The 461,373-nt window shown below is 37.9% G+C and carries 401 protein-coding genes, 1 tRNA gene, 10 pseudogenes and 1 riboswitch (2 of these 413 running past the window's edge); of the genes and pseudogenes, 220 read left to right on the plus strand and 192 right to left on the minus strand.

From position 1 onward, the window contains the following. Positions 1 to 327 carry the end of a group II intron reverse transcriptase/maturase gene (gene ltrA, locus AC2IP4_RS05275; protein ID WP_486310308.1) on the plus strand. The gene continues 909 nt to the left of window position 1, outside the view, so the window shows 327 of its 1,236 coding nt (coding positions 910-1,236); its start codon lies off the left edge, out of view; the stop codon is at positions 325 to 327. A gap of 123 nt (positions 328 to 450) precedes the next feature. On the opposite strand, the gene nrfA is transcribed toward ltrA (AC2IP4_RS05275), so the two are convergent. Next, positions 451 to 1,890, minus strand: a complete 1,440-nt coding sequence (gene nrfA / locus AC2IP4_RS05280) for an ammonia-forming nitrite reductase cytochrome c552 subunit (RefSeq protein WP_375322637.1) — start codon at positions 1,888 to 1,890, stop codon at positions 451 to 453. Between the two features lie 490 nt (positions 1,891 to 2,380). Here nrfA and nrfB point away from each other — a divergent pair, with 490 nt between their 5' ends. The 6 genes from nrfB (at position 2,381) to nrfF (ending at position 7,583) form a co-directional block, all read left to right on the plus strand. Further along, complete coding sequence (gene nrfB, locus AC2IP4_RS05285) at positions 2,381 to 2,974, plus strand: cytochrome c nitrite reductase pentaheme subunit (RefSeq protein ID WP_486310630.1); 594 nt, start codon at positions 2,381 to 2,383, stop codon at positions 2,972 to 2,974. Between the two features lies 1 nt (position 2,975). Then, positions 2,976 to 3,662, plus strand: a complete 687-nt coding sequence (gene nrfC, locus AC2IP4_RS05290) for a cytochrome c nitrite reductase Fe-S protein (protein ID WP_017023609.1) — start codon at positions 2,976 to 2,978, stop codon at positions 3,660 to 3,662. Position 3,663: 1 nt separating this feature from the next. Beyond that, positions 3,664 to 4,620 (plus strand): cytochrome c nitrite reductase subunit NrfD, encoded by a 957-nt coding sequence (gene nrfD / locus AC2IP4_RS05295; RefSeq protein WP_375322635.1) that lies wholly within the window; start codon positions 3,664 to 3,666, stop codon positions 4,618 to 4,620. Positions 4,621 to 4,717: 97 nt separating this feature from the next. Then, positions 4,718 to 6,604: a heme lyase CcmF/NrfE family subunit gene (locus AC2IP4_RS05300; RefSeq protein WP_375322634.1), complete on the plus strand. Its 1,887-nt coding sequence runs from the start codon at positions 4,718 to 4,720 to the stop codon at positions 6,602 to 6,604. Beyond that, the gene (locus tag AC2IP4_RS05305) at positions 6,601 to 7,128 is read left to right on the plus strand and encodes a DsbE family thiol:disulfide interchange protein (protein ID WP_105054962.1); all 528 of its coding nucleotides are present in this window, start codon (positions 6,601 to 6,603) and stop codon (positions 7,126 to 7,128) included. Before AC2IP4_RS05300 ends, AC2IP4_RS05305 begins: the two co-directional genes overlap by 4 nt. Next, complete coding sequence (gene nrfF / locus AC2IP4_RS05310; protein WP_375322633.1) at positions 7,128 to 7,583, plus strand: heme lyase NrfEFG subunit NrfF; 456 nt, start codon at positions 7,128 to 7,130, stop codon at positions 7,581 to 7,583. The genes AC2IP4_RS05305 and nrfF overlap by 1 nt, the downstream gene beginning before the upstream one ends. 2 nt (positions 7,584 to 7,585) lie before the next feature. On the opposite strand, the gene cuyB is transcribed toward nrfF, so the two are convergent. Beyond that, positions 7,586 to 8,299 (minus strand): cysteate racemase, encoded by a 714-nt coding sequence (cuyB, locus tag AC2IP4_RS05315; RefSeq protein ID WP_486306567.1) that lies wholly within the window; start codon positions 8,297 to 8,299, stop codon positions 7,586 to 7,588. A 364-nt stretch (positions 8,300 to 8,663) separates the two neighbouring features. Here cuyB and AC2IP4_RS05320 point away from each other — a divergent pair, with 364 nt between their 5' ends. After that, entirely contained in the window at positions 8,664 to 9,545 is an 882-nt protein-coding gene (locus tag AC2IP4_RS05320; protein WP_375322631.1) for a LysR substrate-binding domain-containing protein, read from the plus strand. Here the strand turns inward: AC2IP4_RS05320 and AC2IP4_RS05325 are convergent. Beyond that, on the minus strand, positions 9,542 to 10,273 hold the full coding sequence (locus AC2IP4_RS05325) for a phosphatase PAP2 family protein (RefSeq protein ID WP_375322630.1): 732 nt from the start codon (positions 10,271 to 10,273) through the stop codon (positions 9,542 to 9,544). The genes AC2IP4_RS05320 and AC2IP4_RS05325 overlap by 4 nt on opposite strands. Positions 10,274 to 10,614: 341 nt before the next feature. Between AC2IP4_RS05325 and AC2IP4_RS05330 the strand changes: the two genes are divergently transcribed. The 3 genes from AC2IP4_RS05330 to AC2IP4_RS05340 all read left to right on the plus strand — a co-directional run bounded on the left by AC2IP4_RS05330 (position 10,615) and on the right by AC2IP4_RS05340 (position 13,998). After that, positions 10,615 to 11,940, plus strand: coding sequence for an outer membrane protein transport protein (locus tag AC2IP4_RS05330; RefSeq protein ID WP_375322801.1), 1,326 nt, complete (start codon positions 10,615 to 10,617; stop codon positions 11,938 to 11,940). 115 nt (positions 11,941 to 12,055) lie between these two features. Further along, positions 12,056 to 12,541, plus strand: coding sequence for a GNAT family N-acetyltransferase (locus AC2IP4_RS05335; protein ID WP_375322800.1), 486 nt, complete (start codon positions 12,056 to 12,058; stop codon positions 12,539 to 12,541). Then, positions 12,538 to 13,998: a bifunctional NUDIX hydrolase/phosphatase PAP2 family protein gene (locus AC2IP4_RS05340; RefSeq protein ID WP_486306566.1), complete on the plus strand. Its 1,461-nt coding sequence runs from the start codon at positions 12,538 to 12,540 to the stop codon at positions 13,996 to 13,998. Before AC2IP4_RS05335 ends, AC2IP4_RS05340 begins: the two co-directional genes overlap by 4 nt. Positions 13,999 to 14,174: 176 nt before the next feature. On the opposite strand, the gene AC2IP4_RS05345 is transcribed toward AC2IP4_RS05340, so the two are convergent. The 3 genes from AC2IP4_RS05345 to AC2IP4_RS05355 all read right to left on the minus strand — a co-directional run bounded on the left by AC2IP4_RS05345 (position 14,175) and on the right by AC2IP4_RS05355 (position 18,458). Further along, complete coding sequence (locus AC2IP4_RS05345; RefSeq protein ID WP_375322628.1) at positions 14,175 to 14,777, minus strand: riboflavin synthase; 603 nt, start codon at positions 14,775 to 14,777, stop codon at positions 14,175 to 14,177. Positions 14,778 to 15,208: 431 nt separating this feature from the next. Further along, entirely contained in the window at positions 15,209 to 16,084 is an 876-nt protein-coding gene (locus AC2IP4_RS05350) for a mechanosensitive ion channel family protein (RefSeq protein WP_375322627.1), read from the minus strand. 1 nt (position 16,085) lies between these two features. Next, positions 16,086 to 18,458: an ATP-binding protein gene (locus tag AC2IP4_RS05355; RefSeq protein WP_375322626.1), complete on the minus strand. Its 2,373-nt coding sequence runs from the start codon at positions 18,456 to 18,458 to the stop codon at positions 16,086 to 16,088. Positions 18,459 to 18,639: 181 nt separating this feature from the next. Between AC2IP4_RS05355 and AC2IP4_RS05360 the strand changes: the two genes are divergently transcribed. Next, complete coding sequence (locus AC2IP4_RS05360) at positions 18,640 to 19,722, plus strand: tetratricopeptide repeat protein (protein ID WP_375322799.1); 1,083 nt, start codon at positions 18,640 to 18,642, stop codon at positions 19,720 to 19,722. 82 nt (positions 19,723 to 19,804) lie between these two features. Here the strand turns inward: AC2IP4_RS05360 and AC2IP4_RS05365 are convergent, their stop codons facing one another. The 5 genes from AC2IP4_RS05365 to AC2IP4_RS05385 form a co-directional block, all read right to left on the minus strand. Next, on the minus strand, positions 19,805 to 20,467 hold the full coding sequence (locus AC2IP4_RS05365; RefSeq protein ID WP_486310744.1) for a Bax inhibitor-1 family protein: 663 nt from the start codon (positions 20,465 to 20,467) through the stop codon (positions 19,805 to 19,807). A 238-nt stretch (positions 20,468 to 20,705) separates the two neighbouring features. Continuing rightward, the gene (locus AC2IP4_RS05370; protein ID WP_105054950.1) at positions 20,706 to 21,455 is read right to left on the minus strand and encodes an amino acid ABC transporter ATP-binding protein; all 750 of its coding nucleotides are present in this window, start codon (positions 21,453 to 21,455) and stop codon (positions 20,706 to 20,708) included. Between the two features lie 24 nt (positions 21,456 to 21,479). Next, positions 21,480 to 22,577, minus strand: a complete 1,098-nt coding sequence (locus AC2IP4_RS05375; protein ID WP_375322625.1) for an amino acid ABC transporter permease — start codon at positions 22,575 to 22,577, stop codon at positions 21,480 to 21,482. Between the two features lie 2 nt (positions 22,578 to 22,579). Further along, the gene (locus AC2IP4_RS05380) at positions 22,580 to 23,746 is read right to left on the minus strand and encodes an amino acid ABC transporter permease (RefSeq protein WP_375322624.1); all 1,167 of its coding nucleotides are present in this window, start codon (positions 23,744 to 23,746) and stop codon (positions 22,580 to 22,582) included. A gap of 92 nt (positions 23,747 to 23,838) precedes the next feature. After that, the gene (locus AC2IP4_RS05385; protein WP_375322623.1) at positions 23,839 to 24,867 is read right to left on the minus strand and encodes an amino acid ABC transporter substrate-binding protein; all 1,029 of its coding nucleotides are present in this window, start codon (positions 24,865 to 24,867) and stop codon (positions 23,839 to 23,841) included. A 381-nt stretch (positions 24,868 to 25,248) separates the two neighbouring features. Between AC2IP4_RS05385 and AC2IP4_RS05390 the strand changes: the two genes are divergently transcribed. Further along, complete coding sequence (locus tag AC2IP4_RS05390; RefSeq protein WP_375322622.1) at positions 25,249 to 26,190, plus strand: precorrin-2 dehydrogenase/sirohydrochlorin ferrochelatase family protein; 942 nt, start codon at positions 25,249 to 25,251, stop codon at positions 26,188 to 26,190. A 9-nt stretch (positions 26,191 to 26,199) separates the two neighbouring features. After that, a complete protein-coding gene (locus AC2IP4_RS05395; RefSeq protein WP_375322621.1) occupies positions 26,200 to 26,889 on the plus strand; it encodes a UTRA domain-containing protein in 690 nt (229 codons plus the stop codon). Between the two features lie 5 nt (positions 26,890 to 26,894). Here the strand turns inward: AC2IP4_RS05395 and AC2IP4_RS05400 are convergent, their stop codons facing one another. Continuing rightward, positions 26,895 to 27,083, minus strand: coding sequence for a hypothetical protein (locus AC2IP4_RS05400; RefSeq protein ID WP_486306565.1), 189 nt, complete (start codon positions 27,081 to 27,083; stop codon positions 26,895 to 26,897). A gap of 114 nt (positions 27,084 to 27,197) precedes the next feature. Then, positions 27,198 to 27,887 carry a DUF2786 domain-containing protein gene (locus AC2IP4_RS05405; RefSeq protein WP_105054945.1) on the minus strand — a complete coding sequence of 230 codons (690 nt, stop codon included), beginning with the start codon at positions 27,885 to 27,887 and terminating at the stop codon, positions 27,198 to 27,200. Positions 27,888 to 28,227: 340 nt separating this feature from the next. Between AC2IP4_RS05405 and ansB the strand changes: the two genes are divergently transcribed. Continuing rightward, the gene (ansB, locus tag AC2IP4_RS05410; RefSeq protein WP_375322619.1) at positions 28,228 to 29,289 is read left to right on the plus strand and encodes an L-asparaginase 2; all 1,062 of its coding nucleotides are present in this window, start codon (positions 28,228 to 28,230) and stop codon (positions 29,287 to 29,289) included. Positions 29,290 to 29,361: 72 nt separating this feature from the next. Here ansB and AC2IP4_RS05415 read toward each other — a convergent pair whose 3' ends face one another. After that, entirely contained in the window at positions 29,362 to 30,063 is a 702-nt protein-coding gene (locus tag AC2IP4_RS05415) for a DUF3334 family protein (RefSeq protein WP_375322618.1), read from the minus strand. Between the two features lie 283 nt (positions 30,064 to 30,346). Between AC2IP4_RS05415 and ydiJ the strand changes: the two genes are divergently transcribed. From ydiJ to udp, 5 genes are all read left to right on the plus strand, one after another. After that, a complete protein-coding gene (ydiJ, locus tag AC2IP4_RS05420) occupies positions 30,347 to 33,379 on the plus strand; it encodes a D-2-hydroxyglutarate dehydrogenase YdiJ (RefSeq protein ID WP_486306564.1) in 3,033 nt (1,010 codons plus the stop codon). A 156-nt stretch (positions 33,380 to 33,535) separates the two neighbouring features. Beyond that, positions 33,536 to 35,128: a hypothetical protein gene (locus AC2IP4_RS05425; RefSeq protein ID WP_375322616.1), complete on the plus strand. Its 1,593-nt coding sequence runs from the start codon at positions 33,536 to 33,538 to the stop codon at positions 35,126 to 35,128. Positions 35,129 to 35,256: 128 nt separating this feature from the next. Beyond that, the gene (locus AC2IP4_RS05430; RefSeq protein ID WP_105054940.1) at positions 35,257 to 35,673 is read left to right on the plus strand and encodes a CBS domain-containing protein; all 417 of its coding nucleotides are present in this window, start codon (positions 35,257 to 35,259) and stop codon (positions 35,671 to 35,673) included. Positions 35,674 to 35,822: 149 nt separating this feature from the next. Next, positions 35,823 to 38,135 carry a zinc/cadmium/mercury/lead-transporting ATPase gene (locus tag AC2IP4_RS05435; RefSeq protein ID WP_486306563.1) on the plus strand — a complete coding sequence of 771 codons (2,313 nt, stop codon included), beginning with the start codon at positions 35,823 to 35,825 and terminating at the stop codon, positions 38,133 to 38,135. A 232-nt stretch (positions 38,136 to 38,367) separates the two neighbouring features. Further along, positions 38,368 to 39,126 (plus strand): uridine phosphorylase, encoded by a 759-nt coding sequence (gene udp / locus AC2IP4_RS05440; RefSeq protein ID WP_130045612.1) that lies wholly within the window; start codon positions 38,368 to 38,370, stop codon positions 39,124 to 39,126. Positions 39,127 to 39,255: 129 nt separating this feature from the next. Here the strand turns inward: udp and AC2IP4_RS05445 are convergent, their stop codons facing one another. After that, positions 39,256 to 40,407: a DUF1887 family protein gene (locus AC2IP4_RS05445; protein ID WP_375322614.1), complete on the minus strand. Its 1,152-nt coding sequence runs from the start codon at positions 40,405 to 40,407 to the stop codon at positions 39,256 to 39,258. Positions 40,408 to 40,652: 245 nt separating this feature from the next. Here AC2IP4_RS05445 and AC2IP4_RS05450 point away from each other — a divergent pair, with 245 nt between their 5' ends. Next, a complete protein-coding gene (locus tag AC2IP4_RS05450) occupies positions 40,653 to 41,126 on the plus strand; it encodes a DUF2947 domain-containing protein (protein WP_375322613.1) in 474 nt (157 codons plus the stop codon). Positions 41,127 to 41,201: 75 nt separating this feature from the next. Here the strand turns inward: AC2IP4_RS05450 and AC2IP4_RS05455 are convergent, their stop codons facing one another. The 4 genes from AC2IP4_RS05455 to AC2IP4_RS05470 all read right to left on the minus strand — a co-directional run bounded on the left by AC2IP4_RS05455 (position 41,202) and on the right by AC2IP4_RS05470 (position 47,046). Next, complete coding sequence (locus tag AC2IP4_RS05455; RefSeq protein ID WP_486306562.1) at positions 41,202 to 41,504, minus strand: hypothetical protein; 303 nt, start codon at positions 41,502 to 41,504, stop codon at positions 41,202 to 41,204. A gap of 138 nt (positions 41,505 to 41,642) precedes the next feature. Further along, the gene (locus tag AC2IP4_RS05460; protein WP_486310631.1) at positions 41,643 to 44,459 is read right to left on the minus strand and encodes an Hsp70 family protein; all 2,817 of its coding nucleotides are present in this window, start codon (positions 44,457 to 44,459) and stop codon (positions 41,643 to 41,645) included. Positions 44,460 to 44,593: 134 nt separating this feature from the next. Next, positions 44,594 to 46,414 (minus strand): Hsp70 family protein, encoded by a 1,821-nt coding sequence (locus AC2IP4_RS05465; RefSeq protein WP_486306560.1) that lies wholly within the window; start codon positions 46,412 to 46,414, stop codon positions 44,594 to 44,596. Next, positions 46,414 to 47,046, minus strand: a complete 633-nt coding sequence (locus tag AC2IP4_RS05470) for a DUF2760 domain-containing protein (RefSeq protein ID WP_486306559.1) — start codon at positions 47,044 to 47,046, stop codon at positions 46,414 to 46,416. The genes AC2IP4_RS05465 and AC2IP4_RS05470 overlap by 1 nt, the downstream gene beginning before the upstream one ends. 315 nt (positions 47,047 to 47,361) lie before the next feature. Here AC2IP4_RS05470 and AC2IP4_RS05475 point away from each other — a divergent pair, with 315 nt between their 5' ends. Together AC2IP4_RS05475 and AC2IP4_RS05480 are read left to right on the plus strand one after the other, a co-directional pair. Beyond that, positions 47,362 to 48,813, plus strand: coding sequence for a sensor domain-containing diguanylate cyclase (locus AC2IP4_RS05475; RefSeq protein ID WP_486306558.1), 1,452 nt, complete (start codon positions 47,362 to 47,364; stop codon positions 48,811 to 48,813). 90 nt (positions 48,814 to 48,903) lie between these two features. Then, a complete protein-coding gene (locus AC2IP4_RS05480; protein WP_105054931.1) occupies positions 48,904 to 49,434 on the plus strand; it encodes a 3'-5' exonuclease in 531 nt (176 codons plus the stop codon). Positions 49,435 to 49,822: 388 nt separating this feature from the next. Here the strand turns inward: AC2IP4_RS05480 and AC2IP4_RS05485 are convergent, their stop codons facing one another. Next, positions 49,823 to 51,193 (minus strand): L-cystine transporter, encoded by a 1,371-nt coding sequence (locus tag AC2IP4_RS05485; RefSeq protein WP_375322609.1) that lies wholly within the window; start codon positions 51,191 to 51,193, stop codon positions 49,823 to 49,825. Positions 51,194 to 51,450: 257 nt separating this feature from the next. Between AC2IP4_RS05485 and AC2IP4_RS05490 the strand changes: the two genes are divergently transcribed. Then, on the plus strand, positions 51,451 to 52,092 hold the full coding sequence (locus AC2IP4_RS05490) for a thiopurine S-methyltransferase (protein WP_375322608.1): 642 nt from the start codon (positions 51,451 to 51,453) through the stop codon (positions 52,090 to 52,092). A 77-nt stretch (positions 52,093 to 52,169) separates the two neighbouring features. Here the strand turns inward: AC2IP4_RS05490 and AC2IP4_RS05495 are convergent, their stop codons facing one another. Further along, the gene (locus AC2IP4_RS05495; protein WP_375322607.1) at positions 52,170 to 53,264 is read right to left on the minus strand and encodes an ElyC/SanA/YdcF family protein; all 1,095 of its coding nucleotides are present in this window, start codon (positions 53,262 to 53,264) and stop codon (positions 52,170 to 52,172) included. 371 nt (positions 53,265 to 53,635) lie between these two features. Between AC2IP4_RS05495 and glpT the strand changes: the two are divergent. Beyond that, positions 53,636 to 54,031: pseudogene (glpT, locus tag AC2IP4_RS05500) on the plus strand (glycerol-3-phosphate transporter); the annotation flags it as partial. Positions 54,032 to 54,165: 134 nt separating this feature from the next. After that, positions 54,166 to 55,224: pseudogene (glpQ, locus tag AC2IP4_RS05505) on the plus strand (glycerophosphodiester phosphodiesterase). A gap of 65 nt (positions 55,225 to 55,289) precedes the next feature. On the opposite strand, the gene AC2IP4_RS05510 reads toward glpQ, so the two are convergent. Beyond that, positions 55,290 to 55,640, minus strand: coding sequence for a DUF2750 domain-containing protein (locus AC2IP4_RS05510; protein WP_375322606.1), 351 nt, complete (start codon positions 55,638 to 55,640; stop codon positions 55,290 to 55,292). A 220-nt stretch (positions 55,641 to 55,860) separates the two neighbouring features. On the opposite strand from AC2IP4_RS05510, the gene AC2IP4_RS05515 reads away from it, so the two are divergent. After that, complete coding sequence (locus tag AC2IP4_RS05515) at positions 55,861 to 68,481, plus strand: retention module-containing protein (RefSeq protein ID WP_486310632.1); 12,621 nt, start codon at positions 55,861 to 55,863, stop codon at positions 68,479 to 68,481. 94 nt (positions 68,482 to 68,575) lie between these two features. On the opposite strand, the gene AC2IP4_RS05520 is transcribed toward AC2IP4_RS05515, so the two are convergent. Next, the gene (locus tag AC2IP4_RS05520) at positions 68,576 to 69,766 is read right to left on the minus strand and encodes a class I SAM-dependent methyltransferase (protein WP_486310633.1); all 1,191 of its coding nucleotides are present in this window, start codon (positions 69,764 to 69,766) and stop codon (positions 68,576 to 68,578) included. A gap of 677 nt (positions 69,767 to 70,443) precedes the next feature. Here AC2IP4_RS05520 and AC2IP4_RS05525 point away from each other — a divergent pair. The 12 genes from AC2IP4_RS05525 to AC2IP4_RS05580 all read left to right on the plus strand — a co-directional run bounded on the left by AC2IP4_RS05525 (position 70,444) and on the right by AC2IP4_RS05580 (position 86,872). After that, positions 70,444 to 70,983 (plus strand): hypothetical protein, encoded by a 540-nt coding sequence (locus AC2IP4_RS05525; protein ID WP_486310634.1) that lies wholly within the window; start codon positions 70,444 to 70,446, stop codon positions 70,981 to 70,983. Between the two features lie 265 nt (positions 70,984 to 71,248). Further along, positions 71,249 to 71,575: a hypothetical protein gene (locus tag AC2IP4_RS05530; protein WP_486317128.1), complete on the plus strand. Its 327-nt coding sequence runs from the start codon at positions 71,249 to 71,251 to the stop codon at positions 71,573 to 71,575. Further along, positions 71,575 to 74,334: a TcfC E-set like domain-containing protein gene (locus tag AC2IP4_RS05535; RefSeq protein ID WP_486310636.1), complete on the plus strand. Its 2,760-nt coding sequence runs from the start codon at positions 71,575 to 71,577 to the stop codon at positions 74,332 to 74,334. The genes AC2IP4_RS05530 and AC2IP4_RS05535 overlap by 1 nt, the downstream gene beginning before the upstream one ends. A 1-nt stretch (position 74,335) precedes the next feature. Then, positions 74,336 to 75,052: a hypothetical protein gene (locus tag AC2IP4_RS05540; protein ID WP_486310637.1), complete on the plus strand. Its 717-nt coding sequence runs from the start codon at positions 74,336 to 74,338 to the stop codon at positions 75,050 to 75,052. Between the two features lies 1 nt (position 75,053). Next, positions 75,054 to 76,100, plus strand: coding sequence for a hypothetical protein (locus AC2IP4_RS05545; protein WP_486310638.1), 1,047 nt, complete (start codon positions 75,054 to 75,056; stop codon positions 76,098 to 76,100). Between the two features lie 154 nt (positions 76,101 to 76,254). After that, complete coding sequence (locus AC2IP4_RS05550; protein ID WP_486310639.1) at positions 76,255 to 76,827, plus strand: hypothetical protein; 573 nt, start codon at positions 76,255 to 76,257, stop codon at positions 76,825 to 76,827. A gap of 386 nt (positions 76,828 to 77,213) precedes the next feature. Next, complete coding sequence (locus tag AC2IP4_RS05555) at positions 77,214 to 79,847, plus strand: hypothetical protein (protein ID WP_486310640.1); 2,634 nt, start codon at positions 77,214 to 77,216, stop codon at positions 79,845 to 79,847. A 485-nt stretch (positions 79,848 to 80,332) separates the two neighbouring features. Beyond that, positions 80,333 to 82,963 (plus strand): Ig-like domain-containing protein, encoded by a 2,631-nt coding sequence (locus tag AC2IP4_RS05560; RefSeq protein WP_486310641.1) that lies wholly within the window; start codon positions 80,333 to 80,335, stop codon positions 82,961 to 82,963. Positions 82,964 to 83,441: 478 nt separating this feature from the next. Then, a complete protein-coding gene (locus tag AC2IP4_RS05565; RefSeq protein ID WP_375320385.1) occupies positions 83,442 to 84,635 on the plus strand; it encodes an ISL3 family transposase in 1,194 nt (397 codons plus the stop codon). Positions 84,636 to 85,091: 456 nt separating this feature from the next. Beyond that, on the plus strand, positions 85,092 to 86,048 hold the full coding sequence (locus AC2IP4_RS05570; RefSeq protein WP_486310642.1) for an IS30 family transposase: 957 nt from the start codon (positions 85,092 to 85,094) through the stop codon (positions 86,046 to 86,048). A 63-nt stretch (positions 86,049 to 86,111) separates the two neighbouring features. Next, positions 86,112 to 86,306: a hypothetical protein gene (locus tag AC2IP4_RS05575; protein WP_486310643.1), complete on the plus strand. Its 195-nt coding sequence runs from the start codon at positions 86,112 to 86,114 to the stop codon at positions 86,304 to 86,306. Positions 86,307 to 86,578: 272 nt separating this feature from the next. Continuing rightward, positions 86,579 to 86,872 carry a hypothetical protein gene (locus tag AC2IP4_RS05580; RefSeq protein WP_486310644.1) on the plus strand — a complete coding sequence of 98 codons (294 nt, stop codon included), beginning with the start codon at positions 86,579 to 86,581 and terminating at the stop codon, positions 86,870 to 86,872. 657 nt (positions 86,873 to 87,529) lie between these two features. On the opposite strand, the gene AC2IP4_RS05585 is transcribed toward AC2IP4_RS05580, so the two are convergent. Continuing rightward, on the minus strand, positions 87,530 to 88,009 hold the full coding sequence (locus AC2IP4_RS05585) for a winged helix-turn-helix domain-containing protein (RefSeq protein WP_486310645.1): 480 nt from the start codon (positions 88,007 to 88,009) through the stop codon (positions 87,530 to 87,532). Between the two features lie 382 nt (positions 88,010 to 88,391). Between AC2IP4_RS05585 and AC2IP4_RS05590 the strand changes: the two genes are divergently transcribed. The 3 genes from AC2IP4_RS05590 (at position 88,392) to AC2IP4_RS05600 (ending at position 89,628) form a co-directional block, all read left to right on the plus strand. Then, the gene (locus AC2IP4_RS05590; RefSeq protein WP_486310646.1) at positions 88,392 to 89,153 is read left to right on the plus strand and encodes an outer membrane beta-barrel protein; all 762 of its coding nucleotides are present in this window, start codon (positions 88,392 to 88,394) and stop codon (positions 89,151 to 89,153) included. Between the two features lie 86 nt (positions 89,154 to 89,239). Beyond that, positions 89,240 to 89,458, plus strand: coding sequence for a hypothetical protein (locus tag AC2IP4_RS05595; protein WP_486310647.1), 219 nt, complete (start codon positions 89,240 to 89,242; stop codon positions 89,456 to 89,458). Then, positions 89,455 to 89,628: a hypothetical protein gene (locus AC2IP4_RS05600; protein ID WP_486310648.1), complete on the plus strand. Its 174-nt coding sequence runs from the start codon at positions 89,455 to 89,457 to the stop codon at positions 89,626 to 89,628. Before AC2IP4_RS05595 ends, AC2IP4_RS05600 begins: the two co-directional genes overlap by 4 nt. A gap of 232 nt (positions 89,629 to 89,860) precedes the next feature. Here the strand turns inward: AC2IP4_RS05600 and AC2IP4_RS05605 are convergent, their stop codons facing one another. Beyond that, the gene (locus tag AC2IP4_RS05605) at positions 89,861 to 90,982 is read right to left on the minus strand and encodes an ISAs1 family transposase (RefSeq protein ID WP_486310649.1); all 1,122 of its coding nucleotides are present in this window, start codon (positions 90,980 to 90,982) and stop codon (positions 89,861 to 89,863) included. A 136-nt stretch (positions 90,983 to 91,118) separates the two neighbouring features. Here AC2IP4_RS05605 and AC2IP4_RS05610 point away from each other — a divergent pair, with 136 nt between their 5' ends. Further along, positions 91,119 to 92,570 carry an EAL domain-containing protein gene (locus tag AC2IP4_RS05610; protein WP_486310650.1) on the plus strand — a complete coding sequence of 484 codons (1,452 nt, stop codon included), beginning with the start codon at positions 91,119 to 91,121 and terminating at the stop codon, positions 92,568 to 92,570. A gap of 103 nt (positions 92,571 to 92,673) precedes the next feature. Here the strand turns inward: AC2IP4_RS05610 and AC2IP4_RS05615 are convergent, their stop codons facing one another. After that, the gene (locus AC2IP4_RS05615; protein ID WP_486310651.1) at positions 92,674 to 94,077 is read right to left on the minus strand and encodes a methyl-accepting chemotaxis protein; all 1,404 of its coding nucleotides are present in this window, start codon (positions 94,075 to 94,077) and stop codon (positions 92,674 to 92,676) included. 84 nt (positions 94,078 to 94,161) lie between these two features. Between AC2IP4_RS05615 and yccX the strand changes: the two genes are divergently transcribed. Further along, positions 94,162 to 94,434 carry an acylphosphatase gene (gene yccX, locus AC2IP4_RS05620; RefSeq protein WP_375322602.1) on the plus strand — a complete coding sequence of 91 codons (273 nt, stop codon included), beginning with the start codon at positions 94,162 to 94,164 and terminating at the stop codon, positions 94,432 to 94,434. A 27-nt stretch (positions 94,435 to 94,461) separates the two neighbouring features. Here yccX and AC2IP4_RS05625 read toward each other — a convergent pair whose 3' ends face one another. Continuing rightward, on the minus strand, positions 94,462 to 94,788 hold the full coding sequence (locus AC2IP4_RS05625; protein ID WP_130047922.1) for a TusE/DsrC/DsvC family sulfur relay protein: 327 nt from the start codon (positions 94,786 to 94,788) through the stop codon (positions 94,462 to 94,464). A gap of 236 nt (positions 94,789 to 95,024) precedes the next feature. Here AC2IP4_RS05625 and hrpA point away from each other — a divergent pair, with 236 nt between their 5' ends. Beyond that, positions 95,025 to 98,861 (plus strand): ATP-dependent RNA helicase HrpA, encoded by a 3,837-nt coding sequence (gene hrpA / locus AC2IP4_RS05630; RefSeq protein WP_486307314.1) that lies wholly within the window; start codon positions 95,025 to 95,027, stop codon positions 98,859 to 98,861. Between the two features lie 108 nt (positions 98,862 to 98,969). Further along, positions 98,970 to 99,443, plus strand: coding sequence for an outer membrane beta-barrel protein (locus AC2IP4_RS05635; RefSeq protein ID WP_375322601.1), 474 nt, complete (start codon positions 98,970 to 98,972; stop codon positions 99,441 to 99,443). 72 nt (positions 99,444 to 99,515) lie between these two features. Here AC2IP4_RS05635 and AC2IP4_RS05640 read toward each other — a convergent pair whose 3' ends face one another. Next, positions 99,516 to 100,619, minus strand: a complete 1,104-nt coding sequence (locus tag AC2IP4_RS05640) for a phosphoribosylaminoimidazolesuccinocarboxamide synthase (RefSeq protein WP_375322600.1) — start codon at positions 100,617 to 100,619, stop codon at positions 99,516 to 99,518. Positions 100,620 to 100,794: 175 nt separating this feature from the next. On the opposite strand from AC2IP4_RS05640, the gene AC2IP4_RS05645 reads away from it, so the two are divergent. The 4 genes from AC2IP4_RS05645 (at position 100,795) to AC2IP4_RS05660 (ending at position 104,227) form a co-directional block, all read left to right on the plus strand. Continuing rightward, entirely contained in the window at positions 100,795 to 101,541 is a 747-nt protein-coding gene (locus tag AC2IP4_RS05645; protein ID WP_375322599.1) for a YggN family protein, read from the plus strand. Positions 101,542 to 101,565: 24 nt separating this feature from the next. Further along, positions 101,566 to 101,853, plus strand: coding sequence for a glutaredoxin domain-containing protein (locus AC2IP4_RS05650; protein ID WP_375322598.1), 288 nt, complete (start codon positions 101,566 to 101,568; stop codon positions 101,851 to 101,853). A 68-nt stretch (positions 101,854 to 101,921) separates the two neighbouring features. After that, positions 101,922 to 103,601: a DUF342 domain-containing protein gene (locus AC2IP4_RS05655; RefSeq protein WP_486306555.1), complete on the plus strand. Its 1,680-nt coding sequence runs from the start codon at positions 101,922 to 101,924 to the stop codon at positions 103,599 to 103,601. Positions 103,602 to 103,846: 245 nt separating this feature from the next. Then, positions 103,847 to 104,227, plus strand: coding sequence for a transporter (locus AC2IP4_RS05660; RefSeq protein WP_105054915.1), 381 nt, complete (start codon positions 103,847 to 103,849; stop codon positions 104,225 to 104,227). A 33-nt stretch (positions 104,228 to 104,260) separates the two neighbouring features. On the opposite strand, the gene AC2IP4_RS05665 is transcribed toward AC2IP4_RS05660, so the two are convergent. Next, on the minus strand, positions 104,261 to 104,644 hold the full coding sequence (locus tag AC2IP4_RS05665) for a hypothetical protein (protein ID WP_105054914.1): 384 nt from the start codon (positions 104,642 to 104,644) through the stop codon (positions 104,261 to 104,263). Between the two features lie 226 nt (positions 104,645 to 104,870). Here AC2IP4_RS05665 and miaE point away from each other — a divergent pair, with 226 nt between their 5' ends. Continuing rightward, entirely contained in the window at positions 104,871 to 105,656 is a 786-nt protein-coding gene (miaE, locus tag AC2IP4_RS05670) for a tRNA isopentenyl-2-thiomethyl-A-37 hydroxylase MiaE (protein WP_486306554.1), read from the plus strand. 62 nt (positions 105,657 to 105,718) lie between these two features. Here miaE and AC2IP4_RS05675 read toward each other — a convergent pair whose 3' ends face one another. Continuing rightward, positions 105,719 to 106,483, minus strand: a complete 765-nt coding sequence (locus AC2IP4_RS05675; RefSeq protein ID WP_375322595.1) for a DNA repair protein — start codon at positions 106,481 to 106,483, stop codon at positions 105,719 to 105,721. A gap of 286 nt (positions 106,484 to 106,769) precedes the next feature. Between AC2IP4_RS05675 and cysB the strand changes: the two genes are divergently transcribed. Both cysB and AC2IP4_RS05685 read left to right on the plus strand, forming a co-directional pair. Continuing rightward, positions 106,770 to 107,744: an HTH-type transcriptional regulator CysB gene (gene cysB, locus AC2IP4_RS05680; protein ID WP_375322594.1), complete on the plus strand. Its 975-nt coding sequence runs from the start codon at positions 106,770 to 106,772 to the stop codon at positions 107,742 to 107,744. Positions 107,745 to 107,777: 33 nt separating this feature from the next. Continuing rightward, the gene (locus AC2IP4_RS05685) at positions 107,778 to 108,974 is read left to right on the plus strand and encodes a methyltransferase (protein ID WP_375322593.1); all 1,197 of its coding nucleotides are present in this window, start codon (positions 107,778 to 107,780) and stop codon (positions 108,972 to 108,974) included. Between the two features lie 70 nt (positions 108,975 to 109,044). Here the strand turns inward: AC2IP4_RS05685 and AC2IP4_RS05690 are convergent, their stop codons facing one another. Together AC2IP4_RS05690 and purT are read right to left on the minus strand one after the other, a co-directional pair. After that, positions 109,045 to 110,235 (minus strand): amino acid aminotransferase, encoded by a 1,191-nt coding sequence (locus AC2IP4_RS05690; protein WP_486306553.1) that lies wholly within the window; start codon positions 110,233 to 110,235, stop codon positions 109,045 to 109,047. Positions 110,236 to 110,434: 199 nt separating this feature from the next. Further along, positions 110,435 to 111,610, minus strand: coding sequence for a formate-dependent phosphoribosylglycinamide formyltransferase (gene purT, locus AC2IP4_RS05695; RefSeq protein ID WP_375322591.1), 1,176 nt, complete (start codon positions 111,608 to 111,610; stop codon positions 110,435 to 110,437). A 217-nt stretch (positions 111,611 to 111,827) separates the two neighbouring features. On the opposite strand from purT, the gene AC2IP4_RS05700 reads away from it, so the two are divergent. Beyond that, positions 111,828 to 112,991, plus strand: a complete 1,164-nt coding sequence (locus tag AC2IP4_RS05700; protein WP_375322590.1) for an amidase family protein — start codon at positions 111,828 to 111,830, stop codon at positions 112,989 to 112,991. Between the two features lie 71 nt (positions 112,992 to 113,062). Here the strand turns inward: AC2IP4_RS05700 and cdd are convergent, their stop codons facing one another. The 5 genes from cdd to mrdA all read right to left on the minus strand — a co-directional run bounded on the left by cdd (position 113,063) and on the right by mrdA (position 118,583). After that, complete coding sequence (gene cdd, locus AC2IP4_RS05705) at positions 113,063 to 113,971, minus strand: cytidine deaminase (protein ID WP_375322589.1); 909 nt, start codon at positions 113,969 to 113,971, stop codon at positions 113,063 to 113,065. A gap of 150 nt (positions 113,972 to 114,121) precedes the next feature. After that, complete coding sequence (locus AC2IP4_RS05710; protein ID WP_486306552.1) at positions 114,122 to 114,796, minus strand: CidB/LrgB family autolysis modulator; 675 nt, start codon at positions 114,794 to 114,796, stop codon at positions 114,122 to 114,124. After that, on the minus strand, positions 114,796 to 115,146 hold the full coding sequence (locus tag AC2IP4_RS05715; RefSeq protein ID WP_486306551.1) for a CidA/LrgA family protein: 351 nt from the start codon (positions 115,144 to 115,146) through the stop codon (positions 114,796 to 114,798). Before AC2IP4_RS05715 ends, AC2IP4_RS05710 begins: the two co-directional genes overlap by 1 nt. Further along, the gene (gene sbcB / locus AC2IP4_RS05720) at positions 115,143 to 116,567 is read right to left on the minus strand and encodes an exodeoxyribonuclease I (protein ID WP_375322587.1); all 1,425 of its coding nucleotides are present in this window, start codon (positions 116,565 to 116,567) and stop codon (positions 115,143 to 115,145) included. The genes AC2IP4_RS05715 and sbcB overlap by 4 nt, the downstream gene beginning before the upstream one ends. Positions 116,568 to 116,672: 105 nt before the next feature. After that, positions 116,673 to 118,583 (minus strand): penicillin-binding protein 2, encoded by a 1,911-nt coding sequence (gene mrdA / locus AC2IP4_RS05725; protein ID WP_486310652.1) that lies wholly within the window; start codon positions 118,581 to 118,583, stop codon positions 116,673 to 116,675. A gap of 434 nt (positions 118,584 to 119,017) precedes the next feature. Here mrdA and aqpZ point away from each other — a divergent pair, with 434 nt between their 5' ends. Next, a complete protein-coding gene (aqpZ, locus tag AC2IP4_RS05730; RefSeq protein WP_105054900.1) occupies positions 119,018 to 119,707 on the plus strand; it encodes an aquaporin Z in 690 nt (229 codons plus the stop codon). Between the two features lie 470 nt (positions 119,708 to 120,177). Here the strand turns inward: aqpZ and AC2IP4_RS05735 are convergent, their stop codons facing one another. Beyond that, a complete protein-coding gene (locus tag AC2IP4_RS05735) occupies positions 120,178 to 121,203 on the minus strand; it encodes a DnaJ domain-containing protein (RefSeq protein ID WP_375322585.1) in 1,026 nt (341 codons plus the stop codon). Between the two features lie 227 nt (positions 121,204 to 121,430). Here AC2IP4_RS05735 and AC2IP4_RS05740 point away from each other — a divergent pair, with 227 nt between their 5' ends. The 7 genes from AC2IP4_RS05740 to AC2IP4_RS05770 all read left to right on the plus strand — a co-directional run bounded on the left by AC2IP4_RS05740 (position 121,431) and on the right by AC2IP4_RS05770 (position 131,690). Beyond that, positions 121,431 to 123,107 carry a hypothetical protein gene (locus tag AC2IP4_RS05740; protein ID WP_486306550.1) on the plus strand — a complete coding sequence of 559 codons (1,677 nt, stop codon included), beginning with the start codon at positions 121,431 to 121,433 and terminating at the stop codon, positions 123,105 to 123,107. Between the two features lie 19 nt (positions 123,108 to 123,126). Continuing rightward, complete coding sequence (locus AC2IP4_RS05745) at positions 123,127 to 126,681, plus strand: hypothetical protein (protein WP_486310653.1); 3,555 nt, start codon at positions 123,127 to 123,129, stop codon at positions 126,679 to 126,681. Beyond that, positions 126,678 to 128,033, plus strand: coding sequence for a leucine-rich repeat domain-containing protein (locus AC2IP4_RS05750; protein WP_486310654.1), 1,356 nt, complete (start codon positions 126,678 to 126,680; stop codon positions 128,031 to 128,033). Before AC2IP4_RS05745 ends, AC2IP4_RS05750 begins: the two co-directional genes overlap by 4 nt. Before the next feature lies 1 nt (position 128,034). Further along, positions 128,035 to 129,408, plus strand: a complete 1,374-nt coding sequence (locus AC2IP4_RS05755; protein ID WP_375322581.1) for a leucine-rich repeat domain-containing protein — start codon at positions 128,035 to 128,037, stop codon at positions 129,406 to 129,408. Position 129,409: 1 nt separating this feature from the next. Next, positions 129,410 to 130,780 carry a leucine-rich repeat domain-containing protein gene (locus tag AC2IP4_RS05760; RefSeq protein WP_486306547.1) on the plus strand — a complete coding sequence of 457 codons (1,371 nt, stop codon included), beginning with the start codon at positions 129,410 to 129,412 and terminating at the stop codon, positions 130,778 to 130,780. A gap of 300 nt (positions 130,781 to 131,080) precedes the next feature. After that, the gene (locus AC2IP4_RS05765) at positions 131,081 to 131,317 is read left to right on the plus strand and encodes a DNA glycosylase family protein (RefSeq protein ID WP_375322579.1); all 237 of its coding nucleotides are present in this window, start codon (positions 131,081 to 131,083) and stop codon (positions 131,315 to 131,317) included. After that, complete coding sequence (locus tag AC2IP4_RS05770; RefSeq protein ID WP_486306546.1) at positions 131,259 to 131,690, plus strand: DNA-3-methyladenine glycosylase family protein; 432 nt, start codon at positions 131,259 to 131,261, stop codon at positions 131,688 to 131,690. Before AC2IP4_RS05765 ends, AC2IP4_RS05770 begins: the two co-directional genes overlap by 59 nt. Positions 131,691 to 131,788: 98 nt before the next feature. On the opposite strand, the gene dnaK is transcribed toward AC2IP4_RS05770, so the two are convergent. The 4 genes from dnaK to AC2IP4_RS05790 all read right to left on the minus strand — a co-directional run bounded on the left by dnaK (position 131,789) and on the right by AC2IP4_RS05790 (position 136,657). Further along, the gene (dnaK, locus tag AC2IP4_RS05775) at positions 131,789 to 133,687 is read right to left on the minus strand and encodes a molecular chaperone DnaK (RefSeq protein ID WP_486310655.1); all 1,899 of its coding nucleotides are present in this window, start codon (positions 133,685 to 133,687) and stop codon (positions 131,789 to 131,791) included. Positions 133,688 to 133,900: 213 nt separating this feature from the next. After that, entirely contained in the window at positions 133,901 to 134,320 is a 420-nt protein-coding gene (locus tag AC2IP4_RS05780) for an Hsp20 family protein (RefSeq protein ID WP_105054892.1), read from the minus strand. Between the two features lie 433 nt (positions 134,321 to 134,753). Then, entirely contained in the window at positions 134,754 to 135,881 is a 1,128-nt protein-coding gene (locus tag AC2IP4_RS05785; RefSeq protein ID WP_375322575.1) for a zinc-binding dehydrogenase, read from the minus strand. A 92-nt stretch (positions 135,882 to 135,973) separates the two neighbouring features. Further along, the gene (locus AC2IP4_RS05790; protein ID WP_375322574.1) at positions 135,974 to 136,657 is read right to left on the minus strand and encodes a glutathione S-transferase family protein; all 684 of its coding nucleotides are present in this window, start codon (positions 136,655 to 136,657) and stop codon (positions 135,974 to 135,976) included. A gap of 342 nt (positions 136,658 to 136,999) precedes the next feature. On the opposite strand from AC2IP4_RS05790, the gene AC2IP4_RS05795 reads away from it, so the two are divergent. The 5 genes from AC2IP4_RS05795 (at position 137,000) to AC2IP4_RS05815 (ending at position 143,619) form a co-directional block, all read left to right on the plus strand. Continuing rightward, a complete protein-coding gene (locus AC2IP4_RS05795) occupies positions 137,000 to 137,140 on the plus strand; it encodes a DUF2256 domain-containing protein (protein ID WP_081092001.1) in 141 nt (46 codons plus the stop codon). 37 nt (positions 137,141 to 137,177) lie between these two features. After that, positions 137,178 to 138,749 carry a cryptochrome/photolyase family protein gene (locus AC2IP4_RS05800; protein ID WP_486310656.1) on the plus strand — a complete coding sequence of 524 codons (1,572 nt, stop codon included), beginning with the start codon at positions 137,178 to 137,180 and terminating at the stop codon, positions 138,747 to 138,749. Between the two features lie 348 nt (positions 138,750 to 139,097). After that, positions 139,098 to 140,531, plus strand: coding sequence for an ABC-three component system protein (locus AC2IP4_RS05805; RefSeq protein ID WP_486310657.1), 1,434 nt, complete (start codon positions 139,098 to 139,100; stop codon positions 140,529 to 140,531). Next, positions 140,531 to 141,244 (plus strand): ABC-three component system middle component 1, encoded by a 714-nt coding sequence (locus AC2IP4_RS05810; RefSeq protein ID WP_486310658.1) that lies wholly within the window; start codon positions 140,531 to 140,533, stop codon positions 141,242 to 141,244. The genes AC2IP4_RS05805 and AC2IP4_RS05810 overlap by 1 nt, the downstream gene beginning before the upstream one ends. Next, entirely contained in the window at positions 141,241 to 143,619 is a 2,379-nt protein-coding gene (locus tag AC2IP4_RS05815) for an ATP-binding protein (RefSeq protein WP_486310659.1), read from the plus strand. Before AC2IP4_RS05810 ends, AC2IP4_RS05815 begins: the two co-directional genes overlap by 4 nt. A 168-nt stretch (positions 143,620 to 143,787) precedes the next feature. Here the strand turns inward: AC2IP4_RS05815 and AC2IP4_RS05820 are convergent, their stop codons facing one another. The 4 genes from AC2IP4_RS05820 to AC2IP4_RS05835 form a co-directional block, all read right to left on the minus strand. Beyond that, positions 143,788 to 145,107: a type II toxin-antitoxin system HipA family toxin gene (locus tag AC2IP4_RS05820; RefSeq protein ID WP_486310660.1), complete on the minus strand. Its 1,320-nt coding sequence runs from the start codon at positions 145,105 to 145,107 to the stop codon at positions 143,788 to 143,790. Beyond that, the gene (gene hipB / locus AC2IP4_RS05825; protein ID WP_012532966.1) at positions 145,107 to 145,370 is read right to left on the minus strand and encodes a type II toxin-antitoxin system antitoxin HipB; all 264 of its coding nucleotides are present in this window, start codon (positions 145,368 to 145,370) and stop codon (positions 145,107 to 145,109) included. The genes AC2IP4_RS05820 and hipB overlap by 1 nt, the downstream gene beginning before the upstream one ends. Before the next feature lie 210 nt (positions 145,371 to 145,580). After that, positions 145,581 to 147,065: a carboxypeptidase M32 gene (locus tag AC2IP4_RS05830; protein ID WP_486310661.1), complete on the minus strand. Its 1,485-nt coding sequence runs from the start codon at positions 147,063 to 147,065 to the stop codon at positions 145,581 to 145,583. A 231-nt stretch (positions 147,066 to 147,296) separates the two neighbouring features. After that, positions 147,297 to 147,428: a hypothetical protein gene (locus AC2IP4_RS05835; protein ID WP_375322567.1), complete on the minus strand. Its 132-nt coding sequence runs from the start codon at positions 147,426 to 147,428 to the stop codon at positions 147,297 to 147,299. A 221-nt stretch (positions 147,429 to 147,649) separates the two neighbouring features. Here AC2IP4_RS05835 and AC2IP4_RS05840 point away from each other — a divergent pair, with 221 nt between their 5' ends. Further along, the gene (locus AC2IP4_RS05840; protein ID WP_375322566.1) at positions 147,650 to 148,294 is read left to right on the plus strand and encodes a LysE family translocator; all 645 of its coding nucleotides are present in this window, start codon (positions 147,650 to 147,652) and stop codon (positions 148,292 to 148,294) included. A 92-nt stretch (positions 148,295 to 148,386) separates the two neighbouring features. Here AC2IP4_RS05840 and AC2IP4_RS05845 read toward each other — a convergent pair whose 3' ends face one another. Next, complete coding sequence (locus AC2IP4_RS05845) at positions 148,387 to 150,072, minus strand: mechanosensitive ion channel family protein (RefSeq protein ID WP_375322565.1); 1,686 nt, start codon at positions 150,070 to 150,072, stop codon at positions 148,387 to 148,389. A gap of 381 nt (positions 150,073 to 150,453) precedes the next feature. Continuing rightward, entirely contained in the window at positions 150,454 to 151,836 is a 1,383-nt protein-coding gene (locus tag AC2IP4_RS05850) for an alanine/glycine:cation symporter family protein (RefSeq protein WP_486310662.1), read from the minus strand. Between the two features lie 96 nt (positions 151,837 to 151,932). After that, positions 151,933 to 152,038, minus strand: a riboswitch (glycine riboswitch). A gap of 301 nt (positions 152,039 to 152,339) precedes the next feature. On the opposite strand from AC2IP4_RS05850, the gene AC2IP4_RS05855 reads away from it, so the two are divergent. The 3 genes from AC2IP4_RS05855 to AC2IP4_RS05865 all read left to right on the plus strand — a co-directional run bounded on the left by AC2IP4_RS05855 (position 152,340) and on the right by AC2IP4_RS05865 (position 154,933). Beyond that, positions 152,340 to 152,498 carry a hypothetical protein gene (locus tag AC2IP4_RS05855; RefSeq protein WP_105054879.1) on the plus strand — a complete coding sequence of 53 codons (159 nt, stop codon included), beginning with the start codon at positions 152,340 to 152,342 and terminating at the stop codon, positions 152,496 to 152,498. 75 nt (positions 152,499 to 152,573) lie between these two features. Continuing rightward, on the plus strand, positions 152,574 to 153,320 hold the full coding sequence (locus AC2IP4_RS05860) for a hypothetical protein (RefSeq protein WP_486310663.1): 747 nt from the start codon (positions 152,574 to 152,576) through the stop codon (positions 153,318 to 153,320). 143 nt (positions 153,321 to 153,463) lie between these two features. After that, positions 153,464 to 154,933 (plus strand): MATE family efflux transporter, encoded by a 1,470-nt coding sequence (locus AC2IP4_RS05865; RefSeq protein WP_375322562.1) that lies wholly within the window; start codon positions 153,464 to 153,466, stop codon positions 154,931 to 154,933. A gap of 93 nt (positions 154,934 to 155,026) precedes the next feature. Here AC2IP4_RS05865 and AC2IP4_RS05870 read toward each other — a convergent pair whose 3' ends face one another. Further along, positions 155,027 to 157,687, minus strand: a complete 2,661-nt coding sequence (locus tag AC2IP4_RS05870; protein WP_486310664.1) for an ExeM/NucH family extracellular endonuclease — start codon at positions 157,685 to 157,687, stop codon at positions 155,027 to 155,029. A gap of 352 nt (positions 157,688 to 158,039) precedes the next feature. Between AC2IP4_RS05870 and AC2IP4_RS05875 the strand changes: the two genes are divergently transcribed. Next, a complete protein-coding gene (locus AC2IP4_RS05875; protein WP_105054875.1) occupies positions 158,040 to 158,894 on the plus strand; it encodes a DNA ligase in 855 nt (284 codons plus the stop codon). Between the two features lie 70 nt (positions 158,895 to 158,964). On the opposite strand, the gene AC2IP4_RS05880 is transcribed toward AC2IP4_RS05875, so the two are convergent. The 6 genes from AC2IP4_RS05880 to rbsD form a co-directional block, all read right to left on the minus strand. Continuing rightward, the gene (locus AC2IP4_RS05880) at positions 158,965 to 159,966 is read right to left on the minus strand and encodes a substrate-binding domain-containing protein (protein WP_105054874.1); all 1,002 of its coding nucleotides are present in this window, start codon (positions 159,964 to 159,966) and stop codon (positions 158,965 to 158,967) included. Positions 159,967 to 160,041: 75 nt separating this feature from the next. Further along, positions 160,042 to 160,959, minus strand: coding sequence for a ribokinase (gene rbsK, locus AC2IP4_RS05885; RefSeq protein WP_375322560.1), 918 nt, complete (start codon positions 160,957 to 160,959; stop codon positions 160,042 to 160,044). Positions 160,960 to 161,140: 181 nt separating this feature from the next. Beyond that, entirely contained in the window at positions 161,141 to 162,022 is an 882-nt protein-coding gene (rbsB, locus tag AC2IP4_RS05890; RefSeq protein ID WP_486306536.1) for a ribose ABC transporter substrate-binding protein RbsB, read from the minus strand. A 139-nt stretch (positions 162,023 to 162,161) separates the two neighbouring features. Then, entirely contained in the window at positions 162,162 to 163,148 is a 987-nt protein-coding gene (gene rbsC, locus AC2IP4_RS05895; protein ID WP_060991147.1) for a ribose ABC transporter permease, read from the minus strand. Next, a complete protein-coding gene (gene rbsA / locus AC2IP4_RS05900) occupies positions 163,145 to 164,659 on the minus strand; it encodes a ribose ABC transporter ATP-binding protein RbsA (protein ID WP_486310665.1) in 1,515 nt (504 codons plus the stop codon). The genes rbsC and rbsA overlap by 4 nt, the downstream gene beginning before the upstream one ends. 12 nt (positions 164,660 to 164,671) lie before the next feature. Then, on the minus strand, positions 164,672 to 165,091 hold the full coding sequence (gene rbsD / locus AC2IP4_RS05905; RefSeq protein WP_375322557.1) for a D-ribose pyranase: 420 nt from the start codon (positions 165,089 to 165,091) through the stop codon (positions 164,672 to 164,674). Between the two features lie 460 nt (positions 165,092 to 165,551). Between rbsD and AC2IP4_RS05910 the strand changes: the two genes are divergently transcribed. The 9 genes from AC2IP4_RS05910 (at position 165,552) to AC2IP4_RS05950 (ending at position 172,556) form a co-directional block, all read left to right on the plus strand. Beyond that, a complete protein-coding gene (locus AC2IP4_RS05910) occupies positions 165,552 to 165,980 on the plus strand; it encodes a hypothetical protein (protein ID WP_486306534.1) in 429 nt (142 codons plus the stop codon). Positions 165,981 to 166,021: 41 nt separating this feature from the next. Next, positions 166,022 to 166,993, plus strand: a complete 972-nt coding sequence (locus AC2IP4_RS05915; RefSeq protein ID WP_375322555.1) for a hypothetical protein — start codon at positions 166,022 to 166,024, stop codon at positions 166,991 to 166,993. A 190-nt stretch (positions 166,994 to 167,183) separates the two neighbouring features. Continuing rightward, the gene (locus AC2IP4_RS05920) at positions 167,184 to 168,002 is read left to right on the plus strand and encodes an alpha/beta hydrolase (protein ID WP_486310666.1); all 819 of its coding nucleotides are present in this window, start codon (positions 167,184 to 167,186) and stop codon (positions 168,000 to 168,002) included. Between the two features lie 206 nt (positions 168,003 to 168,208). Beyond that, the gene (locus AC2IP4_RS05925; RefSeq protein ID WP_375322553.1) at positions 168,209 to 169,240 is read left to right on the plus strand and encodes a cytosolic protein; all 1,032 of its coding nucleotides are present in this window, start codon (positions 168,209 to 168,211) and stop codon (positions 169,238 to 169,240) included. A 172-nt stretch (positions 169,241 to 169,412) separates the two neighbouring features. Continuing rightward, on the plus strand, positions 169,413 to 170,681 hold the full coding sequence (locus AC2IP4_RS05930) for a DEAD/DEAH box helicase (RefSeq protein WP_375322552.1): 1,269 nt from the start codon (positions 169,413 to 169,415) through the stop codon (positions 170,679 to 170,681). Between the two features lie 131 nt (positions 170,682 to 170,812). After that, positions 170,813 to 171,265, plus strand: a complete 453-nt coding sequence (locus AC2IP4_RS05935; RefSeq protein WP_375322551.1) for a hypothetical protein — start codon at positions 170,813 to 170,815, stop codon at positions 171,263 to 171,265. A 54-nt stretch (positions 171,266 to 171,319) separates the two neighbouring features. Beyond that, positions 171,320 to 171,481: a hypothetical protein gene (locus AC2IP4_RS05940; RefSeq protein WP_375322550.1), complete on the plus strand. Its 162-nt coding sequence runs from the start codon at positions 171,320 to 171,322 to the stop codon at positions 171,479 to 171,481. Positions 171,482 to 171,556: 75 nt separating this feature from the next. Beyond that, a complete protein-coding gene (locus AC2IP4_RS05945; protein WP_105054863.1) occupies positions 171,557 to 172,009 on the plus strand; it encodes a YccF domain-containing protein in 453 nt (150 codons plus the stop codon). Between the two features lie 187 nt (positions 172,010 to 172,196). After that, positions 172,197 to 172,556, plus strand: coding sequence for a DUF4156 domain-containing protein (locus tag AC2IP4_RS05950; protein ID WP_375322549.1), 360 nt, complete (start codon positions 172,197 to 172,199; stop codon positions 172,554 to 172,556). Positions 172,557 to 172,667: 111 nt separating this feature from the next. Here the strand turns inward: AC2IP4_RS05950 and nqrM are convergent, their stop codons facing one another. From nqrM to AC2IP4_RS05965, 3 genes are read right to left on the minus strand one after another with little or no spacing between them, the layout of a single operon-like run. Beyond that, entirely contained in the window at positions 172,668 to 172,865 is a 198-nt protein-coding gene (gene nqrM, locus AC2IP4_RS05955; RefSeq protein WP_105054861.1) for a (Na+)-NQR maturation NqrM, read from the minus strand. After that, entirely contained in the window at positions 172,862 to 173,302 is a 441-nt protein-coding gene (locus tag AC2IP4_RS05960) for a NifB/NifX family molybdenum-iron cluster-binding protein (protein WP_375322548.1), read from the minus strand. The genes nqrM and AC2IP4_RS05960 overlap by 4 nt, the downstream gene beginning before the upstream one ends. After that, positions 173,299 to 173,586: a DUF134 domain-containing protein gene (locus tag AC2IP4_RS05965; RefSeq protein ID WP_375322547.1), complete on the minus strand. Its 288-nt coding sequence runs from the start codon at positions 173,584 to 173,586 to the stop codon at positions 173,299 to 173,301. Before AC2IP4_RS05965 ends, AC2IP4_RS05960 begins: the two co-directional genes overlap by 4 nt. A 224-nt stretch (positions 173,587 to 173,810) precedes the next feature. Here AC2IP4_RS05965 and AC2IP4_RS05970 point away from each other — a divergent pair, with 224 nt between their 5' ends. Then, positions 173,811 to 174,155 carry a hypothetical protein gene (locus tag AC2IP4_RS05970; RefSeq protein WP_375322546.1) on the plus strand — a complete coding sequence of 115 codons (345 nt, stop codon included), beginning with the start codon at positions 173,811 to 173,813 and terminating at the stop codon, positions 174,153 to 174,155. Positions 174,156 to 174,346: 191 nt separating this feature from the next. Next, positions 174,347 to 174,622 carry a nitrogenase-stabilizing/protective protein NifW gene (locus AC2IP4_RS05975; RefSeq protein ID WP_105054857.1) on the plus strand — a complete coding sequence of 92 codons (276 nt, stop codon included), beginning with the start codon at positions 174,347 to 174,349 and terminating at the stop codon, positions 174,620 to 174,622. A gap of 60 nt (positions 174,623 to 174,682) precedes the next feature. Here the strand turns inward: AC2IP4_RS05975 and AC2IP4_RS05980 are convergent, their stop codons facing one another. The 3 genes from AC2IP4_RS05980 to AC2IP4_RS05990 form a co-directional block, all read right to left on the minus strand. Beyond that, positions 174,683 to 176,254, minus strand: a complete 1,572-nt coding sequence (locus AC2IP4_RS05980) for an arylsulfatase (RefSeq protein ID WP_375322545.1) — start codon at positions 176,252 to 176,254, stop codon at positions 174,683 to 174,685. A gap of 171 nt (positions 176,255 to 176,425) precedes the next feature. Then, positions 176,426 to 177,331 (minus strand): AraC family transcriptional regulator, encoded by a 906-nt coding sequence (locus tag AC2IP4_RS05985; RefSeq protein ID WP_375322544.1) that lies wholly within the window; start codon positions 177,329 to 177,331, stop codon positions 176,426 to 176,428. A 68-nt stretch (positions 177,332 to 177,399) separates the two neighbouring features. Next, positions 177,400 to 178,950: an arylsulfatase gene (locus AC2IP4_RS05990; protein ID WP_375322543.1), complete on the minus strand. Its 1,551-nt coding sequence runs from the start codon at positions 178,948 to 178,950 to the stop codon at positions 177,400 to 177,402. Positions 178,951 to 179,173: 223 nt separating this feature from the next. Here AC2IP4_RS05990 and AC2IP4_RS05995 point away from each other — a divergent pair, with 223 nt between their 5' ends. From AC2IP4_RS05995 to AC2IP4_RS06035, 9 genes are all read left to right on the plus strand, one after another. Continuing rightward, positions 179,174 to 180,721 (plus strand): arylsulfatase, encoded by a 1,548-nt coding sequence (locus tag AC2IP4_RS05995; protein ID WP_105054853.1) that lies wholly within the window; start codon positions 179,174 to 179,176, stop codon positions 180,719 to 180,721. Between the two features lie 170 nt (positions 180,722 to 180,891). Further along, a complete protein-coding gene (locus tag AC2IP4_RS06000; RefSeq protein ID WP_375322542.1) occupies positions 180,892 to 183,147 on the plus strand; it encodes a multiheme c-type cytochrome in 2,256 nt (751 codons plus the stop codon). 97 nt (positions 183,148 to 183,244) lie between these two features. Next, on the plus strand, positions 183,245 to 184,240 hold the full coding sequence (locus AC2IP4_RS06005; protein WP_375322541.1) for an AAA family ATPase: 996 nt from the start codon (positions 183,245 to 183,247) through the stop codon (positions 184,238 to 184,240). Positions 184,241 to 184,248: 8 nt separating this feature from the next. After that, complete coding sequence (locus AC2IP4_RS06010) at positions 184,249 to 185,187, plus strand: DUF58 domain-containing protein (RefSeq protein WP_375322540.1); 939 nt, start codon at positions 184,249 to 184,251, stop codon at positions 185,185 to 185,187. Continuing rightward, positions 185,184 to 185,708: a DUF4381 domain-containing protein gene (locus AC2IP4_RS06015; RefSeq protein ID WP_375322539.1), complete on the plus strand. Its 525-nt coding sequence runs from the start codon at positions 185,184 to 185,186 to the stop codon at positions 185,706 to 185,708. Before AC2IP4_RS06010 ends, AC2IP4_RS06015 begins: the two co-directional genes overlap by 4 nt. After that, on the plus strand, positions 185,698 to 186,768 hold the full coding sequence (locus tag AC2IP4_RS06020; protein WP_375322538.1) for a vWA domain-containing protein: 1,071 nt from the start codon (positions 185,698 to 185,700) through the stop codon (positions 186,766 to 186,768). The genes AC2IP4_RS06015 and AC2IP4_RS06020 overlap by 11 nt, the downstream gene beginning before the upstream one ends. Further along, a complete protein-coding gene (locus tag AC2IP4_RS06025; protein WP_486310667.1) occupies positions 186,761 to 188,491 on the plus strand; it encodes a vWA domain-containing protein in 1,731 nt (576 codons plus the stop codon). The genes AC2IP4_RS06020 and AC2IP4_RS06025 overlap by 8 nt, the downstream gene beginning before the upstream one ends. Next, positions 188,491 to 189,840 carry a hypothetical protein gene (locus AC2IP4_RS06030; protein ID WP_375322537.1) on the plus strand — a complete coding sequence of 450 codons (1,350 nt, stop codon included), beginning with the start codon at positions 188,491 to 188,493 and terminating at the stop codon, positions 189,838 to 189,840. Before AC2IP4_RS06025 ends, AC2IP4_RS06030 begins: the two co-directional genes overlap by 1 nt. Positions 189,841 to 189,904: 64 nt before the next feature. Next, positions 189,905 to 190,816, plus strand: a complete 912-nt coding sequence (locus AC2IP4_RS06035) for a LysR family transcriptional regulator (RefSeq protein WP_375322796.1) — start codon at positions 189,905 to 189,907, stop codon at positions 190,814 to 190,816. 137 nt (positions 190,817 to 190,953) lie between these two features. Here the strand turns inward: AC2IP4_RS06035 and AC2IP4_RS06040 are convergent, their stop codons facing one another. Together AC2IP4_RS06040 and AC2IP4_RS06045 are read right to left on the minus strand one after the other, a co-directional pair. After that, positions 190,954 to 192,633: an alkaline phosphatase family protein gene (locus AC2IP4_RS06040; protein ID WP_486310745.1), complete on the minus strand. Its 1,680-nt coding sequence runs from the start codon at positions 192,631 to 192,633 to the stop codon at positions 190,954 to 190,956. A 45-nt stretch (positions 192,634 to 192,678) separates the two neighbouring features. Further along, positions 192,679 to 193,350: a formylglycine-generating enzyme family protein gene (locus AC2IP4_RS06045; RefSeq protein ID WP_374954010.1), complete on the minus strand. Its 672-nt coding sequence runs from the start codon at positions 193,348 to 193,350 to the stop codon at positions 192,679 to 192,681. A gap of 321 nt (positions 193,351 to 193,671) precedes the next feature. Here AC2IP4_RS06045 and AC2IP4_RS06050 point away from each other — a divergent pair, with 321 nt between their 5' ends. Further along, the gene (locus AC2IP4_RS06050; RefSeq protein ID WP_375322536.1) at positions 193,672 to 194,991 is read left to right on the plus strand and encodes an anaerobic sulfatase maturase; all 1,320 of its coding nucleotides are present in this window, start codon (positions 193,672 to 193,674) and stop codon (positions 194,989 to 194,991) included. A gap of 36 nt (positions 194,992 to 195,027) precedes the next feature. Continuing rightward, positions 195,028 to 196,047 (plus strand): hypothetical protein, encoded by a 1,020-nt coding sequence (locus AC2IP4_RS06055; RefSeq protein WP_486310668.1) that lies wholly within the window; start codon positions 195,028 to 195,030, stop codon positions 196,045 to 196,047. A gap of 80 nt (positions 196,048 to 196,127) precedes the next feature. On the opposite strand, the gene AC2IP4_RS06060 is transcribed toward AC2IP4_RS06055, so the two are convergent. After that, on the minus strand, positions 196,128 to 197,510 hold the full coding sequence (locus AC2IP4_RS06060) for an MATE family efflux transporter (protein ID WP_375322534.1): 1,383 nt from the start codon (positions 197,508 to 197,510) through the stop codon (positions 196,128 to 196,130). Between the two features lie 262 nt (positions 197,511 to 197,772). On the opposite strand from AC2IP4_RS06060, the gene AC2IP4_RS06065 reads away from it, so the two are divergent. Then, positions 197,773 to 198,387: a riboflavin synthase subunit alpha gene (locus AC2IP4_RS06065; protein WP_375322533.1), complete on the plus strand. Its 615-nt coding sequence runs from the start codon at positions 197,773 to 197,775 to the stop codon at positions 198,385 to 198,387. Between the two features lie 10 nt (positions 198,388 to 198,397). Here the strand turns inward: AC2IP4_RS06065 and AC2IP4_RS06070 are convergent, their stop codons facing one another. Together AC2IP4_RS06070 and AC2IP4_RS06075 are read right to left on the minus strand one after the other, a co-directional pair. Beyond that, positions 198,398 to 198,598 carry a zinc ribbon domain-containing protein gene (locus AC2IP4_RS06070; RefSeq protein ID WP_105054839.1) on the minus strand — a complete coding sequence of 67 codons (201 nt, stop codon included), beginning with the start codon at positions 198,596 to 198,598 and terminating at the stop codon, positions 198,398 to 198,400. Between the two features lie 238 nt (positions 198,599 to 198,836). Then, positions 198,837 to 199,706 (minus strand): fructosamine kinase family protein, encoded by an 870-nt coding sequence (locus AC2IP4_RS06075; protein WP_375322532.1) that lies wholly within the window; start codon positions 199,704 to 199,706, stop codon positions 198,837 to 198,839. 276 nt (positions 199,707 to 199,982) lie between these two features. Here AC2IP4_RS06075 and AC2IP4_RS06080 point away from each other — a divergent pair, with 276 nt between their 5' ends. Then, positions 199,983 to 200,315: a DUF3802 family protein gene (locus AC2IP4_RS06080; protein WP_375322531.1), complete on the plus strand. Its 333-nt coding sequence runs from the start codon at positions 199,983 to 199,985 to the stop codon at positions 200,313 to 200,315. A gap of 89 nt (positions 200,316 to 200,404) precedes the next feature. On the opposite strand, the gene AC2IP4_RS06085 is transcribed toward AC2IP4_RS06080, so the two are convergent. Beyond that, complete coding sequence (locus AC2IP4_RS06085; protein WP_105054836.1) at positions 200,405 to 200,881, minus strand: C40 family peptidase; 477 nt, start codon at positions 200,879 to 200,881, stop codon at positions 200,405 to 200,407. 432 nt (positions 200,882 to 201,313) lie between these two features. On the opposite strand from AC2IP4_RS06085, the gene AC2IP4_RS06090 reads away from it, so the two are divergent. After that, the gene (locus tag AC2IP4_RS06090; protein WP_486310669.1) at positions 201,314 to 202,906 is read left to right on the plus strand and encodes an AbgT family transporter; all 1,593 of its coding nucleotides are present in this window, start codon (positions 201,314 to 201,316) and stop codon (positions 202,904 to 202,906) included. Between the two features lie 168 nt (positions 202,907 to 203,074). Beyond that, the gene (locus AC2IP4_RS06095; protein ID WP_486307312.1) at positions 203,075 to 203,761 is read left to right on the plus strand and encodes a pseudouridine synthase; all 687 of its coding nucleotides are present in this window, start codon (positions 203,075 to 203,077) and stop codon (positions 203,759 to 203,761) included. Positions 203,762 to 203,797: 36 nt separating this feature from the next. Here the strand turns inward: AC2IP4_RS06095 and AC2IP4_RS06100 are convergent, their stop codons facing one another. Continuing rightward, on the minus strand, positions 203,798 to 204,601 hold the full coding sequence (locus tag AC2IP4_RS06100) for a sterol desaturase family protein (protein ID WP_375322529.1): 804 nt from the start codon (positions 204,599 to 204,601) through the stop codon (positions 203,798 to 203,800). A gap of 86 nt (positions 204,602 to 204,687) precedes the next feature. On the opposite strand from AC2IP4_RS06100, the gene AC2IP4_RS06105 reads away from it, so the two are divergent. Both AC2IP4_RS06105 and nagK read left to right on the plus strand, forming a co-directional pair. Continuing rightward, a complete protein-coding gene (locus tag AC2IP4_RS06105) occupies positions 204,688 to 205,431 on the plus strand; it encodes a tRNA-uridine aminocarboxypropyltransferase (protein ID WP_486310670.1) in 744 nt (247 codons plus the stop codon). A 126-nt stretch (positions 205,432 to 205,557) separates the two neighbouring features. Then, a complete protein-coding gene (gene nagK, locus AC2IP4_RS06110; protein ID WP_486310671.1) occupies positions 205,558 to 206,469 on the plus strand; it encodes an N-acetylglucosamine kinase in 912 nt (303 codons plus the stop codon). A 139-nt stretch (positions 206,470 to 206,608) separates the two neighbouring features. On the opposite strand, the gene AC2IP4_RS06115 is transcribed toward nagK, so the two are convergent. From AC2IP4_RS06115 to AC2IP4_RS06140, 6 genes are all read right to left on the minus strand, one after another. Then, entirely contained in the window at positions 206,609 to 206,941 is a 333-nt protein-coding gene (locus AC2IP4_RS06115) for a PBPRA1643 family SWIM/SEC-C metal-binding motif protein (RefSeq protein ID WP_486310672.1), read from the minus strand. Positions 206,942 to 207,034: 93 nt separating this feature from the next. Beyond that, the gene (locus tag AC2IP4_RS06120; RefSeq protein WP_486310673.1) at positions 207,035 to 207,841 is read right to left on the minus strand and encodes a M48 family metallopeptidase; all 807 of its coding nucleotides are present in this window, start codon (positions 207,839 to 207,841) and stop codon (positions 207,035 to 207,037) included. Next, positions 207,841 to 211,119, minus strand: coding sequence for a type I restriction endonuclease subunit R (locus AC2IP4_RS06125; protein WP_486310674.1), 3,279 nt, complete (start codon positions 211,117 to 211,119; stop codon positions 207,841 to 207,843). Before AC2IP4_RS06125 ends, AC2IP4_RS06120 begins: the two co-directional genes overlap by 1 nt. Further along, a complete protein-coding gene (locus AC2IP4_RS06130; protein ID WP_486310675.1) occupies positions 211,109 to 212,047 on the minus strand; it encodes a PDDEXK nuclease domain-containing protein in 939 nt (312 codons plus the stop codon). Before AC2IP4_RS06130 ends, AC2IP4_RS06125 begins: the two co-directional genes overlap by 11 nt. Further along, on the minus strand, positions 212,047 to 213,285 hold the full coding sequence (locus AC2IP4_RS06135; RefSeq protein ID WP_486310676.1) for a restriction endonuclease subunit S: 1,239 nt from the start codon (positions 213,283 to 213,285) through the stop codon (positions 212,047 to 212,049). The genes AC2IP4_RS06130 and AC2IP4_RS06135 overlap by 1 nt, the downstream gene beginning before the upstream one ends. After that, entirely contained in the window at positions 213,275 to 214,807 is a 1,533-nt protein-coding gene (locus AC2IP4_RS06140; protein ID WP_486310677.1) for a type I restriction-modification system subunit M, read from the minus strand. The genes AC2IP4_RS06135 and AC2IP4_RS06140 overlap by 11 nt, the downstream gene beginning before the upstream one ends. Before the next feature lie 380 nt (positions 214,808 to 215,187). On the opposite strand from AC2IP4_RS06140, the gene AC2IP4_RS06145 reads away from it, so the two are divergent. The 4 genes from AC2IP4_RS06145 to AC2IP4_RS06160 all read left to right on the plus strand — a co-directional run bounded on the left by AC2IP4_RS06145 (position 215,188) and on the right by AC2IP4_RS06160 (position 221,172). Further along, positions 215,188 to 215,706, plus strand: coding sequence for an Hcp family type VI secretion system effector (locus tag AC2IP4_RS06145; protein ID WP_375322521.1), 519 nt, complete (start codon positions 215,188 to 215,190; stop codon positions 215,704 to 215,706). Between the two features lie 76 nt (positions 215,707 to 215,782). Continuing rightward, positions 215,783 to 218,047, plus strand: coding sequence for a type VI secretion system Vgr family protein (locus AC2IP4_RS06150; RefSeq protein ID WP_486310678.1), 2,265 nt, complete (start codon positions 215,783 to 215,785; stop codon positions 218,045 to 218,047). After that, complete coding sequence (locus AC2IP4_RS06155; protein WP_105054824.1) at positions 218,029 to 218,622, plus strand: DUF4123 domain-containing protein; 594 nt, start codon at positions 218,029 to 218,031, stop codon at positions 218,620 to 218,622. The genes AC2IP4_RS06150 and AC2IP4_RS06155 overlap by 19 nt, the downstream gene beginning before the upstream one ends. Positions 218,623 to 218,637: 15 nt before the next feature. Continuing rightward, the gene (locus AC2IP4_RS06160) at positions 218,638 to 221,172 is read left to right on the plus strand and encodes a LysM peptidoglycan-binding domain-containing protein (RefSeq protein ID WP_486310679.1); all 2,535 of its coding nucleotides are present in this window, start codon (positions 218,638 to 218,640) and stop codon (positions 221,170 to 221,172) included. A gap of 54 nt (positions 221,173 to 221,226) precedes the next feature. Here AC2IP4_RS06160 and AC2IP4_RS06165 read toward each other — a convergent pair whose 3' ends face one another. The 6 genes from AC2IP4_RS06165 to AC2IP4_RS06190 form a co-directional block, all read right to left on the minus strand. Continuing rightward, positions 221,227 to 222,303, minus strand: coding sequence for a formylglycine-generating enzyme family protein (locus tag AC2IP4_RS06165; RefSeq protein ID WP_486310680.1), 1,077 nt, complete (start codon positions 222,301 to 222,303; stop codon positions 221,227 to 221,229). A 216-nt stretch (positions 222,304 to 222,519) separates the two neighbouring features. After that, a complete protein-coding gene (locus tag AC2IP4_RS06170; protein ID WP_486310681.1) occupies positions 222,520 to 224,301 on the minus strand; it encodes a bifunctional molybdopterin-guanine dinucleotide biosynthesis adaptor protein MobB/molybdopterin molybdotransferase MoeA in 1,782 nt (593 codons plus the stop codon). Beyond that, positions 224,298 to 224,882, minus strand: coding sequence for a molybdenum cofactor guanylyltransferase MobA (gene mobA, locus AC2IP4_RS06175; RefSeq protein WP_486306518.1), 585 nt, complete (start codon positions 224,880 to 224,882; stop codon positions 224,298 to 224,300). The genes AC2IP4_RS06170 and mobA overlap by 4 nt, the downstream gene beginning before the upstream one ends. Further along, entirely contained in the window at positions 224,860 to 225,567 is a 708-nt protein-coding gene (locus tag AC2IP4_RS06180; protein ID WP_486310682.1) for an energy-coupling factor ABC transporter ATP-binding protein, read from the minus strand. The genes mobA and AC2IP4_RS06180 overlap by 23 nt, the downstream gene beginning before the upstream one ends. Before the next feature lie 12 nt (positions 225,568 to 225,579). Next, a complete protein-coding gene (locus tag AC2IP4_RS06185; RefSeq protein ID WP_061011437.1) occupies positions 225,580 to 226,278 on the minus strand; it encodes an ABC transporter permease in 699 nt (232 codons plus the stop codon). A 3-nt stretch (positions 226,279 to 226,281) separates the two neighbouring features. Beyond that, on the minus strand, positions 226,282 to 227,103 hold the full coding sequence (locus tag AC2IP4_RS06190) for an ABC transporter substrate-binding protein (RefSeq protein WP_486310683.1): 822 nt from the start codon (positions 227,101 to 227,103) through the stop codon (positions 226,282 to 226,284). A gap of 283 nt (positions 227,104 to 227,386) precedes the next feature. Between AC2IP4_RS06190 and AC2IP4_RS06195 the strand changes: the two genes are divergently transcribed. After that, complete coding sequence (locus AC2IP4_RS06195) at positions 227,387 to 228,805, plus strand: sigma-54-dependent transcriptional regulator (RefSeq protein ID WP_375322513.1); 1,419 nt, start codon at positions 227,387 to 227,389, stop codon at positions 228,803 to 228,805. Next, complete coding sequence (locus AC2IP4_RS06200; protein WP_375322512.1) at positions 228,802 to 230,844, plus strand: sensor histidine kinase; 2,043 nt, start codon at positions 228,802 to 228,804, stop codon at positions 230,842 to 230,844. The genes AC2IP4_RS06195 and AC2IP4_RS06200 overlap by 4 nt, the downstream gene beginning before the upstream one ends. A 280-nt stretch (positions 230,845 to 231,124) precedes the next feature. On the opposite strand, the gene AC2IP4_RS06205 is transcribed toward AC2IP4_RS06200, so the two are convergent. The 4 genes from AC2IP4_RS06205 to AC2IP4_RS06220 form a co-directional block, all read right to left on the minus strand. Then, positions 231,125 to 231,307: a hypothetical protein gene (locus AC2IP4_RS06205; protein WP_375322511.1), complete on the minus strand. Its 183-nt coding sequence runs from the start codon at positions 231,305 to 231,307 to the stop codon at positions 231,125 to 231,127. 311 nt (positions 231,308 to 231,618) lie between these two features. Then, positions 231,619 to 232,983: an ATP-binding protein gene (locus AC2IP4_RS06210; RefSeq protein WP_375322510.1), complete on the minus strand. Its 1,365-nt coding sequence runs from the start codon at positions 232,981 to 232,983 to the stop codon at positions 231,619 to 231,621. A gap of 15 nt (positions 232,984 to 232,998) precedes the next feature. Beyond that, complete coding sequence (locus AC2IP4_RS06215) at positions 232,999 to 233,655, minus strand: response regulator transcription factor (RefSeq protein WP_486306514.1); 657 nt, start codon at positions 233,653 to 233,655, stop codon at positions 232,999 to 233,001. Between the two features lie 35 nt (positions 233,656 to 233,690). Continuing rightward, entirely contained in the window at positions 233,691 to 234,080 is a 390-nt protein-coding gene (locus tag AC2IP4_RS06220) for a PepSY domain-containing protein (RefSeq protein ID WP_105054813.1), read from the minus strand. A 305-nt stretch (positions 234,081 to 234,385) separates the two neighbouring features. Between AC2IP4_RS06220 and AC2IP4_RS06225 the strand changes: the two genes are divergently transcribed. From AC2IP4_RS06225 to AC2IP4_RS06235, 3 genes are all read left to right on the plus strand, one after another. Beyond that, positions 234,386 to 235,945 carry a BCCT family transporter gene (locus AC2IP4_RS06225; protein ID WP_375322508.1) on the plus strand — a complete coding sequence of 520 codons (1,560 nt, stop codon included), beginning with the start codon at positions 234,386 to 234,388 and terminating at the stop codon, positions 235,943 to 235,945. 153 nt (positions 235,946 to 236,098) lie between these two features. Continuing rightward, positions 236,099 to 236,539: a hypothetical protein gene (locus tag AC2IP4_RS06230; RefSeq protein ID WP_375322507.1), complete on the plus strand. Its 441-nt coding sequence runs from the start codon at positions 236,099 to 236,101 to the stop codon at positions 236,537 to 236,539. Positions 236,540 to 236,749: 210 nt separating this feature from the next. Then, entirely contained in the window at positions 236,750 to 237,421 is a 672-nt protein-coding gene (locus tag AC2IP4_RS06235) for a hypothetical protein (protein ID WP_486310684.1), read from the plus strand. A 45-nt stretch (positions 237,422 to 237,466) separates the two neighbouring features. On the opposite strand, the gene AC2IP4_RS06240 is transcribed toward AC2IP4_RS06235, so the two are convergent. Beyond that, positions 237,467 to 239,140, minus strand: coding sequence for a chitinase (locus AC2IP4_RS06240; protein WP_105054810.1), 1,674 nt, complete (start codon positions 239,138 to 239,140; stop codon positions 237,467 to 237,469). A 185-nt stretch (positions 239,141 to 239,325) separates the two neighbouring features. Here AC2IP4_RS06240 and AC2IP4_RS06245 point away from each other — a divergent pair, with 185 nt between their 5' ends. The 7 genes from AC2IP4_RS06245 to AC2IP4_RS06275 all read left to right on the plus strand — a co-directional run bounded on the left by AC2IP4_RS06245 (position 239,326) and on the right by AC2IP4_RS06275 (position 243,191). Continuing rightward, complete coding sequence (locus AC2IP4_RS06245; protein WP_486310685.1) at positions 239,326 to 239,772, plus strand: GNAT family N-acetyltransferase; 447 nt, start codon at positions 239,326 to 239,328, stop codon at positions 239,770 to 239,772. Positions 239,773 to 239,857: 85 nt separating this feature from the next. Beyond that, the gene (locus AC2IP4_RS06250; RefSeq protein ID WP_375322504.1) at positions 239,858 to 240,277 is read left to right on the plus strand and encodes a GNAT family N-acetyltransferase; all 420 of its coding nucleotides are present in this window, start codon (positions 239,858 to 239,860) and stop codon (positions 240,275 to 240,277) included. 9 nt (positions 240,278 to 240,286) lie between these two features. Beyond that, a complete protein-coding gene (locus AC2IP4_RS06255; RefSeq protein WP_375322503.1) occupies positions 240,287 to 241,075 on the plus strand; it encodes an SDR family oxidoreductase in 789 nt (262 codons plus the stop codon). Positions 241,076 to 241,099: 24 nt separating this feature from the next. Next, positions 241,100 to 241,945, plus strand: a complete 846-nt coding sequence (locus tag AC2IP4_RS06260; protein ID WP_486310686.1) for a sulfurtransferase — start codon at positions 241,100 to 241,102, stop codon at positions 241,943 to 241,945. A 17-nt stretch (positions 241,946 to 241,962) separates the two neighbouring features. Further along, entirely contained in the window at positions 241,963 to 242,181 is a 219-nt protein-coding gene (locus AC2IP4_RS06265; protein WP_105054806.1) for a DUF6500 family protein, read from the plus strand. After that, on the plus strand, positions 242,178 to 242,618 hold the full coding sequence (locus AC2IP4_RS06270) for a GNAT family N-acetyltransferase (protein WP_486310687.1): 441 nt from the start codon (positions 242,178 to 242,180) through the stop codon (positions 242,616 to 242,618). The genes AC2IP4_RS06265 and AC2IP4_RS06270 overlap by 4 nt, the downstream gene beginning before the upstream one ends. Positions 242,619 to 242,726: 108 nt before the next feature. Beyond that, complete coding sequence (locus AC2IP4_RS06275; RefSeq protein WP_105054804.1) at positions 242,727 to 243,191, plus strand: GNAT family N-acetyltransferase; 465 nt, start codon at positions 242,727 to 242,729, stop codon at positions 243,189 to 243,191. On the opposite strand, the gene AC2IP4_RS06280 is transcribed toward AC2IP4_RS06275, so the two are convergent. Continuing rightward, positions 243,188 to 243,835: a glutathione S-transferase gene (locus tag AC2IP4_RS06280; protein WP_486306511.1), complete on the minus strand. Its 648-nt coding sequence runs from the start codon at positions 243,833 to 243,835 to the stop codon at positions 243,188 to 243,190. The genes AC2IP4_RS06275 and AC2IP4_RS06280 overlap by 4 nt on opposite strands. Positions 243,836 to 244,016: 181 nt before the next feature. On the opposite strand from AC2IP4_RS06280, the gene AC2IP4_RS06285 reads away from it, so the two are divergent. Next, positions 244,017 to 246,269, plus strand: coding sequence for a peptidase U32 family protein (locus tag AC2IP4_RS06285; RefSeq protein ID WP_486306510.1), 2,253 nt, complete (start codon positions 244,017 to 244,019; stop codon positions 246,267 to 246,269). An 862-nt stretch (positions 246,270 to 247,131) separates the two neighbouring features. Beyond that, a complete protein-coding gene (gene ltrA, locus AC2IP4_RS06290) occupies positions 247,132 to 248,367 on the plus strand; it encodes a group II intron reverse transcriptase/maturase (RefSeq protein ID WP_375321735.1) in 1,236 nt (411 codons plus the stop codon). An 89-nt stretch (positions 248,368 to 248,456) separates the two neighbouring features. Here ltrA (AC2IP4_RS06290) and AC2IP4_RS06295 read toward each other — a convergent pair whose 3' ends face one another. Then, entirely contained in the window at positions 248,457 to 249,650 is a 1,194-nt protein-coding gene (locus AC2IP4_RS06295) for an ISL3 family transposase (RefSeq protein WP_375320385.1), read from the minus strand. A gap of 174 nt (positions 249,651 to 249,824) precedes the next feature. On the opposite strand from AC2IP4_RS06295, the gene AC2IP4_RS06300 reads away from it, so the two are divergent. After that, on the plus strand, positions 249,825 to 250,355 hold the full coding sequence (locus AC2IP4_RS06300; protein WP_375322499.1) for a GNAT family N-acetyltransferase: 531 nt from the start codon (positions 249,825 to 249,827) through the stop codon (positions 250,353 to 250,355). Positions 250,356 to 250,418: 63 nt separating this feature from the next. After that, positions 250,419 to 250,769 (plus strand): hypothetical protein, encoded by a 351-nt coding sequence (locus AC2IP4_RS06305; RefSeq protein WP_061002434.1) that lies wholly within the window; start codon positions 250,419 to 250,421, stop codon positions 250,767 to 250,769. A gap of 100 nt (positions 250,770 to 250,869) precedes the next feature. On the opposite strand, the gene AC2IP4_RS06310 is transcribed toward AC2IP4_RS06305, so the two are convergent. After that, on the minus strand, positions 250,870 to 251,460 hold the full coding sequence (locus AC2IP4_RS06310) for a substrate-binding domain-containing protein (protein WP_486306509.1): 591 nt from the start codon (positions 251,458 to 251,460) through the stop codon (positions 250,870 to 250,872). Between the two features lie 131 nt (positions 251,461 to 251,591). On the opposite strand from AC2IP4_RS06310, the gene AC2IP4_RS06315 reads away from it, so the two are divergent. The 8 genes from AC2IP4_RS06315 (at position 251,592) to AC2IP4_RS06350 (ending at position 263,100) form a co-directional block, all read left to right on the plus strand. Beyond that, positions 251,592 to 252,725, plus strand: a complete 1,134-nt coding sequence (locus AC2IP4_RS06315) for an NRAMP family divalent metal transporter (RefSeq protein WP_486317129.1) — start codon at positions 251,592 to 251,594, stop codon at positions 252,723 to 252,725. Positions 252,726 to 252,938: 213 nt separating this feature from the next. Then, entirely contained in the window at positions 252,939 to 253,628 is a 690-nt protein-coding gene (locus AC2IP4_RS06320; RefSeq protein WP_122034627.1) for a DUF969 domain-containing protein, read from the plus strand. After that, entirely contained in the window at positions 253,622 to 254,527 is a 906-nt protein-coding gene (locus AC2IP4_RS06325) for a DUF979 domain-containing protein (protein ID WP_375322496.1), read from the plus strand. The genes AC2IP4_RS06320 and AC2IP4_RS06325 overlap by 7 nt, the downstream gene beginning before the upstream one ends. Before the next feature lie 9 nt (positions 254,528 to 254,536). Next, positions 254,537 to 255,175 (plus strand): pyroglutamyl-peptidase I, encoded by a 639-nt coding sequence (gene pcp, locus AC2IP4_RS06330; RefSeq protein WP_375322495.1) that lies wholly within the window; start codon positions 254,537 to 254,539, stop codon positions 255,173 to 255,175. A 344-nt stretch (positions 255,176 to 255,519) separates the two neighbouring features. Continuing rightward, a complete protein-coding gene (locus tag AC2IP4_RS06335; protein WP_486310688.1) occupies positions 255,520 to 257,412 on the plus strand; it encodes a methyl-accepting chemotaxis protein in 1,893 nt (630 codons plus the stop codon). An 842-nt stretch (positions 257,413 to 258,254) separates the two neighbouring features. Beyond that, positions 258,255 to 259,490 carry a group II intron reverse transcriptase/maturase gene (ltrA, locus tag AC2IP4_RS06340; RefSeq protein WP_375321735.1) on the plus strand — a complete coding sequence of 412 codons (1,236 nt, stop codon included), beginning with the start codon at positions 258,255 to 258,257 and terminating at the stop codon, positions 259,488 to 259,490. A 280-nt stretch (positions 259,491 to 259,770) separates the two neighbouring features. Next, on the plus strand, positions 259,771 to 260,880 hold the full coding sequence (mltC, locus tag AC2IP4_RS06345; protein ID WP_486310689.1) for a membrane-bound lytic murein transglycosylase MltC: 1,110 nt from the start codon (positions 259,771 to 259,773) through the stop codon (positions 260,878 to 260,880). 102 nt (positions 260,881 to 260,982) lie between these two features. Further along, positions 260,983 to 263,100, plus strand: coding sequence for an HD domain-containing phosphohydrolase (locus AC2IP4_RS06350; RefSeq protein WP_486310690.1), 2,118 nt, complete (start codon positions 260,983 to 260,985; stop codon positions 263,098 to 263,100). Between the two features lie 93 nt (positions 263,101 to 263,193). Here AC2IP4_RS06350 and AC2IP4_RS06355 read toward each other — a convergent pair whose 3' ends face one another. Beyond that, positions 263,194 to 264,033, minus strand: coding sequence for a formate dehydrogenase accessory sulfurtransferase FdhD (locus AC2IP4_RS06355; RefSeq protein ID WP_486306503.1), 840 nt, complete (start codon positions 264,031 to 264,033; stop codon positions 263,194 to 263,196). A 153-nt stretch (positions 264,034 to 264,186) separates the two neighbouring features. Between AC2IP4_RS06355 and AC2IP4_RS06360 the strand changes: the two genes are divergently transcribed. From AC2IP4_RS06360 to AC2IP4_RS06425, 14 genes are all read left to right on the plus strand, one after another. Continuing rightward, a complete protein-coding gene (locus tag AC2IP4_RS06360) occupies positions 264,187 to 264,648 on the plus strand; it encodes a DUF3305 domain-containing protein (RefSeq protein WP_486310691.1) in 462 nt (153 codons plus the stop codon). Continuing rightward, complete coding sequence (locus AC2IP4_RS06365; RefSeq protein ID WP_486310692.1) at positions 264,629 to 265,189, plus strand: DUF3306 domain-containing protein; 561 nt, start codon at positions 264,629 to 264,631, stop codon at positions 265,187 to 265,189. The genes AC2IP4_RS06360 and AC2IP4_RS06365 overlap by 20 nt, the downstream gene beginning before the upstream one ends. 203 nt (positions 265,190 to 265,392) lie before the next feature. After that, a complete protein-coding gene (locus AC2IP4_RS06370; protein ID WP_486310693.1) occupies positions 265,393 to 267,069 on the plus strand; it encodes a 4Fe-4S dicluster domain-containing protein in 1,677 nt (558 codons plus the stop codon). Positions 267,070 to 267,074: 5 nt separating this feature from the next. Further along, positions 267,075 to 267,674: a TorD/DmsD family molecular chaperone gene (locus AC2IP4_RS06375; RefSeq protein ID WP_375322487.1), complete on the plus strand. Its 600-nt coding sequence runs from the start codon at positions 267,075 to 267,077 to the stop codon at positions 267,672 to 267,674. Positions 267,675 to 267,753: 79 nt separating this feature from the next. Continuing rightward, on the plus strand, positions 267,754 to 267,951 hold the full coding sequence (locus AC2IP4_RS06380; RefSeq protein ID WP_130044540.1) for a twin-arginine translocation signal domain-containing protein: 198 nt from the start codon (positions 267,754 to 267,756) through the stop codon (positions 267,949 to 267,951). A gap of 12 nt (positions 267,952 to 267,963) precedes the next feature. After that, a complete protein-coding gene (locus AC2IP4_RS06385) occupies positions 267,964 to 270,819 on the plus strand; it encodes a formate dehydrogenase subunit alpha (RefSeq protein WP_486310694.1) in 2,856 nt (951 codons plus the stop codon). Between the two features lie 13 nt (positions 270,820 to 270,832). Beyond that, a complete protein-coding gene (fdh3B, locus tag AC2IP4_RS06390; protein WP_486310695.1) occupies positions 270,833 to 271,441 on the plus strand; it encodes a formate dehydrogenase FDH3 subunit beta in 609 nt (202 codons plus the stop codon). A 16-nt stretch (positions 271,442 to 271,457) separates the two neighbouring features. After that, on the plus strand, positions 271,458 to 272,474 hold the full coding sequence (locus tag AC2IP4_RS06395) for a formate dehydrogenase subunit gamma (RefSeq protein WP_486310696.1): 1,017 nt from the start codon (positions 271,458 to 271,460) through the stop codon (positions 272,472 to 272,474). 244 nt (positions 272,475 to 272,718) lie between these two features. Further along, entirely contained in the window at positions 272,719 to 273,258 is a 540-nt protein-coding gene (locus AC2IP4_RS06400) for a GNAT family N-acetyltransferase (RefSeq protein WP_486310697.1), read from the plus strand. A 184-nt stretch (positions 273,259 to 273,442) separates the two neighbouring features. Further along, positions 273,443 to 274,069 carry a DUF2971 domain-containing protein gene (locus AC2IP4_RS06405; RefSeq protein WP_486310698.1) on the plus strand — a complete coding sequence of 209 codons (627 nt, stop codon included), beginning with the start codon at positions 273,443 to 273,445 and terminating at the stop codon, positions 274,067 to 274,069. Positions 274,070 to 274,210: 141 nt separating this feature from the next. After that, positions 274,211 to 274,921: a hypothetical protein gene (locus tag AC2IP4_RS06410; protein ID WP_486310699.1), complete on the plus strand. Its 711-nt coding sequence runs from the start codon at positions 274,211 to 274,213 to the stop codon at positions 274,919 to 274,921. Positions 274,922 to 275,078: 157 nt separating this feature from the next. After that, the gene (locus AC2IP4_RS06415) at positions 275,079 to 275,921 is read left to right on the plus strand and encodes a hypothetical protein (RefSeq protein ID WP_486310700.1); all 843 of its coding nucleotides are present in this window, start codon (positions 275,079 to 275,081) and stop codon (positions 275,919 to 275,921) included. A gap of 210 nt (positions 275,922 to 276,131) precedes the next feature. Beyond that, positions 276,132 to 276,464 (plus strand): type II toxin-antitoxin system RelE/ParE family toxin, encoded by a 333-nt coding sequence (locus tag AC2IP4_RS06420; protein WP_105054777.1) that lies wholly within the window; start codon positions 276,132 to 276,134, stop codon positions 276,462 to 276,464. Continuing rightward, a complete protein-coding gene (locus AC2IP4_RS06425; RefSeq protein WP_486310701.1) occupies positions 276,451 to 276,765 on the plus strand; it encodes a helix-turn-helix domain-containing protein in 315 nt (104 codons plus the stop codon). The genes AC2IP4_RS06420 and AC2IP4_RS06425 overlap by 14 nt, the downstream gene beginning before the upstream one ends. Positions 276,766 to 277,120: 355 nt before the next feature. Here the strand turns inward: AC2IP4_RS06425 and AC2IP4_RS06430 are convergent. Continuing rightward, a pseudogene (locus AC2IP4_RS06430) lies at positions 277,121 to 277,369 on the minus strand (phage integrase N-terminal SAM-like domain-containing protein); the annotation flags it as partial. A gap of 331 nt (positions 277,370 to 277,700) precedes the next feature. Here AC2IP4_RS06430 and AC2IP4_RS06435 point away from each other — a divergent pair. The 7 genes from AC2IP4_RS06435 to AC2IP4_RS06465 all read left to right on the plus strand — a co-directional run bounded on the left by AC2IP4_RS06435 (position 277,701) and on the right by AC2IP4_RS06465 (position 283,605). Beyond that, positions 277,701 to 278,261, plus strand: a complete 561-nt coding sequence (locus tag AC2IP4_RS06435; RefSeq protein ID WP_375322479.1) for a Panacea domain-containing protein — start codon at positions 277,701 to 277,703, stop codon at positions 278,259 to 278,261. Beyond that, positions 278,258 to 278,638 (plus strand): hypothetical protein, encoded by a 381-nt coding sequence (locus AC2IP4_RS06440; protein ID WP_130047474.1) that lies wholly within the window; start codon positions 278,258 to 278,260, stop codon positions 278,636 to 278,638. Before AC2IP4_RS06435 ends, AC2IP4_RS06440 begins: the two co-directional genes overlap by 4 nt. An 831-nt stretch (positions 278,639 to 279,469) precedes the next feature. Beyond that, positions 279,470 to 280,705 carry a group II intron reverse transcriptase/maturase gene (ltrA, locus tag AC2IP4_RS06445; protein WP_375321735.1) on the plus strand — a complete coding sequence of 412 codons (1,236 nt, stop codon included), beginning with the start codon at positions 279,470 to 279,472 and terminating at the stop codon, positions 280,703 to 280,705. A gap of 577 nt (positions 280,706 to 281,282) precedes the next feature. Continuing rightward, a complete protein-coding gene (locus AC2IP4_RS06450; RefSeq protein WP_375322477.1) occupies positions 281,283 to 281,561 on the plus strand; it encodes a type II toxin-antitoxin system Phd/YefM family antitoxin in 279 nt (92 codons plus the stop codon). Then, complete coding sequence (locus AC2IP4_RS06455) at positions 281,561 to 281,848, plus strand: type II toxin-antitoxin system RelE/ParE family toxin (protein ID WP_486310702.1); 288 nt, start codon at positions 281,561 to 281,563, stop codon at positions 281,846 to 281,848. Before AC2IP4_RS06450 ends, AC2IP4_RS06455 begins: the two co-directional genes overlap by 1 nt. A 219-nt stretch (positions 281,849 to 282,067) precedes the next feature. Then, a complete protein-coding gene (locus AC2IP4_RS06460) occupies positions 282,068 to 282,598 on the plus strand; it encodes a GNAT family N-acetyltransferase (protein ID WP_375322475.1) in 531 nt (176 codons plus the stop codon). A gap of 125 nt (positions 282,599 to 282,723) precedes the next feature. Next, complete coding sequence (locus AC2IP4_RS06465; RefSeq protein ID WP_486306490.1) at positions 282,724 to 283,605, plus strand: NAD-dependent epimerase/dehydratase family protein; 882 nt, start codon at positions 282,724 to 282,726, stop codon at positions 283,603 to 283,605. 173 nt (positions 283,606 to 283,778) lie between these two features. On the opposite strand, the gene AC2IP4_RS06470 is transcribed toward AC2IP4_RS06465, so the two are convergent. Together AC2IP4_RS06470 and AC2IP4_RS06475 are read right to left on the minus strand one after the other, a co-directional pair. Continuing rightward, a complete protein-coding gene (locus tag AC2IP4_RS06470) occupies positions 283,779 to 284,285 on the minus strand; it encodes a GNAT family N-acetyltransferase (RefSeq protein ID WP_486307310.1) in 507 nt (168 codons plus the stop codon). After that, positions 284,282 to 284,554 carry a type II toxin-antitoxin system TacA family antitoxin gene (locus AC2IP4_RS06475; RefSeq protein ID WP_105054771.1) on the minus strand — a complete coding sequence of 91 codons (273 nt, stop codon included), beginning with the start codon at positions 284,552 to 284,554 and terminating at the stop codon, positions 284,282 to 284,284. The genes AC2IP4_RS06470 and AC2IP4_RS06475 overlap by 4 nt, the downstream gene beginning before the upstream one ends. Positions 284,555 to 284,700: 146 nt before the next feature. Here AC2IP4_RS06475 and AC2IP4_RS06480 point away from each other — a divergent pair, with 146 nt between their 5' ends. The 8 genes and pseudogenes from AC2IP4_RS06480 to AC2IP4_RS06515 all read left to right on the plus strand — a co-directional run. Further along, on the plus strand, positions 284,701 to 285,060 hold the full coding sequence (locus AC2IP4_RS06480) for a VOC family protein (protein WP_045102016.1): 360 nt from the start codon (positions 284,701 to 284,703) through the stop codon (positions 285,058 to 285,060). A 20-nt stretch (positions 285,061 to 285,080) separates the two neighbouring features. Further along, positions 285,081 to 285,533, plus strand: a complete 453-nt coding sequence (locus AC2IP4_RS06485; protein ID WP_486306489.1) for an NUDIX hydrolase — start codon at positions 285,081 to 285,083, stop codon at positions 285,531 to 285,533. A 35-nt stretch (positions 285,534 to 285,568) separates the two neighbouring features. After that, positions 285,569 to 285,732: pseudogene (locus tag AC2IP4_RS06490) on the plus strand (transcriptional regulator); the annotation flags it as partial. Further along, on the plus strand, positions 285,727 to 286,050 hold the full coding sequence (locus tag AC2IP4_RS06495; protein ID WP_375322850.1) for a hypothetical protein: 324 nt from the start codon (positions 285,727 to 285,729) through the stop codon (positions 286,048 to 286,050). The pseudogene AC2IP4_RS06490 and the gene AC2IP4_RS06495, both read left to right, overlap by 6 nt. Positions 286,051 to 286,204: 154 nt before the next feature. Continuing rightward, positions 286,205 to 286,476 (plus strand): annotated as a pseudogene (dhiT, locus tag AC2IP4_RS06500) (type II toxin-antitoxin system toxin DhiT). Further along, complete coding sequence (gene dhiA, locus AC2IP4_RS06505) at positions 286,470 to 286,994, plus strand: type II toxin-antitoxin system antitoxin DhiA (protein WP_375322471.1); 525 nt, start codon at positions 286,470 to 286,472, stop codon at positions 286,992 to 286,994. Before dhiT ends, dhiA begins: the two are co-directional and overlap by 7 nt. A 97-nt stretch (positions 286,995 to 287,091) precedes the next feature. Then, positions 287,092 to 287,604, plus strand: a complete 513-nt coding sequence (locus AC2IP4_RS06510; RefSeq protein ID WP_375322470.1) for a GNAT family N-acetyltransferase — start codon at positions 287,092 to 287,094, stop codon at positions 287,602 to 287,604. Positions 287,605 to 287,630: 26 nt separating this feature from the next. Next, positions 287,631 to 287,965: pseudogene (locus AC2IP4_RS06515) on the plus strand (BUD32 family EKC/KEOPS complex subunit); the annotation flags it as partial. A 139-nt stretch (positions 287,966 to 288,104) separates the two neighbouring features. Here AC2IP4_RS06515 and AC2IP4_RS06520 read toward each other — a convergent pair. Continuing rightward, a complete protein-coding gene (locus tag AC2IP4_RS06520; protein ID WP_375322469.1) occupies positions 288,105 to 288,899 on the minus strand; it encodes a nucleotidyltransferase domain-containing protein in 795 nt (264 codons plus the stop codon). Between the two features lie 141 nt (positions 288,900 to 289,040). Between AC2IP4_RS06520 and AC2IP4_RS06525 the strand changes: the two are divergent. The 4 genes and pseudogenes from AC2IP4_RS06525 to AC2IP4_RS06540 form a co-directional block, all read left to right on the plus strand. Then, positions 289,041 to 289,202, plus strand: a pseudogene (locus tag AC2IP4_RS06525) (NUDIX hydrolase); the annotation flags it as partial. A gap of 144 nt (positions 289,203 to 289,346) precedes the next feature. Continuing rightward, positions 289,347 to 289,928: a hypothetical protein gene (locus AC2IP4_RS06530; protein ID WP_486306488.1), complete on the plus strand. Its 582-nt coding sequence runs from the start codon at positions 289,347 to 289,349 to the stop codon at positions 289,926 to 289,928. Between the two features lie 874 nt (positions 289,929 to 290,802). Next, positions 290,803 to 291,153 (plus strand): YbbD-related protein, encoded by a 351-nt coding sequence (locus AC2IP4_RS06535; protein WP_375322467.1) that lies wholly within the window; start codon positions 290,803 to 290,805, stop codon positions 291,151 to 291,153. A gap of 70 nt (positions 291,154 to 291,223) precedes the next feature. Continuing rightward, positions 291,224 to 291,418, plus strand: a complete 195-nt coding sequence (locus AC2IP4_RS06540; RefSeq protein ID WP_105054765.1) for a CPXCG motif-containing cysteine-rich protein — start codon at positions 291,224 to 291,226, stop codon at positions 291,416 to 291,418. Between the two features lie 10 nt (positions 291,419 to 291,428). On the opposite strand, the gene AC2IP4_RS06545 is transcribed toward AC2IP4_RS06540, so the two are convergent. Further along, on the minus strand, positions 291,429 to 292,139 hold the full coding sequence (locus tag AC2IP4_RS06545; RefSeq protein ID WP_375322466.1) for an SDR family NAD(P)-dependent oxidoreductase: 711 nt from the start codon (positions 292,137 to 292,139) through the stop codon (positions 291,429 to 291,431). Between the two features lie 236 nt (positions 292,140 to 292,375). On the opposite strand from AC2IP4_RS06545, the gene AC2IP4_RS06550 reads away from it, so the two are divergent. Further along, positions 292,376 to 293,062: an MOSC domain-containing protein gene (locus AC2IP4_RS06550; protein ID WP_375322465.1), complete on the plus strand. Its 687-nt coding sequence runs from the start codon at positions 292,376 to 292,378 to the stop codon at positions 293,060 to 293,062. Between the two features lie 167 nt (positions 293,063 to 293,229). Continuing rightward, entirely contained in the window at positions 293,230 to 293,583 is a 354-nt protein-coding gene (locus tag AC2IP4_RS06555) for a YkgJ family cysteine cluster protein (RefSeq protein WP_375322464.1), read from the plus strand. Positions 293,584 to 293,641: 58 nt separating this feature from the next. Here AC2IP4_RS06555 and AC2IP4_RS06560 read toward each other — a convergent pair whose 3' ends face one another. After that, a complete protein-coding gene (locus tag AC2IP4_RS06560; RefSeq protein ID WP_375322463.1) occupies positions 293,642 to 294,787 on the minus strand; it encodes a glycosyltransferase family 4 protein in 1,146 nt (381 codons plus the stop codon). A gap of 268 nt (positions 294,788 to 295,055) precedes the next feature. On the opposite strand from AC2IP4_RS06560, the gene AC2IP4_RS06565 reads away from it, so the two are divergent. The 3 genes from AC2IP4_RS06565 (at position 295,056) to AC2IP4_RS06575 (ending at position 297,953) form a co-directional block, all read left to right on the plus strand. Next, positions 295,056 to 295,979 carry a glycosyltransferase family 2 protein gene (locus AC2IP4_RS06565; RefSeq protein ID WP_486310703.1) on the plus strand — a complete coding sequence of 308 codons (924 nt, stop codon included), beginning with the start codon at positions 295,056 to 295,058 and terminating at the stop codon, positions 295,977 to 295,979. A gap of 12 nt (positions 295,980 to 295,991) precedes the next feature. After that, complete coding sequence (locus AC2IP4_RS06570) at positions 295,992 to 297,410, plus strand: lipopolysaccharide biosynthesis protein (RefSeq protein WP_486310704.1); 1,419 nt, start codon at positions 295,992 to 295,994, stop codon at positions 297,408 to 297,410. A 147-nt stretch (positions 297,411 to 297,557) separates the two neighbouring features. Continuing rightward, entirely contained in the window at positions 297,558 to 297,953 is a 396-nt protein-coding gene (locus AC2IP4_RS06575; protein WP_375322460.1) for an ACT domain-containing protein, read from the plus strand. A 49-nt stretch (positions 297,954 to 298,002) separates the two neighbouring features. Here AC2IP4_RS06575 and AC2IP4_RS06580 read toward each other — a convergent pair whose 3' ends face one another. Further along, positions 298,003 to 300,474 (minus strand): M9 family metallopeptidase, encoded by a 2,472-nt coding sequence (locus AC2IP4_RS06580; protein WP_375322459.1) that lies wholly within the window; start codon positions 300,472 to 300,474, stop codon positions 298,003 to 298,005. Between the two features lie 348 nt (positions 300,475 to 300,822). Between AC2IP4_RS06580 and AC2IP4_RS06585 the strand changes: the two are divergent. The 3 genes and pseudogenes from AC2IP4_RS06585 to AC2IP4_RS06595 all read left to right on the plus strand — a co-directional run bounded on the left by AC2IP4_RS06585 (position 300,823) and on the right by AC2IP4_RS06595 (position 304,513). Then, positions 300,823 to 301,156: pseudogene (locus AC2IP4_RS06585) on the plus strand (GNAT family N-acetyltransferase). 53 nt (positions 301,157 to 301,209) lie between these two features. Next, entirely contained in the window at positions 301,210 to 301,698 is a 489-nt protein-coding gene (locus AC2IP4_RS06590) for a hypothetical protein (RefSeq protein ID WP_486310705.1), read from the plus strand. 85 nt (positions 301,699 to 301,783) lie between these two features. Next, positions 301,784 to 304,513 carry a glycoside hydrolase family 3 protein gene (locus AC2IP4_RS06595; RefSeq protein WP_375322457.1) on the plus strand — a complete coding sequence of 910 codons (2,730 nt, stop codon included), beginning with the start codon at positions 301,784 to 301,786 and terminating at the stop codon, positions 304,511 to 304,513. A 76-nt stretch (positions 304,514 to 304,589) separates the two neighbouring features. Here the strand turns inward: AC2IP4_RS06595 and AC2IP4_RS06600 are convergent, their stop codons facing one another. Next, the gene (locus AC2IP4_RS06600; RefSeq protein WP_375322456.1) at positions 304,590 to 305,351 is read right to left on the minus strand and encodes a carbohydrate deacetylase; all 762 of its coding nucleotides are present in this window, start codon (positions 305,349 to 305,351) and stop codon (positions 304,590 to 304,592) included. A gap of 163 nt (positions 305,352 to 305,514) precedes the next feature. Here AC2IP4_RS06600 and AC2IP4_RS06605 point away from each other — a divergent pair, with 163 nt between their 5' ends. From AC2IP4_RS06605 to AC2IP4_RS06625, 5 genes are all read left to right on the plus strand, one after another. Continuing rightward, positions 305,515 to 306,000 carry a GNAT family N-acetyltransferase gene (locus tag AC2IP4_RS06605; RefSeq protein WP_375322455.1) on the plus strand — a complete coding sequence of 162 codons (486 nt, stop codon included), beginning with the start codon at positions 305,515 to 305,517 and terminating at the stop codon, positions 305,998 to 306,000. A 48-nt stretch (positions 306,001 to 306,048) separates the two neighbouring features. Next, positions 306,049 to 306,474 (plus strand): DUF1090 domain-containing protein, encoded by a 426-nt coding sequence (locus tag AC2IP4_RS06610; RefSeq protein WP_375322454.1) that lies wholly within the window; start codon positions 306,049 to 306,051, stop codon positions 306,472 to 306,474. 27 nt (positions 306,475 to 306,501) lie between these two features. Continuing rightward, positions 306,502 to 307,302: a PhzF family phenazine biosynthesis protein gene (locus tag AC2IP4_RS06615; RefSeq protein ID WP_105054752.1), complete on the plus strand. Its 801-nt coding sequence runs from the start codon at positions 306,502 to 306,504 to the stop codon at positions 307,300 to 307,302. Between the two features lie 24 nt (positions 307,303 to 307,326). Then, positions 307,327 to 307,590, plus strand: coding sequence for a hypothetical protein (locus tag AC2IP4_RS06620; protein WP_375322452.1), 264 nt, complete (start codon positions 307,327 to 307,329; stop codon positions 307,588 to 307,590). A 106-nt stretch (positions 307,591 to 307,696) separates the two neighbouring features. Beyond that, the gene (locus AC2IP4_RS06625) at positions 307,697 to 308,242 is read left to right on the plus strand and encodes a sugar O-acetyltransferase (protein ID WP_375322451.1); all 546 of its coding nucleotides are present in this window, start codon (positions 307,697 to 307,699) and stop codon (positions 308,240 to 308,242) included. A 62-nt stretch (positions 308,243 to 308,304) separates the two neighbouring features. Here AC2IP4_RS06625 and AC2IP4_RS06630 read toward each other — a convergent pair whose 3' ends face one another. Further along, the gene (locus tag AC2IP4_RS06630; RefSeq protein ID WP_105054749.1) at positions 308,305 to 308,469 is read right to left on the minus strand and encodes a CCGSCS motif protein; all 165 of its coding nucleotides are present in this window, start codon (positions 308,467 to 308,469) and stop codon (positions 308,305 to 308,307) included. 265 nt (positions 308,470 to 308,734) lie between these two features. Here AC2IP4_RS06630 and AC2IP4_RS06635 point away from each other — a divergent pair, with 265 nt between their 5' ends. Further along, complete coding sequence (locus AC2IP4_RS06635) at positions 308,735 to 309,397, plus strand: hypothetical protein (RefSeq protein ID WP_486310706.1); 663 nt, start codon at positions 308,735 to 308,737, stop codon at positions 309,395 to 309,397. 201 nt (positions 309,398 to 309,598) lie between these two features. Here AC2IP4_RS06635 and AC2IP4_RS06640 read toward each other — a convergent pair whose 3' ends face one another. Together AC2IP4_RS06640 and AC2IP4_RS06645 are read right to left on the minus strand one after the other, a co-directional pair. Further along, a complete protein-coding gene (locus tag AC2IP4_RS06640) occupies positions 309,599 to 311,209 on the minus strand; it encodes an NAD(P)/FAD-dependent oxidoreductase (protein ID WP_375322449.1) in 1,611 nt (536 codons plus the stop codon). 101 nt (positions 311,210 to 311,310) lie between these two features. After that, positions 311,311 to 312,255: a LysR family transcriptional regulator gene (locus tag AC2IP4_RS06645; protein ID WP_375322448.1), complete on the minus strand. Its 945-nt coding sequence runs from the start codon at positions 312,253 to 312,255 to the stop codon at positions 311,311 to 311,313. Positions 312,256 to 312,379: 124 nt separating this feature from the next. Between AC2IP4_RS06645 and AC2IP4_RS06650 the strand changes: the two genes are divergently transcribed. The 4 genes and pseudogenes from AC2IP4_RS06650 to AC2IP4_RS06665 form a co-directional block, all read left to right on the plus strand. Continuing rightward, positions 312,380 to 313,723 carry an MATE family efflux transporter gene (locus AC2IP4_RS06650; RefSeq protein WP_486310707.1) on the plus strand — a complete coding sequence of 448 codons (1,344 nt, stop codon included), beginning with the start codon at positions 312,380 to 312,382 and terminating at the stop codon, positions 313,721 to 313,723. 84 nt (positions 313,724 to 313,807) lie between these two features. Further along, the gene (locus AC2IP4_RS06655; RefSeq protein WP_375322446.1) at positions 313,808 to 314,464 is read left to right on the plus strand and encodes a class I SAM-dependent methyltransferase; all 657 of its coding nucleotides are present in this window, start codon (positions 313,808 to 313,810) and stop codon (positions 314,462 to 314,464) included. A 350-nt stretch (positions 314,465 to 314,814) separates the two neighbouring features. After that, positions 314,815 to 315,363 (plus strand): VRR-NUC domain-containing protein, encoded by a 549-nt coding sequence (locus tag AC2IP4_RS06660; RefSeq protein ID WP_375322791.1) that lies wholly within the window; start codon positions 314,815 to 314,817, stop codon positions 315,361 to 315,363. A 29-nt stretch (positions 315,364 to 315,392) separates the two neighbouring features. Beyond that, a pseudogene (locus tag AC2IP4_RS06665) lies at positions 315,393 to 315,578 on the plus strand (DUF3465 domain-containing protein); the annotation flags it as partial. Between the two features lie 38 nt (positions 315,579 to 315,616). Here the strand turns inward: AC2IP4_RS06665 and AC2IP4_RS06670 are convergent. After that, positions 315,617 to 316,894, minus strand: coding sequence for a polysaccharide deacetylase family protein (locus AC2IP4_RS06670; RefSeq protein ID WP_375322790.1), 1,278 nt, complete (start codon positions 316,892 to 316,894; stop codon positions 315,617 to 315,619). A gap of 348 nt (positions 316,895 to 317,242) precedes the next feature. Here AC2IP4_RS06670 and AC2IP4_RS06675 point away from each other — a divergent pair, with 348 nt between their 5' ends. From AC2IP4_RS06675 to AC2IP4_RS06705, 7 genes are all read left to right on the plus strand, one after another. Beyond that, positions 317,243 to 319,168 (plus strand): transglycosylase SLT domain-containing protein, encoded by a 1,926-nt coding sequence (locus AC2IP4_RS06675; protein WP_486310708.1) that lies wholly within the window; start codon positions 317,243 to 317,245, stop codon positions 319,166 to 319,168. Between the two features lie 118 nt (positions 319,169 to 319,286). Then, positions 319,287 to 319,730 carry a PACE efflux transporter gene (locus AC2IP4_RS06680; RefSeq protein ID WP_375322444.1) on the plus strand — a complete coding sequence of 148 codons (444 nt, stop codon included), beginning with the start codon at positions 319,287 to 319,289 and terminating at the stop codon, positions 319,728 to 319,730. A gap of 50 nt (positions 319,731 to 319,780) precedes the next feature. Further along, the gene (locus AC2IP4_RS06685; RefSeq protein WP_486310709.1) at positions 319,781 to 320,392 is read left to right on the plus strand and encodes a sugar O-acetyltransferase; all 612 of its coding nucleotides are present in this window, start codon (positions 319,781 to 319,783) and stop codon (positions 320,390 to 320,392) included. Positions 320,393 to 320,544: 152 nt separating this feature from the next. Beyond that, positions 320,545 to 320,919, plus strand: a complete 375-nt coding sequence (locus tag AC2IP4_RS06690; protein ID WP_375322442.1) for a hypothetical protein — start codon at positions 320,545 to 320,547, stop codon at positions 320,917 to 320,919. Positions 320,920 to 321,153: 234 nt separating this feature from the next. Then, positions 321,154 to 321,810 carry a Qnr family pentapeptide repeat protein gene (locus tag AC2IP4_RS06695; protein ID WP_375322441.1) on the plus strand — a complete coding sequence of 219 codons (657 nt, stop codon included), beginning with the start codon at positions 321,154 to 321,156 and terminating at the stop codon, positions 321,808 to 321,810. Between the two features lie 12 nt (positions 321,811 to 321,822). Beyond that, a complete protein-coding gene (locus AC2IP4_RS06700; RefSeq protein WP_375322789.1) occupies positions 321,823 to 322,134 on the plus strand; it encodes a cupin domain-containing protein in 312 nt (103 codons plus the stop codon). Between the two features lie 75 nt (positions 322,135 to 322,209). Beyond that, complete coding sequence (locus AC2IP4_RS06705) at positions 322,210 to 322,500, plus strand: putative quinol monooxygenase (protein WP_375322440.1); 291 nt, start codon at positions 322,210 to 322,212, stop codon at positions 322,498 to 322,500. Between the two features lie 129 nt (positions 322,501 to 322,629). Here the strand turns inward: AC2IP4_RS06705 and AC2IP4_RS06710 are convergent, their stop codons facing one another. Together AC2IP4_RS06710 and AC2IP4_RS06715 are read right to left on the minus strand one after the other, a co-directional pair. Continuing rightward, positions 322,630 to 323,850 (minus strand): NupC/NupG family nucleoside CNT transporter, encoded by a 1,221-nt coding sequence (locus AC2IP4_RS06710; RefSeq protein WP_486310710.1) that lies wholly within the window; start codon positions 323,848 to 323,850, stop codon positions 322,630 to 322,632. 250 nt (positions 323,851 to 324,100) lie between these two features. Continuing rightward, positions 324,101 to 325,012 (minus strand): LysR family transcriptional regulator, encoded by a 912-nt coding sequence (locus AC2IP4_RS06715; RefSeq protein ID WP_486310711.1) that lies wholly within the window; start codon positions 325,010 to 325,012, stop codon positions 324,101 to 324,103. A 166-nt stretch (positions 325,013 to 325,178) separates the two neighbouring features. Here AC2IP4_RS06715 and cobB point away from each other — a divergent pair, with 166 nt between their 5' ends. After that, positions 325,179 to 325,892 carry a Sir2 family NAD+-dependent deacetylase gene (cobB, locus tag AC2IP4_RS06720; RefSeq protein ID WP_375322437.1) on the plus strand — a complete coding sequence of 238 codons (714 nt, stop codon included), beginning with the start codon at positions 325,179 to 325,181 and terminating at the stop codon, positions 325,890 to 325,892. Positions 325,893 to 325,990: 98 nt separating this feature from the next. On the opposite strand, the gene AC2IP4_RS06725 is transcribed toward cobB, so the two are convergent. The 5 genes from AC2IP4_RS06725 to potA all read right to left on the minus strand — a co-directional run bounded on the left by AC2IP4_RS06725 (position 325,991) and on the right by potA (position 331,116). Beyond that, positions 325,991 to 327,034: an extracellular solute-binding protein gene (locus AC2IP4_RS06725; RefSeq protein ID WP_375322436.1), complete on the minus strand. Its 1,044-nt coding sequence runs from the start codon at positions 327,032 to 327,034 to the stop codon at positions 325,991 to 325,993. Between the two features lie 210 nt (positions 327,035 to 327,244). After that, positions 327,245 to 328,279: an extracellular solute-binding protein gene (locus AC2IP4_RS06730; protein WP_375322435.1), complete on the minus strand. Its 1,035-nt coding sequence runs from the start codon at positions 328,277 to 328,279 to the stop codon at positions 327,245 to 327,247. Positions 328,280 to 328,386: 107 nt separating this feature from the next. Then, positions 328,387 to 329,157, minus strand: a complete 771-nt coding sequence (potC, locus tag AC2IP4_RS06735; protein WP_375322434.1) for a spermidine/putrescine ABC transporter permease PotC — start codon at positions 329,155 to 329,157, stop codon at positions 328,387 to 328,389. Next, positions 329,157 to 330,014, minus strand: coding sequence for a spermidine/putrescine ABC transporter permease PotB (gene potB, locus AC2IP4_RS06740; protein ID WP_375322433.1), 858 nt, complete (start codon positions 330,012 to 330,014; stop codon positions 329,157 to 329,159). The genes potC and potB overlap by 1 nt, the downstream gene beginning before the upstream one ends. Further along, positions 329,998 to 331,116, minus strand: a complete 1,119-nt coding sequence (potA, locus tag AC2IP4_RS06745; RefSeq protein ID WP_375322788.1) for a spermidine/putrescine ABC transporter ATP-binding protein PotA — start codon at positions 331,114 to 331,116, stop codon at positions 329,998 to 330,000. The genes potB and potA overlap by 17 nt, the downstream gene beginning before the upstream one ends. A gap of 327 nt (positions 331,117 to 331,443) precedes the next feature. On the opposite strand from potA, the gene AC2IP4_RS06750 reads away from it, so the two are divergent. Genes AC2IP4_RS06750 through AC2IP4_RS06760 form a run of 3 tightly spaced genes read left to right on the plus strand, consistent with a single transcriptional unit; the run spans position 331,444 to position 333,663 of the window. After that, on the plus strand, positions 331,444 to 332,271 hold the full coding sequence (locus AC2IP4_RS06750) for a DUF2189 domain-containing protein (RefSeq protein ID WP_375322432.1): 828 nt from the start codon (positions 331,444 to 331,446) through the stop codon (positions 332,269 to 332,271). An 8-nt stretch (positions 332,272 to 332,279) separates the two neighbouring features. Then, positions 332,280 to 333,014 (plus strand): glucosaminidase domain-containing protein, encoded by a 735-nt coding sequence (locus AC2IP4_RS06755; protein WP_375322431.1) that lies wholly within the window; start codon positions 332,280 to 332,282, stop codon positions 333,012 to 333,014. A gap of 1 nt (position 333,015) precedes the next feature. Further along, positions 333,016 to 333,663, plus strand: a complete 648-nt coding sequence (locus tag AC2IP4_RS06760; protein ID WP_486310712.1) for a DUF2987 domain-containing protein — start codon at positions 333,016 to 333,018, stop codon at positions 333,661 to 333,663. A 127-nt stretch (positions 333,664 to 333,790) separates the two neighbouring features. On the opposite strand, the gene ttcA is transcribed toward AC2IP4_RS06760, so the two are convergent. The 11 genes from ttcA to ccoN all read right to left on the minus strand — a co-directional run bounded on the left by ttcA (position 333,791) and on the right by ccoN (position 343,845). Further along, positions 333,791 to 334,714, minus strand: coding sequence for a tRNA 2-thiocytidine(32) synthetase TtcA (ttcA, locus tag AC2IP4_RS06765; protein WP_486310713.1), 924 nt, complete (start codon positions 334,712 to 334,714; stop codon positions 333,791 to 333,793). A gap of 133 nt (positions 334,715 to 334,847) precedes the next feature. Further along, entirely contained in the window at positions 334,848 to 335,795 is a 948-nt protein-coding gene (uspE, locus tag AC2IP4_RS06770; RefSeq protein WP_375322428.1) for a universal stress protein UspE, read from the minus strand. Between the two features lie 151 nt (positions 335,796 to 335,946). Continuing rightward, the gene (gene fnr, locus AC2IP4_RS06775; RefSeq protein ID WP_060990993.1) at positions 335,947 to 336,699 is read right to left on the minus strand and encodes a fumarate/nitrate reduction transcriptional regulator Fnr; all 753 of its coding nucleotides are present in this window, start codon (positions 336,697 to 336,699) and stop codon (positions 335,947 to 335,949) included. A 96-nt stretch (positions 336,700 to 336,795) separates the two neighbouring features. Beyond that, on the minus strand, positions 336,796 to 337,470 hold the full coding sequence (locus tag AC2IP4_RS06780; RefSeq protein WP_486310714.1) for a sulfite exporter TauE/SafE family protein: 675 nt from the start codon (positions 337,468 to 337,470) through the stop codon (positions 336,796 to 336,798). Continuing rightward, the gene (gene ccoS, locus AC2IP4_RS06785; protein ID WP_375322426.1) at positions 337,460 to 337,630 is read right to left on the minus strand and encodes a cbb3-type cytochrome oxidase assembly protein CcoS; all 171 of its coding nucleotides are present in this window, start codon (positions 337,628 to 337,630) and stop codon (positions 337,460 to 337,462) included. The genes AC2IP4_RS06780 and ccoS overlap by 11 nt, the downstream gene beginning before the upstream one ends. After that, the gene (locus AC2IP4_RS06790) at positions 337,623 to 340,001 is read right to left on the minus strand and encodes a heavy metal translocating P-type ATPase (RefSeq protein ID WP_486307278.1); all 2,379 of its coding nucleotides are present in this window, start codon (positions 339,999 to 340,001) and stop codon (positions 337,623 to 337,625) included. Before AC2IP4_RS06790 ends, ccoS begins: the two co-directional genes overlap by 8 nt. A gap of 13 nt (positions 340,002 to 340,014) precedes the next feature. Continuing rightward, positions 340,015 to 340,494: a FixH family protein gene (locus tag AC2IP4_RS06795; RefSeq protein ID WP_375322424.1), complete on the minus strand. Its 480-nt coding sequence runs from the start codon at positions 340,492 to 340,494 to the stop codon at positions 340,015 to 340,017. A gap of 132 nt (positions 340,495 to 340,626) precedes the next feature. Beyond that, the gene (gene ccoP / locus AC2IP4_RS06800) at positions 340,627 to 341,598 is read right to left on the minus strand and encodes a cytochrome-c oxidase, cbb3-type subunit III (protein ID WP_060990988.1); all 972 of its coding nucleotides are present in this window, start codon (positions 341,596 to 341,598) and stop codon (positions 340,627 to 340,629) included. After that, positions 341,598 to 341,780 (minus strand): cbb3-type cytochrome oxidase subunit 3, encoded by a 183-nt coding sequence (locus AC2IP4_RS06805; RefSeq protein ID WP_060990987.1) that lies wholly within the window; start codon positions 341,778 to 341,780, stop codon positions 341,598 to 341,600. Before AC2IP4_RS06805 ends, ccoP begins: the two co-directional genes overlap by 1 nt. Positions 341,781 to 341,790: 10 nt before the next feature. After that, positions 341,791 to 342,402: a cytochrome-c oxidase, cbb3-type subunit II gene (gene ccoO / locus AC2IP4_RS06810; protein WP_060990986.1), complete on the minus strand. Its 612-nt coding sequence runs from the start codon at positions 342,400 to 342,402 to the stop codon at positions 341,791 to 341,793. A gap of 12 nt (positions 342,403 to 342,414) precedes the next feature. After that, entirely contained in the window at positions 342,415 to 343,845 is a 1,431-nt protein-coding gene (ccoN, locus tag AC2IP4_RS06815; RefSeq protein ID WP_105054714.1) for a cytochrome-c oxidase, cbb3-type subunit I, read from the minus strand. A gap of 268 nt (positions 343,846 to 344,113) precedes the next feature. Here ccoN and AC2IP4_RS06820 point away from each other — a divergent pair, with 268 nt between their 5' ends. From AC2IP4_RS06820 to AC2IP4_RS06845, 6 genes are all read left to right on the plus strand, one after another. Next, the gene (locus tag AC2IP4_RS06820; protein ID WP_486310715.1) at positions 344,114 to 344,569 is read left to right on the plus strand and encodes a hypothetical protein; all 456 of its coding nucleotides are present in this window, start codon (positions 344,114 to 344,116) and stop codon (positions 344,567 to 344,569) included. 96 nt (positions 344,570 to 344,665) lie between these two features. Further along, the gene (locus AC2IP4_RS06825; protein ID WP_486307277.1) at positions 344,666 to 345,025 is read left to right on the plus strand and encodes an FIST N-terminal domain-containing protein; all 360 of its coding nucleotides are present in this window, start codon (positions 344,666 to 344,668) and stop codon (positions 345,023 to 345,025) included. Positions 345,026 to 345,059: 34 nt separating this feature from the next. Next, a complete protein-coding gene (locus AC2IP4_RS06830) occupies positions 345,060 to 345,248 on the plus strand; it encodes a hypothetical protein (protein ID WP_486310716.1) in 189 nt (62 codons plus the stop codon). A gap of 131 nt (positions 345,249 to 345,379) precedes the next feature. Beyond that, positions 345,380 to 345,787: an ATP-binding protein gene (locus AC2IP4_RS06835; protein ID WP_486310717.1), complete on the plus strand. Its 408-nt coding sequence runs from the start codon at positions 345,380 to 345,382 to the stop codon at positions 345,785 to 345,787. A gap of 97 nt (positions 345,788 to 345,884) precedes the next feature. Further along, positions 345,885 to 346,193 carry a response regulator gene (locus tag AC2IP4_RS06840; protein ID WP_486310718.1) on the plus strand — a complete coding sequence of 103 codons (309 nt, stop codon included), beginning with the start codon at positions 345,885 to 345,887 and terminating at the stop codon, positions 346,191 to 346,193. Positions 346,194 to 346,561: 368 nt separating this feature from the next. Beyond that, positions 346,562 to 347,119, plus strand: a complete 558-nt coding sequence (locus tag AC2IP4_RS06845) for a YceB family lipoprotein (RefSeq protein ID WP_375322420.1) — start codon at positions 346,562 to 346,564, stop codon at positions 347,117 to 347,119. Between the two features lie 69 nt (positions 347,120 to 347,188). On the opposite strand, the gene matP is transcribed toward AC2IP4_RS06845, so the two are convergent. Further along, positions 347,189 to 347,638: a macrodomain Ter protein MatP gene (gene matP / locus AC2IP4_RS06850; RefSeq protein ID WP_105054709.1), complete on the minus strand. Its 450-nt coding sequence runs from the start codon at positions 347,636 to 347,638 to the stop codon at positions 347,189 to 347,191. 178 nt (positions 347,639 to 347,816) lie between these two features. On the opposite strand from matP, the gene AC2IP4_RS06855 reads away from it, so the two are divergent. Together AC2IP4_RS06855 and fabA are read left to right on the plus strand one after the other, a co-directional pair. Then, positions 347,817 to 349,484 (plus strand): AAA family ATPase, encoded by a 1,668-nt coding sequence (locus AC2IP4_RS06855; protein ID WP_375322419.1) that lies wholly within the window; start codon positions 347,817 to 347,819, stop codon positions 349,482 to 349,484. Positions 349,485 to 349,549: 65 nt separating this feature from the next. Beyond that, on the plus strand, positions 349,550 to 350,068 hold the full coding sequence (gene fabA, locus AC2IP4_RS06860) for a bifunctional 3-hydroxydecanoyl-ACP dehydratase/trans-2-decenoyl-ACP isomerase (RefSeq protein WP_060990979.1): 519 nt from the start codon (positions 349,550 to 349,552) through the stop codon (positions 350,066 to 350,068). Between the two features lie 153 nt (positions 350,069 to 350,221). Here the strand turns inward: fabA and rmf are convergent, their stop codons facing one another. The 14 genes from rmf to AC2IP4_RS06930 form a co-directional block, all read right to left on the minus strand. After that, the gene (rmf, locus tag AC2IP4_RS06865) at positions 350,222 to 350,395 is read right to left on the minus strand and encodes a ribosome modulation factor (RefSeq protein ID WP_060990978.1); all 174 of its coding nucleotides are present in this window, start codon (positions 350,393 to 350,395) and stop codon (positions 350,222 to 350,224) included. Between the two features lie 198 nt (positions 350,396 to 350,593). Then, positions 350,594 to 352,276: a DUF3466 family protein gene (locus AC2IP4_RS06870; RefSeq protein WP_486310719.1), complete on the minus strand. Its 1,683-nt coding sequence runs from the start codon at positions 352,274 to 352,276 to the stop codon at positions 350,594 to 350,596. An 8-nt stretch (positions 352,277 to 352,284) separates the two neighbouring features. Beyond that, positions 352,285 to 354,198 (minus strand): ABC transporter ATP-binding protein, encoded by a 1,914-nt coding sequence (locus tag AC2IP4_RS06875; RefSeq protein WP_486310720.1) that lies wholly within the window; start codon positions 354,196 to 354,198, stop codon positions 352,285 to 352,287. Continuing rightward, positions 354,179 to 354,421, minus strand: coding sequence for a glutaredoxin family protein (locus AC2IP4_RS06880; protein ID WP_065591114.1), 243 nt, complete (start codon positions 354,419 to 354,421; stop codon positions 354,179 to 354,181). Before AC2IP4_RS06880 ends, AC2IP4_RS06875 begins: the two co-directional genes overlap by 20 nt. Before the next feature lie 6 nt (positions 354,422 to 354,427). Then, positions 354,428 to 356,545 carry a bifunctional 23S rRNA (guanine(2069)-N(7))-methyltransferase RlmK/23S rRNA (guanine(2445)-N(2))-methyltransferase RlmL gene (gene rlmKL / locus AC2IP4_RS06885; protein ID WP_486310721.1) on the minus strand — a complete coding sequence of 706 codons (2,118 nt, stop codon included), beginning with the start codon at positions 356,543 to 356,545 and terminating at the stop codon, positions 354,428 to 354,430. A gap of 540 nt (positions 356,546 to 357,085) precedes the next feature. After that, a complete protein-coding gene (locus AC2IP4_RS06890) occupies positions 357,086 to 357,625 on the minus strand; it encodes a cell division protein ZapC (RefSeq protein WP_105054704.1) in 540 nt (179 codons plus the stop codon). 219 nt (positions 357,626 to 357,844) lie between these two features. Continuing rightward, positions 357,845 to 358,855, minus strand: coding sequence for a quinone-dependent dihydroorotate dehydrogenase (pyrD, locus tag AC2IP4_RS06895; protein ID WP_486310722.1), 1,011 nt, complete (start codon positions 358,853 to 358,855; stop codon positions 357,845 to 357,847). Positions 358,856 to 359,122: 267 nt separating this feature from the next. Further along, positions 359,123 to 363,961 (minus strand): NAD-glutamate dehydrogenase, encoded by a 4,839-nt coding sequence (locus AC2IP4_RS06900; protein WP_486310723.1) that lies wholly within the window; start codon positions 363,959 to 363,961, stop codon positions 359,123 to 359,125. Between the two features lie 319 nt (positions 363,962 to 364,280). Beyond that, positions 364,281 to 364,505, minus strand: coding sequence for a DUF2835 domain-containing protein (locus tag AC2IP4_RS06905; RefSeq protein ID WP_375322414.1), 225 nt, complete (start codon positions 364,503 to 364,505; stop codon positions 364,281 to 364,283). 115 nt (positions 364,506 to 364,620) lie between these two features. Then, a complete protein-coding gene (pepN, locus tag AC2IP4_RS06910; RefSeq protein WP_486310724.1) occupies positions 364,621 to 367,224 on the minus strand; it encodes an aminopeptidase N in 2,604 nt (867 codons plus the stop codon). A gap of 150 nt (positions 367,225 to 367,374) precedes the next feature. Beyond that, a complete protein-coding gene (locus AC2IP4_RS06915; RefSeq protein WP_375322412.1) occupies positions 367,375 to 368,040 on the minus strand; it encodes a hypothetical protein in 666 nt (221 codons plus the stop codon). A gap of 137 nt (positions 368,041 to 368,177) precedes the next feature. Beyond that, positions 368,178 to 370,199 (minus strand): carboxy terminal-processing peptidase, encoded by a 2,022-nt coding sequence (gene prc, locus AC2IP4_RS06920; protein WP_375322411.1) that lies wholly within the window; start codon positions 370,197 to 370,199, stop codon positions 368,178 to 368,180. 17 nt (positions 370,200 to 370,216) lie between these two features. After that, positions 370,217 to 370,846 carry an RNA chaperone ProQ gene (gene proQ, locus AC2IP4_RS06925; protein WP_105054698.1) on the minus strand — a complete coding sequence of 210 codons (630 nt, stop codon included), beginning with the start codon at positions 370,844 to 370,846 and terminating at the stop codon, positions 370,217 to 370,219. Between the two features lie 105 nt (positions 370,847 to 370,951). Continuing rightward, positions 370,952 to 371,404 (minus strand): GAF domain-containing protein, encoded by a 453-nt coding sequence (locus AC2IP4_RS06930; RefSeq protein ID WP_486310725.1) that lies wholly within the window; start codon positions 371,402 to 371,404, stop codon positions 370,952 to 370,954. An 85-nt stretch (positions 371,405 to 371,489) separates the two neighbouring features. On the opposite strand from AC2IP4_RS06930, the gene AC2IP4_RS06935 reads away from it, so the two are divergent. The 5 genes from AC2IP4_RS06935 to AC2IP4_RS06955 all read left to right on the plus strand — a co-directional run bounded on the left by AC2IP4_RS06935 (position 371,490) and on the right by AC2IP4_RS06955 (position 379,968). Further along, complete coding sequence (locus AC2IP4_RS06935) at positions 371,490 to 373,283, plus strand: ABC transporter ATP-binding protein (protein ID WP_486310726.1); 1,794 nt, start codon at positions 371,490 to 371,492, stop codon at positions 373,281 to 373,283. A 17-nt stretch (positions 373,284 to 373,300) separates the two neighbouring features. Further along, a complete protein-coding gene (locus tag AC2IP4_RS06940; RefSeq protein WP_486310727.1) occupies positions 373,301 to 374,527 on the plus strand; it encodes a PqiA/YebS family transporter subunit in 1,227 nt (408 codons plus the stop codon). Then, on the plus strand, positions 374,505 to 377,141 hold the full coding sequence (locus AC2IP4_RS06945) for an MlaD family protein (RefSeq protein WP_486310728.1): 2,637 nt from the start codon (positions 374,505 to 374,507) through the stop codon (positions 377,139 to 377,141). The genes AC2IP4_RS06940 and AC2IP4_RS06945 overlap by 23 nt, the downstream gene beginning before the upstream one ends. 162 nt (positions 377,142 to 377,303) lie before the next feature. After that, positions 377,304 to 378,725, plus strand: coding sequence for a 16S rRNA (cytosine(1407)-C(5))-methyltransferase RsmF (gene rsmF / locus AC2IP4_RS06950; RefSeq protein WP_486310729.1), 1,422 nt, complete (start codon positions 377,304 to 377,306; stop codon positions 378,723 to 378,725). A gap of 64 nt (positions 378,726 to 378,789) precedes the next feature. Continuing rightward, positions 378,790 to 379,968 carry a threonine/serine exporter family protein gene (locus AC2IP4_RS06955; protein WP_486307270.1) on the plus strand — a complete coding sequence of 393 codons (1,179 nt, stop codon included), beginning with the start codon at positions 378,790 to 378,792 and terminating at the stop codon, positions 379,966 to 379,968. A gap of 287 nt (positions 379,969 to 380,255) precedes the next feature. Here the strand turns inward: AC2IP4_RS06955 and efpL are convergent, their stop codons facing one another. Beyond that, on the minus strand, positions 380,256 to 380,822 hold the full coding sequence (gene efpL / locus AC2IP4_RS06960) for an elongation factor P-like protein EfpL (protein WP_105054692.1): 567 nt from the start codon (positions 380,820 to 380,822) through the stop codon (positions 380,256 to 380,258). Positions 380,823 to 380,918: 96 nt separating this feature from the next. Further along, the gene (locus tag AC2IP4_RS06965) at positions 380,919 to 381,812 is read right to left on the minus strand and encodes a sulfite exporter TauE/SafE family protein (RefSeq protein WP_486310730.1); all 894 of its coding nucleotides are present in this window, start codon (positions 381,810 to 381,812) and stop codon (positions 380,919 to 380,921) included. Positions 381,813 to 382,099: 287 nt separating this feature from the next. Here AC2IP4_RS06965 and AC2IP4_RS06970 point away from each other — a divergent pair, with 287 nt between their 5' ends. Continuing rightward, a complete protein-coding gene (locus AC2IP4_RS06970; protein ID WP_486310108.1) occupies positions 382,100 to 382,861 on the plus strand; it encodes a transporter substrate-binding domain-containing protein in 762 nt (253 codons plus the stop codon). Between the two features lie 73 nt (positions 382,862 to 382,934). Here AC2IP4_RS06970 and AC2IP4_RS06975 read toward each other — a convergent pair whose 3' ends face one another. From AC2IP4_RS06975 to AC2IP4_RS06990, 4 genes are all read right to left on the minus strand, one after another. Beyond that, entirely contained in the window at positions 382,935 to 383,618 is a 684-nt protein-coding gene (locus AC2IP4_RS06975; protein WP_105054689.1) for a TVP38/TMEM64 family protein, read from the minus strand. Beyond that, complete coding sequence (locus tag AC2IP4_RS06980) at positions 383,611 to 384,195, minus strand: glutaredoxin (protein ID WP_486310109.1); 585 nt, start codon at positions 384,193 to 384,195, stop codon at positions 383,611 to 383,613. Before AC2IP4_RS06980 ends, AC2IP4_RS06975 begins: the two co-directional genes overlap by 8 nt. Before the next feature lie 203 nt (positions 384,196 to 384,398). Further along, positions 384,399 to 384,779 (minus strand): VOC family protein, encoded by a 381-nt coding sequence (locus AC2IP4_RS06985; RefSeq protein WP_375322402.1) that lies wholly within the window; start codon positions 384,777 to 384,779, stop codon positions 384,399 to 384,401. Positions 384,780 to 384,799: 20 nt separating this feature from the next. Continuing rightward, positions 384,800 to 385,360, minus strand: coding sequence for a TetR family transcriptional regulator (locus AC2IP4_RS06990; protein WP_375322401.1), 561 nt, complete (start codon positions 385,358 to 385,360; stop codon positions 384,800 to 384,802). A gap of 133 nt (positions 385,361 to 385,493) precedes the next feature. On the opposite strand from AC2IP4_RS06990, the gene AC2IP4_RS06995 reads away from it, so the two are divergent. Next, on the plus strand, positions 385,494 to 385,949 hold the full coding sequence (locus tag AC2IP4_RS06995; RefSeq protein ID WP_375322400.1) for a DUF417 family protein: 456 nt from the start codon (positions 385,494 to 385,496) through the stop codon (positions 385,947 to 385,949). A gap of 49 nt (positions 385,950 to 385,998) precedes the next feature. Here the strand turns inward: AC2IP4_RS06995 and AC2IP4_RS07000 are convergent, their stop codons facing one another. From AC2IP4_RS07000 to malX, 7 genes are all read right to left on the minus strand, one after another. Continuing rightward, positions 385,999 to 387,435 carry an amidohydrolase gene (locus tag AC2IP4_RS07000; protein ID WP_486310110.1) on the minus strand — a complete coding sequence of 479 codons (1,437 nt, stop codon included), beginning with the start codon at positions 387,433 to 387,435 and terminating at the stop codon, positions 385,999 to 386,001. Positions 387,436 to 387,584: 149 nt separating this feature from the next. Continuing rightward, positions 387,585 to 387,734: a hypothetical protein gene (locus AC2IP4_RS07005; RefSeq protein ID WP_181044629.1), complete on the minus strand. Its 150-nt coding sequence runs from the start codon at positions 387,732 to 387,734 to the stop codon at positions 387,585 to 387,587. Positions 387,735 to 387,839: 105 nt separating this feature from the next. Then, positions 387,840 to 388,169 (minus strand): hypothetical protein, encoded by a 330-nt coding sequence (locus AC2IP4_RS07010; protein WP_375322398.1) that lies wholly within the window; start codon positions 388,167 to 388,169, stop codon positions 387,840 to 387,842. After that, the gene (locus AC2IP4_RS07015; RefSeq protein WP_375322397.1) at positions 388,166 to 388,321 is read right to left on the minus strand and encodes a hypothetical protein; all 156 of its coding nucleotides are present in this window, start codon (positions 388,319 to 388,321) and stop codon (positions 388,166 to 388,168) included. Before AC2IP4_RS07015 ends, AC2IP4_RS07010 begins: the two co-directional genes overlap by 4 nt. 130 nt (positions 388,322 to 388,451) lie before the next feature. After that, the gene (gene manA, locus AC2IP4_RS07020; RefSeq protein WP_375322396.1) at positions 388,452 to 389,555 is read right to left on the minus strand and encodes a mannose-6-phosphate isomerase, class I; all 1,104 of its coding nucleotides are present in this window, start codon (positions 389,553 to 389,555) and stop codon (positions 388,452 to 388,454) included. Next, a complete protein-coding gene (locus AC2IP4_RS07025) occupies positions 389,555 to 390,724 on the minus strand; it encodes a MalY/PatB family protein (RefSeq protein ID WP_375322395.1) in 1,170 nt (389 codons plus the stop codon). Before AC2IP4_RS07025 ends, manA begins: the two co-directional genes overlap by 1 nt. A gap of 80 nt (positions 390,725 to 390,804) precedes the next feature. Next, entirely contained in the window at positions 390,805 to 392,382 is a 1,578-nt protein-coding gene (malX, locus tag AC2IP4_RS07030) for a maltose/glucose-specific PTS transporter subunit IIBC (RefSeq protein WP_375322394.1), read from the minus strand. Positions 392,383 to 392,631: 249 nt separating this feature from the next. On the opposite strand from malX, the gene AC2IP4_RS07035 reads away from it, so the two are divergent. Beyond that, the gene (locus AC2IP4_RS07035) at positions 392,632 to 393,654 is read left to right on the plus strand and encodes a Mal regulon transcriptional regulator MalI (protein WP_486310111.1); all 1,023 of its coding nucleotides are present in this window, start codon (positions 392,632 to 392,634) and stop codon (positions 393,652 to 393,654) included. An 85-nt stretch (positions 393,655 to 393,739) separates the two neighbouring features. Here AC2IP4_RS07035 and AC2IP4_RS07040 read toward each other — a convergent pair whose 3' ends face one another. After that, the gene (locus AC2IP4_RS07040) at positions 393,740 to 394,612 is read right to left on the minus strand and encodes a DMT family transporter (protein WP_375322392.1); all 873 of its coding nucleotides are present in this window, start codon (positions 394,610 to 394,612) and stop codon (positions 393,740 to 393,742) included. A 137-nt stretch (positions 394,613 to 394,749) separates the two neighbouring features. Then, positions 394,750 to 395,181, minus strand: a complete 432-nt coding sequence (locus AC2IP4_RS07045) for a LysM peptidoglycan-binding domain-containing protein (RefSeq protein WP_060990939.1) — start codon at positions 395,179 to 395,181, stop codon at positions 394,750 to 394,752. 217 nt (positions 395,182 to 395,398) lie between these two features. Here AC2IP4_RS07045 and AC2IP4_RS07050 point away from each other — a divergent pair, with 217 nt between their 5' ends. Continuing rightward, positions 395,399 to 395,584, plus strand: coding sequence for a hypothetical protein (locus tag AC2IP4_RS07050; protein ID WP_486310112.1), 186 nt, complete (start codon positions 395,399 to 395,401; stop codon positions 395,582 to 395,584). Positions 395,585 to 395,614: 30 nt separating this feature from the next. Continuing rightward, positions 395,615 to 395,734, plus strand: a pseudogene (locus tag AC2IP4_RS07055) (type II toxin-antitoxin system RelE/ParE family toxin); the annotation flags it as partial. An 83-nt stretch (positions 395,735 to 395,817) separates the two neighbouring features. On the opposite strand, the gene AC2IP4_RS07060 reads toward AC2IP4_RS07055, so the two are convergent. The 14 genes from AC2IP4_RS07060 to AC2IP4_RS07125 all read right to left on the minus strand — a co-directional run bounded on the left by AC2IP4_RS07060 (position 395,818) and on the right by AC2IP4_RS07125 (position 416,592). Beyond that, positions 395,818 to 397,119 carry an McrC family protein gene (locus AC2IP4_RS07060; protein WP_486310113.1) on the minus strand — a complete coding sequence of 434 codons (1,302 nt, stop codon included), beginning with the start codon at positions 397,117 to 397,119 and terminating at the stop codon, positions 395,818 to 395,820. Further along, positions 397,116 to 399,032 (minus strand): AAA family ATPase, encoded by a 1,917-nt coding sequence (locus AC2IP4_RS07065; protein ID WP_486310114.1) that lies wholly within the window; start codon positions 399,030 to 399,032, stop codon positions 397,116 to 397,118. Before AC2IP4_RS07065 ends, AC2IP4_RS07060 begins: the two co-directional genes overlap by 4 nt. 56 nt (positions 399,033 to 399,088) lie before the next feature. Next, entirely contained in the window at positions 399,089 to 399,526 is a 438-nt protein-coding gene (locus AC2IP4_RS07070) for a hypothetical protein (protein ID WP_486310115.1), read from the minus strand. Between the two features lie 14 nt (positions 399,527 to 399,540). Continuing rightward, the gene (locus AC2IP4_RS07075) at positions 399,541 to 400,671 is read right to left on the minus strand and encodes a hypothetical protein (RefSeq protein ID WP_486310116.1); all 1,131 of its coding nucleotides are present in this window, start codon (positions 400,669 to 400,671) and stop codon (positions 399,541 to 399,543) included. After that, the gene (locus AC2IP4_RS07080) at positions 400,671 to 402,311 is read right to left on the minus strand and encodes an AAA family ATPase (protein WP_486310117.1); all 1,641 of its coding nucleotides are present in this window, start codon (positions 402,309 to 402,311) and stop codon (positions 400,671 to 400,673) included. The genes AC2IP4_RS07075 and AC2IP4_RS07080 overlap by 1 nt, the downstream gene beginning before the upstream one ends. A gap of 189 nt (positions 402,312 to 402,500) precedes the next feature. Beyond that, positions 402,501 to 403,196 carry a hypothetical protein gene (locus tag AC2IP4_RS07085; RefSeq protein ID WP_486310118.1) on the minus strand — a complete coding sequence of 232 codons (696 nt, stop codon included), beginning with the start codon at positions 403,194 to 403,196 and terminating at the stop codon, positions 402,501 to 402,503. A 14-nt stretch (positions 403,197 to 403,210) separates the two neighbouring features. Next, on the minus strand, positions 403,211 to 404,362 hold the full coding sequence (locus tag AC2IP4_RS07090; RefSeq protein WP_486310119.1) for an AAA family ATPase: 1,152 nt from the start codon (positions 404,360 to 404,362) through the stop codon (positions 403,211 to 403,213). A 7-nt stretch (positions 404,363 to 404,369) separates the two neighbouring features. After that, entirely contained in the window at positions 404,370 to 405,743 is a 1,374-nt protein-coding gene (locus tag AC2IP4_RS07095) for a restriction endonuclease subunit S (RefSeq protein WP_486310120.1), read from the minus strand. Next, complete coding sequence (locus AC2IP4_RS07100; RefSeq protein ID WP_486310121.1) at positions 405,740 to 407,230, minus strand: class I SAM-dependent DNA methyltransferase; 1,491 nt, start codon at positions 407,228 to 407,230, stop codon at positions 405,740 to 405,742. The genes AC2IP4_RS07095 and AC2IP4_RS07100 overlap by 4 nt, the downstream gene beginning before the upstream one ends. 81 nt (positions 407,231 to 407,311) lie before the next feature. Next, complete coding sequence (hsdR, locus tag AC2IP4_RS07105; RefSeq protein ID WP_486310122.1) at positions 407,312 to 410,761, minus strand: type I restriction-modification system endonuclease; 3,450 nt, start codon at positions 410,759 to 410,761, stop codon at positions 407,312 to 407,314. A gap of 140 nt (positions 410,762 to 410,901) precedes the next feature. Next, positions 410,902 to 411,468: a condensin complex protein MksE gene (locus tag AC2IP4_RS07110; RefSeq protein WP_130047384.1), complete on the minus strand. Its 567-nt coding sequence runs from the start codon at positions 411,466 to 411,468 to the stop codon at positions 410,902 to 410,904. Next, a complete protein-coding gene (locus tag AC2IP4_RS07115; protein WP_486310123.1) occupies positions 411,468 to 412,877 on the minus strand; it encodes a hypothetical protein in 1,410 nt (469 codons plus the stop codon). Before AC2IP4_RS07115 ends, AC2IP4_RS07110 begins: the two co-directional genes overlap by 1 nt. Then, positions 412,870 to 415,809 (minus strand): hypothetical protein, encoded by a 2,940-nt coding sequence (locus tag AC2IP4_RS07120; protein WP_486310124.1) that lies wholly within the window; start codon positions 415,807 to 415,809, stop codon positions 412,870 to 412,872. The genes AC2IP4_RS07115 and AC2IP4_RS07120 overlap by 8 nt, the downstream gene beginning before the upstream one ends. A gap of 3 nt (positions 415,810 to 415,812) precedes the next feature. Then, complete coding sequence (locus AC2IP4_RS07125) at positions 415,813 to 416,592, minus strand: Wadjet anti-phage system protein JetD domain-containing protein (protein WP_486310125.1); 780 nt, start codon at positions 416,590 to 416,592, stop codon at positions 415,813 to 415,815. 202 nt (positions 416,593 to 416,794) lie between these two features. Here AC2IP4_RS07125 and AC2IP4_RS07130 point away from each other — a divergent pair, with 202 nt between their 5' ends. After that, positions 416,795 to 417,655, plus strand: a complete 861-nt coding sequence (locus AC2IP4_RS07130) for a helix-turn-helix transcriptional regulator (RefSeq protein WP_486310126.1) — start codon at positions 416,795 to 416,797, stop codon at positions 417,653 to 417,655. Between the two features lie 118 nt (positions 417,656 to 417,773). On the opposite strand, the gene AC2IP4_RS07135 is transcribed toward AC2IP4_RS07130, so the two are convergent. The 8 genes from AC2IP4_RS07135 to AC2IP4_RS07170 form a co-directional block, all read right to left on the minus strand. After that, positions 417,774 to 418,217: a hypothetical protein gene (locus AC2IP4_RS07135; protein ID WP_486310127.1), complete on the minus strand. Its 444-nt coding sequence runs from the start codon at positions 418,215 to 418,217 to the stop codon at positions 417,774 to 417,776. 97 nt (positions 418,218 to 418,314) lie between these two features. After that, positions 418,315 to 418,887 carry a hypothetical protein gene (locus tag AC2IP4_RS07140; protein WP_486310128.1) on the minus strand — a complete coding sequence of 191 codons (573 nt, stop codon included), beginning with the start codon at positions 418,885 to 418,887 and terminating at the stop codon, positions 418,315 to 418,317. Beyond that, positions 418,877 to 419,281 carry a hypothetical protein gene (locus tag AC2IP4_RS07145; protein ID WP_130047305.1) on the minus strand — a complete coding sequence of 135 codons (405 nt, stop codon included), beginning with the start codon at positions 419,279 to 419,281 and terminating at the stop codon, positions 418,877 to 418,879. The genes AC2IP4_RS07140 and AC2IP4_RS07145 overlap by 11 nt, the downstream gene beginning before the upstream one ends. Before the next feature lie 324 nt (positions 419,282 to 419,605). Then, positions 419,606 to 420,238: a hypothetical protein gene (locus AC2IP4_RS07150; protein WP_486310129.1), complete on the minus strand. Its 633-nt coding sequence runs from the start codon at positions 420,236 to 420,238 to the stop codon at positions 419,606 to 419,608. A gap of 35 nt (positions 420,239 to 420,273) precedes the next feature. Beyond that, positions 420,274 to 420,897, minus strand: a complete 624-nt coding sequence (locus tag AC2IP4_RS07155; protein WP_486310130.1) for a hypothetical protein — start codon at positions 420,895 to 420,897, stop codon at positions 420,274 to 420,276. Next, positions 420,884 to 421,372 (minus strand): hypothetical protein, encoded by a 489-nt coding sequence (locus AC2IP4_RS07160; RefSeq protein WP_486310131.1) that lies wholly within the window; start codon positions 421,370 to 421,372, stop codon positions 420,884 to 420,886. Before AC2IP4_RS07160 ends, AC2IP4_RS07155 begins: the two co-directional genes overlap by 14 nt. Next, entirely contained in the window at positions 421,365 to 423,473 is a 2,109-nt protein-coding gene (locus AC2IP4_RS07165) for a peptidoglycan DD-metalloendopeptidase family protein (RefSeq protein WP_486310132.1), read from the minus strand. Before AC2IP4_RS07165 ends, AC2IP4_RS07160 begins: the two co-directional genes overlap by 8 nt. A gap of 188 nt (positions 423,474 to 423,661) precedes the next feature. After that, positions 423,662 to 423,738: transfer RNA gene (locus tag AC2IP4_RS07170), tRNA-Val, on the minus strand. Between the two features lie 198 nt (positions 423,739 to 423,936). On the opposite strand from AC2IP4_RS07170, the gene AC2IP4_RS07175 reads away from it, so the two are divergent. Continuing rightward, entirely contained in the window at positions 423,937 to 425,490 is a 1,554-nt protein-coding gene (locus tag AC2IP4_RS07175) for a Cache 3/Cache 2 fusion domain-containing protein (protein ID WP_486310133.1), read from the plus strand. A gap of 147 nt (positions 425,491 to 425,637) precedes the next feature. On the opposite strand, the gene AC2IP4_RS07180 is transcribed toward AC2IP4_RS07175, so the two are convergent. Then, entirely contained in the window at positions 425,638 to 426,486 is an 849-nt protein-coding gene (locus AC2IP4_RS07180; RefSeq protein WP_061002298.1) for a CvfB family protein, read from the minus strand. A gap of 89 nt (positions 426,487 to 426,575) precedes the next feature. Between AC2IP4_RS07180 and AC2IP4_RS07185 the strand changes: the two genes are divergently transcribed. Further along, positions 426,576 to 427,934 carry a hypothetical protein gene (locus AC2IP4_RS07185; protein WP_375322371.1) on the plus strand — a complete coding sequence of 453 codons (1,359 nt, stop codon included), beginning with the start codon at positions 426,576 to 426,578 and terminating at the stop codon, positions 427,932 to 427,934. Between the two features lie 85 nt (positions 427,935 to 428,019). Here the strand turns inward: AC2IP4_RS07185 and AC2IP4_RS07190 are convergent, their stop codons facing one another. Continuing rightward, complete coding sequence (locus AC2IP4_RS07190) at positions 428,020 to 428,904, minus strand: putative PEP-binding protein (RefSeq protein WP_375322370.1); 885 nt, start codon at positions 428,902 to 428,904, stop codon at positions 428,020 to 428,022. 209 nt (positions 428,905 to 429,113) lie between these two features. Here AC2IP4_RS07190 and AC2IP4_RS07195 point away from each other — a divergent pair, with 209 nt between their 5' ends. Continuing rightward, positions 429,114 to 430,166 (plus strand): 3-deoxy-7-phosphoheptulonate synthase, encoded by a 1,053-nt coding sequence (locus AC2IP4_RS07195; RefSeq protein WP_105055566.1) that lies wholly within the window; start codon positions 429,114 to 429,116, stop codon positions 430,164 to 430,166. Between the two features lie 16 nt (positions 430,167 to 430,182). Continuing rightward, positions 430,183 to 430,665: a YajQ family cyclic di-GMP-binding protein gene (locus AC2IP4_RS07200; RefSeq protein ID WP_045102132.1), complete on the plus strand. Its 483-nt coding sequence runs from the start codon at positions 430,183 to 430,185 to the stop codon at positions 430,663 to 430,665. Positions 430,666 to 430,790: 125 nt separating this feature from the next. Here the strand turns inward: AC2IP4_RS07200 and AC2IP4_RS07205 are convergent, their stop codons facing one another. The 5 genes from AC2IP4_RS07205 to pheS all read right to left on the minus strand — a co-directional run bounded on the left by AC2IP4_RS07205 (position 430,791) and on the right by pheS (position 438,422). Continuing rightward, positions 430,791 to 432,572, minus strand: a complete 1,782-nt coding sequence (locus AC2IP4_RS07205) for a M3 family oligoendopeptidase (RefSeq protein ID WP_375322369.1) — start codon at positions 432,570 to 432,572, stop codon at positions 430,791 to 430,793. An 88-nt stretch (positions 432,573 to 432,660) separates the two neighbouring features. Beyond that, positions 432,661 to 433,674 (minus strand): succinylglutamate desuccinylase, encoded by a 1,014-nt coding sequence (locus tag AC2IP4_RS07210; protein WP_375322368.1) that lies wholly within the window; start codon positions 433,672 to 433,674, stop codon positions 432,661 to 432,663. Between the two features lie 287 nt (positions 433,675 to 433,961). Then, positions 433,962 to 434,258 (minus strand): integration host factor subunit alpha, encoded by a 297-nt coding sequence (locus AC2IP4_RS07215; RefSeq protein WP_060990903.1) that lies wholly within the window; start codon positions 434,256 to 434,258, stop codon positions 433,962 to 433,964. A 775-nt stretch (positions 434,259 to 435,033) separates the two neighbouring features. Next, positions 435,034 to 437,421: a phenylalanine--tRNA ligase subunit beta gene (pheT, locus tag AC2IP4_RS07220; protein ID WP_375322367.1), complete on the minus strand. Its 2,388-nt coding sequence runs from the start codon at positions 437,419 to 437,421 to the stop codon at positions 435,034 to 435,036. Between the two features lie 17 nt (positions 437,422 to 437,438). Continuing rightward, the gene (pheS, locus tag AC2IP4_RS07225; protein WP_045102137.1) at positions 437,439 to 438,422 is read right to left on the minus strand and encodes a phenylalanine--tRNA ligase subunit alpha; all 984 of its coding nucleotides are present in this window, start codon (positions 438,420 to 438,422) and stop codon (positions 437,439 to 437,441) included. A gap of 312 nt (positions 438,423 to 438,734) precedes the next feature. Between pheS and AC2IP4_RS07230 the strand changes: the two genes are divergently transcribed. After that, positions 438,735 to 440,933, plus strand: coding sequence for a TonB-dependent hemoglobin/transferrin/lactoferrin family receptor (locus tag AC2IP4_RS07230; protein ID WP_375322366.1), 2,199 nt, complete (start codon positions 438,735 to 438,737; stop codon positions 440,931 to 440,933). A 59-nt stretch (positions 440,934 to 440,992) separates the two neighbouring features. Here the strand turns inward: AC2IP4_RS07230 and AC2IP4_RS07235 are convergent, their stop codons facing one another. The 8 genes from AC2IP4_RS07235 to hutW all read right to left on the minus strand — a co-directional run bounded on the left by AC2IP4_RS07235 (position 440,993) and on the right by hutW (position 451,380). Beyond that, a complete protein-coding gene (locus AC2IP4_RS07235; RefSeq protein WP_375322365.1) occupies positions 440,993 to 441,703 on the minus strand; it encodes a hypothetical protein in 711 nt (236 codons plus the stop codon). Between the two features lie 29 nt (positions 441,704 to 441,732). Beyond that, positions 441,733 to 442,464, minus strand: a complete 732-nt coding sequence (locus AC2IP4_RS07240; protein WP_375322364.1) for a hypothetical protein — start codon at positions 442,462 to 442,464, stop codon at positions 441,733 to 441,735. Next, complete coding sequence (locus AC2IP4_RS07245; protein WP_486310134.1) at positions 442,454 to 445,708, minus strand: T6SS effector BTH_I2691 family protein; 3,255 nt, start codon at positions 445,706 to 445,708, stop codon at positions 442,454 to 442,456. Before AC2IP4_RS07245 ends, AC2IP4_RS07240 begins: the two co-directional genes overlap by 11 nt. Continuing rightward, positions 445,705 to 446,559, minus strand: a complete 855-nt coding sequence (locus AC2IP4_RS07250) for a DUF4123 domain-containing protein (protein WP_375322359.1) — start codon at positions 446,557 to 446,559, stop codon at positions 445,705 to 445,707. Before AC2IP4_RS07250 ends, AC2IP4_RS07245 begins: the two co-directional genes overlap by 4 nt. Continuing rightward, entirely contained in the window at positions 446,559 to 448,643 is a 2,085-nt protein-coding gene (tssI, locus tag AC2IP4_RS07255) for a type VI secretion system tip protein TssI/VgrG (protein WP_486310135.1), read from the minus strand. Before tssI ends, AC2IP4_RS07250 begins: the two co-directional genes overlap by 1 nt. A gap of 284 nt (positions 448,644 to 448,927) precedes the next feature. Then, the gene (gene hutZ / locus AC2IP4_RS07260) at positions 448,928 to 449,458 is read right to left on the minus strand and encodes a heme utilization protein HutZ (protein WP_105054630.1); all 531 of its coding nucleotides are present in this window, start codon (positions 449,456 to 449,458) and stop codon (positions 448,928 to 448,930) included. Positions 449,459 to 449,491: 33 nt separating this feature from the next. Further along, positions 449,492 to 449,983 carry a heme utilization cystosolic carrier protein HutX gene (gene hutX, locus AC2IP4_RS07265; protein ID WP_486310136.1) on the minus strand — a complete coding sequence of 164 codons (492 nt, stop codon included), beginning with the start codon at positions 449,981 to 449,983 and terminating at the stop codon, positions 449,492 to 449,494. A 38-nt stretch (positions 449,984 to 450,021) separates the two neighbouring features. Beyond that, positions 450,022 to 451,380: a heme anaerobic degradation radical SAM methyltransferase ChuW/HutW gene (hutW, locus tag AC2IP4_RS07270; protein WP_375322355.1), complete on the minus strand. Its 1,359-nt coding sequence runs from the start codon at positions 451,378 to 451,380 to the stop codon at positions 450,022 to 450,024. Positions 451,381 to 451,562: 182 nt separating this feature from the next. On the opposite strand from hutW, the gene AC2IP4_RS07275 reads away from it, so the two are divergent. From AC2IP4_RS07275 to AC2IP4_RS07300, 6 genes are read left to right on the plus strand one after another with little or no spacing between them, the layout of a single operon-like run. Beyond that, the gene (locus tag AC2IP4_RS07275) at positions 451,563 to 452,291 is read left to right on the plus strand and encodes an energy transducer TonB (RefSeq protein ID WP_375322354.1); all 729 of its coding nucleotides are present in this window, start codon (positions 451,563 to 451,565) and stop codon (positions 452,289 to 452,291) included. A gap of 16 nt (positions 452,292 to 452,307) precedes the next feature. Continuing rightward, a complete protein-coding gene (locus AC2IP4_RS07280; protein WP_375322353.1) occupies positions 452,308 to 452,991 on the plus strand; it encodes a MotA/TolQ/ExbB proton channel family protein in 684 nt (227 codons plus the stop codon). After that, positions 452,988 to 453,407: an ExbD/TolR family protein gene (locus tag AC2IP4_RS07285; protein WP_105054625.1), complete on the plus strand. Its 420-nt coding sequence runs from the start codon at positions 452,988 to 452,990 to the stop codon at positions 453,405 to 453,407. Before AC2IP4_RS07280 ends, AC2IP4_RS07285 begins: the two co-directional genes overlap by 4 nt. Continuing rightward, positions 453,404 to 454,252 (plus strand): heme/hemin ABC transporter substrate-binding protein, encoded by an 849-nt coding sequence (locus AC2IP4_RS07290; RefSeq protein WP_375322352.1) that lies wholly within the window; start codon positions 453,404 to 453,406, stop codon positions 454,250 to 454,252. Before AC2IP4_RS07285 ends, AC2IP4_RS07290 begins: the two co-directional genes overlap by 4 nt. A gap of 9 nt (positions 454,253 to 454,261) precedes the next feature. Beyond that, positions 454,262 to 455,299, plus strand: coding sequence for a FecCD family ABC transporter permease (locus AC2IP4_RS07295; protein ID WP_105054623.1), 1,038 nt, complete (start codon positions 454,262 to 454,264; stop codon positions 455,297 to 455,299). Continuing rightward, positions 455,299 to 456,078 (plus strand): heme ABC transporter ATP-binding protein, encoded by a 780-nt coding sequence (locus AC2IP4_RS07300; RefSeq protein ID WP_375322351.1) that lies wholly within the window; start codon positions 455,299 to 455,301, stop codon positions 456,076 to 456,078. The genes AC2IP4_RS07295 and AC2IP4_RS07300 overlap by 1 nt, the downstream gene beginning before the upstream one ends. Before the next feature lie 85 nt (positions 456,079 to 456,163). Here AC2IP4_RS07300 and AC2IP4_RS07305 read toward each other — a convergent pair whose 3' ends face one another. From AC2IP4_RS07305 to AC2IP4_RS07330, 6 genes are all read right to left on the minus strand, one after another. Then, positions 456,164 to 457,486 carry a ferredoxin reductase family protein gene (locus tag AC2IP4_RS07305; protein ID WP_486307239.1) on the minus strand — a complete coding sequence of 441 codons (1,323 nt, stop codon included), beginning with the start codon at positions 457,484 to 457,486 and terminating at the stop codon, positions 456,164 to 456,166. Positions 457,487 to 457,763: 277 nt separating this feature from the next. Further along, on the minus strand, positions 457,764 to 458,117 hold the full coding sequence (rplT, locus tag AC2IP4_RS07310; protein WP_045102152.1) for a 50S ribosomal protein L20: 354 nt from the start codon (positions 458,115 to 458,117) through the stop codon (positions 457,764 to 457,766). A 39-nt stretch (positions 458,118 to 458,156) separates the two neighbouring features. Continuing rightward, a complete protein-coding gene (rpmI, locus tag AC2IP4_RS07315; RefSeq protein WP_005419080.1) occupies positions 458,157 to 458,351 on the minus strand; it encodes a 50S ribosomal protein L35 in 195 nt (64 codons plus the stop codon). 107 nt (positions 458,352 to 458,458) lie between these two features. After that, on the minus strand, positions 458,459 to 458,929 hold the full coding sequence (infC, locus tag AC2IP4_RS07320; protein WP_486307238.1) for a translation initiation factor IF-3: 471 nt from the start codon (positions 458,927 to 458,929) through the stop codon (positions 458,459 to 458,461). An 84-nt stretch (positions 458,930 to 459,013) separates the two neighbouring features. Further along, positions 459,014 to 460,942: a threonine--tRNA ligase gene (gene thrS / locus AC2IP4_RS07325; protein WP_065591793.1), complete on the minus strand. Its 1,929-nt coding sequence runs from the start codon at positions 460,940 to 460,942 to the stop codon at positions 459,014 to 459,016. A 224-nt stretch (positions 460,943 to 461,166) separates the two neighbouring features. Then, a protein-coding gene (locus AC2IP4_RS07330; RefSeq protein WP_486310137.1) for a sporulation protein crosses the window boundary here: on the minus strand, positions 461,167 to 461,373 show its 3' portion. The gene runs 540 nt beyond the window's last position; the window shows 207 of its 747 coding nt (coding positions 541-747); its start codon lies off the right edge, out of view; its stop codon occupies positions 461,167 to 461,169.

Below are 461,373 nucleotides of genomic sequence, written 5' to 3' on the forward strand. Positions count from 1 at the left end.
GTGCTAAAGCAACTGAATCCAGTGCTCAGAGTGTTTGTAAACTACTTCAAAATAGCCAATATTACGAGCACACTGAAAAGCCTTGCGGCTTGGATAAGGCGGAGATTGCGAGCGGTACAAATGAGTTTGTGGAAGAAGCCGTGCAGATTGCATCGTCGTCTTAAGCAACTAAAGTACAAACCGCCATTTAAGTCCATAAAAATGGACTCATGGCGAAACAGTGCGAGTCCGTTAGCAAGCTATGCGATGCCTAATCAGTGGTTCAAAAATCTAGGCTTGTATTCAATAGACGAAGTTAAAACAGGTGTACTCGCTTCTTTTTATTAAGAAATAGTAAATTGCAGGAGCCGTATACGAGGTCCGTACGTACGGTTCTGTGAGAGGGATGAGGCAAAAGCCTCACCCTACTCGATGTTGGTGCTCACTAATCAGTTAATTAGATTTATTTAATTACTCTATTGGAGCGTAATCTTTAGACTCGCGTTCTTTCGCTTCATGTTCCCATTTCGGAACGACAGTTTCTAAGAAGTGTTTTTTCTCAGCTTCCATGCCTTCCATATCCATACCCAATGCTTTTTGTGCAGCTGCTTTAGTTGAAATGTCAGGAATAGCCACTGGCTCCGTGATGCCTTTTTTCGCTAACAGACGAATTAGTTTAGTTCGAGCATCTGCGGCTTTATCCACAGCAGTACCTAATACTTCTAGCGCAATTTCAGGTGCATGCATATGGATACCATGCGAAGCTATCGCGTAGTCCCAACGCCATTGAGCGTGACGGATATCTAACAAGATTGGTTCCATCTCTGTTTTGGTTGCGCCTGCATCCCATGCTGCACCAGCTTCAAAATGGGCCGCTACGATTTGACGCTCAGCGGTTAACTTCATTTTTAAAACTTGAGCTTTACGGCTTGCAACTACGCCTTGTAGCATTTCTTTTGATTGCGTGTGACAGTTCGCACAGGTATCTTCAAAGCGATCAAATGGGTTACCCACTTTGTGGTCGGTATAAATCGTGCCATCTTCATTCGTTACTTTTGGCATATGACAGTCAACACAAGTTACCTTGTTTTTTCCGTGGATGCCGTCACGCCATGTTTCATAGCCAGGATGTTGAGCTTTTAACATAGGGGCTTTAGAAACTTTATGAGTCCAATCGCTAAAGCCAATTTCGTCGTAGTATTCTTCCATTTCATCAACGCTCGTGCCTTTATCCCAAGGGAATTTAACCGCTTTGGTTTTCCCTGTGAAATAGTACTCAACGTGACATTGACCACAGACTGATGCTTGTTGATCTAAACGAGATTGGTCACCAAAAGGTTTACCAATCGCATCCATTGCACGTTCAACATGAGGTTTAGTAATCGCTAAAGCGGGTTCGCCATTTTTAAACTCTTCGCTACGGGTATCGTGGCAATCGGCACAACCAATAGGGTTTTGGATTTCACTTCCAAGACGAGCCCATTTGCCAGAGAAGTAGCCGTCTTCGCCTTTTTCTTCGATCACTCGACCCACATCAGGGCTTTTACAGCTCCAACATGCCATTGGCATTGGGCCTGAATTGGCATCTGTAGGGCCTGCGGTACGTAATGTTTCACGAACATCATCTATAGCGTAAAAATGTCCACGGGCTTTATTGTAGTCTTTAGCAAAGCCATAACCTGCCCACATGATCACCATGTTTGGATCTTCAGCTAAGGCATCTTCAATTTGTACGCTGTCAGAGGTTGCTCGCCAAGATTTATATTGCTCAGCATGTTCTTTTGAATACGCTTCGTTACGAGGGTCAACTCGCTCAGTTTTTTCAGAGGCAGCAAAGCTGTGGCTACTCAGTAATAACGTAGTCACCATGGCAATTGCAGCGGCTGAACGACGGGTCCATTGCTTTTTCACAGTAGATATCTCCAATATTCTTGTTATGAATTAGCCAAGCGTTGTGAGAGCGACTATCAATCAGAATTGGAAACATAATGAGTATATCGTAGATAAGAGGTGGTCATTTTTTCATCGGAGGTTGCATTGATTTACATCAAGTTACATAAGTGATCTATATCACCAATAAATACTTATACCTCTAAAGTGTTAATTTAAATCCATCTTATTAATAATGGTTCTTATTTACTTTAAATAACAGGGAGATACTGCTGTCTGCGCTATATCACAAAAGTGGTAGATAGATGTATTTTATAAGATACACTTTGTATTATTTCGATACATTTATATATAAACTGTCTCTGTTAAGCGTTGTGGCTAACTATCCAATGAGAATTGATTTCAATGAAGAGCTTATTTCTTCATCAATACAATAACTCATCCACTTTATTTTATGTGTCGATCTTTAATGGATTTGACGGAAATAAAGTAGGAAAGGGAAGGATATAACATGGGCAAAGTTAATTTAGCCATAGCCACAATGTTGAAGCTACTCTTCGCATTTTGTCTCTATGGTTTGTCTCTCAATGTTGCAGCAGATGAATCGTCCAAAATAGAGGCTAACTCATCAACTCGACATGAAGTGACGTTAATTCGTGACCGAGATTACGCATGTACTCAATGTCATAAAGATGAAAAAGAGACACTTAAAGGTTCACACGGTGAAGAGTCATTTGCGACTCTTAAACGTGATGTGAATTGTGTAGAGTGTCATAAATCAATTGGGCCAGTTCACCGAGAAGGCGCGCCTCAAGTAACGAAATATTCTGCAGCACAATCAAAGCAAGGCACGGAAAAAGTGACCCTCTCATTTGATGAAATTTTACAAGCTAATAGCCAATGTACTGATTGTCATACCTCAGAAAGATTACGTGATGATAGCTGGACGCATGACGTTCACGCCAAAAACTTAACCTGCTCATCTTGTCATATTGTGCATGGAGAAAAAGAAGCGGTACTTTCTTTTGACCATTCATCAAAGATAAAGATGTGTGTTGATTGCCACGCTGATTTTAATCAGAAAGAAAATAAGCTAGGAGAATAGTATGAGTTGTTCTAGACGAAATTTTTTAGCGGGTTCAGGTGCGGTGATCTTTACTACTGGAGTGGCAACTACCTCATTAATCAGCAGCAAAAAAACGCTAGCTTATTCGATGGAAGACGGCGCAAAACGCTATGGTATGGTGCATGATGAGACGGCCTGTATTGGTTGTACTGCCTGTACTGAAGCGTGCCGAGAAGTGAACAGTGTGCCAGAAGGCGTTTCTCGCTTAGAGATTATCCGTAGTGAACCTCGTGGTGAGTTTCCTGATGTCGATTATCGCTTTACTCGTAAATCATGCCAACATTGTGAGAATGCACCGTGTGTCATGGTGTGTCCGACAGGCGCTGCTTATAAAGATGAAGCAACCGGTATTGTTGATGTCCATAATGAGAAATGCGTAGGCTGTGGTTATTGTTTAGCGGCGTGTCCTTATCAAGTTCGTTTCTTTAACCCGGTTACCAAATCAGCAGATAAATGTGATTTTTGTCGTGAGACGAATTTAGCTCAAGGCAAACAACCTGCGTGTGTTGAATCGTGTCCAACAAAAGCACTGATCTTTGGTGACTTAAACGATAAAAACAGTGAGATTAATGCGGTATTAAGCAATAGCGTATTTTATCGAGACAAAGTGGATCTAGGCACTAAGCCTAAGTTATTTAAGATCCCAAACCAAAAAGGGGAGATTTAAGATGAGTGCATGGGAAGCTGCGTTTAATTTTGACTCCTTAGTTTGGGATTGGATCATTGCGATCTATCTTTTCTTAGCAGGCATGTCTGCGGGTGCCGTTATGATTTCAATTTATTTGAAACGTAAAGTCATCGAAGGAGATCCTGCTCATAATGGCATCATTAAAGCCATGGCAATTCTGGCACCATTTGGCATTATTGTTGGTTTGTTAATTCTGGTATTCCATCTAACTAAACCGTTAGCGTTCTGGAAAATCATGATTTACTTCAACCCAACATCGGTAATGTCGATGGGGGTTATCTTATTCCAAGTGTATATGGTTGTTTTGTTTGCTTGGATAGGGATAATTTTTAGAAAAGAAATCATGGGGTTCTTAAAAGGGAAGTTTGGTTTTATTGATACGATCTTGTTGAAGATAGAACAGTTTGAGAATGCATTAGAAATCGTGTTAGCGGTGTTAGCTATTATGCTTGCTGCTTATACTGGTTTCTTGTTATCAGCATTACAAACTTATCCAATGTTAAATAACCCAGTACTGCCGATTTTATTCTTGTTCTCAAGTTTATCTTCAGGTGCTGCGGCGTGTTTATTGTTTGGTATTTTAGGTTTTGGTGAATCGAGCGCAAGTTCTTCGGTGACGTGGATTCATAATTTTGAACGTCCAGTCGTACTGTTCGAATTATTTGTTTTAGTCACGTTCTTTACTGGATTAATCTTCAGCGGAGGCCAAGGTGAAGTTGCCGCTTGGGCTGCGATTGGTGGTGGATTTTGGGGCACTTGGTTCTGGGTTGGCGTTATTGGTTTGGGTATGATTGCGCCATTGGTTCTTAACGCTTTTGCACCAAAAGAAATGACACATGGCAAAGGCTTTATTTTTGTTGTTACGTCACTAAGTTTACTTGGTGTATTAATGCTGCGAACTTTTGTTCTCTATGCAGGGCAAATGACCGTCGTATAAAGTGTAATGCTATATCAGTGCTGCCTTGTTTATCAGGGTAATACAGATATGGCGTTTCATCATTATTAAATAATTTATTGAAAATCAATGGAGCAGTATGATTGCTGAAATCGGTCAGTTTTGGTTAATAGCAACGATGATATTATCATTTGTCGCTATGGGCTCGGTTGGATATGGTCTTATTAAAAGTAACGAACAATGGTCAATAGCTATTTTTCCTCTTTCTTTACTGAGCTGTTTGTTTTGTATTCTTTCGGTTTCTGCGCTTGGTTATGGTTTTTATATCGATGATTTTTCGATCCGATACATTGCTGAGCATTCAAATTCAGCGTTGCCTGTCTTTTTTAAAATTGCCGCTATTTGGGGAGGCCACGAAGGCTCATTATTGTTCTGGGTATTAACCTTAACGTTGTGGGCAGGGCTTATAACGTTAAATAGAAAACGGATTGAACAGGCTTATGTCGTTCGTGTTTTATTGGTGTTAAATACACTGATTGTGATTTTTTCCACTTTTACTCTTTTCGCTTCAAATCCATTTATTATCTATCTAAATACGCCATTAGAAGGCCGAGATCTGAATCCAATGTTGCAAGATATTGGATTGATATTTCACCCACCATTGTTGTATTTAGGTTATGTCGGTTTTGCCGCAACGTTTGCTTTTGCGCTTGCTGCATTAATGATGAAAGACGTACCTCGGTATTGGGTTAAACATGCAAGGTATTGGACACTACTGGCTTGGTCCTTATTGACGGTCGGGATCAGTTTAGGCTCGTGGTGGGCATATTATGAACTTGGTTGGGGTGGATGGTGGTTTTGGGACCCGGTTGAAAATGCGTCGTTACTTCCTTGGTTAACTGCTACGGGATTGCTGCATACTTTAATTGCGAGCGATAAGAAAAACCAACTAGTAAAAACGTCTATAATCCTATCGTTAGTGACGTTTTGTTTAAGTATTTTAGGGACGTTTGTTGTTCGCTCTGGGGTACTGACTTCTGTTCATGCATTTGCTGTGGACCCAACGCGTGGGATCATTCTGCTTCTGATTTTGTTTGTGGTTATGTTGGTCTCTTTGTCTTTGTATACTTTAAAAAGTAGGCAGTTAAATAGCCAACCTATTCGCTATTTTATCAGTCGTGATTTTCTGTTTTTATTATTAGCGGGTTTATTTTCAATCGCAACAATCACGGTATTACTTGGCACCTTCTATCCTATGATTTTCCAAATTCTAGGGTTAGGAAATATCTCTGTTGGTGCGCCATATTTTAATCTGTTATTTGTGCCAATGGCGATTGTTGCTTTGTTCATGATGGCGGTGTCGGTTTTTGTTCGTTGGGAGGGAAAGACGACAATTGCGAATACCAAGATGATCATTATTTCAAGCTTAGCTTCGGTTGCGGTGGGGTTGGGAATATATCGTTTTCAATATGAAAATATAGCGCTTATTCCTAGTTTGGTTTGGGTACTGGCTTTGTCGGTAATCATGGGATCGGTGTGGTCACTGAAGCAATCTAAAGGCAAAGCGATAGGAATGGTTATTGCCCATATTGGTATTGCGATAGTGATGATAGGTGCGGCGATGAACAGTGAGCACTCTTTTGAGCGTAGTGCGAAAATGGAACCGGGTGTTACTGCAAAATTAGCTGATTATGAGATTAGTTATGTAGAAACTGATCTGTTGGTTGCTTCGAACTATACCGCAGAGCAAGCTAATTTAGTGATCCGTGAAAATGGTAAAGAAATAGCCATGGTTCAGCCGCAACGTCGTCATTACCAAGTGCGAGTGATGAACATGAGTGAGCCTGCGATGCATTGGTTTTGGCATGGGGATATATACATGACGTTAGGTGAAAAATTAAAAGACGGCAGTTTCGCATTACGTTTACAATATAAAGCATATGTTCGATGGATTTGGTTTGGTTCTATTTTAATGGCGCTAGGCGGGATATTGGCAATGATAAAGCGAAAGAGTAGTAATAAATGAAGCCAGCAATAAAAATAGGATTGGCGATTGGAATATGCACAATAATTTTTAGTGTGCTATTTACAGGGTTAGAAACTAAAAAATCGAGCACATCGACGGCGATGGTGGGAGAGTTCGTACCGGCTTTTGAATTACCAGAAGTCATGGATACGTCGATATTATTAAATGAGTCTTTATTTCAACAACAGCCACTAACATTGTTAAACGTTTGGGCTGCGTGGTGTGGTATTTGTAAAACTGAACATCAGTTTTTACATCAGTTAAAAGAACAGGGCATAACCATCATTGGTTTAGACTATCGAGATGATCGCATTGCCGCTAAACAAGTGTTAGAGCAGACAGGTTCACCATATCAAGCGGTGATTTTTGATCCAAGAGGATCATTGGCAATGGATTTAGGCGTTTTTGGTACGCCAACCACTTTTTTAATTGATCAGAACGGAGTGATATTACACCGTTTTACTGGTGCTTTAGATGAGAAAAAATGGCAACGTGAATTTGCTGATTTCTTTAAGGATAAATAATGAATAAATGGGCGAAAGTATTGCTATCAGTCGTTCTATTATTCAGCTCTGTATCAGTCCTCGCTAATCCTGATAATGGTTCAAGCCTGTTTGTTGGGGCAGATAAAGAGGTTATAGAAAGTGTTGAGCTGTTTGAATTTAATTCACCTGAAGAGCAGAAACGTTCCATCAATTTAGCGAAACAGCTGCGTTGCCCTCAATGTCAGAATCAAAACTTAGTAGAGTCAAACTCTCCAATAGCAAAAGATCTTCGCTTAGAGGTCTATCAGAAAATAAAAGCAGGAAAGACAGATGAAGAGGTCGTGAGTTTCATGACTCATCGTTTTGGTGATTTTGTTTTATATGAACCGCCATTAAATGCGAAAACCTATGTGCTTTGGCTATTGCCGCTATTGTTGCTTATTGGTTTTGGCATTATGGCGGTTAAATCAGTGAAGAAGAGTCGTAAAGAGTAAACTCAGCTTGCTAATGCAGCTGGTTCAGTTTCATAAGACCATTCAACACAGTATTTTGCTAATATTTCTAGTGAGTCTAAGCACTGGGTTGGTGATGTCATATTTTGTTCAGCTAATGCCACTGGAATTTCAGTACAACCAAAAATAACTGCTTCTGCACCTTGGGCTAGCATATTCTCAAACACAGGTAACATCATCGTTTTCCCTTTCTCAACATTGCCAGTTTTTACTTCGTAAATACCTGCCATTACTGCTTGTTGTTGTAAATCGTCAGTTTCAATCACATCAATATTATATTGGTTGAGCTTTTGTTGGTACATTCTGGCTTTCATGGTTGCGGTTGTTGCTAATAATCCAACGGTTTTATGTTTTCGTATTTGAGTTTCTTGTACAACACTATCAATGATACTAATAGTATGGACATGACTAGTCGCGCTTAACTGTGGATACCAATAATGTGCAGTATTACACGGGATAACAATACATTCTGCGCCAGACTTTTCTAACTGGTCAAAACTGTGTTTTAGTTCTGGGTAAGGATCTGTACCGTGTCCCATTATAAATGCGGTTCTATCTGGGATCTGCGGAACACTACTTACCACCATTGGAATGTGTTCTTGGTCATTATGTGCTGGTGTTTGAGTGATTATTTTCATCATAAACTCAACCGTTGCCAATGGCCCCATACCACCTAAAATACCTAATTTTTTATTCATAATATTATTCCTTCAATACGTGTATTTATGAGAGTTAAAGAACGATAGGAGCAAGTAAGAAACCAAACCCAATGGCGACAACCATACTTTAAGCTTGTTTGAATAAATCATGTCAGTCGTTATAGTTTTTGTTAAATGCTAAGAATTATAGGTGTATGTCAAATCGGCATAGTCAAAATAACTAAAATCTGATCAGAGTCTCAGTATGTGCGTTTTTTGTTTGTTTTCTATTTATTTAATGGTGATTTATTTTAATTATGTGTTGTTTATTAGAGTTATCCAGCATAAAAATAATTTGATTATCGTGATAATGCATTTTAAGAATAGTGATATTTGTCCCTTTAAAGGGGCGTGAGAAAATGGCATGAATGTAGAAAGTAAATGGTTGGAAGATTTTTTAGTATTGGCAAAAGTGCGTAACTTTTCTCAAGCGGCGGCATTAAGGAATGTAACTCAACCAGCGTTTAGTCGACGTATTCGTTTATTAGAAGATACCGTGGGTGCTGAATTGATTGATCGAAAAAGCAAACCTATTGAGTTAACTCCCAGTGGTAAATTATTTCGTATCACGGCACGAACATTGATTAATCAAATGATGACAGGCATTAGTCAAATATCAGATTTGTCTAGACTTGGCGGTAATGTTGTTCAAATGGCAGCGGCGCACTCATTAGCAACCAGTTTAATTCCTGAAATTCAAAATGCATTACCAGAAAGTGGCTACAAGCCGATATTAAGTGTTGAGGCGATTGATGTTGATCAGGCGATCAAGGAGTTGAGAGAGGGGGCATGTGATATTTTACTCGCGTTTGACGATGAGGTTTTAAGGTTGCCACCTTATCAATCTCAATTGCTTTCTAAAACAGAATTATTACCAGTTAGTGCGTGTAATGAGCAAGGTATAGCGATATTTAGTTTTGACAGTAGTGAGCCTGTACCGTGGTTAGCTTATAGCTCAACATCGTATATGGGAAGGCAAGTTGAAACGGTGAGGGAGCAAGTACAATTGAACCCAATATTCTCATCATCAATGACGGATATGTTGAAGCAGTTAGTGTTGAACTGTAAAGGGGTCGCTTGGCTTCCTGCTTATAGTATTACTCAAGAATTAAAACAAAAAAAAGTCGCAATTATTGGTAACCAATCATTGCGACTTCCAATTGAATACTATGCATACCGTTATCAAGCGAGATTGCATCCCGCTGGTGAAAAAGTGTGGAGTATTCTTTGTGATATTGAGTTTTAATTATCAGCTATTGGTTCTTTATCAAAGCTAATAGTTGGAACACAAAGAATTAGAATGGAAGCACTGACCATTGAAGCAATAAGGTCAGTTGGCCAGTGCATACCAAGCCATATACGGCTGAAGCCAACCCCCACGCCCCAAGTAATGACGATAGCTGTTAAAATATAATGTTTATGACGTAATAAAAAACCACCCCAGAACAAGACACAAATGGCAGCAAATATAGTATGTCCAGATGGGAACGAATAGTTTGTTCCCTCTTTCCATTGTTCGATACGAGCGGAGCTAACGATTTTATCTGATTGATTTATAATAATTTCTTTATTATTTTCACTTAATGCATAGAAATTATCTGTGCTATCAATTAAATCGACTTGAACTAATGCTTGGGTATAAGGGCGAGGTATTTCTGTAATTGCTTTAACGCCAATTTTTAGCATTAAACTTAATACTAAAAGAATGGCAAACTGCACATATAAAGCGCATAGCTTCTTTATTGATAGTCGCTTGATAATAGGAATACTACAGAATATCGCTGAAGTTAGAAGAAACATAGGAGAGCCAGCAGAGCGACTTAACCAGCTCACTGCGCTACTTCCGATGTTGGATAAAGGATCAAATAAATTAGGTGTTGGCACAATTAAAAGTACGATCAACATACTTAAAATAAAAAGAAAGAAAACGGCTAATTCATAGATGCGGTATTTTGGTAAAAAAGAAAATAACATAATAATTCATTTAATAAAATTAAGTAGAGGTAGTGTACTTTATTTGAGCGATTGATAGTCAAAATAAAGTAAGGAAAATAAGCACAGTATAGAGCTATAACTCTAATGTGTAACAAAAAGCTTCAACAAGCATAACTTTTATTTTTACAAATATTCTCATTTATATTAACCATTGTCAGGGCGCTTTTAAATGTTCGTCAAAAAAACACTGGTCAGATTTCTGACGTAAATGCATACCCATACACTCGGCGCATTATAAAAATCGAACCAAGATAATAAGACATTCTTTTAGTCAAAGAGTTCGAACCTTTTCACTGCCATTAGCGGATATGAAGTAAATGATGAACACACCTTTTTCTCGCACACTGTTAGCAACAAGTACATTATTAGTTAGCGCAACTTCTTTGGCTGCTGGTTTTCAAGTCAATGAACACTCAGCGACAGGTTTAGGCCGAGCATTCGCAGGGGAAGCGGTTATTGCAGACAATGCTTCAGTATTAAGTCGAAATGCGGCTGCAATGATGATGTTTGATAAAGATGCCTTTTCTATGGGGATGACAGTTGTGAAACCTGACGTATCTGTAAAAAATGGCACTTATTATAAACCAAATGGAAGTTTAACTGTTGATAAAGGAATGAATTATATCCCTGGGTCTGGCTCTATAACTTCTGAAGCTGTAGCTCTTGATGATGTAGATGGCATCGCACCTACTGCAGTTGTTCCAAATTTTTATTATATACACCCTATTAATGAGAAGTTTGCGGTTGGTGTTGCAGCGTATTCAAATTTTGGTACAGGGACTGAATTTGAGTCAGATTATGCAGCGCCTATTTTTGGTGGAACAACTAAAGTTCAAAGTATGAACTTAGGGTTAAGTTTAGCGTATCGCGTTAATGAACATTTAAGTTTTGGTGGTGGCATTGATGTTATTTATGGTATGGGGGACCTATACCGAGACGTTGATGGAACTGTTAATGTAAAGATGCAAACACCATTGGGTGATGTTGATTTGATCAATCAAGGTATTAAAACAACAGCTGTTGATATCCAAGCAACCGGTGTCGGTCTTGGCGCTAATATTGGTATGGTGTATGAAGTTAATGACGGAAATCGTTTTGGCTTTAGCTATAAATACAGCCCAGAAATAGAGGCGAAAGGTGATGTTTCTTTTATGAAGCAAAGTTATGATGCCGTATATTTGCCCTTGCCAGATATTGCTGAGTTTTCAGGTTTTCATATGATTACAAATAAAACCGCTATTCATTATAGTATTCAATGGGTTGGATGGTCAGCGTTTGATAGTATTGAAACAGAAAGTGTGACAGTGAAAGAATATAATTGGAAAAATTCTTACCATTATTCAGTTGGTGCGACCCATTATTTAAATAATAAATGGACATTACGTACTGGTTATATGTATGACCAAACTCCAGTAGATGAATTAACGTCTATTTCAATTCCTGATTCTGATCGTCAATGGTTCTCTGCTGGCTTTACATACAATTGGAGTTCAAATACAGCATTGGATTTTGGTGTTACCTACCTATTAGGTAAAGATGTGGAAGTTCATGAGTTTATTGATGAAGCACTTCCAGCGCCATCGGTTACAGCAACCACTCACGCTGATGCTGTTTTAGCGGCTATACAATTAAGCCATTCTTTTTGATTTGATTCATAAAACTGATAAGTCGCTCAATGAATATAGACTCTAATAGTATAGAGTCTTTTTTTTGCTTATAAAAAATGGTTTAATTGCGGTTCATTTTTCGTTTGGTATCAACATGGAACCTGTTATTCGTCGAGCAAGCGAGCTTGACCTCTTCCGCTTAAACTTAATGATGTATCAGTTACATGATGAACATCATCAACAGTGCCCAGAGTTATTTAAAACTGCGTCTGAAATTCAAGAAGAAAAAAGCATATCTCAGTATTTGGATGACCCTCAATGTATGGTATATGTTGCAGAATTAAATGGTGAAGTAATTGGCTTTGTGACAGGACATTTTTGTGAATTAATTTCGACTGTTAGCAAACCTGTGACAATGGCTACTATTGATGAGTTATATGTTGAGATAAAAGCAAGACGTGAAGGTATCGCTGAAAAGTTGATGGTGCGTATTGAACAAGAATTAAAAGATTATGGTGTAAAAGAGATATTTGTTGAGGTCTGGGACTTTAATCAATCGGCTTTGAATTTTTATCATCAACAAGGTTTAAATGAGCATATTCATTATTTACGTAAATCGATTAAAGAGAGTGGTGCATGAATAAGTTTTTAGCTTGTTTCTTATTCTTATCGACTTTTTTTTCATTACCAACTTTAGCTAATGAACTCTCTTTATCTAAAGGTGCGGTTTGTGTTGTTGATGATGGTTTTAGAGTTGTTCTTATTGAGGAGCTTGTTACCGGGAAATTATCATTACCTGGTGGTGGAATAGATCAGGGGGAAACTTTACAGCAAGCTGCTGAGCGTGAAACATGGGAAGAAACAGGTCTTATTGTTACGGCAAAGGAGGTACTTCATCAAGATGAAAGAGCTACTATTTTCCGTTGCGTCAGTGAGTCCGATATTATTGCTTTTGATTTCCAAACAGCGGATGGCTTTTTCCGAATTCCATCTTGGTTTGCCCCTCATTATGGAATAGAAACTGAAGCGGTATATTTAACAGAACCTTATAAAATAAAACCGAGTAACTATCGTTATCCTGAGCAATTAGATCAACTTAAACGATGGTTCGCAAAACCATTAGATAATGACAATAAAGTTATTTGGATTACTAATTTAGTTGATCAAGCTTCAGGTATTCATCAGTATGAATTGAAGCTACTGATGTCATTGCGTGAGAGTATTAATGCGCTACCTTCTATTATTAACGTGACTGTTAAAGTTTTTTTTACATTTATAAATGAAACTGGGCAAGAAGCCTTCTTTTATTTTTTAGTTGTTGTCGCTTTAGTTTATTTTGGAAGAGAGTCTGCGTTAACATTATTGTTCAGTATTGTCTTTTCGATAGTATTGAGTGAGTTAGCAAGGCAAGGATTGAATTTACCCCGACCGTTTGTTTATGTTCCACAATTGCAATTAACTTCAGCAAATGGATTTGGAATGCCTAGTATGCAATCTATGCTTTCTACTGTTGTTTATGGAACTTTTTATCTTGCTTTGAAGAGAAATAAAGTTGAAGCTTCGACACTTAAGCTCTTTGTTCAAGTGTGTGTGCCTTTATTTATCATGCAATCTATTGCGCATGTATGGTTAGGCGTACATTTCTTGAGTGATGTTATTGTTGGGGTTTTGTTAGGTATGATGGTTGTTTACCATTTTTCAAGTATACAAAAGAAGCATGGAGATTTATTGTATCGAGTAATGGGAAGTATTTCATTTTGGTTATTAATGGCGATTATCACTAGTGGTATAGCGTTTATTATGTTCCATATGAATTATTTGTATGTTGCAGCGTTATGTTGGGGAACAACCCTTGCGCTTGTATTGAAGAAAGAGCAGGCTATATTAAATACAACAAAAGGTCGTTTGATTGCGTTTTGTTCTATTATTACGTTGATGTTGGTGTTCCGTTTTGGTACTTACGAGCTGTTAGCCGCTCTTCCTTCTAGGAGTATTCTTGTGCTGACAATAAAAACTATCGCGAATTTTATGCTTATGTTTGTGATCATAATTTTTTCAGCATGGTTATCAAAAAAATTGAAGATTCAAAAGAAGTAATACCAATTCCAGTAATTATCTGTTCATTCTTACTGGTTAAATCACTTAAAAATTAGTATTGTAGAATAACTACTTATAAGAATTTTTGCCTTATTTTTAAGCGATTTTTCTGCGTAAAAATAGATCATTTAATTAATTGTATTGGTATTAGAAAAACTTTTCGGTACAGTCTGATTTTACCAATTACCTGCAATATCTGGAATTTCAATATTCACCTTGCTTCCTTTTTTGTACCACCTCATATCTGTTTCTAGGAGTAAATTAATGCAAAAGCGATTATTTTCAATAGCATCAATAACTAAGTAAACACCATCAACACCGATATATTTTTTTTCGACTAGAAACTCCGTTAAGTGTTCAGGAGCTTCAATCCATATTTGACGATTATTTTCTTTTTCTATAAATTCAACGATATCTGCGACACCGGTGACAATACCAGATAATGAACGACCTCCAGTCATATCTCCAAATTTAAAGGATTTCTCTATATTAACTTTATCCCCTACCTTTAATTGACCTAAGGTGGTTAGTTCTAGTGCATCATTTATATCAAAACGTACGATACTTTTATCAGTGTGAACCACTGTAAGACGAACTCCGTTAATTGCTATTAATTCTCCTGAAGTCACTCCCTCTAATATATCTTTTGGAAAAATGATATCGTGGCTTTGGAGATCAGCATCTATGGGTAACAAAGAAACACCATGAAGGCTTTGAAATTTAGCTCCTTTATCTATATTTTCAACTGTACCGACTCCTTGAACATTACCTTTAAACATAAAGAATACCTTTTATTTAAGTAAGAGAGAAATATTTGTTATGAATCAGTTATTCAATGTTGGGTTTGCTCGATTCATGACAATGGACTCTATATAATAGTGAATTAAAATTTTAACTACACATATATAATTGATATTAATTCGTTTATTTATAACGAATTTAATTATTGTCAATGATTTTATTACAAATTTAGCTACATTATTACTGTAAATTATTGCAGGATGCTTACTAATACCAATTCAGATAAGTAGTTATTTAGATAATTACTGGAATTGGTATTATGACACAGCTATAATCGATTTTAGCAAGCAAGAATGACCAAATATTTATGTGGATTGCTATAATGTTGTTTTCTAATTTTAAAACCATTAGTGTTAATAATTAATTTATTAATAGGACATGAGCGGATTTAATCTGGTCATTGAGGTTTTTATTTATTTTTAATAGAGATTGTAGGTGGGAAAATATCAGATTTTCTAAATTCTTGCATTACTCGTAATGTAATGTCGGTTTCAAATAACTTTTCAAATTTAATATCAACAACATAAGCTTTACAAGTAAGCTGAATGGCTAAGTAATTGTCGGTAATACTTTGTTTAACCAAAACGACAACCGGCTTAGGTAGATGAATATAACGACTTGATGACGCCGCTTCTTGGATAATATCACGAGCGGTATTTATATCTTGATCCATGCCGATATAAAACGGAATGACAACCTGCATGTCTAAAGCACCATAATTTCCACTCATTGCCACTTCATTTAAGAATTTGTTGTTTGGGATGGTAATGATATCGTCAGTAAGTGTTTGCATACGAACAGAACGTAAACCAATGGCAATGATATCGCCATAGTGCCCTTCAAAAGTGACTCGGTCACCAACTTGAAAAGGACGATCAATCATAATGGTTAAACCAGCAATAAAAGAAGCGGTAAGATCTTTAAGCGCAAAACCGACAGATACCGCTAGAGTACCCCCAATTAACGCTAGTACTCTTTCATCTACACGGAAGCTGAGCATGAATACTGTCATCCCCGTAGACATATAAATAAAGAATTGGAAAAAAGATTGCAGTTTTTGCATTAACATTCGGCGTTGAGCAAATTGACTACTGATCCCATCAACAATTGACTGAGTAAATCGAAGTAATAACCAAGCAATAAAGACAATGATGAATGAAAACGCGACACCGCTCCATCGGATCAAACTTGCGAACTGGTGCAGGTTATCAATTGATTGAGCATCTTCCGCTAATGCGGTATGTCCAAAGCTGAATGCAATAAAAAAGACAAATAATCGAAGCATATTATTTCACCAATAAGTGTTGACGATGAAGAACGTTAGTAATGTGACGGAACCAGTGATCTGAAATTCGTGCTTTGCTGTCATTCCACTCAATGTAACCGCGGCTTTGGAAATAACGCAGAGTACTAATTACTTCAGCCATACTTAAACGACTACATTCACTCACATCGGCAGGGGAGGCAATTTCTAATTGCACAATTGAGCGAAGTACAGCCAACATAGGTTTTGGCATTGTTTCAAGATCATCAGAATGAGGCGCTTTAAATAAACGAACAAGAATTTCGTTAGAATCTTTATCACGATGCAGTGAAAGTCTAAAAAATCGTAGTGCAACGGTAGGGTTACCATCAGAATAGTCCCATAATATACGATAGAAACCGTTTTTAGCTCGTTCTTCTTCGGTTAAATTCTCTTCATCCCATTGCCTTGGTAGCACTAAACCATCGAAAGAAATGGAAGGTCGTTGTTCTTCTGTCTCTGTTTTAGGTACTGTTGTAATTCGAGATTCAAGTAATTGACCGATTTGTTTTTCACCCCATTTAGGCATGAAGGTAACTAAATCAAATAATAAGCGTTCACCACGAGCACGGTCAATAAAACGCCAGCTTGATTTTTCGATAGCAAGAACCACTCGGTGGCTTTTACGAGCTCGTCGCAATAAATTCGTTAACTTCATTAAGTCTGATAAGCCATTAACTTTTGGTTTTACCAAGCGCTGTGCATTATCAAACGCAATTAAATAACATTCATCACTGTTTCTTAAGTGTTGAAGAATCTCTCTTTCTGTTGATTCGCTATCCAAACCTAATTGAGCTGAAAGCTCAGGAAGTAGGGCTGAATAACCATCGTATGGGCAGTTAATGTAAATTGGCTGAGCATTCTTTACTTTAGTTAAAATACGATTAAGTAACGTTGTGGTACCAACGCCTCTCTCTCCAGAAAGAACACATACCGCTGGGCTTTCAGTTAATAAATAGCGAGAAAGAGCAGTCATTTCATCTTTCGCATAAGTCTCGATTAAAGGGGAGTCTTCTGCTCCTGGTGCGATGTAGTCAAACGCTGTTGCTCCTTTAATGCGGACTAAATTAGATAGCTCTCGTGAGACTTCAGTTTGTTTTGCAACTTCAATTCGAAATAAATACGCTAAGGCATGACTGAACGCTGCATATTGAGATAAAACACTAATGATGCTGTGTTGAATTGCTCTCCAAGATAGCCAAATAGCTCCGCAGCCAGTTGCTGCAATTGAGATTAAAAAAGTATGCTGATTACGGACTGCCCACTGAATTGATACAGGTAATGGTTCAATCTGATAGATACGCTCAAAAATAGTCGTTTTCCACTGTTTTAGCGTATAAATAGTGAGAAGAACAAAGAATAAATAAACTAATGAATTAATCCAAGCGTATATCGTACCTTCACCAAGAGTTCTTGATGAAATTTGTAGAATAACACCCGCAACAATTGCTCCCCATACGTAGTGGCGTATGGTCGCCAATCGCAAAGCAGTGACGTCTTTTTTATTATGCTTACTATTACGATAAGTAAATTCAAGGATAAAGCTTACGGCAATAGAACCACCTAATATCCACCAAGTAAAGATTTCAAGAAAAATTAAGTGTTGCAAGCTTGGAAGCGTTGACACAATACGTAATGTCACAGTAATTAGCAGTAGCCAAGCAATTGCTTTGTGTGCACGAGTAAGATACCAAATGCTTCTAATGAACATGTTTGGTTTAGTTGAGCCTTCTAATCTTGACGTTTTAAAGTCATTAATTAAACGAGCAGAGTTTCTCATCCACCAACTGAAAATAAAAAATACACACAGTACTTTAAATATGACACTGATTATTGGAACTGGAGATATTTGTAAATCGTGCAGTAAACTCTTAAAACTACGGATTTGATAATGTAAATAATACTCAATATTTAGTTTAGTAATAGAGAGTTCAGAATAAAATTGTGTGACGCCATATGGTCCAAAACCAGTGAGTTGCTCTCTAGTGGTTTGATCCGTTAATTTTAGAAGCTGTTGTTTGCTCAAATTTAAAGAGTTTAGCGATTGATGATTACTTTCTACGACTAACCAGTGAGCTTCATTGCTATCATTTCGGTAATTAATTAATGCATTTTTAAGGCTTTCAGAGTGTTTTTTTTGTTCGATAATCGTCGAGGACAACAAACGTTTTACTTGAGAGTAATCATTATTAGAAAAAAAATGTTGTTCTGGAAGCGATCTAATATCCGTGTCAATTTTTTTGGCTTGCGGTGTGATTTCTATTGGTTGCTCATCAGAAAGCCCCCAACTGGCATAAGTCAATTGAGGTAAAATGAATAGAACGGTAAACAAAAGGTAATGAGAAAGTTTTTTCATATAGACCAAGAAAATGAATAGTATTAATAATACCTTAGCTAAATTTGAAGAAAAAACCAGTAATAAAGGTGGGAATTGAGAACAAAAAAAATCGCGGCCTTTTATTTTGCCAAAATTGGCCTTTTTTATAAAAAATAGACAGATAAAACCACTTTCCAAAAGGTATTAATTCTAATTGGAGGTGAAAATCATTAGAATAGAGAAATACAAACGTATTCCTTTTTTCGATGGTCTTAATATGTATTGGTTCCTATTTTTTGGTGGTGTGATTTGTTTAATTGTTGTGATTTTATATTTTCAATCTATCGAGAAGAAAAAAATAATGGCGGCTCAGCGAAGAAATCGTTCTTTGCATTCCTCTACACTCGTTACCTTTGATGACGAAACAGATAGGAAAGATAAAATAGAGCGAGCAATGAGCGGCAACATCACCGCTCAGCTTGCGCTTGGAGCAGATCTAGAATTAGTCGATCAGAATGGAGCCATAAAATGGTACTTAAAAGCGGCAGAGCAAAATAGTCAACAAGCTTTTTATGCTTTAGTTCGACTTTATGATGACAATTATGATGATCCAAACTCGAGCGAGAAGTCTAAGTATTGGGCTGCACGTTTAGGGGATTCAAAAGGCTTACAAGAGTCATCTCTTATTCTTGGAAAACTTTATCTTGAAGGTGTTGGCTGTGATAAAAACATAGATTTTGGGACTCAAATTATCACGGACTTAGCATTAAAAGATAATCTTAAGGCGCAACTATTTCTCGCACAATGGTATCAAAAATTGCAAGACGGACATCCTGAAGGATTTTATTGGATGTTAAAAGCGGCTTATAAAGATGATGCTAAAGCAATGGTGACGGTGAGCTCTTGTTATTATCATGGTATCGGAACGAAGAAAAATATTTATAAGGCAATCTATTGGTCAGAGAGAGGAGGAGAACTGAAAAGTCCTGAGTCTCAGTTACGCTCTGCACAATATAATCAAAAGATATCATCGTCTCACAATGCGGTTGCTTATATTTGGGCTTACCTTGCTGTTGCTAATGGCTATGAAGAAGCGCACAGTTTAAAGAATGATCTTGAAGCAAGCTTACCTTTGGAAAATTTATTAACAATTCAAAATGTCGCTCGTAAATTACATGGTTTAATGAATGAAAAGCCAGTAAAGAAACATTCTGTGATTCGTTTGCTTAATAAATTTTATGTCAGAGAGAATTATTTCCCACCAGAAGATATCAATGATGAATGCGCGATGTATACCGACTAGAGTTATAGCGCGGATAGAAGTAGTCGTAAAAAAATGCCAGTCCGTGAGGACTGGCATTTTTGTATATCGAATTAATTATCGATTAATCATCACGCATAATACCAAGAATACTTAGTAGGCTGATGAAGATGTTGTAGATAGAAACATACAGCGTAATCGTTGCTGAAATGTAGCTTGTTTCACCACCACGAATGATTGATTGTGTCGTCAATAGAATCGCACCTGTTGAGAACAGGATAAACATACCGCTCATAGCAAGGTGTAATAAAGGCATTTGTAGGAAGATGTTCGCTACCATACCAATAAGTAACACAACAAAACCAGCCATTAACACACCATTAAGGAATGATAAGTCACGTTTAGTTGTTAACGCATAAGCAGATGCTGCCATGAAAGAAAGTGCAGTACCACCAAGAGCCGTTAAGATCACATCCCCCATACCTGCACCAATGTACATGTTTAGGATTGGACCAATAGTGTATCCTAAGAAACCTGTAAATAAGAAGGTAAACAAAAGACCCATGCTATTGTTACGGTTCTTTTCCGTTAAGAATAGTAAGCCGTAGAAACCAACTAGCATAATGATAATACCTGGACGAGGTAGGTTTAACGCCATTGATACGCCAGCAACTAATGCTGACCATAATAGTGTCATCGACAGTAAGAAATAAGTATTACGCAATACTTTATTTGTTTGTAGAGTCGACTCTTGTGTACGAGTTTGGCCGAACATTTGATTATTCATCATATTCCCCTTGGAATGGACTGACATAAATATATAGACAGTTATGGCGTCTATAGTTCAAAAAATCAAGTTTGTTCTCTTTTTTGAACTGAATTAATTGAACTAGAAACCATTTTACATCAGTACATTAACTTAGCTGATGAAGTTTGTAAGTATCTGTAACAATAAACAGCGATCCTAAGATCGCTGTTTATGTGGTTTGCTGCAATTTAAATGACTGTTAACTTATCATTTAGAGCTAATGATGCAGGATCTGACTTAAAAACAACTGTGTACGGTCCGATTGTGGATTTTCAAAGAAGTCTACTGGGTTGTTTTCTTCTATGATTTCTCCTGCGTCCATAAAAATAACGCGATCGGCAACTTCTTTGGCAAAGCCCATTTCGTGAGTTACACACAACATTGTCATCCCTTCATCAGCCAATTCGACCATTACGTCTAATACTTCTCGTACCATTTCAGGGTCGAGCGCTGAGGTTGGCTCATCAAATAACATCACTTGTGGGTTCATACAAAGAGAGCGAGCAATGGCGACACGCTGTTGTTGTCCGCCAGAAAGTTGACCTGGATATTTATCGGCTTGATCTGGAATTTTTACACGTTCAAGGTATTTCATTCCCAATGCATCGGCTTCTGATTTCGGCATTTTTTTCACCCAAATAAGTGCAAGTGTGCAGTTTTCAAGAACCGTTAGGTGAGGGAATAGATTAAAGTGCTGAAAACACATACCGACTTCTCTACGTACCGCTTCTATGTTTTTTAAATCTTCAGTGAGTTCTGTACCCGAGACAAAAATGTGACCTTTTTGGTGTTCTTCTAAACGGTTAATACAACGGATCATGGTTGATTTACCTGAACCTGATGGGCCACAGATAACTATTTTCTCGCCTTTTTTAACTTGTAAGTTAATGTTTTTAAGTACATGAAATTGACCATACCATTTGTTCATGTCTTCCAATTGGATCATATAATCTTGTTGAGTCGTCATAACTACATCCTTGAATTCTGTTAATTATCGCTTATGGCCTGTATGAAGTTTGTTTTCTAAATAGATGGAATATCTCGACATGGAGAAGCAGAACACCCAGAAAACTAAAGCGACAAAGACATAACTTTCCGTTGAGAAACCTAACCATTCAGGGTCAGTATTGGCTGCTTGGCCAATACCTAACACATCAAACATGCCGATAATAAGGACAAGACTGGTGTCTTTAAATAAACCAATAAAGGTATTCACGATGGATGGAATAGTAATTTTTAATGCTTGAGGAAGAATAATTAAACGCATTTTCTTCCAATAACCTAATCCTAGCGCATCAGCGGCTTCGTATTGGCCTTTGGGTATTGCTTGTAAGCCTCCTCGAACCACTTCCGCCATATAAGCAGCACTAAATAGAACTACACCGATGAGGGCTCTAAAGAGTTTATCCAGTTCCATACCTTCTGATAAAAACAATGGCAGCATTACTGAAGCCATGAAAAGAACGGTGATAAGAGGAACACCACGCCAAATTTCAATGTAAACGGTACACATACTGCGGATTATTGGCATTTCAGAACGGCGACCTAGTGCAAGAGCGACCCCAATCGGTAATGAGACGACAATACCTACAATGGCAATAACCAACGTAATTAATAATCCACCCCACAGGTGAGTATCAACAACGGGTAAACCGAATACGCCGCCATACAATAAAAAGGCGGCAAAGAATGGGAAAATATTTACAAATACTAACCAAATAGCCACTTTTTTAGGGGTATGTTCGTAGGCAAGCAAAGCAACAAATATTGCCAAGAAACCATAGAACAGCTGAGGGCGCCAAAGTTCTTCGGTTGGGTAAAATCCATACATGAATTGATCCCAACGCACATTAATCATTACCCAACAAGCTCCTTCACTTGTACAAGCATCCCGCGTTGTTCCTACCCAATCTGCATTGACTAGCGACCAGTTAATAGCATTCCATAAACCGCTAAAGGATAAATAAGCAATAACTACTGTAAGAATCGAGTTAGTAACGCCATTAAATAAATTTTTTTTAAGCCAAGTTACCGCACCTACTGTGTTTGCTGGGGGCGGAAGGTCAGGCTGAAATTGATGTATGCTCATAGTTACCTCTCAACCAATGCGACTTTATTGTTATAGATATTCATTAAGAATGACGTTAATAAACTCAGTGTTAGATAAACTGCCATTGTCATTGTAATTATTTCAATAGCTTGACCTGTTTGATTGAGGGTTGTTCCGGCAAAAACAGAAACAAGATCAGGATAACCAATGGCCATCGCCAATGAAGAGTTTTTAGTTAAGTTTAAATATTGGCTTGTTAGAGGTGGAATGATAATGCGCATTGCTTGTGGAATAACAACAAGCTGTAAGGTTTTATTTTTTGGTAGACCTAGAGCCATTGCTGCCTCGGTTTGACCGTGACTCACCGCATTGATGCCAGATCGAACAATTTCGGCAATGAATGATGCTGTATAAACACTTAATGCCACAACTAAGGCGGCTAATTCTGGAATAATGCTTATCCCTCCGCGAAAGTTAAACCCTTTTAGTTCTGGATATTCAATCGATATTGGCATACCTGAAATAAAGTAAGCCAAGGTAGGTAAACCAATGAGTAAAAGAACAGAGTAACGTAATACTGGTGTTTGCTGACCAGTTAGTATTTGCTTGTTGTGTGCCCAACGAGATAGAAAAATAATGAAGACGATAGCTAGAATAACGGCCATTCCAATAAGGTTTGAGCCTTGTTCAAATACAGGGCTAGGAAAGAACAAACCTCGTACGTTTAAGAAAATACTATCGCCTAGGCTAAGACTTTGTCGAGGTGAGGGAAGTGCTTGTAAAACGGCGAAATACCAAAAGAAAATTTGTAATAGAAGAGGGATATTTCGGAACGTTTCAATATATAACGCGGCACACCGACTCACTAACCAATTACTGGATAAACGAGCGATACCAACAGTAAACCCAAGCAGAGTGGCAAATAGTATCCCTAATACAGAGACTAATGCCGTATTTAACAGACCAACAACGAACGTGCGTCCATAAGTATGTGTTTCATCGTACTCCACTAGAGATAAACCGATACCAAAGCCAGCCTCTTGATCTAAAAAAGCAAGACCTGTCGCGATACCGCGAGACTCTAAATTGGATAATGCATTGTTAACTATGGAGTAAAAGAAAAAGACAAGTGCAGCTACGGCAATCACTTGAAATAAAATGGCACGAAATGTTGGATTATAAAAGAGGCTTTTATTTTTAGATGACATACAACTACAACCTTAAATCCATTTATAAAAGGGGTGAAAACTCACCCCATAAAATTGTATTAGTTTCTATTTATTATTTGGTTCTATTAAAATTAACGAATAGGAGCCGCGTACATAAAGCCTCCAGCGTTCCAAAGTGCATTCACCCCACGAGAAATTTGTAGTGGAGAGCCCTTACCGACAGTACGTTCAAAACTTTCGCCATAGTTACCCACTTGTTTGATAACTTGGTAACCCCAATCATCACGAATCCCTAACCCCTTGCCTTTTGGTCCGTCAACACCAAGAATACGTTTGATATTTGGATCTTTAGATTTCATCATTTGGTCTGCATTTTGTGAGTTAATACCGTACTCTTCAGCATTAATCATGGCATTTAGCACCCATTTATTGATGTTAAACCATTGGTCATCACCTTGGCGTACAACTGGTCCTAGCGGTTCTTTGGAAATGATTTCAGGCAGAACTTGAGCTGTTTTAGGATCTTTAAGATTTAAACGAAGCGCATAAAGGCCTGATTGGTCAGTAGTAAGAGCATCACAGCGACCTGCATCGAATCCTTTTGAGGTTTGTGCTGCCGTATCAAATACGACAGGTTTATATTCCATGTCATTATTACGAAAGTAATCGGCAAGGTTAAGCTCGGTTGTTGTTCCTGATTGAACACAAATAGAAGCACCATCAAGCTCTTTCGCACTGGTTAGGCCAAGTTCTTTTTTCACCATAAAACCTTGACCATCATAATAGTTTACACCGACAAAGTTTAAACCGAGGGATGTATCACGGTGCAGTGTCCAGGTTGTATTACGGGATAGGACATCAATCTCACCAGATTGAAGTGCAGTAAAACGTTCTTTAGCGGTTAGTGGAACGTATTTAACTTTAGATTTATCACCTAATACAGCAGCTGCAACCGCTTGGCAGAATTCAACATCAATCCCTTCCCATACACCCTTTGAATTAGGGTTTGAAAATCCTGGAAGGCCAGTACTCACCCCACATTGAACATATCCATTCTTCATTACTTTATCTAGAGTTCCTTCTGCAGCGGTAGCTTGTGTCGACACTAGCAGTGCTGAGGCGGTAAGAGCAGCGTAAAGAGTGTTTGTTTTAAATTTCATCTGTGTTCTTCCTTATATTGAACAGGCATATCACAATCTAGTGTGTTGCGTTAGTCATCAGGTGGTACTTAGTTGCTGTATTTATAAGCAGCTGTATTTAAACGATATACAATAGTTAATGATTTGTGAAATTGACTAACAAGTAAAATATAGGTAAATCGATCTGTCTTATCCAGTATATTTAGTGATAAATACTGCTTTATTTATAAAAGCTAGCCTTACCGATCTGGTCTGATGTTCTTTGTTGTTAATTAATTGTTAATTGCTATATTTTGTGAATATGTTAAGTCGTAATTTATCTTTGGACGCCACAACCTCTACCTTAATGAACCGAAGCAAGGTATATTGTTGATATTAAATAAAAGACTCAGTGAGGATGTAATGAGATATTTTCCCATTTTTATGGATATTCAAAAACGACCAGTATTAGTGGTTGGCGGTGGGGAAGTGGCTTGTCGTAAAATAGACATGTTATTGCAGGCGGATGCAGATATCACCGTTATCGCCCCTTCAATTAAGGCGTATTTAGCGCGTTATGTTGAACAAGATAAAATTACGTATCATAAAGGCTTTTACCACCGTAATTTGTTAGATAATAAGTATGTACAAGTCTGGGCCACAACCGATAATTCAGAATTAAATCACCAAGTATATAAAGACGCACATGATGCAGGCATATTGGTTAATGTCGTTGATGACACAGCTCATTGTGACTTTATAACCCCTTCAATGGTTAACCGTGGACGTGTTCAAGTTGCTATTTCAAGTGGTGGATCTTCACCTGTACTTATTCGTATTATTCGTGAGCAATTAGAGACACAATTATCCTCGAAGATAGCAATGTTAGCTGATTTTGGGGCAGATAAAAGAAATCTAGTAAAACAACACTTTGCTACAGTAGATGAGCGTAGAAAGTTTTGGGAACTGTTTTTGCGCTTACCAGAAATAGAAGCATTAACGACAAGAAATGAGTTAGAGCGTTTATTTTCTCGTTACCTATCAAATGACATTACGCTAAAGTCTGAGCGCAATTGGATTGAATATCATCAAGAAACAGAAATGCTTACATTAAAGTCATTACGATTGATGCAACAAGCTGAATGGGTTATTTATTTTAATGATTGTCCCCCAGAGTTCGTGGAATTATGCCGTCGGGATGCTGAACGTATTTCCGTTAAATCAGAGCAAGAAATTGTTGATTATTTAGAACAAGCCGATAAAGAACAGGTAAGAGTAACCATTTTAATTAGGAAGGGGCATTTAATCTCGAATTCTCAACTACACGCTTTTCTTTCTAATGATGTATACGTACAGACCCTATAAGGGATATTCATGCAGTATTTGACTATAAAAAATGCGATTGCGGAGCAGATTGAAAGCGGTATGTTAGAGCCAGGGCATAAATTGCCTTCAGAGCGAGTACTTGCTGAGGCTTTTTCAACGACACGTATTACATTACGAGAGGCATTAAACTACTTAGCTCTATCCGGGAAAGTTTATAAAGAAGAGCGCCGAGGATGGTTTGTATCAAAGGAAGCATTGCTCTTTAATCCTATTCAAGAGTTAGATCTTTTGAAAGTATGTAAAGAATACAATCGAAGCTATGCAACAGAACACATTGATTCAAAACGTATATTAGCGCCAAAAATGGTGGCTGAGCGTTTAGGACTACCTCCTTTTTCATATGTATTAATGTTTAGCCGCTTAATTGTGATCGAAGGAAGAAAGGTCGCCGTTCAATATCAATATCTACCAGAAGCGTTATTCCCTTCATTGGCAAAAATGGATGGAGATATTGATGTTGTTTCTATCTTAAAAGAGCAATATTTTTCAGATTATCAGAATATAAGCGTGAAAATAGGCGTACTTCCAGCAACGGAAGTGGAGTCTGGGTTGTTGAATATAAGCTCGGGGAGTATGTTGATGAACATTAATCAATCTGCAATAAATAACAACAAAGAAGGTTATTTATTACAGGTGGTATGTTGTTGTCATGATGCGTTAAAAATTGAAATTGAATAAAGAACTTAGAATGTCGTGAGTTGTTTGATTTGGTCAATCACTTCACCTTCAGTAATCGGCTCTGAACCGAGAGTAAACTCAGTAGAAGCACCGCCTCTTAGCATATAAACAGTGATACCGCAGTGATCATAATGGTACCACCTTCCATCAATACAAACGTCGGTATAGCATTTAGGATTTCTTAATAAAGTCATAAATCGCTCCTTGATACATTTCGATAACAAAATTTAATGTATCGTTCAATACTGGAGATATTTTTGATCTAAATCAGATGTAAGTTGATTTAACTTTACTTTGTTACTTAATTGTTATCTTAAGCGCTTTGGAGCTTGAGCACCTGCTACTGGTCGGTTTACAGAAAGAGTTCGACCTTTCTTTAATCCTTTTTCGTAGTCAGCAGTAATATTGGCCATTGCTTCTCTTAGTTGCTGCTTAAATGTTTCGCGGTCAATATTTTTAAATTCTTTATCAATATAATCGTTAATCTTATTTGCTGATTCATCGTCAGGGGCAATGACAGGAAGCTTTTCAAGAGCGCCTTCAATCCAACCAGCCAAGAAAGAATTAACTCGTTTCGTTACTTCAAGCTGTCCCGTCCCTGAGCCCGCGAAGCTATTTTTGAACTGTCCTGTCTGTTCATTCATTTCGCGATATACAATATCAAAAGCAAAAGCGGCAAAAATAGCGCGATCTGCAGAGCCAATAAACTCCGCTTTTTTCAATCCTTTATGATTCAATAGGACGGCTTCAACACCAAAGCGAGTATTAATTCCACGAATAATTTTTAGAATATTACTCCCTACATTCGCAGGGAGAAGATGAGAGCTTTGTGTTTTTCCCATCTTAATAAACTCAATATCATCTTTTTCAAGACCATACTTAAGCATAAGGCGATGCGCCATTCTAATGGCTTGAGCGGCTTCATTCACATTAGCGGAATTACCGAGTTCAAGACATTTAGCGATCTTTTTTAGAGCCTTTTGCTTTGCAGATGACATAGATTTACCTTACTTTTTACGGGGCAACTATTTTACCTGTCTCTTTCATATTTTGAAAGAAATACAATGCAGTGATAAGGCGTAAAGTTCGAAAGGTAATGAGCGGTTGAATTATGAAAATAAGTATGTAATTACTGTGTTATTTAATGATCTTGATATTGAATATTTGTTTTTAAACTGTTGATTATGATGTGTTAAATCTAAGGTTACGATGAATTGAAATGATAGTTGTGATTGTTATCACGACACATTATTTAAAAGTAAATATGATAAATTAAATCACAATATATAAGTTTAATTTTTATTGTGTAATTAATTATTTTCATAATGGAGTACAAACATGAAAAAGAATGCCATTGCATTAGGTATGCTGCTTTCTGGCCTTTGCTTTAGTTCGCTCAGCTTTGCAGACGACCTACCAAATATTAAGATACTAGCAACCGGCGGTACAATTGCAGGTGCTGGTCAATCAGCAATTGGATCTAGTTATACATCGGGTAAAGTAGGGGTCGATTCTTTAATTCATGCTGTACCTCAAATGACTAAAATTGCTGATATTAGTGGTGAGCAGGTTGTTAGTATTGGTTCTCAAGACATGAATGATGAGGTGTGGTTAACATTATCAAAGCGCGTCAATGAGCTATTAGCACAAGATGATGTTGACGGCGTGGTTATTACACATGGTACTGACACTATGGAAGAGACGGCTTATTTTTTAGACCTTACTGTTAAGAGTGATAAACCAGTAATTTTGGTTGGTGCAATGCGCCCATCGACAGCAATGAGTGCTGATGGCCCTGTCAATTTATACAATGCTGTTGTCGCTGCAACGGATAAAGATTCTTCGGGTCGTGGTGTATTAGTCGCAATGAATGACACGGTGTTTGATGCCCGTGACGTAACAAAAACCAACACAACCTCTGTAAATACATTTCAGTCACCAAATTTTGGTTCGCTAGGTTATATTCATAATGGTGATGTTCAGTATCAGCGTAGCCCTGAACGTAAGCATACAACAGAAGCGGAATTCGATGTATCTAAGCTAAAAACGTTACCTAAGGTAGGTATTGTATATAACTATGCCAATGCTTCTGCGTTACCTGTTACAGCAATGGTTGATGCAAAATTTGATGGTATTGTTAGTGCGGGAGTGGGTAATGGCAATATCTACCACTCCGTATTTGATGAGTTAGCTAAGGCAAGTAAAGAAGGTGTCGTTGTCGTTCGTAGTGCCCGTACTGGATCTGGCTCAACAACTCTTGATGCCGAAATTGATGATGCTAAATATGGCTTTGTAGCATCTGGTACATTGAATCCTCAAAAAGCGCGTATTTTATTAATGTTGTCGTTGACTGAAACTGAAAACTACAAAGAAATTCAAAAGATGTTTCAGCATTACTGATACGTATTTAAGTAAAAATTGGTAATAGTAAAACAGCCATTATTCACGATGGCTGTTTTATCTTTTTTGGAATTAAATACCTAACTCGTCAAATAACGAATCATCAAAATCTTGAGATGATGATCCCTTTGATGTTGGTTGTTGAGTATTTCCTGGTTTATGTTGTTCAAATAGGTCGTCGGTATCGAACTCTTCTTCTTGCTCAAATTCTTTAAGTTGAATAAATTCAGTTTTATCCATCGCAAGTTCAAGATAGAAAATATTGTTTTTTTCTGTTGTAAAAGTAACGCGACGAGCTTGTGGGCGATCTAGATTTGTATCAACAGAAAGAATGACCTGCTTGTTTAAAGCGAGCATTTTGGGTTGATTTTGAGAAATCGTCGTTTGTAATGTTTTACGGATTTCTCCTGTAAAGTCACCAACTATTTGATTCATCAATTCGCCCAATACATCACCCACTTCATCAGAAGTATGGAGGATTGCGAGATCTTCTTCAGGCATCCCCATATTACTCATATATTTAGTGTAGAGCTCTAGGGCTGCATCTTTAGTAAAGTTAGTCACGACTAAACCAGAAAAACCCCCATCAAAAAGAACAAAACAACCAAAGTCGGGCTTTAGGCTCGTCTTCGATATCTTTTGCATCATAGCAGAATAGTTAACAGAACTTTGTGTCGCTTTACTTAATACCCCTGACATTGAGCGACATAGGATTAATAAAATATCGTCAGTGGTAATGATTTTTGTTTTGTTCTTTTTAATTGCTGGTTTCATAACTTTCTCTAATAAGGTGTCACGGTTGTATAAATAATATAAAGCAAAATATATGCCATGGAGTTTAAGGTGAAATGTCACCTTGCTATCTGTTTTATATCGTACTCAGCAAAGTTCTTTAATACGTTTAAATCGCGTCAGTAATTTACTCATTGAACTGTAAAATTGTGATTATTTACCGGATATAGCATAGGCGAGATGTTTTATCCATGCGAGATGTTGTAAAGTGTGTTTAGAACAACATTATGACGCTGAGGAACAGCGATTAAAGGAGCAGGGAGCAATGTTACCAGTATTACCATTCCAATCTACCATCGATCCAATGGTATTGGATTATCTAGAAGAATTAAAAGAAAGCGATTTTAGTGGTGATATAGAAACGACGTATTCAAGTCGTTTAGCTGTTGCGACAGATAACAGTGTTTATCAACAGTTACCACAAGCAGTGTTATTGCCAAGAAATACAAAAGATGTTGAATGCTTAGCTTCACTGGCTAATCAAGATAAATATAAAATGGTGACGTTTTCTCCTCGTGGCGGCGGTACGGGGACAAACGGACAATCCTTAACCAAAGGCGTGGTTGTCGATTTATCTCGGTATATGAATCAAGTCATTGAAATTAATACTGAGAAAGGTTGGGCAAGAGTACAAACCGGTTTAGTGAAAGATCAGTTAAATGATGCTCTTCGCCCATATGGGTATTTTTTCTCACCTGATTTATCGACCAGTAATAGGGCAACCATTGGTGGTATGATTAATACTGATGCATCTGGGCAAGGTTCATTAAAATATGGAAAAACTTCTGATCACGTATTAGGGGTTACTGCTGTGCTTGCTAATGGAGCGAATCTGAATACAGAACTCTCTTATGATGAGCAACCAGACTCTATACGTACTGTTTTAGAGGCTACTGCTGCGGTTTGTCGTCAAAATCGTCAAAAAATAGAAGAGAGATTCCCTCCATTGAACCGTTTTTTAACGGGATATGATTTAAAAAACGCATTAAATACAGAAACAGATCAATTCGATATCACTCGAGTGTTATGTGGTGCTGAAGGTTCATTGGCTTTTCTTACTGAGGCAAAAGTTAACATCACGCCTATTCCGAAAGCCAGAACATTGATCAATGTGAAATACGACACTTTTGATGCTGCATTAAGAAATGCGCCATTTATGGTGCAAGCAAATGCGCTTTCTGTAGAAACTATTGATTCAAGGGTACTTAACTTTGCGAAGCAAGACATTGTTTGGCATAGCGTGAGTGATTTAATCACTGATGTACCAAATAAAGAGATGCTTGGCTTAAATATGGTGGAGTTTGCTGGTACCGAATCTGAATTGGTTGAACAACAGGTATCAGAACTCATCGTTAAGCTTGATACTTTAATGCAAGCTGAAGAGGCAGGTATCATTGGATATCAAATCATTAAAGACGTAGCAAGTATTGGTCGTATTTATACTATGCGTAAAAAAGCGGTGGGGTTGTTAGGAGCAACGAAAGGGGCAGCTAAGCCTGTCGCTTTTGCTGAAGATACCTGTGTACCTCCTGAAAATTTGGCTGATTTTATTCAAGAATTTAGACAGTTATTAGACTCACATCGATTAAAGTACGGTATGTTTGGGCACGTTGATGCTGGAGTGCTTCACGTTCGTCCTGCTTTAGATATGTGTGACCCTACCCAAGAAGTGTTGATGCATACTATTTCTGACCAAGTGGTTGCTTTGGTGTCAAAATATGGCGGTCTAATGTGGGGAGAGCATGGTAAAGGCTTCCGTTCTGAATATGGTCCTGAGTTTTTTGGAGAGGAATTATTCGTTGAATTACGACGAGTAAAAGGGGTATTTGATCCTCATAATAAAATGAATCCAGGAAAAATTTGTACGCCATTAGACAGTCGTGATGAGCTTGTTAAAGTCAGTGATACAAAACGTGGATATTATGACAGACAGATCCCTGTCGAAATAAGAGATAGCTTTAATCAAGCGATGGAATGTAATGGGAACGGACTTTGTTTTAATTATGAAACGAGCTCCCCAATGTGCCCATCAATGAAAGTGACGGCAGATCGTCGCCATTCTCCAAAAGGTCGAGCTGGATTGGTTCGCGAATGGTTACGTCAATTAGCTGAGCAAGGGGTTGATCCTGTTGCACTAGAGCAAGATTTGTTAACTAAGCGCCCATCAATAAAGCAAATTATTGACCGTATCCGGAATCGTATAAATAAAGAAAAAGAATACGATTACTCACATGAAGTTCATGAAGCCATGATGGGGTGTTTAGCATGTAAAGCATGTGCAAGCCAATGCCCTATAAAAGTTGATGTGCCAAGTTTTCGTGCTCGATTCTTAAATATTTATCACAGCCGTTATCAACGCCCAATGAAAGATTATATGGTGGCTAATATTGAGACGATGCTACCAATAATGGCTAAGGCACCGAAAATTATTAATGGTGTATTGAAGCAATCATTTACTCAGGGTTTAACGAAGAAGACGTTAGGCTATGTAGATATGCCATTACTTTCGATTCCGACACTAAAAGAACGTTGCAAAAGTAAAGAAATTTCGACATTTAATCTCGAAAACCTGACAGAACTTTCCGAAAATGAACGTAAGAAGCATGTATTGATTGTTCAAGATCCTTTCACTAGTTATTATGACGCCGAAGTGGTGAGTGACTTTGTTGAATTGATCAAACGACTAGGACTAAAACCGGTTTTGTTGCCATTTAAACCAAATGGTAAAGCGCAGCATATTAAAGGTTTTTTAAAGCAATTCACGTCTACGGCAAAAACAAGCAGTGAGTTTTTAAATCGAATTGCAGAATTAAAAATTCCAATGGTTGGCGTAGATCCTGCTTTAGTTCTTTGTTATCGAGATGAATATAATGAAATCTTGGCGGATAAACGAGGTGACTTTAGTGTTTTAACGGTTCATGAGTGGCTTCACCCTCAATTATCATCGTTTGTAAAAGCGACAATATTTGATAAAAGAGCTTGGAAATTATTTGCCCATTGTACTGAAAAGACGAAATTACCAAACGCAGAAAAAGAGTGGGGTGATATTTTTCGCCATTTTGGGATGATATTAAATACCGTTCCAGTTGGATGTTGTGGCATGGCAGGAACATATGGGCATGAAGCGGATAAGCTCGAGTCATCACAAGCGATTTACGAATTAAGTTGGAAAGGAAGTTTAGCCAATACTGACACGGAACGTTGCTTGATTACAGGCTATTCATGTCGAAGTCAGGTAAAGCGATTTGAAGGAAAGCAACTAAAGCATCCATTACAAGCGCTCCTAACTAACATATAATGATCTAATCTTGCGCTACTTTGTGATAGAGTAGCGCGAATTGCCTGTAATAAGATAAATGCAAATCGAGTGTTTGAGATTTGTTAAAATAAAACTCTGCTAATTTTTACAGGTTGGTATATTGTGTTTTTTGTTTTTACTAGAGTTGTTATATAAATGAGCAGTGCTGAACTTATTAGACGTATTCCACAAATGAATGTTTTGGTTTTTACTGAAAAACGAGAACGTAGTACTCAAATCCGTCAATTTTTTCAAAAAGCTGGATTTAAAAGTGCTGATAGCTTTAATGTCAGTATGAAAACATCAGATCTGCCTGTTTATGACTACTATTTTATTGAATATCACTATGCCGAGCATGAAGTGATTCGAGATATAGTTGTTCGCGCGCGCGAGAAAGCTAAATTTGGTAAACGTCCAATTTTCATTGTTGATATCGATAATGATGACTCTCAAGTTGATGACATTAACGCTAGAGAACTCTTTCCTGATTTTATTGTAAATAGTCCAATTAACTTTGGCTATATTGATGAATTAATTAAAAAATCGTTTAACCTTACGTTATTAATTGAGAAATTAATTGGAGAGGTAAAAGGGTCACAATCGGCATTTATTAAACGAGCTCAAACATACCCAGGTACTTATAAAAATCGTATGTTACTTAATATGACGTTAGAAGAGTTGTTTAAAGCCAAAGATTTTTTAACGTTTAAAAAAGTATACCAACGTCATGATAAAAGCGAAATTATGCCGCAAAATTTGATGGCATACTGTCAAATTGTTGAAAAGCCGAAAGCAATTCCAGTACTTGAATTGTTATTGCGCTCAAAAAAATATTTATTTCAAGCTAACTTAATGTTGGCTGATATTTATGTCGAGGCAAAGCAACCAAGTAAGGTTCAATCTTCGTTATCTAATGCATATGAAAACAACCCAAAAGACGATAATGCTTTTTATTCTTATTTAACTTTTATTATTGAAAATAACAAATCAGCATTACTGCATAATATGGTGATGAAGCGTTTTTATCATATCGGGATCAGTCCAGTAACATTAAATAAAATGATTATGGATATTGCTGATATTATTTATAAATCGAAAATTACTCTTAATAAAGAGCAATATCGACGTTTCTTTGGGCAATTGGTCATGACGTTGAAAAAGCGTATATCAATGGATAAGCGCGATGAATTACAAGGTTATATTAATATATTCATTGCACGTCAGTTGTTTAAGCAAGGGAAGCGTTATAAAGCAAAAGCGATTGCTGCGACTTGCTATCATCGTTTCTTATCTGAACGCAAAGTTGCTTCTGATGAATTTAGAGTAGCGACCTTCGGTGTTCTAGCCATGGCTGGTGAAGTTAAACTGTGTGTTGCTTTGTACAAAGTCTTTGATCAGGCAGGCTTGAAAAAAAGCGCGCCGTTATTGTTACAGCAATCAATGATTCATTTCCAAAAGCTGAATAAAGTTTATCAATGGCTAAGAGCTCAAAAATCAGCGGATGATAATAGCGCGCAATTGACTAAAATTGGTCAAACATACCCATACTCATCAGACTTAAATTATATGCTTCTTACTTTAACCCTAAAAGGGAAGAATTTAATGAAAGCACCAGAAAACATTAAGCAATGCTTAGCAGTTATACACCGAATGGAAAGAACTAATAATACGGCTGGTTATGAAAATGTAATGTCTTCTGTTGAGCAAAATAAGAAAATATTAATTGATGTATTGTTAGGTAGTTCATAAATTTATCTTCTTTTTGTCTTAATAGGTTTCATCCATCACAGAGATAGGAAAGAGTGATTTCGCATTTTTTCAAAAATGGTCCACACTTAACCTATCAAAACTGATTGATAGCACGTTAGGGAGCTATGATGGAAAATAAAAAAGTAAAACAATACATGAGCGCACGACCTCTTTATTTGACTGCGGATATGTCATTAGCAGCGGCTTTAGATCAATTTATTACTTCGCAGCATATCGGTGGTCCGGTAGTGAATGAACAAAAAGAAGTGATTGGTTTTATTTCAGAACAAGATTTGATTAAGTCACTGCTTGGTGTTAGTTATCATTGTCAAGATACACATGTTGTTAGTGATGTAATGAGAAAGGAGGTACTTACGGTAACTCCAGAAGATACTATCATCGATTTAGCGCAAAATATGACTGAAAATAAACCTAAAATTTACCCTGTAGTAGAGAATGGGAAATTGGTAGGTATTATTACTCGACGTAATGTATTGCAAGCGATAAGTGAATCGATTGGACATTGCTTTAAGCACCCAGTTTAATAATCTTTTCTCTAATCTATCTTTTAAAAGGCACTTAGGTGTCTTTTTTTATATCTGAATAAAATTACTCTTGACCTTGGAGTTAACTCTAAGGTCTATAGTTAATCTTGAGAGTAAATTAATACCTAACAATAAGAAAGGATCATCTCATGTGTACAACTCATAAAAAAACCAATAGGCACGAGCATAAACATAACCCATCAAGTTCATGTTGTGCTGCGCCAAAAATTACAGCGATTAAGGCTGAAAGCGCCGTTTCAGGGTGTTGCAGTAATATTGATAATAATGAATCGGATTCATGCTGCAGCTCTGAACCAGGAGATTCAGACCCCTTAGTTTCGACTTTTTCCACAGAAAAAAATACGACGACTTTCTCGCGAAGTTGGTTGATCGCAGAGATGGACTGTCCAAGTTGTGCAGCTAAGTTAAAAAAAGCGATTCTTGCAATTCCAGATGTTGCCGATGCTAATGTTATTTTTGCGACTGAAAAATTAACGGTGAGAACACATTCTGAATCCGTCTTTGAAGAAGTGATTAGTGTCGCGAAAACGACGGGTTTTCCGTTATCTGACATAGGTTCAAAAAACACATCAGAGAATGAAGATCAGCCGTTTTGGAAAAAGAATATATTGTTATTAACCTTAGTTGCTTTCTTAGTTATCGCAACGGGTATTAATTTAGTAAATAAAGAGTTAGGTACCATCGCCTTTACTATCGCAGGTCTATTTGGATTAATTCCAATTGGACGTAAAGCAATTCGTTTAGCGATAAATGGGTCACCATTCTCAATTGAAACTCTAATGACAGTAGCTGCAATTGGTGCTGTTTATCTTGGAGAAACGGTTGAAGCGGCGATGGTCATCTTATTGTTTATGTTAGGTGAACAATTAGAAGGCTATGCGTCAGCCAAAGCAAGAAGCGGTGTTAAAGCATTAATGGACTTAGTGCCAGATACTGCGATTCGAATTAAGAGTGATGGAACTAAAGAAGAAGTGCCTGCATCAGAATTAAATGTAGGCGATAAAGTTCAAGTATCCCCTGGAGATCGCTTAGCTGCTGATGCTGTTTTGCTTTCTGAATTTGCTTCGTTTGATGAAAGTGCGTTAACTGGTGAATCTGTTCCTGTTGATAAAAGAACAAATGATCCACTAATGGCTGGATCGATTGTTAATGATCGTGTCATTGAAATCGAGATCACTTCTGCGCAAGGTGAGAATGCGATAGATCGTATTCTGCACTTGATTGAAGAAGCGGAATCACGTAAAGCACCGTTAGAACGTTTTCTTGATAAGTTTAGTCGTTGGTACACACCTGCGATGATGCTGCTTTCTTTATTAGTTATCATTATTCCACCATTGATGTTTGGTCAATCGTGGGATACTTGGATTTACCGTGGTTTAGCGATGCTATTAATCGCTTGTCCTTGTGCATTAGTGATATCAACACCAGCAGCGATTACTTCAGGTCTTGCGACTGCAGCAAAACGTGGAGCCTTAATTAAAGGTGGCGCAGCATTAGAAGAGTTAGGTCATATCCAAAATATTGCTTTTGATAAGACGGGGACCTTAACGCAAGGTAAACCGGTGTTAACTGATATTCGTGTTTTGCTGGAAGCAGAAACAGAAGAGAGTATTCTTTTTCAATCAGCCGCGGTTGAAATGGGATCATCGCACCCACTGGCAAGAGCCGTTGTTATCAAGGCGCAAGAACAAGGCTTAACAGTAATTGAAGCGAGTGATCGTGAAACAGTTGTAGGTAAAGGGATCAAAGGATTTGTTGATGAAAAACAAATCGCACTTTATGCACCTCAGCAGTTTGACGGTGAAGTTGTTCCTGAAATTGAAAGCCAAGTTGCATTCTTAGAACAACAAGGAAAAACGGTGGTACTGGTACTAATTAATGAGCAGATATCAGGGTTACTTGCATGGCGTGATGAACTTCGTCCAGATGCGAAAATAGCCGTTGAGAAACTAGTTAAATTAGGTATCAAACCAATCATGCTGACAGGTGATAATGAGCGAGCAGCCAAAGCAATTGCAACAGAGTTAAATATTGACTACAAGGCAGGATTACTGCCTTCAGACAAAGTGAAATATGTTGAGCAATTAACAGCACAGTCTAAAACGGCAATGATTGGTGATGGTATTAATGATGCGCCAGCAATGAAGACAGCTTCTATTGGTATCGCTATGGGGGGAGGGACAGATGTTGCTCTTGAAACAGCAGATGCAGCATTAACTCATAACCGTTTAGAAGAGTTAGCACCAATGGTTGCGTTATCAAAAGCAACACTAAGTAATATTCGCCAGAACATTACCTTAGCGCTTGGTTTAAAAGCGGTATTCTTAGTCACTAGTTTATTTGGTATTACGGGCTTATGGGTTGCAGTATTAGCAGATAGCGGTGCAACAGCTCTTGTGACTTTGAATGCACTTCGTTTGTTACGCTTTAAAGAGAAATAGGATAATTCGGGCGATAAATAAGTGAGTAGAGTCTAAAAAAGGTGTTCAGATATTGAACGCCTTTTCATTTTTCTGTGATGCCAATCGGTTTTCCTTGCAAGAGTGTATGTTATCAACATTCCTTTCGGGATCTTAATCACACTAATGCAAGGGGTGTTTGGGTAAAGTAACTTCATCGAATCAATTATAACTAATTAAATTAACGCGACCCTACAATCGCAAGGAGCTAACCATGACAGCAGCAGTATTCCATTTAGGCGTAACACAGGCAGATCTTCAAGGTGCAGAAATGGCGATCATTCCTGGTGACCCAGCGCGTGTTCAAAAAATCGCAGAGCAAATGGAAAACCCTAAATTTCTAGCAAGCCACCGTGAATACACAGTGTACCTAGCTGAGCTAGATGGCAAGAAAATTGTAGTATGTTCAACGGGTATTGGTGGTCCATCGACTTCAATTGCTGTTGAAGAGCTAGCGCAATTGGGTGTTCGTACTTTCCTACGTGTAGGTACAACAGGCGCAATTCAACCGCATGTAAATGTAGGTGACATGATTGTGACTACTGGTTCTGTTCGTTTAGATGGCGCAAGTCTTCACTTTGCTCCAATGGAATTCCCTGCAGTTGCTGACTTTGATGTTGCAACAGCAATGCGTAAAGCGGTTGTTGATCAAGGTGCAGCTGTTCACACCGGTGTGACAGCATCAAGTGATACTTTCTACCCAGGTCAAGAGCGTTACGATACGTTCTCAGGTCGTGTTGTTAAGCGTTTCCAAGGTTCTATGCAAGAATGGCAAGACATGGGCGTACTTAACTTTGAAATGGAATCAGCAACATTATTAACAATGTGTGCAAGCTCTGGTTTACGTGCGGGTTGCGTTGCGGGTGTAATCATTAACCGTACACAAAAAGAGATACCAGATCACGCAACACTAAAAGAGACAGAAGCACGTTCAATTAAAGTTGTTATTGAAGCTGCTCGTAATCTTCTATAAAAGAAGATAATAAATAGATATAAAAATGGCGCTGGTTCGTAATGAATCAGCGCCATTTTTTGTTTGAAGCAGCTAATAAAAGGCCAAATTAATGGCCTTTTTATTGTTTATTTATAATTTTGGTGATGATTAATGACCACCAGCGGCTAAGAACCAATTGAGAAGATGCTTTTTAAGATCGCCTAACTCATCTGGACCAATAATCGCTAAGCCTAAATCTTGCGCTCGGATAATGTCGTTATTACGTAGAGGGCGGAAGCTCACCAACATAGCTCGTGCTTGTAAGCCACCTAGAAGGTCACGTAACGACTCTAATTTATAGAGAGTGTCATCACCATCATCACGCATGCCTTTTGTTTTGCATTCAATGATATGTAGCTTGTTATTCACAATACTAACCACATCAAGCTCATTACGAACATCTTTATCGCCAATTTCACGGTGAACTTGTACGTTCAATGAATGATCTTGAAGCGTAGGTAAATATTGTTGAATATCGACCACGGTATTATGAACTAAGATCTCTAACCATTCACCGTTAGCTAAACGTCGTGCTTCTTCGCAATCAAACGTTAAGGTGCCGTTTTCATAGGTAGCTAAACCCGTTTCAACAAGATCAGTCAGTAGCATATTAAGTTCTTTATAACTCTGCTGCTTCTCTGTCACCTCAACATCAAGGCGTTGTTCTTTACGACAAGTCGTTGCTAAGTAGTTTAATGTAGCAAGACCTGGGCCTAATTCTAGTGCATTACTTGCCCAGCGTTGGCAAAGCTCACGCAGACGTTTATCAATGCTCTCTGGAAGTTCAGATTCAGAAAACTCACAGCGTGCGCCAAAGATAGCAAGGTAATCACTTAAACGGATATTATCAGCTACGTGTTTTTGTTTGCGACCATCAGGGTAAAGCCAGCATAATTTATCACTGAATGGTTCGACAACAAAGATTGGCCAATGATAAGAGCGAAAGACTTCATAGGCAGAAAGAAGACGGTGACGAAGACCACAGCTGGCGTTTAATTTTATATCACTAAAGTGAATTTTCATTTCAGCAGCAAGTGCTTGTAATGATTCTTTAATGATGTGGGTATCTACGATGTTTGGGATCTCAAAAAAATCAGAACTGATCCCTTTGTATTTAAGAATGCTCTCTAGTCGATGGAACATGTCTTTTTGCGTTTCATCACCAATAAAAACCATGTGTTCTCCTTTTACAGATAAATCTAAAAGGGGAGTAATGAGACGAACGGGGTCTTGATCTAATATGCCAACATGCGTAATCATACAGTAATCCTTGTAATGGTGATTACACATAAATAGAAGTAGAAGGCATGTGTAACCAGATAATTATAGTTATGATAAATAAGACTAATAAGACTATTTTGTGCGATCAGTATAAGTTTCTTATTCAATACTAATGTAATGAGGGGTTAAATGATAAAAATCAACCCACGATTAAATATTCTTATTTGGGCTTAATAATAAAAGACGATAGAATAGGGATACATGCCTTAAATACAGAATGAACTATGAGCTATTTACCGTTAGATGAATACAACCGCAAATGGATTTTTACTCATCAATCAATGCCCGTTGATGATGCATTATTATCATTAATTAAACCATTTACCCAAGCAAAGTCAGCTCAAGTTTGGAATGATTTTATTAGTGCGAACAGTCCAACTGCAGATCATTTTGGTTCAAAAGAATGGCCTATGAAGAAAAGCTCATGGGAAAATGAAATTGATTGGCAGCACCGCTGGGATAGCGACAACGAAGAATTACCAGAAGAAGTGTTAGAGTTCATTGATTGGGCTGATGATGTTACGGTTTACTTTTGTTATGAAAAATACAATGTAATTGAAACTTCATGGGGTACGTTTAAGCAAACGTGGAAAAACTTCTTATTTTATGATGATTTGCCAATATTGATTGGCAAGAAAAAGTCACAAGCATTGTGGTTTAATTCAAAAGGCAAAGTAAAATTAGGGTCTCGAAGCTAATTTTATTCTGAAGTTAAAATAAAAAGGCTCATAGTCATTTACTATGAGCCTTTTTCAATTGGTGAGTGATAGCCATTAAGAATGAATTCTTGAGATTACATACTCTGGCGCGTGTATTTCAAGATAATGTGAAAAACTATCTAGCTCTGCTTTTAAATCTTCAGTGCTTGCTCTATTTAAATGGATGATAAAACGTTGAAACTCATTGATATCCAATATCTGTTTATTATACATAATCCATTCAATAACTAGCTCTTGAGGGGCAGGAATTATTTCACTAAACCTCTTGGCTGCATTGCGTAATTCTCGAGTACCGAAGCGAAACCAACCAACAAAATAAAGTAACACCATACTCGCTAAAATAACGATATGGAACATTAAGGTTACCTAAAAATTGTGATGAATTCAGTATACTCAATCCATCACTTTTTTGAAGACAATTTTAGTTAGTTTGCGAAGCTTTGACAAAAAAGAAGCAAAAAGCGTCATTTGTTTTATTTCTGTCATGCCAACAGTTTAATTAATTAAACGTAACCCAGCTGGTAGAGCGTCACCGAAAAGTCGTTTAGAGTCGGCTTCGCTTAATGCTTGCTGACTAGAGACGAGATCTATCCAACTTTGTGGAGAGCGACTCTTCTTCAGTTTATCAATAATACTTTCACGTAGTTCATCTGAGACATCTAAGGTTCTATCACCAGTCAATCGTGCCATCATAACTGCGGCAAAACCTGCCATTGGTTGTATTTTCCAATCTTGAGCTAATAGTGTTGGTAACCATTGAGCCACTTGGGTTGCTGGTATTAAATTATGCTGACTACCATAGAATGGAGAGCGAGAACAAATACGTCCTAACGCCCACCAATGGACTTGCGGTTGGTTGTCATTTTTTGCATGGCCTAATACCCAAGAGGCAATCAGTGTCTTATCTTCAACATCCAGATGCTCAAGTGCAGCAGCTAGACGAACCATAGCTTCATAACTTTTGTTACTGGCCTCTTCTAATGTTTTTGGATTACGCAAAGAGCCCGGGTGTAGGTATTTTGCCATATCAGCCAAAATGGTTTCTTGCTGCTCTTGGCTTAAACCGCCAGAGATACGACGCCAGAATGTCCACCAGTCGTTCCAAGATTGTTTCGACTCGAATTGAATGCCTTGTTGATAGGTTTCCCATGCTTGAGATATCTTCCATTCATCGGCAGGGTAGCCAAAACCAGGACGCAGAGCAAAACCTGTCATTTTTAACCAGTTTTGTTCATGTTTATCAGAGCGGCGGCGACGTTTTTTACTGTCAAGTAATGCGGTTGCTAGTTCCCGTGAGGTAATTAAATCCCATGATTCACGTTTACCTATCAGCTTCTCTATGTTTTTAGAAAAGGCTTTAATGGCATTTGGGTTTTGTTTGCTGCCGCCATAAGCCTCTTTAATACTTGCTATAGCATTCGGTAGACGAGGAGGAAGGCTAATTTGATCCGCAAGGTTAGCACTTTTATTGGAGGCTTGATTACGTACTTCAAATTCGACTAACCAACGCTGTGAATCGTCCTCAACAGAAACACATTCAATTTTAACGGTTCCGACTTCTGTGAATTGACAGGCTAGGGTTACTTCAACGCGATCTTTTTGGTTTGCGTGTAATTCTTCTTTTGATTTACTTGATTCAAGTGTTACGACATAAGGCGGTAAGCTAACAAAACTTGGATCGGCTAACTCAGTGATCATACCTGAGGTAGCAAGCTGATCTTTTGTTGTTGAAAGCAAATTAAAACGAACAGGTTCGCCCAATGTTAGTGAGAAACGGCGGCTTGTCATACGAATTTCTTCACCTTCGTCGCTGCCTTTTGCCAATAAACATAAACCTTGTGGCTGTTTATTTTTCTCTTCTAACTGTAAATAGAATGAACGCGCAGAGCCACCACCGATTTTTAATTGTGCACCATGACGAGCTTTACCATAAGCTACGGCACCATAAGCAACAGCTAAATCTGGATGAGGGTTAGATAGTTGAGTGACAGTGTCACCTTTCCAGCTGTTCATCAATTCAAGTGAACGTTCAGCAAGGAGAGGGCTATTAAATACGCCACCGTTTAATAATAGGCCAACAGGAATAGCACGATCTTGATGAGCAGCTAAATCATTATCATCCCAACCGAGTGCTTTTGCTGACACTTCTTTATGATTATCCAAGAACTGAGCTAAGTGCTTACTGATAGCAGGATCAGAAGCGTAAGGTAAGCCAAATTCAACAACAGCGGTTTGACGTTGATTTGGACGGTCATTAAAGTCAGTCAGTGGTAAGAATCCATCAAGCGCAATTTGATGAACTTCTTCTTTGGTTAACTCAACTTTACGACTGCCACCTAATAATTTAGAGCCAGACCCTAATAGAGTGATATGGCCAGATTCTGGTGCATTAGCTGACAGTAAACGTTCTTTGGTTTTACGCGTTTGTTGAATAAGTTTGGTTAACGCGGCTGCCGTCATTTTCTTACCGCTGTCTAAGCGTTGCTCAGCTAAATGCGCTAAGGCTAAATCAATGTTGTCACCACCTAACATTAGGTGATCACCCACGCCGATACGATCAAGAGCTAATTCGTCTTTATTAAAATGCGCTTGGATTAAACTTAAATCGGTAGTGCCGCCACCTACATCGCACACCACCATTAACGGAATGTTCTTTAGAATGTCTTTTGCAGTGTCTTGATTATGGTGATACCAGTCATAACAAACGGCTTGTGGTTCTTCCAATAGAATGATCTTATCAAGACCTGCCAGTTTTGCGGCTTGTATAGTAAATGAACGAGCACTCTCATCAAACGAAGCGGGTACCGTAACAACCACTTCTTGAAGTTCCATTGGCGCATCAGGGTGGTGGTAATTCCAAGACTGACGAACGTGGTTTAAATAACTGGCGCTCGCTACAATAGGTGATACTTTTTCAACATCTTCTGCACCTGCCCAAGGCAGAATATCGGAAGTGCGATCGACTTTAGTGTGAGATAACCAGCTCTTAGCGCTGACGACTTGGCGACCTTCTACCTTTGAGCCTAATTCACGTGCCCACTCACCAATGATTGCGTTTTTTATTTCACCATCAATCGCTTTTACATTCCAAGGCAGTGTTAGGTCATTTTCAGTGATTTGGCTTTGTGAAGCATGGTAACGAAATGATGGAAGTAGGGGTTTACGAGCAACTTCACCCGGTCCAATTAATTGGTCGATATTGAAGATTTCAATTGGGCTAGTTTCAATACCAAGAGAAATATCAGTATAAGCCACAACAGTGTGAGTAGTACCAAGATCAATACCAATTAAATAACGATTAGAAGAACTCATAGAAACTCCATTGAAGCTGCAATAAAAGAGAAAGCGGCAGCGATAAAATATAGGGGCATATAGTAAAAGAGTTCAGCCTCCATAACGGTGACTGAACTCTTAAGATGCGCAACTAGCGAAGAATAATATCCAAATTACGCTTCACGAACATCAAATTCAACGTGCCATTTCTCACCGCTATCAGCAGCAATGGCTTCAAGATAAAGAGTACCAAGTTCTGTCACTTTAGACGCTAAACGAACAGGAACAACCTCACCTGCTGTGCGGCCTTCAGTTACAGGTAACGTCACTTGAATTGCAGGTAACTCTTCTAGCTCTTCTGGCATCCAGAAATCCAAGTGTGTACCAGCTTGGTCGTCACGACGAGTCGTTGAACCGTAGAACTTAAACTGCACCGGCTGACCAATTACCAAACCAAATTGTTGGCTAGGAACATCAGCATGAGAGCCTTCTTCCATGCCAAATGGAGCAACACACAGCGCTTCCATTGGTAGTTCCATTCCTGGAATCGCAGGCATAGAGCTTTCGATACCAACATAGTAGCTTGATGCGATACCACCACGGATACGAACACCGTTACCAGTACGAACAGAACCGTAGTAAGAAGCACCTGAAGCAACCGCTAAATCAAGATCTAGACCTTCAAGCAGTTTTGCATCTTCTGCTTCAGCATCAATTAACCAGTCATTTATAATGCCCAGTAAACGCTCAGCAAGAAGGTTTGATTTTAAAACGCCACCGTTTAAAAGAATTGCAGTAGGCTTAATAAAATCAGCGTCATTCTGTTGACCAAATACGTCATCAGTTGCCGCTTGTTGACGAGTTAAGAAGCTAGCTAGGTGACGAGTTACTGCTGCATCTTGTGCGTAAGGTAGACCCATTTGAGTCAGTGCACCACGAGTTGATTGAACAGGGTGTTCAGTAACAGGAACAACAGGGAAGAAACCTTCTACCAATGTTTGCTGTACTTCTTCTTGAGTCAGTTCAGTCTGCAGTGTCGCACCTAACAATTTAGACCCACGGCTAGGAACCACAATTGGGACAGCACGTAACTCTGAATCATTAAGGAGGGCTTCTTTAGCATCACGACACGCATGTGTCATTACTTGGATTTGCCAAGGTTGCAGTTGCTTACCTTCCTGCGCTAGCTTCATTTTTAAACGATAAGCTAGGGCTAAATCCATGTTGTCGCCACCAAGAAGAATATGATCACCCACCGCAACACGGTTTAGGCTCAAGTTTCCTTCTTCTTCAGTCACAGCAACTAAAGATAAATCGGTAGTACCGCCACCGATATCGACAACTAGAATCACATCGCCAATCGAAACTTGATCACGCCAAGAATCGCCGTTGTTTTTAATCCAGCTATAAACCGCCGCTTGTGGCTCTTCTAAAAGCGTTAAGTTACGGAAGCCTAGGTTATTTGCTGCTTCAGCCGTTAAATCACGAGCAGCAGGGTCAAACGATGCCGGTACCGTAACGGTAATGTCTTGTTCATTTAGAGGGTGTTCAGGATTTTGAAAATCCCATGCATTCTGAAGATGCTCTAAATAACGTTTTGTTACTTCAAGAGGTGATGCTTTGTTCACTTCTTCTGGACTATTTAGCGGTAAAAATGCTTCACGACGGTTTACGCCACCATGACACAACCAGCTTTTAGCACTCGCAATTAAGCGGATTGGTGTTTTGCTGCCAAGATTGCGAGCAATGCTACCTACAATCGCGTTTGGTTTGGTTGTCCAAGGAAGACTTGTGTCACCTTCTAATAGTTCAGCGTCATGCGCTTGATACATGAAAGAAGGCAGCTGTGATTTCTCTTCAACTTGCCCAGGAGCGGTTAATTGAGGGATTGGCATCACTTGAACGCTTGCATCTTTATCATATAAATCCACATAAGAAAGAACACAGTGAGTTGTACCTAAATCGATACCAATGCTGTATTTAGCTTGTTCCATTATAGTTCAACCTCTGCTGGAGCAACGATTTTTGCGTCATAACCATCAGCCAGTTTTGGCAGTTTCACTTCGGCTACCTTCCAACCACGGTGGATAAGTGTGCCGTTAAATGGAGCTTCACCTACTACATTACCTGTTAGGCGAACTTCTGATGGATTAAAACCAGCAGGAATAGTTAATCGAGATTCTTCTTCTTCAGTACGAACTGGAGTAAGAGTGAAGTAGTCGGATAATACTTTCTGGCCACCTTCATGAATAACACGAGCCGCTGCGCCAACTTCTGCATCAGCAAAGCCTTTAAGGTCTTCTTGCATAAAGTCGATAAAACGCGCTTCTTTTTGTAAAAGAGATAATAATTGCAGAGCAGATTCAGGTGTTGAGGCTTTTACTTTTGGTTCAACTTCGATGATTTTCTCAATGATCTTTTCTACTTCAACCACTTTTTCGATTTCGACAATCTTCTCAACTGGTTTTTCAACGATCTTTTCTTTTTCAATTTCAACAATCTTTTCAACTTCTACAGTTTTGCCTTTTTTCATAGCATAAAGTAATACGAATAAAGCAGATGTTCCGAATAGGACGATATGACCTAAATCGAAGGTAGAAGGAATAGCATTTACGTCAAAATTCATAATTAATTCTCTATATTTTGGGGTGTAATACACCAAACGTTTTTAACTAAATTGTGGTGAATAGTAGCATATTCAAGGGATAAGAGAGAAAAAGAAGCGTTTTCTAGTTAAGGAATAGAGGCTAAATGATGTAATTTTGAGCATAATCGACTAAATTTATGTAATAAAAATAAATTGGAGTCTTTTAGTTTCGTTAGTTTTAAAATTTGATTAGAATTAAACAGTTATCAATGAGTGGGGAAGAAAGTGTTTAAGAGTAATTACTTTTATGTAATAACCAGTTTTTTACTGGCCCTATCTCTAGGTTTATTAAGTATGAGGTTCGTTTATTTATCTGATTTGGATAATAACCAGAAGAACTTTTATAAAGAGGCTGATAGACAATCAGCCTTGCTTTCTTTATTGATAGAAAAAGATGTCGACTTTATTGGTGCCGGAGCAAACTTCTACCAAGTTAGTAATAAAAAAGATTGGGCTCAGTTTCCACTATTTGCAGGCTCCTTATTATTAAGAACGAATAGTTTGGTTTCTCTCCAGTGGATGGAAAAAGTTGAAAAAAGCGGCATTAAAAAGCATCTAATTGAAATAAATAAAAACTATCCTTTAGCAAAGCTTTACACTGTTCCTGAAGGCCGAACTAAAACCTACGGCTATATCATGCCTCAAAATGAACCAATTTATATTGCGACAGATATTTTCCCCAGAGACCCTAAGAATATTCCACTTATCGGCTTTTATTCATCAAGAGAGCGTTTTCAACGCGTGGTTAATGAATTCTTGAAAACGGGCCAACCAAGCGTCTCTGATAAAGTCCGTTTATTACAAGACAGTCTAATAGATCAAGATAGCCCTAAAACAGGTATGTTAGTTTATCATCCCGTATTTACTGACGATAAGGCATCATTAAAAGGTGTCATGGTTGGGGTAATCAGAATTACCAGTTACTTTGAGCGTTTAGTGGATACAACATCGTTAGGTGAAGAGCTTGTTGTTCGCATTGTTGATACTGGATTTGATACAGAAGATGACCCTGTTATGTACGAAAGTGCAACGTGGAACGATTTTAGTGGTATTGATTACACGACGAGTATCGATATTGAAGGGCGCATTTGGGAAATTGAGTATAAAACGAATAACACATTAACCGAATATCAACGACTTACTTTAGTTTGGATGTTCTTTGGTGTATTCACTATTTCGGTTTTAATAGCGACACTAACTTCAATTGTTACTCGTGATAGACGTCGTATAGAAAATTTATTAGAAATAAGAACCAAAGAACTACATTACATGGCGATGCATGATGACCTTTCAGGTTTATTAAATCGAAGAGCAATACGAGATGTAATGAATCGTTATATTGCAGAAAGCACACCGTTTGCTTTGCTTTGTTTTGATATTGATGAATTTAAGCAAATCAATGATTCTTATGGGCACCCTGAAGGAGATGAAGTGTTGTGCCACATTAGCCAACTGGTTACTGATATGTTGGGGGATACCGCCCATATTTCTCGTCTTGGTGGCGATGAGTTTTCTATTGTGATTAAGAATAAAAATATAGAAGAGCTAACTAAAATATCAAATGAGATTCATATACTTGTCGCTCAATCGCCGACTCAACTTGATGGTTACGAAATTAATCAAACGATCAGCCTTGGTGCCTCTCTTTGGAAGGGGGAAACATTGGAAGCGTTATTAAAAGTGACGGATCAGGCTTTGTATAAAAGTAAAGGAATGGGGCGTAATCAAGTCACAATCAACGAATAAATTTTCAGCAGTTAAATTTTATAGTATCGCGCTCTTCTCTTTGATTAGGTAGAATAGCGCTCCCGTTTTATTTGAGTACCAAGGATCTCCATGAACTTTAATCGTATCGTCTGCTTTGATTTAGAAATGTGTTGTTGGAATGTCGACGGTAAAGGAACAACAGGGGAGATCATTGAAGTTGGGTTAGCTGAGATTGATTTAACTAAAGGTGAAGTTGTTAGACGTGCTCAATATTATGTAAAACCAGAGTATGATGAAATTTCTCTTTTCTGTGTAGAGCTAACGGGTATTACACCGCGTAAAATTGAAAAGCAAGGCCGCCCATTAGCTGGTGTATTGAAGTCTATGATTAAAAACTTTGGTGGCACAAATAAAATTTATGCGGCTTGGGGTCACGATGAACTGATCTTAAAAGCTGAATGTGAAGCGAAAGATATTGAGTTTCCATTTGTTGAATTTATTAACTTAGCGACGATTTATCGAATTAAATCACGTAAGAGAAATGAAAGAATGGGTCAGCGAAAAGCAATGGAAGAGCTTAATATTGAGTGGGAAGGAAGACAGCACTCAGGTTATGTTGATGCATATAACCTTGCGCAATTAGCATTAAAAATATTATAGATTGTAATAGGTTATTTAATAGATACATTAAAAAAGGAGCTGATTAGCTCCTTTTTTCGTTTGATTCAATCGACTTTATTTATTATCGCGCTTGTATAGTTCAACAAATGAACGCTGATAAGCAGTTGCGATTTTAGTTATGATTTTTTTAGCCATAGCAGCGTCACCCTTTAATTTAGTAATAAGACGAGATATTTCGTCTTTGTATGGCGCGCATTATAGGTCATTTTTTTATTATTTCTAGCAAGTAAAATTGTTTTTTAAGATTAGTTTATCTAATGCTTATTTCATTATCTTTGGTATTAATGAAAATGAAGTATTCATTTTTTACAGAATAAAAAGGAAGTCATGTCGACTTCCTTTTTACGATTAGAACATGTATTTTTATTTACGCTTGTGCACTTTCTACCTGTTCATCCGTGCTTTTCTCACCAAGCACTCGACTTGTAATTGTACCTGCGGTCATTGCACCGCTGACATTTAGTGCCGTACGAGCCATATCAATTAATGGTTCGATAGAGATAAGTAGAGCTGCAATTGTTACAGGTAAGCCCATTGCAGGAAGTACAATAAGAGCTGCGAATGTTGCACCGCCACCGACACCTGCAATACCAAATGAACTCACCGTGATAATGGCAACTAAAGACAGAATAAAGTGAGCATCAATTGGGATCCCCATTGTTGGCGCAACCATTACTGCTAGCATTGCAGGGTAAATACCTGCACAACCGTTTTGACCAATCGTAGCACCAAATGTTGCTGATAAGTTTGCAATTGCAGGTGGAACGCGAAGTTTTGTAATTTGCGCTTCAACGTTTAGTGGGATTGTTGCAGCAGAGCTACGAGAGCTAAATGCAAACGTCAATACAGGCCAAATTTTCTTAAAGTAATCAATCGGGTTCACACCAACAAATGAAACCAATAAACCGTGAACCACAAACATAAGAAGAATAGCGACATAAGAAGCAATAATAAAACCAAGTAGATTTAAAATATCCGCCGCATTTGAGGTTGCGACTACTTTTGTTAATAACGCCAAGATACCGTAAGGGGTTAGTGCCATGATCATTTTAACTAAACGCATCACAATAGATTGAGCTACGTCTACAAAAGTATTAATTGGGCCTGCTAACTCTTCTTTCTCTTGGCTTACTTTACGAGCAGCGATACCAGCAAGAATAGCAAAGATGACTACCGCAATAATAGACGTTGAGCGAGTACCTGTTAAATCAGCAAATGGATTTGTGGGAATAAAGCTGACAAGCATTTGAGGAATGGTTAAATCACTAACCGTGCTGATACGAGATTCTAACACCGCAACACGAGCCGTTTCACGAGCGCCTTCAGTTAAGCCTTCCGCAGTTAAACCAAAAGTGTGAGTTACTGCAATACCAATTAAGGCAGAGATCATTGTTGTGACTAAAAGTACACTAATAGTAACGCCGCTAATTTTTCCTAAAGAGCCTGATTTATCGAGCTTAACAACCGCAGAGAACATAGAGACTAATACTAATGGCATGATAACCATTTTTAATAGACCAACATAACCGCTACCAACAATATTCACCCAATCAAGAGTAGTCTTGATTACAGTACTGCCTTCTCCATGAATGACATGAAGACCTAAACCATAAAGACTACCAGCAATTAAACCAATAAGAACAAGGCGAGACAGCGTATATTCTTTGCGCTGTTGGGTATTAAGAAAGAAGATAAGACCGATAAAGACGATCAAATTGATGATAACGGCTAATGACATACTGCTTTTCCTGTTTATGTTAGTGCGCTCGTTATTGTATTTATTTGAAACAAGCCCTTTGTATTTAAAGGCATAATAACGGTAAGGCTATTGGTAAGATAAGTAATAAAAGTTATCATATATAATCAAATGGAATAACGGTTGTATTTTAGGTTATAGATAAATCAGTTCGGTGCTAATTTGAGTATTTGTAGAACAGAATAAGGGGATGAGGTACCATTTCTAAATAATAAAAGTTAATCAGAAAGGAAAATGAAATGGATCATGAATTTTGGGAAAAGAAATGGGCAAGTAACGTTATAGGTTTTCATCTATCGGACATAAACCCAATCTTGACTCAGTATTGGTCGGCGTTGAAACCAAGTAGTAATGAGAGTGTTTTTGTTCCTTTATGTGGTAAATCAATGGATTTAGATTGGCTTGCAGAGAAGCATAATTCAGTCACGGGTGTTGAGTTAAGTAAAATAGCAGTGCGTGCTTTTTTTGCTGAGCGTCTGTACACACCAACAGTCACTGCATTAACTAGCAGTCTTGAATTGTATGAGTTTGATGAATTTACCATTTATTCTGGTGATTACTTTACTGCGCCTATTGAAGCCACCGACCTTATTTATGATCGCGCAGCCCTTGTTGCCCTGCCTAAAGAGATGCGAGTAGAGTATGTGCAAGTTTTACGCACTCGTTTAAAAGAGGGCGGACGTATCTTATTAGTGACATTAGATTACGCTCAAGATGAAATGTCAGGACCTCCATTCTCAGTGCCAGAAGAGGAAGTTCGTTCACTATTTTCAGGTATGACGATTACTCGCTTACTGCGTGATGAAGCCGATGCAAATCATCCCAGAATTAAAAAAGGATTATCACGCTTTGCGGAAGAAGTGTGGTTGATTGAGAATTAATAAATAGTCAGAATATAAAAGGTGACCATATAGATTAGTCACCTTTTGCTTATTTATCATGTAGAAAGTAAATGAAATTATCGTTGTTCTAAAGGATACGAACGGTAGCTCCACATACCATAAACACGTAATGCATCACGATAAATACCTAATAACTCACCGTCTGTCGGGACTTTCAATTCTTCTAATGGACGATCGTTAGCGGCATAGGTATCAAACGTGATCCCTTTAGGGCCAGTCTGCCAGCTAGCCACTTCAAATAATGCTTGTCCACGGCGAACATGGCTTGCCGAACTAATAATTGTAGCGTGGTCAATATCATGACGAGCTAATGCGTAGCTGCTGTATAATGCGTTTTCTACCGTACTTCTGGCGTAGTTGTCTTCAATAATACGAGATTTATCTATTCCATTTTTCACTAACCAATCAGCCATTAACTTACCTTCGGTTTTGTGATTTTTAGGTACACCGCCAGTCACTACGATGTAAGTGTTAGGGTTCTTCTTCGCCATCGTTAGCGTTGCATTTAATCGATCAATTAAGATGTCGTTCATGCTGCCATCTGGATTTAAGGCGTACCCTAGGGTGATGATTGCATTATTACCTTTGGCTGGTTTTTTGATTGTATTACTTAATGGCGTATCAACGATTCTATCAATGGTCGACATGATTTTTTTCAAATCAGCAACACGTCCTTTATTTAGCTGTTCTAGAGCATTTAAATGTTTGGTTACTTCGCTTTGGTTGCCTTTAAAGTTTTGCCAAATAACAAGATATGAATGAGCGTCTACATCATCAGGAGCCACATCTAAAATTTGAGAAAATAGCTCAATTGCTCGGTCTACATTGCTGTTATAAATCTGAGCATTAGCGGCAGAAAACAATAAATCGACACGATAGGGTTCAAGTTTATAAGCATCAAGTAAGTTGTTAGTGATCATCTCCATGTTGCTTGGCATTTTAGCCGTAAAACCTGCATGAGAGATACGAGCTGGGTTTTTAAAGGTTTGATAAGCATCATTAAGTAATTGGTCGACTACCTGACGCTGAGAGGTCATTTCTGTGTAATTAATCTGTGGTTGAACCGCATCTAATGCAGCAATGCTTGGCGCTGAGTAAAGAGAGCTAGAAAGGATAGCCGCCAAAGAAAGGGTTAAGAGTGTGCGTTTCATAATGATTCCAAAGTTATCAACAAGAAGAAGTCATCCTACGATTTGAGAAAATGGTGTGCTGTGAGCGCAATCGTATTTATTTTTATTTATCAGACTCAAATGTTAATTGTATGAACTAGCGTCACAAGCAATAAGAAATCCAGCCAAAATTAAATCAATTACTCTCTAACTTTTACTTAATTAATTTTGATAATTTCTCAACTTGTAAGGTTAGTCACAGAAACAATTCTCCTTGGGCATCACAATGTGTTTACTTTCGAACGAGCGTTTAATTCATTCGTTCGAGCTTTCATCTCCCATCGCAAATATCATAATGGAGTTAACTATGTTTGGTATATTTAAACCCCAAGCACATATAAAACGCCTCGCTTCCGGCCGGTATTTTATTTATGGCTCTTGTAACTTTTGCGGTGTTGGTTTATTGGTTTAACCCAGCAGGTAATCCAACGATTGATATGATTGCTTTGGTTGCGATTGGTTTTTTAATTTATGGCCCTGTTATGCTTATTGGACTTTATGCACTTGAGCTTGTTCCTAAAAAAGCGGCAGGTACAGCGGCAGGCTTAACGGGATTATTCGGTTATCTTGGCGGCGCAGTGACAGCCAACATTATTCTTGGTTATACCGTTGATCACTTTGGATGGGATGGCGGTTTCATGATTTTAGTCGCTTCTTGTATTCTATCGATAGTTTGCTTGTTTTACGCTTTTATCGGTGAGCGTAATCATCATAAAGCGAAAGAAAAGGAACACGCAACAATCGCTTAATCGTCATTAAAATATCATAAATTTGAAGTCATATTTGGTTAATTTGTGTATTCATTAGTATGTATTATCAGCAAGTTAATCATTTATGGCTTTTTCCTCTAGATTAATCTTTGGGAATTTTTAAGGACTGAATTATGAAATGTAAAATACTCCCTCTCTCTATCTTCACTCTAGTTTGTTCTACATGGGCAAATGCTGACCCTCTTGTTATTGCTCATCGAGGTGCGTCAGGTTATTTACCTGAACATACATTAGAAGCCAAAACCCTTGCTTATGCGATGAAGCCTGATTACATCGAACAAGATGTAGTAATGACGAAAGATGACCAACTCGTTATGTTGCATGATCATTACCTTGATCGAGTTACTGATGTTGCTGAACGCTTTCCTGAGCGTGCTCGTGATGATGGTCGTTATTACGCTATTGATTTTACTTTAGCTGAGATAAAGAGTCTGCGCGTAACTGAAGGTTTTAACGTTGATGAGAAAGGAGATAAAGTAGCAGGTTATCCAAATCGCTTCCCTATGTGGAAATCGAGCTTTACGGTACCAACTCTTGCTGAAGAAATTGAATTGATTCAAGGCTTAAATCAAACGTTAGGCTACGATATTGGTTTGTATCCTGAAATAAAAGCGCCTTGGTTTCATCGTCATGAAGGGAAAGATATTAGTAAAGCAGTACTCACAGTATTGAAAAAATATGGCTATGACAGTAAAAACGATAAAATTTATCTACAATCCTTTGATCCAATTGAATTAAAAAGGATTAATGATGAGTTACTACCAGCGATGAAGATGGATTTAAAACTGGTTCAATTGATTGCTTATACTGATTGAAATGAAACCATGACTTATCATGGGGAGTTTGTAGAACCTTATAGTTATGATTGGATGTTTGAGCTTGATGGTATGAGAAAAGTGGCAGCCTATGCTGATGGTATTGGTCCTTGGAAACCAATGTTAGTTGATAATGAATCAATCAAAGATAACATCATTATTAAACCATTAATGAAACAAGCAAAAGATGCTGGGTTAGTAGTACATCCATTTACTTTCCGAGCTGAACCAGATCGTATTGCACCATATGCGACGAGCTTTGAAGATATGTTAGATGTATTTTATAACAAAGTGAAAGTAGACGGTGTGTTTACAGATTACCCAGATAAAGCTGTGAATTTTTTAAATAAACAGTAAGTAAGCGGAAACAAAAAAGGCAGTATGATTACTGCCTTCTTATTACTTATCTAAAACAAGTCGAATTACAGGTAAAGCTTTACAAGATCACTTGCTTCAACTTCTTTGCCTTCAAGTTGTTGGTTCCAGTTAGCACCAACTAAAACACCATCTTCAGATAACGTTACTAGCCAGTCTTCTGCGAAGATATCTAGTGGAATTTCGGTTACTTCAAAATCAGCCCACTCTTCAACATTATGAAATGCTGCGTCTTCTTTATTAGACCAGAATGGCATTACTTCAGAGTTTTCAAATTCAGTTGACTCAACAGAGATCCAACCTTCTTCGTTATAAAGGCTCCAAACTAGCTGCGTTTCTTTCGTTTCAGCGATGAAAAGATCTAGGTTTGTTTGAGTATCTGACGTTAATTTGCTCATGATGATGTCTCGATTAAAATAAACATGGTGAATAATAAAGGATTATGCGGATTATGATACTTAAATTTGGAAAAAATTATGTTATAAAACTATCAGATAATAATTTTATAACAACAAATTAACGGTTTGTCATTTTGTGTATTGACGCATTTTTATTCTATGCTTAAAACACACATGAAAATTAATTTGTTATACCGCTAAATGGATTGTAGGTGATTGCATGAAAGAAACAATAATCCCTTCTCAAATAGAAATAAAAAAAATTGAAGGTGACGCCTATACATTAAACCAGTCTGGTGTACCTACAAAAGTAAGTGTAGGTCAAAATATTGGGCGTGATTTAGTTTTGTTTACTGGGTATGACGCTAAAGTGGTTGTTCAAATTAACGGTAAGTTAGTAACCATTGATAAAAACTGTATGGGCTGTCTTGACGAAACGAAAACTGATGATCCACTGCAAGTGCAATCAATAGATGGGAAAGTAACTTTTGATCCTACAGAAGCAACGGATGAATTAGATATTTCGGCTATTCAAGATGCTATTTTAGCGGGGGAAGATCCAACTGAGATCCTTGAAGCTTCTGCTGCTGGTGAAGGCGATGGCTCAGCAAACGGTGGTTTTGTTGTGATTGAGTACGGCTATTATTCAGATATCGCAACAACAAACTTCACTACTTCGGATGTATTCTCCTATGATAATCAAGATGATATCGATAATTTAAGTGGTAATGATCCAACGAATGCTCCTGCGACACCAATTATTACACCAAATAATTCAGGTTTAACAAAAGAAGATGAACTTTTTGAGTCTGAAGGTCAATTAGCTGTTACTAATCCTCAAAGTAACTTTTCGTACACTTGGTCGATTAATGGCTCTCCTACAAGTGAATTTGGTACGTTAACTTTAAACCCAATTACGGGTGAGTGGGAATACATTCTTGATAATAGTGCTTTATCAGTTCAGTCATTAGCTAATGGTCAGATTATTACTGATGTGTTTGAGGTTTCAGTTTCTGCTGGTGGAAATTTAACATCAACTCAGCAGGTTACAGTAGTTATTGTAGGTACTAATGATGAACCTGTGATTTCAGGTATTTCTGTTGGTGAGCTGACTGAGGGGGATGTTGATGATACTGATCCAACCGTCAGTGAGACATTAACAGTTGCAGATGTAGATACATTAGATACTCATACTTGGACAATTGTTGAAGGTGGTAATGCTACTTATGGTGTATTAACCATAAATAATGGTGTGTGGGAATACACATTAGATAATTCTAGAGATGAGACTCAAGCTCTGGGGAAAGGCGATGTTGTTACTGAAACATTTACCATTCAAGTCGATGATGGTAATGGCGGCATTGCCGAACAAGAAGTGGTTATTACGATTAATGGTACCAATGATGAACCCGTCATTAGTGGTACAAGTACAGGGCGTGTTGTTGAGGATTTAATTGACTCTGCTAATGGGCAATTAACAGCTGTTGATGTCGACGCTGGAGATTCAGTGTCATGGTCGGTGACTGCTCCAAATCTAGGTATGTACGGTTCGCTTGTTATTGATAGTACAGGTAAATGGACTTATAGCATTGATAATAACTTATCTGCGACTCAAGCGTTATCACAAGGTGAAACTCAAACTGAAACGTTTGAAGTGGTTGCTGATGATGGTAATGGTGGTCAAGTAACCCATACCATCACCATTGATGTAACAGGCACTAACGATAATCCAGAAATTACGGATACCTCTGTTATTGCAGGTGCTGTTGAGCATCGTGTTGTAGAAAGTGCAACTGGCGATCTGACTTTTGAAGATGTTGATACTTTAGATACTCATACATGGACTGTTCAACCAAATTCAAATGATGACCTTGGTTCCTTTTCTGTTGATGCGGCAGGTAAATGGACATTTAATTTGAACTCAGCATCTATCGCCGTGATTGGGTTAGGTGCGGGCGAAACACTAGATATCATATACAGAGTAGAAGTGGCAGATAACCACGGTGGCACTGATCTTCAAGATGTAACTATTACTGTTACAGGTTCAAATGATGGCCCTGTTATTAGTGGTTCTGATACAGGCTCTGTTGTTGAAGATGTGTTGGGAAGTACTACTGGGGAGTTAATTGCAACAGATGGTGATGTTAATGACTCGGTATCATGGTCTGTTACTAACGGTGCTGGGGTATTTGGTTCTTTAAGCGTAGATAGCGCCGGTAAGTGGACCTACACCCTAGATAATAGTTTAGATGTTACTCAAGCTATTTCTAAAGATGAAATTAAAACTGAAATATTTGAGATCGTTGCCGACGATGGCAATGGCGGAGCGGTGACGCACACAGTGACTGTTGAAGTCACCGGTACCAATGACATTCCAGAAATTACAGACACATCCGTGATTGTGGGTGCGGTAGAGCACCGAGCAACAGAAAGTGCAACCGGCGATTTAGCTTTAGAAGATGTCGATACATTAGACACGCACACGTGGACTGTGGAAGCGAACAGTAATGACGAATTGGGTACGTTCAGCGTTGATGCGGATGGTAAGTGGACGTTTGATTTAAACACCGCGTCAGCGAGTGTGATTGCGTTGGGCGTTGGCGAGACGATGGACATCGTCTATGTGGTTCAAGTTGAAGACAACCACGGTGGCATCGATACACAAGAAGTCACTATTACGGTTACAGGCTCAAACGATGGCCCAACCATCAGCGGCACCGATACAGGTTCGGTTGTTGAAGACAGCGTAGGGGTTGCAGAAGGTCAATTAGAAGCAACCGATGCAGATACCACTGATACGCATGCATGGTCAGTGACTGATGGTGCAGGCACATATGGCGTATTAACCGTTGATGCAACAGGTAAGTGGACTTACACCTTAGATAATGGCTTAGATGTGACTCAAGCTATTTCTAATGGCGAAGTGAAAACAGAAACGTTTGAGGTTGTGGTCAATGATGGCAACGGCGGTACGGTGACGCACACAGTGACTGTTGAAGTCACCGGTACCAATGACATTCCAGAAATTACAGACACATCCGTGATTGTGGGGGAGGTAGAGCACCGAGCAACAGAAAGTGCAACCGGCGATTTAGCTCTAGAAGATGTCGATACATTAGACACGCACACGTGGACTGTGGAAGCGAACACCAATGATGAATTGGGTACGTTCAGCGTTGATGTGAATGGTAAGTGGACGTTTGATTTAAACACCGCGTCAGCGAGTGTGATTGCGTTGGGCGTTGGCGAGACGATGGACATCGTCTATGTGGTTCAAGTTGAAGACAACCACGGTGGCATCGATACACAAGAAGTCACGATTACGGTTACAGGCTCAAATGATGGCCCAACCATCAGTGGTACGGATACAGGTGCGGTTGTTGAAGGCAGCGTAGGGGTTGCAGAAGGTCAATTAGAAGTAACCGATGCAGATACCACCGATACGCATGCGTGGTCAGTGACTGATGGTGCAGGCACATATGGCGCATTAACCGTTGATGCAACAGGTAAGTGGACTTACACCTTAGATAATAGCTTGGATGTGACTCAAGCTATTTCTAATGGCGAAGTGAAAACTGAAACGTTTGAGATCGTTGCCGATGATGGCAATGGCGGAACGGTGACGCACACAGTGACTGTTGAAGTCACTGGCACCAATGATCTTCCGAGTGTTGCAGGATCATCAGTAACCTCTGGATATATAACCGAAGAGACTGTTCTGAGTGCAAGCGGCGATCTGTTTGTTGATGATGTCGATATACTAGATTCACACACTTGGACACTGCTTTCTTCAAATACAGATCCTTATGGTTCTATTGTTGTTTCGACTAATGCTGACGGTTCAGGCAAATGGGAATACACCCTGAATAATACCGCTTCACAAGTTCAAGCGCTGGCTAATGGTGAAACGCATACTGTTGAATATCAAATTCAAGTCGATGATGGCCAAGGTGGTTTAACCACTGAAACAGTTTCTATTGAAATAACAGGCACTAATGATGAACCCGTGGTATCTGGTCAAGCCACAGGCTTAGTAAAAGAAGATACGGCAACCCAAACTGAAGCAGAAGGTCAATTGACCGTTGAAGATGTCGACTTAATCGATGTTCACGCTTGGAGTGTAGACAGTAATAACGGTACTTATGGTTCGATTGCGATTGATCCTGTAACCGGTAAATGGGTTTACACCATAGACAACACATTATCTGCTACTCAAGAATTGATTGAAGGCCAAAGTGTAGAAGATAAGTTCACGGTAACGGTTGATGATAACCAAGGTGGAACTGACACAATTGAAATTGTCATTACTGTGGTTGGTACAAATGGTGTTCCTGTAATTGGTGGCGATGCTGTTGGTGATGTGACAGAAGATATGACACTAACTACAACAGGAACGTTAACAGCAACAGATGAAGACGCTACAAGTTCATTTAATTGGAATATCGTTGGCTCAGATACGGGTACTTACGGTAAGTTTACGCTTGATGCTGCTACTGGTGTTTGGTTATACACTTTAGATAACGATGCCGCTCAATCGCTTGGTGCTGGTGATGATCCGGTAAAAGAATACTATACTGTGGAATTAAGTGATGGTGCTGGTGGTGTCATTACAGAAACGATTGAAATTACTATTAACGGAACCAATGATTTACCTGAATTATCGGGACAAGCTACAGGATCAGTAAAAGAAGATTCAATTGAAACCACAGAAGGCCAATTAATTGTTGATGATGTTGATTTAAGTGATACTCATACATGGGATGTTCAACCAGCTAGTGGAACCTATGGCTCTATTACTGTTGATGCAAACGGTAAATGGGTTTACACCATAAATAATGCATTAGATGCTACGCAAAAATTGGCAGAGGGAGAGGCGGGTGAAGATAAGTTCATTGTCACGGTTGATGATGGGCAAGGTGGAACGGCTCAAAAAGAAATCGTTATTTCGCTAGAAGGAACTAACGATTTACCTACCGTTGTAGATAGTAATGATACCGGTACTGTCATAGAGGACGGAGTTCAAACGATTTCAGATACCTTAATAGTTAATGATGTAGATGATTCAGATACTCATAATTGGTTTGTTATCGGTGCAGATGAGTCTAAATTAGGTAATTTCTCTATTGATGCAGCTACTGGTAAATGGACTTATGTTCTTAAAAATGATGAAGCTCAGCTACTGGCAAAAGATGAAACGGTTGTTGAAAGTTTTGTTGTAGTCGTTGGTGATGGAAATAACGGTTATGCTCAGCATACTGTTGAAGTTACCATCATAGGCACTAATGATAGACCCGAGATTACAGGTAGAACAGCAGGTACGGCAGTCGAAGACATTATACCGACAGCAACGGGCGCATTAACTGCAGTTGATGTTGATTTTACGGATACCCATACTTGGCTTGTCGAGGGGGGTGGTGTCGGTAAATACGGAACCATGACGGTAGACGCTGATGGGAACTGGATTTATGCATTAGACCCATCAAATCCTGATACTCAAGCATTAGCTGAGAACCAACAAGAATTTGAAACATTTACCATAGCGGTTGATGATGGTAATGGTGGAACTAACGCCATAATGATCACTGTTGAGGTTTTAGGTACCAATGATATACCCGTTATTGGTGGTAAAACATCTAATACTATTATTGAAGATGATCAAGTCTCTGTTTCTGGTCAGCTAACTGATGGCGATGTTGATATTACTGATACGCATAGCTGGACGTTATTAACTGATCCTAAAGGAATATTTGGTTCAATGTTCCTTGATGCTAATGGTGAGTGGACATACACCATAGATAATTCTTCACGACTAACTCAAGGCCTACTTGAAGGTCAAGTAGTTCAAGAAAAATTCATTATTCAAGTTGAAGACCAATATGGTGCAATTGATACTGTTGAAGTTACTGTCGAGGTAACGGGAACTAATGATATACCTGAGTTATCCGGTAATTTAACTGGAATTGTTGAAGAAGATTCAGCAATCACTATTGTTAATGGTCAACTTGAACCTGATGATAAAGATATTAGAGATACTTATACATGGACCCTTGACTCTAAAACAGGTTCATACGGAACATTAACATTAAGTGCGGATGGACGTTGGGTTTATAATTTAGATAATGATAAGGCTTCAGTTCAAAGTCTATCTGAAGGTGAAAATGCACAGGATAGCTTTACGGTAACAGTTACGGACAGTTTTGGTGCATCAACATCAAAAGAAATCGTCATTGATATTATTGGTGATAATGATCAACCTTCGATTGGTGGTGCAATAACTGGTAGTGCTATTGAAGGAACAACAGGAAAAGACGTAGCAACTGGTGAGTTAACCGCTGTTGATATGGATAGCTTAGATGATCACACATGGTCAATTCTCACTCCGGATGGTGTTTACGGAACATTAAGTATTGACCCTAATACTGGCAAATGGATTTATCAACTAGATAACTCTAGACCAGCCACAATAGGGATTTCTTCTGGCCAAACGGTTCAAGATAAGTTTGTTGTTGAAGTTGATGATGGTGAAGGTGGTACTAATCAAATAGAAGTGATTATTGATATTGCGGGTACAAACAGTTCTCCTGGCATTATTGGTGATACTACTGGTGAAATAAAAGAAGATGCGAATCCGAATGAAATCTCAGGCGATTTACGGTCTGGTGATTTAGATTCAATGGATACCCTTGAATGGGAAATTGTTGGTTCTGCAGGGCAGTACGGGACGTTTACTCTCGATAATAACGGGCATTGGACCTATGTTCTTAACAATAATAACAGTACTGTTAATGGCTTAAGAGAAGGTGTAGAGCTTGTTGATACTATTACAGTAAAAGTAACGGATTCATTTGGTGAAGTCTCTGAAAAAGAAGTTGAAATTACGATTGAAGGGACAAATGATGCACCATCTTTAAGTGGTGCTTTAACCGGAACAGTAATAGAAGACCAAACAACAATAATTGAGGGGCAGTTAAACAGTTCAGACCCTGATGTGGGTGATATTCATGCTTGGAATTTATTAAACGGTGTTGGCCAATATGGCTCATTAACGATGAATTCTAATGGTCGTTGGACATATACACTAATGAATTCTCTTACTGCCATTCAAGCGCTTGGACCTAATGACATATTTACTGAGACATTTGCCGTAACGGTAACTGATTCTATGGGGTTAGAATCAACCGATGATATCGTTATTACCATTCAAGGCACTAATGATCTACCTGAAATTACAGGCGGAGCAACTGGAGAGTATAAAGAAGATCAAGCGACAGATATTGTTACTGGTCAATTGATTGCCACAGATGTAGATGCTGGAGATACAACGTCTTTTGAAGTTCGAACCTATGTAGGTAACTATGGTACGTTTTATCTTGAAGCTAATGGTTCATGGCGTTATGAAATTGATAAAAATTCGACCGCGATTCAGTCTTTAAATGAAGGGGAAACCATCTCTGAGACTTTTGCCGCTGTTGCGCATGATTCTAATGGTGGTTTTACTACAGAACAAATCGATTTTACTATTGTGGGCACCAATGATAAACCTGTCGTTTCTGGTGATAGTTCTGCAACAGTCATTGAAGATGCACAGGATTTCTTACCTGCAGATGAAGCGTTTAATGGACAATTTACTAAAGTAACAGGCAACGTAATTGCAGATGATATTGATTTAGGTGATGAGGTAGTTAGCTGGCAGGTTCAAGATGGGGCGGGAATATACGGAATATTAACCATTGATGAACATGGGCAATGGACCTATTTGTTAGATAACTTTGATCCAGATACTAATGCACTTAATTTTGATGAAATTGGGATTGATTCTTTCTGGGTCACGGCTACGGATAAGCACGGTGGTGTATCTGAACCGTTTGAAGTCAAAGTTACCGTAAAAGGAAATACGGATCCTGATGGCGGTGGTGGTGGTGGTTCGTATGATGAAATTATTGACATTGAAGCGAAAGAAGAAGGTGTAGATGAAAATGGAGTCCTTGTTGGTGGTGATGGAAGTGGTTCAATAACTGCTGGTGACTTAGGGTTACCCTCAGGCTGTACGATTACTAGTGTATCTGGTGCATCTTCTGTTAATGGTGGTTTATTTGGGGATCTTGTTGTTAATCCTGATGGTACTTGGGTTTACGATGTTGATGACTCTCAGCCCTATGTAGACTCATTGTGCGAAGGAGAGAGTGTCACCGAAAAATGGACAGTAACCGTTGTTGATAGTTGTGGAACGACTTCTAGCGTATTAGTTAATGTAACTATTTTAGGAACAAATGATACTCCGGGAATTATAGTTGATTCTCCATTGTTCGGTGAACAAGGAGAAGTAATTGAAGATGATATTCTTGAAGTCTCAGGTCAGCTAGAAGTGAGCGATCCAGATAGCTGTGATACGCACACTTGGTACTTAGTGGATATATTCGGCAATAAACTTACAGATGAAGATGGTGATACAACTAACGGTTCTATAACCGTTAAAGGCACTTATGGTTGGTTAACGTTAGATGAAGCGACAGGACAATGGACTTACGTATTAGATAATGCAGATCCTACGGTACAAGCGCTCACACCAGAACAAATTGAACGTGATTTCTTTAGAGTTGTTGTCGAAGATAACCATGGGGCTAAGAGTACAGATTCTCTCATCACCATTAAAATTATAGGTGTTGCCGATGATGTCGAAACGGTTTTAATTATTGAAGAAATAGATTTCATAGAGGATGGAAGTCCATTAGAACAAACGGGTAAACTAGACGATGTTGATGGTTTAACGCCTAACCTTACTTGGAATTTAGTTTCTGGTGATGGGACGTACGGTACACTGGTTTTAGATAATGATGGCAATTGGACCTATGTACTTGATAATGACGCTTTAGAAGTTCAGCAGTTAAATAAAAATGAGCTGGTTACTGATACATTTAGCCTTACCGTTGTAGATAAGTTTGGTAAGACAGTTGTTGATGAGCACGGCAATCCCGTGATGATGATCTTTAAAGTTGATGTTACCGGTACAAATGATGTTCCAGATATTTCAGGATCATTAACTGGCAGTATTTCAAATACAGATTCTGATAGCCAAATTTCAGGTAACTTAAATGATGGTGACGTTGATGCTGGTGATTTTCATGTATGGTCAATTACTGATAATGGAGGGACTGTCGATCTTGGTAATACAGAAGTAGGAACCTATGGTGAATTAGTTCTTAATGAAAACACTGGACGATGGACATATAAGTTAAACACTTCGCTAGATGCAGTGAAATTCCTTGGTATTGGTGAGACATTATCAGACACTTTTGAAGTGACTGTTACGGACCTTTATGGTGCTACCTCAACTGAAACAGTGACAGTCACCATTGATGGCTCAAATTTACCACCAGAAATAGTTCAAAATGATCAAATCATTATGGAGTTAAAAGAAGATGAAACAATTACCGACTCTAAGGCATTAGTCGCAACGGATCCAAACGGTGATACGGTTACCTTTAGCGCAAAAACTCTCACTGGTACCTACGGTACGTTCACTATTGATGAAAATGGTGTATGGACTTATACCTTAGATAATAATGAAGCTCATATCCAAGGGTTAAAAGAAGGTGAGATGGTTTCTGAGGTCTTTACCGTATTTGCGGTTGATGTTCACAGAGCAAAAACAGCACAAGAAGTAACGGTAAATATCACTGGTACCAATGATATCCCGCAAATTTCAGGAATGGATACTGGTGTCGTACAAGAAACAGATGGCAGTACTACATCAGGTAACTTTGTAACTAATGTAACTGATATTGGGGATAGCATCAGTGTTAGTGCTGGTATGCAAGGAAGCTATGGTGTCGTTAGTGTAGATGAAGCTACAGGTAAGTGGATCTATACAGTTGATGGTAACGATCCTACAGTAAATAGTTTATCAAAAGGTGAAACACTGACCGATACCGTCACAATTACAGCAACAGATGAGTTCGGTGCTTCTACGGATATGACAATAACTATCATCATCAATGGTGAAAATGATGCCCCAAGTCTAGTCGTTACCACACCAACTGAATTAACAGAGGATAGTGGTGTAACAGTATCGAATACTATTGAAGTCACAGGTAATTGGGACGATGGTGATCCTGATACTGCAGATACTCACATATGGGAAGTTCTAAGTGGTGATAGCCTTGGAATATTAACCTTTGAACCAAATGGTGACTATAAATTAGTTGTTGATAATTCAGTATTAGAAATTCAACAACTTGGTGTAGGTGAAAAACTAGAATTAACTTACACGGTTAAAGTGACCGATGAACATGGCTTAAGTAGTACGCAAGACATTACTTTTACAGTCAATGGCACAAATGACGATCCTGAAGTGGTTAATACTAGTGTTCTCTCTGTTGATGTTGAAGAAGATGGTACTTTGACTCAATCTGGACAATTAGATATTACGGATATTGATATTTCAGATACAACGTTTGATTTCAGTGTCATTACATCACCAACAAATGCTTATGGCTCTGTAACCGTTGATGCAAACGGAGAATGGACTTACGTATTAGATAACGATAAAGCTCAAGATATCGGTGATGAAACCATCACAGAAACGTTTACTATTCAAATTGATGATGGGAATGGTGGTGTAATTACACAAGACGTTACCGTAAATATTACAGGTACAGATGATGATCCTATTATCGATACGACAATTCCTCAAGTCGTAGAGAGTACGGTAGTCGAAGACGGAACACTGACAGCAACAGGTCAAGTTGCTTATGTGGATCCTGAAGGGGATCTAATCAATTACAATGTGATTAATCCGCCATCCTCGCCTTATGGGACCTTCACTGTGGGTGCCGATGGTACATGGACATATGAGTTAGATAATGCATTAGCGCAAGAAATTGGTGTTGCTGGTGCTCAAGAAACTTACACAATTGAAGTAACAGATCAAACCGGTGGAACAATACAGCAAGAGATCACTATTAATATTACAGGTGAAAATGACGATCCAACGATAGATGTATCGAGCGTCATTATTGGTAGTGTTGATGAAGACGGTACAGCAACGGCTACAGGTCAATTAAATGTATCCGATGTTGATCTTACCGATACAAGTTTCACTTATTCAGTGATTTCTGGGCCTAACACCGCAGGGACGCCAGGAGATTTATCTGGTTTATATGGTGCTTTAACTGTTGATGGCAATGGTGAGTGGACCTATTTACTTGATAACAATAAAGCTCAAGTGTTGGGTGATACTGTAGCGACAGAAAAATTCACGATTGAAGTGGCAGATGGTAATGGAGGCACAATAACTCAAGAAATTACTGTTAGTGTCACAGGTAATGATGACCAACCAATTGTCGATGCAGGGGTTACTCAAGAAACGACAGGAGCTGTTGTTGAAGACGGAGCGCTGCATGCAGAAGGTACCATTGCTTATCTAGACCCAGAAGGTACAGATATAGGTTATACTGTATCAACATCATCGACACCTTTGTATGGGACATTTATTGTTGACCCAATAACAGGTAAGTGGGAATACGATTTAGATAGTGGACTCTCACAAGCGATAGGCATTGATGGTGCTCAAGAGTCTTTAGTTATTGATGTAACTGATGCCTCTGGACTGGTAACACAGCAAGTAATCACAATTAATATCACTGGAGAAAATGACTCACCAGAGATATCAGGAATAAGCACGGCAGACGTAAAAGAAGGTGTAGTTGAAACGGCTAATGGGCAATTAACAGCAACCGATGCTGAAAATGATTCAATAACCTGGCAGCTTGCTTCTACGTCTTCAGCGACAAGTGCTTATGGAACATTAAGTATTAACTCGGCAGGTTTATGGACATATATTCTTCTTGAAGACAGTACATTAGCATTAGCCGCAGATACAACAGACGAGTTTACAGTCGAGGCTTCTGATGGAAAAGGAGGCGTTACTCAGCAAGTAATTACCGTGGTGGTTGCAGCTCCAACCATCATTCAAGGTGCTGTTGGTTCAGATATTTTAACCGGAACAACAAACGATGAACTTCTATTTGGTAATCCATTAGATCTTTCTGATACAGGTACTGCAGATACCTTCACTTGGACTAATGCCTCTATTGGTGGTGACTTAGCTCGTGATGTGATTAAAGATTTTGATCTTGATAGTGACAAAATTGACTTAAGTGATATTGCAAATATCACAACAGTTTGGGATTCTGCCGTATTAGCATCTCAAATCCAAATTGGTGAAGTAGATGGTAGTACCGAGATTTATATAAATGAAGCAGGGGCAACGGTTCAAACTATTATTGTCGATGGTATAACATTAGATGAATTAGCCGGAGAATCAACCGCCTCAATGACTGATGAAGAGAAGTTGAATGCATTAACTAATTCTGGTCATCTGGTTGTTTCAGATACGTTTGGTAACGAAAGTGACAACGTCTTATACGCATCAGGAGAGAATGATATTTTAACTGGTGGTGCAGGTAATGATATCTTCTATTTTGCTGAAGATATTGGAGGAAGTCCTGCGACGCCATCTCAAACCTCAATTGCTGATTTTGCTGTTGATGGCGTAGCCGCTAATGGTGAAGCTGATATTTTAGATTTGGCTGACCTATTACCTGATTCAATTCAAGCAAGCTCGACAATGGATGATATGTTACAACACATTAATGTAAATATTGATGATGGTAATGCACAAACAGTATTGTCTGTCACTGATGAGTTGGGTAATAAAACCGATATAACGTTAGAAGGCGTAGATAGTACCACTCTTGGGATCAGTGATTTAGGCTCAATGAGTGATCAAGATATCTTGAGTACAATATATAATGATTTCAACATGTTTAAAGTGGATTAGTACTATTTATAATATTTAGTTGATGTAAATAAAAAGGCGAGAAGGGTTAACCTTCTCGCCTTTTTTAATACTTTAAAGCGTGCTTAATTTCGTTTTATACAACGCGACAAGCAAAGCCTTTCAGGTAGAAACCTTCAGGGTAAGCTGAATCAAGAGGGTGATCCGCTGCTTGCTCAAAACGCTCAATAAACTGAACGGTACGCTTAGCATCAAGAGCTGCATCCGCAACGATTTTTTGGAATAAGCCCGTATCCATAAGACCAGAACAAGAATACGTTAATAACGTACCGCCTGGATTTAGGATCTGCATCGCAAGCATATTGATGTCTTTATAACCACGGCATGCACCAGTAAGCTGATTTTTAGATTCAGCAAATTTGGGTGGATCCATGATCACAACATCAAATTTAGTGCCGTTATCACGGTATTCACGAAGCAGCTTAAATACATCAGCGTTTAAGAATTCAGCTTTTGATAAGTCAAATCCGTTAATTTCCGTGTTGTTTTTTGCGTTATCCAAAGCAAGTTGAGAAACATCAGCATTAATAACGTGTTTAGCTCCACCTTTAAGAGAGTAAAGACCAAAGCCACCCGTGTAAGAGAAACAGTTAAGTACTGTTTTGTCTTTAACGTATTTACATGAACGCTCACGGCTATCACGTTGGTCAAGGTAGAAACCTGTTTTATGACCATTAACGATATCAACGCTAATTTTTACACCGTTCTCTTCAATGATCACTGATTCTGGCGGCTCTTCACCGTGTAAAACACCAGTGCGTTGTTTTAGACCTTCTTTTTTACGAACAGAAACGTCAGAACGCTCGTAAATATTACAGTCTGGGTAGCATTCAATTAATGCTTCCACTAATAAATCTTTAGTTGCTTCAGCACCAGCACTCAATAATTGGCAAACAAAATAGTTTTGGTAACGGTCAATAGTAATACCTGGTAAACCATCAGACTCAGCAGCAATTAAACGGTAGCCAGTTAAACCTTCACGTTCAGCAAGAACATCACGTAAGCCTTGTGCTTGATTTAAACGACGAACGAAAAAGTCTTTATCAATTGCTTCGTTTTTATCAAACGTCCAAACACGAGCGCGGATTTGAGATTGTGGAGAAAATGCACCACGAGCTAGCCATTCACCACTGTTTGAATAGATCTCAACTGTTTCACCTAGCTCTGCTTTTCCATCAATGCGGTCAATACCACGAGAAAAGATCCAAGGGTGACGGCGACGCAATGCTTTATCACGTCCTTTTACTAAATAGATTGAAACAGTCATATTGATGCTCTGATGAGTTAATTAGGGGGCTATTCTCTTTTAAGTCACAAGGAAAAGCAAACTAAGAAGGAGAGATAGGGAGAATTGTGTATTTAAAGAGAATATTAGAGGTAAAAGCTACATTTAGCAAAGAAGGCAGTAATAACTTAGATTGAAGATTTCTCTATATTTTATTTTTTAAGATAGCTAATGAATAGTAAACCTCATTTAAATGCTGAATTTAAATATAGCTCGTGAATATAAAGTAGGCGTATTTTTATTGAAAGTTTGTTTATGTAAATGTACTAAAATAAAGTCATTGGTTAAATGAAATGATTTTCAATATAAAAATCAGTTTATATCAAATATGGCTGTTTATCCGATTTACAAGGTCTGTTTTTAGAGGGTAGGGCGAGGGTTTTATGTTTTTTTATATCTAAGTTGTTGTTATTAATGGGGTTGCTTATTTGTTGATCTTGGTTCTATTTTGGGCTTGTTGGGTTGTTAGGGGTAATAAAAAAGTGTGGCACAGATCTGGTTTGTGATTTTTATTGATTGTTTTTTTTATTACTTTTTTAACTCAACTTTTCGTGTGAATATTTAATGACTGACGGCGAGGCTCGACTCTCGCTGCTTAATGTAAGTATTGAAAAGTTACTTACCTTTACATTAATTATATATGAACGACGGGATTTAAAATGAAAAAAACACTATTAACTACTGCTATCATCGCAACTACATTAGTTTCTTCATCTGCTGTTTTTGCCGCACCAACTGCTACAACAGTTCCTGCTCAAACAACAATTCATTGGGAAGGCTCTATTGCAGACATTATTCCTGGCGATAACATTATTATTACTGGTAAAGATGGTAGTGTAAGTATTCCTAAAGGTACTCTTAATCTTGAAGCGAATGGTACATTTGACTCGACTGATATCGAACTTGAATCTCGTGAATACGATAGCGCTACTTTAATAGTTGGTGATATGGCTTCTGCTACGTGGAAGTTAGAGTCAGTTCAATACACTTGGGGTGCAAACACAATGAATAGCTCAAACGTTGAAGTGTTTGATGCAACAGATCCAGCAACGGCGTTAGTTGTTGGTACAGAGATTCCTACGACACAATCAATGAGCCTAAATGTTAAAAATACAGCACCACTATCTCCTGCTGATATTACTGATAAAACTGCAACTGCAAATGTAGATGTAACAATGACTGCTGCATTTGTTCTATAAGTTTACTTAATTATTACGCTAATAAGGTTCGGCATTCCGAACCTTATTTTTTATTTACGGCTCAAGCGAGGGATAAGTAATGGTGAATAAATTTATATTTGTGTTTTTTTTGATGTCATTTAATGTTTGGTCTACTCCGCGTATACCTTTATTTTTTCAAGTGACCTCTTCAATTACTAGTGAGGTTCTTGACTATAAAATCACTAATGTAAATTTCTTTCCAAATACAATATTTCTTAAATACGATAAAGAAACAGGAGCATTCATGTCGGCTGATTTATCTCTGAATGTTGAAACGAACATACCAGTAGATGAAGGTGCTGATAATTTTACTTATTCATTAAGCCTGATAGAAAATAAAAGTGTCTGTATTAATGGAAATGATGAAGTTATCGAATCACTACCCCCTAATGTAATGTTTAATAAAGAATTATTGGCGTTAAATGTTCCTGTCACTTCTCTGGGTTTTGAAAGTGAAATCAATGGCTTTCTATCAGATGAAAATGACGTCACCCTATTATTTGAAAAGCTAGATAAGTCGATCATATCATGTTCTGGCGATATATCAGTTGAAGTAGGAGTCGATATTTAATGCGTTATTTTATGTTGCTTCTGGCCTTATTTTCTTCTGTTTTACTTGCTGATACTGTCCCAGATGACTTTATAGTGATGTATGAATATAAAGAAACTAAAATCACAGTAACTAATGTTGAAGGAAAGCGTGCAGAAGTAATACTTCTTGCTAATTACAATACCGTTAAGATTAATTCTAAAAAGAGTGAGATAGATTTTCGTAATTACTTAACTGCTTCTCGTGTTAAAGAGAAAACAATAAATACTATTATTCATTCTTTGAAAACAGAAGGTATTGAAAACTCAACGTTATGCGTGGGTATGATTTCAGAATGCGTAGTTAACTCACAGAAATACGACTTTGTTTATGATTTTGATAAAAATAAATTGTATGTGTATTTCTCTCCAAATGTATTATTAGATGATAAAAACCAACAAAGTTATGTAAATAATCATAACAAAGACACTGCTCTAGTTAATCATGTAGATGCTTACTTATCAGCAGATACTGATTCTAACTCGTTGTCGGTTAATGATTTAACATCTATTGGATTGGCTTATGGCTACCTTTCCTCTGATGTAACGGCTTATCTTAATGATAGTGCCGATGATTATTTTGATGTAAATAAATTGGCTTATAATATTGATTTTAATGCTTATCAATTACAAGTTGGGTTATTTGACAATAATCAAAATACGAACGCAACAGATGTTCTATTTGAAAAAGACAATACAAAAGATTTATCTATACATTTTGGGTCATCAAAAAATTTATTAGAAAACTCTCAAAGTTATTATAAGAAAGTGTATTTTTATGCTCCCTCTGCAGGGTCGATGACAGTCTATAAAGACGGTCGTATAATTAAGCAATACACCGTTAATGCGGGTTCTGGAAATATCCCTTATACAGAATTACCATCAGGAAGATATGATGTTCGTATAGAGATTGTATCCAATGGTGTCGTGTCGCTAAATCAAATTTACCCCGTTTATAATACGGGTGATAATACACTGAGTGCCAAAGAGAGTAGCTTCATGTTTTCGGCGGGGGTTTATAAAGAATCAAGTTATACATTATATGATAACCTCGATGATCCTTTTGATGAAAACACTGAGAGCTCTGGTGAAAAGGTATATGCAGAAGATTTTGACGACACACTTTTCTTAAAGGGTCTATACTCATATCAAGTAAATAACACAATATTAGTTGGAACAGGACTCACAGCAGCAAAAGACAATAATCTTGTTGGAAAAATAGCATCAAAACTGATGTTACCGGTAGGCAGCGATATTACGTATTTATATAGTCATTATAATCAAGGTTCAAGCTCTCAAACAATTAACTTAAACACACGTTGGTTTGGTTTAAATTATGAAGATTATGATTATGTCGAAGAGGATGTTTTTGCAGAATATTTACAGGGCTCATCGAGTCGAAAGTCATTAACTGTAAATACAAACTATGCTATTTCTAGCCGTTTATCTGGGCAATCAAGCTATAGTTACGGTGAAAGTGGTAATGATTATGAGTATTGGTCTATCAATTCAAGCTTAAACTATCAATTTTCAGGTGGTAATTTATTGAATGCTAATTTGATGTATGCAGGTTATGGTGAGGAGACTAATTCTGATGGTTTAGAATTGACGCTCAACTTGACAATACCTTTGGGAGATTCGTTAACTGCAACGTCATCATTATATACTCATGATGGCAGGGCTTCACAATTTACCAATGGGTTAGAAACATCGGATCTAATAGAAAATAAAGATCAAAATTTACAAGTCAAAGTGGCTCAATCTAATTACAGTGATCGAGCTGTATCTGAAATCGTTACTTATGGCAATGCTTCGGGTAGAACTTATGAATCAAATGTCTATGCATATGCTGATACCTCTGGAGAACGCTATGTTAATGCTGGATTCAGTAGTTCACAAGTTGTCACGGAAGATGGAGTTATTGCGACAAATAAAAAATCTGACTCTTACTTATTACTCAATGTAGATACAGAAAGTGAGAATATTGATAATTTAGGCTTGTTATCACTTAAGCGAAATGAAAGAAATGTAGCGTCTTCATTTATTTATGACGACCAGATTTTAGTACCTCTTGATAAATATGAAAGCTACCAAGGTGAAATCGATACGGAAAGTGTTTCACTAGAAAATTATGGCGATAACAGTTTTACTGGTTTTTCTTTTCCGGGAAGTATTTACCAGATGGATGTACAAGTTGGCAAGGTGATTACTTTTGTTGCTACATTTGATGATCTTTTTGCAAACACTGTTGAGGGAATTAGCTGTCAAGGTGACGGTTGTGTAGATATTGCTCCTATTTCTGATGGCGTATATAAAGTAGCAGTAAGAGAGGGACAAGAATTTATTTTACGTGCTGATGATATGGTGTGTTTAACACCCGGCGTTAAAAATATTACATCGTTAAATCTAGGCCAAAATCACTGTGTTCCTTTTGTTGATGAAGAAAGTGATGCGGAATTTAGATTAGCGGATAAAGAGGGTAAAGATAAGCCTGTATATTATATTGGTAAATTTAAAGATACAAAAGAATCGAAAGAGGTTTATTCATATCTTAATAAAAAACCATATAAGTTAATTGAAAAGAAAATTGAAGATGATTTATTAGTTTATGTCACAGTGGATGACGGTTATGAAATAACAAAAAATGATAAAACATTGTTTAATAATATATTAATGACAGCGGATAATGATTCCAGATTTGGTGTTCCAGTTGTTTTAGTTTTAGATGATTCGTGGAGATAAAATGAAAATATCCTATTTACTGAGTTTATTGCTTTTGTCTACTGGCGCTCAAGCGTTACAAATAGACACCATGGTAAAAGTATCGGATAAAGGAGGCTCTGGTGTTTTTACTCTGACGAATGAAACAGACAAGGCCAGCTTTATTAAAACAAAAGTGAGTAAAGTCGATATTTCAGATAATGTCGTTTCTTATATTCCTTATGTAAAAGAGAACTTGAAAGATTGGGAAGTGACAACAACTCAACCAAAGCTTATTTTAGATGCACATAGAGCTAAAAATATAGGTGTTCGTTCACTTTGTTCTGAAAGCTGTGATACAAGTGAAGATCAAGTTTATCGCGTTGAATTTATACCAAGTGTCTATTACAAAGAAGGTGAAAAACAAGAATCGGCAGTAAACTTTAATTATGGTTATGCACCTATTTTTGTTATCCCTGCTGAAAAAAGTGACATTCAGTATACGATTGAAAATAAAGGAAAAACACTTCGAGTTAAAAATAGTGGTAATACATTCTTAAAAATTCACGTGAATCAGTGTACGTCTGAAATAACAACAGGTTGTAGCCAAAGGTTAACGGTATTAGCGGGGCGAGATAAAGAATTTAAGTTACTTGATAATGCAGTAAACCCAAGCATTAATTTAGCGATTGGTAATCATGATTTAACGTATTACCAAGAAAGAACAGTAACATCAGGAACTAAGCTGACGAGGAAGTAGCATGAATAAGGTATTTATTTACGTCTTTTTTACGTTATTTAATGCAAGTTGTTATGCTTTTACGTTGAATGCCACAGTATCAGGAAATAATGTTACGCTTAGTAATGGCATTCAACAAGATACAAATAAATACACTTTATCAGATTGGGAACCGCAATCTAATTTACCACCAACCCTTGAGTGGGCTCCAGGCTTTAATAATTCAGGAGCAAGCTTAGTGCTATCAGGTCCTGGAGGAAGTGTTGACGTTGATGTCGCTATTGTAGGTATGGAATATAATACAGGAGGGGCATCTCCAACTTCTTCATCTCCAGGTCTTAATGTTTTATCAGTTTGTGATTCTGATGAGTTTAATGGAAATATCATACACCTTGAAAAGAATAGCGTTGGTGAATGCTCAACCGGCTACCACTTAGAAAACCAAAAGTCAGTAATGCCATTTTATTTTCTAAGACCAATTATTCAGCTCGATAAACAAAGCATAGCAGCTAGTTTTCAATCACTTGATAATAAACAAGAAGGGTACTATTTTGGTTCGATATCATTACCATTACGTTATTGGTATCGCTCGATTGGTGGTGTTGTAACCTATCGAAATATTAATCATACCTTTTCAATGAAAGTCTATTATAAACCAAGTGAATTAACTGAAATAAAAATCGTGACCCCTATCGGTGGGGTAGCAAATTTGGTCCCTACACTTGATACTGGTGGTGAGTCAATATCTGCATTTACAACCTTTCAACTTTTAGCTACAGGTCTTTTTGTTGAAGGATTAGTTGTTGAGCTTGATGCTACTAATGTATATAAATTAACCATGGAAGGGGCTGATTATGATATTCCATTTTCTTTAACCTGTGATGCTTGTGAAAATTCTTTATTAGTCGATAGCGGTGTTGCTCAACTTGAAAGTTCTTTTATTTCAAAACCTAATTCGACAAAAATTCCATTTAGTTTCAGAGTTCATTATGACAGTATAGAAAAAGAGACTATTCGTATTGGTGAGTATTCAGGAAGCTTTACTGTAATGTTTGGGGCTGATATATAGGTCATTTCATTCAGGTGGCATATTAAGTAATTATTTAAGAATTATTTTTAATTTTTAACACAAATGTTTTCATACTCATAAGAGTCATTGCGAAAATTAATCCGATGGCTCATAGAACGTTATTTATTTATCAACATAAAAAATAGGATTAAACATGAAAAAAACATTATTAGGCATTTCTTTAATTGCTTCTAATTTGGCTTTGGCACCATTAGTTTTTGCTGTGACGCCAGACCACACTTTACCAACTTTTACAGCAATTCCTGCTCAAACAACGATTCATTGGGTTGGCTCTATTTCTGATATTATCCCAGGTGATAATATTATAATAACAGGTGTTGCTGGTTCGGTTGAGATCCCAAGTGGTGACTTAAACTTACAAACTAATGGCACGTTTGAATCAACAGAAATTGTGCTAGAAACACATGAGTACGACTCAACAAACCTAATCGTTTCTCCAGAACTCGCAGCTGCAACATGGACATTGCAGTCTGTGAATTATTCTTGGGGTGGAAACCAAGTAGCAAAAGCAGAGGTTCAAGTGTTTAATAAAAAGGCAGGGCCAATCGGGTCGAATAGTGCGCTGGTTATCGGTGAAGAGATGCCAGGTATTACAGATATGTCGTTGCAAGTTAAAAATGTAGTGCCATTAGATATTACCGATATTTCTGATACAACCGCTTCAGCTAAAGTCGATGTGACAATGACAGCAGCATTTCCAGCATAGTTTTAAATTGTAATCATTTAATAAGGCCTGAATATTCAGGCCTTATTTATTTATCTATTCAATTTATTTCTCTAGCCTCTAACCGAACATCTAAGATAGAACGCAATAAATGGTTGATTTAATATAAGTTAAATTTAATCTTAATTTTTTCTATTTATAATCAATACCTTAACAGTTTGTTTTTTTATTCTTATTTTATTACCCTTCTTTATGTATTTCCGCCATTTATCCCGTACTCTTTATTTTAATATATATATTTTAATATTTTATAGGCATAACGTAGGCTATGAATGGTTAACGAAATAATAGGACAGTTCAGTTAGCTTAGCTTCTTACTATTACAGATGAATGTCATAAAGGAGTATGATATTGATGAGGGATATAATTTGAACTTCAACCAAGTATCTAAATACTTATTATTAACAGCGTTGTTAGTACTATTAAGTGCCTGTGGCATTGATGAAAACGAAAGCAATGTCGGTAATAGCCAAACCCAACAAGTAACGTTATCTGCTGATAATACCACTGATAGCGTTTCTAGTGGCTTAGAGTCTTATGTCTCACTAGAAGATAAAATTCACGCTACCTCATCAGTTGGCGATAACGCGGTGTCTGAGGTTGTGTTGTTATCAGACCAGCCTGCGTGCCGTGATATTGATGTTTATCCTTTAGGATACTCAATCAATTCTACCGACTATATCGGTACCTGTGTTTATGAATATACGGTACAAAATACAGTAGACTCAACAGCACGTGCAGTTGCTTATTCGACAGCTGTGATTCAAGAAGACGCAGTCGGCTCTATTGATAAATTTGAACCTTTAGCTGAAACTGCCGAGGCAAGTACTTCTTTAGCGATTAATCTTGCTGATGAATTAGCTGGACAAATTCCTGATGGATATATGTTAAGTGAAACAATAACGAACTTAGGTGTTGGTAGTGCCTCTTTAGATATTGATGGTCAAATGATAACCTTCATCTCTGATGAGCCCGGTTATAGTCAAATTATCTATTCTTATGCGAGTGCAACAGAAGTTAAAATTGGTTCTATTAATATAGCGGTATCGACTGAGTTAAATACGGCACCAGTTGCTCCAAATATTGATTACTCAGCTGATATAAATAATGAAACGGTGAATATTAATACTGAGATAATCATTGATGTAGGGTCTTATATATCAGATCCTGATAGTGAGCCGCTTCAATTAGTATATATGGATTCTTGGTATGCATCGGTAGTTCCGTTAGATTTTAATGATGAAAATAATACTGCATTTACCTTTAATACCGCTCGTGCAGGTGAGCATTTTGTTACTTATGCGGTATCTGATCATAACGGTGGTTATGATATAGGACTGGTACGAATTGAAGTGTACGATCTAGCTAGTGGATCTGATTGGGGGAATATTCAGCAAGGTTTAACGCTGTTTTATGGACCATTGACTCATAATGAGGCTATTGGACAAGGCGTAATATCTAGTGGAACAAACTCTGACAGGGATAAAATTGTATCAACATTTAGTTATAATTATGCTAAAGATTCTTGTGAGAGCAAAGGAGGATTACCATCTGAGATTCAATTACAAGAGCTATACACTAACAGTTCTCCAGTAAACCAAAATTGGCCTGTTGTACTTAATTATTGGTCAAATGATGTAAATAAAGTAGTTAGTTTATTTAACGGACAAAGTTCTGCACCAGTTGGTGCGGGCGCATATTACGTAACTTGTGTTAATGAAGGTGGCTTGGTTATTGATAGTGAGCACTCTTTTACTGAAAATGTTATTGCTAATGGTGGCCTTACAGATGAAGGTATTGCAAAGATAGTAGTAGAGCTTACATTTGATCAGCAGCCTGTATCTGGCGCCGTTATCACTGCAAGTGTTCCTGATATGACACATGCGCAATTAGAGATGAGCTCAGTGACAACAGATGAAAATGGCATTGCCACTTTTGAAGTTACTGATATTAAAGCAGAAACAGTAGACTTTACTGCCGAATTTAATGGTGAAGTACGAAAGATAGGCCTTATTTTTATTGGAGATAAAGAGACTGCGATACTTTCTTCGACAGTTAAAACAGATGCTGCTGATATTTCAGGTGGTATAAATAAAGTGGTAGCGACACTTAAAGATAGTAATGGTAACCTATTAAAAGGGGAGTCTATTAGTTTTGATTCCAGTAATACTGTAAGTATTGGCGGAGCATCAACTACTGATGACAATGGTCAACAATCTGCTCTGGTGCTATGGACTGGTGCTATTGACTTAAATTTTGATCCAACAGCTACCGTTACCTCTAGTTATACTCGCGTAGATACTGTTGAACTGTCGTCAGAGAGCTTGGTAACTTTCTCAACTGCAAAATTGACAGATTTAATCATAGATGTAAATAATGCGTTAATTGTTAGTGGGATTAACCGTATTCATGCTGTTGTTAGAAATGGAGATGGTGCAGCTGCTCAAGACCGAACTGTATATTTTGAAACCGATAATCCAAATTGTACGATCGATGACATGTATGCTTTTGATGCATCAATAGCTAAAATCACTGATAGTAATGGTTTTGCTCATGTTAATGTTAAATATATCGTTGATACTCAGCAAAATGTAGAATGTAATGTAACTGCTACTATGGGGAGTCAAATATTATCTAGGAATTTAACATTTACATATCTTGAGTACGTTCAACTTGATTTGAACGTTTATCATTATATGACCAATACGGATCTAGATAGAATGTGTCATGATGCTGGTTACTCAACAGTTGAAGATGGTAGCGCTTTTTTAAATTGGGTTAGGGAAGATGAAAGTAGGGTTCGTGATTGGAGAGAAACTTCTATATCTTCTGAATTTGGTGTTTCTTACGGGGTGTATGAAAAAGGTGGGCTAGCGATTAATAACAATATTGATACTGCTTTTTGGTGGGAGGGATTATTTAAAAATAATGGTCGGTATTATAATTCCGGTGCTTACCTCTACACTACACAATATAGCCGTGGACTTATATGTAAAAGGTAAGATGAAAATCTTAATGACGAGACATATTCATTTAACCTACTAATTATTATTTGGGGGTAACTAGTGATTAGTGTAGAAGTTCAATTTGTAATAAAAAACAGTGTTATTAGACATTATAGATATCTTTGATACAACGACTTCCGAAAAAGTTGATGTAACAATGATAGCTGCATTCCCTAAGTGAAAATTATAATAAGGTTCGAAATTTCGGACCTTACTTATCACTCTTATCGATAGTTTGAAATTGATTGTTCATTAAAATAGTTTGAGTTTAATTTATATTAGTTTAATGTTTAATTAAATCAATATCTTAACTATTATTTTTTTTATTCTTATTTTATTACCCCCTCTTTATGTTTTCCCACCTTCTGTCTCGTACTATTGGTTTCAATATGTAGACATAACGTTTGCTATGAGCAGTTAACGAAATAACCAGGCAGTTGACTTGGCTTTGTACCATTAACAGAGAAATGTCATAAAGGAGTATGATATTGATTGATGAGGAATATGATTTGAACTTCAACCAAGTATCTAAATGCTTATTATTAACAGCGTTGTTAGTACTATTAAGTGCCTGTGGCGTTGATGAAAGCGAAAGCAATGTAGGTAATAGCCAAACTCAACAAGTAACGTTATCTGCTGATAATACCACTGATAGCGTCTCTAGTGGTTTAGAGTCTTATGTCTCACTAGAAGATAAAATTCACGCTACCTCATCAGTTGGTGATAACACGGTGTCTGAGGTTGTGTTGTTATCAGACCAGCCTGCGTGCCGTGATATTGATGTTTATCCTTTAGGATACTCAATCAATTCTACCGACTATATCGGTACCTGTGTTTATGAATATACGGTACAAAATACAGTAGACTCAACAGCAAGCGCAGTTGCTTATTCGACATTAGTGGTTCAAGAAGATGCTGTCGGGTCCATTGATACATTTGATCCTATAGCTGAAACTACCGAGGCGAGTACTTCTTTAGTGATCAATCTTGCTGATGAGTTAACGGGGCAAATTCCTGAAGGGTATATGTTAAGTGAAACAATCACTAACTTAGGTATTGGCAGTGCCTCTTTAGATATTGGTCGTCAAACGATAACCTTTATCTCTAATGAACCTGGTTATAGTCAAATTATTTATTCTTATGAAAATGAAACTCAAGTAAAAATTGGTTCTATTAATATTGCGGTATCAACTGAGTTAAATACAGCTCCAGTCGCCCCAAATATTGATTATTCTGCTGATATAGAGAATGAAACCGTGAATATTAATACAGAGGTAACCATTGATGTGGGTTCTTATATATCAGATCCAGATGATGAACCACTTCAACTGGTATATGTAGATTCTTGGTACGCATCAGTAGCACCGCTAGATTTTAATAATGAAAATAATACCAAATTTACTTTTTATACAGAGCGCGTAGGTGAGCATTTTGTGACTTACGCGATATCAGATCACAACGGTGGTTATGATATAGGGCAGATACGTATTGAAGTGTACGATCCAGATAGTGGAGCTGATTGGGGGAATATTCAGCAAGGTTTAGCGCTGTTTTATGGACCATTAACTCATCATGAGGCTATTGGACAAGGCGTAATATCTAGTGGAACAAACTCTGACAGGGATAAAATCGTATCAACATTTAGTTATAATTATGCTAAAGATTCTTGTGAGAGCAAAGGAGGATTACCATCTGAGATTCAATTACAAGAGCTATACGCTAACAGTTCTCCAGTAAACCAAAATTGGCCTGTTGCACTTAATTATTGGTCAAATGATGTAAATAAAGTAGTTAGTTTATTTAACGGACAAAGTTCTGCACCAGTTGGTGCGGGCGCATATTACGTAACTTGTGTTAATGAAGGTGGCTTTATTATTGATAGTGAGCAGTCTTTTACTTCAGATGTTATTGCTAATGGTGGTGCTACAAATGAAGGTATTGCAGAGGTAGTCGTAGAGCTTACATTTAATCAGCAGCCTGTATCTGGTGCAGTTATTAATGCAAGTGTTCCTGATAAGACGCTTGCGCAGTTAGATGAGAGCTCAGTGACAACAGATGATGATGGCATTGCTACTTTTAAAGTTACAGATATAAAAGCAGAAACAGTAGAGTTTACTGCCGAATATAATGGTGAAGAACGAAATATAAACATTACTTTTATTGGAGATAAAAATACGGCAGAACTTGTTTCAGAAGTTATGATAGATAATGCATTGCTTATCGGTGGCTCTAATGAAATAGCGGCAACATTAAAAGATTATTTTAATAATGGATTGCAGGGAGAATCCGTAATTTTTTCTTCTGATAGCTCTGATGTTAAAATTACTCCAGAGACGAGTGTTGTTGATTCTCAAGGAGTGCAAAAAGCCAGTATAGAATGGATAGGTAGCGAAACTATAACTAGTGATCCAAATATAAATATAACTTCAAGTTATACTAAACCAAATGGTGAAGTGATTTTTGTAAATAACGATATCACTTTTAGTACTGCTGTATTTAAAGGGTTATCTATTGATGTTAATTATGAACCAATTTACACTGGAAGAAATAAAGTTCATGCAAAAGTATCACTTTCTGATGGAAGTCCAGCAGTTGGAATACCAGTAACGTTTTCATCTAGCTTAACGTGCAGTACTGGTTATAACGGTGAAAAGGTCGTTAACACAAATGAACAAGGTATTGTTATTATAACTCTTACTTCGTCTATAATCGGAAACTGTACAGTCACTGCAAGTGCACTAGGAGAAATAGATACAGCTACAGTATATTTTAGCGAGGAAGATCCTGAAATAGAAGCATATACTTCTACTGCGGGTATTGATCCTGACTATTATACTACTGCCGCCGCTGCAAGGTTAACACCAAAAAAATCTGGACAGCAAATAAAATTTACTTTATCAGTTGCTCAAGGTTATAACTGGAACACCACTTGTCGCTTTGCTAATAACTCAACTGTTATATGGGCAACTACCGGGGAAGGTGGCTATACGCCTGCTCAGAAGGTTACTAGAACTGATCAAGATAATAATAATGGTTATGGTCATTGTTGGGTGAAAGTGTTGTGGGTTGCTGAAGACATAAGTGATTCGGGTTGGATAATTTTTCCTGAATAGTATTTAGTTGTTTCATATGATTTTGAGTCCTGTTTCGTAATATGAATGGGACTCTAGTACATATTAAACTATATGCTGTTTGAGGAAAGTGGTCTTAGTATATAAATATAACTATTATATTATCTATTAATTAAATATAAGAAGCGATGCTATTAACAATTAAGTAATTTTAACGATGGTAAATAGGAATGAAATAAACAGTAAAAATATTTTGGCGGGGAAATTATATATTATTCATTATCAAGGTCGGCGAGGGTTAGGGGCGTGATAGTGTATATTATGTGTGCAAAAGACAATTGATAATATCATCTAATGATTATTTCTTCCCAAAATAGTTTGCTGTTTTAATGAAAGGCTAAGTGGATAACACTTAGCCTTTTTTATGGTTCATCGCAGATTAGCGGGAATTGAAAACAAAAACGGCAGTTAGTGGTAAAGTTACATCGCCAAACACAACTTTTCATAAACTGCCGTTTTCATGCCAAATAATACTTTTTTATCATCATTCTGGAAAGGTTTTCAGATCGTAAAATCTCATAAAACTGATTCATTAATATCTATAACCTTAAAGCCTGATTCCCCAGCATTCTGCTCTTGCGGGCGACTCTCTGAATTTACTCACGATACTCAGTGGCGAACTATTAAAGACGCTATGATATTAGGAACTCCAGTTGAACTTTTGATTCAGACTAGGCGCATTACATGTTCGCTATGTGGTACAAAAACGGAAGCAATATCTTGGCTTAAACCATACTCACGCCTGACTAATCGATTGATAGAATATATTGAACAACTGCTGCCTTTGCTGCCGATTAAACATATTTCAGAACTGACTGGAGTACATTGGCACACGATAAAGAACATTGATAAACAACGACTTAAACGAGTTATCCCTGACATACCATGGGATAAATTACGTCAACTAGTGATGGATGAGTTTGCCATATTTAAAGGACATCGATATGCAACAGTGATTGCCGATGCGCAGACACATCAAGTGCTTTGGATTGGTTTAGGTAGAAGCCGAACTGATATCAGGCCTTTCTTTGAAGAGCTTGGTGAGCATGCCGAAAATATCGAAGCAGTAGCTATGGATATGAATACAGCTTTCGATCTCGAAGTGAAAGCTCATTGCCCTAATGCGCGTATTGTATACGATCTTTTTCATGTGGTAGCCAAATATGGACGAGAGGTAATGGATAGAGTTAGGGTAGATCAAGCGAATCAACTCAAAGAAGACAAAAAAGCTCGTCGTTGGATTAAGCGTTCACGCTGGATCCTTTTGAAAAATAGAGACAACCTAGACGCAAATCAACAGAGTTATCTAGATGAAATACTTTCGGTAAACCACGATTTAATGGTGACTCATTTGCTAGGAGAGCAATTAAAAGAGCTCTGGTATTGTGACTCAGAAACGCAGGCAATAGAACTATGGGATGTATGGTGGCAACAGGTAAATGAGAGTGGGATCCAACCATTAATCAGTTTTGCACGAAAGTTAAAACCATACCTTCACGGAATTGTTAGTTCGGCTTTATATCGATTAAATACATGTACACTGGAAGGAATAAATAACAAAATTAAGCTGATCAAAAGAATGGGGTATGGCTACAGAGATACAGACTATTTCTTTATGAAGATAAAAGCGGCTTTCCCCGGAAAGCCGCGATGAACCTTTTTTATGGGCCTCATAGTCGGCTATTGTTCGCGGGAAGCGACAATATATCCCAGAGAGGAATGGCAACACTCCAGTCATTGGAAGTGCAATCACTCCGAGCTGTAAAGAATTAAAGAGTTTAAAAACAACAACTCACTAGAACAGAGAGAGATTGGTATATTAAAAAAGCCAGCGCTTTGTTCATTCAAAACCATTAAGAAGAGTAGCATCGAATAATTAAGGAAAAAATCATTAATTTAGGTGTTGGTAGTGCTTCTTTAGATATTGATAATCAAATAATTACTTTTATCTCTGATGAGCCTAGCTATAGCCAAATAATTTATTCTTATGGAAATGAAACGGTAAAGATTAATACCTAGATCCCAAGAATAACCGACACACTTTGGTATAGATTAGAGAGTCAGTTGCCTATAAGCTTCAAGCTCTCACACAATCAACTAAGGTAATCCCATGGGACACCAATATAAGCAACTGACACTAAGTGAAAGATACCAGATTGAAGCTTGGAATACACACTGTATTTCTGCTCGGGAAATAGGACAAAAATTAAAACGGAGCAATGGTTCCATTTCAAGGGAATTACGACGCTGTCCTGCTGGAAGTTATTCTGCCGAGCAAGCGCATAGACATGCTTTTCAAAAAAGAACACTTTCAATTAAGCATACAAAATGTAACCAAAAGAATAAGAAAATTATTCAAACATACCTGCGACTTGGTTGGAGTCCAGAGCAGATATCTGGACGGATGCGTAAAGAAAAAATAGAAAATACAATATGTTGCAGTACGATTTACAATGTAGTTAAAAGAGAGCATTGGCAAAGAATGCTTGCTCGAAAAGGTAAAAAATACAAACTACGTAAAGGTGTAGAAGCAGGAGCAAGATTAATCCCTAACCGTGTTGATATCTCTCAACGGCCTACAATTGTTGACGATAAATCAGAAGTTGGCCACTGGGAAGGTGATACAGTTTATGGCCAAGATGGGTATTTAGTCACGATGGTAGAGCGAGTATCTAAGCTATTAGTTACCTGTAAAGTACGCAGTAAGTCCAAAAAAGCCGTTACTCGTGGAATAAATCGCATGATGAAGCCCTTTAAAGGGCTTTGCAAAACAATCACATTTGATAATGGCGGAGAGTTTGCGGGTCATGCTAAGATAGCTAAGCATCTGAACTGTGACATTTATTTTGCTAAACCTTACCATTCCTGGCAGCGAGGTTTGAATGAGAATACCAATGGTTTACTAAGACGTTTTTTCCCAAAGGGAATGGCCATTGGAGAACTTGCAGCAAAAGAGATTAAACAGGCAGAGCTTTTGATTAATTCGAGGCCTAGAAAGGCATTAAATTTTCTGAGTCCGAGTGAGTTTTTAAACGGTAAGCGTGTGTCGGTTATTGTTACGATCTAGCATACAGATGTAATCATTGATGTAGGGTCTTATATATCAGACCCTAATGGTGAGAAGCTTTAATTGATATATGTTGATTCTTGGTATGCATCGATAACACCGTTAGATCTTAGTGATAAAAATAATACAGCATTTACTTTTAATACTGAGCGCGCAGGTGAGCATTTTGTGACTTACGCAGTATCTGATCACAACGGTGGTTATGATATAGGTCAGACACGGGTTGACGTTTATGATCCAAATTGGCTGACTACGTAGATTCTTATTTTGAATCCGGTTCTTTTGGTCCTTATGGGAAACAATATGTATGATGCGATGGGTTGGCCGGTCACCATTAACTACTGGACGTCGAGGATAGCTCCTTCTAACAACTATTTCGCGTGCGGCTCATTTCGGGCGCGGCGAGAAACGACTATGGCTCTAACCCCTCTTGACTTGGCCTCGTGCATGGCAGTTATGGGTGGCTAAGCCCCCACAATTGCCTACTGTGAAAGTTTTGGGTGCCGAACTTAAAAAGCTGGGCTCTCAATGTGTATTCTCAGGTGGACTCCCTATACAGCAGCTTAACTAAAGTAGTTATCACTCCTGACAAAAATGGCATGGTTACCATTGACTTTAAAACAGATATGGCAGGTTGGGAATCGTGGTATCAATTAAATAAAAGGAAGTTATTAGTAGTTAAGTTACCTGAGGTAAAAGCTCAACCAAAAGTAGATAATAGGTTTATTAAAGTTTGGATGCCACAGTGGATAGTAGAAAAATTAGATGACTACACTGCTGATACGTCTATCCCTGATTGGAAGTTATTGTTTGATGGAGTGTAATGCTTAACAAAAACTATCAGACCACTACAATTATGGCTTAATTGATAATTACAACGTAATTTTTTGGAATAGATAAGTATCAACGTCTCACCCTGTATAATCTCAGTTCGATAACACTCTATTAAGTAGGGAAGGGGCCTCCTACTTAATAGAGTGTTATCGAACTGAGGGATGGATGCTTAATAAAGTTACTAATTTGTGGTTAAAATAAATGTGAATTATTATTATATAGATTAACTATAGTAACGTTCCCATTACGTCGTTGAACTCTTAAAGTATCTTCGATTCTTGTAGTGTGATATTGATAATAATTATTTGATTTCAAGCTATTTAAGAACCGCATGTTTTTTCTATTATGGATCATGTTGTGATCATCAAAGTGATATATATAAATAGCACTGTTTGTTTTTAACTTCATGTATATAGCTTTAATATGTAAATAACTACTTTGGTTAATATTTTCATTTTTAGGAAAAATATAAGCATTAAAAAAACCATATTTACAATTTCCAGTAATGTTATAATCTTCAATTTCATAGTAAAATGAAGTGTTACATCGAGTTCCATTAATGACAGGCAGTAAACATAGAGTCGAGCTAATTAATAAAATAGTTATAATTAGAATTTTAATCTTTTGTTTTATCATTATTACCCTCCTTATATTTTTGGTACGTATAAAAACAGCCAGTTTATTGCAAAAAATGTACAAGTTAAGAAAATTAATACACTTAAATAAAATAAAATGGTTAATGTAATACTACTACTACTACTACTACTACTTTTATTATAGTCTTTAATGATTTCTTCATCTTCTAGTTCATCGATGACGTTATGTATAACTGTTGCTTGTTGTGAAAATGTATAACCAATTCCTTTGTTAGAATTAATGATATCAGGGTCTTCTAAAGCTTTTCTTAAATTACTAACAGCAACTGTTAGAGAGTTAACAACGACAACTTTTTTTGGCCATCCAATCGCCATTAACTCCATTTTATCTATTATTTTTCCTTGATTTTCAAGTAAGTAAGCGAGTAAATATACTTCGCTTTGGCTTAATTTTCTAACGTCATCCCCATCGCCTGTGATTGTTCTGTCTAGCGTATTAAAAACTCGGTCATTTATCTGATAAATCGCCATAATTAGTGTGAATACCTTATTAAAATGAAATTACTGTGAAATTCGTGCCCCTAACTGTGATGCTCATCACATTATGCACTCATCGCAGGTTTAATGAAGTAATAAAAGGGTGAATTAGCTTTATGTGAATTTTTCGTTTCTTCATGTTTTTTTTATGTTTTTTTTATGTTTTTATTATGGACTTGTTTATTAGGTTATGGGTAATAAATTTCATTTTTGTCGTTAATTAGTGAACTGCATCTCAATTTTGTGAGAGGATGATTAACATCTTATTTGTACAGATAGTTTGCAATATTACTGTTCTTAATGAGATTAAATGCGTCTGTGTGAATTGTTCTCACAGATAGAAGTTCAGAGTAACTGTATAACGTGGATTATGTAAATGAAGAGCATCAAGTTATTACTATTATTAATATATTTACCTTCGCTGTCCTATGCACAAATCTCTCCATATCAAATGAGTATAGGTGCTGCATTTTCGGTTTTGGATGATGTAAAAGAATCAGAATCGATAGGGTATGAAGCGATGCTAGGTTACCGCTTTAAAGAGTCTATTTTGTTTGAAGCGGGTTTAGGTAACTATGGTTTGAGTGGTTCTAAACCGTATGAATTTAAATCAGCACTTGTTAGGTTTAAATCAATGATCCCGGTTAGTGATTATGCTTCACTATATTTAGGTGGTGGGGCTGCATATGATGATAAGTCATATCCATTATTAACAGCAGGGGTAAACTATCGTATAGATGATCATTGGTATGTAGATGCCGGTTATCAAGGCATTTTTAATATAGAAACGGTAGATACAAATTTATACTCGTTTAATGTTTCGTTGGTTTATCGATTTAAAAATAAAAAAGAAGTAATACCAGCAGTAGAGGTAATACCAATTGTAAAAGATCCCCCAACTATACCAGTCGTTTCTGAAGAGAAAAAAACGATTGTTCCAGTAGAAGAGATAGTAGCATGTGTTAAAAAATCGGCTGATTACAAGGTAAAAGAAGGTGATTATATTATTAGTATTGCTAGGCAACACAATATGACGTTATCTCATTTTTTAAAAGTAAATAAACAGTTTAACTCTCGTAATATTAATCTTATTTATCCGGGAGAAATTATTTCATACAGTTATATTGACTGTGAATAATGATATATAATCATGTTGTTTGTTAATGAAATTTTCTAATTACATTCTTATGTTTATATCGTAAATATTTATTTAAAGTATTACTTATGCCTCATACGTTAAAAAAAACAGAATCTCAAACTATTAATGAACTAATGTGTATTATTAGTTTGTTTGATGACCTTCACTTAGAGGTTATCAAAATAATGCATCAAAGATTAAAATTGAGTAATTCTCTATTTTCTGAGTTATCACTTTCAGAGATTACACTTTTAATTAGTTCATCAGAAAGAGAATATAAAAATTTAAAAATGGAAGCCTTATGAAAAGCAAAAAGATAAATAAGAAAGTATCTCAAATTGATATAATTATTGAGTTTTTAGAAAAAGATTTAAATGTAATGAAACAAGTTGATCAAACGCAGATAAGTCTTTTTGATATAGAATCCATTCTTACACAATCTTTAAATAGAGTTAATCGATTCAAGAAGAAATAACACTATTTTTGATATGTAAAATCATATAAGAATATATGAGTTAATTTATAAGTAATATGGATGTAATTACTGTAAGTGAAAAAATGAACATAAAAGATAAAATTTGGTCAAGTCATGATATGAAATATAGCTCTTTTTTCATTAGTATGTTTCTTATATGGCTTATGACATTCTTTGCATTTTATAGTGCAATTTCATTTGATATTAATAGACAGGGCGACCGCATGAGTGTTTAGTTTTTAGCCATACTATTAAAACCAGCGTTTAATACTGCCTCTAACATAGAGGTATTCATCATGCAGCGTTTCTGCTTTCCGACAATACTGAGTTTAGTCGGCTCTTCTCGAAGCATATTCAGACTCATATGGCGCAAGCAGGCTACGTTTTCTGAACCATGCCCCTTGTATATCTGACACGCATCTTCATTCATACTAACATCAAGTACCCAATGCATAGATTCAATACCCCAATGCTCTCTAACCGCATTAGCAGCCTGCTCTGCACTCAGCTCCTTTGAGCTAATGTAGTAACGGTACTCTAAATCTAGCTTCTTTCCTTTCTCAAAACGAAAGTTTTCAATCATTACTATGCTTTTTAGGCTAACCCAACGACTGAAGTCACCCTCAAGCTTGTTACTCCCTAATACATAACATTGACGTGATTCGATGCGTCCATGACTTTCTTCAAAAACAACAGTATCTGCCATGTTTGCTCGCTCTTTTGAAAATGCTTTTTCTATTGCTTTACGAAGCTTTCCTTGGTTACTTTTTACTGCAAGTAAGTAGTCTCCGCCTTTGTCAGTAATGACTTTTGCTATCTTGGTTTGACATGCCATTGCATCGATAGTTATCAATGCTCCCTTTATGTCGAGCATCTGTATTAGTTCTGGTATTGCCGTAATTTCATTACTTTTTTGTTCGGTCTTTAACTGCCCCAGCACGAGTTTATTTGATGAAGCGTAGGCACTGATCATATGGATGGTACTGGCTCTATCTTCACGATTGTAGGAGCCTCGAAGTGTTTTTCCATCAATAGCAATCACTTGACCTTTCGTTAGTGTATGAATTGAAGACATCCAATTAATAAAGCATTCTTGAAACTGCTTAGGCTCGATAGTAGATATGATGCGTGCAATAGTATCATCAGCAGGAATTTCATTTAAAAACAATCCATTGAGTTTAAACCAGTCATGATGCCCAAGAATATATTCACGAATATCGAACCACCCTTTAGCTCCTGCGATTACAGAGCATAAAGAGCCAAATAGAACCTCAAACAGACAATAAGTGGTCTTCGCACTTTGGCGTTGGTCAGTAACAGTGTGAAAATGCTCTTTAAAATGGTCAATATGCATGATGCTCTCCCTAAAAAGGGAGTATATGATCACAACTAAATGTGATCGTCAAATCGATCTTTAAATTGACTAAAAAACGTTCACGATCTCACCCTGTATTAATAGAAAAGCAGATCAAGAAATGGAGGAGTATAGCTTGTCACTTCTTGATAAATTGGAAGCGTATCTTAAAAATGCTGAAAAAAAATTAGATGAGATAAATAGCTTATCTTTGCCTACGTGCTCAGCTGATACTATTGATAAGCTTAAACTTATCAATTTTAACTATTCGTTGATTAAAAATATTACATGGTTAGATAAAGATAAAGATAATGATGAAATTTGTTCTAGTATGCATGGTCAACATCAAGACAAACTTGAAGGGGTAAAGCCAGATATATTACTAAATAGTGTTAATTATTGGTTTAATCAAATAGCAGATCAAAATAATCCTAAAAGCTATCATTTTGTTATGGGAAAAGGGGACTCTAGGATAGATATGCATTTAAACATTATTTTTAATTCATACATCAAAGTAAGACCTTATTTAAAAGCTCAAATTTTATCTAAAGGCAAAGTTGTTTCAAGTTCGAAGTTGACAAATATGACGTCTTTATCTTTTCTGAATGAAGATGAATGGAAAGTAAAAAAAATAATATCAAGTTTTGAGTCATTCTCAGTGATTGTTGCTAGAAATAAAGGAAACATAAACTTAATGATCTTAGAGTCTTTTATTGATTATTTTAAGGTTATGTCATTAGTTTCAATATTCCTTTGTTGTGTATTATATTTCTCTGTGAAAAATCGCCAAAAATCTTTTAAATTAAAAATAGTTGATGGGTTTAACAAAGATGAATTTATTCCTTATTTTCAACCTATTATAGATGCAAAAACTAAAAAATGTGTTGGTGCAGAAGTATTAACCCGTTGGATTCGTAGTGATGGTGAGTTTATATCTCCTATGGAGTTTATTCCTGCAGCTGAGAGATATGGACTTATTACAACATTAACCCAACGTATTATTGTTAAAGCATTAAAAGATGTAGGGTTATTTTTAGCACAGCATCCTGAACATTATATTTCGATTAACTTGTCACTAGACGATTTAAACGATGATTCAGTTTATAACTTGCTGATAAAAGAGACAAAAAATTATAAATTATCTTCAAGACAGATCCGTATTGAGTTGACTGAGCGACAGTTTATAGATAAAGAATGTTCAATATCTGCTTTACATCGATATAGAGAGGCGGGATTTAAAATATATGTTGATGATTTTGGTACTGGATATTCAAGTTTAGCGTATTTAAAGGATTTACCATTAGATACTTTAAAAATAGATAAAGTGTTTGTAGATAGTCTTGTCGATAAATCTGCGTCAAGTTCTGTAACGAAACACATTATCGATATGGCAAAAACATTAAATTTAGATTTAGTTGCAGAAGGGGTGGAAACAGAACAGCAGAGCAAGCATTTACAAGCTTTAGGAGTAAATGTCATGCAAGGTTGGTTATACAGTAAAGCTTTACCTTCAGTTGACTGGATTCTTTTCTGCCATATAGAAATGAACTCATACCATGATGGTGATGGGAGAAGCATAGAAGATTAGAAAACGTTATAAATTCTAATATAGAAAGATAGAGCAAAAATGCAGTAATAAAATGAATTATTACTGCATGAATTAGGCTATTGAAATTTTAAATAGTAAAGGACTATGCTTTTAATCCATTAAGCAGTAGCTCTAAATCTTGTCCCTTTAATCTAAGTTGTTCGATATTAGATTCAGAATCTTTGATCATCTTATGAACTTGATTTGATTGAGTTCGAACATCTTCAACCGTTGAAGCAATACTTACCGCAACTTCGCCTTGCTGGCTAGCCGCTGTTGCAATTTCATTGTTACTTTGTGCAATAGTATTATTACGATCGGCAATATTTGAAATATCGTTATTTACCTGCTGCATTAACTCTTGGCCAGTTTCAGCATTACTCACCGTATTCGATGTTAGTGTTAATAATGATTTACTGTTTGTTTGCAGTGCTTCTATCATTGCTTGGATCTCAACCGTTGCTTGTTGAGTTCGGCTTGCTAATGTACGAACTTCATCTGCAACGACAGCAAATCCACGACCTTGTTCACCTGCTCGTGCTGCTTCAATCGCAGCATTTAAGGCTAATAAATTTGTCTGTTGTGAAATACCATTGATGGTTGCAACTGAATCATCAATTTTGGCTGCATTGCTGTCTAGCTCTTGTACCGCATGTGCAGCTTGATTGATTTCTTCCGATAAATGACGAATTGCTTGTACTGCAGAATCGACCTGAGATTGGCCAAAGCGAGCCGAATCCATTGCATCTGTAGATTGAGAAGAAGCTTCGTGAGTGTAATTAGCCACTTCTTGAATTGATGTCGTCATCTCTTCTGTTGCACTAGATAGAAGGTCAAGTTGCGCTAACTGTTTGTCAGAGGCATCTGAGCTTTTATGGCTGTTTTGACTTAATTCCGAGCTCATTTGCTGAATAAGAGCCACTGACTCTTGCATAGCCAATACTAATTGTTGTTCACGGTCTGCTAATTTATCAATGGTAATCGCAATAGTACTGAACTCATCTCGTACAGGAAAATAGTTCATACGCTGTGTTAAATCACCAGACTCCAGTGTTTCTAATGCTTTATTCATAGCAAACATCGCACCGCCAATGAAGGTCATAATGTAATAAACACTAATAGCCATGACGAATAAAACCACGATGATCAAAGAAACTTGTAACGCAGATAATGCAGACCAAAGCGTCACATTAGAATTAGCACTGATGCTATAATTTCCAGAGTTAACAGCAGCACTGTGCTCACCAGAGCCAACAGAAAACTCAGCAGATTGAGACAAAAGGGTGACGGCATCTTGACGAGAAACTTGTTGTTGGTCCAACATAGAAGCAATAAATTGAACTTCATGCTCTAATGTTTCTGCCATCATGCTATCAGCAGCAGAATCCATAATTGCTGTTAGACTTAAAAGGGCGATAATAGGAAGTAAGAAAAGTAAATAGAACTTTTCTTGAATTTTTAGATGGATAAGGTATTTGTCAATCCAACGAAACGCTGATTCTTTCATATGAGATCCGTATATATGAGGGGAAAATTGATAATATCTCATAATTAAGAATTATTTATTATAAATTACAGCTATAGGTGAGTTATGTCGCAAAAATCAGTTAAGTTTACTGTAAAGGGAAAAGTACAGCGGGTTGGTTTTCGTTTTCATACCGCACATATAGCATTGAAACTAGGGTTAACTGGTTATGCTCGAAATCAAGCTGATGGATCGGTTGAGGTGCTGGCTTGTGGAGAAGAAGAAAAGATAAATGCGTTAGCTGAATGGCTAAGATCTGGGCCTCAATTGGCTCGTGTCAATTCACTTGAGCAAGTTGAAACCCAGTGGCAAGCGTTATCTGATTTTAAAATGTATTAAAACCATCGGACTCTTTTAAATAAACAATTATAGGCATTTTGCAGGTTTTGGTAAGCCAGCTAACTTAGTGGCTTGTTTTGCAGGGCCTAATTTGAATAGCGTAAACAGATATTTGCTGTTGCCTTTTTCTGGACCGTGTTCTTTTTCCATTGCTTTTACTAGCATGCGAACCGCAGGGGATGTTTTAAACTCTTCATAAAAAGAGCGAACAAAACGAACCACTTCCCAATGAGCTTCTGTTAATTCAATATTTTCTTCCGCAGCTAACATAGGCACTAAGTCCTCACACCAATCGGTATGATTCATTAAGTACCCTTGAGCATCGCGTTCAATATGCTTTCCGTTAAATTCCATACAACTATCTTAATGGTTAGGATTAATCTATTGAGTTTAGCAAACAGATATCAGTTCGAGCAATCGAGAATTATTACATTTAAGTAAAACAGATTTTTATCTCTCAAAGGCAGATAACACAAAGAATGTGATAGAATTACCATAGTTAATGAATAATAAAAGATTCAGTAGGATATATTTTGAGTCAATCAAATCAAAATTCAGCAACCACACTTAGAAAAGCCTTAAGTGAATGTATGCTGCGTGACCGTTTTCGCCTAAGCAAACGCATTCAAGGCGCATCACGAATTAAAAAAGAAGAATCAAGAAATGCCGTGTTTGATGAAATAGCATTAGACATCGCACAATCTATGCAGGTTGCTAATAACCGTGAAGCCGATCGTCCAACAATTCAATACCCAGATCTGCCTGTTAGTCAAAAGAAAGACGAAATAGCAGAAGCAATTGCGAATAACCAAGTGGTTATCGTTGCAGGTGAAACGGGCTCAGGTAAAACCACACAGCTACCAAAAATTTGTTTGGAATTAGGCCGAGGTAAATTTGGTAATATTGGTCATACACAGCCACGTCGTCTAGCTGCTCGTTCTGTTGCTGATCGTATTGCCGAAGAGATGGAAACCGAGCTAGGTAGCCATGTTGGTTACAAAGTTCGATTTAATGATCAAGTCTCTGAGCGCACTCAAGTTAAATTGATGACGGATGGTATCTTACTTGCGGAGATCCAAAACGACAGATACTTAAATCAATACGACACCATTATTATCGATGAAGCGCACGAACGCAGTCTAAATATCGATTTTATTATGGGGTATTTGCGTGAGTTATTACCAAAGCGTCCAGATTTAAAAATCATCATTACTTCGGCAACCATCGATCCTGAACGTTTTTCAAAGCACTTTAATAATGCACCTATTATTGAAGTATCAGGGCGAACTTACCCAGTTGAAACACGTTATCGTCCAATTGTTGAAGATGGCGATGATACCGATAGAGATCAGCTTGAAGCCATTTTTGATGCCGTCGATGAATTATGTGAAGAAGGGTTAGGGGATATTCTGTTGTTTATGACGGGTGAGCGAGAAATTCGTGATACCGCAGAAGCATTAGAAAAACGTAACTTACGAGACACTGAAATTGTGCCTTTATACGCACGTTTATCATCTCAAGAGCAAAATCGTGTTTTCCAACCTCACGCAGGTCGTCGAATTGTATTGGCAACCAACGTGGCAGAAACGTCGTTAACCGTTCCTGGAATCAAATACGTTATTGATCCGGGTACTGCGCGTATTAGTCGCTATAGTTACCGAACTAAAGTACAACGTCTTCCAATTGAAGCGATCTCACAAGCGAGTGCCAATCAGCGTATGGGCCGTTGTGGGCGTGTATCTGAAGGTGTGTGTATTCGTCTGTACTCAGAAGAAGACTTTGTTGCGCGCCCTGAATTTACCGATCCTGAAATTTTACGTACTAACTTGGCATCTGTTATTTTACAAATGACCGCATTAGGTTTAGGTGATATTCAAGCCTTCCCATTTGTAGAAGCGCCAGATAATCGTAACATTCAAGACGGTGTTAAACTGCTTGAAGAGTTGGGGGCTATTAACCCTAATGCGAAAGATTCGAAGAAAAGCTTAACGAAAGTTGGACGTGAGTTGGCTCGTTTGCCAATCGATCCACGTTTGGCTCGTATGGTTCTAGAAGCGCCAAATTACAATGCATTGCAAGAAGTGATGATCATTGCGGCAGCACTATCGATTCAAGATCCTCGTGAACGTCCAAGTGACAAAAAACAACAGTCTGATGATAAGCATAAACGCTTTAACCATGAAGACTCGGATTTCTTGACCTTTGTGAACCTATGGCAGCACGTGAAAGAGCAGCAAAAGGCACTTTCAAGTAACCAATTTAGAAAGCAATGTCGTAAAGACTTCTTAAATTACTTACGTGTTCGTGAGTGGCAAGATGTTCATTATCAATTAAGCCAAGTAATGAAAGAACTTAATTATAAAGTGAACCAAGAAGCCGCAGGTTATCAAGGTGTTCATACTGCTATTTTAGCCGGTATGCTTTCTCATATTGGTCAAAAAGATCAAGAAAAAAACGAATACCAAGGTGCACGTAATGCGCGTTACCATATTTTCCCTGCGTCTGGTCTATTTAAGAAGCAACCTAAATGGATAATGGTGGCCGAGCTGGTTGAAACCTCGAAATTATGGGGTCGTATTGTTGCGAAAATTCAACCAGAATGGATTGAACCATTAGCAGGGCACTTGATTAAGCGTAGTTACAGTGAGCCACATTGGTCTAAAAAATCAGCAGCGGTAATGGCATACGAAAAAGTCACTATTTATGGCATTCCAATTGTACCTAAACGCCAAATTAATTATGGCTCGATTGATGCTCCAGTGTGTCGTGAAATATTTATTCGCTCAGCACTAGTTGAAGGGGATTGGAATACCAATCATAAATTCTTCAAAGAAAACCGAAAGCTACTGCAAGAAGTTGAAGAGTTAGAGCATAAATCACGTCGTCGTGACATCTTGGTTGATGATGATCAGCTTGCTGAATTTTATGATCAACGCGTGAATACTGAGGTTGTATCAGGTCGCCACTTTGATTCTTGGTGGAAGAAAGCACAGAAAGATACCCCAGATTTATTGAATTTTGAAAAAGAGATGTTATTCCGTAATGATGCAAGTCATGTAACGGATCTTGATTATCCTAACTTCTGGCATCAAGGCAGTTTAAAACTTAAACTAAGTTATCAATTCGAACCGGGGCAAGACAGTGACGGGGTAACAGTACACGTACCATTGCCAATCTTAAACCAAGTGACAATGGATGGCTTTGATTGGCAGATCCCAGGTTTACGTCATGAATTAGTCGTGGCGTTGATTAAGTCATTACCAAAAACAATTCGTCGTAATTTTGTACCAGCACCTAATTATGCAGATGCGTTTTTATCTCGAGCAACACCATTTGATGCGCCGTTATTAGACAGTCTTGAAAAAGAGCTACGTCGTATGACTGGGGTAGAGGTATTGCGTGAAGATTGGAAGTTAGAGCAAATTCCAGATCATTTAAAAGTAACTTACCGAGTGGTTGATCACCGTAATCGTAAATTAAAAGAAAGCCGCGATCTGTTTGATTTGAAAGATGGTTTAAAAGACAAAGTTCAAGAAACCTTATCCCAAGTCGCAGATGATGATATTGAGCAAAAAGGGCTTAAAACGTGGAGTTTTGGTGAGCTACCTGCACTTTACACACAGAAACGTGGTGGCTTTGAAGTTAAAGCTTACCCTGCAATTGTGGATGGTAAAGACAGTGTTGAAATCAAACTGTTTGAGACAGAAGAAGAGCAGCACAATGCAATGAAAGCTGGTCAACGTCGCTTGATCCTTCTTAATGTCCCATCGCCAATTAAGTACTTACATAGCAATTTACCAAACAAGTCGAAATTAGGTTTGTACTTTAATCAATATGGTCGAGTGTTAGATTTAATTGATGACTGTATCGCTTGTGGTATTGATAAGTTGATTGAAGAGAAGGGCGGCCTAGTATGGGAGCCTGAAGCTTTTGAACAAATGAAAGAACACATTCGAGCAGAGCTTGGGGATACGGTTGTTGAGATAGCCAAACAAGTTGAGACGATTTTGACAACGGCATTTCAAATACAGAAAAAACTAAAAGGCCGTGTTGATTTAAGTATGGCATTTGCGCTTTCTGATATTAAAGCCCAAATCGAGAATTTAATTTTCAAAGGCTTTGCGACAGAGTGTGGTTGGAAGCGATTGGCAGACATTCATCGTTATATGAAAGCGATTGAACGTCGAATGGAAAAATTGCCAATTGATCCAAATCGAGACCGTGTACACTTATTGAAAGTGGAAAGTATTAATAATGAATATAAAGAATTGCTGAATAAAATCCCCAAAGGGCAGCCAATTCCTGACAGTGTAAAAGACATTCGTTGGATGATAGAAGAGCTAAGAGTGAGCTATTTTGCTCAACAACTTGGGACACCGTATCCAGTTTCTGATAAACGAGTTAAAAATGCCATTGCCGATTGTTAAGGTATCCCCTAGACTATAGGTAATGTCGGCATATTAATTGCTTTACTATAAATAAGATTAAAAAAAGCGGCAAAGATTGCCGCTTCCTTTAAATAAATAGGATTGAAAATGAAAAAGACACTTTTAGCGTTAGCTTTAGCAAGCGTATCAGTAACTGCTGCTGCTGATTCATGGATTTATGGCGGTGCGCAAGTAGGTTCTGCTGATTATAGAGGCGAAAGCTCAACGGTATATGGTGCTCATATTGGTACAGGTATTCTTCCTTTTATTGGCTTAGAAATGGGTGCGTGGAACCTAGGTTCTTATGATTTTGGTAGTGAAACTACAGATGTAACTTCTGTTAACTTTGCTGTTAAACCAAGCATCGATTTTGGTCCACTGCACGTTTACGGTAAAGCCGGTATGCACAGTTGGGAAGCTGACGGTTACCGTAAAGATGATGGTGTTGATCCATTCTTTGGTTTGGGTGTTGAATACAAGATTATCCCAATGTTTACTATTGGTGCAGGTTACAATAACTTTACAGTCGATGACAAAAACATCGATTTTGCATCAGTTAACCTAACGGTTCATTTCCTATAATCTTGTGGTTATCTGAATACAAAAGTGGCGACCAATCGGTCGCCATTTTATTAATAAGATAAAAGTAAAAAATTAATCAACTAATTGATATTCTTCTTTTAATACTTTAATGATCTCTGCTTTTGGGTTATCACTTAGTGTAATGGGTGCCCCGGTAATTTTGGCTGCGATTTCTAAATAAGTTTTAGACAAGTCCATCATCGCTTCTAATGGTAATGCATTCTCCTCAGCTAAAGAAAAGCGCTCATCCATACGGTTTTTATTTAAAAGAATATCTGGTTCAGAGAAATGATTAAGTAAAAACTGACGGAAACCTTCTTTAGAGTTTTCGATAATATGGCCAGAGCGATACGCATTTTTATCCCAAATACGTGAAGAATCAGGAGTACCTACTTCATCCATATAAATCAGTTTTTCATTGCCATCGGCATCATTAACGTAACCAAATTCAAATTTTGTATCAACAAAGATTTGATCGATTTTGTTTAATGCTTTAGAGATAACCGCAAAGCCTTCTTTAAGAAGTTTCTCGTATAAATCAATATCTTCAGTGCATGAGAAGTTGAATTTCTCATAGCTATCTTCAATATTTTTACGAGTGATGTTCACATCATCAACTTCTGGTACGCCATCAATACCTTTTAAAATGCCTTTGGTTGATGGAGTTAATAGTAATTCAGGTAATTGCTCATCTTTTTCTAAGCGTTCTGGAATTTGAATACCACAGAATTCACGTTCACCATTGGTGTAAGCACGCCACATGGAACCTGTAATATACTGACGGCAAATAGCCTCAATCATTACAGGCTTGGCTTTTTGAACGATCCATACGAATGGGTGAGGGATATCTAGAATATGGCTGTCTGCTAAATCATTATCCTTAAATAGTTGAAACCAGTGGTTAGAAATCGCATTTAATGCAGCACCTTTACCTGGAATACCTTTAAGTCCACCTTCACCATGCCAAATACAATCAAATGCCGAAATACGATCACTAATAACCATGATCGCTAAAGGTGCATCAGAAGCAACATTGTAGCCTTTTTCTTTGATTAGACGGCGGCTGTCTTCCTCTGTTAACCAATAGACAGAACGAACTTTACCGCTGTGTACTGGTTTATCAGTACGGATAGGGAGATCGTCATTAACAGCAAGCACTTGATCGGAAAGACTCATGATAGAATTCCTATATAAACTATTTAAATACAAGGCGCATCATACCAGAACTATTTATGACTACCAGAATAAAAAGCAAACGTTTGCTATTTTTTTGTTTAAAAACCGTGTTGAGCTAGGGAGCAGCAATCAGTTAAACTAACGTACACAAAAAAATGACTTAAATAGGGCACTTATGCGATCTAAAAAAATCATCGCTTTAGCTATGTTAATGGTTTCAAGTAACAGCTGGGCAAACATGTGTCCAGTTAACGTTAAAAACGATGTATTACTGACTCCAACAGGAGAAGTAAAAGTAGACAAAGCTCAAGACAAATTGAGAATTGATCACGATGGTCGTGTGTATGTTAATGGTCAAGAGCTTGATTTAACTGCAAAACAAAAGCAAGCGGTTGAAAAATATCAGCAACAAATCTCTAGCTATATTCCAACGGTTGTTGATTTTACTGATAAAGGAATTGCTGCCGCGAATGATTTTGTTAGTGAGATTGAAACGTCTTTTGATGCACAAGGTTCGTTTGATGCTGTAAAAATCAAGATCGATGAATATGGTGTGACAGCAAAACAAAAGTTTTATCAAGGTAAAGACCTCATTTTAGAGCAAGATTTCTTTAAAGAAGTGAATACGACTTGGAAGCAAGATTTTGAAGTAATGATCAAGAGCCTTGATAAAGAGATATTTGCAAGCGTATTCAATTCATTATCAAACAAAATGCAGGAAGGTGAGCTTAACTTTTCTGAACTGCAGCAACAATTTGCTGATGCCCAGACAGCAATGAAGTCAAAGATGGAAGAGCACCGAGTCGAAGTAAAAAAAGAAGCTCAAGAATTGTGTGATTCAGCAAAAGATATTGCAGAAGAAGAGCAAGATTTACATCAACTTGTACCAGAATTACAACCGTACCCAGTATTCACCATTTAATTATATAAAAAGAGATAGCTTACGATGTTCAGCACAGTAGAAACAATTATTTTTTCAAAAACAGTATGCCCATTTTGTGTTAAAGCAAAAGCAATTTTGGACGATAAAAACATAGCCTATAAAGTATTAACATTAGACGTAGATTTAAGCAAAGAAGAAATGGTTGCTTTAATTCAAGAAAAAGAAGGGATTGTTGTTAATACAGTGCCTCAAATTTATCTAGATGGAAAATACATAGGTGGACATGACGATTTAGTGGCGTTTTTTGAACGTCAAGATACTGGCATGGATCTTGGCGGTTTTGAGCTGTAGAATATAATTAACAAATACTAATTATACCGTTTATTTGGTAACTGATAATAAATAAGAGTAATAAAAATATGTGGAAACCTCTTCTAACATTAATGGATGATTCAGTAGTTGTACTGCGTTTTCCTGATGAGTTTCAGCCGGATGAAGAACCGACATTAAAAAACTTTAAAGATCGTTTAGAAGAGATTAATGCGCATAATTTTCATTTTGATGAAAAAATAATTACATCAGTCATACAAGATGTTAAGAACGGCATGAGCGCTCATCATCAAGAACGAGTGGTTGCTACACGGCGTGATGCTGAAGTTATCATAGCTTTAGAAGATCGTGATATGAAAGCAACGATGGCGGTCGTTGGTGCTTATGGTGGGCAAGATATTCAAAGTGGCGATATTATATCGGCTTTGACTAGCATGGAAATCACTCGCGGTATTAGTAAAAATGCATTAAAGAAAATTATGGTGTTAAGCCGTAATTTAGAGGCAGGAGAGAAAATATCTCTTCTTGTAGCTAAAGGCAAAGAGCCTATTGATGGTGAGAACGCGAGCTTTACCCCTTTAGTTGAAGATTTTCGTGAACAAGCACTACAGCCTCAAGAGAAAGAGGATGACGAAGATAAAGTTGATATGCGTGATCTAGGAGAGACCATTACAGTAGTGGAAGGAGATGAATTAATCCGACGCATTCCACCAACGAAAGGCGTAGAAGGTTATACAGTTAAAGGGGAAATAATTCCTGCAACACCAGGTAAGAATAGTAAGCTTCGTGCAGGTAAAGGTGCGGCTATTTCACCAAGAGATCCTGAATTAGTTATTGCAACCATTTCAGGTATGCCATGGATTAATCAAGATGGTGCAGATGTAGATAATGCGTTGTGCCTTAATGCCGTTGATATTTCTACAGGGCATGTGAAATTTAAAGGCAGTGTTATTGTCAGTGGTGATATTGCGGCAGATATGATCGTAAAAGCGACTGGTAGTGTGACTGTTGGTGGCTTTATTGAATCTGCAAATGTTCAGGCTCATGGTGATGTCATTGCTATGAAAGGGATCATTGGGCACCACGTTGAAGAGGGTGAAGAGCACACGTGTTTTGTTAAAGCGGGTGGTAAAATCACGGCTAAATTCGTGCAATCAGCAAACTTACAAGCCTCTGGAGATATTGAGTTAGGCTTACACTCTATTCAAAGTTTTGTGAAAAGTAAAAATGCAGTCACCGTTATGGACAAATCTGGTCGAACAGGTTCGATTGTTGGTGGTGAAGTTTATGCGGGCTCTACTATTACAACCGTTAATCTAGGTGCAACTGCAGGTACTCAAACTTTAGTTAAAGCGTTTACTCGTTTTGATAAATATAAAGAAAACATTGCAGACTTGAATGCTAAATATAAAGCAGCTCAAGAAAACACAATGAAGATAGTTCGAGCAGAAATGGATTTGGCTAAAGTGCCAAAAGCAGATCGTACATCTGAGCAAATTGAACGTGTTCAAACAATGAAAGAAGAGTCAAACAAAGAAATTACACTTTCAATGACGCGATTTCAATTAGCAGAAGAAGAACTAAGAAAGCAGCTTAATGAGAATGTTGTTAAAGTAACAGAAAGAATGTACCCAAGAGTGACTATTCAATACTCTGATGAACAAGTAACCACAAAGCGTGAGCACAGCCCATGTAAGATTTATTTTAATGAGTATGAAATTAAAATTGACCCAATAATTACCAAAAATACTAATCTAATAAATGACTAATTTATAGACGATAATTTGAATTTAAACCGCTCTTAGTAGCGGTTTTTTGTTATTAAAATGTACTTGTGTAAATGATGTGTTAGCGCAATGATAAGGTTCAGAGTTAAGAACTCTTAAGTGTGATCAGTAATTGATTTTAAACTTGCGGAGCTTCCAATATTCGCGATACTAAATACCTGTAGTAAAACATTTGTGCTTTTCAATAGGATGTTGAAAGTAGATGTCGGAATTATATCGAGGCAAATATGAGTAATATAATTGAGTTTGATTACAGTGCATTTCTTGTCGACTCAAGTAAACAAAAATGGACTTTTTCTCAAGCATTAAAAAGTATCATTCCCACGTTTGGAACCATTTGGAATGCGTCTGTTCATGACTCGACTCCGACTAAAGAAAGACTTCGTAAAGAAGCTCTACAGGTGCTCTCTTCTCATATTAATGATGAGTCTAATATGATTCGTCTTATCCGCTTGGCACGTATTGAAGGCATTACTGATTTAGAAATCAAATTGCCTTATATACTGGACAAAGATCAAGTTGATTATATTTTAGAAAATACTTATACAGATATATCTCAATCAAATGATGATATTGACTTGTTATATGTTCATTTAAAAGAAAGGTAATTTATTTAGCTGTCTTCATGGTTTGATTTCATATTAGTGTAATACTGTTATTTTTCGATTTAGTGTTAACCATTGTGAGTCAGAAAAATAGTAACAGCTAGAATTACAAATAATAGCGCTAGCGGTACCAAATTGTTTTGCCTTTTCTATCGTTTCTTTCTCTGTAAGATGATTAGATGCTTTTAATCGAACTAATCTATTTAATTCAATTCCATATTTCAATAGTGTTTCACAACTTGGCATTGATGTATTCGCCGTGATGAAAATCCACTTATCTTGTTTGGATAGGCTCTTTAATATCTGTATGAAATGAGCTTCACATTGTGCATTCACTTGGCTTGCAGCGCTAGTGATACGTTGTGGAATAGAGTGATTAAATGAGTTTGAGTACGTTGTTAGTGCCATTGCGCTGTTCATAATAAGATACCTGTTCATTTGTACAGTGTGTATTTATACAGTACTTTTTGTTTGGTTAATGATCAAGCTGTTTTTTCTTTTATATATGGTCTTTCATACCTTTAAATGAAGATTTTTTAATGCAAGACATTGATATTAATTGAATTGAGATTATATAAAGGAAATCCTGAACTGTCAGAGATAGGTTTGGTATAATTCATTTAGAATTTTTTGATGATAAAAAAGCATGTACGATAAATCATTATTAGAACCAATTTACTCTTTTCTAGAGTGTGAAACACCAGATGAATGGATTGATGAAGCCAAAAAACCACAGAACTTAGCGGTGATCCTCAAAGATCATTTGTTGTGTGAGCTGAAAGCGGCACAAAGTGCGATGTATTTAATTCGTAAGTATGCGGTAGATAAAGAAAGTGCTGTGACTTTATTAGAATGGTTCAAACCCTATGAAGAGTTTGCTTATAAAAAGGTGGGATCTTTAGAGACGTTAAAAGGAAAAAGTAATATTTCTAAAAAGATTACTGCTCGTAAAGATGCGAAATACAGTCAAGAGTTGATAGATAAAATGGTCTTGCTAATAAAAGAAGAATTACATCATTTTTATCAAGTACTCGAAATAATGGAAGAGAGAAATATTCCTTATGAAGGTATTAAAGCAAGTCGTTATGCAAAAGGTATGTTGAGTAATATCATTACTCATGAACCTCATACACTGATTGATAAGCTTATTATCGGCGCTTTTATTGAGGCTCGCTCTTGTGAACGCTTTGCTAAACTTGCTCCGCATTTAGAAGAAGATTTAGCGAAATTCTATATTTCTTTATTACGTTCAGAGTCTAGACATTATCAAGATTATATTACATTAGCAGAGCTGGTGGCTGGTGGGGATGTGAGTGAACGAGTAGCGCACTTTGCAAAGGTAGAAGTTAATTTAATCCAATCAGATGATGATGATTTTAAATTCCATAGTGGTAAACCCTCTACGAAATATCTTCAGTCTAACTTAGGCTAGATAGAAATAAAAAAGGTCGCGATGAGCGACCTTTTTTAGTTGTTTTTAATTGAATCAGATCATTACCATTTTTTCTTTGGCTGGAATAAAACGTCAATATCATCATCTTTATTTTTATCTAATTGATCTTGAAGTTCTTGATCTTGTTTTTTCTTAGTTTTGTTGTTTAGTTCATCAAGCATGTCTTGCAGTTGATTACGTGCTTTGTTCGAGTAGCCATCATTCTTACTGGATAAAGCATCGATGCCTTTTTTAAGCAGTTGACGAGCTGTGCCGGCTTGACCACGTTGTGTTGCTTCTTTAGCGCGCTTAACTACATTTTCAATATTAATTCGAACTTGAATTGATTCAAGGCGTGCATTCTCAGCAACAAATACTTGTGTATTTACTCGGCCTTTTTTGTGTTCTGCTCGTAATGTATCACGAAGACGTTTTACTAGCCTCAACATGATAAGAGCTTGTTTATCATTACTTGGCACTTTGAAATTGGTACTGTCGCCGGCAGTATAGTTTGTTTTTAACTGTTGCAGTTGTTGTTCCATATTCTCAATACGAGCAGGGTAAGAGCGCTCACTTGGTTCAAGCTCTGAAAGTGCACGTAATGCATCAAGAATTCGTTGATTTAAACAAACTAATAGTTCTTTACTGTATGGAAGATGATGAGCATTACCTATAAGTTCTTCGGTTGAGTCAATAATAACCATATGTTTTGCAGATTCTTGTTTTTTGGCTGATTCGATCTTTGTTCTGTACTGAACAATGACGTTATAGCCAATAATTAAGGTAAGTAGAATCGCAAAAAGTCCAATAATTAGAGCAATATTCATAGTTTATAACATACATCCATTAGTAATTATTTCCAGTGTAACACCTTGTAAACTAAATGAATAGCAAGGGGTGGTTCCTACGAGTAAATTACCCGAAAGGAAGTAATGCTACTTGGCCTTAATTAACGTTATCGACAAGTGTTCACATTTCTTTAATGTATTTAATTTTAATTTAAAAAATTTATAGATATTAACGATAAGACTTTGAAAATAGATAGGAATAGGTATATAACTGTATCGTATAAGTATAATAAATTTTTATGTAAAGGATTACAGGTAAATTAATATGAAATTACAACAACTAAGATATATTGTCGAAGTGGTTAATCATAGTCTAAATGTCTCTTCAACCGCAGAGTCACTATACACTTCACAACCTGGTATTAGTAAGCAAGTACGTTTGCTAGAAGATGAACTGGGTGTACAAATTTTTGAACGTAGTGGTAAGCACTTAACAAGAGTTACGCCATCAGGTGAAGAGATAATTAAGATATCTCGTGAAATATTATCTCGTGTTGAAAGTATTAAATCTGTCGCAGGTGAGCACACTCATCCAGAAAGAGGCACATTGAATATTACAACCACACATACTCAAGCGCGTTATGCCTTGCCTGATGTGATTAAAGGTTTTACTACTCGTTATCCTGATGTGTCTTTACACATGCATCAAGGGACGCCTGCTCAAATGTCAGATGCCATTGCAAAAGGGACGGCGGATTTTGCAATAGCAACAGAAGCGCTTCATTTGTATCAAGATGCGATTATGCTTCCTTGTTATCATTGGAATCGCTCTATTGTCGTCACTAAAGATCATCCATTAGCGAAAAAAACAACCATTACTATCGAAGACTTAGCTGCTTATGAGTTAGTGACTTATGTTTTTGGTTTTACTGGTCGTTCTGCATTAGACAGTGCTTTCAATAAAGCCGGACTAAAACCTAAGATTGTCTTTACTGCAACCGATGCTGATGTCATTAAAACGTATGTACGTTTAGGAGTCGGCGTTGGGGTTATTGCAAGTATGGCAATGGATGAAGAAAGAGATTCAGATCTTGTTGCATTAGATGCGAGTCATATATTTGATGCAAGTACGACAACGATTGGCTTTAAACGTGGCTCATTCTTAAAGAGTTACATGTTTGATTTCATGGAGCGTTTTGCACCTCATTTAACTCGCCCAATTGTTGAACAGGCAACAATGCTTAAAAATAATCACGAAATTGAAGAGATGTTTAAAGACATTAATCTTCCTGTCCGTTAAGATCGCCCTGATACTATTTTCAGGGCCATTTTCATGCATTCTCAGCAATTTTTAAACATAGACCGTTTGTTAGCTCAGACGGTCTTTTTTTGGCAATTTTCTGCGTTTCACAGTTCTGATTATTCATGGCGTGAAACCCACACTGAGTTAAGTCATTGGCTTGATGGATTATCACTCCAAGAAGTTCAGCGTTTAAAATTAAATCCTGAAGAACTCGCCATTAAACTTTCTGTCTATATTCCAGAATTACTAGAACTCTACTTTTTAGCTCAATTACCAGGGTTTACGGTAGCTGTACCTGCGTTTCCTAAAGGGTTAGATTCAGGAATTAATGGGCGTAAATGGCAGCAAATAACTAAGCTAAGTGCGCTAGGTGCTGAATTCCATAAACCAGAAAATGGTTGGTTAGAGTGGTGTGGAGGTAAAGGGTATTTAGGGCGAGTATTAGCCGTAACTACTGGAAAGCCAGTTACAACATTAGAGTGGCAACAGTCTTTATGTGACAGCGGCCAAACCTATGCGAATAACCATCAATTAGACATGACCTTTATACAAGGCGATGCTCTCTCTTCACAAAGTGATAAGTTGATACAAGAGAAACAACACGCGATAGCCTTGCATGCCTGTGGTGATCTACATATAAATTTATTGACGAAAGGCATTTCAAATAATATTGATGCCATCACTATTTCACCTTGTTGTTTTCATTTAACGCAATCAACAAATTACTTGGGCCTCTCTTCACTATCACAAAAATCAGTTTTAGAATTATCGAAAGATGATCTGCGTTTACCTCTACAAGAAACTGTTGTTGCGGGATTGCGAACTCAACATCACCGTGAACTAGAGATGTGTTTTCGTTTAGGGTTTAAAGCATTACAACAATCATTAAGTGAAAGTAAGACGTATCTTTCTATTCCAAGTATTAAAAAGTCATTATTAAGTGATGGCTTTGAAGCATTTTGTCTTTGGGCTGCTGAGAAGAAAGGACTGATATTGCCCGATGATATGGATTATGAACTCTGGTTAAAAAAAGGTGAAGCAGCATTTATTGTTATGGAAAAATGCGATTTAGTGCAGCACCTATTTAAAAGACCATTAGAAGTATGGCTGTGTTTAGATCGTGCTTTATTGATGGAAGAGGCGGGTTATGATGTACGAATTGGAGAGTTTTGTTTAAAAGAAGACACCCCTAGAAACATTGTTATTCAAGCGAAAAAACAGAAATAACGATTCGATGGTTGAAGTAATAAAGGCGCTTAAATTAGCGCCTTTATTGGTTTATGTGATCAGCTGAGAGTTAAAGAACCGCTGCAATTCCTTTACATAAAGGAAGCATGTTGTCTTTTGTCATACCAGCGACACTGATACGGCCAGAGCCAACAATGTAGATAGCAAATTCGTCTTTTAGGCGATTTACTTGTTCTTTAGAAAGACCAGAAAAAGAGAACATGCCGTTTTGACCTTCAATAAAGCTAAAATCAGCAGCAACACCTTGCTCTTTTAGTGTTGCAACAAAAAGAGTACGCATTTCTTGGATACGGTCACGCATCTCTGCTACTTCTTGTTCCCACTCTGTGCGTAGTGCATCATCATTTAAGATGTGTGTAACAACACCTGCGCCATGAGCAGGAGGGTTAGAGTAGATAGAACGGATAATCGCTTTAACTTGAGAGAAAGCATCGGCAGCAACAGCAGCATCTTTTGCTACTAAAGTGAAAGCTCCAACACGTTCGTTATATAGACCAAAGTTTTTCGAGAATGAGCTTGCTACTAGTAATTCTGGGCAATATTTAGAGAAAATACGAAGACCAGAAGCATCTTCTTCTACACCTTTAGCAAAGCCTTGGTATGCAAAGTCAAATAGAGGCAGTAAACCTTTATTTGAACAAAGTTTAGCTAGCTCTTCCCATTCTTCAGCTGTTGGGTCGATACCTGTTGGGTTATGGCAGCAACCATGAAGTAGAACGACATCGCCTTCGCTTGCTTGTTGTAAATCAGTGAGCATTGCAGTGAAGTCTTTTGATTTAGTTTCAGCGTTATAGTAGCTATATTGTGCCGTTTCAATTCCTGCTGCGGTAAATACGCCAATGTGGTTTGCCCACGTAGGGTTACTGATCCAGATTTTCACATCGCCAAGTTGACGTTTAATGAATTCACCAGCAACACGTAATGCACCAGTACCACCAGGAGCTTGAGCCGTTTGAGCTCGTTTTTCTGTAATTACTTCAGCATCGCTACCAAATAACAATTTTTGAACAGCTAGGCCGTATTCTGCTGTACCTTGGATGGTTAAGTATGACTTTGTTTTTTCAGTATCAAGCAATACTGCTTCTGCTTTTTTTACCGTTTTTAATACAGGTGTTTGACCTGCTTCGTTCTTATAAATACCAACACCAAGGTTGATCTTTTCAGCACGAGGATCATTTTTAAATTCATCAGTAAGACCTAAAATTGGGTCGGCTGGTGCAGCAGATATTTTTTCAAACATAGTCATCATCCATGGTGAGATTAAAATAAAAAGTTAACGAGCAATTTAGTTATTTATACCTGTTAACCTTGTAAGTTTGCAACGGTTAGATAACGAAAAAGCCAAAATTTATTGATTAAAGAATGAAATCAGATAAAAAGTGGTAAAAAAACCATCAGAATAGCATTCATTCAGCATTCTGATAGGTTGGTTTGGTGTTTTAGTACATGATCTTAATTTTGTTCGATGCAGAGATAGCGTCTTTAATTGCCGCTTCAAGATTATCACGACGAGTCATCGTAACCCCTAAGCGGCGGCGACCATCAATTTCTGGTTTACCAAACAATTTCACCTGAGTTTGTGGTTGGCTTAATGCGTCAGTGAGCCCATCAAAACGAATATTAATTGATGTTCCCTGGCCTAAAATTACAGAAGAAGCAGAAGGTCCATACTGAGTTATGCTATTAATTGGCATACCAGTAAAGGCACGTACATGAAGAGCAAACTCAGACATTTCTTGAGAGATAAGCGTTACCAAACCAGTATCATGCGGACGAGGTGATACTTCATTAAAGTAAATATTGTTACCTTTAATAAAGAGTTCAACACCAAATAAACCATATCCACCAAGTGCATTTACTACTTTTTCAGCGGCTTGTTGCGCTTGTTTTAATGCGGCTTCTGTCATTATCTGTGGTTGCCAAGATTCACGATAGTCACCATCTTCTTGTCTATGACCGATTGGAGCACAGAAATATACACCATCGACAGCGCGAATGGTTAATAACGAAATCTCATAATCAAAATCAACAAACCCTTCAACAATGGCGCGTCCAGCCCCGGTACGGCCGCCATCTTGTGCGTAATCCCACGATGTTTTGATATCAGCTTCTGTTTTTATCACACTTTGACCTTTACCCGATGAACTCATCACAGGTTTGATAACACAAGGCATGCCAACAAATTTAACCGCTTCAACTAATTCATCGTAGGTATCTACAAAACGGTAAGGAGACGTCGGAAGCTTTAATTCTTCTGCAGCTAAACGACGAATACCTTCACGGTTCATGGTTAGTTTTGTTGCGTTAGCCGTAGGGACTACATTAAGCCCTTGTTTTTCTAATTCAACTAACTTGTCTGTTGCAATGGCTTCAATTTCTGGCACTACATAATCTGGTTGCTCTTTTTTGATAATTTCTTCTAGTGCATCAGTATCTAACATATCAATCGCATAACTACGGTGAGCCACTTGCATTGCAGGGGCATTTAAGTATCGGTCAACCGCAATGACTTCTAGACCAAGGCGTTGACATTCAATTGCTACCTCTTTACCGAGTTCACCAGAACCAAGCAATAATACTTTTGTTGCAGAAGAAGATAGAGCAGTACCAAACATAATAAATTCTCATGTAGTAGTGAAATATGGCGGTATCATACTAAAATTTAATAAATACGCAAACGTTTGCTTTTGGTTTTATTTCTTTAGCTAGCTTATAGCACTGGAACATAGATCACACTACTGAGTAAATTGTAGACAGAGTGGATGTGTTGATTTGTATTCAATGCCATGACTGGTATTCTATTTTTTTTGAATTAAGTAGTAGTACTAAATTATGGATGATCAAACCACCTGCGTACCTCATTCAGGGGAGACACAACAATGGGCGTTTTATGGTCTTTTAGAAAATAAGAAATTTGTTGTAAGTGATTGTATTGATATAAAAGATACTCCAAATGGATTAGGCAATCCTACGTGGTTATTACAACAAAAAATGGCGAAAGCGAACGCGCCTGTTGTCGATCTGATATTAAAAAAAGGTGCTATCTTTGTTGGTAAAACTCAAATGGATGAGTTTGGTTTTGGTCTTCATGGTAATAACTCTCATTATGAAGCGATTTTAAATCCAAACAGTGAAGGGCGATTTATAGGCGGTTCTTCTTGCGGTGCAGTTGCCGCTGTTGCAAATGGTTTTGCTGATATTGGTTTAGGAACAGACCTAAACGGTGGCATTCGGATCCCTGCGTTATATGCAGGTTTATATGGATTTAAATCGTCGACTTGTGGCGTCAATATGGATGGTGTATTTAGCATTGCAAAAGAAGACACTTCGCTTGGTTGGATTGCTAAAAATTTATCGGATATAAGAAAGGTTGCTGCAACCTTAACACCAATGTCACCACTCGTGATGATTGAGCGTATTGTGGTATTGGATAGTTTATTTCTTGATGTACCAGATGAAGCAAAAGAAAAATTAGAAAAATTGCTCGCATCATCTCCGTATAAAGTAGTTCGTAGTAAAGCGATCAGTAAGATTATTACCACAAAGGCTGCAGAGAGTTTCAAAGTTATTTGTGCGACAAGAGGGCTACGCAATATTGAGCCTTGGATTGAAAAAAATAATTCTGTTATTAATAATGAAATTAAGATGCAGATGAAGTGGCTCGCTTCATTAAAATATAAAGATGAACGCATCGCTTTAGAGCAAAGAGAGTTGGTTCAATCGGTTCTAGAATCTATTTTAGATGAAAAGACGTTAATATTAATGCCAACAACTGCGAATATTGCACCACCAAGAACCGCTTCAGATGAACAGTTATATAAGCTTAATACTCAAATATTGAAATATACGTCATTGGCCAGTTTAGCTGATTTACCACAATTACATCTTCCGTGGTTCTCAGTAAACAATTCACCGTGGGGCATTTCATTAATTGGTCAAAAAGGAATGGATAGACAGCTTATTGATGCGGCTATTCGTTGGAAGAGTAATCAATAGATCTATTGCTCTTGATAAGTAAACCGTAAATAAAAATAGAGGAGGGCATGACCCCCTCTATTTACTCTTCATTACAAAGAAATGTATTCTAGCACCATGTTAGGGCTTAGGTCTTTTAGCGTACATGTTGTAATTGCTAAATGACTAATCGCACCTTTATGATCTTCAATCAATGCTGCTTTTTTGATTTCAGATAACGCTTCACGAGACATGTTTGCGTGTACTAAAGCGACTTGTAATGGTGGTAAGCTAGGGTTAAACGCGGCATTTTCTGCATACATACCTGAGTAAATATTGCCGTTGTTCATTTCTAATGCCACACCACTAAAGTTTTTAGAATAAGGCGCATGACTGCGATTTGCAGCTTCGAATGCTTTAAGTAGCAATGGGGAATCAGATTCAAAAGTCAGCTCATGAGATACTTTCGCAAGTAATCCCCCTTCAATGCCTAAATCCTTAGGACCAAAAGATTCTGGTAAATACTCTTGTAGTGATTTTTCATCACGCTCAGGAAGTTGAACCATCAAGCTATCTGCAGTCGTTAATTCATTCATAAATTGACGACAGTGACCACAAGGGCTGAAATTAATCGTGATGTCTAGAATGCCCGTTTCACCATGGATCCAAGCATGACTAATTGCCGATTGTTCTGCGTGAATTGTTTGGCCTAACTGAACATTATTGAATTCCATATTCGCGCCAAAATATAAATCACCAGAAACACCACGAGCGATTGCACCAACATAGAAATTTGAGATAGGGGCAACAGAAAATGCAGCGGCTAAAGGAAGAAGTGCCAATCTTAATTCTTTATCACTTAATTCACTGTGAGAAAGTAAAGAAAGGAATTGTTCTTTGGTGATTACACCAGTGAATTGCTCGTTAATTAAAGGAGTAATAGCAGGTTGCAATGCAGAAGGCAGTATTTTCATGCTTTCTTCTAAGCGTTGTTGCAGAGAGTCTTTATGTAGGGTGGTCATCTATATGATCCTTTTTAAATATTATGAGATCATTTTAGAGGGAATTTGAAACGAAACATAGATCAAACTCACACTCAATGATGCAAATTTACATTAATTACATCATTGAGAGAGAGGTCACACCGTGTTTGATGCTCTTTTATCCAATAATTATTTAATCAATAGCATTAAAGAATAAATAATGGGAGCAACCAAAGAGGTAATAATGCCGCAAATTACGAGGGCTAATGAACTAAAAGCGGCATCTTGAGGGTTCACTTCAGCGGCTTGAGCTGTACCTAAAGCGTGAGAGACATTGCCCATAGTTAAGCCGCGAGCTAACGAACTTTTTATTCCTAGCATATTGTAAATCGGGTACGCACAAATTGCTCCCATTAACCCAGCAAGTAACACTAAGATAGCCGCAATTGCTGCTTCACCTTCAAGTTGTGATGAAATTGCCATTGCAATAGGCGTTGTCACTGATTTTGGCAAGATACTCGCAACGAGTTGCATATCAGCTCCCATCCATACCGCTAAGAATGCGCCAGACAACATCGAGAATAAAGACCCAACACTGCAAGCCAGTAAGATAATCTTCCAGTTAGCACGTATATGAGGCAATTGTTCGTACAATGGGTAAGCCAATGCAACGACGGCAGGCTGCAATAAATAACTTAAAAATGCATTATCGGCATAGTAAGTTTCATAAGGCACTTTGCATAACATTAAAATAGGAATGACGATAAAGACACTTAATAACAATGGATTATTGAGTGGGTGAGGAAAGCGTTTTGCAAACCAACGAGCAGAATAAAAAACAATAACCGTTAGAATTACCCACATTATTTATTACCTCTATCAAGACGATCGATAAATAATGACAGACAAACTAAGACTAATAATGACCCGCCCGCAGTACTGACAATAATAGGAATAGCATTAGTAAGTAATAAATCAAAATGCGTCATTAAACCGACCGAAATTGGGATAAATAAAATCAGCATATTACGCATGAAAAATTGGCAACCTGTTGCTGCCCAATCCGACCTACATACGCCGATAACCATCGCGGAGAATAAAATAAGCATTCCAAGAATACTGCCCGGTACTGGGAGATTTAACCAAGATTGAATACCGTTTCCAGCAAACAATGAGGCAAAAATCCATGCGAAAGAGTAAAGATATTTAATCATGATACTAACTGTTGTACGTAATTATAAACGGCGCGAAGAATCGCAGTCTTTTTCTCATTGCCTTCTAATTCAAGGTATAGGTTTTCAAAACTTGATTCATATTCTGGCAAATTAGTTTGGAAATAATCTTGCAGGTGAGCTTGCCACTTTAATTGCTCAGTCTCGTTTAGCGTGTGTGGGAAATTACGCGCACGGTAACGGAACAACAACGGCTTAATACGAGGATCTGTCACATTTGGCTCAAAATCGATAAGCTGCTCAGGCGTTGATTGACGGATAATATCAATCGTCGTTTTATCAGCATGAGAGAAGAAACCATCATATAGAAGGGTATCTACATTGGTTGATTTCTCATAGTTAGGTTCAATGCTGTAAAGCGCAATTAGTTTCTGTCTGATTTCTGGATTATCGCGGATCACTTTAAGATTTTTTAAACAAGCCGCTCTGTCCACATTTAAGTTTTCAGCATTTTCAGCGGTCAGTGTTTTAGCCGGTGCAAGAATAGGGCATTTGTTTAAATGAACTAATTTAACAGGAACCGGTAATTCATCAGGCGCAAGATCAGCACGCTTGGTATACATGCGTTGATGTAACTGCTCTGCATCTAATTCTAGGAACACACTTGGGTCTAACGCTAAATCAATCGTAATGACGGCGTTGTTGTTAGTAGGGTGCCAAGCAACAGGCACAATCCAACTGATATTGCCTCTATCTACGCCAAACATACCAGACACGTGCATCAATGGTGTCATATCAACGATATCGATTAACGTCGCCGCTTTCTTTTTATGACGCATAGAAAGCAGATAGTTAAACATTTTTGGTTGTGCTTTTTTAACGACTTTAGCTAACTCAATAGTCGCAATAACATCGGCCATCGCATCGTGGGCGTTTTCATGTTCAATGTCGTTTGCTTGAGAGAGTTTTTCTAATCTAAAGCTTGGCTTGCCTTCTTCATCTTTTGGCCACTCAATACCTTCAGGGCGCAGAGCGTAAACCGCGCGCATCACATCTAATAAATCCCAACGCGAGTTACCATTTTGCCAGCTCCAACCATACGGTTCAAAGAAGTTACGATATAAGGTGTAGCGTGAGACTTCATCATCAAAACGAATGTTGTTGTAGCCTAATGAACACGTATTTGGCTGTGATAATTCATGATGAATTTTGGCGATAAACTCAGGCTCAGATAACCCCTTGCTTACTGCGGTTTGTGGAGTGATACCCGTAATTAAACACGCTTCAGGAGAAGGTAGGTAATCAATTGGAGGGCGGCAGTAAATAACTAATGGCTCACCAATGATATTGAAATCTTCATCGGTACGAACCCCAGCAAATTGGCATGGGCGATCGAGAGATGGGCTAGTTCCCCATGTTTCATAATCAAAGAAGAAGAAACTTGGTGCGTTATCCTGCGGCATAAGTGTGTCCAATTAAGAGCAATACATTAATTATCAGAGATCTATCACATAATCGCAAGGCATTAGAAAGAGAAGAGGAAGAAAAGTTATTTCTGTCTTCAATTTTTAATTATGCTCTAAATTAATTTTAGGATTAACCAACACATAATCCATGATATTACGACCAATTGGAGCTGCATATTTACCCCATCCCGCATTTTCTAATATCGCAGTAACTAAAACCTTTGGCGTATCTAAAGGGGCAAAACTAGTGAATAAAGCATGATCTCGAAGGTGCTCAGCAAGCTCTTTAGAATTATATTTTTCACCCTTATCTAAACCAAAAACCTGACTCGTTCCTGTCTTTCCACCTGCATCATAAGCTAAGTTTTGGAATAATTTACGTGCCGTTCCTGACACTAATACGCGACGCATTCCTTCTTTAGCTAAATCCCAATAGAGCTTTTTAGTATGGCTTACTTGCGGGAAATCTTTAAACGTAACGTCTTTAAATTTTCCATGTTCCATTACTGATTTTAATAAATGAGGGCGATGAACGATGCCTTCATCAGCGATAACGGCTGTTGCTTTTGCAATCTGTATTGTTGTTGCGGTCCAATAACCTTGCCCAATTCCAACGGGAATAGTATCGCCTTTATACCAAGCTTGATGGTAATTCGTATACTTCCAGTCTCGAGTTGGCATATTGGCAGAGCTTTCTTCTCTAATATCAATGCCTGATGGTTTGCCGTAGCCAAATTTATTCATCCATACAGATAATCGGTCAATGCCCATGTCGTAAGCTACTTGGTAAAAGAAAGTATCTACTGATTTTTCTATTGCTTTTACAACATTAACTTCACCGTGACCCCAACGAATATCATCACGAAATTTACGGCTATTAGAGTGTGGGATTTGCCACCAACCAGGAAAATTACTTGTCGTATTCGGGGTAATAACTTTCTCACTTAATGCAGCTACGGCAATTTGTGGTTTTACAGTAGAGCCGGGGGGATAAATACCTAAAGTTGTTCTATTTAATAAAGGAAGGTCTGGATTATTTAATAATGCATTGTAACGTTTTGATGAAATGCCATGAACAAACAGATTTGGGTCATAGCTAGGGCTAGATACCATCGCCAATATTGAATTATCTCTAGGGTCTAATACAACGATAGAACCACGACGTTGATAATCTTCCATCTTGTGGGTTATAGGGTTCTCTTTTTTCATCTTTAATTGATTATAAGCATACAATTGAAGGCCTAAATCGATATTTAATTTAATGTCTTTTCCTGACGTTGGTGCTACATAATAAAGCGTTCGGACGATACGTCCACGACTGTCTATTTCTACTTTTTCATAGCCCGATTTACCATGCAACATATCTTCATAATAGAGTTCAATACCGAGTTTTCCGATAGCTTTAGTGCCTTTGTAATTTATATATTTATGGTCTTTTTTTAGATTGCGAATATCACGGTCATTAATTTTACCCACATAACCTAAAACATGCGTCAAGCTTGCACCGTATGGATAATGACGTTCGAGGTAGGCATTAATATGAGTGCCATCATAATGAAATTGATTTACAGAAAACTTGGCTATTTGCACCTCACTCATTTGCTCTATTAAAGTAATGGGGTGGGTACTTCGGTTTTGGTGCATGACTTTTTTAAACTCAGAAATATCCTTGTCACTTAGACTCAATAATTTTTTTAATGATGTGAGAGTCTCGTTGATATTGTCTATTTTTGCGGGAATTAATTCTAAGGTTGAGATTGGGATGTTTTGTGCTAATAACACGCCATTATGATCGTAAATTAGACCGCGATTTGGAGCTATAGGGATAATTTTAATTCTATTATGGTTTGAGCGAACTTGGTACTTATCGTGATCTTTAACTTGTAAATAATATAGGTTAAAGATGAGTCCACCGATAGCAATTAGCATAAATAGAAAAGCAATAATGACTCGTTGGTTGAATAGGGATACTTCAAATTCGTGATTTCGGAATGGTATCTTTTGTTTAAACATAGAAACTCTTAAATGATTGGAAGAACCCCGCTACTTTCCTTTTTATTTTTATGAAATATCTAATCAGCTAGGGGCGGCAATGACTATGACGCCAATATACTCATTTAGAATGTTCTTGCGATACAATCCATCATTTTTGACGTAAAACTGACATTGGAGGTAAGAAGCACTACAAGAAATTCAAATGATATGTTTTTAAATTAGAAATTTTTGATTGTCCTAACTATATTAAAATAGACATAAGCAACTTAAATGAATGAAAATATAGTGTTACAGCTCTTGGAATGGAGTCTTAAAAATAAGAGTTGAAAATAAATTGAAATATAAAAGTGTCTATTTTGTTAATCATCGCCTATATTTCATTTGAACAAGAACTTGATTTGAGGTAAAAAATTTTATTTAAATCAAGTAATAATAACTATATAGGAATAATTATGAATAAATACATGGCAGAGTTTATCGGTACGTTTTGGCTAGTGTTAGGAGGGTGTGGTAGTGCTGTATTAGCTGCTGGTTTTCCTGAGCTAGGTATAGGGTTTGCGGGCGTAGCCCTTGCATTTGGTTTAACAGTATTAACAATGGCATTTGCGATAGGTCATATCTCTGGTTGTCACCTAAACCCTGCAGTTTCAATTGGCCTTTGGGTTGGTGGACGCTTTGATGTGAAAGATCTTCTTCCTTACATTATCTCACAAGTTTTAGGCGGGATTGCAGCAGGTGGTATCTTATACCTAATCGCAAGCGGTCAAGCTGGCTTTGATTTGGCGGGCGGCTTTGCTTCAAATGGTTTCGGTGAACATTCTCCTGGTGGTTACTCAATGATGTCAGCACTTATCATTGAAGTGGTACTAACTGCTATGTTCCTAATTGTTATTATGGGTGCAACGGATAGCCGTGCTCCAGCTGGTTTTGCACCTATTGCGATTGGCTTGTGTCTAACTCTTATTCACTTAATCAGTATCCCTGTAACAAACACGTCTGTTAACCCTGCACGTAGTACTGCTGTTGCGGTTTATGTTGGTGATTGGGCGACATCTCAACTTTGGTTGTTCTGGGTTGCTCCAATTGTAGGTGCTGTAATAGGTGCGTTGATCTACAAAGTTATTGCTAAAGAAGAAGCATAATTTAGAGTCAGCTTTTTATACCAATGTAACCAGTAATAATGATCCGATAATTAGTGGAATTGGTATTAGATGTAGAATGTAAAAAATGCCGATGATTGTAGTCATCGGCATTTTTATATCAGCTATTTTATAGGATTGATTGAGTTGCTACTTTTGGTTTATGTGTTCCATCTCAGCTAAATCGTATTCTCTAATATCGATTTTTGCATAATCGTTACAATTCTGACAAGCGTAGTATTTTGCTCCATCACAATATTGATGTTGCAATACCATTGCTGGCTGTTTACACCAGTCGCAGTGACCTTCTAGATTAAACATATGACTTTCTCTACTTATAATACCAAGGCAATTAATGCATTAATTTTTATATGTTAAGTTGTTTTGATTACATTTTTATAACATATTTTGAGTGCAAAGATTTTATAGAGTCGTTCTAGATTGTAAAGATATTCGGCCAGCTTTGAGACCTTTCACGGTTTTATTTGGCGATAGGCCTTATTTATCTCAGTTAACATCACACCATCAGTTCCATGATCAGGGTGATGAAGTTGAGCAAGTTTACGGTATTGTTTCTTTATATTAGAAGTATTACTTTGCGTAGTAACACCTAATAATTGATATGGAGTAAAAGGAGGAGCACTAAAAGACGCTTTTTTTGCGGTATCTAATTCAATGTTTAAACGTTTTATCGTGACTTCTTGAGCGTCCGCTCTGATCTTTAATTTTTCGCTTGTATCTTGCAGTTGCTTAAGCTTTTCGTTTTGTAGTGACTTAGCAAAATTAGAATGCTGTGGTGGGTTTTCTTTATTTTGGTTCATTGCTTTTTTTAATCGCAATAATAAAAAAATCAAAATAACTATCATAATAGCGATCAGTAAATAACTACCAAAAGTGATTAATGCCGTTGGTTTTTCCATCTGAGTGATAATAATTGGTTTTGGTTCAGGTGCTGGTTCACTATGTGTTGGTTGGACTGTTTCACTCTGAGAAGCGACTTCTTGTGTGTCTTGAGCTTGCTTCGGTTTCTGTTGTTCTTCGGCTAACGACTTCAATACTCGTTTATAACCAAGCATCGCTTCACCGTGACCATTATGAGACGCAATTTGGTACCACAGTGACGCATTATATAAATCAACTTTTCCAGATAAGCCGTACTCATAAATCTCACCAAGATAGAATTGAGAAGGAGGGTTATTTTGTGTTGCTGCACGAGTAAACCAATAGATGGCTTGTTTACTGTCTTGAGCTACACCATACCCATTCTTATATATCTGACCTAAATTGAACTGTGCTGTCGTATTATCTTGCATAGCAGCTTGTTTAAACCACTGAATAGCATGATCAATATTAATTGGTCGATTAGTTCCTGATTCGTACTCCATGGCGAGTTTTAGTTGTGCGCGAGCATCACCTAATTCTGCTTTTTCTTCTAAAGAATTGGCATGAGTAGCTAAACTAAAAAGCAGAGTAATAATAAGCAGAATCGAACGAACCATAAATATAAAATTATTAACAATAAAAAGACGGCAACAGTGTAGCTATAGGGAGGTAGAAAAGTAAAGATAAAAGGTCTAAACAAGAAGGCATGTAACTATGAAATATCCCATTTACAAAAACAAGAGAAGCCGACCTAGAAGTTAACTATTGAGTTTGACCACCTCTAGCTTATATCTATATAACAATTTCAACTGTATTAATTTCGTGTTTGTATGTAGGGAATACCATGCTCTGTCGTTATCGCCTGCTTCCAGGTTACTCGCTTACTAAAAAAGATATTCCGTATCTTTTAACACCCAATGAATTTATCGTATTGGTAAGAAATACATCTACTCTTGTTTCCTTTCGTCGTTCTTTACCTGAAAAACTTCAGAAGAATAGAAGTATAAGTAATGCACAAGATACACATGGTTTGACACGTAACTTAAGGCGATTAATAGAAAAGGGAGAATGGGTGGCTTTATCTCTTTCTCCTCAAAATAGAAGTGTTGAACAGTTACACTTGCCTGTTATGTCAGGTTTGCAGCAACGAATTGATCGCGTTCAAAATCCAACGAGTTATTCACGAATAAAAACAAGGCCAACACTAAGACACCAAGAAGTCCAATCAACCATACCTGTTATGGCAATAGAGAAACGAGCAGATAATAAAATAGTGATAGAATTTGCAGGCCAATGGCCTAACAATGCTGCGTCTATTTCAATATCTAAGCTAAAAGGCTTAAATGAGAAAACCAAGAAGATACAAAAAGACAGTAAGCTTATTCATCGAAGCCTTGTTGAATTCTCTGATTTAGATACAACACCAAGATCTCTCTATTTAACGATCCCTAAAACGCACTCCGCTAAAGAGTTTAATTTTTTACTGGGTGAAGGCATCAGCCCAGTGAAAAAAGAAATAGAAATGGGAGAGTGGGATAATGTACTAGTGCCAGTGAGACCCTTGATATATGTCTCTGAAAAGAAAGAAAAGAAACAATTAGCAGATATAATAAAAGGCTATATTTATATTTTTTGGAAACAGAGATTGTGGCGAGAAGTCTTTGTAGATAAAAATAGTACCTTCAGTGATATCGATCTCGAATATTACCGTAATCTACCTGAAGAGCATGTAAATAAAAATTTAAGGAAAGCTGAAGGTTATCCGCTTCCACACCTTTGGTTGCCTTATAAAATCGCAGGAGAAGCTCAAACAGCAGATAAAGGGGTGGCTCTTTTATATAGTAGGGCTGCTCTCCCGTGGAATGTAATTAAAAATATCGAAACTGATTATGATTCATACAAAACATTAATATCAGCAGATGAATTAAAAAGTTACTCAGTGAATCAGTCATTTGATAATCAAAATAATATTGTAGCTATAGATCTACAAGAGTTCTCATCGCTTAATAAAAATAAGTTGAGTGATGCTTTAAGCGCACCAAGTCAAGGTTACTTAAACCAACAAAATAATAAAACCGCAGTAATTAGGTTAACCAATAATAGTGGAAGACTAGGTATTATATTAAGAGATCAATTTGATCAGCGTTATGCCAACATGGATTACATACTTGAAGCTGATGGAAAAACATACGAACGAATAACTGATGATCTTGGCTTTATACCTCTCGATGAATTTTCTGAATTAGAGAGTGTGTTTATTAATATGAAAGCAAATGAATACGATACTGATTTTTCAAATCGACTTTTTGTTGAGCTTGGTACCTTGCAATCATTGGAAGGTGAGATTGGCTTAAATCAACGATTAAAAAACCATGATTTTATGATAGCTGAGCACGGTAATATTGATGAGAGCCTTCAGAAGAATGCACTTAAAAATATGCAATATCATTGTGGTCTGTCGATGAGTGCGACTCGAAACGAAGAAACGAACAATTGGTTTGATTGCCATGACGCTGAATAATATAAGAGCTAGGGAAAGTATGAAGTCAACATTAACATCACAGCAACCAAATTTTGATGGATTGCTCGAGCAACTTGAATATAACCGTGCGTTGATCTTACGACTTACTGATAAAAAAGAAGAGTTTGGAGAGAATGAACTTGTAATTCAACGTGAGATCCGCCTGCGTTGTGATGAGCTTCAGCAGAAGCTAGATAATATTGAACGTTTAATTATCGGTCATAAAGAGGCTTTAGAAAATAGCCCCCAATTTAATGAAATAGGTAAAGACGATCTTAATTTTAATCTTATAAAGTTAAAACAACGACAACAAGATTATAAGGCTCTCTATCAAAACTCTGAATTGCAGAAAATAAAAACCGACAATGACGAATATTATCCGGTACAGCATTGGGAGCTTGAATTACAAGATAATAAAAAGATCCCTCCTTTTATACCAAGAGAAACTAGGCAGATTTGTACTCATAAAGCAGAGAATAAACTGAATGGAAAAGCGACCCATATAACGAGCAATCGAAAGGTTGATTATAGCATTGCTAATTTTGTTTATGCAGATGATGATTCGGCACTTGATAACCGATATGTTTGGTACTGGGAGGAAGAAAAAAATCATTATGCAGAGACAGGTGAAGCTAGTTGGGTGCCAACGAACCCTAACGTTGCGATAACTAACAGTTTTGGCTTTGCACAACCGATTTCAGTTATTTCATATCATTTGATGATGGAGAAAAATGAAGAAACTAAAGAGGGTAGGTTACGTTTAGCAAAAATACTTTCAATACAAGCATTCATGATGGAGAGAGAAGGAGAAAAGAATCATGCTCGGTATGGAATTTCATCTTCACCCATAAAGTTAACAACGAAGGCTCGCTTTTTCGTATACCCTTTAGATGAATCCCCTTTCTTGTCTAAATCAATGGAAACCCTTTCTTCCATAAAAAAAGAGGAAGCTAATAACGCTTCGTCGGGAGACTGTATTGAAAGTGTCGTAGCCTTTGGTGTGAGTCCTGATGATATTGATACACGTAAATACAGATACCAAGAATACCTTTATAACGGCAAGATTGCAGTTCATTGCACATTGCCAGAGTGGAATCATCGTTTGCGTAAAGTACTAAGTATTGTTCAGCGCCAGATTAATGAATATAACCTTGTGTTGAGTGCCTTCTACGTACGTTTATCTGCCTTAAATGAAATGATTGACTTGCTTAAGTTACAAACTGAATATCCATTTAAAGGTGTCGAGAAAATGGATTGGACTGCCTTAGCACTTAGTGGAATTAAAATGAAAGTGCTGAGCATGACATGGGATGTGTTCTTTCGTAATGAAGATAAAGAAAGGATCTTAGAAGCAGAAGATCGCGAGTCACTGTATAAGGCATTAGTCGCTTTAAGAAATGCCATGATGGAGACTATGGAAAACCCAGAGAGCACAATAAGTCCGCTTCATAATGCTCTCGCAAAAGAGAAAGGACACGTAAATTATAGTTGTGATCAATTATGGGATTTAATCAATTCTTCAGCTTTAAAATCTGAGCTACAGCGCTATGTCGAATGTGCAAAAGCAGCCATTAATGATGAATCACAGCATGAAAAAATTAAAAATGGCTTTGCTCCCGGCCCTTATATGGTCGAAGAAGGAAATTGGGCATTAATTTTTAACACCATAGCCGAGTGTTATGCTGCGCTGTCTTCGTCTTCTAAACACAAGCAAAAATTATTTGATGAGGTTATTTCACCAAGCTTAGATTCATTATTATCGATTGATCCCGAGCATGAATTGTATAAGCAGTTTGATAGTGTTTGGGGGAGTGTAGATGGTAATGATGAAATGGTTGCTGTTGGTATAGGCAGTAACGATAAGCGGGCAGCTAAAGACAATGCATATATTTTAGAGCAGGTTTATACATTATTAGAGTTATCTACAAAAGAAATAGATTCTAAATCAAGCAGCTTATTAGATGTTGTGTTTTCTAAAGATGTATTAATTACTTTTGAACAAATATGGGATTTAAAAGGACTTGTTGTTCCTGGGCCTGGCTCTCCTTGCGTACTTCAGGTGATACTCTCTTGTTTTCAAAAAGAAATATTCTCTGATCTATATAAAAAAATTAAAGGAGATGCCGCGTATCATTTAAGGTTCTTTAATTCGGTTTCACGAGTTTTCAGGGTATTAGAAGTAACAAAAGGGAAATCGAGAGCCTTCGATTTAAGTGATATATTTAGAGCATTTGTAGTTACGCAGAATACACAGGGTAATAAAGAAAGGCGCTTTGCAGCAAGCAAGAGCTTAAAGCGCTATTCAGAAAACATAGCTAATGGTGATGGCGGATTGACCGATACATTTTATAAACACTTTGATGGCAGACAAAGTAAATATAACCAGTTTGCTTTTGCTAAAGTGCTTTACGTATATTACAACTTAACCACTAATATTCAAACTGCGTTAAGCCTTGAAGATCAAGCAAAAGAGAAAGGGTGGGACAGTAATAGAGTTCAGTTAGAGTTAATTAAATCTACATTAACAGTCACTTCAGATACGTTAAGCATGGCAAAAAGTATTGCCGTAGTAGTCGAGAGGCTGAAAGTCACAAGTATTGCAAAAGGACATTTTGACTTTTCTATAAAGTTACTGGGTAGTTCTCTTGACCATTTGGCCAAAATATTAACAGTAGCGACGCTTATTACCACAGCGATAGCTATTAATGAATATGCTCCCGCAGATGGCGATGCCCTGTTAATGGCGAGTACCGCCTCTTTAATCGCGGATAGTCTACTGTTATATGGTTGGATGGCAAGCAGTGGTGTGTTAGTTGTGGTAGGGACCGCAATTACTGTTTTAGTGATTGCTGTAGAGTTAGTGCAAATGTATCAACTTGCTAATAGCGCAGAAGCACAAAAAAGACTTTTAACACTTTGGTCTCAATTTAAAGAGGGCTTTGAAAGGGATAAAGTCACCGCTTTGATCAATAGTAGCGAGGTAGTCACGACACTAAGAGATTATCGTTCAGGGACTCCACTTGAACTCGATATTGATATTAAGTACAACAAATCAAAAGATGAACTGATAAAAGTATTACATAGCTCTCCATTTGATCAATTAAATAATTGTCAAAAAACCAAAAAAGAGGTGGCTATAGTTGCTGATAAGTTATCGGAATCAATGTGGGGGCTATTTACAAACAAAGGATATGTCGAACTAGGCGGTTTATCATGGAGAGCGGTTATTCCAATGTACTTATTGGGTTATCAAAAGGCACACATTGAATCACTGGTTACATTCGATACTCGCTTAGATGAATTTTCTGGAATAAAGAATATTTACGATATCATTAATTATTATGAGCAAGTCAAAAGTATCAACATAGATTTAGAGAACAATAAAGAATCTGCTTTTATTTCTATTGTAAATAGCAATGCAGAAAATCAATTTGACCGTATTCATGTAGCTACTTTGCTTGAACAAGGTGTATTTATTCCACCAAATAAAGAGGATCAGCGTTTCTTCTTAGATTCTGTTTGGCAACACGAAACTTATCGTATCCCAAAACTAAAATCAGAAGGATTTAAATGATGAATCTAAACAAAACCTTGGTTTCATATATAGGAGTATTACTAATTGCGTTTAGTAGTTGCCTTCAAGCATCTCTCTTATCAAAAGAAGAGCAAGCTAAAGTTGTTATTTTAACATCTCCAACGGCTCAAAAATTACAAAAACTAGCTGACGATATTGGAATAGATGTTTACTTTTATGTCGAGGGTTTGACTGGAAATATAAGTACAAAAAACATTTTATATGTCCCAGCTTTGTTATCAGAAAATAATGGTACTATCGTAGGTACAGCGAGTATTCCTAGATTAAGTATATTACTAGATACTTTAGGAAAAACGGTTCAAGTGTTTGGTGAAGGGGGGGTTCGATTATCAGAAGAAATAATATTAGAGTTAAATGAAACAAGGTATTTGTCCTTATGGGATGTCAAATATGACGTTGATTATTTGTATTTAAGAGAGTTTTCAAATTTAGAAGGCTTAAGAATTATTGATAATGATTTAATGTTAATTAATTTACCGATAAATAGTGTATTGAAAAAAATTGAAATTCAAGATTTTAAATTAAAGGAGATAAATAATTTTGAATATCAAGATAAGTTAAAAATATTAAGATTAGAAGCAATAAATAGCATTGGTTATAACAAACTTGAAAATAATTCGTCTTTAGAAAAATTAGATTTATGGATGGGGAAGGACTCGATTGATGTTAGTAATATTGTTAATTTAAAGTCTTTATCGATATTTAATGTTGAATATGAAAGTATTAAGAGTGTGGCGAAATTAAATAATATAAAGTCTCTCACATTTTGGTGGGCTAAGGATGAGCGGATCTCGACAATATCTCTTCCAAAAAGTTTAGAGGTTTTTGCTATGATAGCATCAAGTAGAAAATCAATAATACCATTGATAAATTTACCTAATTTAAATGAAGTAATATTAAGTAGTGATAATATAAGAGGATACCCTCAATTAGAAGTAGTGCCTCAATTAGAGGACCTACCTAAATTAGAAAAATTAGTTATTATTAAAAGTAAGTTAACGTCATTAGACGGTATAGAAAAACTAACAAGCTTAAAATACGTCAGATTTGAAAAGAATGAAATTACTGATATATCAGCACTTTTTCCATTAGAGAGTCTGGTTGAAATTGATTTATCCGATAGTAAGTTTAAAAGACTAGGGTATATAGGAAAAAAACCACACCTTGATATGATCAAGCTAAGTGATAGTGAACTGGAAAGTGTTGATTTTGATGCGATAGCTAAATACCCATATTGTTCTATTTCGATTGAATTTACGCCGTTTGAAATGAATGCATCCGATGATGATCTCAATAAGATATATAACCTATGGGAAAAAGGGCACTTATAAGATGAAAGAGAAAAGTAACTTAACTAGGCGCCGGAATCAAACGTTCTCTTTATTTATAGTATTCCTGTTGTTTACTTTTAGTAAGCTGCTTCAGGCATCTTCCTTATCAAAAGAAGAGCAAGCTCAAGTTGTTATTTCTGAATCACGAACTGCTCAGCAATTGAATAAGCTGGCTAGTAGTATTGGGACGGATATTTACTTTTATGTAAAAGGCTTAACAGGAGATACGGGAGGAAAAATTGGTAGAGGGGAAAGTATGATTTTTGTGCCATCTATAATTACATCTGATGGCGACCGCATTTCAAGCACTGCTTCTATTCCTAAAATTACAGTACTATTAAATGAGTCAGGTGAAGTAATTCATGCTATTTCTGGAGGGCGAGCTAAATTAAGTAAAGAAATATTATTTAATTTGAGGGATGTAGAATATTTAGGGTTGTGGGATGTCGACTTTCGATTTGAACATTTAGATTTAAGTCTATTTACTAAATTAAAAAGACTGAGAGTAACTGGTGGAGAGATAAAAACTCTTAGTTTACCTGAGTATGGAAAACTTACTTATGCAATTATAGAAAGTGGAACATTAGTTAATATTAATCATTTATCTCAGCAAAAAATACTGCAATATTTATATTTAAATGCAAAGGAAAGCATTGATTATAAATATTTAGAAAAAAATGAATCATTAACGCACCTGACATTAATGCTAAATATTCAAACTATTGCGATTGAAACATTAATAAATTTAAAAGAAGTCACGTTATATAATCCTAAAGCTAATGATATCGAAAATATTTCAAAGTTGAATAAATTAAAATATTTAATACTTAAATGGCCAGAGGATAGGGGGATATCTACAGTGACATTACCGAAGTCATTAGAGATATTAATGATAATGAACCCTTATCGATATTCATTAATGCCATTAGTAAACTTACCTAACTTAAAAGAAGTTACCTTTAATGGCGGTGATATTACTCAAGTCCCTATACTAGAAGAGTTGCCTGAGTTAGAAACATTAGAGATTTCTGACAGCAAGTTAACGTCATTAGACGGTATAGAAAAACTAACAAGCTTAAAATACGTCAGATTTGAAAAGAATGAAATTACTGATATATCAGCACTTTTTCCATTAGAGAGTCTGGTTGAAATTGATTTATCCGATAGTAAGTTTAAAAGACTAGGGTATATAGGGAAAAAACCACACCTTGATATGATCAAGCTAAGTGATAGTGAACTGGAAAGTGTTGATTTTGATGCGATAGCTAAATACCCATATTGTTCTATTTCGATTGAATTTACGCCGTTTGAAATGAATGCATCCGATGATGATCTCGATAAGATATATAACCTATGGGAAAAAGGGCACTTATAAGATGAAAGAGAAAAGTAACTTAACTAGGGGCCGGAATCAAACATTCTCTTTATTTATAGTATTCCTGTTGTTTACTTTTAGTAAGCTGCTTCAGGCATCTTCCTTATCAAAAGAAGAGCAAGCTCAAGTTGTTATTTTAACATCTCCAACGGCTCAAAAATTACAAAAGTTAGCCGATGATATTGGGACTGACATTTACTTTTATGTCGAGGGTTTGACTGCTCATATTGGGCCAATATCTTCAGGTGATATTGATTATGTAACGCCTTCAATAGTACTTAATACTGGAGAAATGATTATTGGTACTGAATATATACCTAAAATATCAGTATTACTTAATCAAGTTGGAGATGCTAATCATGCGGTAGTTAGTGGAAATGCTTTATTAAGTGAATTAATTATTACAAATTTGAAAAAAATTAAATATTTAACATTATGGAATGCTAGATATGATTTTGAATATCTTGATCTAAATGAATTTAATAATTTGAAAGGATTGGAGGTTATGCGGGGAGAAATTAAAATAATAGACCTACCACAAAAAGGGCAACTCAGTTATATTGAAATAGAGAGTAGTAAATTAGAGGGTGTAAATAATTTTGAAAGGCAAAAAAAATTAAATGGTCTTGTTTTAAAAACAAATAAAATTAATGACTATAAAGATTTGTTTGGCAATAAGTCATTAAAGAAATTGACACTAGTTATGGGTGAAGAAAGATTAGATGTAAGTAGTATGAAAAATCTAGTTTATCTTGATTTATTTTATCCAAAATATGAAGATGTTGAAAAAATAGAGGGTCTTGTTAATCTTGAAAAGCTAGAGATATGGTGGGGAAAAGATGATGATCTTGCGAAGATTAAACTACCAAGATCCCTTAGAATAATAAAAGTATTTGAATCAGATAAAAATGCAATAATGCCATTAATAAATTTACCTAACTTGAAAGAAGTTATATTTAGTGGTGGCGATATTGTTAAAGTCCCAATGTTAGAAAACTTACCTAAACTAGAAAAACTAGCAATATCTAAAACTAAGCTAACGTCATTAGATGGTATAGAAAAACTAACAAGCTTAAAATACGTCAGATTTGAAAAGAATGAAATTACTGATATATCAGCACTTTTTCCATTAGAGAGTCTGGTTGAAATTGATTTATCCGATAGTAAGTTTAAAAGACTAGGGTATATAGGGAAAAAACCACACCTTGATATGATCAAGCTAAGTGATAGTGAACTGGAAAGTGTTGATTTTGATGCGATAGCTAAATACCCATATTGTTCTATTTCGATTGAATTTACGCCGTTTGAAATGAATGCATCCGATGATGATCTCAATAAGATATATAATCTATGGGAAAAAGGGCACTTATAAGATGAAAGAGAAAAGTAACTTAACTAGGCGCTGCAATCAAATTATCTCTATCATTTTGTTGCCTCAAGTTCTGCATCGAATGTGGATAGAGTTTAACGATGGCGTTGTAACTAATTTGGATTATATATATCTGCTTTTATTAGCTTGGATTATACAAGCCTTTATATCCCCTTTTCTTTTTAGAAAAGAGATTGAGTAGAATTTATTTATGAATAGGAGATTAATCCCTTAGCTGCTTTTTTCCCTCACTTCGCATAAAATTCAAAAGAGATAATCATGTCAGTGTAGGAGTCGGTGAGTATGGATGAACAAACAATAAAACAGGGATTAAAAGCGCTCTGTTTGATAGATAAGGAGTTGGAAGCCGCAATGAAAATCCAAGGTTATCCATCACCGAGAGTGAACCCTCATGGTTTTGATGCTTTCTTATCTATTATCGTTAGTCAGCAACTATCAACTAAAGTAGCGGCAGTGATCAATGGGGCGCTTAGTTGCCTTATTGGGAGAGGTTACTCCAGAACGTTTATTAAGTATTGAAGATCAAAATCTTCGAGATGCCGGTTTATCTTGGCGCAAGATTGAATATGCAAAAGGGTTAGCGTTAGCGGTTCAATCTGGGAGTCTGGATATTGATGGGCTAAAGACATTAAGTGATGAAGAGGCGATTACTGCAATTACTAACCTAAAGGGCTTTGGCCGTTGGAGTGCTGAGATTTATTTGATGTTTTCGTTAGGGCGACAAGATATTTTCCCTGCGGATGATCTAGGGGTATTGATTGCGTTAGGAAGACTAAAAGGGCTTGCTGATAAGCCGACACCAAAACAAGCGAGAGAAATCGTAAAGCATTGGCAACCATGGAGGAGTGTCGGTTCGCTATTCCTTTGGCAGTATTATCATCAAGATACGTAGCTTTTTATTTAAATCCAAGAAAAAGGGCGTATGAGTATCCTCAATACGCCCTGAACTTACTTATTAATGCTAGATAATTACTGTTGTTGAGTTAGGTATTATTTTACCTCTTCAAACTCTGCATCTACCACATCATCTTCTTGCTTAGGTTGCGCTCCAGTTTCAGCACCTTGTTGCGCTTGCGCTTTCTGTTGAGCTATTTCCATCAGCTTTTGTGCTGCTTGGCCTAGCTCTTGAGTCTTCGCATCGATTGCTTCTTTATCATCGCCTGACTTAACGTCTTCTAGAGCTTTGATTGCTGATTCGATTTTTTCTTTCTCGTCAGCGGGAAGTGCATCGCCAGCGTCTTCGATTTGTTTCTTCGTACCGTGGATCATTTGATCCGCTTGGTTACGTGCAGTTACTAACTCTTCGAACTTTTTGTCCGCGTCTTTGTTAGCTTCAGCTTCTTGTACCATTGCTTCGATTTCTTCGTCTGTTAGACCACCAGAAGCTTGGATTGTGATCTTCTGCTCTTTACCAGTCGATTTATCTTTAGCAGATACGTTTAGGATACCATCAGCATCTAGGTCGAATGTTACTTCGATTTGTGGCATGCCACGTGGTGCTGCTTGGATACCTTCTAGGTTAAATTGACCTAGAGATTTGTTGTAACTTGCTTGCTTACGCTCACCTTGAAGTACGTGGATAGTTACCGCACTTTGGTTGTCTTCAGCAGTAGAGAACGTTTGGTCCGCTTTAGTTGGGATTGTTGTGTTCTTCTCGATTAGCTTAGTCATTACGCCACCCATCGTTTCGATACCGAAAGACAGAGGAGTAACGTCTAGTAGTAGAACGTCTTTAACGTCACCAGCTAATACACCACCTTGAACTGCAGCACCCATTGCTACTGCTTCATCAGGGTTCACGTCACGACGCGCTTCTTTACCGAAGAATTCAGCTACTTTAGCTTGAACCATAGGCATACGTGTTTGACCACCAACTAGAATAACGTCAGTGATTTCGCTTACTGATAAATCAGCATCTGCTAGAGCTACTTTTAGCGGTTCAAGCGTACGAATTACTAAGTCTTCAACTAGAGATTCTAGTTTTGCACGCGTCACTTTAACGTTCATGTGCTTAGGACCAGTCGCATCAGCAGTAACGTAAGGAAGGTTTACGTCAGTTTGTTGAGCTGAAGACAGTTCAATCTTCGCTTTTTCTGCTGCTTCTTTAACACGTTGCATAGCAAGAGGATCAGTTTTAAGATCGATACCTTGCTCTTTTTTGAACTCATCTACTAAGTAGTTGATCATACGGTTATCGAAATCTTCACCACCTAGGTGAGTGTCGCCGTTTGTTGCAAGCACTTCGAACGTCTGCTCACCATCAACGTTGTCGATTTCAATGATAGAGATATCGAACGTACCACCACCAAGGTCATATACTGCGATAGTGCGATCGCCGCCTTTTTTGTCTAGACCGTAAGCTAGCGCTGCTGCTGTTGGTTCGTTGATGATACGTTTAACATCAAGACCTGCGATACGACCAGCATCTTTCGTTGCTTGACGTTGAGCATCGTTAAAGTAAGCAGGTACAGTTACTACTGCGCCAGTCACTTCTTCGCCTAGGAAATCTTCCGCTGTTTTCTTCATTTTCTTAAGAATTTCAGCAGAAACTTGAGGAGCAGCCATTTTTTGGCCTTGCGCTTCAACCCAAGCATCACCGTTGTCAGCTTTAACAATTTTGTACGGCATAATTTGGATATCACGTTGTACTTCTTCGTCTTCAAAACGACGACCGATCAGACGCTTAATCGCAAATAATGTATTTTGTGGGTTAGTAATCGCTTGACGTTTAGCTGGCTGACCTACAAGAGTTTCGCCATCTGTGTATGCAATTACCGATGCCGTTGTACGCTCGCCTTCCGCATTTTCTAAGATACGTGGTGTGTCGCCATCTAAAACAGCAACACAAGAATTCGTTGTACCTAGGTCGATACCAATGATTTTACCCATAATAATTTTTCCTTTTAATTCGCATTAGTTATTTTAATGCAAATGATTTAAATTTGATGTTGTTTAATAAGCGTAAACCTAACGTATATTTACGGGGTTACGCTATTCTCAATGAAATATGATGATCTATATTCGCGTTAATCAATAGGTGAAGGCTGTATTTTATACTAAATACAATGTCTTGTTATCACCTGAGAATAACGACAATATGTGTTATTGATTGATTAAAATCTTACGTGCTTGAACAGCTTCAGGAACTTCTCGAACAAGATCGATATGAAGTAATCCATTTTCCATGCTTGCTGCAGATACGGTTACATAATCAGCAAGTTGAAATTTTCTTTCAAAGTTGCGCTCTGCAATGCCTTGATAGACGTAAGTTGGTTTTATTTCAGATGAGGTAATATCACCTGACACAATCAGCATATGTTCGTCTTGAGAAATTGTTAACGAATCTTCAGAGAAACCAGCAACTGCCATTGTAATACGGTAGTTGTTCTCGTCTTTCTGTTCGATGTTATATGGTGGGTAACCATTTTGAGATGGTTTGTTAGCGCTGTTCTCTACAAGATTAAACAGGCGATCAAAGCCAATGGCATGACGGTACAGGGGAGAGAAATCGATATTACGCATAATACTATCCTTTAAAATAAGCAATAGTTCTCGACGCACTAAGCGAGGAGAAAGAACACATATTCAGAGCCAACATAGACTCATTAATGACATATGGTTCAGGATTAAATGTTAGAAACAACGCTACTATTCTTAAATAAGTAATCAGTAGAGCCGCTTCATTTTGATAACGTTCTGTTCCCTATAATAAGGCGAACCAGTTATCAATGAACTCCAAATGGCAATTCATGTAATCAATATATTCTTCCGAAACTTTGGTGTCAATACTTTAATTAGAAAATTTAATGATTATTTTTATTTTGTATCACCAAAGTAGCTACGGTTCAGCACCGCACTTAGATCACAAAGAGTATGTCCGGGGATTGAATAGAAAAATGGATGCAGTTCAGTCAACTGCATCCATTATCATTTAAACAACCGATAGATCTTTAGATTATCTCTGAGGCGTAATTAAGTACTTTTCACCTGTCGCTTGTTTAGAGTAAGCGGCCAATGATTGTAACTGTAATACCTCAGCTAATGACACCTCATGTGTGTAGTGACTAGCAAATGTGGTAGTAATTTCATCTGCAACACGTTTACGCATTGCCATTGCTGTTTTTGTCCCTAATTTACCCAATGCATTGAATAGTAAAAATCCATTTACTCCCCAAGCAAAACCAAAGTTACGATTTAACGTAATAGGGCCGCGATCTAATGCGCCATAAATATACACTTGCTTGAAAGTGTCAGAGCCATAAACGCTGTGCTCTTTCATATCACGAGCGGCAGCAACTTCCATACAGTTAAGGATGTCACTGGTTAATTGACCGCCACCAATTGGGTCAAACGCAATCGTTGCTCCCGTTTCAATAATTGCAGCCGTTAAATCAGTAAGGAAAGTCTCGCTACTTGAGTTAACCACATATTTTGCGCCCATATCACGCAATAACGTTTCTTGCTCTTCTTTACGTACAATATTAATTAAATCAACGCCATCGGCAATACAAATACGGTTTAGCATTTGGCCAAGGTTAGAAGCGGCAGCGGCATGAATGATGGCTTTATGACCTTCCGTACGCATTGTTTCAACCATTGCTAATGCAGTCAGTGGGTTAACAAATGATGATGCTCCTTCTTTCGCTGTCGTGCCTTCTTTTAATTCTAGGCAACTTTGCACATTAGCACATTTAAATTGACGGTAAGTTCCACCGCCAATTACTGCAACGGTTTTACCTATTAAGGCTTGTGCCGCTGGTGATGAGCCTGCTGCGATAACCGTTCCTGCGCCTTCATTACCAACAGGAATTGCTTTACCTACGCGCTTTGCTTGCGATGGCATAAACTGAGTAGGAACCTCTGCAGTAATAACAGGATATTGATCTGTGCCTGATTGCTCTGCAGTAGACATATCAGCGGCACCGAATAAAACGCCTAAGTCTGATGGGTTTAGTGGTGCAGCTTCAATACGAACAACAACTTCATCGGCACTAGGTTGTGGCATGTCGATGGCTTGCAAGGAAAGCGTTAGTTTATTGTCTTCGCTGATTGTTGAAATAAGTTGAATATTTGTATCTGTCATAGGGTTTCTCCTGAAAATAGTTACATTTTTTGAGCCAATAATGGCATTGTATTTGGCCTGCTTTATTTGTAATTCACTATTTGTTTTTATCACTAAGCGTTACTTAGCTTTGCCGCTTGAACTTGAGCTTTCACCTTTTGGATAAACTCGGGCATGTTTGTTTGACGATCTGACTCCACGCTTTGAGCAATGGCTGATTGACCCATGGCGTCGTTCCACTCTTTCATTCCTGTGACTTCGGCAAGGATGTCCCAATCAAGTTGGCTAGAGCCAAACGTGCTAACAATGGTGTTTACGTAATAAACGTAGATATCAGCCATTGTTAATTTGTCTCCTGCAATCCAAGGGGAGAATTTACATAAGCTATTTAAGGCCGAAACCCCACGGGTTAATACTTGGCGAACTTCCACTTTAATCGATTCAGGAATTTCAGTACCAGAGAAGACGTAAGGTATAAATCGTCTGCTTGGCAGTTCAAAGTAAAGCTCAGCTATTTTCATGATTTGACGAACCACTGCGCGTTCTCCTGCATCTTCAGGATACAGGGGTATTTCGGGGTATGTTTCTTCAATAAAATCACAAATGACACTCGACTCTGAAATATTAAGGCCTTCGCTTGTGGTAATCACAGGTACTTTACCAGCCGGACTTATTGCTAATAACTCATCACTACCACCGTAAATTAGGTTTTCTTGAAAGGGCAGTTGTTTGTATAGCAGTACATGTTTAATCAAGTTGTAATAGTTACTAGCCGCGAAACCGTGCAAAGTAATCATAAATCAGTTTCCCATGATTTAATGTGAAGGTTGTAATCGTTAAGTTAAACGTATTATTACCTGTTTTAATTCGGTTATATATAAGGAAAAATGCGAATCACTATTGTCTTTTAAACAACAGTTGAAGGGAGAAGGAAAAAGGAGATAGTGGAATTTGAGTTGTTATTCGGTTGTTTTGTGAACCATTGCGCTCCCTTTTACGTAATTATCTCAGTACATTTAATATTGAAAAACAGACTCAGCAATATGACCCAGATGGTCACTATATTAATAAGTGGCAAGTTGAGGAATGATAATGCTGATAAATCGTGTTTTCGTGGAAGTCAGTACGAGCATAAGACAATGAAAAAATCACAGTTGCCAGAAAAGATATGTGTTGTTTGTCAAAGACCATTTAGTTGGCGGAAGAAATGGGAGCGAGATTGGCCAATGGTTAAATATTGCTCTAAGCGTTGTCGGTCTTTACGACATCAAAGTGAATAATAAATTTACAAACAATGGCTTAAGATAAGGGATGATTATGAACGACACCGCTGACCGATTACGACTCATTTTAGGTGACCAATTAAATGCCCGTCATTCATGGTTTCAACATCGCGATCCACTAACGATTTACGTGATTGCAGAAATGCATCAAGAAACCGCCTATGTAAAACACCATGTGCAAAAAGTGTGTGCTTTTTTTGCTGCGATGACCCAGTTTGCAACCGCATTAGAAAGTGCAGGGCATCGAGTGATGCATTTAACCTTGGACGATACAGAGCCATTTGAAAAAATAGACGATCTATTAAATCACCTTATTGCTAAACACCAAATTACCCATTTTGAGTATCAACTCCCTGACGAATACCGTTTACGTAACATGCTTGATAAATACTGTTTGTCGTTAGCCATATCTTCTCAAGCTTATGAAAGTGAACACTTCTTTCTCTCTGAAGCGAACATTGAAAAAGAGTTTAAACCGAACCATCATCATCGTATGGAACCCTTTTATCGTAAAATGAGAAAGCGCTTTAATATTCTGATGGATGAGGGGGAGCCCGTTGCAGGAAAGTGGAACTTTGATGGTGCAAATCAAAACAAATTAAAGCCGAGCGAGTTTGATAGTGTACCCACGCCATTATTATTCGCTAACGATGTCACTGATATTCTTAAGCGTCTAGAACGTCATAATGTGACGATGATAGGCCAAGCGGATAATCACCTACTATGGCCTGTAAATCGGCAGCAGGCGAGTGAGTTATTAGTGTTTTTCTGTCGCTATTGCTTACCGTTGTTTGGGAAGTTTCAAGATGCCATGACATGTAAGCTTGATGATATGCTCACGCAAAAACAATGGAGTTGGTTTCATAGCCGTTTATCCTTTGCTCTCAATACAAAAATACTCAGCCCTAAGCAAGTGATTGATGCTGCTATTACGGAATTTAATCAACAGCCAGATGCCATAGATATTGCTCAGATAGAAGGTTTTGTTCGTCAAATTCTAGGGTGGAGAGAGTTTGTACGTGGGATTTACTGGCGCAATATGCCTGATTACCAAAACCTAAATACACTTGAAGCGTCATTATCATTGCCAAGTTGGTTTTGGACAGGGAAAACAAAAATGAATTGTATGCATCATGCAATACAGCAGTCTCTTGATTTTTCCTATGCACACCATATTCAACGATTAATGATTACCGGTAATTTTTGCTTATTAACGGGCATTAAACCTGATGAAGTAGATGAGTGGTATTTAGGGATTTATGTTGATGCAATTGAGTGGGTTGAAATGCCAAATACGCGGGGCATGAGCCAGTTTGCAGATGGTGGCATTGTTGCCTCTAAGGCTTACGCAGCCAGTGGTAACTACGTGAATAAAATGAGTGATTATTGCTCTGATTGTCACTATAACGTGAAACAAATAACTGAACCAAAAGCATGCCCACTAAATGCACTGTATTGGCACTTTATGCATACACATATTGAGCAGTTTAATAACAATCCTCGTACCAGAATGGTCTATGCAAATTGGCAGAAAAAATCAGAAGAACAGCAGCAAGTGATATTAGATAGAGCGGAGCAGTTGTTGTTGGGTATTGAGGAGTTGTAGGTTTTATTTATTAAAATATTTGAGCAATGTGACTTGATTTTGTCTCGAAGTTTGTTAGATCAAATACTCATTTATATTCTGTTAATGTAACTTTACTTTATCAAAATTTATCTGAAATCCTCGGGCTACTTAAAACTTAATTGCGGCAGTATATTTTGCTCGTATTGTGTTGTTCATTACATCACCCAATTCGTTTTCCTCATAATATAACATTTACTTCATACTGAATGGGTAGGTTAATTATTCTCTCGCCCTCTTCTTGAATCAAAATCCAACAAAATCAGGTGTTTATTTGGTTTGTTGTGGTATATTGCTTCCAATGAAATTGTTGTCGGTACTGGAGTTTTTATGGCTTTTGATGCGTCCCCATCTTGGAGTGGCTTTAATTACCAAGGCAAGGTAGCACTCTACTATGCTTTATCTTTGATCAATGGAGATCCTGTAGGGACAGATTTTTCCGACCGCGATCTGATGCTGGAAGATAATGAAGATTTTGAAATATTGTGTAATGGAAACTCTGTCTCAATCCATCAGGTTAAAGCGTATAATTCTAGCGCTTATGGTAAGTATTCTGATGCTCTACTTGAAATAACTTTAGAGCTGTATAAACAACCACGAGTTATCGGAAGAATTCATACTTGGAAGCACATTAACTCAAAACCAAATTTCCAAGACCTTGAAAATTCGATTAAGGATGATTTAAAGATTGTTTTAGAACAATATCGAAGCATCAATCCAAAGGATGGAAGTTCGATAATAGAAAAAGCGGTATCTACAGATAGAAATAAACCCAAGCAGGCTGCTATCTTGAGGGCGGCCTTTCCAGAACTTACCGCAGCACAGTTATTTGATGTTTTAAATTCTATTCATGGCGGGCAGAGCGACGCAATAAATCGACTAGATAGCTATCTGTACGAGGATAATAATAGGTTTTGCGATCTTGAGGAAGTTAACAAAAAGATTAAGTTAGAAATTTCAATAGCAATGGAAGCTCGCAATATTACTAGTACGACAGAGCAGTTAGAGAAAACATTTCACTATTTTTTAAGTATGATGGATAGATATATTATCCAGCGACATAAGACTAAGCAACAAGAAGAAAAAATATCGATAGCATTTAATGAGATTCTTGAGGTTCTTGAAAATGATCATGAAGATATTGGGGATGAATATCTGGCATATAAATTTAAAAATCAATTTGCCCATCAGATAGATGAATATATAAGTGATCCCGATGATTACACCGACCCAGAAGAAAACGTTCTTTGTAATCTAAAAGAAGCAAGTAAGTTTCTTTTAAACCTTAACCCAACGGATTTATGGGCGTATTACCGAAACTTCTGTCCCCATATTGATCTAGCACATGACAATAACACGACTAATGCTTTGGTAACGGATCTTGATGGTATCAGATATGTACTTATAAGAATCCTTCATGAAATCAATTTTGATCGAGCTTTACACAACGCATCAAAATATAATTTTAGTTATCGTGCAACGACACCACCACACAAGAGTTTTCTTCCTACAACTATTACCTCTACCGCTAGAGTTACACAAATAGAAAGAAAAATCACATCAAATCCCAATATGTTTGAGACTTTGTTTGAGGTTGAAAACCTGATTTACAGTGGTTTAGAGGCTCATACATTTTCTCCAACTTCGATGGCACATACGGAAGCACCACAAGCTGAAGATGAAGATCCTCGAACTAAAAGAGACGATATATTGAAACATATAACACTTGTGCCCATATCTACCGCAAAGGAAGCATTAAACTAATGATTAATATTATTAATAACATACTCTCCAACAATGGATATAAACAAGTCGAACTCTTGTTAGAACAAGATGTGGCAGACCTCTACTTATTTTGCCCATTAACAGATAGTAAACGAGAAGAATATTTTGTCACGGTAAAACTTCGCACGCAGTCTGATAGTAATGCACAACGTCTACTGGAAAACCAAGTTCAGGACTGGTTCGAAACAATTAGCCACTCGGGTAAAGTAGATCAAACCTTTGAGAAAAATTGCACTATGCTTCTCTGCCAAGAAGAAGATAAAATTAGCAGGCAAACAATACTGATGTTTGAAGAGGATCAGTATAACTTTAAAAAAAATGTAATAGCCAGCTCTCAAGAGGAGGTACAGGCTTTACAAAATTATTTGGTTCAAGAGCAAATTGAAAAGATAACTATTAAAGTCATAAATAACATAATTAATGTAGATAGTGGTAAAGGCTTCCTTGATTTTAAAGAGAATAACAAGCTTCAAAAAGACCATTATTCTCTAATTTTAAAGATCGCACTCAAACTGCCTTTTATTACTTATATCCCACAAGAGCAGCAACTTAGCAATCTTCTTAGTGATATTGATAATTCATTATCACCAGAGTTAGCTTCAATCTACAACCAATTAACCAATTTGGATGTAGAATGGACTGAAAGTAATTGCGTCCAGAATGTTGAAATGATTTGGGGCCGCTTAGTATGATTACCCTAAATAGAATCACCTTTAAGAACTTTAAAATATTTGGTGAAGAGCCATATACCATTAATTTTGAGAACTATCGCCTAGTTTTGCTTGATGGGCCGAATGGGTATGGAAAGACATCAGTCTTTGATGGCATCGAGTTAGGTTTGACTGGGGAATTGACTCGTCTTGTATCTTTGGATGGTCGCCAAAATCCCACAGATGTTGTTGTTGCGCATCAAGGAAAAGGACATGTCGAAATAGAGCTAGAATTTAAAGACACTAATTCCAAAGTAAAAATATTCAAAAGAAAGTTGAAAACATCAGTCCCTAACAGCTCCAAAAAAATATCTAGGTTTGCAGAACTTTGGGAGCTGTATGAGATTGTTGATGGGCAGCCAGTGTCATCAAATCAGTTATTTTTGGACCAGTACTTAGATAGTCACGATTTTAAGCGAGATTTTCACTTATTCCATTACATACAGCAGGAAGATACGTCACGATTTCTAAAGGGTAACAGTGAAACACAGCGAGCTGAAAAATTAGCACAACTTTTCGGTGATACTCGTGAGGCTGATGAAAAACTTAACAAGCTTATAGATATTCTTGGAAAAGTGAAGAAGTCAGAAAAAACCAAAAGCAAAGAAATTGATGCTATCAAGCAACTGTACCGAATTGATGAGAATACAAATGTAACAACAGGAGCGAGTGAGCCTCATGCTTATGCTCTTCCATGGTTAGCTGAAGACAACAAGAGTCCTTTCTGGGACGATATTAAAATTCCAGAGTTGAACCAAGATAAACTTAACAGCTCTTTGGCAGAGATAATCAACATTAAAAACTTCCTTGAGCATCAACATTATTTTCTTAGAAGTCGAAACTTTGAAAACGCGATTCGTCAGAGGGAAGTACTTGAATCTTATCTAGGCTACTTTAATTCCATCAATGACTACGATATACATGTCACGCGAAGTAAAAAGTATCAACTTATTAAGAGTTTCGAGATTACGCTCAGAAGTGGCGATCCCAAAAAGATATCTATCATTAATAACATTGACGAGATTTTTCATATTTTGGAGTTTGAAGACGGCGAGACATTTAAATCGGCGCTACGATCCCTTATCGAACAAGAAAGTAAAGCAAACGGACTTAGTTCTATTTATTCGGAACTTATTAAACATCACAATGCCATGTCTGCTGGACTTCAGAAGATACCGGATGAGTCTTCATGTTTGCTTTGTGGACAAGAGTACGAGTCTCATGATTCGTTATCTCAAGTAATATCTCAGCATGGAGATTTACTCCGTTCAGAGTTGATGGGACAAGATAAGCTTTTAGTTGCTTATAGAGATAGTTTTCATAGCACATATATCTCCCCCTTAGTTAAAGCATGTGCGGTTTATCTTGAGCAAGCATCACCGCCATCTCAGGAAGACTTTCTTGCAATTTCTAGGGCGCTATCCATGAGAGAGCGTTTTGGCAAACTTCAAGGTTGGCTTCTGTCTGAAGGTATTCTGCATGATGATTTGTTAGCAGCTAACTTTCCTGTAGAGGGAGGGAAGGATAAAATTATCGAGGTTACAGATCACCTTTGCGAACGTATACGCTCTGCTATTGGTACAGCTCCTGATAACTATTATGAGACCAATGGTGAAAATATATTCGACCGTATATATAGGGATTATTTTAATAGCCAGAATGTGAAACTGGATCAGGTGAGTATTGCTCAACTCGAACAAAAAGAAATATATATCAAGAGCCTTTATTTCAGCTCTTTGAAAGAAATATCAGAGAGCTTTTCCAAGCATCTAAGAGAACAAAAGTTATTGGAACAAGCTAGGATTGATTTGGGCGAACTGATTAAAATTTTGCAAAGAAAGATTAAACAGTACAGGAAGCAACTAATTACCGATATCGAGATCCCTTTTTATATCTACTCCGGTAAAATCCTCCAATCCCATCAAGCAGGGCTTGGTCAGGGGATCTTCATCAAAGACCCGACAGGGGATGATGAGTTAAAAAATGTACGACTTGTTTCTAATTGGGAAAGTGATCATGACATTCTCAATACTATGAGTTCAGGGCAGATATCAGCAGTTGTTATCGCATTGACTTTGGCTTTGCATAAAGTATACGCCTCTAATTTTGGCAGCGTTTTGATCGATGATCCTGTTCAGACAATGGATGATATAAATATGTCCTCATTGGTTGAGGTATTGCGGAATGACTTCACAGGAAAACAAATCATTATTTCTACACACGAAGCTAAAGTAGCTAGATATTTTACTTACAAATATTTGAAATATAGTGAGAATGTGAAAATTGTCAATTTAATGCAACGGAAAGAACATGTCCCGAGCAATAAATTTCATTATAGAACCGTTGCTGATAACTAAGAGAGTCAAGTTGTAGCGGTACGGTAAATTTGGTCACTTAGTTAGAGTCATTGTTATGGCCTAGTCGATTTGGCCGTATTCGTAATACCTGAGATGATACATACTTTACTAATTTAGCAAAGTATGTAGCTTACAATTGTCCAAAAACAAGTCACCTAACTAGAAAAATTATAAATAATTACTCAAGCGGATCTTATTTACCATTCTCAATGCGTTACTGAATATGCTGTCAGAGATACTTTTTGGAAAATCGCTTGGTAATTCTGCTTCTAATGCCTTAATGGCCTTAGGCATATTTATCGCAAATTCCTTCATTATCTCTTCCATTCTCGCAGTATCAAATCCAACTGCTTTAGCCGTATCAATAAAATGACGTGTGTATATTTTATCAATAGGGTATTTCTTTCCTTTCGATGCTGTTAGTCCCATTGCCAGTTTTAATGAGCGGATATTCATCCCTTTACCACCTAAGATTGGGTAGGCGGATAAGATGTCATAAAAGGGCGTAAGGTGATAACTGCCTTGTGCATTAATAAAAATGGAGAAGTTTTTTGCGTGTCCATCTGTTGCACCAATTAACCATTGAAATACCTGAAATCGCATAAAAGCATCACGATCTTTTAGTGATTGGCTTGAGCCCATAAGAAGATCCATAATGGTTTTTATACTTGGGCCTCCATCTGCTTCATATTTGATTGACGAGGGTAATCCAAATGCTTGGCACATATCTTCTTGCGGTAATCTTAATAGCTTGGTGTTATTTTTAATCCATCGTCTATCAAATCGCTCTACTGCAATGGCTTTTATTCCATCACAATGGATTATTTCAACATTAGGTACATTGAATCCTAGCTTCTTCGCTAATTGAATGCACAGGTATTCATTTTCTACACTATCACTCATATCGAGAGTGGCATTAGGTTGTTGAATTTTACCTATGGGTAATTTGATTATATGTGTTGTTGGCGTTGATGCTTTCGGTATACACCATTGCTCATTTATTCTGAGTAGCGCTGTTTTTTCTTGTGCTCCGGCAACCGAAATTCGAAAGTCTGATTCATCTTCTAACATTCCTAATGGGATATTGGACTGATAGGCTGAGAGTACTTGTTTGAGCCGTGCTGGAGTTAAAACTTCATAATCCAGTTGTTTGGTATTTGGTTCTTCATCGTCAGTTAATAAAGAAATGGCACCGACGCTGTCTTTACCAACTTCATGAAGTAAATCGAACGTTTGACGAGATTTAGCTTGGTATCTGGCAACGATGCGATCTCTGACTTCTGATAAATCAGGTAATAGGTTGTCGAAGTAATTAATAACGCAATCACTGGTTATCTTTGGATATTGCAGGGGAAGGGATAATGAAAGAGGTCTTCCTACCTTGCTTTCAATCCATGATTTATCGTATTGAAATTGGTGTGCACCGTTACTAAGTTTAGTAAATTCCCCAACACGCTCACCATTCATGTATGCAATTAATACAGCCATTACCACGCCTCATCGTCTAGATTGTCTTCGTGACTTGTTGGCACTTGCTCTTGAATAATGCAATGAACTTCTAATGCATGAAGGATCTTAAAGAGTGTCTGTAACTGAGTGGTTTCAGGATGATTCTCAAAGCTAGATAGGGTGGATTGTTTTACACCAACTTTTTTAGCAAGCTCTGTTTGAGTCAAATTGTGTTTGGTTCTAATAAGCTTTAAGTGGTTAGCTAATTGTTTTGGATTATAAATCATCATACACCCCATCATATTATGTGATATCCCCGATAGAGGATAATTAATAATATATACCCGATCGGGGATAAGTCAATATATATCCCCGATCGAGGATAAAGCAGGTCTTATCCCTTGTCGGGGATAAAGTGATGGTCAAAAACGAATTATAAAAAATGGATGCAGCCAAAACCACATCCATTTTCTTAATTACTCAAAGTAAAGTGACGAATTAACGTCTAGCTCTTACCCCAAATAACGCTTCTCTAAATGCGCCTTAAAGAAACTCGCATTTAGCACATCACCTGTTGCTTGCTTCACTAAATCATCGGTTGAGAATAGTGATGCCTTGCTCCAGATATTATCTGATAACCAAGTGAAAATAGGGCTTAAATCACCGCTTAGTGTGGCTTTCTCTACATCTACCGTTTGTTTCATTGCTGCCATAAACTGTGCTGCGTACATTGCCCCTAATGTGTAACTTGGGAAGTAACCAAAGCTGCCGTCTGTCCAGTGAATGTCTTGCATACAGCCGTTTTTGTAATTGCCTTTAGTGGTTAAACCTAGGTACTGCTGCATTTTTGCATCCCACAGTTCAGGGATATCTTTATAGCTGATGTTACCGTTCATTAAATCACGCTCGATTTCATAACGTAAAATAACGTGGGCAGGGTATGTCGCTTCATCGGCATCTACACGGATAAAATCTGGGTTTACGCGTGTGTAGATCTTTTGTAGGTTATCGGTCTCAAAGATCTTCTGATCTGCGTTTATAAAGTTCTTTTGCACTAATGGCGAGAGTTGAGAGATAAATTCAGCACTGCGGCCTAATTGCATCTCAAAAAATAGGCTCTGAGACTCATGAATCCCCATTGAGCGAGCTTGACCAACAGCAAGGCCTGCAAATTCTTTTGGTAATCCTTGCTCGTAACGTGCGTGACCCGTTTCATGCACTGTACCCATGAGTGATTGCACAAAATCGTTTTTATCATAACGCGTAGTGATACGTACATCTGTTGGTACACCGCCACAGAAAGGGTGCATGCTGACATCAAGACGACCGTGATCAAAATCGAAGTTTAAAAACTTCATTACATCCAAACTCAGCTGGCGTTGTTGCTCTGTTGGGTAATTGCCCTCAGGTAAATAGATTGCTTCTGTTGCTTGCTTCTCTTGAATGTTTTGAATAAGAGAAGGGAGCCACGTTTTTACGTCGTTAAATACAACATCAAGTTTGGCTGTGGTGGTTCCCGGTTCGTATAGTTCAAGCATGGCATCGTAAGGGGTTAGGCCTGTGATCTCTGCGCGAATTTGTGCTTCTTCTTGAGATAGGGCAACCACATCTGCAAAGTTTTTGCTGAAACCTTCCCAGTCGTTTTCACTACGTTGTGAGCGCCATGCATGCTCACACTTAGAGCCTGCAAGAGATTGCGCTTCTACTAAGGTTTCAGGCAGGGCCGTGGTTTGTTGCCATTGTGATTTCATTTCACGAAGGCTTGCTTGTTCATTAGTAGATAAAGATTCGGATTCTGCTTTATCAAACCATTCGGCCAGTTGTGGTGCATTGCCTAGTTGATGCAAATGAACAGACAGTTCAGCCATTGCTTCTGAGCGAGCTTTGTTACCGCCAGATGGCATAACGGCTGCTTGGTCCCAACCACAAATAGATCCTAGGTGTTCAAATCGAGATATTTTTAAACTGTGTTGAACAAGTTTCTGATAATGGCTCATAGATACCCTCATTATTATTTTTTATTCATACGTCATTGGAGTGATAGTTTCATTGTTGATCGGTTTCACTTAGAAAGAAATGGTTCATGTATTCATAACACCGTTTTTAATACATAAGGGCTCATTAATATTCATTCTGAACTAGTTACGAGCATTCTTTTTCTCAAAGTGCAGATAAAAAAATACCCCGCATAAGCGAGGTAAATAAGAGGTAACAGTGATTATGTAGGCTTAACTAATTTTTACAGGCCAGCCATAAGATCGATATTCTTCCGCTAATTTATTGGCAACATCCGTTGATACTGTTGCCGAAATCCAATTACCAAAACCCATTATTTGATATTTAAATGTTACGTGATTCATTATTTGTCTCTCCCCGATAGATGCGCGTACTTTATCGGGCTTTGTTCTTAATAACTTTCGTATTAGGGTCAAATGGTTTGATATTTGGGTTAATTTATATAAATACGATAAATAGGTTAAATCTCGAAAAATGAATAGACTAAATGTTCGATTTTATAAGTTGATTGAAATTAAGTAGTAATTAAAAGAAAACGAGATATATTAATGAAACTCACCATTAAATGGACATTTACGTGATTCTAGATTTTTGGGCATTTTTTATTGCCATTCTACTGTTAACAATGACCCCAGGGTTAGATACTGCTTTGGTTATCCGAAATACTACTCGTGGTGGCTGGAAAGACGGCATCACTTGTAGTCTGGGTATTTGCTGTGGTTTGTTTGTTCATGCGACTATGTCGGCGATTGGTTTATCTGTATTGTTGGTAAGCTCTGCTGAGTTATTTACCGTAATAAAGACGATAGGGGCTGCGTACTTGATTTGGTTGGGTATCCAGTCAATTAAAAGTACTTTTAGCAAACGTAGAAATACCGTAGAAGTCACAGATAAGATAAAAGAGAAGAAGGCTTCTTTAACTCTTTCTTTTAAAGAGGGGTTTCTTTCTAATATTTTAAACCCTAAAACCGCTGTGTTTTATTTGGCTTTATTACCGCAATTTATTAACCCTGAATATAATGCGTTCGCTCAATCATTATTGATGGCAAGTGTCCATTTTATCATTGCTATGTTTTGGCAAGGTGGAATTGCATTGCTTGTTGAGAAAGCACAGGTATTAATGTCGAGTGAGAAAATGACGCATCGAATAGAAAGGATCACGGGTAGTGTACTTATTTTACTTGGTGTGAATTTATTAGTGTCTAAGTAAGCTATAAAAATAAGAATGCTATACCTGATAGTTTACAATCAAAGGTATAGCATTCTTTTGTTTAATTTATTGAAAAGATAACTTGAGGGAGGTTAACTGTCTTTATTGCGGACAGATTCAATTACATTCCCAATCTTCTCTGTTATTGGGTTTGGCTTCTTTGGTTTTTTGTCTTTTTTAGCAAAATGAACATGCACATCCTGTTGTGCAAATGGAATTGAAATCCCTTCTTTATCAAAACGTAATTTCACTTCACGAGTCACATCCCAATAGACGTCCCAGTAGTCATCGGTTTTAACCCAAGGGCGAACAATAAAATCAACAGAAGAAGCGCCTAGTACGTGAACACGAATGTTTGGTTCTGGTTTTTTTAATGCTGCAGGATGAGCATCAACAATCTCCGCGAGGATTTTTTCTGCTTTTTCAATGCTGTCTTCGTATCCAATGCCAAATACCATGTCTACGCGACGTAATCGCTCATGCGTTACGTTCTTTATTACGTCTCCCCAAATTTTACTGTTGGGTAAGATAATGATTTGGTTATCAAAGGTTTTGATTGTGGTATTTACCAAGCTCATGGAGCTTACTTTGCCAGAGACTCCGCCAGCCTCAACCAGGTCACCAACATCAAATGGACGGTAGATAAGCAGCATCATGCCTGAGGCAAAGTTGGATAGGGTGTCTTGTAATGCGAAACCAATAATAATACCGGCGACACCAAAACCAGTTAAAACCGGAGCGAGATCTAACCCCACTTTGGAGAACGCGATCAAAATACCGATAAAGTAAATAAGTTTACTCGACATAGAGACAAAGAAGTCCTGCATCAATTTACTCATTCGTAAGTGAGGTTGTACTACTGCTTTTAATACGACTTTACGAGTTAATTTTGCCAGCAAACGTGTTGCCAATAGGATTAAGAAGAAAACAAAGAATTTAAGGAGTTGGTCTGGTGCGTGTTTAAGTAGCCAGTTACTGCCAGATGAGATCCAATTACTTACAATAGCGGTAATGACAGGGAAGTTGAGAATGTCTTCGGTTAAATTCCCCGTAGTAGAAAACAGTTGGCGTTTGTAATTGGTGGTATTGATATCCAATTGATCGGCTATGGCTATGAGCTTGGCTAGGCCGTAGGTTGAGTTAGAGGCTTTTCGTTCAAAAAAGAGATGTTCTAGAGTGAGTGATGATTTTTCTGAATCAGAAGAACGTTGAAGTTGATCTGAAAGTAGTTGCTCTCGGCTTGTATCAAAACTTAATGATGCTGAAAGGAATTTAATTTTCTGATCAATAAATAGCTTATAGGCTGCAAGTTGAGCATCTGTAGATTGGCCTAGTGTCGTCAGCCACTGGTAGTTTTCTAATTGATCATTAAGCGAGAGGTAATAGTAATCTCTCGATTCTTTTAATGTGTTTTGTAAAGCAAGTTTTTGCTCTATATCGGCGTTATCTAATTTGTCTTGTTTGTCTTTTATGTCTTTATCAAGGTATGCGATAGAGCGTTCTGCGTAGGTTATTTGTCCTTCTACTTCTTTGATTAGGAGGGGGGTTGTGGCTTCATCATGACGTTTAATTAAATCAGACAGTACCGTTCTAAGTTGATTGTTTTTATCGACTTGTTGAACTCTAATAACCGCTAAATCGCTTCCTGAGAATGACGAGGCTTCTTTTTTTAATCGTGCAACTTCGTTATTAATTTTATTTAAATCAGCCAGATCTTGAGCTTCATTAGCAAAAGTGAAAGAACTGAATATAAGAAGGAACCAAATAAAATTACGCATAGAGCCTCTATTGCATTGAAATAAATTAGCAGATAACAAGCTTATTGTAGTGAAATATAAAGGAAAGTGGCAGGAGAACTTTTTAAATGGTTGTCACAAAAATGAAAAAGCAGCCGCTAAGACTGCTTTAATTAAGTTACATCATGCTTTTATTTAAGATTTTTATACTCAATGATTAAGGCTTTGAAAAAGGAAAAGAAGAATCCTAGTACCATAACCAATAATACCGAGCCAAGTATCAGAGTTAATATTTCCATATATCACCTCGTAAAGTAGTACTAAGTGAGTATATCAAAATGATAAGGCTTTGCTTGTTAAGTAGGTTAAATAAATGTATCAAGATGTCTCTATCTTGGAGTGTAGAGACATCTTTAGTTAGCGTTAAGCACGATTTAAAACAGGTTCTTCTTCATTATCTTTTTGTTTAATAAAGAAAAGGTGTGTTTCTTCAATAATAATATGACGCAATGCAATTAAGCCTATTAAATTTGGTATTGCCATTAATCCGTTAACAATATCAGCAATTACCCAAATCGTATCAAGTTTCATATAAGCGCCAGAAGCAACTAAAGCGATGAAAATGACTTTGTACGGTAGAACCCCTTTGTTACCGAATAAGTAGGTCACACAACGTTCGCCATAGTAGTTCCAACCTAGGATAGTGGTAAAGGCAAAGAACATTAAACCAATAGAAACTAAGTAAGGACCAATTTGATCAGAACCTAGGCCTAAAGCAAAAGCTTGTGTTGTCATTAACGCACCAGCGGCATCGCCTTGCCAAACGCCAGTAACAATTAAGGTTAAGCCTGTCATAGTACAGATAATCACGGTATCAAAGAAGGTACCAGTCATTGAGACTAAACCTTGCTTCACACAAGAATCTGTTTTTGCAGCGGCGGCTGCGATAGGTGCACTACCTAGACCTGATTCGTTTGAGAACACACCACGAGCGACACCTGATTGGATTGCAAGCATGATAGATGCACCAACAAAGCCACCAGTAGCGGCTGAACCAGTAAATGCAGAAGTGATAACCAATTGAATCGCTGCTGGTAATGCTTCTACTTGCATGATTAGTACAGTTAAACAAGAAACAACATAGACTACGGCCATGGTTGGGACGACTTTTTCAGCGACTTTTGCAATAGATTGGATACCGCCTAAAGTAACAATAGCCACTAAAATAGTTAGGACCGTACCTGTTAACCAAGCTGGTGCATTCATTGTTAATTGAGCAGAATCAACAATGGCATTGATTTGCGGGAAAGTACCGATACCAAAACAAGCAACGCCTAACGCGAATAATGCAAATAGCTTTGCTAGCCATTTATTACCCATGCCGTATTCAATGTAATACATTGGTCCGCCAACCATTTGGCCTTTGCTGTCTGTTTTTCGATATTTTACTGCAAGTAAACATTCCGCGTATTTTGTCGCCATGCCAAATACCGCAGCAAGCCACATCCAAAATAGAGCACCAGGGCCACCCATTTTAATTGCGGTTGCTACACCGACAATATTACCCGTACCAATCGTGGCAGAAAGGGCGGTACATAAGGCAGCAAAGCTGGACACGTCGCCTTTTCCTATGCTTTGATTTTCTTCTTTTGAGAAGACCATTTTAAGCGCAGTTGGTAAATGACGTAATTGGAAAATACGAAGTCGGAACGTAAAGTAGATACCTGTACCCACTAATAAAATCAATAGAGGTGGACCCCAAATGAAGTTATCGATAGTAACAAGTGTGTTGTGAATGGTGTTCATGGTTTCCCCTTAATAAAGCATATAGTAAGGAGAAGAGAGAGTGGTGTACCAAAACCAAAAAATAGGCAATAGTATAGAGCCGAGATTAATCGGATCACTTTCTCCTCTGTCCTTTTGCCTGAGAGTTTCACCCTTATCATTTTTCAGATAAGGGCTTGCTCCTTCGGCGGCCGATTTAACGGCTCTCTCCAGAGATTCCTCCAACTACAGTCCTCACCTTATTCATAAAAATGAACTAGGCACCTGAAAGATTTACTTCTTCGGTGGGCGTTGCCAAATAATGGCATTGCCGCTCTCCTGCAGTCTTCATCGGATCAACAAATTGTAAGCTACGAAGTAGCTAAGTCGAGTATGTTAGACAAGTCACATTTTTTTGTCATCACTTTTATTTACAATTTAGATAAAAATTGATCGAAATCGGTTTCTTTGTTCAAAATAACAACGATAACTCAAGTATTTACATGGCTAAAGTATGCTAAAATAAACAAAAAGTGAGGTGTACTATGTTACGAATTGCTGTGATTATTTTATTGTTAGCTCTTTCGGCGCTGCTGTTTAAGTACAGAGCGAATGAAAAGATCCAAAAGTCGGTGGTGTATACGTCGGTGATTGGAGTGGTTGTTTATGTGGCATACGTCATGGTTTCAGAGCTAATCCGATAAGTTGTCTTATAATTAACAAAATGTGTAGAGAACAAATCTATACTATTCACTATCTATAATGTTTGGGGTTAACGCGTGAGTGTAGAAAATCAGACCAGAGCGACTGACGAGCATGATGAGGATGTCATCATCATTGAAGAAAAATCAAAATCGAGCCACTGGGTTGCCGGAGTCACACTAATTATTGGTGTTATTGCAGGTGGATTAATTGGGTCGAGTGTTTCAGATAATAAATGGTCTGATACTTATGCTCAGTTAGAAGCTAAAACTAAGCAATACCAAACAGAATTAAAGCAAGCAAATGTGAAAAGCACTGAAGTTGACGCTTTGATTGAGCAAGAAAAACAACAAGCACTTGAAGAACAAAAGAAGACGCTTGATGAAGAAAAGAATCAAGCAATTGTAACTGAATCAAAGAAACAAGCATCGATGAAAAAAGAGGTGGGCGCGTTAAAATCGCAGAACGCCTCGTTAGGTATGCAAGTTGAAGAACAAAATAAGCAAATTGATAAATTGACGAACCAAGTTGATTTGCAAATTACGATGCTGTCCCGTGCGAAACAGTTATTTCAGCGTCAGCTTCAACTAAAAGAAGAAGCGAGTGATTTAGAAGTTAAGATTGAAGTGACTAAATCAAATGAAAAGAAATTATCGAAAGAATGTGCTGTTTATCTTGAAGGTAAGAGTTGGGATGTAAAATCGGATGTATGTAAGCGTCAAGAAATGGCTAAGAAACAAATAGCTGGATACAACGATGAGCTTCAACTTTTACAAATGGATATTAAAGAAATCGACAGCATCAGTGATGATTTAGGCATGTAAGTCGGTTTATTTTAAGAAAAGCTACAGAATATTGTGGCTTTTTTTTATACCTTCAATTTGTAGTGATAATAATTTTCATTAGCTTTTTAGGGAGATGCACAGAACAATGACATCGTATGGTTTGATATTGAAGGAGAACATGAATGAGTAGTCAAACGGCGAAGTTTGTCCAAGGCTCGACAATGCGCCATATTTTGGTAATGTCAGGAACCGCGTCAATTGGGTTAATGGCTTTGTTTGTTGTTGATTTACTAGACATGTTTTTTATTAGTTTATTAGGGCAGGTTGAATTGGCGGCGGCAATTGGATTTGCTGGGACAATTATTTTCTTTTCAACGTCGGTATCTATTGGTTCATCCATTGCGATGGGGGCGTTAGTATCAAAAGCGCTGGGCGCAAAAGAAAACGAAAAAGCGAAACAGTTAGCCTCAAGTACGCTTGTTATTGCTTTTATCGTAAACAGTATTATTACGATCGCGATGTTTTGTTTTATCCCTGAATTATTATCAATGATTGGAGCAAAGGGATTTGTGGCAGAGCGAGCCCAAGCGTATCTTTCGATTCTTTTACCAAGCACGCCATTGATTGCAATTGCGATGGCTGCGGGAGCAGGTTTAAGGGCGGTCGGGGATGCAAAGCGTTCGATGCTAGCAACGTTATATGGTGGCATTGTTAATGCGATTTTAGATCCTATTTTCATCTTTGGGTTTAATATGAATGTGGAAGGGGCGGCGATTGCTTCTGTTATTTCAAGAGCAACGGTATTGGCTTTTTCACTGTACCCGTTAATTGTGACTCATAAACTGATTTCTTTGCCTAAATGGGCTGATATTAAACATCATTCTCCGGCTATTTTTACGATTGCGGTGCCTGCTATTGTGACTAACACTGCAACGCCTATTGGTAACGCAATTGTTACGTCAACATTAGCGCCGTTTGGTGAAGATTTTGTTGCCGGCTTTGCGGTAATTGGACGGTTAATACCAGTGACCTTTGCCGTTATTTTTGCGATGTCAGGTGCGGTTGGACCTATTATTGGGCAAAACTACGGTGCTGAGCGAATCGATAGAGTGAAAGATACATTGAGGAACTCGCTATTCTTCTCTTCAATCTACTGTATTGGGGTATCTTTAATTTTATATGTGCTTCAAGATCAAATCATAAGTGCCTTTAATTTGGTTGGTGATGCCGCCTTGATTATGGCTACGTTTTGCACTGTGGTGGCAATTACCTTTATTTTTAATGGTGCGATGTTTGTCGCTAACACCTCATTTAATAATTTAGGTAAACCTCTGTATTCAACGGCTCTTAATTTGAGCAAAGCAACCATTGGTACGTTACCATTTGTGTATTTTGGTGCTCAATGGTTTGGTGGGTTAGGCGTATTGTATGGTCAGGCATTAGGTAATGTTGTGTTTGGTATTATCAGTATTATTGCATTGAGAACACACGTTATTTATATGGTGAAAGAGCATTGCCAGAAAGTATGTACTGAAGATTCATTGGCTGATATTAGCGTTACCATGACTCCGTTTTGTAATAATGATGCGGTAATAATGCAAAGTGGTATTGAGAATGAAGAAAAATTAGAAAACCCTTCTCTTTCTGGCTAAATAGTTAAAGGTTTAATACATAAAAGATGGTGGCTCTGTATGCTTGATATTTGAGATACAGAGCCACCATTTTATTTGCTATGGTATTGAGTATTAGCTTCTTTTAACTGTTTTTCTGCGTAAGAAACCAAAACCGAATAAAGAAACTAAAGCGAATAAATTGAATGATGCGGCCTTTTTATACTCAAGTGAGATAACGATAGGGTCGTGATCTGAAGCGGAATACACATCTTTGTATTTCACCATGTCTCCTGTGTATTTCGGGCTGTATTCAAATAAGTTACTTTCTGCGGCATTGATGTGCCAATCTTCAATTTCTGTGACTCGATCAGCCAGTGATTCATTTGCTAATGCGTGATCAAGATTTCCTAATTCACCTGAGTAAGTATAAGAGAAAGTTTCTGTTCCGTGTAACAGTGTATTTAGATTTAAATACCCATAACCTTGTGTAATTTGGCTACCGATTTCTTCATATGGCAGTGGGTTACCTGCGGCATCATTCCCCAACGTAGTGTATGAGGCTGTGAAGATATCGCGGTCATATTTTTCAGGGCTGTAATCTGTCAGTGTCAGTAGTGGATCTTCCATGCCATAGGCATTCATATCACCTAAGATAAGTACATCACCTTCAACGGTACTTAACTCGTCACCAATGGCTTTCGCTGCTGATACTCTAAAGCGATTACAGTTGCCTTGTAGATCGGCAGGATCACTGTCTTCTTCGAAGTTCTGCCATTGCTCAATACACTCAGAGCCTTTCGATTTTAAGTGATTCACAACAACGGTTAGAGGCTCTTTTGCTTCTTTAACAATGAACTCTTGCACTAAGCTGTGACGTTGGTATTTATCATATGCAGGGTTAAACTCAATGGTGCCTTTGTTATCACGAGTGACGGTGTTTTCAGCCACGTGTTGTTCCGGTGTTTTGATTACTCGTGCTTTTCCTTCTAGTTTCACTTCGCTAGGACGGTAAAGTAGGGCAACCATAATGGCATCAGAGCCTAAATATTCACTTTGATATTTATCAGCGGCTTCAATTTCAACGAATTTATAATGATCTTCTTCATCTTCAAAGTTGGCATTTAGTGCTTTGGTTAGATCATAAATTGCACTGTTTTCACCAAAGCCGTTGTTTTCAACTTCCATTAAACCAATGATGTCTGCATCAATGGCGGTTAGAGCGGCAATGATTTTTGCTTGTTGCACCGCAAAGTCATCGGCATTTATCGCGCCACGGTTTTGACCTGTTGGGTTGGCATCACCACCCGTTGCCACTGACGTAAAGTAGTTTAAAACGTTAAAGCTTGTGATGGTTAAATCTTCATCTTCAATGCTTGGTTCATCAGTTCGTTCTACGTTGAATAGCGTGTCGCCATCCGCGTTGAACGCTTTAGTAATGATGTTTTCTTGTGTGATTGTATTGGTCGCGACTAATCGATATTGGTCATAGGAATAAGCAATAACGCCTTCTAATCCTTCAATACGAGCGCCTAAACGAAGGTAAGAATCGGCACTGCCATCTTGATCTATATCAGATGAAAAATCTGGGAAGTAAGGGACTTTTCCGTTTGCTGCTTTATTGTCTGATTCAATGGTAATTTGGCGGTTAGCGTTATCTTTCGCTAATTGAATTGCTTCAGTACTTTCTGCTGCGAACAGTTGAGTAGGTTTAAATAGAGGCTCACCATGAGAAAGCATCATGTTGTTGCGCTTGCTATCGTAATCAAAGCTAAAGTTTCGTGTGATACGTAGATCGGAATGAGAGGTTAATTTAACGTGCATGCCTTCGTGACGTTCTAGTGCTTGAGCCAGCGTTTCCCCTTCATTAATTATCAGTTCTGTTACTGCAACTGGAGACACTGAACGTTGAACAAGATAGTTATTGGTGTCTGGTTTTAGTTGTGTTTGGTTGTAGTATTCTTGTACTTTTGCTTTTACACAAACAACAGCGCCCGGTTGAATATCTTGTGCTGGGGCGCTACCAGTACTGACAAAAATACCTTCAGAGCTATTTGAATCATGATCATCATTTAAGCCTTGTAGGTAAAAGCCTTTTAATAAGCTTTCGCCACGAGCGGTGACAATACCTTGCACAAAATAGTCATCATCAGAAATGAATCCACTTGTAATTAATGGTGACTTATCGCCCGTACCTTGAATCGAATTGATCTCTGTAAAGGTTGGGGTATTACCAGAATCTGTTTCACAAGCAAACGGTGGAGGTGGCGTTACGCCTTCTTGGTATGCTCCCAAGCCTTCAATGTTATCTTTTGGTTTTTCAAGCCACATGTTGGCATCAAATGTGGTACTTGGCGTTTGAACTGCACGTACAAAACTTTTGTCTTTGCCCCAATCAACGTCACCATCAATACCAATTCGGTCATGCTCTGTACCATCTTTAAATAACATGTATGTCTCGTCGCCATTATGGTTGACGATACTTTCAATACTGTCGGTTACGGTTTTAATTTCATCAGAGGCGCGGCTATTTGAAATCACATAAACACTTTTTGCGTTCAGTGTTATTGCGGATAGATCGAGGTCATTTTTCCATTCATTTAATCCGTTGTATTTAGATTTAAGAACATAGCCAGAAAGAGAGACTGGACTGTTTCCTGTATTACTGATCTCTAATGATTTATTGTAACTTCCGCCTTCAACATATTGAGAAATAACAATATCTGCAGAAACATTACCAGAGATCGCTAAGCCAATTGCCATCGCCAGAGAGCTTTTTAACTGAGTTGTTTTCATTTTACTGCTTTCCATAGTTGTTGTTATATGAATTAAAGATTTATTTATAATATTTATTGTTAAAAGCTCTCATATTGATATGTCATATTCATTACCTTTGCATTAAGACTGAGATCTAAATCGTTTTGAAAAGGTGTAAATTTGGCATAGGTCAATTAAATAACAAGATCGGTAATAGTGGATATTTAGACAGGTATCTATGGTATAAGATTAATTGAAAGTTATTAGTTCTAACACTTACATTGATTTTTGGCATGAGTCGAAACTGTATGAATTTATAATAAAAAGAGCTAATGAAACTCTGATTGGCATGTAATTATAAAAAACCATCACTATTTATAGGCGCATTTTAATGAAGAAGACCACTCTTTCTATTTTGATTTCCATAGGGTTAATGTCGACTCCTGTTTTTTCACATGATGAGCCAAACATTGCGTCTATTGCGGTTTCATTAGCGAACAGCTATGAGCAAGGAATCGATATTGATGCGTATTGGGTAAGTGAAAAACTAGATGGGATAAGGGCTTATTGGACTGGAAGTGAATTACTTACTCGTAAAGGGCATACTATTGTGGCTCCTGATTGGTTTATTGAATCACTACCTGATTATGCTATTGATGGTGAGTTATGGGCTGGTCGAGGAGGATTTCAACACGTAGCAAGAACAGTTCTTGATAGCCAACCTGATGATAAACAGTGGGCTGATATTCGTTTTATGATGTTTGATTTACCACAGTCGGCAGGCATGTTTCCTAAACGTTATTATGAACTTGAAGCGTTAGTGAATACATTAAATCGTCCCCATTTGAAATTAGTTGAGCATTATCCTATCAGTACAGAAGAAGCTCTTTTAAAAGCATTAGAAGTGATTTCTGCCCAAAATGGTGAAGGGCTGATGTTAAGAAAACTTGAGGAAGAGTATCGTCCGGGGCGTAGTGATGATTTAATTAAAGTAAAAAAACATCAAGATGATGAAGCGATTATTGTTGGTTACACCGATGGGAAAGGAAAATTCAAAGGAATGGTTGGGGCATTGATATTAAGAATGCCTAATGGAAAAGAATTTAAAATTGGCAGTGGTTTAACACTTGCTGTGAGAGAGAATCCACCAGAGCTAGGCGCTCAAGTGACCTATCGCTACAATGGGTTTACAGACAGTGGTATCCCTAAGTTTGCGAGATATATTGCAGTACGAGAAGGGTATTAATAGAGCGCCTCGGGGGGAAGGGTGGCTCTATTTTTACAGGATATATGTGCATTTATAAAAAGATACGGGCCTATAAAGCTTTAACGCTATCACGAATCATAAGAGTTGGCTCTAACTGAAACACTCGGTTGGTTTCTGATTTTGTTGCAATTTTTTCTAATAGAGAATCAACAGCTTGTTGGCCTAAACGATGTTTTGGTTGATGAATTGTCGTCAATGATGGCGTGATGTATTTTGCCATCTTTATATCATCGTAACCGACAATAGAAATGTCGTTAGGAACTGAAATTCCTTTCTTACTCGCACAATTGATCATACCCATTGCCATCATGTCATTAGACACAAATAGGGCTGTTGGTAGCTTTCCTCTTGCATGAAGTTCATTAAATGCACTTTCACCACCTTCACACTCAAAGTTTCCTGACGCAATCCATTGTTTGTTGATTTCTAATCCAGACTCTTCCATCGCTTGCACAAACCCACTTAAACGCTGTTGTGCTTGGAGTTTATTAAGAGGGCCTGTTAAACAACCGATTTCAGTGTGGCCCTGTTCAATCAGGTGCTTTGTTGCTAAATAGCCGCCATGATGCGAGTTATCTTGGATTTTATCACTTGGAAAATCAATTAAGCCCCAATCCATCACAACGGTTGGAACCGCTTGGTAACGAGAGAACAACTCAAGTACTTGGTTTTCAATCTCAGTACACATCAATAATAAGCCATCAACACGCTTTTGTAGTAGGGTATCTAAGCTTGAATGAACTCGTTGTGCATCGCCCTCGGTGTTGCATAAAATAAGGTTATAGCCCATTTCATAGCAACGTCTTTCTACGCCTTTTACGACTTCACCAAAGAAAGGGTTGGTAGAGGTAGTAACTAGCATACCAAAGGTTTTTGTATGATTGACTTTTAAGCTACGAGCGAGTGCTGAAGGTGCATAGTTTAGCTCTGTAACAGCAAGCGCAACACGCTCTGAGATGTCTTCACTGACAAAACGTGTTTTGTTTAATACATGACTGACGGTAGAAGTTGAAACTCCTGCATGCTTGGCTACATCTTTGATTGTTGCCATAAATTCAATCCTTTATTTATGTCTTTATGAGCAAATCACAAAGGTATTTTGCTCATAAAGACATCAAAATCGGTATTAATGTTCTAGTAAAAAACGTTCTACTTCTGTAATAGAAGGAATAGACGTTTGAGCACCCATTCGTGTAACTGAAATAGCGGCGGCGGCATGAGCGAATTTAATGGCATCATCTAATTTGCGACCAGATTGTAATCCTGTTAAGAACGCGCCATTAAAAGTATCACCGGCACCTGTTGTGTCAGTTGCTTGAACTCTAAAACCTTCAACTTGACGGCCTTTACCATCTTGGCTGATCCATACCCCTTTGCTACCCAGAGTAATCATCACTGTTTCAATGCCTTTAGCATGAAGCGCGTCGGCAGCCTGTTGTGCACTTGTCATATCTGTCACTTCAATGCCTGTTAGTAATTCAGCTTCTGTTTCATTAGGCGTAATCATATCAACAAGTTGTAATAAGTCATCACTTAATTGGTGAGCAGGGGCAGGGTTTAATACAACCTTTGTGCCTGCTGATTTTGCAATTTGTGCTGCTTTTTCTATAGTTTTAATAGGTGTTTCAAGCTGCATTAATAGGGTATCAGCTGCTTCGATTAATCCGTGGTGAGGAGCGATACGATCTGCCGTTAGTCGTGCGTTCGCTTCAGCAGAGATACAGATGCTGTTTTCACCCGTTGCAGCCACTTGGATCATTGCAATGCCTGTTGGGGTGTTTTCTTCTATCATTACGGCTTGGGTATTAATGCCATCGATTTTAAATGCTTCGATCATTTGGTGACCAAAGCTGTCGTCACCTACGCTTGCGATAAATGCGATATCAGCACCTAAACGAGCAGCAGCAACGGCTTGGTTTGCGCCTTTACCTCCAGGAATAACAGAATAGCTGTGACCGTGTAACGTCTCGCCAGGGCGAGGGAAAGAAGCAACTTGAAGGACGTGGTCTGCGTTTACGCTACCTAAAACAACTAATTTATTCATAATGTGCCTTGTTTCTTATCTGTGACCGGAATGTGGTCTTAAAACCTATGGGTAAATGTTTTTTCTTTACTTCATTTAACGATACGTTTTATGTGTATTTTTACTCTTCTGAGAAGAGTGGAGCATCGATACAATTTAGTTGTGAGCGTATCAATGCCCCAGTTTTATTTATTAAGCTATCTTATTTTTTTGCGATAACTTTCAGGTCAACAGGGATGTATTTTTCAACAGTTTCGCCTTTAAGTACCTTAACGGCAGTTTCAACACCAAGTGCACCGATTAGGTCTGGTTGTTGTGCGATAGTTGCACTAAGTAGGCCACGATTAACCGCTGCAATACCATCTTCTGTGCCATCAAAACCTACGATTAATACCTCTTTACCTGATGCTTGAACAGCACGTAGAGCACCTAACGCCATTTCATCATTTTGAGCAAATACCGCTTGAACATCAGGGTTTGCTGCAATCATGTTTTCCATTACGTTAAGACCTTTAGTACGGTCAAAATCAGCAGGTTGGCTACCAAGTAGAGTCAGATCGCCATTATCAACCGTTTTCATGAAGCCTTCACCACGCTCACGCGCAGCCGATGTACCTGCAATACCTTCAAGTTGGATAACGCGTGCTTTTTCGCCCACTTTTTCCATGATGTATTTACCGGCCATTTCGCCACCAGCAACGTTATCTGAAGCAATATGGCTCACTACGTCACCACGGCTTGCACCACGGTCAAGCGTTAATACAGGGATGCCAGAGCGGTTAGCCATACGAATCGCATTTGATACCGCGTCAGAATCTGTTGGGTTAATTAGAATTGCTTTTACACCACGAACCGTAAGATCTTCAATGTTTGAAAGCTCTTTACTTGGATCATTTTGAGAATCCAGAACAATCAGTTTGTAGCCTAGGTCTTTTGCTTTTGCTTCAGCGCCTTCTTTCATGGTCACAAAGAATGGGTTGTTTAAAGTAGAGACGACCATCGCCATTGTATCTTGAGCCGAAGCTGTTGATGCAAAAGAGGCAGAAAGTAGTGCTGCAGAGATTAGGGTTGCTAACTTTTTCATTCTATATTCCTTATAAGGGTGTAGGGCGGCACAAGTCAAACATGGTACGTCTGGTTGTGCCTATTCTTGTTTTAAACAGCAAACGAATTTATAGGGGTATCGTTATTTAAAATATGCTTGATTATATAATTATTAGGTATTACTTGTTTTTGTTGTCCACTAGTACTGCCAGCAAGATAACCACAGCTTTGGCAATCATTTGGTAGTAAGAAGAAACATCTAATAGGTTTAGTGCGTTGTTCAAGAAGCCGATAATCAGAGCACCAACTAAAGTACCCATAATGCGACCTTTACCACCCGCTAGGCTTGTACCGCCAAGAACTACCGCTGCGATAGCATCTAGCTCATAACCCATACCTGCTGTTGGTTGAGCTGAAGAAAGACGAGACGTTACGATTAAACCAGCCAGTGCTGCAAGTAGACCACAAATAGCGTAAACACCGATTTTAACGCGATCCACATTGATACCAGATAAACGTGTTGCTGATTCATTGCCACCCAGTGCGTAAACATAACGACCAAAGCGTGTGTGATTGAGTAAGTACCATACTGATGCAAATACAATAACCATCAACCAGATTGGAACTGGGATGCCAAGTGCATAACCTGTACCGAACCATGCAAAGCTATCTGCAACATCAGTAAAGCCTGTTGAAATAGGGCGACCTTCGGTGTAAACCATTGTCACACCACGTAATAACGTCATTGTTACTAGCGTTGCGATAAAGGCTTGAACCTTACCTTTAGCGATAATGATACCGCTGATTGCACCCAGAGCAGCACCTGCAAGCAGTGCAGTAGGAACCGCAATCATTACCGGAATTTCAAGACCAATCATGGTTGCAGCAAAGGCACCACAAAGGGCTAATACAGAGCCAACACTTAAATCGATACCTGCGGTTAAGATAACCAATGTCATACCTACTGCGATGATCGCGTTAACCGAGGTTTGACGTAAGATGTTTAAGATATTGTCGACAGTGAAAAAGTTGTCATTCAAAAAAGAAACCACGACAATCAAAAGCAATAGCGCGATTAATGATTTTTGTTCAATCAGCCATTCTTTAGAGAAGATGCCGCCTTTCTTTTGTTGTGATTCTGCTGGAGTCATAGATTTAGTGCTCATGCTGTTACCTCGACGTTTTGCTCAACAGTTTTACCCACTGCACAAGCCAGTAATTTTTCTTGATCGGCATCTTTTGCCATAAATTCGCCACTGATATGGCCTTCATGCATAACTAAAATGCGATCACTCATTCCTAATACTTCAGGCATTTCAGATGAGACCAAAATAATACTCATGCCTTCTGCTTTAAATTGGTTAATTAGTTGGTAGATCTCTTTCTTTGCGCCAACATCAACACCACGTGTCGGTTCATCTAAGATCAACACTTTAGGGCGAGTCATCAAGCCTTTAGCAATTGCTACTTTTTGTTGATTTCCGCCAGATAAATTACCAATGATTTGATCACGAGTAGGGGTCTTAATGTTAAAGAGACGAATGAAATCTTCGACAGCAGTGACTTCTGCGTAGTGATCTAATTGAACCCCTTTCGATAATTTATCGAGTGAGCATAAAGACATGTTTTCTTTAACTGATAGACCTAAAACAAGTCCATCACCTTTGCGATCTTCAGAGATATAAGCGATGCCGTTTGCCAATCCATCACGAGGTGAGATTGGGTTAATCATCTTGTTGTTTAGCTTGATAACGCCGCATGTCATTGGCTCTGCACCGTAGATGATTTTCATCAATTCAGTACGACCAGCGCCCATTAAACCTGAGACCCCAAGGATTTCTCCGCGATCTAATGAGAAGCTAACATTATGAACACCAGGACCAGATACATCGATAAGTTCTAGAGATTTTTCACCGTGTTGAACTTCAATTCGAGGGTATTGCTCATCTAAACGACGGCCTACCATCATTTCGATAAGTATGTCTTCATCAATCTCGGCAACGACTCTTTCACCAATGAATTTACCATCACGAAGCACGGTAATATCATCACAGATCTCGAAGATCTCTTTTAGACGGTGTGAGATATAAACAATGCCGCAACCTTCATCACGAAGCTCATTAATCACTTTAAATAGAGATTCAGTTTCAGTGTCTGTTAATGCATCTGTCGGTTCATCCATAATGATAACTTTAGATTTGAATGACAGTGCTTTGGCAATCTCAACCATTTGTTGTTCACCTAAACTCAGTTCACCTAATAGCTGACGAGAGTGGTGTTTTACATTTAAGCGTTTAAGTAGGGCGTCGGCATCACTGTACATTTCAGCCCATTTGATGCCACCAAATGCATTGGTTTTCTCACGGCTTAAAAAGATGTTCTCAGCAATGGTCAGTTCAGGAATAAGATTAAGTTCTTGGTGAATAATACTGATACCAGATTCTTGAGAATGCTTAGGTCCATTAAAGTTAACGGCTTTTCCTTCGTAGCGAATTTCACCTGCATCCATTGCGTAAATGCCGGTTAATGATTTCATTAAGGTTGATTTACCCGCGCCATTTTCGCCCATTAAGGCCATAACTTTGCCGGGATAGACATTAAGACAAGCGCCATCCAGTGCTTTAACACCGGGGAAGGCTTTCTCAATGCCGTTTAATTCTAAGATAGCTTGAGTCATAACGTGTCCTATTTAAAATACAACGCCAGATTGGAAAATCACGTTAGCGTAAGGAGTGCATTCACCTGTGCGAACAATGGCTTTGCTGTTACGAGTATGGACTTTGAATTCTTCATGAGGAGTATATGAAACCGTGATTGGCTTACCACGCAGTTCTTCCTCAAGGTGAATTAGGCTCATTAGCGCATCATGTAATTGTGGGCTAACGGTTTTGAATTCTTCAGCAACAACCACGCCTTCAATTTGCATTTCAGCAAGCGTTGCTTTTACGGTATCAATAAAGGTTGGTATTCCCTGAACTAATGCCAAATCGATTCGTTGTGAGTCTTCTGGAACAGGCAAGCCTGCATCACAAATCGTAATTTCATCAGTATGGCCAAGCGTGGCGATTACATACGATAACTCAGCATTTAGTAGTGTATTTTTCTTCATGAGAATACCTTTAGTTAATTAATAATGAACACATACTGCTTATTTAATGCTCATCGAAACGTTTGCGTAAACGTTTCGATGGTGAATTTAGAGCAAGAAATATCACTTTGCATCAAGGAATGTAACTAAGTGTGATCAAACGCAGAAATCTAATTGATGAAAGACCGAATAAGAGATCTGGCGCAAATTTTTATTATTCAACCTTGGTAAGACTTAAATTATTTTTAACACAAAGCCTTTCATTTAAATTCTCATGATAAATAGAGAAGGGAGAGTTTCAATTTAACTGATTAGCCATTAGTTTTTTGTAATAGTTGACACTTATCATAAATATAGCAAATGTCTCACAGCAATTATAGACATACACTATAGTTGTAAAGCATATAAATGATATATATTCCTATTGGTATCGTTCCCATGATGGGGCGGATTATTATAAAATATTAAAGGGAATAATTTTATGCTAAAAAAACACATTACGATGTTACTAATGACATTTTCAGGATTCACTTTCGCAAATTGTTCGGTTCCTGACACTTTAGAAAATATGACATTTATTAATGTCGTTGATCCTACTTACTCTACTTTAAATTCTAATGCAGGTGCTATTGTTAAAGTAACGTATTCTAATGAAAAGTATGTGACTGAATTTCTTAATAGAGAATTAGGTCCTTTTAATGGTAGTTATACTTATAAGGTATTAGACAAAGATAATGGTATTGGGATTTATTTTGGAGATGAGCAATTCCCTTTAACTAAACCTTCTCATTCTGTTCTTTTTAAATGCTTAACAAATACTTATGGTATGGCAATATTTACTCAGATATCGGGAGTGAATGAACCTATAGGTAGACAGAACATGCTTACTTATACAGTGACTGAACACTAAATCATTCCTTCGTATTAACTATTAATTAAGAGTAAATAATTGTGAATATAAAATGTGCGGTTACCGCTATCGCTTTAATAATAAGTCCTCAACTTTATGCTTATGAACGTTATTCTGTTTTTGAAGATTATGTCGATCAAAATTCAGTAATAGCAAATAATTTACGGCTAAACACCTTCGTTAAAATCCTTAAGGAAAAGGAAAGTATTGTTGGAGAGTATCTCTATAATGAACAAAATAAAGTCACTCAACGTAAGTATTTAGACAGTATTTTTAACTACGAATATAACCCCGATGGGACTGTAAAAGTAGCGAAGGCTTTGATGCAACCTAATAATCCTGATTCTCATATTAAACATACCAAACAAAATTTTATTTCTGAATATGAATACAAAGAAATTAATGACAAAAGGGTTGTTAGTATTGAGCGTAAAAAGGTGTTTAACGATCATGTTTCCAATTTAGAGGGGTTACCAGAGGAAACGTATACTATTAAATATGAATACAGTGATGAAGGACGTTTAATTAAACGTATTCAAAAATCAGATAACCGTTTAGATAAATTGAAACTTGTTTACCGTTATTCTTATTACTCTGATGGACGACTAAAAAGAGTGAAAGAGATTAAGAAATTGAGCCATACCGTTTTGGATAGAAATACTCTGAAATTAGACTATTATGATAATGGTGAAATTAAAAAAGCAACCCATGAAAAACAAGGTAACTTGGTAAGAGTAGTGGAGTTAGAATACATAGATGATGGTTCATTGATATACGGTGTACATTATGTAGACCCAATAAAAGAGTGGAAAGTTGATATGGACTTTTTTGGGCTTGCTTTCTTTCCGATTAAATACCTCAAAGAAACAAGCGGTGATAATATTACTCAGTATGAATATAATTATCAAAATACGGATGGTGACAGATTGCCTGACGCGCTTGATGTCAAACTTACGTTACCAAGCAACCTGGCTATCGATCTTAAATATCGTTTTGAAAACAGCCAATTTTAGATCTGTAGGGTTGTAATACTTAGTATTAAATACCAAGCTATGAGATTGACTTGGTATTTTTTGTTAAATATCGATAAATAGATGCATTATTGTTCATAACCTGTCTTTAGATTTGCTCTTTTATGATTTAAATTATTTATTGATTTGTATAGTATCAATAGGTGTATTAATTGTAAGGTTGAGGGATTACATGCTAAATGAACAATGGTTAGATATTGATGATGATAAGCTATATTGTTTATCAACCCAATTTGAATCGTCTAAGAAAACAGTCGTTTTTATTCATGGGTTAGGGGAGTCTCATCTTTGTTTTGTTGATGCGCTTGATTATCTTGCTCAATATAATTTAGTCATGTTTGATATGTGTGGGTATGGATACTCTCCTGCATCTAATATTTCCCATACTACTAAGTTTCAAGCTTTGCGTGTATTAAAAGCGCTTGATTTACTAGAGGTTAAAAAGTGTGTTCTTATTGGCCATTCTTGGGGTGGGGATGTTGGTACGTTAGCGTGTAACCTTGATGATCAAAATAGAATTGATGGGTTTATTAATGCAGAAGGTGGATTACACGAAGAAAGCATTATTTTGTCCAAAATTATCTCTGATAAATATCGTAGCACTGATAAGGTTGAGTTTGAATCATGGGTGCATGGAGATGGCTTTGCTAAACAATTCTCGTTCTTTTGGGGGCACAGTGCAGGGATTAAATATTTATCATCATTGAGGCGTTGTTCTTCTACCGTATTAGGGGAAACCGCCAGTGAAATATATGCACAACATAAAACACTTGACTCAAGAGGCGTTGTTGAATGGGGGCAAATGTATGAGAATTTAGACTTACCTAAATGTTATTTTTGGGGAACAAATAGTCTTGATGAGTGTAAAGAAGCATTAAACTTTATTAACTCGTTAGAAAATATACCATTTCAAAATGCTAATCATTGGGTTCAAAACGATGCTCCTCTTTTTTACAAGGAAGTAGATAAGTTTATTGGCCATCTAGAGTAAAAATAACGATTAAATCGTTTCCGATGGATTTAACCGAGTCATCGAATGTTCTTCACTTCTTTCATATTAAATGCCAAGTTATATGTATAACTTGGCATTTTTTGTACCGAAATCATTCCAACTGTAATTATTAGTGTTCAAACTAAAATTTTCGTTTAACGGCTATCTTTGATACAATCTCGCGCCTGTTTTTGATGGAAGATTAAATGAAATTACTATATTGGTTAGATGAGTGGTTAACCAACTCACGTTCAGAGCAACAAGCACAACTGCCAATGTCTGGTGGAGACTTACTAGACAACGTATATGTTAAATATAACTTTGTTGATGTGAACAAGCCGCTATTATTCACTTTTTCTCCTGCTGGAACTAACGTACAAGAGCAAGATCTGCATGAAGATTTTGCACCTTGGGGTTACCACTTAGCACAAAAACAGCAAGTGAACGTTATCTCTTTCCAACACTTAGGAAAAAGCAATTGGTTTCGTAGTCGAAATTTGATTTTCTTTTTAGAACAATTAGCTACGTTGCTTGAACCTTTTACTTATCGTTTAGGTTATGGGCTGAGTCGTGGTGGTTTTGCTGTCGGTGCTTTTGCAAATTTATTGCAACTTGACCAAGTATTACTGTTTCACCCAGTTAGTACTAAAAACCAAAAAACAGCTCCTTGGGATGATCGCTCTAGTACTGAAATTGCACAGCAGTTTGATTGGGAAGGTGACTATCACGATCTTGATTTAGGTAAAGCGAAGGGTTACATCATTTATGACCCAACCAACCGTATAGACCGTTTGCATGCTAAACGCTACCCAGAACTGACCCACTTACGAGTGTTTGGTATGGGGCATGGAACTCATGCAACTTACTTGAATAAATTTGGCTTTTATAAACAAGTCGCCGTCGATTTCATTCGTAATCAACAGATTGATATTGCTCAGTTCCGCCAACAAACGAGAACATTGCGCTTTAAAGAAGATTATTACAAAAGTCTTAGCAAAGTGAATTCGAGTTCAGAACATCGTTTGGGTCTTTTAAGTAAAGCTCATAATATTCTGATTGATGAGAAAGAAGAACATGTGCAAGAGCATCAAGCACAAATTGATGTGCAGCCGCTTATTGATATCGCAATTAGACATCAAGATGATCATCCTAAAGATGCGATTAAATTATTAGAAATGGCTCAGCAATTAGTGCCAAACGATCCTTTAGTTGAACATAAGCTTAGACAGCTACTTTAGATTTTCTTTCGTTGTCTGAAGAAAAAGCGTCCCGTTTAAAATGGGGCGTTGTTGTATTTGAGCTATTATTTTTATTAATAGAACAGCTTGGATGATGGATTTAATTCACTTTAGAAAGCAAAAATAAGTTAAAATAGTCAGTTATTATCTTAGCTTTGAGCCCTTTATATTAATGAGCACTATTACATCTCCAGCCAACTTTACTGAACTTGGCCTTATTTCTCCTTTGTTAGCGCGGTTAACTGAGCTGGAATATCAACAGCCAACGCCTATTCAAGCGCAAGCTATCCCAAGTGTCTTAGCTGGACGTGACTTAATTGCGGGAGCAAACACAGGCTCAGGTAAAACAGCAACATTTGCTTTACCTATGTTGCAGCAAATCGCTGAACTTCAGCAATCAGGCAAAGTACAAAATACGAAAGGTAACTATGTTACTGGTCTAGTGTTAGTTCCAACTCGTGAGCTTGCTAAGCAAGTGGCTGACAGCATTAAATCTTATGCGGTGCATTTTAATGGTGCGATTAAAACCGTTTCTGTTTTTGGTGGCGTTTCAGTCAATACTCAAATGCTGGCACTGCGTGGTGGTGCTGATATTTTGGTTGCGACTCCGGGTCGATTACTGGATTTGATTTCAAGTAATGCTATTAAGCTTGATAAAGTAAAAACCTTAGTACTTGATGAAGCAGATAGAATGCTAAGCCTTGGCTTTACTGATGAGCTTAATCAGTTGCTTTCATTAGTACCAAAGAACAAGCAAACATTATTGTTCTCAGCAACGTTCCCTGAAGAAGTACAAACATTAACTCAAGAGTTACTTAATGACCCTGTTGAGATTCAATTACAAAGTGCAGATGCAAGTACACTAGTACAGCGTGTATTTACCGTTAATAAAGGTGAGAAAACCGCAGTTTTAGCACATTTGATTAATCAGAATGAATGGCGACAAGCACTTATTTTCGTTAATGCGAAAAACAGCTGTAATCACTTAGCTGATAAACTTTCTAAACGTGGTATTACTGCTGAAGTATTCCATGGTGATAAAGGACAGGGCGCTCGTAGTCGTGTTCTTGAAGCCTTTAAAGCCGGTGAGATTGAAGTGTTAATCGCAACTGATATTGCGGCTCGTGGTTTAGATATTGAAAAGCTACCAGTAGTAATTAACTTTGATTTACCAAGAAGCCCTGCTGATTACATGCACCGTATAGGTCGAAGTGGCCGTGCAGGTGAAGTGGGTTTAGCATTATCATTAATTGATTTTGAAGATTATCATCACTTCAAAATCATTGAGAAGAAAAACAAAATTCGTCTTGAGCGTGAACAAATCGCAGGTTTTGAAGTGGATGAAGAGATCACAGAAGCTTTATTAGAAGCGATTAAACCAGTGGCAAAACCAGAAGGCACTGGCAAGAAGAACAAAAGAAAATACCCAGATAACTGGTAAATATAACGTAAGTTATTAAATTAGAATGAAAAGCACTCGACACTTAACCTTGTCGGGTGTTTTTGTTTTAATGGTACTATTGAAAGGTGAATTTAGACTGATATAACTAAGATTATTAGGGAGAAGCTTGTATGAAATTGTTATGGATACCTTTTTCATTGTTTTTGTTTGGTTGTAGTGAGCAACCCCAGTTAAGGCCAGATATACATCAAGCGGTTTCAGTTGCGCTTGAAAATAATGCCGCAGATTTTGATGTCGCTTATACCGATTTAAATAATGATGGACTTGAAGATGCCGTTGTTATGCTAAAAGGCATGAACTGGTGTGGTTCTGGTGGTTGTTCAATGTTGGTTTTTCAAAATACAGGATCAGACTTTGCTCTTACTTCTAAAAGTACGGTTATTGGTACGCCAATAAGGGTTACTGAGACAAAAAAGAATGGATGGAATAACTTAATTGTTTGGTCCAAAGGGAAGGGGAATGTACTTATGACATTTGATGGTAAGAGCTACCCAACTAACCCTTCTTTGCAGGATGGTGTTAGTGAAGAAGAAACCTTAAAAGCGAAAACTATTTTTAAATAGATAATATATTGAATCTTAATCCAAAGTAAATTTGGAAAAATATAAGGTATCTCGATGAGAAAGTTTTATACAACCGAAGGTAATACTGCTTCAAAAAAAAGAAAAGAAGTATACCCAATTCTCGCTTTGTGTGAAAAGTGTGTCATTCAATATACAGTGATCAGCGAAGGGGAAAGAACCTATGATGAATGTGCAAAATGTGGTGCTGATGATTAATTACAGTATTGATTTGTAATAGTGGTACTATGTTTCACGTTATATAAGTAATCATATTTAAGTTAAGGAAAGAAAATGAGCGCAATTGGTAATTTAATTTGGTTCCTTTTTGGTGGTGTATTCATGGGCTTGGCTTGGTGCTTTTTTGGCATTCTTGCTTTCATTAGTATTATTGGTATCCCATGGGGGAGAGCGTGTTTTGTTATTGCTGGATTTTCATTTTTTCCTTTTGGAAAAGAAGCGATTGCGCGTGATGAATTGACGTTAAATGAAGACATTGGTACAGGTAGCCTTGGTTTTATAGGTAATGTGCTTTGGTTTATTTTTGCGGGTTTCTGGCTGGCAATCGGACATGTAATATCAGCGGTTGCGTGCTTTGTTACTATTATTGGTATTCCATTTGCGATTCAGCACTTAAAGCTTGCTGCCATTTCTATTGCTCCTATTGGGCAGACAATTGTAGATAAAGAAGTTGCAGCGGCCGCTCGTAATGCAAATGCAAGAGCAGAAGCAGATAAGTGGCGATAAGTGTAATATCAAATAGCATCGATAATATCATTGTTATTGATGCTATTTATCTTTATATAAATAATATATCTACCTAATAAATTCGCACTTTATTCTTATTTAATTTACGCGTCTATTCATTTTTAACTTGCCAGCAGATTTTTTTTCACTAAAATCGCGCAACATTTATTTTGTTAGTGATTATTTAATGAAAACGCTAATGGCTGGCATCATGCTGGCATCTACTATTATGCTATTAACTGGCTGTGTTACTTTTCCAACTCAAGAATCAGAAAAAGTAGACGTTATCTGGGATGAGGTTGATGAGGTAAAAGACTGTCAACGAATGGGAATTGTATTTGGTTCTGAAGGCCATTTTTATGATTATTGGTTACATGCAGATAAAAATATGGTTTGGGGAACATTAAACCAAATGCGTATTAAAACTGCAGCATTGGGGGCTAATACATTATATTTATTTCAGCCTTTGAATTTTTCAAGTTCAGTAACTATGTTTGGTAACGCTTATCTATGTGATAAAAAAGAAGAAGTAAAACCGTCAGCATAATAACAAATATAGTAACCATATTTAACCGATGATATTAAATAAAGCAGTGAAGTGAGTTAATCATCACTGCTTATTTTCTAAGTATACTGACTGTAAGTGATAAGATTTAATTTATTTATCGGTAGGCTCTGATATTTGATACAGTTTGTGTTCGTCGCAGGTAGTCTCACAATTACATACCTTATTAACTCCGACATTATTTAGCCCGCCGCAACTGCCTTGAATTTCTTTTCGACCAAAAATTACCCCTAGCGCCATTAATAAAATAACGAGTATAAAAACGCTAAAAGTAATGAATAGGGTACTCATTGTTTCACTCCAAATACAGTAAACTGCCCGTTGATGTTTTGTTGAGGCTTTAATATTCTCGGTGGTGTATTTACTTCTTTTTTACAGCAGTTTTTTTTGCTGTTTTTACATGGGCGTCCTTGAGAGGGGTCGATTAGTTCTGTTAGTTCAGAAAGTTTTAGTGTTTCTAGTGATACACGACCAGATGTGCGAAAAACACGAATATTAGCATTAAGTAGTTTTGCTAATATCTTCTGTCCAATATTTCGAATTAAGACAGCATCTGTCTGTTGTTCTTTTAATAGTGCTAATAGGGATTTTTTTCCACCACAACTGTCGTTATTCAATGCTGGATTATTTCTGATTATAGAGTCGTTCTTATTGGTAAATACAAACGACTCTGCTTTTGAAAAATGGCCAGCGATGCGTTCATTTTGATAGGGGATTGCAAATATCATTCTTCTTTCTCCGTTTGGAGCATTAAGGCCTTTCCTTGCACTAAGCAACTCGTTACTTTGAACCTTGCCTGTTTAACAATATTCCCGAAGGTTTGACGTGAAACCATCATTTGTTCAGCCGCTTCTTGTTGGCTGAGACCTTCAAAATCGGCGAGGCGTAGAGCTTCTAATTCCTCAGCAAGTAACTTAATTTGTGGTAGTTCAGTTGTAGGTACACCATTTGGCTTAAAGCAACTGTAAGGTGCTCTGCCACAGATTCTGCGACACTTTTTAGGTCTAGCCATGAATACTCTCCATTAAATATAAAACGATTATAAGAATGTTTTTAGCATATGCCAATAATTATTCTTGGCATATGCTAAAAACTAGTTCAGTAGTCAGATTAAAAAGTAATCACGGCGCTATTTTCCTTTACTTAGAACAATTGGTTTGTAGAAGTAATCACGACAAAGAACGTATTTTTCGTTATTATTCGGCCTAATTAGAATAATTTAATTGGCTAAATATTATGAAAATATCTGTTGATGGTGGCTCTTTTAAGGTTTCAGTTGAAACTGAATATGCAGGGCTAGTAGTTGAAGCGACTAAGATTTTTCACACAACGCGTGAGCAAGCAGGATCAAACGACAGAGCAATCTTGCGTTTTCTACAAATCATCATTGAACACCGTGAAGACAACGATGCTATTGGTTATGCATCAATGGGGTTGCTGGGTTGGTATAATGAAGTGATTTATCCGGTTGAAGATAAAGATATTGTATTGAATCTACCTAAAATCTTACCGCATTTATTGAATCCAGCGGGTGATTTAACTGCAACAAGTGCCACAGAAATGAATACTTTTAAGCACTAAATGCAGTGTGAAAGTTAGCAGATAATAATAAGGGATGCCCTCAATATTTTGAGTATTGGGGGCATTTTTTCGATTATTTATCAATATAAATAAGGCAATAGACGTTTTACATCAAGAATTGAATATCTATTAACTTTTACACTAATTTCTGTAATGAGCAGAATAGCTAGTCAATGGTATTGGTATAAATAATGAGCCAAGAAGAGATTCAAAAAACAATAGCGAGTTTTACCAAGATAGAGCAAGCATTAGATCATTTTGACATTGGTTTTGATAGTCGTTTTATTGATGAGAATCGCCTACAGCTCATGAAGCGTTTTAATGGGTATTTGTTACTGACAAAGCCGGATGATTGGTTTTCTGCTCGCCGCGCCCTTAAAAATGCATATTGTAAGGTGCAAAGGAGCTATTTGAGTAAACATACTCGGTCTGCTTGTCGAGGCTGTACTACGTGCCAACGTCGATAATGAGATATAAAAAATCCCCTTAGTGAATAAACATTAAGGGGATTTTATTTAACGAATGAATTACTTAATATTTAAGCTATTCATTTGTTGTTGAAGCTTATCTAATTGCTGCATTTTTGCTTTCAATTGAAGTGATTGAGAGCTAATTGCTGCTGGGTTCATTTGCGTACTCATCTGCATTGGGTAATCAGGTAGAGTGTTAAAGAACTGACCTAATACATCTTGCATTGGAACGAATAACCACATGTTGTCTGCCATCCAGCGCATATACATACCAGACTCATGTGGTGCTTTTTCAAATGGGTCAGCACGTAGGTGGATGATTTGAGGCCAGTTTGGCTCTAGACGAACGGCATTCGAGATATTACCTTCCATCACTGCAAAGTTTAGTTTCCAATCTTTCCAGCGAACCGCATTTAATTCACCATTTGCTGTGAAGTAAAGTAGTGATTCACGAGGGCCTTTATCAACTTTACCTTCAAACAACGGTTTGAAATCGTAACCATCAATATGTACTTTGAATTCTTTGCCATTAGCTTTATAGCCTTTAGCCAGTTTTTCTTTCACATTAGGAACACCAGCGGCATCAAGTAAGGTTGGAAGCCAATCTTGGTGTGCCATCATTTCATTGATTTTAGTTCCTGGTTTGATTGTACCAGGCCAACGTACAAGCTGTGGAACGCGCATACCGCCTTCCCATGTTGTCCCTTTTTCACCATAGAATGGAGTTGCACCGCCATCTGGCCATGTTGCTGTTTCTGCTCCATTATCCGTTGAATAAATAACAATGGTATTGTCTGCAACGCCTAACTCGTCAAGCTTATCAAGTAAGATACCAACTTGGTCATCGTGCTCAAGCATGCCATCAGCATAAATACTTACTCCTGATTTACCTTGGTATTTTTCTTGTAGGCGAGTCCACACGTGCATACGTGTTGTGTTATGCCAGATAAAGAATGGTTTATCTGCTTTTACTGCTTTCTCCATGAAAGCAAGTGATGAATCTAAGAACTCTTCATCTGCATGTTCCATACGCTTACGTGTCATAGGACCGGTATCTTCAATCTTGCCGTCAGCGTATGATTTTATAACACCACGAGGCCCGTAATTTTTACGGAACTCAGGATCTTTAGGGTAGTAATAAGTTTCAGGTTCTTCTTCTGCGTTTAAGTGATAAAGGTTGCCGAAGAACTCATCAAAACCATGATTTGTTGGTAGGTGTTTATCTTGATCGCCAAGGTGGTTTTTACCAAACTGAGCAGTCATGTAACCTTGTTCTTTAAGAAGATCGGCAATAGTTGGAGCCCAATCAGGAATACCGTGATCAGATCCTGGCATACCAATGGTTAATAAACCGGTACGGAAAGGTTCTTGGCCTGTAATGAAAGCAGCACGTCCTGCTGTACAAGATTGTTGTCCATAGTGATCAGTAAAAAGTGCACCTTCATTAGCGATACGGTCAATGTTTGGGGTTTGATAGCCCATCATGCCTTGATTATAAGCACTGATATTCCAATAGCCTACATCATCACCAAAAATGGCAAGGATATTAGGTTGAGAAGCCGCGAGTGCGGCACCTGATGTGGCAAGTAAGCCGACACCAACAGCGATCTTACTTAAATGATGACCCATAAAGAACTCCAATTAGTTATGATTAATTAGCTGCACTCTAAATGAGAAATAATTAGTCGTCGCTTTATAGGCGTTATAACCAAAAGTTATTTTTATATTTAATTGGTTGAATATTAAAGATTTTATTTGGTTTGGTAGTGTTTTTTGATTTCACGTAAAGTGAGAGCTTTCTCAAAGAGTTTTAATTGGTAACTCTTTAAAAATTTTAGAATATCGACTGGCATAGCGAGACCATCGATATACATCACTTGCTATGGCTGCTTCGAATACGGTAACAATTTCAGGTTGTTTTAATGCTCTACGAAAGGCAAACAATTTACTGATTTGTTCAAACTCTTTTGGGGTAAATCCAACCGTTTCTTTGAAAGCATTTCTGATTGTTTTTTCGGAAATGTTTTTTTCTTTTGCTAATTGCTTAATGGCATCGGTGGAGGACATTTCCATCATATAATCGACACATTTAGGAATGAAACTTCGTCTTGGCAAGCGACTTCTTCCTGTTAACGATTGGGGACGCATTGGTGTAGGGTGCAAAGATAAGATTTCGACAATTCGCATTAATAATATTGCGCCAACATTTGAATCTTTGTTAGGGAGTATCTTACTAGCATGGCGAACAACAGTTTTTAATTCTTGTGCATATTTTATATCGATATTAACAGGAACCAAACTATTACAAAGTTCCTGGAATTGTTTGTTATTTGTATTTATATCACAAACTAAAATAGGGCAGTTGGCTGGTATTTGAAGGCAAAAAGGGTGTTGGCTTTTTTCTGAAATTAACGCAAATTGATGTTCTTCGCAAAGGAGGCCATTAAAACGTAATCCTTTATTGTTGACGTCTAATAATAATAGTGTTTTTGGTTTGAATGATTGGGGTAGATGAAAACTGAATAAAGATAAAGGTTCAGGACTTTCAAATAAATAAAAATCTACATTATTTCGTTCAAGGTATTGAAACGAAAAGCAGGCTTCATTCAGTGGAGAATTAAATGTAGTGATAAGTGCTTGCCCATGGAATAAAGACCATAATTTTTCACTAAATTCATCAAAAGTGAAGTGTTTATTTAATGGCATGAGTTAGCCTTTTATCTATCTTAAAAGCGTTAAAATAGGGCTCATGGGAGCCCTAAATAATATTGGAATTATTTACGAGCGTTAGCTACTTTTTCCATATTCATCATTTGATCCATAACTTTATCAACGGAGAAGCTAGGGATTTCTTGACGTGGTGGAAACTCTTTAAAGCTTTGTAGCATTGCTGCTACTTTTGCTTGTGCAGGAACAAGTAAGAATACATGCTTAAACATCCACTCATCGTAACCAAAACCTTGATCTGCTTTCTCGTATGGGTCTACTTCCATATCGAAAATCATAGGAATACGTAAGTTTGTGAATTCACGAGTCCATACTTCCCAACCTTGATGCTCTTGGATCTTAAAGTGAAGTTTCCAGCGACCATCACGCATTGCAAGTAGGTCACCATCATCAGACCAATAGAAGAACTCTTTACGTGCGCTGTCCTTTGATTTACCTGTTAAGTAATTTACTTGGTCGTAACCATCTAAATGGTTTTTATAAGTGGTGCCATTATCTGCTTTATAGCCTTTTAATAACTCTTGCTTGATGTTTTTATTCCCAGCAATCGCAGTTAATGTTGGTAGCCAATCTTCACCTGCAAACATTCCGTTTAGTTTTGTTCCAGGATTGATGTGGCCCGGCCATTTAATTACTGCAGGTACACGGAATCCGCCTTCCCAGCCTGTATTTTTTTCACCGCGGAATGGGCCAAATGCAGCATCTGGCCATGTTGCATTCATTGGTCCGTTATCTGTGGTGTAAATAATAACGGTATTATCACTGATGCCTAAGTCATCAACTTTATCCAGTAAGTCACCGACAATGCTATCGTGCTCTACCATGCCATCGGCGTAAAACCCAAGTCCGGTTTTACCTAGATTTTCTTCTTTAACATGAGTTTGAATATGCATACGAGTTGCGTTATACCAAGTGAAGAATGGTTTATCTGCTTTCACTGCTTTTGTCATGAAATTCATAGCAGCATCAAGGGTTTCTTCATCAATGGTTTCCATGCGTTTACGTGTTAAAGGACCCGTATCTTCAATTTTTCCATCAGCGTAAGAGTGGATGACTCCTCGAGGACCAAAGTTTTTACGGAAATTAGGGTCTTTAGGGTAATCATCGTATTCAGGTTCTTCTTCCGCATTTAAGTGGTAAAGGTTACCCATAAATTCATCAAAACCATGATTAGTCGGTAACATATCGTCACGATCGCCTAAGTGGTTTTTACCGAATTGTCCTGTCGTATAACCTAAATCTTTTAGGGTTTGAGCAAGGGTAATATCTTGTGCTTGTAATCCTTGTTTAGCTCCCGGCATCCCAACTTTAGTTAAGCCCGTTCGAATCGGCATTTGTCCTGTAATAAATGCAGATCGTCCGGCAGTACAAGATTGCTGCGCATAATAAGAGGTAAATAGAGCACCTTCATTGGCGATACTATCGATATTCGGTGTTTGATAACCCAGCATACCTTGGTTATAAGCTGATATATTGCCATAACCAATGTCATCACCAAAAATGACAAGGATGTTTGGTTGATCTGCAGCGTAAGCAACTTGAATTCCTGACAAAACAAGCCCTGTTGCGATGGCTGTTTTTTTTACTACTTTGTTCATCGATATCTCCTGAAAGAATAATTTCAGCTAGATAATATTGGAAAGAAAACGGCATTATCCTGCAAAAGCGGAAAAAACGATGTATCGAAATTGGTTATTAAGTTCATAACCAGTAGTTATGTAGTTAAAAAGTGAAGTAATTGTTGTATATTTATTGTCGTTTTAGGGTTTATGTACTATACCTTTAATGGTGCTCTTTTTGTCAATGGAAACAGGAGTTTATATGGAAGTCAAAAAAGGAATGAAGCGCAGGCTAACAATACTAAGTGCAGTATTGATGGGAGCTTCGGGTTATACATTGGCCGCTGAAAAACCAAATATTTTGGTTATTTGGGGCGATGATATTGGTCAATCTAACATTAGTGCGTATACCTTTGGTTTAATGGGATACAAAACACCGAATATCGATAGTATTGCTAAAGAAGGGATGATGTTTACCGACTATTATGGTGAACAATCCTGTACGGCGGGTAGATCTACTTTTATTACTGGACAAAGTGTTCTACGAACTGGTTTAAGTAAAGTTGGGTTACCAGGTGCTGATATTGGCCTACAAGCAGAAGATGCAACCATTGCTGAAGTGCTTAAGCCATTGGGTTATATGACTGGCCAATTTGGTAAAAACCACCTTGGTGATAAAGATGAATTTTTACCTACAGCGCACGGATTTGATGAATTTTTTGGCAACCTTTACCATCTAAACGCTGAAGAAGAGCCAGAGAATATTGATTACCCTAAAGATCCTGAATTCCGTAAAAAATTCGGTCCTCGTGGTGTTATTAAATCTTATGCTGATGGAAAAATTGAAGATACGGGTCCTTTAACACGTAAACGTATGGAAACTGTCGATGATGAAACGGTTTCTGCTGCGATTGACTTTATGGGTCGAGCAGTTAAAGCGGATAAGCCATTCTTTGTATGGTGGAACGCAACACGAATGCATTTTAGAACTCACGTAAAACCTGAATTACAAGGTTCAACGGGTATCAGTAATTACGCTGATGGTATGGTTGAGCATGATAATCACGTTGGTGAAGTCTTAAAAGCGGTCGATAAACTAGGTATTAAAGATAATACGATAGTTTTCTATTCCACGGATAATGGCCCTCACATGAATTCGTGGCCAGACGCAGGTACAACGCCGTTCCGTAGTGAAAAAAATACCAACTGGGAAGGGGCATACCGCGTTCCTGCAATGGTTCGTTGGCCGGGTAAGATTGAACCGGGTGTAGTATCGAATGAGATTATGCACCATATGGATTGGCTTCCAACATTTGCAGCTATTGCTGGAAACGACAAGATCAAAGACCAGCTTAAAAAAGGAACTAAGCTTGGTAATAAGAGCTTTAAAAACCACCTAGATGGCTACAACTTTCTTCCTTATCTAACTGGTGAAGAAGAAAAAGGTCGCCGTGAAGAAATTTTCTATTTTACGGATGATGGCGATTTAGCGGCACTTCGTTATAACAAATGGAAAGCGGTATTCATGGAGCAACGTGTGAAAGGTACGCTTCAAATTTGGGCTGAACCGTTTGTTACATTACGTGTGCCTAAGCTGTTTAACTTACGCATGGACCCATACGAAGTTGCTGACGTAACGTCAAATACTTATTATGATTGGTTATTAGATCATGCGTATATGTTTGTTCCTGCGCAAGCGTATGTTGGTAAGTATTTAGCGACATTTGAAGAGTTCCCACCTCGTCAAAAAGCCGCAAGCTTCAGCTTGGATCAGGTAATGGAAAAGCTGCAACAGCCTCATAATAAGTAATTAAATCTCCCATAATGTTTGGGCTCTTCGGAGCCCTTTTTTATTTCAGTTAGCATTCACATATTCACGAACAGTAATGGAAAGATGTGAAGATATAGGCTATATCTAAGATGTTGTTATCTTTAGCGTTAGAGATGAAAAATAGAATAAATATCAATACAAGGATGTATATGAGTAGTAAACAAATCGTCTATGGACTGTGGGTTATATGGATAAGCATTATTGGGTTTTCATCAAATGCTTTTTCTGCCGACTTTGTGGGTAACGAAACTTGTGTTGATTGCCATAAAGAGGAAGTTGAAGCTTGGATTGGTTCAGATCATGATATGGCAATGAAACACGCAGACGACGCTAGTGTGTTGGGTGACTTTACTAACGCGACATTTGAATTTGAAGGTAATACGAATCGTTTTTTTAAAAAAGGTGACCAATATTGGGTCAATATCGAAGGACCGGATGGAAAGTTTCACGATTATCAAATTACTTATACGTTTGGCTTTGAACCACTGCAACAATACATGGTGGAATTTGAAGATGGGCGTATCCAGTTAATTCCATTTGCATGGGATTCAAGAGAAAAAACAGAGGGTGGTCAGCGTTGGTATCATCTGTATCCTGAAATGAAAAAAACAGATGAATTTTATTGGACTAACTCTGGTCAAAATTGGAACTTCATGTGTGCGGATTGCCACTCTACTGATGTAAAGAAAAACTACGATTCAACAACTGATACCTACCAAACGACATGGTCTGAAATTAATGTCAGTTGTGAGGCCTGTCATGGCCCAGCGAGTAAGCATGTCAATTGGAGTAAAAATCAAAATAATGCCACTAATCTTCATTATGGCTTTGATAGAGATTTAAGTAAATCGGTTAAAGAGTGGGTATTTAAAGAAGGTCATTCAACGCTTCAACCAAAGGACATTCAAAAAACAGATCAAGTTACGGTATGCGCGCAATGTCATAGTCGTAGAAGCCAATTAAACGAAGACCAAGCTCATGTGAATGGTGATTCTCGCTCATTATTAGACAGCTATCTGCCAAGTTTAATTACACCTGAGCTTTATCATAATGACGGTCAGGTTTACGATGAAGACTATGTTTATGGGTCTTTTATGCAATCTAAAATGGCTGATAAAGGGGTTACGTGCAGCAATTGTCATAACCCGCATTCCACAAAACTGGATATTCCAGAACAAGCCGTGTGTAGCCAATGTCATATTGCATCAGAATATACACCAGAAAAACACACCTTTCATAAAGCCAATACCGAAGCATCACAATGCACGACGTGTCATATGCCAGAGACGACTTATATGGGGGTTGATGCAAGGCGAGACCATAGCTGGCAGATCCCAAGGCCTGATTTAAGTAAAAACATAGGAACCCCCAATGTGTGTACACAGTGTCATGAAGAGAAAGACGATGTGTGGGCAGATAAAAAAGTCGGTGAATGGTTCCCTGATTCTGCCTATCGAAATCAGCAACATTTTGCTGTCGCATTTTACGCATCAGACATCAATTATCGTGGTGCAGGAGATGCGCTTTCTTATACGGCACAAGATGCAAAGCAGGCTGGGATTATTCGAGGTTCTGCACTGTATCGTTTAAGTGCGTTTCCAAGTAAAAATACGTTAGTTGCATTAGGGCGAGCGGTTAAAAATGAAGATGAATTGATGCGTTTAGGGGCGGTTCAAGGCTCTGCTGGATATTCATCTCATGATCGCTGGCAAATATTGTCTCCGTTATTAAACGATCCTGTACTTGGTGTTAGAACTGAAGCTGCAGGCGCATTAGGTGCCTATTGGCCAGAATTAAATCCTCTACAAAGAGAACAACTTAATCCTGTATTAAATGAGTATATTAATATTCAGTTGTTTAATTCTGATAGAGGATTTGGGCGTACCAACTTAGGTAACGTGTATCGAGCAAAAGGTCAGTTGAAAAAAGCGGAGAAAGCCTATTTAGGGGCTATAGATATTGAACCGTACTTTGTAAACAGTTACGTAAATCTAGCTGATTTATATCGTAGGCAAGGTGATGAGAATAAGGGATTAGAGTTACTGAAACAAGGTATTCAAGCTCAACCTAAATCAGGTGCATTGCCTTATAGCACAGGGTTGTCGTTATTAAGACTCGGTAATAAATCAGAAGCTGCAAATTATTTCAAACAAGCTGCAAATATAGAAAAGCAGAATGCTCAATATTGGTATGTTTATGGCCTTTCGTTAGAAGGAATAAATAGTGAACAAGGGGCTGATGCGCTAGGAAAAGCGTTTGAGTTGAGTGGTAATCCTCAACACTTATTTGCCCAATGTGATTTATTGTTAAAAGGAAAATTACCTCAAGCTGCACAATGCATTACTCAGCTTGAACAATATGCCCCTAAAAGTGTGATCAGTGAGCTTAAAAAAAGGCTTTATTAATGAACACTATAACCAATAGTTATGATGGACTTAACTAGAATAGTGAAAGCTAAACTCTAGTATCTATTGGTCTAACTCGTGAACGTAAGGAGAAAACATGAATCAAACTCAGCAGGCTATTACATCGCTTATCTCTCAAGTAGAGAAATCGGTGATTGGTCAATCCCACGTCGTGCGTTCATTGGTTATTGGGTTATTAACTCAAGGGCATGTTTTGCTAGAAGGCTTACCCGGTACGGCAAAAACACGCTCGGTTAAATCATTAGCTGATAATTTACATACCTCGTTTGGACGTATTCAATTTACGCCAGATTTACTACCATCTGATGTTACGGGGACTGAAGTATACCAAGAGCAAAATGGCAAACCACAATTGCATTTTCAGCCGGGCCCTATTTTTAACAGTATCGTTTTAGCCGATGAAATTAACCGCGCGCCAGCTAAGGTACAAGCGGCATTATTAGAAGCGATGGCAGAAGGTACTATAACCGTTGGCGATCAAACACATACCTTACCTGAGCTGTTTATGGTACTTGCAACACAGAACCCTGTAGAGCAAGAAGGGACGTATCCATTGCCTGAAGCGCAAATGGATCGATTTATAATGAAAGTATCTGTTGATTATCCAGATGATGATGCCGAGCTCGATATTATTCGCCTTGTTCGTAGTGAAGAAAATAATGAGGGAATAAGTCATGACTCAAAATCACCAGAGCAAGAATTGATTCAGCTTGATCCTTCCATAGTAATGCAAGCAAGAACCGAATTATCTCAAATTGAAGTTTCTGAGATCAGCGAGTGCTACATTGTAGCTTTGGTTATGGCAACACGAAAACCTGAGCGTTATTCAGAATCAAACTTGTCTCGTTGGATAGATATTGGTTCGAGTCCCCGAGCCTCTATATCACTTGATAAATGTGCGCGTGCGTATGCATGGTTGCAGGGGCGAAATTACGTAGAACCGGATGATATTCGTGCAATGGCGCATTCAGTACTGGGACATCGTATCACCTTAAGTTATGACGCTTTAGCTGATGGTGTGACACAAGAACAAGTCATCAATGAGTTATTGGACCACGTTGTTATTGGGTAGGGCTTTTTATGAACGAAAAAAGCACTGACACACGTATTCATTGTGAATACAGCCAATTAGTAAAACTGCAATCTCAAGCGAGATCATTCAGTTTATTACCGAATTTAAAATCAGGCACTGCGTTGTCTGGTCGTCATTCGTCTATTTTTCGTGGGCGTGGTTTAAATTTTGAGGAGCTAAGGCATTACCAACTCGGTGACGATATTCGTAATCTTGATTGGAAGGTGACAATGCGAACTGGCAAGCCTCATGTGAGATCGTACACGGAAGAAAAAGACCGAAATTTTATTATCTGTGTAGATCAACGCAGCAGTATGTATTTTTCATCAGTAGAGACCATGAAATCGGTTGTGGCAGCTGAATTGGCTGCACTCACTGCATGGCGAATTTTACAAGACAGTGATCGCGTTGGTTTTGTTATTAGCTCAAGTGAGAAAATGCATTGGTTAACACCAAAGCGTTCTCAGGGTGATTTACTCCATCGATTACAATTGTTATCTAGTATTAATCAGTCGTTAGATGTAGGAAGTAAAGATACAGGTGATGTTGATTTTACACAGTTTGTAACGTTACTAGGCCGATTAAAGCTCAAAGAAGCAACCATCATTATTTTAAGTGATTGGCATGGCGTTACTCCTGATGAGATCACTCATTTAAAACACCTTCAACAACATAATGATGTATTAGGTGTATTAATTTCAGATCCGTTCGAGTCCAATTTTCCATCACAAAGCAGTTCATGGGTTGTGGGTGACGGTGCATTTCAGATTAACCTTAATGATTCAAAGAAATTTGATATAGCCAATAAGGGGCTTAGTGACCATCAAGATTTAAAGAAAGAGCAATTAATTCAGTTGATGGCAGCAAAAGGTCTTCCTCTTATTGAAGCGGATACGTCAGGGCATCATATCGAGCAGTTGAAGCGTGCAATAGGAGGCAGACGATGAGTATTCATGAGCCGCCAAGCAGTTATATGCTGAGAAAAATGAGTGAGGTGACCGTTCCCGATCATGTGAGTTGGTTTCCTCAAACGATAGGTTGGAAAATTGTCGCCATCATTCTGTTTGTTTTTTCGGCTTACTGCATTGTGACATGGATTAAAAAATGGTGGGTAAATCGCTATCGTCGTGAAGCAAGCAGTTTATTAAATTTGGTATCAAGTTCAGTGAATAATCCATCATTAAGTTATGAGATTTTTGAAGTGATGAAAGCCGTATTAACTCACGTCAATCCAAAAAACGCAACGCTCTTTAAAGATGATTTTCTTATCGCATTAGATTCTTATTCATCCGATAGTGTGTGTGATTTTAATGGGGAGCTTGGGCAGCAATGGATGCGTTCATTGGTACAACAGAGATATGCATTATCAGAGCAACAACTCACTGAGTTAACTGTGTTATGCCAGCAATGGTTATCTAACCATGTAATGCCTACATTAAATCAACATGGAGGCGAAGATGCAGTTTAATCAGTTAGAATTAGCAAATCCATATTGGCTATGGATGTTGCCATTACCGATCATTATTTATTGGTTAATACCAGCTTACCGTACACGCCAATCTGCCATTAAAGTACCTTTCTTTGATGTGTTAGTAAAAGCATTAGATGAGTCTCCATCTGAGGGGGCAAGTCAGTTACAAGCAAGTTATTGGCAAAAAGCATTTTTGATTATGTCATGGTGCTTATTAATTTTCGCACTGACCAAACCGACTATTTTAGGCGAACCTCAAACTCGTGAAAGCTTGGGGCGAGATGTGATGGTTGTGGTGGATTTATCTGGTTCGATGGCTGAGCAAGACTTTGTGTCCAAAGGTTCTTCAAGCAAAGGTTCTATTCAAAAAATTTCTCGTTTAGAAGCAACAAAAGAAGTGTTGGCCGATTTCGTTAAGACTCGTAAAGGGGACCGTCTAGGTTTAATTTTATTTGGTGATGCTGCGTTTGTTCAAACCCCATTTACCGCGGATCAAAGAGTGTGGTTAGAGTTATTAAATCAAACCGATGTGGCAATGGCAGGGCAAAGTACCCATTTAGGTGATGCTATTGGGCTTGCGATTAAAGTCTTTGAGCAAAGCTCAAAAGAAGAGACAAGCAGTGAGGTTGATACCAAAGACAGCAACGTAAAACCACGTGAGAAAGTGGCCATTGTTTTAACGGATGGTAATGATACAGGCAGTTATGTCGAACCGATTGATGCAGCTAAGGTTGCGGCAGCCAAAAATGTACGTATTCATATGATCGCAATGGGTGATCCAAGAACTGTTGGGGAACAAGCTCTAGACATGAATGTAATTAATAGAGTAGCAGAAGCCTCTGGTGGTAAAGCGTTTCAAGCTATTAATCGCGATGAATTAGAGCAAGCTTATGAAGCCATTGGTGAACTAGAGCCTCAATTGTATGAAAGCACGACTTATCGACCAAAGCAGTCAATTCATCAATACCCAATGATGTTGATCGTCATGATGTACTTATTCGCTTTTGGCTTTGCGACGATTAAGCGTCATGTTAAATCGGGAGAAAAGCATGTTTGATTCCCTGATGTGGCAGCAAATTGCTGAACAACTCCACTTTATTCGACCGTTATGGTTATTGGTCTTAATCCCGTTTGGTATTGTGATTTATTTACGTTGGAAACAAGATTCAAAAAATGAGTGGCAAGAACAATTACCAAAACATTTACGTAATGCATTAACCATTAATGATGCCGGGTGGAAAAAACAACTGCCATTAAAGTTGCTAAGTATCTCTATGTTTGTCGCAATTATTGTATGTGCAGGCCCAACTTGGCAGCGTGAAGCATCTCCATTTGGTGAAGATAAAGCGGCGTTACTTATTGTTTTGGATAACAGTGAGTCGATGTTGCAAAAGGATCTTGCGCCGAACCGTTTAGAGCGTTCAAAGCAAAAAATACGAGATTTAATCAAGCAACGACAAGGTGGTAAAACAGGGTTAGTTGTCTTTTCTGGTTCAGCGCATTTAGCCATGCCATTAACTAAAGATGACTCGGTATTCGCGCCATTTTTAGCCGCTATTCAACCCGATATTATGCCTGTAGAAGGTAAAAATGCAGAGACAGCATTGCCTCTGATAGAACCACAACTAGGTAAAGAGAGTGTTGGCACGGTCTTATTAATTACTGATGGAGTAAACCCGACCACGATTAAAGCGTATCAAGATTATTTTGCCGATAGTCGACATCAATTATTAGTATTGGCGGCGGGAAATGGTGACAGGGCAAGTGATAATCCTATGGATCTTTCCTCGCTTAAATTATTAGCCAGTAAAAGTAATGGTAGCGTCGTTGAAGTGACGATTGACGACAGTGATATTAAGACGTTAAACAGTAAAATAGAACGTCACATGCAGTTAAATAATGAATCGGCAATGCCGTGGAAAGACATGGGGTATTTTCTTTTATTCCCTGTATCTCTTTTGATGCTGTCATGGTTTAGAAAAGGCTGGTTAGTAAAATGGTGTTTGGTGGCATTGGTTGTTTTTCCTAGCTTTTATTCGACTTCAACTTATGCTGAAACGGTGAGCTTAAAAGCCAAAAAAAATGAACCAGTAAAAGAAGTGACGGCATGGGATAAAACGACGCAATGGTGGATGGATTTATGGTTAACGCCAGACCAACAAGGACAGTGGTATTTTGATAAATTTGAATATTTAACGGCCGCAAAGCGCTATCAAGACCCTCTTAAAAAAGGCATCGCTTATTATTATGCTGGCGAATACAAATTAGCTCATAGTGCCTTTTTACAAATAAAAACCAACTTAGGTATTTTTAATGCTGCTAATTCGCTGGCAAGACAAAGAGAGTATCTGGCTGCTCGTGACATTTATCTATTATTGTTAGAAAGAGATCTTGAAAGCGGATTAAAAGAAAAAACAGAAAATAACTTATCGATTATGCAAAGCATTGTTGAGGAAGTGAATCGCATGAGTGAAAGCCAGAAAGGCAGCACAGATGGGCCTGAGGAGTCTTTTGAATTAGGTGAAGATAAACCTAAAACGGGTGATGGAGCCGATGAGAAAGTAGATTCTGCGTTAATGAAAGAAGAGAAACTGAATGCGAATGAAATTCTAGGAAGCCAAGAACTTGCTGATAAATGGTTACGTCGTGTGGAGGCTGACCCTAAATATTTCTTACGCGCAAAATTTCAGCTTCAACTTCGCGATCAGCAGGCGGCCTCCAAGCAATCTGTTTCAACATCATCGCTTTCTGAACCAACTAACAGTGGAGAGGGTAAATAATGTCTCAGAATAATGATAAACGTCGAGTCATACACCTTTTCATTTTTGTCGCTGTTATATTAATGGTAATAAGCTTTGGTTCTAGAGCCAGTATGGTTGAGACACTTGATAAATCAGATCAAGTGACAATAAAAACATGGTTAAGTGGTTCGAATAAGCTTAAAGAGAGTAATGGCAAGAAAGCAGCAGTTTACGCTGTAAATCAGCAGGTTATCTTATATATAGAAGTCGTTACGCCAAGATGGTTTACTGGTGGAACTCGAATTGCTCCTATTGAAATATCCAATGTGGTTGCAAAGCAGCGTAATCAATTAGCAACGAATTTTACGGAAAGACGTAATGGTGTAACTTGGACTCATCAACGCTGGGAGATTACGCTATATCCACAATCTGAAGGTAATTTTGTCATCCCCCCGACAGCGGTTAAAGTTCAAGTATCAAGAGAAGGGGGAGGGAATGTTTCCGGAGTTTTGTATACAGAACCCCAAAGATTTACAGCTATTACGCCATCAGGTTTATTGAGTGATGACTCTGAATGGGTGTCAGGCCGCGATTTTTCAGTTGAGCAACAATGGGATAAATCAAACGATGATTTAAAAGCGGGCGATGCGATCACTCGAACCGTTACTATTAAAGGGTCTGATACATTAGCAATGCTGATCCCTGAATTGATTAAGCAAACCTCGACCACGAATTATCAAACCTATTCACAACCAAATCAATTAGATGATTCACAAACCCGTGGTGATTATTTATCCAAACGAAAAGAGTCGGTGGTTTATGTACTCCAGAATGGAGGTGAGGTAACGTTTCCAGCGATTCATTTAACTTGGTGGGATACAGATGCTCAAGAATTAAAGACCATTACGCTTGATGGTCAATCATTTTCTGTTTCTCATACTATGAGTTCTTGGTTACATCAATATTGGTATTGGTTAGCGGTATTGATGATGAGCGCAATGGTTATTTTATTTATCGTGATTAAAACAGTACGGTATTATCAAACTCATCCATTACCAGCTTGGTTTATGTATTCAAGAGCTGTAAATAAACAAGAGTGGGGTAAAGTACGAACGCTTCTTTATCGTTCATTAAGAAGTAAGAGCGAACAGTTAGAATTAAAACATTGTTATTCGACAGCTGATTGGCGACAAGATTCTTCAACGTTTCAATCAAATGAGATTACAAAAAAGTTGTCTTCACGTTTATGGAAGAAGATGTCTCATTCATTGAATGGATTATTTTCTTTCTTTTCTGTGTGGAAACCAAAAGCCGTATTTCCTCAGTTTGATCAATTACGAAGAAAATATGTAAAAAACCAAGAGAATCAACACAAAAGAAAAGATTAAAGGTTGTGTAGAACCTTTAGTTATATACAGTGCATAGTAGGATCAATCAGTAGTGCCAGTAGCAATGAAAAGTACAGAGCTTAATTTAATACCTATTTTTGTCGCGATTTATGAAGAAAAAAACCTTTCTAAAGCCGCAGCAAGAATGAATATTAGTCAACCCGCGGTAAGTAAAGCGCTAAAAAGGCTACGTGAAATTTATGACGACCCTTTATTTCATCGTAATACATCAGGGGTAGAGCCAACAGTGTTCTCCTCTGATATTTATCCTGCGATGTCTGCAGCTCTAAAAAACTTTACATCAACACTATCAGCGTCAAGAGAATTTGATCCAAAAACATCAAATCGTATCTTTTCTATTGCTGTCGTTTCTACGGTGAGTTATTCGCTTATTCCAAGGTTAATACGCCAAATTCGAGCTTGTGCGCCGAATATATCATTAGAAGTACATCCTCAGTTTACTGAAGATCTTGAATCTGACTTACGTTTACAGCGTTATGATTTAGTCATTGATATGGCCATAAGAGGGCGTACAATTTTAAAGTCAGAAGTGATTTATACTGAAAAATTAAGAGTCGTGTGCAGTCAAAATCACCCAAGAATTGGTGACGAAATTTCGTTGAGTGAATTTCTAAGTGAAGAGCATGTTGCTGCATCTCGCTGGCATAGTCGCAGTAGTTTATTGAATGCGGATGATATTGGAGAGCTTGATGCTCGAAATATTGTAATTAGAGCCGCAGGTGCGTTTGAAATGATGCCCATCATTAGTTCGACAGAAATGATTGGCATGTTGCCACAATCAGCAATCGATGACTTAGGTGCGCACTACAACCTTAAATCATTAGATTTACCTTTCGGTCGCCATCAGCATGATTTATGTACGATTTGGCACCCAAGTCGTACCTCTGAAAGTGGACATCGTTGGTTAAGACTACAAATTCAAAAAGCAGCAAAAGCTGAGTTTGATATAAATTAAGTATGTTATAAAATAAAAAGCAGTGTTGATATACCAACACTGCTTTCTCATTTTTACTTTATAGATAATAATTTATTACCAATCCAAATAAGTATCTAAACATTGACTTATATGGAGGAGTATTGTGTGAATTAATATCAGTGTTGAGTGACTTCAGTTAAGACTTTTCCTGTTGCGCCACTTGGTTGAGTTATCCCTAAGATGCTCGATAAGGTTGGAGCAATATCATAAGGCGTGATTTCGCGACTGATCTTTTCGTCATCAATGTTATAACCGGCAAAAATGACAGGAACGTAAGTATCATAACGCCAAGGAGAACCATGAGTAGATGCAATGGTTAAGCCATCCATATCATTAATGAAGTTCCTTGGTTGGTAAACTACATAGACATCCCCTGAGCGTAAGGGATGATAATTATTTTTAACCAATTGCATGGTATGAGTATTTGGTACCTGATTTTTTTCTATGTCAGAGCTTGTTACTGCGTAAGCTATCCCTTTTATTTTTAAGAGCTCTTCAGCAACGACTTTTTGTACTTTCTCTAATGAAACACCTTTCTTTTTTATCACATCATGATTTAAGTAAATGTATGGTTGTGCGTACAAACGAATAGCGTCTTCCCCTAAGCCAAACTCTATTTTTAAACGAGATAATAGTGTTGGAGAGATGAGTTTTTTCTGATCAAATGTTGATGATTGACTCGCGCCTAAAGCGTTAACTACTGCAGGAGCCTCTGGTGCGCCATGATCAGCAGATAAGACAATTAATGTATTTTCTAACCCAACTTGCTTATCAACACTTTTCAATAGTTTGGCGATGGTTTTATCTAACCGGATTAGATTGTCTTCAGCCTCTAGACTTGTTGGACCATACATATGAATGACGTAGTCATTGGCAGAGAAGCTAACTGCGAGATAGTCGGTAAATTTACCTTGGCCTAAGTTCTCTTCTTTCAATAAAGTACTGGCGAAATCTTCAGTTAATTCATCACCAGCAGGACTAAGTGTCAGCATGGTTGTGTAGTATTTATAACTTGCAGGTCCATAAGGGTGAGGGAAGCTGCGTTTGAATCCAGCTAAGTCAACTTTGTAATCAGGATTGCTTTCTTTAAGAGTGTATTGGTCGGCAGGAAGAGAGAGTTCCCAACGCGTACCTGAATATTGGTTTGGGAGTTTTTTCTCATTCCAAGCCGTTACCCAATTTGGGTATGCATCGTAATAGTAATTACTGGTTACAAATTCAGAACCCGCTTTAGAGAACCAAAACGCTTTACCTGAATGTCCACCTAGAGAAATAGCACCTCTGTCTTTAACTGATACAGAGAATATTTTTGATTCCCCATTGGTTGCGATAGCCAGTTCATCACTAAATGTGGTTGATAAAATAGGGTTAGGAGAACGACCATCTTGTGTTGCAACTTTTTGAGTTGGATCTATTTCTGTTGATTTATTTACTCCAGCACCAGAAGAGAGTATGCTGTAGTTACCGTCTTCAACGTTATAAACTAAGCGCTTTTCGTTTCTGTCGTACCAAACATTACCCACCATGCCATGCACATTGGGTGGTGCTCCTGTGGCTAAGGATACATGACCAACAATGGTTTCTGTGTTGCCATGTTGGTAATAGGCATTAGTATAATAAGTGCCGTCATCCATTAAATAACGAAAGCCATCTTTTCCAAAGTTTGCTTTATAGCGCTCTAATAAATCGCCTCTTAACGCATCCACAGTAATTTGTAATACGAGTTTAGGCTTTTGCTCTGAGGCTAATGAAAGTGCAGGGGTTATTAAAACGCTGGCTAACGCTACATAATGCATTGTTTTATTTTTCATTATTGGTTCCTTGCCAAGTGTATGGATGTTTTATTGTGCGTCTTTTACTAAGCGAAGCCCCATATCTGACATGATGATCGACTGGCTTGCAAAATCTCGACGGTAATTTTCAGATTCATCTGCGTTATAAGAAAAGCTACTTCCTCGCACCGATTTATGTGCTAAGCCACTGGTTTCATCGCGTGCGTTGTTTGGATTGTCTTTTGGAGAATAGCGATAAAAATTATCATCATAGGCATCACTTACAAATTCACCTACATTTCCTGTCATGTCATATAAGCCTAGTTCATTAGGGTGTTTCATTCCAACAGGATGAGCCTGGTTATTGGCGTTTTGTGAATACCATGCGACATCATCAATGTTATTTGAACCACTGTAAGCATAACCTTGGCTTGCATTGCCGCCACGTGCTGCATATTCCCATTCAGCTTCCGTTGGAAGACGATATGTTTCGCCAGTTATTTCATTCAATTTTTCGATGAAGAAATTAGCTTGTTGCCAACTTAGATTGTTCACAGGAATATCTGGAGATTGGAAGTAGCTTAATGATGACCCCATAACTGATTCAAATAGCTCTTGCGTCACTTCAAATTTAGACATGTAGAAGTCATTCACCATAACAAGGTGAGCAGGCTTTTCGGCTTTTTTTGCCTCAGAGGAATCAGAACCCATTAGATATTCGCCACCATCAATATGAATCATATTTTGATCTATTTTAAGAGCGATAGGATGGGGAGGAGAGCTAGCACATCCTATTAATGTTGAGCTAAGAATTATCGTGGTGAGTAATATTTTTGTATTGCTTAAAAAAGGCACTCTAAACATGACGTTCTCTACAGTAATGATTGAGTATTTATCATACAGTGAAAGGACTTTCCAAAATGGAATAACGTGTATAACTAATACGTGTGTTCTTTTTGTTTATTATAAGGTTAGAACTTACTTAGCGGGAACTATGAGGGTGGTTTATCGTTTTGCTAGGTAAGTTCTACTCATCACATTTGTAAGATAATAGGAATTAATATGATCATTACTCAAGGCCCGCAATTTCAAGGTAAAGCATCAAAACGATTACATGTTATGGCCAAGCCTATTGGTGCAGTTTGTAATATTGATTGTTCTTATTGTTATTATTTGAGTAAAGAAGATTTACTTGAGTATAAGAAAGGGTGCTCTCCACAGATGGATGATGAGACTCTTGAAACTTATATTCGGCAGTATATCGAGGGCCAAAATACGCCTGAGATTATCTTTTCATGGCAAGGTGGTGAACCAACGCTACTGGGTCTAGAGTATTTCCAAAAGATTGTTAAGTTTCAAAAACAATATCAACCGGATGGGATCATCATTTCAAATGATCTTCAAACTAATGGCACACTATTAACGGATAAGTGGTGTGAATTTCTTGCTCAAAATAATTTCCTTGTAGGCTTGAGTATTGATGGCCCTGAGTTATTACATAATGCATATCGAACCAATAAAGCAGGGCGTGGCACGTTTAATCAAGTAATGAAAGCGGTTGAGTTATTGCACAAGCATAATGTGAAATTTGCGACATTAACCTGTGTAAATAATTTAACAAGCCGTAACCCTCTTGAAGTATATCGTTTTTTACGTGATGTTGTTAAATCCCCTCAAATGCAATTCATCCCAATTGTAGAGCAAAAAACATTCAGAACCGTTGCGCCACAAACAGAGCAAATTGCCGCGCAATTACGTCAAGGGGATAAACGTTTAATTCCAGGTAATAAAGAATCCATTATGGAACCATGGTGTGTATCAGATGAAGCGTGGGGTAACTTTTTAATTGCCGTATTTGATGAATGGACTGAGCACGATTTAGGTAAAGTGTTTGTGCAATATTTTGAAGCCAGCGTTGAAACATGGATGGGACGTAAAAACCCGCTTTGTACGTTGGGTGAAATTTGCGGTAAAGGGTTAGCTATGGAGCACAATGGTGATGTATTTGCTTGTGACCATTATGTATATCCAGAATATAAAATTGGCAATATTCATACTCAAGAATTGGATGAGCTAGCTTACAGTCGTAAGCAGCAAGAGTTTGGTTTTGCAAAATCAAAAACATTAACTAGTCAATGTCAGCAATGTGAGTACAAATTTGCGTGCCATGGTGAGTGCCCAAAAAACCGTTTTATTAAAACAAGAGATGGCGAGCCAGGATTGAACTATTTATGTGCGGGTTGGAAAAAATTCTTTTCTCATGCAGATAAATCAATTGCGTATATTTTAAAAATGTTAGGTAACCCTGTTCAGCATGGTAAATACAGTGATGTAAAAATGCAGCAGGCGCAAAGAAACGCGGTATTTCCAACTAAATTTTAATCAAGAGCATAAACATAGAGAGTGGGGAGTGTATTCGTGAATCACGCAGTAAAGAAGTTCGTCGCAATTGGTTTAGTGGGTTTATTAGGGCTTTCAGCTCCATCATATGCATCGACAGGAGCAGAGCCAGCTAATCAAGCTCAAAACTTGACGCCTGAGCAACAATTAGCCTATACCGCTCAGAATAAAAATGAGAGTGTAGAGAAAAGAGCAGATGCATTACGACAATTGGCACGCTATCCAAACCAAAACAGTTTAGTTGCAGTAGCAAGAGGTTTAAAAGAAAGCGATCCTTTGCTACGTGAGGCTGCAATTATTGGGTCGGAACTGTATCAATTTGAACATCGTTGGCGCATGATTTCTCCGTTACTCACCGATGAGAATTTAACGGTTCGAATGACGGCAACTACTAATTTATTGCGTGAATACAGCGCAATGACAGCAGAGCAACAACAGCAAATAGAAACGCCTTACAATGAAGTGGTGGCTTATCTTTCTGCACAATTAGAAGAAAAACAAAATACGGCATCTCAATTATTATTAGCAGATGTTTATCGTTGGCATAAAGAATGGGTAAAGGCGGATGCGCTGTATCAACCATTAACACAAAGTGCCGCTAAAAATAGCCAAGTATGGTTAAATTTATCCGATAACTATCGTGCTCAAAATCAAGATGCACAAGCGTTAGAGGTTTTGAATAAGGGGCTTGTTCAATTACCTAAGGAGGCGAGTTTATATTACTCAAAAGCCTTGACTCAAGTTCGCTTAAATCATAAAGAAAGTGCCGCACAAGCAATTAAGGTTGCTGCTACACTAGCGGAAAATAACAGCTATTATTGGTACTTAAACGGGGTATTACAAGAAGATATCGATGTTGGAGTAGCAACTGAATCGTTTGAAAAAGCGTATATGATTTCAGGCTCTCCAGAGCAACTGTATGCGGTATGTGATATTTACGTTCGGTATAATAATGAAAAAGCCGATACGTGTTTAGTTGAGTTAGCAAAGGTTGCCCCTGAATATGTTATTACTCAATTGAAAGAAAAACAGAAGTAACTGAGATACATTTTAAAATGTCATAAAAAAAGCCCGAGGTAGTTAATACCTCGGGCTTTATTGTTTATCGTGTTTCTGAACTAATGCATGATTTGCAGTTCATCAACTTCCATATTAATTTGTGCTGGATTCTTTTGTAACCAACGTAAGCGTAAGCTCAACAATACTGCAGAGGTAGTTAAACCACCAATAAAGCCGAACCAGAATCCATAAACACCCATAGGTTCTACGATCCAATCAGTCATACCAAGGATATAACCCGTCGGTAAGCCAACAATCCAGTAAGAAACGAAAGTACGCTTAAAGATGGCATTCATATCTTTATAACCACGAAGGGCGCCTGCAGCAACAACTTGTACAGCATCGGTACATTGGTAAATCACAGCTAAAAGCATCAGGCTAACAGCAAGCTCAACCACTTCTTGATTGTCTGAGTATAAATACGCAATATTTTCACGGAAGATGAAAGTTAACACTGCGGTACAACATGCCATCATCAGACCAAAACCTAGACCGCAATAACTCGCAATTTTCGCGCCTTCAAGGTCGTTTTCACCGAGTTTATGACCAACACGAATACTGACAGCGACAGCAATACTCATTGGCATCATAAAGATCAAAGAAGAGAAATTCGTTGCTACCTGATGTGCAGCAACAATCGTTGACCCTAATGGAGAGATAAGAAGGGCTACCGCAGCAAATAGTGTTACTTCAAAGAAAATAGATAAAGCAACAGGTAAACCTAATTTGAATAAACGGTAGATCTCTTTAGTTTGTGGTTTGTTCCAGTTTTCATACAAGTTTACGCGGCGTAATTTAGGCGCGATAAACGTATAAATAACCATGGTGATAAACATTAACCAATACACGATTGCAGTCGCCACACCACAACCAACGCCACCAAGTGCAGGAGCGCCCATTTCACCATATACAAACATCCAGTTTAACGGGACGTTAGCGGCAAGACCGATAAAACCGATGATCATTGCAGGTGTGGTTAAAGACAAGCCTTCACAAAAGCTGCGTAATGCTTGGAATAATAAGAATGCAGGTGCAGCCCATAATACTGCATGTAAGTAACCTTGTGTTTTTTCAAACAATTCAGGTTCTACGTCCATTGCTGCAATAATGAAGCCTGCATTATAAAGGATTAACATAATCGGAATAGAAGTAAGCAGTGCTAGATAGATACCTTGATGGATCTCAAATGGCACTTTTTTAGACTTCCCTGAGCCGTTTAGTTGAGCAACAACAGGAACAAGAGCCATTAGGAGGCCAACACCGAATAATACCGATGGAAGCCAAACACTTGCAGCAATAGCTACGGCAGCCATATCTGTAGCACTTACGCCACCAGCCATTACTGTGTCAACAAAACCCATGCCTGTTTGAGCGACACTCGCAATAAGGACAGGAGTTGATAATTTGATTACTCGAACGATTTCTTTCTGGTATCTGTGCACTACGTCACCGTATTAATATATGTGTAAATAAGGAATATAAGTGTTGATTCTTCATTACGGTGATGACCGCAATAAGAATAAAAAGGTCTGATTGAGTGCTTTAAACAGAGGAACTGTTAAAGGTAAGCAGAAAGGCGACAGTATATAGAAGTCATCGCACTTCACAAAATGAAATATTAGACGTATGGTAGATATTTTTAAAAAAGAGATAGGGTAGAATAATACTCTTGAATTATTTTTCTTATATGTATTGGAGATACTGATGTTTACTGGAATTGTGGCTACCACTGCCAAGGTTATTGAGATCATTAAAAAAGAAAAATTTCAAACCCATATAATTGAAATTCCCACGCCTTATGAACAAGGTTTAGACATAGGTGCATCAGTGGCTCATAACGGCTGTTGTTTAACGGTAACGAAGATCAATAATAATCATATACAGTTTGACTTAATTGAAGAAACACTACGTTTAACGAATCTTGGTCTATTAAGTGTGGGGGATTCAGTTAATATTGAACGTGCAGCCCGATTCGGCGATGAGATTGGTGGGCATTCAATGTCGGGACACATCGTCGGTGTTATGGCTGTTAGAGCTATAAATAAAACAGTAGAAAACTGTCAAATTTGGTTCGATGTGCCGACCGAGTGGTGTAAATACATTTTACATAAAGGTTATGTTAGTGTTGATGGGATCAGTCTAACGATTGGGGATGTAGATGAAAATGGATTTAATGTGAATTTAATCCCTGAGACGTTAGAAAGAACCAATTTAAGCCAACGTAACATTGGCGATAAAATTAACTTAGAAATTGATCCGCAAACACAAGCGATAGTGGATACGGTTGAGCGTGTATTAGCGAATCAAAATAAAGTATAAAAAGAGGGATTCAAAATAGCCCATCCTCAACGCTATCGAAAGTAAAATTAACAGATTGAGTCAGTGGATTTACCGTCATTTTCATTTCAATGGCGCGATGGCAAGATGGGCAGTCATCGTAGACTTGCTGACTTGATTGATTTTTATCTATAACTAAGCCAATCGTGTATTGGCAGTTAGGGCACTTAATGTCTTTTCTTATATAATTCATCACAATCACTCCTAATTAATTAGTACATCAATTATTCACCTTAACGAATGCTTAACCTTAAGATGAGTCACTTTGTTTAACATGGATAAAACGAAAAGAGACAACAATGTGATACGTAGATAATAAGAAAAAGAGTTCATTTTAGAAGTAAATTAAGTGGAAAAGTTGATCAGGGGTCTAATTTGTGAATTTGTTACCGTTATAGGGTAGACAATTAGCTACCCTATAAACTAGCGGTTTATTTTTGATTAAGATTTAATTTATCGATGAGTTGTTGAGCATGGAACATATACTCCCCACCAAACATGGTGCAATGATTAAGTACATGGTACAGGCTGTATAAATGTTGGCGAGTCTCAAACCCTTCTGAAATAGGAGAGACGGATTCGTACCCATCAAAGAAGCTGTCTTGAAAACCACCAAATAGTTTAGCCATTGCAAGGTCACATTCAGGATCACCCCAATAAGAAGCGGGATCATAACTTACTGGACCTTTTACACTAAGTGCAATATTACCATGCCAGAAGTCGCCGTGTAATAACGCAGGCTTTGGCTGGTGGTTATGTAAGATACGTTTTGCATTTTTGACTAGGGTTTCTATATCGCCAAGATCCATGCCTTTTTCATGCAGTAATTGCAGTTGCCATCCGATGCGTTGCTCGGCAAAGAAGCAATCCCATCTTCTGTGCCAAGTATTGACTTGAAGTACGTTACCTAAATAGTTATCGCAATCAAACCCATACTCTAGTTGATCCCCCCACTCGTGATGGTTCGCAAGACTGATACCAAGTTCATAAGATGTTTGTTTATCAATTGGTTTCGTCGGTAAGAAATTTAAAACTAAAAAAGAGTGTTCTTTTGTGGTGCCAACATGGAGAGGCGATGGGACAAACATATGATCTGATTGGTCAAGTTGATTTAGGCTCTCTACCTCTGTTTCAAAAATAGGAAGTTCTGCTCGTTCATTCACCTTAACAAAGTAGCGTTGATTACCATCACTGATCATGTAGCAGTCATTAATCTCACCGCCATTAACTGTTTCTCGTTCAGAAATAATAAAAGGACGTCCCGTTACATCAGAGATTTGTTTTGCGATAGCCTGCCACATAATTACCTCTCTTTGTTGTCTTAAAAATTACTTAACTAAGAATAGTGTATTCTTAATAAATATCTGTGAACTAAAGCTAAAAAATACGTCGTTTTTTGAGTAATCGTTTAAATGATTGAGTTTAAAGAAATGAGGTATGAAAAAATATATAAGTTTTGCTTGTCAATATAAATGGAAAGAGTTTGAGAGTTATTCTCTATTTTGATAAATTAGTCAAAGAGCTTACATAAAATAAGCATTTATCATTATTATGAACCATTACAAAACGGACAGATTATGATTGTCAACACAGAGGGTTACCACGCACTGATTGAATACCTTACCGAGCATCTGGCTATTTTTGCTAATCAGCAAGGAGATACAGGTGAAGAGACGGTAGAAGATATCGTAAATGATTTAGTTGCTTCTAACTTGATGGCTGTTTTCCAACAAAATCCAGAGTTGGACGCCGATGTACGATTTACGTTATTGCGTGAAGCAGATGCTGTTGTTGCTGACTTAGGTGAAGTATTGGCAGGGGCTTGGGTTCAAAAAGCAACAAATGAACAAGTTATGTTTTTAGATGACTACATTGGGCTTATTAAAAATCTATTCGATAGCGCATTTTAATAATCACGATTAAATTTATTTATAACACCAAGTAAAATAAGGGCCTAATGGGTCATTATTTTACTTGGGTAATTCTTCATTGCCTTCTTTTATAATACACGTCTTACTTGCCAGAATGCTTTTTTCCAATATGGGTTATCTAAACTTGAAATGATCACACCTTTTGAGGTGGATGCATGCATAAATTCACGATTGCCAATATATACACCAACATGTCTAACTTTTACGCTAGTTTTAAAGAAAACAAGATCGCCTTTTTTTGCTTCTGATAATGGAATCTTTATTCCTGTAACCACTTGGTTCTGAGTTGTTCTCGGTAACGATAATTGGTGAAGGTTAATTAATGCATTTTGTGTGAAAGCAGAACAATCGACGCCATCTTTATTAGTACCGCCATATTTATAAGGGACACCTTGCCATTCTTGAAAATAGTCTTGGTAACCATTTGATTGCGATAGCTGAGGGTATTTTGTTTCTATTTCTTGCTCTGTTAATTGTGGTGATGGAGACGAGGCGCATCCAAATAGCCCAAGTAAAGCAAGAATACAGATAGATTGGCGAATCATAATCAATCCTAGATGAATAAAAAGCAATATCACTATTTTGACTCATCACGGGTAGAAAAAGCAATATTAATGCGAGTACGACTTAGGCAATCTAAGCTTCATCATTTTGGTTGTTTTAATTAATTTTGTTACATGTTTATTTAACCATATTCTCTTTAGATAGAACAAGAAGGTGGTTCAAGTGTTACTTTTGCAGTGTTTATTGTGTGATTGTTAATTTAAAGTTTTATATTATTGGTTGTTCTTAGTTGAAAAAGCTACAAGTGAAATATTTTGTGACATTTCAAACTTTCATTGAATTTTACAATCATGTAACCTTTGCGTGAATTTTGGAAGTACTTACTTTTAACGAAAGCGCTCATCATTTAACTATTTAGTTCGTGATGGTGTGCTGAATTATAGAAATGGTAAGACAAAAACAAGGAGTTACAGATGAGTTCGTCTGCATCGCAACAACAAAATCAACAACAGCCAAAAAGGCCGTTGTTCACACGTTTTCTTGATTCAGTAGAATACTTAGGAAATCTTTTACCACACCCAATTACTCTGTTTGCAATCTTTTGTGTGGCTATTCTTGTTTCATCTGGGATTGCTGGTTATTTTGAATTATCCGTAATCGATCCTCGTCCTGAAGGCGCGAAAGGTCGTGCTGCCGATGGCATGATCCATGTTATTAGTTTATTTAACGCTGAAGGTTTACAGCTTATCGTTACTAACCTAGTGAAAAACTTTGTCGGTTTTGCACCATTAGGTACGGTTCTTGTTGCAATGCTTGGTGTTGCAATTGCTGAGCATTCAGGCATGTTATCTGCTGCTATGCGCGGTATGGTAATGGGCGCATCTAAACGTATGGTTACTATAACCGTTGTTTTTGCTGGTATTATTTCAAATACAGCCTCTGAACTTGGTTACGTAGTGCTTATTCCTCTAGCAGCAATGCTTTTCCATTCATTAGGCCGTCATCCGTTAGCGGGTCTTGCAGCTGCGTTCGCTGGTGTATCTGGTGGTTATTCTGCAAATCTTCTAATTGGCACGGTTGATCCATTGCTTTCTGGTATTACAGAAACTGCAGCACAAATGATTGACCCAACTTATACCGTTGGTCCTGAAGCTAACTGGTACTTCATGTTTGTATCAACCTTCTTTATCTCAATTACTGGTGCATTTGTAACTGAGAAAATTGTTGAGCCTAAGTTAGGTAAATATCATGATGAAGAAGCGTCAGAAGATCTATCAAATGATAAAATGGGCAAGTTGACTGCCGTTGAGAAGAAAGGTCTTAAATTTGCAGGTGTGGCTGTTCTTGTGGTGAGTGCATTACTTGCATGGACGATTGTTCCTGAAGATGGTGTATTACGTTCAGAAACAGGTACGGTTGCAGGCTCTCCATTCCTTAAAAGTATTGTTGCCTTTATCTTTGTATTCTTTGCTATTCCAGGCTTTGTTTACGGTAAAGTTACAGGTTCAATGAAAAATGACCGTGATGTGATCAATGCAATGGCAACATCAATGTCTTCAATGGGCATGTATATTGTTCTTGTATTCTTTGCTGCACAGTTTGTTGCTTTCTTTAAGTGGACTAACTTTGGTCAAGTAATCGCAGTGGGTGGGGCTAGCTTCTTACAAGATGTTGGTCTTACGGGTCCAATGCTGTTTTTCGCATTCATCTTAATGTGTGGCTTCATTAACTTGATGATTGGTTCGGCGTCAGCACAATGGGCTGTGACTGCTCCTATCTTCGTACCTATGTTAATGCTAGTAGGTTACGCACCAGAGACGATTCAAGCGGCTTACCGTATTGGTGATTCAACAACAAACATTATTACACCAATGATGAGTTACTTCGGCCTTATTCTGGCGGTAGCGACACGTTACATGAAGAATCTAGGCATAGGTACACTGATTGCAACCATGCTTCCATACTCAATGGTGTTCATGTTTGGTTGGAGTATCTTGTTCTACCTATGGGTATTCGTATTCGGTTTACCAGTAGGTCCGGGTGCAGCAACGTTCTACACACCATAACGGTTAATAGAATAAACGCTTAGCTCTGAGTATGTAATTAGCCCTAAGCATATAAATAAAAAGGCGATCTTCGGGTCGTTTTTTTTGATCGTTCGCTTATGTAATGCGATTGCTTATTTAAATAGAGCAAGGATAATGACGTTATGATGAGTGGTAATGTGTGGTTCTATGCGCCTTGATAAGTTTATTTGTAAAAGTACAGAATTAACAAAAAACCAAGCGGTGGAGTTAATTTGTGAAGGAAGAGTAAAAATTAATGGTGACGTTGTCACATGCAAGGCAACTCAAGTGCATGAGAACAATTACATTACTCTGAATGAAGAAGAGTTAGTCGCTCGACCTTTCCGTCACCTGTTAATGAATAAGCCAGCTGATATTATTTGTTCAAATATTGATGAAGCGTATCCCTCTTTATTTAATTGCATCACTGAAGGCAATAATGCGGAGTTACATGTAGCAGGGCGGTTGGATGCAGATACGACAGGGTTAGTGTTAATTACCGATGATGGTCGTTGGTCTTACAATATAATTACGCCAAGTAAGCAGTGTGAAAAAGTATATCGAGTCGGTTTACGTAAGCCGATAACAGAAGATGCAATAGAGAAATTTGCAGTTGGTGTACAGTTACAAGGAGAATCACAGCTTACTCGTCCTGCTAAGCTTGATATAATAAGCTCTCAAGAGGTTTTACTTACTATTACTGAAGGTAAGTTTCATCAAGTAAAACGGATGTTTTCAGCGATTGGTAATAAAGTCGTTTCTTTACATCGAGAGCAGATTGGTGGAATCAAGCTTGATGTAAATGAAGGTGAGTGGCGGTATTTAACAGAAGAAGAAGTGAATTCATTTAGGTAATAAGAATGAGGTGCAGCAAGCACCTCATCGTGGTTTTTATTTATTCCTAAATGGTTGAGTCAGCATTTTATCTAGGCGTTGCTCTTTTTCTTTTCTGAAAAAACCAAGGCCAATTTTCATTTCTTCATGACCATCTTTCGGTTTTACTAAATAGGTTTTACCGAAATAGTCCCAAATGGATAAAAAGAATCCATAGTTATTATGCATTTCAGAGATATGAACGGAATGATGCACTCGATGGAAATCAGGAGTCACTAATAATACTCGTACATAGCGATCTAACCATTTTGGAATAAATAAATTGCTGTGATTAAACATAGCGCTTACGTTTAGAATAATTTCAAATAAGATCACTGCCTCAACAGGGATGCCTAATAATCCAATGGCTGCAATCTTAATAAGCATAGAGAAAATTATCTCAACAGGATGAAAGCGTGTGCCTGTTGTGACATCAATATCTTGGTCTGAGTGGTGCATTCGATGTAATCGCCACAATAGAGGGATACGATGAAAAGCACGGTGCTGCCAATAGATCAGCCAATCCAACAGTAAGATGGATAAGAGCCCAGTTAAAAATGGTGGAGTGCTTAGATAGTTGAATAAACCCCATTGTTCTTGGTTGGCAATTAAAGCTGCGTCGACGGCTAATAGAGGTAAAGCGAGTCGAAGAATTAAGCTGTTAAAAAAGACTAAACCAATATTGTTAACCCAACGTGTGGATTTTTTTTGCGTTAAGGTTTTACGTGGCCATTTGTATTCTGCTAAAGCCAAAATGATGAATGCAGCAATAAAACACCCTAAACGTAGAGGTTCGTTGTATTCAATCCAATTAATTTCCATCAGGAATTCTCTTATAGAACTTGTTATTACCGATACTGTAAGTAAAATGCGCTTTTTTTTCCATATAAATAGCTTGGTTATTGCAAATGCGCGTTCATAAAGTCCATCAATTACACAAAGAAAGATTAGCTCGTTCTACAAAACCGTTTAACGCGCGTGGTGCCAATGTTAATCGCTGCGAATTTTGTCAAGTACATCAAGATTATTGTATTTGTGAGCATCAGCCCTCAGTAGAATCTGATGCGGCATTTTTATTGATCATGTTTGATACAGAAGTACTAAAACCAAGCAATACTGGAAAACTTATTGCTGATTTAGTGCCTGAAACTCATGCTTATCTTTGGTCTAGAACGGAACCTAACGCTGAGATGCTTGCGCTATTACAAGATGAATCGTATCAGCCATTTGTTATTTTTCCTGAAGAGCAGATTGAAAATAAAGCGCTTGTAACGAGTGAGATTGTGATGGAGAAAGGCAAGACACCTTTGTTTATCCTTCTTGATGGAAGCTGGCGTGAAGCAGGGCGTATGTATCGTAAAAGTGCTTATTTACACCACTTACCCGTACTGTCTTTTAATCGTGAGCACTTATCTAGTTACATTATGCGTAAGGCCTCAAAAGACCACCAGCTATCAACGGTTGAAGTGGCAAGCTTGGTATTGGATTTGTTTGGTGAGAAAGAGAACGCGAGGCATCTTGAATGCTGGTTTGAACTGTTTAGAGAACATTATTTATACAGCAAGCGTCCAGTGAAAGGGGCAGAGCGTGGCATGGGATTAAAACGCTTGATTGAATTTCGTACAGTTCTGAAAGAAAGCAACGAAATCTAGTATCACTTTGAGGTTCATCTCACACTAAAAACCAGTGAATATCGTCTAGGTCACAGTCTGTATTTATAAAAATTAGGTAAGATAACACCATAAAAAATTTAGAATAGATTAGGACAAGGATACCTTATGTACTACGGTTTTGATGTGGGTGGCACAAAGATTGAATTTGGTGCGTTTAATGAGAAATTAGAGCGCGTTGCCACTGAACGAATTCCAACACAAACAGAAGATTACGCATTATTGGTTGATGACATTGCTGGCTTAATTGCAAAATATGATGCTGAATTTGGTGTTGAAGGCAAAGTTGGTTTAGGTATTCCTGGAATGGAAGATGCTGAGACAGGCGCTTTATTAACAAGTAATGTTCCAGCTGCTAAAGGTCAATTTTTACGTAAAGACTTAGAAGCAAAAATTGGTCGTTCAGTAAAAATTGATAACGATGCTAACTGTTTTGCACTATCAGAAGCGTGGGATGAAGAATTAAAAGACTCTCCATCAGTAATGGGGCTAATCTTAGGGACTGGCTTTGGTGGTGGTTTAATTTTTGATGGTAAAGCATTCTCTGGTTATAGCCATGTTGCTGGTGAGTTAGGTCATTCTCGTTTACCTATTGATGCATGGTTTCATTTAGGCGAGAAAGCGCCTCTATTAGGCTGTGGTTGTGGTAATAAAGGGTGTTTAGATAGCTATCTGTCTGGTCGTGGTTTTGAACTACTTTATGCTCACTATTACGGCGAAGAGAAAAAAGCGATTGATATCATTAAAGCCAATGAAGCGGGTGAGGCGAATGCTGTTGAGCACGTAGAGCGCTTTATGGAGCTATTAGCGATCTGCTTTGCTAACCTGTTTACCTGCTTTGACCCACATGTTGTAGCACTGGGTGGTGGTTTATCAAACTTTGAATTGATTTATGAAGAGTTGCCGAAACGTCTTCCAAAGCACTTATTATCAGTAGGTCGCGTGCCTCGTATTATCAAAGCAAAACACGGTGATTCTGGCGGCGTTCGTGGTGCAGCATTCTTAAATATTAAAGACTAATCTTGACTCAATATTTAGAATAGAAAATGCAGATACAAAAAGAGCCTCATGTTGTTTGTTATTATTAACAGACAAACAGAGGCTCTTTTTTTGAAATACAATCAGCTGTTTAGCTAAAAGTTAAATAACGGAGTCGTTATTAAGCACAACATTTTTTGTATTTTTTACCGCTACCACAAGAACAAGGTTCGTTGCGGTTAGGTGTTTTTTCAAAGCGAGTTGTTTTTGGCTTGTTTAAAACGCCTTCAAGCTCAAGAATATTTTCTTCTTTCTCAGTATTCACTTCGATGTTTGCGAATAAGTTGTGCTCAGTAAGCTGCGCTTCAATTTCAACTTTACGTTCTTCTGTTTGAACAACTAAAGTTAGTGGTGCTTCTTCAGTACCTAACTTAACGTCACGCTTAGTGTTAAAACCAGAAAGAACGTGGTTTTGACGAGTCTCGATACGACCTTTGAAGAACATTTTAGACATCTTGGAGCCTTATAATTTTTGAACACAGTATTTTAGGCATGTTTATACTATAAACAGCAGTGGTGATAAAGGTTTAAAAAAAGTAATCTTGATTTACTCATTCAAATACAGCTCTGCCATGCCATCGAGCTTGCTTTTTACTTCTTTCCAATTTGGCATAACACTGGTTAATAAGCGCCAAAAACGTTCGCTGTGATTGTGCTCTGCAATGTGGCAAAGCTCATGCAGTATTACATAATCAATGCATTCTTTCGGGGCTTTGATTAGGTGAGGATTAAGCATCAAATTCCCTTTGGCAGAGCAGCTTCCCCATTGTTTTTGCATTGGCATCACACGAAAACTTGGAATACCATCAACCCATGTTGCTTGTGGCAATAGCTCTGCTAACCGTTCATGAAAAATACGCTCTGCTTTTACGCCGTACCAACCAGAGACTAACGCTTTGGTTAGGGCGTGTTTGTCGTCATTAAAACGGGTGAGGGTAACAAGCAGTTTGCCTCGACTCATTTTCACTTTGGGTAACGCGGAGTTATCTTCAACGACTTTAAGCACATAGCGACGGCCTAAATAAAATTGCATTTCACCGCTTACATACTGTTTGGTTTCTACATACGCTAAATGGGCACGAAACTCTTTTAGTGCGTCGTAAATCCAACTGGCACGTTTCATCACGGCATCATGAATGTCGCTTCGCTCTGTATCATCAGGGGCATTAATCACTACTTCGCAGTTAGGATGAACCTTGATGGTAATTTTACGCTTTGCGTTCTCGTTATTGTTTTTTTGAGTAACGGTTTTTCTAATAACATTTTTCCTAATAACAGAGTAGGAGACCGCTTCATCGCCATAGATAAAGCTGTACTCTTCTTTGTTACTCTCTTTTTCGTTTACCGATGCCATTAATGATGACCTGCTACGCCTAAACGAGTGATCTGGATAATGTCCGCAATCACTAGGTTAGTTTTATCCATCCCAATCGCTTTGAATAGAACAGGCAATAGTTGACGGCGGATCTGGTTTTCAATCTCTTGTGGGTTAATTGAAAACTCAGCAACGGCAGCGGTAACTATTTCATCAATGTTTAATGCGTAGTTGAAACGTTCATCTTCGCTCAAGGTATTGGTATCTTCTACGTGTTTTAAGAAAAGACCAAAGTACGCTTGCACATGACGTTTGATTTTTGGATCAAGCTCAGAGAAACGGTCTGTTGGTAACCCTTCAACGTTACGCTCGATCACTTGCTCTTCAAAATCAGCAAATAACAGATATTGCTTAATAGGGGCATCAAACATCTCTTTGGTTTTATCGATGGCCTGTTTCAATAATTTAGAGAAATACGCTTGGGCATAAGGATCATCCGCTAAATCTTGCTCAATCATCTTAGTGATACGGCCTGTTATCACGTCTTTTTTGTTACGTGCTTCATCGTCACTCATCTCTTCTGGTTTGGCGTGTTTACCCATATTACCCACCAGATAAGCGCCTTCGGATTCTTGAATTTCTACGCCACCAATATGTTTATCCAACATGGTGCGAATGTTTTCTGCATATTCATCGTAATCGACCGTTTCTTCTGCATCTTCACGGGCTTGTTTACGCAGATCAGACATGGATTTTAAGGTCTTTTTGTATAAATCTCGTTTGTCGTCAAAACTCTTATCTTCAAAGTAGGTTGCCGATTGCAGTGCCACTTTTAAACAGTTAGAGAACGCGGTTAATGCGTCATAAAAATCGTTACGTTTTTTAAGATTGGTATCCGTTAATAATCCATCAATGGTATCGATTTTTGGTGCTAATGCTTGGCGCAATGCAGGGCCATCTTGTTTGTTTGATACCCCATCAAAAATAGCCCAGATATCGCGATATAAGCCTGGTAATTTTTTATATTCGGTATCCATGCGATGGTAAAGACCTTCTAGGTCATCAATATCAAAACCGCCTTTAATGCGCTCTTCTAGCTCTTGGTAGTTTGCTATCGATGCATCAAGCTCTTTTAAAATGCCACGATAATCAATCAAATAGCCAAATTGCTTTTTAGCGTGCAAACGGTTCACACGCGCAATGGCTTGAATTAAGTTATGTTGTTTAAGCGGTTTATCAATGTAAAGCACGGTGTTTTTTGGCTCATCAAAGCCTGTGAGTAGCTTATCAACCACAATCATGATGTCGGGGCCGTCGTCTTTACTAAACTCATCAATAATGTGTTTGGTGTAGGCTTTTTCGTCACGCCATTCTTTTTCTGTTACATTGGCTTTCCACCAATTTTGTACTGTGTCAGTGCTTTCACCATCAACCGTGTCATGGCCTTCACGAGTATCAGGAGCAGACATTGCAACAACCGATGTCACTTTACCTATCTTATCCAATAGCTTTTTGTATTGAATGGCAGAGGCTTTAGAGTCACACGCCAATTGTCCCTTTAACCCTTGGTGTTTAAAGTTTTGAAAGTGATCAGAAATATCATGGGCGATCAGTTCTAAACGTCCTTCAGTTTGGTAAATTTGCCCTTTTTGAGCAAACTTTTTCTTTAAATCCGTGCGCTGTTTTTCTGATAATTTATCGGTAATACGGTCAAACCACGCATCAATCGCTTTGTCGTTGGTGCTGAGATCAGGAATGCGCTCTTCATACAATAGTGGGGTAACGGTTTGGTCTTCTACCGCTTGTTGCATGGTGTAAGAGTGGATGATCTTACCGAATTTATTTTCTGTTTTATCGTCTTGCAGCAGTGGGGTTCCCGTAAAGCCAATATAAGCGGCTTTGGGTAGAGCTTGTTGCATACGAATGTTGTTTTCACCGTTTTGGCTGCGGTGCCCTTCATCTACTAATACGATAATATCAGGGCTGTTGTTGTAACATTCTGGTAGCTCAATCGCGGTACCAAACTTATTGATGATAGAGAAGATAATACGTTCGTTACCTTTACCAATTTGCTCGGCTAGGCGTTTTCCTGTGGTCGCCATGGCCTCTTTTTTATCTTTGTCTGATAATGCGCCACCAGAGGCAAATGTTCGAGCCAGTTGGTCTTCTAAATCCACTCGGTCAGTAACCACAATCACGCGACATTTTGCTAACTCTTTAAGCCAGATAAGTGCTTTTGATAAAAACACCATGGTGAACGATTTACCAGAGCCTGTGGTATGCCAAATTACGCCACCATTACGAGCGCCCAGATCATCAAATGAGGTGATACGCTTAACTAGAGCTTTAATGCCAAACACTTGTTGATAACGCGCAACAATCTTGCCGACTTTTTTATCAAACAGGGTATAAAGGCGAGTCATTTCTAATAGACGGTCATGACGAAGTAGCGACATCAATAAACGGTCTTGGTTAGTCACCATTAAATCACCGCCTGAGATCAGCGATAGATACTCTTCACGCACCTTATTCGGGCGATGGTTAAAAATACGGTCGAAATTTTCTGGTGATAATGGCGTGTTTTTTAAGCGTGAAAAAGTGTGCTCTGTGATTTCTTCTTCTTTCCATTTCGCCCAAAATTTACTTGGGGTTCCGCAAGTAGCGTAGCGTCCATCGTGTCCATTCACCGACATGACCAATTGGCTATAAGCGAATAGGTGAGGGATGCAATCTTGTTTTTGATTACGAATGGTTTGAGATACACCTTCTTCAATGGTGGGTTTTCCTACCGTTGAGGAGTCTGGGCGCTTGGCTTCTATCACGACCCAAGGCAACCCATTTACGAAGCAGACCATATCAGGAATGTAGTTTTTGGTGCCGTGGGTGTTTTCGACTTCAAGCTCTTCAGTAAAGTGGTATTTGTTGTTGTCAGGGTTTTCCCAATCAATGATCTGAATGGTTGGATTGGCTTTTTTGCCATCCACAAACTCAGTGACGCTAATGCCATACGTCAGTGAGTTATACAGCTTTTCATTAGCGGTTTTTAAGCCTTCATTCATGGCTGGGTTGGCTAATTCTTGAATGATTTTATCAATCGCAGCTTGTGATAAATGATGCTCTTTACCCATGAACGAATAGGTTTTGTGTTGCAGCACGTCACGCAATATATTGGGTAAGATGACGCTTGATAAGTTACCACGCATAACTGTGCAGTCACTTGGTGGAATGAACTCATAGCCAAGGTTGGTTAATAACGTGAGCGCAGGAATTTTTGCGCTTTGTTCTTCTTTGAAGTTAGGGACCGCGTTAGTTGTCATCGTTGTTTTTATCCCGTGCAAGCAGTAGCTGTCGTTCTTTTTCAAGCTGTATACGAAGCTCTTCTTCACTTGGTAGTTCCATCATGTATTTTGATGCAAACAAGTGTTCACTGTCATTGAGTACCGAATATTTTGCCACCGTATGGTTGTTTTCAGTACACAGAATTAAGCCGATGGTAGGGTTATCATCACTGCGGCGTTTTTTCTCTTCATACATACGAACATACATGTCCATTTGCCCAACGTCTTGATGGGTGAGCTTATGCATCTTTAAATCGATGAGCAGAAAGCACTTTAGATGGAAGTTGTAGAACACCAAATCAATGTAATCGTCTCCATCATCGGTACTAATACGTTGTTGACGCTCGACAAACGCAAAGCCTTTACCGAGTTCCAGTAAGAACTTTTGCAAGTTATCAATTAAGGCTTGTTCTAGTTCGCTTTCATGTACCTGACTAGAGGGCAGGTTAAGAAAATCGAGAATATAGGGATCGCGAAGATAATCTTTTACATCAACTGCTAGTGGTTTGGTGTTTTGCTCTGCTGCCTCTTTTAAATACCAAAGGCGAGCATGTTCGTTTTCGATGCTAATCAGTTTATTGTAGTGAGACCAACTCAAATCGGCAGACAGTGTCTGCCGATTTGGAAATGCCTGATAAAAACTGCGCATATTTCTTAGGTTGCGTACTGAAAAGCCCTTACCGAACTCCTCTGTTAACGACACAGAAAGGCTTTTCAGCACTTGCTTGCCATATTCAGCTCGTGTTTCACCTTGCTGTTCACCTTCCACAATTAAACGGCCTATTTGCCAATAGGTTTGCACCATGGTGGTGTTGACGGTTTGTGCGACCTGTTTTCGTCCCTCAACCAGTAAAGTACGAATATTGTTTAACAAGTCGGTGTTTAATTGTGAAAGATGATTTTTCATTAGGCGGCCTCTACTTGTACTCTTCTCTTGCCCGTTAACAACTGCTGCATCAGTGCCTTTTTCTCTTGCTTGAAGTGCGCAAGCTTGGAATTTAGCAATTCGATTTCTTTATCGGCAACGGTTAGTACTGAGGCGATTTTTTCTATTTCATTTTTATTTTTTGGAAAATCAAACTTAAACTTGTGTAAATCACTCGTGTTGATTGAGTTAATTGTTGCTCCCAAGTTTTTATTCACTTGACGATGGAATAGTGGTGTTTGAAACAACTGAAAAACAAACTCAGCGTATTTACCGCGGAACATAGTCATGAACGCACCATGTGCTTGACCACTTGCTTTATCCGTAATTAAAGCACTTTTACCAATAAGGTTGCGGCTACCATTCCGTACACAGATTAAGATGTCACCAATTCTAGTTTTAGACTCATCCTTAATATGTGATGAGACATAGACATTATCTAAAAAGGATAATTTTCCGGCTTGAATGTTGGAAGAACGAAGAACTAAAGTGCCTTCATTAACAACATCGTTTGGTGAGTAGGTAAGACCAGTAATACATTTACCAATCTTTTTTAACTTAACCTCTTCCCATTCCCCCTGAAACGCTTTACCCGTTTCAGGGTCAACCAAACGCTTCTTACCCGTCAGCAACTGCTGCATTAAGGCTTTTTTCTGCTGCTTACTGACATCAATCAGCTTTTCAGTGGTTGCAATCGCCTTATCCCATGTAGAAAGGATTTGGGCGATTTTGCGTTGTTCTGCGAGTGGGGCTAAAGGAAATTCAATTGAGTAAAAATCCTTATGGTTTAGATCTGGAATAGTGCTTGCCCCAGCCTTTGTTAAAATTAAATGTTGAACCCTGTTAGTTCGCAAGTAGTCAACAAGAAATTTGCTATCAATCAATCCACGATTAAAATCCATGAGAAAGAAATTGTTATGAAAAACCCCCTCAACTCCATTGACTACAATTCCTGTATTACCAGTACGAGTCATTAGCACATCTTTTTTACTACAAATAACACGTGAAGAGGGAGTTTCTACATACTCTCGTGCTTGGTCAGTTTTTTTAATCGATTGGATTGTTATGTATTCTTTAGATGTAGCTGTTGGCTCTTTTAAACGTTCTGATATTGCAATTTGCAATCCTTGTCGAACCTTCATTACATCAACAAATTGAACTCTTTTCCAATCATTTGGGATCTCACCAAGGTGAGATGGTTGATAGTCATTAGGCACCATAACCCAACTCCTCTAGGTAGCCCGCCATTTCAGCTTCTAGATCAGCTAGTTCAGTTTGCAGCGCTAAACGTTCACTGCGCACTGCCATCAAATCAATTTCCGCTTCTTCTTCAAAGGTATCAACGTAGCGAGGAATATTAAGGTTGTAGTCGTTTTCTGCAATCTCTTCTAATGTTGCTAGGTAAGAGTACTTGTCTGTCGTCTCACGGGCTTTGTAGGTATCAACAATCTTCTGAATGTTATCGCTCGTTAATACGTTTTGGTTCTTGCCTGATTTAAACTCACGAGAGGCATCAATAAACAGAACTTTCTTGTCGTCTTTCTGTTTTTTGAATAACAAAATTGCAGCAGGAATACCTGTACCAAAGAACAGCTTTTCAGGCAGACCGATAACCGTATCTAATAGGTTTTCATCAATTAGCTGTTTACGGATTTTACCCTCAGAAGAGGCACGAAATAGCACACCGTGAGGCACAACCACACCCATGCGGCCGCCCTTGCTTGTTGGAGTTGCAGGTTTTAACGTCTCAATCATGTGTGAGATAAACGCATAGTCACCTTTGGTTTTTGGTGGTACGCCACGGCGGAAACGACCAAAGTGATCGCTTTCTGCATCTTCATGGCCCCATTTATCTAAAGAGAAAGGAGGGTTGGCTGTTACGACATCAAAGTGCAGTAGACCGCCTTCTTTATCTTGAAGTTTAGGGTTACGAATGGTGTCACCCCATTCAATACGGTGGTTGTCTTCACCGTGTAGGAACATGTTCATTTTTGCCAATGACCATGTAGAGCCAATCGCTTCTTGGCCAAACAGTGCATATTGCTTAGAGCCGCCAAAGTTTTTCTGAACTTGCTTACCACATTTCATCAGTAGTGAGCCAGAGCCACACGCAGGATCACAAATGGTGTCGCCTTGTTGTGGCTCTAAGATGATAGAAAGCAGATCTGATACTTCTGGTGGAGTATAGAATTCACCGGCTGATTTACCACTGCCAGCCGCAAAGTGTTTGATTAGGTATTCGTAAGCGTTACCAATCACATCTAACGACCCAACACGGCTTGGGCGTAGGCTTAATGCTTCTTTACCAAAGTCTTCTAATAGGTGACGTAGAATGTCATTTTTTGATTTCTCATCGCCCAATTTATCGGTGTTAAAGCTAATGTCTTGGAACACGCCTTTTAATTTAGTGCCGTTTGCTTCTTCAATGGCGTGTAGCGCTTTATCAATACGTGAGCCGTTACCTGCTTCAAAGCGTGATTCATACAAGTCCCAAAACGTAGAGCCTGTTGGAATTTTGAATGATTGGCTTTCCATCATTGCCGCAATCAGCTCTGGCTCGTCACCATATTCTTTAGCTAATTCATCTACTTTGTCTTGGTGAACATCTGAAATGTATTTTAAGAACAGCATGGTTAAGATGAAATCTTTGTAGATAGATGGATCTACGGTGCCGCGGAAAGTATCACAAGCAGACCATACGGCTTTGTTGATGTCGTCTTGGTTGATTTGGGTATGTGGCATGGGTTACCTAGCTGTTATGTGTAACGCTTATTTTGTACCAATCTACCCAATTATCTGAACAACTACTTATCCAGAATGGTATTAGTGCTAATTAAGCGAATGAAATATGGGGGCATAATACGTGGTTATGGTGTTTTTTTACAGTTTTTTAAATCAAGATGGAGTAGGAGGGAGAGCCTAAGAAAAAAATACAACATGCTTGAAACAACTTATTGGATAATTATCCAAGAAGTTGTTTTTATTTATTGTTCTTATAAATCATGAAATTCTTAATTTATTGTATTTGTTGGGTTTTATTTTTGGCATCCTAATTGCTCTATTGAATTTAACTCGTGAGGTTCACGATTCTAAATCGAATTCAATTATTAAGGAATAAAGCGATGCCAACTCCAGCTTATATGTCAATTAAAGGCCAAACTCAAGGCGATATTACTAAAGATGCTTACTCTGCAGATTCAGTAGGTAACGTATGGCAAGAAGCACATGTTGATGAGTTTCTTGTTCAAGAGCTTGACCATGTACTAACTGTTCCTCGTGACCCTCAAAGTGGTCAACCTACTGGTCAACGTGTTCACCGCCCAGTGATCGTAACTAAACAGCAAGATCGCTGTTCTCCACTACTATTTAACGCTTTAGTCTCTGGTGAGAAACTGCCTGAATGTAGCATTAACTTCTACCGTACTTCGACTTCTGGTAAGCAAGAGCATTACTACACAATTAAGCTTATTGATGCGTTATTAGTTGATATGCAAACTCGTATGGCTCATTGCCAAGATGCAGCAACGTCTGATCGTGTAACTGAAGAAGTTCTTAAATTTACTTACCGTGCAATTGAAGTAACTCACGAAACATGTGGTACTGGGGGTAACGATGATTGGCGTACGCCGCGCGAAGCATAATCACTTCGCAAACTATTTATAAAAGCTAGGGCCTTATTTTGGCCCTATTTGTCGTCATATCTATCAGGTGTACATAATGAGTAAAGAGGTAGAGTTTAAGTTTGAAGTCCTCGGCACACAGCATGAGTTTCGAGTTGAGAGTTTTAATGTGGTTGAAGAAGTCTCTCAACCATTTAAGGTAACCCTGTCGCTATTATCATTGAATCCTGATATAGAGTTTGACGTATTAAGTCGAAAGCCTGCATTGTTAACGGTGTTGGGGCAAGGAATGGATGTAGGACGTTTATTTCACGGTGTGATTCATGAAGTCCGTTATTTAGGTGAAGGACGCCGCTTCTCTCGCTATCAAATAACACTTGTCCCTCAATTATGGTTTTTGACTCAACGACAAGATTGCCGTATTTTTCAAGATAAATCGATTGTCGATATCTTAACTGAAGTGCTTGATGACGCATCGGTAACTGATTATCGCTTTGAGTTATTTAATTCCTATCCAAACCAAGATTACCTACTTCAATATCGAGAAACTGACAGTCATTTTGTTCAGCGTTTATTGGCAGAGCATGGCCTATGGTATTACTTTGAGCATACTGCAAGTAATCATACTATGGTGATTGTCGATAAAAATGATGCGATTCCAGAGTTAGTTAGTACTCCATTGAATGCTTCTTATGTTGGCCCATTGGTTTATCAATCGGATGGTGGCGGGAATTCTGATAGAGAGCATATCTTTGAATTAAGTGCTTATAATCGTGTACGTACTGGTCATGTCACTCAAACTGATTATAACTACGAGCAGCCTCGTATCCCACAGCACGTTCAACAACAGGGTGAGCGCGATAACGATTTAGCATTTTTTGATTATCCGGGACGTTACGGAGAAATTGAACAGGGCCAACAGCGCAGTAATTACTTGATAGCCGATCATCAGGTTGATAATCATCAAATTGACGCTGAAAGTAATATAATGCGTTTAATTGCAGGTTATAGCTTTAACCTAACAAAACACCCTAGAAGCACGATAAATAGAGATTATATATTAACCTCTGTAACGCACAGTGGGTATGATCCTCGTGTGCATGAAGAAGAGTCAAGCGAGCTGCCAACAACGTATCAAAACCAGTTTACTTGTATTCCTCGTGATGTTGAATATAAAGCAAATAAACTATCAGCCCCTGTGGTTGATGGTCCTCAAACCGCAATGGTCGTAGGCCCTGCAGGCGAAGAAATATATACCGATCCAATGGGGCGCATTAAGGTTCAATTTCACTGGGACCGATATGGTAACAATGATGAGAATTCAGGTTGTTGGTTACGAGTGAGTCAATCGATGGCAGCTCCTACATGGGGCGCGGTGTATTTACCAAGAATAGGGCATGAAGTGGTGGTTACGTTCTTAGAAGGTGACCCAGACAGACCTTTAGTGACAGGTGCTGTATATAACGGGCTGAACACGCCACCATACGCCTTGCCAGAGCATAAAACCAAAACGGTGTTTCGTACCCAAACCCATAAAGGGGAAGGTTATAACGAAATGTCGTTTGAAGACGAAGCCAATCAAGAAGAAGTCTATTTTCATGCTCAAAAAGACATGAGAACGGATGTTCTTAATAATCGATTCAGAACCATTGGTAATGATGAAGAGTTAGAGGTTGGGCGTAATCAAATTAATGAAATAAATCAAGACAGAAAAGAAACCATCGAAGGTCATAAAACATCAACCACTCACCAAACGTTTACAGAAACGGTTGAACAAGATGTAAACGTTAAATACAACGCCAATATAGAAAAGAGCGTGGCCGTTGATCAAGCCTTAAAAATCTACGAAAACCGAAAAAGTTCAGTGGGTAAAAATGATGATCTGACGATTAAGGGTGAACAAAGCACGATAACTATGGGGTCAATGAGTCGTGATATTAGTGCCGACGATACATTAACTGTAGGTAAAAATCTCACGGTAGAAGTTGGAAGTAATGCTTCTATTAAATCTGATGGAGATCATACCATAATCAGTGCTGATGAGATCAGTGCAAAAGTGGGAAGCTCAGGTTTTATTCTAAAAAATAATGGAACGATAACCTTATATGGCTCAGACGTTACTGTCGATGGTGCAGGCTCAGTGGCTTTAGTTGGCGCAAGTGTTGCGATTAATCCTAGTGCTGCTCAAGGTCAGAATACCAGTGCGAGTATAAACCCTCCTCGTGCCTTCTCAATGTCTCCATTAGCATCGACTAAGCCTGTGATGAACTCTGCGGCGTACAGTGAAATGGTTGAAGAAGGTTCATTAATGAAAGAGTTATGCCAATGTGGTAAGGGGGGCGTATGTCAACTGCACAGCTAAACAGTGAATGGCGAATTGATACTGTTGAAACACCATTACTTAACTCATCAGAAAATATTTACGCATTAATTGAATCAGAGTTATGGCCTGAATGGCATGCGGAGCTGAGTCTATACGTTGAGGAATTAAATACGTTTGAGCTATTTAAAGCGACGCAGTTTAATGCGATAAAAAATGGACCTATTGTTATTGATTTATCGCACTCTCAACCATTATTAAATGCCTGTGTTGATAAAATGAGTTCAGCGCATTGTGGTGCGTTGCTTTATACAGAGAACACAACTAACAGCAGTGAATTAATGTATTCATTACGTAATGCGTTAGTAGTTAAAAAGGGCAATGGAGAGGTATTTTTACGCTATTACGATCCAAGAGGATTATTGCCTTTAGTGGCATCTATGTCTGATACAGATCGTCGAGACTATTTCGGGTCGGTGACTAAAATAACGTGGTTTAATAAATCATGGCTTACTGTTTCAGTACCTGTTGCTATAACCCCTCCGTTTTCTGATTATCAATGGACAATGACTGAACAGCATTTTGCGTCCATGCAATCCATCTCAACTCAATGGTAAAGGAGTGTTAACACCATGAGCCAATCTTATATTGTTCAGAGCGGTGATACGTTGCTTAAAATTGCCATTGATAATGATGTTCCTTTTACCACGTTACTTGAACTGAACCCAAAATATCAACCTAACCCTGATTTAATTCATGTGGGTGACAGTATTCGTCTGCCTGAGGAAGGGGAGGATGAAGAGGTAGAGCAAACCAACACCGTCGAACCTATTTCAAAAGTACGCCCCACAGCGGAAACATGCACATTAATGGCTGCACCAGAATGTGAAGCCAAAGAAGTGCATGATGTTGTATTTGTTACTGGTGAAGCAATGACTGATTTCTATTGTTTAGATGAAAAATCTATTCAATACATGGATGAAGAAGCGAAGTGTATGGACTCCTTGCTAGAAGGTTATGCAACACTTTTAAAAGAAACCCCTCAAGGCAAAAATGTTACTAAACAACAAGTAGAGCAGCACGCGAAAAAGAGACAAGTGTGGCTAAATGACGCAAGTAATGCAGGTGCGATTTGTTTGGTTGAATCAACAGAAGCAAAGATAGGTCGGAAAGTAGCGTCAGCTTTTGGTGGCGGTACAGAAAAAAAGAATGATGAGAATCAACAACGAGTATTAGATAAATTAAAAGCGTTAGATAAGCGAAAACGTATTGTCACTAATTATGATGAATCATGGTTTTTAGATGACGACTCTGTTGAGGTACTCAAAAGAAAAGTATTAGCAAAAATTGAAGATGAGATTTCGTATTGGCAGAGCTTGGATAAATCACCTAAAAAACCAGAAGCTCCCAATAAACAGTCAGTGAATCTGGATAACTTTAACTCAATTGGTAAGCAGCTAATTAATCCAAAAGTGAAGCAGCATATCGTTGAAGTCTACTCTATGCGCCATAACAGATATCTTTATCTGAGAAGTGAATTTATTGAGCAAGAGAAAGCTGAAAATAAAGGACGTTGGAGACCAATAAAAAATCGTTCAAAAACCATGGCGGCCATTGAAAATAATGATAAAGCTGGTTTTGCTAGAGCTGTGAAAGAAGATATTCAAAATGATATCAAGAGTAAGTTAAGTAATGGCATACCACTGGAGATTAAATTTCAAGAATGGAAAGCCGATGGTGGGCATTGGTTAGAATTTAAAGCGGCGCAACATATTTTAACTGAAGAGGGAGAAACTCGTTTTGCCATCAGTCAAGATGCTCAGTTATTACGTTGGGGAGCTCAAGCCGCTTTTAAGGCTGACATTAAACCCCAAACCGGTGACGTAGATGTTGGTTTTGGTGCAGAAGCTAGCGTTTCTTTGGTTGAAGGGTCGGTTAAAATTGATTCATTTTTACCTTATGAAAGTGGTTACCCTGTCACATTAAATTATAAAGATGCAAATGGGAAAGACGCAACGTACTCGTTTGGTTGTTTTAGAACAAAAGGGTGTTTATTACTGAGTGCATTTGTTGGTGGAATGGCTTCTGTTGGGGCGCAAATAAATAATAAAAAAGCACCACCTAGAGGTGATGGTAGCGTTGGGATGTTATTCACACCGAGAGTCGGTTTTGGTAATTCACCGAAAGGACAGGTTGGGTTTAAGGCTGAAGGGTTTGCAGGTGCGCAAGCTGGTGGGCAATTATCTGGTGGTGTTGAGTGGTTAGCACCAGAAAAGAACAATACGTTAGATTTTGCAACGTTGGCAGAAATTAAAGTTGAGGGTAATGTTGCCGCAGGTTTAGGTGCTGGTGCTGATTTTCAGTTGAGCTTAAAAGAAGGAAAGTTCTGTTTAATATGCTCAGGTCGATTAGTGTGGGGTGTTGGTGGGAGTGGAAGCTTTGGCGCAGCATTAGATGGTAGAGAGTTTTGGAACGTAACTCAAATTATTTGGCAAGGGTTGCAGTACATAGATTATCGAATGTTAAAAAACATTGATGATGTGGCATATCAATATTTAATCCGAGCAAGTTATTTAGCTTTTTCCAATGAAGCTATTCAAGATCCATATCAGGCGCTTCAAAAAATGATTGAATTAGGTGATGATGCAATCTCTACTATATGGAAAAAAAGAATGGCGTATCTTGAACGTAAGAGTGAAGCTGACTATTTAGCCGAACGAATTATGGATAAAAGTGTGTATAGTGGGGTCCACCCAGAACAATTATTACCAGAAGTTGTTGGCATGATGCTGAATACTTTGGTAGAAGAGTTTTGGGATAGCATGAATGAGAAGCAAGAAACGGCTATTTGTGAGTTATTGAAAAAGACGACGTATAACTGGCGAAAGTTTGAAGAAATTTTATCGCGGATAAATGATAATGGAGACAAAGTTGGCGGAGACGCTGAATTGTTTAAAAATTTAAAACGCATTAATACAATTCTAGACAATGAACAACAACGAGAATTTAATTATTGGGTTTACCAGTTAGCTGAAGGTAATCTTCAGGTTGCGAGTAGTACAGTGCCATTTGAGGCTAGAACTGGCGAGCTTTTTGAGCGTAAAAAAGCCCAAGTAACCCAACAGATTGCTATGCTTAATAATTCTAGTGAGTTACGCTATACATAATAAATTCAACTAAGGCCTACAGTAATTTCGTAGGCCTTTTTATATCAGGGGTAATTAAGTCGCGGGGGATATTTGTTGGAGGGAGCAACGGAAACTAGATCTAACAGAATATGAGCTTTTTTCTGGAGTCATTGGAATTCGAGAAAATGTCATTGTAGTACCAACAGCGTCTCGCATTACTTTTTCTTTACCTATTTTGGGGCCCTTCGGATTATTTTCAGGTGATTCTAAATAATACTCAGCAGAGAACCAATCATTGACCCACTCACTTATATTATTATTCATACCGCTTATACCTAATGGGTTTTCTGGCCACAATCCAATTTCTTTTTCACTATCATAGATATCTGCATTGACTTCGCTTTCTGTATACTGAATGTTTTTACCGCTATTTAATTCTATGTAGTAACTATTTTTAAATTGCAAGTAACCTGTATTTGTTGCGAAGTAGCGTTTTTCACCTCGACTTCGCGCAGCATACTCCCATTGTGCCTCGGTTGGTAAGTCAAAAGGCAAGGTGGTGACATTCCCTAACCATTGACAATAATCTTTTGCTTCTTGCCAATTTTTTGTTTTTGCGGCTGTATTGATATTATGGCTAATTAGTTCTTCATATTCTTTTGAATTTCGTTGAACAATTTCTCCTTCTAATATGCGATAGCCATCCCATTTATTATCTGCGACAGGTAAGTTACTAAGTTGTCGCATCCATTCCATATCCATAAAACTGGTTTCATATTTAGACATAGAATAAGAATTAAGTGTTACTTTATGTAGGTAATCTGCACCAGTGGTGGTACTGAATGGTGAGCTTAGACACTGTACATTGGGTGACCAATCAATTCGGTTTACGGTCCCACTTGGAATTTCACAAGGGGAGCCAAAATCCCCCATTTCAAAACTACCACCTTTTACGAACACGAGATTCTCAATAGCACGAACCGCGGTGTTTAATGCATTTTGTTTTAATTCATTGGATGCATCAGGGTACTGCTTATTGATGTTGGTAATAATGGTATCAATTTGTTGTTTTGATACCGTGTCACTTGATGCACTAATAGAGGAGTTTGCATCGTTGCAGCCGCTTAATAATGGTAGTAAGCAAGCAAATCCTAACCATTTGTTTTTCATAATTCTTCCTTATAATTTATGCCTCTATTTTAAACTATTTAGTATTTTCATTGAAGGTGTAACAGGAAGTAAAATGTGATATTTGTTCAGTGTTTACGGGGAGTGATAAGAGTGAAGTTTGTGCCATGCAGATATTGTTTTTTTATGTAGCCTTATAAGAAAAAGCCCCACAAAAGTGAGGCTAAATTTAGCGTTATTTTAAGTTATTCAAGTGCTTTAAACTCTTGACCCCAACGGAATAATTGTCACTTTCTGACCAATATCCACCGACTCGACTTCAGGTTGCACTTCAATTAAGCAGTTGGCTTCACTCATTGAACGTAAAATCCCAGAGCCTTGTTTACCTGTAGTTACCACTTCCATTTGACCATTTTGGTTAATCGAGTAAATGCCACGGCTGTATTCAGTTCGGCCAGTGCGAGAGCGAATAAATTCTTTTGCAATTGCCGTAAAAGTCTCAGGTTTCCAGTCATCTTCGCCTTGAAGTTTACGTAATGCAGGTTCAACAAATTGTAAGAACGCCACCATTACTGCAACTGGGTTGCCCGGTAAACCAAAGAAAGGCGTGTCACCAATATGGCCAAAGGCAAGAGGACGACCAGGACGCATATTGATACGCCAGAAGTTAATATTGCCCAGTTTATCTAAGATCGTTTTGATGTAATCGGCATCACCAACCGACACACCACCAGAAGATAAGATCATATCTGCCTGTTGTGATGCTTGAGAAAGCGTTGATTCTAAAGCGGCTTCACTGTCTTCAATGATACCGAAATCAATCACTTCACAACCGATCTTCTGCAATAATGCTGTTAACGTGAAGCGATTTGAGTCGTAAATAGAGTTGGTTTTTTGTGCTTCACCCGGTGCTTGAACTTCATCACCAGTAGAGAATATAGCAACTTTTGTTTTTGAAATAACAGGAATAGAAGCAATGCCTAAAGAAGCGAGCATACCGACTTCAGGAGCTGTAATACGTGAACCTTTAGCCACACAGGTTTGGTCGATAGCAAGATCTTCACCTGCTAGACGAACGTTTTGGCCTTTACGAATGCCAGATTTTCCTGCATCAAAGCGAACTTGATTGCCTTCTTGAATTGCTTGTTCACGCATGATCACGGTATTACCATTTTTAGGCACTGATGCACCCGTCATGATTTTTGCGGCTTCACCATGTTGAAGAGGGCGATCGTAACTGTGACCTGCCATGATCTCAGCAACGACGGTGTAGCTTTCGCGCTCTAAATCATCACCACAAATCACATAGCCATCCATTGCTGAATTATTATGTTGAGGAACATTGATCGGCGATAAAATATCTTGAGCAGCTAATGCGTTAATGGATTCAATTAAAGAAACATCACTTTGGGAATCTAGTGGTGTGATGGCCTCTAAAATCTTAGCTCTGCCTTGGCTAACAGATAAAAACGCAGGGGATAATTCATCACAATTAGCGGATAAATAACTTTGTTGTTTATGCTGATGCTGTTTTACGTAGTCAACAATGAACGCAGTGATAGCATCGGTATCATGGATGTCCATTTGCGGCAGTCCTGATTCGGCTTTGGAATCAGAGGCAATCGCAATAATGTTGTCATCTTCAGGGAAGATCCACGGCTTACCGACTTCATCACGGTGCAATTCAATCTTGGTGTATGGCAGTTGTTTAAAGCCTTCAATAAGAATCAAATCAAGTTCAGTTTGATCTAACTTATTGATGAGTTGCTGACAGGTGGTTTCTTCATCAGGTGTTTCCGTAATTAATGCATTACGAAAACGAGAGCTGATCAACATTTGGCTTGCACCGGCTTTACGCAAACGGTAGCTGTCTTTACCTTCTTGGTCGATATCAAAATTGTGATGAGCGTGTTTGATGACTGCGACTTTTAGTCCCATTTCATTCAGTTTTGGTAATAGCTTTTCTAGTAATGTCGTTTTACCTGTGCCGCTATAAGCAGCAAAACCCAATAGTGGGATAGACGCAGTCGTTAAGCTCATAATAAAGCTCCAAATTGTTCAAGTTCTTGAGGGCTATTCAAATTGATAAAAGCATTTGGGTAAGCAGAGAAATCAGCAAAAACAGTATTACACTCTTTGTATAATAGAATGATTTTTCTATCACCGCGCGCTAAGAAAGCATCAATTTTAGGAATGATACGTTTATGCATTAAAGTGACAACTGGTTGCATGTATTCGCCATCATGAGCGACCACAATATCAGTGTCTTCTTTTACCGCATCACACAATAAAGCAACAAGGTTGTCAGGTAAGTTAGGGGAGTCACAAGGAATAAAACCAACCCAATCAGAATTCATATTGATTAAACCAGAATGCATTCCTGCCAATGGCCCTGGGTAATCGCTAAACTGATCTGGAAAGGTGACCGCGTAACGTGAGTATTCTTCAGTACTGCGGTTAGCATTGATGGCAATCTGGTCAGTTTGAGGTGCTAATGTATCTAAAGCGTGCTCAATTAACGGTTTATCTTGAAATAGAACAAACCCTTTATCTTTACCGCCCATACGACGAGCTTGTCCACCCGCTAAAATTACCCAACTAGTTTGCTTTGGCTGGAGCATATTTATCCTTGCTAACGATCACTTTTAATGGGGTTGATTCTATCAGCTTTGCGTCTGAAATGGTCCATTGACGATGACAAATTTCAGTTAATGCGTTGGTTTGGTGACTGGTGACGACAATGCTAGAGCCACGTTCAAGGAGATCTTTCGCCATAATAACCAATAAATCGATGGATTCTTGGTCAACACTGGCACTTGGCTCGTCCATTAGCAGTATAGAAGGTTTTAGCACCCAAGCTCGTGCCATAGCGACACGTTGTTTTTCACCACCAGATAAAACAGAAATATGTTCGTCAGCTAAGGTCTCAAGGCCTACCATGCGTAGCGCATTGATCACCATATTACGTTTTTCAAGTTTATTCATGGTGGTGTACTTCATACCATAAATAATATTATCGAAAACGGTACCATCAAATAAAAATGGGTTTTGATGAAGGTACACAATTTGGTTATTACCTGAGCGACCAAATAAGCGTGCAGTCCAATGGGGTTGATTAAGGTTGAGCTTACCTGCCGTCGGGGTTTGTAAACCAGATAAAATCTTAAGCAGTGTTGTTTTACCCACACCATTAGCGCCACGCAAATAGACTGATTCTTTTGGCCCTAATGACAAATGCGGGATGTGGAAAAGCACACGATCATTGAATCGCATCGATAGATTATCGGCAGTAATTCTTATTGTCATTTTTTATGCCTACTAAGTACGTAAATACCCTTTACCACGAGTGATAGAGAGTAAAAAGTTTAACACTAGCGCTAAGATTAATAGCACCATACCAAGGGCAACCCCTTGAGCAAACGCACCTTTTTGGCTTTCCATAGCGATTGCGGTTGGAATATTTCGTGTAGCATTAAAGATGTTGCCACCGACCATCATCGAGCAGCCGACTTCTGTAATAATCCGAGAAAATCCAGCAATAACGGCGGCTAGGATAGGGAATCGAGTTTCCCAGATTAAGCTACCAAAAGCACGCGGTAATGAAGCGCCGAGTGTAAATGCGGTTTCCCATACTCGGCGATCACTGTGTTGAAATGCGCCGTGCATCATGGCAACCATGATAGGGAAGCAGATAAACATTTGGCCAATGACCATTGCTTCTTGCGTAAATAGTAGCTGCCAATCTCCCAGAGGTCCTGAGCGAGAAAGCATCATATACAACAATAAACCGATAACGACGGTAGGTACTGATTGTAAGGTATTAATAATAGAGAGCAGCAGCCACCGTCCCGGAAACGAGCCATAAGCAAGCGCAAATGCCAGTAATAAAGCAGGGAGTAATACAACCGCCATTGCAAATAATGACACAGAAAATGAAACACCAACGATGCTCCATAATGCCGTATCACCACTGAACAGTAATTGAATTGCTTCGTGAGAGGTGGCTAATATACTCATGAATTATTTAGCGTCCGCAGTAAATAGTTGTTTACCGTTTAGTTTAAAGCTGTTGATCATTGCTTGGCCTTTATCGCTAACTAACCAGTCACTAAATACTTGCGCACCTTTGGTGTTTAAGTTGTTGTAACGTTCAGGGTTAATTAGGATTACTTGGTATGGGTTAAATAGACGTTTATCGCCCTCAACCATGATCTCAAGATCAAGTTTGTTTTGGTAAGCTAGCCAAGTACCACGGTCTGTTAATGTGTAGGCTTGTAGCTCAGAAGTCATGTTCAATGTTGGTCCCATACCTTGGCCAACGGCTTTGTAGCCACCAAAGTTTGGTTCAATCTTAGCTTGAGACCATAAAATCAATTCTTTTTTGTTTGTGCCAGAGTCGTCACCGCGAGAAACGAAAGTAACGTCTGATTCCGCCATGTTCTTGAATGCCGCAGTCACGTCTTTCATGCCGTGAATGTGTGCAGGATCGGCTTTAGGACCAACTAGAACAAAATCGTTATACATTAATGCTTTTGGAGCAACGCCATAACCTTTTTCAACAAAGTTTGCTTCCGCTTTAGGGGCGTGAGTCATTACTAAATCAACATCACCATTTTCGCCCATTTTTAGCGCTTTACCTGTGCCCGCTGCCAATACTTGAACTTCGTAGCCAGAATCTTTTTTAAATTCAGGCAATAGGTAATCAAGTAAACCAGAGTGGTAAGTACTTGTTGTCGTTGCAAGACGAACGATACTAGCATCATCTGCATATACGTTGGTTGCAGAAAAAGAACCAAGAGCCAGTGTAGCCATAACTGAAAATGTACTGATTTTATTGTTCATGTTATATCCATGTAATGAAAGGTAATATCGTTAGTAAATGTCTCAAACGAATAGACTCATTGGCATTAAAGCAATCACTATGCCAAAATTTGCATTGATGCTTTTATCTATAAAACAATGATATATAAATAATTGAATGGCATTCTGCCATAAAAACCTTACAAAAAATGTGACTAGGACAAAATGTCTCATTAGAAAGGATACATTTTGTAGAATACAGGTTAGAATAATTAGGACATTTTGACCCACAACCCCCTGTCAGTACTCTTAATTAGGAAACATTATGGTCGCGAAATCAGATTGGCACGCATTCTCAGTTCTTGTTGTTGATGATGAAATAGGTATGCAAACCATACTTAAAAAAGCATTAAGCAAACAATTCGGTCAAGTTCATACCGCGGGAACTATTGAAGATGCAGAAGCTATCCGTCAATCTCACCATCTTGATCTTATTATTTTAGATATTAATTTACCGGGTCAAACGGGATTAGAGTGGCAAGAGAGTATTGCTTGTGACTCTCGAAACTACGACGTTATATTTATGACGGGATACGCAGAGTTAGATACCGCGATCCAAGCGCTTCGTTTAGGTGCGGCTGATTTTATTTTAAAACCATTTAATTTAGAAAACATGTTGCAAGCAGTGAGGCGTTGTATGGATCGTCGCCTTGTTGAACGTACTAATTTTGCATTGCAAAGAGAAATTGAAAAGAATAATCCAATAGAGATCATTGGTAATGCAGATAAAACCTTACAACTAAAACAAATGGTCGCTCAACTTGCACCATCAAATGCAGCGGTGTTAATTGAAGGGGAATCTGGCACGGGTAAAGAGTTGGTTGCACGTGGTTTACATCAATTAAGTAATCGAAATGGTCCGTTTGTTCCTCTTAACTGTGGTGCTATTGCCCCAGATCTTTTAGAAAGTGAATTGTTTGGCCATACATCTGGTGCATTTACGGGAGCCAAAAAAAGTCGGGAAGGGCTATTTAGAGTTGCTAACGGTGGAACTCTATTTTTAGATGAAATTGGTGAAATGCCAATTGGGATGCAATCATCATTACTTCGAGCGTTAGAGCAGAAAGCCATTCGACCTGTTGGATCTGAAAAAGAGATCCCCGTTGATGTTCGTATTGTTGCCGCAACTAACCGTAATTTACTAGAAGAAGTTGAAAAGGGTAATTTTAGAAAAGATTTATTTTATCGCTTAAACGTATTAACGGTTTCTCTGCCTGCATTACGTGAACGTAAAGCCGATTTAGCCTGTTTAACTGAGCATTTCTCGCACATGATAGCGAAAGAGATGGGATTAAAGCCTATTCATTGGGCACACGAAGATATCGTCGCGATGGCTCATTATGATTGGCCTGGTAATATTCGTGAACTTAAAAACATGATTGAGCGTTGTATCTTACTAGGAAAGCCACCAGTAGAGCATTGGTCTAGTTTACAAGGTGATACGCCATTGCATCAATCACCTAATCAAGCGCAGATTTTAAATCAAGAACCAACGGAATGTACTTGCATGCCAGAGATGGATGAATATCCTGAGCAGTGGACATTAAAAGAAGTTGAAAAGAAGCACATAATTACGGTTGTTGACTTGCATGACGGGAACAAGTCAGCGGCAGCAAGGCAGTTAGGTGTTGCTCGTAAAACTTTAGAGAGAAAATTTAAAGAGTGGAGTGAAGAGGTCGCATGATGTTATCTCCTCTTTTATGGAAACGCAGAGTAAAAACCATGGTGAGATATCGCTTGCTATGGTTAAACTCCGTTCCTTTGTTTTTAACTTTACTCGCTTTAGTTATTATTACTGCGTTTTGGTCTGTGCATTATACGTGGCAAAACGCACTTAATGATGTTGGCAGTAAATTATCAGTTGCAGAGAATAGCATTGATTTTTTACAACAAGAGCAAGAGGCAGAGCTTCGTAGTTTTGTTGAGTCATATCAATTTCAAATAAGATTGAAAGATAATGATCCAGCTCTTCAATATTGGGCTGAGCATCAAGCAGATAATTATAATTCTGATTTCATTGTTGTTCATCCTGTTTCTTATAGTAAGCACCTTCCTGAGTCATCAGTTAAAGCCTTATCCTTAGGGATCTCTCGTACTTTTTTTCAGGTAATGACGAATAAGGATTTGTATAATATTAATCCCCAGTTGAGCACTCAGGTTCAAGTGATTAATAAGAAAGACGGCAGCATAGAAAAGCGTGGTTTAGTGAGTAGAACGCTAATTCCTATTTTTGATAAAGAAGGGGATTTAGCGTGGATAGTTGATAGCGGTATTATTCTTAATAATAGCACTCTCTTAGTTGATAGGATTCGAGATCTTATTTACCCTGAGGGAGACTTACCCGCAGATAATTACGGTACTGTTACTCTGTTTTTAGATGATTTACGCATTAGTACTAATGTCCCGTTACATAATGATTTTGCAAATAAATCGCTTAATCAAGGGCGAGCAATAGGAACCACAGTTTCCCCAGAAGTTAACAAAATAGTGGTTGAAAATGGAGAACGTTGGACTAACCGAGCCTATGTTTACAACGATTGGTATATCTCTGCGTATCAACCAATAAAAGACATGGATAATAAAGTCATAGGTATGTTGTATACCGGATATTTAGAGTGGCCGTTACTTAAGCAATACTTGCAGAATTTAGTGGAAGCTGGGGTGACAATACTCATCACTCTATTACTATCGACTATTTTTGTGCATCGTGGAGCAAGAGATCTTTTTCAACCAATTGAAAAAATTCATTATGTGGTGAAATCAGTTCAGCTTGGAAAAGAAAGGCGAATTGGGGATTTAGGGCTAGATAATGGGCATGAATTAGCTAGTCTTGCACAGCAATTTGATAATATGTTGGATCAATTGCAACAACGAAATATAGAGATTCAAAGTGCTTCTAAAGAATTAGAATCTAAAGTTGAATCTCGTACCTCCAGTTTGCATGAAAAGACGGTTGAGCTTGAGCAGTACATTAAATTATTGAAACAAGCACAAGATAAACTTGTGATGAGTGAAAAGCTGGCGTCTTTAGGTGAGTTAACCGCAGGTATTGCTCATGAAATCAATAATCCAACGGCGGTTATTCTTGGTAATGCTGAGCTGATTAAGTATGAGCTCGGTGACGGTGCTCATGTTATTTCTGAAGAACTCGATGCAATAATGGAGCAGATTGATCGTATTCGTAATATCACCCGCAGTTTATTGCAATACAGTCGACAGGGTGGCATTCAAGATGAGGTGACATGGCAATACATCAATCCGATTATTGAAGAGAGTGTCACTTTAGTTCGAACTGGTTCACATAAGCGTGATATTGAAGTTGAGTTTGATTTTGAGCAACCGCCAAAAGTTGAAGTAAATCGACACCATTTACTGCAAGTTCTAGTTAATTTACAAATGAATGGCATTCATGCAATGAACAGCAAAGGTAAGTTAATTATTCGCAGTAGAACTTGGTATGAAGAAGAGATTGAGCTTGGTGCAATTATTGAGATTGAAGACTTTGGCTCTGGAATAAATGCAGAACAATTGAATCGAATATTTGATCCGTTCTATACGACTAAGCGTGATGGAACAGGACTTGGGCTTTCTGTATCCCAAAGTTTACTCAGTCAAACGGGAGGAGAAATAAAAGCACGCTCCCAGCTTGGGGAAGGGTCAACGTTTATTATTTATTTACCGACCAAATCTGAGCATCACCAGTATAATAATTTGGTTGGTTAGAAAGTAAACCGTATCTATTTAGGAAAAAGAGGGGCGGAAATGTTACCCCCCTCACAAAAATGCTGAATAGCGTGTTTTTTGTCTGTTTTTTGACCGTAATGTTATCGAAAAATGTTGAAATTTAGTCAGTCTTATTAGATAGTTAGGTCGTCCGGTTATGACCCCGAACAGTACCAAATTAAGCCACATTCTGAGACGTGTGGCTTTCCTTTTTCCTCTATTTATCTTTTCTTTATTTACTCTTATTCTAAAGTTCTAACCAATCTCTCGCATCACTATATTAGTCAATGATTACAATGCTATCAGTTTGATCTGTATGTAATTGCGCTTTGCTTTGTTCGATAAGTTGGGCTGCGTAAGAAGGCGTTACAGCATGAAGCTGACCTTTTAAACGTACACTTGAAGCCTCCCAAGCATGATCCTTATAAACACCAGTTTGAATGTATTGAATGAGCACTTTCATTTACTTTCTCCTTAGCTACAAATGACGTAATGTCTCTTTAACCATAAGTCTTACATTTAATATGTGCTACAGGTAAAAATGGAATTTAAGATTTATAAAATAAAAGAAAGTATATTATTAAAAAAACACCTTAGTTTTCTTCAATGGTATTAACTTAATATGAATAAATTTATCACTATATCTTAATCCCCCTCTATGTATTTTCGTTCCAAGTTAATCTATTAATATAATTTGGAGGCAGAGATGTGGGTAAAAATAACCATACTAAGCAAGTATGGTTAGGTGTATTAAGCTATGATGAAGTAGACAAACTAATCTTGTACCAAAGGGAAGGTCAGTGTCGCTTTTAAGCCACCCATTGAGCTCTTATCTAATGCTAATGAACCTCGATAACTGTGTGCCATCTCATTAACTATGTGTAAACCAAGCCCTGTACCTGGTGTCGATTCATCTAAACGAAATCCTCGCTTTAAAACGTGTTCGAATTCTTCTTTTGGAATTCCGTGCCCGTCATCTTCAATAATAATGCTTATTTGGTTATTAATAGGGATAGAGGAATGAACTCGGATCATCGAGTGTGTCCATTTATAGCTATTCTCAAGTAAGTTACCTAGCATTTCATCGAGATCGGTTTTATCGACAGTTATTTTTGATTCTGTATCAAGTTCATTAATTAATAAAATTTCACGTTCTGCGTAGACTTTATCGAATGCCATTGATATTGCATCGATGCGCTCAGAAGGTGATGTAGCGACAGAAAGAATGTTCATTGCTCCGGCCATTCGAGCACGACCAAGATGATAGTCAATGTGTTCTTGCAATTGTTTTATTGGCACTGAAAGGCGGTTTTTTTCTTCGTCTGTTAAATAAGATAACTCGTTTTTTAATACCGATAATGGGGTTTTAAGTGAGTGGGATAAGTTGCCTGCATGGTTACGAGCTCGTTCAAGCAGTTCTTGATAATGGAATAGCAGTGCATTGAGATCTGAGACTAAAGGGGAGATCTCCTGAGGGTAATGTTGACTTAAACTCTTTTGTTCGCCTTTACGTAGCATTACTAACTCTGCTTGCATTCGTACTAAAGGGCGAAGTGACCAACTGACTTGAATTCCGATTAGAAATAATACCCCACTAAATAATAAACCAAGAATGACCCAAAGCTGACCTGTGAGTTGTTGTAATGTCTTTTCTAGCGGATCTTCATCAATACCGATAGTAATTGTTACTGGATTTTTTATTTCAGGAAGATAAATTTCCTTTTGAATATAAATGAGCTTTTCATTATTCGCTCCTTTGACCTTAGGATTAAGGTGCAATGTATCTTTTTCGAATGTGAGCTTTTTATCCCATAAGGAACGAGAGCGTAGTTCTGTTTTTTTTGTACTGGCTGTCCAGTAAAGGCCACTGTAAGGCTGATTGAAACGAGGATCGGATAAAAGAGAGGGCATGGTGAGAACTCCCTTACTATTCACTTCTATATTAGCTGTAATTTCGTCCATAGAAAGAGAGAGCTGATCTTTCTCATCTTGAACTAAATAGTCACTGACTAATTTTGGAATACCAATACCTGCAGCTAAGATCATGGCAGATAGCCAAAAAGCCGCAGCAAGAAGCAAGCGGCTTTTTAAACTCAATTTTTTGAACGTACCTTTTAGGTGTCTAGGTGCTCTTTTCACAGTAGACCTTTTATTTTAAGGGTTTAATTGATAACCAAGACCGCGAACCGTTTTTATTATATTAGGGGCAATTTTCTTACGAATTCGACCAATGAAAACTTCAACGGTGTTTGAGTCACGATCAAAATCTTGCTTATAAATATGTTCAACTAAAGTGGTTCTTGAGATTACCTTTTCAGGGTTGTGCATAAAATAGGCAATAACTTTATATTCTAATGCGGTAAGACTAACGGCTTGCTCTTTCCATAACACTTTTGAGCTTCTGGTATCTAGACTTAAGTCGCCAATTTTGAGAATAGGGGATGCGTTTCCTGATGCTCGACGTAACTGAGCACGAATACGGGCGATCAACTCGACCATTTCAAATGGTTTAGTTAAATAATCATCCGCTCCGGCATTTAAGCCTTCAACACGTTGAGATAGCGTGTCACGTGCACTTAAAATAATAACAGGCGTATTAATGTTTTCGTCACGAATACTTTTTAATACGGTTAAGCCGTTTAATTTAGGTAGGCCAAGATCTAAAATAATGGCATCCCATTCTTCTGTTGTTGCTCGATATAGTGCATCTATACCATCTTGAGATAATTCAGGAACCCAATCTGCACTTTCTAATGTTTCTATAATTTGTTCGCCTAGACGAGGTTCATCTTCTACAACTAAAATTTTCATTATAATTTTTATCTCTAGTGATTATGCAGGGATTGTTATTTCAAGGCTGAACGAATATCACGTCCCTTGATCTCAGTAATTGCTAAGGTTGTTGCGTTGTATTCAACTTTAATCACGTTATTATCATGAACAAGTTTTAACTCATAAGTCCATTCATCGTCATCTTCCTCCAACTCAACTTTAATAATGCGCCCATGAAAATCATTATCAACCATGGCGTATAACTCTGAGAATGGTTTCACTAATCCAGCTTGGACAGCATCGTAGACTTCATCTTGATCTTCTTCAATTTCGATTCGAGCTTCATTTTGAGGGACATCAAGGATTAATTTGTGTCCATTTTGATGTTCATCAGCAAAAGCATGTTGAGAAACTGAAAACAAGGAAAAAAGGGTTGCTAGGTATAAAGCAGATTTTCTAAGCATGATGCTTCCTAGTTAAGTCAATACATGATGCAGTATAAAACAATGAAGATGAATAGAACATGAATTTACCTTTTAAAAGGCCTACCAATAATGAGTTATTTTGATAAATGTGTAAATTATTGTGAGTGATTGTGGCATTTGATAGTGTTATTTGTAAGATGTTGATTTTAATCGATAAATGTTATTTTTTGTGATTGAAATCATAATTATTTGACTGTTTTTTTGCCTTTTTTAAAAATATTTCACTGGTTTTACGTTTTTCAAACTGCTAGAGTCCCATACCTCACGCATCAAGTGGGATACCCATGTTTAAAAATAGCAATGAAAATAGCGATAAACTAGTTCCAACACTTACTATAGGTTTCATCCTTTTATTTCTTCTCTTTGCTCTTGTTGATCTCTCAACATTTACTGCAACGATTCAAACTGTATTCATGTCTGCATCGACAATGTTTGGTTTGTGGTGGCAGTGGTTAATGATCATCACATTTGTTCTAGCTCTTATCATCGCGATGAGCAGCTACGGCAAAATCAAAATGGGTGGTGAAGAAAAACCAACGTTCGGTACGTTTAAATGGGTCGCAATGATCATGTGTACCTTACTTGCTGGCGGTGGCGTTTTTTGGTCAGCCGCAGAACCTATCTTTCACTTCATCACACCTTCTCCAACTTTCTCAGACGTTAAAAGTGGCACTCTTGCTGCGGTAACTCCAGCATTAAGCCAAAGTTTTTTGCATTGGGGTTTTCTAGCATGGGCTGTGTTGGGAACACTCAGTACGATTGTATTAATGTATGCACACTATAACTGTGGTGTTAAATTACGTCCTCGTGCGTTGTTATACCCGATTTTAGGGACGAAACTTGAAAATCATTGGTTAGGTTCACTAATTGATGCTTGTTCAATTATAGCAGTTGCAGCAGGTACTATTGGTCCGATTGGTTTCTTAGCAACGCAGCTTAGCTATAGTCTAACTGTGCTCACAGGGCTTGAAAGTTCGCTGATGAGCCAAATCGGTCTTTTATCGATAATAGTTGCTATTTATTCAGTTTCAGCCTTCAGTGGGATGGACAAGGGCTTACAGTGGTTAAGCCGAATGAATGTTATTGGTGCGGTTACTTTATTAGTTGCTATTTTGGTATTAGGCCCAACAAGCTTTATTTTCACTGAGTTTGGTCTGGCTTTTGGTAACTATATTCAACACCTTCCAGAAATGAGTTTAAGCACTGCTGATCCAGTATGGAATTCGTGGTGGACATGGTTCTTCTGGGGTTGGTTTATTGGTTTTGCACCAATGATGGCTATTTTCATTGCTCGTATTTCTAAAGGTCGCAGTATTCGTGAACTTGTAATTACGGTCGCAATTATTGCACCTATTGCGACAAACTTTTGGTTCTCTGCGTTAGGTGGCACTGGTATTTTCCTTGAGTTGCAAACGCCTGGTAGTATTTCTGGTCCGTTACAAGAAGCTGGATTACCTGCAGTACTATTAGCATCATTGGAGCAGTTACCACTAAGTTGGTTATTAATTCCTGCATTCTTAGTACTGACGACAACGTTTGTTGCTACCACGGGTGATTCGATGGCGTATTCAATTGCAATGGCCGTTGAAGGGACAGATAAACCATCACGTTTCCAACGTCTATTTTGGGCGTTAATGATGGGTGTGGTTGCTGGTGTACTATTGATTGCTGGAGATGGTGGACTAAATGCGCTGCAATCTTTCATTGTAATCACGGCGGTTCCTGTATCAGTCTTACTAGGTTTTACGTTTATTTCAGCACCGATAGCTGTATTACGAATGAAAAAAGTAGAGCAAGAAAGCAACCAGTCTGAAGCGGTTAGCCAGAAAACAGCGACGGCATAACAGCTAGATATAATATTGAATGAAAGGCTTATCGCAGAAATTGTGGTAAGCCTTTTTTAATGCCTGCTATTTAGACTCAGTAGGTAGATGACGCACCAGTTAGTGTGATAAAACAGCTATAGGTTTTGAACAAGCTTATAGGGTGAGGTAAGAATGAAAAATAAAGCCGCTATTTTACAGCAGTTATTTCTTAGAGAGACAGAAGGAAGACCAATCATAGAAGGTGGCTGCCAACCACTAGCCGATATACAAATAAAACAGTATGATAAATGGCTTTCTGAGAAACGTGATTTTTCACTTGAAGAAATAGACGAGTCTAATTGGATTAAATCATGTACTGCAGGTTACATTACAGAGCTTATTTTTAAAGCGACTGGGAGTCTAACTGAGTTTACGTTGTTTGATAGATTAAAAACAGTAGGGCATTGGGAGCTAGTTGATGGCTTATTGTACGTATCAATATTTAAAGGTGAAAACCAATACGACTTTGTTGTTGTTGCGAATTCTTGCATCAATATTCATTCTGCCATCGAATACAAAAATGATGAACTTCATTCATATCTAAAATTAGCTCAGACTAGGATCGTAGATTAATTTGTTATTCGATGTTTTTAAATAAGTCAATTATATAAATCGATATTTAATGAATAACAATGAAATTACTCGCAGAATATTTTTATTAAAACATAAAATTGCGACAACTATCATTCGGTATCATTTATGTAAATGAAATGTGATGTTCTTGTTTGTAAAATCTTCGATGTGGCCGAACCTCCTTATGGTTATTGTAGTAATGAGCAAGAAATGACATGTACATATCCAGTATCACAATTGGAGTTGAAATACACAATGTACTTGCATAATGATAATAGTATGTTGTTAAGTGGCAGTTTTTACAGTGAATATAAGCCGCCTGTATTTCCTTATGAAATGCTCATTTCGGATATTGAACGTGTAGAAGTTCTTCAGGATGGTGTTCTACTTACAAGAAGTGATCCTTTGTCTCTTCAATATACAGCGTTAGATACTTCAGCCTCTATGTATGAGTTTAATTGGTATCGTAATGATAATTTAGTTGGATATAGTTCAATAGACCGACTTCCTGAGCCGATTAATAATATTTCAGTATTGAGAAAGATGGCTATAAGTATCGTGTCGGTATCATGGGATGGTTTTGTAGATCATACTTATACGTTAGATGTTGGCTCTTTGAGTTGTTATAACGAGAATGCTCTTGTTGAAAATATAGCGCCGAATAATTCTGAATACGTTAGCCAAGAAGTGTCACCGTCTATATCTATTGATTTAACCTCTCAATATAACAAAACCATTCAAGAGCTTCAGGCATCATATGAAAGCTGTAATATTATAGCGAATATTAGTGGAACTAATGATTTGGCTATACCAGTTCAGCATGTTGGAAACATAACACTTGATTTTAAAGCGGAAGAAACAGTGTTGCTTAATTTATTCTAAATGAAATAGGCCGTTAATACGGCCTATTATTGTTTCTACGGTCTTTTAAACCCTTTTCCAAACTCCCCATTCGCCAGATGTCTCAGGGCTGTTACCTTGAGTCCACCACTGAGCTTGATAAGTCACGCCATTAACCGTCACTTGATCACCGGTATTATAAGCTGCCGTTGCATTCCATGTAGATGATGGATCTGTTGGCTCTACTGGTGTAGGTTCAACAGGAGCTGGTGGTGTCGGTTCTACTGGAGCAGGGCTGACAGGTGTTGTTGGAGTCCCGCTGATTACTTCCCAAACGCCAGTGGTTCCTGTTACTGGGTTTTCGCCTTGGTTCCACCATTTTGCTTGGTAAGTTACACCATCGACAACCACTTGATCGCCCGTGTTGTAAACCTTGCCAGCATCCCAAGTATTTGTTGGATCTGTCGGGTCGGTTGGTTCAGATGGATCTGTTGGTAGTGTTTCAACAACACGAGTCGCAGGCCAGTTAGCGTGTGATTCATAGAAGTTAGTTACACATTTCTCATAATCACCAGGTACAAGTGCGGAATATGCGGTTTGGAAGCCAACTAATTCACACTCGAATGAAGCGCCTTCTGGGCGATCTGGGTAGTATTTCCAGTTACCATCCCAGTTAGTGTAAAGAACATCTGTCGCGCCATTTAGGTTTAAACTACCGTAAGGCGTTTGTTGCCAACAGGTGTTTACTTCATCTGCTTCAACAGGGATTTGATAATGAGACGATAGTCCTTCCCAATAACGAATACGGTTAACAGGTTGCCCTTTGTCTTTATTTTGTTCACCACATTCGATACCACCGTTAATGACATTAATCGTTGTACCGAATCCATACCCAATACCGGCATCTGTCTCACGTTGAGATGGTGTCCAAGTGCGGTCGATAACATGAAGCATGGCAGGTTTTGGTGCTTGTGGTGTTAAGAAGAACCAAATAGCTGAGGCAAGGTTTAACCAAGAATCAGCGACTAGCCCCGGATTATTTAGCAATACTGTCGCATCACCGTCATACATCACTTCAGAAAAAGCGCCGTAGTTAAAGTGGTAAGATAATTGTTTTGCACCACGGCCAAAGTAACCTTGTCCCGCCGCACATGGCCAACGTTTGTTTTGCCAATCGTTTTGGCCACAACCTGTGGTGTAGCCTTCTTGGCCTTCAGACCAACCCATTTCGCGAACATGTACTAAAGCTTGTTGCCATTCTTCAAGTCCTAATGGGTTATCCCATGTATTGTCTACAGCAATATGGCCACCAGTTTCTTGAGAAAAGTGTGCAAATGCGGTAACAATCGATTTTTTACAAATAGCATCAGCATCACGCCCATCGGTATAATCACCACAGAAAGCAGGGAATTTACCAATTGCTTGTAAAAAACGAGTATAAGAATATTCAGGAGCAGCCATCTGAGTTAAAAAGAACCATTCAGATGCAGGGAAAACACGTTCAACACGTTTTACGTTGGCAGGGTTTGTTGCTAAACCAGTATCAATGGCATCAACAACGGAGTTAGGTTGAGTTGCTAAGGCTTTCGCCCAAACATCATACATTGGATCTGCTGTCTTTGCGGCTTCAGCTGCATCAATTTCAGCTTGAGTAACAATATAGCCTGTTGGGTTTTCAGGATCGGGCTGAGGATTCATTGTCGTACTGTTAGCTGCAAAACTACAAGCGAGTAGTGTTGGTAATAAAGCAAGTTTAAACATTATTAACGCTCCTTGTGATAATTTTAAAATAAAATTAAGTTGGAATAACTATAAGAGTTTTTATGAGATTTGGTTATCGAGAGTTATAAATCACTTTTAACTATGCGAGTTGTTTCAAAGAGTATAAATTATAAAAAAAAGTACATTCATAGTGTGATTTACATGCTAGTAAGGGAATTATAATAATGATAGGCATCAAAGCAGCAGAAAAAAACGATTTAAAAAAGATCTATGAAATAGAAACCGAAGCCTTTGGTTCTCATGGCTATCCTTCATTTTTTATTAGGCAAGCCTTTGATTGTTGGTCAAATGGGTTATTAGTTGCAAAAGATAAAGCCCAAGTATTTGGTTATGTTCTTCAAGTACCGTCGAGCCAGTCTATAGGGGATGCGTGGGTATTGTCTTTAGCGGTTTCTAAGCAAGCCCAAGGAAAAGGATTAGGTAAGAAGCTGCTAGAGACAGCAATTAAGAATGCCAAAGAATATAAGCGACTGCTATTAACGGTGTGTCCTAAAAATACAGGTGCGTATGCCTTATATCAATCGTATGGCTTTTACTTAGTAGAAGAAGAACAAGACTATTTTGATATTGGTGAAGATCGTCTCGTTCTTGCCCTAGATATTGTTGAGTAACTTGTTATTGTGTCTGTAAAGAATCAAAGAATCAAAGAATCAAAGAATCAAAGAATTATATGGATTGGAATAAGACGGAGAGAGCATGGAAATCGATTATAAAGTCAATGAACCTATTACGGCAGAGCAGTTTATTCGTTTACTAAAGAAAACCTCTTTAGGTGTTCGTCGTCCAATTGATGATGTTGAAAAAATACAAGCCATGCTTGATAACTCGAATTTAATAGTAACGGCGTGGGGAGATGGTGAGTTAATCGGTGTTGCTCGCTCTGTTACTGATTTTAATTTTTGTTGCTATCTATCAGATTTGGCCGTTGATGAAAGCATTCAATCAATGGGGGTTGGTAAATATCTAATCTTAGTGACGAAAGAAGAAGTTTCTCCTGATTGTAAATTGATTTTATTAGCAGCCCCACAAGCGGAAGGTTATTACCCGAAAATTGGTTTTGAAGCACATAACAGCGCGTGGGTTTTATCCGATGAAAGCCAATTGAAGTTATTTTAAGGAAAGGTCATGACATCAATCAGTATATTAGGTTGTGGCTGGCTAGGCTTACCGTTAGCAAAGCACCTGGTCAATAATGGTTTTGCCGTTAAAGGCTCAGTTCGCACCAAAGATAAAATAGGCTCATTGAAATGCTTATCTGTCACTCCATTTTTATTAGATATTGATGGAGAGATAAAGGAGTCATCATGGGCACCATTTTTAGACTCAGATATTTTAATTATTGCCATTCCGTCTAAGAATCAAGCAGGCTTTAGTTCTTTGATCTCTGTTTTAGAAACTTCTTCTGTTAAACAGGTGGTTTTTGTTAGTTCAACGTCGGTATATGCAGATAACAATGCTGTGATAACAGAGGAAATGGTTGCATCTGAATCTTCTGTATTATTTCAAATTGAATCACTATTTACTCAATCGCCAGCATTCACAACAACAGTGATCCGTTTTAGTGGTTTAGTCGGCTACCAAAGAAATCCGGGACGATTTTTCCAGAAAAGTGGGCGTTCTGTGAGTAATCCAGATGCTCCTGTAAATATGATCCATCAGGATGATTGCGTTGAGTTAATTACGCAGATTATAAAGCAAAAAAAGTGGGGTGAAGTGTTCAATGCATGTGCAGATAGTCATCCAAGTAAACGTGAGTTCTATACCAAAGCAACTCAAAACATTGGTGTGAGCACTCCGGAATTTATAGAATCAGAAACTCAAACTTTTAAAATTATTAGTAATGAAAAAATTAAAAAGACATTGGGTTATGAGTTTATCTACCCTGATGTGATGCAAATTTCTTATGACATCTAAACGACATTAATTAAGGATAGAATAATGAGTAATCTATTAGACACTAATCCACTTGTAACGACAGCATGGTTAGCTGAGCATATTGATGACGATAATCTAGTTATTGTTGATGCCTATATGGCGAATGTCGTCGGTAAAGAGCCGTTAGTTTATGATGTATTTTCATGTTTACCAAGAGCTCGTAAATTAGATATTGAAGCTGATTTTTGTGACCATTCATCTTCTCAAAGTCATGCGCTACCAAGTGAGCAACAGTTTACTCAAGCTGTTCAAGCATTAGGCATTAATAGCGACAGCGTGGTTGTTCTCTATGATAACCAAGGTATTTATTCTGCTCCTAGGGCGTGGTGGACATTTAAAGTGATGGGCTTTAAAGATGTCTATGTTCTGAATGGTGGCTTACCTCAATGGACAAAAGAAGAAAGAGAAACGGTTTCTGAATACACTACAGCAGTTACACAGGGTAATGCGATAGCAAAAGAAGTGAAAGGCTTAGCATGTGAATCAGACGAAGTACTTAGCGTGATAAATGGTGATGTTGCAATTCTAGATGCGCGTGCAGAAATGCGTTTTTTAGGCAAAGCACCAGAGCCACGAGAAGGGGTTCGTAGTGGGCACATTCCAAGTTCGAAAAACCTCCCGTTTTCCATCTTGTTAGATAGTTATACTTATCACGATGAAGAGACATTACGAACTATTTTTTCAGAAAGAGTACCATCAGTAGATACAAAATCGTATTTCAGTTGTGGGTCTGGCATCACTGCATGCATTTTGATGCTTGCTGCGGTATCGATTGGTTATAAAGACGTTGTTTTATACGATGGTTCATGGGCAGATTGGGGAACTAATCACACATTACCGATTGAGTAATAGAAGTAGGACCATTAATGAGAGACAGTTTACGCAAGAAAATCATTGAAGTGTGCGATAAGAAAATCGCTCAAAAGGGCGATAATGTTGGGTTGTCTTTTTATGCTTTCTTTGCCAATAAAAATGATGAACCAGAAGTATTGATGGAAGCGGCGACGTGGTGGATCTTAACTCATAAATTAGATCATTTTGAAAAAGCGTTTAAGATTAAAAAGATGATAGAGAATAAGCAATGAAGATGGAAATACGTCAAGGTACGATTAAAGATGTAGTTTGTGTCGATTGCCAAATCCCTGAATTTGATAATCGTAATACCAAGGAAAAATTGGCTTTGCGATTGAATGGTTTAGAGCATCTGATCCTTATTGCATTTGAAAATGGCTTGCCAGTTGCGTATAAAATGGGTTATCAACTCTCAGGGACTGAGTTCTACAGTTGGTTAGGTGGCGTTATTCCTAATGCCCGTAAAAAAGGCATCGCGACTCAACTTAGAGTCGCCCAAGAAGAATGGGTAAAAGAAAAAGGGTACCGAACGATCAGTGTTAAATCGATGAATCGTTACCCTGCAATGTTACAACTTCTTATTTCAAGTGGTTATCATATTTCAGGATATGAAGATGAAGGCAATTCTGAAAATAGTAAGATTAAGTTTCAAAAGAATATGTCTACATAATAATAGCCTTCCCCTTTCAAAGTAGTGTGGTGTTATGGTCTACAATTGAGGTAGGCCTAATCAAAATTGATTAGTTACTCGTTCAAACAGAGAGCATAAGGATAAGCGATGGATAGAATCACCTTTCAAAAAGTGACAACGTGTGAATATCCATCATTGTTTCCGATCTATAAAAGATATATCTATCCTGCAGTTGAAGTCAGCTTTGGTTGGGATGAAGAGTATCAAATTCAGCGTTTCACAAGCGCATATAAAAAAGAATGGTTCGAATGGATCATGTTTAATGGAGAGCGCTTAGGTTTTATTTGTACTAAACAAGAAGAAGCGAGTGTTCATATTCATCTGTTGATTATTTTTGATAAATATCAGAAGAAAGGAGTGGGTTCTGCAGTTATGAAATATTACCAACGTCATTATAGTGACAAGGTAACTAAATGCTGCCTTTCTGCGTTTAAATCGAATCAACAGGTGATCGACTTTTACTTATCTTTAGGCTATCAAATTGTGAATGAAGATAAGCATTTCGTCGATATGGAACGATCACTTTGTTTTAATGGTTATATGGGCTATTAACCAAATATGATAGGGTCAGAATCTATTGACCATTTCGGATAACTAACCATTGCTTTTGAGAATGTGGAATCATTGTAATGATTGACTAGCCATGAACGTAAATAAGGAAAAGGCGCTTGCGCATACCATTTCTTATCTACTCGTGAAAACTGACGAATGAATGGTAAGATAGCGTAATCAACCAGACTTGGTGTTTCTCCCATAATGTAAGCGTGCTGAGATAAGCGCAGTTCTATTTCTCTCAACCACTCGCAACACATATCACGGAATTCTGTTTCATTATTATCATGGTAGCGAGAAGCTGCGCGATATTTTTGTAATGCCCCTACAAAATTGATGTCATTATTTTTTATTAATTCAAGCATGGCAATCAAGCTATTTTTATCGTGAGAATAGAGCAAATTATTAGGATCTGATTGAGTAAGCGCCCATACCATTACATCAATACTTTCATCTATTACTAAGCCATCACTTAATCGTAATACAGGAACCGTCCCTTTTGGTGAAATCGACAACATTTCTTCAGGTTTATTGTTCATATCAATATCACGCAGCACCACAGTTTGCTGGGCATGCAAAATAGCGAGACGGCTACGCATTGCATAAGGGCATTGTCGTAATGAATAAAGGATCGGCGTTGTCATGATAAAATACTCAAAATAGAGGGCAATAAGAGGATGGTAACTGAATAAATAATGGGATTCACCTTTATTTATTCATGATCTGGATCAATAAAAGCCGAATAAGTGGTAATGAAAGCGTGAGGCGAGTAGAATGCCCCCTCAAAAAAATTATTACATAAAAACCGAAGCGAGCAATTTCATAATGAGTAGAAAACTTGAATTATTGGCACCTGGTGGTGATGTTGAAGCGATTAAAGCGGCCATCGTTGCTGGGGCAAATGCTGTTTACTGTGGCCTAGATATCTTTAATGCCCGTAACCGCGCATCCAATCTTTCATTTGATGAGTTAAATGGCGTATTGCGATTAGCTCATGAGTACGGTTGTGAAGTATTTCTGACTTTAAACGTTGTTATTTTAGAGCATGAAATCAAATCATTAGTTAAAGTACTGAATCAGTTAGTGAATACAACTGTTGATGGCATTATCGTGCAAGATTTAGGTGTTTTTAATCTAATCAAAAAGTATTTCCCAACGTTGGATGTTCATGCTTCTACTCAGCTAACAACACACAATGAAGGCCAATTAAAGTTCTTAAGTAAAGTTGGAGCATCTCGCGTTAACTTATCTCGTGAATTGAACATTGATGAAATTAAAGAAATGACAGCGGTTGCTCATGAACATGACATGCTGACAGAAGTGTTTGTGCATGGCTCTTTGTGTATTGCATTCTCTGGTCAATGTTACTCAAGCTCAGTAAGTGTAGGTAACTCAGGTAACCGTGGTCGTTGTAGCCAAGCGTGTCGTGATGAATACGAAGTAACAAATGTTGGCACTAAGTACCCATTAAACTTAAAAGATAACTCAGCGTATTTTGATCTTCCTGAATTAGTTGATGCAAAAGTCGATTCATTAAAAATTGAAGGCCGTATTAAAGGCGCTCACTACGTATATACCGTGGTTGAAAACTGGCGTAAAAATATCAATAAATTTGTTGAGACGGGCGAGCTATATGAAGATGACTCAAATCTACATAAAGTGTTTAACCGTGGTTTAACCAACAAGTTTTTAAAAGGCAATTTAACTAAAGACATGTTTATCGATAACCCTCGTGACAACAGTGTGAATTACGCGGTTGAAAAGAGTAATGCGATTGATGTGGTACAGATCCAAGATGTAAAACAAGATCTATATACAGATAAAAATGCAATTGGCGCGACACTAGAAGAAAAAGTGAAATCGCTAAGCATCGATAAAATTGCGGTTACTATTGCTTTCAAAGCCGCATTAGGTGAGCCACTAACGGTGACTGTTACACCAAAAGATGAAGCTCAAGACACGTTTGAAGTGAAATCAACATCATTACTAAGCGAAGCGGGTCAAAAAGCGATCACTTCAAAAGAGTTAGAAAAACGCTTTAAAGGCGTAATCAATCCTAACTATGAACTACTAGGTTATGATTTCTCTGAGCTAGGGGAGAACTTAGCGGTTCCATTCCGTGAGCTTACAGAACTTAAAGATCAAGTTGCTTTCTTGATGAATGGTTCTAAAGAAGTGATTAAACATACTGAAGTTGCTGCATTGCCAGTATATCCAAAAGTGGAAGAGAAGCCTAAGCTATCTATGCTTATTGCTGATGTTGCTGACTTAAATGTATGTGATGCTACTGATGCTGATATTTACTTCAAGTTACCAGAAAGCTTTAAGAAGCGTGATCGTAAGTACATTAATATCTTCTTAGAGAACCCACGTTTGATCCCATGGTTCCCTGCGGTTCTTATTGGTAAAGATTACGATGAAGCAGTAAAAGTACTTGAAGAAGTAAAACCAGCTCGTATCGTAACCAATAACACAGGTATTGCTTACAAAGCTTTTGAAATGGGCATTGAATGGGTTGCAGGTCCATTCTTAAATACAACGAACTCACACGCTTTAGTGACAATGAAAGAAACACTAAATTGTGCAGGTGCGTTTATTTCAAATGAGATCAATAAAGGCCAGATGAAACATATTCGTCGTCCTGAGAACTTCAAATTGGCGTACAGTATTTATCACCCAATTTTAATGATGACAAGTCGTCAGTGCTTCTTCCAACAAACCGTAGGTTGTAACAAACCAGCGATTGAAGCGGGTTGTATGCTGAAGTGTGAGAAAGCGACCACAATTACCAATGTGAAAGGCATTTCATTCGCGGTTGATAAGCAAAAAGGTGGTTACCCAAGCATCTATAATCACGAACAGTTCTTGAATATGGATATCGTGACAGATTTCTCTGATCTATTTGATGAATTCTTCATTGATTTAACCAATATCGGTGGGGGCTCTAAAGAGCAAGCCGATAAAGTTGAGTTGGTTACGCATTTTGAGAAACTGATCAATGGCGATGTAAGTGTACAAGAAGAACTATTCACCATGGTTCCAATCAATACTAATGACCAATATCAACAAGGTCTGTAAGATTGACGCTTAACTAATATTACCGAAAAATATAAAGCCGTGATTACGTATCGCGGCTTTTTTTTGTTTGCCCAGCAAAGCTGGCAAACCCGTCTGCTTGCAAGATAGCAGAGTCACCCCGACTAAGGGGAAGACAATCTGAATGGCAAGGGCGTCACTGGCTAACGGTGAGGTCTGAAGGAAGCCATAGGAAGTTAGATGTACACAACTAACCGTAACCTGTTTCGGCGGGATTGGTGGGTAAGCGTCCAAAATAGCGCGAAGCCCAATACTTAGTCAGACCAATTCTGTGCTTGAGGGTGGCATATCTAACAGGGAGTCAGTGCAATAACTGGGGAAGCCTGGCATCTAAACTTAATTGTCAGTAAGTGGCTTAGATTCAAGAAGAAACTCAAGATCTAATGCCGATGTGAGGTGGCAGATGAACCCGTAGTAGTGAGTAAGGCTAGGCCTGTGAAAGCCAGTGATGGTGTGGAGGACAAAACCAAGCCGACTATCAGTAATATATCTGATAGAGTCAATTTGAGCCAAAAGCACTTATTGATTGCGAAGGGGGGAAGTGATTTATAAATTACCTTAAAGTGACGTAATTTATGATGGGTTCACGAATTACCAAATAAGGTAAAGTCTCTATTTTAATGGCTAAGGGTGATACTAAAGCTGTGAATAGAACTGGACACGGGGAGTAAGTGTTTCTCTTTACTAGAGGCATAGAGGCGGTTAAGCATATTGCGAATAAAAGGGCGTAGCCTTGCTAGAAAACTTAACGCGACAACGAAATAAACCTAACCAACATAAATAAAGTCAGCAGCAGGTGATGTGAGATAATAATTTGAGAGTACACTATAGCCTTTACGGGCGCATGCTATCACTGCAAGCGCTTTACGTGGCATACAAACAAGTGAGAAAGAATGGAGGCGCAGCTGGTATTGACGGGCAGCGTATCGATGATTTCACACAAAATTTGGAAGTAGAGCTCAGAAAACTATTACTTGAACTACAAGAAAAGCGCTATCAAGCGCGGCCCGTAAAACGAGTTGAGATCGCCAAAGACGATGGCGGTATCAGGTTATTGGGGATCCCCACAGTTCGAGACCGAATTGTTCAACAATGTTTAACGAATATAATGACTCCCATATTTGACCCAAACTTTCATCCATCCAGTTATGGATATCGGGTTGGGCGAAGCTGTCATCAAGCCATCAGCAAAGCTACACTCTTTATACGTAAATATAATAAGCGGCATGTTGTTGATATGGATCTGTCTAAATGTTTTGACATGCTTGACCACGATCTGATAATCAAGTTCGTGCGAAAGCGCATCGTGGATGGCAGTATCTTAGGCTTGATCCGTCAATTTCTAAAAAGTGGAGTCATGGTTGGTGAAAACTGGCAGAATAGTGTAATAGGCAGTCCACAAGGTGGGGTGATTAGTCCACTACTTGCTAATATCTACTTAGATGAATTCGATCAAGAAATGATGAGGCGTAAGCATCGAATAGTGCGATACGCGGATGACATTTTGATATTCTGCACCTCGAAAAAGGGTGCAGAGAATGCATTAAAAGTAGCTAGCCATATTTTAGAAGTAACGCTAAAACTTAAAGTGAATGAGCGGAAAACCCATATAGCACATAGCGATACAGGTATTAAATTCTTGGGAGTGGAAATTTTTACAAATTACACGGCAATTCAAGAAAAGAAGCTCAAAACATTAAAAGCGAAAGTAAGGCAACTCACCAAGCGTAATGGAGGATTGAATTTAGCGAGAGTGCTAAAGCAACTGAATCCAGTGCTCAGAGGGTTTGTAAACTACTTCAAAATAGCCAATATTACGAGCACACTGAAAAGCCTTGCGGCTTGGATAAGGCGGAGATTGCGAGCGGTACAAATGAGTTTATGGAAGAAGCCGTGCAGATTGCATCGTCGTCTTAAGCAACTAAAGTACAAACCGCCATTTAAGTCCATAAAAATGGACTCATGGCGAAACAGTGCGAGTCCGTTAGCAAGCTATGCGATGCCTAATCAGTGGTTCAAAAATCTAGGCTTGTATTCAATAGACGAAGTTAAAACAGGTGTACTCGCTTCTTTTTATTAAGAAATAGTAAATTGCAGGAGCCGTATACGAGGTCCGTACGTACGGTTCTGTGAGAGGGATGAGGCAAAAGCCTCACCCTACTCGATGGTTCATCGCGGCTTTCCGGGGAAAGCCGCTTTTATCTTCATAAAGAAATAGTCTGTATCTCTGTAGCCATACCCCATTCTTTTGATCAGCTTAATTTTGTTATTTATTCCTTCCAGTGTACATGTATTTAATCGATATAAAGCCGAACTAACAATTCCGTGAAGGTATGGTTTTAACTTTCGTGCAAAACTGATTAATGGTTGGATCCCACTCTCATTTACCTGTTGCCACCATACATCCCATAGTTCTATTGCCTGCGTTTCTGAATCACAATACCAGAGCTCTTTTAATTGCTCTCCTAGCAAATGAGTCACCATTAAATCGTGGTTTACCGAAAGTATTTCATCTAGATAACTCTGTTGATTTGCGTCTAGGTTGTCTCTATTTTTCAAAAGGATCCAGCGTGAACGCTTAATCCAACGACGAGCTTTTTTGTCTTCTTTGAGTTGATTCGCTTGATCTACCCTAACTCTATCCATTACCTCTCGTCCATATTTGGCTACCACATGAAAAAGATCGTATACAATACGCGCATTAGGGCAATGAGCTTTCACTTCGAGATCGAAAGCTGTATTCATATCCATAGCTACTGCTTCGATATTTTCGGCATGCTCACCAAGCTCTTCAAAGAAAGGCCTGATATCAGTTCGGCTTCTACCTAAACCAATCCAAAGCACTTGATGTGTCTGCGCATCGGCAATCACTGTTGCATATCGATGTCCTTTAAATATGGCAAACTCATCCATCACTAGTTGACGTAATTTATCCCATGGTATGTCAGGGATAACTCGTTTAAGTCGTTGTTTATCAATGTTCTTTATCGTGTGCCAATGTACTCCAGTCAGTTCTGAAATATGTTTAATCGGCAGCAAAGGCAGCAGTTGTTCAATATATTCTATCAATCGATTAGTCAGGCGTGAGTATGGTTTAAGCCAAGATATTGCTTCCGTTTTTGTACCACATAGCGAACATGTAATGCGCCTAGTCTGAATCAAAAGTTCAACTGGAGTTCCTAATATCATAGCGTCTTTAATAGTTCGCCACTGAGTATCGTGAGTAAATTCAGAGAGTCGCCCGCAAGAGCAGAATGCTGGGGAATCAGGCTTTAAGGTTATAGAGATTAATGAATCAGTTTTATGAGATTTTACGATCTGAAAACCTTTCCAGAATGATGATAAAAAAGTATTATTTGGCATGAAAACGGCAGTTTATGAAAAGTTGTGTTTGGCGATGTAACTTTACCACTAACTGCCGTTTTTGTTTTCAATTCCCGCTAATCTGCGATGAACCTTTTTTTTGTCTATAATTCAATAATAAATATGAGTTTGGTATAGCAGAAGTGCAATTATAAACAATGAGAGGAATTGGCTATGGTGACACTACAACTACTCAAAACAGAAGATGCAGAAGCGTTATTAGAGTTTGAATTGGTCAATCAAGAATGGTTTGAATCATTCATTGAAGCGCGAGATGAAGATTTTTTCAGTGAAGAAGGGATCAAAGATCATATCGATTTTTATCTCTCGGAATATGAAAAAGACAGGATTTACCCAATGATATTGAAGAATGCTCAAGGAACTATTTGTGGTCGAGCCAATCTTTATAATATTAACAGAGAAAAAGAATCAGGCTTTATTGGTTATCGAATTGGTGAAGAGTTTGTTTCTCAAGGACTCGCTACTTATGCAACGAAAGTATTGATTAAGGTTGCCAGAGAGACATTAGCGCTGAGTCAGTTAATTGCTACTGCAGCAACAGATAATTTAGCCTCACAAAGGGTGCTAAGTAAAAATGGTTTTAAACAAGTCGGATTTAAGCCTGAATTTACTATTGTGGATGGTGAAATTATTGATTGTTATGAATATCGCTGCGTAATTAAGCTGTTGTCGACAGTGATATAGAGTGAGATATAGCTCTAAAGCAGGGGTTGCTATATACTTTCTTGTTTCAAAGGAATTCCTATAATGGAAATGATCATCGTCTCTTCTGAAAAACAGAAACGTCTAATAATGATCTTTGCGCGTATGAAAGCAAAGATGTCAGATAAAGCGTTACTGAAAAACTTAGATGCATACCAAATTAACTCAACGGCTTATCCTGCATTCAAGAAAGCACAAGATCTTCGTGTTGAGCGTATTCATTTACCTTTCGGTGATGATAAAACAGGTTCTCTAGATGGCGGTGACTTCTTGTTCCGTTACCTGTCTAAAGGCTATATCTGTCTTGGTGACTTTGAAGGTCAACCAAAACCAGATCTAGGTCCATGGGGCGTTCGCTCTGTTCGTCGTCAACCTAAAATCGGTTTCGGATTGTAATCGACTTATAAATATTTGATTTTTATTAAACGGTTCTGAACGATAATTTATTCAAATTGCTATACCCCGCTGTAGGAGTGAATGCGTCAGAATTCATCGATTAACAGAAGGCTTTATATTGTTTTGCGGCCTCAAAAGTGAGCTTCATTGCTTCAATCGTCATTAAGTTAATCGGTGTATCTAAATAAGCCACTGAAAATTGCAACGGGCTTGGTGTCCAATCAGTATTAATGATCTTTAATGTTTTATTGTTAAGGGCATCGGTAATGACTTCTTTAGGTAACATTGCAATACCGACGCCACTTTCGGCTAAGCGAATACTGGCAGAGAGTGAACTTGCAGAATAGAATCGCGTGGGTTGATTGTTATGTTGTGTAAAATAACGTTCAACCTCATGATACGGCGCTGTATTTCGTGCATAAGTAATGATTGGCCAATGAGAGAAGTTGGTCGTTGCATGCAATGACGTTCGCTGTATTGTTGGGCTTGCGACCCAGTGTAAAGAATAATCACAAATATGTTGGCTAACCACATTCGGTTCAACAACGTCTCCTAATAAAATCGCAATATCAATGTTGCGAGCTAACAGTTCTTTTCTAAGATTGATCGTTGCATCCACGATAAGCTCAACCTCTAAATGAGGTAAGTTTTGGTGAATTAAAGAAAGATACTGTGGTAACCATGTATGCACTATTGTTTCTGATACTCCAATCCGTAATATCCCAGAAATAGCCTCTGAATTATTAGCCAGCGCATGAAGAAGGAAAACCAGCGGCGCGCTCGGGCTTTAGTTGGTCATTGATTATGGGGGCTGCTTTTTTAATGGCGACCTCAGCAGTAGGCCCAGGATTTTTAACTCAAACTACCGTGTTTACTCAAACGTTAGGTGCAAGCTTTGCCTTTGTTATTCTTATTTCTATCATCTTAGATATTGGTGCTCAGCTTAATATTTGGCGAATTATCGTTGTTTCTAAAAAACGAGCACAAGATATTGCGAACGATATTTTACCTGGGCTTGGTTATGTGATTACAGGAATGGTTGCCATTGGTGGTTTAGCTTTTAATATCGGTAATATCGGCGGTGCAGGAATGGGAATGAACGTATTATTTCCAAGCATCACGCCAATCGCAGGAGCTGCTATCAGTGCGGTAGTTGCCGTTGCTATCTTCATGTTGAAAGATGCCGCTAAAGTAATGGATCGCTTTACCATAGTCATGGGGGCTGCATTGATAGCGATGACTTTATATGTCTTATTTTCGACTTCGCCACCAGTAGGGGAAGCGTTATATCGAGCGGTATGGCCAGAAAAACTGAATGTGTTAGCCATTATAACTTTGGTAGGGGGAACCGTTGGCGGTTATATTACTTTTGCAGGTGCTCACCGTTTGATTGATGCGGGTGTAACGGGTCAAGAAGCACTACCACAAGTTAACCGAGGGTCAGTTTCAGCCATCAGTTTAGCGTCAGTTGTTCGTGTGATCCTATTTCTGGCTGCATTGGGTGTTATTAGCTCTGGGGTTACCTTAGATCCAACAAACCCTCCAGCATCAATGTTTAAATACGCAGCGGGCAATGTGGGTTACAAGATCTTTGGTTTAGTGCTTTGGGCAGCTGCGATCACTTCTGTTATTGGTGCGGCGTATACCTCAGTATCATTCTTAAAGACATTACATCCAATTATTGAGTTACATTCACGTCGATTTATTATTGGGTTTATTGTCGTATCAACATTTATATTCTGCTTTATTGGTAAGCCAGTGATGCTACTGATTGTTGCTGGAGCTTTAAATGGGTTTATCCTACCAGTCACATTAGGGCTTATGTTGATTGCGGCAACCAAATCATCAATTGTTGGTGATTATAAGCACCCAGTTTGGATGTCAGTCTTTGGCTGGTTAATCACTGCAATGATGGCTCTTATGAGTATATACACCTTATATGTGATGTTTTTTTAATCAAGTTGGCGAGTAATATTGAGAATATAGTTATATTTTAGAATTATTATTCAGATAATGGCTTTTTATCTGCTTGATTTTAAATATACTAAATCGCAGGCCCTAATATGTTTACCGACGTGTTAGGGCCTCATAGGTTTTAACGCAATGTGAGATTTATAAGTATCAGCCCATCATGATGTAAGGCTGAGATAAAACAAATAAGGATATATGATGATTGATTTCTGGCCGTTGATTGGAGTGGTGATAATTACTCTTGGGCTCGCTTTACGTTTAAATACACTATTGGTTATTTTAACCGCAGGGATAGTGACAGGGTTAGTTGCAAAGATTGATTTTATTGAGATCTTATCCATTCTAGGTGCATCATTTACTCAAAACCGCTACATGTCCTTATTTATTCTAGTATTGCCTATGATTGGTGTATTAGAACGATTTGGCTTAAGGGAACGCGCAGAAACACTGATTGGTTCAATCAAACAAGCCTCTGCTGGCCGAGTTATGTTTACGTATTTATTGCTGCGTAAAGTAACGAATGCATTAGGTTTAAATTTGGGGGGGCACCCATCGATGATCCGTCCTTTAGTTGCTCCAATGGCAGAGGCGGCGGCAGAGAAAAATAGAAAACCATTAACGAATAAAGAAAGACAGCACCTTCGTGCACTGGCTGCAATGAGTGAAAACTTTGCTAATTTCTTTAGCCAATTAATTTTTATTGGTGCTGGCGGTTTGTTATTAATTAAAGGTGTGCTTGAAGAGCATGGTTACAGTGTTGCTTTAAATGACATGTTTATGTGGGCAATCCCCACAGCTTTAGCCTCGTGTGTCGTATTTTATGTTCGAGCATGGATAGAAGATTCACGCTTGGCAAAAGCTGGTAAGCAGGAGCAAGAAGAATGTTAGAGTATATTTATCAAGCGACAGGCTTACTTCTTATTGCGTTTTCTCTTCAAAGTTTTATGGATAAAAAGAACCCAAAAGCAATAGGCACAGGGCTTTTCTGGTTAGCTTATGGTGTTTCTTTTTGTTTAGGCAGCGTATTACCCGATTGGGTTGTTGGCGTTTTAGTCTTAATTATGACGTTAATTGCTTCAGTGGGTTTAATGGGTATTGGGTCATATAATTCAAGTGATAATGAGTTTAGAAAAAACAGTGCCAAATCGTTACAGAACATGTTGTTTCTTCCGGCGATTATTGTTCCTGTCGGTACGATTTTATGGAGCCAAGTAACAGGGGAAAGTGCACTTATTGGCTTAGGGATAAGCTCTGTTCTTTCATTGTTTGTCGCTAATTGGCTGACTAAGTGTAAGCCTGTTCAAAGTATCCATGAAGGACGTCGATTAATTGATACTATTGGCTGGGCAGCGATTTTATCGCAATTCTTAGCGGCATTAGGCTATTTATTTGGCCAGGCTGGTGTAGGTGATACGGTTTCACAAATAGTAAAAGAGATCGTGCCACATGGTAGCGTTTTAGCCTATGTGATTGCGTACACATTTGGTATGGCTATTTTCACCATTGTAATGGGTAACGCGTTTGCCGCTTTTGCTGTTATTACCGCAGGTATTGGTATCCCACTATTAATTGTTGAAATGGGGGGAGATCCTATCGTAGTGGGGGTACTGGGCATGGTTTCTGGCTATTGTGGAACCTTAATGACGCCAATGGCGGCTAATTTTAATGTAGTACCTGCCGCTTTGTTAGAGCTCGATAATAAAAACCAAGTGATTATCACTCAGTTTATTCCCGGTTTTATTATGCTACTAATTAACACTACCTTTATGTACTTTTGTGCCTTTTAGGGGTTAACGATGAAAAAGATTCTAATTACAGGTTTTGAACCTTTTGGTAATGACAAAATTAACCCTGCGCTAGAAGCGGTGAGATTAATTGCTGGCCGTAAACTTAATGGCGGTGAGATCAGTATTTGCCAAGTACCAGTTGTTCGCTATAAATCTATTGAGACGGTAAAAAAGGCGATTGAAGAGCTGCAACCCTATGCAGTGATCACTGTTGGTCAAGCTTCGGGTCGCGCTGCAATAACACCAGAGCGAATTGCGATTAATGTCGATGATTTTCGGATCCCTGATAATGATGGCATTCAAGTGATTGATGAGCCCGTCGTAAAGGGGGGTCCAGATGCTTATTTTACGACACTACCAATCAAAGCGATGGTGAGTGAAATACAACAAAAAGGGATCCCAGCTCAAGTATCAAATACCGCAGGTACTTTTGTATGTAACCACCTGTTCTACGGGATTCAACATTATTTAAAAGGCTCTAATATTCGTCATGGGTTTATTCATATTCCATTATTGCCAGAACAATCAGTAGATGGCTCTCAACCAACAATGAAGTTAGAGCAAATAGCAGAGGGCTTAGCTATTGCGGCACAGGCCATTATTGATAATGATGAAGATATCCAACAAGGTGCCGGAACCATTTGTTGATTTAGAAAAGTCAAAATGAAGTAATTAAAAGCCTAATGATACTTTTTATCGTTAGGCTTTTTTATTTTAATAACTTACTTTTTATGTAGCCAATGTTAAATCTTGATGCTGTTTTTGATGCTGCAATGTTGCTTTATATCTTATTGAAATCGTTAGTATAAATTAAATACAATTTACGCAGTGGTTTGTGAAAAAGAACACACTTTTAATTAACAATGCTGATAGTATGACTCGTGATGTAACCATTTGTTTCATTAATAAGTCATGCAATGTAAAGGCGGTGTAGGCTCCACTAATAATTTTACATTGCTATATATTTTTAGAATTAGAAAAGTAGACATATTATGCAGTTAACCTTAAAAATTAAGCTTGTTTTAACAAGTGTCGCACTGATTGTTTTAACGATCATATCGCTAGGTACTTTTTCCTACCAAACAATGAAAACACAAGCGTGGGATTCTATTCGTAGTGAAAGTGGAAATACCGCAAAAGCATACAGTTTAGGTATTGGTGATTGGTTTAAAGGTCGTCAAGATGCGATTACAGCAATGAAAGAAGCGATTGAGCGCGACCAAAATCTAGATATGGTTGCACATTTAAAACAAACGTTTACTTCTGGTGGTTTTGGTTTGAGTTATTACGGTGATGCAGAAGGCGTTATGCAACGCCAAGATCCATCGCTAAATAAAGCTGGATACGATCCTCGTACACGAGGGTGGTATAAAGAAACATTAGCCGCAAATAAAGCGATTACAACAAAACCTTATGTTAGTCACACTATGCAAGCATTAGTGGTGACGTTAACAGAACCTGTTCGTGAGAATGGTCGAATCATTGGGGTAACAGGATCCAACTTAGCACTTGGTGCTTTAATCGAAGATGTTCTTGATATTTCAGTTCCAGGAAATGGCTATGCCATGCTTTTAGATGTGAGTAACCGAATTGTTGTTGCACATCCAAATGAGAAAATGGCGTTAAAACCTATTTCAGAACTTGGTCAAGGTTTTGATGCGAACAACTTAAGCAGTGAAATTGCATCGGATGGTTTTTTCTTTACCAAGCAAGGTGATAAAGAAAAAGCAGTGATGATAACAGCCGTTCCAAATACTAATTGGGCTGTTGCATTGGTTATGGACCAAGAAACTCTAGAGGCGCCATTAAATGCCATGCTTGTTAAGTTATTACTTATCGGTGGCTTGATCTTATTGTTTGTTTCCTTATTTACAGGTTGGTTAGTGACTCGTCAACTACGTGAGCTTGGTACGGTATCGGAAGCACTTGCAGATATTGCTAATGGGGAAGGCGATTTAACGGTTAGAATCAATGTTAAATCAGATGATGAAGTTGGTAAATTAGCTGAAAATTTCAACCAGTTTGTTTCTCGTTTACATACTATGGCATCGAACTTACGTGCAATTACCTTAGAGCTTAATCGTTCAGCGGCGGACTCCGCAGACTCCGCAGTTCAGCGAAGTGAGAATATTCGTCAGCAACAAGATGAAATTACTATGGTTGCCACTGCGGTAACAGAAATGGCAAGTGCGACACAAGAAATTGCAGGTAATGCTGAAAATACGGCGAAGTCAGCATCACAAGCGGTAGATTTAACCCAAGAAGGCCATCAGCAAGTTAACCAAAGCCAATCCTCTATTGGTAACTTAGCGCGAGAAGTAAATAGCGCTGTAGGGATCATTGAAGACTTAGATGGTCATGCACAAAAGATCAGCTCAATTCTTGCCACTATTCGTTCGATTGCAGAGCAAACTAACTTACTAGCTTTAAATGCTGCAATTGAAGCTGCACGAGCTGGAGAACAAGGGCGTGGATTTGCAGTCGTTGCTGATGAAGTCCGTGTATTATCTCAACGAACTCATACCTCAACAGAAGAAATTCAATCAATGATTGAAACATTACAGTCGACAACGCAAGAGGCCGTCTCTGTTATGTCGGACAGTCATCACTTGGCAGAAACCAGCGTGAAAGATGTCGATGAAGCAGGTACGAGTATTGAAAATATAGCGACTCAAATTAATGTGATTAGCGACATGGCGACGCAAATAGCATCAGCAGCTGAAGAGCAATCAAGCGTGACCGCTGAGATCAGTCGCAATACAGAAGGAGTGCAAGAAGTTGCAAACCAAATGGCGAGTGAAGCAGAAATCGCAGCACAGCAAGCAGAGGCATTAAAATCGTTAGCTGATTCATTAGAAGAAGAGATCAAACGTTATAAACTTTAAACGCTAACAATTTAATAAAAACCGTCATTTTTTGACGGTTTTTTTGTTTGCCCAGCAAAGCTGGCAAACCCATCTGCTTGCAAGATAGCAGAGTCACCCCGACTAAGGGGAAGACAATCTGAATGGCAAGGGCGTCACTGGCCAACGGTGGGGTCTGAAGGAAGCCATAGGAAGTTAGATGTACACAACTAACCGTAACCTGTTTCGGCGGGATTGGTGGGTAAGCGTCCAAAATAGCGCGAAGCCCAATACTTAGTCAGACCAATTCTGTGCTTGAGGGTGGCATATCTAACAGGGAGTCAGTGCAATAACTGGGGAAGCCTGGCATCTAAACTTAATTGTCAGTAAGTGGCTTAGATTCAAGAAGAAACTCAAGATCTAATGCCGATGTGAGGTGGCAGATGAACCCGTAGTAGTGAGTAAGGCTAGGCCTGTGAAAGCCAGTGATGGTGTGGAGGACAAAACCAAGCCGACTATCAGTAATATATCTGATAGAGTCAATTTGAGCCAAAAGCACTTATTGATTGCGAAGGGGGGAAGTGATTTATAAATTACCTTAAAGTGACGTAATTTATGATGGGTTCACGAATTACCAAATAAGGTAAAGTCTCTATTTTAATGGCTAAGGGTGATACTAAAGCTGTGAATAGAACTGGGCACGGGGAGTAAGTGTTTCTCTTTACTAGAGGCATAGAGGCGGTTAAGCATATTGCGAATAAAAGGGCGTAGCCTTGCTAGAAAACTTAACGCGACAACGAAATAAACCTAACCAACATAAATAAAGTCAGCAGCAGGTGATGTGAGATAATAATTTGAGAGTACACTATAGCCTTTACGGGCGCATGCTATCACTGCAAGCGCTTTACGTGGCATACAAACAAGTGAGAAAGAATGGAGGCGCAGCTGGTATTGACGGGCAGCGTATCGATGATTTCACACAAAATTTGGAAGTAGAGCTCAGAAAACTATTACTTGAACTACAAGAAAAGCGCTATCAAGCGCGGCCCGTAAAACGAGTTGAGATCGCCAAAGACGATGGCGGTATCAGGTTATTGGGGATCCCCACAGTTCGAGACCGAATTGTTCAACAATGTTTAACGAATATAATGACTCCCATATTTGACCCAAACTTTCATCCATCCAGTTATGGATATCGGGTTGGGCGAAGCTGTCATCAAGCCATCAGCAAAGCTACACTCTTTATACGTAAATATAATAAGCGGCATGTTGTTGATATGGATCTGTCTAAATGCTTTGACATGCTTGACCACGATCTGATAATCAAGTTCGTGCGAAAGCGCATCGTGGATGGCAGTATCTTAGGCTTGATCCGTCAATTTCTAAAAAGTGGAGTCATGGTTGGTGAAAACTGGCAGAATAGTGTAATAGGCAGTCCACAAGGTGGGGTGATTAGTCCACTACTTGCTAATATCTACTTAGATGAATTCGATCAAGAAATGATGAGGCGTAAGCATCGAATAGTGCGATACGCGGATGACATTTTGATATTCTGCACCTCGAAAAAGGGTGCAGAGAATGCATTAAAAGTAGCTAGCCATATTTTAGAAGTAACGCTAAAACTTAAAGTGAATGAGCGGAAAACCCATATAGCACATAGCGATACAGGTATTAAATTCTTGGGAGTGGAAATTTTTACAAATTACACGGCAATTCAAGAAAAGAAGCTCAAAACATTAAAAGCGAAAGTAAGACAACTCACCAAGCGTAATGGAGGATTGAATTTAGCGAGAGTGCTAAAGCAACTGAATCCAGTGCTCAGAGGATTTGTAAACTACTTCAAAATAGCCAATATTACGAGCACACTGAAAAGCCTTGCGGCTTGGATAAGGCGGAGATTGCGAGCGGTACAAATGAGTTTGTGGAAGAAGCCGTGCAGATTGCATCGTCGTCTTAAGCAACTAAAGTACAAACCGCCATTTAAGTCCATAAAAATGGACTCATGGCGAAACAGTGCGAGTCCGTTAGCAAGCTATGCGATGCCTAATCAGTGGTTCAAAAATCTAGGCTTGTATTCAATAGACGAAGTTAAAACAGGTGTACTCGCTTCTTTTTATTAAGAAATAGTAAATTGCAGGAGCCGTATACGAGGTCCGTACGTACGGTTCTGTGAGAGGGATGAGGCAAAAGCCTCACCCTACTCGATGTGTCAAAAAAATGTGATTTCCATTCAAAAAGAAAGAGGGAGGAACAACTTATAAAATATTTGATAAACATCTTTCATTAACTATTCCCAAAAGTAAAACAAGGTGTAAAATACGCCTCCTTATCGGCTAACACATAACGTGTTAATTATTCCAGTGTATTGAAAGTAAAGATAAATACACTTTTAGGACATAAATGAAAAACGTATTATTTGCTCTTGCTATCTCTTTAGTAACTGTCTCTTGTACTCCAATTTTCGATAGTAATTACAATCAATCAAATTCAGAATCATGCGATTGTAGTGGTGACGTATCAAAACCAACTCAATCAGTAGAAGAGCAATTATCTAACCTTGCTAATCAAGTAAACAACAAGTGGGGCGATAAAGAGTTTTTAGAGGCGGGTAAGCATCGCTACGTTAAGTATCTTGATGGCTACCGTACACGTGCACATATTGATTTTGATAAAGGTAAAATTTACGTCTCAACCATTTCTCAATATCAACCGAAAGAGACACTTAAAAAAGCCATTATTGGCACTGTTTTGATGCCAGCAGATCCTTCTCATGTTGATTTGTTTAGTGATAAGTCAATCCCTTTACGTGGCCGTCCTTTTTTACTTGGTCAAATTAAAGATCAAGAGAATAAAAACATTGAATGGCCTTGGAGAGCAGGGAAATATGCAGATTATTTAATTGAAAACAAACTGCAATCTAAAATCATTAAAAATGGTAAAGCGTATTACGTTGAGATCTCAATGGTAGATGATCATTTAGAGCAGCGTGAATTCCAATATGCAGATTTGATCAAAAAAGCATCGAAAGAATACGATATATCAATCGATTTAATTTATGCCATTATCCAGACTGAAAGTAGTTTTAACCCTTATGCAGTAAGCCATGCTGGGGCATATGGGTTAATGCAAGTAATCCCAAAAACGGCAGGGGCAGATGTATTTAAATTGGTAAAAAATAAGTCAGGTATACCAACCAAAGAATACTTGTTTAACCCCGCAAACAACATTGATACGGGTACGGCCTATTTTTATATTTTAAAGAACCGCTATCTAAGAGACATCACTCATGGGACAAATAAACATTACAGCATGATCTCGGCCTATAATGGTGGCTCTGGTGGTGTGTTTTCGACATTTGATCCGATTAAAACGAAAGCGATTAATGAGATTAATAGTTTACAACCAAATCAATTATATTGGGCGTTAACTAATAAACATCCAAAAGCGGAAGCGCGACGTTATCTAGAAAAAGTACTGAAGTTTCAAAAAGAATTTAATGAGAAAGCATAAATAAGATTTTTTATTGAGAAGTGTAATAAATCAAATTCAATATATTGCTAATAGATTTATTGCATTTCTCGTGCCTATAATTATTGCTATGGTGTTAATAAGTTGAAACGAATTTTCGTTTTTATCCTATATATTTACTCTTCATTTGCATGGTCAATTGATTTAACCAAGGAAGAATGTACTTGGTTAAAAAATAATAAGAATTTCACATTTTATAATGATGACTATGACTCAAGACTGTTCTTTATTGAAAATGGAGAAACGAAAGGTCTTTATAAGACTTTAATAGATGATATTAATAAGAAATTAGGCACAGACTTTACTATATATGTTGAGGATGTTGACCTATTACATAATAAGTTTAAGAATTTAGATTCTGGCGCATATTTTGATTTTGCGAATACAAAAGAAAGACGTGAAAATTACTTTTTTGTACCTACTTTATATCGAGTAAGCACTAAGGTTTTCTTTAAAGATACTAAAAATATTAAAGACTTAGTGAGCTTAAATCATAAAAAAATTGGCCTCATTGATGATTGGTATTCTACAATTAATTTTGTGAATCAATACGAAGGTGAAATACACTATATACCTGTTAAGTATAAGAATTTAAATGAACTAACGTCAGCTTTGCAGGTTGGAGATATTGATGCTTTTGTAGCAGATACACAAGTGATTACAGATAAAGCTTATCCAACGCTTTCTTTGCCACGACTGGAGAATTTGTATACCTCATTTGCTATTTCTAAGAAGCATGGTGAGTTATATGCTATTTTAATTAAATATTTTACTGAGTTAACTTCAGAAGAAGTAAAAGAAATGGTGAAAAAGTCTCGTGAAGATTATTTCATCTATTTATTTAAAAAGAGTGAAGATCTTAAAGGATTAGAGATCAGTGTCGGTTATGGGTTTAATGAGTTTCCAACCAGTTATCTTATAAACAATCAATATCATGGTATCGCGCCAACGCTCTTTGATAGCATTAAATTGATTTTTAAAGACGTAGTGAACTTTACAGAGCCAACTCTTGGTGACTGCAACGATTATGACATTCTACTTTCTACATTTGAAAATAAATGCATAACCGATAATTACTTTTTAACGAAGCCTTATTATAGCTTTGAACTTTCTGTCTTTAATAAACTAGAAGGCAATTTTATATCTCGAATTGCAGATGTTAATTATTCAACCGTCGGAATGTTAAAGAATGCGTATTACTATGACTACGTAAAGAATAATACGCGAAATGTTAAAATAGTATTTTTTGATACTTTTAATGAAATTATTAAAGCGGTAAATGATGGGCGAGTAGATTATGCCTTTGGTGACCAAAGATTATTGTTAAATCATACCATTAATCATGACATGTATGATCTAAAAACAGCGGGAACATTAACTGAAAAAGTCTCTGTTTATATTGCGGTAAAAAAAGAATATGAGGCATTGTTTGATTCAATCAATCTTATATCGATAAGTTCAGATAATGAACGATTAATTAAGAATATATATATAAATGAAAATGAAAAATATCAAAGAAATGACTTGTGGTTATTAATTAGTATTTTAAGTGGCAGCCTTTTCATTATCAGTCTCTTATTAGTTCGAGATTTTATCGCTAAAAAAGCACAGGCTCGCCTTCTTACTATGAATGAATCTTTAATTGGTTCATTAGAAATGGCATCACTGTACAGTGATGAGGAAACGAGTGAGCATAACAAACGGATAAATACTTATTCTGAGCATTTATCTAAGTTGTTGAATATGCCAAAGCCCTTCGTAGAAGACATTCGAATGATTGCTTCTCTGCATGATATTGGAAAAATCGGCATCCCTCATTACATTTTAAAGAAACCGGGTAAGCTTGATCCTGATGAATTCGATGTGATGAAGCAACACGTTAACATTGGTTATGAGATCATAAAGAATACCGATCTTAGTCTGATAACGAAAAATATCGTGCTTTATCACCATGAAAAGTGGAATGGAAAAGGGTATTTAAACTTAGTTGGTGAAGATATTCCAATTGAAGCAAGAATCGTGAGTATTGTTGATGTGTATGATGCATTAAGACAGAAACGAGTCTACAAAGAAGGGTTAACTCATGAGGTTGCAATAGAGATTATTGCTGAGGAAAGAGGTGTCTCTTTCGACCCCACGATTGTCGATGTTTTTTTAAAGCATCATGGAGAGTTCAGAGCGATCTTTGAGAATAATCAGTAGTAGGAGCAGGGGCTAGTTTTTAGGGGCTAGGGATTAGTAAGAGCAAAGAAATTACTCGTCCCTGTGCTTTTCCTAGAACCTAGTCCCTCGCTTCTAGTCCCCAAGCGCAGCTTCGCCTTTCACATCAAAATTGATTTTTTCATGCCCGGCAAAAACTTGGAATCGCTTACCTTTAGCACGAGCAATAATCGTAATACCAAACTTCTGAGCCAAATCTAAGCCCATTTGCGTTACGCCTGAACGAGAAAGCAAAACGGGGATCCCCATTTGAGCGACTTTAATCACCATCTCAGAGGTTAAACGACCCGTTGTATAAAACAACTTATTGTCACCTGTTCCACGGTTTAACCATAATTCACCCGCCAGAGTATCAACCGCATTATGTCGGCCTACATCTTCCACAAATGAAAGCACTTGGTTTTTTTCACAAATCGCACAACCATGAACCGCTCCAGCGGCTTTATAGGTGTCATTATGATAAGTCAGTGCTTCTAGTGATGCATAAAGATCTGATTGATTAATTGTTACTTGAGGTACTTGATAATTCTCAAGTTGCTTCATAACATTGCCATACATAGTGCCTTGACCACAGCCAGACGTTACCGTTTTCTTTTTAAGGTTTTCTTTTACGTGCTCAGTGGTTTCTTTGGTGTTTACTGCCGCTGTTTTTGTTTCCCAATCAATCATGATGGACTCTAATAACGTCACATCAGTAATGAAATGTTGGTTTTTTAAATAGCCAACAACGAGTTCAGCAGGGCGGGCTCCAAGAGTCATTAACGTTACGACTTCTTGCCAATTAAGCATCACCGTTAAGGGTTGTTCGCAAGCCACTTCTTTTGTTAGCTTCTCACCGTATTCATCATAAACATCCACAGTAAGAGTTTGTTTAGGTACAGCGCCAGTAGTTATTATTCTTGGTGATTGGCTCAAAGTAAGCTCCAAATTAGTGAAATTTAAGGTTATTGGTTTATTACACGCAAAATTTATACCACAGGATAAATTAGAAATAAAACGCTGTTGGTATAAGGATTGCTTTATATTATCAATAGCGATAAAAAAGCCTCATAAAAAGAAGGGTGACTTGTGGATCAAAAAACAGAAAACCAATGGCCACTTCAGTTTGAAGTGATTGAAGAAATCAAACAAGTAGGGCGTTGGAGCGCACCATCATGGCGCATTGGTGACGTTCATCTTTATGAGTCAAAAACACAAGCAGCACAAAGCAATGGCATATTATTTGAACGTGATCTTGAAATATTCTTAGATGAACGAACTGATTACCGTTTTAACTTAAGCTCTCAAGATCCAAAACTATTTTTTGCCTTTGAAAATGATAATGACGTACTCATTCCAGTGATGATTACTGCTTCACAAAGCTTGATAGGGCAATACATGGACGGTGATTACGTTGTGTTATCCATTGGAATGCCACTACCAGTACAAGCATGGTTAGAAGCTTTTATCGGCAAAAACGGTGAACTGATAGAAGTTCGTAGAAAGAAACGTAAAGGTGCGGGGCGCGCGAGTGAGCAACTTCCTAAGTAGATGGGCACTGAGAAAACAGAAGGTAAAACAAGGTGAAGTGGTCAGTGATGAGCCTATTCAAGTATCGCCAACACCTGTTATTGAAGCCTCTGTCGATGATGTTGAAACAACACCAATCTTAGAAGAGTCAGAAGTAACGCCTGAGATCGAGCTGCCTACCGAGGCCGATCTAGGTGAAATTACAGGAACCAGCAACGTCAGCCAATTTATGGCAACAGGGGTTGATAAAAACCTGAAAAAAGCCGCATTGCGTAAGATGTTTTTGAATCCTGAATTTGCAATGGAAGATGAGCCAAACTACTCAACACCACCAAAATTGGATAGTGAAACTGCAGCCAAATTACGAGATTGGATGGTAGAGCCAGTTGAAGAAGAAGGCGAGAGTGAGCAAGAGTCAGTGGCAGAGCAATTATCAGAACCATTGCCAAAAGAACAACAAGAATTAACCGTTAAAAATGAAACAACAAACAGTAATGATAATGAATATCAATACGTTACTGGCAACGAAAAAACGTCAAGTGAGACAAAAAAGACCATTTAAACAATCGGGACATTTTGAACCAAGGTGAGACAAAATGTCCCGACAAAAAACACTGCCTGCCAAATAGTCTAAAAATACCGCATTTTACCCAATTAATATTTCTAATAATTACCCATTAAGTTGGTACGGTTATTGCGATATACCACCTAGAAACCAGTCACAGAACTGAATAGGCCCAAACGGGGTCAAGAATAGGTGAAGCAATGTTAACCCAATTTTTAGCACAATCTGAAACAACGAATGCCAAAGCGCGTCAGTTCGCTATTGCGCAAACCGTTGAGTTAAACAACTTAATCCCACCAACGGTAAGTTACGAAAGCCGTGGTAACTTGATCATCATTGGACCTACTAGCATTATTGTTGATGTTGCCGAGCAGTTCTCAGAGCTGAACAGCATCACACTGGTCTCAACCGAATCTGATGCACACGATAAAGAGACTGAAAGAGCGGTTTACCACGCTAAAGATCTAAGCATCAAAGGCTTTTTAGGTGCGTTTGATGTTGAATGTACGCTAAATGGTGAACGCGTTAATCTTGCAAAAGCAACCATTGGCGCTGCTGCATTCGATCTTGTGTTAGACATGAAACTAGACAGCGTAATGTCAGAGCAAGTGCCAGTACCGGGTTACTACCCTGTAGGTCGTGGTTACCCAACGCTTGCACAAGTGCTTGATGAATTACCAGCGCTTGTTGGTACGTTTGATAAACCAAAATACTTTCGCTTAAATCCAGAGTTATGTGCACACAGTTCACGTGGCGTAAAAGGGTGTGAGCGTTGTGTTGATGCTTGTCCTGCTGGCGCACTAACCAGTGAAGGTTCAGATCAAACAGGCCACCACATTCAAATTAACCCATACCTTTGCCAAGGTGTTGGTACATGTGCAACCGCGTGTCCAACAGAAGCGATCAGCTACGCATTACCAGAAGCAGAAAAAACGCAAAACTTTGCAACTCGCTTATTAGCAAACTACAAAAAAGAGGGTGGAGAGACACCTATCATCGCATTTTGTAGTGATCGCCACGAGAACTTCAATGTAATGGCACTTAAAACCATGCCAGACCATGTTATTCCAGTGGTTCTTGATGAATTATTGTCTGTTGGTATTGATACATGGTTCTCTGCGTTGGTGAATGGTGCTGCGCAAGTTCTGTTTATTGCAAGTCGCAGAATGCCAGAAACCATTCAGCGTGTATTAACGCAAGAAGTGGAAATTGCACAGGCTTTCTTATCTCAACTAGGGTTAGATCCTCAACGCATCCAAGTCGTTTACATGGAAGCGTTACATGAAATGACGCTTATCGATACGCCATTAGCGGTAATTGAACAACCATTAACGGGTAATAAACGTGCACGCTTAATGGGCGCGTTAGATCACCTCGCTGCTGATGCGGCTTCAAACCATATTGAAATTACAGAAATTCAATCTCTGCCTTCTCATGCGCCTTATGGCAGTGTGAGCTGTGAAACGAAAGACTGTACGTTATGTATGGGTTGTGTGGCGGTTTGCCCAACTCGTGCACTTCATAGTGATCCAGATTCACCAACATTAAAATTCATTGAGCAAGATTGTGTTCAATGTAGCCTTTGTGTCAGCGCCTGTCCAGAAAAAGTGTTAAGCATGAAAGTGCAAATGAACTGGAACCAAGAGACACGTCAAGAAACACAAATCATGCATAAAGAAGATGCCGCGTGTTGTATTACTTGCGGAACACCTTTTGCTCCAGCATCAATGATTGAAATGTTACGAGCTAAGTTACAGGGTAACCCACACTTTAGTGATGAAGCCTCTATTAGCCGTCTATACATGTGTGAAGATTGTCGAGTAAAAGACATCTTTACTGATCTGTCTGCAAACCCAGAAAAACAATTAAAGGTGTAATGACCATGAATGAACAACAGCAAGTAAGACAAGAAATCTATGGTTTATTAGCGCATTTATTTCGTATTGCACCAGATCAAATGGTGATTGATTGGTTAAGTACGCTTGAAGTAGAAAGTCACGATGATCATGCAATGAGTAAAGCATGGTCTGTTATTTCAAAAGCGGCTCAAGAATCAAATCAAGAAGCCCTAACAGACGAATACCAAAACCTATTCATTGGCGTTGGCCGTGGTGAAGTGATGCCGTTTGGCTCATGGCACATAGCGGGCGCATTAATGGAAAAACCGTTAGTGGCACTTCGACAAGATCTAATGCAATTAGGTTTTGAACGTGCTGATGACGTAAAAGAGCCTGAAGATCATATCTCAGCATTATGTGAGGTAATGGCGATGCTTATTGAAGCGGGTGATGCTGAAGTTCTGCAACAACGTTTCTTTAATCGCCATATTCAACCTTGGTATGTTTCACTGTGTGAGCAAATCAATAATGCAGAAAATGCAGATTTCTACAAATCAGTGACAGGTTTAGTAGAGGCGTTTTTCATTGTAGAACAAACGCGCTTTGCAAAAAATCCAAACGCAATTGAAGTCACAGAAGTATAAAAGTCGTTGTGACTTAAAAGAATTAAAACCATAAAAACAGACGCCCATTCCAAGTACATTGGAAGCAAAGGAGCATTGAATGAGCAATAAAAATACGGACCTAAACCGCCGCACACTACTGAAGGGCCTTGCAACTGCAGCTGCCGCAGGAACAGTAGCAGCAGCGGTATCAGGAACAGCAAGCGCAAACACAGTAACGGATAAAAAAGACGTTGAGAAGAAGGGCGATGGATATCGCGAAACTCAACATATTCGTGATTATTACGATAGCCTATAACGGAGCTTAATAATGAAATTAACTAAACGTTCCGATTCGGTACAAAAGCAAGAGAACCAGCTTGGCATTACACGTCGTATGTTCATGCGTACTTCAACGATTGCTGCGGGTGCAGTAGCAAGTGCAAGCATGTTTGTTCCAAGCATGATGAAAAAAGCACAAGCGAAAGAAGTGCCAGTTGATGCGCCAACAGAAGTGAAACGTACAATTTGTTCTCACTGTTCTGTCGGTTGTGGTATCTACGCTGAAGTACAAAATGGCGTATGGACTGGTCAAGAACCAGCATTCGATCACCCATTTAACGCAGGCGGTCACTGTGCAAAAGGCGCAGCACTGCGTGAGCATGGTCATGGCGAACGTCGTCTAAAATACCCAATGAAGCTAGAAAATGGCAAATGGGTAAAACTGTCTTGGGAGCAAGCGCTCGAAGAGATCGGTAACAAAGCACTTGAGATCCGTAAAGAATCAGGCCCAGACTCAGTGTACTGGTTAGGTTCTGCAAAGCACAACAACGAACAAGCGTACTTGTACCGTAAAATGGCGTCATTATGGGGTACAAACAACGTCGATCACCAAGCGCGTATTTGTCACTCAACCACAGTAGCCGGTGTTGCAAACACATGGGGTTACGGTGCAATGACAAACTCATTCAATGACATGCATAACTGTAAATCTATGCTATTCATTGGTTCAAACCCTGCAGAAGCACACCCAGTAGCAATGCAACATATTCTGATCGCAAAAGAGAAGAATGGTTGTAAGATCGTTGTTGCCGACCCACGTCGTACACGTACAGCAGCAAAAGCGGATCACTATGTTTCATTGCGTCCGGGTTCAGACGTTGCCTTCATTTGGGGCGTTTTGTACCACGTTTTTGCAAACAAATGGGAAGATCAAGAATTCATTAACCAACGTGTGTTTGGTATGGATGAGATCCGCACAGAAGTAGCAAAATGGAACCCAGCAGAAGTTGAGCGCGTAACAGGCATTACAGAAGCTGAAGTGTACGAAACTGCAAAACTGCTTTCAGAAAACCGTCCAGGTTGTGTTGTTTGGTGTATGGGTGGTACTCAACATACAACAGGTAACAACAATACTCGTGCTTACTGTGTACTAGAACTTGCACTTGGTAACATGGGTAAATCAGGCGGCGGCGCAAACATCTTCCGTGGTCACGATAACGTACAAGGCGCAACGGATTTAGGTGTTCTTTCAGATACGCTTCCTGGCTACTACGGTGTTGGTGAAGGCGCATGGAAACACTGGTCAAAAGTGTGGGATCTCGATTACTCGTGGGTTCAAAACCGATTCGACCAAGGTAAATACAACGGCAAAACGCCGATGAACAACTTTGGTATTCCTGTCTCTCGTTGGGTTGATGGTGTTTTAGAAGACAAAGCAAACATCGAACAAAACGACAATATCCGTGCAATGTTCTACTGGGGTCACGCAGTAAACTCACAAACACGTGGTACTGAGATCAGAAAAGCAATGAAACAACTGGATATGATGGTTATAGTTGATCCATACCCAACCGTTGCTGCCGTAATGAATGATCGTACTGACGGCGTATACCTTCTTCCTGCAACAACGCAGTTTGAAACGCACGGTTCAGTAACGGCATCAAACCGTTCATTCCAATGGCGTGAGCAAGTAATTCAGCCGTTGTTTGAATCAAAACCTGACCACGAGATCATGTACCTACTGACTAAAAAGTTAGGTTACTCAGATCAACTGTTCAAAAACATCAAAATTGATCAGAACAACCAACCTGTAATTGAAGACATTACCCGTGAATTCAACAAAGGTATGTGGACAATTGGTTACACAGGCCAAAGCCCAGAGCGTATTAAAGCGCACACAATGAACTGGCATACGTTCCACAAAACAACGCTAGAAGCAGAAGGTGGCCCTGTAAACGGTGAAACCTACGGTCTTCCTTGGCCTTGTTGGGGTACACCAGAAATGAAGCACCCAGGTACGCACATTCTTTATGATACGTCTAAACCTGTAGCGCAAGGCGGCGGTAACTTCCGTACTCGTTTTGGTGTGGAATTTGAAGGCGAAAGCTTACTAGCAGAAGACAGCTACCCAGTAGGGTGTGAGATTGAAGATGGTCACCCAGAATTCACTGACAAACTGCTTAAGCAACTTGGTTGGTGGGACGATCTGACTGCGGCTGAAAAAGTAGCAGCAGAAGGTAAAAACTGGAAAACCGATCTATCAGGCGGTATTCAACGTGTTGCGATTAAACATGGTTGTATGCCATTTGGTAATGCAAAAGCACGTGCGATTGTATGGACGTTCCCTGACCGTGTTCCACAACACCGTGAGCCGTTATACACACCACGTCGTGATTTAGTTGCTGATTACCCAACATGGGATGACCGCGCGGCTAACTTCCGTATTCCAACGTTGTACAAAACAATTCAAGATCAAGACAAGTCAAAAGAATACCCAATTATTCTGACGTCTGGTCGTCTGGTTGAGTACGAAGGTGGCGGTGAAGAAACGCGTTCAAACCCATGGCTTGCTGAGCTTCAACAAGAAATGTTTGTCGAAGTTAACCCGAAAGACGCAAACGACATCGGCTTTAAAGACGGTGACATGGTTTGGGTTGAAGGTGCAGAGAAAGGTCGAATTCACGTTAAAGCAATGGTGACACGTCGTGTTAAACCTGGCTTAGCGTTCGTACCATTCCACTTTGGCGGTAAATTCCAAGGTGAAGACTTAACGACTAAGTACCCAGAAGGGACAGTTCCATACGTTATTGGCGAAGCAGCAAACACAGCAACCACTTATGGTTATGATCCTGTAACACAAATGCAGGAAACCAAAGTGACACTATGTAAAATCACGAAAGCGTAAGGGGTGATATAAAATGGCTAGAATGAAATTCTTATGTGACACCAAGCGTTGTATTGAATGTAACGGCTGTGTCACAGCATGTAAAAATGAAAATGATGATGCACTTGAGTGGGGCATCCAACGTCGTCGCGTAGTAACACTAAACGACGGTGAGCCGGGTGAAACATCAATCTCTGTTGCATGTATGCACTGTACAGATGCGCCTTGTATGGCGGTTTGTCCTGCGGATTGTTTTGAACACACAGAAGATGGCATTGTACTGCATAACAAAGATCTTTGTATCGGTTGTGGTTATTGCTTATTCGCTTGCCCATTTGGTGCGCCGCAATTCCCTAAACAGGGTGCGTTTGCTGAGCGTGGAAAAATGGACAAATGTACATTCTGTGCAGGTGGACCAGGTGTAGAGCCAGGTTCACAAGAAGAGCGTGAAAAATACGGCGCAAACCGTATTGCTGAAGGAAAGCTACCAATGTGTGCTTCTTTATGTTCGACTAAAGCACTGCTTGCTGGTGATGCAGAAAAAGTGTCTGACATTTTCCGTCAACGTGTTGTAGAGCGTGGCGCAAAAGACGCTGGTTGGACAAACGGTGAAGACTTATCGTTCGATGCAACTAAGAGCTAATCCGGTGGAGAGAGCGATGTTGAAACAACTAAAACGTCTTTCTCTTTCGTTATTGCTGCCAGTATTGGCAGCATTAACACTGACATTTGCTATGCCTAGCATGGCAAATGACAGTGTAGCCGCGAAAAGTGCAGAGAAAGAGATGACCCAACTTGGTGGTGCTGATTTTTGGCGTCAAGTAAGAGCGGGTGAAGAAGGCTATACGACCTCACAATCACCAGAGCATGGTGTGCTTATCAGTACGGCTGGTGAAACGTGGTATGTGTTAAAAGAGAAGTGGATGTCACCATTAGGTGCATTAGCGATCTTTGGTAGTTTAGCAATGGTGACACTGGCGTATTTTACTATTGGTCCCCTAAAATTAAGCAAACCAAAAACAGGACGTCGAATTCAACGTTGGAGTAAAATGGACCGTGCATTGCACTGGAGCATGGCGTTCACGTTTTTAACGCTCGCGTTTAGTGGATTATGTTTGGTTTATGGTAAGCACTTTTTAAAACCGGTATTACCAACCGATATTTGGGGCATGATCATTTATGCCGCGAAGCAGTATCACAACTACATGGGCCCAATCTTTGGCATTTTATTAATGACTGTTTTAGTGAAATGGTGGAGAAAATCCATCGTAAACAAGACAGACATTCAATGGTTCATGAAAATGGGCGGCATGGTTGGTAAGCATAAAGGCTCGCACCCATCAGCGGGTTTCTCAAACGGTGGTGAAAAAGCGATTTTCTGGCTTTTAATCTGGTTTGGTGCCATCGCTGCGATCAGTGGTTTTGTGCTAGATTTTCCTATCTTCGGCCAATTACGCCGTGATATGGAATTATCGAACTTGATCCACATGTTCTCAGCACTGATCTTGATTTGTGGTTTCATCTTCCACATCTACATTGGTCTGTTTGGTATGGAAGCCGCACTAGAAGGCATGGTGACTGGCGATGTTGACGAAACATGGGCTAAAGAACACCACGATTTATGGTATGAAGAAGTAAAAGACTTACCAGAGAATCAGCCAAAAGATAAAAAGTAGTAAGTATCTAGTTCTTCTTAATTGATACGACATTCAAAAACCGAGCTGGGTAACTTGCTCGGTTTTTTTGTCTGTAGCTCAGCAAAAGCCGAACTAATGCAACTCAATTTGTTGTGATTATTATCAATAACTTAAGGTGTTAGCAAGTTTAGAGAACAACAACAAAACAGAAAGAAAAACATGAAATTTACCTAAGAAAGGGTATGATATACGCAAGATAAATAACCATCTCAAAGGATGACTTATGTTTACAGTGGAAGTTGATAGTGAATTGAAATTGGCACTTATTGAGCCATCTTTTGCGAAGAAGTACTTTGACATCGTATCAAAGGAAGAAGCTTATTTATCTCAATGGCTGGCTTGGCCACTACACGCAAAATCTGAAGATTTCTTTTTACGTTTTGTGCGTAAATCGTTACTTGATTATGCGGAAGGTAAAGGAATGGTTTGTGCCATGATTTACCAAGGTGAATTAGTCGGTAATGTCAGCTTTAATACGATTAATCATCAGTTAAAAATGGCAGAAATTGGTTATTGGCTCAGTGAGTCTTATCAAGGTAAGGGTATTATTACTCGCGCTGTGTCTAAGTTAATCGAGATTGCATTCACAGATTTACAGCTTGAGAAAATTCAAATAGCAGCAGGCGAGAACAACCTACCAAGCCGTAAAGTTTGTGAGCGTTTGGGCATGACATTAGAAGGCATTATTTCTAATCGTGAAAACCTGAATGGTCGTATTATCAACCATGCTGTGTATGGTTTATCGAAGCAGCCTTTGAGTTAACCGCATAAAGCGACACGTTGCCGCATAGTATGAATTCATCGACCTATATGACATGGTTTATGATGTTGATTTATTTGAGTTTTAGAAAAAGGCGAGATGCCTTAATAGAATAACTAACGACAAATGTGGTAGGGAACTATAAGACATTTTGTCGTAGAAAGAGCGTTAGGCATCAGGAGATTCAATGAAACTTTACCATTATATGGATGCACATTACGGATTACAGAACTTAGCAAATAGAAGGATTAAAGCCTCTACGTTTGATAGGTTAAATGACCCTTTTGAGCTATTGGGCATTAACACAAAAAATAAAGATGTCAGAGCGGGATTGAAGAAAATGAAGAGTGATGTTGCCTCTGAATTTGGTATTTTGTGTTTTAGCAAAATTTGGTCAAATCCAGTTCAATGGGCGCACTATGCCAATAATCACCAAGGAATATGTATTGAACTTGAGTTGGCAGATAATGGTGACGCTCAAAAAGTAAATTATGTTACTCGAAGATTTGATGACTCTTTAATGAATAGTAAGAGTTTTCCTCAGAAGCTTTTATTGTCAAAGTTTAAACATTGGGGGTATGAAAAAGAATACAGAACAATACGTCAGTTAAAAAACTTTGAGTACCATGATGGATTATACTTCCAACCATTTTCTCACGAGATTAGACTTAAGAAAGTTATAATTGGGTGTCAATCGACATTAACGCGAGAAGAAGTACAACGTCATTTATCAGTAGAAGATTCGGATGTTCCAGTAATTTACGCTAGGGCAGCATTCCAATCATTTAAAATTGTTGAGCACTTAAACAAGTAGATGCCTAACAAACTGTTTAAGAGTTATTCGCAACGCGTGGCATTTTTACTATGCGTTGCGCTTAGTGTTTAAGGTGGTATGCGGGAGCGTCGGCATTGCGTTGCTCACACCTTAACAGGGCGTTATGTTTAAGGAGTAATTTTGAAGTCTAGAAGTGAAGTTAGCAGCCTTATAGAGCAAGAGTATACGGTTCTTGAAAAAACCATTCGTAAAAATAGTGGCAGCCATTCTCTTAAAGTTGAGGAGTTTAGTAATGTCGGGATTCGTAGAGTTATTGTTTCTAAAGCCAAAACGAAAGGGGTTTGCATTGAGTTTTGGTCTAGTGAAGAGCAATCAGAGTTTTTGTCAGAAAATATCGGAATAACACAAGGCTCAAATACAAGTTCGCACGGTGTTTGGAAATATATCGATTCATTAGAAAATGCCAAATCTATTCTTGAAAGTATTATGGTTAGTGCAAGTGAATACGAGCAGCATGAAATCGAAGAAGTTGAAGATGAGTACAATCGCTCAGAAATTGAAGAGTTGGCTTTGTCCGAAATGAATAATATTGACAAAGCAAAATATCAAGGTTTTTGGGAGGTGGCTCGCAAGCTTAATAACCACTTAGGTAGTATATTTCATGTTGACCACGCAGCGTCAATTAAGCAAGACCGAAAGTCTGCAATCTCTTATAAGAATCTACAAATTCTTGTTAAGGGTATCAACACAAGTAAAAATGACTCGTCATGGGCAAGGCTCACATATGATGAACAGAGAGAGCATATACTTTGTTGTGCACAAATTATTCCGCAATCAGATGCTGAGTATGTGACGTTCTTAATTGAACAGCTTCGTTTGTATTGGGATTAAACATAACAAACAATTTAAGAGTGATTCAGCACGTTTGGCATTTTTGGTTTGAATCTAGTTCAGTGTTTACGATGTTCAAATTGGGTGTAGGGGTAGTGTGCTTCACACCTTAATTGGGCGTTATGTGGGGTACACCAGTGGATTTAGAGGTTCCAGATTGAAAGAAGAGGCAACTCGTAGTTCGTTTTTTACTAATGAAGCGATATTAGGTTTAGCAGTAACTGCTATATCTTATTTAGTAGCGTACAATTTTGAAAAAAGTTACTTGTCATACTTTGAGGTGCCAGGAGACTTAGTTCAAGTCGAGGTAAAATCAATAATTGTTGCTGGGCTATCAGTTCTTGGGCTAACGGGACTAGTTTACCAAGCTCTTGATCTCGTAACGACAGTTATCAATGATAAATATGCCGACAAACCTTTGGCTAAGGTTTTTGATTCTCATGGGCTTATTTTTGTACCAAGCTTAATTTTATGTTTTTTTGTTGACGCTCCTTGGTATCAGAAACTTTTCTTCCTTACTGTACCATTTGTAAATATGTGGATTCAGATAGTAATGCCTTTATTCGAGATCAAAAATTATGGTTCTTATAGTGAAGCTCAGCGCGAAGTTATCGAGTTTACTCAAAAAACTAGCGGCTTGGTTCAAAGGTATAACGTACTTCGAAATGCTTCATTTTGGCGCTTGGCACTCATCAGTGTTTACTTAATTATTGCAGGTCAAGCTGCGGGTTATACCGTAGCATCAAATCAAAAGGACTTTTATACTGATGAATCTGAGCGTGTGCTGATTCGTGCTTATTCTGAGAATGCGATAATGGCATATTTAGACGGTAATGGTCTAACTGGTGTATTTGTAGTTACATCACTAGATGACCTAAAGCTTAAGAAAGTTGATTTCGAGTTGGATATTTTTGATAAGCAAGGGATGGATAGTAAAGTTTTTGGTTTCTTCAACAACATGTATAACCAGATAATCAATTCCTTGCCCACATCCACATAACAAAGCATTTAAGACGGATTCTCAACGCTTGGCAATTTCAGCTCAATTTGGCTTCAGTGCTAAATGTGGTAAGGTTTTAGGTTGGGTGGTCGCGTTGTTCACCACTTAATGCGGCGTTATAGCTCAGGTCAGCATCGTTTTCAAAAAATTATAACTACTTTAATAATGTACAGTTTTGCTATCTGTACGTTACTTGCGTATACTTTGCATATGAAAAGTATATTTGTCGAATCGACCATATTTGAAAAGTACCGTAATGAGTATCTCAGCGATGAAGAGTTTAGACTTTTTCAAGCTGAACTAATGTCTAACCCAAAGCAGGGTGATGTGATTCAAGGTACAGGTGGTTTGCGAAAAATTCGAGTAGCAAGTAAAGGGAAAGGTAAGCGCGGCGGATCTCGTGTTATCTACTACTTCTTCGATGAAAAGCGTCGTTTCTACTTGCTTACGATTTATGGCAAGAATGAAATGTCCGATTTAACCGCAGATCAAAAGAAACAACTAAAGGCTTTTATGGAGGCATGGCGCAATGAGCAATCGTGACTTATTTATTGAATTAAGTTCAGCACTTGTTGAAGCTAAAGAGCATTCAGAGGGTAAAGTAACTCTGAAAACTCACCAAGTTAATGACATTAGTGAGTTAGATATCTCGCCTGATGAAATTGTGAGTATTCGTGAGCAGTTCAATATGTCTCGTGGTGTATTCGCTCGTTTACTGCATACATCATCACGTACATTAGAAAACTGGGAGCAGGGGCGTAGTGCACCTAATGGGCAAGCGGTAACCCTTTTAAAATTGGTTCAGCGTCATCCAGAAACCCTGTCACACATCGCTGAGCTATAACAAATAAGGATCAAGCGCTGCGCAGCCAGCGTTAAATCCCGGGTGTTGAGCAAGCCCGTAGCCACTTCTTTATAGTAAATTGTGCGATCTAGTTTGGTGGGCGCATCGCCTTGAGTCTTTTCTCAAGGCGAGTGAGGCCAAGATAAGATTACGATAGTAATTTTATCAATGGGTTAGCTATTTTTTAAATCGTCTTATTTGTTGTATCTCCTCTGGTTTAACCTCAGCCATTATCCTTATTATGTTTGCCTTTCGGCTATCTCGGTCGTGTTATTCCCACGCACTCCATGTCATGCTGACAGTGTGGGCAGATTCGTATTGCTTTGGCTCGGATAGGTATAATGCTTGGCGGAGTTTGATAATTTAAAGTGTGGCGATAGAAAAACTGTAAGTCATTGCGGTCGAGTTTAACGGTGCTCCACGAGTGAGTGTTAATTAAACTGGCGAAGAAGTTTTTTAAATCAGTCGTGCTTAATGTATCGGGACAACGGTCGAATAACTCGCTACTCCGACGGACAGATCGAGAATAGGCATCAATGATGACAGGTCGTTTACCTTGCAGGGTTAAGTTGGTAAGGTGTAATTCATAAAGGCGATGATTCAGTTGGGCTAATGGTGTTTACTCCTGTTATCTGCCATCGAAATGATGGAGGTACAGAGAGTATGGATGATGCAGGTTTTATTCTGCCGCGAAGCGGTTTCGTTCAACAAACTGTTCAAGAGGGATTCGCAACTCGTGGCGTTTTTACTATGCGTTACGTTTGGTGTTTACGGTGGTATGCGGCAACACGGTATTGCGTAGCTCACACCTTAATTGGGCGTTAGCACTCATCACTTCAACTAGATCTAGCGAAAAATTTCAATTCATATATAATTGGTTTTATATACAGTGTTTTCACCTAATTAACTTGAAAACATTATGTTAGGAGATGTATATGACTTATATACCAAATTTTGATGAAGACAAAACTGCGCAACTAGCAGCATATTTGACCTCGAAAAGTGGCGGTGAAATTTATCATCTTATGCTCATGAAGTTGCTTTACATTTCTGACAGAAATGCATTGGCGACACTAGGGCATACAATAAGTGATGATAACTATGCCTCCATGAATTATGGACCTGTTTTATTGAACACTCTGTCTTTAATCGATGGAAGTGTTCGTTCTACGAATGGTTTGTGGTCAAAACTTTTGTCTCCAAGTCGAAATTATAAAATATCATTGCTCAATCGTGACTTTGATACTGCTTTATTATCAGAGGCAGAATTGGCTATTACTGATGCTGTATTCTCTCAGTTTGGCTCAATGGATAGATTTGAGCTAGCGGATAAAACGCATGAGTTCGGTGAATGGAACAATCCTCATGGTTCAATATTGCCTATTGATTACCAAGATATTTTGAAAGCAGTTGGTTTTGATGACGCTGATGCAAACAGTATTTTACAAGAATTACAAGATGTTAAAGCAGCGAAGGACTTTTTAAATAATTTATGAGCACTATTATTGAAAAGAACACTATTCTTGTTCCTGTACCGTCGCCAACATGTAAGCACTTATTTATCGTATTGACAACTCCTGAAGGTGATCCGCCAGTAGTTGTCATGGTTAATATTACCACTCGACGACCAACATCGGATTCAACCGTAGTCTTAACTCCGGGAGATCACTCTTTTGTAAAACATGAGAGCGTGATTGCATTCGAGCACGCATCTCTGTTTGAAGTTTCTCGACTCGAAAGTGGCTTGGCTAGTGGGGCTCTTTCCAAGTACCCTGATATTAGTGAGTCGCTATTCTCAGCTGTAAAAGCTGGTCTTTTGAGCTCACCTAGGACACCTCAAGGGATCAAAGATTACTGTTCAAGCAGATTCTGAGTGTTTTTAAGCAGCGTTATTACGCTGCATTTTTGTTTGCCCAGCAAAGCTGGCAAACCCGTCTGCTTGCAAGATAGCAGAGTCACCCCGACTAAGGGGAAGACAATCTGAATGGCAAGGGCGTCACTGGCTAACGGTGAGGTCTGAAGGAAGCCATAGGAAGTTAGATGTACACAACTAACCGTAACCTGTTTCGGCGGGATTGGTGGGTAAGCGTCCAAAATAGCGCGAAGCCCAATACTTAGTCAGACCAATTCTGTGCTTGAGGGTGGCATATCTAACAGGGAGTCAGTGCAATAACTGGGGAAGCCTGGCATCTAAACTTAATTGTCAGTAAGTGGCTTAGATTCAAGAAGAAACTCAAGATCTAATGCCGATGTGAGGTGGCAGATGAACCCGTAGTAGTGAGTAAGGCTAGGCCTGTGAAAGCCAGTGATGGTGTGGAGGACAAAACCAAGCCGACTATCAGTAATATATCTGATAGAGTCAATTTGAGCCAAAAGCACTTATTGATTGCGAAGGGGGGAAGTGATTTATAAATTACCTTAAAGTGACGTAATTTATGATGGGTTCACGAATTACCAAATAAGGTAAAGTCTCTATTTTAATGGCTAAGGGTGATACTAAAGCTGTGAATAGAACTGGACACGGGGAGTAAGTGTTTCTCTTTACTAGAGGCATAGAGGCGGTTAAGCATATTGCGAATAAAAGGGCGTAGCCTTGCTAGAAAACTTAACGCGACAACGAAATAAACCTAACCAACATAAATAAAGTCAGCAGCAGGTGATGTGAGATAATAATTTGAGAGTACACTATAGCCTTTACGGGCGCATGCTATCACTGCAAGCGCTTTACGTGGCATACAAACAAGTGAGAAAGAATGGAGGCGCAGCTGGTATTGACGGGCAGCGTATCGATGATTTCACACAAAATTTGGAAGTAGAGCTCAGAAAACTATTACTTGAACTACAAGAAAAGCGCTATCAAGCGCGGCCCGTAAAACGAGTTGAGATCGCCAAAGACGATGGCGGTATCAGGTTATTGGGGATCCCCACAGTTCGAGACCGAATTGTTCAACAATGTTTAACGAATATAATGACTCCCATATTTGACCCAAACTTTCATCCATCCAGTTATGGATATCGGGTTGGGCGAAGCTGTCATCAAGCCATCAGCAAAGCTACACTCTTTATACGTAAATATAATAAGCGGCATGTTGTTGATATGGATCTGTCTAAATGTTTTGACATGCTTGACCACGATCTGATAATCAAGTTCGTGCGAAAGCGCATCGTGGATGGCAGTATCTTAGGCTTGATCCGTCAATTTCTAAAAAGTGGAGTCATGGTTGGTGAAAACTGGCAGAATAGTGTAATAGGCAGTCCACAAGGTGGGGTGATTAGTCCACTACTTGCTAATATCTACTTAGATGAATTCGATCAAGAAATGATGAGGCGTAAGCATCGAATAGTGCGATACGCGGATGACATTTTGATATTCTGCACCTCGAAAAAGGGTGCAGAGAATGCATTAAAAGTAGCTAGCCATATTTTAGAAGTAACGCTAAAACTTAAAGTGAATGAGCGGAAAACCCATATAGCACATAGCGATACAGGTATTAAATTCTTGGGAGTGGAAATTTTTACAAATTACACGGCAATTCAAGAAAAGAAGCTCAAAACATTAAAAGCGAAAGTAAGGCAACTCACCAAGCGTAATGGAGGATTGAATTTAGCGAGAGTGCTAAAGCAACTGAATCCAGTGCTCAGAGGGTTTGTAAACTACTTCAAAATAGCCAATATTACGAGCACACTGAAAAGCCTTGCGGCTTGGATAAGGCGGAGATTGCGAGCGGTACAAATGAGTTTATGGAAGAAGCCGTGCAGATTGCATCGTCGTCTTAAGCAACTAAAGTACAAACCGCCATTTAAGTCCATAAAAATGGACTCATGGCGAAACAGTGCGAGTCCGTTAGCAAGCTATGCGATGCCTAATCAGTGGTTCAAAAATCTAGGCTTGTATTCAATAGACGAAGTTAAAACAGGTGTACTCGCTTCTTTTTATTAAGAAATAGTAAATTGCAGGAGCCGTATACGAGGTCCGTACGTACGGTTCTGTGAGAGGGATGAGGCAAAAGCCTCACCCTACTCGATTATGTCTTAACCTTCGATTGTTCAAGAGTGCTAACAAATAAGGATTAAGCGCTGCGTAGCCAGCGTTAAATCCCGGGTGTGAACAAGCCCGTAGCCACATCTTTATAGTAAATTGTACGATCTAGCTTGGTAGGTGCATCGCCTTGAATTTTTTCAAGACGAACGAGGCTAAGATAATATTACAATGGCAATATTATCAATGGTTTATCTGTTTTTTTGTCGAGTTATTTGTTATATCTCCTCTGATTTAACCTCAGCCATTATCCTTTTCATATTTGCCTTTCGGCTATCTCAGTCGCGAAGCGACTTCGTTCAACAAAGCAATCAACACGATACTTATTACACTCGGCATTCGTGGTTTAGAGTATAATTGGCTTGGTAATTAAGGCGTTCGCACGTGTTATTGCGGCGTTATAATTTTTCTTAGTATTGCTGAATATTTATACTTGCACTATAATTGGTACAAAATTAAGTACAATTAAGGTGCTATTATGACTCGACTAAGATTGGACCAAGATATTCAACCACTTTCAGAATTTAGAGCTGGCGTAGCGTCGTTTATTCGTCAAATTAACGAAACTCGTAGACCTTTAGTTATCACTCAGCGTGGTAAAGGCGTCGCTGTTGTTTTAGACGTTGCTGAGTATGAAGCTATGCAAGAAAAAATAGAGTTACTGGAAGAGATGCAACAAGCTGAAGCACAAATCGCTAGTGGTTTGGGTTTATCAAATGACGATGCTCGTTCTAAAATCTTAGGGCGCTTACGTTAATGAATGTTATTTGGTCGCCGCTTGCTTTAGACAAAATAGGGCAGATAACAGAATACATAGCATTAGACAATCCATCAGCGGCAGAAAAATGGGTTAACGATATATTCGATAAAGCTGAGAATTTAGGTTCATTTCCAGAGTTGGGTCGTCTTGTCCCTGAGCTGAATAAAGCGAATTATCGTGAAATCATTTTTGGTCATTACCGCATTATTTATAGCGTAACGTTAAGCATAAATATTTTAACGGTTCGTAACTGTAGTCAATTGCTGACTATGGCTGATATATAAAATTATAACAAATAAGGATTAAGCGCTGCGGAGCCAGCGTTAAATCCCGGGTGTAGAACAAGCCCGTAGCCACTTCTTTATAGTAAATTGTGCGATCTTTTTGAAATCTAATTTATAAGTCATGGATGTTTACCGAAATCGTTTCTTCATTCTCTCGTTCTGCGGCAAGAGATAATAGTTCAAGGTCTTCAGGGCGTTATGATTTTTTAAGGTAACAATATGATTAATAAATCAAAGTTGAAATCTATAGCATTTACGACAACGAGACTTGAGGTTGAAAATGTTGACTCTTATTTGGTGTCTGGATTGCTGAAATCACAGTTATTGTCTGAAATTGTTAACTTACTTTCTCCCTCAGTTGTTGAATCGTTACCTCCATATTTTCATAATATTAATACTGAATCAGATGCTGAAGTCTGGCTTTTTAAAATGGTATCAGAAAGCCATTTATTTTCAGTTAAACGTAAAGGTTTTGACCCGATTATTGGTTTTGTTTTCCTTTATGAATCAGATAATGCTACAGCTCATTTAGGTTATCTATTAGCTGAATCTAGTTGGCATCAAGGTTACGGCAGTGAGTTATTATTTGGTTTACTTAAAAGCTGTCGTGATAACCAATTAGTAGAAAAACTTATTGGTGGTGTAGATATTGGAAATGTAGTTTCGGCAAAGTTACTTGAAAAAGTTGGTTTTGTTGCAACTCAAGAGGGTGGCAATGGCGTCACTTTCTACGAATGTGTGTTGTCTTAACCACAAATCATAGCAAATGCATTAAGACAGATTTCCAACGCATGGCTTTTTTCATTCTATCGTTGGATTTTGTGTTTAACGTGGCGTTAGCTGCTTTGAGGTCAACAATTAGTAAGGTGTCTTAAATGAGAATCTTGGTAACAGGCTCTGCGGGTAGAGTTGGACGTGCAATCTATATTAAATTAATGCGAACACATGACGTAGTAGGCATTGATAAAACGCCTTGCTCAACAGCTGATTACGTTGGTGATATTCGTGATAGTGCAATGATGGATGGGGTTCTGGAAAATATCGATGTCATCATTCATACAGCGGCTCTTCATGCCCCTCATGTTGGATTAGTACCTGATTCAGAGTTTCAATCTATCAACGTAGATGCGACTGAAAAACTGGCTTTGGCTGGCGTAAAAGCAGGTATTAAGCACTTTATTTTTACCAGTACAACTGCGTTATATGGTTACGCTTCGACACCTAAAAGCATTGCAGGTTGGGTTGATGAGGAAGTTATCCCGCAACCTAAGTCGATTTATCATAACAGTAAAATTGCGGCTGAGACTAAGCTAGAAGAAATTTCAAATCTGTTTCAGCTTCCAGTGACTGTGCTCCAAATGTCGAGATGCTTTCCTGAGCCTGCGGATTTAATGGCAGTATTTCGTTTGACTCGTGGTATTGATGCTCGCGATGTAGCAAATGCTCATTTATCTGCTGTGGAAAAACGGCTAAGTGGTTTTAATCGTTTTATAATCTCAGGGGCAACACCTTTTCATCTTTCTGATTGCGAAGCTCTATATACTGATGCCGAAGCTGTCATCAAGCGTAAGTGCCCTGAAATCGCGCTAGCATTTAAACAAAGAAATTGGCAGTTACCTCAAAGCTTAGATCGCGTATATGATTCATCGTCCGCACGTGAGAAATTAGGCTGGTTACCTATACATGGTTTTGAAAGTGTTTTGGAAATGTTAGATACTGAAACAGCAGAAGTATTACCAATTTTGAAACGCAGCTAACAAACGACTATGGTGCCAATAACTCAGTTTTGGAGTTTCCCCTCAAGCACTTCCAAGCTCAGGGAGATTACTTATTGGTGTATTCAAGCTTCTATTATGATGAAAGGTGGATAGGATCTTGGTTGAGAATGTGCGAGGGATAAATCCTACAGTCTCGTTAACTGGTTCTTGGTTTAAATTAATTCACCGATACTGGCTCTAATGTCTGCAATTGTAATAAACAGTTTGTTATCAGCGTCTTTGAACGCAGTAAAACCGTATTTTTCATAGAAATATTCAGCGCCATCTTTTGAGTCAACAATGACAACAGGGAAGGCGACTGTTTCACTTGCCATTAATAGTTTTCTAAGCGCATCAATCAAAAGCCATTCACCGAAACCTTGACCTTTGTATCTATGGTCAACGGCTAAGCGGGCAATCAAACCACCAGAAGTTACACTGTGATGTTTCTTTTGTAATTTAGGAGGTAAATCCTGAATATCAATGGGTGTCATTGTTAATGTGTAATAACCAATAATGTGTTCAGGACATTGTTTATCTTCAAGAACAAAGGTACGAGTATTGTCTTTCTTAGCTTGTTGGCTTGCCATAACTTTCAAGTAATTATTGAGTGGGGTAATACCACAATCAAAACGATTTCGGTCATGTTTAGCTTTTTCTAATTGGACCGTATTCATTATTGAGTTTTATCCATGTAACGTGAAGCGGCTTTTTGTAACTTGCTATTTGGTTTGGCTGGTTGGTCTAACGCAGTCATTAAACTCATAGCATCTTGCTGACTTAGTTGTAAGGCACGTTCACGTTCCATAATAGTTTTAGCTTTTTCTACAGCTGCACTAAGCACAAATGAGTTAATGCTAGACATACCGGCAATAGCCGCAGCTTGAGACAGTAGTTCTTGTGTCTCAATATCTACACGTGCTGTAATACGAGGTAATGCAGTAGCCATAATAATCTCCATTCCGTGTCAAAGTGGCACAAGCGAATTGTAGTTTAATTATTATGCGCTAACAAGGTTTGTGTCATTTTGGCACGCAGTTAGCAAATGCATTAACACAACTTACCACGCTCGGGGAAATCAGAAAGGGGTACGAAATGAATCAGCATGAAAAACTAAATTATGTAGAGTTTGGTGCAAAGGACTTAGAATCAACTAAATCATTTTTCTCTTCAGTTTTTGGTTGGAATTTTGTCGATTATGGTCCGGAATATTCAGCGTTTTCCAATCAGGGTTTAGACGGTGGTTTCTTTAAGGCAGATTCTTGCAGCCAGACAAACTCTGGCGGGGCTCTTTTGGTCTTTTACAGTGCGGATATCGAATCTACATTGAGTAAAGTCGTTCAAAGTGATGGTGAAATCATTCGTCCTATATTTGAGTTTCCTGGTGGCTGTCGTTTTCACTTTCTAGAGCCAAGCGGCAATGAGTTCGCAGTTTGGTCGGAAGCTCGCATATAACAACACTTTAAGAGGTTAATATGATCCCATTAAATACATCAATAGTGTCAGGCGTGGCATTATCTAAAATTGATGGCGAAGTGAAAATGCTACTCATGAAAAGAGTAAAAGGTGGCTTTTGGTGTCATGTTGCAGGCTCAATTGAAGAAGATGAAACTGGTATTGATGCTATCGTTCGTGAGTTTAAGGAAGAGACTCAAATTGAAGTCTCAAACCTATACAACGCTCAGTTTTTAGAGCAGTTTTATGAAGCGAGAGTGAATGTAATTCAGCTTATCCCTGTTTTCGTTGTGATGTGCCCACCAGAGCAAGAGGTGGTGCTAAATGAAGAGCACACAGAATATAAGTGGTGTAGTTTAGATGAAGCGCTAGAGTTGGCCCCATTTCCAAATCAACACGCAGTGTTTAAGCATGTGTGGTCGTATTTTGTAGAAAAGCCAGTCAATGCGCTTTATCGGGTGGATGTCGGCTAATAAACCATTTAAATCTTCTATGGAGGAATGGCGTAATGAGCAATCGTGATCTATTTTCAGAGTTAAGTTCAGCTCTTGTTGAAGCTAAAGAGCATTCAGAGGGTAAAGTTACTCTCAAAACTCACCAAGTAAATGACTCAGTGAGGTAAATGTCTCACCAGAGGAAATCGTCAGTATTCGGGAGCAACTCAATATGTCATCTGTCTCAGAGAAAGATTGGAAATTATTTCGGAAGCTACAAGTTGAATTAACGTCGAAAGCTTGTGATTTAGTATTTAAGAAAGTTGAAAATATAACCAATAATCGAGTTGGTAAAGAGCATCAATCGTATTTGGACTTGTATCGTTTGATTGGCGAAGAAGATGCCAAAATTGCTGAGATGTTTAATAACCCAACTAGAAACAATGTATTGATGAAAGTTGTTTTCTTAAAAAAGTATGGCGTATTGAGTGATGATCAGCTTCATTTCTTTAGTGAAGAAACACAAGAGTTTGTGAGTAGCTTGCTCGAAGAGTAAACGTAAGTCGCAGGGTTGAATTTAGTGGCTACGGCCTAGAGGTTTAGATTCACTGGTAGCGTTGTTTACACCTTAATTTGGCGTTATATGCTAAAGTTGTCTCCTTTGGGATACGGTGCTATAGTTTAACCAGATTTGAGAATTAGAGGTTGCTATGCCAGAGATAGATGCATTGCTTGGACTTTCTTTTTGTTTGTATTTTTTTGATAACAAGCAGCATAAATTGCCTCATATTCATGTCAAATATGGTAGCTATGAGTTAATCATAGCAATTGAAACAGGTGAGTGCTTAGAAGGTTATTTGCTAAATAAGCAACGAAAACGAGCAGAAGCTCACATTCACAGTAATCGAGTGAAATTGATGGCAATGTGGGAACAAGCTGTTGCTGGTATTAATCCGGGTAAATTATAGGTGACGTATGTTAAAAGTAATTGATGTTGATTTGATAGCTGATTTTACACTTGAGCTTACTTTTAGTGACGGTTATATCGGTGAAGCGAACTTAACTGAGTATTTCCAAAAAGAAGCATTTAGCCATGTAGCTAATTTTCAAAAGTTTGCATTAACGGCTGACGGCTCTCTTAATTGGAGTGGTGTTGAATTATCAGCAGCAACGTTAAAAGAAATCACGGTTGGTAGTTATATTGAATCTGATTTAACGCCTTTTGACGTTAAAGAAATGGAAATGGTAATTAAACAGGCTTCATGGGATTCAATGAAAGAAGGTCGAGCTGACATTTTGCAAGCGGCTATTCGCTCTTATGTTGAACAATTTGGTCACAGTGTTGTAATTGAACGCGCAGGAATTAAAAGTAGGACGAGTGCTTACCGTTCATTAAAACCTGAAACAACACCAAGTTTTGGTACTTTGGTTCAACTAGGTCATGCAGTTATTGAATTGGCGAAAGATAGAGTATCTGCTCATTCTTTGAGTCGCATGTAACAAAGCGTTTAAGACAGTTCCCTAACGCTTGGTATTTTTCATTCCACAGTAGGGTTTTGAGTTTACGACGGTCTGGTTAAGTTTCACAAAGGGAATTATGAAAATCAATATTCGAAATGCAGACATCAAAGATGTCCACTCAATAGCTTTGGTTCACGTGACTTCTTGGGCTCAAGCTTATGATGGTTTACTACCTAAGTCGTTCATTGAAAGCTATAACATTGAACGTCGACAAAAGTTATGGAGTAACACGCTATCTGATAACTTAGCATCAGTACTTGTTGCTGAGATGGGTAATGAGATTGTTGGCTTTTTAAGTTATCGAGAGCCTCGAGGCGACCAATCGAGTAATTCTATCGAGCTTAATTCTCTGTATGTAGCTCCTGGCTTATTTGGTCGTAGCATTGGCAGTGACTTATTCGATTATTTTGAAAAATGTCTGCTTAATACCTCTTATACACAGATAGTATTATGGGCTTTAGACACCAATCAAATAGCTTTGAATTTTTATCGTAAGCACGGTTTTTGTGAAACGGGGCTTCAAGGTAAAGAACGTCTTGATGGCACTATTCTAAATGACCTTCAAATGGTTAAGTCGATAAAAGCCTAACAAATAAATCACTCATAAGGAAATTCATGGAAGAACTTCAAGGTGGGCGTGAAGGGCAGGTTTTTCGCTCTGAAAACAAGATTTATCGACCACGTGGTAAGTGGTCTAAAACGATACATAGTTTGTTGTCCCATATTACCGAGAATGGCTTTAATGCAGCTCCTAAGCCCTACGGTTTTGATGACAAAGGTAATGAAATTTTATCTTATGTTGAAGGAGAGGTTTTCAATTATCCGTTAAAAGGTAATATTGCCACGACAGAAGCACTGACTTCCGCCGCTAACCTTCTTCGTTTATGCCATGATGCATCTAGTTCGTTTCTATCACATCATCGACTGAATCATTAGAGTGGATGCTCCCCAGGTTCGTGGTGAAAAGCTTGTTAATTACGTGATGGAGAAATTCAGTTAAGTCTATGTCTTAGTAAACGTGTGATTGCGGCGTTATACCAAACTTTCACCAACGAAAAGGGGATATATCTCAATCCCCTAAATATCACATTACCCTTGAGTTTCTTGCTTTAAGTAGGTAATGCACATTTCTTGTGCTTGTATGTTTCTTTCTACTTGTTCATTTTCTCTAAGCTCTAAGTAAAGCTCAATACATTTATTAGTGGCAATAATTAGCGATTCTTTTTCTGGCTTTGCTACCGTAAGTTCTAATTCTTTACTGAACTCAGGTAAACGAGTTTCAATTTTCCTTACACCAGATGGAGTTAGTCCCGCCTGTTGTAGAGCTAATGGTGATAAGGCGACATTTCTGAGAAATGATAAAAACTCAAGAGCTTCAAAATATTCACCTCTAGCAACTTTAGTTGCTGCATAATGAATCCAAATCCAAAAACGATCTTCAATCCATTGTGGCTCTGGGCATGGGTATTGATGTTTTTTTGTTTTAAAAGTATCAGTTAGAAGCTGCTCTTTTTCCCATAAAACCTTCGTATCATCAACACGAGTTGCCGCGTCGGGTAAGGATACAAATTTGTAGTCGACATGTATTGCATGTGGTGCATAAAGAGCGATAACTAGTCGTGGCTCACCAACATGTTCGCCAGTAAATGCTGCTATTTTACCTTCGATGCTGTTAATGATAGTAAACCGTTCAGTCATGATATCGTCAAAGTCTGCTGGGTTTACAGCAATAACTAAGTCTAAATCACTATATTTGTCCATATCGTCAGAAGCATATGATCCACTAGCACCAATCCCAAGGATCCGCAGATCCTTTTTTAATGTAGTAATGATTTTGTCTAAAAGTTGCTTATGAGTCTCAGGGAGAGTTTTTGGATAGTCCATATTTTACCTTTTACCTAAGTTGATCCTAAAACTACAAGTTAAGTAGTTAGTGCGGTAAAATTAACGCAGCATTACAATATCGCTAAAAAACAGTTTATATGCAACTAAAATTTGGTATAACAAATGCATCAGTATGATTTTCTACACTGTTATTTTGCTGACTATTCTGGTGAACTACAACCAGATGCAGAAATTGAAGAGCTTAGGTTTATTGACGGATAAGATGAAAGCGTATGCTCTGTCGCGGCATTGGTTGCTCTACGTTGGTTAGAATCTAAATCTCTGCTTGGTGAAAATGCCTAATAAAACATTTAGGTAGGGTTTTCAACGCTCGGTTTTTTTGTGTGTGACGAATTACAGTGGGCATTAAAAATGCATTAACTATTGATAATAGTTATCATTCAGTGTTATTGTTCTGTTAATTTTATAATAAGAAGGATGGCTAGGATGAAAATTAGAATGATCGCAGTGTTTTGTTTGGCAGCAATGGCCCCACAATCATATGCTGATGCATACAATATTAATGATTGTAATATATTAAAATTAGGGAAGTACTATAGCTTAGACACCAATAATGGGTACTGCTTGCAGACAAAAGTTGATAAGGCGGTATTTATTAACTTATCGTCAGCTAAAATTGAAAGTATAGATTTAAAGCAATCGTCATACATTGTATATCCAAAAGAATATTTAACGACTACGGGTAAGTTTGCACTTAATAATGCAAAAGGTGTCGTTATTGGCTTGGAAGGAAAAGGGCTTATTGTTGCTCGAGACTTAGATAAAAAGAAGGTCACTTTAAAGATCGCTCCTGCTGTGATCTATGCTGGAGGCGGAGCTGTTGTTGGGGCAATGGCTGTGGTAGGAAGTAACCCTGATGCTGGTTTTAGAGAGGTAGCGATTGGCGCTTTTTCCGGTGCAGTTGGTGGAGGGTTAACTCCTATTATGGGAGCTGGAGTTTTTGGTACTGTTGCCGCCGGTGGGTTAGGAGTATCTGCTTCAGGTGGTTGTTCATCATGCCACAATTAGCTTTTATTTTTGTTATTGCTGAATTTGTTATCTTAATATTATTAACTACAAATACATGGAAACATCGTATTTCGTTATTTTTTTTATGTTGTTTTAGTTTTTGGATAAATAAGAATGTGGAACTTAACTTATGGGTATATATGTTAAGTGCTCCAATTATTTTTTTGTTTGATTTCTATCTTAAAAAATCAAATGATGAATTATCATTTAGTTTTATGTTAATTATATTTATTATACTTTTTCTTTATCCTGTTTTTTTATGGAGCTAAGAATAAGTAAAGATAATCTGATTGTTTTTTCTATTTTTCCGAAATTTTCTAATTCGATGAACGTATTTAGGGTGAAATTTGAGAAAGGTAAAGAACCTGAAAACGATTATTTAGGTGATATGCTCGTAAGTTATGGTTTTGAAGTCCATGAACAGAAAACAGGCTTCATCAGAGGAGATCTAAGACCTGTAACATACGAGAAAATTTATACGCATGAACCGAAGAATGAGCATGGTTATGCTGATCTTTTATTTGTAAAGTATTATTAACTAATAAACATGAGGGCTCTGTTATAAAGTTTGATTTACACTCTGATTTAGACTAAAAAGATATCTCACTGCTTGTTGGTTATAAATTAAATTCATTGTTTAAATAATGTTTATATTTGACTCTATAGTTTATTGGAATTACTGGGTTTATATATAAATATTAGTATCTTTAAATTATATAATTGCTAATGGTCCGAGTAGAGTAATAGTTCTATTCGGCTTTTTTGATCTTTCTTTTTTAATATAATAGATTAAATCTGGTGTTTTTTATTTTAAAATAGTTATTATACTTATAATTGCAGTCAATTTTATATAGATATATATCAGAGGAAAGCATTGAAAAAATTTATATTGATTATTGCGTTTTTAATTTCAGGATGCAGTGAGGTTATCAGTCATAACTATCCTACATATCAAGATGCTTTAGAAAATCAGCTTTTTGAGCGTGGTTGGTTACCAAATATTTTACCTGAATCAACGACAAAGATTATCGTTAATAATGATCTTGATCTCAACGCTTCAGCAGGGAGTTTTGTTATAGCTAAACCAGATTTAACTGTTTTTGTTTCACAACTCACTCTTGTGAATGGCAAAGATAGTGTTTTTGAATATTCTTCTGGTAGAAGTGTTTGGCGGTTTACGATTGAAGAAAATGGTTTAGTGGATTATCTACTATTAGCGAATTGAAGAGACAACCGTGAATAGGAAATAGTCTTCTAATCTTAATAGAAGGTCTAATGGTAATTTAGGAGGCGTGATGGAATTATTACACGAAGAAACAATATGTTGCCCTTACTGTAATGAATTAATTGTTATTCTAATTGATCAAGAGGATCATGACCAAGAGTACATTGATGACTGCAGTGTTTGTTGCCGACCCATTCACATTCACGTCATGACTAACGCTAATGATGAGTTAGTCGTGACTGTAAATGATGAAAATGAAGCTTAAGCGTAAATCATTATTTTTCTAAATCAATCGTTTTACAACGGATAGAAAGTGTAGACATACTTGCACTTGGCGATAAGCTACGGATAAAATCAATGGCTTTAGTTAAGTCTTGAGTTTCGATTTTAAGGTTGTTCATAATGCGGCCATCATTAGTCATGTCTGTATCAACAACACTTGGGCATAAACAGCAAACCTTAACTCCAAAAGGAAGTAATTCCTGATAGAGCGACTGGCTATAACTCACAATAGCGGCTTTTGTTGCTGAGTAAACGGCGATTTTAGGAACTGGCTCTAGGCCTGCGGTTGAGCCGATATTATAAATCTCACCATAACCTTGCTCTTTCATTTTTTCGACAACCAAATTACATGCAGTAATCGTAGAAAGTAGGTTAACATTTACTAATTCTGAGAGCTGATTTAGTGTTAAATTAGTGTGCCCAGCCATGAGTATACCTGCGCTATTTACCATTACGTCGATAGAGCTGTAATTAGTAATAATTGATGAAATGCTTGATTCAACATCCACAGGGTTATTAAAATCGATATTAATGGCTTCAATACTGCTTGATGGATATTGAGCTTCTAGTTCTCGCTTTGTAGTATTGAGATTACCCTTATTTAACGAAACTAAAATAAGTGAATAACCTTGTTGAGCAAAGTAATGAGAAATCGCTTTTCCTATACCTCGACTCGCACCTGTAATGAGTGCAAATTTAGACATAACAGACTCCTTGTTTATTGTTTTTTGCACCTTAACATCTTCTAATGCTTTCTAAAAGTGACAATCTTATTTAGGCATTTATTATTTTTGTATGTATTTTTAGCAAAAAGATAACAAACTCATTAAAACACTGGCATATATTTGGTTTTTAACATTATTAAGTATCATTGGTTTTAATGATGACCGTGTAATACGATTACGTATTAAAAATACCCGTAAGCAAATGAGGTTAGGGCATGAAAAGTAACTATCTTGATAGAATTTACCGTGGAAAAGTGGAGCATCGCTACGGCTTTGATACAGCGATGAATAAGCTACCTGTAGATACTCACTTATCTCTTTCTCTGGAAGGATTAGAAGGAGATCAGTGTGCTGATTTACGTCATCATGGTGGCGTTGAGCGTGCGTTGCATCAATATCCTCTAGAGCATTATGCTTACTGGAAAAAAAAGTATGGTGGTGATGTTCAGTGGGAGGCTCCTGGTATGGGGGAGAACCTTAGTTCAAGAGATATGACAGAAGAGACTGTTTGCTTGGGGGATCGTTATCAATGGGGAGAGGCTATTATCGAAGTGAGTCAACCTCGTTCACCATGCTTTAAATTGAGTAAACGTTGGCAGGTAGAGAATTTCTCTGTTGATATGCAAGAGATTAGTCGCTGTGGTTGGCTATATCGTGTCATTCAACCGGGAATGGTCAGTGTTGATGAACCTCTCGAATTGATTGAGCGAGAACCTAACGCAATGACAATACGTGAAGTGTGTGATGTGTTTTTTGGTGATCCGCTGAATAATGATGGTCTACTAAAGCTACAGCAACAAACTAAATTATCAGCCAGTTGGATGACGAAAGTAATAGAACGTCTTGAGACTAACCGCGTAGAGAATTGGAATTTTAGATTGCTTGGACACGAAGGTCTTTAAATACAAAATAGAAGTACCTACCTTATCGGTACTTCTATTTTCTTAATCACTAAATTAAAGGCAGAAGAGCATGCGTGTATTAAAATATCTTATGTTATTTTATCTGACTGTAAGTGAAGTAACGATGAAGTATAATGTTTTTAGAATTAATTAAAGGTTAGGTATTTATGAACAATAATCGAGAGATCATCGCGAGTTTGCGTGAACGTATTCCAACGTTTGAATGTACGCCAGGGTGTCATGATTGTTGTGGACCAGTTACAACGTCTTCAGAAGAAATGTCTCGCTTGCCAGTAAAAAGCGATGAAGAGCATGAGGCTGCATTAAATGAATTTGATTGTGTTCATTTAGGACCGAAAGGTTGCACTGTTTATGAAGAAAGACCGTTAATATGTCGACTTTTTGGTACAACACCGAACATGCCATGTCCAAATGGCTGCCGACCTAAAGAGATGATTGATTCAAAAACTGAACGTCAGATCCATAGCTATATTGCGAATACAAGACAAGTGCTAGTGTAAATATAATCGTTTTTTTATCGTAGCTAAAACTTAAGCCGAGTAGAATGCTTCTCGGCTTTTATACTCGATTTTCTATCCAGTTTGATAATTGTTTTGCTTGTTTTAATGCATTAAAGTTTTTTTCTACTCGTTGTCTTGCCATTGCTCCCATTTTAGCTCGTTGCTCAAAAGTAAGTTGTGCAAATTGTTCAATGCTTTTTTTCAGCTCTACAACGTTTTTTTCGTTGACTAAGTAGCCTGTCTCAGAGGTGACTATTTCTTTACACCCCATTATATTCGTAGTGATGACTGGCGTTCCAACAGCCATGGCTTCTTTTAACACTAACGGACCAGTATCAACACAACCTGTTTGAGAGAAACAGAAAGGGGCAATTAGGCAATCATATTTAGATAGATTTTCTTTTACCCAATGGTGTGGTTGAGCGCCTAAGAAACATACATGATTTGATAACCCCTTAAGTTTTACCTGCTCTTTTAATTGTTCTTCCATTTCACCCGTACCAATAATATCTAAATGAACATTAAGCGACTTAGCGATTGGCGCTAGAGCATCAATTAAGTGATGAATTCCTTTTTGTTGAACTAATCGACCAAGAAATACAAAGCTTAAGTAATTAGAAGGTTTTTTATCTTCCACTACAAATTGATCTGTTTTTACACCGCAATGTAAGAGTTTTATGTTGCCGGCTGCCATTTTCTCAAAATCATTTTTCATGTCTTTGCAGACCGTAACAACGAAGTCACTGGCTAAAATTTTCTTATCTATATCAAAAGCCGCTTCATATACATCATGGCCATGAGCAACAAACGAGCAAGTGATATTAAGTAATTTAGCAGCAACAATAGCGTGAGCTGCAGTATGCTGGCAAAAATGTGCATGGATATGATCGGCTTTAATGTCGGCAAGCTGTAAAGCCAATTTTAATCCGTAGTTAAAAAGAGATCTCTTAGGTAAATGCTTTTGTTCTCGAATGAATTTCATTGCTTCTAAAACGCCTGACAGGTGGAGATTTTTAAACATATCAGCCTGTATGTTTTTACCTATTTTAATAACGTTATAATTAAATTTATGTTGATAATCTTCAATTTCAAACGCTAATACGCATACGTCATGCCCACATGCCTTAATAGCGTCAACCTCCGTTTGAATGAAGGTTTCACTAAGAACAGGATAGGTTGGAGCAATAAAAGCCACTTTCTTCATATTCATACCCTCTAATACTAACTAAGTAATTAAAGCAAAATGTACGCCATTAATTATTCCTAATAATATCAATATCTTGTTGTTTTTTTTGTCGTGCTTTGTCATGCGTTCTCAAAATGACAATCAATATGAAATAATGATGAGTGTATTTTTCATTTAGCGTATGCATTTTAATAAAAGTAAAAATTATTAATGTAATTCAATACCTTAGCGTTTGGCATGTTTTCTGCTGTAGTTAATTATTACTTCAGTGTTTAGGGATAAAGTTATGGCTAAGGTATCGATAATCATTCCAACATATAATTGTTTAGTTTTTCTGCCTACCGCGATAGACAGTGTATTAACGCAAACACATCAAGATTTTGAGCTATTGATCATTAATGATAATAGTACAGATTGCACGGCAAGTTATTTAAATACATTAATAGATGAAAGAATTATAACGATAACGACTAATGGTGTAGGGGCATCTCTGGCTAGAAATCTAGGGATATCTAAGGCATCAGGTGAATTTATCGCATTTTTGGATGCTGATGATTTTTGGTTGCCAGAAAAGCTGTCAATGCAATTAGCTTTGCATGCTGATTTTCCTAATTTAACGATGAGTTTTACCAATTATGATCATTTAACTGAGAGTTATGAGTCGATTGTCGATTGCTTTGGTTATTGGAATCAGTTTCAAGGACATAAAGAAGAGTTTATTACGCTTAAAAACCCACTCAACTTCATTATTAAAAACAATATTATCGGGACGTCGACGGTTATGGTAAAAACCAGTGCTTTAACTCAAATGAATCGGTTTAATGAGGATTTAAAGTATGGTGAAGATTGGGACCTATGGCTAAGAATATGCGAAAGTCATGACGTTGGAGTTCTAAATTCCATTCAAACAGGTTACTTGATGCGTCAGAATTCTGCGACTCAAACCGATGGATTGCGATTAAGAAATCTTCGATGTATTGAGTCTATTTTGAGTCGTTATGAAAAAGGGAGGGGGGAATGGAACTTGTCTTCTTCTGCACTTAAAAATGCAAGAGCGCGAATATTTGAAGGATATGCTGATTACCATCGTGGTTTGTGTCAACACCGCTCTGCAATAAGGTATGGAATTTATTCATTATTTCTTGCGCCTCAAAAAAGAAGAGTTCGTAGTTTGCTTGGTGATTGTAAAAGCATGTTATTACCAGCTTAAGAGGAAGATAGAATGAATTCACTTAAGCAATCAGCGTATTATGCTGTTGGGATCTTAATGATGAAGGGGATCTCTCTTGTTATGATCCCCTATATCACACATAAAATGACGCTTGAAGAGTATGGTTCGTTAGAGTCTTTAGTACTACTTGCTGACATAGGAACCATCTTATTTGGCTTTGGTATTGTTGACGCAATGTATCGTTATGTTGGCGTTGCTAAAGGAGAAGAGAAACGTCAATTGGTGTCAAATTGTTTTACGCTAAGTGTGTTTGTTTGCCTTTTAGGTGGGTTATTCATTGCTATTAGCTTACCTGCTTTATTGCTGGTATTACCGGTTAAATTTTCTTCCTATCAAATATTCCTTTTACTTATTCCTACAATGCTTGATGGTGTTATTTCAATTCCGTTGACCTTGTTGAGGATGAACGCAATGGCTAAACGTTTTTGCTTTTTAAATGTATTTAAAGCGGCAATACAAGCAGTGATGACATTTTTACTTTTAGAAGCAGGATATGGTATTGATGGTGTGCTTATCTCTGGTGCGGTATCAAGCATTGTCTTACTGATATGCTTACTGAGTTATCAGTGGCAAGAAATGGGATCATTTGGTTATTTAAAATCATCTAAGTTGGTATTGAGCTTCGGACTTCCTGTGCTAGTTGGCGGATCTTCCGTATATATGATTAATGGATTAGACCGCTGGTTTTTAGCCAGTTTTATAGGGGTGGAGGAATTGGCAGTGTATGCAGTTAGCGCTAAATTTGCGTTGATATTAGGGCTTATTCTTCAACCTTATGCACTGTGGTGGTTTCCTAATCGAGTCTCTATATTACAACTTGAAGATGGGAAGAAAACATGCGCCGATAAAGCGTTGCTCGGAGTAAATATTGGTATTGTTATGGGGACTTTATTGATCCTTATTGTTCCTGGATTAATTACTGTAATGTTACCTCGTAGCTATAATTTAGCCGGAACAATTGCTGTGGCTTTACTGGCGATTGGTATGATTAAAAACGCTGGTGACTATTTGAATTTAGGGTGTTATAGCGGCAATTCGAGCCACTCTCAAATGTGGATTCAAGGCATTTGTGCAGTTGTTGCCGCGGCCGGCTATTTTGTTATAACTCCAACATTTGGTTTATGGGGGGTTGTAGGTGTTTTGGCTACGGCCTACACATTACGTTTGGTATTGTTATACATAGTAAGTCAATCGATGGAGTTTCTTCCTTATGAGTATTCAAAATTACTTACTTGCATTGTGATCGCTTTCTTTGCCATTACATTCGATCGTTTTTTAGAGCATACACTTATAGATGTACCTGAACTTGTCATCGGAGTTATTGTGAGTTTACTTGCACTGATTATTTTTGTTAAGTGCGCGGTTATTCCGTTTCCTGATACGAGGTTTATCACAACAAAACAGAGTTAATGTGTAGAAAGGGGCGATTTTGTATTGATGTTATTTTTGTTCTCTTTGTAATGAGTGAATGATACGTTTAGATCATAATAATAAATATCTTATTAAGACGTACTGTTTTTTGTTATGTTAGAGCGATAAAATAGACAGGGGTAGAAGGTGTCGGGAATTACGGATTTGGATAAGTTACTAGTATCAATGTCTCCAAAATTAATGGATGGTCATTATGTATTTTGTACAGTGCAGGGAAAGTTGAGTGAATACGTTCAATATAATCCGTTAGCAACATACCAAGAAACTGAAGGGCTAACATTGGTATTACCGTTAGAAGAAGCTCGTCAAGGGGAGTTTGAGTTCACCTGTGTGTATTGTTTGATCACGTTAATGGTTCATTCTAGTTTGGATGCGGTGGGGCTAACTGCTGCTGTAGCAAATAAATTGAAGTCATATGACATTAGTGCAAATGTTATTGCTGCTTATTATCATGACCATATCTTTATTCAAAAAGAGAAGGCAGAGCTAGCATTAGAGGCATTGAAAGAACTTAGCAGTTGATATATAAATAGTTGCGGCGATAATGCCGCAACTATTAGATAGAACTGTTTTAATAGAATGTAGCGTAGACATCCACTAAATTATCAGGTTGAGAGGCTGTTACTGAGAAATAAACGTAACCTGCTTTTTCAACGTTCATTTCAATGAATTTGTTACGTGCTTTACCTGTAGAGGAGACTTCATTTTGAATCTCTGTTGGCCAATAACCTTTGGCTGCATAGAGATTAATATCACCTTTATTTACATTTGCTGCTGTTTTTTTCTTATCAACCCAAATACGGACAGTTTGCTCATCTTTTGGTACATATAATGCTAAATAACGCTGTTTATTAATTATGATCTCTGTTGCGACATTATTATCTAATAGGATCGGTTTTAAATTATCAGATGGCACTGAAGGAGTCGTGGACGTATTATTAGTGTCTACATTAACCGCTAAAGTCACTTGTTTAAACGCTTCTCGTGCTGCGACACTAAAGTAATAGCGGCCGACTTTAAGAGGTGTACTGGTATTATTTGATCCAAATTGAATGCTTTCATCGCTACCACGTTGAAAATTACTTGTTTCATAATCATAGTAGTGAGCGACTTTATTGAAACTTGCATATAAATCGGCATCACCATCTCCATTGATAGATACAGACACGACTGCTGCATCTGATGTGACATCAAAATAAAATAATTGCTCATTATAAATTTCTGACGATAGTGTGATGGTTGTATTAGCACTGAGTGCGGTCATCGTTTCTGAAGGTTGCGTTGGTTTCTGAGGCTCATTGGTTTCTTTGTCATCAAGTGTCGTTTCATCAACAACAGTATCTAGCCATACATTGAATTCATTATCGTATTGTTCACCAATATTTTTTATTGTTTTAGCCCATTCTTTATAATCGCCATCGCGAGAAAGTGCTAATAAAAGATCGACCTTTTCAGGATGGTTATCGATAAGAAAACGAACGGCTAAATACCCCCAACGATAAATACGGTCAGTATTATGATCGTATGTTGTGGCTAACACGTCAGATAAGCGATAGGTTTTTTGTCGCCCAATTTGAATCGCTGCACTATAAGTGTTTTTATAAGACATATATTCAGCAAAACCTTCTAGCCACCAAACAATATAACCTTCTCGTAAATTATCGTTAAAATCGCCATGTTGGTTAAAGCGGCCATCCAGATAATGTATGTATTCATGCTCAAGGTTTAAGATAGAAAATTTGTTGTTATTATCTTGGCGATAAGCAATAAATCGAGCTTGATTGTTTATTTTACTTGGTGAGCCTTCAAGATATTGGCCACCATTGTTTGTTGTATTGCCAAACAAAAAAGAAGAGTAAGTAATGTAATCAGCATTACTATCGAAGACAGCAACCTCAAGGGTATCGTTTAGGTCATCATCGACTGGACGGTAACCACTGTTAGTAACTAGATGGAAGTCAGCTTCTTTTACATTTAATGTGTCACAACTTGCTTGGGCTTGTTCTTGAGTCATATTTTGGCCACGAATGATTGCAGGACCATCACATTGATAATTTAAGGTCATGATACGTTGTTCTAATTCATCTTTGGCATTTTTAAGACCAAACTCAGCTGCTCTATCTGGGGCGAAATAGGTTATCATTTCAGCTATACCAACCCACATTTTATCGCTTTTACCTCCCAATGGATAACGATCTAATAAATCTTTTAAAATGGTAAATACCTGTTGACGGGTGCTTGCGTGTGGGCTTGCAAGTAAGCGACCCATTTCACGACCGGCATTAGTGACTAAGAATCCTGATTTTGTTTCTAATGCCCATTCTTTATTTAAGATAAATTGGTGTAATTGTGTGAGATATTCTGGATGGGCTTGCAGATTGTCGTAATAGGTTTGTATACCAGAGTGTCCGTTCATTGCTTGAAATAAAACATTTAAGTTTTTCTGATTCTCCCAACTCTCTGCGTTTTCAATAGAGAGGGAATCTAATGACTTTACAAGGGAACTCATGATAGAAGGCAGTTGTCGAATACTGTCAATCATATAGATCATGCTATACATGGCACTCGTTTGGTTTTTCCCTTTTGTCATTGCTTTGGGGTGCGCAATAAAAGATTGGATACTTGCAGCCAATTGCATATCGAGTTGCTCAGAATAATCTTCTAGCTCTGCTTTAAAACCATAACGAACGAAATAAGCTGCGCGAACATATTCTGCTAGATTTTCAATTTTTTTTGCCTGTGTATCTTCACCTTTATATTCCATAATGCGTAGATTAAGTCGGTTAACTACTTTTTGTAATTGTGGTTCACTATATAAGGATTCAAATAATGAACGAGGAGCATCGAACCAAGATCTCTGGCAATTATTATTTGCAATTTCTATTTGATCGAGAAATTGATTTGATTCTGAGATGCTTTTTATTGAGCATGATTGAGCCTCTCCAGGCTCAATAGCAAGTGTAGATGGTGAAATTAAACTTCCTGCAATAGCAAGTGCGAGCGAAGTGATGCGGTACCAACTGCGGATGTAATTATTAATCATAGTATCTCTAAGTTATTGGGTTTATTTTTCGGGGTGTGTTTTTACCAACAAAACATTCACGATACCAATGCAAATCTTATTGTTAAGATCGCAGTTCAGAAATTGCACATATAGTAATTACGCCTATTGCTTTAGATTTAATAACTATTTTCCAATGTTAGATAAAAGTTAATTTAAGAGTGAGGTAATATAAATTATCGGTATTTAATAAATAGAAATCGAAGAGGGCTTATAAATGATTAATAAGAAAATTACGCTTATATTGCGTAGAAATTTAAAATAGTTAAACATAGGTGTATTAATATTATTGTTACCATTGTTAATGTAAGTCTTTGAAAAGAATTAAGAATAAGAAATTATGTTGAAGATGATGCTGGTGAGTCATGGGAAGTATTCTTTAATATGGTTAGAAATATAAATATTCATGATTACTCTAAAGAACAAGTAATCGCATGAGCACCTAGTGATTTTGATTTTACTGTTTGGTGCCATCACCAATATCAAGGTAAAGGGGTCGGTAACGCATTAATGAATCACATTTTCTCTATAGGAAAGGAGAAAGGGTTATCGCGATATTATTCAGAAGTAACTATTTACAGCGAAATCTTTTTATGAACATTTTGGATTTACGATTGTTAAGCAACAAATGATTGATGTTCGTGGGCAAAAGCTTGTAAATTAGGTGATGGAAAAAGTGATTAATTACAGATATCTTTTAATTTAAATGAGTAATGAATGAAGAAGCAAAGTGTCGTCTTAATTTTGACCACGTTATTTTCTGGTTGTAGTACGCAGTTAAGCCCTTTCGATTCGCCGATCACTGTTTTTGACATAGAAGCACAGACGTTCACCTATAGCGGACTAAATGGGAAGGAAGCGGCATTATGGGAAAAGGCTCGGCGCCATATCACACTGGCATATGGAAAAAACCAGCCCATATTACGTGTTGAAAATAAAGCGAGCGGGACTCTACTTGGTAAAGGGATTGTTCGTTGGAAGTCGCCTTCATCTTTAGATAGTGTTGAGTGCTATTCTGAATACGATATCCGATTTATGGCCAGAGATCATAAAGCGCGCTTACAACTGACATTATTGCCGGGTGTTCCAATCCTCTCTGGTTGTGAAAATTGGGGATTGCCTTCTCAATTTGGTTATGAGCAAATTCTTAATAAATTTGAATTGATGTCTGATAGCTTGCATTCTGTTTTACGTGACGTTAAGTAGCATTTATTTTTGTCGACGACTTTTTTGAGCCTCTTTCCTGTCCTAGACTAAAAAATAATGGATGGAATTAGAGAAGGGGTTTTCGATGGTTATAAAAAATAAGCGTACTCATACGAGTATAATTAGCTTCTCTCTCTTTTTTCTTACAACTTTTCCTGTTTCTTCAGATCAAAGATCTTCCTCTTTAGCCGATATCGATTCGTTACCTTATTTTCATGAATGGCCGAAAGTAAATAGTGCTATTCCAAAACGAGATTATATTGAAGAAAGGGTCGCGAATATCGTTGCTCAAATGACATTAGGTGAGAAAGTTGGGCAAATGGTCATGCCTGAATATCGTCAGATTACGCCTAAAGAAGCGAAGCAATATAAGATAGGATCAGTACTTAATGGCGGTGGTGGTTGGCCAAATGAAAACAAACATGCGTCGGCATTAGAATGGGCTTTGCAATCTGATAAATATTGGAGCGCATTAGATCAAGCGTATGCTGGCAGAGGCTTTCGGATCCCATTTATGTGGGCAACAGATGCTGTACATGGGAATAACAATGTGTATGGAGCGACATTATTCCCTCATAACATTGGGTTAGGAGCCGCAAATAACCCTGAGTTACTTTTTGAGATTGGTCGAATTACCGCAAAAGAAGTTGCAGCGACAGGTCTTGATCTTACTTTTGCTCCTACCGTTGCTACGCCGCGTGATTATCGTTGGGGGAGAGTGTATGAAGGGTATTCAGAAATTCCTGATATTACCTACCAATACGCAAGAGCTATCGTTAAAGGCCTGCAAGGAACGGAAAAAGAGCTGCGTTCGGAGCAACGAGTTCTGTCTACTGTAAAGCATTGGATTGGAGATGGAGGTACGTTTAACGGTGTTGATCGTGGTGTTACGTTCTATAGTGAGGATGACTTACGTAATATTCATGCTATGGGGTATTACTCTGCTCTTGAAGCTGGAGCCCAGATAGTTATGACGTCATTCAACTCTTGGCAGAAAAATGACATTAAAGATCGGTCAATAGATACAAAGAAAATAGACAGTAATCGCTTTGGTAAACTTCACGGCAGCCGTTATTTAATCACCGATGTCTTAAAAGAAAAAATGGGATTCGATGGTATTGTTATTACGGATTGGAATGGTCACGGTGAAGTAAAAGGGTGTACAAATCAGAGCTGCCCTAAAGCGGTTAATGCCGGTAATGATTTATTTATGGTAACTGACAATAAAGATTGGAAAGCTTTTTATCAAAACGTAATTAAGCAAGTTCAACATGGTCAAATACCAATGGCTCGAATTGATGATGCGGTAACCCGTATTCTGCGGGTTAAGATGCGAGCGGGTTTATGGGAAAAACCGAGACCGTCTTATCGTATCCTTGCGGGTGAACAACAAATTCTAGGGGCGCTTGAGCATCGAAAAGTGGCTCGACAAGCAGTCAGTGAATCTCTAGTTTTATTAAAGAATGAGAATAAAATACTACCATTGAAACAAAAGAATCGCAGCTATGTTGTGGTAGGAAGTGCTGCCAATGACATTCAAAAACAGAGTGGCGGCTGGACGTTAACTTGGCAAGGAAATGAAAATAAGCCACACGATTTTGTCCATGCCACGACGGTTTTAGATGCGTTTAGACAAGTGGTGGGAGATAAACATGTGTATACCGACCCAAATCAAGCGTCTATGGATGCAATTGCGGTAGTGGTGATGGGGGAAGAACCATATGCTGAAATGTATGGAGATATTAAAGCTCATCAAACATTGGCGTATTCAGAATTGAAACCTAGTTATGCAAAAGACTTACAGCTAATTCAAGAGTTAAAACAGAGAGGATTTAAGGTGGTAACGATCTTATTTTCTGGGCGTCCTTTATATGTAAATCCTGAGTTAGCCCTTTCAGATGCTTTTGTCGCGGCATGGTTACCAGGTACTGAAGGTCGAGGAATTACTGATGTGTTATTTGCTCAAAATGGAGCGAATTTTAGCGGTAAGCTTTCTTATTCTTGGCCAAACAGTAAATGCATGACAACCATTAACGAAAACAGTCGAAATATACCTAATTATCATGCTCCAGATTTTGAACAAATAGGGAAAGAGTTTACACCTTTGTTTCCTTACGGCTATGGTTTGAATTATACCAGTGAGCAACCTTTGGTATCTCTACCTACATTGTTTATGGATAAACGCCAATGGGGATGTGGAGAAACAAAAGCGAAAGATCGACCAACGACAAATCTTGAGATATTCAGTCGTGAAGCGACAACCACGTTTGTACCTAAAGTGAGTGGAAAAGTGACAAAATGGAAAGGAGCCTTTATCTCTAGAGCTAAAAAGATGACAGTGGGTAGTGCGTCAATACTGCCTCTTAATTATAAGCATCAACAAGATGCCTTAAGAATTGATTTTGGCAAACAACTTCCTATGCAATTTTATCTTCAAACTCCTGATAAAAAAGGGATTGATATGCGTCATTATTTAGCAGCAGATTCAACCTTAGAGTTTGATATTGCAGTGCAAAGTAAGATCCCTAACTCATTAAGACTGGCTTCCCATTGTGTTTACCCTTGTGGTGCGATAGCCCCTATACAAAAGGAACTAAAAGCCATTGTAGAAGCTTCTGAATCTGAGTGGGTAACAGTGAAAGTTCCCTTGCGTTGCTTTTCAGATAATGGTGTGAATTTTTCTAATATTAATACGCCATTTCTCTTGTACTCAGATGAACCGTTTCAGTTCGATATTGGTGAAATTAGATATGTCCCAAAAGATGGAGATATTACAGAGAATACGATGAGTTGTGATAGTTTTGAGTCGATTTAATATCAATTACCAATATCAATGCCAATGACACGGTGTTAATCATGCTGTGTCATTGGTTTTAGTTTTAAAATTTAGATTAAATCAGCGCATTAAAGCCAATACATTCAATCCCTTCTTTTTTAAGCCAAAGTGACAATTCTGGTGATGTTAATAACTCTCTTTCTACAACTCGCATAGTTCTGTAGCTCGTTAGTTTAGTAAGATCTGAATTGTCTTCTGTACTTGGGTGGCACATGAGTTCTAAAACGCCATCAGAAAGCGTTTCTTTATAGCTTAAAAGTAGTACTTGTAACTGCTTAAGAGAGACGCCTTCATCAAAAAATTGAGCATCAAATGCATCTGGAGTTGGTACGATTAATCCATCTTGGCCACTAATAATATTATCTATGCGGCGAACCGGAAGACCTGTTTCATTAGCAAATCGAATAAACGCTTTTTTTAGTGGAGGGTATACACCAGCGAAATGGTGGCTATCAATATGATTAATGTCAAAACCTGCCTTAATTGCTGCATTGTACTGTGCTTTAAGTTCAATATAGACTTCTTCATCACTCACATTCTTTGTCATTAATATTTTTCTATCGAGAAAATAACCATGTTCATCAACCAAGCTTGATACGGTCAAAGGATCAGATAACGGTTGTCCTGCAGTGACAGTAAAATGTAAACCAACCTCAGGAACTAAACCTTGTTTATATAAGAGTGCTGCGTGATCAACGCCTTGTTGATTCATCATTACGGTTGTAGATGTAACGATGCCTGATTGTAGACATTCTACGATCCCGTTATTGACACTTTCTGATAACCCAAAGTCATCGGCGTTCATGATTAATTTCATGGTGGTTACCTTAATATTGAATATGTTGAACTGCTAAGTCTATTAATAAGCCATTTAATCACCACTGACAAGTGAGTATACTTGGGGGAGGGATTGCTGGTTCTAATGCGTGATAGAGACCACGATTTGATTGGGTACATAAATCTTACGTGAAGGAGAAAACGTGATTATTAGAGCTATTTTAGAGAAAGACATTGATACGATACTTGAGCTAAATGAGCAGTTTGTGCACGTATTAAGCCCAATGAATAAGAGTAAGTTAATTCGGCTCATTGAAATGTCGGCGATATCTGTTGTTATCGAGGAAGATAACCATATTGCAGGTTTTATGCTGGCTTTTACTCAAGGAGTAAAATATGAAAGTATTAACTATGAGTGGTTTAATGAAAATTATGATTCATTTTTGTATATAGATAGAATTGTTGTTTCTGAGCATTTTCAAGGAAAAAGAGTCGCATCGAGACTTTATAAGCAGGCGTTGGATTTGGCAGCAGAACGTTCGTTATCTTGTGTTGTTGCTGAAATTGATATTATGCCACCGAATGACCCTTCATTACTTTTCCATCAAAAAATGGGCTTTAAAGAAATTCAGTTATTAACGCATAATGAGAACAAAGTAGTGTCTTTACAAGAATTAATAATAAGTTAACTTGGTTGAGGCTTTATAGTTACTGTCGTCAATTTTCGGAGAAATGTTATGAATAAAAAATTATCACGTCTGTGTGTTATCTCTGCAATGAGTTGCAGTGGATTGTTTTTAGGTTTGTCTACGGCGCAAGCGTCAGCAACATTGGATTGCCGTGATCAAGTAGGTTGCGCTCAGAAAACTTGTGAGATTGAAAAGCAAATTAGTATTGCTAAAGATAATGGGAACGAACATAAGCTCTCTGGCTTAAAAATAGCACTGAAAGAAGTTGCTACTTATTGTTCTGATGCAGACATTAAAGACGACTTGAAAGAAGAAATTGAAGAGTTAAATGAAGAAATAGCTGAAGATCACTCCGATCTCATTGAAGCAAAGCAAGATCAGAAAGAAGATAAAATTCAAAAATATCAAAGAAAGATAGCAGAAAAAGAACAAAAAATAGAACAACTTAAAGACGAATTATCAAGAATCAAATAAATCAAAGTATCTAGGAGTTAATAGCAAATGGATTTAAATATATATCAGGTTGATTCTTTTACGAGTGAAGCGTTTAAAGGAAACCCTGCGGGTGTTTGTATTAGTGAAAATGGCTTAACAGAAGCACTGATGCTATCTATTGCTGAAGAAATGGCCGTATCCGAAACGGCTTTTTTATCTCTTTCAGACATGAGATTGAGATGGTTTACACCTCAAGTTGAAGTGGCTTTATGTGGTCACGGAACCTTGGCTGTTGCGCATATTTTAAAAGAGATTGGTGCTGCAAAAGCGGGTGAATGTATTGAGTTTAATACGCTGTCTGGCGTCCTGTCTGCCAAACTTCAAGACTCAACTATTGAATTAGATTTTCCATCCACCACAATTTCGTTTAACTCGATAAAAAATAAGGCGTTATTAACGTGTTTAGGGATTAATGAAAGAGAGGTTATTTCATTTGGTATATTTGATTCAAAAGAGCTTATAGAAATAGAAAGTGAAGAGGCGTTATTGGCGTTGTCTCCTAATTTCGATGGATTAAAGCAGCTTTCAGGCCGTGGGGTGTTGATTACTGCGAAGTCTTCATCAGAACAATTGGATTTTGTGTCTCGCTATTTTGCTCCTTGGGTAGGAAATAATGAAGATCCGGTCACGGGTTCGGCACATTGTGCATTAACGGTTTATTGGGCTGAGAAACTGAAGAAATCAACTTTCAATGCTTATCAAGCCTCTTCTCGTGGTGGCTATATTGGAACAGAGCTTCTTTCTAATGGAAGAATAAAGTTAATTGGCTCTGCAGTAACCACGATAAAAGGGCAAATGTTCGTATAGAGGGCGTTTTCTTGAGTAATCAATATGAATAAAGCAACAATTATGGGTTTGTTTACCTCAGTGTTAGGTTTGATAGGACTTATTGCTGCGTTATCTATTGGATCTCATTTCCCTATCTATAGGTGGCCTTATGATGCATTTCAAGGTATTGCCTTTTCTTTGGCATTTGGGTTAGGTTTTTCAGATACAGTTAGTTACGTTGTCACTATTATTCTTGTTTTTCTTGTTACAGTTACTTTCTTTACTATAGGTATTAAGTTATCGCGTTTCTTATTTAGTTTTAAGTAAGTGAACCGCAAAATAAATAGATTAAGCAAAGTAGGTCACATTCCGTGTTTTTATGTTACGTATAATCCTAAGGTGATTGTTTTTATTAAATTTTCTAGGATTTTAAATGACTGAAAAAGAAAAAATGTTAGCTGGTCTTCCATATGATGCTTGGGATGAAATTTTACTTAATGATCGCATGAATGCTAAGGCGCAATGTCATCAGTTTAATTTGGCAGATCCAACCAAATTAGATGAAAGAGTGGGTATCTTAAAAAAGTTGCTATGCATAAAAGATAACGCTCACATGGAGCCTAATTTCTTTTGTGATTATGGTTATAACATTGAAATTGGTAGCAATTTTTATTCTAATCATAACTTGACGATTGTCGATGTGTGCAAAGTAACTATTGGTAATAATGTCTTATTTGGCCCTCATGTGATGATCTCGACGGGCACTCATCCATTAGATCCTATTGAGCGTCAGAAAACAGAATACGGCGCGAGCATCTCTATTGGTAATGATGTTTGGGTTGGGGGTAATGTATCTATTTTACCGGGAGTTAAAATTGGTAATAATTGTGTGATAGGTGCCGGCAGTGTTGTTAATCGTGATATTCCTGATAACAGTGTTGCTGTCGGTAATCCGTGTCGCGTTATTAAATCAGTTTAGATTTGCAAATAATGTTTAAGTAAGGAAAACCTCGGTTAATATCCGAGGTTTTTCATTATCTATTATGAGCATGAACCACAGCAAACTCCTGGTTCTCCGTGTTTTTTTACCTTTTTTTCTTTATCTTCAAATGATTTTTTTTCATTTAAAATTGGTTGCTGTACTAATTTATCATCAGTTGGTTTATTTTCGCTTTTTTTGAATATCTTTGTGAATGATAGTGTCATGGTAATTTCTCTCTGTGATCAATAAGGTGTATTTAAAATGCATCTTATTTAAAATGTTACAAATAGTCAAGATTTCACATAGGACAAATAAGTTCTAATACTTTCATCGATATTTAATGGGGTGTTTGCTGGCTATGAAGATGCAAGGCTTTCATATCAAGAGGTAGTCGGTGATTTCTTCTAATTAGACTTATGTAGCAAAACATCTCAGGGTGGGGCATTATGCATTTTTATATTTAAAAATAGTGCATATAAATAGGTAGTTATGGACAGTTTTTTTAGTAGTGAGATCATTCTCTCTAACTCGACCTTCTTTTTCTTTATGACTTTGCTGCTTACTGGTTTTCTTCATATACCATTATTGTGTGGTAAAAACTTGTCTAAAATACAATGGAAAAAAATTGATTATCTTTGGCCTATTGTTGCCGGTATAGGTTTAATGGGGACAGTATCAGAGGTGAGATCAAGAGTGGCGAGCGATTGGGCTGAAACAGAACATACGCGTGCTGTGTTAAGTCTTGAATCTATTAATGATTATACTGTAAATCAATTAAACAGTTTTTTATGTGTGAATGATTTAAGGGTTGATGAGCGTGTAGCATCACAACAATCTTGTTTATGGCTTTCAGAGTCTGCGCATTATTTACAATCAATGAATTTTAACGAATTACCCAATATTACGTTTGATAGTTTGCCAAAAATCACATTTAAGTCTGATCTAATCGATTCGAATGTTATGTGGTTGCAAGGTATGTTTGATAATTATCAGGCTCAAAAATATGTCTATGAAAGTACGGTATTAGAAACAAAGAAACACCCATTAGAAGAGCTATTTTGGTATTTGAGTCCTTATTTGATCTGTATTGCGATTTCAGTTCGTGTTACTAAAGTATCTGCAGAGTTAAAGATGGAGAGACAAGGTGAATGAGCTAGCTTAAGTGGTGGTCAGTCCAGACGGTGTCTAGCATGAAAAAGGGAATTTATATGCACACGCGACCGCGACTTGTATGATCTATCGGGATAAGTAAGAGCGAGCTATAAGAGTAAATAAGAGAAGAGATTTAAACAGCTAAGAGCGGTATATTAACCATGCCACTCTTAGTTTTATTCGTTTATTTTGGATACTTGATTACGCGTTTTTTAGCATATCTAGAGCAACCGCCTCAGCGATTTTAATTCCATCAATACCTGCAGATAGAATACCACCGGCATAACCTGCGCCTTCACCACCAGGGTATAGACCTTTGGTGTTTAAACTTTGGAAGTCTGGACCACGTTTGATCTGAACAGGAGATGAAGTTCGAGTCTCAACGCCTGTTAGCATTGCGTCTTTGCTGTCAAAACCACGGATTTTCTTAGCAAATGCAGGCAGAGCTTCGCGAATTGCTTCAATAGCGAAATCTGGTAATGCATCACTAAGATCAGTCATCTTAACGTTAGGCTTGTAAGATGGCTCAACGTTTTCGAATGGTTTGCCTTTGCCTGCTGCTAGGAAGTCGCCAACCATTTGTGCAGGTGCATCATAGTTGCTTCCGCCCATTACGTATGCATGACGTTCTAGCTTACGTTGTAGAGCAATGCCTTGCAGCGGATCGTTATTAAAGTCTTCAGGTGAGATCCCAACAACGATTGCACTGTTTGCATTACGCTCACTACGTGAATATTGGCTCATACCGTTAGTTACTACTGCATGCTCTTCTGAGGTAGCAGCAACAACAACACCACCCGGACACATACAGAAGCTGTAAACTGAACGGCCATTTTTACAATGGTGAACAAGTTTGTAATCGGCAGCACCTAGAAGTGGGTGACCTGCATTCTTGCCGAAGCGTGCTTGGTCAATCATTTCTTGTTTGTGTTCAACACGGAAACCAATCGAGAATGATTGTGCTTCCATGTGTACACCTTTATCGTGCAACATTTGGAATGTATCACGAGCACTGTGGCCAATAGCAGCAACAACGTGTTTACTATTAATGACTTCGCCACCGTTTAGCGTCACACCTGTTACTTGTCCGTCTTCGATATTGATCTCGTCAACGCGAGTTTCAAAACGAATGTCGCCACCTAGCTCAATGATCTTGCTACGCATTTGTGAAACCATAGTCACTAGCTTATAAGTACCGATATGAGGCTTACTTACGTAGATGATTTCAGCAGGCGCACCGGCTGCAACAAATTCTGTTTTTACTTTAAGTCCTAGGAAACCTGGATCTTTCACTTGGCTGTATAGCTTGCCATCAGAGAATGTGCCTGCGCCGCCTTCACCAAACTGAACATTTGATTCTGTGTTTAATTCACTGGTACGCCAAAAACGGAAGGTATCTTTCGCACGTTCGTGTACTGATTTACCACGTTCTAAGACGATTGGCTTGAATCCCATTTGCGCTAAGATAAGAGCAACAAATAAACCACATGGGCCCATACCGATAACAATAGGGCGCTCAGTTAAATCAGCAGGAGCAGTGGCAACGTATTTGTATTCAGTGTCAGGTGAAACACGAATATTATGGTTGTCTTCAAAGTTGCCTAATAGCTGCTCTTCATTCACGTCTTGCAGGGTAATATCTAACGTATAGATTAAGAAAATTTGATTCTTTTTACGTGCGTCATAGCCACGTTTAAATACATGGATATCAACCAGCTGTTCTTCAGTAATAGACAGTGTGCTTAAAACTGCATTTTTCAGTTCGTCTTCACTGTGATCCAGCGGTAATTTAACTTGGTTGATACGTATCATAATTCACCTGATAGTTGGCATGAAAATAAGCGCGTAGTTTACGTGATCTATCTCAAAAATGTAATCTATATTGCAGGCTAAAAACGGCAAAAGTACTCATTTTATATTACGCCGTGCCACTGATGTTTTTCTGCTAATTTTTTCAATAGGTTAATTTCGTTTTTTGAGTTCAGTTTTAACCAGTCAACTAAATCATCAATCACCATTGAGTGGGTACGTTGATGTCCGTAATATGTCCACGCACTGTGCTGTACTTTGGCGTTTTCAGGACAATAAAAGAAGCCTCTTTCTAATTCTTGAAGTATGAGAAGTAAATCAGTTACGGTAACGCCTTGTCCTGATAAACACGCACTCAATGCTAAATCTAATGAAAGAAAGCTAGTGTTTCTTACTTGTTGATATGGCGGAGTAGTGACATCAGCTAACCACATCTTCCAATCATGGTGATCTAAAGTAGGATGAAGCCTTGGCATGGTTAAAATTGAATCTACATTGGTGTGCTCCGTTGCGATACTTGCCGCGCAGACAGGAGCCATAAACTCTTCTCTAAGCAGAAACATATTTGGTTTGTTATCGTAGTGATCTTTGAGACGGGTATGAAAGATCAAAAGGTCATAATCTGGGTTATCTAAACACTCATCTTCTTCTAAAGAAGGAATAATGACGATTTCGTAATCAGGGTAGCGTTCATTGAGCTCTCTTACTTTAGGTATCATTACGCGGGTAGCAAAGCTGAGCGTCGCTTTAATTACAATCCGTTTTTGCTTTGGTTCTTGCCAAGAAGCGAGAACGGATTCTAACGCCGAGTAATTATCTCGTAGAGTATGATAAAGCTCTCCCCCTTGTAACGTTAATTCGATAGCTCGATGTTTCCGTACGATTAAGGATGCGCTGAGATCATCTTCAAGCTGTTTAACCTGACGACTTACTGCGCTTTGAGTCACGTTAAGCTCGTTGGCAGCAGAAGTGAAACTCATTAAACGAGCTACGGATTCAAAGGCTTTTAAACCATTATGTGAGTAGGGTAAATTAGAGTAAGGAGTCATAATTTTCTCGCATGAGTTTTTAGAATGCCAGTGTGACGGATATATCAATTGAATACCAGTCTCTAACCCTTTAACTTTGGCCTAATTGATACCTTGGTTTAATTAATATAAGAATTCTCTTTTTATGAAAAAAATACTGTCACTCGCATTCCCACTCATCATCTCACAACTTATTTCTATGGCACTGGTGTTGACTGATGTGTGGATGATGTCACGGTTAAGTGTTTCGGCATTGGCAGGTGGAGGGCTTGGCGCCTCCATTTATTTTTTCATCTTTATCATTGCGAGTAGCACCGTTGGGTGTGTCGCTAATTTAATCGCTATTGCTTACGGCCAACGTTTAGCAAGACCTGATTATGGCAATCAACAGATCCGCTTTGCGGTTAAAGGTGCGGTTTTACTTTCTGTGGTACTCAGTGTGTTATTGATGTTTAGTTTTTCATACGCACCGCTTGTATTAACAGAGGCAAATCAACCTGAAGAAATGATTACGTTAGCAATGGAATACGTTCATGCACTGAAATGGGTGATGTTTCCGTCATTAATCTTGTTGGTATTACGTGGATTAACCAGTGCGCTTGGAAATGTTAGGTCCATTATGGTGATGTCAGTTATTACAGTGATTTTAAATGTGCCTATTAGCTATCTATTAACGTTTCAATTGGGAATGGGCCTAACTGGGTTAGGGTTAGGAACAGCCATTGCGGCGTTTATTGTGATGGTTGGGTACGGTATTTGGGTATTTAAACAAACAGAGTTCCAACAATTTGCTCCTTGGTTACATCTTGAAGAATATTCGCTTAAATTGATGTTGCCCTTGTTAATGATGGGATTACCTATTGGTTTGGCGGCACTGCTTGAGCATGGATTAATTTATGGCGGTACGTTGATGGCGGGAACCATCAGTATTGCATCTTTAGCACTGCATCAAATCCTATTGCAATGCTTAAGTTTTACTTGGAATTTTAATTTTGGTTTTTCACAAGCGGCAGCCATTTTAATAGGAAGAGATTTTGGCTCGGAAAATTACGCCGGTATAAAGCAAACGTCACTACATAGCCTCTTGCTTGTGACTGCTATTAGTGTCTTTTTATCTGCTGTTTTTATTATTTGGCCAGACAGCATTGCCAATTTATTTCAACTCGATGATGGCACAAATAATATGTCGGAATTACTGTCTTCTGTTATTTGGGTTGTGGCTTTGTGCTTTATTGTGGATGCATGGCAGTTGTTAGCCATTAATCTATTGCGTGGGATGAAGATTGTCTCTATACCAACTGTTATGACGGCGATTGGTTATTGGGTATTTGGTTTACCTGCGGCGTGGTTACTCATGCCTTTATTCGGGTTAGCGGGGATCTGGGCTGGTATTGGGGTTGGGTTAGGGGTGACAGGGATACTTTTATTAATGCATTTAATGATCGCCATTCGTCGTTATAGTGCTATAAAAATCGAAACTATTCACTAGGTGAATATGTCTGGTAAGATTTGTTAGTTGGTGTATTTCAGGTAAATTCGAGTTCCTTTATACAAACAGTTTCGGGTACGAGTAATGAATAAAGATTCAGCGACGTTTGCTGGGCAGGCGGTGTATTCTAAAAAAGTACTTTCTATCTATGATTTATGGGTATTAGGTTTTTCAAACCATTATTTATGGAAGTGCCCAACAAAGTTAATTAGCCAACAGTTTATTGATCTTGCATCAAAGAACCACTTAGATGTAGGGGTTGGTACAGGGTACTATCTAAAAAAACATTTATCGCTAACAGAGAGGCGAGTCGCTTTAGTTGATCTTAATGAAAATAGTCTTGAATCAACAGCAACAGCTATTCAACATTTTAACCCAGAAGTGTATCGTAAAAATATACTGGTTCCTTTAGAGCTTAAGTGTGAGAACTTTGATTCAATTAGCATCAATTATTTACTGCATTGTTTGCCAGGGGATTTATCAGAAAAAAGCGCTATTTTTACGCATTTACATGAGGTGTTAAATGATGGTGGAGTGTTATTTGGCAGTACTATTCTAGGTCAAGGCGTTCCGAAAAATGTGTTTGCAAGTAAATTAATGAATTTCTATAACAAGAAGGGAATTTTTACGAATGAAGACGATGACGTTCACGCATTAGAAGCAGTATTGAACGATACTTTTGTTGATGTAAACATTGATGTTATTGGTTGTGTTGCTCTCTTTTCTGCTCGAAAAAAATAAAAATTACCTGCTATTAACATTCAGCATTCCAATGTGCTGAGTGTTTCTTTTCAAACTCTTCTTTTTTCATTCTAGATATTTAAATAAGTTCACAAATTACATCCTAAATTCATGGTAATTTATCTCCATGTTAAATGTTTTAAATCAAAGGGATGTAATGGGAACAATAATAGGCTTAATACTACTCGCTCTTATTGCTTATACAGTGAAAAAGACGACAGGACTGCATTTGCATCGCTGGATAGAAAAGAAATATCAAGAATACGAAGATTCAAAAAAATGAGTTTATCTACTCTGTAATAATTCATACCAAGTGGAAAACGTTGTTATGTTTATAAAAGGAATTTATGATGATTCACACGATTAAAGAGACGGTATTTACGTATCCTCAACGATTACTTGATGGTTGGAAAGAAGGAAAGAAAGAAGAATGGTTACCTTCGAGTTTATTCATCCCCACAGAAGTTGAACAGCAACCAGATGAGTATTTCGGTGCGTATTTTGGATTATCTCAATATATGAGTCAGGGATGGTTAGGTACGGCATTTTATGCTTTAGGCAATTGGGAACTTGATAATCCACTTTATACAGAAGGTAGGATCTTACTTGCCCAATACATAAACCCAAATAAGCTGTCACTCTTTAAAGGATTACGAACAGGGTTAACCTCTGGAGAACCAGATTTGTTCTTATATAAACCTGACGGTTCGATATTGTTTGTGGTGGTGAAAAAAGAGAATGAAATTCTTTCAGATGCTGAGTTAATCTGTTTATCAAACATTAAGTCAGTATTAGAGTGCGATGTAGAGGTTGCTTACCTTGCAGAAGAGAGCAGTCTTTATATTCCAAAAAGTTATGATATCAAGGTTGTTCAATTTCCCAATCCACTTGGTGTCTAATTCTTTACGTATTAATTCGAGTTCTTGATATTTTAATTGTACATAATATTGATTTAGCGCCGAGAATTCCAAATTTAAGAAAAGGGGGCATGGTGAAGTTTTATGGTGAGTATGAGTACTCAAATAAAGGCGGTGTCGTACATTGGACTCATCTCGACCCAGGAAATCGCCATACTCATGGATGGCTAAAACATAACGGACGTACTTACGAATAGAAATTAAAAATCCCCTTCTTCACAAAAGGGGACTTTTATTATGTTGGGGTACAAGTTTTAATTATTTTCCATGGTGAGTTTTCTACTAGCCCTGGAATCTCTAATTGTGTCCACCATTGAGCTTGCCACATTTTTCCTTGGTAAATGACAGTAGTCCCTTTTTTATAAATGTCATGCACCTGCCACTCTTCTTTCGGACATAAGGTTAATGGTTCAGGAGAAACCATCCAATCAACGATCTGCTTGTGATTTACAAATCTTACTTCTGGCTTTGTTAAGGCGTATTTTATGAATCGTTTTAATACATTTTGACGACTCTGAACCGTTGTTTCTGGCATACCATAATGCTCTTGTCCATTTAAATAGCCATAAAATGAAGAATGTAACCCTAGAACCAATGGTGCTCTGTTTCCTTCTAGGCGTAAATCCAGATTGTAACTATAGATAGCAACTACATCATTTTCGTTAAGACCTGCTGCCCCCCAATTTGGAGTGGTGTATAGGTTCCAGTCAAAATTGTCTCCTTTTCCTGAGACAGGATCAAAATAGCCAATACGACTCGCAATTTTATCTCTGAGTGAATAATCTAAACCATAATTGTCTAATTCATTGTCTGGCGGAACGATTAATGTGTGTAAAGGAACTTCCCATAAACCAGGGTAGTTATTGATACTCGGCTTCCACCAGTCATTCACTGCTTGATTATGTGAAGGACTGCCGTTATCTAAGGTAAATGGCCAATAATTGTTAAGGCCATTTTGCTCTGTAGTAATTCCTGCGGGAAAGCTGACATCATAACGAATTTGTTCATTAATGATGGCTTGCAGTGTGTTGTCGTTATACGTCATAAATGGTGCCCGGAATCCTGAAATACTTTGTACTCCAATTCCGCCTTCTGCAACTGTTTGCTTTAACCAAGAGTTACAACTTTCTACTTCTTGTTGCCATTGTTCTGAAGTCATCCATGATTGAAGAGGGTTATAATTGACCTTATCATCAGGGTGAGTCTCTGTGTGGTTGCCTATATCATGACCTGAGATGACAAGTTGTCGCCACAAGGACTTTATTCCTTCATTATCTCTTGCAGGTTCGCAATGCATAAAGAAGGAGGCGGATAATGGTTGCTCGGCGTATTTATCACCTCCTTCCGGGTTAGTTGTCTTTGCTAATTGTTCCATTACCCACATCAAACCATCTGATTCCACATTGTCATCAAAACCTAAACTGATAAACATTGGGGTTTCTGATGTTGGAATAGGTGACTTTGATGAGGGGGGGACGTTGGCACTAACAACAGGGAAAGCCTGTGTCGGTATTGAATGAAGGGCTAATATACAGCTAAATATTGAAATCTTAGGTATCGTTAATTTTATCACTTTACAAATTCCTTTTAAAAATGAAAAAAGAGTGTAGTAAAGGCCGATTACAAAACAAATAATGAGTCAGGGCTTTGTATATGTGAGCGTAAATCTGCGACGTTATTCACTATGAGATGTAACTAAAAGAAATGCTGATTATATTATTAATAATTTGGAGGGAATGAAAAGAAAGGTGTATTACAAAATGAGATTTTCAAAAATGGAACGATCCTAGGCTAGATAATTTGCTATAACTAGACCAAACTGAATCTGTGCATCTATGAAAAAGGACTTTCAATGTGTTTGATGAAAAGGGTAAATTGGTTTGTAGTATTTATTGGTGTGCTTAGCAGTTCGAGTGTATCAGCTGTCTCGGAACTGTGGTTAAACCGTTATGCCTATGACGCCATTCAGCAAGGGTTTAATAAAAAGGATATTTCTGTCTATAACAAAAAGCGCTCAGATATTGATAATTACGCATTAGCGGCGTATACGGATTATCGTGCTTTTTTATTTGATATTACTAATAAAACCTCCGATCAGGTTAACCAATTCTCTTTAGATTATTCAGATTATCCTTTCTCGGTGTCTATAAGAGCTGATTACCTTAATGCGATGATCGCTTCTAAGAATTGGAAGTCATTATTAGATTACCAGACCACGCCTCCTAGAGATCAAGATTATCAATGCTGGTATTACACCGCTTTTTATCATCAAGATAATAAAGATATGGCATTTATTGGAGCAAAAAAGCTCTGGTTAAATGGTGAAAGTGTTTCTAATGCTTGTAACCGCCTTTTTTCTTATTGGGATGAGGCTGGAGAGAGGACTGATGATGTTATTTTTCAACGTGCGTTACTGGCCGTTGAAAGTAAAAATCCTCGTCTTATTACTTATCTTCGTAAACTTGCCTCTAATGATGAAATGAAAGATCTTATGTCTGAAATGCTTCGTTTATATAAGCAACCAGATAAACTTATCATGACTTTTGAAACTAAAAAAGACTCACGTTTTAATCGTGATTATGCACAGGTAATGTTTCGACATTTAGTTCGACATGATATTGATAATGCTTATGAGGTTTCTGCTTTTTTAAATGATCACTTTTCATTTAGCGAAAATGAATTTCAACCGAGTTTAGAATATGCAGCGGTACGACTTTTAGATATAAAGGATGAAGAAAGAATTCAATGGCGAGATAAGACTTTTGAACAATCAACTAATGATCAAGCTTTAGTGCAAAGGATACGTTTAGCAATACGAAAGGCAGAATGGAAAAATATTAAACACTGGATTTTACGTCTTTCAGAGGAAGAACAAGCTAGCTATCGTTGGCAATATTGGTTAGGGCGCAGTGAAATATCTCTTGGAAAGCAAGAAAGTGGAGAGGCGAGGTTAAAGCGGATTGCTGGAGAGCGCCACTTTTATAGTGTTGCTGCTGCTATCACGTTAAACAGAATGGTTAAATATCCAATTTCGAGTGTTGATTTTCATACCGATAAATTATCTCCTTTCCGTCCTGATATAGAACGGGTTAATGAATTACTCAATTTAGGGAAAGAAGCCGCAGCAAAAAGCCAATGGCGTCATTTGATTTCCAGAGTAGATAAGAGTGATAAAGCATTATTGACCCGCTATGCACTAACGAAAAATTGGAATGCTTTTGCTCATGATGCAACGTTGGTTGGAGAGCTATGGGATTACATCGAATTACGTTTCCCTGTTCGTTATCAAGCTATATTTAAAGAGTATAGTAAGAAGCATAAGGTCAACATGATTACCTTATTGTCTTTAACTCGGCAAGAAAGTGGGTTTGAACCGTTGGCTCACTCGCCAGTGGGAGCATTAGGGCTAATGCAAGTGTTACCAAGCACAGCAGCTTACGTGGCAGATAAGTATAATTTAGATTATAAAAAACGTTCTATGCTTTTTAATCCTAAGAAGAACGTTGAAATAGGAAGTCGATACTTAAGTCATTTACTTCGTCATTATGATCAAAATAGAGCTCTTGCTTTTGCTGCCTATAATGCGGGGCCTACAATGGTGGCTGTATGGAGACGACAAGCAAGCAATGAGATTGATATCTTTGGTTATATTGAGTCTATTTCTTTTAAAGAAACGCGTGTCTACGTAAAAAACATCTTAATGTTTGAAATGTATTATCGAGATTTACTCAAGATAGAGGGCGATTTTTTTACCACCTCTGAATTGAAATGGACTCCTTCCTTGTAATTATTGTTACGGTATGACTTTTTCTATGTTTATCCATCTAAAAAACAGATGGCAACTAACTTTTTCTATCGGTTTTAATTTATATAATAGAACTAACATTAACGTTTGGAGTTATATAATGAGAACTCGTTTTGATCGTATTCGTCACGCTATTTTATTTGAATTAATTGGTTTGTTATTGATTGTTGGTGTCCTAAGTCAGTTTGGCTTTGAAATGGGGCATGTGGGTATTATGGGGGTTGTTTTTTCTGTGGTGGCTACGGGATGGAACTATGTTTATAACATTCTATTTGATAACTACATGATAAAAAGAACTGGCAGCACAGTAAAAACGACGATGAATCGTGTCATGCACAGTTTAGGTTTTGAAGGGGGGTTATTGGTGCTTACTATTCCTGCAATAGCATGGTTCTTAAATGTCAGCCTAGTTGAAGCCTTTATTTTAGATATTGGTCTCGTTGTATTTTATCTGTTTTATGCTTATATCTATAACTTGGCTTATGATAAAGCTTTCCCTGTACCGCATAAAACTCAGTTAAAGACTGAGAATGTAACAATATAGTTTTATTTGGTTGGATTTAAATAGGGAGTGTCGTTTAATAAGGAGTGAGAATGAGTCATAAATTGTCAGATTTTAGTGTGCATATTCCTATTGATCGTGAATTGATGGATTTTCAAAACCAAGTAAAGGAAAAACTCTATGAGTTTAACCATAGCCGTCCGTCGCAAGGCGCATTTAGACAAGAGCTATTGGATGACCTTTTAGGAAGTAATAAAGGGGTTACCATCATTCCTCCTTTTTATTGTGATATGGGGAAAAATATTTGCTTTAAACAAGGAGGGTTCTTAAATACAGGTGTCACGATTCTTGATCTTGCTAGCGTAACTATTGGTGAGTATGTTCAAATTGGCCCTAATGTAGTTATTAGCACTGCTGGGCATCCTTTTGATCTTGCTGAACGAGTGCTTCCTATTGCTACAGGTAATCCTATTGTTATTGGCGATAACGTATGGATAGGCGCTAATAGTGTTATTCTGGATGGGGTAACCATTGGTGATAGAAGTATCATTGGTGCGGGTAGTGTTGTAACTAAAGACATCCCTTCTGATTGTGTTTCTGTTGGTAATCCTTGCCGTGTAGTTAAGTCAATTTCTCATAGTAAAATTCCGACAAATCAAGAATTAGATGAGATGTGGCGCTTACTAATGGAAGAAGATAATTAACGATAGAATTAACAATTGTTCTTTTTTTAAACGAAAATATACATTAGTGATCGTGATAGCATTTTATGTTCGTAAAGTTATCTAAACTCTTAATAGAGGAGCTCGTGTTTTAAATTCGAGCTAGTTTTATAAACAAACAAGGAGGTAACGTTATGGATAATGTAGCAATCGCATTACATCAATTGAATAGGGCTATTGACCTTTATTTTAATCAGAAAGATTTTGTAAGTGCGATAACATTAAGCAATGCTGCTCAGGCGATTTTAGTTAAAAAATGGATAATTGATAGTCAAGCTAAAGCTTGTGAAGATGTTATTTTCAATTCAACCCAATCCCCAGATATTTTGCAATATGCACATAAAATGGATTTGTGTATATCGTTTTCTTCGCTAGATAGCCATGATGATTTAGAAGAGAAAGCCCATCAAATATTAATGCGTTGTTGTGAAAATATCATGAGGATGAATCTTCCACGTAGCAACCAAGTTTCTGTATTTATCCGCTCAAAAAGTAAAATACTTGTTTAATGTTTGAGATAAATAGAATAGTTAAATGCAGTCTCTATTCGCTTTAATTGATTAAAACTTTTTTCTTGTAATCCTCGTCCTTTAGTTTGATTTTTGTTTACAAGAAAGGTTGTTTGGTTATTTAAAATCTCGGTTTTAAGTGATTTTAACCTCATGTTTTTAAAGGGGTTATATTTATTGGTATTTATAATAGATACTGATAATCTTCCTCGCATTGAATTTAGAGGGAAAAACATGGCTACATATAACGAAGTATTTAATCAAGTAGACTTTTCACGCCAAGATTTAAGCGAATCTTATTACGAAGAGTGTAAGTTTTATTGTTGTAATTTTAGTCGTACAAACCTTAGAGACGCTCGATTTGTTGATTGTGTCTTTATCGAACAAGGTGCTATCGAAGGTTGTCATTTTGATTACAGTGACTTGCGTGATGCTTCTTTTAAAAATTGTCGCTTAACGATGGCTAATTTTAAAGGCGCAAATGGGTTTGGGGCTGAGTTTAGAGATTGTGATTTAAAAGGAGCAAACTTTCTTCAAGCTAATTTTGTAAATCAAATTAGCCATCAGATGTATTTTTGTTCTGTGTACATAACCGGTTGCAACTTGTCCTACGCTAATCTTGAACGTTTATGTATAGAGAAATGTGATTTGTTTGAAAATAAATGGAATGGAGCAAATCTACAAGGCGCTTCATTTAAAGGTTCTGATCTATCTCGAGGTTCTTTCTCTGTCGATGCATGGGGGCAATTTAGAATGCAAGATGCTAATTTATGCCACTGTGAATTAGAAGGTTTAGATCCCCGTAGAGTAGATTTAACAGGTGTTAAGATTTGTGGTTGGCAACAAGAGCAGTTATTGGAGCCATTAGGTTTAGTTGTTTTGCCTGATTAATAGGAGAGTATGATGAGTAATTTGTTTACCAACCTTCCTAATGAGTTAAGTAATGAGGTATTTACTGATCTAGTCACAAGTCATTCAGTACGTATAGAGAGAATTGTATCATCAGGCCAAAGCTCTCCTGAATCTGGTTGGTATGATCAAGATGAGAATGAATGGGTTTTAGTACTTGAAGGTTTTGGTACTATTTTATTTGAAGATGGAACAGAGAGAACGTTAAATAAGGGCGATTATTTAACTATCCCTGCGCATCAAAAACATAAAGTGAGTAAAACGGATCCTGATAATTTAACGATTTGGTTAGCGGTTTTTTATTGAGTAAATGAAGATTCTTACATTTGGGCTTTTAATCGTTTACTCTGTCTTCTCTATTAATAGAACGGAACAAATATAATGACTCAAACACTGACTATTGTTGCAAGAATTGAAGCTCAAGATGGTAAAGCTGAATTTGTTAAAGCAGAAATGCTTAAACTGCTTGAACCGACACGTAAAGAAGTGGGTTGTATTCAGTACGATTTACATCAAGACAATGACAACCCATGTGTATTTGTGTTCCATGAGCAATGGGAGAGCGAAGCGTTTTTACAAGACCATTTAAATTCTGTTCATATAGCAGAGTATGTAAAAGCGGTAGACGGCTCAGTGGTGTCATTTGTGCTTAATCGTATGACGAAGCTTTAGTTAACGATAAATTATAAAGCTTTCTTAGATATAACAAGTTATCTAGGGAGTGATGAATAACAAAAAGCCACTCACGTATTATCATGAGTGGCTTTTTTATATCTTATGTATTTAGCTGTATCAGCTCCCTTAGAAGGAAAGGAAGATACCTGCAACGGCTGCACTCATTAAATTTGCTAATGTTGCAGCAAAGATTGCTTTCATCCCTAAGCGTGCAATGTCTGGACGGCGGCTTGGAACAACGCCACCTAATCCACCCATTAACATGGCGATAGAGGTTAAGTTTGCAAAGCCACATAAAGCGAAAGTAACAATAGCTTGAGAATGTTCGCTTAATTGATCTTTAACTGCCATTAAGTCAGCAAAGGCTACGAATTCATTAATCGCGATTTTCTTACCAATTAAACTTGCAGCAACGGTTGCTTCTGACCATGGAACACCAATTAACCAAGCAATAGGGGCAAATAGGTAACCAAAAATAAGATCTAAGCTTAAATTATCAAAACCAACTAATAAGCCAACTTTATGTAATCCACCATTAACTAAGGCAATTAAGCTAATAATCGCCAATAAGCTAGCACCTACTGCAAAGACTATTTGTAAGCCATTCAATGCACCTTGTGATGCAGCATCAATGATGTTTATAGGAGCATCATCTACGACATCGTCTTCGTACTGATCTGCTTCGTTAATGTCTTCTGTTTGTGGAACAATTAATTTTGCCATCATTAATCCAGCAGGAGCTGACATAAAGCTTGCAGCGATTAAATAACGTAATTCAACGCCTAAACCCGCGTAGCCTACCATTGTGCCACCAGCTACAGACGCTAAACCACCAACCATTACAGCAAATAACTCAGAACGTGACATTTTAGCAAGGAAAGGACGAACAACTAACGGCGCTTCAACTGAACCAACAAAGATATTAGCGGTTGCTGACATTGATTCTGTACGAGTTGTACCAAGGAAGCGCTGTAAGCCGCCACCAATAAATTTAATTATCCATCCCATTATACCTAAGTAATAAAGAACAGAGATTAATGCTGAGAAGAAAACGATGGTAGGCAAAACGTTGACGGCAAAAATGAATCCTAACTTGTATTGGGCTAAGTCACCAAAAAGGAATTCAGTGCCTACACGTCCATAAGCAATAATGTCAGAGACGGCAGTAGAGATACTATTAAGGATAGTTTGACCGATAGGTACATAGAGAATGAATCCGGCAAATAGTAATTGAATTAGGAATGCGCCTAATACAGTGCGCCATTTTATGGCTTGTCGGTTTTCAGAAAAGAGAAAGGCAATCGCGAATAGGCAAACAATGCCTAGAATACTGACCAAAAAGTTCATGGTCAAACTCCAATAGTATTTAGTTAATGATTGCGGGGGTATTCTAGTCAAAAATAAAAGTGTGACAAGGATCAAGTTGTTATTGAATGTACATGATGATAACAAAAAGAGAGAAGATCGGTTGCCTATTCATCAATAACAGCTTGTTTGAGAGCTTTGTCACATATAAAAGAGTCAGTTGTTACTATATGGGATAATTTGGTGTGCTATTGACTGTAACTATCCCTAATTCTATATGGTAGAGATTCGATTATATATTATCAATTCTGTCTGAGTTAATATGCTGTCGAACAAACTCCATAAAAATATAGACCTTTTTAGGTAGGAATTTACGTCGAGGGTAAATTGCATATAAAGGCATTGATTGATTTAATTCCCAATCAGGTAAGAGCTGAACTAGTTTACCTGTCCGCAGCTCATCTGATAAAAGATAAGTGGCGATATAGCCAATACCGTTACCGGAAATCGTGGCGTTACGAATGGCGTCGGCAGAATCGATGCGATAATTACCAGTCACTTTAATTTGAAGATCCTCTTCACCTTTATGAAAACCCCACACATTATCCTTACGTTCACGACTAATATAAGTAAGACAGTTGTGTTTTTTAAGATCATAAGGATGATAAGGGATCCCTTGTTTTGCTAGATAACTAGGGCTTGCAACTAGAACGAAATGACAATCAATCAGATGTCTTGCAACAAACCCTTCTGGAGGGGAATCCATCACACCTATCCATAAGTCTAATTGCTCTGCAATCACATCAATCTTATGATCAAACAAGGTTATTTCAATATTCAGTTGTGGATAGCGCTGATGAAGCTCAGAAAGATAGGGCAATATATGATTGGTCGCAAAAGATTGAGCGATCCCGACACGAAGTTTGCCATTTAATGTATCCATATTAGATAGCAGTTCGTTCTCTGCCTCGTTAATCTCATCGGCAATATTGGCGCAATGCACCGCGAATGATTGACCAGCTTCTGTAAGGGAAAAAGAGCGTGTTGTTCGTTGTACTAACTGAACACCTAAACGCTCCTCAAGAAGCTGAATCTGCAAACTAACCTGCGTTCTTGAAATTTCAAGAAGCTGAGCGGCCTTAGTAAAGCTTTTCTGTTGAGTGAGCGCATTAAACACGATCATTTGTTTGGCTTGCTTTAACATAGGTTTCTCTATTGGTAAATTTAACAGTAAAAAGAACGCTTCTATTGTAATGGAGCGATTGAATTGAATAAAGTGAGTTGTGTCTTTGTTTTTAGTTATCTATTGAAAATGCTTCGTTTTTTCATGATAGAGTTTAGAGATAAAAGACGACAGCTAAGGATGATGAATGCTATTTCCATATCAGAATATTGTTATTTTAACAGGAGCAGGGATTTCTGCTGAATCAGGGATTCAAACATTTCGAGCAAGTGATGGTCTTTGGGAAAATCATCGTATTGAAGATGTAGCGACACCTGAAGGCTTTTTTAAAGACCCTGATTTAGTTCAAGATTTCTATAACAAGCGCCGTTCGTTGTTAAAAAGTGAAGATATTCAACCAAATGCTGCCCATAAAGCATTAGCTAAGCTTGAAAGTGAACTCAATGGTACGGTAACTATTGTGACGCAAAATATTGATAATTTGCATGAACGTGGTGGCAGTTCAAACGTCATTCATATGCATGGTGAACTAAATAAAGTTCGTTGTGAAGAATCAAATCAAGTCATAGATTGCACTGATGATATTTATACGGGAGATCTTTGTCATTGTTGCCAGATACCTGCGCAGCTGCGTCCTCATGTGGTTTGGTTCGGTGAGATGCCATTAGAGATGGGGCGAATTCATGATGCATTAAACAAAGCTGATTTGTTTATTTCTATTGGCACATCAGGTTCAGTGTATCCAGCTGCGGGGTTTGTTCATGAAGCAAGGTTGCACGGTGCTCATACTATTGAAATTAACTTAGAGCCAAGTGCGGTTGATGATGAGTTTGAAGAAAAGCGCTATGGAAAAGCGGGTGAATTAGTACCAAAATTAATTGCTGAGCTATTAGAAGTCTAATTATTTCAATCATAAATTATGAATAAAAAAGCCAATAAATCGTTTAATTTATTGGCTTTTTTTGTTTTTATTTATGACTTAGTAGATATGTAATGATATTACATATCTACTTTTAGGCGTTGGAAGTATTCATCATAAATAGAACTTGCAGCTCCTACTTCATCTTGCCATTCACCAGAGTCCATAACTTCTTGTGGTGGGAAGATGTTTGGATCATTCGCAAATGCTTTAGGAAGAAGAGGGTACGCTGATTTAACAGGCGTTGGGTAGCCAATTTCTAGTGCAATTTTTGCTGCATTCTCAGGACGAAGTAAAAAGTCCATCATTTGATGAGCGGCATCTACATTTTTAGCGCCAGAAGGAATTGCTAGGCTATCCATCCAGAAAATAGTGCCTTTTTCTGGCCATACGATTTGAATGTTTGCGCCTTCTTCACGAGCCATATAAGCAGAACCATTCCAAAGCATACCAACACTAGTCTCACCAGCTAAGTACGGATTTGCTGGGAAATCAGAATTAAATACTAATATGTTAGGCATCAGTTTTTTCAATTCTTCATATGCTTCTTTGATTTCATCAGGATTGGTTGTGTTTGCTGAGTAACCTAATTTTGTTAATGCAATATGGAAGACTTCACGAGAGTCATCCATCATCATTAATTGGCCTTGCCATTTTTCATCCCAGAAATCATCCCAAGAATTCAGATCATTTGGGTTCATCATATCGGCATTAACACCAATACCTGTTGCACCCCAGATGTAAGGAATCGAGTAGTTATTATTTGGATCAAATGGTTTGTTCAAATAGTTAGGATCTAAATCTTTGAAATGAGGCAATTTACTTTTGTCTATCTTTTGTAGCATGCCTTCTTTGCGCATTTTAGACACAAAGTAAGTTGAAGGAACAACTAGGTCGTATCCAGAGCCTTGAGTTTTTAACTTAGCATACATGCTTTCGTTAGACTCATAAGTTGAATAATAGACTTTGATACCTGTTTCTTTGGTAAAGTCTTCTAGCACTTCATTAGGGATGTATTCTGACCAGTTGTAAAAATAGAGCTCTTTATCCGCAGCTTGTGCATTACCAGCGATTAAGGCTGCAGCGCACAGTCCTGTAGAGACGAGAGTTGTCCACTTTTTCATTTCCTTCTCCTATATCAGAGGGATTTCCATTAATTAGCCGAACATTATAACAATAATTGAGACAGACTTCATGGGTTTATAAATCAAGGGCTTGATATAGATTAGTTTTTAAGAAAAGAAAGGGAGAGTTAAAGGAGGATAGTCGTTATTTATAAATATAAAAATGGCAGCGTAAACACTGCCATTAATTAAGGTCAGTAAAGGGTTAGGTTACTGTCCGGCTTTCAGTTTTAAGAAGTACTCTTCGTATTTCACTGTCATATCACCAACGGCTGATTGCCATTCTACACGGTCAAGATCTTCTTGAGATGGGAACAGTGGAGCAACATCTTGAAATTTATCATTTGATGCTTTAACTGCAGTTAAATAACCAGTATCTTTTGAAATACGAGCTGCAATTTCAGGGCGAAGTAAGAAGTCGATCATCTTATGAGATGCTTCTACATTTTTTGCACCAGATGGAATTGCAAAGTTATCAACCCAACCAATACCCCCTTCTTTAGGGAAGATTAGTTTGATTGGTAAACCTTCTGCTTGTGCAGCAGCAGCAGAACCATTCCAAAGCATGCCCAAACCAACTTCACCAGCCATGTATGGTGCAGCAGGGTTATCAGAGTTAAACACTAATACGTTTGGCATTAGTTTTTGTAGTTCAGCGTAAGCTTCATCAATTTCTTTTGGATTGGTTGAGTTACCTGAGTAACCTAGTTTGCGTAATGCAATGTGGAATACTTCACGAGTATCGTCCATTAACATTAATTGACCTTCAAACTCTGGGTTCCAAAGGTCGCTCCAGCTATCGAAATCATCTGGATTATACATTTCAGTGTTTACAGCAAGGCCTGTAATAGCAACTACATGTGGGATAGAGTATTCATTCTTTGGGTCGAATGCTTTATCTAAGTAGTTTGTATCTAAACCATTGAAGTTTGAAATTTTTGATTTATCAATTGGTTGTAGCATTTTTTCGTCACGCATTTTTGCTACAAAGTAAGTTGATGGTACAACTAAATCGTAACCTTTATTATGCGCTTTCATTTTTGCATATAATGTTTCGTTAGACTCGTAAGTAGAGTAGATAACTTTAATACCAGTCTCTTTAGTAAATTCTTCTAAGATATCACTGTTGATGTATGGTCCCCAGTTCATGAATACCAATTCATCATTTTCTTTTGCGTTAGCAACATTCATTGTTAGTGCTAATGCACAGGCGGTTCCAGTAAAAAACGCAGCCATTTTGTTCATTGATTGACTCTCCATTAGAGTGATAAAAAAGAAGACATGTCGAACAAAAGGCATGTCTTCCAGATTTCATTGCTTGCAGTAAGCAATTGATTTAAATTTTGAAAGAGTTACTTAATTTTTTCTCTTGCAAGGAGTTGTGAAATGACAACTAAAGCCAGTGAAACGATTAACATTACTGTTGCTAGGGCATTCACTTCTGGTGAAATACCAACTTTAACCATTGAATAAATTTTCAGAGGTAAAATTTCATAAGTAGGACCTGTTACAAATGAACTAATGATTACATCATCCAGCGACAGAGTAAAACTTAATAACCAACCAGCAGCAACCGCAGGTTTTGCTAATGGTAAGATAATTTGCTTTAGGATAACCCATTCACTTGCACCTAAATCACGGGCTGCTTCTAGCATCTTCACATCAAAGCCTTTTAATCGGCTGTATACTGTCACAACCACAAATGGCAGACAGAAAGTAATGTGAGCAATTAACAAGGTTAAAAAGCCAAGTTCAAAGCCGATCACCAAGAAGATAGCGAGTAATGAAATTGCCATTACGATATCAGGTGACATCATTACAATAAACAATAGACCATTAACGAACTTCTTGCCTTTAAACTGATAACGAAATAGGGCAACAGCTGTTAAGCTACCAATGATCGTTGCAGCAGTACCTGAAATCACAGCAATGGTGATTGAGTGCCAAGCCGCTTGCATTAAACTATCGTTATTGATGAGAGCTTCATACCATTTCGTAGTAAAGCCGCCCCATTTCATGCCAAATTTACTTGCGTTAAATGAGTTTGCAATCAAAACGATGATTGGCAGGTATAAGAAGATGTATACCAAACTCATGAAACTAAATTTTATTGTGCGCCCCATTAATCTAGATCCGCCTTTTTATTTAATAACTTTCCTGCACGGTAGTATGCGTACAGCATCAATGCCATTGCTAAGGTTAGGGCAATACTGGTTGCTGCACCAAATGGCCAGTCACGAGCATTAAGAACCTGACTCTTAATAACGTTACCAATTAATAGGTTTTTCGCGCCACCTAGTAGATCAGAAATGTAGAACATCCCTAATGCAGGTAGAAGAACTAACAGACACCCACCGATAATTCCTGGCATTGTTAGTGGCAAAACAATCTTCCATAATGTTTGAAGTTTGTTTGCACCTAAATCACGAGCAGCCTCTAGATAAGTACCGTCTAGTTTTTCAATTGCTGAATACAGTGGCAAAATCATAAAAGGCAATAGAATGTAAACTAAGCCAATCATTACTGCACTTTCTGTGTACATAATACGTATTGGTTTATCGATGATATCTATAGCAATTAAGCTTTTATTCAAGATACCTTGCGTGCCTAACACTATTTTTAACCCGTAAGTACGGATCAATGAGTTAGTCCAAAAAGGAACAATGATCAAAAACAGCATAAATGGACGCCATTTTTCAGGCATTTTTGCAACAATGTAAGCGAATGGGTAACCCACAACTAAACATATTAGCGTTGCAACAATGGCCATATAAAATGAGTGCCACAGTACTTTTGCATATAGAGGATCAAAAAGACGTAGATAGTTATCCATCGTAAACGTCATTTCAATTAAATTTGCTTCATCACGAGTTAAGAAACTGGTGCCAATAATCATTACATTTGGAATGAAAACGAACAGCAGTAACCAAGTTACGATAATTGTGATGATGATATTTTGGAGATTAAACTTCTTGTTCATCTGCTAACACCACTTCCCAGCTTTCAACCCAAGTAATTGCTACTTTTTGACCTAAAGAGTGATCAACATCTGGATCATCTTCATTAAAGAACTCACTGATCATTACTCTCATTCCAGAATCTAATTCAAGTACCGAATCTAATGTCATCCCTTTGTAGGTACGTTCACGAACGTAACCTGTGATGCCTTTAGTATCTGATTCTTTAATTTCTTCAAGTCGTAAATCTTCAGGACGCAGCAATACTTTTACTTTGTCACCAGGATTAACATCCAGGTCACAATAAACAATTGCAGACGTATCTTCGATTTCAGCTTTAATGCGTTTTTCATCAAGGCGTTCTAGTACTGTTGCTGCAAACACGTTGATTTCACCGATAAAGCGAGCAACAAATAAGTTCTTTGGTTCTTCGTAAATTTCACGAGGAGTACCGTCCTGTTCGATAACACCATCACGCATTACAATAATACGGTCTGACATTGAAAGGGCTTCTTCTTGATCGTGAGTTACAAAGATAAAAGTAATACCCAATTGACGTTGTAATTGTTTAAGCTCAATTTGCATTTGTTTACGTAGTTTGTAATCAAGTGCAGATAAAGATTCATCTAATAATAGAACCTTTGGCTTATTTACTACTGCGCGAGCAATAGCGATACGTTGCTGTTGTCCACCAGATAACTGATGAGGTTTACGATTTGCCATTTGTGCTAGCCGAACCATCTGTAACGCTTCAGTTACGCGAGGTTCAATTTCATTACTTGGCACATTTTGCATACGCAAACCAAACGCAACGTTTTCAAATACCGTCATATGTGGGAATAGGGCATAGCTCTGGAATACCGTATTCACATGCCTCTGTTCAGCGGGTATTGACGTTACATCTGTCGAATCCAGTAAAATTGTTCCTGCATCAGCGGTTTCAAAACCGGCAATCATGCGTAACACTGTGGTTTTACCACAACCTGATGGTCCTAGAATTGTTAAAAATTCACCGTGATTAACATCTAAATCAAAATTAGAGATCACTTCTTTGCCATCAAAGCTTTTTGAAATGCCGGTTAATTTAATAACGGCTTTTTTTTCGGATTGTTCTGTAACGTTCAATGTCTTTTTATCTCCGCCTTCGGGTTGTGATACCGCGCTTAGTGTTATGAATGTAAGATGGGATTTCGGGCGCATAATAGACCCCAAGTTACGATATTAAAAGTGTTTTTTATTTGATAACCCTATTTTTTTTTAAACTCTTTGTTTTTTAGCGTCTTAGTGTATATATGTTGAGCTTAATTATAGACAAAAATCAGTAAGTTGGTTGGTTTTGTTACAATTAAAAGTTGTTGTTTTCAAAGGATTATTAAAATTCTTTTTTTTGATTACTGCACAGTGAGGATGAAAGCCGTATAATCGCCGCATGTTTTATTGTGGTATACAGAAATGAGCGAACAACCAAAAGAAAAAACGTTTATCCTTGGTGGGAGCATTGAAAAGGCAATGACAGGACAAGTCGAATTGAGCCCTGTCAGCGTATTGCAAGAAGCGTGGAAAAATACGATTACGCATTTCTTTACGTTTTCACCCGCTATTTTATTACTGACGTTTTCTTATATGGCAGTATTCTTCATCGCTTTACAAGTTCAATTAGGTGATCCTGCAATTTTGTTTAAAGCTTTCCTTGGCGAAACGGAGCTAACGACTAATATCTCTTATGCAGCATTTGTGGCAGGATTAAGCGCTCAAGTTATTGTTTCTCCATTAACGGCTGGAGCAAGCTTAATGGGTATGAGTCATGCGGCAGGGCTTAAGTGTCGTTCAAGTTATATTTTTAAAGGAATGGCTTCTGCGGGCATGATCGCTTTAGTTACGATCCTTTCTGAGGTATTACAAGGATTAGTAAACATTTATTTACCAATGGTTGCTCTTTATTTATCAATGGCTTTTAGCTTTGCTATTCTTTTGGTATGTGAGAAAAAAGTTCCGCCATTAAAAGCGTTACTATACTCATTTAGAGCAACGAATAGAAAACTGGCATCTATGCTTCTTATTCATGTTGTGATTATGATTGCTTTGGTGTTTGGCATTGCTTTATATGGCGTAGGTTTAATTGTAGTAATGCCATTTATCTTTAATGTTAAAGGTATTCTTTATCGTAATATGTTCGGTATTACTTTAAAAGTAATGGTGAAAAATGATGAGGATGGTAGCAACAATGATGACAACCATACCCCAAATCAAGATGTTAAAAATAATATTTTCAATGCGTGAGTTCTATAATGATTAAAAAAATTCTTATTCTGTCTGCTGTATTAATGGTGTCTGCTTGTACACCAAAAGAGAATGTTCCTGATTTTAAAGCCTTTACTGATGTAAAAGAGAAAAAAGCAGCTTTCTTTAACTTTATGTATCCAGCGGTAATTACTGAGAATGCTCGAGTGAAAGAAGAGCGTACTTTCTTAGAGTCTTTAGTAATGAAATTAGATAATGATGCGGATATTTCTACAAAAGAATTAGAACAAGCAACTAAGCTATCTAATTTATATAAAGAGAAGTTAACCGATGCAGGGATTACCTCTGGTTGGGTGAATGCAATGTTAGTCAAAGTCGACTATATACCAGCACCATTAGTATTAAGTCAGGGCGCGAATGAATCTGCGTGGGGAACGTCTCGTTTTGCCCGCGAAGCAAATAATTACTTTGGACAATGGTGTTACACTAAAGGTTGTGGGGTTGTTCCAAGTAAGCGTAATGAAGGTGCTGTGCATGAAGTGGCAAAGTTTAATTCATCACAAGATGCTGTTCATGCTTACTTTATGAATGTAAACCGTAATAATGCTTATGCTGATCTTCGTATAATTCGAGCTAAGTTACACAGTTCTCCTGAGGCATTAACGCCTGAGCAAGAAGCGAATGCATTAGCACATGGACTTATTCGTTACTCTGAACGTGGCGAGGCTTACGTTGAAGAGATCCAAGCGATGATCCGTCATAATAGTCAGTATTGGAGATAAAATGAAAAAATGGATTGGTGCGACAACGTTGTCACTGTTGTGTTTGGCGTTACCAGTTAAAGCTGAGCAGTATCGTTTTACTTATTCGAAACTGTATTACCAGTTAAAAGTGAATCAAAAAGAAGGCCATGAAGATGTTCGTATGGCTTTGTTTTTTAATGATTCACAAACGGGTAAAGCCTGTCAAATAACAAAAGCATGGATGGAAAAAGAAGAGCACTATGAAGAATTTACGATTCCAAGTAGTCAGGAGTTACCTCTTCCAATTGATGACAATTTAAAATCAGCTAATCCATTAGTTTATATTCAAACTGAAGAAGGGAAACAATGCGATATTTCAATGGAAGTATTAGCTAATAAACCTTTAACTGGTTCAGTAAGCTTTAATGAATTATCGCTATTAACAAAGCAAATGGACACCATGCTTTCAGATATTGGAGGTATGTTCTCTAAATACTTCATGCCAGATGTTGAAGGGGTTCGTTTTGTTTTTAGTGACAATGTAACGTCACCTATTGCAGCCTCTGATGGTACGGTTATTCCTGTTGAAAATGCAAAAGCAACGATTGATCTTAGAAAGTTTAATGAGAGCGTTTCTTTTGAGTTACCAGCAACAGCATTGAAAGTAACACCATGGCTTGTGAAATAATATCAAGTTATGCTAATGAAAGTATGATTAGATAATTACTGGTTTTGGTTTATTAAATGCATAAAAAATGGCGCTACTTAATCATTAAGTAGCGCCATTTTTATTGTCTGTAGTTATATCAACAAGGCTATTGAACGTTAACAACATCTAATTGAAGTGACGGGTCAAATTCAGTTACGGCGTCATCAGAATCAACTAGTTGAACTGGCATTTCTTCTTTATCAAAACCAATATCTCCACCGTTAATCACTCCAGAATCACGGTTAATACCTTTAAAGTCAAAGGTATTAAAGTCTGCAAGGTGACTCGGAACTACGTTTTGCATTGCTGTAAACATAGATTCAATACGTCCAGGAAACTGTGTATCCCACGTATTAAGCATTTGCTTAACATTTTGACGTTGCATGTTTGGCTGTGAGCCACAAAGGTTACAAGGAATAATAGGGTAATCAGCCATGTCTGCGTACTTGATGATGTCTTTTTCACGACAATAAGCTAATGGACGAATAACAATATGCTCACCATTATCAGAAACTAGTTTTGGTGGCATACCCTTCAATTTACCGCCATAGAACATATTTAAAAACATAGTTTCTAAAATATCATCGCGATGATGACCAAGTGCAATTTTAGTTGCTCCTAATTCATTTGCCGTACGGTACAAAATACCACGGCGTAAGCGTGAGCATAAAGAACAGGTTGTTTTGCCTTCTGGTACTTTATCTTGAACTATTGAGTAAGTATCTTCTTCGACAATTTTGTATTCAACACCTAGTTTTTCTAAGTATTCAGGCAAAATATGTGAAGGGAAACCAGGTTGTTTCTGATCAAGATTTACAGCGATTAGATCAAATGAGATAGGCGCGCTTTTCTTTAAACCCATAAGAATATCTAACATGGTAAAACTGTCTTTACCACCAGATAAGCAAACCATGATGCGGTCGCCATCTTCAATCATATTGTAATCGGCAATTGCATTACCGGTATTACGACGGATTTTCTTTTGAAGCTTATTGAAATTGAATTGCTGCGCTTTGGTTAATTCGCTCATTTATTTACTCTAACCTAATGATGGAACTGATAAGGCGGGTATTATACCCAATCAAGATCAATAAGCGAGTTTCAGCAGGGATTATTTTGTTAATGAAGAAGAGAGGGCGACGAAGTTGCCGCCCTTAATGTGATTAGATATGATTAGGGTCTAAAGGACTAATATAACCTTCAGGTTTTAACGCTAATATATCGCTGTTTAAGAGTGATAATGTATTTTCTGCTGTATTACCAATAAAGATTGCTGATAAGCCTGTACGGCCAGTGGTACCCAGAATAACAAGACCTGCATGCAATTCATCTTCAACCTCTGAGATAACTTCTTCTGTTATCCCTTCATATACATGAGTTTGTTCTTCTGGTATGCCATGATCTTGTCGTAATGCTTTCATTTGAGTTAGATGGTGACCTCGAATGGCATCTTTGTATTGAACTGTATCAAATTCTGGCAATTCAGCATGTATTGATGGCGGTGTAGAAGGATAGGCGTTAACTAGGTGTGGGGTTGAGTTTAAAACCTCGGCAAAGTATTTTGCCTCTTCTACCATTTTATGATTAAGCGCTAGATGTACCGGGTTTTCAGATCCAACATGAACGGATGCTAAAATATTACCATTATCTGGCCATCCTCTTGCTTTTACTAAAAGGACAGGAATTGGGGATTTACGTAATAAATGCCAATCTGTTGGTGTAAAGAAGACGGTTTCAAACTTGGCGTGTTCACGAGTCGCTTTAACTAATAAATTATAGCCATTGTCGAAAACTTCATTAATAATCGCTTCATAAGGGCGATTATGCCAAACAATCTTTATAGTAATGGTGACATGCTCAGGAATATCGTAACTCTCGATAACATCATCGAGCATTTTTACTTTTTGAGATACAACACCATTTCTCATTGCTGTCCTTTCATCTGCAGACAGCATTGATGTCATTTCATAGGAGAAGTCATAGGTAGTACAAAATAGAGTGATCTCAGATGATTTTGTACTGCGTTTGGCAATATCTAATGCCCGATATAAGGCGGGTTGATCGTCCTGATCGATGATCCCTACAGCAAGTATTTTACGGTAGCGGTTCATAATAACCTCCTTGGTAAACCAATTTCATTAAATTGTTCTGTTATATTTACTTTAGCAGTTTAGTAAGGGATTTGTAGTGTTAGGATACAAAAAAGTGAGATACTTCAAAGAGTAGTATCTCACTTTTATATGATATTTTATGGGGTGTTACTTATTTTATTTCTTTAGCAGAGCCAGCAAGTTCAGCTAATGCATCGTGATCATTAATCGTGATGTATTTGCCTTTCACTGTAAGCATCTCTGTTTTTTGGAAGCGTCCCAATAGACGACTGATTGTTTCTACAGTTAATCCTAAATAGTTGCCGATATCACCACGGGTCATGGTTAATCTGAACTCTCTTGGAGAGAAACCACGTTGATGAAAACGAGTTGATAAGTTATATAGGAAAGCGGCTAAACGTTCTTCTGCATTCTTTTTTGAAAGCAACAGAATCATTTCTTGGTCGCCTTTAATTTCGTTACTCATTAAACGCATAATTTGTTGACGAAGCTTAGGCATTTTACCTGATAAATCATCAAGGATTTCATATGGTATTTCACATACCATTGATGTTTCAAGAGCTTGAGCAAAGCTTGGGTGTTCAGCATCAGTAATAGCATCAAAACCTACTAAATCACCAGCTAAGTGAAAAGCGGTAATTTGCTCGTCGCCTTGTTCTGTAATTGTGTAACTTTTGATCGTTCCTGAACGAATTGCATATAGAGAACGTAATTCATCACCGGCTTTAAAAAGCTCTTGGCCTTTTTGAATCGGTTTTTTGCGTTCAATGATTTCATCCAACTGATCTAATTCTGATTCATTTAATGTGAATGGAATACATAGCTGACTAATACTACAATCTTGGCAGTGAATAGCACAACCGCCTGACTGAATTCGTTTGTTTGCTGAGTTATCTGACATCATCTCATTCAATGCTCTTATAATTGATATAAGTCAATTTTAGCATTAACCTGTCCAAAAGTGGTAGCATAAAAACAAAACTATGCAAAAAAATTGTAATTAGTTTAATTGATCTATAGCAATAGATATCGTATGAAGACCATAACTTAATAATAATAAGCCACTTATATTTTTTGTTACCTTATGATTTAACCATGATTTTAGTGTTTGAGCTCCTAGCCCTACGAGAAACATAGCGGGAAGAGTACCTAAACCAAAAGCCACCATAATAAGAGCGCCATTAATAGCACCTCCAGATACGGCAGCCCAGCTTACTGTTGAATAAACAAGTCCGCATGGTAGCCAACCCCATAGGAATCCAAAAGGAATTGCATGAAAAGGTGTTTTTAGTGGTAATAGAGGCTTCGTTAATGGAGATATGTATTGCCAGAGTTTTTTTCCAATAACCTCAACATATACCAGACCTTTCCACCAGTTTGCAATATAGAAGGCCAGTAAGCACATAAGTAAACCCGCAATAATTCTTAAGCATACTAGTGCACTATAACTTTCTGATGTTGCAGCTATAGATATAAATAACCCACCAATAATATATCCAAACAGCGAATATGAAATAATTCTTCCAATATTATAAAGTAAGATAAATGACCAGCGAGGGTAGCTAGTATTGGCTGAATTCATTGTAATTACTGCAGAAATCCCGCCACACATGCCTATACAATGACCTGCACCCATTATCCCGACGATAAAAGCCCCAATGAAATCAATGTTCATCTTTGTTCTTTTTAATTGGAGTATCTTCATCAAATAAAATTTCTGTTCCTTGACGATCAAGATCTTCAAATTGATCACTTTTTACAGCCCAAATAAAGACAGCAACAGCCACACATACCAGCATAATTGCGATTGGGATTAATAAATATAAACTAGCCATTTTCTTTTAATAACCTAAGAGAATTAGAAACAACAATAATAGAGCTACCAGACATACCTACAACGGCAATATAAGGAGCAACTAAGCCCATAACCGCTAATGGCAATATAATGGCATTATAGCCTAAAGCCCAGGCTAAATTTTCACGAATGATTTTTCGTGTTTTCATTGCAAGTTCTCGCGCTTCAATAAGCCGAGAAAGGTTATCACCAAGAAGGATCATATCCGCAGAGGCTTTCGCTACATCAGTTCCTGAACCCATCGCTATTGATAGATGAGCACCAGCAAGAGTCGGAGCATCATTAATACCATCACCAACCATTAGACTTACTTCTTGTTTTGGTAATGATTTTAAATAATCTAGTTTTCCTTGTGGTGTTGCACCTGAAACGATGCCATCTATATCTAACGCTTTCGCAACTTTTTCTACAGAAGAGCTGCTGTCACCAGTTAACATAGTAACTTTAATGCCTAAATGGTGCAGTGATTGAATAAATGCTTTGCTTTCTTCTCGGATCGGGTCATCTAAAGCAAAAGCAGCTATTGGCTGCCCATTTTTAGATAACCATACTTGATAGTCTTGCTGATTTTCTAGTTGGAAATTAGGCGTAGCGAACGCTTTATGGCCTATTTTCCATTCATCTTGACCTGAATAACCAACTAAACCAGAACCAATAATATTCTCAACACGCTCGAAATACGTCTTTTCTGGGGTTCTATACTCAGAAAATGCACGGGCAATAGGGTGATTAGCAAAAGACTCTAGCTCTGCTGCAATGACTTTTGATTGTTGAGGGTTAATACCACCGAAGGTGCTGATTTGCGTTAGGCGAATATTCCCTTCAGTTAACGTGCCTGTTTTATCAATCACCAAGCGATTCACTTTACACAAGGTTTCTAATACATGGCCACGACGAAGCATAAGACCTAACTGAGCTAATCGAGATGTTGAGCAAGTAATCGCTGTTGGTGTTGCTAATGATAAGGCACAAGGACAAGTTGCAACTAATACAGAAAGCATGATCCAAAAAGCGTCATCAGGCTTAGTTTCATGCCAATAGAACCAGGTGAAAGCTGAAATAATCAAGATACCAGCCACAAAATAGCGAGCGACTAAGTCTGCAATCTCTGCCACTTTAGGTTTCGACATTTGAGCTTCATCTTGTAATTTAACAATATTAGATATTAATGAATCAGCTTTGGTTTTCGTTACTTCTATGGTTAGATTTCCATCGCCATTAATCGTCCCGGCATAAACTGGATCGGTTTCTGTTTTAGCGACAGGCATTGATTCGCCCGTAAACATTGATTCATCAATCGCACTGCAACCAGACAGTACAATACCATCAGCGGGTAAGTGTTCTCCTGGTGGAACAATTACGGTATCCCCAACATCGAGTGTTCTAGCTGGTACTTTTTTACCTGATGTTAATGTCGCCATTACAGGAATTAATTTTAATAGATTACCAGTAATGGCTGCGGCCTTACGACGAGCTCGCATTTCTAAAAATCGACCAAGTAACAAGAAGAAAGTAAACATGGCAACTGATTCAAAAAAAACTTCGCCTGTTTCAGTCACGGTTGCAACAACACTGGCAAAATAGGCAAATAACATTGCGATCGAAACGGGAACATCCATTCCTAGCGTTCTCGCTTTTAAACTGCGCCAAGCATTCATATAAAATGGCAGTGCCGAATACAGCATCACTGGCGTTGCAAACACTAAACTAACGTATCGAAGGTAGTTTCTAAATTCAGCATCTAGATCTCCGAATACCTCTAAGTACAATGCCACAGCAAGCATCATTACTTGCATTGTAGCTAATCCAGCAACGCCTAATCGATATAGGTATTGTTTCATTGAATGATGGTATTCTTCTTCTTGCTTATCTGCTTCAAATGGCGCCGCTTTATATCCTAATTGGTGAATAAGAGTAAGAAGGGTGCTTAATTTTGTTTCTTCTGGATTCCAACTTAGCAAAGCGCGATGGGTCGAGGTATTTACTTTGATTTGATGAATCCCTTTTGCATTAGCAAGTTGTTTTTCAATTAACCAAGCACAGGCCGCACAAGATACACCATCAAGTGACAATGTCACTTCTTTGAAGTTGTCGTTAGTTCGTATAAATTCTTTTTGGATCTCACTATGGTCATAGTGCGCTAATGCTTTTAATTGTTCTGGGACTAAATCTGCTTTATCGGCAGGGGCCGTACGATATTGATAATATGAAGAGAGCCCATTCTCTACAATAGTTTGCGCTACTGATTCACAGCCTGGGCAACACATATCACGAGTTTGACCTAAAATATCAACTTGAAAGTGTGAACCGGAAGGTACAGGTTCACTGCAGTGGTAACAATCCTTCGACATAGGTCTACTTGCCTTATTTACCTAGTGGGAAAAAATCTTCGGTGGGGAAGTTAGTACGACCTTGGATCATCCATTCACTATCGTGAGGTAATAACTCAATAAACCAAGGACCAGCTAAAGGCTCTTCTAATTGAATACGATAAACACTTTTCGCATCAGACGTTAATACTTGAGAAAAATCGTGATTTGGTAGGGTTCGATGAGTGAATATAGCTTTAATAGCCGGATTATGCTCAAGTTTTCCTTTGTCTAATTTAATTTCAATGGTATTTCCAACCGAACGAACTTTCGCAAAAATAGAGAGTTCTTGGGCTACTTTTATTTTCGACAGGTCGACATTAATCGCCTTTCCTTTTTTGTAGTAATCTTCAGCAACTAGATCAACATCATTTTCGACAAATAAAACAAAAGTCGTAATACAAGCGACAACAACAGTACCAGGGAGAATGATAAGAAACCAAGGCCAAAACTGCTTATACCAAGGTTGAGACATAGTAATAATTCCTATTAAAGATCTTTCTATAAGTATTTATTATGTTGAAAGATATATGGCAAAAAGATGAGCTTATAACGTATTTTCTTTAAATAGAAAAAGCCCCTGAACATACAGGGGCCTTGTTTCTATTTACTTGTTGCTTAGACTCCAGACATAAGCAGAAAGAAGTTGAACTTTCTCTTCACCTAATACGTCTTTCCATGCCGGCATAACGCCTTGACGGCCATTGGTTACTGTCTCAGTAACTGCTGCACGTGAATCACCAAATAACCAATCATTGTCAGTCAGATCAGGAGCTCCTAGAGCAGGGTTACCTTTACCATCTGTTCCATGACATGCAGCACAAACGATAAATCGTTGTTTACCTGCAGCAGCATCTTTAGCATTAACTTTACGACCTGATAAGCTAAGCGTGTAGCTAACTACTTCTTCTACGCCATCAGCCCCTAAAGCATCACCCCAAGCTGGCATGTTACCAATACGACCATTCATAATGGTTGTTTTGATTGCTTGCGGTTCTCCACCATATAACCATGCGTTATCGGTTAGGTTAGGGAAACCAATCATGCCTCTTGCGTCTGAACTATGACATTGAGAACAGTTTTGTAAGAATAAACGTTGACCCACTTTTAGTGCATCTTCATCATTTGCAATATCAGTAATAGCTCTAAACTCAGACGTTCCTGGCTTATATGCAAGTTTAGAGAATGTTTCACCAAAGCTTGTATTTGCATCGTCTAATTCACGAGCAAATTGGTCTAACGTTTTATCTTTATGAGCACGTTCAATCGATGCTCGTGATTCTTCAACTGTTCGAACGGTTTGATCTGAACTCGTCCAACCTAATACGCCTTTAAAGTTGCCTAATCCTGGGTAAAGAATTAAATAAACAACCGCAAAAACGATTGTTGCCCAGAACATATAAGACCACCATTTTGGTAATGGGTTATTTAGCTCACGAATACCATCGTATTCATGACCCATGTCTTCACCTTCTTCAACGCCTGTTGTATTTTTCAGACAAAAACGAAGAAGTAAACCACAACCTATTAGCGTACCAATGGTAATGACACTTATCCAGAGACTCCAAAAAGTACTCATTATTTTTCGACTCCTGTCTTAAGTTGGCTTGAAGTACTATTTTCTTCTTCATCAGCAAAAATCAAATTAGCCGCTTCTTCAAAGCGTGTCTTTTGTTTTTTACTGTATGCCCAGAAAATAATGCCTACCATGCTTAAAAACAGAATAACTGTCCAAATTGCATGAATAGTTCCAGCGTCCATAGGGACCTCCTTACTTCATTGCGTGGCCAAGAGACTGAAGGTAAGCAATAAGTGCATCCATTTCAGTCTTGCCTTTAACCGCTTCAGATGCATTTTTAACATCATCTTCAGTGTATGGAACACCAAAGTTATTACGGAAAATGGCAATTTTCTTCGATGTTAATTCACCGTCAAGCACGTTCTCAGCTAACCAAGGGAAGCCAGGCATGTTTGATTCAGGAACTACATCACGAGGGTTCATTAAGTGAACACGATGCCACTCATCAGAGTATCGATCACCAACTCGAGCTAGATCAGGGCCTGTACGCTTAGAACCCCATAGAAATGGATGCTCCCAAACACTTTCACCAGCAACTGAATAATGACCGTAACGTTCCGTTTCTGCACGGAATGGGCGGATCATTTGGCTATGACAAACATTACAACCTTCTCGGATGTAGATATCACGGCCTTCCATTTCTAGAGGAGTATAAACTCGTAGGTTCTCAACAGGTTCTGTTGTCTGTTTTTGGAATATTAGTGGAGTGATCTCTACTAATGCACCAAAACTAATAGCAACAATAACCAATACAGCGAGGAGGCCAACATTTTTTTCTATGATTTCATGACGATTAGAACTCATAATCTGATCTCCTTATAGTGCTGGTTGAGGGATAGCTTTTAGACTGTTCTTCGGAGCAGAAATTGTTTTATATGCATTAAATGCAAGTAAGAACATTCCTGATAAGAAGATTAAACCGCCTAAGAAGCGAACAAAATAGAATGGATAAGAGGCTTCTAAAGACTCAACAAAGCTATACGTTAATGTGCCATCCGCATTTACTGCACGCCACATTAGACCTTGCATAACACCTGAAATCCACATTGCTACAATGTAAAGAACCGTACCAATAGTCGCTAACCAAAAATGAACATTGATTAGTGATACAGAGTACATACGTTCTTGACCAAATAGCTTAGGAATTAAGTGATATAAAGAACCAATTGAAACCATTGCAACCCAACCTAACGCACCAGAATGTACGTGACCGATAGTCCAGTCAGTATAGTGAGATAGGGCATTTACAGATTTAATCGCCATCATCGGACCTTCAAAGGTAGACATACCATAGAAAGATAGAGAAACGATTAAGAATCGAAGAATAGGGTCATAACGAAGTTTATGCCAAGCACCAGACAGTGTCATTATACCATTGATCATGCCGCCCCAAGATGGTGCGAATAGAACTAATGACATAACCATACCTAATGACTGAGTCCAGTCAGGTAAAGCTGTGTAATGTAAATGGTGAGGACCGGCCCAGATATAAAGAGATACTAATGCCCAAAAGTGAACAATAGATAAACGGTAAGAATAAACTGGACGTTCTGCTTGTTTTGGTACGAAATAATACATCATACCTAAGAAACCAGCAGTCAATAGGAAACCTACTGCATTATGGCCGTACCACCATTGAACCATTGCATCAACAGCACCAGAATAAATCGAATATGACTTACCTAGTGATACAGGAACAGCAAGGCTATTCACAATATGAAGAACCGCAACGGTTAAAATGAATGCTCCAAAGAACCAGTTTGCAACGTAGATGTGAGATGTCTTACGTTTAAACAAGGTTCCAAAGAAAACGATAGCGTACGCAACCCAAACTAAAGTGATTGCGATATCAATCGGCCACTCTAATTCTGCGTATTCTTTACCTGATGTCATACCTAGAGGCAACGTAATTGCTGCTGCTAAGATAATTGCTTGCCAACCCCAGAAGGTGAACGCAACTAATGGACCACCAAACAAACGTGTTTGACAAGTACGCTGGACAACATAATAAGATGTTGCGAATAGGGCACTTGTGCCGAATGCGAAAATTACTGCATTAGTATGCAGAGGACGCAAACGGCTGTACGTAAGCCATGGTGTGTCGAAATTAAGTTGCGGCCAAACTAACTGAGCGGCAATTAGTACACCCACACCCATGCCAACAATTCCCCATAGTATGGTTACTAAAGAGAACTGACGAACAACGGTATAGTTGTAGTTTTGTTCATGCTGCTGTACTTGGCTCATAATTGCATGCTTCCACTTTTATTATAACTACACTTTACTTTCCATAGTGCGAACAAATTGTTCGCAATGCCATCCAAAATTCAATCTCTAATAATTAGATTTGTGACCCTTTTATTTTGAAATATCCTTTTTTAATGCAAAAATGGCATTTTCGGCATTAATGATACTTCACTTCAAAAATGAATCATAGTTGATGCCCACAGTATATTTACGGTTAAGCAACATTTTTTCATTTTTTTTGAACTAGATAACACAGGTTTTTTCATCTATGGCTATAGAAAAGTTAACAGGTCCTCGTTTATATCAACTTATTTTCTTGTTGGTAGTATTAATCTCCGCGTTTACTTGGAGAACAATAACCTATGTCCCAACAAGTGATGTGAGTCTAATAAGTGAGAATTTAAAGATTTGTGACATAACAAATCAAGCATGTATGTTGAATACTGATAATAATCAGATCATTATTGACATACAAGAAAGACCAATTAAGCAAAATTCTGAGATCATTGTATCAGTAGCAGGAATAGACTCTAAATGGAAAATGGAGGCAGAAGGAGTTGATATGAATATGGGAACATTGAAATTCAATCCTCTAGAAACTGAAGATAATATGCAATTGTATTCAGTTTTTGTACCAAAATGTAAACATAATGAAATGAAGTGGCAAATAAACTTATCTTCAGAGAATCGAGTAATAAATGTTATATTTGATTCTAAAAAATAAATATTTTCAATATGTTATATAGATAAAGTATAAAAACTAACCGCTCATATATAAAAAAATACTTTTAAAGCATAAGTAATAGTATTTGGAGCGATTATGAAGATAATTAGCAGTATTTCACAAAAAATAGACTCAAGAGTTGCAATTGAAGAATGCCTCATGATTCTAGAAAAAGAGCTTACTGAACCAAGTATTATACTTTGCTATTTCACTGAAGAGCACAATGAAAAAATCATACTGTCTTTATTAAAGAAACAATTCCCAAACAGTAAAATCCACGGCTGTACTTCATGCCAGGGAATTATGACTGATGATGGTTTTGTCTCAAATTCGGTTTTTTATCCCTCTTGCAAAGTATCATATTCATTTCATTCTGGTTATGCTCCTTTTGATATTTCAGGTATTGCAACCAAAACGAATAAGCGGACACTCTATGAAATAGACAATAGACAATAGACCAATAGTCGAAGTCTATAAAGAGTGGACTCAAATGTCTGATTTAATAAATAAAGACCAAAATTTGTTAGAGCATATGGCTCAATATCCTTTAGGTAGGGTTGCGGGATTGAATGCAATTCTTGGCCTAGTCGATATATTTCACGATAGTTCTTTATCTGAATCTCAAATCGAATGGCTTAATCAAATGGAAGGTTCAGCACTATTATTAGTGATGTATTAGACATTTCAAGAATAGAAGCAGGGTCGTTTACTTTAGATGAACAACCTATTGATTTGCTAAGTACAATTAATAGTGCGGTTGATTTTTTCAAGGATAAGATAGACAAAGATCTAATTACTTTAAGTGTGACAGTGTCACACCTTGTACCAATCTATGTTTATGCCGACCCAACACGAATAGCTCAAATTATATTCAACCTTGTAGGAAACGCGGTAAAATTCACTAAAAAAGGACTTATTTGTATTAATATCAATCAAACAGTTCATGGTCAAACTTCAATATCCGTTACAGATACTGGCATTGGAATTGGCAAGAATGCATTAAATCAGTTATTCCAACCATTTGTGCAGGCTGATAGCTCAATAACTCGCCAATATGGAGGAACTGGATTAGGTTTGGCGATTATTAAACACTTAACTGAGTTAATGAATTGCGAAATTAAAGTAGAAAGTATTTTAAATGAAGGTTCCAATTTTACAGTTACATTTCCATTAAAAGAAATAACCGAGCAACAATTAATAACCGTTAATAACCGTTAATAAAGCTTCAGATTTAGAACCGCTAGATCTAGCAATAAACAAAATTCGAATACTTGTTGCTGAGGATAATAAAGCGAATCAGGCAATTATTCAGCTAATGCTAGAAAGGCAAGGACATCATGTTTACATAGTTAGTAACGGTGAAGAGGCCATTTCAGAAATCATAAAAGAAACGGTTCAAAATTATGATTTAGTTTTAATGGATGTATCTATGCCAATCAAAGATGGGATTACGGCAACTAAAGAATTAAGAGACCTTGGATTTACATTACCTATAATTGCAATAACAGCGCATGCAATGAATACTGAAAAGAAAATATGTTTAGATGCTGGTATGGATAATTTTATTTCAAAACCAATAAGAGCAATAGAATTAAAAAAGCTGTTAGTATCATTAGATCTCTAAGCTAATAATCAATGGATAAATACGCAGTATTATTTAATGATTATTAGCTATTTTATGGTAAATACGATTATGGTTAAATGGATAAGCTTTAAGTAGATGAAATAGAGAATGGGGAAGCATATATAGATATTATCTAGATACACCAAACCCTATTTAACATAATATACATAATGCGCACTAAAGTGCCCAATAAATCAAAGAAGTAATTATCTGATAATTATACGTTTTAACCAATTATCTGTTATTTATCATTATTAGGTTTGTATCCGTTTCTGCTTATAGCTAAACTAACTTCATATTATACTTTTTGTTACCTTGTCACGATTTGAACATTCTCCTTCCTATCATCAACAAGTTAAGGCTATTCAATGAATTTAAAAAAACTGGTTTTATCGATTTTACTCTTCAACGTCACGATAATTTCAGGCTGTACTAGTTATTCGATTACTGAAAAAGAAATGACCGACTATCTTTCTGATGAGATTCATGTAGAAAAATCGGTTGGTATTCCTGGTTTTCTCTATGCGCAAGTTAATGTCGAAAATGTTGATGTGCATATTGGCCGTATTGATTCGAATCGAATCAGTGTTTTTGCCAATACCACTGCAGAGATTCAAATGATGGCTGAGATTAAACAGAATTTAAATTTAACGTTAGAATTTAGCGCTGTACCTGAATATGATAAAGACGCTGGCGAAATTTATTTAAAATCTCTACGATTAGAAAAGTTTGAAGATAAAAATAAGCAACTCTCACCCGATCTTGTTACCTTATTAAAGCCAGCTGTGTCTATGATTGGTTATGCATTATCAAATGAACCAGCCTATAAACTGAGTTCTGATAAGCTAAAAGAATCTTTAATTAAATCAGCTAAACCTAATTTGGTAATCAAAAACCATAAGCTCGTGATTGAGTTGTTTGATTAAAATACAGCGTTAATTTAGTTATAGTGCATTAAACCGTGCATAACTAGGAACTGCTAAAACATTTGTTAATTATTGCTTTAGCAACTCATGTAGATCCGCTTTTAAAGATGATACCGTTTGGCTCGCCTTTTCTGTTCTAGAGGCTTCGCTTAGTAGATATTCAATCGTATCAGAAAGTGTTGAATCAAGATCTTGAGCTCTAAGCGATAATTTTTCCCACACACGAAAATCCAAATCGATGGATTTCTTACGAGTATGTTCTTGCTCTGCATTAAAATGACGTTTTCTTTTGGCACGAATGGCCTGCTTTAATTTGTTTTCTAAATCAGGATTCATATGCTTTTGCATCCATTCAAGCGCTTTAACTGGCTCATGTTCTAATTTTAGAAACTCACCAACAAATTGTGCCTGTTCACTCGAATCGATATAACTAGTAATAGATTCTCCCATACGGTGTTTATTAAATAAATACATCCATTTCCAACCAGCTTCTAGGTTTTCAAGTTGTTGATATTTCATAGGCACACTCAAGAATAAGGAAAATCATATGGTGACAGTGTAACCCTACTTATCAATTTCTTCAATAAAATAACGCTATAATGAGATTCAGCCCTAATTGATAATGTAACTACTGAAAAATCAGACGTATGTGGTTATGTCATGTATAATCAATTTTATTTTTTATTTATAAGTAAGCATGCAGTTAGACACACCATTTTTAATTACGCCACAATATGATCATATTCAAGATGTGTTGAATCAGTCTCACTCAATTGATGCGCAATCACCCTATTCTCTACAGCCTAGATTAACGCAAGCTTTAGAGCGATTCTCTCACATAAATGGTGTAAACATTCTTCAAATCAATGCGTTAGATAATCATGTTTATCGTGAATACGTAGCGAATTGGCTAAAATTAAATACTTCAAATCGTTTAGTAACCTCAGAATCAGTTCCTGTAATCATTGCAGAAAACGCTTCAGAGACTGAGCTTTTTGGTGTTTATCATAATAAAAGTGATGTATTAGAAGCCGGATTATTACAAAAAGCTCATGGTGGTTTTTTAGTTATCTCTCCAAGTATCTTACTTGCAAATCCGATCTTGTGGCCGCGTTTAAAAAGCCTATTACAAGGTCATACTGTTACCGTCCCTACAAGTGATTCAAAATCACCAACACTTAAAACACATCATTTAACTGTAGATGTGAAATTAATCATTGTAAGTGATCGTGCTCTGTTAGGTGAAATTGAACAACTGGAGCCGGATTTACTAGCTGGTATGTCGATGTTTGCAGAATATGAATTTGATACCAAAGTATCTAACGATTCTATTTCTGCATATCAACAGCTAATCAATTCTCTCATAATAAAACATAAACATTTACCATTAGAGAATGGCTCCGCTCTACTTCCATTACTAAAGCTGGGAGCACGTGAGTGTGAAGACCAAACTCGAATTAATTTATGTTTATTATGGCTAAACGCAATATTAGCCAATGCATCTTTATCTTCAGCATCACAAAAATATATTAATGCTGCTGATTTTACCCAATCATTTGATGATAAGTACTATTTAGAGTCTTATTTACCATCACGAGCATTGGACGATATTTTAGAACAGAATATTTTCATTGAAACTGACGGTGAAAAAGTTGGCCAAATCAATGGCCTAACTGTTGTATCTGTGCCTGGACACCCTATTTCTTATGGTGAGCCTTCGCGTATATCTTGTGTTGTTCATGTTGGTGATGGGGAATTATCAGACGTAGAACGTAAGGTTGAATTAGGAGGTGATTTGCATGCCAAAGGGATGTTGATCATGCAAGCTTATATACTTAGTCAGTTAAATACTCATGAGCCATTACCATTTACGGCCTCTATGGTGTTTGAACAATCTTATTGTGAAGTTGATGGTGATAGCGCAAGCTTAGCTGAATTGTGTGCATTTTTAAGTGCTCTAGCAATAAAGCCGATCAGCCAAAGTTTCGCAATTACCGGCTCAGTCGATCAATTCGGCATGGTACAACCTATTGGCGGTGTAAATGAAAAAATAGAAGCTTTCTTCCAACTGTGTGAAAAGCGTGGGTTAACAGGTGAACAAGGTGTTATTATCCCAGAAACAAATGGAATTAATCTTGTACTTTCAGACGATGTAATTCGTGCAGTTGAAGAAAAACAATTTACTATTCATGGTATTAATCACGTAGAACAAGCTATTGAGCTATTAACTGGTTTACCATTACAATCTGAAGAACACGAATCAATTTTTTCTTTAATTGCTCAACATATCGAAGATGTTGAGCACAATCCAAACCAATGTTCAGCTCTATTGTGTCGTATAAAGAACTGGTTTAACCAGCGATGATCCGACTTGATAAGCGTACAAGTGTTCGCTAGAATCTCAGCAACTTATTTAGGAGTAATACTTTAATGCAAAATAAACCTAGTTCTTACAATCGTGAAGATTTACTAGCATCAAGCCGTGGTGAATTGTTTGGTCCAAATGGCCCACAACTACCGGCACCAAACATGTTAATGATGGATCGCATCCCTCTTATGTCTGAAACTGAAGGCCTATTTGGTAAAGGTAAAGTGATTGCTGAGCTAGATATTACTCCAGACCTTTGGTTTTTTGATTGTCACTTCCCTGGTGATCCTGTAATGCCTGGTTGTCTTGGCCTTGATGCTATGTGGCAGCTTGTTGGCTTCTTCCTTGGCTGGGTTGGCGGTCAAGGTAAAGGTCGTGCTTTAGGTGTCGGTGAAGTTAAGTTCACAGGTCAAGTCCTACCAACAGCCAAAAAAGTAACTTACGAAATTGATTTTAAACGCGTTATTAACCGTAAGTTAGTTATGGGCTTAGCTGATGGTCGCGTACTTGTTGACGGTAAAGAAATCTATGTTGCTAAAGATCTTAAAGTAGGACTTTTCCAAGATACTTCTGCATTCTAATAGAATTTTAGTAATGATAAAAGCCAGCAAGTTGTTGGCTTTATTTTTAATAGCAATAAACAAGTTATAGTGCACTAGATTAAATATACTTTATCTCAGATGAAATTAAAGCCTCATAAAGAGGCTTTAATTAAAATTCTATTTAATGTTTGGTTATTTAAATAAACCTGAATGTTTGTCGTCTCTTGCGTCCCGCCAGCCCCCAAGCCAACATGAACGAGCATCCATTGATTGATACGGGCAATTCTCTGATGAGCGGCCATTTAAACCCGCTTTATACCCTTGTGATTGTGCTCGTTCTAAACGGTCACGCTTTTGTCTCTTCATAGTTCAGTCCTCATAGATGGAAGGCATAATGCTTCAATAAATATACTACTTTACTACTTCATACCCTTTTCGTTAGGGTTCACCATAAACATTTTATGGTGACAACATTAAGAATCGGACAAATTAGAGACTTTTTCAAGTATAAAAAAAGCCCGAAGTCTCATATTGTGACTCCGGGCTTAATCTTATAAATCAGTTTTATTTAATTTTCTTTCGCATGAAACCAAATAAACCTAGTAGTGTCAGAGCACCAAAACCAAGTGAACCACCTTGGCGTTCACTTGCGGTGCTTTCATAAGTACGCGGTTCTATATTTCGTTGAGCTTCATCGGATATAGGTACAAGCTTAACGGCAACAACTGTTTCGTCACTATCTCCACCATCACAATAAGCATTATGTGCCGTTGAATCATAACCACCAGAGCACATCACCGCTGTAGCAGAAATCACCCCGGCATCATTTATATCAGTTGCATCATAAATACGATATTGATTGTTGTTATCCGTTGTTCCAGAGACTTTACCGTCATTTGTTAAATCATCAAGTAACCAAGCTTTAACTTTACCATCTCTTTTATCTTCAAAAATATTTCTACGCCCAGCTATTGTTCCATTTCCATCATATGGATAAATAAACGCACGTTGACGACGCTGCTTACCATCATATTCACGGTGGTTTTCTGAATCAATTCGGCCAACAATTTCATTATAATTGTTAATACTACCCATTTCGCCACCAGCACCATTGAAGAAAATACTACCATCAGAACTGTCTAAAAAGTGAGCGCTTGGTGAGTTGGCATTCGCAACCACAAATAAACGATTCGCCGCAGCTCCATTTTGCGGGTAACGACCAGAACGTTTAGCTTGACCTGCAACAACCAAATTTTTATTAATGTTTGTCGCTACTGAATTTGTATTAGTATTATCATCACCAGCATCAACTTCAGCGCCATTAATCAGTATTGAATCAATTTTAGTTAAAGCACCACTGCCTTCAATGTGCGCTGTAAAAATAGTCGCATTCATATGCTGATCTTTATAGTTGTTGTAACCAACACCATAAAATGTTGAACCATCTACATAGAGATCACGCATACTCCCTTGAGCATAGTAATCACCATCTTGTTCGTCATTATACGCCCAATCAATAGCAGTTAACGTCGTATCATTCCATACAGCTGCTTTTGATGAGTAATAATACCTATTATCTCCAACACCACTTTTAGTTGATGTACTCCCCACAACATAGGTACCATCACTAGCCCATGCTCTAGATTGAGGTTTGGTTAAAATGTCAGCATTAGCAACATCTGAAAATACTTCATTACGTTTACTTGAAGTACTATAGTTGCCAATAGTACTAACGGAACCACTCGCTTTGCTAAATGAATTAATAACTGTATTTATGGCACCTGCTGGAGCTTCAGCTGTACCTTCAATAAATGCCAATGAATTAGGCGTGTCACTTCCATAAGTTTCATTAGACCAACTTGACCAACGATCAGAAGCCCAGTACTCACATGTAGCGTAACCTAATTGGAAAAAGCAATAATCTTCAAATCCATCATAATCATCTTCAATGTAACCAAATGAGTTATCCATCGCGAAAGGCACTTCTTCACGATATGAGAAGCCATCTGGGCGCTCCCGAGTCTCGCCTGCTAGTTTATAGTCAGTGCCAAGCCCACAATCCTTTTCGAAACATCCCTTAGGAAAAGTGGTATTATCTGCAATTGGAGACGGCTGAATAGCTGTACCATAATACTCAGATCCAGAAACTCCTGGAGTTACTTCCACCACTTTATAAAGCGCCGCTTGCGCAGGAAGCGCAGCGGACACCAAAACAGCTAATGTGGTTAATTGTAATTTACTACTCATTTAACTTCCTATTGTAGAGCTTCAAGTTCTTCCCAACGCTCGAATGCGACTTCCAACTCTTGCTCAGCTTCTGCTAAACGCCCTAAGACTTCATCTGTCTTTTTAGGATCTTGTTGGAAGAAAGACGCGTCGTTCACTTTCTCTTGAAGTTCAGTAATTTCGTTTTCTAATTTCTCTAATGTTTCAGGAAGCTGTTCAAGCTCGCGCTGTAACTTATATGATAATTTCTTTGGCTTAACAGTCTGCTCTACTATTTGAATTTTAGCAGCAACTGGTTCAGCTTTCTCTTTTACTTTTGGAGCCATTGCATCACGAGTCGCCTGTACATTAGCACGTTGACGCTGTGCATCGTGATAGCCACCTACGAATTCTTCGATCTGGCCCTCACCTTCAAAGATCCAACTGGTCATTACTGTGTTATCAACGAACTGACGATCGTGACTTACTAATAATAATGTACCCTGATAGTTGGCAAGTAATTCTTCTAAAAGTTCCAATGTTTCGATATCTAAATCATTGGTTGGTTCATCAAGAATCAATAAATTGTTTGGACGAAGAAACAAACGCGCAAGTAATAGACGGTTTTTCTCACCACCAGACAATGCTTTAACAGGTTGACGAGCACGTTTTGGCGAGAATAAGAAATCTTGTAAGTAGCTTAATGCATGACGCTCACGGCCACCCACTGTTACTTCTTGTTTACCATCTGCTAGATTATCAATAACCGTTTTTTCAGGATCTAATGCTTCACGATATTGGTCAAAGTAAGCCACTTCTAATTTCGTACCACAATGCAATTTACCTGAATCAGGTTGTAGCTGGTCAAGCATCAGTTTAAGTAAGGTACTCTTACCACAGCCATTCGCACCAATTAGTGCAATACGGTCACCACGCATAACATTGAAACTGAAGTTCTTAACAATGTTTTTGCCATCAATTGAGTAATGAAGGTTTTCAGCTTCAAATACAATTTTACCTGAACGATTTGACTCATCCACTTGGATATTGGCTTTACCCATTACTTCACGACGCTCTGAACGCTCACGACGTAACTGTTTTAATGCACGAACACGGCCCTCATTACGAGTACGACGTGCTTTAATACCTTCACGGATCCACGCTTCTTCTTGAGCTAGCACTTTATCAAACTGCGCGTTTTGATCAGCTTCTACACGTAGCGCTTCTTCTTTCGCTAGTAAGTATTCTTCATAGTTACCAGGGTAAGAAGATAAGTTACCACGGTCTAAATCAACAATACGTGTTGCCATTGATTGAATAAACGCACGGTCATGCGAGATAAAGATGATTGAGCCTTTAAAGTCTTTCAAGAAAGTTTCAAGCCATTCAATCGTCGTTACGTCTAAATGGTTGGTTGGTTCATCAAGAAGTAATACATCAGGATCAGAAACCAAAGCACGAGCTAATGCCGCTTTACGTTGCCAGCCACCAGATAAATCTGTTAATAGCGTATGGCCATCCAGTTTCAATGATTCAAGAACCGATTGAATACGCATATCAAAATGCCATGCATTAAGGTGATCAATTTTTTCTTGAGCACGAGATAGCTTATTAATGTTTGATTCACTTGGATCAGTTTCTAGCAAATCAAGAAGACGGTGATACTCTTTTAAGTACTTACCCGCTTCCGCTAGGCCTTCTGATACGTAATCAAATACAGTGCCGCTTTCATTACGCGGTGGATCTTGCTCTAGACGAGAAACCACCACATCTTGATTAATTTGAAGTTTGCCGTCATCCATAATGATGTCACCAGCAATTACTTTCATTAGCGTTGATTTACCTGCACCGTTACGGCCAACTAAACACACACGCTCATTTTCTTGTAAAGCGAAATCAGATTTGTCTAATAGCGGATGGTCACCAAACGCTAATTGACCGTTATTAATTGTAAGTAATGCCATTGTCTTCTAACCAATTCTTTAATTGCGATATATTGAATGGCCAATTTAGCTCAGATAAGCCATTGGCCACCACAGGTATTGTGACACCGTAACGAGAGAAAAGCTCATCGTTGAACGCGATGTCTACCGTGTCTACTTTTTCGATATCTACACCCACCTCCACAAGCAAGTCAAACGCTTGCTCGCAAAGGTGGCAGCCTTCCGTGCTATAGAGAGTAATCATTCGTCTCTAGCCTTCCTTGTGAGTAATAATCCAGCAGTTATGAATGTGTTTATTACGAGCAAAATCAAGCGGCAATGTTTGCTTAGAAATGTTCTTCGCTTTAAGGCCTGCTTTCTCTAGTGCTTCGTCATCCATTTTGAAGTTACGTTTATTGTTCGAGAATACGATAGTACCGTTCTCTCGTAGCATACGTTTTAGGTTCTCAAGTAACATGATGTGATCACGTTGAACATCAAACGTCTGTTCCATACGCTTAGAGTTAGAGAACGTTGGTGGATCGATAAAGATTAAATCAAACTCACCTTCTGCTTGTTGCAACCACTGTAGACAGTCTGCTTGTAAGAACTGATGCTGAGTACCGGTTTGACCATTGGTATTCATGTTCTTCTGTGCCCACTCTAGGTAGGTACGAGACATATCAATCGTCATGGTAGATTTTGCGCCACCACAAGCCGCATGCACGGTTGCAGAACCAGTGTAAGCAAATAGGTTTAAGAAATCTTTACCTGCAGCCATTTCACCTAACATTTTACGAGTTAACTTATGATCTAAGAATAACCCTGTATCTAGGTAATCTTGTAGGTTAACAATCAGTTTTACGCCGTACTCATCAACATCAAAAGAGCGAGATTTCTCAGCTAATTTTTGATATTGGTTTTTGCCTGATTGCTTTTGACGAACTTTCAAAATCACATTGTTCGTTTCTACACCCGTTACTAGAACCGTTGCACGGATCATATCGGTTAAACGACGACGTGTTTTATCTTCAGAAATTGTTTTTGGTGCCGCATATTCTTGAATGATGATGTAATCTTTATAGACATCAATCGCTGCATTGTAATCAGGTAAATCTGCATCATACAAACGGTAACAATCTAATTTCTCTTTACGTGCCCATTTGCCGATCTTAGACATATTCTTTTTAAGACGGTTCATGAATTCAGGAGCAACTTCAATATTCGCTGCGTCTTTACGCTCTGAAGACTCTGTAATTGAGTAGTTTTTCTGAACACACGGTAATGCACCATTGTTCAATTTAAATTGCTTATCAGCACGCATGCGTATACACGCAAGTAAATCATCGTTACTTGAATAGATTGATGCTGTACAGCCACCAAACTGCTCTTTAAGCTGGCGACCAAACTCACTGTACAATGCAATCAATGCAGGTTCAGTACTTAAACGCTCACCATATGGAGGGTTACAAATCACTACGCCATTTTCAAACGCTTCTGGACGTTCAATCTTAGTTGCATCACCAACATCAAACGTAATTAAATCTTCAACGCCAGCACGACGTGCATTTTCACGAGCCGTTTGAATAACACGGTAATCACGGTCAAATCCGTAAAAATGAGTATCTACTTTCTTAACGCCACGACGACTCTTAACACGAGCTTCTGAACGAATTTCAGTCCACAACTCTTCATCAAAATCATTCAGAGTTTCAAAACACCATTTCTCACGCTTAACACCTGGTGCCATTTCACAAGCCATTAGTGCCGCTTCAATCAGTAACGTACCTGAACCACACATAGGGTCTAATAATGGTTTGCTCTCATCCCAAGTACTACGAAGTACTAAGGCTGCCGCTAATGTTTCACGTAGTGGCGCACGACCCGCTTCAGTACGGTAGCCACGTTGATGTAAACCTGAACCAATTAAATCAAAGCCAAGAATCCCTTTCTCGCCAGATAAACGCATATGTATACGTAAATCAGGTTCTGCTTTATCAATATTCGGACGCTCTAAATCCGCCTTTGTGAAACGATCAACAATGGCATCTTTAACCTTTAACGCACCGTATTGGCTGTTTCGAATCTCACGGTTTGTACCGTTAAAATCCACCACCAATGTTTTATCTGCGCTGAAATAACTAGGCCAGTTGATTGCAGAAGCACCTAGATATAAATCCATATCATCACGAACGTCAAATTCAGACAAAATTTGAACAAAACGCGAAGCGATACGGCTCCATAAACAACAACGATAAACAACCTCGATTGGAGCTTCAAACGTAACCCCTGCATAAACTAATTTTGGGTCAGTAACACCAAGTGCAATAAGTTCGTCAGCGAGTAGGTTTTCAAGGCCTTTAGAAGTGATGGCTAAGTATTTTTTCATGGGATTCTTTTGGTTATTAAATTGCCTCGCATTATACATGAATCTCACTGAAAGAGGATAAATAGATTGTAGATAAATGCTAAGCAAAGACATTTAATTATTTCTTTTAAAACAATCGTTTATTAAATACCAAACCAACAATCAATAAAGTTTGTTTTTATGTGGAAACACAAGCTTCCGCCAAATTACCCACAGCTTTTGGACTATACCAAGTGGAATTCAGTGCTGTAACTTTCATACAAAACAGCGCAAATGGGGAATTCAACGAGAAAAGGAACTACTTTACTGTTTGAAATATCAGAAATGATTATGATGTTTTTTTATACTTCTTGGCTCTAGGTCTCATTTTTAAGAGTTCAAAATGTAACGAGTTTAGCTGTTATTAAGGAAACTTAAAGAAAGATAAAGGCGTACAAATGCTTAAAAAGCCATTCATAGTAAAAGCTTAAGCTATATTCTATAGGGTATATGGAGCGTGGTAGTTCGTATTTTCGGAGGAGTTAACGATAAAAAAGTAGTAAGGTATGCTTTACTCGTAAACTAACCAACCAAAGCATAATAAGCGGAGTTGACGACTTGCATCTTAGCCATTCGGTCATGCATAACTTTAATTGGTTCACAAAATGCCATGTATTTAACAGGATTAAGAGCAAAAGAGTCCATGTCCACTAGCATACACATGCTGGCACATTCGTAGTTTTCAACAATAATGAAATGCCCTTCCCCTAAGTCATTCTTAAGAGAGACAACTTCTCCCTCTTCAGGAGAATAGCCATGGCCTTGAGATTCAAAAAACCAGCTTTTAGGTAGCATAGGCTTATGAAAGCGCTTAGCTGCTACACAATTAAGTGCTAGCTCTACTTTACGAGGCTCAGACAATGGTAGGAATGAAATATGTTCTACGAACATTTGGTAGGCAGAGGCATCATCAACAGAGAATTTACACTCGTCAAAAGCACTATCAATAAGTACCTTAGAAGGTAAGTTCACACGGAATACCATGTCCATACCTAAATCAAGCATTAGAGATTGTGCTTTATTGTCGTAATACCAATTCCATGTATCACTTGGTTTAAGCATTATCATTTCTCTCTTGAAAAAACGGGAAGAATCCCTTCGATAGCCAATCACCAATTACTGCAAATCATGCTAAAAATTCATGTGTATTTTCAGTCAAAAATAATACTGGTGCAATTAATCGTTAATTTTACAAGAGGTTAGCAATAAAAAAAGGGGAAATTTTCATTCCCCCTTCTGTTTGAATAGTCTGTAAGCAACTTTCGCTACTTTTTATAACATTTAAATATTGTTTACAATATCTTTAACTAATGCAGGACCTTTATAAATGAAGCCTGAGTAGATTTGCACCAGATCAGCACCTGCCATCATTTTTTCTTTTGCTGCAACATAAGAGTCAACACCACCTACCCCAATGATTGGTAAAGAATCACCAAGTAGCTCTTTAAGGCGACGAACAACTTCAGTACTGCGAGTTTGAACAGGACGACCACTTAAGCCTCCCATCTCTTCCGCATGCTTCATGCCTTCAACCATTGAGCGATCTAATGTTGTGTTGGTTGCAATCACACCATCAATTTTATACTTCATTAGAGAGTCAGCAATTTGAGATAATTCATTATCATCCAAATCAGGCGCGATCTTCAAAGCGATAGGAACATACTTACCGTATTTCTCAGCTAATTCTTTTTGCTTCTCTTTCAATTGAGAAAGAAGATCATCCAATGCTTCACCATATTGAAGAGTACGAAGACCTGGAGTGTTTGGCGATGAGATATTAATCGCAATGTAACCTGCGTATTGATATACCTTCTCCATACAAATTAAGTAATCTTCCGTGCCCTTTTCAATTGGCGTATCTTTGTTTTTACCAATGTTAATACCAATAACACCATCAAACTTTGCTTTCTTTACGTTCTCAACAAGATTATCAACACCAAGGTTATTAAAACCCATACGGTTAATAATGCCTTCCGCTTCAATAAGACGGAATAGACGAGGCTTATCATTACCTGCTTGAGGACGAGGAGTTACTGTTCCCACTTCAATAAAGCCAAAACCCATTGCGCCAAATGCTTCAATACATTCGCCATTTTTATCAAGACCAGCCGCAAGGCCAAGTGGATTTTTAAAGGTAATACCCATAACTTCTACAGGTTTAGAAGCCAATTTTTGACGATAGAAGAGATCAAGTGGAGTGCCGGTAAAGCGTTTAAAATTTTGAATAGCTAAATCATGTGCTTTTTCAGCATCAAGTTTGAAAATGCCAGCTCTGGCGATGCGGTATAACATTGTAGCTCCAAAAAAAGTCCCGAATAAACGGGGAGTCATTATTCACTGATTTTATTAACAATTCAAACTTAATCGTACTTTATTCATCATTATTTATTGCAATCTAAAAGCTCGCCACCACCTAAGGGCATATAAATTCAATAAAATCACTTATTAATATACTTAAATACAAAATTTATCGGGGAAATAAAAAGGGAAAGCGAATAAAAATTCACTTTCCCTTTTATTATGCAAACGTTTAGCTAGGAACGCTAAACCCTATTATCATTAATTGCCAGCGTGCGAAGAACAACTTAAATTAAGCAAGGTTAACTCTCTTAATGCTACTGAGAATTTCGCAAATTCATGAACCGAACCTACTTTGAACTCATTTAAAATGTTGTCCCAGCGCCCTACTGATGCCATGTTCTTTTTACACCAGTCTTCTATCGCATTTTCAACTGAATCACTGTCTTTATACTCATCAAGTACAAGTTGAGTTAATTGACGTTGCTGCCAATCTAGATCTTCACGGAAAGAAGCGCGAGCTAATGCTTGCCAGTGGTTATCAACACCTTGGTTATTAATTTGTTTCAAGAACCAATGCAGTGACAACTTATCTCCTAATACATAGTATAAACGAGCTGACGTAGATACTGGTCGCTCTGTCACTTCGGCAACAGCTGAAATATCCATTGCTGAATACAAGCTACTTAAACGTGCTAATACATTACCCAGCTCACACGGGACTCCCATTTCCAGATAGTGATTTGCTTGTTCAATATGCTCAACAACTTCATCATTTACCAAATAGCTATCCAGGTTCATTTTAATATCATCAACCGCAGGTTTATATTTTACTATCAACTCCTGAATCGTCATTTTTTGTGAACCATTACGTAATAGCCAGCGTGCTACTCGACGGATGGTTCTACGCATAGTAAAGAACGCATCATACTGTGCTTCAGTCGTGGCAATATTATCTAAATTACGGATCTCTTTGAATAAATCCCCAAATTCAAAAATTGCTCGAGTAGCAGAATAAGCATTAGTTATATCAGTGACACTGTAACCAGTTTCTTCATGCATGCGAGTGATAAAGTTGCACCCCATTTCATTAACCATCTGATTTGCTAAGCAAGTTGCGATGATTTCTGAACGTAATGGGTGGTTATCCATCGCCGCTTTATAGTTACGCTGTAACTCAGTAGGAAAATACGTAGTTAGTAAATCTGCATGGTATGGATTATTTGCTATTTCATCACAGGCTAACTGTTCTTTAAGCACCATTTTTCCATAAGCAACAAGAACAGAAAGCTCTGGACGAGTTAACGCCTGCCCCATTTTCTCACGCTCAATCAATGTTTCGTCATCAGGAATAAACTCTAATCCACGATCCAATTGACCTTGTTTTTCTAAATGATGAATAAAACGGATCTGCTCTTTAACTAATGACGTACCTTGTTGTTCTGTTACCGAGATCGACTCTGATTGGCAATACGCATCATCAAGAACAATGTCACCGACTTCATCTTCCATTTTCTGAAGCAGAACATTACGTTGCTTGTACGTTAGATCCCCATTAGCAACCAGACCATTAAGTAGGATCTTAATGTTTACTTCGTTATCAGAGCAGTCAACACCACCCACATTATCAACGAAATCAGTATTAACTCGACCACCTTTAAGGCCATATTCAATACGACCCAGTTGAGTCATACCAAGGTTCCCGCCCTCACCAACTACTTTTGCATTTAGCTCTGATCCATTGATACGTAAGGAATCATTCGCACGGTCACCGACATCTGCGCTAGTTTCTTTACTTGATTTAACGTAAGTGCCTATGCCGCCATTCCACAACAGATCAACATTCATTTTCAAGATCATCTGAATGAGATCATTTGGCGCTAATGACTGTTTGCGAGTGCCTAGCATCTTCTGAATTTCAGGAGAAAGATCTATCGACTTAGCTCGACGAGAGAATATACCACCGCCTTGAGATATCAGATCTTTATTGTAATCTTCCCAACTTGAACGAGGCAGTTCAAATAAACGAGCACGTTCCGGCCATGTAATCTCAGCATTTGGATTAGGATCGATGAAAATATGCATATGGTTAAACGCTGCTTGAAGGCGAATATGTTTAGATAGCAACATACCATTACCAAACACATCACCAGCCATATCACCAACACCAGCAACGGTGAAATCAGTCGTTTGGCAATCAATATCCATTTCACGGAAATGACGTTTAACAGATTCCCACGCCCCTTTTGCAGTAATACCCATGGCCTTATGGTCATAACCATTAGAGCCGCCTGAAGCAAAGGCATCGCCTAACCAAAAATTATATTCATCTGATACTGAGTTTGCTAAATCAGAGAATGTTGCCGTTCCTTTATCTGCTGCAACAACTAAATACGGGTCATCATCATCATGACGAACGACATTTTGTGGTGGAACAACCTCACCTTCAATGATGTTGTCAGATACATCTAACAACGCACGAATGAATTGTTTGTAGCAACGTTGCCCTTCTGCGAAAATATCATCACGTGTTGTAAAGTTATGTTGCTTCTTACAAACAAACCCGCCTTTTGCTCCAACTGGAACAATAACCGTGTTTTTAACTTGTTGTGCTTTTACAAGACCAAGAACTTCGGTACGGAAATCTTCTTGACGATCTGACCAACGTAATCCACCACGTGCCACTTTACCACCACGTAAATGCACACCTTCAATATCAGGCGCATAAACAAAGATCTCAAAAGCAGGCACTGGTGCTGGAATTTCAGGGATATTCGATGGCTGTAGTTTCAGTGATAACCATGGCTTAGGTTGACCATTTTCACATACTTGATAATAGTTAGTACGAAGCGTCGCAACAATCATCTCTACATAACGGCGAATGATACGGTCATCATCTAAACTTTCTACTTTATCTAAGCTATCATAGATAGCATCAAGCTGTTTTTTCTCTTTCTTCTCAGACCAAGCTGCTGAAGGGTTAAAGCGAAGATCAAAGAGATTAACCACAGATACTGCAAGTTTCGTATGTGTAGATAGAGTATCTTCAATGTATTGTTGACTGAATGGGAAGCCTACTTGGCGCATATAACGAGCATAAGCACGTAAAATAGTGACTTCTCGCCCAGATAAACCTGCACCTAAAACTAAGCGGTTAAAACCATCACTCTCTAATTGCCCACCCCAAATTTGAGCAAACGCTTCTTGAAAACGGCCACGAGCTTGACGTAAATCGACTTCTTCCGAGCCATTATGGATCATGGAGAAATCCAAGATCCAATCAACAGATCCATCACTCTTCTTAACGCTATATGGTGATTCACCAATTACTCGCAATCCTAAGTTTTCAAGCATAGGCATCACATCAGATAAATGAATTGGCTCATCACGATGGAACAGTTTGAGCTTAACGTTAGCTGAGCCCTTTTTCTCTTCTTGTGGACGATAAAATAACATTCCCAACTTATTATCATCGCTCAATAACTCAAGAAGTTCGATGTCCGCAACAGCCGAACCAGGAAGTGTTGCTTCTTTATATGAACGAGGAAAAGCTCGTTGATATTTCTTTGCAATCGCTGTACCTATGCTTTCGCCTAGATTCGCAACAATCACATCACACAGACGATCATCCCACGTAGATGCTGCTTCCATTAAATTATTTTCAATATCTTTCACATTAATGTCGCCGTTATTATTATCTACACGCACAATATAATGAGTTCTTGCTAAAGCACTCTCTGAGAAAAACGTCGTAAATTCAACTTCTTGATCTGAACCAAAGTAGTCCTTCAAAATACGTTGAGTTTGACGACGAAGTTCAGTGTTATAACGCTCTTTAGTTACATACACCATGCATGAAAAGAAACGACCGAACGGATCACGACGCACAAATAAACGTAATAAATCACGATCTTGCATCTTCACCACACCCGTACCGACTTCAAGCATCTCTTCTTCGGTAGCTTGGAACAGTTCATCACGTGGATACGTTTCAAACAAATTCGTTAATGCTTTAAAAGAATGCGAGCCTTTGATGTATTGGCTTGACTCTAGAATACGCTCTACTTTATTACTCAGAAGAGGAATGTTAGACACACTTTGATTATAAGCGGTTGAAGTATAAAGACCAGTAAAGCGATGTTCACCGACTACTTTTCCTTGTTTATTCAATCGTTTAATACCAATATAATCCGTATAAGCTGGGCGATGAATTCGAGATTTAGTATTTGATTTAGTTAAAATCAATAAATCAGATTTTTTCGCAGCCGCACGTGCTGAAGATGGCATCTCAGATAACTTCGTAGTGCTAATTCTCGATCCTAATGAGAACAGACCTAACCCCATTTCTGGTGTTGGCGTCAGTTCATGATCACCTTCTACGGCAACCAAATCAAAGTTCTTGTACCCCATTAATGTGAAATTATGATTTTGTAACCAAGTTAAAAATTCAATCGCTTCATTAACTTGCTCTTTTTCAAGCGGTGAATCATTTGCGTGAAGCTCTAGAATAACCTCTGTCAATTTTTCAGACATTGGCTTCCATTCATTCACTACACGGCGAATATCTTCTAGCACTAATATTAATTCAGCTTGGAGAGCTTCCATTTCAGAAGCATCATTTAAATGATCGACCTCGAAGTGGAAAAGGGTTTGTTGCATTTTTCCATCACTGCTACAGATCGAAATAATCTCACCGTTTTCATCACGTGTAAAACAATGTGGACCATGAAGCATAAAGTGACTTGTCGTATCGAGGCGGGTTAATGCCATTTTAACAGAATCAACCAGGAAAGGACTATCTGGCGCGACAATCTCAACCACACTGTGGGTTGATTGCCACCCATCTTGACTTAATGTTGGATTAAAAACACGAACCGAAATATCAGACAAATTAACATCTGATAAATGATTCCAAAGACTGAGAGTTGCACCATACATATCGGATTCATTACGTTGCTGTAAATCATCATCATCAATATTGGCAAATAAACGCTGAGCAAGTTGCGTTACTAGGGATTGTTGAGGCATTTCAAGCTTTTCAGCAATTAGAGCGTACACTTTCTCAAGTAGTACTGGAACGATAGGATCACGCGTCGTCATAAAGCGAATGCTCCGTTTCTTATGATTAGAATTATTTTATCAATCACAGTAAGTAAGAGTTCAGAAATAGCGAAGGAAAAATACTTGAGAACAAGACGGAATTTTTCGATAAGTAGTTACTCTACAATCAAAAATTTCAACGCAGTTATCGAGTGTTTTAACAAGCTAAGATGACCTGTTATTTGCTACGATTGATATATATAGTGTAGCAGTTGAAACTGCTTATGCGCCTCATATTGTAAGGATAATATGACAGAAACGTTATGAATTTTTTACGTGCTAGAGGCTTTATAGTTAGAAATGTGATTAAGGTAGAGGTTTATCCTATCTGCTCAAGATTTACAAAACGATTATTTTGGTCAACAGTCAAACGAAAGCGACCTTTCACTCCTAATTGAGTTAAAAACGCACGAAACCGTGATGCTGGTAACTGAAGCTTTAATCCTTGTTCGGTCACCACTAACACAGTACTGGCCGTACCAGAATAGTGACTTAGAAAGGATTGGTAACTGACATTAACTCGAAAATAATAAAACGTATTCATGATTAAATAAGTGCATTAACTCTGTAAGAAGAAAATGAAGTATAAAGAAAAAATAAAAAATGGTCAGCATAAAATACTGACCATTTCACCTTTAGATCATATTAAGATCGCACTATTACGCTAATGCTTTTGTTACCTTTTCAAAAAGATCTTTAGCTAGATTATCTAGATCCGCCAAGCGTTGTAACTGCGCTTTCATTAACGTTTGACGATCACTATCGTATTTCTTAAATTTCAATAATGGGTCAATTAAACGCGACGCAACTTGCGGATTACTCACATTAAGATCAAGTAATATATCACCTAAAAATGCGTAACCTTCTCCGGATTTAGTATGGAAATTCACCGCATTATTAGCAGCAAATGATCCGATCAAGCTACGAATACGGTTTGGGTTTTTCAAGCTAAACGCTTTGTGATTCATCGTCTCTTTAATCGTAGATAAAGCACCTACACTTGGGTTTGAGCCCTGTAAAATAAACCACTTATCCATAACTAAACCGTCATGAGACCATTTTTCACTGAAGTCATTCATCAACACTTCGCGAATAGAAAGCTCTGCTGAATTAGCAGAAACCATCGCTGCCATAGTATCAGTCATGTTATCTGCACTCTTATATTGCGCTTCAACTAATGACTCACCAACGTCTGTTTTTGCTAAATAACTTAGCGCACAATTTCGTAAAGATCGTTTACCAATCGCATCATGATCTACAGAATAAATCTCTTGTTTCAAACTGTGATAAGTTGCAGAAAACTCATCTTTAAGATCTCTTGCTAATGTCTGTTTAATAAAACCAAGCGCTTTATCAATCGCATCGACATCAACCGTATCAAACCAACCTGTGATCTCATTATGATTTGGCAGTACAAACATTTCAGCAATAAAGGCATGGTCTAATTCTGCATTTAATAATACACCGCGGAAAGCATCGACAACGACTTCAGGCAAAACTAATGATTCATTATTTTGAACATGAGTTATGTTCGCACGAATATAGTTTGCAAGTAGCATCTGCCCTGCATCCCAACGAGCAAAATCATTTTTAGCATGAACCATTAAGAAAATTAATTCTTCATCGCTATAAGCGTAATTTAGTTTAACTGGTGCTGAAAATTCACGAAGTAAAGAAACGACAGGCTTTTCAGAAACATCTTGGAAAACAAACGTTTGTTGTTCTTCAACTACATTCAATACATTACCAATATTTTTATTGTTACAGCGTAACTCTATTACTGCCCCATCGCGTGTATAAAGCTCAATATCTAATGGAATATGTAATGCTGATTTTTCAGTTTGATCTTCTGTTGCTGGTGTATGCTGTTTCACTGTTAAAGCATATTCTTGTTTTGCTTCATCGTATTCAGAAGTAACAGATAAAACAGGCGTACCCGATTGACTGTACCAAAGACGGAACTGAGTCAAATCGATGCCAGATGCATTTTCCATTGCTAATACAAAATCTTCACAAGTTGCTGCCGTACCATCATGACGTTCAAAATAAAGTTTCATTCCTTTTTGGAAATTTACTTCGCCCAATAAAGTATGCATCATGCGGATTACTTCACTGCCCTTTTCGTATACCGTCAACGTATAGAAGTTATTCATTTCTATTACTTTTTCTGGGCGAATTGGGTGTGCCATTGGGCTCGCATCTTCAGCAAATTGAGGTCCGCGCATAATACGAACATTATTAATTCGGTTCACAGAACGAGAACCTAAATCTGATGAGAACTCTTGATCACGAAAAACGGTTAAACCTTCTTTTAAGCTTAATTGGAACCAATCACGACAAGTAACACGGTTGCCCGTCCAGTTATGGAAATATTCATGACCAATTACCGCTTCAATACCTAAATAATCAGTATCCGTTGCTGTTTCTTGTTTTGCTAATACAAACTTAGAGTTAAAGACATTTAAACCTTTATTTTCCATTGCGCCCATATTGAAGAAATCAACAGCAACAATCATATAAATATCAAGATCGTACTCAAGATCAAAACGCTCTTCATCCCACTTCATTGAGTTAATTAATGATGTCATTGCGTGAGGAGTACGATCTAGATTCCCTTGATCTACATAGATTTCAAGAGCAACATCACGACCTGATTTAGTTTTATAAGTATCTGTTAATACATCAAAATTTCCTGCGACTAATGCAAAAAGATACGCAGGTTTTGGAAAAGGGTCTTGCCAATGAACAAAATGTTTACCGTCATTAAGGTCCCCATGACTAACACGATTACCGTTACTTAATAAATGTGGGTATGCATTTTTATCTGCGATTACTTTTGTTGTAAAACGCGCTAATACATCAGGACGATCTAAATAATAAGTGATACGACGGAAACCTTCTGCTTCACACTGCGTACAAAAACCATCGCCTGATTTATATAAACCTTCAAGTGCTGTATTTTCTTGAGGATTAACTTCTGTCACAATCGTTAATGTAAAATCACCACTCACATTATGAATCGTTAATTGTGTATCTGTTTGGGTATAATCAGAATGATCAACATCATTTACTTTCAGCGACACTAATATCATCCCTTCCCCTTCAAGAAGAAGATCGGTTGATTGTTTTAGTTGTTGTACTTTTGAAGTCGCTGATATGAACGTTTTTGTATCATCAAGATCAAAAACTAAATCGATGTCTGAAATGGTAAATTCTGGAGATTGATAATCACTACGAAATTTAGCCTGAGGTTGTTGGCTCATAATATATCCTTATGATGTCTATCACTAATGAATGAATACAAATAGATATTTAGTGATAGTAACTAATTAACCCAACTATTTTCGCACAAGATCTAACAAGAATGTTAATTAAAAGTGGTATAGGCTCATATTTCTATCCCGAGAGTCACATTATTCTCTTTGTAATAAGGCATACATACCAAACTGTTCATTTTTTAATTCAAAAATTCCATTATTAATTATGAAGGTAGATTCTTGTTCTCCATCTTCATACAGTAAGACTAAATCATCATCTTCAAAATAATAATAGCCAACTTGTTGATTTCTTTTTCCAGTATCAGAAACGACTTCAAGTAAAAAGACAAAGTCCGATCGTAACTTTAAATTTAAAGATTCGATATTACTCACCATAATATCTTCACCTGAAACTAGTTTTGAATTCCACGAGCCAGTCATTCTTTCTGGCACCACTTTAAAAAACTCAACTCCGTTTAAGTACAAGCGATTGTGACTGACTTGATAATGATAGACTTGAGACTCTTCTTCCTTACCTTCAAAACGAATACTGTCTTGAGAAATCTCAAATGTCCCTTTCCATTCTTCAGCAGTATTAGAAGATGTTTCAATCATTTCAATCGAAAACTCATTATCTGAACTTAGTCTAATATGAAGAACATCATAATCATTTTCTACGTGAGGTGGTTTAAAGAAATACCAATCTCCAATAAGAAATGGATTTTCAAAATAAGTCAGTGAATTATTCTCAAGTTCAACCTTTGCATTAGCTGCAAGTGGATTCATAAAGAAGAGTAATATAAATAAGGCCATCAACTTCATAACAAGACTCCAGACAAGATAGAGAATATGTATTTACTCTCATACCTTAAGACTAGATGAAATCTCAGTAATTTGCTGTTTTTTAGACAAAAAAAACAGAAGTCACTATAACTTCTGTTTTTAACTTATATCTAAGATTATTTTTTCTGATTCATTAACGCTAAATCAATTGTAATTGAAACGGCTTCATCTAAATAAGCATCAGGAACTTCATAATCTTTCGGGATATCATCAAGAGTTTTAAATCCTTCTTTTTTAAGAAGTTTTTGTCTCTCATTCACCCGTGTAAGACGACGAACATCAGCTTCATCACTTTCTTTCTCACGAACCTTTTTATTCAATGAAATCGAAGTGATGTCTTTATCGGCTTTATAACGAGCAATGTCTTCTTGAATAAATCCGAACTCTTCATCGGTTTTAATTCGTTCAACATGTTTTTTCGCTAACGGTTCAATTGTATTTACAATCTGGTTAGTTTGAGTATAGGGTGCCGCTTTAATGCTATCCCAAGGAAGCGCATTATCTTCAACACTTTCACCAGTTTCTTTTGGCTCAATCGCAGTTGGGAACGCAATATCAGGAACAACGCCAAGATTTTGAGTACTACCACCATTAATTCGGTAGAATTTCTGAATCGTGTATTGAACATGACCAAGAGGCTTATCAAAAAGATCATAAATATGATTTAATGAACGGTGTTGTTGGACAGTACCTTTACCAAATGAATTTTCACCTAAGATCACGGCACGGCCATAATCTTGCATTGCTGCAGCAAAAATCTCAGAGGCAGATGCACTGTAGCGATTGACTAATACTGTCATTGGACCAGTATATGAAATCTCACCATCGGTATCAGCATTAACATTTACTCGTCCATAACTATCACGAACTTGAACTACAGGACCTGAAGTAATAAATAATCCAGATAATGCGGTTGCTTCTGTTAACGCACCACCACCATTGTTACGTAAATCAACAATAATGCCGGTAATATCTTGTTCTTTCAGTTCAGCAATCTGTTTTTTCGTATCTTCGGCTAATCCAACATAAAAACTAGGTACTTCTAACACACCTACTTTCTTGCCATTTTGCTCAATGACTTCAGATTTAACTGCTCTATCTTCTAAACGGATTTTATCTCGAACAATTGTGACAGTGTGACTTTTTGAATCATTGCCTTCTGGCAAGATATCAAGCTTCACTTTTGTCCCTTTTGGTCCTTTGATAAGTTGAACAACATCATCTAAACGCCACCCAATAACATCAACGATTTTTTCACCTTCTTGTCCGACACCAATAATTCGGTCGCCTTCAGAAAGTTGTTTACTCGTTAATGCAGGCCCGCCCGCAACTAAAGAACGAATAACCGTATAATCATCCGTTGCTTGTAATACTGCACCGATCCCTTCTAATGAAAGATTCATTTCTGATTGGAATTGCTCTGCATTACGAGGAGATAGATAACTGGTATGAGGATCAACTTCACGCGCAAACGCATTAATGTAAAGTTGGAACGCATCTTCATTATGACTTTGAGTCAAACGCTTAAGCGCATTATTATAACGTTTACCTAACATCTCTTGGATTTCAGGCCAATCTTTACCTGTCATAGACAGATTAAGAGCGTCATATTTAACACGTTTACGCCACAGTTCATTTAATTCAGCTTCATCTTTTGGCCAAGCCGCTTCAGAGCGATCAAGTTCAAGAGATTCATCAACCGCATAATCGAACTCTTTATCTAAAAGAGATAGCGCATAAACATAACGTTCAAAGCGACGTTTGAGTGATAAGTTATAGATATCAAAAGCAGCTTGAGAATCACCTACTTTTAATTGATCATCTAACTTAGTTGATAATGGGGCGAATGAAGTAAGATCGGCTTGAGTAAATATATTACGATTGTAATCAAGCATGTCTAAATATCGCTCATAAATGGCAACTGAAAAGTCGTCATCCAATGAGAAATGCTTGTAATGAGAACGTGTAAAACGAGAAGTAACACGCTTACTCGCAGTTGAATGCTGCGTTTCTGCGGTTAATACAGGTAAGTCCGTTTCTGAATACTTGGCTTCGAGAACCTTAGCTTCAAGTGAGTGTGCAGATGCTGCTAGCATAACGCCAGCAGCAATCAGCGAGACTCTAAATCGACAATTCATGCGTCGGGAGTGCTCCTTTATGAACGAAGATTCTCCGCTTTAACAACCATTTGCAGGCCGTTCGATAAGCGAATTCGTACATCATCCTTGTTAATTTCAACGATTGTCGCAGGCATATTACCTTTACCCATGTTCACGCTTACGTTGTTACCAACAGTAATTTCATCTGCGTTTAAAGCACGAGTTTCAACTGGCTGTTCTACTTTTTTAGTAGCAGCAGGTTGAGGACGACGCTTAGGTGGAGTAGCAGCACGAGCTGTTTTCTTAGCTTTTGCTTCTTCTCTTACTTTTTTAGCTTGCTCTTTACGGCGAGCAGCTACTTTTGCTTTACTCTCTTCAAGAGTAGCTTTAGCGTGTTCAATGTGCTCTTCTTCTAGTTCACCACAAGGGTTACCATCTAAATCAACACGAGATGCGCCCGGCTTAACACCGTGTAGGTAACGCCAAGAAGATGTGTATTGACGTAAACCAGCACGTAGCTGAGTTTTACTTACTTTAGGATCATCGCTTAAACGCTCTGATAAGTCTTGGAAGATACCAATTTTAAGAGGTTTAGCTTCGCCTTCTAAGATAAAGCATTTCGGGAAGCGTTCAGCAATGTATGCAATTACTTCTTTGCTGTTCGCTAATTTTTCAGAGTTTTCCATGTAGTTTCCTGATAGTACGGTTTATCCCGTATTTAGGTGTATTTCTAGTAAAGATATTCCGCTATTATAGATACTTAAGCGTGAAAAACCACTACTGAAGGAAAATTAAAGTCTCTTTTCTGCTTCTTTCATGAAATCAATCAGTCCTTTTTCGTCAATTTCACTAAATCGTGCAATTTTTGGGCTATCAATATCCAGCACTCCTGCTAGTTTTCCATTTTTATAAAATGGGATCACAATTTCAGAGTTACTTTCAACATCACAAGCAATATGTCCTTCAAATTGGTGCACGTCATCTATACGTTGAACGGTCTCTGTCGCAAAAACAGTTCCACAAACGCCTTTACCTATCGTGATTCGAATACAAGCAGGTTTACCTTGAAATGGCCCTAACACTAATTCGTCTTCTTTAAATAAGTAAAAACCAACCCAATTAATGTTATCCAATTCCATATTCAGCAATGCACTGATATTCGCAAGGTTTGCAATAAAGTCTGTTTCGCCTTCTATCAGCCCTATCGCTTGCTGAGTCAAACGTTTGTAATGTTTTAATTCCATTTGTAATTTTCCTTTATTCACTTGCGACTCGTTATATACTGAGTACAATGCCTCGATAAAAACAGTAATAGGAATCACTCTCATTATGAGCAATGTCAATTCATCTACAATTAACTGGAATTGGTTATTAAGGCAAGCAAAAACCTATAAAAAACGATTGGTTTTTGCAAATCTCATCGCAATCATAGCGACCTTGATTAGTGTGCCTATTCCATTATTAATGCCATTAATGGTTGATGAGATCTTATTAAACAAACCATCAACCGGTATTGAATTATTAAATACAATGCTCCCTACATTTTGGCAGGGACCTTTTGGCTATATCTTTTTGGTGCTTGTTTTAGTCATTCTTATGCGTGTCGTTAGCCAAATACTAAACATTTATCAAGGAAGACAGTTCACCCTAGTATCTAAAACCATTACCTATCAAATCCGCCTTCAGTTATTAGATAAATTAAGCCGTATAAGTATGAAGGAATACGAGTCTTGTGGCAGTGGTGGTATTAACTCTCATATAATTACAGACATAGATACTATTGATAAGTTCCTCGGCCCGACACTTAGTCGCTTTATTGTGTCCTTTTTAACCGTTATTGGAACTGCTGGAGTTCTGTTATGGATAAACTGGCAGCTTGGCTTATTTATCCTTCTGGTTAACCCTATTGTTATCTATTTATCTCGTAAGCTAGGAAATCGCGTAAAAGATCTTAAACGAAAAGAAAATCAATCGTATGAACGCTTCCAAACCCGTTTAATTGAAACCTTAGATGGTATCTACCAATTACGAGCATCAAATCGTGAGCGTATCTTCTTAAATCAGCTAAAAACTCAAGCGGATGAAATAAGACACAGTGCCGACCAATTTGCTTGGCAATCGGAAGCTGCGGGACGACTTTCCTTCTTACTTTTTTTACTAGGTTTTGAGCTTTTTCGTGCAGCAGCCATGGTTATGGTGTTAATCAGTGATTTAAGTATTGGGCAAATGTTTGCGATATTTAGTTACTTATGGGTGATGCTATCTCCTATTCAAGAACTACTTAATATTCAGTTTTCTTGGTATGGGGCTTCAGCCGCATTAAAACGAATTAACACACTCCTACATATTGATGAAGAGCCAAAAGTCAGTTCAAAAATCAATCCATTTCATACAAAAGCAGCTACTGAAATAATCATTAACAATTTAAATTTTAGCTATAATGAAGAGAACCAAGTACTAAGTGACCTTTCTTTAACAATACGAGCAGGTGAAAAAGTTGCCTTGGTTGGGGCCAGTGGTGGTGGGAAATCAACGCTTATTCAACTATTATTAGGGTTATATCAACCTACTAATGGTCATATCCTTTTCAACGGACATAATACAAAAGACATCGGTTTTGAAAATATTAGAAACCAAATCTCGGTTGTATTACAGCAACCTATACTATTTAACGATACACTAAGGCATAATCTAACTTTAGGATCAGATTATTCTGATGATTTATTGTGGAATGCACTCGATGTCGCACAATTGCAAGATGTGGTCATTCAACTAACAGATGGGTTGAACACACAAATTGGTCGCCAAGGCGTAAAACTCTCAGGAGGACAGCGTCAACGGTTAGCAATTGCAAGAATGGTATTAACCGACCCTAAATTTGTCATTTTAGATGAAGCCACATCAGCGTTAGATACGGCAACAGAAGCAGCACTACACAAGGCATTAAGTGAATTCTTAGTTGGACGCACAACACTGATTGTTGCACACCGTTTAAGTGCGGTAAAACAAGCCGATACCATTTATGTATTAGATGATGGTAAAGTGTCTCAATCAGGCACACATCACGAACTGGTTACACAGCAAGGACTGTATCAAACTCTATATGGATCAATTCAAAGTTAATAGATTGGATATAAACCGTGGAAGACGCTAAATTTCGTCGCTGCCACGGCTGTGATCTTGTCGTAAAAGTAGCGAAGGTAGAAAGAAAGCAGAATGCCCAATGCCCTCGCTGCAATACACAACTGTATCGTGGTAATCGAATCTCATTAAACAGTGATTTAGCTATCGCCATTGCCGCTTTGTTGCTATTTATACCTTCGCATTTTTTCCCGATGGTCACCATTCAATTATTTGGTGTCATGATCCCTGCCACACTACCTTCTGGAACCATCACTCTAATGGGTGAAGGATTTCCTATGCTTGGATTATTAATCTTATTTTGTAGTTCTATTGTTCCTTTCCTTGTTTGTGGTTCCGTCGTTACCGCTCATTTAGCACTTAGGCGAAAGTGGTTTACTCTCTTTAGGTCCAGTATTTCAACCATTCAGCATTTAAAGGATTGGATGATGTTGGATGTCTTTCTCGTAAGCTTAGCGATTGCGTGTTTTAAAATACAAGATCATGCTGATATTTTTATTGGTTCAGGTTTATATGGATTAATTCTACTGCAATTTGTGACGTCGTTGCTATTAACACACGTAAGTGCAAGACGTTATTGGCGAGTATGGCAAAGAAAACATCAACAGCATATCGAAGCTCCAATTAGTGAACCAGAAGAGTCTGTTCATTGTGGGCATTGCCACTTCACACAACAAAAAGGCAGTCACTGCATTCGCTGTAAACGCCCTATACATTCAAGAAAACCAAAGTCTATACAGAAAACATGGACCTATTTACTAACTGCTGCAATATTTATCATTCCTGCAAATATTCTTTCCATCTCTATACTATTAACTAACGGTAAGCGATTAGAAGATACAATATTTTCAGGTGTTGCAGGATTAATAAAAACCGATATGTATGGCATCGCCATTATTATCTTTGTTGCAAGTATCATCGTACCTGTCGCTAAAATTCTTGGCTTAGGCTATTTATTATTATGCGTTCAATTTAAACGAACCGTTTTTCATCGCCAAAGAATGTCAATATATGTGGCCGTAAAATGGATAGGTAAATGGTCTGTAATGGATTTGTTTGTAATCTCGATTATGATGACATTAATCGATCGTGGACAAATTCTAGATTTCACTCCCGGCCTTGGTGCCGTTGCCTTTGGCTTAGTTGTGGTATTCACCATGCTAGCCGCTGAAAGTTTTGATTCTCGTTTAATTTGGGATAATTATGAGCGAAGCAAAAAATCTTGATTCATCTATTGAACAAGTAAACATCAAAAACGAACGAGGGATATCTCCACTTTGGATGCTACCCCTTCTTGCCCTATGTCTTGGCGGCTGGTTAGTTTATTCTGCTTTTATGGAAGCAGGCCAACGTGTTCAAATCTATTTTGATGATGCGCAAGGTTTAATAGCAGGCCGCACGACCATTCGTTATCAAGGGCTTGAAGTCGGTATGGTAAAAAATATTACCTTATCTGAAGACCTCTCTAATATTTATGTGGATGCAGATATTTACCCAGAAGCATCAAACCTCCTTAAAGACAGCACTCAATTTTGGCTTGTTAAGCCTCAAGCCTCTTTAACGGGTATTTCAGGGTTAGATGCGCTGGTTTCTGGTAATTACATCGCTATTTTACCTGGTTCAGGTGAGGCAAAAACAACATTTACCGCCTTAGCAAACTCCCCAGCAATTCAACCCGATACAACAGGACTAAGTGTTACGCTTCGTTCTAAAGATTTAGGGTCAATTTCTGTTGGTTCAAAAATCTATTACAAAAAAATCCCAATTGGTGAAGTGTATAATTTCAAATTAGACCAAAAAACCGATAACGTTCGAATCAAAGCGCTGATTAAAGAAGAATATACTCACTTAATCACCTCTAAAAGTCGCTTTTGGAATGCAAGTGGTATAGGCGCTAGTTTAGGTTTTAATGGTGTTGATGTTCAACTTGAAAGCTTATCAGCATTAATTGGTGGAGCTATAGCAGTCGACTCACCTGACGATGGTGCTGAAATTGAAAATGGCAAAGAGTTCCGTCTTTATTCGAACATTAAAACTGCGGGTCGCGGTATACCGATTAAAATCACGTTACCTGATAACAACCAAGTAAGCCCTAATGGCTCAGCTATTATGTACCGTGGTCTTGAGATTGGTCAGATTAATAGTTTAAAACTGTCTGATGATAAAAAAGACATCATCGCTTCAGCAACAGTGGAACCTGCGTTTAGTGAATATTTAAATGATGGCTCTCGCTTTGTATTAGAAGAAGCAAAAGTAGGCCTATCTGGCGTTGAAAACATTGGTAACCTTGTTCGTGGTAATTTCCTTACTTTAATCCCAGGTAACGGCGATAAATCACGAACATTTGCTGCAATTAGAAAACCAGAACTAATCAAACAAGATGCAAAAGCCCTTACTTTTTCACTGTATGCAGATCGCTCTTTTGGATTAACTCCAGATACCACAATCTTATACAAAGGCATTAAAGTTGGTTCAGTAACTCACGTAGCATTAGTTAATGACCGAGTTAAATTCGATGTGATGATTTTTGAAAAATACAAACATCTAATTAAATCTAACAACAAATTCTTTGTCTCTGGCAGTGTTTCTGCAGAACTAACCGACTCTGGTGTGAATATTGATATTCCACCCACGCAAGCATTAATTTCAGGCTCAATCAGCTTTACTAGTGAAGGCAAAGGCTACAAACAAAAAAGTTATACGTTATTTAAAAATAACTCTCTTGCAGAGCTAGCGCAGTTCAAGACAGAGAAAAGCACTGAGCTAACTCTATTTAGTCCTGAGCTACCGCCTATTACTAAAAACAGCCCTATTTTATATCGTAACCTTGTGGTCGGAAAAATTACCGATTTCAGCTTAGGTAATGATGGTGTCAACATTAAAGTAAACATTGAAAAACAATACGCACACTTGATCCAAGACGATACTGTATTTTGGAACTACTCTGGTGTGAATGTTGAAGCAAGTTTAAGTGGTGTGAATATTCAAGCTGCCCCCCTCATGTCTATGATCCGAGGTGGTATTGGTTTTGATAACATACAAGGCGTCGAAAACAAATTAGGTAAAAAATGGAAGTTATACTCAAACTTATCTGAAGCACAAGAGTTTGGCAAAATCATTGCCTTTACAGCAAAAGACAGTAACTCCATTTCAAAAGGAACCTTAATTAAATACAAAGGTGTTTCTGTTGGTGAAATAAGCAAAGTCACACCAAACTTTAAACAAGGTAATGTATACGTACAAGCTCGTGTCTATCCTGAATATGTAGATCAAATTGCAGTTTCAGGCAGCCATTTTTGGATCGTTAAACCAAACATTAGTTTAGCCGGTGCTGAAAATCTAGACACCCTACTTGGCAGTTATATCCAAGTCACTCCGGGAAGTGGCAAAACGAGAACCCAATTTAATTTAACAGACCAACCTAAAAGTAATAAGTTAGTTACCTATACATTAGAATCAATTACTCGCGGCTCAGTAAAAGTTGGAACCCCTATTTTATTTAGAGAAATGGAAGTGGGTGAAGTAACCGATGTGAAATTAGGCGATTTATCTGATCGCGTTATTTTCACCATAGGTATTGATCCCGATTTCGGCTACCTTATTCGTGAAAACACCGTTTTCTGGAATGTTTCAGGCGTAAATATGTCTATTGGTTTAAGTGGAGCAAAAGTACAAGCCGGTACAGTAGACAGCATCTTACGTGGTGGTATTGCATTCTCTACGCCAGATGATGAAGCATTACAACCTAAGGCAAAAGCAAATAAATCTTATCTATTGCATAAATCAGCAGAAGAAGATTGGCCTCTATGGAATGCTGCAATACCCAATCCAAACAATTAAGAATAGACCTATAAAATCGTAAATTTAGGCAGCCAAACTTCACATTGGCTGCCTTTTTTTATTTAAGCCCTTAAATTCTCTTATAACTGTAGATTCCATTTAGACAATAGTGTTAATTGCGTTTACACTCCCTGCCATAACATCATCCTATGAGATTCATCCGTGCACGATAATATTTATCTACCTGAAGCCTTCTTAGCACAAGTACAAGAAACCATGCCTTCCCACCTTTCAATGGAAGAGTTTGTTGCAGCTTGTAAACGTCCTTTACGCCGTAGCATTCGTGTAAACACATTAAAAAATAGTGTAGAAGAATTTAAACAGCGCGCCGATGAAAAACAATGGAAACTAGAGCCGGTTCCTTGGTGTGATACTGGTTTTTGGATAACAAGACCAGAAACAGATACCGTTAAACTAGGCAGTACCGCTGAGCACATGTCAGGGCTTTTCTATATCCAAGAAGCAAGCTCTATGATGCCAGTGACCGCATTATTGAAAGATAATGATGAGATTGAAATGGCGTTAGACATGGCTTCTGCGCCGGGGTCTAAAACAACACAGCTTGCCGCAGGAATGAAAAACCAAGGTGCTCTAGTTGCTAATGAGTTTTCATCAAGCCGTGTAAAAGTATTGTGTTCTAATGTACAACGCTGTGGTGTGAGTAACGTCGCCCTTACCCATTTTGACGGCCGTGTTTTTGGTGGTTGGTTACCAGAAACTTTTGATTCTATTTTATTAGATGCGCCTTGCTCTGGTGAAGGCACAATACGTAAAGATCCAGATGCCATGCACAACTGGAGCCCAGAATCTGTTATTGAAATTGGCGATACTCAACGTGATTTAATTGAAAGTGCTTTTCATGCCCTCAAGCCTGGTGGTGTGATGGTCTATTCAACTTGTACGTTGAACCACCAAGAAAACCAGAATATTTGCCATTACTTAGTAGAACAATTTGGTGACGCGGTCACGTTTGAGCCATTAGGTGATCTTTTTGAGAATGCAGAAAAAGCATTAACACAAGAAGGCTTCTTACACATTTACCCACAGATCTTTGATAGCGAAGGATTCTTCGTTGCAAAAATTCGTAAAAATTCAGCGACAACTCCACCTGAAGTGAAAAAACGTTTAGGTAAATTTCCTTTTGTTACAGCATCAAATAAAGAAAAAAAAGACATTGAAGCGGAATTAAAAACGAGTTTAAATCTATCGATCCCAGAGGCAAATGAACTATGGATCCGAGATAAAGAAGTCTGGGCTTTCCCTAAACGAATGAAACCATTAATTGGTGAAATGCGTTACCACCGTATTGGATTTAAATTGGCAGAAACTCATAAAAAAGGCTATCGCTGGCAACATGAAGCAATCATGGCATTAGCAGAAGCTAATAACTCAACAGCAACAGAGTTAACCATTGAAGAAGCTCGTGAATGGTATATGGGCCGTGACGTCCGTCCTGAAGATGTAGGAAAAGGCGAAACGATAATAACTTATTGTGGTGCTGTTATTGGACTAGGTAAATGGGTTGGAAATCGAGTTAAAAATGGGCTTCCTCGTGAATTGGTTCGTGACGGAAACTTATTTTAATAATATAAAGTGCTCTCTCGATATAGAGACCCTCATTTAGTAATTAAATAGTAGGAATACGGACATGCCTTCACAATATCGAATCAACCGGATTGTTGACATTGGGGACACTCTGCACCGTTGCGGGTGTGCCCCTTATAAAGTAGAACGTTACACCACTTTTTATGCCGATAAATACGGCGTAAATTGCATGATACAAGCCACTCCAACCTCCATAAATTATCAGTTTCCAGACGATAATAATGCAGTCATTATGAAGCGACACAAACCAGCAAGTATTGATCTCGGTTTACTCGCTAATACTATTATCCAACTTCAGCAACCTCTTACACCTGTGCCTTTAGCTCCTGCAGAAGGGGTCTCTTACCCTACTTGGATAGTACTTTTAGCCAACACTTGTATCCCACCCGCTTTTTTAATGCTTGTAGGCTCCACATATGAAGCTCTTTGGGTTAGCTTTATTCTTGGTTTTCTAGTCTGGTGCTGCCAAGTTATTTGCACTAAGCGTCGCAGTATTGCTGTCGAATTTTTTAGTGCTTTGATAATAGCCTTTACCGTCACTTTTATTGCTAGTCTTGGTCTCCCCATCCCAATTTTAGGGTTATGCATTGCAGCCGTAGTGCTTTTTGTCCCCGGGTTGTCAATTTCTAATGCGTTAGAATGTTTAGCTTTTAATGATTTAGTTTCAGGAACCAGCTTACTTGGTCAATGCTTCCTTACCTTAATAAAGCTGCTTATTGGTATCATCATTGGGCTTCATATTGGAGAAGCAATTTTCGGCGTATCCGACTCCATTACCTATCAAAATGAATTCCCTCTTTGGTTACAGATAATTGGTTTACCTATTATTTCGTTTTCGATTGGAGTTATGTTTAAAGCAAGACCAAAAGATACATTATACAGTTTACCCGTTGCCGCATTAGGCATGTGGGGACCTTTCTATCTTGGATTCGATGGTGGATGGGTTGTTGGGACTTGGGTTACAACGGTATTAATCACTCTTTACGGAACTTGGATTGCAAGACGTTTGAACTTAACTGGCATTATCTTTATTGTTCAAGGGATCATCATTCTTGTACCAGGAAGCCGTATCTTAGTGAGCGCAAGTCAAAGCGTCTTTGAGCAGTCTATCTTACCAATACCGAGTATCGGATTATCTGCCCTATTTATGTTCTCAGCTATTGTTGCGGGACAAATTACAGCTTATTCAATTTATTCTCCAAAAATTGAACGTGATTTATAACCAAGTATATTAATACCAATATTTATCCAAAAAAAGATAATAAAAAAGGCCAACTATCAGATAGTTGGTCTTTTCAATTCTTTAAAATAATGTCATTTTTATTTAAATAATTCCAATATAACTAATTAAGTGATCTATTTACTACGCAGGAAAATCACTTAAGAGTAAGGAAAAACTCTTATAAGTAGTTATTCTACAATAATAATTTTTAACGCAACTATTGAGTTATTTAACCAGTAATAATGATCAGATAATTAATGGAATTGATATAACATTATCTAAAATGATTAAGCACGGCTCATGAACTTATGCTCAGTCGTATTGATCTTAACTTTCTCACCGTTAGCAATGTACTCAGGAACTTGTACCGTTAAACCAGTTGTCATTGTCGCTGGTTTAGTTCGAGCACTTGCAGAAGCACCTTTAATTGAAGGCGCTGTATCAACGATAACTAGATCAACTGCTGAAGGTAATTCAATCGCAACTGGCGCACCATCAACGATTAAAATTTGAAGACCTTGCGTCTCTTCAGAGATGAAAAGTAACTCTTCTTCGATAGCTTCTTTGTTAAAGTTGTATGGCGTGTAATCTTCTGCATCCATGAATACATACTCATCACCATCAACATAAGAGAAAGTCGCACTACGACGGCTAAAATCAGCTAGGCTGATGATATCGTCCGCTTTAAAGCTCTCATCTGCTTTTGAACCAGTTGCTACATCATACATACGCATACGGAATAACGTTGCGCCAGCACGACCACTTGGTGTTAGCTTACTGATTTCTTTAACGAAAAATACTTTACCGTTGTGTTCAATTGCTGAACCTTTCTTAATGTCACTTGCCTTTGGCATGATAAAAAATCCATAAATAATTGGTAGGTGAAAAATACCATGAACTTTTTATATCTCCAATAAATATGTGCTTGAAACTCGCCATTTATCGACTATTTATTGAGCATTTGATTCAATCATTGCTTCTTTTCGACCTTGTTGCCAAGATCGCAACATAGTTACCGCAGTATAAAGAACAACAAAAGACACTAACCAAGCCAACATTTCTACATCTAACGATTTCACGATAAATGCAGCAATAAATACACCGATAGAACCAGTCACCGCTACAACTAGCGCAGCTCTTGAGTTCAAAGCCTCTTTTTGAATAAAGTTACCTGATGAGAAGAAGCATAAAAAAGCACATGAACACATCATGATAGGAAATGCCGCTAATGGATTCATTCCTAATAAGTAAATCATTGTCATGCATGGTGCATATAAGCCAATCCCAACCGTCATCAACGCACCAAAAATAAAGTTACCTATAATACCGATCATTAACTTCTCACCAGATAAACCAAGTGCGTCTCCACCAAGTGGGAACAAATGAAATTGTCCAGCAAACATTAACAGTGTCACCACAAATAAAGCACCAGTCATAATCAATCGAATCAGTTGGCGATCAAAATTAGAAACCAATCGAGCCCCTATCGTTGCACCCGCACACGCGGCAACAATTAAACTAAGTAATGTTGTTAAATCAACATTAACTGCCGTCAAGAATATTAGAGCTTGAAATACCGTCGCCATGGTTGCTTGAGCATTCATTGTTCCAGGTAGGTCTTTATCATCAAGAAGCTTAAATTGCTTATAGCCCGCTGTTTTTATGGCAAAACTTCCTACACCTAATGTGTCACAGAAATTCGCAAACCCACCAATAAGACCAATTGCGATCACATTTGTGTTCTTCTCTATTCCCTTGTTTCTCATCCATAATTTAATAAGCATATAGAGAAAAATTGCGCCACCAATAATTAGGCTAATCTGTAAGAGTAGAAGAACGGACATGATACATCACACTGTAATAATAAAGGCGCAAATCATAGTCCAGTTTTATTTGAAAAACCAGCAAGAGCCCTTACGGGGAAAGGGCTACTAGAAATAACAACTAACAATTAATCCATACCGTTAACACTTAAAGATAAAAGCATCAATAATAATGATGTATTTAGCAGGACAATCAACGAAAATAGGCTTTTCGATGTTTTTTTATCGTTATTTATCGAATGGTTTGATGTGTTAGTTTAAAAAAAAGTGATAGGTTTGTTGGTTAAACTTATAAATAAAAATATCTTATGAAAACAAAACTATTATTCCTTTCGCTTTTACTTGCAGCTTCCTGTTCAGCCCAAGCCGATCGCCTAAATGATATTCAACAATCTGGCGTCCTTCGTGTTGGTACCACTGGTGATTACAAGCCCTTCTCTTCTTTTGATGGCAAAAACTACGCAGGCTACGATATTGATGTTGCGAAACACGTAGCAAATCAACTTGGAGTAAAACTAGAACTGGTTAAAACATCATGGAAAAACCTAATTCCTGATTTAAACGCAGACAAATATGACATAGCAATGGGCGGGATCACCCGAAAAATGCAGCGTCAATTAAACGCAGAGCAAACACAAGGTTATATGACTTTCGGTAAGTGCTTTCTTGTCGCTAAAGGTACAGCTGAGCAATTTAATACGCTAGATAAAGTTAATTTAGAAAAAATTCGTGTCGGTATTAATATCGGTGGAACAAATGAAATTTTTGCTAATGATAATTTAAAGAAAGCTAATTTTACACGTTATGAAAACAACTTAGATGTTCCCCAAGCCGTCGCAACAGGAAAAGTTGATGTCATGGTTACTGAAACGCCAGAAGCTCTCTATTACCAAGCAACAGATCAGCGCTTAGAAGCCGCTCGATGTGATAATCCATTTACAAAAAGTCAATTTGGGTATCTTGTACCTAAAGGTGAACAAGAACTGCTAAATACAATGAATTTCATTATGGATGAGATAAAATTGAAAGGAATTGATGAAGAGTTAATGAAAAAAAATTCACTTCGATAGCTTCTTTACTTTAAAAGTACAAACATAAAAAGAACGTAAAGATAACTATCAATACGTTCTTTTTTATTTATGGTTATTCCGCTTGAGCTCGTCGTTTTTGAATCAAATTAATCACAAATTTAATCGCAATTGGGAATACGCCAAGCAAGGCTAATGAACCTAATATTTGAGGAGAAATCAATCCAGATAACGACGTAATCTCTGATAATTGTGTACCAGCATTAAGGTATACCATCGTTCCTGGCAGCATACCTAATTGACTAAAGAGATAGAAACGCCCTGCACTAATCTTCGTTAATCCCATGAGCAAGTTAATAACAAAAAATGGGAAAATAGGAATTAATCGTAATGTGAGTAAGTAAAAGGCACCATCTTTCTCAACACCTTGGTTTATAGGTACAAGTTTATCTTTAAATTTGCTATCTACCCACTCTCTTAACAAATAACGGCTGCTTAAAAAAGCAATAGTCGCACCGATACTGCTCGCAAAAGAAACCAGTAGCAAACTCCACCAAAAACCAAACAAAGCCGCGCCAAGTAACGTAACAACAGCAGCTCCAGGAATAGACAATGCAGTAACAACAACATAAGAAAAAAAGTAAGCCGCACTATAAAAGAAAAGATTTTCCTGTATGTCACTTTGAAGCGATTGATGAAACCCTTTAATTTGTTCTAGCGTTAATAAATGACCAAAATTTAAATAAACAACGGCAAATGAAACAAGAAGTACAATGAGTAATATTAGTTTCTTATTCATGATCTCCTCCTGCTTTCACATCAGTATTCATGATTTTTGTCAGCTCATCAAAGCCACCAACATATTTACCATCTAACCAAATCTGAGGAACCGTTACAGGTGTTTTCTCACCAATAATCGCTTTAACTTCAGGGATCATTCGATATAGAGCCGCACTGTCTTTCACAACATCATGATAAACATACTCTACTCCTGCCTCATCTAAAGCAGCTTTAGCTTTAATGCAAAACGGACAAGTAGCCTTACCAAAAACAACATTTCCTTTAATGTCATCTTGCTTAGCGACTTGTGCAATAACTGCCTGAACTAAAACGCCACGATTTAATGCTTCGCCTTCACTGATCACTTTATCTTCAACAATAATAATTGGTGCATGCCATGCTTTAAGTTTTAATGGTTCCCACCAATGGGATAGCCAATCTTTCACTTCTAATTCAATTGGGATCCCAGCAAGCTCAGTATTAAATGTATCTTGTAGGATATCTTTCGTTAACGTGCATTCACCGCAAGGAATATTAACTTTAAAAGGTCCCCAACTGCCTGCCCAACGATATAACGTGATTTTAATTGGCTTCATGATTTTATCCCTTACCGATACAAATTAAACTGAACTGTTTAGTTTAATTTAGCCTATATCAAGTTTATGTCAACAATTAAAAAACAAAAGACATAATTAATTAACTTAATAATAGCCGTTATTTTTGCATAATAAATAAGATATAGGTGATAAACGATAAGATAACCATCTATGGGTGATGATTTGTCTACTTAGATATAAAACTAAAGATAATTAGAGAGCTCTATCAGATTGCCATCAGGATCTCTGAGATAGATAGAGATTATATGCCCTAAAGCCCCTGTTCGTAAGACCGGCCCATCAATAATCGTGATTCCTTGTTCTTCTAGGTGTTTTATTACTTCTGAAATATGCGTTTTCATAATAAAACAAAGATCAGCACTTCCGTTTTTTACATTTAGAGCTTTTGGTTCAAACTCATTGCCTTGTTCATGTAGATTAATTTTTTGATCACCAAATAACAAAGCCACTCGCCCCTCACCAAAGGTTACTTTCGTCATTCCAAGTGCGCGAGTGTAAAAAGCGATAGTGTCATCAATACTTTTTACCGTAAGCACTAGATGATCTAAATGACTAATTTCCATAACTAACCTCTGCCTACATACTATTCAGATTTAAAAATAATATCTAAAAACAATTGATGAGCTAATTCAATAAGTGATATATCTTTCGTTAATTGCAATGTTGCTAACAAACCGTTATAAACCAATCCTGCCTTTTTGGCTTTCAGTTCAGCATGATCAATTCCATGTCGATTTAATAGCGCAATGAGTAACTCTTGAGTTCGTTGCTTATATTGTGAACTAACCTGAGTAATAGCAAGATCTTCATTACTGTATTCACTAAACGCCAATTGAAAATAACAGCCATTAAATGAATCAATATCAATACAAGTAGCAAGTCCTTCAAAACGTAGAGCTACTTTTTCTTCTAGAGTCAGATCTGTATTCTCAAAAAGAACCTTTACACCCGATAGAGATTGCTCACTAAAGAGCTCTAACGCATTAACAATCAAATTTTCTTTAGATTGAAAATATTTATAGATAGTCGCTTTTGACAACCCAGTAGCCGCAGTAATCTTATCCATGCTCGTGCCATGAAAACCATACAGAGCACATAATTCTATCGTTTTTTGTAATGCATTCAGTCTCTTTTCTTCTTTCATGACATCTCTCTCCTTTATTGGTTCCATAATAGCAAAATAAACCGTTTAGTTCAAAAACCAGTTGACTTAGTGTAGATTATCGATAAATTAAACTAAACAGTTTAGTTTAATTTGGTTTATTCAAGGACACCAAATGAACAATACGACAACATCAGGAATACATAATGAAACATCTCTAGGTTATAAAATTGGCGTTTTTGGGGTTGTTCTTACTTTGCTGTGGATAGGTATTTTTAAATTTACCCCTACAGAAGCAGCGGCTATCGAACCTTTGGTTGCTAATCACCCTTTAATGAGCTGGATATACCATTTTATGTCAGTACAAATGGTATCGAACATCATTGGTTTTACTGAGATAGTCATTGCAATAGGACTTATTGCTGGGTTCGTTAGACCTAAAGTTGGTTTCTATTCAGGGATCTTTGCCTTATTGACTTTCATTGCCACGCTCAGCTTTTTAGCAACGACGCCTAATACATGGAAGATAGTTGATGGCGTATTAACAACCAACTTCTTTTTACTTAAAGACATTGTGTTTATCTCTGTATCACTACTCGTAATTGAGCATAATAAAAAATACATAAGATAGATAAACAAACAGCCTGCTTATATGCCTAAGCAGGCTGTGCCTTTTTAAGCTAATCCATCAAGCTTTTTGATTTAGTCGCCTTTTTGGATAACTCTTTAGCAAATGTAGCAATATCATTTTCAAACTGATCAACACTCTCTCGAATATCATCTAACTCTACAGTCAACATTTTTCTGCCTTCCATAATGACTTTACCATTCACAATTGTTGTATCTACATTACTCGGGTTCGCTTGATACACTAATGTGGAATATGGGTCATAGTTTGGCATCATATTGGCAGATTGAGTCTCTACAATAATGATATCTGCCTTTTTTCCTACTTCTAAAGAGCCGATTTTCTCTTCCATATGCAGTGCTTTTGCTCCACCTATGGTGGCCATTTCAATCACTTGTTCCGGTATCATGATCGTTCTATCTGAATGTTTTAAGCGTTGCATGTTTGCCGCATAACTCAGAGTTCGCCATAAATCGACTTGATTTGAGCTCATTGGGCCGTCTGTACCTAAACCAATTCGCATATCGGCTCGATACATATCCCACGCAGGAGCAACACCTGTAGCCCCTTTTGCATTCGCCATTGGATTATATGAAATCCCAGCATCGGCCTCTTTAAGCAAAACCTGATCGTGTTCTGATAAATGAATGCCATGCGCAATCACAACACGTTCATCAAGTACACCAATCTCATCTAAATATTCAACCGGTGATGCTGCTTTTGTTGGATCTTTAATACGCGTTTCTTCATTTGGAAATTCAGCGACATGTATTAATACTGGAACATCATAATCTGCGGATAACTTGTTAATTTCTTGAAGTTTCTCTTTACTCACCGTATAAACAGCATGGGGAGCATAAGCTGGAGTAATTAGTGGATCATTTTTGTATGCTTCAATAAAGCCTTTGGCGTATTCAATACCACCATAGGGTTGCTTTGCATCCACCACTGGAAATTTAATAACTGTTTCACCAAGTACGGCTCTTAAGCCCACCTCTTTGGTCGCCTTCGCCATTTCATCCATGTGATAGTACATATCGGAATATGTCGTCACACCGCTTTGAGCTAAATCGATAGTTCCTAATTTAGTCGCATTATAAATAAGCTCACGACTTAGCATTTCAGATTCTAAAGGGAAAAAATAAGCAAATAAACGGTTTGAAATCCCCTCTTCACCTAAACCACGAAACGCAATCATTGGAAGATGATTATGAGCATTAATCATCCCTGGCATCACGATCCCGTCTTCTGCATCAATCATTTTTGGCGCTTGGTACTGATTTAATAACTCAACCGTTCCAACAGCTAAAATCTCATCATTTTTAATGACAACAACACCATCATCAATGACTTTCATTGCAGAGTTCACTGTCAATATTTGTCCATTATTGATGATCACATCGGCGTTATATTTTTGCTTCTCTGTCGCAACGCCACAACCAGAAAGCAAAACAGCGCTAATACTAAATACCAAACTTTTAAGCTTCATTCCTAAACCTTAACTAAATATTCCCTAAATAATGAGTCAAAGTAAGCGTAAAGGGAAAAATAAACTTACTGTCTTTTTATAAGAAAAAAGAACGTAAAGCGTTTATAGCAATACGTTCTTTTCTATTTTTATTTAACGCTTATTAAGCGTTATAGTTCGTACATTTTATCAAACTCGCGTTGCGCTAAAATCTCTTCAATTTTAGAGCGAGCATCAACTTTAATGTTCCCATCAGAGTTTGTTTGCTTTGCTTTCTTCCTTGATTTAACTTCACGTACTGGTTTAATTTTATCAGTCATATACATCTCCATTTGATAACGAGAGTATAACACTGTTTTAAACTCTAAATATCATCGCACCGTCAAATCATTCTCAATTAATAGATAAAAATAATGACATTTATCTTAAAACTGTAAAGAATCACCTTGCTCAGGGAAAATAAAATTTACACCTAGATTATTTGCTTCTACTAACTGCTTTTTAATAATCACTTTAGGATCTTCGCTATTTTTTAAGCTGTATTTGATGTGGCTTATGGCTACATTTAAGTCTTTTAAAGAACCTTTACCATTCATATTCTCAAGTACTGTTAACTCTTTCAATAACCAGTTTGGCGTTAAATGTCCAAACAAGGATTTATCTGGCGTTTCATTGGTAAAAGAAACTTCAATAATAATTCCCTTTAATTTCCCTTGTTTTACAAAAGGAGCTAAAGCAGACCACGCCGTTTTCATTGCCGAACTTTTTTAATTAAAAAAGCCGTTAAATTACCGTCTTGGATCCCTCCTTTACTCCCTAAAGTAACGGTATCAAAACTCGCTGATTGAGCCGAAAAAGAAAACACAGACAAACACGTAAATAACACTGCCAATTTATTTTTAAACATATCCAACCTTAATACTATTGCACACCCTTGTGCTTAATCTAAATAATACATTGAGATAAATAAATGGTGTATTAAATATTTAAGACTATTGATAAGAAAAAGCCGGTAACATTACCGGCTCTTATGGTTATTAAGATTCAAAAGCCCGAACTAATAATCCATCACCAGACACCTGATAAGTACCTGATTCAATGAATAATGATTGCCCTGCTAACAACACAGTGTCATTAAATTGAACACGCCCTTTAGCAACCAATAAAATTGAACGAGACGTCACCGTTAAAGATTGCTCATGCTCAGTAACTTGGCATAATGCCAATCCGAAATCGGTCTCTGTTGGCTGCAATATTTGTTCTGATTCAACAAGCATTGGTGCTAACTTTTCAGGGATAAACGAAGTAAATTGAGTACAAGCCATTAACTCAGCGGTATCAATATATTTTGGAGTAAGGCCTGCTCGTAATACATTATCTGAACAGCCCATCAACTCAATACAAGTGCCCTTTGTATACGCATGAATAGTACCTGCCGGTAAATACATCGCCTCACCAGGGTCTAGAGTTAAGCAGTTCATATAAAGTGGCGCTAATACCCCAATATCACTTGGATAATAATGTGCAAGCTCAACCAATTGCTGCCACATTGGATCATTGTGACCAATCCCAATAGATAATGCCTGTGCAATGATCTGTTGTTTATCTTCTTGTGCTAATTGCAATAGTGATAATAATAATGTCTGATGATTAAATGCGTCACTTTGTAAGATAACGTTTAATGCATCCGACTGAATCAAACTAAGATTATCCGTAATATCTTCTAGCTTTTTAAATCCCACCATAATTTTAAAAGGTGACAGCGCCATGACCATTTCAGGTTTCGCGTAAGCATCTTTATAATTTCTATGTGGTGCATCTAAAGGAATGTACTGTGCATTTTCACGCTCAAACCCTTCTCTCGCTTGAGTATTATTCGGATGAACTTGAAGAGACAAAGGCTGAGAGGCACTCAATACTTTAAACAAAAAATTCAGCGGTTTTTGCTCTAAAAACTTATCTAGTGTTTGCCAAGAACGGTCCTCAAGTTGAACTTTAGAAGGCAACGATGGATGCCCACCCAGCCACAACTCAGCCAACGGTTTATCATCTTTAATCGGAAGCCCAAACAACCCATAAAGTAAGTGAGAGCCCCATTGATAATGGCGCTGCCCTGCTTCAACGTTATATACGGTATTCATTAGGATAACTCTTTAATTGCAGAAATAAGTGCTGTTAATCCTTGCTCTACTTTTATGCGCGGACAACCTAAGTTAAGTCTTACAAAGCCTTTCCCTGCAACCCCATAAGTACTGCCTTGCATGATGGCAACTTTATGGTTCTTAATTAAACACTGATTTAATGCATCCATATCTAGTGATAAAGAAGAAAGATCAATCCATGCAAGATACGTAGAGTCAGGGATTTGATAACCAATACTTGGTAACTCTTTCGCCAACATCTCTTGAACATAGCGATGATTCTCATATAAGTATGACTTCAGTTCATCAAGCCAAGGACCCCCTTCTTGATAGGCAGCCATTAAACCAATAACACCAAGAATAGAAGGAGAAGAAAGCCCATCCACTTGTTTAAGATTAAATAGGTAATGCTCCCTTGCAACATCATCAGCTATAAAAGCATAAGAGCCATTAAGCGCCGGAATATTGAATGACTTTGATGCTGAACTAACTAAAGCCCAACGAGTTCCCATTCCAAAGCCTTGCCAAGGCGTATGAGGTTTAAAACAGATGTCCATGTGGATCTCATCACTGATCACTGCCACATGATACTTATCACAAAGAACTGCCATGCGTTTCAACTCATCAGCACTCCAGACTTTACCTGTCGGATTATGAGGGCTACACAACAATAAAACCGTATTATTCGGATCGGATAATTGAGCTTCAAATACATTCCAATCAATTTGATAACCATCTGAAGAAGGAGATAATTGATTTGGAATAATGGTTCGCTCTAATCCTAAAATCATTTTATCAAAGGCATCATAAGCAGGGATATGAATAATAATACCTTCACCTGCACTGCTCCATTGACGGATCAGCTGAGAAATAATGTAAATAACAGATGGCCCATAAACAAGATGCTTACCATCAAGCTCAGCATTGAAACGGTGCTTAAACCAATCAGTGATCGCCCCTTTAAAATCGCAGTGATCCCAACGGCTATAACCAAATACAGGATGTTCCATTCGTGATTTTAGTGCATTCATAACCACAGGTGGCGCAGCAAAATCCATATCTGATATTGTGAATGGCAAAAGATCGGCCTCACCGAAGCGATCAGCAACGTAATCCCATTGAGTGCAGTAGCTGCCTTTACGATTGATTTGCTCAGAGAAATTAAACATAGCGGCTCCAAAAGCTCATTTCTATAAGATTAAAATACGAAGAATGTGAAAAAGGTGGAGAGAACCTCCACCTATAAAGATTAAGCCGTTGCTGACATTAAGGATTGCATCTCATTTTTTACAATATGAACTTGTGCGCCAATAACAACCTGTAAGCTATGTTCATCAAGCTTAACCACACCAAGAGCGCCATACAGTTTTAGCTGAGCATCATCGACCAAACTCATGTCTGCAACCGTCATGCGTAAACGTGTAATACAGTTATCTAATGACGTGATATTCTCTGCTCCACCCAGTGCTGCAAGGATAAGTTTTCCTTTACCACCTGCAGTTGCAATAATCGCCGCTTCTTCTCTAGACATCGCAACGTCTTCCGCTTCACGGCCCGGGGTTTTAAGGTTGAACTTAAGAATCGCAAACTTAAACACAAAGTAATAAACCGCGAACCAGACACCTGCAACCACAGGAACTAGATACCATTTAGTAGACAGACCTTGAAGTACACCAAATACTAAGAAATCAATAATATTGCCATCGGTGTTACCAATCGTAACGTCTAGCATTCCCATAATCATGAAGCCAAGACCAGTTAAAATTGCGTGAATAAAATACAAAACTGGAGCAACGAATAGGAACAAGAACTCAAGAGGCTCAGTGATACCACCAACAATACAAGCAACCACACCAGATACTAACAACGCTTTAATCTTGCTACGGTTTTCAACTTTAGCACAGTGGTACATCGCTAGAGCTGCACCAGGAAGGCCACCCAAGAACGCAGGCATTTTACCTTGAGATAAGAAAGCAGTAACCGATGGAGTAAAGCCTTGAGTTTCAGAACAAGAAAGCTCTGAATAGAAAATATTTAATGCGCCAGATACCGTATCACCACACACTTCCATCGTGCCGCCCGCTTCAGTAAAACGGATAAGCGCAACTAAAATATGATGAAGACCAATGGGTAAAAGTAGACGTTCGCTCATGCCAAATAAGAAAGGACCAAAATCACCCGCACCTGCAATTACGTGACCAATACCGTTAATACCAGCCGCAAAGTAAGGCCAAATAAAAGGAACCAATAAACCAACAATACCTAACGTAATCGTTGAAATAATAGGAACAAAACGAGCACCACCAAAGAACGCTAATGCATCAGGCATTTTAAACGTGTAGAAGCGAACATGCAGCTTAGCAACGATAATACCAACGATAACCGCCCCTAAAATACCGGTATCAATCGATTCAGTACCTAAGATAGATTTTACACCGTAAGCTTCACGTAGCACTTCACTATCCAGTACTCCGTTCACTGTTAGGTAGAAGTTAACCGCTAAATTTAATGCCGCGTAACCAACCAAACCAGAGAATGCCGCCACCCCTTTCTCTTCACGAGCAAGGCCCATAGGAATGGCAATCGCAAACATAACGGGAAGATAAATAAAGGCCACTAAACCAATCTTTGTCATCCATATAAATAAATACTGAAAAGCAACATTATCAAAAAATGGCATCGCCTCTTTTAATGCAGCACTTGAGAAAGAGCTACCAATACCAAGCAATATCCCTGAGAACGCAAGTAAAGCAACAGGAACCATGAAGGTTTTACCTAAGCTTTGTAAGAACTCCCATAAAGTCGTTTTATTCGCTTTTTGCTGCATAAAATATCCTTAATTGAACACTTAAAATAAATACCGTCGAGTAATTTAAACGTCTTCATTCATTTAAATTTTCTCTTAATCTTGGTCAATACAATACACCTGACAAATATGGGTAAAACGTTTTACCAATAATCTTGTGCGAGTGATCACGATCTTTTTCCATTCGATTGATAATTACGCTAGAATGACGGCAATAAATGTGTTTTATTAGGTAAAACGTTTTATCTAATTCGCGGTAAAAGAAGTGCTATGACAAACAAAAAAGCAAATATTAAGGATGTTGCAAAACGCGCTGGCGTCTCAGTAACAACCGTATCAATGGCACTGAGCGATAAAGGACGGATCTCACCTGAAACCATTCAAAAAGTAAATCAAGCGGTACAAGAGCTTGGTTACATTAAAAACCGTACAGCCTCTAACTTACGCTCAAAACAGTCACTATTAATTGGATTGGTTCTAAGAGATATTAGTGATCCCTATTATGCCGAGATTGCGGCAGGGTTAAGTGAAGTATTAGAAGAAAAAGGTTATATGCTTTTTCTTACCCAATCAGGCACAAATCAAGATAAATTTGATCAATGCATTGAGACCATGGTCGCACAAGATGTGGGTGGGATTGTATTTTGCCCTATCCGTGACATTGGTGTTCCTAATGTCCAAAAAATACAAGATTTAAATTTACCGCTAGTGTGTGTCGCTCGAGCAAAAGTAGGACAACAAATTGACTTTGTTGGGCCAGATAATATGCAAGCGGCTAAAATCGCCACTGAGTATTTGATTAAACAAGGACATCGCCAAATTGCTTACGTTGGCGGACAAAGTGATTCATTAAGCAGAGCCGAACGTTTAGGGGGTTATTGCAGTACACTCATGCAGTTTGGTTTGCCCCTTAAGCCTGAATGGGTAGTCGAATGTGATAAAAGTCAAACCGCTGCCGCAGAAGCTGTAAATCAACTAATTAATAAAAACCCAAAAATCACCGCCATACTTTGCCATTATTCATCAACAGCATTTGGCGCGGTATACGGTGTTAATCGCTCTAATCGCAGTGTGGGTAAAGATAATTATATTGGGCAACAAATCGCTATCATAGGATTTGATGATGTGCCTGAAGCTGAATTAATTCAACCATCACTCACCTTTGTATCATCCCCTATTCGAGACATTGGCCGACAAGCAGGACATCGATTAATTCATCAAATCAACAATAAAGACAGCGCACCTCAAAGTCTGATTTTAAACCCAGAATTAATTGCTCGTGATTCAGCTTAATTATCTGTTTTAATAAATAAAAATTACATATAAAAGAGAAAAGTTTGGGTTAGTAATATGTAATTATAAGCCCAAACATCTGATACTATGAACGCAGTTTATGCCTCACTTGACTAAAGCGATAGAAAACCAAAGACAGAAGCAATAAACCACAGCCAACCAGTTTATTCAACGGCATTGATTCATCATATATCCAAACACTAAGCAGCATTGTCCAAATAGGTTCAAGTAACATTAAGATGGCTGCATTAGTCGGAGTTACCCACTTTTGTCCTATCGTTTGCAATAAATAACGTAAACTGGTTGCCAGTAACACACTTAGTAACACCCACTTCCACGTAACTAAGCTCACCTCTTGTGGCCATGTTTCTAAAAACAGTGATAACACCACACCTAAACAACCAACCATGAATAATTGCAATGTCGTTAATAAAATGGGCGGCAAGCTTGCTGAGTATTTACTGTTGAAATTAAAATGCGTCGCAAGCCCTACTGCCGCAAAAATAAACCATAGTTGACTTGCCGATACATTCCAACCATCGTTCCATGCCAATAAAAACAAACCAGAAACCGCAATGGGTAAAGAGAACCAAAATGCTCTTGGTGGCCTATTACCAAACAATGGCCATGCAAGTAAAGGAACAAACAGCATAGAGAGGCTCATAATAAACGCCCCTTCACCTAAAGTATCACTGATTGATATTGCATGGATCCAACAGAATAAAGCGGCAGAAAGCAATACGCCAACTCCCATTGAACGAACACAATCTTGCCATAATGCTCTTTTCAACGCGCTAAAACAAAATGGCAATAAACACAGCGATGCCATGACAAAACGAATGCCAATAAAGCCAAACGGAGGCAACTCTTGAATTGCTTGTTTTGAGAAAACCCACCCAGCACCAGCCAAAAGAGTGGTTATAATTAAAATAGGCTCTGCACGGAATTTAGTTAGCATAAAAGGGCTTATAGTAATGATGAGGAAAATAAAAAAAGAGCATATTGTGATTACAACCAACATGCTCTTTTATGCTAAATAGTTTATAGATATTAAGATGCCGAACTTCGTAAAGTTATAACCTCTTTAAAACATGACTATTTAGTATTAATTACATCGCCAATAAGCAGACGTTTAGGGTTATCGATTTGAGGATTCAATTGAAGTAAATCTTCTAATGCAATACCTTGCTCTCTTGCAATGCTGTATAACGTATCATCTTGTTTGATTGTGTAATACATAACCGCTTCATCAACTTGCTTTTGCGCTTGAGCTTTAAGCTCATTTTGCTCAGCATCTAATTTGCGAACCGTTTGGTAAATTTCACTGTCAGTGTCTTTTTGTGATTGTAATTCAGTTTCTAGTGTATTCACTTTAGACTCTAACGTACCTACTTTTGATTCTAGGGCGCTTATTTGTTCTGTCTGATTTTTTTGCTGAGCAATAAGTTCATCATTTGATGCACAGCCAGTAAGAACTAATGTAGACATTAGCGACGCGACTAGAATAATATTTTTTGTCTGTTTCATACTTTTCTCACAACTTCATCTGTTTGCCAAATAACTTCGACCATTGTCATAAAAATAAGATGTATGCACAAGTAATAAATAGCTTTATCAGTGGATTTTGCTTGTTTGGTGCCAGTTATTTATAAATAAAAGTTTAGTTCAGCAAAAAGTCCATATTGGTTGCTAGCACTCAAAATTACGCTAACATTTATGCATACCTACTCTTAAGGGCTAAATTATGGATACTAAAATTCGATTCAGAGTTAATGATAAAGCTAAATTGTTATCACACGAGCAATACTTAATTGAACAAGTGAATTTAGCTTTAGATAAGTTAGACTCAGGAAAAGCTAACTTTATTAATCATAATGAAGCAAAAGAAACAATGGCTGAGCGGAAAGCTCGAATTCGAGGCCAAAGATAAATGATCTTTTGGGAAGAAGGTTGAGGCTTTGTTAGAGGGCGATTACTCATTATTCCTGAAATATCAATGATTATTTCATACATGATTGATGGAGAAAGTATTAAAATAATGCGCGTCCTCCACCAAAAGCAAAAGTTTCCGATTGATTAACCTTATTCGATTGGGCTAATCAATATAAAGTACCTACCTAGCCTAGTTAGCACAATCAATCCGATGTAATGATTGCCCTTACTTTAAAAAGAAACGTCACACTTATCTAAATCTAAATCATACGCGACTGCTTTAACCGTTAACTTTTCACTAAATTTAAATGACTCTAACGAATCATTGAACTGAGCATGCTTAGGATAAATTAAATACACTACTCCCTCGCCTTCTAAGTATTTATGACCATAAGCAAACATTTGATACATATCGGCTTGGCTTATTCCATATTTCTCTTTAGCAGTTCCTTGACTCTCGTATATCCGATTCCATTTAGTATCAGCGACACAAACCACTTTATTGGTTTGCTTTTCACTAATCACAATATCAGGCTTTAATTTAAACCATCCCTGCTCTTTCTCTGCATTAGGTGGAGTATGAGAAACTAAAGACTGACTGCTTGCTTGTGTTTTTAACTTCAAATGTGGCGGCAGAGCTTTTTGTAGTTTTATCGCCACATATCTCTCAAACAGAGTTTCCATTGGGAATAAAAAAGAAATCCCTTTATACGCACCAGACAAAGCAATTGGAGATTGATAACTCAAAATTAGTTCACACCATGGCTTCACACTCCGATAGTGAACTAACGAGCGATCAACAGACCACTTTCTGAAATCTAAAGAATAATTCGATGATAATGGGATCTCATCAAAGACAAATAATAGCTCTTTGCCTAAACGATGATTCTCATTGTTCTTCGTCCATTTAAGCACTTGCTTCAATGCTGAATGTATTAATCTATTTTCTGATCGGTCAGAGGAAAATTGATCATAAGATACGTTAAAACGATTTTGGCACCCCGGACGCTCACGAAGCTGCTTTGATGTTTGAAGTTGCCCTTTCAAATACGGTGTTTTTGCTTCTACACGTTTATACTCACTACGAATACCACGTTTAACAACATCAGCGACCTCTTTTAAAAAATACCCTATCAGAACCTCAAACAATGGCAGTTTTACTGTCTTTAAAGAAGATTGTTCAAATTGCTGCATAGACAGTTTATTTACCGTTGAAAGCATTTTAAATAATACTTTCTTCGCCGCCTCTGAATCATGTTGATCTGATATCTTAGGTAGAATCTCAATACGAGTGCCACAAGGTGTTTCTAACACTCCAACATAGTTAACCACTTGAAGCGCTATCTCTTTGCCGTATTTTTTGACTCTAACTAATTCAACTGATTTATCATTAGCACTTTGTCCATTCACTAATAACCATTCAAATGCTTTTTTCTTGATTGAATGGCAATCAATGTCTGATTTGTCGCCCCCATTGAGCAACAAACCAAACTCACGCACCTTAACAATAGAATTGCTCTTTGTGCTTATCATCGAATATAAACACCGATATACGCTTGAGGGTTTAAAAATGCTTTTTGATTACGGCAATAAGACTGTATTCCTTGCACTTCCCAATCATCACCCATTAACTCGGCGATCTCACTATTACCAAATTGTTCAATAACAAAACGTAACTCATGGTTATCTTTTAAATGATCACCTAGTACTTGCCCTACACGTTCCCAATCTTCAAAGAAGTACTCTTCTAATAGCGGTAAGATCTGTAATTCAAAGATCTCTGCTAACAATTGTAGACTTGGGTTACCAAGTAACGGTAAAAAGAAACTATGACCAATCGTATGCTCTCGGTCATACAACAATTCAATACGTTGATTCATGGTTTTTACAAGCTTAGCAACGTTAATGCCTTCGATATCTGGAATTCCTTTAAGTAACTCGTAATTTGTCATCATTTCAACAAATTCAAAACGACGACGAAGTGCGATATCGAGCTGTGCCAGTGATTTATCTGCGGTATTCATCGTACCAATGATGTGCAAATTTGATGGTACAGAAAACGTCTCTTTTGAATACGGTAACTTCACAGACAAAGATTCCGAACCACCACTACGCTTACTTGGTTCAATCAATGTAATTAGCTCACCAAAGATATTAGAGATATTACCTCGGTTAATTTCATCAATGATAAGTACACGATCATTGTTTATTTCTGTTTTTTCTTCTATCAAAGGGACTGAAAAGATACCCTGTAACTTATCTAAATCAATAGTTGCGCCATAAAGGCGATATAATGTCATTTGAGATAAGTTCTTTTTGAATAACTCATCTACAGGTAATGACGGTTCATACACTCGATGCCAAGTTACTTTTCTTACTTGAGAATACCCACTATCACTCACTAAAGTTTCATCAAAGATATAATCACTCGTAATTTCAGCAATCGCCCTAAACTTACGATTACCATCAGAAATGACAACTAAATCACCAATACTCATTTCGTTCTTAAAGTTATTTACCGATGTGACTCTGTAATCACTGTTTTCTTTTTCAATAATAACTTCATTAGTACGATAGGCTTCAATTACCTCTTTGCGATTAGATGTATTAGAGAAATCGATGTCATAACCGTAGCCTAAAAGAACATAATTATTTTCAATACACTGCTGATATATAAAAGCGTCTTCTCCAGAAGTATCTCCTAATGACATTTTCCAGATTTTTCTATTGAATATATCTAACGCTTGTTGTTCAGTATTAACTGTTGCTTTTACGCTTGCAGAATTACACATACTTTTGAAAATACCATCTTCAACATCATAGCTAATCTGCTTATCTTCTGTCGTTGATGCTTTAAGGCCTTCAACAAAATCTTCGTAACTAAAACTTTGATGAAAGGTCACAAATCCAATACGATTATTATTCAAGAGTTCATCAAAACGACATTTCAATTTTTCACGGTCATCTTTATTTTTAAGATAAAAATCAGGAGCCACAATCTGCAATGCTTTATTAATTGTGGTGTATGTTTTCCCTGTGCCTGGAGGACCATATAAAATTGTATTAAGCGTTTGGTTTACGTCATTAGTCTTCACATCATACTCCTGCCCTGGTTCTTTTATGTCACCAGTTAAAGCTGCTTTAGGCTGTTTCCATTTTGAGCGTAATGGCTCGACATAGTAATCAAGTTCTTGAGTACCGTACTCAGCTTCAAATGATTGCCTTAGCGCCAACAGTTTAGCGTCAGCTTCCTTAGTATCCATTCGGTTATATTGAGCACTCGTGATATCTGATAAAGTCGTTAAAATAGACTTTCTATCCGTGCTACCGAAAATGCGCTCATGGGCATCTGGAAACAACAGGTACAAAAACATATGACGAAACTGTCTCGAACCATTTTCTGGAATGGATTCCAACCATCGAGGCAACCGTTCAACATCACTCAAAAGCTCTTTTCTCTCCAGCTCAGAGAGCTTTAGCAAAGCTTCAACTAAGCGGATAACTAAACAAGTTCACGCCAGCGAAGTGTATTGTATGCGGTGCCAGCACTACCAATTCCAGTTAAAGCGCTGTCAGAGAGGTATCTTTGTCTCGATTCTGTAGTAACCTCATATCCACTCCACGAAAATACGCGTTCAATGCTTTTGCGCTTAGATTCAGGACCAGTATTACTTGGGCAAAGAAACATCAACCACAGCATTTCAGACGCAAGTACTTTCGCTTCTGGAGAAGCGCCTGCCAGTTGAGTTTCTAACTTTTCAAAGAAGTCACCTTCATCTAAATTTTCAACAAAATAATCAATGAGCTCTTGGCAGGTTGGTGAATTCCACACGGCGAGCTCAGTGAACAGAGAGCGACCTTGAATTAAACAACGCTCTTTGAACTCCGACATGTTGGTAAGTAAATGAGCAGAATTCTTGTCGCCACAATATATAGCCAATTTTTAGTCCTTACTTATAACGCATTACGTCTGGGTTCATAGATGTCTTTAATCGCCAGAAGTAGATCTTCGACAACTTCATCGTCTGAACCGGCCAGGTGTGAAAAACTTAAAGATTTGTAATAAACCTCTTTCCTAGAAGTCTTTATGAGCTCCAGTCTCTCGGCTTCTCGTTGTAGTTTACCTTTAGCGATATCAACTCGCTCCACATCAGCTAACAACGGAGCTAACCACTCCTCGGTAAATGACTCATCCATCAAATGATTCACACGCCCTAAAACACCAAAAACTCGGTCCCACGTTTTTCCTTTCTCTTCAAGAGCGCAGCCAGTCTCTAAAATTGCCACACGCATCTTATAGAAATCCCCTCTTTTCTTCTTATATGAAGCCTGGAGGCGCACTTGCTCTTGAGAATAAGGGATGAAGGATAGAGTGCGATCACCTTCTTCACTAAGCGCGTCCTTTTCTTCTTTAAAATCTTCATTGCATGTATCACAACAAGGGACAAGATTATTGAAATCTACCGCTAAGAACGGATAATGGGCTTTGGGCAAATAATGGTCATATGAAGCACGTCTCTGCTTTTCTTCTGGAAGATCCGCGCCATCTTCAGGTTCAATTAGAACTTCCGCCGTCATAGGTGACAAGCCACAAAATGAACATATTGGAGTATTTAGCCTCTTAAACTCTTGGTAGTGTTCATGCATGTCTGAGAATTCAACCTCACCAAACTTATCATCCAATGCATTGCTAAAACACTGCAAACCTAACGTAGTTGAATACAAATAGCCCCCTAGTTTTTTACATGCACTCCACAAATCTTTGTGTTCTGTTGTACTCGGGGTTTTAACGTTAGGCTTCAATAGCACGATTTGAACATCAGAATAGATCGGTAGAATTCCTATCTGTTGGTCGTATATTTGTCGAAAAGACTCTTTATGCTCAACAGATAACCGATTATATTCCCGATAAACGCAGTTGAAGTATTCATTTGTTTTCGCACTTGCATCAAGAACTGTCCGGAATTCTGCTGGAAAACAATCCTCAACCTCTTCTTCTTGGAACATCAACTGATAGAAGTTTTTGTGAACTTCATCAAGCCAGTACAAACTTAATTGAGGTGGCTTTACTACAGACCAGAGCATTATTCTTCATCTCCCAGCTCATCCAGCTCTCGTCGAATTTTGTTTCGTCTGTAATTTAATTCGAATGATTGGCCAAACTTCTCTAATTGTTCAAGAGCTGCTGCACTAGTAAGGTCACCATTGTCATATTTCGATAGCACTTCTCGTATCTCATCTAGAGGTCTTTTTGAAATAAGAACCTCTAACCCGAAAACAGATGAGAGTAATGAATCAAAAGAAGAGCCATAAGTTTCTTTGCCACGAATAGAATTAATTACTACACACCCTTCTTGGTCTTTCTTAAAGTGCAGCACGCGCTCAGATTTACATGCTGAAAGGACAAAAGGAGAATGTGTAGAAATAATCAATTCTAATTTAGATAAATCAACGTACTTGTTAATAATATCGACAAACTCGATACGCCATTCAGGATTGAAATGACTCTCTGGCTCATCAAGAATAAATAATGTCTGTTGATGATCAAATAGAATCAAACTCCCTAAGATCTGAATTAGCTGATGTTCCCCATCACTAATTCTGTCATAGGTGGTAATTACATGAGGATCTTTGAGCAAGACTTCTATATTCAAGAGCCGCATTGGCATAAGACCACCAGATACATTAGGTACGTTTCGTTCATACTTACTGCTTCTTAACGCACGTTTTTCATCATAACTCCACCTTTTAGCAGTTAAATGATGAAGTGTTAGCAAATGATGTAAAAATACAGTTTCATCAAGGTATAATCGTTCCATCGCTTTCAAGAACTTTCGACCTAATTTAAAGTGTAACTTTGGCGAAAAACTTATATCTTCGTCGATAAGTGGAACTGGTAACCCTAACGATTCACAACTTAACTCTGTAAGCCTTCTGACAATATTTCCTACAGTTTCAAACTCTTTATATTCAGTAAGTCGTAAATCAATTTCGAAGCTACGCACACCATTAATATTAACTTTATCAGAAACGAATCTACGAAAATTTTGAGACTTACTTTTATTTACACCACGACAAACCATTAAGTAAACAAAAAATACATCGTTTAAGGAATGGTCTACAAATAAACCAATAGGCAAACTTGACTCCATTGCCTCAAGTGGTTCCTCTGGAAAATTAAGGTATGTCTCAAGGTTATCTTGATAGGCTCGAGGAATACTAAATATCCCTTTATTCTTTTTGTAAACACCGCTTACATATTTTGACAATCCTTCCCAAACCGCATCATTTTCAGCATCCTGCTCTTCCATTACTTCATCATACCTAGGCTTATATTCTCGATAGAAGACTCCTTGTTTTCGGATCACATCAAAATATTGGAGTTGAGTTTTAGCAAAGACCGAACTTAACCCTTGGTTATTACCGGATGAATAAGCGAGAACATTATCTGGGAGAAATTTATCATATTCATTATCAATAGTTGTTGTCACTGCCATTGCCTGAAAGCGATTTTTCTGTACATTGCCAAATGAAAGGAAATCTATGTACTCAAGATCTGGATAAGAGTACATTTTTACTTTCGAATTAATGCTTTTGATTTTGATGAAAAAATTGTGTCCATCTACAATAGTTTGATAATCAATTTCAAAATCATAGGTAAGATCTTCTGCACATTCATACTGTGGATTGAATATACCTATCCGCATAGCCAAAGATATCAGCAATTAGTTCTATGAAGTTTGATTTACCGGAGCCATTTAAGCCAACCAAACATATCGGCGAATAGCTCTCGCTATTTGGCTTAAAGGTTAAATGAAAGGTTGTTGTTCTGTTCCTACGATCGATTTGTATCTACCAACTAACTTAAGTCTATTTAATCTCATCTTTAATTCTTATTTGTAATTATGAAATGTCTATTCGATTGGCCTACCTAACATACGCCCTAGTACTTCTTTCATCGACTCTTGAAAATCAGTCATCGATATCATATCTGTGATTTGAGCAAGATCGATTTCGCCATCATCGACAAGCTCATTGAGTTTCACTCGGGTTGCGGGTTCACCTAAATGCGTTTCCAACTCACCTTTTAAAGAATTTGGGGAATCGTCATTGCCCGAACGTCCTTCAAATGCCCTGCAATTTTGATAGCCGTTTTTTAACGCACATAATAACCATGCTTCTGATTTAGGCTGAGCAACAAAAGGAACACCATTTTCAAAGCCTTGAGCTTCAAAGCCAGTAATCATAGATTGACGTTTTGATTGATAGTCAGGCCACTTATTGCTGTCTGAATCATGGAATAATACAGCTAGACTAGGTTGTCTTTCAGGGTTCGATGCAACATGAGCTAATGCTCTTGCCGCACGATAAAACTCTCTAGTTTCTTTGCCTTGCTTTTTACCGCTTCTCGAAAGAGATTTAATAATAGTTTTATCTTTAGAAACACGGGTAATTTCAGTTTCATGCACCACTTCAAGCATTTCTGCTTCTAACAATGAAAAGCCAGAATGTGGCTCAATAAACTTATCAATCAGTTTACTGAGTGGTCCAATCGCTTCATTACTTTTACCGATGTCGGTTTCACCTTCGCCACTGACAACTAAATACATGCTTAATGCCCTCTTTAGCTATCAATTGATGTTAATGTGGCAATTTCAGATGCCAGATTCTCAAGCATGGTATCTTCATAGGCTTCACCTGGGCCCATGAATTTCAATTTACGTTGCATCGACGGTATATCAAATAAACGAATTGCTTGAGTTGCACCTGCTTTATTCTTATACAAATAAACAACGCCAGTTTTAGCCACTTCATCTTCCATGTAGTTAAGGATCATTGGGCTGTGAGTGGTGACAATCACTTGGGTGTTAGCCTCAACTAAGCTGTCCACTAGCTTTTCGATAAGCTCTGGGTTAACACCGTTTTCAATTTCATCAAGCAGAAGCGCACTTTGCTTTTTGGTCAATTGAGCAAAGATCGCCATAAAACGTAGTAAGCCATCATTGATGTGTCTGGCTTCCGTTTTGATGCTCTTCTCTCCAAATTTTTCTTCTATTTCTAACCTAACCGTCCCTACCGATTTTTGAACTGTTGCTTCCACTTTGATCAAGCTTGGGTATAGTTCTTTCAAAGTTGAGACTAAGTTCGCTTTCTCTTCTTTGGTCATGTTACTGATAAAGCTTGATAGCATCTTGCCACCCGCACCCAATGTTTTACCACTGATGTGTTGGTCACGAAGCATATCGGGTGAAAGCATGTCTAGTGCATTTAGCTCTTTGAAGAAGTTTTTAAACTCTTCTAATTCAAATGGCAGCTGATTTTTTCTTAGCTGAGACAGAATAGAACCTTGATAATCAAAAGTAATAGGCGCTTGAAGACCTTCTGTTGGCAATGAGAACTTACCATCAGCAACGTTAAGCAGCGTTTTGCCATTCCAAGTGATTTTCTCAGCCGTACAGTACAGTTCTGTTCGGTTAAAACTGCCTTCCCAAATAACAGGCTTGCCTGCGAAATCAAGCTCTACAGAAAAAGTAATATTGGATTGTTTGGTAAGCGTTGAATTAAGATCTCTCGCACTCCACTGACGGCTTTCCAACCACTCATCTATATCGCCACTCACCTGCTGAGAGAGAAAATCAATAAACTGCAATACCGTCGATTTACCCGAACCATTTAAACCAACCAAACAATTGAACTTGCTAAATGGCAGTGAAAAATCCACCAACGACTTAAAGTTATTGGCTTTGATATTGACTAGTGAGAGTGATTGATTCATGTCCGTATTACCCTTTGTCTGCAACTTTGGTTTTGATTGTACGCTTTTTAGTTGTCTTCTTTGGTTTATCTGCTTTTTGTTGCTGAGAAAGTCGTTCTTTCAAGATACGCTCTAACAGTTGTTCCGCAGGTTCATCGTTTGGATCTTGTGGTACTAGCTCACCTCGAAACGCTTTAGCTAGAATAGACTGAGTTAGGCGATCTAATCGAGCTTTAGCGTCTAGGTATTGTTGTTCGACTTTGTTGGCTTTATTCAATAGTCTTTCAACCTGCCGCATGATCTCTTTCTGCTCTTCAGTTGGAGGTAAAGCAATCTTCAAATTCCTAATGTTAGCCAAATTAAGTCCAGGCTTACCACCACCGTATGCTACTTCAGCCAATTGGCCTCTTCCCGAAGCTTTATCATGTAGAAATAACTCTATGAAACTAGCAGAGCCTTTCTCGCGCAACTTGACCAAGCATACGTGCTGGCTCACATATGCATCTTCTAATTCAGTATATACTTTAGCGGCTTTAGTTACGTTAGCCCCCGTAATGGTTATAAGAAGATCATCTTTCTCTATATTAGTTCTTCTACCTTCAATTTTTTCTGGTAGAGCTACATATGCTATATCATCAAGATTTAGCTTGTCGGAATTAATATTCTGCGCTCTGACAAAAAGTGAGCCTTCTTGTGAATAATACTTAGCCCAGCCTCTTGAACCACTCGTCACTAACATAGATAGTTCACTTATCGTATACCTATTCCATGATTCTGGGGCTATATAGTCCTCAGTGATCTCTACGAGGACTGAATTCTCGCGCCACTCTTTCGTCAACTCCCCAGATGTTGCGGCAGCCAATACCGATTGACGGAAACGTTTTAGAATTGTAAGGATTTTATTTAAACGAGCTTGAGCTTTATCGACTTTGACAAGAATAGAATCTAACTTGTTGGTAATACGAATTTGCTCATTTAGTGGCGCTAAAGGATAAGGAATACTCCATAAAACAGCAGGATCTACATGGGGAATTCCTGTACCTTTAGCATTTGAATTAATATGATCAAATTGTGACTTCAAGAAATAATGAAGATAACGAGTATTTGAATACTTAGCTGTTATTTTCACTAATGTAGAGCCTATTACACCTTTGACACCATTTCCAACCAAACCAGATCTAGCGCCATCCCAGACCATCAATGTATCGTCTTTCTGAGCTAAGATCCCACTATTACATTCAGCAAATTTTTCAACAATTCCTTTTTCAAATGCTTTAATATCGACATAAGGAACCAAAGACTCACTTTGTTCGATTACCAATGATTTGGGTTTTTTCCCCTTTATTGACGTACACTCTTCTTTAAGCGTAATTAACTGCCACCCTTTCGGTAACTCACTCACAGAGTCACCTCATCACTTTCCGCTGAATCCAAATCCACCAAAATCGCTTTTAGCTCTTCCATTGCCCCTGCCATTTCTAGCAGTGCTTCGTTTATTAATACATCTGGCGCTGGCAGTTTTGAAGCGTCTTCATTGTTTTCATCTCGAATCCAGCTTAGATCAAGCGACTCGTCTTTAGCTTTAATATCTTCACGGCTAAAGCAACGTAAGCGACAACCATCTACATCATCTTTATGATTGCTAATGAAGGCTTGACGAGCCGTTTCATCAACTTGAATTAAATCACTGCCTACTGCTTGGTAAAACTCTTCAAAGTGTTTTTTAGTCAGTACGGTACGCTTACCAAATTTTGGCATGTTTGAGCGTAAGTCATACACCCACACGTTCTTGGTCTGGCCTTTGTCTTGTTTTACATCCTCTGATTTAGAGAAGAACAACACATTGGTTTTTACCCCTGCGGCGTAGAAAATCCCCGTTGGCAGACGCAAGATGGTGTGTAGGTTACACTTCTCCATCAAGTCTTTACGGATGGTTTGCCCAGTTGAGCCTTCAAATAATACATTATCTGGCAATACCACCGCAGTTCTGCCACCCGGTTTAAGCATTTTATGGTACATCAAATGCAAAAATGCCAGCTGTTTGTTACTGGTGTAATGCACTAAGTCATCACGAGTTGGCACGCCACCACCTTGCTTAGTACCAAATGGCGGATTAGCAAGAATTAAACTCGCTGAAGGCAAAGCTTTACCTTCGTTGGATAAGGTATCACCAAATAGAATGCCTGAGTTTTCATCATCAACGGCTAGGTCATGCAACATCAGGTTCATCATGGCTAGACGGCGCGTGTCTGGCACCAATTCCATACCAAAGAAAGTGTCGTGTTGATATTTGTCATATGGCAAGGTATCTAGCCCGTCAATATCGTTGTGTTCTTTTAGATAGTTATGCGCGCTGATCAAGAAACCGCCTGTACCGGCGGTTGGGTCAACAATCACATCATCAAGGTTTGGCTTCATTAGCTCGACCATCACATCGATAAGTACTCGTGGCGTGAAGTATTGTCCTGCGCCTGATTTTTTCTCACCTGCGTTAATTTCTAGCAAGCCTTCGTACATATCGCCTAGCCCTTCGGCTTTGGCGTTGTACCAATCAAGCTTATCAATTTCCACCACCAATTTATTTAATGTGGCAGGTTTACGAATAACAGTATTAGCACCTTTAAAAATGGCTTTGGTGATCAGTGAGCCATTAGTGCCTAAATGAAGAAGTAATTGTTGGTACGCTTCTAAGCGAGTGGCTGAGTTATACGCTTCTAGGTTTTCCCAACGGTAGCCTTCTGGCAACAGTTCATCTTGGCCCGTTTCATCGACCATTTTTAGGAAAACCAGATACGTTAACTCATTAAGGTATTCGTGATAAGTCACGCCGTCATCTCGGAGTAAGTTACATAGATTCCACAATTTAGCGACGAGATCTTGAGTGCTCATTTATTACGTACCTTGTTATTAATGCAATGGCTTTTAATACAACAATCTAGCACTGTGTTTATGACAGAACTAGATTGATGACTAAGCCGTTTTTGCTTGCTGCTGAGGCGCTAACCACAGTGCTTTATTAAATTGAAGTAGAACATCCTCAATAGGTTGTTCAAAGAGTTTATTGGCGCGTTTAATGCCACCTTGTTGCTGTTTAAAAATACCTTGGTCTAACGCGGGTAAATCAACAATCGTGGTTGCCTTCATTTGTTTGGCGATAAGCTCTAACCATTTCTTTTGTGGTGTCTTCCACTGCTGGCTCGCCAACATGGTTTCGAGTGCTTTATCGACACGCTGTTCAAATGGAATAAGGGCCTCACCCAATGCGGCTTGACGAATAAAACCAATAATTTTGGCGGCTATATCTTCATTTTTCACTTCATTCCACGCGACTTGCAGATCTTGTTCTCTAAAGCGGTTTTTTTCAAGCTCTAACGCTAACTCTTTTAGGCTTTTTCTTGTTAATTCCCACGGTTTTTGCACAACTGTTTGAATAGCAATCAATCTATTGCTATTGGCTTTTACAAAGTCACTGAACGCTTGCAGATAATCGGCTGGTTTTTGTCCATCACCGTAACCTGTGGTGATGCCAGTAATTTCATCATCATGCTCAGAAATGATCACTGGCGGTCGGTTTCCGCCCCCTGTGACTTTGGCATCCAATAACTCCCCTAACCCCGGATGATGAATAAACCATTCGGCAACTTCATTTAAAGGACGGTTCTTTAAGTCTTGGATAAAATCTTCTGGCGATTGTCCGACGATGGTTTCAAAGTTTTCACGTTGAGCATCGGTTAAGTGACGGCGCTTAACTTGCAACTTAGCAATAAACTGATTTTTAGCCAGTGTTTGCAACTCATCTTCGTCAAGTTGCTTCATTTCGTTTTCAAGTTCAGTAAAAGTCACATTCACATTGGTAACGACGGGCTTCATACTGTTGACGTCTTCTAACTGGGTATAAATATCCACGGCATCATAAATTCTAAATGGCCCTTTACCTATTTCATCACATAAACGCGTTGCGCGGCCTAACATCTGTTCAAACAAAATACGGCTATTTACTCGGCGCAAAAAAACAAGATTGCAGATCTTTGGTACATCCACCCCTGTAGTTAATAAATCAACCGTAACTGCAATATTAGGTAGACGGTCATTTTTAAACAGACGTATTTTTTCTAGTGGTTTATCACTGGCTCCGGTGATTTTTTGAATTGCATCGTCTTCCACTTCACCGTGATAATGTTCACAGGCTTCTTTTAGGGCTTCGACCACTTGATCAGCATGTTTGTCTGTGACACAAAATATTAAGGTTTTCGCTTCTGAGTATGGGTTAATCGAATCACTCTCAATCAACCATTTAGTCACTTGCTTAGTAAAGCTTGGGCTAATGACTTTACGGTTAAACTGCGAGACATCAAAATCGAGCTCATCGGGCGTATTGTATTTTTCTATCGTGTTGTCTTCTACGTTGTAAGCTTGTACTTCTTCATTGACTTCATAATGAATGCCCTGCTCTGCCAACTTAGTATGAATGCGAACAGGCGGAAGATGATCATTAAGATAACCATCTAACACCGCTTCGGTATAGCTGTAACTAAAGATTGGCTCACCAAAAATATCGACGGTGTGCAGTGCTGGTGTTGCGGTTAATCCTATCTTGAATGCATCAAAATATTCTAATACCGCGCGATACTTAGATTGATAATCCTTTTGATCACGAAACTCTAATTCGGTGTCACTTAATATTCTATCAAGCAGGTAACCACGGTGACATTCATCGACAACGATACAGTCATATTGACCGACACCCGGCTTGGTATCACCATCGTTCGGGTACAAAATACGTTTAACCAATCCTTGTACGGTTGCGACATGAACCTTGGTATCATCTTCTGGTTTGGTAATGGGTGATTTATCTGCTTCCATGCCAATGACATCAAAGGTATCTGCAAAGGTATTTAGGTTTTCTAGGCGTACTTCACCAAAGTCAGTCGTGGCTTGTACACCAAGAGCTGAGCGATCGACAAGAAATAGAATACGGCGGAAACGTTCGGCTTTGAGCAAACGATATACCAATGCAATACACGTTTTGGTTTTACCGGTTCCTGTTGCCATCGCTACCAACGCTTTGGTTTTTCCTTGTTTGATGGCTTCTTCAACAGACTTAATCGCTTCTACCTGATAATCACGTAGCTTCAGGTCATAATCAAACCCCATTTGATCCAGTTCTTGCTCAGCCTGTTGTGGCGTTTGTCTTAAGTATGTTTTAATTTCTTGAGGGGTATACCAACCTTTCAAGGCTCGACGTCGGTTAGCGCTATCGCGCACATCTAAAAACCAGATACCACTTTCTTGTTCTAACTGCTCTAAATAGGGACGACCATTGGTAGCAAACACAATCGGGACTTGAAACTCACCGTAGATCGTTTCAATTGTGATTCCGCCTTTAGCGGTTAACCCTTTTGCATAACGCTTAGCTTGATCTATTGCGCCATAAACATTCTTAGCACTCTTTTTGGCCTCAACCACCGCAACAGGCGTTAAACCCATGAATAAAACATAGTCCGCTGGGCCTGATGAGGTTGGCCATTCAGCAATAGCGCGATTCTCATTGGCTACGGGTCTAGAGCCTTTTGAGTATCTTAAATTAACCGTGTCAGCTTTCCATTGAGCGTCATTAAGCTGCTCATCAATAAGTACACGAGTCTCTTCTTCATTGAGTTCTAGGCGCGATTTTTCAACTTGCTCAATAACCTTGGCTTGCGTTGGTTTGTCTTGTTGATTGAAGTTGGCTAAATAGGCTAAATTGGCCTCATCCATCTTTTTACGGTAACTAGCTAATGTTGATTCGTGTTCAGTTGCCACCTCTTCCCAAAGCTGGCTTTCCGCCTGCATTTGATCTGCACGATGTTTCAAAGCTTCTGCTTTTTCTGCTTCAACTTGTTTGAGCTCTTCAGCAACTTGGAGACGTTCTGAGGTTCGTTTCTGGGTAACTTCTAAAGCTTGTAGTTTGTCTTCAAGTTGGCGCACATGTTCTGAAGGGTCTTCTGGTTTTATAAACGGTTCTGGCTTAAAACCTTTGGCATAAGAGCCTCCAAATAAAGTGTGGTACCAAGCACTAAGTGCATGCCCTAACACTAATGCTTTAAGTGCATCTCGGTGACTTGAAGAAGTGAAGTCATGATTAGCGGTATTGCCAAGCTTTCTAATGGTGTGGAAAGAATCATTGATACGAGGATCAAGCGTTAACTTGTATTCGAGATTACGCAGCAAGTCGATCTGTTTGATATCTCGTCCGTTTTCATCACGGCCATACTCAACCCCAACACGGGCAGCCACGTTTTGTGCTAATGCTTCACCTAGTTGGCGTATCTTAACTAAAGTGGTATTTGGATCAGGGACATAACATTGCTCTGCTCGGTTAGCTAACCTAAACAGTAATTCATCATGATGCTTTAAAAATTCAAAATTACTCTTTTTCACTCAAAAGTCTCTTTTCGCTAATTTTAGCCAACGGTTAATACCACTAAGTTATCATAATATTACTTTTAATACTGTTAGTTAATTCATAGAGTTAACTAACAGTCATTAATCAAGCTTGTAATTGCAATAGTGTGAATCGTTTACTCTTGCTCTTGTGAGTATTTCTCCACATGTAAATTCAAAAAATGCATTCCGGCTGAACTTAAAACATAATGTTTATCACCACAAGGATAGAGAAAGTTTCGATCAGCAAGATAGTTTAGCGCCTTATCCCACGTTTCGATTCCAAGCGCCTGTCGAATATCATCATAAATAGTTTGTTCTGCAATCTCTTCTAGTGCAGAGCGCCCTAATCCAATCACCGGAGTGGTGAGATCGTCTAGGTCAAAACCTTTATCCACCCAATAGCGGGCAATAATCAATAATATTGCCTGGATCTTGGTGGCGTTGGTATCTGCGTCTTCTTCTGCCTCACTACGGCTGATATAGAAAAACTCCCCTTCAACGTTAAAATTCAGATTGTAACCAATATGTAGATAGAGCTGGGTAAAATGGTCAAGATTATTGTACAACTCAGTATAGAGAGTACTTTCTATAAAGGTCTGCTGATAAAGCTCATAAGCTTGTTTAGTAATCACCTTCCCGTTTACAAAGGTTGAGTAAATCTGTTGGCTTTTAGCCATACTTATTTGGGAAAAAGCTGTCATCATTGTGTCACTCTCTCTGTTCGAATTTTACGATATAAATACGCAGTATCGCCTTGAACTATACGATTACGGAAATTAGTTACTTTTACTGCATGACCATCAAGCATTTCATTGCTACGCATCAGAAAATTTAGCCCTTCTAGCAAATCAATAAAATGATAATCAGGTAAGTTACCTTTCAACCTCCGTTGCAGCGCGAGTGTTAAATCTTGATATTCTGTCATTTTCATTTGCTTGACCAAATTGTATATACATTCTGCTCGTTCTAGTCTTCGCTCAGTAGAATCATCTTTAGAGCTCATTAAATCAACATAACGATTCTTTTCTAGCAAACCTTGATCAGCTACTCTTGCTTCTATATCACTGACTACGTTATTAAGATAAGCTTCAGAACTGCTAATACGCAGTACTTTTGGCCTTGCCTGTTGCATTAACCCAAGGAATGCACCGTTATCACGTGCAAATTGCCCATCAATCTGGCTACGCTTGAGGTTATGCCTTGTCGCATCTACTTCTTTGACTAGATCACTAAATGCCGTTTCAATCGCATTAAACTGTTTAAGGCGTTTTTTTGATCGAGCCAAAAACTGATCAACCGACTGAGATACCTTACTTATTTGTGAATGAAAACTGTTAAAGCTCACCTCATATCTCAACATTGCAGTTGAACGTTGATGATCTTGATGGTGATCAAACTGGCTACGCAAACTTTGCAGACATTCAAATAAGTTAAGACCATCTTTCAATCGACTTTTTTCATCAAGAAACTGTCGAGTTGGTAAAATATGCCTAGACAAAAGTAGCGAGATTTTTTCAATAGATTCTCGTTGTAACACCGAGAAAACCTGCGGATTATCTGATTTAGCGGCTAATTCACTCGCTTCACTCAACTCTTGGTTAATCATCTGCATTTTAACTAAGTTCAAACGGATGCTATTTAATAACTCACTCAAACGATGAAACAGTTCATCTATCAATTCTTTAAAATCAAGATCACTATCGCTAAACAACAAAGTATTCGACTGAAGTTTAGCTAATAATAAACGTATTCCTCCGAGTTGAATTTTCAATGCTACATCGGTCAAATCCTGAAATAGGCTGCGATCAAATAGCCGAAACACACCAATCACGGAACGATCAAAGATCAGTCGACTTTCACCACCAAATTCATCTTTATCAACCAAAATGTGGGCTTCAAGCAAGTTATCTGTCGAAAAAGCCGTACGCAGCTGTTTCTGTTTATCTTTGTTTTGTCCTTGAATATAGCGATGTAACCGAGAAATAAAGGTTGCTTCACGTACATAAGGCTCACTCTTTTCATCCATTTCACGAATGATGTCACGCATGATAGTGTGATGTTCAAGCATAATAGAAAAAGTCGGAATAGTTAGAAGCCGTTGATCACTCATCTTCATCCCCAAACATATCAAGTTGTTCTCTATCCAATGCACTTCCTTCTGTAATAAAACTGTCAGGCATCCCCGTAAAAACGATGGTTCGCGCTGCGCTATAAGGAGTTGCAGTACGCATCGCGTCTAATCGGAAGTGTTGTCCGAATTTAAAGATGATCTCACTGGATGCTGAATTGGTCGATGCACTTAATACTCTAAACCCAGCTTGTTTCATATTAGGCAATAACCAATCAAACTGTGAGCTATCAACGGAAGCGCCTTCGTCAATAATTAAAGGAAACTGAGTTGTACACGCACTGTTTCTTAATCTACCAAGGAGAATTTCAACCAACTTGATATTGATGAGCATTATTGTGGAGGTGGATTGTGACTTACTCTCCCAGCCTGTCTGTCCTTGCTTTTTCACTCGATAAGCAATACCAGAAACAATCTGCTCCATCGTCAACAGCGCTGCTTTGCCATCTGGGAAAAACTTTTTACTAAAGGCTTTAAGGCGTTCAATAAATTGATCTGATGCTTTTTGGTCTGAATGCGTATCTAAATGCTCTATTTCACTAACTAAATCACTGAACCTTGCTTCGACTTTTATATTTGCTTCGACCTCTGCTAAATCATTGATAGCAACACCCTTAAAAGATCGGTTAATACTCTGTTCAAACTGGCGCACCATTTCACGATTATTTTTTAATTCATTAATAATGGCGTGAACTGAATGCTTATGCTCAACAAAGTTTTTACGAAGAATATCGAACTCTTCATCTAAGCCACGATAACGCAACTGAAGTTGTTGGAAGGCGTGTTCTAGTAGATCATCCTCAATATGAGCAGACATCAATTTATCATCGTTCTCAAGCACCTGATTTCGCACAAAACCTTGAACTTTTTCAACAATTTCATTTTTCGATTGTCGTTTATTTTGTAGGGCTTTTATACGATGTTGTAAGTTCTCTTCATTTAGTTCTACTGTATGATCTGGCAATACAGAAAAGTCGATAGTAGGTAAAGCATTGGCTTCAAGCTCTGCCTTAACCCGAACGTGATAATTACCTAGTGTCTCTAGGTCTAATTTAATTTGATCTACTTTGATTTTTTGCGATTCAGATGCTTCTCTTTCTTGCGCTAATACTACTTTCTGACTTTCAAGTTGCTCTTCAAGTCTCTGCTCTTTGATTTTTGCTCGCTCAAGCTCTTCAGTTACACTATGAAGCTGCTGTGTATTACTATTGAAAGCCAATAGCAGATCAATTTCGACCTGAGTTCGATTAATTTCTGCCTCAAGCACATTAATAGCTCTAATCCGCTCAAGGCGACTTTCATTACCTATTGCACTAATCTCTGCTGCACGTTTACGGCTCTTTTCAAGAGCGGCTCGAGTTTTATCTAGCTTAACTTGATCTGACTCTCGACCATCGACAGAAATCGCATCCAGTTTTACACCGAATAGCTCATAACCTAAGTCATTAACCTCAATTAAATCAGTAAAAGACTCTATCGCATGTTTCTCTGATGAGGTGAGTTCTCTTTCAGGGTTAGCCTCTGCCACTTCCGAGTTTACTGCAGCTACCTTCTCCCAAATAAATTTAGGTAATTGATTAAATAACTTAAATTCCTGCTTATTTACTGAAGATTGAAAGCGACGTTCCATTTCTTCAAACTTTTTAATCTCTTCTTCAAGTTCATCCAATTCTTTCTGTCGTTTTTCAGCATCCTGCTTTAATGCGAGTTCTTCTTCTTTGTCCGATTGATGATCTCGATGACCCGAAATTATTGACTCTATTGTTTCTGATTCATCATATTGGTTTATTAGTAGTTGAGTCTTCTGCACAATTTCATCGAGTTTTTTATGCTGACGAAATAGTACTTTCTTCTCCCCTTCTAATTTCTTCTGTTTATCAGTTATATCACTGCAATTTTTATTAGCAGATCGCGTTTTAACTTCTATCAGTTCTAGTTGAGTCTTTTCTAAATCTAAGGCTTGGTTTTCATTACCTATTCGGTTTTGCACCATCATGGCATATTGCATTAACTCATCTTCAGCGTTTCTATTTTTCATTAACTGTTGATGACTGTCAGACAGTGCTTCAAACTCTGGCCTTAAATTATCGATATTTTTTAGCAGCTCTTCACGACGCGTCAGTGATTCGTTATGCGCAATAAAAGCATCAATATCAAAGTTGAGTTCATCTTTACGCTCTTTTTTCTGCGACTCAATAATATTAGCAATGGCTAATCGTACTGTGTCAGAACCGGTTTTCATATCAAACAGCAAACGAACTAATGCACGAAAAGCATCAACATCAGCATCGCTCGTCGTACTGAGTGGGAAGAGGCAAAAGCGCATTGCATCAATATTTAGCAGTTGATTTGCGTAAATCACCTCTTTAATTGCCGCCGAACGCATAAGTGTCTTAAAATGTTTATCTTCTTGTTTGAGGAAGGCTTGAACTTTTGTTGGACTTAAATCTTCTACTCGTCCACCAATTCCATCCTCTCCAGCGTTTGCATCCCAAAAAAGATGTCGAATCTGCTCATAACGCAATGAGGTAAACATTCGGCGATAATCCAACTTATCAGAATTGCCTCTATATAGGATCTGGCAATGAGGTAAAGGACCACCCAAGTAATTGTCACACTCTAAAATCAGAAAGCTTGTACTGCTTGGGAAGTAGTGCTCGAAGCTCTCATCGTTAGTATAAAATTTGCCTTCTTTGTCTGAAAACCCAAATTTCTTTGCCGAATCTTTAAAGTTTTCTTCCGGCAATAAAAATAATCTTATTGCATTAAGGATTGAGGTTTTACCGATATTTCCACCACCTATCAGAATTCCACCTTCACGCAAATCAATTTCTGCGATGGCAACACCCGCAGAATCTACAGTAACGAGGCGAGATATACTGATCAAAAGGTTATCTATTGCTTTATTAAACATGAGTTAGTCCTGTGATAATTCTGGTAGTAGAGCTTCTTGCTCTAAGAAAGAACGCGTTTGATTCATGAGATCCGCTTCTGTGTTCAACTCAAAATCACGAGCGAGCTGTATGGCTTTCTCAAGATTGGTACTATTTTTGGGTTTAAGCTTAAATTTATTTCTGAAAACTTCCCAGTCACTAGGCGCTAGCCAATTGCTCTGAGGAAGAGATGCTTTGAGCGTTTTGTATATTGTTAAACCACCTAGATCTATGTCTTGAGCACAATAGATGTCGTCATAGCTGGAAAGAAAGGTGTGATTCAGGTGATGGCATATTTGATTACCTGAACCAAAAATAATATCACAACTATCTATCATCGAAGAGTGACCAATGAACTCTAAAAATTCCCGATAACGATAAAAATTCTCAATATTTTCAATAAGAACAGCTTTTTTTCCAATAAGCTTTCCTTCTGTCTTGTAACCTTCAAGGTTAGATACAACAACAAACGGAATCTGAGATTTAGTGATATGGTTCAAAACGAGCATATGCGCGAAACTGCTCGAAAAATCATGCGAACGCCCAACATGAGATGCACTAACTCTATTACTTAGTTCTGGCTCAAAAAGCGCGTTATGCCGCTTTTCATCAAGTATGGTCAAGTTATGACCACTACGGACACGCGTAGCACTGTATATTTTACGCCACTCATTAACATCAGAATGAGGCAAGCAGTCGATAAACCGATCTAAATTTATCGTTCTTTCTTGTGAAATTTTAGTGAGGTATTGATTAAGCTTCATTTCATCAAATCCAATTTAATCATGTAGATACTGTTAATTATTTCATAAAACCCTTATGGGTATTGCGAACTAAGTCGATTAATTAAAGAAGGTATCCATCGACCTATTGACTACCATTTGCACTCACAATAATATGACGCCATTAACGACAGGTAAATACTGATTACATATACACGTAGCATAACTAGGCAGGAAATAAACTATGACCAAATGGCCAATTCGGTGGGATCTTCTTTTTCGATACAGAATGATTGAGATTATTACGTTATGGGAAGGAAGGTTGACTACCAATCATCTAATCCAAAGCTTTGGTATTGGTCGCCAACAAGCATCAAAAGATATAAACAGTTATTTAGCAAATATCGCACCTGATAACCTAATTTACGACAAACATTTAAAAGGTTATAAACCCAGTGAGAGCTTTACTCCTCAGCTTACACGAGGTCATGCAGACGAGTACTTACATATTTTATCTCGCACTGAAGATATGATGGTAACTTTTGATGAACTTAATATGGGCTTTGAAAATACGACAATGGTCCGCCCCGTAACACGTAATATCTCACCGGACATTTTACGTCCGCTAGTTCAAGCTATTCGAGATAAAAAACGTGTCGATATAAGCTACACATCATTAAGAGATGGCGAGGAAGTTGAACGAATTATTTCTCCACATACGCTCGTTTGTACTCCTTTGCGCTGGCATGTTCGTGCTTATTGTGAACACTCCAAAGGCTACAGAGATTTTGTTCTTAGCCGTATTCGAGGCATTCCTGATATCAACGATAAAATAGTAATGGAAAAAGATGCAGATAAAGCTTGGAACACTCAGCTTTATATCGAATTGATGCCAGACCCTAGATTAACTGAAGCTCAAGCTGCGATCATTGCTAATGATTACGGTATGGGAAATGGAAACCTGCACATAACGACTAACGCTGCTTTAGTACGCTATGTTTTAGACACATATAATATTGATATCAATGTATTAGACTCGAACCCCAAAGGACAGCAGATTATCTTAGGGAACCTTGAGGAATTGAGACCATATTTAGTCTTCTAAATCGGTGATAAAGACCTAAAACAATTAATTATCGACACGACAATATTACAATCTATTAAATATAAAAAACCGCTCTGGTGAGCGGTTTCTGATAGTTAAACTCAAACCTCACTATCGTTTAAAGTACAAATTTTTCCAGTAACTTCAAATCTGATGGTTCAATATCGACAAAACAAACTTTGTTATTAAAATTATTTTCTAAAACATCAAGATCTTCACTAGATAGATCCCCCGCAAGAACACCCAAAACGATAAGCTTCGAATTTATGAAAACAATTTTTTTACGATTCCCACGATCATTGTTCACTTGTAATTTGAATAATTTGTCATTCAACTTTTTAACATTTAAGTTAGCACATGCATCAAACATATATTTCGTTGATGTTTTCTCTTCTGTAACAATTTTAAGCTCGCAAACAGACTCTCCATCATCATTGTAATTATCTAAGGAAAGCAAAACAGATGCATACTTCCCTATACTAATTTGTTGCTCTAATGGATTCGCATTAACTGAATAGTGAAAAAAGACAGCGAGCAATAATAGTGTTTTTAAATATTTCATTTATTCGTTTTCATCTCCGTATTTTTAACTATTTTTGCTTAATACAGATATACTCATGAAGTCGAGTAAATAGATGATTTACCCACAATACCTAACTCTAAACACTTTTATTCATAACACATTGATCTAGCATTTGACTAAACGTTTTCTCATCAATCTCTTTTTTGTCATTATGAATAAGTGAATACCCTTTATTTGACACATAATTAAAATTAAATACGTCGGACTTACTTTCTGAATACTTATAAACTAATTGAGTATTTTCTCTGCTTAACTGATTGATTCCACAAATATACCTCTTATCTGAATTAACCCTTAAGCCTGTTATTTCAAAATAAATGTGTTCATTAACCTGCGCTAAATGCTGATTATATGTATAAACCATAGATAAACTATTACGTCCATTTTGTTCCGTAACAATCAGATCTTCTATACCATCAAAATTCACATCTAATAAAGTGTATTTGTAATCAAGAAAATCAGGCTCAACCTCTGACTCTAATTGCTGAATTTTACCATCAGAAAAAGAAAGTAAGATTATTCCTTGTTCAAACTTTACATTATCAATACTCGTCTCATAAGAAAAAGCCGAGCATGATACTAAAAGTAAGATTAACAAAATGCGAGCTTGCGACAAAGAAAATTTAAAATATAATTTATTAAATCCCACTATTATCACGCTTAAAATCTTTTACTGAGTTAAAAAAACTTTCACTAATAACATCTTTACAAGCATCAACTTTACCTAATGAATTTATAAAACCATACTCAATATCATTACTAAAGGTAGCATCAAAACTTTTAAACAAACCCATATGATTATCTAACTTAACTATCGTATATTCACTTTGAAATCTAAAAGTATCGTTATATAAAACATCTTCTCTTTTTGTTATATATGACTCTTCGCCTTTGTAAATTACAAATTTCGAATCATCATACTGAGCAAGTAAAGAAGACCCACTCTCTAAGTTGCATTTAAGTAACACGGTTGGTTCAGGTAAATTCGCCTTACAACCAAAAGAGGCTAAAAGCACAAATACATTAATTAGATATTTAAACATTAAGATGCTGCTTCTACCTCTACTCTTTTTTGAAACGGTCTTTAAAGGACTCATAAATCAAAAGAATTTACACTATGCGCTTTACTATATTTAGATTGACTATAAATAGTGATTTTGTCCCTTTTATCTATAACTGTTAGATCTGACAAATAATCTATAGCTCTTTTTGAGAAAACAATACTTTTAGCTAATTTGTCATACTCATTTTTTTAACAAGGATATGAACAATAAATATCATGATTCATGGTAATTTAGAAATATGTGATTAATTTAGAATAATAGTTAAGCTCGTATCTTTTGATACGAGCTTTACGTTTTCCATAGCTAATTTTTTGTATACTCAGCTTTCTGTTTACTTATCGCTTCATAAAGAGATATCCAATGTTGTTGATACTCCTTAAAAGTCGTTTTTTCGATTTCATTTTGGCAATCTAAATAATAATCATATTTCCCTTTAAATCCCCAAGTTCTAGAAACTAATTCATCGACAATTTTTCTATCATCAAAATTTATTTGTAAATTTACTTCATTCTTCATTGTATCTGCATTATAAAAATAAAAATCCACTAATAAATAAGAAGGAGTGTAAGATTGTATGCGGGAACTTATCTGAATATTTTCCCCAAGATTATTTAAATCCGTTGTTATTAAAACTTTATCATTACTTTTAAGCGTTAAATTTGAACCATTTACTGTTAATTTATAATCTCGAACTAAAGACTCACCTAAATGAAAGAAACGTTCTGGGTAATAAGGATCATTACCTGATGCCACACCAACACCTAACTCATTGAAATCATAGTCTGTTTTATAGGATTTCTTTTGAATGTAATAAGCTTGTTCATTCATTATCTCTTGTGTGTAATCAACCAAGCAACGATATTCCAATTGTTGACTTGCATTAACATTTTGTGTTAAACAAAATAGCATAAGAGTAGCTAATATTACTTTTTTCATAACGTTCCTTTTATTTGTTACGAGCTTAAAATAACTCATAAATCAAAAGAACTTACACTACTAGATTTACCGTATTTAGATTGGCTATAAATAGTGATTTTATTCCCCTCATCTATAACCGTTAAATCTGATAAGTAATCTACAGCTTCTTTAGGTAATGTGCTATTTTCTACCAAGGCGTTATACTCTTCAAAGGTAGCCACATCATTACTAAACTGACCTAAGTACTCCAAATTATTTTTCTTATAGATATATACAGTGTGTATCTCGTTTGGTATTTCACGCATTAAATCAACCAAACTAATTAAAACGACTTCTTCATTTTTTTTACCATACATAGGGTATCGAGATACAGAGATAACACCGCCACTATCATCTAAACTGCCTTCATTTAACTGAACTAAATTTCCATTTATATTCATTTCAATTTTATATTTTGACGATGAATAGATCGATTCTCCCGTCGGTATATAAAATAAATCAGCATAACCATAATACTCGCCGTAATCAGGTGTCATTTTTTTATTTGGGAGTTGAATTAAATTATGCTCTTTGATGCTTGTAAGCTCTAAATTTGCAGATGCTATTGCATTTCCAACAAATAAAGATAAGAAACACATAACAAAAAAACACCTACACACTTTATCATTCTTTTTCATCTTCTTTATCTAACTTGCTTCGAATATAACTTTCTACTTCATGAGCTTTATTTTCTGAAATTCCCTTCTTGCAAATTAAACCTCTTCCTTCGTTACCTACATTCTCTAAATTAACAAAATAAATCGATGCTTTTTTATCTAAAGAAAATGAATAGTAACGACCTTCTGAAGCTAAAACCTTAAAACGTCCAGAGCTTGAAATTGACACATTACTGTTAGATATTTCTTTTCTAGTAATGAAAAGATCATTATGGACAATAGATATTTCATTATTTTCAATGCTTAAATTTACAATGCCATCATATCCATCATCGTCGTCATCTTGGCTTGGCCAATCTTGCTTATTTTCATTCCCAATGTTCGAATCAACACACTGATACGTAAATTGATAGTTTTCATCTTGTGCATAAGTATTAGAACTTATTAAGGCAAATAACAACCAATAAAACACTTTGTTATATTTCATATTATCCAATATCTCCACTCCATTTAAAGGAACTTATTCCCTTATAACTTTTATGATTAGTTTTAGCTACAACTGATTGTTTATCTTTATTACTAACTGATTGCTGTTCAATATACTTAAAATCAACAAAAAAACCTGGATTAATTTTGGTATTAGAATTCCCGTACTCATGCTCACTAGATACTTCAAAGTGAAGATGAGGCGCTTTGGTTCCTGTTTTTATCCCAGAAACTCCCGATTTTGCAATTATCTGCCCTTTTTGCACTTTATCTCCAGCTTTAAAAACTAAGCCTGTTTCTGGATTTATTTCTATTGAATCTAAATGCATGTAAGCAAAACGTAAACCATTTTCTTGTACATTAACATCTTTTCCTTCTACATCTTCTGTCCTATTAGGTAAAGAATGCACTTTATACTCTAATCTTTCGTTCCATATCCGTTGAACAAACTCTTTTTCATCAATTTTCAAAACAATAAGATTACCATTAGAACTTGAAAAACGAACATGTTGAATAACTGCATCAACACAAGCATAAACATCCGTTCCAATTTCAGCAAAGAGGTCTAATCCACGATGCGGACGATTAACTTCACGTCGCATATCTTCACCAAATAATCCCCAGTAACCGCATTCTCCTCCATTTTGATAATGATTTGTACTCATCGGGTTTTTAATTGGATCACACCAATGTCTTTCTATTTCTAATTTCCCTACATTCACAATAGGTGTATTAGCTGGAATATTTTTATCACTTAATGCTGCCACCACAAAGGCGTTTAATAGTCTTTTACTCATAGAACTAAAGCTGTTCACAAAGCTTGATACTTGCCCTATATGCGTTAACACAATGGGCGGCAAGGTTACTCTTTGCGCTTTATCTTGAGCCTGTTGAGGGGCGTTTATACATAATTCATCACCCACTTTTAACGCTGATGGGTTATCTTCAAACATCGAATTTAAAGTAAGTAGTTCTTTAGGTGCCATGCAATGTTGCTTGGCTATTTCATCCCACGTTTCTCTATTGCCATCTCCATTTAAAACAACAATATGCGCGGGAATGTGGGTTGATTCATCTTTATTCGATTCAATAACAAGGGTGTCGCCTATCTCTATTTGCCCTTCTTTTCCTTTGTATTGAGGATTTAATTCAACAAGGCTTTCAAGCGTTGTTCCTTGCTGGTGGGCGATTTTTGATAATGAATCATTGGGCTGAATTACATAGGTTACTTCGTCGCCCTCTGTTTTTTCACGAGCTAGTGCGCTTTCATTTTTTGATTTAACAATGGTTTCTACATCTAATAGACAGGCGTTTTCGTCTAACCATGTTGCGTTTAAGTCATCAAACTCTTCTTGCGTCATTTTTTGTGGTAAATACAATAAATGCTGCCTTGTCACTGGCGCTTTATTTACTTTCCAAGGAAGAAGGATGAAATTGTATTGATGATCAGATAAAAGCGATGAGCTTAATTGCTCTGCACTTGATAGAGTTGCGAAAAAAGTAGACGCGTCATTACCTACAATTTGATATTCATGTGCTAATTTATCCCCAATAAAATGGTAATAGAATCCTGTAGTTGGCCAACCAAGTTGTTCACCTACTTGAACAGCGGTTTTGATAGGAACAAAAGATTCGGTATGCGTCCCTGATCCTTTTTTAACTGGATTAACGTCTTGGAAGGCAAGTGCACTACCACTTGATTGAAAAAACTCTCGATAAAGCGCTTTAGGCTCATTAACCATGACGGAAGCCGTTAATAAGGTAAACCCGGTTTGCGATGCGGATTTCTTCCACGAACTGATGACGGCTTCATCGTCCGTTTTCCCTAGTGAAAAGGCACCTATCTGATAAGTCACGATATCTTCTTGCGCACACGCAATTTCAATATTGTATTCATAAGCTGCAGCGGGGGTGCTTTTTTCTGCTACAGGTTCATTATGGGGTTGTTCTTTTTCTACCTTCTGTTCTGGCGTAAGAAACCCATCTTCAACCGGTTTATAAAAGGCATTTATGTATTTGGCTTTTGGTTTGGTTATTTCTTCTCCCACAGCATCTAGCTCTACAAAATCACCTATTTTTTCATCCCACGCTTTCATCTTAAGTCTCATCATTACAAAAAACGTTTAAAATAATAACGTAGAATTCAAGTGCATTTTTACTGAATGAATAGGCAGATTTACCAAAAAAGAACAAGTGTGATTACCATCTCACAGGAAGTGATGCAAATTTAAATAGAATAGGCATAGTAGGAATTACAGGCACAAAAAAGCCCACACTAGGTGGGCTCTTTTGTATAATGTGGTGCCCGCTACTGGACTCGAACCAGTGACACCTTGCATGTCATGCAAGTACTCTAACCAACTGAGCTAAGCGGGCAAATCGTTAACAGGAAAGTAATTAACTTCTCCTTGAGAACGAGATAGATAATATCGAGTTCCTTTTTACTCTGCAAGTCTTTTTTTATGATTATCAATCGTTTGTCTATTTAATATTCAAACTGAACAAAATCAGAACAACTTGATTGCAAGCCCCTTTTAAAATAGAATCGCACATACCGTTAAAAGGATTTATTTCATGCCACAATCTCGCTTTCATCATTTTCAATTCTTACCATCTATTTTAGTTTTGTTGCTTGTTGGCATTGCGGCTATCTCGCTTACTTTTAGTATTCAAAGTTTTCAATCTGTTGAGAAAACAATACGAACTTCATCATTTCAAGCATTCAATAACTCTATTGAAGCTAGTTATGACATTGTCGATACCGCATTAAACGAATCGATAAAACGATATTTAAGAGGCATTGTGGTCTCTTCTGCTAAGTTTATTACTCAGATTCAAAAATCTACGTCATTGACCTCTGTACAAAAAACAGCACTAATTCAAGATTATATAAACTCTAATAAAATTGGGGATACTGGCTATTCCTATATATTGAACTCTAAAGGAAAACTAGAGTATCACCCTATCTTCCAAGGCCGTAACGTCAGTGAGTATCGTCACATTCAAGAACAAATTGATAATGATGATCACTTTGTTGAATACTTATGGATGAACCCTAATGAAGAGAAACCACGTAAAAAACTGGCGTATTCTATTTATGTAGAAGAGCTTGATTTTATTGTGTCGGCAAGCGCTTATAAAGACGAGTTATTACACTTCATTAATAAAACGATCCTTAAAGATAAACTCAACAAATATCAATACGGTGATACTGGCTATGTGTATGTTATAAACCTAACGGGAGAGTTAATTCTTCACCCTAGTTATGAAGGTGAGAATATACGCAGTTTAATTGGTGAAAGTGCCGATGGTTTACTTCATAAAATTCAACAATCAGCTAACCGCTATAGCTTACAAATGAACTTAGTTAACGGAATGTCTGAAACAACAGCACATGCTGCAAATATCGAAGATTATAGCTATCAAATAACCTTGGATGGCAACACATACCAAAAAGACGTGCTTTATATCTATTACCCTTATCTTGATTGGGCGATTGTCTCTGGTATTTCTAGAGATGAATTGAACCGACCAACAAACACATTGTTATACAGCTTATCTGGGCTTCTTTTTAGCTTGGTTTCTATTATTGGTATCTTGTTGATATTGCTTAATCAGCGCCATAAAAAATTAACTCACGTACTTAACCGTGATTATTTAACAGGGTTGCTTAACCGCCACGCTTTTCACAATATGGTCACACCATTAATTAGTGAGCAACACCACCCTACCGTTTTTTCGTCTTACTCTATCACTCTGTTAGATATCGATTTCTTTAAGCATATAAATGATACTTATGGGCAAATTGTTGGAGATAAAATTATTACTATTGTAGGTAAAGCGATTTCTCAATACCCAAATGTCTTAGCGGCACGATACGATGGCGAGGCGTTTATTCTCTTTATCTCTGAGAACCGCCCTAAACGGGTTATTGAGTTTACTGAAAAAGTGCGTCAACAAATCAATAAATACAACACGTTAAATGAGACGATTACATTAAGTGCAGGCATCACTACAATAAGTAAGCCAAACATATTATTGGATGACGTGATAGAACAAGCAGATAAAGCTCTGCGCCATTCAAAAGATACAGGGCGAGATAAAATCACTCATTATCAAGATCTATAAGAAGTAAAATAGAAATAGGAAGGGAAAACTGGTAACGCTGTACTACGCTCAATAAAGTAATGTTCTCCATTTATTAGGCAAGGCTCATCGAACCATTTCCCTAAGCCCATAACGACTATCGTTACGGGCTATTTTTTTAGGGCAATTTTATTTCGACTCTGTACTCACTAGGTGAATGCCGTCTTTTTCGATTGTGATCTTGCCTGCTTTATATAAACCACCAATCGTCTTTTTAAACGTGCCTTTACTTGTTCTAAACTCAGCAAAGATTGCGTCTGGAGATGATTTATCACTTAGAGGTAAAAAGCCGTCTTTTTTCTCTAAGGTCGCGATTACTTTTTCACTTAAATCATCCATACGAGCTACGCCTGGACGCTGTAGAGACAGTGAGATTTTTCCATCTTCACGCATATCAGCAATAAACGCTTTTAGTTGCTTACCAATAAATAGTTTACCAAATACATCTGAATGGAAGATTAGTCCCCAATGCTCGCCATTGATCACGGCTTTGTAACCAAGATCAGTACGTTCTGCAATTAAGATATCGACTTGTTGGCCTTTTTCGTAATTTGCTGGAGTCTTATCTAGCCATTTGTTAAAACGAGTTGTACCTACGATACGGCTAGACGCTTTATCAATGTATACATAAACAAGAATTGATTGACCTTCGTTTAAGCGACCACGTTGCTCACTGAATGGAACCAATAAGTCTTTTTTAGCGATACCCCAATCCACAAATGCACCAATGCTGTTTGTGCCAATAACGTTCATTAGGCCAAATTGACCTACTTGCGCTTTTGGTGTTTCTGTAGAGGCTACCACTTCATTTTCTGAATCAAGATAAATAAACACATCAAGCGCTTCACCGACTGCTGTGCCTTCTGGAACAAAACGACTTGGAAGAAGAATAGACCCATAATCTCCGCCATCTAAAAAGACACCAAAATCTACAGTTTTTGTTACTTCTAATTTGTTGATTTGACCAATTTTAATCATTACTTCAATTCCTAAATAAAATACTCGGCGATTATACCTGAACTCTGATATGCTTGCTTTATGAATTACCATTTTTATAGGAATTTCCTGTGATTACAGTTGGTAAGAAAGATGGCTTATCACTAAAGATCTCACATATTGTTGAAGAATCTAAGCAACACGAACTGGAAATGTTTCTTTTCATTCCAGGTGAGCTTGGTTTAAACAAAGACATGGTTTCTGAATCTGAGTTTTATTACAACTCCATTCAGAGCCAGCGTACGTATTTCAGTGATAAAAATCACCTTCCTCTTGTGCACTCTCGTCTTGCTCAACGTGGCCGTCTGTCTACTGAACAATATCGTTTAAGTTTGAGTTTATACGCTTATCAATATGCCCTAGCATTAGAAAAAGCGGTACAGCAACTTAATGATACATCCCGTGAAGAAATCACTCATCAAGAGGTTGATGATGCGATTGATCTTGCCATTGACATCCTTAGAAAGTTACGCCGTAACGTACCTTATGATGATACGTTAAAACGCTATTACGCTAATATAGACAATTACTTATCTTGGTATACAGAGCAGCGCTTTCTGTCTTTGCTTGCTCACATGCCAAGAAATGAAGAATATAAGCTGGTTAAAGAACGTCTTATCGATATTTGTGAATTGGAGTCGCTTCACCGCCTTGATAAAAGTTACAACTCGGGTAAAGCTCGTGATGACATGACTCGAATGTCGAATAAAATGCGTTTATTACGTCGTTTGATCGAATTCCCTATCGTACTTAAAGAAAAGAAGTTAGCGCTCGGTAAGCACATTAAAAGAGTCGTAAAAGGCGGAGCAACCGCGGTTGTTATGATCTTTGTATCATTGATGGTTATTCAAGCACGTGGGTTCTTGGGTGAAATTACCGCTTCCTTTATCTTTGCTGTCTCATTTATCTATGCCATGCGTGAGGTCTTTAAAGATGATTTACGTGATGTAATGTGGCGTTGGATACGTAAAGGTCAACCTAAGTGGCGTAAACGTTACCTTGATCCTACAACCAATACCTATGTAGGAAGAAAGCTAGAATGGCTTGATTACATGACCTTTTCTGAGTTGGATTCAGATATTCAGAAGCTGCGTAAACATCGTGTAGTGCAACGTGAAGAAATAATCCTCTCATATAAGAGCCAAACGAAAATGGCGATCACGAAGTTTATGAGTGGTTATGAACAGACTCGTGAAACCATGTTGATTGATCTCCGCCCTATTGCTCGTTTAATGGAAAAAGGTTCTCAAAAGATTTATCAATTAAATGATGGGCAAGTCACTAAAGAATCGGTTGAGAAGCGTCATTTAATTAACTTAATTGTGCGTGAAACCATGGATGATTACAGTACTCAATTACATCGTTGGAAAATTATTGTTAACCGCTCAAAGATTATTGATATTGAGAAGATTTCAATTGATAGTAAATAAAACTTAACTAACTATATATCCAAAAAAACGCTTTTAGGTTAGTACAACCTAAAGGCGTTTTTGTATTTATATCAACTCAATTTCGTTACGCTGTAACTACAACATCTGTCGCACTTAATTGCTCTAATAGCTCTTGAATTCTTGGATTCTGAGCTAATTCATCAATCGTTGTAACTACTGGTTTGTTTGCTTTGTTTGCCGCTTGAATAGCCTGCCCTACAAGATGCAAAACCGCTTCGTTTTGTGGATCAAAATGATGTTCTAATGCTTCGTTTTGTTTATCTACGCCCAACGTAAACTGCGTTAGCGTATCTACATTTACGATCATACCATCAAAGTATTGAAGTAATTTATCTGCCATCAATGCTGCTGCCGGTACATCACACACAAAATGAACTTTAAGCCCATTTAGACCACGTGGTAAACCGTGAATTGCTAAACGATCAATGATGGTTGCCGCATCACTTAAGTTACGCACAAATGGCACTACAATTTGTACACTTGCCGATGTTCCGGCCATTACTTTTTTAATCACTGCGCATTCTAGAGCAAACTGTTCTGTGCTCGCCTCTGATGCAAAGCGCGTTACGCCACGAACGCCCATCATTGGGTTCGCTTCTTTCATTTCTAATTGACCAGCAAGTAAGCCTGCAAATGCAGCACTGTCTGCATCAGAAAAGGAGATTTTCACTTCTGTTGTTGATTCTTTAATATTCGCTAAAATCTCATTAGCTAAAGTATCGACAAAGTGTGTTTTACCATCTGCAGCACCTTCAATGATAATTGCTAAACTTTGCGCCTCGATATCACTCATTTTAGGCGCTTTGATCACGGCTTTTGGATGATAAAATAAATGCTCTTGAATCAACCCTGCAATAGATACATACAAAGAGGCTTCTGAGTCTGTTTGAGATTGGTAAGAAGGTAAACTCGCCATACGTGTTAGTGTTGGTAAAATAGTATCTGTCATGCTTACTCCAATGAACTCATTGAGTTAGATTTATTATTAAATGTTATTTATGTTGAACATACATATACATGAGCAACAACTCAAGTCTAAAAGATACAATAATGCTACTTTATACGCCCACATCTTTATCTCTATTAAGTTTTGGGTTTCATCCCTTTGAATTTTCCGTTATCTTACTCGGGTGTATTAAAGAATTAACAGGCGAAACTATGCCATTTCAAACAGATGAACTTCGTACTCAGCCTTTAGGCCCAATGCCAACACCCGCTGAGCTCACGACTGCTCACCCTATTACCGACGATGTTGCTGAACATATTGAGCACTCTCGCGCACAGGTTGAAGCTATTTTAACTGGCAAAGATAAACGTCTTTTAGTCGTTGTTGGTCCATGCTCTGTACATGATACAGCTGCCGCATTGGATTACGCACAACGCTTAGCCAATATTCAAGAACAGTATAAAGGTGAACTTTTCATCGTTATGCGTACTTATTTCGAAAAACCGCGCACAATTGTAGGTTGGAAAGGATTAATTACCGATCCTAACTTAGATGGCAGCTATGCACTTGAGGCTGGTTTACATAAAGCGCGTAAACTTTTGCTTGATATCAATAAACTGGGTTTAGCTACGGCAACTGAGTTTTTAGATATGATCACGGGTCAATATATTTCAGATCTCATTACGTGGGGTGCCATTGGTGCTCGTACAACTGAATCTCAAATTCACCGTGAAATGGCATCTGCTTTATCTTGTCCTGTTGGCTTTAAAAACGGAACAAATGGCAACACACAAATAGCGATGGATGCTATCCGTGCGGCTAAAGCATCTCATTTCTTCTACTCGCCTGATAAACAAGGTCGCATGACGGTATATCGCACTGCGGGTAATCCGTTTGGTCATGTCATCCTTCGTGGTGGTAATGATAAGCCAAACTTTGATATTGATTCAGTGACAGATGCTTGCCAACGTTTAGAAAATGTGGGCTTACCCCCTCACCTGATCGTCGACTTTAGCCATGCAAACTGTGAAAAACAGCATCGCCGCCAACTTGATGTAGCAAAAGATATTTGTGCTCAAATCGAGTCTGGCAGCAATAAAGTGGTTGGTATTATGGCTGAAAGCTTCATCGTTGAAGGCAATCAACCAATGACTGATTTAAATAACCTGACTTACGGTAAATCAATTACTGATCCATGCCTAAGTTGGGAAGATACCGTGGCTATGTTAGACATGCTATCAAACACAATTAAAACATCTCGTTAATTTAAGGATTAAAACTATGCCTGCTTTTGATATCGTTTCTGAAGTTGATAATGTTGAACTAAAAAATGCGGTAGACAATGCTACTCGTGAATTAGCTACTCGTTTCGATTTTCGTGGTGTTGATGCTAGCTTTGAATTAAAAGGCGAAAACATCAAGATTAAAGCGGAAGATGACTTCCAACTATCTCAGTTAGTAGATATTTTACGTGGTAACCTTGCAAAACGCGGTGTTGATGCTCGTTCAATGGATATCAAAGACGCAGTTCACTCTGGTAAAAACTTTTATCAAGACATCGACTTTAAACAAGGTGTTGATACGCTTATCGCTAAGAAATTAGTAAAAGAAATCAAAGCATCAAAAATTAAAGTTCAAGCTGCAATCCAAGGCGAACAACTTCGTATTACTGGTAAGAATCGTGATGATCTGCAAGCTGCAATGGCACTTGTACGTGAAGGTGACTTTGGTCAACCTTTCCAATTCACAAATTTCCGTGACTAATCCAGTTTTCAAATAGTAATGTTCTAAAAAACATTACTATTTGATAGATATAAAAAAAGCGTCTCTACAGTGAGGCGCTTTTTTATTATTTTCGGTTATATTTTTCGTTAGTCTCTAGTTTAAAATTAGCTGACTAATCGCTCAAATTCATCAATTTGTTGGCTCACTCTATCTAAGCTCTGCTGCCAAAATGTTTCTTGGGTTAAATCCATCTGTAAGTGCTTTTGAACCACCTCTTCAGCTCGCATAGAGCCTGTATCACGCAGTAAACTTACGTAATCACTGTAGAAGCATTCCCCTTTTGCTTCTCTCTGAGCGTATACACCAATACTGAATAAGTAACCAAACAAATATGGGTAATTATAAAAACTCACTTCTGGGATGCTAAAATGCAGTTTACTTGCCCAAAATAATGGGTCTGGCTCTGACATCGAGTCTCCATACCATTCAGTCCAAGTTTTACTCATTAAGTCGGAGAGTTGTTCTGACCCTAACTCTTTATTTGCGCGTTGCTCATAAAATGCTTTTTCAAACTCATATCGCACTGGAATATTAATGGTTAACGCTAATGCCGAAGACAGTTCTTCCCATAGCATTTCTATTTTGTCTTCTTTTGTTTTTGCTTTCGCCATCAATGCATCACGAACTACGTTTTCAGCAAAGATCGACGCTGTTTCTGCCAATGTCATTGGGTATTTAGTTTTACACAATGGCATGTCTCGCATTACCCAGTTATGGAAAGCGTGACCTAGTTCATGCGCAAGCGTTAATACATCTGACATGCTATTACCCCATGTCATAAAGACCAATGGCGTTCGAGAATCAGCAAATTTTGTACAGTAAGCGCCAAGACGTTTAGTTTCTTGTGGTGCGGCATCTATCCAACCGTTTTCCACCATTAAACCAACAAAATCAGCCATTTCTTGTGAGACTCCCGCAAAGGCATCTTTTATAATCTCTATTGCTTCATTGAAACTGTAATTTGATGCTTCACCAACAAGCGGTGGCATTGACGCTAATTGATCCCAAGGCGTAAGTTGTTTAGTGCAGAACATTTTCGCCATTAAACGCCCTGCTTTTTGGCCGACTTCACGATTCTTTTTCGCTACCGACATCATGCTATCAAGTGTGGCTTGTTCAATGCGACTGCCATGTAAGCTCGGTTCAAGAAAATGCACGCTATTTACAGCGCTACGTTTTTTATATTCTGTTAATCTCCAGCCTGCTAGCGCATTTAAGATAGCCGAAAAACTTTCTTTGTTCTGTGCCATTGCTAGCTGTATTGCACGCCAGGCAGGCTCTCTACGAAGCGCATCACTGCCATATAAGATACTTGCTGCTTGAGACAACCCAATGGTCTCATTTGTGTCGTCAGGAAGTTGCAGGGTCACTTTCATTGAGCCTGTGATGTTATCATACAGACGACCCCATGCATTCTTTCCATCCACACTCATGGCAGACAGGAGTTGCTCTTCTTTCACACTTAATCGTGTTGCTATTAATTTTCTTTCTTCTTCTAATAAGAATCTCTGAGCAGCAAGATCATCATTAAGTGTCAGTATTGCTTCAAATTGTACTTCTGACGCATTCACAATCGCATCTAAATATGGGCTAAAAGCTTGTGATAAATCAGAAGATAACTTTGTCATCTGATTAACTAATGCTTTTGCTTGAGTGTTTGATGCATCGACAGAAGCGATGCAATTACCATAACTAGCCACGGTTGCTAACTGAACTGAGATAGATTCTTTTTCAAGAACAGCTTGTTGTAGATGGTGTACGTCAAGCTTAGCATCAGAACTTGAGAATGCCGCAATACGCAGCTCAATTTGAGATATTGTCTCGGTTAATTTAGGATCATCAAGTGATTGAAAAGCGATAGAAAGATCCCAACTTGGTACTGTCATGATTATGTCCTTTTTATTTTTGTTTTCCACATCATAGCAATTACGTTTATGTGGTAAAGCACTCAATAGCTTAATCTCATCATTCGCGCTATTGAGTCTTAGTTTTCTCTATTTTTTGAACCAACAAACACGCTCGATGACCGTTTTCTACGTTGGCATTAGGGAAGACAACGCTTTCTCCTCCTGCTTGAGCGGTATATTGCACATCACCATCGGTAGCAAGTAAGTCGTTTTCAGTAAATAAAGTGAAGTTAGCCAGATCGCTAGGGAAATGAAACGAAAATTGTTCACTATTTTTCATAATGCTGCGTGTTACTTGATATTCCACCAATGTCGAATCAACTGGAACTTGTTCGAAATAGTCAGCATGACTGAGCATATCTCTTAATGCTTCATTAAATTCAGAAAGCAACTCTAAGTCGTTCTCTCCCATTCTTGATACTTTACCTAGTTCAACGGTTGCTGCATGGGCTCCGTGATGCTCTGCACTGTACCAACTAAACGTTGAAGCCGGTGCTTCTGAAAACAAACATGCTTCTATCTTGCTACGTGATAGGAAATCTAATAATAACTCTGAGCGCTTATAATGTTGATTATGTGGATGTATTGCAAAAGTATAATGTTGAGATGAACGAATTGCGCAATGTAGATCTAAATGCCACTTTTCTTCTACATTATGCTTGGTAAAAAAGCTATCCACACTTCGCATTAAACGATTGGCTAAGTCGATCTCAACAATGGCTTTGTTTTCATCTTGATGGTGAGCAAAGAGTCTATTTAAATTGGTATCAATAAAACGAGTATGTTGATGTGTGGCTGCAGGATGCCCATAGATAAATAAGCACGGATGTGACAGTGACAATTCACCGCTTTGAATATCTTCAATGATAGTATCAAGCAGTTCTATTGGAGAGGTTTCATTACCATGTATTCCCGATGATAAAACAACGGCACTGTGAGAGTCAAAATCCAAATGAGGGATAAACTCGACTACCCCACGGCTATGCCATAGAGCTTGAGTGCCATTAGCAAGTAGCCAAGAGCTTTTTTTAAAAGACGTAGATAAATCTAAGGTATTTTGAATGAATGAAATATGATCCATTGGTACTTCTCTTTCTTGATAAAATATTTAACCAAAAAACTGTACCATTTAAGCCATGTTAAATTAACAATTTAAAAACAATTGTGTGAATTAACACCGATGTAACGGTTATCTAATAGCAATCGTAGTAATACCAATTCCAATAATTGTCTGATCATTATTACTGGTTAAATCACTCAATAATTACATTGCTATAACTAACTGAATTGAGATTATTTAGATAACAAAAAAGCTGTACAACATAAATGCTATACAGCTTTCATTTTCTTTAGCCAAAGATGGCAAGATTATTTTTCTACCGGTAGACTCTCAACACGAGCTTTCAGTTTCTGACCCGGTTTAAAAGTAACAACTCGGCGTGCAGAAATTGGAATATCTTCCCCAGTTTTTGGGTTACGTCCTGGTCGCTCGCTCTTTTCGCGTAGGTCAAAATTACCAAATCCAGATAATTTTACTTGCTCGCCACTCTCTAGAGCTTGCTTAATCTCTTCGAAAAATACTTCTACCGTTTCCTTGGCGTCGCGTTTACTTAATCCAACTTTTTCAAATAAGGTCTCAGCCAAATCAGCTTTAGTGAGTGCCATAAAAACTACCCTCAAGTTACGTTAGACATAGCTACAGTTTTTACTGTAACTGAAAACTGAACAGTTAGAACAATGACTTAACATTGGTTCCACTCTTGACAGTGTATGCCAACCGACTGATTTTCGCCAACTTTTTTCTAAAAAATCATGGCACACTTATGAGATAGAGATCAAAATTATAAGCTAATTACCCTAAGATATCTTACATCGGGCTATGCTAAGTCATTGAATTGGTACATAGCACTGATTTTGGTTATTTTTTCAGTTTATTAATCTGTATGTAAATTTGTGATGTTGACCAAGAAATTACTAACAGAATTAAAAATAAGCCATCTAATTGATTGTGAAGTAATTAGTTTTAAGGGGTAAAAAACAAAGATGCATAAGTTAACTACTGTTTCAGGATTATATACTGAAACGGTTTTTTTACCTCTACTGCTGATGTTAAAAAACTGAAATAAGCATATTTTATATTGATTAGATGAATATTCTTATACTTATTACTGTTTTTTATACCAATGTAATACCAATCGTAGTAAATAACTGATCATCCTCGCTAGTTAAAATACTCGATAACTGCGTTGAAATTTTTGATTGTAGAATAACTACTTATCGAAAAATTTCGCCTTGTTCTCAATCATTTTCCCTGCGCTATTTCTGATCACTTACTTACTGTGATTGGTATAACTAATTAATAAAATTACAGATAAAAAAAATCCAGTGCCAACAAACGTCAGCACTGGATTTTATATTCTTTTGTTAAAAAAGAAGTCGATTAGTCACGTAATGTTGCTGAGAATTTCTCACCAATTGCTGCAACGATAGCGTCAACAGCTGAAGTGATATCAGCCTCTTCTAGCGTACGCTCAACAGATTGAAGTGTCAGTGCGATTGCAAGACTCTTCTTACCATCTTCAACACCTTGACCACGGTAAACATCAAACAGTTTTGCGCTAGTTAATAGATCGCCACCTGATGCTAAACATTCAGCAACGATGTCACCAGATGCAATTGCTTCGTCTGCAACGATCGCGATGTCACGACGGTTTGCAGGGAACTTAGATACTGCAGCAGCTTCAGGGATAACGCGAGTGTTGATTGCATCCCACTCGATTTCAAACATGATTGTACGACCGTTCAAGCCAAACTTGCGCTCTAGCTCTGGGTGTACTGTTCCGATGAAACCAACTTCTTTTCCGCCAACAACGATAGCTGCAGTTTGACCAGGGTGAAGTGCTGGGTGTTTAGCGGCTTTAAACTCATACGCTAATTCGTTAGCAGTTAGTTCAAGAACAGCCTCTAAATCGCCTTTAAGGTCGAAGAAATCAACCGTGTTTGTTGCGATATCCCAATGCTCTTCACCACGAGTACCAGCGATGATACCAGCAAGCATCATTTCTTGACGCATGCCGTTTTCTGCTGATTCTTCAGGAATAAAACGCAGACCAGATTCGAATAAACGAACGCGTGGTTGTTGACGTTTTTGGTTATGAACAACGGTGTTGATCAAACCAGTCCATAGGCTTAGACGCATTGCTGACATGTCAGCTGAAATTGGGAATGGCAGAATTAACGGCTCAATTTCAGGCACGATCAGTTTTTGTTGCTCAGGCTCTACGAAGCTATAAGTAATTGCTTCGTGGTAACCACGGTCAACAAGAAGATCACGAACACGCTTAAGCGGTTGGTTTGCTTCTTTATGATCGTTCATATTTAGTGCAGCAACAGGCGCTTGGTTTGGAATGTTATTGTAACCGTAGATACGACCTACTTCTTCAATTAGGTCTTGCTCGATTGCAATATCAAAACGCCATGATGGAGATGTGGCTGTCCAACCTGTGTCTGTCGTTTCAACAGAACAACCTAGACGCGTTAAGATCTCAACCACATCTGTTGATGGGATGTGATGGCCTAATAGACCGTCTAGCTTGCTGCGACGTAATTCAACCGTGTTTGCTGTTGGAAGATCAGCGTCAGATTCTGCTGCAGAGATAGGAGCTACTTCGCCACCACAAAGTTCAACAAGAAGCTGTGTTGCACGCTCCATCGCTGTTGCTTGTAATGTAGAGTCAACCCCACGCTCAAAACGTAGAGAAGAATCAGTGTGTAGACCGTATGCACGCGCACGACCACGAATGTGATCAGGAGCGAAGAATGCACACTCAAGCATGATGTCAGTTGTTTCAGTCGTTACACCAGACTCTTTACCACCAAAAATACCAGCGATTGCTAGTGCTTTGTTTTGGTCTGCAATAACTAATGTATTGTTATTTAGCTTCGCTTCGTTGCCATCAAGAAGAGTCAGTTTCTCATCTTGTTCAGCCATACGAACCACAATGCCGCCGTCGATCTTAGCAAGATCAAACGCGTGCATTGGTTGGCCTTGCTCAAGCATTACGTAGTTTGTAATATCAACAATCGCATCGATTGAACGGATACCACAACGACGCAGTTTCTCTTGCATCCAGATTGGTGTTTCAGCTTTTGCATTTACGTTCTTGATAACACGACCAAGGTAACGTGGACACGCTTCAGTTGCTTTAACTTCAATAGAAACCGTATCTTCAATGCTTGTAGCTACTGCTTCAATAGTTGGTTCAACTACGTCTGCGCGGTTAAGAACACCCACTTCACGAGCTAAACCACGAATGCTGAAACAGTCAGCACGGTTTGCTGTTAGGTCAACATCGATAGCAACATCGTTAAGCTCAAGAAGCTCACGAACGTCCATACCTAATGTAGAGCCTTCTGGTAGTTCTAAAATACCGTCAGATTCAACATCAATACCCAGCTCAGAGAAAGAACAAAGCATACCGTGTGATGGAACACCACGTAGTTTTGCTTTCTTAATTTTGAAGTCACCAGGAAGTACAGCACCAACCGTTGCAACAGCAACTGTTAGGCCAAGACGACAGTTAGATGCACCACAAACGATGTCTAAAAGCTCTTCTTCGCCGATATCAATTTTAGTTACACGAAGTTTGTCTGCGTCTGGGTGTTGACCACACTCAACCACTTTACCTACTTTAACGCCGGTGAACTCACCAGCAACAGGTGCAACTTCATCAACTTCCAAACCAGCCATTGTGATTTGGTGAGCTAGCTCTTCGCTGTTAATAGCAGGTTTAACCCACTCGCGTAGCCAAGATTCACTGAATTTCATAAATTTCTAGCCCCGAATTACTTGAATTGTTTAAGGAAACGAAGGTCGTTCTCGAAGAACGCACGAAGGTCATTTACGCCGTAACGAAGCATAGTTAGACGCTCAACACCCATACCAAACGCAAAGCCTGAGTATTTTTCAGGGTCGATGCCAACAGATCGAAGTACGTTAGGGTGAACCATGCCACAACCTAATACTTCTAACCATTTGCCATCTTTACGCTTCACATCAACTTCAGCAGAAGGTTCTGTGAATGGGAAGAATGAAGGACGGAAACGCACTTCAACTTCTTCTTCAAAGAAATTACAAAGGAAATCGTGAAGAATACCTTTAAGTTGTGCAAAGTTTACGTTCTCATCAACTAGCATACCTTCCACTTGGTGGAACATTGGTGTGTGAGTTTGATCGTAATCGTTACGGTAAACACGGCCCGGAGCGATGAAACGGAATGGTGGTTTGCCATTTTCCATTGTACGGATCTGAACACCTGATGTATGCGTACGTAGCATTAGATCAGGGTTAAAGAAGAACGTATCGTGGTCAGTACGCGCTGGGTGATCGTCTGCAATATTTAGTGCATCGAAGTTATGGAATGCATCTTCGATTTCAGGACCAGATTCAGTGCTAAAACCTAATTCACCAAAGAATTGCTCAATACGCTCAACGGTACGAGTAACTGGGTGTAAACCACCGTTCTCGATACGACGGCCTGGAAGGCTTACATCGATAGTTTCAGCAGCAAGTTTCGCTTCAAGCTCTGCAGTTTGAAGAGAATCTTTACGTTCAACTAATAGCGTTTGAACCGCTTGCTTTGCTTTATTGATCAGTTGACCTGCTTCACGACGCTCTGAAGGGTCTAGTTTACCTAGTCCTTGAAGCTGAAGTGTCAAATGCCCTTTTTTACCTAAGTATTGAACACGGACTTCGTCCAGAGCGACTAAAGAGCCTGCTTGTTCAATTTCTGCCGTTGCATTGGCAATGATCTCGTCTAGATGTTGCATCGTTTCCTCATCCACTTATAGGTGGTATCCGTTGCGAGTAAAATACATATCAGCACATAGTAATAAATCACAGCGCTAAATCCAAACTGAATTGGATAAAATAGCTGATCTAATAGAAAAAAGTACTTTTCTTAGCCAAATGCCTGTCGAACACTTATCAATTCCCTTCTTTTTACATGGCTATCGTTTTTATTCAATTTTTCACGTCATAGAACAAAAACACAAAAGATCAAATGAAAATGATAGTAATTATCATTCGCAATATGTATTATCTTTCCGAATTATGAGACTACACACTTTCAAGGAATTAACATGTCTAATAAAAAAACGTTTTTAGCTGCGTCTATTTTAGTTGCTATCTCCCCTATCCTTCATGCAGAAACCTCTTCTAATGGGAATGCGACAATGTTTGATGAGGTCGTAGTGTCGGCAACTCGAACAGAACAAAGCATCAAAGATGTATCAAGCTCTATATCAAAAGTTACTGCTGATGATATCGATAATACAATGGCAACTAATGTCCAAGATGCTTTAAAATATACACCTGGTGTAACAGCTAATGGCGGTGGTCGCTTTGGCTTATCTGGATTTACCATTCGTGGCATGAGCGATAGCCGTATTAAAATGTTAGTTGATGGAGTTCAACAACCTACCCCATACAATCCAGGCTCCAATGAACAACGTAAATACCCGAGTACGATTGAAATTGATACGTTAAAAGCGATTGAGGTAAATAAAGGGCCGTCTTCTACCCTATATGGTTCAGACTCTCTTGGCGGTACCGTTCTAATGGAGACTAAAAATCCTGAAGACATTTTAAGAACCGAGGGGGACGAAAACGCTTTTGAAGTAAAAACAGGCTATAACAGCGTAGATTCAAGCACGAAAACTACAGGGACATGGGCAATGCGTGCTGCTGAGCTAGAAACTCTAGTCATGCTGACGTATAAAAAAGGCAGTGAATCACAAACCCATTCTAACGGTGCAGATATTGAAGGCCCAGAGCGTGGAGCTGCAAACCCAGCAGATGCACAAATTGGCAACTTATTAGCAAAAGCCTTTTACCAATTAAATGATTCGCATCGCATCGGCACGACTGTGGAATATTACACATCCCAATATGATGAAGATGAGCTTTCCCAAAATGGTTATTCTATGATGAGTAGAGGGGTGCCTATCATTACTTATTATGATAACTACAACAAGGACACAACAACTCGATTACGCGTTGGTTTAGAGCATGAATGGACAGCTAATAATGCGCTATTCGATACGCTAGAATCAAAATTAAATGTACAACAAACTGAATCATTATCTGAAAACTACGATACTTCAACTGGACCTTACGGCAGTGGTCGTCGTATGCGTGAACGTATTGCTAACGATGATTCAATCCAATTTGACGCACAGTTTGATAAAATCGCCGAATTTGGAGAAGGATTCCATCAAATCTCTTATGGCCTGAGCTTTAGACAAAACAAGTTCGCAACTGAAAATACCGATTACAAATACGATAAAGGAACCGTTGGACCTGGGCACACTGATATGCCTGATGCAACAATGACTCAATACGGTATTTTTGCACAGGATCAAGCTTTCCTACTTGATGAGCAGTTAGTGCTAACTGCTGGTTTACGCTATGACTCATTTGAAGCTAAACCAGAGACCAATGACGGTTTTAAAACAGAATATCCTGACAGCAAAAATGACGCTTTTACGGCGAAATTAGGATCGGTTTATCATATAAACAATAACTTCAGTGTACTTGCTCAAGTCAGCCAAGGCTTTAAAGCCCCTACCCTACAAGACATGTACTACTTCTATGACAGTGGCGCTGTCATTGATGCAAACCCAGACCTTAAAGCAGAAAGCAGTATCTCTTATGAAACAGGTATTCGAGCGCAATCTAATGCTGCACAAGTTGAATTAATTGCTTTCTATAATGATTATTCTGATTTCATCAATCAACAATATTTAGGTAAAGTCGTTGGTGGCCCGAACGATGGAAAAGAACATTACACAAAAGAAAATATCGATTCTGTGGAAATTTATGGTGTTGAATTTAGTTCTACTTACTTATTGGATGAAGCGTTTAATGCACCTCAAGGTATGTATTCTAAACTAAGTATTGCTTATGCTGAAGGCCGAGATAAAAAAACTGGCGCATCAATAGACAGTGTTGCCCCACTAACTTCAAACCTAGGTTTAGGTTATGACTCTATTGGTTACACTTACGGTGCTTTATTAAACATCAATATGGTGGCAGCAAAAGACAAATGGTCAAACGTTGGTCATGAAAACATCAATGTTGCTGGTTACACCTTGGTTGACCTTACCGCTTACTATAAGCCAATGAAGGATTTAACACTTCGTGGTGGTTTATTTAATGCGTTTGATAAGCAGTACTGGCTATACAACGACATGATTGGTACTGAAGCCGGTGAAGATGGGATTGACCGTCAAGCTCAAGCAGGTCGTAATTGGGGTATTGAGTTAGATTACAAATTCTAAATTCATAACTAAACACTAATAAAAGCGGCTTCGTTGCCGCTTTTAATATGTCTGCTGTATTATGATTTTACTATTTCAGAAGGTTCAAATGGGCCGTAGTTATCGATTTCTTTAGGGTGATTTATTTCAACGTATCTACTTTTACGAAATACACTTAATAGATGTTTCTTTATTTCTTCTCGATCTTTAGGAAAATAAAATAACCATTCGTATGAAGCATATAAATCATATGGATGGCTTATAATTGCAAAAGTGTCCTCTTTTCTAATATCAAATAATGTATATTCATCAGAAAAAAGTATGTACGACTTGCTGACTTTTGACTCAAACCCTGTCATTTTAAATGACAACAATGCACAAGCTCCTGCCCCAACAAAAGCCATAGGTCCTATTATAGTTACAGCAAAAAAACTTACCGCCACACCAAACCAAGCAAAACCTCTCATCACTTTATACGCCATTTCAGGAATTATCTGCTCTGTTGTAAAGTGAATGCCTTTTTTTGTTAAATAAAAACAAATATGCTCATCAGCAAGAAATAAATAACGAATAACAAAAGTCATTATTAAACCGATGAAAAATAAAACTGGAACCGCAGCCATATCCTGTATTAATAGCATGAGTAAACTATAACCAAAAAAAGGGACTCCTATAGATACAATCCATCTAAGTGTATGGCCAAAATTACGCCCAATAGCTTCCCACTGATAAATAACCTTAGCGTTATAAAGATCATTCTTAAGTTTTAATTCATTTTCTTTATCATGCATTATTTAACCGCATCCCTTACAATACCACATCAATCCTGACCTGATGGATGTAAGAATTCATTAAATTTTTCGTGCTCACAAATATCTTCAACACTCATAACTTCAAAAAAATATCCATTTGGATAAAATATTTTTATTGTATTAAAAATTTCTTCTACGTTATCTTTATTACAAAAAAAACCCATCGAAGAGCAGGTATCATTAGTATTTGCTGTAATATCTATATAATTTTCTTTGCTTGTTTTAAATATCACTGACTCATCAAAATACAAACTTTCAAACAACATAGGTTTCAATCTAAAGTTAACCAGTTTGAATGAGAGTAACGCACTCGCTCCAGCCCCAACAAACGCCATAGGGCCAACAAAAACAACTGCAACTAAACATACTACGACACCCACTCGACCTATCATTCGTATACATTGATAAGCATACTCAGGTACCACATCTGCCTGCTCGGTTAATATTCCGTTTTTAGTGAACTTGTAAATCCGCTTTATATCGGCTGATGCAAAAAAAATAAAAACCAAATTAAGTAAAAGACCACCTCCTACGTAAATAATAATCTCTCCAACATCAAGTCCATCATGACTAGAATCATACGACATCCAAAAAATAAATAATGAACATAACAGTGCCACAAAATACCCCAAATATTGATGCTCTATGGTTTCATACTCATAGAGTACTTCTTCGTTGTATAAATCCATTCTCATGGTTTCTATTTTGTCTGTATTATCTATATCTTTATTAGTTAGCATTATTTAACCTCACAATCTCCATACCTAAGTTTTCTTTTTTTGAATAATCATTAAATGAAGTAACCTTATTTACATTTAACTTTATATCCCCGCTACCACCTTGAAAACCTGAATAAGAAATAACATGAGGTGTTCTATTGGCTAAAACATCTAAATAAATGGTTATATTAGAAATATCTTCTGAATGGTTTCGTTCAATTTTCATTTCATAACAATTATCATTACTTACTTTAGTGAAATTGACTTCTACTTCTGATTGACTCATCTCTTTATTTCCAATGAAATTATAATGTTTTATTGCTTTTTTAGATGAGCTTTTAATTACTTTAATTCCAAACCATTTATTGGATAAGTAACCAGGTAAATCAATTGTTAACGTCCATTGTTTGTCTGAATCAGAAATTGACTGATACGTTCTAACTATTCCAGTGTTTATCTGGGCTACTGGTTTATTTAATATGTTTTGCAAATTAACTAGTTCAATTTCTGGTGACCACTTAACCGTCTTTACTCCCCATATGGATTGCACTAACCATAACTCCATATCGGTTCGTTTAAACATATTAATGAATACCGTTGCTGCAATATAAGCAATACCAAAGACACTTAACCAAATAACCATCCAAGGAGCAAAAATAGCGCCTATTGAACCATTCATAAAACATGAAATTAGTTGAGTTGTAAAAATACCAGCTTGCCCAATTAACGAAATAACTTTCAATTTTTCAGCTAGCACTTCCTCTTTTGATAAGAGAGGGCTATCTAAGCGTTGATAGACATAATAAATTTCAGACACACTGGCAATTAATCCAGTAACAGCAACAATCTTAGTTAAATTAATAAATTTAGTAATTAATTCTTTGTTTGATTTCAGAGCAATATATCTGTTTTTATTCAACAGTTTTTTATCTTTCATCACCTCAGCCCATGCCGCGTCTCTTGATACCAAGGCGCACGCATTTACTGTCCAAGAAGCCGTATAAACAACCTCTGCGGCGACTGATTTATATTCCTCTGTCGTCTTACTCTCTTGGTTTCTTTGAAGTAAATTTGAAAAAACGGTTATTGAGTTCCAAATGTTTAATGCTGCAACAACCCCATTCCAACTTGCTGATCCTTTCCACTTCCTTTCCGAAAAACTAACAAGATCTGCCTTTGTATTCTTATATGCAACCCAACTCTCTGCCACGCCTTTACTGATTGCTCCTTTTACGTTTAACATTGAGCCGTTTTGCGAAATCTTGAGCATTTGAGGCATGTTCTCTGAAATAAATTCAGACGTTTTTTGTACTAACACGGCAGCAAATTGTTCTTTCCGAATAATCGCAGCCATTGTTTTACTGTTAGATAATAAAAACTGATCATATTTTTTATTAAATGCCGTCAGTTCTTTAGGGTAATTAGGATTTACAGAAACAATAAAACTGCTATCTGCTAGATTTTCCATAATGAGAACTCTGAAGCGAGTCATAAAACTAAGTGCACTGAATTGATTAGTTCGAGGTTGGATTGCGTTGAGCATTTCCATCGAAGGTCGAAATTGCAGTATCGGATTGGCTTTATTACTTACAATAAATGCAGCAAACACGGCTTTAATATCGATATGAAGTAGCTTGTACCAATCAGAATCTTGAATTCTTACGTCACCTGTTAATGTATCGAATTCTGATAATCGAGTATGCAGTGCGATCATGTCACTAGGACTACTCATATTAAGTGCAGCGCCACCCTCTGAGTAAGTGGTTATCTCATCCACCACTTCTTTTGAGTAAGCAAACGGGGCTAATGCTAATAAATTGTTTGGGTTACTCAGATCTAGCATTTTTTCTAAATAATGCTTAATTTCCGGAACATTAAAGCCCGATTGAACAAGCTCAACGGTTATTGGTGAAAATAGTTCAGATAAATAACGTTGACCAACCTCTGTTTGGTTATCAATTCCGAAATACATAGGATCGATACCCATCTGTTCAATGGCATCTGTTACCTCTTTATGTTGATAAACTAACTTACTATTTAATGTTTCTACTTCTGATAATTTATCGTATTGTTCAAATAGGTATTCATTTAATTCATTCCAGCGAATTTCATCAAAATTTCGATATTGCCTTTTCCACTGAGAAGTATATTCCTTTTTAATTTCAAAATTAAACCGCTCTTTTATGGCTTGTTTTTTCGCTTCTAACGCCTTATACCATGAGGTATTTTCTACCCCTTCGCCGACATGATATTCATAAGATGCTGAAGATTGTTGGACATTTTGCTCTTGGTATAAATACTCATTTATCTCTATTTCTAGCTTTAACCGTTCAATTGGATCTGATTTAATATGTTCAGGAAGTTGATCATCACTAAATGTCACCCTTGCTAACGATCGTGTTAATTCAGCCATTTGAGCTTTGTACTCATCCTCCTCACTTCCTTGTAGTTCAACAATACGCACGTATGTTTCTGACAACTTCAAAAACAAATCCGTTATATCAGCCAACTGATCATCCAGTGCAATATACAAAGCGCTGTTCTTTTCTAATAAATCGCATTGATAATCGGTTTCTAATACGGTTTTCTTATGGGTAGCGAGATCAAACTCATCATCAGAGGGATCATCGTCTTTTAGTGGGGAACATGTTTTTTCAAACAAGACATCGGAGGGTTTGGGAGTCCCAATGTCAGCAACAGCATGAACAAAATCACGCATGCCACCACCATGTTCTATCTCTAATGTGTTTGAATAGGTTTTTAAGTCGACAGTTCGCATCCATTCGTTTCGGCACTGAGTATTTGAGCGCATATGTTCACATAAGCGCCATGTCCAACGTTGGTGAGAAAATGATATCGTTACCGTGTCATTCTTAGAGTAAGACAAACAGCTTTTAGCCTCTCCTGCTTTCCCTCTCGCTTCTGGTGCTTTATCTGCTTCATTTGAGCCCCAATCCATTTTAATGAATTGAGTGCCTTTCACCTGATATTCATGAAAGGTTTTATCTTTATTGCTATAAACGTAAAGCCAACCGTCTCTTAATTGTCTTAATGTATATTTTGAATGAGCAACATCAAAAAAGCCGTGACCTTTATGGGCATCAAGTAATGGGTGTTTCTGCTCTTTTTCTTCATCATCCATATCATCAATCGCATAACGAACCGGAATGATATCAATAACACCAAGCTTTACAGGGCAAGCCCCTGCTGGGTTTTTCGCATCTTTTTTACTGCCACACATGGCCGCATTGTTTGCTTCGCTCATTCTTGTAAATCCTTTTGCATAGAGTGACGATATTGATAGGCCAAATCCGCCGCTTGTTTGATTCTTTGTTCTGTGGTTTGCTGCGATGTTTGATAGATCAATTCGGTGATTTTTGGGTATTTATCGGTTGTTATCGCTTCTTTTCCTAAATACCCCATCACATTCATAAATAGACAGACTTCTGTCTCATTTTGAAACCCTCTGCTATAAGCGGCATCGAACCAATACTGAATCCATTTTTGTTTATCTGTCACGCCCTCTAAACAATGTGGGAAGAAATACTCCACATGATTAAGTACATAGGCATAGGCATTTTCAGTCGCTAACTCTCCTAACGCTTGCCATTGTTCGTCCGTTAAACGATAAGGTTTGACGCTTTTCATCTCAGTGCAAGGCGATAGGTAATGTGCCCATCCTTTTTTAGATGGAAGCCAAACTTCATTAATGTGTTGCCAATACCAATCTGTTCCTGTTGAGAATAAAACATTGGCACACCCTGAATTTGCAGATTTCAATATGATGGATGAACCATAAGGCGATTGAACCTTAATCAAACCTCTAAAATGTTCGACAAGACTTCCTAGATCTAACGCCGAACTGAATAAGAAACCATCTAGCTGACCATGTTGACTTTCAAACCATTGTGCAATAGCAGGCGTTGCTTTCACTAAATAAGGAGAGACCGATATCAAATCATCCCAAGGCTTATACAAATAAAGAGGTTCCTGCTCAATCACCGTGTCCAATTGATACAATTGTTTTAATACGTCAACACTCTGACTTGTGTCTAGCATCAAATAAAAGGAGGATAAATCATCAATATTCAGAGAATCATAGCAATGTGTTTCCATTATTCTTGTTCCTGATCTTGTTCACACTCTTCACAGACTGGATCCGATGTTTTTAATGCCTCGATTTGACGAGTGGCGTGAATTTTACTTCTTGTGTATTCAGAGGCTGTTACGGTTTCAGCCACACTGCCTGCCATTTCACTCTGCTTCATGGCAGGTTGGGTTGCTGTAATACCCTCATATCCACTGCCGCTTCCTGCACTGCCGCCTTTATTTAAGTCAATGGCCGCTCCAAGTAGATGAATGCCACCTGAATCTAACTTCATTGTGCTACTGCCTGTGGTGATGGTCAGTTCACTACCTGCATCAAGGACTGCTTTATTACCCACCTTAATGTGTAACTCGGTGCCTATTTGTTCAAGTCGACTGCCTTGGATTTTTTGTTGAATAGATCCTGATACTTGCAGATGTGCATCACCTTTAATTGAGCTTAAATTATCTGATTGCACGGTCAGATGATTATCTTTGGTGATTTGATGAAATTGATCATGATGCACAACAGAGTGATCATCATTAAATATCTCGCTGGTACGGTTATTTTGAATTTGGCTATCCATGTCTTTCGCTGCATGAATATAGATCTGCTCTGACGCTTTTTTATCCTCAAAGCGCAGCTCATTAAAATTATCTGCACCAATGGAGCTTGATGTTTTAAATGTACTGCGTGTTTTATGCTCTGGCAGTGTATATGGTGGTTTATTATTCCCGTTATATAACGAACCTGTAATTATCGGTTTATCTGGATCACCATGTAAAAAACTGACTATTACTTCGTGTCCTATTCTTGGTAATACAAATTGACCATATTGATTACCAGCCCACCCCTGCGAAGTACGAAGCCAACAACTGGTTTTTTCATTAGCTTGGCCATTTCTATCCCAATGAAATTGCACTTTTACACGCCCATGTTCATCACAATAAATCTCTTCACTTTCTGGCCCAGTCACTATCGCGGTATCGATATTACGAATGTATGGTTTTTTAACACTCGCTAATTTATACGGAACAAACCAAGGGGTAGCTGTAAAATCACAATAATAACAAGATCCACCATCAGCAAGTTCTTCCATTACTTGAGGCTGTATACCTGAATGTACAATCTTGGTTAATAACCAATTGATATCCCAATCAGGATTAGAGGCATTATTTATTGGTTGAAAATACCCTACTGCAAGCTGCGCACTGTTGCTACTACCGACCAGTTCCATAGAACTAATCCGACGTTGCTCTAGGTTCAATTTTGCTTGCTGCTTTGCTTTTGAGTAATTCGCTTGATTTGCTGGGTACTGATAATGGTCTAATGCAGTTTCACTACTTTGCTTATCTTGCTCTTGATGTTGTACTTCCCCCAAAATAGATTGAGATGGATGAGTAAACATATAATCTTTAACTGACGCTTTACCGACTTGAACTTGGTGCTTTACTTTAAGAGAGTGGATTGTATCCCCCTCTTGCACCATTCCACTGTCAGTAACAACCGATAATGGTGCTAAAGCGGTATACGTTTCTTTTCCATCTGAAATGATTAATTTAGAGCCAAGCTCTGTATGTTCAAAGTAAGAAACGAGTCCTTCCTCAGCCATTAATCGTGAAATAAACTGATCGTCTGATTCACCATATTGCACACAATAATCTCGGGGTACGTGTGTATTATATAATTCAATAACGAAATGGTGGCTCAGTATTCCTGCTTGTCTATAAATATCTGAAATGATTTCTGGAACGGATTTATTTTGAAAAATTTGAAAGTTTTTTCGATAATTTAATAGACTAAAAATAGGTACTAGAGTCAATCGGTAGGTACTAAAACGAAAAGAGGAACTCAACTGCTCTATCGATTCAATCACTCCATGTACATAACGCTTGGTATTCTCCGGCGCTTCTTGATTAAAATGTTGAATGACTAATCTAGCAGGCAATTGTAACCATTGTGCTAATTCTAAATCAGGCTCTTCACACACAAACGTAATATCAAACTGGTAGTTATCTCCTAATATTTCTTCACCTGAAAATTCATATACTTGAAGTGGTAATTCTATTGTTGTTACATCAAGTCCAAATTGAGTTTGATTTGCATCCTGCATATACATTCCGAATTTAATTTAAATAACAAATTAATCAATAACTTATTGTAATTAAGAACAGATAATATCAGTAAAAAACAAGATACCTATTTTGGTTAAAGATTATGCGATCAACGGCACTTTCACGCTTGAAAATCAATCAAACTAAAAATCGTGCCAATTTAATTGGTTTTTTATACGGTAATTATAGATATAGGAGTTAAAACGTGGGTGTATATTAATTATAAAAAACCAAGCTATTAGTTAGCTTGGCCATAGATTAAGTCATCAAAATTACGTCCAAATTAAGCTGTCTCTCGCTTTTTATGACCTTCTTCCAAATGAACAAAGTCTACAAGATCATCGCCACTAACTTGAAAAGCTTGGCCAAATCCTTTTACAAATAGACCCTGTATTGGCTTTAATCTGAACATTTTAAAATCTTCTAATGAACTCAAACCATCAATAATCTCACCAAAACGACCTTTCATTTCTGAGACTGCTTGTTGCCATTTATCTTCACTACGTTCAACTAATATGGCTGTTGCATCAAAGGTCAGACGCTTACGTGCAAATAGTTGTTTAGACGTATCCTCATCTTCTACTAGCATTAATGAAACGTCTGGGTTTTGAAGTAAATTACGAGCATGACGTGCGATCTCAGAAATCAATATATAGTAACCATCATCCAATAAAACAAATGGCGCATAGCTCACGTTTGGTTTTCCTTCACAATCCACGGTTGCTAATTGCAGCGTTTTACGAGAATCTCGAAACTCTTGAATTTCTGGACCTAGGCGATTTTGTAATCTTTCTTGCTTAACAGCTGAACTCATTTTTATTTCCCTCTAAATTACATTCTGACTAACTTATTTATATTTTTGTTTTAAGACATTAAAAGCACTAACTTGTTCAGGGATAAGTTGGCGCTTTTTATCACGACCTAAGTAAATTTTAAAAACCGAATGGCCGCTCTGGTCAAAGAATCCAAAGTAATGACTTTCTGTCCCTCTAAATGGTTTACTTACAAGTGCTATATCCGTAATTAAATCCAATTTTAAGTGACCGTGTAACTCACCATTGCGCCCCATTAAATTATAGTAACCGTGGGCAAGCTTCCCTTTAGGAAATGGGGCTTTTACTTCAAAAATTGAACCGAATGAATGGATAATAGTCGTGACATCACCAAAACCTACTAGGCCCTCTAAGATCTCTTGAGCTTTTATCCCATCAATTAACGTGACCATTTCTTCTGGTAAATATTTTACGACCGCACATTCTGATAGTTCTAATTGCTTAGCAATATCACTTGGCAGCAATGAAGGGCTTTGTTTTAGTAGTTCTATAACGTCTTTTTTCATGAATATCTGTCTCTTCTACTTTTAAATTTATATCTGATTTATGCTGCTTTTTCGTTAGCTAAAGATAGCGCAGATATAACTCCTTGAGCCAATGTTACCGACCAAAACTCCCCCGCTAATGTCAGGCTTAAATAATCATCATTAACGGTAACTAATCCATTTTTTTGCCAGTGCTTAAATAGGGGCATTAAGTAATTAAACATATCTTGCTTTGAATGCTGTTGTAATAACTGGCGTGATAAAACCCCACGATCAAACCCTGCTTTGATCATAGAAAACAATCCTGCCGATGCTGCAGATTGTGTCATCATAGCTATTGGCATTTGGTGAGTATTAATTGCCTCTATATAAGCGCTTAACGTACGATGTTGCATTATACCAACACCGCCAACATTACCTCCTGCACCGCAACCAACAGGCAATACTTCCGCGGTTGTTTTCGCTAAGCTGTTATAAATACTTCTTTCTCTATTATCTCTAGCCCAGTGATTAACACTAAGACGACGCAAATGATGTTTATTCATAAAATCAACACCGTATTGGTACATATACGCTTTTTCTTCTGTTGACGCGGGTTGAGGTAATTTACCGTTTTCAATCATTCCCTTCATTGGCGTCCCGCCCATTTCAATCAGCTGATACAAATCAACACCATGGGCTCCTGTTTCTAAGAAATCCTTTAGATCCTGTTGCCACACCTCTGTTGTTTGATATGGCAAACCATAAAGAAGGTCCACCACAATTGGGGCTTGGTTAGATTGACTAAGTTCTTGAATTCGTCTTAACACATACTCTTTATCATCTAAGCGTTTTGCTGAACGCCTAACTTTGGTATTAAAGCTTTGCACACCAAAGGAAAACCGATTGAACCCACCTTCCAGTGATTTATCAAACACCTCTTCATCAAATCGATTAATACGTCCTTCTAGCGTAATTTCACAGTCTGTTGTTAGAGGAAAATAATGACGAATCGCTTTACCTAATTTCTCAATTTGATCTGCACTAAGATCCGTTGGTGTTCCTCCACCGATGTAGACCGCATGAAATGGGGCAGCTTGTGTCCAAGCTAATTGCGCTTTCCATTTCAACTCAATCATCAAGGCATTAAAATAATCGGCAACGAGACTTTTACTTGACGCATGTTGGAAGAAATTACAATACGTACAACGCACACGACAAAAAGGAATATGTACGTATAAGCAACGGTGATTGCTTAATTCTGTTGTTTCTGACAATGCATTATCAAAGCGCTCAGTAAAATGCGCCTGATTAATAGGAAGTGAACCCCCACCAGCATGAGCTGATGATTTTCTTTGAAAAGCATACAGCAAAGGTTCTGGAGTGTTTTCACCTAAGATTGATGTGGGTAGATGATGTAAATTTATCTGTTTATTCATGATTTCAATTCTACTTCTCTGCTCTTTACCGCTAAGAGCTTCGTTTCTTCTAATATCATAAATTATTTTTAAATGATAATGCAATTGATAATTGATCTCATTTCCATTCCGTTTATAATATTCCTATCTTTTGATGTGTAAATACCAATCTTGATTGGTATAAATTTGATATGGAGTTATTCGTGCTGAACTTTCGTTACCTTGCTGCCGTTGGTTTTTCTTTAGCTGTTCACACCGCTCTGCTTTGGTCTGTGCCAGAAAAGAAAGCATTTGCTATGCCAACAGGAAGTCAATCTTCACAAGTAAATATTCAGTTTGTTGCTCCTAGCGCACCAGCAATGTCTTCAGTTAAAAAAAGCGAGCCGCAGAAAAATGAAACTCTGCCAAAAAAAGTGGAAACGGTTAAAATCCAAAAAACGGTAAATAAGAAAGTAGAAAATACAAGAAAAACTTCAAAAATAAAGCCAAGTAACTCTAAACCACCAGTTAAGAAACAACCAAAACCAGCAGTAGAACAAGCGAAATCAAAGCCTACACCTAAAAAATCAGTAACAAAAACAAAGCAAGACATTGCAAAAACAGACAGTACAGCAAAACCTGTTGCATCAAAATCAGGGGCAACAGAGAAACCACAGTTAATTCAAAAACCGAACTTCCTTAAGCGTCCTAGCGCTCCTCGTTACCCTCGAATTGCACAGCGTAAAGGGGTTGAAGGAACCGCTTTATATGAGATTTGGCTGAATGAAAAAGGAAAACAAATTAAACAAGAGCTGATCACTTCTTCTGGGGCAAGCATACTTGATGAAGCAGCACTTAACGCTATACGCGATTGGAAATTTTCACCACAAGTTATTAATGGTCAGGCTATCGCTCATCGCGTTCAGATCCCTGTTCGATTCTCTCTAAACTAGTTGTATGGATATCAACATGCTCAATTTTTCCCATTTATACTCTCAATTAGGCATCATGGCATTGCCGCTTTTAGCCTGCTCTCTCATTACGTTGGCATTAGTGATTGAACGAATAATTCAACTATTACTTTTTTCTGGTAGTTCACATAACTCAATTAAAAAATCTTTAGCACAATTAAATAAAGACGATAACCAAAACATTCATCTATTAATTAAGTCATTAAAACATCGCAGAGCTTTATCTGCAAAAGGCAATGCTATGCTACTTGCACATCGTAATTTCACTAAAACTCTTCGTGAAGATGTCGCTGGCTTATGGTTACAAGAGAAACGATACCAACTACGTTCAGGACTTAGACTGTTATCTTTGATAGGGATGATCAGCCCATTATTGGGGCTATTAGGCACCGTACTTGGTCTTATTGATATGTTTAAAGATGTTGCCGCTACCACTGGCTCAATTACACCAAATATTCTTGCTGATGGATTAGGCCTTGCAATGCGAACCACTGCGATTGGTTTAATAATTGCCTTACCTGCTATTTCAAGTGCCCAACTGTTAGGGTTATGGGCTGACCGTATTTTTTCTCGCTTGGAGCATTCGCTAAACTATACCAATTTATGGATTGAGGGCGTTTTTATCAGTGATGAACCAGACTTAAGAAATGAAGTATCAAAAAATAAAGAGCGCTTGGCATGATAAAACTCACGACTGAAAGCCATTCTGACTCTTTGCAGCCAGATCTAACCCCTCTGCTAGACATCATTTTTATTGTGATGGTATTTCTTCTATTAACAGCCACTGTAAAGCTTCAATCCCTTGAAGTTAGCTTGCCTAGCGCAGAAACAGAAGCGGTATCAGATGTAGATAGTAAATCTCTTACAGTAAATATTTTAGAAAAAGCGCCTTATTGGGGATTAGATGGAAAGTCTTACTCTTCTTGGGAGAGTTTTACACAAATATTATTAATTCAAGTAAAACAAAAGCCAGATTTTCAAGTCGTCATCGCCTCTGATAAATCAGCTGAAATTCAACATATGGTCAAATTACTCGCCTTCTTACAAGACAATAAAATCAAAGCAACTCAAATTTTAATGGATGAAAATAAATCATGAACAAATTCAAATTGGCCTCAGCTTTACTTGCTTTAATCATTTCCTCTATGCCCTCAACCACCTTCGCTCAAGAGCGAATTATCAGTGCAGGAAGCGCAGTTACTGAATTAATCTATGCATTAAATGCACAAGAGTTTCTTGTTGCTGTTGATGTCACCAGTAAGATGCCGCAAGCATCTAAGTTACCCAAAATTGGTTACCACCGCCAATTATCCGCTGAAGGGTTACTTGCATTGCAACCAACTCAACTCATTGGATCGAATGAGATGGGACCACAAACAACACTGGATTTACTAGCTCAATCGAATATCAAAGTAAATGTAGTAAATACAAAACCAACGATAAAAGGCTTATTAGAGCGTATCGACGAAATTGCGTTACTTACTCATCACCAGAACAATGCACAACATATTAAAGATGAAGTTAATAAAAAAGTGACTCAACTAAGCAATAATATTCCAGAAAAATCAAAGCAGAAAAAGGTTCTCTATTTATTACTTCATGAAGGTCGTGCTCCTTACGTTGCGGGAAGAGAAACCACAATGAATGAAATGATACAGCTTGCTGGTGGAATCAATCCAGCGCAAACCCTAATTTCATCATTTAAACCACTTTCTATAGAAGCGATGATTTCAATGCAGCCTGATGTTGTTCTTGTTAGCAACCGTAGCTTAGCCAAATTAGAAGGTATAGATAATATTATTAAATCCATTCCTACATTAGCCTCAACACCTGCGGGGATTAATAAACAAATCATTGGTATTGATGGTTCTGCATTGGTTGGTGGCCTTGGCTTGGCTACGCTTGATGAAGCCGCACGTTTAAATACTCTTCTTTATCCTTAAGTCGTGATTATGTTGTTAAAATATATCTCTTATTCAAAATTATTATGGTTGAGTACTTTTTCTCTTCTACTTATTGCAGTTAGCTCCATTGCAACTGGGCCAATGAACATTACACTAAGTGATAGTTTTCACAGTCTTGCTCCTTGGTCTACTTCTGCTATCCCTGCTCATATTGATTTAATTATTCACCAAGTTCGCTTACCAAGAACCATTCTTTGTATGCTTGTCGGTGCCATATTAGCGATCTCCGGTGTTGTTATGCAGGGCTTATTTCGCAACCCTTTAGCTGAACCTGGAATTATTGGGGTTTCAGCAGGCGCTGCACTTGGAGCCGCCTTAGCTATTGTTCTATTTTCATCAATTACTGAGCAATTCCCTCTATTTATGAATTTTGCCGCAGTGCCTATCTTCGCTTTTCTTGGTGGTGCATTAACGACTTTAATTGTTTATCGATTAGGAACCAGTAAATTTGGTACCTCAATTACAGTGATGCTACTTGCTGGTGTCGCCATTAGTGCTTTATCCGGTGCTGGGATTGGTTATTTAAATTTCATTGCTGATGATCAAATGCTTCGTGATCTCTCTTTATGGTCGATGGGATCATTAGCTGGAGCAAAATGGAATGACTTACTACTTGCAGGCATTGGTCTTATCACTTTACTTGTTTTATTTATGAAAAACGCATCTGGACTTAATGCCCTACTTCTTGGCGAAGCTGAGGCAAAACATTTAGGCATTAATGTTCAATCACTAAAGAAGCGCATGATCATTTTAAGCGCGGTTGGTGTTGGTATCACGGTTAGTTTATCTGGAATGATAGGATTTATTGGGTTAATAATTCCTCACCTTGGTCGCATGTTATCTGGGCCAAACCATAAAACCTTGTTACCTCTTTCAGCATTACTTGGAGGGCTTTTATTAACTGCAGCTGATATGTTTGCTCGAGTCGCGGTTAGTCCGGCAGAATTGCCTGTAGGTATCGTGACTGCCATTATTGGTGCGCCTTTCTTCTTATACTTATTATTTACCCAGCGAGGTAAAATTTAATGAGCCATTCTACGTTAGCTATTTCAGCAAAAAATATTTCCTACCACATTGGATCTAAAATGATTTTAGATAATATCAATTTAGACCTTCATTGTGGTGAGGTTACTACTCTACTTGGGCCTAATGGTGCCGGGAAAAGCACACTATTAAAGCTATTATGTAACGAGATATCATCTTTCAATGACATTCGTTATTTTGGGAAAATGAACGCTCAATGGAATAGTAATGAGCTAGCAAAGCGACTTGGTGTTCTTCCACAGCACAGTACGCTTTCGTTTGCCTTTAATGTTCACGAAGTTGTTGAACTTGGTGGTTTGCCGCTAGGACTTTCAAATCAAGACTTGCATAAAATCACTAATGATATTATGAATAAAACAGATATTAATCACTTAATAAATAGGTTATATCCATCACTATCAGGAGGTGAAAAACAACGAGTTCATTTGGCTCGAGTTCTGACGCAAGTGAGTCAACATCAGCAAAAGATCGTAATGTTAGATGAACCTACGTCTGCTCTGGATCTCTCTCATCAGCATAAGACATTAAGATTAGCGAGAGAATTAGCTAATGAAGGTGCAGCTGTTATTGTGGTATTACATGATTTGAATTTAGCAGCCCAATATTCAGACAGAGTTATCGTATTACAAGATGGAAAACTACAAATTGATGGAACACCATGGAAGGCAATAACACCTGAAATGATAGAAAAGGTCTATGGGCATACAACATTAGTTCAACCACACCCTACTTTGGATATACCGGTGGTTTTTGCAGCATAACAAATTTACTATGTATCGCATTATATAAAAGAGCGTACAGACTTACTGTTCACTCTTTTATTTCTATATTTACTATCTATTGTAACTAACGCATTTTAAAGATTTCTTTATGGAAAGCATTTTCTGGTAAGCCATCTTCAACCAACGCATTTTTTAAACTCATCCCAAAGGCTTCTGGCCCACAAAAGCTAACTGAATAAACTTTATTACCAACTTTCTTCAAGACTTGTTCAGGCGTTAGCCTATTGCCTTTCTTTGATTCAACAAGATGTAATTCAATAAAATCCATACTACCTAGAATCGCTTTAATTTCAGTATTAAAAAACGCTTCTTTTTCACTATTTACGCAATAAAATAGATGAATCTTTTTAATCTTATTTTGAGCTGTACTAGATGTTTTTTGAAGCCAATATAGTCGTGAAAGTAGTGGAATAATACCAATTCCAGCCCCTATCCATACTTGGTTAGCATCAGATGACACCTGAAAGTATCCATAGCCTCCCTCCACTGTCACTTTCGTTCTTATTTTGATCTCATTAACTAATTGATGAGTGTAATCACCAAGATCTTTTATCCCAAATTCAACTAATTTTGTGTCTTCATCATAATTTAGAATAGAAAAAGGATGAGGCGCTTCACCGTCATGGAAATTGATATAAGCAAACTGACCTTCTTTATATTGCAGTGAGTTTTCAAGCTTAATTTTTAGACGAATTACTGCTGTTAAATCTGATCCACCCTTAAATTTATCAACCTGTATTACTTTACCTTTTATTTTATTTTTCTTACCAATAGAACCTGTTAGCGAAAGTATTGCGCACCAAACTGAGATAACAGATATCAGTACAATTGCGATATTCATTGGTATTAATGAAAGATCCCATTTGATCAGAAACAGAGTATGAAACACACCGGCTAGCATTAATGCTCCACCAATTTTATGGATCCCTTTAAATTTTTTATAACTGACTCTTTCGACTAAACTGACAATGGTAAAAATGATGAAAAACTTAAATGATATGTCTCCTACTTTTTCAGCAACTGACATCCAATCAATCCCTGTGATTACTCTTTCTTTTCCGCTATGAGATGGACGGACAAGCCAACCAAGTTGCACTGCCCAGTGAGCGCTTTTAATAACTAACCAGTGTAAGATCAAAGTGACAAATGCAAAGATCCCTAATTTCTTATGCAGCGCATAACTTTTATCTAGCCCCTTTACTAAACGTTCTACCCACTTAAATCGTGCAGAAAGAATTATCGCAGCTCCCATATAAGCAAAGCAAAGCCAGCCCGTTAATACAATAAGTTGCTTACGTAAGTTCATAATATTATCGAGTTCAAAAAACGATGAAACAAAAGAAGGTAGCCACAATAAAAGAAGCAAAATTGTAAATTTACGCATCATCTATACTCATTAGATTGAATTAATTGCATCAATAATATGCTTTCATAAATAAATCAAAAGTAGATTTACAGTAGCTGTAATTCTTTTACAAAACCTGACATTGATTCAAAAATATTATAAATGCAATAAATCGCTACAAACTGAATATGAGACCGATTAGTGGATTAGTGGATTAGTGGATTAGTGGATTAGTGGATTAGTGGATTATCTTACAGGCATAAAAAAAGGAGAGCTAGTGCTCTCCTTATTTAGTCTTAAGCCTTTGAAACTGTTCTAATTAAAGAGCAGCTTTCGCTTTAGCAACAAGAGCAGCGAATGCTACTTTGTCGAATACAGCGATGTCAGCTAGGATCTTACGATCGATTTCAATAGATGCTTTCTTAAGGCCGTTAATGAAGCGGCTGTAAGACATCTCGTTTTGACGAGCTGCAGCATTGATACGAGCGATCCAAAGTTGACGGAAAACACGCTTTTTGTTGCGACGGTCACGGTAAGCATATTGACCTGCTTTAGTAACTGCCTGGAAAGCTACACGATAAACACGTGAACGTGCTCCGTAGTAACCTTTAGCTTGTTTTAGAACTTTCTTATGACGTGCACGAGCTTGTACACCACGTTTTACGCGAGGCATTATGTCTCTCCTAAACTAAAATTAAATAAATACTAAAAATTATGCGTATGGAAGCATACGTGCAACTGCTGCTACTTCACATTTTGGAAGTAGAGAGTTTGGACGAAGCTGACGCTTGTTTTTAGTAGTACGTTTAGTCAGGATGTGACGTTTCGTAGCGTGCTTAAATTTGATACCACCAGCAGTTTTCTTAAAACGCTTAGAAGCACCTTTGTTTGATTTCATCTTAGGCATGATGAATATAACTCCGCATTGTTGCGTGATTAAACATATAGTAATTAGGCGAATAAAACAGGATAACTGCGAGCAGCTACCCCACTTTACTACTTGAATGCACTAAATTACTTCTTCTTAGGGGCCAACACCATAATCATCTGGCGACCTTCAATTCTCGATGGGAAAGATTCAACTAGAGCAAACTCTTCAGTATCCGCTTTCAAACGATTAAGAACGTCAACACCGATGTTTTGGTGAGCCATTTCGCGGCCACGGAAGCGAATTGTTACCTTCACTTTGTTGCCGTCTTCAAGGAAACCAGTCAGGTTGCGTAGTTTTACCTGATAGTCTCCAATATCAGTTCCAGGTCTAAATTTAATTTCTTTAGTCTGAACCTGTTTTTGTTTTTTCTTCTGTTCTTTAGCAGCCTTAGCCTTTTCGAAGAGGAATTTGCCATAGTCCATCACACGACAAACTGGTGGCTCGGCATTCGGGCTGATTTCAACTAGATCGACACCTGCTTCAAGTGCAACGTCTAACGCTTCATTTAGTGAAACGACACCAACTGATTCGCCATCTAGACCTGTAAGGCGCACTTCTTTAACGCCAGTAATTTCACCGTTTAGACGATGAGCATTTTGTTTAGCCGGCTGTTGGGCTCTTTTTCCGCCTTTAATACCTTATTCCTCCACAGTATTGAGCGTTCGGGCACTAACTTCTTGCTGCAGGAATGCAACAAAATCATCAATTTTAAATTTACCCAAATCTTTACCTTTACGAGTACGTACTGCAATTTCGCCAGCTTCCATTTCTTGGTCACCACAAACAAGCATGTACGGAACACGTTTCAAAGTATGTTCCCTGATTTTAAAGCCAATCTTCTCATTTCTCAAGTCCGCTTTGACTCTAAATCCATTTTTTTGCAGTTTTTTTGCAATTTCTTGTACATAATCAGCTTGTTTGTCTGTAATGCCCATTACAATTGCTTGTTCTGGCGCCAACCATGTTGGGAAAAAGCCTGCGTAGTCTTCAATTAAGATACCAATGAATCGCTCAAGAGAACCTAAAATCGCGCGGTGAATCATCACTGGTGTGTGACGTTCGTTATCTTCACCTACGTAAGTTGCCCCTAAACGCTCTGGTAATGCAAAATCGAGCTGTACTGTACCACATTGCCACGCACGGTCCAGACAATCATGCAAAGTAAATTCAATTTTCGGTCCGTAGAATGCACCTTCACCCTCTTGAATCTCATAAGCGATTTCCATCGACTCTAGAGCAAGGATTAAATCGGCTTCTGCTTTGTCCCACATTTCATCAGAACCCACACGTTGTTCAGGACGTGTAGATAACTTAACTACGATGTTTTCAAAACCGAACGTTGTATATGTATCATAAACCATCTCAATACATGATTTCACTTCATCTTGTACTTGTGCTTCTGTACAGAAGATATGTGCATCATCTTGAGTAAAGCCACGAACACGCATGATGCCGTGTAAAGCACCTGATGGCTCGTTACGGTGACATGAACCGAACTCAGCCATACGTAATGGCAGATCACGGTATGATTTCAGACCTTGGTTAAAGATTTGAACGTGACCAGGACAGTTCATAGGCTTGATAGCGTATTCACGGTTCTCAGAGCTTGTTGTGAACATCGCCTCAGCGTATTTATCCCAGTGACCAGAACGCTCCCAAAGTACACGGTCCATCATTAATGGGCCTTTAACTTCTTGGTAATCGTATTCTGTTAGTTTTTCACGTACGAATACTTCTAGCTCACGGAAGATAGTCCAACCGTTGTGGTGCCAGAAAACCATACCTGGTGCTTCTTGTTGCATATGGAACAGATCAAGATGTTTACCAATCTTACGGTGGTCACGCTTTGCTGCTTCTTCTAGGCGGATAAGATGTGCTTTAAGCAGTTTCTTATCTTGGAATGCAGTGCCATAGATACGTTGAAGCATTTTGTTGTCGCTATTACCACGCCAGTATGCACCAGCTACACTCAGAATCTTAAAGTTCTGGCAGAAACTCATGTTTGGTACGTGAGGACCACGACACATGTCGATGTATTCTTCATGATGGTATAAACCTGGACGATCGTCTTTAGATACGTTTTCGTCAAGGATTTCAATTTTGTACGTTTCGCCACGAGCATCGAATGCATCGCGCGCTTCTTGCCAGCTTACGTTCTTCTTGATTACTTGGTACTTGGTTTTAGCAAGGTCTTTCATACGCTTTTCAATCTTATCAAGATCTTCTTGCGTTAAAGAATGCTCCATATCGATATCGTAGTAGAAACCGTTATCGATAGTAGGACCAATCGCCATTTTAGCTTCTGGGAAAAGCTGCTTAACTGCGTGACCTAAAAGGTGCGCACAAGAGTGACGAATGATTTCTAAACCATCTTCATCTTTTGCTGTGATGATTTCAAGTTGTGCATCATTTTCAATTAAATCACACGCATCAACACGAACGCCATCAACACGACCAGCGATACAAGCTTTCGCAAGACCTGGACCGATATCAGCAGCAACATCCATAGTAGAAACAGCATTATCGAATTGACGTTGAGAACCGTCTGGAAGAGTAATTACAGGCATGTTTTATCCTTTACAGTGGTGTTGCACACGAAGCAACACATGCTAAAAATTAATAAGTCTAAATAATAGATTGTCTAAGATGTAAGGATCAATCAACCACACAAAGGTCGGGAACACTTACAAGTCGGTCATTGTACGACTCTTAATCAGCTAATGCAAAAAAGAATCGAGATCACAAAAATGATGTCGATTCTTTTATTATATCTAACAATAGAAAGCGTTAACTACACACGTAATATCTTTTGCACTGCATTATGAATCTCAGCACTTGATGCATTACTATTTAGTGAAAACGACACATATTGGTCACCGCGATTAAAGCCCATCGAACGATCGACTTCAGCTAAACAATGAAGTACTTGCCCATCAAGAATAAACGACAGTTCTATCTCTTTTTTATTCATGAATCCATTACTTCTAAATTCAATCTC

Source organism: Aliivibrio thorii (assembly GCF_057368585.1).

Bases quoted from the DNA above. Each gene is read 5' to 3' on its own strand.
- AC2IP4_RS06090 (WP_486310669.1), top strand. From the start codon at position 201,314: ATGAGTTCGTCTGCATCGCAACAACAAAATCAACAACAGCCAAAAAGG.
- mltC (WP_486310689.1), top strand. From the start codon at position 259,771: ATGAAAAACGTATTATTTGCTCTTGCTATCTCTTTAGTAACTGTCTCT.
- AC2IP4_RS05450 (WP_375322613.1), top strand. From the start codon at position 40,653: ATGAGCTATTTACCGTTAGATGAATACAACCGCAAATGGATTTTTACT.
- hutX (WP_486310136.1), bottom strand. From the start codon at position 449,983: ATGAAAAAAGACGTTATAGAACTACTAAAACAAAGCCCTTCATTGCTG.
- AC2IP4_RS05755 (WP_375322581.1), top strand. From the start codon at position 128,035: ATGAAAGAGAAAAGTAACTTAACTAGGCGCCGGAATCAAACGTTCTCT.
- AC2IP4_RS06755 (WP_375322431.1), top strand. From the start codon at position 332,280: ATGATTAAAAAAATTCTTATTCTGTCTGCTGTATTAATGGTGTCTGCT.
- AC2IP4_RS06640 (WP_375322449.1), bottom strand. From the start codon at position 311,209: ATGATACGTATCAACCAAGTTAAATTACCGCTGGATCACAGTGAAGAC.
- mobA (WP_486306518.1), bottom strand. From the start codon at position 224,882: ATGCTCCAGCCAAAGCAAACTAGTTGGGTAATTTTAGCGGGTGGACAA.
- AC2IP4_RS05855 (WP_105054879.1), top strand. From the start codon at position 152,340: ATGTTACGAATTGCTGTGATTATTTTATTGTTAGCTCTTTCGGCGCTG.
- AC2IP4_RS06780 (WP_486310714.1), bottom strand. From the start codon at position 337,470: ATGAACATTGATTTCATTGGGGCTTTTATCGTCGGGATAATGGGTGCA.
- AC2IP4_RS06375 (WP_375322487.1), top strand. From the start codon at position 267,075: ATGAATGAACAACAGCAAGTAAGACAAGAAATCTATGGTTTATTAGCG.
- AC2IP4_RS05785 (WP_375322575.1), bottom strand. From the start codon at position 135,881: ATGACAGATACAAATATTCAACTTATTTCAACAATCAGCGAAGACAAT.
- AC2IP4_RS06830 (WP_486310716.1), top strand. From the start codon at position 345,060: ATGTCTGATTTAATAAATAAAGACCAAAATTTGTTAGAGCATATGGCT.
- AC2IP4_RS06930 (WP_486310725.1), bottom strand. From the start codon at position 371,404: ATGGAATTAAAACATTACAAACGTTTGACTCAGCAAGCGATAGGGCTG.
- AC2IP4_RS05430 (WP_105054940.1), top strand. From the start codon at position 35,257: ATGGAAAATAAAAAAGTAAAACAATACATGAGCGCACGACCTCTTTAT.
- AC2IP4_RS05710 (WP_486306552.1), bottom strand. From the start codon at position 114,796: ATGTGGGTAATTCTAACGGTTATTGTTTTTTATTCTGCTCGTTGGTTT.
- AC2IP4_RS06155 (WP_105054824.1), top strand. From the start codon at position 218,029: ATGTCAACTGCACAGCTAAACAGTGAATGGCGAATTGATACTGTTGAA.
- AC2IP4_RS06270 (WP_486310687.1), top strand. From the start codon at position 242,178: ATGAAGATGGAAATACGTCAAGGTACGATTAAAGATGTAGTTTGTGTC.
- AC2IP4_RS06265 (WP_105054806.1), top strand. From the start codon at position 241,963: ATGAGAGACAGTTTACGCAAGAAAATCATTGAAGTGTGCGATAAGAAA.
- AC2IP4_RS06825 (WP_486307277.1), top strand. From the start codon at position 344,666: ATGAAGATAATTAGCAGTATTTCACAAAAAATAGACTCAAGAGTTGCA.
- AC2IP4_RS06635 (WP_486310706.1), top strand. From the start codon at position 308,735: ATGGACAGTTTTTTTAGTAGTGAGATCATTCTCTCTAACTCGACCTTC.
- AC2IP4_RS06160 (WP_486310679.1), top strand. From the start codon at position 218,638: ATGAGCCAATCTTATATTGTTCAGAGCGGTGATACGTTGCTTAAAATT.
- AC2IP4_RS05540 (WP_486310637.1), top strand. From the start codon at position 74,336: ATGAAAATATCCTATTTACTGAGTTTATTGCTTTTGTCTACTGGCGCT.
- AC2IP4_RS07250 (WP_375322359.1), bottom strand. From the start codon at position 446,559: ATGGAAACACATTGCTATGATTCTCTGAATATTGATGATTTATCCTCC.
- AC2IP4_RS05550 (WP_486310639.1), top strand. From the start codon at position 76,255: ATGAAAAAAACATTATTAGGCATTTCTTTAATTGCTTCTAATTTGGCT.
- AC2IP4_RS07200 (WP_045102132.1), top strand. From the start codon at position 430,183: ATGCCTGCTTTTGATATCGTTTCTGAAGTTGATAATGTTGAACTAAAA.
- AC2IP4_RS06300 (WP_375322499.1), top strand. From the start codon at position 249,825: ATGGTGACACTACAACTACTCAAAACAGAAGATGCAGAAGCGTTATTA.
- AC2IP4_RS06655 (WP_375322446.1), top strand. From the start codon at position 313,808: ATGAATAAAGATTCAGCGACGTTTGCTGGGCAGGCGGTGTATTCTAAA.
- AC2IP4_RS06805 (WP_060990987.1), bottom strand. From the start codon at position 341,780: ATGGACGCTGGAACTATTCATGCAATTTGGACAGTTATTCTGTTTTTA.
- AC2IP4_RS05585 (WP_486310645.1), bottom strand. From the start codon at position 88,009: ATGGCGATTTATCAGATAAATGACCGAGTTTTTAATACGCTAGACAGA.
- AC2IP4_RS06305 (WP_061002434.1), top strand. From the start codon at position 250,419: ATGGAAATGATCATCGTCTCTTCTGAAAAACAGAAACGTCTAATAATG.
- AC2IP4_RS07215 (WP_060990903.1), bottom strand. From the start codon at position 434,258: ATGGCACTCACTAAAGCTGATTTGGCTGAGACCTTATTTGAAAAAGTT.
- AC2IP4_RS06335 (WP_486310688.1), top strand. From the start codon at position 255,520: ATGCAGTTAACCTTAAAAATTAAGCTTGTTTTAACAAGTGTCGCACTG.
- AC2IP4_RS06095 (WP_486307312.1), top strand. From the start codon at position 203,075: ATGCGCCTTGATAAGTTTATTTGTAAAAGTACAGAATTAACAAAAAAC.
- AC2IP4_RS05810 (WP_486310658.1), top strand. From the start codon at position 140,531: ATGATTAATATTATTAATAACATACTCTCCAACAATGGATATAAACAA.
- AC2IP4_RS07100 (WP_486310121.1), bottom strand. From the start codon at position 407,230: ATGAGCACTCAAGATCTCGTCGCTAAATTGTGGAATCTATGTAACTTA.
- hipB (WP_012532966.1), bottom strand. From the start codon at position 145,370: ATGATGGGGTGTATGATGATTTATAATCCAAAACAATTAGCTAACCAC.
- nrfB (WP_486310630.1), top strand. From the start codon at position 2,381: ATGGGCAAAGTTAATTTAGCCATAGCCACAATGTTGAAGCTACTCTTC.
- aqpZ (WP_105054900.1), top strand. From the start codon at position 119,018: ATGAATAAATACATGGCAGAGTTTATCGGTACGTTTTGGCTAGTGTTA.
- AC2IP4_RS06075 (WP_375322532.1), bottom strand. From the start codon at position 199,706: ATGTGGCAGGCTATCGCAAAACAAATCTCTGATGTAACGGGACGTCCT.
- AC2IP4_RS06285 (WP_486306510.1), top strand. From the start codon at position 244,017: ATGAGTAGAAAACTTGAATTATTGGCACCTGGTGGTGATGTTGAAGCG.
- miaE (WP_486306554.1), top strand. From the start codon at position 104,871: ATGTACGATAAATCATTATTAGAACCAATTTACTCTTTTCTAGAGTGT.
- AC2IP4_RS07085 (WP_486310118.1), bottom strand. From the start codon at position 403,196: ATGTATTTAGTTGTCAGTGGCGAAGGTGAAACCGACATCGGTAAAAGT.
- AC2IP4_RS07230 (WP_375322366.1), top strand. From the start codon at position 438,735: ATGTCTAATAAAAAAACGTTTTTAGCTGCGTCTATTTTAGTTGCTATC.
- AC2IP4_RS05700 (WP_375322590.1), top strand. From the start codon at position 111,828: ATGGATGATCAAACCACCTGCGTACCTCATTCAGGGGAGACACAACAA.
- AC2IP4_RS05945 (WP_105054863.1), top strand. From the start codon at position 171,557: ATGAGCGCAATTGGTAATTTAATTTGGTTCCTTTTTGGTGGTGTATTC.
- purT (WP_375322591.1), bottom strand. From the start codon at position 111,610: ATGTTTGGTACTGCTCTATCTTCTTCTGCAACAAAAGTATTATTGCTT.
- AC2IP4_RS06190 (WP_486310683.1), bottom strand. From the start codon at position 227,103: ATGAACAATAAAATCAGTACATTTTCAGTTATGGCTACACTGGCTCTT.
- AC2IP4_RS06980 (WP_486310109.1), bottom strand. From the start codon at position 384,195: ATGAAGCCAATTAAAATCACGTTATATCGTTGGGCAGGCAGTTGGGGA.
- AC2IP4_RS06900 (WP_486310723.1), bottom strand. From the start codon at position 363,961: ATGACGACGCGTGATCCTATCGTTCCAGTACTACTTGAGAAAGTGTAC.
- AC2IP4_RS06880 (WP_065591114.1), bottom strand. From the start codon at position 354,421: ATGATTACTCTCTATAGCACGGAAGGCTGCCACCTTTGCGAGCAAGCG.
- AC2IP4_RS06320 (WP_122034627.1), top strand. From the start codon at position 252,939: ATGATTGATTTCTGGCCGTTGATTGGAGTGGTGATAATTACTCTTGGG.
- AC2IP4_RS06170 (WP_486310681.1), bottom strand. From the start codon at position 224,301: ATGAGCTTAACGACTGCGTCTATCCCACTATTGGGTTTTGCTGCTTAT.
- AC2IP4_RS05445 (WP_375322614.1), bottom strand. From the start codon at position 40,407: ATGATTACGCATGTTGGCATATTAGATCAAGACCCCGTTCGTCTCATT.
- AC2IP4_RS07115 (WP_486310123.1), bottom strand. From the start codon at position 412,877: ATGAGTGATCAACGGCTTCTAACTATTCCGACTTTTTCTATTATGCTT.
- AC2IP4_RS06435 (WP_375322479.1), top strand. From the start codon at position 277,701: ATGACTTATATACCAAATTTTGATGAAGACAAAACTGCGCAACTAGCA.
- AC2IP4_RS06970 (WP_486310108.1), top strand. From the start codon at position 382,100: ATGAAAACAAAACTATTATTCCTTTCGCTTTTACTTGCAGCTTCCTGT.
- AC2IP4_RS05405 (WP_105054945.1), bottom strand. From the start codon at position 27,887: ATGTCATCTGCAAAGCAAAAGGCTCTAAAAAAGATCGCTAAATGTCTT.
- AC2IP4_RS05390 (WP_375322622.1), top strand. From the start codon at position 25,249: ATGAGATATTTTCCCATTTTTATGGATATTCAAAAACGACCAGTATTA.
- AC2IP4_RS05525 (WP_486310634.1), top strand. From the start codon at position 70,444: ATGAAAAAAACACTATTAACTACTGCTATCATCGCAACTACATTAGTT.
- rbsC (WP_060991147.1), bottom strand. From the start codon at position 163,148: ATGAGCACTAAATCTATGACTCCAGCAGAATCACAACAAAAGAAAGGC.
- AC2IP4_RS05645 (WP_375322599.1), top strand. From the start codon at position 100,795: ATGCGATCTAAAAAAATCATCGCTTTAGCTATGTTAATGGTTTCAAGT.
- AC2IP4_RS05400 (WP_486306565.1), bottom strand. From the start codon at position 27,083: ATGACTTTATTAAGAAATCCTAAATGCTATACCGACGTTTGTATTGAT.
- AC2IP4_RS05765 (WP_375322579.1), top strand. From the start codon at position 131,081: ATGGATGAACAAACAATAAAACAGGGATTAAAAGCGCTCTGTTTGATA.
- AC2IP4_RS06180 (WP_486310682.1), bottom strand. From the start codon at position 225,567: ATGACAATAAGAATTACTGCCGATAATCTATCGATGCGATTCAATGAT.
- fdh3B (WP_486310695.1), top strand. From the start codon at position 270,833: ATGGCTAGAATGAAATTCTTATGTGACACCAAGCGTTGTATTGAATGT.
- ydiJ (WP_486306564.1), top strand. From the start codon at position 30,347: ATGTTACCAGTATTACCATTCCAATCTACCATCGATCCAATGGTATTG.
- AC2IP4_RS06040 (WP_486310745.1), bottom strand. From the start codon at position 192,633: ATGCATTATGTAGCGTTAGCCAGCGTTTTAATAACCCCTGCACTTTCA.
- AC2IP4_RS06680 (WP_375322444.1), top strand. From the start codon at position 319,287: ATGAGAACTCGTTTTGATCGTATTCGTCACGCTATTTTATTTGAATTA.
- rmf (WP_060990978.1), bottom strand. From the start codon at position 350,395: ATGAAGAGACAAAAGCGTGACCGTTTAGAACGAGCACAATCACAAGGG.
- AC2IP4_RS06690 (WP_375322442.1), top strand. From the start codon at position 320,545: ATGGATAATGTAGCAATCGCATTACATCAATTGAATAGGGCTATTGAC.
- AC2IP4_RS06990 (WP_375322401.1), bottom strand. From the start codon at position 385,360: ATGAAAGAAGAAAAGAGACTGAATGCATTACAAAAAACGATAGAATTA.
- AC2IP4_RS05655 (WP_486306555.1), top strand. From the start codon at position 101,922: ATGTGGAAACCTCTTCTAACATTAATGGATGATTCAGTAGTTGTACTG.
- AC2IP4_RS05950 (WP_375322549.1), top strand. From the start codon at position 172,197: ATGAAAACGCTAATGGCTGGCATCATGCTGGCATCTACTATTATGCTA.
- AC2IP4_RS06790 (WP_486307278.1), bottom strand. From the start codon at position 340,001: ATGTCGAAGGATTGTTACCACTGCAGTGAACCTGTACCTTCCGGTTCA.
- AC2IP4_RS06890 (WP_105054704.1), bottom strand. From the start codon at position 357,625: ATGCTTAAACCAAGTGATACATGGAATTGGTATTACGACAATAAAGCA.
- AC2IP4_RS05665 (WP_105054914.1), bottom strand. From the start codon at position 104,644: ATGAACAGCGCAATGGCACTAACAACGTACTCAAACTCATTTAATCAC.
- AC2IP4_RS05780 (WP_105054892.1), bottom strand. From the start codon at position 134,320: ATGCGTAATATCGATTTCTCTCCCCTGTACCGTCATGCCATTGGCTTT.
- AC2IP4_RS06080 (WP_375322531.1), top strand. From the start codon at position 199,983: ATGATTGTCAACACAGAGGGTTACCACGCACTGATTGAATACCTTACC.
- AC2IP4_RS05485 (WP_375322609.1), bottom strand. From the start codon at position 51,193: ATGTCATTAGCCGTTATCATCAATTTGATCGTCTTTATCGGTCTTATC.
- AC2IP4_RS05530 (WP_486317128.1), top strand. From the start codon at position 71,249: ATGTCGGCTGATTTATCTCTGAATGTTGAAACGAACATACCAGTAGAT.
- cobB (WP_375322437.1), top strand. From the start codon at position 325,179: ATGCTATTTCCATATCAGAATATTGTTATTTTAACAGGAGCAGGGATT.
- udp (WP_130045612.1), top strand. From the start codon at position 38,368: ATGACAGCAGCAGTATTCCATTTAGGCGTAACACAGGCAGATCTTCAA.
- AC2IP4_RS06125 (WP_486310674.1), bottom strand. From the start codon at position 211,119: ATGACAACTAACGCGGTCCCTAACTTCAAAGAAGAACAAAGCGCAAAA.
- AC2IP4_RS07290 (WP_375322352.1), top strand. From the start codon at position 453,404: ATGAACAAATTCAAATTGGCCTCAGCTTTACTTGCTTTAATCATTTCC.
- mrdA (WP_486310652.1), bottom strand. From the start codon at position 118,583: ATGTTTAAACAAAAGATACCATTCCGAAATCACGAATTTGAAGTATCC.
- AC2IP4_RS05685 (WP_375322593.1), top strand. From the start codon at position 107,778: ATGCATTCTCAGCAATTTTTAAACATAGACCGTTTGTTAGCTCAGACG.
- AC2IP4_RS05850 (WP_486310662.1), bottom strand. From the start codon at position 151,836: ATGAACACCATTCACAACACACTTGTTACTATCGATAACTTCATTTGG.
- AC2IP4_RS06065 (WP_375322533.1), top strand. From the start codon at position 197,773: ATGTTTACTGGAATTGTGGCTACCACTGCCAAGGTTATTGAGATCATT.
- potB (WP_375322433.1), bottom strand. From the start codon at position 330,014: ATGAACAAGAAGTTTAATCTCCAAAATATCATCATCACAATTATCGTA.
- AC2IP4_RS07075 (WP_486310116.1), bottom strand. From the start codon at position 400,671: ATGCTCTGGTCTGTAGTAAAGCCACCTCAATTAAGTTTGTACTGGCTT.
- AC2IP4_RS07280 (WP_375322353.1), top strand. From the start codon at position 452,308: ATGCTCAATTTTTCCCATTTATACTCTCAATTAGGCATCATGGCATTG.
- AC2IP4_RS06840 (WP_486310718.1), top strand. From the start codon at position 345,885: ATGCTAGAAAGGCAAGGACATCATGTTTACATAGTTAGTAACGGTGAA.
- AC2IP4_RS06030 (WP_375322537.1), top strand. From the start codon at position 188,491: ATGTCTCAGAATAATGATAAACGTCGAGTCATACACCTTTTCATTTTT.
- AC2IP4_RS05325 (WP_375322630.1), bottom strand. From the start codon at position 10,273: ATGTTATTTTCTTTTTTACCAAAATACCGCATCTATGAATTAGCCGTT.
- potC (WP_375322434.1), bottom strand. From the start codon at position 329,157: ATGGGGCGCACAATAAAATTTAGTTTCATGAGTTTGGTATACATCTTC.
- AC2IP4_RS06760 (WP_486310712.1), top strand. From the start codon at position 333,016: ATGAAAAAATGGATTGGTGCGACAACGTTGTCACTGTTGTGTTTGGCG.
- AC2IP4_RS07045 (WP_060990939.1), bottom strand. From the start codon at position 395,181: ATGAAACAGACAAAAAATATTATTCTAGTCGCGTCGCTAATGTCTACA.
- rplT (WP_045102152.1), bottom strand. From the start codon at position 458,117: ATGCCTCGCGTAAAACGTGGTGTACAAGCTCGTGCACGTCATAAGAAA.
- AC2IP4_RS06225 (WP_375322508.1), top strand. From the start codon at position 234,386: ATGTTTAAAAATAGCAATGAAAATAGCGATAAACTAGTTCCAACACTT.
- matP (WP_105054709.1), bottom strand. From the start codon at position 347,638: ATGAAATATCAACAACTTGAAAACCTAGAAGCTGGTTGGAAATGGATG.
- AC2IP4_RS06550 (WP_375322465.1), top strand. From the start codon at position 292,376: ATGAAAAGTAACTATCTTGATAGAATTTACCGTGGAAAAGTGGAGCAT.
- AC2IP4_RS07180 (WP_061002298.1), bottom strand. From the start codon at position 426,486: ATGATTAAAATTGGTCAAATCAACAAATTAGAAGTAACAAAAACTGTA.
- AC2IP4_RS05740 (WP_486306550.1), top strand. From the start codon at position 121,431: ATGCTCTGTCGTTATCGCCTGCTTCCAGGTTACTCGCTTACTAAAAAA.
- AC2IP4_RS05910 (WP_486306534.1), top strand. From the start codon at position 165,552: ATGCTAAAAAAACACATTACGATGTTACTAATGACATTTTCAGGATTC.
- cdd (WP_375322589.1), bottom strand. From the start codon at position 113,971: ATGACCACCCTACATAAAGACTCTCTGCAACAACGCTTAGAAGAAAGC.
- AC2IP4_RS05335 (WP_375322800.1), top strand. From the start codon at position 12,056: ATGGAACCTGTTATTCGTCGAGCAAGCGAGCTTGACCTCTTCCGCTTA.
- AC2IP4_RS06645 (WP_375322448.1), bottom strand. From the start codon at position 312,255: ATGACTCCTTACTCTAATTTACCCTACTCACATAATGGTTTAAAAGCC.
- AC2IP4_RS06710 (WP_486310710.1), bottom strand. From the start codon at position 323,850: ATGAACTTTTTGGTCAGTATTCTAGGCATTGTTTGCCTATTCGCGATT.
- AC2IP4_RS06870 (WP_486310719.1), bottom strand. From the start codon at position 352,276: ATGAGTAGTAAATTACAATTAACCACATTAGCTGTTTTGGTGTCCGCT.
- fnr (WP_060990993.1), bottom strand. From the start codon at position 336,699: ATGATGTCAGATAACTCAGCAAACAAACGAATTCAGTCAGGCGGTTGT.
- AC2IP4_RS06100 (WP_375322529.1), bottom strand. From the start codon at position 204,601: ATGGAAATTAATTGGATTGAATACAACGAACCTCTACGTTTAGGGTGT.
- AC2IP4_RS05970 (WP_375322546.1), top strand. From the start codon at position 173,811: ATGAAAATATCTGTTGATGGTGGCTCTTTTAAGGTTTCAGTTGAAACT.
- AC2IP4_RS07025 (WP_375322395.1), bottom strand. From the start codon at position 390,724: ATGTTTAATTTCTCTGAGCAAATCAATCGTAAAGGCAGCTACTGCACT.
- AC2IP4_RS06875 (WP_486310720.1), bottom strand. From the start codon at position 354,198: ATGGCATTACTTACAATTAATAACGGTCAATTAGCGTTTGGTGACCAT.
- AC2IP4_RS06485 (WP_486306489.1), top strand. From the start codon at position 285,081: ATGATCCCATTAAATACATCAATAGTGTCAGGCGTGGCATTATCTAAA.
- uspE (WP_375322428.1), bottom strand. From the start codon at position 335,795: ATGAACCGCTACCGTAAAATACTTGCTGTAGGGATCATCGATCAGGAC.
- AC2IP4_RS06315 (WP_486317129.1), top strand. From the start codon at position 251,592: ATGGCGACCTCAGCAGTAGGCCCAGGATTTTTAACTCAAACTACCGTG.
- AC2IP4_RS05460 (WP_486310631.1), bottom strand. From the start codon at position 44,459: ATGAGTTCTTCTAATCGTTATTTAATTGGTATTGATCTTGGTACTACT.
- AC2IP4_RS06275 (WP_105054804.1), top strand. From the start codon at position 242,727: ATGGATAGAATCACCTTTCAAAAAGTGACAACGTGTGAATATCCATCA.
- AC2IP4_RS07305 (WP_486307239.1), bottom strand. From the start codon at position 457,486: ATGATGCGTAAATTTACAATTTTGCTTCTTTTATTGTGGCTACCTTCT.
- AC2IP4_RS07090 (WP_486310119.1), bottom strand. From the start codon at position 404,362: ATGAATCAATCACTCTCACTAGTCAATATCAAAGCCAATAACTTTAAG.
- AC2IP4_RS05985 (WP_375322544.1), bottom strand. From the start codon at position 177,331: ATGCCATTAAATAAACACTTCACTTTTGATGAATTTAGTGAAAAATTA.
- AC2IP4_RS07285 (WP_105054625.1), top strand. From the start codon at position 452,988: ATGATAAAACTCACGACTGAAAGCCATTCTGACTCTTTGCAGCCAGAT.
- ccoN (WP_105054714.1), bottom strand. From the start codon at position 343,845: ATGAGCCAAGTACAGCAGCATGAACAAAACTACAACTATACCGTTGTT.
- AC2IP4_RS05330 (WP_375322801.1), top strand. From the start codon at position 10,615: ATGAACACACCTTTTTCTCGCACACTGTTAGCAACAAGTACATTATTA.
- pcp (WP_375322495.1), top strand. From the start codon at position 254,537: ATGAAAAAGATTCTAATTACAGGTTTTGAACCTTTTGGTAATGACAAA.
- AC2IP4_RS06010 (WP_375322540.1), top strand. From the start codon at position 184,249: ATGAACGAAAAAAGCACTGACACACGTATTCATTGTGAATACAGCCAA.
- AC2IP4_RS06520 (WP_375322469.1), bottom strand. From the start codon at position 288,899: ATGGACTATCCAAAAACTCTCCCTGAGACTCATAAGCAACTTTTAGAC.
- AC2IP4_RS06255 (WP_375322503.1), top strand. From the start codon at position 240,287: ATGACATCAATCAGTATATTAGGTTGTGGCTGGCTAGGCTTACCGTTA.
- AC2IP4_RS05380 (WP_375322624.1), bottom strand. From the start codon at position 23,746: ATGTCATCTAAAAATAAAAGCCTCTTTTATAATCCAACATTTCGTGCC.
- AC2IP4_RS05520 (WP_486310633.1), bottom strand. From the start codon at position 69,766: ATGACTGTTTCAATCTATTTAGTAAAAGGACGTGATAAAGCATTGCGT.
- hutW (WP_375322355.1), bottom strand. From the start codon at position 451,380: ATGAATAAACAGATAAATTTACATCATCTACCCACATCAATCTTAGGT.
- AC2IP4_RS06205 (WP_375322511.1), bottom strand. From the start codon at position 231,307: ATGAAAGTGCTCATTCAATACATTCAAACTGGTGTTTATAAGGATCAT.
- AC2IP4_RS07050 (WP_486310112.1), top strand. From the start codon at position 395,399: ATGGATACTAAAATTCGATTCAGAGTTAATGATAAAGCTAAATTGTTA.
- AC2IP4_RS06420 (WP_105054777.1), top strand. From the start codon at position 276,132: ATGAAAAGTATATTTGTCGAATCGACCATATTTGAAAAGTACCGTAAT.
- AC2IP4_RS05845 (WP_375322565.1), bottom strand. From the start codon at position 150,072: ATGCGTAATTTTATTTGGTTCCTTCTTATATTCAGTTCTTTCACTTTT.
- AC2IP4_RS05965 (WP_375322547.1), bottom strand. From the start codon at position 173,586: ATGGCTAGACCTAAAAAGTGTCGCAGAATCTGTGGCAGAGCACCTTAC.
- AC2IP4_RS07110 (WP_130047384.1), bottom strand. From the start codon at position 411,468: ATGACAGCTTTTTCCCAAATAAGTATGGCTAAAAGCCAACAGATTTAC.
- AC2IP4_RS06020 (WP_375322538.1), top strand. From the start codon at position 185,698: ATGCAGTTTAATCAGTTAGAATTAGCAAATCCATATTGGCTATGGATG.
- AC2IP4_RS05565 (WP_375320385.1), top strand. From the start codon at position 83,442: ATGCCAAATAATACTTTTTTATCATCATTCTGGAAAGGTTTTCAGATC.
- AC2IP4_RS05595 (WP_486310647.1), top strand. From the start codon at position 89,240: ATGCCTCATACGTTAAAAAAAACAGAATCTCAAACTATTAATGAACTA.
- AC2IP4_RS05975 (WP_105054857.1), top strand. From the start codon at position 174,347: ATGAGCCAAGAAGAGATTCAAAAAACAATAGCGAGTTTTACCAAGATA.
- AC2IP4_RS05350 (WP_375322627.1), bottom strand. From the start codon at position 16,084: ATGCTTCGATTATTTGTCTTTTTTATTGCATTCAGCTTTGGACATACC.
- AC2IP4_RS06630 (WP_105054749.1), bottom strand. From the start codon at position 308,469: ATGACACTATCATTCACAAAGATATTCAAAAAAAGCGAAAATAAACCA.
- AC2IP4_RS05570 (WP_486310642.1), top strand. From the start codon at position 85,092: ATGGGACACCAATATAAGCAACTGACACTAAGTGAAAGATACCAGATT.
- AC2IP4_RS07150 (WP_486310129.1), bottom strand. From the start codon at position 420,238: ATGAAAAAAGTAATATTAGCTACTCTTATGCTATTTTGTTTAACACAA.
- AC2IP4_RS07155 (WP_486310130.1), bottom strand. From the start codon at position 420,897: ATGAAAAAGAATGATAAAGTGTGTAGGTGTTTTTTTGTTATGTGTTTC.
- AC2IP4_RS05820 (WP_486310660.1), bottom strand. From the start codon at position 145,107: ATGGCTGTATTAATTGCATACATGAATGGTGAGCGTGTTGGGGAATTT.
- AC2IP4_RS06050 (WP_375322536.1), top strand. From the start codon at position 193,672: ATGATCATTACTCAAGGCCCGCAATTTCAAGGTAAAGCATCAAAACGA.
- AC2IP4_RS05935 (WP_375322551.1), top strand. From the start codon at position 170,813: ATGAAATTGTTATGGATACCTTTTTCATTGTTTTTGTTTGGTTGTAGT.
- AC2IP4_RS06995 (WP_375322400.1), top strand. From the start codon at position 385,494: ATGAACAATACGACAACATCAGGAATACATAATGAAACATCTCTAGGT.
- hrpA (WP_486307314.1), top strand. From the start codon at position 95,025: ATGCTGCGTGACCGTTTTCGCCTAAGCAAACGCATTCAAGGCGCATCA.
- AC2IP4_RS06240 (WP_105054810.1), bottom strand. From the start codon at position 239,140: ATGTTTAAACTTGCTTTATTACCAACACTACTCGCTTGTAGTTTTGCA.
- AC2IP4_RS07295 (WP_105054623.1), top strand. From the start codon at position 454,262: ATGTTGTTAAAATATATCTCTTATTCAAAATTATTATGGTTGAGTACT.
- AC2IP4_RS05635 (WP_375322601.1), top strand. From the start codon at position 98,970: ATGAAAAAGACACTTTTAGCGTTAGCTTTAGCAAGCGTATCAGTAACT.
- AC2IP4_RS05835 (WP_375322567.1), bottom strand. From the start codon at position 147,428: ATGAATCACGTAACATTTAAATATCAAATAATGGGTTTTGGTAATTGG.
- ccoS (WP_375322426.1), bottom strand. From the start codon at position 337,630: ATGGCTAGTTTATATTTATTAATCCCAATCGCAATTATGCTGGTATGT.
- AC2IP4_RS06465 (WP_486306490.1), top strand. From the start codon at position 282,724: ATGAGAATCTTGGTAACAGGCTCTGCGGGTAGAGTTGGACGTGCAATC.
- AC2IP4_RS05660 (WP_105054915.1), top strand. From the start codon at position 103,847: ATGAGTAATATAATTGAGTTTGATTACAGTGCATTTCTTGTCGACTCA.
- AC2IP4_RS06215 (WP_486306514.1), bottom strand. From the start codon at position 233,655: ATGAAAATTTTAGTTGTAGAAGATGAACCTCGTCTAGGCGAACAAATT.
- AC2IP4_RS06260 (WP_486310686.1), top strand. From the start codon at position 241,100: ATGAGTAATCTATTAGACACTAATCCACTTGTAACGACAGCATGGTTA.
- AC2IP4_RS07190 (WP_375322370.1), bottom strand. From the start codon at position 428,904: ATGACAGATACTATTTTACCAACACTAACACGTATGGCGAGTTTACCT.
- AC2IP4_RS06915 (WP_375322412.1), bottom strand. From the start codon at position 368,040: ATGAAGTTGATGGCCTTATTTATATTACTCTTCTTTATGAATCCACTT.
- AC2IP4_RS05465 (WP_486306560.1), bottom strand. From the start codon at position 46,414: ATGGAACAAGCTAAATACAGCATTGGTATCGATTTAGGTACAACTCAC.
- ltrA (WP_375321735.1), top strand. From the start codon at position 247,132: ATGCTATCACTGCAAGCGCTTTACGTGGCATACAAACAAGTGAGAAAG.
- AC2IP4_RS06045 (WP_374954010.1), bottom strand. From the start codon at position 193,350: ATGATTCATATTGATGGTGGCGAATATCTAATGGGTTCTGATTCCTCT.
- AC2IP4_RS07135 (WP_486310127.1), bottom strand. From the start codon at position 418,217: ATGAAATATTTAAAAACACTATTATTGCTCGCTGTCTTTTTTCACTAT.
- AC2IP4_RS06600 (WP_375322456.1), bottom strand. From the start codon at position 305,351: ATGAAATTAATCATGAACGCCGATGACTTTGGGTTATCAGAAAGTGTC.
- nagK (WP_486310671.1), top strand. From the start codon at position 205,558: ATGTACTACGGTTTTGATGTGGGTGGCACAAAGATTGAATTTGGTGCG.
- AC2IP4_RS06400 (WP_486310697.1), top strand. From the start codon at position 272,719: ATGTTTACAGTGGAAGTTGATAGTGAATTGAAATTGGCACTTATTGAG.
- AC2IP4_RS07000 (WP_486310110.1), bottom strand. From the start codon at position 387,435: ATGAAGCTTAAAAGTTTGGTATTTAGTATTAGCGCTGTTTTGCTTTCT.
- AC2IP4_RS05925 (WP_375322553.1), top strand. From the start codon at position 168,209: ATGAAATTACTATATTGGTTAGATGAGTGGTTAACCAACTCACGTTCA.
- efpL (WP_105054692.1), bottom strand. From the start codon at position 380,822: ATGCCAAAGGCAAGTGACATTAAGAAAGGTTCAGCAATTGAACACAAC.
- AC2IP4_RS06590 (WP_486310705.1), top strand. From the start codon at position 301,210: ATGAAGAAGCAAAGTGTCGTCTTAATTTTGACCACGTTATTTTCTGGT.
- fabA (WP_060990979.1), top strand. From the start codon at position 349,550: ATGCAAAATAAACCTAGTTCTTACAATCGTGAAGATTTACTAGCATCA.
- AC2IP4_RS06650 (WP_486310707.1), top strand. From the start codon at position 312,380: ATGAAAAAAATACTGTCACTCGCATTCCCACTCATCATCTCACAACTT.
- AC2IP4_RS07120 (WP_486310124.1), bottom strand. From the start codon at position 415,809: ATGTTTAATAAAGCAATAGATAACCTTTTGATCAGTATATCTCGCCTC.
- AC2IP4_RS06700 (WP_375322789.1), top strand. From the start codon at position 321,823: ATGAGTAATTTGTTTACCAACCTTCCTAATGAGTTAAGTAATGAGGTA.
- AC2IP4_RS06135 (WP_486310676.1), bottom strand. From the start codon at position 213,285: ATGGTGCCTAATGACTATCAACCATCTCACCTTGGTGAGATCCCAAAT.
- AC2IP4_RS06660 (WP_375322791.1), top strand. From the start codon at position 314,815: ATGATTCACACGATTAAAGAGACGGTATTTACGTATCCTCAACGATTA.
- AC2IP4_RS06795 (WP_375322424.1), bottom strand. From the start codon at position 340,494: ATGTCTCAACCTTGGTATAAGCAGTTTTGGCCTTGGTTTCTTATCATT.
- manA (WP_375322396.1), bottom strand. From the start codon at position 389,555: ATGAATACCGTATATAACGTTGAAGCAGGGCAGCGCCATTATCAATGG.
- AC2IP4_RS05770 (WP_486306546.1), top strand. From the start codon at position 131,259: ATGGGGCGCTTAGTTGCCTTATTGGGAGAGGTTACTCCAGAACGTTTA.
- ltrA (WP_375321735.1), top strand. From the start codon at position 258,255: ATGCTATCACTGCAAGCGCTTTACGTGGCATACAAACAAGTGAGAAAG.
- AC2IP4_RS06280 (WP_486306511.1), bottom strand. From the start codon at position 243,835: ATGACAACGCCGATCCTTTATTCATTACGACAATGCCCTTATGCAATG.
- AC2IP4_RS05920 (WP_486310666.1), top strand. From the start codon at position 167,184: ATGCTAAATGAACAATGGTTAGATATTGATGATGATAAGCTATATTGT.
- AC2IP4_RS05490 (WP_375322608.1), top strand. From the start codon at position 51,451: ATGGATCATGAATTTTGGGAAAAGAAATGGGCAAGTAACGTTATAGGT.
- rpmI (WP_005419080.1), bottom strand. From the start codon at position 458,351: ATGCCTAAGATGAAATCAAACAAAGGTGCTTCTAAGCGTTTTAAGAAA.
- ccoP (WP_060990988.1), bottom strand. From the start codon at position 341,598: ATGAGTACTTTTTGGAGTCTCTGGATAAGTGTCATTACCATTGGTACG.
- AC2IP4_RS05590 (WP_486310646.1), top strand. From the start codon at position 88,392: ATGAAGAGCATCAAGTTATTACTATTATTAATATATTTACCTTCGCTG.
- AC2IP4_RS06675 (WP_486310708.1), top strand. From the start codon at position 317,243: ATGAAAAGGGTAAATTGGTTTGTAGTATTTATTGGTGTGCTTAGCAGT.
- AC2IP4_RS05385 (WP_375322623.1), bottom strand. From the start codon at position 24,867: ATGAAATTTAAAACAAACACTCTTTACGCTGCTCTTACCGCCTCAGCA.
- AC2IP4_RS05415 (WP_375322618.1), bottom strand. From the start codon at position 30,063: ATGAAACCAGCAATTAAAAAGAACAAAACAAAAATCATTACCACTGAC.
- AC2IP4_RS05760 (WP_486306547.1), top strand. From the start codon at position 129,410: ATGAAAGAGAAAAGTAACTTAACTAGGGGCCGGAATCAAACATTCTCT.
- dhiA (WP_375322471.1), top strand. From the start codon at position 286,470: ATGTTAAAAGTAATTGATGTTGATTTGATAGCTGATTTTACACTTGAG.
- AC2IP4_RS05875 (WP_105054875.1), top strand. From the start codon at position 158,040: ATGAAGAAGACCACTCTTTCTATTTTGATTTCCATAGGGTTAATGTCG.
- nqrM (WP_105054861.1), bottom strand. From the start codon at position 172,865: ATGAGTACCCTATTCATTACTTTTAGCGTTTTTATACTCGTTATTTTA.
- rbsB (WP_486306536.1), bottom strand. From the start codon at position 162,022: ATGAAAAAGTTAGCAACCCTAATCTCTGCAGCACTACTTTCTGCCTCT.
- AC2IP4_RS06460 (WP_375322475.1), top strand. From the start codon at position 282,068: ATGATTAATAAATCAAAGTTGAAATCTATAGCATTTACGACAACGAGA.
- AC2IP4_RS06685 (WP_486310709.1), top strand. From the start codon at position 319,781: ATGAGTCATAAATTGTCAGATTTTAGTGTGCATATTCCTATTGATCGT.
- AC2IP4_RS06405 (WP_486310698.1), top strand. From the start codon at position 273,443: ATGAAACTTTACCATTATATGGATGCACATTACGGATTACAGAACTTA.
- AC2IP4_RS06295 (WP_375320385.1), bottom strand. From the start codon at position 249,650: ATGCCAAATAATACTTTTTTATCATCATTCTGGAAAGGTTTTCAGATC.
- AC2IP4_RS06560 (WP_375322463.1), bottom strand. From the start codon at position 294,787: ATGAAGAAAGTGGCTTTTATTGCTCCAACCTATCCTGTTCTTAGTGAA.
- AC2IP4_RS05545 (WP_486310638.1), top strand. From the start codon at position 75,054: ATGAATAAGGTATTTATTTACGTCTTTTTTACGTTATTTAATGCAAGT.
- AC2IP4_RS06705 (WP_375322440.1), top strand. From the start codon at position 322,210: ATGACTCAAACACTGACTATTGTTGCAAGAATTGAAGCTCAAGATGGT.
- AC2IP4_RS05625 (WP_130047922.1), bottom strand. From the start codon at position 94,788: ATGGAATTTAACGGAAAGCATATTGAACGCGATGCTCAAGGGTACTTA.
- AC2IP4_RS07210 (WP_375322368.1), bottom strand. From the start codon at position 433,674: ATGGATCATATTTCATTCATTCAAAATACCTTAGATTTATCTACGTCT.
- AC2IP4_RS06325 (WP_375322496.1), top strand. From the start codon at position 253,622: ATGTTAGAGTATATTTATCAAGCGACAGGCTTACTTCTTATTGCGTTT.
- AC2IP4_RS06510 (WP_375322470.1), top strand. From the start codon at position 287,092: ATGAAAATCAATATTCGAAATGCAGACATCAAAGATGTCCACTCAATA.
- AC2IP4_RS07240 (WP_375322364.1), bottom strand. From the start codon at position 442,464: ATGCTAACTAATAAAGATATAGATAATACAGACAAAATAGAAACCATG.
- AC2IP4_RS05930 (WP_375322552.1), top strand. From the start codon at position 169,413: ATGAGCACTATTACATCTCCAGCCAACTTTACTGAACTTGGCCTTATT.
- AC2IP4_RS05995 (WP_105054853.1), top strand. From the start codon at position 179,174: ATGGAAGTCAAAAAAGGAATGAAGCGCAGGCTAACAATACTAAGTGCA.
- AC2IP4_RS06150 (WP_486310678.1), top strand. From the start codon at position 215,783: ATGAGTAAAGAGGTAGAGTTTAAGTTTGAAGTCCTCGGCACACAGCAT.
- AC2IP4_RS06495 (WP_375322850.1), top strand. From the start codon at position 285,727: ATGTCATCTGTCTCAGAGAAAGATTGGAAATTATTTCGGAAGCTACAA.
- AC2IP4_RS05345 (WP_375322628.1), bottom strand. From the start codon at position 14,777: ATGTTTAAAGGTAATGTTCAAGGAGTCGGTACAGTTGAAAATATAGAT.
- AC2IP4_RS06245 (WP_486310685.1), top strand. From the start codon at position 239,326: ATGATAGGCATCAAAGCAGCAGAAAAAAACGATTTAAAAAAGATCTAT.
- AC2IP4_RS06935 (WP_486310726.1), top strand. From the start codon at position 371,490: ATGAGCAATGTCAATTCATCTACAATTAACTGGAATTGGTTATTAAGG.
- AC2IP4_RS05455 (WP_486306562.1), bottom strand. From the start codon at position 41,504: ATGTTCCATATCGTTATTTTAGCGAGTATGGTGTTACTTTATTTTGTT.
- AC2IP4_RS05650 (WP_375322598.1), top strand. From the start codon at position 101,566: ATGTTCAGCACAGTAGAAACAATTATTTTTTCAAAAACAGTATGCCCA.
- hutZ (WP_105054630.1), bottom strand. From the start codon at position 449,458: ATGAGTTCAGCTGTTAAGCAAGAAAGATTACAAAATCGCCTAGGTCCA.
- AC2IP4_RS07130 (WP_486310126.1), top strand. From the start codon at position 416,795: ATGACCAAATGGCCAATTCGGTGGGATCTTCTTTTTCGATACAGAATG.
- nrfF (WP_375322633.1), top strand. From the start codon at position 7,128: ATGAATAAATGGGCGAAAGTATTGCTATCAGTCGTTCTATTATTCAGC.
- AC2IP4_RS06115 (WP_486310672.1), bottom strand. From the start codon at position 206,941: ATGTCTAAAATGTTCTTCAAAGGTCGTATCGAGACTCGTCAAAACCAC.
- AC2IP4_RS05800 (WP_486310656.1), top strand. From the start codon at position 137,178: ATGAACGACACCGCTGACCGATTACGACTCATTTTAGGTGACCAATTA.
- AC2IP4_RS05470 (WP_486306559.1), bottom strand. From the start codon at position 47,046: ATGAATTTTGACGTAAATGCTATTCCTTCTACCTTCGATTTAGGTCAT.
- AC2IP4_RS06750 (WP_375322432.1), top strand. From the start codon at position 331,444: ATGAGCGAACAACCAAAAGAAAAAACGTTTATCCTTGGTGGGAGCATT.
- AC2IP4_RS06440 (WP_130047474.1), top strand. From the start codon at position 278,258: ATGAGCACTATTATTGAAAAGAACACTATTCTTGTTCCTGTACCGTCG.
- AC2IP4_RS06195 (WP_375322513.1), top strand. From the start codon at position 227,387: ATGGTCGCGAAATCAGATTGGCACGCATTCTCAGTTCTTGTTGTTGAT.
- AC2IP4_RS05395 (WP_375322621.1), top strand. From the start codon at position 26,200: ATGCAGTATTTGACTATAAAAAATGCGATTGCGGAGCAGATTGAAAGC.
- AC2IP4_RS06730 (WP_375322435.1), bottom strand. From the start codon at position 328,279: ATGAACAAAATGGCTGCGTTTTTTACTGGAACCGCCTGTGCATTAGCA.
- AC2IP4_RS05815 (WP_486310659.1), top strand. From the start codon at position 141,241: ATGATTACCCTAAATAGAATCACCTTTAAGAACTTTAAAATATTTGGT.
- AC2IP4_RS06530 (WP_486306488.1), top strand. From the start codon at position 289,347: ATGAAAATTAGAATGATCGCAGTGTTTTGTTTGGCAGCAATGGCCCCA.
- AC2IP4_RS07040 (WP_375322392.1), bottom strand. From the start codon at position 394,612: ATGCTAACTAAATTCCGTGCAGAGCCTATTTTAATTATAACCACTCTT.
- malX (WP_375322394.1), bottom strand. From the start codon at position 392,382: ATGCAGCAAAAAGCGAATAAAACGACTTTATGGGAGTTCTTACAAAGC.
- AC2IP4_RS06625 (WP_375322451.1), top strand. From the start codon at position 307,697: ATGACTGAAAAAGAAAAAATGTTAGCTGGTCTTCCATATGATGCTTGG.
- ttcA (WP_486310713.1), bottom strand. From the start codon at position 334,714: ATGAGCGAATTAACCAAAGCGCAGCAATTCAATTTCAATAAGCTTCAA.
- AC2IP4_RS05690 (WP_486306553.1), bottom strand. From the start codon at position 110,235: ATGTTTGAAAAAATATCTGCTGCACCAGCCGACCCAATTTTAGGTCTT.
- AC2IP4_RS06230 (WP_375322507.1), top strand. From the start codon at position 236,099: ATGAAAAATAAAGCCGCTATTTTACAGCAGTTATTTCTTAGAGAGACA.
- AC2IP4_RS06235 (WP_486310684.1), top strand. From the start codon at position 236,750: ATGACATGTACATATCCAGTATCACAATTGGAGTTGAAATACACAATG.
- AC2IP4_RS05980 (WP_375322545.1), bottom strand. From the start codon at position 176,254: ATGGGTCATCATTTAAGTAAGATCGCTGTTGGTGTCGGCTTACTTGCC.
- AC2IP4_RS05515 (WP_486310632.1), top strand. From the start codon at position 55,861: ATGAAAGAAACAATAATCCCTTCTCAAATAGAAATAAAAAAAATTGAA.
- proQ (WP_105054698.1), bottom strand. From the start codon at position 370,846: ATGGAAAACTCTGAAAAATTAGCGAACAGCAAAGAAGTAATTGCATAC.
- AC2IP4_RS06725 (WP_375322436.1), bottom strand. From the start codon at position 327,034: ATGAAAAAGTGGACAACTCTCGTCTCTACAGGACTGTGCGCTGCAGCC.
- AC2IP4_RS06620 (WP_375322452.1), top strand. From the start codon at position 307,327: ATGAATAAAGCAACAATTATGGGTTTGTTTACCTCAGTGTTAGGTTTG.
- AC2IP4_RS05795 (WP_081092001.1), top strand. From the start codon at position 137,000: ATGAAAAAATCACAGTTGCCAGAAAAGATATGTGTTGTTTGTCAAAGA.
- AC2IP4_RS06105 (WP_486310670.1), top strand. From the start codon at position 204,688: ATGCGCGTTCATAAAGTCCATCAATTACACAAAGAAAGATTAGCTCGT.
- AC2IP4_RS06475 (WP_105054771.1), bottom strand. From the start codon at position 284,554: ATGGCTACTGCATTACCTCGTATTACAGCACGTGTAGATATTGAGACA.
- AC2IP4_RS06855 (WP_375322419.1), top strand. From the start codon at position 347,817: ATGCAGTTAGACACACCATTTTTAATTACGCCACAATATGATCATATT.
- AC2IP4_RS05805 (WP_486310657.1), top strand. From the start codon at position 139,098: ATGGCTTTTGATGCGTCCCCATCTTGGAGTGGCTTTAATTACCAAGGC.
- AC2IP4_RS06035 (WP_375322796.1), top strand. From the start codon at position 189,905: ATGAAAAGTACAGAGCTTAATTTAATACCTATTTTTGTCGCGATTTAT.
- ltrA (WP_375321735.1), top strand. From the start codon at position 279,470: ATGCTATCACTGCAAGCGCTTTACGTGGCATACAAACAAGTGAGAAAG.
- rlmKL (WP_486310721.1), bottom strand. From the start codon at position 356,545: ATGAAAAAATACTTAGCCATCACTTCTAAAGGCCTTGAAAACCTACTC.
- AC2IP4_RS06120 (WP_486310673.1), bottom strand. From the start codon at position 207,841: ATGGCATCGGTAAACGAAAAAGAGAGTAACAAAGAAGAGTACAGCTTT.
- pyrD (WP_486310722.1), bottom strand. From the start codon at position 358,855: ATGTTATACCGCATCGCCAGAGCTGGCATTTTCAAACTTGATGCTGAA.
- AC2IP4_RS05370 (WP_105054950.1), bottom strand. From the start codon at position 21,455: ATGACGACTCAACAAGATTATATGATCCAATTGGAAGACATGAACAAA.
- AC2IP4_RS07245 (WP_486310134.1), bottom strand. From the start codon at position 445,708: ATGAGCGAAGCAAACAATGCGGCCATGTGTGGCAGTAAAAAAGATGCG.
- AC2IP4_RS07125 (WP_486310125.1), bottom strand. From the start codon at position 416,592: ATGAAGCTTAATCAATACCTCACTAAAATTTCACAAGAAAGAACGATA.
- AC2IP4_RS06565 (WP_486310703.1), top strand. From the start codon at position 295,056: ATGGCTAAGGTATCGATAATCATTCCAACATATAATTGTTTAGTTTTT.
- pepN (WP_486310724.1), bottom strand. From the start codon at position 367,224: ATGAGCCAACAACCTCAGGCTAAATTTCGTAGTGATTATCAATCTCCA.
- AC2IP4_RS06200 (WP_375322512.1), top strand. From the start codon at position 228,802: ATGATGTTATCTCCTCTTTTATGGAAACGCAGAGTAAAAACCATGGTG.
- pheS (WP_045102137.1), bottom strand. From the start codon at position 438,422: ATGCAACATCTAGACGAGATCATTGCCAATGCAACGGCAGAAATTGAA.
- AC2IP4_RS05355 (WP_375322626.1), bottom strand. From the start codon at position 18,458: ATGAAAAAACTTTCTCATTACCTTTTGTTTACCGTTCTATTCATTTTA.
- AC2IP4_RS06555 (WP_375322464.1), top strand. From the start codon at position 293,230: ATGAACAATAATCGAGAGATCATCGCGAGTTTGCGTGAACGTATTCCA.
- AC2IP4_RS05340 (WP_486306566.1), top strand. From the start codon at position 12,538: ATGAATAAGTTTTTAGCTTGTTTCTTATTCTTATCGACTTTTTTTTCA.
- AC2IP4_RS05425 (WP_375322616.1), top strand. From the start codon at position 33,536: ATGAGCAGTGCTGAACTTATTAGACGTATTCCACAAATGAATGTTTTG.
- AC2IP4_RS05640 (WP_375322600.1), bottom strand. From the start codon at position 100,619: ATGAGTCTTTCCGATCAAGTGCTTGCTGTTAATGACGATCTCCCTATC.
- AC2IP4_RS06455 (WP_486310702.1), top strand. From the start codon at position 281,561: ATGAATGTTATTTGGTCGCCGCTTGCTTTAGACAAAATAGGGCAGATA.
- AC2IP4_RS05715 (WP_486306551.1), bottom strand. From the start codon at position 115,146: ATGATTAAATATCTTTACTCTTTCGCATGGATTTTTGCCTCATTGTTT.
- AC2IP4_RS06820 (WP_486310715.1), top strand. From the start codon at position 344,114: ATGGCTATAGAAAAGTTAACAGGTCCTCGTTTATATCAACTTATTTTC.
- prc (WP_375322411.1), bottom strand. From the start codon at position 370,199: ATGAATTGTCGATTTAGAGTCTCGCTGATTGCTGCTGGCGTTATGCTA.
- AC2IP4_RS05615 (WP_486310651.1), bottom strand. From the start codon at position 94,077: ATGAAAGAATCAGCGTTTCGTTGGATTGACAAATACCTTATCCATCTA.
- AC2IP4_RS05560 (WP_486310641.1), top strand. From the start codon at position 80,333: ATGATATTGATTGATGAGGAATATGATTTGAACTTCAACCAAGTATCT.
- AC2IP4_RS05375 (WP_375322625.1), bottom strand. From the start codon at position 22,577: ATGAGCATACATCAATTTCAGCCTGACCTTCCGCCCCCAGCAAACACA.
- AC2IP4_RS05475 (WP_486306558.1), top strand. From the start codon at position 47,362: ATGAGGTTCGTTTATTTATCTGATTTGGATAATAACCAGAAGAACTTT.
- AC2IP4_RS06965 (WP_486310730.1), bottom strand. From the start codon at position 381,812: ATGTCCGTTCTTCTACTCTTACAGATTAGCCTAATTATTGGTGGCGCA.
- AC2IP4_RS06185 (WP_061011437.1), bottom strand. From the start codon at position 226,278: ATGAGTATATTAGCCACCTCTCACGAAGCAATTCAATTACTGTTCAGT.
- AC2IP4_RS05535 (WP_486310636.1), top strand. From the start codon at position 71,575: ATGCGTTATTTTATGTTGCTTCTGGCCTTATTTTCTTCTGTTTTACTT.
- AC2IP4_RS05480 (WP_105054931.1), top strand. From the start codon at position 48,904: ATGAACTTTAATCGTATCGTCTGCTTTGATTTAGAAATGTGTTGTTGG.
- nrfD (WP_375322635.1), top strand. From the start codon at position 3,664: ATGAGTGCATGGGAAGCTGCGTTTAATTTTGACTCCTTAGTTTGGGAT.
- AC2IP4_RS06610 (WP_375322454.1), top strand. From the start codon at position 306,049: ATGAATAAAAAATTATCACGTCTGTGTGTTATCTCTGCAATGAGTTGC.
- AC2IP4_RS05745 (WP_486310653.1), top strand. From the start codon at position 123,127: ATGAAGTCAACATTAACATCACAGCAACCAAATTTTGATGGATTGCTC.
- AC2IP4_RS06250 (WP_375322504.1), top strand. From the start codon at position 239,858: ATGGAAATCGATTATAAAGTCAATGAACCTATTACGGCAGAGCAGTTT.
- AC2IP4_RS05960 (WP_375322548.1), bottom strand. From the start codon at position 173,302: ATGATATTTGCAATCCCCTATCAAAATGAACGCATCGCTGGCCATTTT.
- AC2IP4_RS05790 (WP_375322574.1), bottom strand. From the start codon at position 136,657: ATGATTACTTTGCACGGTTTCGCGGCTAGTAACTATTACAACTTGATT.
- AC2IP4_RS06000 (WP_375322542.1), top strand. From the start codon at position 180,892: ATGAGTAGTAAACAAATCGTCTATGGACTGTGGGTTATATGGATAAGC.
- dnaK (WP_486310655.1), bottom strand. From the start codon at position 133,687: ATGGGTAAAATCATTGGTATCGACCTAGGTACAACGAATTCTTGTGTT.
- AC2IP4_RS06975 (WP_105054689.1), bottom strand. From the start codon at position 383,618: ATGAATAAGAAACTAATATTACTCATTGTACTTCTTGTTTCATTTGCC.
- AC2IP4_RS06580 (WP_375322459.1), bottom strand. From the start codon at position 300,474: ATGATTAATAATTACATCCGCAGTTGGTACCGCATCACTTCGCTCGCA.
- AC2IP4_RS06615 (WP_105054752.1), top strand. From the start codon at position 306,502: ATGGATTTAAATATATATCAGGTTGATTCTTTTACGAGTGAAGCGTTT.
- AC2IP4_RS06085 (WP_105054836.1), bottom strand. From the start codon at position 200,881: ATGATTCGCCAATCTATCTGTATTCTTGCTTTACTTGGGCTATTTGGA.
- AC2IP4_RS05510 (WP_375322606.1), bottom strand. From the start codon at position 55,640: ATGAGCAAATTAACGTCAGATACTCAAACAAACCTAGATCTTTTCATC.
- AC2IP4_RS06450 (WP_375322477.1), top strand. From the start codon at position 281,283: ATGACTCGACTAAGATTGGACCAAGATATTCAACCACTTTCAGAATTT.
- AC2IP4_RS07035 (WP_486310111.1), top strand. From the start codon at position 392,632: ATGACAAACAAAAAAGCAAATATTAAGGATGTTGCAAAACGCGCTGGC.
- AC2IP4_RS07175 (WP_486310133.1), top strand. From the start codon at position 423,937: ATGCCACAATCTCGCTTTCATCATTTTCAATTCTTACCATCTATTTTA.
- sbcB (WP_375322587.1), bottom strand. From the start codon at position 116,567: ATGCCGCAGGATAACGCACCAAGTTTCTTCTTCTTTGATTATGAAACA.
- AC2IP4_RS06005 (WP_375322541.1), top strand. From the start codon at position 183,245: ATGAATCAAACTCAGCAGGCTATTACATCGCTTATCTCTCAAGTAGAG.
- AC2IP4_RS05990 (WP_375322543.1), bottom strand. From the start codon at position 178,950: ATGAACAAAGTAGTAAAAAAAACAGCCATCGCAACAGGGCTTGTTTTG.
- rbsK (WP_375322560.1), bottom strand. From the start codon at position 160,959: ATGAATAAATTAGTTGTTTTAGGTAGCGTAAACGCAGACCACGTCCTT.
- AC2IP4_RS07235 (WP_375322365.1), bottom strand. From the start codon at position 441,703: ATGCATGATAAAGAAAATGAATTAAAACTTAAGAATGATCTTTATAAC.
- AC2IP4_RS06595 (WP_375322457.1), top strand. From the start codon at position 301,784: ATGGTTATAAAAAATAAGCGTACTCATACGAGTATAATTAGCTTCTCT.
- AC2IP4_RS05750 (WP_486310654.1), top strand. From the start codon at position 126,678: ATGATGAATCTAAACAAAACCTTGGTTTCATATATAGGAGTATTACTA.
- AC2IP4_RS06395 (WP_486310696.1), top strand. From the start codon at position 271,458: ATGTTGAAACAACTAAAACGTCTTTCTCTTTCGTTATTGCTGCCAGTA.
- AC2IP4_RS06845 (WP_375322420.1), top strand. From the start codon at position 346,562: ATGAATTTAAAAAAACTGGTTTTATCGATTTTACTCTTCAACGTCACG.
- AC2IP4_RS06955 (WP_486307270.1), top strand. From the start codon at position 378,790: ATGCCTTCACAATATCGAATCAACCGGATTGTTGACATTGGGGACACT.
- AC2IP4_RS07165 (WP_486310132.1), bottom strand. From the start codon at position 423,473: ATGATGAGACTTAAGATGAAAGCGTGGGATGAAAAAATAGGTGATTTT.
- nrfC (WP_017023609.1), top strand. From the start codon at position 2,976: ATGAGTTGTTCTAGACGAAATTTTTTAGCGGGTTCAGGTGCGGTGATC.
- pheT (WP_375322367.1), bottom strand. From the start codon at position 437,421: ATGAAATTCAGTGAATCTTGGCTACGCGAGTGGGTTAAACCTGCTATT.
- AC2IP4_RS06165 (WP_486310680.1), bottom strand. From the start codon at position 222,303: ATGAAAAACAAATGGTTAGGATTTGCTTGCTTACTACCATTATTAAGC.
- thrS (WP_065591793.1), bottom strand. From the start codon at position 460,942: ATGCCTGTAATTACTCTTCCAGACGGTTCTCAACGTCAATTCGATAAT.
- AC2IP4_RS06380 (WP_130044540.1), top strand. From the start codon at position 267,754: ATGAGCAATAAAAATACGGACCTAAACCGCCGCACACTACTGAAGGGC.
- AC2IP4_RS05600 (WP_486310648.1), top strand. From the start codon at position 89,455: ATGAAAAGCAAAAAGATAAATAAGAAAGTATCTCAAATTGATATAATT.
- ansB (WP_375322619.1), top strand. From the start codon at position 28,228: ATGAAAAAGAATGCCATTGCATTAGGTATGCTGCTTTCTGGCCTTTGC.
- AC2IP4_RS06945 (WP_486310728.1), top strand. From the start codon at position 374,505: ATGAGCGAAGCAAAAAATCTTGATTCATCTATTGAACAAGTAAACATC.
- AC2IP4_RS07005 (WP_181044629.1), bottom strand. From the start codon at position 387,734: ATGACTGATAAAATTAAACCAGTACGTGAAGTTAAATCAAGGAAGAAA.
- AC2IP4_RS07060 (WP_486310113.1), bottom strand. From the start codon at position 397,119: ATGATAAGCACAAAGAGCAATTCTATTGTTAAGGTGCGTGAGTTTGGT.
- cysB (WP_375322594.1), top strand. From the start codon at position 106,770: ATGAAATTACAACAACTAAGATATATTGTCGAAGTGGTTAATCATAGT.
- AC2IP4_RS07145 (WP_130047305.1), bottom strand. From the start codon at position 419,281: ATGTTTAAATATCTAATTAATGTATTTGTGCTTTTAGCCTCTTTTGGT.
- AC2IP4_RS06480 (WP_045102016.1), top strand. From the start codon at position 284,701: ATGAATCAGCATGAAAAACTAAATTATGTAGAGTTTGGTGCAAAGGAC.
- AC2IP4_RS06145 (WP_375322521.1), top strand. From the start codon at position 215,188: ATGCCAACTCCAGCTTATATGTCAATTAAAGGCCAAACTCAAGGCGAT.
- AC2IP4_RS07205 (WP_375322369.1), bottom strand. From the start codon at position 432,572: ATGACAGTACCAAGTTGGGATCTTTCTATCGCTTTTCAATCACTTGAT.
- tssI (WP_486310135.1), bottom strand. From the start codon at position 448,643: ATGCAGGATGCAAATCAAACTCAATTTGGACTTGATGTAACAACAATA.
- AC2IP4_RS07195 (WP_105055566.1), top strand. From the start codon at position 429,114: ATGCCATTTCAAACAGATGAACTTCGTACTCAGCCTTTAGGCCCAATG.
- AC2IP4_RS05300 (WP_375322634.1), top strand. From the start codon at position 4,718: ATGATTGCTGAAATCGGTCAGTTTTGGTTAATAGCAACGATGATATTA.
- AC2IP4_RS05735 (WP_375322585.1), bottom strand. From the start codon at position 121,203: ATGGTTCGTTCGATTCTGCTTATTATTACTCTGCTTTTTAGTTTAGCT.
- AC2IP4_RS05865 (WP_375322562.1), top strand. From the start codon at position 153,464: ATGAGTAGTCAAACGGCGAAGTTTGTCCAAGGCTCGACAATGCGCCAT.
- AC2IP4_RS05495 (WP_375322607.1), bottom strand. From the start codon at position 53,264: ATGAAACGCACACTCTTAACCCTTTCTTTGGCGGCTATCCTTTCTAGC.
- AC2IP4_RS05365 (WP_486310744.1), bottom strand. From the start codon at position 20,467: ATGAATAATCAAATGTTCGGCCAAACTCGTACACAAGAGTCGACTCTA.
- ccoO (WP_060990986.1), bottom strand. From the start codon at position 342,402: ATGAGTTCTAATCGTCATGAAATCATAGAAAAAAATGTTGGCCTCCTC.
- AC2IP4_RS06985 (WP_375322402.1), bottom strand. From the start codon at position 384,779: ATGGAAATTAGTCATTTAGATCATCTAGTGCTTACGGTAAAAAGTATT.
- AC2IP4_RS06070 (WP_105054839.1), bottom strand. From the start codon at position 198,598: ATGAATTATATAAGAAAAGACATTAAGTGCCCTAACTGCCAATACACG.
- AC2IP4_RS06545 (WP_375322466.1), bottom strand. From the start codon at position 292,139: ATGTCTAAATTTGCACTCATTACAGGTGCGAGTCGAGGTATAGGAAAA.
- rbsD (WP_375322557.1), bottom strand. From the start codon at position 165,091: ATGAAGAAAAATACACTACTAAATGCTGAGTTATCGTATGTAATCGCC.
- AC2IP4_RS05320 (WP_375322631.1), top strand. From the start codon at position 8,664: ATGAATGTAGAAAGTAAATGGTTGGAAGATTTTTTAGTATTGGCAAAA.
- AC2IP4_RS05435 (WP_486306563.1), top strand. From the start codon at position 35,823: ATGTGTACAACTCATAAAAAAACCAATAGGCACGAGCATAAACATAAC.
- rbsA (WP_486310665.1), bottom strand. From the start codon at position 164,659: ATGACTCAAGCTATCTTAGAATTAAACGGCATTGAGAAAGCCTTCCCC.
- AC2IP4_RS07015 (WP_375322397.1), bottom strand. From the start codon at position 388,321: ATGTTTAAAAATAAATTGGCAGTGTTATTTACGTGTTTGTCTGTGTTT.
- AC2IP4_RS05305 (WP_105054962.1), top strand. From the start codon at position 6,601: ATGAAGCCAGCAATAAAAATAGGATTGGCGATTGGAATATGCACAATA.
- AC2IP4_RS07010 (WP_375322398.1), bottom strand. From the start codon at position 388,169: ATGAAAACGGCGTGGTCTGCTTTAGCTCCTTTTGTAAAACAAGGGAAA.
- AC2IP4_RS07300 (WP_375322351.1), top strand. From the start codon at position 455,299: ATGAGCCATTCTACGTTAGCTATTTCAGCAAAAAATATTTCCTACCAC.
- AC2IP4_RS06540 (WP_105054765.1), top strand. From the start codon at position 291,224: ATGGAATTATTACACGAAGAAACAATATGTTGCCCTTACTGTAATGAA.
- AC2IP4_RS06220 (WP_105054813.1), bottom strand. From the start codon at position 234,080: ATGCTTAGAAAATCTGCTTTATACCTAGCAACCCTTTTTTCCTTGTTT.
- AC2IP4_RS05940 (WP_375322550.1), top strand. From the start codon at position 171,320: ATGAGAAAGTTTTATACAACCGAAGGTAATACTGCTTCAAAAAAAAGA.
- AC2IP4_RS05840 (WP_375322566.1), top strand. From the start codon at position 147,650: ATGGACATTTACGTGATTCTAGATTTTTGGGCATTTTTTATTGCCATT.
- AC2IP4_RS06570 (WP_486310704.1), top strand. From the start codon at position 295,992: ATGAATTCACTTAAGCAATCAGCGTATTATGCTGTTGGGATCTTAATG.
- AC2IP4_RS06715 (WP_486310711.1), bottom strand. From the start codon at position 325,012: ATGTTAAAGCAAGCCAAACAAATGATCGTGTTTAATGCGCTCACTCAA.
- AC2IP4_RS05605 (WP_486310649.1), bottom strand. From the start codon at position 90,982: ATGCATATTGACCATTTTAAAGAGCATTTTCACACTGTTACTGACCAA.
- AC2IP4_RS06370 (WP_486310693.1), top strand. From the start codon at position 265,393: ATGTTAACCCAATTTTTAGCACAATCTGAAACAACGAATGCCAAAGCG.
- AC2IP4_RS06905 (WP_375322414.1), bottom strand. From the start codon at position 364,505: ATGAATACGTTTTATTATTTTCGAGTTAATGTCAGTTACCAATCCTTT.
- AC2IP4_RS05870 (WP_486310664.1), bottom strand. From the start codon at position 157,687: ATGAAAACAACTCAGTTAAAAAGCTCTCTGGCGATGGCAATTGGCTTA.
- AC2IP4_RS06130 (WP_486310675.1), bottom strand. From the start codon at position 212,047: ATGAAAAATCATCTTTCACAATTAAACACCGACTTGTTAAACAATATT.
- cuyB (WP_486306567.1), bottom strand. From the start codon at position 8,299: ATGAATAAAAAATTAGGTATTTTAGGTGGTATGGGGCCATTGGCAACG.
- AC2IP4_RS06025 (WP_486310667.1), top strand. From the start codon at position 186,761: ATGTTTGATTCCCTGATGTGGCAGCAAATTGCTGAACAACTCCACTTT.
- AC2IP4_RS06385 (WP_486310694.1), top strand. From the start codon at position 267,964: ATGAAATTAACTAAACGTTCCGATTCGGTACAAAAGCAAGAGAACCAG.
- AC2IP4_RS06015 (WP_375322539.1), top strand. From the start codon at position 185,184: ATGAGTATTCATGAGCCGCCAAGCAGTTATATGCTGAGAAAAATGAGT.
- yccX (WP_375322602.1), top strand. From the start codon at position 94,162: ATGTCGCAAAAATCAGTTAAGTTTACTGTAAAGGGAAAAGTACAGCGG.
- AC2IP4_RS06695 (WP_375322441.1), top strand. From the start codon at position 321,154: ATGGCTACATATAACGAAGTATTTAATCAAGTAGACTTTTCACGCCAA.
- AC2IP4_RS06140 (WP_486310677.1), bottom strand. From the start codon at position 214,807: ATGCCACATACCCAAATCAACCAAGACGACATCAACAAAGCCGTATGG.
- AC2IP4_RS06425 (WP_486310701.1), top strand. From the start codon at position 276,451: ATGAGCAATCGTGACTTATTTATTGAATTAAGTTCAGCACTTGTTGAA.
- AC2IP4_RS05880 (WP_105054874.1), bottom strand. From the start codon at position 159,966: ATGGCAACAATCAAAGATGTAGCCAAGCATGCAGGAGTTTCAACTTCT.
- AC2IP4_RS05830 (WP_486310661.1), bottom strand. From the start codon at position 147,065: ATGAGCCATTATCAGAAACTTGTTCAACACAGTTTAAAAATATCTCGA.
- AC2IP4_RS05675 (WP_375322595.1), bottom strand. From the start codon at position 106,483: ATGAATATTGCTCTAATTATTGGACTTTTTGCGATTCTACTTACCTTA.